The organism is Futiania mangrovi (assembly GCF_024158125.1).
GTDB lineage: Bacteria > Pseudomonadota > Alphaproteobacteria > Futianiales > Futianiaceae > Futiania > Futiania mangrovi.
The window spans coordinates 557642-1006976 of sequence record NZ_JAMZFT010000002.1 but is presented as its reverse complement, the minus strand read 5'-3'; the positions used below and the strand labels follow the sequence as shown (position 1 = coordinate 1006976).

Genomic DNA, 449335 nt, shown 5'->3' with positions numbered 1-449335 from the left:
TTGCGCCCGCGCGCCGGGTGCATCGTTTCCTGCAGACCGGGACTGCATCCCCCTCTGCTTGCCGGTGGCGGGTGGGCGTCCTAGAGTTCCCACGGGTCTAGGGAAAAGAGCGCCCCATCAGAGGCGACGGACGCCAGGGAGCATCACCATGAAGACGGACAGGTTTTCCACGATCACGCGGCGCCAGGCGCTGCAACTGGGCGCGGCGGGTGCCGCGCTTGCCGGCATGCCGGGGTTTGCCCGCCAGGCCTTCGCGGCCAGCAATCTGACCCTTGCAGACATCGGCGTCGGCGACACGGGCGACTGGTCGAAGTTCACGAACGCAACCGGCAATTCGGTCAATGTCGTGTCGATGGGCAACGCGCCGTCGGCCGTCGTGAACCAGCTGCTCGCGGGCGGCGGCATGTCGAACTTCCACATCGTCAACATCGTCGGCGGCATGCAGGAGCCGCTGGTCGAGAACAACCTCATTCGCAAGCTCGACCCCTCGCGCATGCCGAACTGGGGCAAGGACGCCTACATCTCGGATTATCTCGCCAAGGGGACGCCGGGCTTCGACTTCATCGGCTACGGAGACGAGTTCTACGGCGTGCCGACGGTCCTGCAGGGCGACTCCTTCGCCTATCTGCCGGACGAGACGGGCGAGCTCGACTCCTACGGCGCCCTCTTCGATCCGAAGTTCAAGGGCTTCGTCGCGCTGGAGGACAATTACACCACCGCCGGGCAGAAGACGGCGCTGTTCCTCAACGCGACCGGCCAGGCGAAGATCGCCGACCCCGCCGACATGACGCCGGAAGAGGTCAAGACGGTCATCGACTTCATGATCGAGAAGAAGCGCGCTGGGCAATTCCGCGTGATCTGGTCGAGCTTCGAGCAGGCGGTGAACCTGCTCACCTCCAAGGAAGTCCATGTGATGGACTGCTGGGAGCCCATGGTCTTCGTGGCGAAGTCGCAGGGCACCAACGCGAAGTACGCCGCGCCGAAGGAAGGCTACCTGCTGTGGGCCATGGCGGCCTACATCGTCAACAACCCGAACATGGGCGAGGCCGACCTCGACGCCACCTACAAGCTGCTCGACTTCATGCTGGGCGGCTGGTACGGCGCGAAGATCACGCTGATGCGCGGCTACATGACGAACCCGCTCGCGGCCGAGTATGCCAAGGCCCACCCGGACGAGTTCACGGCCGAGGAAGCCGCCCGCGTCGCCGAGATCACCGACGGCGTGAAGGCGAAGTTCGAGAAGGGCGGCACCTGGCAGAACCGCTGGCCGACCCACGTCGACGTCTACGAGGAGGAATGGCAGCGCTTCAAGGCTGCCTGACCCTCGCATGCCTCGCAGATGGACTGAAACACTGGCGCGGGCGGCGGTCCTCGGACTGCCGCTCGCGGCGCTCTTCGCGCTGATCCTGGGGCCGCTGGCGATCACGCTCGTCATCAGCTTCTGGGAGAAGACGGGCTTCAGCATGCGGCCCGCCTTCAGCGCCGCGAATTATGCCGCCTTCTTCTCGGGCGTCCGGCTCGAGGTTCTGATGCGCAGCCTCTGGGTGGCCGTCAGCGCGACCGTCATCATGCTGCTGATCGCCTATCCCATCGCCTATCTGGTGGCGACGCGGGTGCGCGAGGCGCTGGTGCGCCCGGTGCTCTTCCTCTTCGCGGTGCCGTTCCTGGTGAACTATGTCGTACGCACCTTCGCCTGGTCGGATCTCCTGTCGCGCAACGGGCTGGTCAACAGCGCGCTCGTCTCCTGGGGGATTGCCGATGCGCCGCTCGACTGGCTGCTCTATTCCGATTTCGCGGTCTATCTCGGCCTCGTGACCGCCTACATGCCCTTCATGGTGTTCCCGATCTGGCTGTCGCTGTCGGGCATCGACCACCGGCTGGTGGAGGCGAGCTGGATGCTCGGCGAAGGACCCTTCACCACCTTCCGCAAGATCGTCCTGCCCCTGTCGCTGCCGGGCGTGATCGCGGCGGCGATCTTCGGCTTCGTCGGCGCGTTCGGCGAGGTCGCGGTGTCGCTGATCCTCGGCGGCACCGGCTACCAGCTACTCGGCAACGCGATCCAGAGCGCGCTCAACGTCCTGCACTACCCGCTCGCGGCGGCAATCTCGTCGGTCTCGACGCTGCTGATGCTGGCGCTGCTGGTCGCCTGGTCGCGGATGTTCGACATCCGCCTCTTCCTCGGCAAGATCATGGGACGCTGATGCAGACCACGACGCTTTCGCGCATCGGCCTGTGGGCGGCCTGGGGCTTCGTGGCCCTGGTGCTGGTATTCCTCTATGCCCCGCTGATCCCGCCCGCGGTCAATTCGTTCGAGGGGGCGGGCGGGGACAAGGGTCTCTTCGTCAATTACGCGGCGATCCTGACCGATCAGCGCCTCGTCGCGGCGGGGCGCATCTCGCTGACGGTGGGCCTGCTCGTCGCGCTGATCTCGCCCCTGCTTGCGCTTCTGGCGGCCGAGGCGGTGCGCGTCTGGCGCATCCCCAAGCTGGTGCTCGGCGTGCTGCTGATCCCGCTGTTCGTGCCCGGCATCTCGATGGGCGTGGCGACCGCGCTGTTCTTCCAGACGCTGGGCATCCAGCCCTCGCTTCTGACCATTACGGCGGTGCAGGTGATCTGGGCGCTGCCTTTCGCCTTCCTCATCATCCTGACGGTGATGGCGAACTTCGACCCCGTGTACCGCGAGGCCGCCTACATGTCGGGGGCGAACCGGCTGCAGGCCTTCTTCGAGGTGGAACTGCCCCAGATCCACCCGGGAATCCTGGGCGCGGCGGTCTTCTCGCTGATCCTGTCGTTCAACGAGACGATCCGAACCTCGGTCGTGCAGGGCGGCCGCAACACGGTGCAGACCTATCTCTGGTCGCAGTACCAGCAGGTCGGCCTGTCGCCCAACCTCTACGCGCTGATGACGGTGCTGATCGTGGCCACGCTTCTGCTCATCGGTGCGCTCGCGGTGATGGACATGCGCGCCGGGCGCAACCGGGGCTAGTCTTCCTCCAGCGGCACGATGTTCGCGGCATCGACGCCGATGCGCACTGCCTCGCCGGGTTTCGCGGCATGGGCGCGGCCCGTCATGGCGGAGAGTTCCTGCCCGTCGGAAAGCGTCAGCCGGTAGTCGGTGTAGAGCCCGCGATAGACCGCGTCGGCAAGCCGCGCGTCGAGCACGAGATCCCGCTCCTCGGCGTCCGCGCCGAGGTGGATGTTCTCCCCGCGGATCGCGATTCCAGCCGCCCCCTCCGGCGCGGCGAACCGTTCGCCCAGCACGACGCGCGCGCCCGCCAGCGTCACCACAGAACGGCCCTCGGCAATCTCGTGGCGACCCTCCAGCACGTTGCAGCCGCGGAAGAAGCGGGCGACGAAGCGGGTGCGCGGGCGGCGGAAGATCTTCTCCGGCGCGTCGCACTGCACGCATTGGCCCCTGTTCAGCACGGCGATCCGGTCGCTCATGGTGAGCGCCTCTTCCTGGTCGTGCGTCACATAGATGAAGGTGGTGCCGGTCGCCTGCTGGATGCGGCGCAACTCGTCCTGCATCTCGCGCCGGATCTTTTCGTCGAGCGCCGAGAGCGGCTCGTCCAGCAGCAGGATCTTCGGCTTGGGCGCAAGCGCGCGGGCGATGGCGACGCGCTGCTGCTCGCCGCCGGAAAGCTGGGTCACGCGGCGCCCCTGGAAGCCCGACAGGCCGACCAGCGTCAGCAGCTCGTCGACGCGCGCGGCGACCTTCGCCTTCGACATCCCCGCACGGCGCAGGCCGTAGGCCACGTTCTCCGCCACCGTCATGTGCGGGAAGTTCGCATATTGCTGGAACACCATGCCGAGGCCGCGCGTCCACGGCTGGGTGCGCGTGATGTCGGCGCCGTCGAGCAGGATGCGTCCCGCGTCGGGCTGCTCCAGCCCCGCGATCATGCGCAGGATCGTCGACTTGCCAGAGCCCGACGGCCCCAGCAGCGTGAAGAACTCCCCCCGCCGGAAGTCGAGCGAGACGCCGTCGGCCGTGACGGTCGTGCCGAACGCCTTGCGGATGGATTCGAGCGCGAGGATCGTGTCCCCGCTCATGCCGCCCGCCCCTCCAGCGTCGTCTCGATGGCGATGCGGATCGCCGCGACCGTCGTCTCCAGCGCCATGGAGGCGAGGTCGGCGCGCTGGTGCAGTTCCAGGGTCTGCTCGTCCCGGATCTGCGCGATCATCTCCGCCACCTGCGCCGGCAGATAGGGCACGTGGATGAAGCCGCAGGGCGTTCCCGGCGCTTCCCGCTCCACGATGCCGAGCGCGGTGTAGAGCGTCGCGTTGCACAGGAAATTGCCCGCCGTGCTCGATGCCCGCGCCGGAATGTCGGCGGCGAGAAGCCGGTTCTGGATCGCCTCCACCGGCAGGGTCGCCACGCGGGTCGCGGGGCCATCCGGCTCGATCGGCCCGTGCTCCATCGCGCCTGCATTGTCCGGGATCTCGAAATCGTTGAGGTTCATGCCGAAACGTTCCAGCCGGATCGCCGGCTCGCCGGGCCAGAGGCCCAGGCAGATCACCCCTTTCGGCCGGTGCTTGCGGATCTCTCCGGCAAGCCGGTCGGCCAGCCCCGCATAGGAGACGGGCAGCACCGCGCCCGCCACCCGCACGCCCGCGACCGTCTGACCGTCGAGTGCGCGCACGACCTCGGCCGCGGGGTTCAGACCCCGCCCGCCATATCCTTCGAACCCAGTGAGAAGCATGACCGTTCGTTGTGTTGCAGCATCCCTGTTACCCAGACGCTACCCAATGCGCAGCCGCTGGACAACACTGCCACGGACAGGGCAACCCTGCCGGACGCCAGCGCCGGGGCTATCGCAGCGCGAAAAGGACCGCGGCGGCCACGCACACCGCCGTCACGCCCCAGAACACCGCATCGATCCGGCGCTTCGCAGTCATGCGCCCCCCCTTCAGTCATAGCTGAAAAGCTCCATGACGATCTGGCGCGGCGGTACGCCCATGGCCAGCAGCGCCTTCTCGCACACCTCCATCATGACCGGCGGACCGCACAGGAAAAAGAGCCAGCGGTTGGCCCCCTCGAACCCGAACACCCGGGCGATGAGGTCCGCGTCGGGCAGGCCGGTCTCGCCCTGCCAGCCGTCCGGCGGGTCGGAGAGCACGTGCACCACGCGCAACGCGCCCTCCGCTTCCAGCGCCCGCAGTTCCTCTTCATGGACGATCTGCTCCCCCACGCGGTTGCCATGGAGCAGGACCGCCGGGCGCGGGTCGCCCTCGCGCCGCATCTGGCGCAGGATACTCAAGAGCGGCGCAATCCCGACGCCGCCCGCGATCAGGGCGATGCCTTCCCCGCTCCGTCCCTCGCGCGTCAGGTGCCCATAGGGGCCGTCGATCCAGGCCCGCGTGCCCGGCGCGACCGCGCCGATGCGCCCGGTGAAGTCCCCCGCTTCCTTGATGAGAAACCGGATCTCCGGCCCCTCTGCCGGTGCGCTCGCGATCGAGAAGGGATTCTCGGCCAGCGAGAACGGGCTGTGCCCGACGTTGAGCCAGACGAACTGGCCGGCCCGGAACGGCAGGCCCGCGTGCCCGTCCGGCGCGATGTGCAGTTCCCATGTCCTGAGCGCGACCTTGCGCACCTGCCCGACCCGGTAGGGACGCCGCGTCTGCAACAGAGGCTTCACCGCATAGACCCACGCAAGCGACGCCGCCGCCAGCGCCAGCAGCAGCACCCAGAACCCGGCGAGGACCGGGTCGGAGCTGTAGCGTCCCGCGACCAGGACGTGGTGCGCGCCCGCGCCGGCCAGGGCCAGCGCGCCCAGGCCGTGCAGCAGCCGCCAGCGCTCATAGGTCATGCCGAGGCCGTCGCGGAAGATCGCGGTCAGCACCAGCGCGGGCAGAAGCAGATAGGCCGCGACCCCCGACACAAGCGCGCCATCGCCCAGAAACAGCGTCATTTGCCGCGTCGGGTCCCAGGGCAGCGGCGGATTGAGGGGCGTCGTGTAGAGAAACGGGTGCAGCAGCACCAGCGCCAGCGCCGTACGGGCCAGCAATTGGTGCAGGCGCATCGTCACGTCCATGCCGATCCTGCCCGAAACGGTCCGGAACCGGCCGGAAAGCACGAACTCCGCAAGAAGAACCGCGAACGCGGCCAGCGCGAGGCCCGAGGACACCTCGTCCAGAAAGGGGCGGCGGGGCTTGTCCTGCAAGGCCGCCAGCGCAAGGGGCGCCAGGACGATCAGGACGTATAGCGGCAACAACAGGCCGGCGTGCATGCTCCCCCCGGACGGCGCGTGCGTCTTGGATCTGCGCGTCTGTCGGACGCAAGTATCGGCGCGTTCGTCCCCCGCCGCAACACGCACCGGACTGCACCGCGGGGACGGCGCCCCGGCAAGGGTTCGCCCGCGCCGCCCCGGGGCCGCCCCCCAGACCGGCCCTGCACCCGGCCGGATCCATCAGGGCAGTTGCGCAATCACGGCGGGGCTGCGTCCCAAATTCCTGGTTGAATATTCAATTCAATGTGAAAATCTCTGTGAAGCAGATCGACGGTGCAGGCTTCCGCGCGCCTCTTCGCACGGCAAGCCCGGAATAACGAACGAGGGCCGGTCAACGCCCCGTCCGGCACCGCAGGGGAGGAAAGCAGGGGTGCGCGTGTGAAGCCGACAGACGTCAGCGATCCGGATTATTTCCACAAGGTGATCGATTGCCAGTGGGCCTGTCCCGCGCACACGCCGGTGCCGGAGTACATCCGGCTGATCGCGGCGGGGCGGTATGACGACGCCTACATGGTCAACTGGAAGTCCAACGTTTTCCCCGGCATCCTTGGCCGCACCTGCGACCGCCCGTGCGAGCCGGCCTGCCGGCGCGGCCGTGTCGAGGAGGAGCCGGTCGCCATCTGCCGCCTGAAGCGCGTGGCCGCCGACAACAAGGGCGACGTGCGCACCCGCTTCCCGGCGATCCCGCGGGAGAAGAACGGCAAGCGCATCGCGCTGATCGGTGCGGGCGTCGCCTCGCTGACGGTTGCGCGCGACCTGATGCCGCTCGGATACGAGGTGGTGATCTACGACGGCGACGCGAAGGCGGGCGGCATGGTGCGCACCCAGATCCCGCGCTTCCGCCTGCCCGAGACCGTGATCGACGAGGAGGTGGACTATATCCTCGACATGGGCGTCGAGACCCGGTTCGGAGCGTGGGTCGGCAGCCTCAAGGGCCTTCTCGACGAAGGCTATGACGCCGTATTCGTCGGCACCGGCGCGCCGCGCGGACGCGATCTCGACATACCCGGGCGGGAGGAGACGCGCGCCAATGTCCACATCGGCATAGACTGGCTGTCGAGCGTCTCGTTCGGCCACGTCGACCGGATCGGCAAGCGGGTCGTGGTGCTGGGCGGCGGCAACACGGCGATGGACTGCTGCCGCACGGCGCTGCGTCTCGGCGGCGAGGAGGTCGACGTCGTCGTCCGCTCCGGCTTCGGGGAGATGAAGGCCTCGCCCTGGGAGAAGGAAGATGCGCTGCACGAGGGCGTGCGCATCTCCAACTTCCTCGTGCCCAAGGAATTCACCCACGAGGGCGGCCGCCTTACCGGCGTGCTGTTCGAGAAGGTGGCCGCGCAGTACGACGACAAGGGCCGCCGCCGCCTCGTCCCGACGGGGGAGCCGGACCATCACGTCCCCTGCGACGACGTGCTTGTGGCCGTCGGGCAGGAGAACGCCTTTCCCTGGATCGAGCGGGACATCGGCCTCGCCTTCGGCGACTGGGACATGCCGGTGGTGGACCCCGTCACCTTCCAGTCGACCCTGCCCAACGTCTTCTTCGGCGGCGATGCGGCCTTCGGGCCCAAGAACATCATCTGGGCGGTGGCTCACGGGCACGAGGCGGCGATCTCCATCGACCGGTTCTGCAAGGGCGAGGACGTCCGCGACCGTCCCCCGCCGGACACCACGCTCGTCAGCCAGAAGATGGGCATCCACGAGTGGAGCTACGACAACGACATCACGCCCGAGCATCGGCACAAGGTGCCCTTGCGCGATAGCGGGATCGCGCTGAAGGACGTGCGCGTCGAGGTCGAACTGGGCTACGACCGCGAACTCGCCTACCGGGAAACGCAGCGCTGCCTCAACTGCGACGCGCAGACCGTGTTTCGCACCGATCTCTGCATCGAATGCGACGCCTGCGTCGACATCTGCCCGACCGACTGCCTGACCATCACGGCCAATGGCGAGGAGCCGGACCTGCGCGCCCGCCTCAAGGTGCCGGCGCACAACCTGGCGCAGGACATCTACGTGTCGGACGACCTGCGCACGGGCCGGGTGATGGTGAAGGACGAGGATCTCTGTCTGCACTGCGGGCTGTGCGCCGAGCGTTGCCCCACCGCCGCGTGGGACATGCAGAAGTTTCTTCTCGAGATGGTTCACGCGGGGGCGGCATGTCGCAGGAACTGACGCGGATCAACGACTTCGTCGTGAAGTTCGCGAACGTCAACGGGTCGGGATCGGCGAGCGCGAACCAGCTTTTCGCGCGTTCGATCCTGGGCATGGGCGTGCCGATCTCCACGCGGAACATCTTCCCCTCCAACATCCAGGGGCTGCCGACCTGGTACGAGGTGCGGGTCAGCGAGGCGGGCTATCTCGGCCGCCGCGGCGGCGTCGACCTCATGGTCGCGATGAACCCGCAGACCTGGGACAAGGACGTCGCCAGCATCGATCCGGGCGGCTACCTGCTCCATGACTCCACCAAGCCGCTGCCGCCCTCGAAATTCCGCGAGGACATCACGGTTCTGGGCGTCCCGCTGACCGAGATCGCGAACCGCGCCTTCGCCGACCCGAAGCAGCGCCAATTGTTCAAGAACATCATCTATCTCGGCGTACTCTCCGCCCTGCTCGACATCGAGCGGGGGGTGATCGAGGACCTGATCGGCAAGCAGTACAAGGGCAAGGACAAGCTGATCGCGCCCAACATCCAGGCCCTCGACCTCGGCCGCGCTTACGCGCTGGAGCATCTCGACTGCCCCATCGGCCTGCGGGTGCGCCGCGCCGACGCGGTCGGGGACCGCATCTTCGTCGAAGGCAACGACGCGACCGCGCTGGGCTGCGTCTATGGCGGCGCCACGGTCGCCGCATGGTACCCGATCACGCCCTCGACCTCGGTCGCGGAAGCGTTCGCAAAGCACTGCAACCGGCTGCGCAAGGACAAGGAGACGGGCCGCAACCGCTTCGCCATCGTGCAGGCGGAGGACGAGCTTGCCGCGATCGGCATGGTCATCGGCGCGACCTGGAACGGCGCGCGCGCCTTCACCGCGACGTCCGGGCCGGGCATTTCGCTGATGCAGGAATTCCTCGGCCTCGCCTATTTCGCGGAGATCCCGGCGGTGATCGTCGATGTGCAGCGCGGCGGGCCGTCGACCGGCATGCCGACGCGGACGCAGCAGTCGGACCTGCTCGCGTGCGCCTATGCCTCTCACGGCGACACGAAGCATGTGCTGCTGATCCCCGAAGACCCGCGCGAGTGTTTCGAGTTCGCGGCCAGGGCGCTCGATCTTGCCGACCGGCTGCAGACGCCGGTGTTCCTCATGTCCGACCTCGACATCGGCATGAACCACTGGCTCTGCGAACCGCTCTCCTGGGACGACACCCGCACCCTCGATCGCGGCAAGGTGCTCACGTTCGAGGAGCTGGAGGCGGGCACGCCCTTCGGCCGCTACCGCGACGTGGACGGCGACGCCATCCCCTACCGCGTCTATCCGGGCACGCACCCTAAGCGCGGCGCCTTCTTCACGCGCGGCACCAGCAAGAACGCGGATGCCGGCTATTCCGAGGAAGGCAGCGACTATGTCGCGAACGTCGACCGCCTGCTGCGGAAGTTCGAGACCGCGCGGACGCTCGTCCCCGCACCCGTGATCCGCCAGGCCGCCCGCCCGACCCGGATCGGCGCGATCTTCTACGGATCGACCGCGCCCGCGATGGGCGAGGCGCTCGACGTGCTCGAGGCCGCGGGCATCCACATGGACACGATGCGCGTGCGCGCCTTCCCCTTCCACGAGGACGCCTTCCGCTTCATCGCCGAACACGACACCGTCTTCGTCGTGGAGCAGAACCGGGACGCGCAGCTGCGCACGCTGCTGGTCAACCAGGGCAACATCGACCCGAAGCGGCTGATCCCCGTGCTGCACTACGATGGCACGCCGATCACCGCGCGCTTCATCGCGGGCGAGATCTCGCACCGGCTGGCCGCCTCCGGGGACGTGGCGCGAAAGGAGCTTGCGTCGTGAGCTATCTGAAACCGAAACTCCACCATCCCGGGCTTCCGACGAACGCGCTCGGCCTGACCCGCTTCGATTATGACGGCGCGGTCTCGACGCTGTGCGCGGGCTGCGGGCACGATTCCATCAGCGCGGCGATCATCCAGGCCTGCTTCGAGATCGACCTGCCGCCGCACCGTCTCGCCAAGCTGTCGGGCATCGGCTGCTCGTCCAAGACGCCGACCTATTTCGTCGGCGCCTCGCACGGCTTCAACAGCGTGCACGGGCGCATGCCCTCGGTGCTGACAGGGGCGAACCTCGCCAACCGCGACCTCGTCTACCTCGGCGTGTCGGGCGACGGCGATACCGCGTCGATCGGGCTCGGACAGTTCGTCCATGCGGTCAGGCGCGGCGTGAACATGCTCTACATCGTTGAGAACAATGGCGTCTACGGGCTGACCAAGGGCCAGTTCTCGGCAACCGCGGACCAGGGCTCGAAGAGCAAGCGCGGCGCGGTGAACACGGACGCGCCCATCGACGTCGTCTCGCTGGCGCTGCAGGCGGGGGCGAGCTTCGTCGCGCGCGGCTTCTCCGGCGACAAGTCGCAACTGGTGCCCCTCATCAAGGCGGGGCTGAAGCATCGCGGCGCGGCCTTCATCGACTGCCTGTCGCCCTGCGTCGCCTTCAACAACCACGCGGGCTCGACCAAGAGCTTCGACTATGTGCGCGACCACAACGCCGCGCTCAACCGGCTCGACGTCATGCCGCCGCGCGCCCAGATCACGGCGGATTACGCCCCCGGAGAGGCGCAGGATGTGACCCTGCACGACGGCTCGACCGTCATCCTGCGCAAGGTGGGCGCGGAACACCCCGTCGGCGACCGCGTTGCGGCGATGAATTACCTGCAGGAGCGTCAGGCCGAGGGCGAGATCGTCACCGGGCTGATCTACCTCGACCCGGAGGCCGACGACCTGCACGCCCACCTCGGCACCGTCGAGACGCCGCTGGCGCATCTCGGGACCGGCGACCTTTGCCCGGGCAGTGCCGCGCTGGAGGCGATCAACGCATCGCTGCGCTGAGCGTGTCCGCCCGGACCGAGGCCGCCTGAAATCGGCTCGAATTAAGTGAAGTAACGAAATTCCCGAGGGCTGCGGGCGTGCCAATATTGATCGTCCGCGGGATATTTCGGAGGAGCCGATGAAAATGCCCTCGACGACCGGAACGAGGCGCGCAACGGTTCTTGCGGCCGCCCTGCTGATGAGCGGATGCGCCACGAACGCGACCGTGTCAGACGTGCGATGGTCCCGCGTCTATTCGGAGGATGCGCTGCAGGCGATGTCCGCCGGCGGAATGGCGACGGAAGTGATCGGCGCGAACGCCGAGGACGCGACGCGCGACATCCGCCTGCCTGCACATGCCGGGGGCGCGAAGCTCGTTCCCGTCCAGCCGGGTACCGCCCGCGACCGGCTTGTCCTCGTCTTCGATCCACGCGGCGCGGGCGCGGCGCGCACCGCCTGCATGGGCGGCGCGGCCAGCGGCGCGCCGGCGGGCGGGCTGAAGGTCACGGCGGTCCTGTGCGACGGGACGGTCGCCCGCGCCTACGGGACACAGACCGTCGCGGCCGTGAGCGGGCCTGGCGCGCCCGGCTATGCGGAGGCGATGCGGGAGCTTCTCGGCGCCATCCTGCCGCCCTCGGCGATCCGCAGGTTCGAGCAGCCGAAGCCCTGAGCGGATGCGCCGTTCAAACGGCCACACTCATCCGCGATAGGTGCGCGCCTCGAGCGGCAGGTCCCGTATCTCTTGCCGGAGCATGTCGAGCAGCGCCCGCTCCGCCCTGTTGAGGTGGGAGGCGGGATTCGTCACCAGCAGGATGTCGACCTCCGGCGGGTCGTCATAGGGCGGCAGGCGCCACAAATGGCCGGCATCCACATCCGCCTTCGCCACGTGCAGCGGAAGCGGACCGATGCCGAAGCCGGCAACGATCATGCGGCGCACCTCCTCCAGGTGCGAGGAGATACCGACGATGCGCTCGTCGAGCTTCGCGCGTGCGCGCAGGATCGCCACCTGGTAGAGCGCGTCTGTCGTCCGGTCGGTATGGAAGGAGACCGAGGTTTCGCCCCGCAGGTCGTCGAGCGTCAGTGCGCTGCGCCCGAACAGCCGGTGCTGGGGCCCGCAGAAAAATCCGAAGAATTCCCGGTAGAGCACTGCATGATCGAGCCGCGGGTCGGGGCGATGCACCAGGCACACCGCGAAGGAGGCGCGCTTCTGCAGGACGGAGGCGATGGCCTCCTCGCTCGGCATCACGTCGAGCTGGAAGACCGCCTTCGGATGCCGGCGGTGGAACGCCGATAGCGTGCGGTCGAACACCGGGCAGACCACGTGGCTCGCCATGGAGATCTGGATCGCACCCGTCACCTCTTCCTGCACCTCGCGCATCATCACCTGCAGCCGGCTGACCGAGCCGAAGATGTCGATGCACTCGCCATGCAACCGCTGCCCCGCCGTGGTGGGCGCGAAGCGGTTGGGTCCGCGGTCGATGAGGCGGCGCCCCACGTGCGCCTCCAGGCGGCGCAAGGCATTGCTGACCGTCGGCTGCTTGAGGCCCAGCCTGTCGGCAGCGGCCGTGATGCTCTGGCAGTCCATGATGACGAGGAAGGTGCGCAGGAGGTTCCAGTCGAGGTCCCAGACGAGACGTTCGCCGCGCGCGGCAGATCGGGAAGGCGTGTAGGGCATCATTCACTGTCTCTATGACATGTATTCGTATTATTTATTTGAAGAATGTCACGTCCTCCCGGAAACTCCTAGCCTGAATACGAGGAGGGCCGGCCACAAAGGCCGGCCGCAACGACAGGAGTGGGATCATGCTCAAGGGATTTCTGACGGGGATACTCGCGCTCGGCCTCGGGGCCAGCGTGATGGCGGCGGCGCCCGCGCAGGCGGACGAGCTTGCCGCGATCAAGAAGGCCGGCGAGATGCGCATCGCCATGAGCGGCGCCTACCCGCCCTTCAACTTCGTCAACGACAAGAACGAGGTCGTGGGCTTCGACCCGGCCATCGGGCGCGAGATCGCGCGGCGCATCGGCGTCGAGCCCGTGATCGTCACCACCGCGTGGGACGGCATCATCGCGGGCCTGCTGGCGGCCAAGTACGACACGATCGTCGGCTCCATGTCGATCACGCCGAAGCGCCAGGAAGTCATCGATTTCGTCGGTCCCTACTACCGGGCGGGCCGCGCGGTGTTCGTGCCCGAGGAGTCCTCCATCCAGTCGCTCGACGAACTGAAGGGCAAGACGCTCGGCGTCACGCTGGGCGAGACGCACGAGAAGTGGGCGCGCGAGAAGGGCGGCTGGGACATCCGCACCTACAAGGGCCTGCCTGAACTGCTGCTGGAGGTGCAGTCGGGCCGCGTCGACGCCATCGTCGTGGACAACATCCCCGTGCGCGTGGCCATGCAGAAGAACGGCGCGAAGGTCCGCCAGCTCGACACGCCCGACATCGAGGGCGGCAATGTCGCGGTCGGCATCGCCATCCGCAAGGGCAATCCGGAGCTGAAGGCGGCGATGCAGAAGGCGCTGGACGACATGATGGCGGACGGCACCTACGAGAAGATCGCGCTGGAGTGGATCGGCGCGGACATCCGCTGACGCCCGCGTGACGGCGCTTCACGGCGCCCCGGCGGCTGGCCTCGTGCGCACCTGAGGGCGCGCAACCGGCCGCCGGGCGTTCCTTCGGCCGCCATTTCCTACCCGAGGGCCGCCCGCGATGGATGTCGAACTGATCGTCAAGGTACTGCCGTTCTTCGCGCAGGCCGCCTGGGTCACGGTGCAGCTCTCGGTGCTGGCGCTTCTGCTGGCGCTCGCGTGCGGGGCGGCGGGGGCAGCGCTGAAGCTCTCGCGGCTCGCCCCCTTGCGGTGGATCGGCACGGCCTATGTCAGCGTCTTTCGCGGCACGCCCGCGCTCATTCAACTGTTCGTCTGGTACTTCGGCGGCCCGCAGGTGGGTATCCGGCTGGAGCCGTTCGAGGCCGGCGTCATCGGCATCGGCGTCAACATCGGCGCCTACATGACCGAGAGCATCCGCGGCGCGATCCTCGCGGTCGACAAGGGGCAGGTGGAGGCCGCGCGCAGCCTGGGCCTCAGCCGCTTCCAGACCCTGCGCAAGGTCACGCTGCCGGAGGCCGCGCGCCTGATGATCCGCCCGCTGGGCGTCAATTCGGTCGCGCTGATCAAGGGCACCGCGCTCGTTTCCGCGATCTCGGTCGTGGAGCTGACCTACACCGCGCACCGCTTCATCGGCTCGACCTACCGGCCCTTCGAGATGCTGATGCTGTCGGGCGCCTTCTACATCCTCATCGTCTATGCGCTGATCGCCGTGATCGAGCGCCTGGACCGCCGCTACGCATTCGACTGAAGGGGGCGGACATGCAAGGTCTCGATTTCACCGTCGTCCCCGAATACGCCGACATCATCGCCATCGGCGTGGTGTGGACGGTCCTGCTGACCGTCCTGTCGGCGGCGCTGAGCTTCTTCGGCGGTATCGGGCTGGCGCTCGCGCGGCTCTACGGCCTGCTGCCGCTGCGCTGGGCGGTCCGGGTCTTCACCTGGGCGTTCATGGGGACGCCGTTGCTGCTGCAACTGTTCCTCATCTATTTCGGGCTGAACCAGGTCGGCATCGACATCCCGGCGTTCTGGTCGGGCGTGATCGGGCTTGGCCTGCATTTCGCGGTCTACAACGCCGACGTGATCCGCGCGGGCATCGTCGCGGTCGACCGCGGCCAGTACGAGGCGGCACGCAGCCTCGGCCTCGGCGGCGGGCAGGCGATGACGCGCATCGTCATTCCGCAGGCGGTCCGCAGCGTGACGCCGCCGCTCGGCAACAACCTGATCGCGCTGCTGAAGGAATCGGCGCTCGTCTCGGTGATCGGGGTGACGGAACTGGTGCACGCCTCGCAGCTTGCGATCAGCGAGACGTTCCGCCCGTTCGAGTTCTACATCACCGCGGCGGCGCTCTACTACGTCATCAACTACGCGCTGGAACTGGTTCTCGGCCGGATCGAGAAGCGCGTGGCGCTGTCGCGCTGACGGCGCAGCAAATACGGGACAGGACACCATGACGGCGATGGTCGAGGTCAGGCAGGCCCGCAAGAGCTTCGGCGCGCACGAGGTGCTGAAGGGCATCGACCTGTCGGTCGAACGCGGCCAGATCGTGGGCATCATCGGGCCCAGCGGGTCGGGCAAGTCGACCCTGCTGCGCGCGATCAACCACCTGGAGACGCTCGATTCCGGAGAGGTCTGGCTCGACGGCGTGCAGGTCAACAAGACGTTGCCGCACCGCCAGTTCGAGAAGCACATCAACCAGGTGCGCCAGCAGATGGGCATGGTGTTCCAGCACTTCAACCTGTTCCCGCACCTGACCGTGCTGGAGAACATCACCATGGCGCCCATGCTGCTGAAGAAGAGCGGCAAGGCAGAGGCGCGCGCGCTGGCGGAGGAGCTTCTGAACAAGGTCGGCCTCATCGACCACATCGACTATTACCCCTCGCGCCTGTCTGGCGGGCAGAAGCAGCGCGTCGCGATCGCCCGCGCGCTTGCCATGCAGCCGAAGGTCATGCTGTTCGACGAGGCGACGTCCGCCCTCGACCCGGAGCTTGTGGACGAGGTGAACCTCGTGATGAAGCAGCTCGCGAAGGAGCACATGACGATGCTGATCGTCACGCACGAGATGCGCTTCGCGGGCGAGGTCGCCGACGAGATCCTGTTCATGGACGAGGGCGTGGTGGTCGAGCAGGGTCCGCCGCAGAAGATCTTCTCCGCGCCGGAAAAGGAGCGCACGCGCGGCTTCCTGCGCAAGTACCTGAACGGCAACGGGGCGTGAGGCGCCGACGGAAATGACCGATGCCGGACCCTTTCCCGATTACGGCCTGACGCCTGAGCAGCGGCGCGAGGCCGTGACCGGCCATTACTACGAATATCCCGGCATGGACGGTCCGCGCGGGGAGATCTGGGCCTACAGCGACCGCATAACCTATGCGCCCGGCGAGATCGTCACGCTGTTCGTCAGCACGACGGCGCCGCGCTTCGACCTGGAGGTCGCGCGCGACGGGGCGGACCTGCGCACGGTCCTGACACGCACCGGGATCGAGGGGCGCTGGCAGGACACGCCCGCCGACTGCTCCGTCACCGGCTGCGGCTGGAGCCCGGCCTTCGCGTTCGAGGTGGAAGCCGGCTGGCCGTCGGGCGCCTATCGCGTGACCTTGCGCACCGAGGGCGGGGACGGCCAGCCCATCGTCAGCCATCACCTGTTCGTGGTGCGGCCCCCGGCGGGCGCGCCGCGCGCAGGCCGCCTGCTGCAGGTCGCGGCGACGGGGACGTGGACCGCCTACAACACCTGGGGCGGCTCGAACCACTACCAGGGCATCACCGGCGCGGACGGGCAGCAATACGCCCCCGTCGTCAGCCTGGAACGGCCGTGGGCGCGCGGCTTCACCGTGCTGCCGGAGGACGCGCCCCGCGTGCCGCTGGAGGTGAGCGTGCCGCCCGGCGCCTCGCCCCGCTATCCGCACATGGAGTGGGCGTTCGCCAACGGCTACAGCAAGAAATACGCGTCCGCCGGATGGGCGAGCTACGACAGCCACTTCTTCCGCTGGGCCGAGCGGGCGGGATATGCGGTCGACCTCGTCGCCCAGCACGACCTGCATTTCCGGCCCGGCGTGCTCGACGGCTACGCCTGTGCCGTCTTCACCGGCCATGACGAATACTGGACCTGGGAGATGCGCGACGCCATCGACGCCTTCGTCGAGGGCGGCGGGCGCGCGGCGCGCTTCGCGGGCAATTTCATGTGGCAGACGCGGCTCGCCGACGAGGGCCGCCGGCAGGTTTGCTACAAGTACCGCGCGCGCGCCGAGGACCCCGTCTACCGCAGCACCGACACGACGCGCACCACGACCTCCTGGGAGGCGCCGGAGGTCGGGCGGCCGGGTGCGGCAACCTTCGGCCTCAACGCCACGCGCGGCCTCTACATCGGCTGGGGCGGATGCGCGCCGCGCGGGGTCCGCGGCTTCCCCGTCTACCGGCCGGAGCATTGGGCCTTCAAGGGCACCGGGCTCTACTACGGCGACATCCTGGGCGCGGACTCCCATGTCTTCGGCTACGAGGTCGACGGCGCGGAATACGTCATCCGCAACGGCGTGCCCGAGGTGCTGCCGACCGAGGGCGTGCCGGAGGGGATGGAGGTGCTCGCGCTCGGCGTCTCCTCCCTCGTGGAGGAAAACGCCGACATCCCCGCCTACGACCAGTTCCTGACCGACGCCGACGCCCGCTTCGTCGCCGAAACGCTGATCGGCGACACGAGCCCCGCAAGCATCGGGAAGATCAAGCGCGGCTGCGGGATGATCGTGAATTTCGCAAAGGGCGCGGGCGAGGTGTTCCACGCCGGAAGCTGCGAATGGGTGGCGGGCCTGAAACGCCGCGATCCGATGGTCGAGCGGGTCACCGCCAATGTTCTCGACCGCTACCTGGGCGGCTGACCGGGGCCGCCCTCAGACCTGCCCACACATTCGAAAGACACAAGGACCATGCAGACCTCACCCGCCGCCACCGTGTTTCCGTCCGGCCCGTCCAACCTGTTCTACCAGTCGCGGCTGCAGCGCCCGACGCTCGACCGGGCCGAGGGCATCTACATCTGGGACCGCGAAGGCAACCGCTGGATCGACGGGTCGAGCGGGGCGATGGTCGCGAACATCGGGCACTCGAACCCGCGCGTGCTCGCCGCCATGCGCGCGCAGATGGACCGCGCGACCTTCGGCTACCGGCTGCATTTCGCCAACGAGCCGGCCGAGCGGCTCGCCAACCTCACGGCCTCGCTCATGCCCGAGGGGCTCGACCGCGTGTTCTTCGTCTCCGGCGGGTCGGAGGCGGTGGAAAGCTGCCTCAAGCTCGCCCGGCAATGGGCGGTCGCCACGGGACAGGACAGCCGCTGGAAGGTGATCGCGCGCCACCCCTCCTACCATGGCTCGACGCTTGGCGCGCTGGCCGTCACGGGCTACGCCCCGCTGTCTGAGCCGTTCGCGCCCATGTTCACGGCCATGCCGAAGATCCCGGCGCCGACCTGCTATCTCGACCGCGACAACTACACCGACGCCGAACGCGGCCTGCGCTATGCCGAGATGCTGCGCGAGGAAATCCTGGCGCAGGGGCCCGACAGCGTGCTCGCCTTCATCATGGAGCCGGTGGGCGGCGCCTCGACCGGCGCGCTGGTCGCGCCCGACAGCTATTACGCCCGCATCCGCGAGATCTGCGACGAATTCGGCATCCTGCTGATCTACGACGAGGTGATGACCGGCGCGGGCCGCACGGGCCGCTTCCTCGCCGCAGAGCATTGGGGCATCCGGCCCGACATCGTCGCCCTCTCCAAGGGCTTCGCGGCGGGCTACGCCCCCTTGGGCGCGATGGTGGCCGCCCGGCGGCTGGTCGAGCCGGTGCTGGACGCGGGCGGCTTCATGCACGGCTACACCTATGCCGGAAACCCGCTCGCCTGCGCCGCGGGCCTCGCCGTGATCCGCGAAATCCTCGACCAGGACCTGACCGGCAATGCCGGGCGCATGGGCGCGTTGCTGAAGGCGGAGATGACGGCGCTGATGGACCGCTATCCCTTCGTCGGCGACGTGCGCGGCAAGGGCTTGCTGCTGGCCTTCGAGATGGTCGCCGACCGGGAGACCATGACGCCCCTGCCCAGGGAATGGAACGCGCATGCCCGCCTCGTCGAGCATGCCTACGCCCGCGGCCTCGTCGTCTACTCGCGGCGCACGCGCGGCGGGATCGAGGGCGACCACATCCTCGTCTGCCCGCCGCTGATCGTCACCGAGCCGCAGATCGGAGAGATCATGGAGCGCCTGGTGGCGAGCCTCGACGCGCTCGCCGCCGAGCTTGGCCTGCCGCGCGGCTGAAAGGAACGCCCGATGAAGAACAAGGTCGTCATCACCTGCGCGGTCACGGGCTCGATCCACACGCCGACCATGAGCCCCCACCTGCCGGTCACGCCCGACGAGATCGCCGAACAGTCGATCGCCGCGGCGGAGGCCGGAGCGGCGATCCTGCACCTGCACGCCCGCGAGCCGAAGACGGGCAAGCCGAGCGCGGACCCGGACGTCTTCATGGCCTTCCTGCCGCGGATCAAGCAGGCGACGGACGCGGTGCTCAACATCTCGACCGGCGGATCGTCGCAGATGACGCTGGCGCAACGCCTGGCCCCGGCGATGCGCGCGGAGCCGGAGATGTGCTCGCTCAACATGGGCTCGATGAACTTCGGCATCTTCCCCATGAAAGACGCCTACGCCGAATGGACGCACGACTGGGAGCCGGGGTTCCTGGAGGCGACGCGCGACGTCGTGTTCAAGAACACCTTCGCCGACATCGAGCACATCCTGGCGGCGCTGGGCGAGGGCTGCGGCACGCGCTTCGAGTTCGAGTGCTACGACACCGGCCACATCCAGACGCTTGCCTGGTACCGCCGGCAGGGCCTGCTGAAGGGGCCGCTGTTCCTGCAGTTCGTCATGGGCGTGCTGGGCGGCATCGACGCCGCGCCGGAGCAGCTCGTGCACATGAAGGCGACCGCCGACCGGCTGCTCGGCGGCGACTACCACTTCTCGGTGCTCGCGGCGGGCGGCAGGCAGATGGGGCTCGGCACCATGGGCGTCGTGATGGGCGGAAACGTCCGCGTGGGGCTGGAGGACAGCCTGACGATCAGGCGCGGCGAACTGGCCCGCAGCAACGCCGAACAGGTCGCCAAGATCCGCCGCATCGTCGAGGAACTGGGCCACGAGATCGCCACGCCCGACGAGGCGCGCAGCCTCATCGGCCTCAAGGGCGGCGACCGGGTGGCGTTCTAGGGCCGCGTCGGTCCCCGGCGTCGGACAGTGCCCGGGCCGCCTCGCGCAGTCAGGGAGAGCGGGAGAGGGCCGCGACCTCGGCCCCGGTCGGGATCACCCCGGCGTCGGACAGTGCCCGGGCCGCCGCGCGCGCCTGCCCGATCCGCGCCAGCGCACCCTCGCGCACGCCTTCCCGCGTCACCGGCAGGGTTGCCACCCCCTCCTCCTGCGCGGCGCAGGCGGTCGCGGCCGCGATCCGTGCGATGACGTCCATGTCGTCGGCACGCGGAAGGATCGCATCCTCCCGCACCCCCTTGTCGCGGGCGGCTGCGGCCATGGCATCGGCCGCAGCGCGGATCATGCCGTCGGTGATCCGGCGGGCACCGGCATCGAGGACGCCGCGAAAGATACCCGGAAACGCGAGGGAGTTGTTGACCTGGTTCGGATAGTCGCTGCGCCCCGTCGCGACGATCCGTGCACCGGCTGCCTTCGCCGCGGCGGGATCGATCTCCGGCACCGGATTTGCGCACGCGAACACGATCGCGCCAGGCGCCATTCGGGCAACCGCCTCCGGCGCAACGGTATCCGGTCCGGGCTGCGAGAAGGCAATGCAGACATCGGCACCGTGCAATGCTTCCCCGATGCCGCCCGTGCGTCCCTCGGGATTGGTGTCGCGGCACACCTCCCACTTCTCGGCCAGGTCTGCCCCCGCCGTCTCGACGTCGCGGCGTCCACGGTGCAGGATACCGCGGCTGTCGCAGGCGACGATGCGCGCGGGGTCTGCGCCTTCTGCCTTCAGCACGCGGTAGACGGCCATGTTGGCCGCGCCGATCCCGATCAGCGCGATGCGCACCCGGTCCAGGCGCTTGCCCACGACGGCAAGGGCGTTGCGCAATCCCGCCAGCACCACCGTCGCCGTGCCCTGCTGATCGTCGTGCCAGACGGGGATCGGCAGATCGCGCCGCAGCGCATCGAGCACGCGGAAGCACTTCGGCGCAGCGATGTCCTCCAGGTTCACCGCCGCGAACGAGGGGGCGAGCGCCTTCACGAAGGCCACGATCTCCTCCGTCTCGTGCACACCGATGCAGAGGGGCACGGCATCCACCCCGCCGAAGACCTTGAAGAGGAGCGCCTTGCCCTCCATCACCGGCAGTCCCGCCGCCGGCCCGATGTCGCCGAGCCCCAGGATGCGGCTGCCGTCCGACACGATGGCGATCGTGTTGGCGCGGTTGGTCAGCGCGTCGGCCCGCGCGGGATCCCGGACGATCTCGCGGCACGCGGCGGCAACGCCGGGCGTGTACCAGAGCGCCAGGTGCTCGAACCTGTCGGTCGGGCACTTCGGCACCATCTGGACCTTGCCCCGGCACAGCCCGTGCGCCGCAATGGCATGGGCATCGGGCGTACGGGGCCCGTGATCCGCGGACGCGGCCTCCGCCGCCTTGCCGCCCGGCCGTACCTGACGCTGGCTCATGCGTTTCCCCCACGTGCCGCGTAGCGTTCACTGCCGGCCCATGGTCAGCCGAAACCTGGCCGGCTGCAAGGGAACTGCGCGCCGGGCGGCGTGCCTCAGACCGTGAGCTCGCGCGACGTCAGCGTGTAGGAGAACGCGCCCGGGTCGAGGCTGTCGAGCGGTCCCTCTACCGTTTCGCCCTGCGGATACATCAGGAAGGGAACCTTGACGCCGCGCGATCCCGGCAGAACCACGTCATGCGCGAAATTGTAGGCGAGCCAGTTCATCTCCCACGCGCCGAACAGCGTCTCGCGCGCAGCGGCCACGATATCGTCCTGCAGGGTGAGGCCCGGCGCCTCCTCCAGCACCACCTTGCGCACGTCGGCGGGGTCCACGGGCACCCAGCCGAAGCCCGTGAGCCACACCTCGGCCCGGCAATGCTGCCCCTTGGTGACGTCGCCGGCCTTGCCGAGGCTGCGGTAGCCGAAGCGCGAGTTCGCCACGCGCAGGCCGTAGACATCGCGCGCGGGCAGTCCCGCGGCGCGCGCCAGGCCGACGTAGAGCGCGTTGAGATCTGCGCATTTTCCCGTCAGGTCGCCGCTCTCCAGCATGAAGCGGATGTCGCCCAGGCCGCAGCCGCGAGTCTTCGGGTTGCGTTCGGTGTTGTCGACGATCCAGTCGTAGATCGCCCGCGCCTTCTCGAGGTCGCCCGCCGCACCGCGCGTGATCTCGAGCGCCGTGTCGCGGACGATCCCGTCGACGGGGATCATCTCCGTTCCCTTGGTGAACAGCGCCCGTTCGGCCGGGTCGAGCGGGGCGACATCGCCCGGACGGCTGAAATCGACGGCGCGGTCGCGCGTGGCGAAGCGGCTGACGACCTCCAGCACCGGGGCGGGTTCCCCCGCCTCCCAGCGCGCGGCGAGCATGCGCGCGCCATAGACCGGATCCCGCACCTCCTCCACCTGCACCGCATTGCCATGCCACAGATTGCCCATCGGGCGCGTCCAGGCGTCCTCGTGCACCGACGGCAGGGGCACCCAGACCTGCGTGCCGCCTTCGGCGGCCGGGGCGACCCGGCTCGTCAGTTCGAACACGCGCCAGCCATTGGCCGGGTCCGGCGAAAACGGCCGGCGGGCGGCGTGCGCAACCGCCGGCAGGCCGAGGCTGGCGGCAGTCAGGGCAGTAGCCTTGAGGAATGAACGGCGGTCCATGGGAGCGATCCTTCGACGTATGACATACCGGAAAGGGACCTGGCGGCGCGGCCGCTTGCCCCCTTTTCCCCTCACCTGTCTCTTGCCCAACCTGCCCCACCATTGCAAGTCCGCGCGGCCCGTCGGAGGCGCGCGCGCATACCCGTCCCGCGGCCGGCGGGCGCCGAAGCGGATTGAGAAGCGCACGCCCCTCGCCTAGCCTCACGTATCCGGAACAGGGTTGTGTTCGTCCGGCCACATCCCCCGAGCGATCTGGAGCAGCGCCCATGACCCCTTCCCCGCCGAAGAACACGCTTCTCGTCGTGGGCGCCCTCGGCGTCGTCGGCCGCAGCGTCCTCGAACACTTCGAAGGATTGGAAGGCTGGGACGTCATCGGCCTGTCCCGCCGCCAGCCGGATGCGCCGACCCGCGCGGAGTGGCGTGCGGTCGACCTGCGCGACCGGGCCGCCTGCGAGGCGGCGCTGGGCGACCTGTCGCAGGTCACGCACATCGCCTATTGCGCGGTCTACGAGAAGCCGGACGTGACCCGCGGCTGGTCGGAGCAGGACCATGTCGAGATCAACCTCGCCATGCTGCAGAACGTCGTGGAGGTGGTGGAGCGCGCCGCCCCGAACCTGCGCCACATCGCGCTGATGCAGGGGACGAAGGCCTATGGCGGGCACCTCGGTCCGTTCAAGATGCCGGCGCGGGAAACCGACCCCCGCTCGATGGGGCCGAATTTCTACTACGACCAGATGGACTGGCTGGCCGCACGGCAACAGAACAAGGACTGGACCTGGACGATCTTCCGCCCGCAGATCGTGTGCGGCGCGGCGCTGGGAAGCCCGCTGAACATCGTCGCGGCGATCGGCGCCTATGCCGCGATCTCGAAGGAACAGGGCCTGCCCCTGCGCTTCCCCGGCGGGCCGGAGCGGGTGGCGGAAGCGACCGACGCCCGCCTGATCGCGCGCGGGATGGAGTGGGCGGCCGCCTCGCCCAACGCCGCCAACCAGATCTACAACATCGCCAATGGCGACGTGTTCATCTGGCAGAACCTGTGGCCACGTGTGGCGGCGCTGTTCGGCATGGAGCATGCGGCTCCGCAGCCCATGTCGCTCGCCCGCATCATGCCGGAGAACGCGGCCTGCTGGGACCGGCTGGTCGCGCGGCACGGTCTCAAGCCGACGAAGCTCTCCGACCTCGTGCCGGACTGGCGCTTCGCGGACTTCCTGTTCGGTTACGGCCAGCGCCCGAACCCGCACCACATGAGCACGATCAAGATCCGCCAGCACGGCTTTCACGACTGCCTCGACAGCGAGGAGATGTTCCTCGAGCTGCTGCGCATCCTTCAGACGCGCAACATCCTGCCGTCCTGACGCGCAACCCGGCCCGGACGTTGCCCCGGTTCCTGCCTGCGCATCGGACATGACAGCCCCAGTCCCTTCCGTGTAGCCTGAGAGCGTCCCGGCTGCACCGGCCGCGCGACGACCCGTTCCGCGTTACCTGAGAGACCCCTGGACAGTTGGACAAGCCCGCCCCAGCGCAACGAAAGCGCGCCGTTCCCGCCGTCACCCGTGCCATCGCCATCCTGCGCCGGCTCGGCGGCTCCGACGAGCCGCTCGGCGTACAGCAGATCGCGCGCGATCTCGGGCTGGTGCCCAGCACCTGCCTGCATATCCTGCGCGTGCTGAAGGACGAGGGGCTCGTCGCGTTCGATCCCGTTTCCAAGCGCTATTTCATCGACGTCGGGATCCTGTCCATCGCGCGCAGCGCCATCGAGAAGAACCCCTTTGCGTCGCTGATCCAGCCGAAGCTCGACGATCTCGCCAAGTCCTTCGGCCTGACCGCCATCGCGGTGAAGCTGGTGGAGCCGACGTCGATGGTCGTGGTCGCGCTCTCGCAGGTGCCGCTGCCCTTCCGCCTCCAGGTCGACCTCGGCAGCCGCTTTCCCGCCCTCATCAGTGCGACGGGCCGCTGCTTTGCGGCCTTCAACACGCCGGACGAGGCTATGCTGCGGAAGGGATTCGCGGCGCTCAACTGGGACAACCCGCCGGAGTTCGCGACGTGGCGGGAGGAGGTGCGGCAAGCCCGCGAGCAGGGCTATGCCGTCGACCGTGGCAACTATATCTCCGGGGTCACGGTCGTCGCGGTGCCCTTCTTCGACGACCGCAACCGCATGAATCACGGCATGGTCGTGATCGGCATTTCCGAGCGGGTGGCGACGATCGGCGTCCCGGCGCTCGCTCGCGAGATGCTGGCGGTGCGCGACGAGGTTGCACCCATGCTGATGGGCAAGCCGGGCGGATAGGTACCCCGGCGGACATGACAGACGGGCGCGCCGGGCGCCCGCCCGTCCTTTCCGGCCTCAGCGCTTCGGCAGTTCCACGATGGCGGAACCGATCGCCGACAGTTCGCCGTCCTGCTGCACGGCCCGCTGCGAGATCTCGACGAGGTGGCGGCCGTCCTCGACGAACTTCCGCGTCACCTGGCCGTCGATCAGGATGATGTCGCCTTCCGGATTGTGCCGGCGCACCTGGCACTTGGCGCGCTTCAGGAAGCCGTCGTCGCCCATCCAGTTGGTGACGTGGTGGGTCAGCCACGAGGCCCGCTCCGGCCCGTAGTCATAGGCGCCGGGCGCGCCGACCATCAGGGCGAACTCCTCCTCCCAGTGCACCCGCTCCGGGCAGTCGGGAATGCCGAAACGGTTCTTGATGCCCGCCGAGGGGTGCTTCTGCTGAAGCTGCCAGGCGAGCTTGTTGGCGCGGATGTAGAGGCCGCCCCAGCCTTGCGCATAGGCAATGAAGCCGGTGACCGTCATCGGGCCCTTGAGCATGGTGGGCAGGTCCTCGCCCTCACGCACGTCGTCCCAGTAGCGGGTCTCCGCACCGCGGACGGTCTCGTTCGCATAATGCTCGTTGTAGGCGTCGAGTTCCTCCTGCGTGTAGACGCGCGGCTCGCGCGCCTTCACCTCGGTGTACTTCGTGCCTTTCTCCCGCGCGTTGTCGCGGTCGGTGCGGAAGCACCAGCTTTCTGCCTCGGCCAGCATGTCGCCGGTCTTCGCGTCGTAGAAATCGACATGGTAGATCTGCTGGATCGCGCGGCCTGCAAAGCGGGTGTCGTGCTCGACCAGGTCCTTGAGGTAGGCCTCCGTCGCAACTTCCGTGTTGCGCGCGACGGGCTTCTTCCAGTGCCAGTCGGACCCCGACCACATGGCATGGACGCCCGGCAGGCCGCCGACATAGCCGCTGATGATGCGCGAGGTGGCGAACAGGAAGCTCGGCAGCGCGATCACGTCTCCGAACTTCGTGCCCTTCGCGTAGGACGGGTCGCACCACAGCGGGTTGTCGTCTCCGATGCCATGGGCGTAATGCCGGATGTTGTCGCGGGTCGCCTCGTAGCACCAGGGCTCCACGGTGCTCTCGATCTTCACGCCGATCCGCTCCCGCAGCGCGTCGAGCGCCTCCGGCGTGATCTTGGGAAACCGCTTCGTCATCTCGTTCATTGCTTCCTCCTCTCGCGCGCCGGACCCGTTCAGGCCGCGCCTTGCATCTTTTCACGCGCACGGTCGCGCAGGACCTTGCGGTTGACCTTTCCTGCCGGCGTCTTCGGCAGGGACGCGACGAATTCCACCTGGCGGGGATATTCGTGGCGGCTCAGCTTGTTGCGAACGAGGTCCTGGATCTCTTCCGCCAGCCCCTCGCGCGGCTTGCCCTTCAGCACGACGAATGCCTTGACCACCTGGCCGCGGGTTTCGTCCGGAACGCCGATGGCGGCACATTCGGCCACATCCGCGTGGCGGAGGACCGCGTCCTCGATCTCCACCGCGCTCATGGTCCAGCCGGCCGAGATGATCACGTCGTCGGCCCGGCCCGCGTGGTAGAAGAAGCCGTCCTCGTCGATCCGACCCAGATCCTTGGTCGGGAACCAGCCGTCGCGCTTGCGCACCATCAGTTCGCCGATCTCGCCCGGTGCGGCGCGGCTGCCGTCGGCGCGGTGCACCTCGACCTCGACGCCTGGCACCGCCTTGCCGAGCGCGCCCTCGCGCACCTCGAGATCCGGCGCGCCCGGGTAATTCGCGATGATGACGCCGATCTCGGTCGTGCCGTACATCGAGCAGACCTTGGTGCCGAACAGCCGCTCGACATATTGCGCGGTTTCGGTGTCGATGGGCTCGCCGGTGAAGCTCAGCTTCTCGATGGCGTAGGTGAACCGTTCCGCCGCGCCGGAATTGCGCATCATGCGGTAGTGCGTCGCCGCCGCCGAGAGATTGGTGATGCGGAAGTCTTGCAGGGCCTTCAGAAGCCGCACCGCGTCGAACCGCCCGGAAAACGTCCCGGTCGAGACGCCGAGCGCCAGCGGCGCCAGCGTGCCGTGCCACAGCCCGTGCCCCCAGGCGGGCGACGAGGGACAGAAGAAGCGGTCGCCCGGCCGCACGCCCGTGGCATAGAGCGCGGCAACCATCAGCGTCACGAGCGAGCGGTGGGTATGCCTCACCGCAGCGGGCAGCAGGCGCGTCGTTCCGGAGGTGTATTGCAGCACCGCAAGGTCGTCGCCGGCGGTATCCCAGTCGAACGTCTCCGGCCGGCCCGACAGCCCGTCGAGGAACGCCTCGTCGAGCACGATCACGTTCTGCGCCCCGCCCTCGCGCGCTTCCTCCGCCTTCTCGGCGTTGGTGAGAAAGACCTTCGGCGTGCAGTCCTCGACCCGCAGGCGGATGCCGTCGGGACCGAACAGCGTGAACATGGGCACCGCCACCGCCCCGGCCTTCATCACGCCGAACAGTGCGCAATAGAACGGCAGCGAGGGTTCCAGCATGACCGCCACCCGGTCACCCTTCTCCACCCCCATCGCGACGAGATGATGGGCAAGCTGCGAGGAGCGGCGCGCGAGCTCCGCAAAGCTCAGGATCTCGTCGCGCCCGTCGGCATGCGCGATGCGCAGCGCGACCGCGTCCCCGTCCACATGCCGGTCGATGCACTCGTGCGCGATGTTGAACCGGTTGCGATCGCCGTCGAACAGCGCCCAGAGCGCCTGCTTCGAAAAATGTGCCTGCGCGTCCGCGTAGGACGTGAAATCCGTCAAGCGCGCCATGGTGCGTGCCTGCCTTTCCCGTACGTTCCCTCATGCCCCTAATGTGCCCCGGAGCTGCCTTGGCCCAACGATACGAACTTCACCAATTCATTGTCAATGCGCTTATTTTATTGTCTATATACAACAATTTGTACGCATCGAGGCGCACCGTGCCCCGTCATGTCTTGTCTGTCGAAACCGCAGATTGTCAGGACAAAATGGCATGCTAGCCTGACCACGGGCGGCGAGACGCCTCAACGAACACGCACGGCGCACGAAGCGCCGCGGACACATCAGGGAGAGAGACAGCAATGGACGTGAGAGACGCCTGGATCTGCGAACCCGTGCGCACGCCCGTCGGCCGCTTCGGCGGCGTGTTCAAGGACGTGCCCGTCCAGCACCTCGCGGCCACGGTGCTGCGCGGCCTCATGGAGAAGTCGGGCCTGCCGGGCGAGGCGGTCGAGGACGTGCTGTTCGCGCAGTGCTATTCGACGATGGATGCGCCAGCGCTCGGCCGCGTGGCGGCCCTCGACGCAGGGCTTCCCATCGAGACCGGGGGGCTTCAACTCGACCGGCGCTGCGGCTCCGGCCTGCAAGCGATCATCTATGCCTCGATGCAGGTGGCGACGGGCGCGAGCGACGTCGTGATCGCGGGCGGCGCGGAATCCATGAGCCGGGCGCCCTTCTTCACGACCGAGGGGCGCTGGGGCTTCGCGGGCGGTTCGGGCCAGCTCTACCACGACTCCCTCGTGCGCGGTCGCCTGACGGCGGGCGGCGAGAACTATCCCGTGCCCGGCGGCATGCTGGAAACGGCGGAGAACCTGCGCCGCGACTATTCCATCCCGCGCGAGGAACAGGACCGCTTCGCCGCGGAATCCCAGCGCCGCGCGGTCGCCGCGCAGGAGGGCGGCCTCTTTGACGACGAGATCATCCCCGTCGAGGTGAAGGGCCGGAAGGGCAGCGTCACCGTGACGAAGGACGAACATCCCCGCCCCGGCACGACGGTGGAACAGCTTGCGGGCCTCACGCCCGTCCGCATCAAGGCGGACCCGGAGGCGACGGTCACCGCGGGCAATGCCAGCGGGCAGAACGACGGCGCCTCGGCCTGCATCGTGGCCACGGCGGAGATGGTGGAGAAGTATGGCCTGCGTCCCTTCGGACGTCTGAAATCCTGGGCGGTGGCGGGCGTGCAACCCAATCGCATGGGGATCGGCCCGGTGCCTGCGACAGCGCGCGCGCTGGAGCGTGCGGGCCTCGCGCTCAAGGACATCGACCTGATCGAGCTGAACGAGGCGTTCGCGGCCCAGGTGCTCGCCTGCACCCGCGAATGGAAGTTCGGCGAGGGTGATTTCGACCGCATGAACGTGAACGGCTCGGGCATCTCGCTCGGCCATCCGGTCGGCGCGACGGGCGGGCGGATCCTGGCGACGATGCTGCACGAGATGCGCCGGCGCGATGCGAAGCTGGGGCTCGAGACCATGTGCATCGGCGGCGGACAGGGCCTTGCCGCCGTGTTCGAGGCCGCCCCGGCCCGATAGACGGCTTCAGCGGCGCTTTACACGCCCCCGCGGACAGGAGTGGCCCATGAGCGACCTGGTCAATCAGGAGATCGTGTGGAGGCCGTCGCCGGAGGCGGCGGCCGCCAGCAATCTCGGCCGCTTCATGGCTGCGCACGCGATCGCGGATTTCGACGCACTGGTCGCGCGCGCCGACGCCGATCCCGAATGGTGGTGGGCCGCGATCGCCGGGCGCATCTCCTTCATGCGGCCCTACGACAAGGTGCTCGATACCTCCCGCGGGATCGAATTCGCCGACTGGTTCGTGGGCGGCACCACGAACATCGTGGCGAACTCGCTGGACCGGCACCGGGGGACGCCCGTGTGGACGTCGCCCGCGATCCTGGGCGAGTCGGAGGCAGGCGAGGCGCGCGTCTGGACCTATGAGGACCTTTCGCGGGAAGCCTCCCGCCTCGCCGCGGGGCTCTCCGCCCTCGGGGTGAGGCAGGGCGAGGTGGTCGCCGTCTACATGCCCAACGTCAACGAGGCCATCGCCGGCCTCCTCGCCATCGCGAAGATCGGGGCGGTTGCGATGCCGCTCTTTTCCGGCTTCGGGGCCGAGGCGGTCGTCACCCGCCTGAAGGCCGCCGGCGCCGCCGCCGTCCTGACCGTGGACACGGCCACGCGCCGGGGCCGGACCGCGCCCATGAAGGAGGTGATCGACGCCGCCGTCCAGCAGGTACCGGGCGTGCGGCATGTCGTCTGCCTCGTCACCGGCGATGGGGCCGCTATCGGCCAGGACCGGGACGTGGACTGGCGGACCTTGTGCGCGGAGCAGCCCGAGGATTTCCCGACCGCGGAACTGCCCTCGCACGCCCCTGCGCTGCTCATGTACACCTCGGGCACGAGCGGTAGCCCCAAGGGCACGGTGCACACGCACGCCGGTTTCGCGGCCAAGCTCTCGCTCGACATGGGCCTGATGATGGACATGCGGGCCGAGGACACGGTCGTCTGGTTCTCCGACATGGGGTGGCTCGTCGGGCCACTGCTCGCGTTCGGCGTGACCCAGATCGGGGCTTCCTTCGTGCTGGCGGACGGCGCGCCCAACTATCCCGACGCCACCCGCATGTGGCGGCTGATCGCCCAGAACCGCGCCACGATCCTCGGCCTCGCGCCGACGACGATCCGCGGCTTCATGCACGGCGGGGGGACCGGCGGCCACGACATCTCCTCGCTCAGGCTCTGCGTCTCCACGGGCGAGGCATGGACACCCGACGCGTGGTGGTGGACCTTCGACAATGTGCTCGAGCGCAAGGGACCGATCATCAACTACACCGGCGGGACCGAGATCGGCGGCGGCATCCTTTCGGGCTCCGTCATCCGCGCGATGAAGCCGTGCGCCTTCTCCGGCCCCATTCCCGGCATGGGCGCCGACATCGTCGACATGGAGGGCAGGCCCGTGCCGCCCGGCACGCTCGGCGAACTTGTCCTGCGCAAGCCCTCCGTCGGCCTGACCCGCAGCCTGTGGCACGACGAGGAGCGCTATCTGGACAGCTACTGGCGCGACATTCCCGGCGTCTGGCGGCAGGGAGACTGGGCGATCCGCGACGCGGAGGGGTTCTGGTACGTGCTGGGCCGCTCGGACGACACGCTGAAGATCGCGGGCAAGCGCACCGGGCCTGCCGAGATCGAGGCCTTGCTGAACGCGACCGGCACCGTGCTGGAGGCCGCCGCCATCGGCATGCCCGACGCGATCAAGGGTGAGGCGGTCGGCTGCGTCGTCGTCCTGCGCGAGGGCGCCGCCGCCGACGACGACACCGCAGCGCGGCTGTCGCAGGCGGTGGTGGACGGCCTCGGCCATCCCTACAGGCCCGCGTTCGTGGCCTTCGTCGCGGACCTTCCGAAGACGCGGAACATGAAGGTCATGCGCCGCCTCGTGAAGGCCGTGTTCCTCGGCAAGCCGCTGGGCGACACCTCCTCCCTCGTGAATCCGGAGGCGCTCGACGGCCTTGCGGCAACGGCGAAGCGGCTGGGCCTTGGGGCCGGAGCCGACTGAACCCGATCCGCGCTCAGGCGGTTTCGGGGTTCGGTTCCGCCAGCAGGCCCTGGGCTTCCATCAGCGGGTAGATGCCGCCCGCCTCGATGATCTTCAGCAGCATCTCGGGAAACCGCCGGCCCTGCAGCGTCTGTCCGGTGCGGGCGTTGCGCACGGTGAAGGCGGCGAAATCGACCTCGGCCCCGTCGCCTTCCTCGAACGCCTCCGACACGCCGGGACATTCCATCGCGGGGAAGCCGTAGTTCACGCAGTTGCGGAAGAAGAGACCGTTGATCGATTCCGCGACGAGGCAGGAAAGCCCCAGCACTTTCAGCGACCGCGCCGCCGGCCGGCCGGAGCCCGTGCCGAAGTTGCGGCCTGCGATCAGCACGTCGCCCGCGCCCACCTCGTCCACCCAGCCCGGCCGGTTTGCCGCGAACACGTGCCGCGGCTGCTCGTCATAGGGCATCAGCATCACCGGACCGGGCAGGATCAGGTCCGTGTTGATGTGATCGCCGAACTTCCACGTCTTTCCCCGGATCGTCATGTCTGCCTCGTCACATCATGTCGCGCGGATCGGCGATGAAGCCGCGCACGGCGCTGGCCGCGACGGTGGCCGGGGAGGCGAGATAGATCGACGCCTCCGGGCTTCCCATGCGGCCCTTGAAGTTCCGCGTGCTCGCCGTGATGCAGACCTCGCCCGCGCCCAGCACGCCGTTGGAGTAGCCGCAGCACGCGCCGCACGTGGAGTTCGTCACGACCGCGCCGGCCTCCAGCAGCGTCTCGACATAGCCGCGGCGCGTCGCCTCGAGCAGGACGGCCTGCGAGCCCGGTGTCACGATGAGGCGCGTGCCGCGCGCGATCTTCCGGCCCTTGAGGACAGTGGCCGCCGCCTCAAAATCGTCGAGCGTGCCATTGGCGCAGGACCCGATGAACGCCTGGTCGATCCGGACGTTCGCGGCCTCGCTGACGGGGCGGGAGTTGCGCACGACCGTGTCGGGAAAGGCAACGAGCGGCTCCAGGGCGCCGAGGTCGACCGTGCGGACATCGGCATAGACCGCGTCCGCGTCGGCGGCCTGCGGCTCGAACGCGGCATCGGGGCTGCGGCTGCGGACATGCTCGATGCACCGCTCGTCCGCCTCGAACACCGCGAACTCGGTGCTGATCTCCGCGCACATGGTGGCGATGGTGCGCCGGGTGTTCATGCTCATGGCCGCGACGCCCGGCCCCACGAACTCCACGTTCTGCATGGCGTGGTCGCCATAGGTGTTGGCGATGTGCAGGATGACATCCTTGCCGTTGAGGACGCGCGGCAGTTCGGAGACGAACTCGTAGCGCACCGTCTCGACCACCGGAAACCACGTCCGCCCGGTCGCGAGCACATAGGCCATTTCCGGGTGCCCGATGCCACGCGCGGCGCAGTTGAAGGCACCCGCGCTGCAGGTGTGCGAGTCGACGCAGGCGAGCACGCTGCCGGGAAGCGCATAGCCGTAATCGGCCACGAGCTGGTGGCAGATGCCGAGGCCGCCGTTCACGTCGTGGAACTGGGTGATGCCCTGCTTCTCCGCGAACTTCCGGGCCGCCTTGTGGATGTTGGCGCGCATCGGCGTGTCGGCGGGCGCGATGTGATCGAGCATGATGACGACCTTGTCGGGATCCCAGACCCGCTTGGGTTCGCGCATGCGGTTGTGCATGAAGTTCTGGTCGATGACGACGGCGGTCTCGACGCCCACGGTCACGACGTCGCCGGGCGCAACGGCCGGCAACCCCGCCGCGCGCGCCAGGATCTTCTCGATCATGGTCATGCCCATGGCCCACTCCTCCCCTCGGACGCCCGGTCTGGCGTTCTCGTTCCTTGCCCGCCATTCTGAGCGGTAATTCCCCGGGCGCAAGGGGACGCAACCCGGTCATGCACCAAAGTCCCGGGCAAACAGGAGTGGCCGGCGCCGCCAATGCGCGTTATCCCTTTCGGGATCGCGCGGCGCGGCAAGGGGGCCAGCGTCCCGGAACGCGGAAAGACCGGATGACGTTCGGCATCGTCACGCTTGCCATCGGCTACATGCTCGGCATCCTCGGACTTGCGATGATCGTGCCCGCCCTCGTCGATCTCGCGTGGGGCCACCCGGATTGGCATTCCTTCGCCCTGTCGGCTCTGTTCACGCTGTTCGCAGCCGGCACGCTCGTGCTCGCGTCGCGCGGATCGTCATCCAGCATGTCGCTGCGGCAGGGCTTCATCCTGACGGTCGTCTCGTGGCTCACCGCGAGCATGTTCGGCGCGCTGCCCTTCCTGTTCGCCGAATTGCGGATCGGGTTTGCCGATTCCTTCTTCGAGGCGATTTCCGGCCTCACCACGACGGGCTCGACCGTCCTGTCGGGTCTCGACACGCTGCCGCCGGGGCTGCTCGTCTGGCGGTCGATGCTGCAGTGGATCGGGGGTGTCGGCATCATCGTCATGGGCATCGTCATGCTGCCCTTCCTGCGCGTTGGCGGCATGCAGCTGTTCCGGCTGGAAAGTTCCGACCGCTCGTCCGAGAAGGTGCTGCCGCGCCCGGGCCAGCTCGCCGCCTGGATCGGCGGGATCTATGTCGTGCTCACCCTCGCCTGCAGCCTGCTCTACTTCGTGTTCGGGATGAGCGGCTTCGACGCGATCAACCACGCCATGACGACGGTCTCGACCGGCGGATACTCGACGCACGACGCCTCCCTCGGCTATTTCGGCAGCCCCGCGATCTACTGGACGGCCACGCTGTTCATGCTGCTGGGCGCGCTTCCGTTCGGCATCTACATCGTGACCGCGCGCCGCGACAGCCTCGCGCTTCTGCGGGACACGCAGGTGCAGGGCTTCCTGGGCCTCATCGCGGCCGTCTGGCTGGCGCTGACGCTGTGGCGCATCGCGTCGGGCACGGAGGACTGGTTCTCGGCGCTGACGGCGGTTGCGGTGAACACGGCCTCCGTCATCACGACGACCGGGTTCGCGACCGAGGACTACACGCTCTGGGGCAGCGCGGCGGTCGGAAGTTTCTTCATGCTGACCTTCCTGGGCGGCTGCGCGGGATCGACCAGCGGCGGCTTCAAGACCTACCGGCTGCAGATCGCCTTCGCCATGCTCGTCCAGTCCCTGCGCAGCACGCTGACGCCGCACGGCGTGTTTCCCGCGCGCTATGGCGGGCGCAAGGTAGAATCCGACGTGCGCGAATCGGTGGCAGGCTTCGCCATGCTCTATGCGCTGACCATCGCCGGGCTGGCGCTCGTTCTGTCGTTCATCGGGCTCGACTTCGACACGGCGGTTTCCGGCGCGCTGACGGCGGTGGCCAATGTCGGACCCGGCATCGGGTCGGAGATCGGCCCGGCAGGCAATTTCGCGGACCTTCCCGACGCCGCCAAGTGGGCGCTGTCGCTGGGCATGCTGCTCGGACGGCTGGAGATCGTTACCGTTCTCGTCCTGCTGACGCCGGAAAGCTGGCGGCGCTAGCGGGCCGCACGACATCGAGAAACCAAAGCCGGATGAGACCGCGATGACCGACGACCGACCGCTCCCCGAAGGCTGGCGCGCCATGAAGGTTGCAGGCCTGTGGGAGAGCCTGGGCCCCCTCCTGGCCAAGCGCGAGGGCACGGGCTGGATCTATGGCGTGCAGTCCGACAGCCGCCACGCGAACCCCCTGGGGCTCGTTCACGGCGGCACGCTCATGGCGCTGCTCGACCACACCGCCACGCTGGTGGCCTATCACCAGCTGGACCGGCAGACGGCGGTCACCGTGCAACAGGACACGCGCTTCATGGTGCCCGCCCGCGCCGGCGACTTCCTCGTGGCCGACGCCACGCTGCGGCAGCGGTCGGGGTCGCTGCTGTTCCTGGAATCGCGGATCGCGATCGACGGGCGGCTCGTCGCCGACGCCTCCATCATCATGAAGCTCATCAGGACCGGCGGTCCCGCCGCGGGCTGACAGACTCAGGCGATCTCGATGCCGCGCTCGCGCAGAACCTCCTCCGCGATCCGGAAGCTCTCGACCGCCGCGGGCAGGCCGCAATAGACCGCGGCCTGGTAGATCGCCTCCTGGATCTCCTCCGGCGTGCAGCCATTGTTGAGCGCCGCGCCGACGTGGATGCGGAACTCCGCCGTGCGGCCGAGCGCGGTCAGCATCACGAGGCACAGGAGGCTGCGCACCGGCCGCGCAAGGCCCGGGCGGGACCATGACTCGCCGAAGCAAGATTCCTCGGAAAACCGCCGAAGCGGCGCGTTGAACGAATTGGTCGAGGCATCCCGGCGTTCGAGATAACCCTCGCCAAGAACCTCGCGCATCACCTGCCGTCCGGCTTCGCGCTTGTCCATGCTCTCCCCTCCCTCGCGTCTTGGGGCGCCCCTGCGGGCGCGTCAGCCGTTCTCCTGCGGGCGCAGCATCACCTGTGCCGCGCGCTCGAACAGGCGCACGGCCTCGTTGACATCGGCCTCGGCGCCAAGCTGGTTGATCGCGGCCTGGTAATGCTCGCGGACCTGCGCGCCGAAGAACAGAGGCACGCCGGACTGCCGCGCCATCTCGGTGGCGAGCGACACATCCTTGTGCATCAGCGCGAGCGTGAACCCCTGGAACAGCTCCCCGGTCAGGATGTGGCGCGGATAAGTGTTGTCGAGCGTGTAGTTGCGCCCCGACCCCTTGCGCATCACCTCGACCGCCGTCGCGGGGGCGACCCCGTTCCCGACGGCAAGGCACATGATCTCGTGGCTGAGCAGTCGCTGGGCCGCGGACAGGAGGTTGTTCGCAAGCTTCATCACGTGCCCGCTGCCGACGTCGCCCGTGTGATAGACGTTGCAGCTGATCGCGCGCAGCACCGGCTCGACCCGCGCATAAAGGTCCGCGGGCGCCCCCGCCATGATGGCGATGGTCCCGGCCGCGGCGCCGGGCGGGCCGCCGCTGACCGGCGCGTCCATGAAGTGCGCGCCGAGGGCGTCCACCTCGGCCTGGAGCTTCCGGGTTTCGAAGGGGTCCCCGGTGGTCTGATCGACAACGATCGTGCCGGGTTTGAGGCCCTCGGCAAGCCCGCCTGCACCGAAGACCACCTCGCGCACCTGGGCGGAGGTCTGCAGGCAGGTGAGAACGAGGTCGCAGCGCTCCGCCACCTCGCGCGCGGTGGCGCAAGGGGTTGCGCCCGCAGCCGCGAGCCGGTCCATCGCGGCCTGGCTGCGGTCGTGGACGTGCAGCGGAGTGCTCAGCTGCAGCCGCTCCGCCAGCGCGCCGCCCATGTTGCCCAGTCCGATGTATCCAACCTGCATGGGCGCATTCTCCAGCGCAGCGGGCGGCCTAGAAGCCGACCTGCTCCGGCAGCCAAAGGGTGATGTCGGGGAAGAAGACCAGGAGCGCCAGGACGACAAGCTCGGCCAGCAGGAAGGGCATGACACCCCGGAACACCGTGTTCAGCGCCACCCCGGTCCGGCTGGCCGTCACGTAGACGTTGAGCCCGAGCGGCGGCGTCAGAAGCCCGATCTCCACCGTCTTGGTGATCACGATCCCGAACCAGAGCGGATCGTAGCCCAGCGCCATCATCAGCGGGAACACCAGCGGCAGCGTCAGGCCCATGATGGCGATCTGGTCGAGGAAGAACCCGAGAAACAGGATCAGTACCAGCACGACGAACAGGATCAGCGAGGGCGGCAGGCCCGACTGCTGCACCATCTCGATCACATCGGGCGTGACCCGCGTGAACACGAGATAACCGGAGAAGACGTGCGAGCAGTAGATGATCGTCACGATCATCACCGTGGTCTGCACCGACCGGCTGAACGCCTCGAACAGCTTGCTGCGGTTCATCTCGCGCTGGGTCAGCGCCAGGATCAGCGCGCCGCTCGCGCCCAGTGCCGCGGCCTCGGTCGGAGACGCGATGCCCGAGTAGATCGCCCCCATCATGCCGAAGATCAGCAGCATCACCGGCCAGATGCTGACCGAGGACCGCAGCGCCCGACGCATCTCGAAGGCTTCTGCGGGCGGGGCCATGCCTTGCCGCCGCGCGCGGATCATGATCGTCACGACGAACCCGGCTGCGGTGAGCAGGCCCGGCAGGACGCCCGCGAGGAAGAGGTTGCCGATCGAGGTCTCGGTCAGCACGCCGTAGAAGATCAGCACGATGCTCGGCGGAATGAGGATGGCGAGCGTGCCGCCCACGCTGACGACCGCGGTGGAGAGCCGGTCGTCGTACTTGAACTTCTTCATCTCCGGATAGGCGGAGGTGGCCATCGTCGCGCTCGACGCGGTGCTGGAGCCGACGAGGGCTGCAAGCAGAACCGCGGCACCCACCGTCGCGAATGCAAGGCCGCCCTTCAGGTGGCCGATCCACGCCTGACAGGCGATGACCGTCCGCCGCGTGATGTCGCCCGCGGTCAACAGTTCCGCCATCAGGATGAACAGGGGAATGGCGACCAGAATGAAGGCGGAAGTCGATTCGAACACGAGCCGTTCGAGGATCGAGATGGCGACGGTCCATCCCATCTGCTCGGTCAGCCCGATCAGGCCGGCGATCGCCATGGCGAAGGCCACGGGCATCCGCCCGAGCAGAAGCGCAAAAAGCACGAGCGTGACAAGAACGAGTGTCAACGCTTACCCCTCCCGGCAGGAAGAAGCCGGCGCACCGCGGAGGATGCGCCGGCTGTTATGGTGGATTATTGAGCGGCGACGCCCTTCAGGAACGCCTCGTAGACCGCCTTGGCGTTGGGGTTGTTCTTGCCGATGCGCTCGACCCACTCGTCGCTGACCGGCGCCAGCGTGTCCTCATAGGCCTTCAGCTGCTCCGGCGTGAACTCGATCAGGGTGATCCCCTGGGCGGCCCACTCCTTCAGAAGGCCCGCGCTCAGGTCGTCCTGCGCCTTGGCGACGTTCAGCGCCGCCTCGGTGCCGACCTCGAGCATCACCTCCTTCACGTCCGCGGGGAGCGCGTCGAAGGTCGCCTGGTTGATCACGAGGTTACAACCGAAGTTGCCGAAGGAGCCGTTCGTGGAGATGAACTTGACCACCTCCTGCAGGTTGTAGGGTGCAACCGACGGGATCGGGAACAGGACGCCGTCCACGGTGCCGCGCTCGACGGCGGTGTAGACTTCCGGCCCCGGAAGGCTAATGCCCGTCGCCCCCATCGACCGCGCCGTCAGCGCCTGGGTCGAGCCGCCCGTGCGGATCTTCAGGCCGTCCCAGTCGGAGACGTTTGCAACCGCCTTTTCACGCAGCAGGATCTGGTAGGGCGTCAGCGCGTAGGCATAGAGCGGCACCACGCCGGCACTGATGAACTCGTCGCGCAGCAGACCGTTCCTGACCATGTCGTTCAGGGGCTTGGTTGCGGCCACCGCCGAGTTGCCGAGTCCCGGAAGGCCGATGACCGAGTTGAGCGGAAGCCGGTCCGGGGAATAAAGGCTGCCGGTGAGTGCGATGTCCACGACGCCGCTGGCCGCCGCATCGAGCAGCCCGCGGGCCTTCGCCGCCTGCTCCGCCGGGAAGTGGACGAACTTCACCTTGCCGTTGGTGCGCTTCTCCACTTCCTTCATGAACCACTGCGTGCCCGCCGTGGACTGGATGTGTTGCAGCGACTGCCAGTCGCCGACCTTCAGTTCGATCTGCTGCGCAAAGGCAGAGCCGGACACGGCCCCGAACAGCAGGGCCGCCAGCGCGGCGACCGTCTTCAAGTTCCTGAACTTCATTGCAGGTCCTCCCAATGACTTGTGATCAGTGTGCTTGTTGTTGTTCTTGTTCCCGATCTCCGGACAGGGTGTCCACGATCAGACGGATCGTCAGAACCCCCGTGCCGACAGGAATACTCAGGTACGCGGCGTACATCGGCCAGTCGATCGTTCCCATGAAGATGTCGTCGCGCACCCAGGCCGCCCAGGCATACTTCCCCGACTGCCAGGTCAGCAGCGCGAAGAACAAGGCCGGCAGCGCGTGGTTCAGCCGGGCAAGCACCGCGCCGAACGGGCCAAGCCAGGACAGCGACACGAACTCGATCGCGAGATGCCCGCGCACACGCTGCACCCGCGCGAGCGACAGCGCCGCCATCGCGGGCATCAGGTACATCTCCGTGAACTCGAACTGGAACTCGATCGTCTCGTTCGCCACGAAGCGCAGGAGTGCATCCACCGTGATGAGCAGCAGCACCGCACCCAGTGCCGTGCATCCCAGCGCGTGCAGCGCGTCCTCGACGACGGCCAGACCTCGATGAAGTGCTGAGTTGTTCACGGAACCTCCCTTGCCTCCTTCACGAAGGCGGCGTCGCGGATACCGCGCGTCCGTCGATGGCGGCGCCGGATGCGACCAGCGCATCGATCTGATTGTGCGGTACCCCAAGCTGTTCGCAAAGCTCTACGGTGTGTTCGCCGAGCCGGGGGGCCTGGCGTGCGACCTCGGGCACCGTCGCACTCCAGGAGGACGGGATGCCGAAGGTCCTCAGCCGCCCCTCCGACGGGTGCTCGACCGTCTGGATGAACCCCGTCGCGGTCAGGTGCGGGTCGGAGAGCAACGTGTCCGCGGTCAGCAGCGGCGCCGCCGGAATGTCCACGTCCGCCAGCAGCTCCAGCCATTCCGCCGAGGTCCGGGCCGCAAATGTCTCGGCCAGGAAACCGTAGAGCCAGCTGATGTTCTCCACCCGGCCCTTGATCGTCGTGTAGCGCGGATCCTGCGCAAGGTCGGTCCGGCCGATGCGCTCGAAGAACCGCTGCCAGTGCCGGTCGGTGTAGACGATGACGCTGATATAGCCGTCGGACGTCCGGTATGGGCGGCGCTCGGCGTCGAGCATCCGCGGGTAGCCCGCAGGCCCGAGCGGCGGATCGAACGTCTTGCCATAGAGATGATCGGACCAGACGAACTGCACCATGTTCTCGAACATGGGCACCTCGATGGCCTGCCCCTTGCCGGTCTTTTCCCGCGCATAGAGCGCCATGCCGATCGCCGAGGCCATGGCGAGGCCGACCGAGCGGTCGACGATCGCGGTCGCCACGTAGCGCGGCTCGCCCCCCGGCGGCGCCTGCAGCCCGGGCAGGCCGACCGCGCCCTGGATCAGGTCATCGTAGGCCGGCCGGTCCGCATAGGGGCCGGTCTGGCCGAACCCGAAGGCGCCGCAATGGATGATCCGCGGATTGATCCGGCAGACATCCTCGTAGGAGAGCCCGAGTTTCGCGAGCGCCTTGGGCCGCATGTTGTGCATCAGCACGTCGGCTTCGCCGATCAGGCGCGCGAGCACGGGCCGTGCCGCCTCTGACCGCAGATCCAGCGCGATGCTGCGCTTGTTCCGGTTCAGGTGCAGGAACAGCGGCCCCATGTGCGGCGTGCGAGAGGGGCCGACATTGCGCAGCATGTCGCCTTCCGGCGGCTCCACCTTCCAGACGTCGGCGCCCATGTCGCCGAGGATCTGCGACGCCAGCGGCCCGAGAATGATCGCCGTGAAATCGAGCACGCGCACGCCGGAGAGAGGTCCTGCCATGGCCTGCCCCTACGCCCCGCCCGCGACGTTCAGGACGCCCGTGGCCTTCAGCGCGCGGGCATCCTCCACCGAATAGCCCAACTCGGCGAGGATGGCGTCCGTATCGGCGGCGAGCGGCGGCGCATTCCGGCGCACCGCGCCGCCGCGCTTGCCGTTGACCGTCACCGGAAAGGGCACGTGCGCCTCGCCCTCGCAGGTCAGCATCATGTCGCGCGCGGCCATCTGCGGGCTCTGCACGGCCTCGGCCGGCGTCAGGACATGGCTGACCGGCACGTCGTGCCCCTCGAAAAGCCCCATCCACTCCGCGGCAGGCCGGGTCAGGAACATCGCCTTGAGCAGGCGCGACAACTCGTCGCCGTGCTCGCGCCGGCCCGGCTCCTGCGCATATTTCGGGTCGCGCAGCTTCGGCTCCACGTGGCCGACCGCATCGACCAGAGCCTCCCAGAAGTGCTGCTCGACGATGCCGAAGGCCAGCGCCTTGCCGTCGGCCGTCTCGAAGATGTCGTTGGTCGGGTACATGTGGTCGCGCCTGGGGCGGTCGAGCGTCGGCCCGTAGCGCACGCAGGCGAGCGACAGCGCCGCCTCCGCCAGGCTGAGGTCGAGAGACGCCCCCTTGCCTGTCGCGTTGCGGGCGTGCAGGGCGCTGAGGATCGCGACCACCGCAAAGCTTCCGGCCGCGAGGTCCGCCACCGGAATGCCCGAACGCTTCGGCGGCTCGAGCCAGTGGCCGGGCAGCGCCAGCGCCCCGGCGGCGGCGAGATAGTTCAGGTCGTGCCCGGGCCGCAGTCGCTCAGGCCCCGTCTGGCCGTAGCCCGAGATCGAGCAATAGACGAGCCCGGGATTGATCGCGGACAGCGCCTCGTAGCCGATCCCCAGCCGGTCCGCGACGCCGGGGCGGAACCCCTCGATGGCGACGTCGGCCCATTTGGCCAGCCGCTCCACCAGACCGGCGGAGGCAGGATCCTTGAGATCGACGGCGATGCTGCGCTTGTTCCGGTTGGCCATCCGGAACATCGCCACCGGCATCTTGCGCGCGAAGTCGCCGGCCGGCGGCTCGACCTTCACGACGTCCGCCCCGAGGTCGGCCATCAGGACGGTCGCGAACGGCCCGGGCAGCAGGAGCGAGAAATCCGCAACGCGGACACCGCGCAAGGGCTGCCACGAAGACGAGGCATCACCGTCCGCCGGTTGCGTGTTCCCGTTCGCCGACACATCCCCCCCGATCCGCCGGTTTCCCCGGCATTGCACGTGCCGCGCCCCCGCGATGCGGGGGCGACAGCCGTCATTCTTGTTGCAACGCACAAAACTGCATTGCGCTGATATATCTTGATGCTACATCTCCTATCTCATATTGACAACGACAAATCCCTGCCGGGAATATGCCCGCATCGACGCTGCCGGCCCGGCGGCGGGGCTGTCCTGCGAGGAGCGTTTTCGTGAAGCTGACCGACCTCTCCACGTGGGCCGACGCGCAAGAGCATTTCTCGCCCGAACGGCTCTGGGACCTGCTCGACGGCACGCCGGAGCGGCTGAACCTCGCGCACGAGTGCGTGGACCGGCACGCCGGAGACCCCGACCGCGTCGCGCTCCGCATCGCACTCGCCGACGGCGGGGATGAGACGATCCGCTTCCGCGAACTCGCGGACGCGTCCTCCCGGTTCGCGAACCTGCTCCTGGCGCGCGGTGTCGAGAAGGGCGACCGGGTCGCCATCATGCTGGAGCCGTCGCTTGCCTTCTACGTCTGCCTGTTCGGCGCGATGAAGGCGGGCGCGATCGCGGTGCCCCTGTTCACGCTGTTCGGACCGGACGGCCTGCGCCTGCGAGTCGACGACTGCACGCCGCGCATACTCGTCACCAACCGGGAGAAGCTGGACACCGCCGCAGGCATCGCGGGGCTCGACATCCTCGTCGCCGACGACGGCCTGATGGAGGCGCTGGGGGACCACGCGCCGGAGTTCACGCCCACGACGCGGGCGAGCGACATGGCGATGTTCCAGTACACCTCCGGCACGACGCGGGAGCTGCCGGACGCCGTGCGCCACACGCACAAGGCCATCGTCACCGTGATGATCGCCGCGCTCTACGGCACGGGGATCCGTCCGGGCGACCGCTATTTCTGTCCGTCCTCGCCGGCCTGGGGGCACGGCCTGTGGCACGGCACGCTCGCGCCGCTCGCCATGGGAATCACGACGGGTGCCTATGCGGGCCGGTTCGACGCGGAACGCCTGCTGAAGGCGCTGCAGGACTACGAGATCACCAACCTGTCCGCGGCCGCCACGCACTACCGGATGATGAAGAACTCCGGCGCCGCGGAGCGCTACACCTACCAACTGGAGAAGCTCTCCTACACGGGCGAACCGATCGACCCCGAGACGCTCGACTTCATCGACCGTGTCTTCCGCAAGCCCGTCTGCAGCATCTACGGCACCACGGAGGTCGGCGTCATCCTCGTCAGCTATCCCGGCGCAGCGGACTTCCCCGTGAAGCCCGGCTCCCTCGGCAAGGCGGTTCCCGGCACGCGCGTCGAAGTGCACGACGCCGAGGACAAGCCCTGCCCGCCGGGTACCATCGGCGAGATCAAGGTCTGGCGCCGGGATGCCTGGTTTCCGACAAAGGACCTCGGCTACACCGACGAGGACGGCTATTTCTACCACGCGGGCCGGGCCGACGACGTGATCATCTCGGCCGGTTGGACGATGAGCGCTGTGGAGATCGAGAACCAGCTGCTCAAGCACCCCGACGTGCAGGAAGCCGCCGTGATCGGCGTGCCCGACGAGACGCGCGGCCAGGTTGTCAAGGCGTTCCTCGTGTCCAAACGGCCCCGCACGGACGCTTTCGTGCGCGAGCTTCAGACCTTCGTCCGCGAACGCCTGAGCCAGCACGAATATCCGCGCCTGATCGACATCGTGGCGGAACTTCCCAAGACGCCGGCGGGCAAGGTCAACCGGAAGGTGCTGCGCGACCGGGAGCGCGAGGCCGCCGAGGCCGCCCAGCGCTGAGGGCGTGTCCTAGACCCCCTTCTCCGCGACCACGTCAGCGATCAGCCGCATGAAGGCCTGCGTCTCCGGCGTCAGCTCGCGGTCGCGCACGCGCGCGAGGTAGAGCGTGCGTTGCAGCGGCGGATCGAGGGGGAGTGCGAGCAGCTTGCCCTCCTCCAGCTCGGTCCGGCAGGCCGCGCGCGGCAGGATCGAACAGACTCCGCCCTGGCAGAGCAGGATGCGCGTCAGCGACAGGCTGTCGATGTGGAAGCGGCAATTGATCGAGAAGCCGCCCGCCTCGAAATATTTCTTGATGATCTCCTTCGAGCCGTGCAGCGACGCGGGCAGGATGTGGTCGAGCGCGTGGATCCGCTCGCGCCGGGCGACGCCCTCGCCTGCAACCGGATCGCCGGGCGCGGCCATGAGGTACATGTCCTCGGCGAACAATTGCTCGAACTCCAGCTTCGTGGAGTTCGGGATCTGGATGACGATGGCGATGTCGACCTCGCCGCTTGACAGATAGGGATAGATGCTGCCGGTGCCCGCCTCGACGAGCGAGACGCTGCAGTGCGGAAAATCGCGCCGGAACCGGTTGATGATCTCCGGCATGTAGCTGTACATGAACGTCGGCGGCCCCGCGATGCTGACGTTCTCCGCGATGTTCTGCGCCGCCGCCCGGATCTCTCCCTTGGCCTGCAGCATCTTGCCGAGAATTTCCTCGGCGTGCCTGAAGACGATCTCGCCGGGCTCGGTCAGGCGCACGCCATGCCCCGTCCGTTCGAGCAGTTGCGCACCCAGGTCGGCTTCCAGTGCCTGGATCTGGCGGCTCATGGCCGACTGGGCAACGCCGAGCAACGCCTCCGCCGTCTTGAACCGGCCGGCACGTGCAACATGATAGAAATAGAACAGCCGCCGGGAATCGATCAGTCCCTGGGCGGCTGTCAGCGCCAAATCGCTTCGCTTGTCTTTTCGGGAAGCTTCCAACGGCTGGCTCCATTCACGCGGGAGCCAGTCGAGCACAAAACCCTACTGCCGTCCAACCTCGCAGGTCACCGGATGCGGGCGGCGCCGGTCAGCCCGGACAGGGGCCGTCGATCTCCTCCACGTCGAGCGCGTCAAACGCCGACTGCAGCTTCGCCAGGTCCCAGAGGTGCGCTCCGTCGGCGATCGCGGCTGCCACGGTATCCTCACGTGTCATGCGTTCGCGGGCGGCCTCGACTGCCGCCGCGGCGCCCTCCCGCGGGACGCAGATCACGCCGTCCCCGTCCGCCATGATCATGTCGCCAGGCCTGACGATGACGCCGTCGCAGGCGACGGGAACGTTCACCGCGCCGGCACCGGCCTTGCCGGGGCGGATGGGCGAGACGGCCGTCGACCAGACCGGGAACGTCATGCGCTCCAGCTCGTCGGTGTCGCGGATCGCCCCCTGCACCACGACCCCCGCCAGACCCTTCCTGAGGGCATAGCGCGCGGCCATGTCGCCCCATTGCGCGCCCGATGTCTCCGACTGGCAGACGACCACCAGCACGTCGCCCGGCTCCGCGAGATAAAGCGCGCGGTGCATCATCAGATTGTCGCCGGGTGCGCAATGGGCGGTTACCGCCGGCCCGGCGATGCGCAGGCTCCGGTTCAGCGGGCGCATCCGCGGCGACATCAGGCCCCGGCGGGCCTCCGACAGCGGCATGGCCTCGTGCACATCCGACACGGAGACGGTTTTCGCGGCCTCGCAGACGGCCGCATCGACGCGGGTCACGCGCCGGTAGACGACGGAGCTGTGCATTGGGCGTCCTTTTCGCTGGCGGGGACCGGACCCCGTCTAGTGCGGCACGCAATAGGCGGCACCGGGCAGGCGGAAGGTCGTGCGCTTCATCAGACGCGGCTGGTCGAGCCGCATGGAATCCCGGCGATGCATGGTGCAACCGTTGTCCCACATCATCACGTCGCCGGGCATGACCTTGTGCCTGTAGACCAGCGAGGGGTCGGCCCCGGCCGCGAACAGGATCGGCAGCACGCGCGCGTTCTCCTCCTCCGAGAGGCCCTGGACCTCGACGAGCGTGGTCGGATCCGCGTAGAGCGCCTTGCGCCCCGTGACCGGATGCGTCAGCACGACCGGGTGGAAGACGTCCGGCATCTTGGCCAGTTCGTCCTTCTTGTCCTTGAGTTCGGACGCATTCATGATCCCGAGGCGCTTGGCATAGCTGTACCGCCCGGTCTTGCCGTCGATCAGCGCCTTCACGTCGTCGGGCAGGAGGTCATAGGCCCCGTACTGGTCCGACCAGTAGATGTCGCCGCCGTCGCGCGGCACCTCGACCGCCTGCAGCAGCGCCCCCGTCGACGGGTTCGGCCGGAACGTCTGGTCGGAATGCCAGTCGGCATCCTCGCCGCCCGCGAAGCCGCCGACATTGCGGCCGTCGGCATAACGCAGCGTGCTGAAGTAGATGACCTTGTCGTTGTAGGGCGACAGGATGTCCCGGCGGCTGACCGTCTCGCACTCGCCGAACAGGGCCGAGAAGGCCACGAGTTCCTCCTCCGTCAGCGCCTGCCGCCGGAAGATCATCAGCGGCGAGGTCCGCCAGAAGGCCTTCAGATCCTCGATCAGGGCAGGGTTCTGCACAGCGTCGCCGATCTGGACATCGACCTGGCTTGCGAACGTCGGATGAAGCGGCTTGGTGGTCAGTGGCATGCGTTCGGCCATCCCTTCGTCTGTCGTTACGCGGCGTGTCCGAGGCGCACCCGCGTGGCGTATCCCGTGACGCGATGCGCGGCCCGGCACATCGCCGGCCGGCACCACGAACGCGAAGACTTCTTCTTCATATCGAAATATGCCGAGCCCCCCCGCGTCGATCAAACCTTTTCGGACGAGGCGCGCGCAACCCGGCCCTTCGCTGAGGGGGCGGCCAGCGCACTTTTGTCCGGACGAACGAGATGGCAGTATCGGCGCCGGTGGTGTGCAAGGGAGGAAACAACAACATGACACACGCGAGGGACACCGCCGGGATGCAAGGCCGGGCAGAACCGGCAGGCGCCATCCGCGCCGGGAGCGGCGCACGGCAATGAGCGAGAGCGCCCCCCGCACCTGGCATCCCCGCCCGCAAGACCTGACGCACTCCTGCCCGGCGCAGATGATGCGCCATACCGGACAGGCCGACTTCGACAGCTTTTACGCCTGGTCCCTGGCCGAGCCGGAGGCCTACTGGCGCCGGATGAACGACTATCTCGGGATCCGCTGGCGCAAGGACTACGACCGCCTGTGCGACCTTAGCCGCGGGAAGGAGTTTCCCTCCTGGTTCGTCGGCGGGGAGCTGAACTGGACCGATACCGTCCTCGACCGCGCCGACGATCCGGCGTTCCGCGACAAGCCCGCCATCGTCGCCGAGACCGAGGACGGACACGTCACCCGCGTCACCTATGCCGAGCTGCGCGATCTCGTGGCGCGCGTGGCGACCGGCCTCGCCGAGCAGGGCATCGTACGCGGCGACCGCGTCGGCCTGCTGATGGAGAACGGGGTCGAAGCGTCGGCAGCCGTGATGGCGCTCGCCTATATCGGCGCCATCGTCGTGCCGTTGTTCAGCGGTTTCGGGGCCGAGCCGATCCTGTCGCGGCTGGAGGCGTGCAAGGCCAGGGGGCTGATCGCCACCACCGGCTTCCTGCGCCGGGGCGCTTATGTGGACGCGATGCCGACGGTGCGGGAGGTGTGCAGCCGCCTGCCGACGCTGGAGCGGCTGATCCTCAAGGTCTCGCCGCATCACCCCGCGGACGACCCGCTGCCCGCGGACGCCGTCGCGTGGACGGAAGTCACCGCCCCCGAAGGCCCGCGCGTCGCGCCGCTGACGATGAGCGCCAACGATCCCTTCATGGTGATCTTCACCTCGGGCACGACCGGCAAGCCGAAGGGGCCGGTGCACACGCACGGCGGCTTTCCCATCCGCATCGCGCACGACGCGGCGCTGAATTTCAATGTGAAGGCGGAGAGCGTGTTCTGCTGGCCCGCCGACATGGGCTGGATCGCGGGCACGCTGGTCATGTGCTCCGCGCTGATGCGGGGCGCGACGCTCGTGTGCTACGACGGCGCCCCGGACTTCCCCGACTGGTCGCGCATGGGCCGGCTGGTGGAGACCTACCGCGTCACGCACTTCGGCTCGGCGCCCACGCTCATCCGCGGGTTTGCCGCGCATGCGGAGACGGCGACCGCGCCTGATCTTTCCTCCATCGAGCTTCTGATCACAGCGGGCGAAGGCATCGCGCCGGAGCATTTCCTCTGGTTCCAGACCCATTTTGGGCGCGGCGAGGTGCCGCTCATCAACTACACCGGGGGCACTGAGGTATCGGGCGCGCTGCTCGGCAGCGTGGTCGTCAAGCCCATCGTGCCGGCAGGCTTCAACGCGCGCGGCGGGGCGGTGGCGGTCGACGTGGTCGACCTCGACGGCAAACCCGTCACCCTTCAGACGGGCGAACTTGTCGTCCGCGAACCCTTCGTCGGCATGACCGCCTCCTTCTGGGAGGACGACGCGCGCTATCTCGAAACCTACTGGAGCGCCATCCCCGGCCTGTGGGTCCATGGCGACCTCGCCATGCGCGACGCGACCGGGCAGTACTTCATGCTCGGCCGCTCCGACGACACGATCAAGGTCGCGGGCAAGCGGGTCGGCCCGGCGGAGGTCGAGGCCATCCTCGTCGAGCTTGCAGGTGTCGAGGAGGCGGCTGTGATCGGCGTGCCCGACCCGCTGAAGGGGCAGGCCATCGTCGCCTTCCTGACCGGCAGCAGGCTGCGGGAGACGCGGGAGTTCCTGGCAGAGGTGCGCAAGCGCGTGCAGGACCGGCTCGGCAAGCCGTTCGCCCCGCGCGAGGTCTACCTCGTGCAACAGCTGCCCAAGACGCGCAGTTCGAAGATCATGCGCCGCGTCATCCGCGGCATCTATACGGACGCGCCGCAGGGCGACCTCACGGCGCTCGTCAATCCGGACGCGATCGGGGAGATCGCCCGCATCGTCGGATCACGATAGAAGGGGGAGAGAAAGATGGATCTGCAGCTTCGCGGCAAGAAGGTCGTCATAACCGGCGCGTCGCAGGGCATCGGGGAAGGCCTTGCGGACGTGTTCGCGGAGGAGGGCTGCAACCTGCATCTCGTCGCCCGCTCCGCCGGGAACCTCGAGAAGGTCGCCGACCGCCTGCGCGCCGCGCACGGCGTCGAGGTGACGGTCCAGCAACAGGACCTGACCGTGCCCGAGGCGGCAGCAGCCGTACTGGCCGAGGCCGGGGACGCCGACATCCTCATCAACAACGCGGGCGCCATTCCGGGTGGCGACCTCTGGCAGGTCGACGGCGAGGCGTGGCGTGCGGGCTGGGACGCGAAGGTCTTCGGCTACATCGACCTGTGCCGCGCCTTCTACGCGAAGATGAAGGAGCGCGGCGGCGGCGTCATCCTCAACAACATCGGCAATGGCGGGGAAAACTTCGATTTCCGCTACATCTGCGGCACGACCGGCAATGCCGCGCTGATGGCCTTCACGCGCGCACTGGGCGGCCCGAGCCTGAAGGACGGCATCCGCGTCGTCGGCGTGAACCCCGGCCCGGTCGAGACGAGCCGCATCGTCAACCTGCAGAAGAAGCGCGCGAAGGACCAGTGGGGCGACGAGAGCCGCTACCGGGAACTGCTCGCGGCCTATCCGCTCGGCCGGCCCGCCAAGGTGCGCGAGGTGGCGGACCTGTTCGCCTTCCTCGCATCCCCCCGGTCGGCCTACACCACGGGGACGATCATCACGATCGACGGCGGCATCACGTCGACGCGGTCGGTCTGAAGGCCGGCCCGGCGGCGAGCGGCGCCGGCTACAGGTGCCCCTCGCCGAATTCGGTCACGGATATGCCGAGCTGGGAGAGCGCCTCCTCCAGGTAGTCCGACAGCTGCGGCGTGCCGATCAGGTAGCCCGGGATGTGCTTGTCCGTCGTGTCGGCGGCCTGGACGCGCGCCTCCGCGAAGCTGTCCGTGTCGCCCCGCCCGAACCACATCAGCGCCAGGAGATCGAGCTGGGCGTCCACGTTCAGGTCGTCCAGCGCCGTCTGCAACTCCTGCAGCGTCGGATCGTCGGCATAGTCCTCGAGGATCGACACGCTGTTGTCGTCGGACGGGTTGGAGCCCTCGTCCATCTCGCCGGGCGCGACCTTCTCGTCGAACTCCCGCGCCTTCATGATGATGTAGAAGAGACGCTCGCCTGAAATCGACAGGTCTGGGGCTTCTTCATCCATGGCATCCACCGCTTGCTTTGCTGCAGCAATCCGCAATCCGCACTGCGCCTATCCAGTACCGGAGCGCGGCATGAGCCGCCTTGACGCGGATCAATGGGCCGCATTGCCCTAGTTCGTCTTGCTCTCTTCCAGCAGGCGGCGCACCTGCTCGGCGGGTACGCCCAGGTTCGATCCGCCATATTCGGGCAGGATCGCCGTATTGACTGCGACGACGCGCCCGTCGAGGTCGAGGACCGGACCGCCGGAGCCGCCATAGGTCGTCTCGGCATCGTAGACGACTGCCTCTCCCGAGGCCCTGCCGACGATGCCGCGGCTTGCCAGCGGCATGATGCGGCCGGTCTCGGCGAGGCGCGCGGCAACCGACCAGAAGTCGAGCGGCCCCGCCTCCTCCAGCGCCGCGATGAAGGCCTCGCCCGCCTGCGCGAGCATCGTGCGCATGCCCGTGGGATAGCCCATGACGATGACCTCGTCGCCCGCCCGCGGCGGCGCATCGGCGAGTTGCAGGCCTGGCGGCAGCCCCTCGCCCGCGTCGAGGCGCAGCACCGCAAGGTCGGCCTCGGCGCTGGCCCGGAGCAGTGCCACGGGGCTGGCCTCGGGGCGGCCGGGGAGATAGGCGATGAAGCGCCTCAGCACCGGCTCAAGCCCCTGCGTTCCGAGGGCGGCGACGTTCACGTCCTCCTCCCACGGCTCCCCGACGTGCCCGCTGGTCACGACGAGCCCCTCATCCCCCACGGCGAAGCCGGTGCCGAGAAATTGCCTCTCAGCGACCGGACCGTCGCCATCGAGCGACAGCAGCGGAAAGCCGCCCGGCAGAAGGGCGGGCTTGCCCCCCGGGCCCAGCACGTGCCGCAGCATCCGCCCGGTCTCCCGATCCCGGAAGCCGTAGCCGCCCTGCAGGAAGACGATCGAGGGGCTTGCCCGCGCGATCACGCGGCCCACGGCGGTCGTACGGCGCTCCAGTTCGGCGACCCGTTCCGTGGTGAGTTCCATGCGGCGCGCAAGCGTCTCCCGCAGCCTGTCGAGGTCGGCGGGCGTCGGCGCCTCCTCGCTCGTTCGGGCGAGCAGGCGGGACACCGCCTCGACCTGCGCCTGGCCGCTCTCGATCTGTTGGCGCAGCAGCGTGTTGATACGGCTCTGCTGCCAGGCGACGAAGGCAAGGGCGGCAAGCGCGATCACGACGCCTATGCGAAACGCCCACGTCGTCTCCCGCGCGAGGCGGCGCTGCACCTGCCCCGCTGCGCTCAGGACGCGGCGGGAAACGGGCTTCCGGCTGGACCGGAGATAGGCAGCGGCATCACTCAGCACCGTGCCGACGCCGGGCCTGAGCACCTGCCCGTCGTGGCAGAGATAGATCCGCGACATGGGTCCGGTTTCCCCGAACTCGATCATGTCCAGGTGACGCAGCCGGCGCGTCTCCACCGCCGCGCCATTGACCCACAGGGGCTGCCCGTCGAAGGCGGAAACCTCGTAGCTGCCGTCGTACCGGCGCAATCGGGCGACGGGGGTTTGCCCTGGCTCGGCAGCGCCGGACGCAGCGACGCGCACCCGCCCGGTGCCGGTGAGGAACACGATCAGGTCCGGCTGCCCCACCCATGTCACGGTGCCGCGCGACGGACCGGTCAGATGCTCGAACGCCGCGACGGGAAGCGGCGCGTCGGCCTGCGGTTCATGGTCTGGCGTCTGCGGCTGCATGACCTCCCCGCCCATCACTGCCGGGCTGCACGCCACACTGCCCGCTGCAAGGCCCTGCCCGGGCCTCGTCGCCTTCAACAGTGCGCGAACGGGCCGGGCCGCACAACCGTCCGGGTGCACCGGGGGGGCCGGATCGCGAAGGGCAGACGTGCGGTGCCGGCATTGTACCGCGTTCAGGCTTTCTGTATTCTGCAACTAATTCTACATAAGAAATGGAGAGGTGGCGCCATGACCGCCAGCGCAGCACGCACCCTGAAGCCGGTCGATGCAACCGCTCATCCGGCCCCCCCGACCGGCGCCGAGGCGGTGCCGGACGCCTATGGGCTGAACCTCTTCCGCGCGGACCCGTGGATGGCGCCGCTGCTCGGCCTCTACATGCCCGCCGATCTCAAGGCGCACATGGAGCCGCACCTCGACCGGCTGGGCGCGCTTGCGGGCGGCCGCCTCGACACGCTCGCCGGCACGGCAGACCGGAATCCGCCCGTGCTGCGCACCCGCACGCGCCGGGGCGAGGACGTGAACCAGATCGACTACCACCCCGCCTACCGGGAGATGGAGCAGCTTGCCTTCGGCGACTTCGGCCTTGCCGCCATGTCGCATCGCGGCGGCGTGCTCGACTGGCCCGAGAAGATGCCGCCGGTGGCGAAATACGCGGTCACCTTCCTCTTCGTGCAGGCGGAGTTCGGCCTGCTCTGCCCGGTCAACATGACCGACAGCCTGACGCGCACGCTGCGCAAGTTCGGGTCGGAGGACCTCGTCGCCCGCTACCTCCCGGCGCTGACGAGCCAGGATCTCGACGCGCTGTCCCAGGGCGCGATGTTCATGACCGAACAGGGCGCGGGCTCGGACGTCGGCGCGACCGCAGTGATGGCGGAGCCTGCGGGCGACGGCACCTGGCGGCTCTCGGGCGACAAGTGGTTCTGCTCCAACGCCGATGCTGGCCTTGCGATGGTGCTGGCGCGGCTGAAGGACGGCCCGGCGGGGATCAAGGGCGTCGGCCTGTTCCTGCTGCCGAAGACGCTGCCGGACGGAAGCGCGAACGCCTACCGGATCGTGCGGCTGAAGGACAAGCTCGGCACCCGCTCGATGGCGAGCGGGGAGATAAGGCTGGAGGGCGCGACCGCCTTCCTCGTCGGGGATCCGGGCGCGGGCTTCCGGCAGATGGCCGACATGGTCAATTCCTCGCGCCTGTCGAACGGCGTGCGGGCTGCGGGCATGATGCGCCGCGCCTTCAGCGAATCCATGTACATCGCGCGCAACCGCGTGGCCTTCGGCCGGCACCTGATCGACATGCCGCTGATGCGCCGCCAGCTTGCCAAGATGCTGATGCGGGCGGAGCAGGCGCGCGCCATGATGCTGCAGACGGCCGACACGCTGCGCCGGTCGGACGCGGGCGAGGACGGGGCCTATGCGCTGCTGCGCATCCTGACGCCGCTCATCAAGTACCGGGCCTGCCGCGACGCGCGCGTCGTCACTGGCGACGCGATGGAGGTGCGCGGCGGCTGCGGCTACATCGAGGAGTTCTCCGACGCCCGCCTGGTGCGCGACGCGCACCTCGGCTCGATCTGGGAGGGGACGAGCAATGTCGTCGCCCTCGACGTGATCCGCGCGATCCGGCGGGAGGGCTCGCTGGAGGCTCTGGAGGCACACCTCGCCCGGCTGATCGCCGAGGACGGCAATCCCCTGCCGGGGCTGGAGAACGCGATCGGCCGCGCCGTGGCACTCGCCCGCCACGTGGCGGAGGCGGACGACGTGGCGCTGACCCGGCAGGCGGCGGCGGGCCTCTACCATGTCGCATCCGCTGCCATGCTGGCGTGGGAAAGCGCACGGCTCGGCGACCCGCACCGCCGGACGCTGGCGGAGATGGTGCTGCGCCACCGGGTGCGGACGCGCGATCCGCTCGCCGCGGACGATCCGGACGCGGACGCGCTGCCCGGCCTGCTGGACGCAGCCTCGGCGGCCTGAGCGCCGCCGGGCCGCCCTGCCGCAACCGCATTGGACAGGGCACGGGCTTCCTTGGCACACTCAGGCCCCTGAAGGCGCGCAAGACGCCAGACTGAGGGGCCGAGGGCCAGGGAGGACGACCATGACAGGACGCACCGCACGCGGCATCCCGGCCCTGAGCGAGGAGGAGATCGTCGGCCTCCTGCGCGACGACATGCTCATCTGCATCAACGGCGGCACGGGGCTTCCGAACCGCTTCCTCCAGATCCTGGCGAAGAACGCACACAGGTTCCGCGGGATCCGCCTCGCCCACCCGATGCGGCAGGAGCAGTTCCCGGTCGAGCCGGAGATCATGGGGCCGGAGTTCGCGGAGAACATCTACCACATCTCCGACTTCTCCTACGACCGGCCGGTGATCGACGCGATCCGCGACGGGCGCGCGAGCTACCGTCCGCTGCACCCGCATCACGCGGGCGCCGACTTCCCCTATGACATCGACCTTCTGGTCAGCGCGACGGCACCCATGGACCGGCACGGTTTCTTCGGCCTTGGCGCGTTCGGCGGCTGGATCGTGGACTTCCTGCCCAAGGCCAGGCGCGTGCTGTTCGAGACGAGCCCGCACCAGCCGCGCACCCACGGTACCTGCTATCTCCCTGCGGGCCGGGTCGACTTCGTGCTCGAAACCGACGACCCGGTGAAGACCATCTCCATGTCGGGCGAGGCGCCGACGCCGGACGAGGCCGCCATGGCCCGCCACATCGCAAGCCTGGTGGAAGACGGCGCGACGCTGCAGGTCGGCGTGGGCAAGGTGCCTGACGCCGTCGTCCGGCAACTGGCGAAGGGCGGGCAGAAGGACCTCGGCGTCCATTCCGAGGCGCTGTTCGACTGGGCCGTCGACCTGTGGGAGGCGGGCGTCATCACCAATGCACGCAAGACGCTGCATCCGGGCAAGATGATCTCCGCCGTCGCCATCGGGTCGAAGCGGCTCTACGACTTCGTGGACGACAACCCGGCAGTGGAATTCCACCCCATTTCCTACACCAACGACCCGGCGGTGATCGCGCGGAACCACCGGCAGGTGTCGATCAACGCGACGATCCAGATGGACCTGTTCGGCCAGTGCGCGTCGGAGACGGTCGGCCCGCAGCATTACAGCGGCGTGGGCGGCCAATGGGCCTTCCATTACGGCGCGTCGGTCGCGCCGGGCGGGATCGGCGTCATCATGCTGCCATCGACGGGCAAGGGCGGCACGGTCTCCCGCATCCAGCCCGTTCTGCCCACGGGCTCCGTCGTCAGCATCACGCGCAACGACATCCATTACGTCTGCACCGAGCAGGGCATCACCTGCCTGCGCGGCCTGACCATGGCGGACCGGGCGCTGCGGATCATCGGCCTCGCCCATCCCGACTTCCGCGAGGACCTGATGCGCGCCGCGCGCGACGAGTTGCGGCTGATCCCGCGCACGCTCCACCCCGCGGGGGCCGCGCCCGCCCAGGCTTGATCGCGGTCAAGGCGGTTGGCAGCCGGCGTGGTCATGCTTACGTCTCCAGGCAAGGCAGAACGCCACAGCGGGCGGGCATGGGCGCACGGACCGTGCCCCCGCCCCCGACCGAAGGGAGCGAGACCCATGGAAGCAGCCAAGATCGCCGCCTATGCGCGGGAACTGTTCGACGCCCACGGCGCCAAGGCCGAGGCCGAGGCCGCGCAGAAGGCGCAGGCCGCAGAGACCGCAGGCAACGCCGCCACCGCGAAAAGCTGGCGGATGGTGCAAAAGGCCATCAGCGAGATGCGCGGCGCGCACGAAAGCTGAGACAGGCGCCCAGGTGCGTCAGACGGCTTGCGGCTCCGCTTCCAGCGGGGCCGTGAAGCCGCGGATCGGCGGCAGGCCGTTCGAGGTGGCCCGCGTCTTTCCTGCGGTGTCCTTGGTCCGGAAGCCAGGGTAGCCCTGTGCTGCGACATCCTCGCAGATGGCGCGGTAGCGCGGCAGGCCGCCCGCGTAGGGAATGAACACGCGCGGCTTGCCCGGAATGTTCGCGCCCAGGTACCAGGAGTGCGGCACCGTCGGCAGCAGCGTCGCGTTCGCCGCGTCGTTGACGTGCCGCCCCCAGGCTTCCGCCGCGTCCTCGTCCGCCTCCATCGCCGCGATGGCGTTTTCGCGCATCCACGCGATGCAGCCGGCGATCCATTCCACGTGCTGCTCGATGGCGACGGGCATGTTGGTCAGCACCGACGGGCTGCCGGGACCGGTGATCGTGAAGAGGTTCGGGAAGCCCGGCACCTGCAGGCCGAGGAAACTGCGCGGCCCCGCCTGCCAGGCCTCGGCCAGCGTCAGGCCGCCAGCGCCCGTGATGTTCAGCTTGAGAAGCGGCCCGGTGATCGCGTCGAAGCCCGTCGCGAACACGATCACGTCGAGGTCGTAGGTCGCCTCCGTCGTGCGGATGCCGGTCGCGGTGATCTCGACGATGGGTGTTGCACGCAGATCGACAAGGTCGACGTCCGCGCGGTTGAACGTCTCGAAATAATGGGTGTCGATCGGCGGGCGCTTGGCGCCGTAGGGATGGTCGATGTTCGCGAGGATATTGGCCTTGCGCGGGTCCGTCACCGTCTCGCGGATCTTCGCCTTGATGAAGTCTGACGCGGTCGCGTTCGCCTCGCGGTCGACGCCCAGGTCCTTGAACACGGCGCGGAACTGCAGCCCGCCCTTCGCCCATGCCTCCTCGTAGATCTTCCGGCGCTCTTCCTCCGTCACGTCGGCCACCTTGCGGTCGGCCAGGCGGAAGGGATGGCCGTTGGGCGTCGAGCGCAGCAGATCGCGGTAGTGCGGGATGTTCTCGCGGAACGCCTGCGTGAAGTCCTCGTCCAGCGGCCGGTTGCGGGCCGGGACGCTGTAGTTTGCCGTGCGCTGGAAGACCGTCAGGTGCGCCGCCGTCTCCGCGATGGCCGGTGCGGTCTGGATGCCGGTGGAGCCCGTGCCGATCTGCCCGACGCGCTTGCCCGTGAAGTCGACGCCGCCTTCGGGCCAGTCGGAGGTGTGGTACCATGCACCCTCGAACCGCTCCAGCCCCGGAATGTCCGGGATATTGGCCGCGGAAAGGCAGCCCACCGCGGCGATCAGCCATGTCGTGCTGAGCGTTTCGCCCGTGTCCGTCTCCACGTGCCAGAGATTGGCTTCCGTGTCGTAGCGCGCACCGGTGACGCGCGTGTCGAAGCGGATGTCGCGGCGCAGGTCGAGCCTGTCAGCCGCGAAGTTCAGATAGCGCAGGATCTCCGGCTGGGCCGGATAGCGCTCCGACCACTCCCACTCCTCCAGCAGGGCGTCGGAGAAATAATAGCAATAGGCATGGCTTTCGGTGTCGCAGCGCGCGCCCGGATAGCGGTTCCAGTACCAGGTGCCGCCGACGCCGCTGCCGGCCTCGATCACCTGCGCGCGAAGGCCCAGCCGGTCGCGCAGCGCGTGAAGCTGATACATGCCGGCGAACCCCGCGCCGACGATCAGCGCGTCGAAATCCGCGTCCCTGCGTGCCATGCGGCGGCCTTCCTTCTTGCTCTTGTCCTGACACTGCGGGATGAAACCATGCCGCTCCCGGCGGTTTCAAGGCATGCCCGGCGCCTGCAACGCTGGGTCGCACGCCGCGCACCGATGGACGCCTGAACGCGCACGGCGTATATTCTCAATCGTCAAGATTGTTCTGAGAGAGAAATGGCCGAACGGACTGACACGCCGGAGAAGCTCGTGGGCGCCCTGGTCAACGGGCTCGCCGTGCTGCGCTACCTGCAGCGGACGAACGCAGCCGTCGGCGTGACGCAGGTCGCGCGCGACCTCTCCCTCAATCCCAGCACCTGCTACCACCTGCTGCGGACGCTGGTCCACGAGGGGCTCGTGGTCTTCGACGAGAAGACGAAGAGCTACACGGTGGGTCTCGGTCTCGTCGCGCTGGCGCAGGGGGCGCTCGACCGGAACACCCATATCCGCATGCTGCATCCTTCGCTCAAGCGGATCGCGCGCAAGCACGGGGTCACCATGACGCTCTGGGACCGCATGAGCGATGACCGTGCCGTGCTGGTCGACCGCGCGGAATCGGATGCGGCGATGCATGTCTCCATGAACATCGGGCAGCGGCTGCCGCTGTTCCTCGGTGCGCTGGGCCGCTGCTTCGCCGCCTACAGCCAGATGCCGCCGGAGGAATTGCGCAGCCGGTACGAGGCGATCCGCCTGCAGGACCCCCAGACCTTCGAAGACTGGATGGAGGACGTCGAGGAAGTGCACCGGCGCGGCTATGCCATCGACCGCGGCAATTACGTGCGCGGCGTGACCACGATCTCGGCCCCGATCCTCAACAAGCAGGGCGAGCCGGTGCTGGCGATGAGCGCGGTCGCCTTCAGTGCGCAGGTCGGTGCGCGCGAGACGCGGGAACTGGCCCAGGACATCCGCGTCGCGGCGCGCGACGCATCTCTGGCGCTGGGCGGGAGCGCGCCCGCAGATTCAGCCATGGAGAAAACTTTTTCTCCTGGCGAATGAATATTGATTCACATTTCCCGATCCGCCAGACTTTGCCAGACCTTGAAAGACCGCAGCCGATACCGGGTGCGGGCACGTCTTGCAGATCGGGGAGACCGCAGGCCATGACCGTCACGCGCCGGCCCGGCGCCAACACCATCGAGGAACCGGTCTTCCGCGACATGTGCCGCAGGTTCGCGGAGGTCGAGGCCGCCCCGCGCTGGGAAAAGGCGGACCGGGAGAAGGCATATCCGCGCGACTTCTACGAGGCGGCCGCGCGCGCCGGCCTGATCGGGATCACCGCCTCCGAGGATATCGGCGGGGCCAACCTCGGCGCGACAGAGGAGGCGATCTGCCTCGAGGAGGTCTCCAAGGTCAATCCGAACCTCGCGGTCTCCCTGCTGGTGCAGAACGTGGCGGGCTCGATCCTCTACGACTTCGGCGCGCCGCAGCACCGCGAACTTGCCCGCCGCAACATCGCTGGCGACTGCATGGTCGCCATCGCCGTGACCGAGCCTGAGGCCGGCAACGACATCCAGAACGTCAGCACGCGCGCGACGCGCGACGGCGACCATTGGATGCTCAGCGGCATGAAGGCCTTCATCACGCTTGGCGGAGATGCGGACGTACTGGTCCTGCTCGCCCAGACCGATCCCTCCAAGGGGCGCCACGGCATGCAGTTCTTCGCCGTCGACCGGGCGAGCGAGGGCGTGATCGCGAGCCAGATCGACACCTATGTGAACCGCCCCGCCCCCACCTACCGCATCACGCTGAACGACGTGCGGGTGCCCGAGGAAAGACGCCTCGACGCAGGCTTCCGCGAAATCATGGCCGGCTTCAACCGGGAGCGGATCATGGTGTCCGCCCGCTGGCTGGGGCACATGCAGCACGCGCTCGACTGGGCGGTGGAGTATGCGCAGACCCGCCAGCAGTTCGGCCGCCCGATCGGGGCGAACCAGTCGATCGCCTTCCAGCTGGCCCAGGCGAAGGTCGACGTGGAGGCCGCGCGCCATCTCACCTACCACGCCGCACGCAAGTGGGATTCGGGCGTGCCCGTCGGCGATGTGATCCTCGACGTCTCGACCGCCAAGCTCTTCGTCACGCAGGCGGTCGTGCGGGTCACGCAGACCGCGCTGCATGTCGCCGGCGGCTGGGGCCTGACGAGCGAGCTTCCGGCCATGCGCATGGCGATGGACGCGCTGGTCGCGCCCGTCACCGTCGGCAGCTACGAGATCCAGTTGCGGGCCATCGCCCGGCAGATGGGCCTGCCCTGCGACTGAGACCGGACCCCTCCCATGGGGCGACGCGAAACGGGCCGGAACGCATGTCCCGGCCCGTCCCTTTTTCTTGCGTTCGAAGCCGCGGTCAGAGACCGTGGGTGTTCTCGTCGATCTTCGAGAAGACCTCCTGCATCAGCAGTTCCGTCATCTTGTCGAGATCCTTGCCAAGCGGGGCGTAGAGCGCCTCCCACTTCTCGACGAGCGCGACGAATTTCTCCATCAGCGGCTCGGGCTCGGCGATGTTCAGCTTTGTCTTCGCGTTCTCGATGATGTTCGGGCGATCGGTCTTGAGGAACTCCGCCAGCTGCTGACGCATGCCATCCGACGGCTCGTGGACCGAGACATTGTGCTGGCCGATCTCCGCGCGGGCCGCGTCGTCGGTCGCGATGTAACCGAGCGCCGCCTGCAGGATGCCGCGCGCGGCATTGTCGAGCAGCACGCGGCGGTGCGCCGGCGACAGGCCCTCCCAATGCCGGGCGCTGACCGTGAAGATGCCCCAGGACCGGTAGGTGCCGAGCTGCAGGTTCGTCACGTGCTTGGCCGCGTCCCACAGGCTGTGGCTCTTCATCGCGCCGAAGGCGTTGAGCACGGCGTCGACCTGGCCGCGCGACATCGCCTCGTAGATTTCGCCGGCAGAGATGTTGACCGGCGTGCCGCCCGCTGCGCGCACCCAGCGGTCCCAGAGCGCGCCCGGCGTCCGGACCTTCTTGCCCTTCAGCTCGTCGAGCGTCTCGATCTTGTCGCGCGACATGAGCACATAGGGCGACGTGCTGGTGCCGCCCATGTGCACGAGGCCGAGCTTCTTGAACTCCGCAAGGCAACCTTCGCAATTGAGCAGTGCGAACTCGCTGACCGCCGCCGCGATGGCAGGCGCGTTGCTGCCATAGATTGCCATGTCGGCGATCAGCGTCGCGTAGGGAAACTCGGCCGGGAAATAGCCGAACACGATCTGCCCGATGTCGGCGACGCCCGTCTGCAGGCCCTCGACCATGTTCTTGCCGCCGAGCAGCGCGCCCCCGGCGAACAGCTTGTAGGTCAGCTCGCCATTGGTGTCCTTCGCCACGCGCTCGATGAAGGGTTCGGCGCCCTGCCCCACGACGGGGTTGGCCGGCGGAAGGAAGGCGGCGAAGCGGCCTTCCGCGGCCTGCGCACTGCCCGCGAACGAAGCGGTGACGGCGAGGCCCGCCGCCGCCGCGAGTGTGAGAAGCCGGTGTTTCATGTGTGTCCTCCCAGATAGTGTTCTTTGCGGTTCTTGGTTCGCGCAGCGCAGGCGCGCCGCCCGGTGCCCGTCCTCAGTCCATGAGCGAGGGCAGGGTCAGCGTGATGGCCGGAAAGCCGATCAGAAGGCCCAGCGTGATGAGGTCGGCCACGAGGAACCACATCACGCCGCGGTAGATCGTCGCCGTCGAGACGAGGTTGCCGACCATCCCCTTGATGACGAAGACGTTGAGACCCACGGGCGGCGTGATCAGCGCGATCTCCAGGTACTTTGCGAGCAGGATGCCGAACCAGATCAGGTCGACGCCCACGTGCTGGACCACGGGCAGGAAGATCGGCAGCGTCAGCAGCATGATCCCGATGGGGTCGAGGAACATGCCGAGGATCAGGTAGACGACGGAAATGCCGATCAGCAGCCCGATGGTCCCGACCTCGTGCTGCACGACGAGATCGGAGAGGTAGTCGGCCACCCCGGCCAGCGCCATCAGGCGGGTCAGCAGCGCCGCCCCGATGGCGATGATGAAGATCGACGACGTGCTGTAGAGCGTCTCCAGCACCGCCTGGCCCATCGTCTTGCGGGTCAGCGTGCGCTGGGCGAACGCGATCAGGAAGGCGAGGCCCGCACCGACCGCACCCGCCTCCGTCGGCGTGAACACGCCGCCGAACAGGCCGCCAAAGACCCCGATCACCAGCACGATGACCGGCCAGGTGCCGCGGAAGGCGGCGAGCTTCTCCGCAAGGGTCTCACGCACGCTGGTGGTGGGCGCAAGCTCCGGGTTGCGGCTGACGCGGATCACGATCATCAAACCGAACATGAAGGCCGACAGAAGGCCCGGCAGGATGCCCGCGACGAACAGCTTGCCGATCGGCACCTCCGCGAAGATGCCGTAGATCAGAAGGATGATGCTGGGCGGGATCATAGAGCCGATTGTGCCGGCCGCCGCGACAACGCCCGTCGCAAGCCCCTTGTCGTAGTTGGCGCGCAGCATCTCCGGCACGACGATGCGGCCCATGGCGGCGGCGCACGCGACGGAGGAGCCGGTGACCGCGGAGAAGGCCGCGCTCGCCCCCACCGAGGCGACGGCCAGGCCGCCCGGCAGCCAGCTGAGCCAGGCGCGGGCCACGCGGAACAGGCCCTCCGTCAGCTGGGCATGGAAGCAGACATAGCCCATGAGCAGGAACATCGGCACCGAACTCAGCGTCCAGTGCGCGGTGAAGTCGTAGGGGATCGCGGTGAGGATGCCCCAGGCGGCGACGGGCCCCAGCAGCAGGTAGATGCCGCCATAGGCGACGAGGCCCAGCGCAATGCCGACGGGCACGCGCAGCAGCATGAGGAGCAGGAGAACGCCAAGGCTACCGAAGCCGATCTCGAGACCGCTCATCGCCTCAATGCTCCGCCGGGCCGGAGGCGTCGCGCACCAGCGCGTCGTCGCCGATCAGCAGCCGCCAGCCCTTGTAGAGCAGCAGCGCAGTCATCAGCCCGCAGCCGAGCGGCACGAAGAAGCGCGACGGCCAGACCACGACGGAGAACTCGCCCATCACGTATTCGCCGATGCGGTACTTGGCCATGGCCGATTGCCAGCTCGACCCGGTCAGCAGGCCGAAGAACGCCGCCCCCGCCGCGCAGGCCAGCGCCTGCAGCCGCAATTGCGCGCCCACGGGCAGGAACTGCGCGATCAGGTCGACCGAGATATGCGCATCCGCCATCTCCACGCGCGCAAGCGGCAGGAATACGATGGCGACCATGAGATAGGCGGTGACGATCTCGGTCGTGCCGGGCAGCGGCTCGTTGAGCAGGTAGCGGCCCAACACGTCGAGATTGATCTGGACCATCATCAGCAGCAGAGCGACCCCCGACAGGCGGAGGCAGGTCTCGGTCGACCATCTGAAAAACCCGAGCACCAAGGCGCTGCTCCCTCCCCTTCCGGGCGTTTCCGCCCGCCCCTTGCCGGTGGTCCGGCGATCTTGCGCGCACGCCCCCAGACTTGACAGGGCCGGCGGCACCGGGGCTTGTTGTTTCCTAGTTAGAATATTTTTTTTCAGTTAGAATGCAAGCGGATGTGTCGCGACGGTCCGCCACAAGACGGAAGCAGCCAGGAGGGATGAAGAGCCATGGATTTCGCGTTCAGCGCGGAGCAGGAGCAGGTGCGCGAAACCGTTCGCAGGTTCTGCGAGAAGGAGATCGCGCCGCTGGTGCGGGCGGCGGAGGAAAGCGAGACATTCCCGCGCGAGATCTTCCGCAAATGGGGCGAGACGGGCCTGCTCGGCGTGCGCTACCCGGCGGAGGACGGCGGCTCGGGCTTCGACAAGGTCAGCGACTGCATCATCCGCGAGGAGCTGAGCTACGTCTCGCAGGCCTTCGCGTCGAGCTGGTCGGCGCACACCCATCTCGGCATCTGGCCGATCTGGAGGGCCGGCACGCCGGAACAGCGCGCACGCTTCTTCCATCCCGCGCTGGCGGGGGAGAAGATCGCGTGCTTCGGCCTCAGCGAGCCCGACGTGGGCTCGAACATCCGCGCGCTCAAGACGCGGGCGGAGAAGGTCGACGGCGGCTGGAAGATCAATGGCGCGAAGATGTACATCACCAACGCGCCCATCGCGGACTTCATGCTGCTGGTGGCGCGCACGTCGCCGGAACTGAAGCCCGACGCGATCAGCATCTTCATCGTGGAGCTTCCCTGCGCGGGCATCGACATCTCGAAGCTCGGCAAGGAAGGCATCAAGGCTTCCGAAACCGGCCTCCTCTACATCGCCGACGCCTTCGTGCCGGACGATTGCCTGCTCGGCGGACGCACGGGCACATATCCGGTCGTCCTCGACTCGCTGGCGGAGAACCGCGTCGGCGTGGCAGCCAACTCGCTCGGCATGGCGCGCGCCGCGCTCGACGCCGCCACCCGCTATGCCAGGGAGCGCGAGGTCGCGGGCAAGCGCATCGGCCAGTACCAGGCCATCGCCCACAAGCTCGCCGACATGGCGACCGACATCGAGGCGGCGCGCTGGCTCGTCTATTACGGCGCATGGCGGGTCGACCAGGGCACGCTCGACACGGTGACTGCGTCCAAGGTGAAGCTCTTTGCAAGCGAGGTCGCCGTCCGCGTCAGCGAGCAGGCGATCCGCATCCACGGCGGCTCCGGCATCATGCGCGAATACCCGGTCGGGCGGATCCATCGCGACTCGCTGGTCTATGTCATCGGCGAGGGGACGAGCGACATCCAGCGCAACCTCATCGCGCGCGGGCTGGAGCTGTGAGCGCCGCCGAATTGACAGCCCCGGCGGCGCCCCATAGCTTCTCCTGAAAGAATAAGCTTTCTCATCAAGAACAACGAGGGATGCAATGGGCGGCAGACACCAGGCGATCAGCTACCGGGTGGAGGACGGCCTCGCCATCCTCGAACTCGACCGGCCGGAAAGCCGCAATGCCCTCGACATCACCATGCGCAACGAGATCCGGGACCTGCTGCCGGAGATCCGCGCGGACCGGTCGCTGCACGCACTGCTGCTGACGGGCTCGGGCGGCGCGTTCTGCGCGGGCGGCGACCTGAAGGCGCTGTCGGAGGGGGAGCGGTCGAGCCAGCAGAACCGGGAGCGCATCCGCCTGCTGCACGTCTGGTTCAGGGAGCTGGTCGACCTCGAACTTCCCGTTATCGCGGCGGTGGACGGCCCGGCCTTCGGGGCGGGCTTCAACCTGGCACTCGCCGCCGACTTCGTGCTGTGCTCGACGCGCGCGAAGTTCTGCGCGGTGTTCGGGCGCATCGGCCTGATCCCCGACCTCGGCGGCTTCTTCCTGCTGCCGCGCACGGTCGGGATGCACCGGGCGAAGGACCTGGTGCTCACGGCCCGCACCGTCGGGGCGGAGGAGGCGCAGCGCATCGGCATCGTGTCGGAGGTGTTCGCGCCGGAAGACCTGCGCGCCGGCGCCATCGCCTTCGCCAACCGCTTCAAACACGCCTCGCGCGACGCCATCGGGATCGCCAAGGGCATCCTCAACCAGTCCTTCGACCTCGACCAGCACGCGCTGTCGGAGATGGAGGCGTTCGGACAGGCGGTGTGCATCTCCAGCGAGTATCACCGCGAGGCGGTGCGCCGCTTCCTCGGCAAGGAGCCCCTGCCCTTCGACTGGGACCGGCTCAGGAGGGACGGGCAATGAGCGGCGCGCCCCCGGATGCGGAGATTCTGACCTTCGACCGCTTCCAGCCCGGCGCGGTGATGGGCGAGGAGACGGTGGTGCTCGACACCGCGATCCTCGACCCGTGGCTGAAGCTCTTTCCGGCGGACGGACGGCACGAGACGCACATGCCGCACGGCATGGTGATGACCATGATCATGCGGGCCTACATGGCCGTGGTGGCCCCGCGCCCGCCCGGAAACGTCCACGCGGGCCAGCGCGTGAAGATGCACCGCCGCCCGCGCCTCGGCGAAGCGGTGACGACCCGCATCACCTGCGAGGGCAAGGAGATGCGCAAGGAACGCCGCTGGGTGCACCTGGCGAGTGAGAGCCGCGATGCCGACGGGAACATCCTGTTCGAAGGCCGCATGACCCTGATCTGGGCCGCGTGAGGAGATGACCCCCATGGCCGACAGCCTGACGCCCGTGTCCCTCGCCGTCGACGCGGAGAAGATCAACCTCTATGCGGAGGTGACCGACGACTTCAACCCGCTGCACGTGGACCCCGTGTTCGCCGCGACGACGCCCATGGGCGGCGTGATCGCGCACGGGACCATGTCGCTCGCCCTGATCTGGCAGTCGCTGGCGGAGACGTTCGGCGACGAGAAGACCGCCGGCGCGGAGGTCGAGGTCCGCTTCACGCGCCCGGTGCGCATCGGCGACACGGTGACCGCGGGCGGCAAACCCGATCCGGAGACGCCGGGCCGCTATCGCGTCTGGGTGAAGAACCAGGACGGTCAGCCGGTCATCGACGGCTGGGCCGCGCTGTAGCGGCACAGCTGGGCAAAGCCCCCTTCCCGTCCGCGCCCGGACGCGCGACCATGGCGTCCATGGCGCGGCGCGGGCGGAGACGTGCATGGGCGAGGTTCTGAAAACGGCGGCGCGGGGTCTGGCCGCGTGGGTCGACGTGACCTTCGTCGACCTCGCCCGCCAGATGCGCTGGTCCTACCTGCCGCCGCTGATGGTCTATGTCGCGGCGGGCGTTTCCGGTCTCACGGCGATCGTCGGTACCTTCTTCGTGAAGGACTATCTGGGCTTCTCCGCAGCCTTTCTCGCGGGGTTGAGCTTCTGGGCGGGCATCCCCTGGGCGCTGAAGATGCCGCTCGGCCACCTCGTCGACCTCGTGTGGCGGTGGAAGGCGCTGCTGGTCTGGGCGGGGGCTGCGCTGATCGCGGCGAGCGTCCTCGTGATGTACGCGCTGATCGCCTACACCGCGCCGATGACGGCAATCATGCCGGCGGAGGCATGGTATGTGATCGCCGCCCTTCTAGCGCCCACAGGCTATGTGCTGCAGGACGTGGTGGCCGATGCCATGACGGTCGAGGCGGTGCCGGTGCTCGACGCGGCGGGCAACCGCTTCTCCGAGGCCGAGATGAAGGCGATGCACACGACGATGCAGACGCTCGGCCGTTTCGCCATCATCTCCGGCACGGTCGCGGTCGCGGCCGTGAACATCACGCTCTTCCAGGGCGTCGCGGAGATGGCGGAAGCGGAAAAGGCGGCGATCTACGCCGACATCTACCTGATGGCGCTCGCCATTCCGGTGATCTCCATCGCGGGCGTCACGCTCGGCGCGCTGTCGCTGCGGCGCCGGGCGCGGGCACTGCGGGCGCAAGGGGTGGACGAGACCCGCATCGAGGCCGCGCTCTTCGCGCCGGAGGAGGCGGCGAAACCCAACTGGTGGATCCTCGGCGGCAGCGCCGTCTTCGTGGCCTTCACGCTTGCAATGGGCGTGGGCGAGGTGCCGCACGCGCAGGAGATCATCTTCGCGGGGTCCATGGCCATCGTGCTCTTCCTGATCCACCGGCTGCTGCTCGAGCTTGAGCCGGCCTTGCGCGCGCCGCTCGTCGGAACCGCCATCGTCATCTTCGTCTTCCGCGCCATGCCCCTGCCCGGCCCCGGTCAGACCTGGTTCGAGATCGACGTGCTGGGCTTCGACCAGCGGTTCCTCTCGGTCCTGTCGCTCATCACGTCGGTGCTGGCGCTGATCGGCCTCGTCGTGCTGCGCCCGCTGATGGCGGAACGGTCGATCGCCTGGATCGTCGCGCTGCTGACCGTGGCGGCGGGTGTGCTGTCGCTGCCGAACATCGGGCTCTACTACGGCGTGCAGGAGTGGACGGCGGCGTGGACCGGCGGCGTCGTGGACGCGCACTTTATCGCGCTGATCGACACGGCGCTGGAATCCCCCCTCGGTCAGGTCGCGATGATCCCGATGCTCGCCTGGATCGCGCGCAACGCGCCGGAGCACCTGAAGGCCACCTTCTTCGCGGTCATGGCGTCCTTCACCAATCTCGCGCTGTCGGCGAGCGCGCTGCTGACCCGCTATCTGAACGAGGTCTTCCTCGTCACCCGCGAGGTGCGCGACCGCGCAACCGGCGCGCTGGAGGTGCCGGCGGACTACAGCGAGCTTGGCTGGCTGCTGATCGCCGTGGCGCTGATCGGCCTCGCCGCGCCCCTGCTGACCATCGCCGTCGTGCGCGCGAGCCGGTTTGCCAGCACGCAATAGCCGCTTCAGCCGAGGCGCGCGTCGAGCACCGCCTGCGCCAGAAGTCCCGCGATCACCGGCAGCGGCAGGCTGGGCACGAGCCGCAGGGCGACGAAACGCCAGCCGAGCAGCGGCGCCTCGAAGGCCAGCACGCGGTGCCCGGCCAGCACCGCCCAGGAGGTGAGCAGCGCCACCATCTGGGCCGCGCCCGCATCGTTGCGGAACAGCACGATGACCACCGGAAAGGTCACCATCGGCCCGCCCGGCATCAGCATACCCACGAGAGAGGCGGCGAGAATACCGCGCAAGCCCGCCTCCGCGCCAACGCTGCTGACGATCATCTCGGGCGGGATGAGATGCGACAGGAAGCCCGCGAGCAACATGGCGAGCGGCATCCGCAGCGCCAGCGGCTTCAGCTGCGCAAGCGCCGTACCCGCCGCCTCCGCGTGGACCTCGGGACCGCGGCGCATGTGGGCATAAAGCGCCACCGCGCCGAGCAGGCCATAGATGAACAAAAGCGCCCCGAGCATCAGCTCTCCCCCGCCTCGGCGAAGCGGTAGCCGGCGAACTTGCGCTGCATCGCGGCCGTGATGAGCCCCGCCGCGAACGGCAGCGGCAGCGAGACGAGCAGGCGCAGCGCCGTGAAGTCCCAGCCGAGCAGCGGGATCTCCCACACGATGACGCGGGCTGCGCCGAGGACCGACCAGGAGGTCAGATAGGTGACGAGCAGCGGAAGCCCGACCCCCGCCCGGTGCAGCACCAGCACCAGTGCGAAGGATGCGAACGGCCCGCCCGGCGTCAGCGCGCCCGCGACCGTCGCGACGGTCAGGCCGCGCAGGCTGGAGGCGCCGCCGAGCCACCGGCTCGTCTTCTCGCGGTTCATCAGGTGCTGGGCATAGCCCGCCATCAGCACGCCGCCGATGACCAGGGGAACGATCGAGACAAGCAGGCCGAGACTGTCGGCCATCGCCACCATCGTCTCCGCCGGTCCCTTCAGCGCCAGGCAGGCGATCCCCGCGCCCAGCGCGAGCAGGGCATAGACAAGGATGCCGCGGTCGACCCGCCCGCGCCGCGCTGCTGCCGGTCCGCTATCCTCGCCGCTCTTTCCTGCCGCCACGCCCGTCTCCATCCGGCAAAACGTCCTTGGCATTGGCTACCCCATTCCGGAGGCGAGGCGGAGAGGAAACGGTTGCATCGCTGGCTTGCGCGCCGGACGGTACCCGGCCGGCCCAGGAGTCATTTTGCGCAAATTTTTCGGGGACATGGTCCGCGCTTTGCGCTTAAATCCCGAGTCGCGCGATACGCGGGAAGACGGAACACGCGCAAGGGTCAGAGGCGTGCCAGAGGGGCGTCACTCCAGGGGGACGGGCATCGCATGGAATATTTCGTTCAGCAGCTCATCAACGGGCTGACGCTCGGCTCGATCTACGGGCTGATCGCCATCGGCTACACGATGGTGTACGGCATCATCGGCATGATCAACTTCGCCCATGGCGACATCTTCATGATCGGGGCCTTCATCGCGCTGGCGGTGTTCCTGATCCTGACGACGGTCGCGGGCGTGACCTTCCTGCCCATCGTGCTTCTGCTCGTTCTCGTGGTGTCGATGATCTTCACCTCGGCCTGGGGCTGGACGGTGGAGCGGCTGGCCTACCGGCCGTTGCGCGGGTCGTTCCGGCTCGCCCCGCTGATCACCGCCATCGGCATGTCGATCGTTCTGCAGAACTTCGTCCAGGTGACGCAGGGCGCGCGGGTGAAGCCGCTGCCGCCCCAGATCCCGGGCGGTTTCACGCTGATGGACAGCGGCCACATGGTCGTGCAGCTCTCCTACATGCAGATCATCATCATCGTGTCCACGCTGGTGCTGATGGCGGGGTTCACGCTGCTGATCTCCAAGACCTCGCTCGGACGCGCGCAGCGTGCGTGCGAGCAGGACCGCAGGATGGCCGCGCTGCTGGGCGTGAACGTCGACCGCACGATCTCGCTGACCTTCGTGATGGGGGCGGGCCTCGCCTCGGTCGCGGGCCTGATGTTCCTGCTGCTCTATGGCGTGATCGACTTCTACATCGGCTTCCTGGCCGGGGTGAAGGCGTTCACCGCGGCCGTCCTCGGCGGCATCGGCTCGCTGCCGGGCGCCATGCTGGGCGGCCTGCTGATCGGCCTGATCGAGGTGTTCTGGTCGGCCTATTTCACGATTGAATACAAGGACGTGGCCGCCTTCTCGATCCTTGCCATCGTGCTGATCTTCCTGCCCTCGGGTCTGCTCGGCAAGCCGGAAGTGGAGAAGGTCTGATGGCCTCCATCGGGACGCAGGAATCGGCCGACGAGTTCACGCCCGTCGGCGAGCAGATCGAGCGCGAGAAGCGCGGCCGCCAGCGGCTGGTGCCGCCGGACGCCGGGCCGGGCACGCTCGCCGCATCCCTGAAGGACGCGGCCATCGCCGCCTTCCTCGTGGGCGTGCTCGGCGTCTTCTTCATCGGAATCCGCACCGATATCGAGCCGGGCGGGCTCGAGATCACGACCCGCTGGGGCGCCTGGATCGTCTCGATCCTGGTGGTGTTCGGGGGCAGGCTCGCGCTCAACCTCTTCGTGTTCAAGCGCGCGCCTGCGCCCGCGCCGAAGGCGAAGAAGGAAAGTTCGGGCGAGGCGCTGGCGGCGGCCGGACGCTGGACGAAGCGCGCGCTGCTCGTCTTCGCGCTGATCCTGCCGTTCTTCTTCATGGCGCTGTTTCCGCAGAAGGACAGGCAGTTCATCGACCTCGCCATCCTGATCCTCACCTACATCATGCTGGGCTGGGGCCTGAACGTGGTGGTGGGACTCGCGGGCCTTCTCGACCTCGGCTATGTCGCCTTCTACGCGGTGGGCGCCTATTCCTTCGCGTTGCTCGCCTACTATTTCGACTTCGGATTCTGGACGGCGCTGCCGCTGGCGGGCGTGCTGGCGGCGATCTGGGGCCTGGTTCTGGGCTTCCCGGTGCTGCGGCTGCGCGGCGACTATCTGGCCATCGTCACCCTGGCGTTCGGCGAGATCATCCGGGTCGTGCTGCTGAACTGGTACGAGTTCACGAATGGGCCCGACGGTATCTCGGGCATTCCGAAGCCGACCTTCTTCGGACTCGAGGTCGGGCGGGGCGAGAACAGCGTGGGTGCGTTCTTCGGCTTCGGCTACGACCCGATCCACCGCTTCGTCTATCTCTACTACATCATTCTCGTGCTCGCCCTGATCACCAACGTCGTCACCATGCGCCTGCGCCGCCTGCCGGTGGGACGCGCGTGGGAGGCGCTGCGCGAGGACGAGATCGCGTGCCGCTCGCTCGGCATCAACACGCGCAACGCCAAGCTGACGGCCTTCTCCATCGGCGCAATGTTCGGCGGTTTCGCGGGCTCCTTCTTCGCCACGCGGCAGGGCTTCATCTCGCCGGAGAGCTTCACCTTCCTCGAGTCCGCGATCATCCTCGCGATCGTGGTGCTGGGCGGTCTCGGCTCGCAGATGGGCGTCGTGATCGCCTCCATCGCGATGATCGGCGGGATCGAGTTGCTGCGGAACCTGGAGTTCATGACCGCGATCTTCGGCCCGGGCTTCGATCCGGTGCAGTACCGGATGCTGATCTTCGGCCTGGCCATGGTCGTCATCATGGTGTGGAAGCCGCGCGGTCTCGTGTCCACGCGGGAGCCGTCGGTCGTCTACAAGGAAAAGAAGAAGATCAGCGCCGACATGGTTGCACAGGGCGAGGGACACTGATGGCTGCGGCAGCGAACGAGACGATGCCGGCAGGCACCGGCGTGGCGCGCTGGGATGCGGACCCGATCCTCAGCGTCGAGCATCTGACCATGCGCTTCGGCGGGCTGGTCGCGGTAGGCGACTTGTCCTTCAACGTGGGCCGGGGCGACATCACCGCGCTCATCGGACCGAACGGCGCGGGCAAGACGACCGTCTTCAACTGCGTTACCGGATTCTACAAGCCGACCGAGGGGCGGATCGTGATGCGCCACGGCCCCGGCCGGCAGGAGGAGGCGGTGCGCGAGGTCACCGCAAGCGGCCTGCGCTGGCAGCGCAAAGGACCGGGCGGGGTCTACCTCCTGGAGCGGATGCCGGACCACGAGATCTCGCACAAGGCGAAGGTCGCCCGCACGTTCCAGAACATCCGGCTGTTCGGCGGCATGACGGTGCTGGAGAACCTGCTGGTCGCGCAGCACAACCACCTGATGGTCGCCTCGGGCTACACGATCGGCGGCATCCTGGGCCTGCCCGGGTTCCGCAAGGCGGAGGCCGCCTCGATCGACAAGGCGGTCCACTGGCTGGAACAGGTGCGGCTGCTCGACCGGGCCGACGTGGCGGCAGCGAGCCTGCCCTATGGTGCGCAGCGGCGGCTGGAGATCGCGCGCGCCATGTGCACCGATCCGCAGCTTCTCTGCCTCGACGAGCCGGCGGCGGGCCTCAACCCGCGCGAATCCGCGGAACTGAACGCCCTGCTGCGCCTCATCCGTGACGCGCACGACACCTCGGTCCTGCTGATCGAGCACGACATGAGCGTGGTGATGGAGATTTCCGACCATGTCGTGGTGCTCGACTATGGCGTGAAGATCTCCGACGGGACGGCGGAGCAGGTGCGCAACGATCCGAAGGTGATCGCCGCCTATCTCGGCGTGGAGGACGAGGACGAGATCGACGTGCCCGAGGTGCAGGAAGACATCCATCACATCGCCGAACACCAGGCCGGACATGACGGCGACAGCGGAAAGGGGCCGGGCGCATGAGCGAGCCTCTTCTCAGCATCCGCGGCGTGGAGACCTATTACGGCAACATCATCGCGCTGCGCGGCGTCGACCTCGACGTGCACCGGGGCGAGATCGTGACCATGATCGGCGCGAACGGCGCGGGCAAGTCGACGCTGATGATGACGGTCTGCGGCGACCCGCGGGCCCGCAACGGCCAGATCGTCTACGACGGCCGGGACATCACCCAGATGCCGACGCACGAGATCATGCGCCTCGGCATCGCGCAGTCGCCGGAAGGCCGGCGCATCTTCCCGCGCATGACGGTGATGGAGAACCTGCAGATGGGCGCGGGTCTGCTCGACGGCGACGGGTTCGACGACGACCTCGCCCGCGTGTTCGAGCTGTTCCCCCGCCTGAAGGAGCGGATCGGCCAGCGCGGCGGCACACTCTCGGGCGGTGAGCAGCAGATGCTCGCCATCGCGCGCGCGCTGATGAGCCGGCCGAAACTCCTGCTGCTGGACGAGCCCTCGCTGGGCCTCGCCCCACTGATCGTGAAGCAGATCTTCGAGGCGATCCGGGAGCTGAACGAGAACGAGGGGCTGACCGTGTTCCTCGTGGAGCAGAACGCCTTCCACGCGCTCAAGCTCGCGCACCGCGGCTATGTGATGGTCAACGGCAGCATCACCATGAGCGGCACGGGCGCGGAGCTTCTGAAGCGGGAGGAGGTTCGCGCCGCCTATCTCGAAGGCGGGCGTCACTAGGAGGCGGCACGATGATCGAGCACGACAACGCATTGCTCTGGGAAGTGAGCTTCGCGGAATTCATCTTCGTCACCGTCATCCTGGCGGGCGGGGCGGCCTATCTGACCGGGCGCGCGGTGGCGCTTTCCTGGTCGACGAACCTGCAGCTTGCCGCCTACATGGTGCTGCTCGCGGCGGCAACGCGGTTCATCCACTTCGCGCTGTTCTCCGGCACGCTCCTGTCGCTGCACTACTACGTGGTCGACCTGTGCGTCCTGCTGGCGATCGCCTTCATCGGCAAGCGCGTGACGCGGGCCGGACAGATGGCGCGGCAATACTCCTTCGCCTACCGGCGCGCGGGCCCGCTGGGCTGGGCGCGCAAGGGCTGAGGGGGCGCGCGGCTCAGCGCAGGGGCTTTATTTCCAAGGAAAAGTGGGATTTGATACCGCGCAAGCAGGGCGGGATTCCGGGCTGGCACCGGATGCAAGAAAGGCCAGACAAGAGCCTAGAACGCTGGAATCGCCATGCCGGACTTTTTGTGTTGAAAGGGAGACACGGATGAAAAAGGCACTCATGGCTGGGGCAGCCCTCAGCCTTCTGATGACGGGCGCGGCATGGGCCGAGATCGTCATTGCCACGGCCGGCCCGATGACGGGCCAGTACGCCTCGTTCGGCGAGCAGATGCGCGCCGGCGCCGAGCAGGCGGTCGCCGACATCAACAAGGCGGGCGGCGTCAATGGCGAGATGCTGAAGCTGGTGGTGGGCGACGACGCCTGCGACCCGAAGCAGGCCGTGGCGGTCGCCAACCAGTTCGCGGGCCAGGGCGTCGTGTTCGTGGCTGGGCACTTCTGCTCCGGCTCGTCGATCCCGGCGTCGCAGGTCTACAACGAGGAAGGCATCGTCCAGATCTCGCCGGCCTCGACGAACCCGGCGTTCACCGACAACCGCCCCGGACCGGGCGTGTTCCGCGTCTGCGGCCGCGACGACCAGCAGGGCGACGTCGCCGGACAGTTCCTCATGGACAAGTTCCCCGGCAAGAAGATCGCCTTCGTCAACGACAAGACGGCCTATGGCAAGGGTCTCGCCGACGCGACGCAGGCCGCGTATGAGCGGGCGGGCGGCAAGGCGGCGCTGGTGGAATCCTACTCCGCCGGCGAGAAGGACTACACCGCGCTCGTCTCCAAGCTGAAGCAGCAGGGCATCGACGTGCTCTATGTCGGCGGCTACCACACCGAAGCCGGCCTGATGAAGCGGCAGATGGCCGAGCAGGGCATGAACACCGTGCTCGTGTCGGGCGACGCGCTCGTGACCGACGAGTACTGGGCGATCACCGGTGCGGCCGGCGAAGGTACGCTGATGACCTTCTCCCCCGACCCGCGCAAGAGCGCGGACGCCAAGCCGGTCGTCGACGCGCTGCTCGCTGCCGGCAAGACCGCCGAAGGCTATGCGCTCTACACCTATGCCGCGATCCAGGCGTGGGCGCAGGCCGTGACCGCGGCGAAGTCGACCGACTTCGATCCGGTCGTGAAGGCGCTCGACGAGGGCACCTTCACCACGGTTCTCGGCTCGCTGAACTTCGACGACAAGGGCGACGTGACGCTGCCGGGCTACGTCATGTACGAGTGGAAGAGCGGCCAGTACGACTACTACAACAACTGATCGGGTGCATCCGCCCGTGAACGGCAAGGCCCGGCGCGGACCATCCGCGCCGGGCCTTTCCCGTTTCCGCCCGGCCGTCTCAGCGGACCTGTGACACCGTCCTGTCGAGAGCCGAAAGCTCCTCCCCGAACGCCATGACGCGCGCGAGATAACGGTCGTAATTCTGCTCCACCCGCGCGATCGGGCCGGCCAGCGCGAATCCCAGCGTCTCGCCCGCGATCTTGCGCACGATGCCGAGCGCCATGACGTCGGCGACGTTCTCGCCCCGCGTGATGAAGCAGCCGCGCGCGCGCCCCTCGGCGATGTCGGCCTTGAGCAGGGCGACATCGGTCAGCGTGTTGGGCGTCGGCGCCGACAGCCGCTTGCCCAGCAACCGCTCCATCTCGGCCTCCGTCAGCAGGCTCAGAACCGCCTTGCCGATGGCGCTGGAATGCAGCGGCTTGGTCTCGCCCGCATGGGCGGTGTAGCGGATCGTGTGCGTGCCCTCCGCCACCTCGAGATAGATGATGCCGTCGCCCTGGCGCTTGCCCATCAGCACGGTCTCGCCCGTCGCATCGCGCAAGCGGGTCATCAGCGGCGTGATCCTGCGCACCAGCGGGTCGCGCCGGGCGATGTCGGTTGCAACCTCCAGCAGCCGCTTGGTCGGGTAGATGTGACGCCGCTGGTCGAGCGTGTAGACATATCCCCGCGCCTGCAGCGTCTTGACGAGAGCGTGGCAACTGCTGATCGGGGACTTGATCCGCTCGGCCAGTTCCGAGAGCGACAGGGGCTCGCCCGCGGCCCTGAACGCCTCGAACACGTCTAGCGTGCGCGCCGCCGTCTTGACCGGACCTGCCGCCGTCTTCTCTGCCATTGGATACGCCCCCTGCTCTGGCCGCACCGCACGGCACACATCCGCGTAATTGGGCCGGTTCGCGCGGCCGCGTCAACACGGACGATGGGCGACTGCCGCCGAACCCGTTCCGAAGCCGCCTAGTGGGCAGGCCCGCCCTCCTCCCGTCCGTAGCGCCCCGTTGCAGCCGCCCGAAAGGCGAGCGCAAGATGGGTGAGAAGCAGCAGCCCCGCGCCCAGCGGGAGAATCCACTGGATGAACACCAGCGGAAGGCCGAGCGTCGTCTCGTCCACCCGGTTGCGTGCGATCGTCTCGTCCAGCAGCTTCCACATGTACCAGGCGAAGAGCGCAAGGAAGACCGAGGAGGCAACGTCGCCCACGATCCTGAGCAGGATGGCGAGCGGGCGCGGCAGGATCTGCAGGACATAGTCGACGCGGACGTGCACCCCGTCCTGGTGGGTGTGCGCGAGCGACGCGAACACCACGAAGCAGAGGATGTACGCCGACAGCGGATAGGTCCAGATGTCCGGCGCGTTGAACACATAGCGCATCGTCACGCTGTAGGTGGTCAGCACAGTGATCAGCAGGATGCCCCAGCCCGACAGCATGATGAAGCCGGTGTTGATGCCGGACAGGACGGCGTGGATGCGTTCCGCGAGTGCCCTCATGCGGCTTTCCTCCCCTTCTGCCCCTAGACCCCGCCGGCCACGTCGATGGTGGTGCCGTGCACATAGTCAGGCGCCTCGAGCAGCAGCCAGATCGCCACGTCGGCGATGTCCTCCGGCGTGCCTGCACGCTTCATCGGAACCGCGGCGGACATGCGCTCGATCCGGTCGGGCGCGCCGGCGCGGGCATGGATTTCGGTCGCGACGAGCCCCGGTGCCACCCCGTTCACCTGCACGCCCTCGGTCGCCACCTCGCGCGCCACGCCCAGCGTGAACGTGTCGAGCGCGCCCTTCGATGCGGCATAGTCCACCCAGTCGTTCGGGCTGCCCGTCCGCTTGGCGATGGAGGAGATGTTGACGATGCGCCCGCCCAGCCCGCCGTGCCGGGTGGAGATGCGGCGCAACATCTCGCGCGTGCAGAGGATCGGCCCGATGGCGTTGACGCGGAACGATGCTTCGAGCACGCGGGCGTCCGCCTCGTCCACGCGGCGGCCGGCCTGGCCGACGAAGCCCGCGTTGTTGACAAGGCCCCAGAGCCGTCCGTGCCGCTGCTGCGCCTCCTCGAACAGGGCGACGATGTCGGCCTCACTGCCAATGTCTGCCTTGATGACGGAGGCCTCGGCCCCCATCGCCTCCGCCTCGATCCTCAGCCGTTCGGCATCCGCCGCGCTGTCGCGGTGATTGATGCAGACGGGCACGCCGCGCGCGGCCAGCCCCCGCACGATGGCCGCGCCGATGCCGCGGCTGCCGCCGGTGACGACGACGGCGCCCTTGCTCCACCCGCTCATTTCAGCACCTCCCGGATGGCCTGCGCGATGCGGCCCTGGGACGGGATCACGCTCCGCTCCAGCTCGTCATTGTAGGGCATGGGCACATCCGGCGCGCCGACGCGGACGATGGGTGCATCCAGCCAATCGAACGCCTTCTCCACCACAATGGCGGTCACTTCCGCCCCGAAGCCGCCGTGCGTCCACGCCTCGTGCGCGATGACGAGGCGGTTGGTCTTGCGCACCGAGGAGAGGATCAGCTCCTCGTCGAGCGGCTTCAGCGTGCGCGGGTCGATCACCTCGACGCTGATCCCCTCGCGCTCCAGCTGCTGGGCCGCCGACAGCGCGCGCGGCACCATCGCCATGGTCGCGACCACGGTGACGTCGGTCCCCTCGCGCTTCACGTCGCCCTTGCCGAGCGGGATGGCGTACTGCTGCTCCGGCACCGGGCCGCCGCCGGAGACATAGAGCAGCTTGCTCTCGAGGAAGATCACCGGATTGTCGTCGCGGATCGCGGTCGTGAGCAGGCCCTTGGCGTCGTAGGGCGTCGACGGCGCCATGACGACGAGGCCCGGCACATGCGTGAACCAGGCTTCCAGCGACTGGCTGTGCTGGGCCGCCATGCGGATGCCGCCACCCTGAGGGCCCCGGATCACCAGCGGCACCTTCGGCCCGCCGCCCAGCATGAAGCGGAACTTGGCCGCCTGGTTGACCAGCATGTCCATGGTCAGCGCCACGAAGTCGAAGATCTGGATCTCGACGACCGGCCGCAGCCCGGCGATCGCCGCGCCGACGCCGCAGCCGACGAAGGTCGCTTCCGAGATCGGCGTGTCGCGCACGCGGTCGAGGCCGAAGCGCTCCGCGAGACCCTTGGTCGCCGCGAAGATGCCGCCCGTCAGGCCCACGTCCTCGCCCATGACGATGACGTCGCCGTCGCGCTCCATCTCCTGGTGCATGGCCTCGTTCAGCGCCTCGATGAAGCCGATCTCGCGGGTGCCCTTCGAGGCGGGCTCGACCGCGACCGGGTGCGGGGCGTAGACCGAGGCCATCATCTGTTCCGCGCTCGGCTCCGGACTCGCCTTGCCGTATTCGACTGCGGCCTCGATCTCGGCCTTCGCCTCCTTTCGGGCCTCCTCGACCGAGGCGGCGGTGTAGATCTTGCGGGCGAGCAGCGCCTCCTCCAGCGCCTTCACGGGATCGCGGTCGCGCCAGTGCTTCTGCTCCTCGTCGGGGCGCGGGTCGCGCAGGTTCGCGCGCATGGAGTGCTGGCCCCACCGGTAGGTCAGCGCCTCGATCAGCGTCGGCCCCTCGCCGGCGCGCGCGCGCTCGACCGCTTCCTTCATGGCGAAGGCCACGTCGGTCGCGTCGTTCCCGTCGACCTGCACGCCCGGCATCGTGTAGGACGCAGCCCGGTCCGCCACCCGGTCGATCGCCGTCGTCGCGCGGTAGGACGTGGTCAGTGCGTACTGGTTGTTCTCGCAGATGAAGATCAGCGGCAGCTTCCAGACCGACGCGAGATTGAGCGATTCGTGGAAGATGCCCTGGTTCGAGGCGCCGTCGCCGAAGAAGGCGACCGCGACCTGCCCGGTGTTCTTCAGCTTGGCGGCCAGCGCCGCCCCGGTGCACAGCGGCATGGCCGCGCCGACGATCCCGTTCGCGCCGAGGATACCGAGGCTGAGGTCGGCAATGTGCATCGAACCGCCAAGGCCCGCGCAATAGCCCGTGGCCTTGCCCATCAGCTCCGCCATCATGCGGTCGACCTGCGCGCCCTTGGCGATGCAGTGGCCGTGGCCGCGGTGATAGCTGCCGATGTAGTCGTCCTTGCGCAGGTTCCGGCAGACGGCCGAGGCGATGGCCTCCTCGCCCACATAGCTGTGCGCGGTGCCCTTCACCAGCCCCTCGGCAAAGAGTTCGGCGGTGCGCTCCTCGAAGGTGCGGATCTTCAGGGCTGTCCGGTAGATCGCTTCCAGATCCTCCGCCGGAAGCTCCCGGTTGCGCAATGCACGTTCGGCCGTGGTCGTCATGCCGCGTTCATCCCTCCCCCCTTTTTGCCTGTCGTTGCATCGCCCTGGCCCGGTGGCCCGCGGCCCTGCGATTGACAGCAATTTTTCGATATAGAATAGTTATCTTCAAAATAACGAAATCTGCAAGCTGTCACAACGACATCGGGCACATGCAAGAGGGAGGCAATCACATGGTGCATGGCGCAGGAAATTGGGTATCGGGTCTCCGCCGGACGGCGGGCGCTGCCGCGCTGGCGGCGGCGGTCGCACTGGGATGGCAGGCGGCCGATGCCGAGGCGCAGATGACGCTTCAGGCGACGACCGTCTTTCCGGAATCCGATTTCTCTTCCCAGGTGCTGCTGCGCTGGGCGGACCTCGTCAAGCAGCGGACCGAGGGCCGCATCGACTTCCGCTATCACTGGGCGGGTAGCCTGGTCGGCAACAAGACGCTCGACGGCCTGCGCGACGGCGTCGTCGACGTGGCGGTCCAGTTCACGCCCTATGTCTCCGGCGACATCATCGACCTCGGCGTGCTGGACATTCCGTTCAGCTTCCCGCTGGACGCAGAGGGGCTCGCCGCCTTCCACCGCGAGGTGAAGCCGCACGTCGCCAACATCTACGCAAAGCATGGCAGCCAGGTGGTGTCGGCCACCCCGATCATCCTGCCGAACCCGCTGACCTGCAGCGACCGGTTCCTGACCGGGCCGGAGCAGTGGAACGGCGCGCTCGTGCGGGCGGCGGGCCGCTGGCAGGCGGAAAGCATCAAGGCCTGGGGCGGCAGCCCGGTCGTGATCCCGCCGGCGGAGCTTTACACCGCTCTGGAGCGCGGCACGGCGAACTGCACGCTGATGGTCTACAACGGCGTGAACTCGCTCAAGCTCTTCGAAGTCGCGCCGCAGATCACGCGCATCGACCACTCGATCGCGTTCGGCACGATCAACGTCAGCGATGCCGCATGGTCCCGCATCTCCGAAGCCGACCGCAAGATCATGCAGGATGCGGGTGACGAGATCGTCACCTGGGCCGCGCAGCAGACCAACGACCGCCTGGCCGCGGTGATCGAGGACCTGTCCGCCAAGGGCGCGAAGTTCTGCACGCCGAGCGATGCCGAGTTCGCCCGTCTCGTCGGCGCGATGGACAAGGTCATCGACAGCATCCGCGGCGAGGTTTCCGCGGACGGCGCCGCGATCATCAAGATCGTGGACTCCTACCGCAAGCGGGTCACGGCCAAGCCGTCGATCGGCCCGAACAACCCGTGCTGACACCGCGCCAGGGGGAGACACGGACATGATGGACCCGCCCAAGGGCCTGGTGAACGGGATCGAACAGGTCTGCGTCGTCGTCAACGACCTCGACCAGACGATCGAGAACTTCGTGGAGAAGGCCGGCATCGGCCCCTGGGCGGTCTACACCTACGCCCCGCCGGACCTCACCAACATGAAGGTGCGCGGCAAGGAGGTCGCCTATGGCATGCGCCTGGCGCTCGCCTGGACCGGCTCCTTCATGTGGGAGGTCATCCAGCCGCTGGAGGGACCGTCCATCTACCGGGAGTTCCTGGACCGCTACGGCGAGGGGATGCACCACGTCCTCGTCCGCCACACCTGCGACTCCATGGCAGACGCCATCGCGGAGTTCGAGCGGCGCGGCTGCCCGCCCTGCATGGAGGGCAGCTACAAGGGTACCAATTTCGCCTACGTCGAGACCGACGGCCCGCTCAAGATGATCCTCGAGCTGGTCGAACGCCCGACCTATCCGGGCTACCGCCGCCCGGATCCGGAGCGCTGGTACCCCTACGCGCCCGAGGTGCCCTTCACCTGAACGGGCTTCTGCCCGAAGCGCCCGGCCGCGCGGTGCGGCCGGGCTTCGTTTCCCGATGGCTCGACGAGGCGCATCCGCATGGAATGGTACTGGATGGGGGCGACCCTGTTCGCGATCCTGATCGGCTTCATCCTGATCGGCGTGCCCGTGGCGTTCAGCCTGGGCCTTGCCGGGACGGTCGCGGTCTACCTGTTCCTCACCCCGCACATGCTGATGCAGCTTGCGCGCATCTCGTTCGATGTCGCGAGCACGCATCTCTTCATCGTCGCGCCGCTGTTCGTACTGATGGCGGGGCTCGTCTCACAGTCCGACGTGGCGGAGAAAGCCTTCCTCGCGGCGACCAAGTGGATGAACCGCCTGCCGGGGCCGCTGGCGATCAGCACCGTCGCCTCGGCCACGCTGTTCTCGGCGATCTCGGGGTCGAGCCCGGCGACGGCGGCGGCGATAGGCTACACCGCCGTGCCGGAAATGCTGAAGCACGGCTATAGCAAGCGCCTCGCGGTGGGCACCGTGGCTGCGGGCGGCACGCTCGGCATCCTCATTCCGCCCAGCGTCGTGATGATCATCTACGGCATCATCACCGAGACATCGATCGGAGACCTGTTCGCCGCCGGCATCATCCCGGGCATCCTCCTCAGCCTGCTTCTGATGCTCTATGTCATGGTGTCGTGCATCCGCACGCCGCCCGTGTCGATCGAGAACACGGTCATCACATGGTCCGACCGCTTCGCCGCGCTGAAGGGGATCTGGGCCATCGTGTTGCTGTTCATCGCGGTGATGGGCGCGATCTACGGCGGTATCGCCACGCCGACCGAGGCCGCCGCCATCGGCGCCATGGTGGCGCTGATCCTGACGCTGCCGCGGCAGGGGATGGGCCTTTCCGGCCTGTCGCTCGTCCTGGTGCGGACGGCCCAGACAACCTCGATGATCCTGCTGCTGATCATCTGCGGCTCGTTCTTCGGCTTCGTGATCTCCGCACTCGGCATCGCGCACGAGATGGTCGCAGTCCTCGTGGAGGCCCAGGTCTCGCCATGGACCGTGCTGATCGGCTACCTGATCCTGCTGGTGATCCTGGGCACGCTCATGGACCCCGCGTCCATGATGGTCATCACCCTGCCGCTCGCCTTCCCGGTCCTGAAGCAGCTGGGCTTCGATCCCGTCTGGATCGGCGTGCTGGTGACCATCGCGGTCGAGATCGGCATGATTACGCCGCCGGTCGGGCTCAACCTCTTCGTGCTGCAGGGCGTCGTGCCGCGCGAGATCACGACCAAGGACATCGCGCTGGGCGCCCTGCCCTTCGTCGGCGTGCTGCTGTTCGGGCTTCTGCTCGTGCTCGTCTTCCCCGGCCTCGCGACCTGGTTGCCAGCCGTCCTGCCCTGACCCTTGCCCTCACGGCTCTGGCCGCGCACGCGCGAGTTGACGTGTGTCAAGGCGCCTTCTCCAACCCGGGTCTTGCATGTGTGCCAGGGACACCATGAAGCAGACGGGAGGACGGCATGACCGGGGGCAAGGGAGATGCGGCGGGGGCAGCCGTCCTGGAGGAACCTGTATCCGCGCCCGGGAACTTGGCGGACGCAGCCGGACCGGAAACGGTGCAGCCGGAGGAGGCGCCGGGCCCGGAGGAAGCCGCGGCCGCGGCGGAGCAGCCGGCCGAAGGGAAGCCCGCGGCGGAACACCGGCGCTCGCTCGGCAAGCTGCGGCATGACCCGGAGGCGATCCGCCGCAGTTTCGAGAACGGCGAGTATCCCTACACGACCAAGCTCAGCCGCCGCCCCTACGAGACGAAGAAGGAAGCCCTGCAGGCCGAGCTTCTGAAGCTCCAGCTGTGGGCGAAGGACACCGGCCAGAAGATCGTCATCCTGTTCGAGGGCCGCGACGCCGCGGGCAAGGGCGGCACCATCAAGCGCTTCACGGAGCACCTGAACCCCCGCGGCGCGCGCGTCGTCGCGCTGGAGAAGCCGAGCGAGACGGAACGCGGGGAGTGGTTCTTCCAACGCTACATCCGGCACCTGCCGACGGCCGGCGAGATCGTGCTGTTCGACCGCTCCTGGTACAACCGGGCTGGCGTGGAGCGGGTGATGGGCTTCTGCAGCCCGTCGGAATATCTGGAATTCATGCGGCAGACGCCGGAACTGGAGCGGATGCTCGTGCGTTCCGGCATCCACCTGTTCAAGTACTGGTTCTCCGTCACGCGGGAGGAACAGCGCCGCCGCTTCGAGGCGCGCCGCACCGACCCGCTGAAGCAATGGAAGCTCTCGCCCATCGACCTCGCCAGCCTCGACCGCTGGGACGACTACACCGAGGCGAAGGAGGCGATGTTCTTCTACACGGATACTGCGGATGCGCCCTGGACCATCGTGAAATCGGACGACAAGAAGCGCGCGCGGCTGAATTGCATGCTGCATTTCCTCGACGCCTTCGACTATCCGGGCAAGAATACACGGGTGGCACAGGCACCCGATCCGCTCATCGTCGGGGAATGCGCCCACGTGGTTCATCGGGATGAGCATATTCTCGGCAAGGCGCTGCACCCCGACCTGCGGCGCAGCACGGCCGACGCCTGACAAGGGCGGCGTCCGCCTGCCGGGAGGGAGGAGGAGACGTGCAGCCAATGAAGCGTGCGAGCGGGCAGGGCGCGGGTGCGCCGCGTCTGGCGGCGTGGGGGCTTTCAGCAGGTCTGGCTGCTGTTCTGGCGCTGGCCGCAGGCGCCGGCCCGGCGCTGGCGGCAGATTGCAGGCGCGCGCCGCGTCCCGGCATCGACTGGAGCGAGTGCAGCCGGACCAATTTGATCCTGAGCGGCGCCGACCTCGCACGGGCGAAGCTCGACGGCGCGGACTTCACGCTGACGGACCTGAGCGGCAGCACGCTGACGTCCGCCAGCCTCGAAAAGACCACGCTGGTGCGTGCCTCGCTCGCCGGCTCCGTGGCAGACGAGGCGAACTTCCGGAAGGTGGAGGCCTACCGCGCGAACTTCTCGCGTCTCTCCGCCAGGGGCGCCAACTTCCGCAGCGCCGAGCTGCAGCGCACCGACTTCAGCGGGGCAGACCTCACCGGCGCGGACTTCGAGAAGGCCGAGATGGGGCGGACCGTATTCGACGGCGCGATCCTGAAGGACGTGCGCTTCGACTTCGCCAACCTGGCGCGCGCCGACCTGCGCAAGGCTCAGCTCTCCGGCAGGATCGATCTCAGCCACGCCTTCCTGTTCCTGACACGGATCGAAGGGGTGGACCTGACGGGCGTGAACGGCCTCGAGCAGGGGCAGCTCGACATCGCCTGCGGGGACGCGCAAACCCGCCTGCCGCCCGGCCTGTCCGTGCCCGAAAGCTGGCCCTGCGCCGCCGAGGAGTGAGGCCAGGCGCGTCCGTCAGGATGTCGCCGTCTGCGCCGAGCGCAGGCGGGGTGCCAGGTCGTCGGGAATCTCGACGGTCATCGTGAGCACGCCGCTCGCCAGCGCCTTGCCGTAATTGTCGAGGCAGAGGTTGCGCGAGACGCCGCCGCCCAGCGTCCCCTCGCACACGAAATTGAGCACGCCCAGCCGGTCCACGGCGTAGCGCGTGACCCTGCCCTTGACCACGCCGGCATAGTGGCGCGCGACCGCCTCCTCCGTGATCTGCGCCTCGATGTGCGGATAGAACTCCGCCTCGTAGGCAATGACGGCGATGTTGAGCGTGTTGCCCTTGTCGCCGCTGCGGCTATGGGCAAGCTCGCGCAAGGATACGTGCATGGGCGTCGCCTCCCGTCAGAAATAGCGGATGGAGGGGGTGACCGCCGCGCGGTCGACCAGCGTGGACCAGACGCCGACCACCTCGCGCACGCGGTCGCCGAAGGGCACGCTCTTGCCTGTCGAACCGAGGCCGGAGACCGCCATGCCGTCGACCTCGCGCCCCACCTTCTCGGCCTCCGCGCGGGTACGGGTGCGGGCGGCGACGCGGACGCAGACCTCGTAGGGTTCGTGCGCGGGGTCGGGCTCCGGCGACATCGGTCCATGGATCGCGTTGACGCCCAGGAAGTCGATGCGCACGTCCTCCGCCTGAAGGTTCACGATGCGGAAGCGTTCCTCCAGAACCCGCTTGGCGAGCCGTGCCTTGGCGAGCGCGCCGGGCCCCGCATAAAAGAACATGTCCTGGCCGATGAAGCCTTCCCGCGCGCCGATGGAGGCCTTGAGCGTCGGCGTGCGCGGCTTGCCGGAGATGCCGCTGATGCGCACCCGGTCGGGGTCCACCTCCTCGATCGTTGCGCTGGTGAAGTCGACGACGCAGTCGGGCGTGATGTAGTTCGCGGGGTCGTGCACCTCGTAGAACATCTGCTCCAGCACCGTGCGCCGGTCGATCCGCCCGCCGGTGCCGTCGAGCTTGGAGAGCACGGCGGATCCGTCCTCCTCCACCTCCGCGATGGGGAAGGCGAAGTTCCACGGCTCCGGAACGTCCTTGTAGCCGGGGTCGGCGAAATAGCCGCCGGTGACCTGCGCGCCGCACTCCATCAGGTGCCCGATGGCGGAGCCCATGGCGTATTTCTGCACCTCGTCCGGGCCCCAGCCGAAGGCGTGGATCATCGGCGCGAGGAAGATCGACGGATCGGCCACGCGGCCCGTCAGCACGATCTGCGCGCCATTGTCGAGCGCCTCCACGATGGGCCCGGCGCCCATGTAGGCCTCCGCCGAGACGATCTCGCCCGCGATCTCGGAAAGGCTGCCGCCCGTTTCCAGGATCGGCCCGGCAAGCGCCGCGATCCGGTCCGTGATGAGCGCGCCCTCGACGGCTGCGACCTTCACGTCCCCATGACCGAGCCCGGCGAGGATCTCCTTCGTCTTCTCGGCCGCACCCGACGGGTTGATCCAGCCCTGGTTGGAGACGATGCGCGTGCCATTGGCGAGGCAATGAGGCAGGACCGCGCGGAAGCGGTCCTCCAGATAGGTGTCGTAGCCCGGAAAGGACGGATCGCGGGACTTGCGCACCTGCGCGGCGGAGACGGTCGCCTCCGCCATCGTCTCGAAGCACAGAAAGTCGAGACGCCCGTGCGCGGCGTTGGCCTCGGCCGGCGAGATGCGGTCGCCCCACCAGGCCGAGCCCGAACCGATCCTGATCGTCATGGCCGCCGCTCCCCGCCCGCGCCGGGCCTTGCGGTCATTCCGCCGCTTCGCCCACCGTCCGGCCCGTGGGGCCGTCGTATTCGACCTCGTCGTGGTTGGCGATCTTGCGCCAGCCGCGCTCGCGCTTCACCTCCTCGACCGCGTGGGCGGAAATGCCCGCCGCGCGCGGCACGAAGATGAACACGCGCGCGACCCGCCAGTCGAAGCCGAGGTCGCACAGCACCGCCGCCATGATGCCGTCGATGTTGAGCGGGATGTGGCGGCCCGTCGCCTCCTCGATGGCGTCCTGGATGGCGAGCGCGAGGTTGAGATTGTCGCCGCGCAGGCCAAGCTCCCCCGCCATCTTCACGAGGCAGTCGACGCGGTCGTCGCGGTGCGGGTGCAGCGGGTGGCCGTAGCCTTCGATCCGCTCCTTCGCCTTGCGCGAGTCCGCGACGATGGCGCGCGCCTTGTCGGCCAGAGACTGGCCCGCGGCCTTCGCCTCTTCCACCCAGATCTGCAGCTTGCGCGCGATCTCCTGGCCCGCGCCGCCGTGCACGTCGCCGATGGTCAGGATGCCCGCGGCCACGCACGCCTGCAGCGGCACACCCGAGGCGGCGACGATCCGGCTCACCGCCGAGGGTGCCACGATGCCGTGGTCGATCACGGAGACCATCAGCGCGTTGAGGAGCTTCGCCTCTTCCTTGGACGGCACACGCTGCTGGTAGAGCACGAACATGGCGGCCCCGAAGTCGAGGTTCTCCATCAGGTCCTGGATCTGGTAGCCGCCGATCGAGGCGCCGTCGTCGTCGAAGGTCGAGATGGCCGTGCGCCATTTCTTGTCGGTCATTGTCTTCTGCTCCCTGAGAATTCAGCCGGCCGGAAGGCCGAGGACGTTGCGCGCGATGATGTTGCGCTGGATCTCGTTGCTGCCGCCGTAGATCGTCGCGGGCCTGGCCTTGTAATAGGCCGCGAGCACGTTGATTTCCGCGGCGCCCACGTCGACTTCGCCGGCGAGGCCGCCCGCCGCGCCTGCCGTCTCGATGATGAGGTCGGCGATGCGCTGGAAGGTCTCCGTCGACCAGATCTTGAGCAGCGACACGTCGGGACCGAGCGGCTCTCCCCGCGTCAGGATCCCGGCGAAATGGTGATAGGCGTTGGCGAGGTGCGCGACGTCGAGTTGCAGGCCCGCGAGCTTGTCGCGAAACACCGGATCGTCCAGAACGCCGCACGCCTCCGCCGTCTCGACCAGCACGTGCAGGCCGTATTCGGCGAACTTGGGGCTGCCGAGGGAGACCCGCTCGAACCCCAGCAGCGACTTCGCCACCGTCCAGCCGCGGTTGAGCCCGCCCACGAGGTTCTCGGCGGGCACGCGGACATTGTCGAAGAAGACCTCGCAGAACTCCTCGTGCCCCGCGATGTCGCGGATCGGGCGCACGTCGATGCCCGGCGTCGTGATGTCCACCAGCAGGAAGCTGATTCCCTCCTGCTTCTTCACGTCCGGGTCTGTGCGGGCGAGCACGAAGATGTGCGTCGCGTCCTGCGCCAGCGTCGTCCAGATCTTCTGGCCGTTGATCACGAAATGATCGCCGTCCGCCACCGCGCGGGTGCGCAGGGAGGCGAGGTCGGAGCCCGCGCCCGGTTCCGAATAGCCCTGGCACCAGATCTCGTCGCACGAGAGGATGCCCGGCAGGAAGCGGCGGCGCTGGTCCTCGGTGCCGAAGCGCATCAGCACCGGGCCGATCATCAATATGCCGTGGTCCTGGAAGCGCGCGATGCCGTGGCGTTCCTGCTCCTCCAGGAAGATCAGCAGCTTGGAGGCGGACAGCCCCATGCCGCCGTACTCCGCGGGCCAGGCGGGCGCAATCCAGCCCTTGCGCGCCATGCGGCGGTACCAGTCCTCCAGGTCGCGCCAGCGAAGCCGCCGCGGCGGATAGCGCAGATGCGCCGGGTAGTTCGCCACGAACTCCGCGCGGATGTGCTCGCGGAATTCCTCGTCGGTGAGCGCGTCCCAGTCGCGCTCCTGCGGCACGCCGTAAGCCGTCACGACCGCCCCTCCCCCTTGACCTGTCCCGGCAGCGCGCCGCCGATGGGCGCGCGCTCACCGAACCGGCGTTGATGCTCCGCCGCGTTGCCGAGCCATGCGGCCAGCACCAGCGCGCGGTTGACGTAGACGCCAAGCTCGTACTCGTCGGTGAAGCCGATGGCGCCGTGAAGCTGCACGGACTGGCCCGCGACCATCCGGCCCGCGATGGCGGCGCGCGCCTTCAGGCTGCTCGCCGCGGTCTCCCACCCGTCGAGATTGCCCGCGCCCCCGGCCAGCGCGCGCACGGTCGCATCGAGCGTGGTGCGCGCAAGCTCCTTCTGGATCCAGAGGTCGACGGCGCGGTGCTGCAACGCCTGGAAGCTGCCGATGGGCCGGTTGAACTGCTCGCGCGTGCGCAGATAGTCGAGCGTGATGTCGAGCGCGCGCTCGATCAGGCCGGTCATCTCCGCGCTCGCGGCGACCGTCGCCTCGGCGAGCGCAGCGCGCAGGATGGCCGCGCCCTCGCCCGGTGCCGCAAGGCAGTTCTCCGCCGGAACCAGCGCGTCGGAAAAGGTCACCCGCAGGCTGCGCGTGCCGTCCGCCGCACGCTCGGCCGCGACGTCGACGCCCTCCTGCCCCGCTTCGGCCCAGTAAAGGCCGAGGCCACCGTCCGCGGACGCCGACACGATGAAGCCGTCGGCGCCGGGCACCGGAATGAAGCGGCTCTCGCCGCCGAGGTGGACGCCGTCGCCCGCGGGCACCGCGCGCACATGGGTTCCGGCCACGTCGATGCCCCCGCGCACGCCCTGCCACGCGACGCCGGGCAGCAGGTCGCCCGCAACGAGGCGTGCGAGCAGATCGTCGCGCAGCGCAGTTTCGGGCGCGCGGGCCAGCACCCGCGCGGCGAGCACCGCGACCGGCACATAGGGCTCGGGGAAGGCCGCATAGCCCAGACGCCGCGCGATGGCGGCGGCGGCCTCGAGGCCGAGGGCAAGCCCGCCCTGCCCCTCCGGCACCAGCACGCCGAGCCAGCCCTGCTCGGCCATGTCGCGCCAGACCTTCGCGTCGAAGCCGTCGGCGCTGTCGCGCACCCGGCGCGTACGGGCCGCGTCGGGCACGGCATAGGATGCGACCGCGTCGGCGATCATGCCGAGGGTCTCGGCATCCGCCTCCTCGGGCCCCGGCAAGGGAGGGATGGGAACGGGCGTGCTCATGAGGCCTTTCTCTCTTCATCTGCCGCATCGCCGGGCGCATCGGGCGACGGGACGATCACCGCGTCGAGCGCAAGCGCGCCCTCGCCCGCGGGCAGGACCAGGAAGGGATTGATGTCGATGCTGTCGAGCCAGTGCGCGTTGGCCGCTGCGAAGCGGGAGACGGCGGCGAGCGCATGGGCAAGCGCCTCCACGTCCGCCGCGGGTGCGCCGCGCGCGCCTGCGAGAAGACTTGCGGCCTTCGTCTCCGGGATCATGGCGCGCGCCTCCTCAACGCCGAAGGGAGCAGCACGGAAGCACACGTCGCGGAACACCTCCACGAACACGCCGCCGAGCCCGAACATGACCACCGGCCCGAAGGTCGGATCGACGGTCACGCCGACGATCGTCTCCACGCCCTTGCGCGCCATCGGCGTCACGAGGATGCCGGAGAGGCGGGCGCCGGGCGCGGCGTCGCGCGCGCGGGACGTGAGCGTGTCGAAGCCCGCGCGCACGGCGGCCCGGTCCGCGACGTTCAGCAGAACCCCGCCGATCTCCGTCTTGTGGGCGATGTCGGGGGAGACGATCTTCATGGCGACCGGGTAGCCCATGGCGTCGGCCGCCGCGGCCGCCTCGTCCGCAGAGGCCGCCAGCGTTTCCGGCAAGACCGGCAGCCCCGCCTCCGCCAGCAGGCGGCGCGCCGCGACCTCGTCGAGCGGACCGCCGGGACGGGCGCAGGCGGGCGGCAAGGGCGCCGCCGCCTCCTCGGCCCGCGCGAAGCTTTCCGCGAAGAAGCGCAGCGCCGCGACCGCCGCCATGGCCCGGTAGGGATCCTCGTAGACAAGGAAGCCCGCCTCCTCATAGGCGCGCACCGTCTCCGGATCGGCGAGCATGCACAGCACGATCAGCCGGTCGTGCCCCTCCGTCCCCTTGAGGATCGCGTCGCGCAAGCGCCCGGTCGCCCCACGGTCCAGCGCGACCGTGGTGAAATAGCCCGCGAGCACGTCATAGTCGGTGTCGGTGCAGAGCACGCGCAGCGCCCGCTCCATCAGGCTCGCATCGTTGACGATCTGGCCGGTGACGTCGAACGGGTTTTCCGGCGCGGCATGGGGCATGATCTCGCGGAGTTTCGCGCGCGCCCCCTCCGGCATCGGCGCGGCGTCGAGGCCGAAGCGCTCGGCGAAGTCCGCCATCTGCACGCCGCCGCCGCCCGACACCGAGACGAGCCCCACCCGCCCCGACGCCGGGTAGATCCCCCACGCGCAGGCATAGGCGATGTCGACCTGGTCCTGGGTGGAGACGGCGCGCCACGCCCCGTACTGGCGCAGCACCGCGTCGTGAATCGCATCTGCCCCGGCGAGCGCGGAGGTGTGCGAGCTGACCGCGCGCGCGCCCGCCGCGGACGAGCCGACCTTCATGAACACCACGGGCTTCTTCAGCGCGCGGGCGGTCTTGAGGGCGGAGACGAGGCGCGCCCCGTCGCGCACCCCTTCCGCATAGACCATCACGACCTTCACGTCCGGCTGGCGCACGACCCAGTCGAGGACCTCGGCCGCGTCCACGTCCATCTCGTTGCCGGTGGTGATGCAATAGGTGACGCCGAGGCCGCGCTGGCGCGCCATGTAGGCGATGTGCTGGCCGTGCGCGCCGCTCTGGCTGACCACGGCGACGGGGCCCGGCGAGGGCAGCCCGCGGTCGAGCGAGGTCGCGAACATGCCGAAGAAGCCGATCTCGGAATTGAACGCGCCGAGGCAGTTGGGCCCCAGCACGCGCATGCCCGCCTCGCGCGCGACGCGCAGGATCTCGGCCTGCGCCTTCGCACCCTCCACCCCCGCTTCCGAAAAGCCGGAGGAGAAGACATAGACCCCCGCCATGCCCTTGGCCGCGCAGTCGCGCACGGCGTCGAGCGCCATGGCGGCGGGCACCGCGATCAGGCCGACGTCCGGCACCTCGGGGATGTCGGCGACGCTGGGATAGGCGCGCAGGCCCTGCACCGTCTCGCGGCGCGGATTGACCGGGTAGAGCCCACCTGCGAAGCCCGCCTCGCGCAGGAAGCGCAGCGCCCGGCCCGAAATGCGCGCCGGGTCGTCGGAGGCGCCGACGATCGCCACCGACCGCGGCTGGAACATGCGGGTGAGAGCTTCGGCCCCTCGTGCGGGAACGGTCATGCGGGCACCTTCAGGACGGATGAGCGGGCACGGGCGTCACACGCCGGACAGCGCCCGCGGGCGCGTGCATCGCCTGATCGGGACCAAGCCCCGCCCCGGCGGCCGCGTCGATGGCGTGCGTCATGGCGACGAGCTTCGGCCCGATCGTCTCGACGAATGCCTCCCGGCTCATGCCCGCAGCGGGAACGCCGCAATTGAGGATAACGAGTTCGCCGTCCACGCGGACGCGCAGGGGCGCGGCGCAGGCGTACATCTCGCGCCGCACGTCGCCGAAGGAGCAGGCGAAGCCCCGCTCCGCGAACGTCTCCACCGCCTCCTCGACCGCGCCTGCATAGCGCGCGAACCCGTCCGGCTCGGCGGCGCGCAATTCCTCCAGCAGGGCGTCGCGGTCGTCGGGCGCGAGGGCCGCGAGATAGGCCCGGCCCATGGAGCTTGCGAGGATCGACAGGGTCGCCCCGATCTCCGGCAGCGTCAGGCGGTGGGCGCGGCTGCGCGCGCTTTCCACGAAGACCATGGTGTGCCGGTCGCGCATGCCCATGGACACCTGGCCCGCGACGTCGTTTGCCAGTTCGTGCATGAAGGGCCGCGCGATGTGCCGGATGCCGAGCCCCGCCAGCATCGGGTAGGCGAGCGTCAGCACCGCCGTCCCCAGCGCATAGCGCCCGAGCGTGGGCGAATGGCGCAGGTAGCCAAGCTCCAGCAGCGTGCGCGCCAGACGCGACACCGTCGGCTTGCTGAAGCCCGTCCGCTCCGCCAGGTCGCGGTTGGAAAGATAGGTTTCGCCCGCGCGGAAAGCCCGCAGGACCGCCAGCCCCTTCGCCAGCGTCAGGGCGAACGAGCCGTCCGTCCCTGCTGGCTCCGATGCAGCGGATGAGGTGGCATCCTGCGGCGGCACGCGGCGTTTCCCTGTCCCAAGAAGATTGACACGGAGCCTAGGGAGCGGTTTGAATTGTGTCAACTATCGGTCTTGTGTTTCAAATATTGGAACATGTGGCCAAACAAGACAACGGGCTGCATCGCCCGGGGAGGAAGGATGCGCGCAGGGAGCACGGGCGTTCGCGGCCCGCGGCGAAGGGGTCATCCCGCGCCGCGCCGGGATGGCCTTGTCCGGCGCCTGGTACGCAGCGGCGGCCGCGATGCACGCTGACACCTCGACAGCACCGGCGGCGGGGGATCGCCTTGTGCAGCCCGCTCATGTCGTGTGCCTGAACCGCATGCTCGACCCAGCAGGCGAGGAGATGCTGCGCGCGTCGGGCGCGGAGGTGGAGGTCGTCGCCTGGACCGATACGGCCGCCGTGCGCGCCGCTCTCCCGCGTGCCGACGCCATCGTCGTGCGCCTGCCCGCCGCGTTTCCGGCGGACCTGGTGGCGCTGGCGGGCCGCGCGAAGATCGTCGCGTCGAGCGGATCGGGCACCGACCATATCGACATCCCTGCCGCCACCGCCGCCCGGATCCCGGTCGTCAACAACCGCTACGTGGGCGCGCGGGCCGTGGCCGAGCACACGCTGGGCCTGATGCTGGGCCTCGCCAAGCACATCCACCGGGGCGACCGGCTGTTGCGGACGCAAGGCTGGAGCGTGCGCGAGACCTTCCATCACGAGAACCTGGCCGACGACCTCTACGAGAAGACGCTATGCACGGTCGGCTTCGGCCCCATCGCGCGGGACATCGCGCGCATCTGCCACACGGCCTTCGACATGAACGTCGCCGTGCATTGCCGCACGCGGCCCGCCGACCTGCCCGCGGGCTACGACTGGGAGCCGGACCTCAACGCCCTGTGCGCGCGCGCCGATTTCCTGTCGGTGAATGTGCCGCTCGGCCCCGCAACGCATCACCTCTTGGGGCGCGAGGCGATCTCGCACCTGAAGCCCACGGCCTATGTGATCAACACCGCGCGCGGGCCGGTCGTCGACGGCGACGCGCTCTGCGAAGCTCTCGCGGAGGGCCGGATCGCAGGCGCGGGCCTCGACGTGTTCGAGGAGGAGCCCTTGCCGAAGGACCACCCGCTGCTCGCCCTGCCCAACGTGATCGTGACGCCGCACGTCGCTGGCCTGAGCCGCAGCGCCTGCCGCAGGCTCGCGCTCTCGGCCGCGGGCCAGGTCGTTCAGGTCCTGAAGGGCGAGCGCCCGCCGAACCTGATGAACCCGGAGATCTGGGAGACACGGCGCACCTGACGCCGGGCGGGGGCGCACGCCGCACCCCTCCGGCACCACCAAGCGCGCGGCCCAACAGCGCGCAGAACCGAAAGCCAACCGGCATCAAGAGGAAGGGAGAACTGGCATGAAACTCAAGTCACTCGTTACGGGAACGCTGGCGTTCGCGTGCGCATCGGCGCTGAGCGTGGGCGCGGCGCAAGCCCAGACGGAGGTGCGCGCGACCAACTGGCACCCGCCCAAGCACCCGGTCGTGACCGGCGGCTACGAGCCGTTCGTGAAGCACGTGGAAGAGATCTCCAACGGCTCGCTCAAGATCAAGCTGTGGAGCGGCGGCTCGCTGGTGAAGGCGAAGGAGACGCTGCCCGGCCTGCAGAACGGCATCGCCGACATCGGGATGCTGGCACTGTCGTACTTCCCGGCGGAGTTCCCCTATTCGCAGATGATCGCCGACTTCGGGATGATGAGTTCGGACCCACTGGCCGCGTCGGCGGCGGTGACCGAGTTCGTCATGCTGCAGTGCCAGCCCTGCCGCGACGAGTTCACCAAGCGCGACATCGTGTTCACGGGCGTCTATTCGACGTCGCCCTACACGCTGATCTCCAAGGGTGACTACAATTCGCCGGAAGCGCTCGCGGGCAAGAAGTTCCGCTCCGGCGGCGCGCTGTGGAACCGCTGGATCGCGTCGGTGAACGGCACCGCGATCAACGTGCCGTCCTCGGAGATGTTCGAGACGATGGACCGCGGCGGCGTCGACATCGCGATCATGTCGTCGGCCTCGCTGTCGTCCTTCAGCCTGTGGGACGTGGCGAGCTACAACATCCTGACAAAGCTCGGCACCTACCAGGTCGCCGCCACCTTCGCGCTCAGCAAGGAGTTCTGGGAAGGCCTGAACGCCGACCAGCGCAAGGCGATCCTCGACGGCGCGGCGCTGGGCAACCTCGGCACCACGCTCGACTACATGGCGCTCGACGAGAAGGCGCTGGCGCAGGCCAAGGAGAAGGGCGTGACCGTGCTCGAGCCGAGCGCGGAGCTTGCCAGGCAGATCCAGGACTTCGTGGCCGCCGACCTGAAGACCGTGGCGGAAACTGCCAAGACCAAGCATGGCGTGGCGGACCCCGACAAGTGGATCGCGGCCTATCGCGAGCTGCTGACCAAGTGGGAAGGCCTGATGGCACAAGCCGGCGGCGACCGCGAGAAGATGCTGCAGGCGCTGCGCGACGAGATCTTCTCCAAGGTCGACGTCAACACCTACGGCCTCTGATCCGCGCCGGCGGACACGGGAAACCAGCGAGGGGGGAACGGCATGCGCCGGGCGTATTTCGGGTTCGTGGACATCTGCACCCTTGTGGGCGGGGTGTCGCTGATCGCGATGATGCTGCACATCACGCTCGACGTGGTGATGAAGTATCTCTTCAACTCGCCCGTTCCCGCCACGCTGGAAACCGTGTCCTACTACTACATGGCAGGCGTGGCGTTCCTGCCGCTTGCGGGACTGGAGCGCAACGGCACGCTGATCCATGTGGAGCTGTTCTACGACATGATGCCGGAGGGCGTGCGCTGGCTGGTGCTGGCGCTCGCCCTCCTGCTCGCGCTCGGCTATTGCGGGGCGGCGGGCTATGCCGCGGTGAAGCCCGCGGTGCACGCCTATGACGTCGGCGCCTATGCGGTCGGCGTCTCGACGCTGATCACCTGGCCTACCCGCTTCCTGCCCATCATCGGCTTCGGCCTGCTGGCGACGGTTCTGGCGTGGAAACTCGCGCTCCACCTCAGCCATCCCTGGAAGGTGGTGCCCGCCGAGGGCACCGAGGGCAACGGCCACGACGCCTACACCGGCACGGACGAGGGCGCGTGATGTCCAGTCTCGCACTCGGCGCCTACGGGCTCATCGCCGTTCTCGTCCTGCTCGTGCTGCGCGTGCCCATCGGGGTCGCGCTGGGCGGCACCGGCTTCATCGGCATCTGGCTGTTCGCGGGCCCCCGCGCGGCCTGGGGCATGCTGTCTGAAGTGCCCTACGAGTTCATCGCGCACTGGACGCTCAGCTCGGTGCCGATGTTCCTGCTGATGGGCTATGTCGCCTTTCATTCCGGCCTGACGGTCGGCATCTTCAACGCAGCCCAGGTCTGGCTCGGCCGCCTGCCGGGCGGGCTCGCGGTGGCGACCGTGTCGGGCGCGGCGGGCTTTGCCGCGGTGACGGGGTCGAGCATCGCCGCCGCGGCCGCCATGGGGCGGATCGCCGTGCCGGAGATGACCCGCAACGGCTACGACCCTGGCCTCGCCACGGGAACGGTGGCCGCCGCGGGCACCATCGGCGCGATGATCCCGCCGTCGATCCTGATGATCATCTTCGGCATCTTCGCCGAGGTCTCCATCGCCAAGCTGTTCGTCGGCGGGGTCATACCGGGCCTGCTGACGGCGCTGTTCTTCTGCATCGTCATCATCGCGCGGGTCTGGCTGCGGCCCGCGCTTGCACCCGGCCTCACCTACCGGCCGACCTGGGGCGAGAAGTTCGCCTCTCTGCGCGGCGTCTGGCCCTTCGCCGTCCTCGTGGTGGGCGTGATCGGCGGCCTGTTCGGCGGCGTCTTCACCCCGACGGAGGCGGGCGCGGTCGGCGCCTCCCTCTCCATCGTGATCGCGATGGCGCAGCGCGCGCTCACCTGGAAGCTGTTCCTGACCGCGGTGAAGGAGACGCTGTTCAGCACGGCGGCGGTGTTCTTCATCGCCATGGGCGCGGCGCTTCTGACGCGCTTCCTGTCGTTCACGGGGCTGCCCGCGACGCTGTCGGACTTCGTGACCGCGCTTGACCTCGGCGTCGTGTCGCTGATTTTCGCGATCGCGCTGCTCTACGTGTTCCTCGGCATGTTCCTCGATCCGCTGGGCTGCATGCTGCTGACCCTGCCGATCCTGCTGCCGATCCTCGAGGCGCAGAACGTCGACTTGATCTGGTTCGGCATCCTGCTCGTGAAGTTCCTGGAGATCGGGCTCGTCACGCCGCCTGTGGGCCTGAACGTCTTCGTCATCAAGGGCGTGGTGGGCGACATCGCGTCCGTCGCGACGATCTTCAAGGGCGTCGCCTGGTTCCTCGTCGCCGACATCGTGCTGCTGGCGCTGCTGATCCTGTGGCCGGACATCGTGATGTTCCTGCCGAACCTCGTCGACTGAGGCGCGCGCCGGGTGCGCCCGGCGCCTGCCTTCAGCGCTCCAGCACCTCGCGGGCGAGGACGGTCGGCAGGTGGCCGTCGGGCAGGAAATTGGGCTCGTCGGCGCGGGTGTCAGTATAGGCCTGCGTCCGCGCGCCCTCGCGCATCGCGTCGGTCGTGGCGAACCAGGTGATGGCGAGCCCGTCGAGGCGCGGCGCGCCACCGCCCATGTAGTCTTCCAGCGCGCAATGGTTCTGCTCGTAGCGCAAGACGCTCGGGATCGTCGCTGCGAGCGGCCCGTGCACGACGCGCCAGTGATGGCGGAAGTCGGCAAGCGACAGGCTGTCGCGCCGGGTGACGAGCTCGATGCTCTTCACCGCGCCGGCGGGCACCGGGCGGCTCTTGATCCGGTGGACGTCGACGATGAGCGTGATGGTGGCGCCGGGGTCGAGGATGCCCTCGCGCCGCGCCAGCAGGTCGCCCGCGCCGGGCGAGGCGCACCATAGCCCCGCGAGGTCGGGGTGGGCGAAGGCGAACTCCTCCATCGCGTCGAAGGCCAGTTCGCCCCTGGCATAGCCCTTGAGCAGGCTGTGCGACTGCACATAGCGGACAAGGCCCGGAATGTCCGGGTCGCCCTCTGCGGCCCCCGCCAGCCGGGCGTGAAAGTCCGCAACCTCCATCCCGGGACGGCGCTTGTAGAGATGGACGAGCTTGCGCATCGGAAGGCCCTCAGGACGCGCGGTGATGCAGCCGGCGGTCGAGATAGAGCAGCCCGCCGCTGATCGCGATGGCGACCGTCGCAAGGATCAGGATCACCGCCATCATGGTCGGCACGTCCAGCGTCCCGATGGCGTTCATGATGAGGTAGCCCAGCCCGCGCTGGGAGGCGAACATCTCCCCGATCATCACGCCGAGCAGGGTCAGCGAGAAGCCGACGCGAAGGCCCGAGACAAGCTCGGGGATCGCCGCCGGAACCACCACGGTGGAGACGAGCTGGCCGCGGCTCAGCCTCAGCACCCGGGCAGTCTTGAAATAGACGGGCGCGATGGTCCTGACCGCGCCGAGCGTGAAGATCGCGACCGGAATGATGCCATGGATCGCACCGAACGCCACCTTGGCCGACATGCCGAGGCCGAACACCAGCAGGATCAGCGGGTAGAGCGTGATCTTGGGCAGCGAATAGAGCGAGATCAGGATCGGCTCCGCCACCTCGCCCGATACCTTGTGCAGGCCGAGCGCAAGGCCGACGGTCAGCCCGCCCAGGATCGCGATGAGGAGCGCATAGACGAGCGCGGAGGCGGTTTCCCAGACGTGCGGCCAGAATGTCGCGCTCGTCAGCAGCTCACCCGCGCGCGCGAACGTCGCGGCCGGCGAGGCGATGGCGATGTCGCCCGCCGACCAGTTGAGAAGCTGCCACACGGCGAGGATGCCGAGCACCAGGAGAATCGTGTCGAGGGATTGGCGCATGGTCTCAGCGCCCCCTCCGCGCCATGATCCGCCGCTCCCAAACGTGGAAGACGGCGTTGATGACCGTCACCAGCGCGATGATGAAGAGCATCAGCGCATACATGGTCCGGTTGTCGAAATTGTTGAACGCATAGGCGATGGAGTAGCCGATGCCCGAGGTCGACATGATGAACTCCGCCGCGATCACGCCGATGAAGGAATAGGCGATGGCGAGCTTGGCCCCGGTGAAGAGATGCGGCGCCGCGCTCGGCAGCTTGATCATCAGCGCCGTGCGCACCGGGTCCATCCCGCACACGCGCGCCGTCTTCAAGAGCACGCGCGGCACGCGGTCGAGACCGTTGATCGTGTTGATGATCATGGCGACGACGCCGAACAGGAAGCCGATCAGGATGATCGGGGCCGGCCCCAGCCCGAAGATCGCGACCAAGAGCGGGTAGAAGGCGAAGAACGGGATCGCGTAATAGGTCGCGAGGAACGGGTCGACCGCCCGGCGCAGCCGCGTGACGGAATGGAGCCCCGCACCGAGCACGAAGCCGCCCACGACCGACAGGGCGAAGGCGACCGCGACATTGCGCAGCGTCTGCACGATGTCCGCGTCGGCCTTGCCGGACTTCAGCAGCGCCCACAACTCGACGGCCATGGCGCTCGGCGGGATCATGGTCAGCTTGCCGATCACACCGGTGCGGCACAGCACCTCGATGAGCAGGACGAAGGCCGCGACCACCGCGAGCCGGATCCAGCCGAGCCGCGTCATGCCCGGCCCTTCTCCGCCATGCCAGCGGCCTTCATGCTTTCCTCGCGGAGGAGACCCCACAGCTTGCTCGTAATGTGGCCGAAGGCGTCGTCGGATGCGATGCGGCTGTCGCGCTCCCGCGGCCACCCGGTCTCGATGTCGGCGATCAGGCAGCCCGGACGCGCCGACATGACCCCGATGCGGTCCGACAGCATCGCCGCTTCGTCCAGCGCGTGGGTGATGAGCATGACGGTCGCGCCCGTCTCCCGCCAGAGCCTGAGCAGCTCGTCGCCCATCAGCAGGCGGGTCTGCGCGTCGAGCGCGCCGAACGGCTCGTCGAGCAGGATCAGGCGCGGCTGCATCACCAGCGTGCGCGCGATGCACACCCGCTGGCGCATCCCGCCCGACAATTGCGAGGGATAGGCCTTGGAGAAATCGGTGAGGCCCATGAAGGCCAGCGCGTAGGACACGCGCCGCTCGATCTCGGCGGCGTCCATCCCCGCCCGGCGCAGGCCGAAGGCGATGTTGTCCCACACGGTCAGCCAGGAGAAGGTCGCATCCTCCTGGAAGACGACGCCGATGCCGGCCGGCACCGAGCCGCGCACCTCCTGCCCTTCAAACAGGATCGTGCCCTCGGTCGGGGCCGAGAGCCCGGCCAGCACGTCGAGCAGCGTGGACTTTCCGCAACCCGACGGGCCGACGACGGAATAGAACTCTCCCTGCGCCAGCGTCAGGTCGACCGGACCCAGGGCATGCACCCCGGGCCCGCCGCCCGTCGCGGGATAGACCCGCGTCACACCGGTCAGTTCGGCGTGCGCCGCCCGCGGCGCGTCGCGCGTCGCGGACGGGGCACTCGCCTCGGCGAGCTTGGAAATGGCCAGGTCCTCCCCGGTAGGCTTACTTCACGAAGCTGTCGTCGACGTACTTCGCCCAGTCGACCTTGCCCTCGACCTCGCCGATGATCCGCAGGCCGCCGATCAGACGGTCCATGGCTTCGAGATTGAACTCGCCCCGGCTCCAGTAGTTGAGCTTGATGAGGTTGTTGATCGCTTTCAGCGCCAGCGCCGGGTCCATCTCGTAGTACTTGGCGACGATCTGCGCGGCCTCCTCCGGGTTCGCGTAGACGAAGTCGACGCCCTTGCGCCGCCCCTCGACCAGAGCGCGGATCGTGTCCGGGTTCTCCTTCAGGAACTCCGACGTGGTGACGCCCACCGACTGGATCATCTGCGGCAGCTCGTCGGCCACCTGGAACACCGGGCGGTAGTTGTCGGAGAGCTTGGCCCAGATCGGGTCCATGATCGGGGCGGCGACGACCGCGCCTTCCTTCAGGAGCGTCAGGCCCGCGCCGATGCCGCCCGCCGCGACCATGTCGGGCTTGATGCCGTTGGCGTCGCTGACCATGGTCAGCAGCATCTCGGTCACCGACTTCGGGCTGGTGAAGGAGACCTTCTTGCCGTCGAGGTCCTTCGTCGTCTTGATCGGCGAATCCGGCAGCGTGACCCACAGGATCTCGCCCACCGTCTGCACACCCGTGTTGACGATCTTCAGGTCGGCGCCCTGGTTGATCGCGGCCACGACCGCCGACAGCGCCACCTCGCCATAGGGCAGGTCCGCCGCCATGACGTTGCGCATGGTGGTACCGCCGCCCTTGGAGGTGAGCACGCCGGTGACGTCGACGCCGGCCTCCTTGAAGAAGCCCTTCTCCATCGCCACCGCATAGGGCGCGCCATACATCAGCACGCCCCAATGCGTGACCGTAACCTCGGCGGCATCCGCGCGCGGCGCGCTCGCCGTCATGGCCCCCGCGCCGCCGAGTGCAAGCGCAGCCGCCACGCAGGCAGCCTTTCCGAACGTTGCAAAGATCGACATGTGTTTCATGACCTCCCCTGTGTTTCGCTGCAGTCGCCCGGACGCCAGGCCCGGCCTCGGCAGGCTTCGCGTGATTGGCCGGACGCCTGCTTCAGACGGCCGGCACCTCGTAGATCCAGGGGCGCAACTTGCTGTCACGCGCCTGGAAAGCGGCAATTGCCTCGGCATGGCGCAGCGTCATGCCGATCTCGTCCAGTCCCTGGAGCAGCGCCTCGCGGCGGTCCGCCTCCATCTCGAAGGGATATAGGCTACCATCGGGACCGGTCACCGTGCAGCCCTCGATATCGATCAGCGTGTCGCGGCCGGCATGGGCCTCGGCCGCGTCGGTGAGCGCGCGCACCGCCTCGTCAGGCAGCACGACCGCTGCGAGGCCGTTCTTCTTGCAGTTCTCGTAGAAGATGCTGGCGAAGCTCGGCGCGATCACGGCACGGATGCCATAGTCGACGAGGCTCCACACCGCATGCTCGCGCGAGGAGCCGCAGCCGAAGTTTTCCCCAGCGATCAGGATCTTCGCATTCCGGAATGCCGGACGGTTGAGCACGAAGTCCGGAACCTCCCTGTCCTGGGCGTCGAGCCGCCACCCGCTGAACAGGCCCTTGCCCAGCCCCTCGCGGCTGACGGTGATCAAGTGCCGGATCGGGATGATGGCGTCGGTGTCGATGTTGGCGCGCGGCAGCGGCGCGGCCACGCCCTTCACCTTGCGGGTCTTCTCGAGCGCTCCCATCTCAGGCGGCCTCCCTGGCCATCAGCGTGCGCGGATCGGTGATGCGGCCGGTGACGGCGGCCGCCGCGGCGGTCGCGGGACTTGCGAGGTGCGTGCGCGCGCCCGGACCCTGGCGGCCCTCGAAATTGCGGTTGGAGGTGGCGACGCAGCGCTCCCCCGGCCCGACCTTGTCGGCGTTGATCCCTGCGCACATGGAGCATCCGGGCTCCCGCCAGGCGAAGCCGGCCTCCATGAACACGCGGTCGAGGCCTTCCGCCTTCGCGGCGGCCGCGACCGTGCCCGAGCCTGGCACCACCATCGCCTGCACGCCCGGCGCGACCTTGCGGCCCCGCGCGATGGCGGCAGCCGCGCGCAGATCCTCGATCCGGCTGTTGGTGCAGGAGCCGATGAACACCCGCTGGACTTCCACGCCTGCGATCGGCGCACCGGGCTCGAGCCCCATGTAGGCCAGCGCGCGCTCCAGCCCCGCCCGCCGCTTCGGATCGCTCTCGGCGGCCGGGTCGGGCACGCGGGCGTCGATGCCGGCGGTGTCCTGCGGGCTCGTGCCCCAGGAGACCTGCGGGACGAGGCCGCTCACGTCGATCTCCACCTCGCGGTCGAAGGTCGCGCCCTCGTCGGTGCGCAGCTCCCGCCAGGCGGCGACGGCGGCGTCCCACATGGCGCCCGTCGGGGCATAGGGCTTGCCCTTCAGATAGGCGAAGGTCGTCTCGTCGGGCGCGACCATGCCGAAGCGGCCGCCAAGCTCCACCGTCATGTTGCAGAGGGTGAGCCGCTCCTCGATGCTCATCGCCTCGACGACCGGGCCGGCATATTCGACCGCATGGCCCGTCGCGCCCGCCGTGCCGATGGTGGCGATCAGGTGCAGCACGATGTCCTTGGCCGAGACGCCCTCCGGCCGGGTGCCGGTAAAGCGGATGCGCATGGTGCGCGGGCGGCGCAGGATCGCGGTCTGGGTGGCGAGGATGTGCTCCACCTCGCTCGTGCCGATGCCCCACGCCATCGCGCCCAGCGCGCCCACCGTGGAGGTGTGGCTGTCCCCGCAGGTGAGCGTCGCGCCCGGCAGAGCGATGCCAAGCTCCGGCGCGATCACGTGCACGATGCCCTGCTGCGGATCGTCGATGTCGAAGTTGCGGATGCCGCTCGCCGCCGTGTTGCGCCGCAGTGCGACGATCATCTCCTCCCCGCCCGGCACGGTCGCGTCGGTGCGGCCCGGGTCGGTCGAGACGATGTGGTCCGCGGTGGCGAAGGTCAGTTCCGGGTTACGCACCTTGCGGCCCGCGGCCTTCAGGCCGGAGAAGGCCTGCGGGCTCGATACGTCGTGCAGCACGTGGCGGTCGACGTGGATCAGCGTGCGCCCGTTGCCCAGGTCGGCGACGGCGTGGGCGTTCCACACCTTGTCGATGATGGTCTGCGGTTCGGAAGCGGTCATGGCGGGCCTGTCCTGTCCGTTTGTCGCCGGGGTGCAGCGCCTCAGTCGGCGCGGTATCTCTCCTCGCCGGCGTAGTAGTCGTCGAAGCCGACGAGCGTCTTGAGCGTCTCGAAGTCGACCTGCGGCACGGTCGCGTCATCGCCGTCGGCAATGGCCTTCAGCGCCGCGCGCTGGGCCGCGATGCTGGCGGTCAGCAGCGTCAGCGGATAGGCCGCGATCCGGAAGCCCATCGCCTGAAGCTCCGCCGGCGCCGGCACGGGCGTCTTGCCGCCGCGCACCATGTTGGCCATGCAGGGCCTGTCGATGGCGGCGGTGAAGGCGCGCATCTCCTCGGCGTTTTCCGGCGCCTCGAGGAAGATGATGTCGGCGCCTTCCTCCACGAAGTCATGGCAGCGGGCGAGCGCCTCCTCGAAGCCCAGCGGCGCACGCGCGTCGGTCCGCGCCATGACGAGGATGTCGTGTGGGCCGGTGCGCGCGGCGTCGACCGCGGCGCGGACCTTCATGCGCGCCTCCTTGCGCGAGACGACCTGCTTGCCCTTGGTGTGGCCGCACTTCTTCGGCGAGACCTGGTCCTCGATCATCACGGCGGCGGCCCCGGCCTTTGCATAGGCGCGGACCGTGCGCTGCGCGTTCATCGCGTTGCCGAAGCCCGTGTCGCCGTCGCCGATGACCAGCAGGTCCGGCTCCGCGTCGCAGATCGCGCCAAGCTGGTCGACCATCTCGGCGAAGGAGATGAGTCCGGTGTCCGGCATGGCAAGCCGGCTGCCGGACACGGCAAAGCCGCTCATCAGCGACAGCGGGAAGCCCGCCTCGCGGATCAGCCGCGCGGACAGCGGATCGAAGCAGCACGGCATGAGGCGGAGGACGGGCTCCTCCAGCAAGGTGCGCAGGCGCGCGGCGGGTGTCTCCACGGCGGATCGGCCTCCCTTGTCGCGGGGGCGTTCGCGCCCCTCGTGTTGTCTGGCTCAGCCCGCGCGGGGCCGAGATCGATGTATACAACCACGCCAACGAGGCGTGCAACACCGAGATTCAATGCAGCCACAAGGAAGAATTTTCCGGGAGATTCGCGGCCGGTTGTGCACAACTATGCAGTGCCGCCCGCAAGGATCTTCAGCGCGCCAGCCTCATCGAGAGAGCCTGAGAGACGGGCGCGGGCATCTTCCGGCAAGGCGGCGAACCGTGCCCGCAACCGGTCGAGGCACTTCACCTGGTACTTGAAGGGCGAGAGCGTGTAGTCGAGGCCCCAGACGCGGATGCGCAGACGCTCGGCACCCTTCGCATAGGCCTCGGCATTGGCCGCGAGGAAGGGCAGATAGAGTTCGCCCGCGAGGCTCAGCAGCGCGCCTGCCGCACCCTCCAGCGCGCGGTCGAGCGTGTGCCACGCCCCCTCCACGCCCGAGGCGTCGTCGAGGCGGCGCGTCCAGATGTCGGTGCGCGGCGCAATAGCCCGCATGATCCGCATGGGCGTCGGGTCGATGGCAAGCTGGCTGAACTGCCCGTACCACGCGAAATCGGCGAGCGAGGGCCGCGTGCCGAAGAGATAGCGGTTCATGCCCACGTGCGGTTCGAACGCGGCGAGCATCCGGCGGTAGCTTTCCTCCAGCAGCGCGCGGTTCTCCTGCGTCGCGCCGAGGATCGGCATGCGCCCGACCTGCCGGATGCGCATCGCTTCGGCCTCCTCCGCGCTTCCCGGTTCCGCATCGAAGACCGACCATTCCTCGCCGGCCCAGCGCGCGACGTATTCCTGGTCCTCCGGATCCCACCAGCGGTAGAAGAAGAGCGCCTTGACCGCCCATTCGTCCGCCATGTCCTCCAGCAGGTCGTTCAGGAACGCCGCCGCGGGGTCTTCGGGAATGACGGACCGGCCCTCGTGGCGCACCTCGAGGTCGTGGGCGAGCGCAGTCGTCTCCGCCCCATGGCTTCCGTCCGGGTATTGCAGCACAGGGATCAGCATGGGCTTGAGGTGCCGGGTCGCGGCCCGCAACTCCCGCGTCATGATCACCCAGTCGAAGGGGATGCGCCGGTAGCGCAGGATGCCGCGCAGCTTGAGCGCATAGGGCGAGGCCGTCGATCCAATCAGCCGGTAGCGCGCATCGCTCATGCCTGTTCCCCCATCAATCTCCGCGCGGGCCCGCGCCCGGACCGCGCGCGAGTGCTGCGACCTCCGCCCGCAGCGCGGTCAGTTCCGCCATGATCTGCTGATGCTCGCTGCCGAGCGCGCCGCGGGTCGCGGCCTCCTCCGCCGCGTGCTCCTGGCTCATGGAGTCGACGATGATCGCGATGAACAGGTTCAGCACCGCGAATGTCGTGAGCAGGATGAAGACGACGAAGAAGATCCACGCGAAGGGATAGACCTCCATGACGGGCCGCACGATCCCCATGGACCAGCTTTCCAGCGTCATGATCTGGAAGAGCGAGTAGAACGAAGCGCCCATGCTGCCGAACCAGTCCGGGAACGCTGCGCCGAACAGCTTGGTCGCCATCACGGCGGCGACATAGAAGACGAGCGCGAGCAGCGTCACGACCGACCCCATGCCCGGGATCGCGCGCAAGAGCGCCTGCACCACGCGCCGCATGGACGGGACGACCGAGATGAGCCTGAGCGCCCGCAGGATGCGTAACGCGCGCAGCACCGACACTCCCTCGCCCGCGGGCACGAAGGTGATCGACACGATGGCGAGGTCGAACACGTTCCACGCCGAGCGGAAGAAGGACAACCGGTAGACCGCGAGCTTCATCGCAATCTCCACCACGAAGATCGCGATGGCGATGCGGTCGAGCACGACCAGCACGCCGCCCGCCTGCGTCATGGCCGCGGGCCAGGTCTCGAGCCCCAGCACGATCGCGTTCAGCACGATGACCGCGATGATCGCGGTCTGGAACCGCTCCGATTCCACGATGCGGCGCATAATGTCCATGGAAGCTCCCTGAAGGGCGGATGACCCAAGCCGATAACGGCCAAATAAGGGAATGCCGCGGCCCGCGGTCAAGGTCCGCGAGAGGCGCCGCCGGGCCGCCGTTTTCATATTCCTGATTTCGAAGGCGTGACGTAGCCTGCAAAGAAGAACAACAGAATCACCGGGGGGTGCCCAGATGCTGACGATGCGCGCTATGCGCGGCCTGCCGGCCGTGCTGGTGATGCTGGCGGGCCTAGTTCTTGCCGGCTGCACGACGACCACCGTAACGCCAGAGTACGTGTCCAAGCCGCAGGAGCCGGCGACGGGCGTTGCGATCGGCGAACTGACCGCCGACAACGAGCTGTGGGCGCTGTACCTGCCCTATCTGCGCGCGGGCCTGGTGGCCGAATTGCGGGAGTCGAACGCCTTTGCCCAGGTCTACGACCCCGCGCCCGAGACGCTGCCCGCGCAAACCGTCCTCCTGACGGGGCGCCTGACCGAGGTCGACCGCGGCAACCGGGCGGCGCGCTGGATCATCGGCTTCGGGGCTGGCCGGGCCAAGGCGCGCGGCGCGTTCGAGATCGGAGGCACGGACGGTACCTCGCTCGCGAAGTTCGAGAGCTGGAAAGCCTATTCCGGCGGCGCGGGGATCGGCGGGGCCGACTTCCTCGACATGGAAGACCTCGTGCAGGAACTGGGCAAGGAAACCGCGGGCTCCGTCGTGCGCTGGTCGAAGGGCCAGCCGCTGGAGCCGCCGCGCGAGGACTGACGCGCCACAAGGTACCCTTTCAGCCGCGCGAGGCCTTGAGCTGCGCGCCATAGCCGCGCGGGTCGATCCACGCATCGACCAGTGCGGGGCCGTCATGCGCCATCGCAGCCGCAAGCGCAGTCTCCAGCGTCTCGGCGCTGTCGGCCCGCCATGCCTCGAAGCCCAGGCCACGCGCGGTTCCGGCGAAGTCCGGCCGCTCCCACCGCACGCCGTCGGGCGCGAGCTTGCGGCTCTGCTGCTTCACGTCGATCAGCGAGAGCGAGGCGTCGTTGAACACGACGACTGTCACGTTCGCGCCGTACTGCGCGGCGGTCGCAAGCTCGCCGAGGCACATCAGCAGGCCACCGTCGCCCGTGAACACGACCGCGCCGCGCGCCGGATCGTGCAGCGCCGCGGCGATGCCTGCGGGCAGCGCGTAGGCCATGGTCGCGAGCCCGTTCGAGATGAGGATGTCCCCCGGCTCCCGGCACGGCCAGAACATGGTGGCGGAGAACATGTGCGCGCCGGCATCGACCGCGATGCGCGGCAGAGGGCCGGGCCGCCTGGCGGCGTGGGCGGCGGCGCGTTCGACCACCTCCTGCGGGCTCAGCAGGTTGCCGGTCGAGGGATAGGCGAGCGCCGCGCGTTGCGTGTCGCGGAAAGCGTGTGCTTCCCCCTCGCGCCAGCCGGGCGCGGGCTGAAGCGGCCCCAGCGCCCCCACGACGGCGTCGAGCGGCCCGTAGACCGAGGCCTCGCGCGCGCAATAATGGACCGGGTGCGGCGCGGTCGACATCTCCACTACCGGAATGTCGTAGGGCCAGGGCTGCAGGATCAGCTCCACCGGGTCCATGCCGTAGAGCACGATCAGGTCGGCGGAGGAAACGCACGGGCCTTCCGCCGCACCGCCGGTGAAGATGCCCGCATAGGCCGGGTCGTCGTCGGCTATGGTCCCCTTGGCCTTGTAGGTGACGAGCCCGGCGCAGCCGAGGCCCGCGCACAGCCGGCGCAGGGCGTCCGCCGCCTCGGGCCGGCAGGCTTCGAGCCCCGCGACGACCACCGGCCGCTTCGCCGCCGCGATGCGGGCGCGAAGCGCATCCACGTCGCCCGCGATGCCCGCTTCCGCCCGCGCGCCGCCTGCGAAGGGCGCCACCTCGCGCCGCGCGGCAGGGCCGGTCAGCTCGACATGCACGGGGCCGCGGCGGGGCGCGAGCGCGGTCTGTATCAGCGTCTCGATCTCCTGGGCCGCGTCGTCGCCTTCGAGCCGCCCATGCCCCTTCATCACGGGGGCGAGCATCGCCTTCTGGTCGAACACCTGGTGCGTGATGTAGGCGAGTTGCTTCGGCGTGAACCCGTCCGTCACCATCAGCACGGGCGCACGGTCGAGCATGGCGTAGGCCGCGCCGTTCGCGCCGTTGGCGAGGCCCGGTCCCTTGGTGGTCAGCGCGACGCCCGGCGTGCCGGAAAGCTCCGCTGTCGCGCCCGCCATCATCACCGCGCCGTTCTCCGTCCGCGCCAGAACGAAGGGGATGCCGCGCGCGGCGGCCGCCGCGATCACGTCGAGGCTCGATCCCCCGCCCGGCACGCCGAACATGCGGGTGACGCAATGCCGGACGAGGGCGTCGGCAAAGGCTTCGGCGACGGTGTGCTGTGCGCTCATGCGGCTGCTGGTCCCTTGCGTGCGCCCCGGCTCAGGCGTCCGGATAGGCGAAGTCGACGATGAGGTTGCGGTAGCGGTCGATGCGGATCGTGCTGTGCGCGGGCACGACGAGGGTCGATTCCCGCTCCTCCACGATGGCGGGACCGGCCGCTGTCATGCCCTCCGTCAGCTTGTAGCGGTCGTAGACCGGCGCCTCCACGAAGTCGCGCGCCTCCCCGTCGTAGATCCGGCGCGTGCCCTTGAGCGCGTCCGCGATGTCACCGCCCTGCACGTCCGCGGCCTGCGGCTTCAGGTCGGGATAGGGCGAGGCGACGATCAGCCGCCAGGAGACGACCTCGACCGGCATGCCCGCCTCGATCCGGCCGTAGAGGTCGCCATAGGCCTTCTCGAACGCCGCCTTGAGCTTCGGCTGGAGACCGCCGTCGAGCGCGTCCTCCGGCATCGGCACGTCGACCTCGTACCCCTGCCCCTGGTAGCGCATGGAGGCGAGGATGCGCACGCCGAAGGACGCCGGGTCGACGCCCGCGCTGGAGAGAAGCTCGCGGCCCCGCGCCTCCAGCCCGCCGAACATGTCGGCGAGGGTCGCGGCGTCCAGATCGTCGAGCGCGGCGACGGAGGCCTGCACGAACTCGAACGACATGGGCGAGGCGAGGAAGCCGAAGGCGGAGGCGACGCCCGCGCCGAGCGGGCAGATCACGCTGCGCATCCGCAGCTTGCGCGCGACCTGGCAGGCATGGACCGGCCCTGCGCCGCCGATGGGCACCATGACGAAGCGGTCGGCGCGCTTGCCCTTCTCCAGCGCATGGATGCCGGTGGCCTGCGCCATGTTCTCGTTCACCGTCTCGTGGATGCCCCACGCCGCCTCGGTGACGGAAAGCCCGAGCGGATCGGCGATCTTCGCCTTGATGGCGGAGGCGGAGGCGTCCACGTCGAGCGCCATGTCCCCGCCGAGAAAGTTCCCGGCGTCGAGGTAGCCCAGCAGCAGGTCGGCATCGGTGACGGTCGCGTCCTCCCCGCCCTGGCCGTAGCAGGCGGGACCCGGCACCGCGCTGGAACTGTCCGGGCCGACCTGGATCAGCCCCATGCGGTTGACGCGCGCGATGGAGCCGCCGCCCGCGCCGATCTCGATCATGTCGACGACCGGCACCTTGAGCGGGATGCCCGAGCCCTTCTTGAAGCGGAACATGCGCGCCACCTCGAAATCGGTGGTGCGCGTCGGCTCGCCGTCCTCGATGAGGCACGCCTTGGCCGTGGTGCCGCCCATGTCGAAGCACAGAACGTCGGACTCGCCCGCCAGCTTGCCGATCAGCGTCGTCGCCTGCACGCCGCCCGCCGGTCCGGACTGGACGAGACGGATCGGGAACTCCATCGCGGTCGCCTGGTGAACCGTGCCGCCGTCGGACTGCATCAGGAACAGGTCGCGCCCGATCCCCATGGCCTTCAGCCCTTCCGACAGGCGCTGGATGTAGCGGCGGAAGATCGGCTGCACATAGGCGTTGGCGATGGTGGTGGAGGTGCGTTCGTACTCCCCGATCTCGGGCATCACCTCCGAGGAGATGCAGATGGTGCGGTCGGGAAAGGCCGCCGCCAGGCGGTCGCGCACGCGCCGCTCGTGCTCCCCGTTCTTGAAGGAATGCAGCAGCGAGACGGCGACGGCCTCCACGGGCACGTCGCGCAGGTCCGCCACCAGCGCCTCGAGCGCGGCATCGGTCAGCGGCGAGAGAACCGCGCCGTCGGGGCCCACGCGCTCGGCCACCTCGAAGCGGCGGGACCGCCTGACCAGCGGGTCCACGACGCCGATGAACAGGTCGTAGGTGTCGTAGCGCCACTCCCGCCCGATCTCGATGATGTCGCGGAAGCCCTGCGTGGTAACGAGCGCGGTCGCCACGCCCTTGCGCTCGATCAGCGCGTTGGCGACGAGCGTCGTGCCGTGGATCACCCGCATCACCTGCGCGGGTGCGACGCCGTTCTTGTCGAGGATCTGGGAAATGCCCTGCAGGACGCCGCGCGAGGGATCGTCGGGCGTGGTCAGCACCTTCTCGTTGAAAAGGCGACCCGTCGCCTCGTCCAGCATAACGAGGTCGGTGAAGGTGCCGCCGATATCGACACCGATGGTCATGTGTGCGCTGGTCATGCCTTTATGCCTTCCGCCTCTTCATTCGCCTGCGGGCGCCGCGGCGCCATAGATGGAACGCGCCGCCTCGGCGCTGACGAGTCCGTCCTCGATGTCGCGGGCAAGGGCCGCGGGATCGCGCGTCTCCGGCGGGTAGAGGCCACCGCCGCCCGGCGTCTCGAACGTCACCGTGTCGCCGGTTTTCAGCGTCTGCGTGGTCTTGGCGGGGATCTTCTCCCCGTTCACGAGGTCGACGCCCGCAGCCCCCGCGAGCCCGCCCAGCAGGCCGCCCGGCGGGTTCTTCACCCGCTCGTGCCGGATCACGAAGCTGAGGGGTTCGGGAGAGACCGAGCGGAACGTCAGCCGCTGGCCGAGGCCGCCGCGGAACCGGCCCGCGCCGCCGCTGTCGGGGATCAGCGCCTTCTCCGTCATGACGAGGGGGACGGCGTTCTCGAACTGCTCGACCGGCGTGTTGGCCACATTGCTCGGGAAGCTGAGCGTGGAGGGACCGTCCGAGCTCGGCCGCGCCCCGTAGCCGCCGCTCATGAAGAACATCTTCACGAACTTGCGCCCGTTGCGGTTCACGCCCTTGAAATAGACGTTCCAGAGGGGCGAGCCGCTTTCGGCGGCCACTTTCTCCGGCACGATCTGCGAGAGCGCGCGGTAGATCACGAAGGGCATGTAGTGGCCCGACAGGTGCCGCGCCCAGACCGGCGCCGGGCGGCGCGGATTGACCAGGCAGCCCTCGGGCGCGGTGATGTCGATGGGCCGGAAGCAGCCGTCGTTGTTCGGCGCGGTCGGGTCGAGCGCGCACTTCAGCGCATAGGCGCTGTAGGCGAAGGTGAAGTTCATCACCGAATTGACCGGCCATTGCACCTGCGGCGAGGTACCGGTGTAGTCGACGCCGATCTCGGTGCCCTGCTTGCGCACCGTGCAGCGGATCGTCAGTTCCTCGTCGAAGCCGTCGGAGGTGACGGTGTCGGTGAACTCCCCGTCCGGGATCGCGGCGATCGCCTCGCGCATGGAGTGTTCTGAGCGGGCGAGGATCTCGTCGGTGACGTCCTTCAGGTCCTCGATCCCCTCCTCCTGCATCAGCGTCAGCAGCCGGTTGGCCGCCAGCGTGTAGGAGGCGAACTGCGCGCGGATGTCGCCCAGCGTCTCGTCGGGCTCGCGCAGGTTCTCGCGCAGGAAGGCGATGACGTCCTCGTTCTCCTCGCCGCGCCGCTTGATCTTCGCGACCGGTATGCAGAGCCCTTCCTCGAAGGCGTCCTTGGCGGTCGGCGACGGCGCGCCGCCGATGTCGACCGTGTGGAAGGTCGAGCCGACGAAGGCCACCAGGGTGCGGTCCCGGAAGATTGGCTGCACCATGGTGATGTCGTTGAGGTGCCCGGTGCCCAGCCACGGGTCGTTGCTGATCAGCACGTCGCCAGGCTCCAGCGCCTCGCGCGGGTAGCGCTCCAGCATCCCCTTCAGCGTGCGCGGCATGGTGCCGATGAAGGAGGGGATGGAGCGCGAGGACTGCGCGAACTGCCGCCCGTCGGCGTCCATCAGCGAGCAGGCGAGGTCCCAGTTCTCCCGTACCACGACCGAGAAGGAGGTGCGCACGAAGGTCTGCGCCACCTCGTCCATCAGGCCGGTGAGGCGCTGCCAGATGATCCCGAGCTGGATCGGGCTCAGTGTCTTGCTCATGTCGGTCTCCGGGTCAGTAGGGCGTGCGCGGCGGGCCTGCTTTGGCCGCGCTCAGACATAGACGGGCGTGCGCCAGTCGGGATGCGCCGTGTCGGTGCCGCGCGCGACGCCGAAATAGCGGCGCTGAAGCTCCGCCGTGATCGGGCCGACCGTGCCGGTGCCCACGGGGAAGCGGTCGACCTCCACGACGGGCAGGACCTCCTGGCCGGTGCCGCAGAAGAAGACCTCGTCGGCGGCGTAAAGCTCGGTCCGCGCGATGGGGCGCTGTTCGACGTCGAGGCCCAGCCATTCCTTCGCGCCCTCGATCAGGGTCGCGCGCGTGATGCTCTCGAGAATGTCGTTGGAGACGTCGGGCGTGACGATGCGGCCGTCGCGGACGATGAACAGGCACGCGCCCGGCCCCTCCGTCACACGGCCCGTTTCCGACAGCAGGATCGCGGTGTCGTAGCCGTCGCTCTTGGCCTGCAGCGAGGCCAGCCGCCCGTTGAAGTAGTTGGCCGCGCTCTTCACCCGCGGCGGGCTCGCATTGTCCGAGATCCGCGTCCAGGAACTGACCTGCGCGCGGCAGCCCTGCATTGCGATCTTCGAGGTCGGCCGGAACACGCAGGAGATGAACATGCCGCCGGGCGAGGTCGCGGTCATGAAGCCGTCCTCGTCGACATAGAGGTGGATGCGCATGTGGACGCTCTCCTTCACCTCGTTGACGCGCAGAAGCTCCAGCAGGCCGTTGCGGAAATCCTCCCGCGTCCAGGGATGCTCGATCCGCATGACCTTCGCGGAATAGAACAGGCGGTCGAGATGCTCCTCCACGCGGAACACGTAAAGCTGCCCGTCGTCCGCGTTCCAGTAGGCGCGCAGGCCCTCGAACACGTTCGCGCCATAGGTCACGGCGGGGGCCAGGCAGTGGATGCGCGCCTCGGCGAAGGGCACCACCTTGCCGTTGAGGATCATGTAGGGAGCGTTGCTCGTATCCATCGTCTCGTCACACCTCGAAAGCGGGGCCGCCCGTCGCGCGCCCCGGAAACATGCAGGCCCGCCTGCCTATTCGTCCGACGCCAGGTCGCCCGCCCCCGTGCTCTGCCGCACGAACTGCATCCGCTTGCGCAGCATCATCACGCTCACCGCCGCGAACAGCACGAGCAGCACCATCAGGACCGGCCGGCTCAGCACATAGTCGAGCCAGCCGTCGGCCGCCGACACGACCAGCACCGTCTGGCGCAGCGACTTCTCCAGGATCGGCGTCAGGATGAAGCCGATCAGCATCGGCACGGGCGGGAAGCCGAGCCGCAGCATGGCATAGCCCACCGCGCCGGAGACGAGCGTCAGCTGCACGTCGAACAGCGAGCCGCGGATCGCGTAGGCCCCCGCCGACGCGATGATCAGCACGCCCGGGAAGAGCAGCCGCTTGGGCACCGCGACCATCCGCTTGGCGAGCGGGATGAACGCCTTGCCGATCCCGAAATTGACCGCGTTCGCCAGCAGCATCGCCGTGAAGATCGCGTACAGCGGAACCGGGTTCGCCTGGAATGCCACCGGGCCCGGCGTGATGCCCTGGATCAGGAAGGCCCCGAGGATGAGCGCGGCGGCCACGTCGCCCGGAATACCGAACGCCAGAAGCGGGATCATGTTCGAGCCTGAAACCGCATTGTTCGCGGCCTCGGGCGCGGCGACGCCTTCGAGCGCGCCCTTGCCGAACTTCTCCGGCGTCCTGGAGATGTTGCGCGCGTCGTTGTAGGCGAGGAAGGCCGCGATGGTCGCGCCGAGGCCGGGCAGCGCGCCCACGATCGTGCCGATCACGGAGGAGCGCGTCAGGCACGGCAGAAGCCCGCGGAACTCCAGCCAGCTCAGGCGGTTGTCCTCCCGCTTCGCCGAGAACTCCACCGTCTTGGATGCGAGGTGTGTCAGCGGCTTGCCCATCTGCATGAACACTTCCGAGACCGCGAGCACACCGATCAGGACCGGGATGAGCCCCAGCCCGTCGAACAGGTCGAGCTGTCCGAAGGTCAGCCGCTCCGTCCCCAGCATCGGGTCGAGGCCGATGGCGCCGAACACGAGGCCCAGCAGCGTCGCCACCGTCGCCTTCCACGCCGACTTGCCCGACAGCGAGGCAAGCGTCAGCAGCGAGAAGGCGATGAGCAGCACGTACTCGCCCGGACCGAAGCGGATAGCGATGGCCGCCAGCACACCGGAGGCGAGGATCAGGCAGATGTCGGAGAAGGTGTCCCCGAACACCGACGCCGCGAGCGCGGTCTGCATCGCCTTTCCGCCCTTGCCCTGGTCGGCGAGCGGCCCGCCGTCGAGCACGGTGGCCGCGGCTGCCGGCGCGCCCGGCGTGCGGATCAGGATCGCCGCCATGCTGGAGCCGAACAGCGAGCCCTTGAACATGCCGAGCATCATCGGGATGCCGACCCAGGGGTCGAAATAGAAGGTGAAGGGAATGAGCAGCGCCACCGCCATGCTGGCGGTCAGGCCGGGGATCGCGCCCAGCACCTGCCCCACCGCGACGCCGATCACGATGCCGAGCAGCGCGTCGACATGCAGCGCGAGCGACATCCCCTCGAGAATCTGGCTCAGCATGTCCGACGCCCCCCGCTCATGACACGCCCAGCGACTGCAGGATCCAGCCCTTGGGCAGGCGGCTCTGCAGCACCATCTCGAACAGCACGTAGATGGACGCGGTCAGCACGAGCGCATAGAGCGCGACGAGCGCCACCCGCCGCTCCCCCAGGAGCCAGGTCACCGCGCCGAGCGTCACCACGCTCGCCACGTAGAAACCGATCAGGTCGATCAACACGAAGGAATAGATGCCGAGCGCGGCCAGAACCACCAGCACGCGGCGCCTGCCGCGGCGTTCGTCCGCATGGGCTTCTGCGCGCGGCTCCGGAACGGGCGCCTCCGCCTGCGACGGCGCGGCCTCGCCCGAAGCGGCCTTGCCGAGCCCGATCCGCACCAGCGCCGCGCCCGCGGCCAGCGCCATGCCGGCACTCGCGATGTCGAGGATGAACCGGGGGCCGAGGTCGCGCGGGTCGACATAGGAGGTGTCGACGCCCGCGGGCACGATCACGAAGCTGAACAGCGCGCAGGCCGCCAGAACGGCCATTGCGAGCATCGCCTCGCCATTGAGCGCCTTCATCGGTCTCCCCTCGCCCCTGCCGGGCGCACCAGGTGTTACACGGTCCGGACGGAAAAGGGCGGCAGTGCGGACACCGCCGCCCTCGTCTCCGTCTGTGCCGGCGGGGCGCGCAAGGGCGCGCGCCCCCCGCGTCAGCCTATTTCTTGTCGAGCATGCCCAGGTCGACCAGCGCCTTTCGCGTCGACGCGATGTCGTCCAGCACCGTCGGCTGGAACTCGGCATGCGGCAGGAAGGAAATCTGGCCGCCGAGGCGCTTGGCCGTCTCCTTGAAGCGCTCGGTCTCCACGATCTTCGCCATCGCGTCGTTCCACTTGGCGATCACCGCGTCCGGCAGACCTGCCGGCCCGGCGAGGCCGAAGAAGATCGTCGGCGTCATCGGATAGCCCTTGTCCTTGTACGTCGGCACGTCGAGACCCGGGATCGGGCGCGGGCCGATCTCGGCGAGGACGCGGATCTGTCCGGCCTGCATCGGCACGGCGTAGTCGGAGATCACGCCCGCGTCGAGCGTGTCGCCGAGCAGGCCCGCCAGCACCTCCGACGACCCCTTCATCGGCACGAAGACCGCCTCGACGCCTTCCTTGCGGAACGCCGCCTCGGTCGCGATATGCGGCGCGCCGCGCGGACCCGCCGTCGACCAGCGCAGCTTGCCGGGGTTCGCCTTGGCCCAGGCCAGCACCTCGTCGAAGGTCTGCCACTGGGAATCCGCGCGCACCATGAACGGGTGCGGGCTGACGATAAACTGCGCGAGGTAGGTGAGATCCTTCGACGGATCGTAGGGCACGTTCGAGAAATTCGGCGCAAGCACCACGGGGCTCGTCGAGACGAAGCCGATCGTGTAGCCGTCCGGCGCCGAGCGTGCGACCGAGCCCACGCCGATGGTCGCGCCCGCGCCCGTGCGGTTCTCCACGAGGATGTTGACCCCGAAGATCTCCTTCGCCTCCTCGGCGATGGCGCGGGTGAAGGTGTCGCCGCCGCCGCCCGGGGCATATGGCACCACCATGGTGATCGTCTTGTCCGGATACTCGGCCAGCGCACCGGCTGCCGTCAGCATCATCGCGGCGCCGGCAAGCAGCGCCCCGATCGGTTTCCGCACTCCCATCTTCTCCTCCTCCGGGAATCTTCTTCGCCCTGTTGTTTCAGGCCGTCTCCGGTCTTCCGCCGGTTTCGACCGCACCGACCTCGGCCAGCCGGTCGTCCAGCCAGCCGGGATAAAGTTCGCCGCGCGCGATGGCCGCCTTGCGCCGCTCCTCCGCCGCAATGCGTTCGCGCACCGCCGCCGTCACGTCCGCGACGCGAGCGCGCGGGATGACGCAGATGCCGTCCTCGTCCCCGATCACCAGGTCGCCGGGTTCGACCCGCGCCCCGCCGCAGGAGACGGGCACGTTCACGTGACCCGGACCGTTCTTGCCCGCCTGCCGCGGCGTCAGCCCGACGCAGAACACGGGGAACCCCATCTCGCGGATCTCGGTCGCGTCGCGAACCGACCCGTCGATGACGAGACCGCCGAGCCCTTTTGCCTGCGCCGCCGTCGCCATGATCCCGCCGAAGGGCGCGTGGCTGGTGCTCGCCTCCTGGTCGACCACGAGGATGTCGCCCGCCTCCGCCACCTGCATCGCCTTGTGCATCATGAGATTGTCGCCGACGCCGAGCTTCAGCGTCACCGCCGGGCCACAGAGCCGCATTGCGCGGTCGATGGGGCGCAGCCGGGGAGCCATCAGGCAGTCCCAGCCGAGAATGTCGGAGACGGTGGCGACCGGAAGGTCCGCCGCCGCCGCGACAGCCGCCGGATCGGGGCGGACGATGTCCCTTGTGAAGGTGCAGTTCGCCGCCAACGCCTCATCCCCTCCGCATCGTTCCGCGTGCTTGAAAAGGATGTTCGCGCGGAGCGATTGTTGTGTCAATAATACTTTTTGAAGCGTCCGGGCGGACGCCTGCCGCAGCGCTGACCGCTTGCGCGGACCGCGGAAACATGGCACCGGGCGCGCCGGATGCCGGCGGAACGCGGCGGCGGGCGGACGTGCGAAGGGGGACAGGGTGAGGGGAGACGGGCCGTGAAGGGGTCGCAGCCAGCCACGCAGGCCGGGCAGGACGCGGGCAGTTCGCCGCTGCCGCTCTATCACCGCATCTACATGGTGCTGCGCGAGCAGATCCTCGAGGGCTTCTTCCCCGAGGACACACCGATGCCGAGCGAGGTGGAGCTTGGCCAGAGTTTCGGCGTCTCGCGCGTGACCATCCGCAAGACGCTGGAGCGGCTGGAGGCCGAGGGTCTCGTCGTGCGCCAGCGCGGGCGCGGCACGTTCGCCCGCCCGCAACGCGCCTCGCGCGCGGTCGACGCGGGCCTGCGCGGGCTGATGGAGAACCTGCTCGCCATGGGCCTGCGCACAAAGGTCAAGGTGCTGGAGTTCCAGTACATGGCCGCCCCCGACCACATCGCCGCGGCGCTGGATCTGCCGCGCGGCGCGACCGTGCAGAAGGCGGTGCGCCTGCGCTCGCACAAGGGCGAGCCGTTCTCCCATGCCGTGACCTGGGTACCGGAGGACGTGGGCCGCACCTACACGCGCGCGGACATGCAGAAGATGCCCTTCCTGCAATTGCTCGACCGTGCGGGCGTGAAGGTCGCCCGCGCCTACCAGCGGGTGACCGCGCGGGCCGCGGACGCGACCGTCGCGCCGCTGATCGGGGTGGAGGTCGGCGCGCCGCTGCTCTGCATCATCCGGACCGTGCGCGACCAGAACGGCCGGCCCGTGGAGTATATCCGCGCCCTCTATCGCCCGGACCGCTACGAGTTCGAGATCAACCTCGACATGGGTCCGTCCGAGACGGAGGAGCCCGCGCTATGGACGCCGTCGGGCGGCAGCCTCTGAGCCCCGCCCCCGCAGGCGCCGAAAGAGGTATTGTCTTGCATACGTCCTGAAAGGTATTGTCGAGAAAACAAGTGAGGCCCGCCACGGGCCGTCAGGACACCCGGCAGGACACCCGATGGATTTCGAACTCAGCGAAGAACAGCAGATCTTCCGCGACGCCGTGCGCGGGCTTGCCCGGCGCCACCTGCCGGAGGGGGCGCTGGCGCGTGCACATTCCGACCGCTTCGACTTCGACGTGGCGCGCCTGCTGGCGGACGCCGGCCTCATGGGCATCACGATCCCGGAGGCGGACGGAGGTCAGGGCGGCACGCTGATGGACGCGGTCATCGCCATCGAGGAGGTGGCCGCCGCCTGCCCGCGCAGCGCCGACGTGATCCAGGCCGGCAATTTCGGCGCGATCCGCACGCTCGCCGAATATGCGACGCCCGACCAGAAAGAGCGTTACCTGAAGCCGCTTCTGAAGGGCGAGACGCTGATCGGCCTCGGCATGTCGGAGCCGGGCGCGGGCTCTGCCGTCACCGACCTCGCGACGACCGCGACGCCCGACGGCAAGGGCTACCGCCTCAATGGCGGAAAGGTGTTCACCAGCCACTCGGCGGAGGCCGACATCTTCCTGATCTACTGCCGCTTCGGGCCGGGCGTGGGCGGCATCGGCTCGGTCATGGTCGAGCGCGGCGCGGAGGGGTTCACGCAAGGAAAGCCCGTCCACTACATGAACGACGAGGCGTGGTGCGCGCTCTATTTCGACAATGTGTACGTGCCGCCGGAGGACGTGCTGCTGGGCCCAGGCGGCTTCAAGAAGCAGATCCAGGGCTTCAACGCCGAGCGGATCGGCAACACGGCGCGCTCGCTGGCGCTCGGCCGCTATGCCTACGAGGCGGCGCGCGAGCACGTCCTGCACCGGGAGCAGTTCGGCCGCCCGCTCGCCGACTTCCAGGGCATCCAGTGGAAGTTCGCGGAAATGAAGATCCGGCTCGACGCCGGGCAGTTGCTGCTCTACCGCGCCGCGACCAGGGCCGACCGGGGCCTGCCGTCGGCGGAGGACACCTCCATCGCCAAGGCGTTCTGCAACCGCGCGGGCTTCGACATCGCCAACGAGGCGCTGCAGTGCATGGGCGGCGGCGGCTATTGCCGGGATTCGCTCGTCGAATACTGCTTCCGCAAGACGCGCGGCTGGATGATCGCGGGCGGATCGAACGAGATGATGCTGAACCGCATCGCCGAGCACGTGTTCGACCGCCGCTTTTCGCAGCGCCCGCCGAAGCCCGCGGGCAAGGCATGAGCGTGGCCGCGGCCGGAGGCACGCCCGCCCCGGACAGCGGCGGGGACGGCGGCGCGGCGCTCGCCCGCGCGCTGTTCGCGCCGCGCACGGTCGCGCTGATCGGCGCGTCGGGCGACCCGCGCAAGACGACCTCGCGCCCGCAGAGATTTCTCGCGCGCCACGGGTTCGCGGGCCGCGTGGTGCCCGTGAACCCGACGCGGGCGGAGATTTTCGGTGTGCCCTGCGCGCCGGACGTGGGCGCCATCGACGGGCCGGTCGACCACGCCTTCGTCATGGTCGGGACGGATGCCGTGGAGGACGCGCTGGCGGCCTGCGCGGCGAAGGGCGTGGCCTGCGCCACGATCCTCGCCAGCGGCTTCTCGGAAGCGGGGGCGGAGGGCAAGGCGCGCCAGGCCCGCGTGGTGGAGATCGCACGCGACGCCGGCATGCGCCTCGTCGGACCCAATTCGCTGGGCGTGATCGACACGCGCGCAGGGCTTACGCTCTCAGCCAATGCCGTGCTCGAACTTCCGCGCCTGACGAAGGGCCGGATCGGTGTCATCTCGCAGTCGGGCAGCATGATCGGCGCGCTCGCCTCGCGCGGGGAGGCGCGCGGCCTCGGCTTCTCCACGCTCGTCTCGACGGGCAACGAGGCGGACCTGACCGTCGGCGACTTCATCCGCCTGATGGTGGCGGACGAGGGAACCGACGCGATCCTGCTGTTCCTCGAGACGGTGCGGGAACCCCAGCGCCTCATGGCCGCCTGCCGGTTGGCGCACGAGGCGGGCAAGCCCGTCGTCGCCTACCGGCTCGGCCGGTCGGGCGCGGGCGAGGCGCTGGCCGTCTCCCATACCGGCGCCATCGCGGGATCGGGGGCCGCGGTCGACGCATTCCTGCGCCATGCGGGCATCTATCTCGTCGACAGTTTCGAGGCGCTGGTCGAGGCGCCGCAGCTTCTCGCGGGCGCGCGCGGCGCAGGGGAGGGCCGCATCGCCGTCGTCACCACGACGGGCGGCGGCGGGGCCATGATGGTCGACGCGCTTGGCACGCGCGGGGCGACGGCCGTGCCGCCCCCACCCGGCACGGTAGAGACGCTGGCGGAGCACGGGCTTGCGCTCGACGACCATGCGCCGCTGATCGACCTGACGCTGGCGGGCGCGCGTCCCGACACGGTGGGCGCGGCGGTCGGCGCACTGATGGCGGAGGAGACGGTCGACGCCGTGGTGATGGTGGTCGGCTCCTCGGCGCAGTTCCGGCCCGACCTTGCGGTCGATCCGCTGCTCGCGTTCGCGGATGCGCCCAAGCCGTTCGCCGTGTTCGTCGTGCCGGACGCGCCAGATGCGTTGAGACGGCTCGCGGATGCGGGCATCGCCGCCTTTCGGACGCCGGAGGCGTGCGCCGACGCGCTGGCCGCACTCGTCCGCCGCACCCCGCCGCCGCCAGAGACCGACGCGCAGCACGGCACGGCGCTCACCCCCCACCTGCCGCAGGGCCGCACCCGCCTCGACGAGGCGGAGGGGGCGGCGTTGCTGGCGCGCCTCGGCCTGCCGTTCGCGGAGATGGCCACGGCGGCGACGGCGGAGGACGCGGCAGCCGCGGCGGACCGCATCGGCTACCCGGTCGCGCTGAAGATCCTGTCGCCCGACATCGCGCACAAGACGGACACGGGCGGCGTGGTCCTCGGCCTCGGCGACGGCGCGGCGGTCGCGTCGGCGGCGACGGAGATGCTGGAGCGCGTGGCGAAGGCGCACCCGGAAGCCGCAATATCGGGCGTTCTCGTGCAGCGCATGGAGAGGGGCCTGGGCGAGGTGCTCGCCGGCTACCGGCGCGACCCCGTCGTCGGCCCCATCGTGACCGTCGCCATGGGCGGCGTGCTGGCGGAGCTTTACCGCGACGCCGCGATCCGGCCCGCGCCGGTGACGGTCGAGACCGCGCGCGCCATGATCGCGGAGGTCCGGGGGCTTAAGGCGCTGTCGGGCTGGCGGGGGCTGCCGCGCGGCGACCTCGACGCGCTGGCGGACGCCGTCGCGGCGCTGTCGCAGCTCGGTGCGTCAGGCCTCGAGCGCGTCGCGGAGGCGGAGGTGAACCCGCTGCTTGTGAAGGCGGAAGGCGCAGGCGTCGCCGCGCTCGACGCCCTCGTCGTGCTCACGCCATGATGGCGTCTACCAGCCCAAAAAGCGGGCGAAGCCGGACACGGGCTCCCGCTCTGTCGTGAGTTCGTTGATGCGCGCGGACTTGTCCTCGTAGCCCAGGGCCATGCCGCAGATGACGATCTCGTCCTCCGGGATGGAGAGATGGCGGCGCACGATGGCCGGGAAGTTCGCGAGCGCGGCCTGCGGACAGGTGTGCAGCCCGTGGCCTCGCGCCGCGATCATCACGTTCTCGATGAACATGCCGCAGTCGAGCCAGCTTCCCGTCTCCAGCCGCCGGTCGACGGTGAAGAACAGGCCCGCCGGCGCACCGAAGAAGGTGTAGTTCTCCCCGTGCTGGCGGTGCATTGCCGCCTTGTCGCCCTTGGCAATGCCGAGCAGGCCGTACATGTCCCAGCCGACCTTGCGGCGCCGGCCGAGATAGGGCTCGAACCATTGCGTCGGATAGTATTCGTACTCGCGCTTCGCCTGCTGCGCCGGGTCGTCGTGGGCGGCGAGCAGATCGGCGATCAGCGCCTTCTGCGGCGCGCCCGCGACCGCATAGACCTTCCAGGGCTGCGTGTTGGTGCCGCTGGGCGCGCGCGCCGAGACCTCCAGGATATGCTCGACCAGGTCACGCGGCACGGGCGTCGGCAGGAAGGCGCGGACCGACCGGCGGCTGGCGATGGCGTCGTCGACGCTTTCCGCCACGTCGGCCTCGGGCGGCACGGGAAAGCCCTTCGCGCGCACGCTCATGCCCCTGCCCCGCGCGTCCAGCCCGCGAACTCCCGGTCGCGCAGTTCGCGGCGGCGGATCTTGCCGGAGGCGGTCTTGGGCAGGTCGTCGACGAATGCGACGCGGCGCGGGTACTTGTAGGGGCCGGTCAGGCGCTTGCAATGATCCTGCAGGTCCTTCACCAGCGCGTCGGAGCCCTCGAAGCCGCGCTTCAGCACCACAAAGGCCTTCACAACCTCGCCGCGCTCCTCGTGCGGGCTGGCGACGGCGGCGCACTCGGCGACCGCCTCATGCTCCATCAGCACGTTCTCCACCTCCATCGGCCCGATGCGGTAGCCGGCCGAGTTGATCACGTCGTCCGACCGTCCTTCGTAGAAGAGATAGCCGTCGCCATCCATGCGAGCGAGGTCGCCGGTCAGGAACCACTCCCGCCCGTCCACGGCGACGCGGTTCGCCGCCGTCCGCTCCGGCTCCTTCCAGTAGCCGAGCATGATCTGCGGGTTCGGCAGGCCGATGACGAGGCGCCCGACCGTCTCCGGCGGCGCGATGCGGCCGTCGGCGTCGAGGACGGCGGCATCGGTGCCCGGCAGCGGCTTGCCCATGGAGCCGGGCTTCACGGGCAGCGGCGGATAGTTGAGCACGGTCATCAGCGTCTCGGTCTGGCCGTACCCGTCGAGCAGGTCGACGCCGGTCAGCCGCCTCCAGGCGCGCACGATCTCGGGGTTCACGCTCTCCCCCGCCGAGACCGTCAGGCGCAGCGCGGAGAGATCGTGGCCGGAGACATCTTCCTGCACCAGGCGGCGCAACTCCGTCGCCGCCGCGCAATAGACGCTCACGCGGTGGCGCGCCAGTGTCTCCAGCCGCAGCTTAGGATCGTAGCGGCCATGGTAGAAGACCACCGTCGACCCGCAACTCCACGGCCCGAACAGGATCGAGGTGCCGGCCTTGCTCCAGCCGGTGTCGGCGGTGCACCACATCACGTCGTCGGGGCCGAGCGTCAGCCAGTACCAGGCCGAGACGCGCCACGCGAAAAGCCCGCGGCTGGCGTGCAGCACGCCCTTCGGATGGCCCGTGGACCCGGACGTGTAATACATGATCGCGGGCTCTTCCGCGCCGAGCCTGGCAGGCGCGAAGTCGGGCGCGGCGTCGGCCGAGGCCGCGGCGAAGTCGTCCCAGCCGTCCCCCGCCCCGCCGACCGCGCCGCCCACAGAAAGCCGTGCCTTCAGCGCGTCCCCGCCTGCGAACTTGTGGGTGTTGTCCGCGGTCGTGATCGCGCCCGTGGCCCCGGAGTTTTCCAGCCGGTAGGCGATGTCGCGCTCGGTCAGCATCTCGACGCACGGAATCGGGATCGCGCCCAGCTTGAGGCACCCGACCATCGCCATCTGCCATTCGGGCAGGCGCGGCAGCATGACGATCACGCGGTCGCCGCGTTTCACGCCGCGCGCCTTCAGCGCGTTCGCCACACGGTTCGTCGCCTCTGCCATGTCGGCATAGGTGAAGCGGCGCTCGTTCCCGGCGTCGTCGCACCAGATTAGCGCGAGGTGATCGGGGCGCGCGCTCGCCCAATAGTCGACCACATCGGCGCCGAAGTTGAACGTCTCCGGCACCTCCCAGCGGAAGGCGTCGCGCGCGGCCTCGTAGGTGGTCATCTCCGGCGTCCGCATGGCGCTCACCCCGCCGTCCAGCCGCCGTCCACGAGAAGGGTCGAGCCGGTGACGTAGCTCGCCGCGTCGGAGGCGAGGAACACCGCCGCGCCGCCTGTCTCCTCGACCCGCCCGAAGCGGTTCATCGGCGTGCGCGCCTGCAGCTTCGGCCCGATGTGCTCGTGCCCCAGCACGCCGCTCGTCAGGTCCGTGGCGATGAACGCATAGGCGATGGCATTGACGCGCACCCCCTTCTCCGCCCAGTCGAGCGCCAGCGCCTTGGTGAGTTGCTCGACGCCCCCCTTGGTCGCGCAATAGGGCACCTGGCGCTTGAGGCCCGTGTGCCCGGCGATGGAGGAGATGTTGATGATCGAGCCGCCGCCGCCTTCGAGGATCGCCGTGCCCACGATGCGGCAGCCGAGGAAGACGCCCGTCAGGTTGACGTCGACGATCTTCTGCCATTCGGCGGGATCGGTTTTCTCCATGCTCGCGTAATGCGGGTCGATGCCCGCATTGTTGACGAGGATGTCGATGCGCCCGAACGCCTCCAGCGTCGCGTCGCGCAGCGCCTCCAGGTCCTCCGCCTTCGTCACGTCGCAGGCGTGGTGGCGGACGGTGCCGCCCTGCGCGGCGATCGCGGCCGCAGCCTCCTTCAGCGTGGCCTCCGACCGGCTCGCGATCATCACCTTCGCGCCGTGCGCGGCCAGCGCCTCCGCGATGGCGCGCCCGATGCCGCGGCCGCCGCCGGTGACGACCGCCACCTTGCCCGTCAGGTCGAACATGCCGCTCATGTCCGGTTCGCCCTCATCACCCGTTTCGCGATGGCCCAGCGGTGCACCTCCGAGGGGCCGTCATAGATGCGGAACCCGCGGATCTCGCGGAACAATTGCTCCACCACCGTCTCCCGGCTCATGCCGAGGCCGCCCAGCGTCTGCACGCAGCGGTCGACGATGCGGAAGAGCGCCTCCGACACCGCGACCTTGGCCATGGAGGATTCGTGGCGCGCATGCTCGCCCTGGTCGAGCAGCCACGCCGTGTGCCAGATCGTCAGGCGCGACTGGGCGATGTCGATCTCGTTGTCGGCCAGCATGAAGCCCACGCCCTCGTGCTCGCCGATGGGCTTGCCGAAGGCGTGGCGCTGGCGGGCGTACTCCGTCGCGATCTCGTGCGCCCGGGTCGCGCCCCCCAGCCAGCGCATGCAGTGCGTGAGGCGCGCGGGCGCAAGCCGCACCTGGGCGTAGCGGAAGCCCTCGCCCACCTCGCCCAGCACGGCGTCCGGCCCGACGCGCAGGTTCTCGTAGACGATCTCGCCGTGCCCGCCGGTAAAGCTCGAATCCATCGTGTCCATCAGGCGGTCGAGCTTGACCCCCTCGGCCGGCAGCGGGGTCAGAAACATGGTCGGCCCGCTCTTGCCCTTGGGGTCGTCGACGGTCGCCATGATGATGGAGAAGCCCGCCCCGTCCGCCCCGGTGATCAGCCATTTGCTGCCGTTGATGATATAGCCGCCCGCGCCGTCGGGCGTCGCCACCGTCTTCATGTCGCTGGGGTCGGCGCCCGCGCCGCCGCGCTCCGTCATGGCGAAGCAGGACCGCACCGCACCGCTCGCGAGCGGCAGCAGGTACTTCTCCTTCTGCGCGTGCGTCGCAACCTTCTCCAGCAGGTGCATGTTGCCCTCGTCGGGAGCGGCGCAATGCAGCGCGACAGGACCGAGAGGGGAGCGGCCCGCGGCCTCGAACACGATCGCCCGGTCGACATGGCCGAGGCCCAAGCCGCCATATTCCTCAGACACGTGCGGGGCGAAGAGGCCCGCCTCCTTGGCGAGCGCGTTCAGCTCCACCCGAAGCTCGTCGGTCGGACCGTGGCTGGTCGCGCGGGCGTCCTTCTCGTAGGGAATGACCGTCTCGTCGATGAAGGCGGTCACCCGCTCCTTCAGCTCGCGCTGACGGTCGGTCATGGAGAAATCGATCATCTGCTCTCCCTCGGATCGCGCATCGTTGGCGCGCATTGTTTCTTGACCTGCCCCGCGGGAACACCCTGCGCGCACTCATGCCCGCCATGCCGTCGCCCGGGAGCGGCGTTCGGGTCGAGTGATAGAGCATCCGCGCCCGCCCTGTCGATCCACCGGGGCGCGCGAGGGCCTTGCGCGCCGTGACGGGCTGCCACGCGCGGCTTTGCCTTTGTGGCCGGGCGGGCCATTGGCTAGGCTTGCCCGCAAACAAGACCCACGAAAACGGGAGGGAGAGGGACAGCCGATGACCGGAACGATGCGCAGCTACCAGCTGACCGGGTTCGAGACCCCGCTGGCCGAGGCGACGGAGCCGCTGCCCGAACCGAAGGGCGCGGAGGTGCTGCTGAAGGTGCTGGGCGCGGGCGTCTGCCATTCCGACGTGCACATCTGGGAGGGTGCATACGACCTCGGCCATGGACGCAAGCTGTCGTTCGAGGGACGGGTGCACTTCCCCCTGACCATGGGCCACGAGACGGCGGGCGAGGTCGTTGCCACGGGCCCGGACGCGACCGGTGTGAAGCCGGGCGACAAGGTGCTCGCCTTCTCCTGGATCGGCTGCGGCGACTGCCCGGTGTGCGCGGGCGGGCAGGAGAATTATTGCGGCAGGCCGCGCTTCCTCGGCGTGAACCGCGCGGGCGGCTATGCCGATCACCTGCTGGTGCCGGACGCGCGCTATCTCGTGCCGCTCGACGGGCTCGACCCGGTGAAGGCCGCGCCGCTCAACTGCTCGGGGCTGACGACCTACAGCGCGCTCGGCAAGTTGGGCGCGGACCTGTCCCGCCATATGCTGGTGGTGATGGGCGCGGGCGGGCTGGGGCTCATGGCGCTCGGCCTCATGGGCATGATGGGCGCGAAGGGCGCGGTCGTGGTGGAGCCCGACCCCGCCAAGCGCGAAGCGGCGCTGAAGGCGGGCGCGGTGGCCGCCGTCGACCCGGGCGCCGAGGACGCGGCGGCACAGATCCGCAAGGCCGCAGGCGGAACGGTGCACATCGTCCTCGACCTCGTCGGCAGCGGATCCTCCCTCGACCTCGGGATCGAGCTTCTGGCGCGCGGCGGCAAGGTCGTGGTGGTCGGGCTGCTGGGCGGCGACGTGACCATCCCCGTCCCCTACATCCCGATGCGCGCGATCACCATCCAGGGCAGCTATGTCGGCACGCTTGAGGAATTGCGGGCGCTCGTCGATCTCGTGAAGGCGCACGGCCTGCCCGAGGTGCCCATCGAGTGCCGCCCCTTCGCCGAGGCCGGCCGCTCGCTCGCCGACCTGCGCGCGGGCAAGGTGGTGGGCCGCGTGGTCCTGACCCCCTGAAGACCAGCACAAGCACGAAGGACCACCTGCACATGACAGGCACCTACACCGTCGGCGACCTGGTTGCCGACTTCCTCCACGCGCTGGGCGTCGAGACCGTGTTCGGCATCGTCTCGGTCCACAACATCCCGATGCTCGACGCCATCGGGCGCGGCAACGCGATCCGCTTCGTGATGGCGCGGGGCGAGATGGGCGGTGCGCACATGGCCGACGCCTATGCCCGCGTCTCGGGCAACCTCGGCGTGCTGTTCACCTCGACCGGGCCGGGGGCTGCGAACGCCGTGCCGGGCCTCGTCGAGGCGCGCTTCGGCGGCGCGCCGCTGCTCCACATCACGGGCCAGACGCAGACCGCCGACATCGACACGGGCCACGGCGCGGTGCACGACGTGCCGGACCAGCTCGGCATGCTCGCCTCGGTCTCCAAGAAGGCGTTTCGCGTCCGCTCGGCGGATGAGGCGCTCGGCACGCTGATCGAGGCGGCGACGGCGGCCCTGGCCCCGCCGATGGGGCCCGTTTCCGTCGAGATCCCCATCGACATCCAGCGCACGCGAATCGACCGGCCCGCGGACCTCGAAGGCCTCGTCCTGCCGATCCCGCCGGCGTGGGCGGGCGATGCGGGCTCGCTCGACCGGTTGGCCGACGCGGTGGCCGGGGCGAAGCGCCCGCTGCTCTGGTGCGGCAATGGCGCGAGGCACGCGCGCGCCGCGGTCGAACGGCTTGCGGACATGGGTATCGCGGTGGTGACGAGCGGAGCGGGCCGCGCGGTCATTCCGGAGACTCACCCGATGATGCTCGGCGCGTTCCACGCAGGCCCCGTGGTGGAGGCCTTCTACGAAACCGTCGACATGATGGTCGTCGCGGGCGGACGGCTGCGCGGGCACGAGACGCGCGACCTCTCCATGAAGCTGCCCGAAACCCGCGTGCAGATCGACATCGACCCCGCCGCGCGCGGGCGCACCTACACGACGGACCTGTTCCACACGGGCGAGGCAGGGGCGGCGCTCTCCGCAATCGCCGACCGGCTGGAGGGGCGGCTTGCGGTCGAGGACAGCTACCGGGCGGAGATCGCGGACCTCAAGACCCGCATCGTGGAGACGTTCCGCGACACGCTCGGCCCCTACCGCGACGTGCCGGACGCCTTCGCCCGCGCCATGGGGCCGGACGCGCTGTGGGTGCGCGACGTCACGCTGAACAACACGACCTGGGGGAACCGGCTGCTGCCGCTCAAGGAACCCGGCCAGAACGTCTATCCCATCGGCGCGGCGATCGGGCCGGGCCTCGCGATGGGCATCGGCGCGGCCTTCGCGGCGGAGGGCCGCAAGACCGTGGTGATGACCGGCGACGGCGGCTTCTTCCTGAATGTGGGCGAGCTGTGGACCGCCGTGCAGGAAAACGTCCAGGTCGCCATCGTGGTCATGAACGACAAGGGCTATGGCGTCATCAAGCACATCCAGGATGCGCTCTACGGCGGGCGGCACTTCTTCGGCGACCTGAAGGCGCCGAGCCTCGAAGGCCTTGCCGAGCTTGCGGGCATCCCCTTCGGCCGCGTGAGTGCGGTCGGCGAACTGGAAGGCGCACTGAGACAGGCGCTCGACCACCACGGCCCGGCGCTCGTCGAGGTGGACATGACCGCCATCGGCCCCTACCCGCCCTATTACAAGCCGCCGCCCTATGCGCAGAAGGGCTGACGGGCGGGTACCCAGTCCGGCCGCCCGGGCGTGGCCGGGCTGCAGGTCGGCCCCCACGAATCTGAAAGGCAATGCGGATGCTTACGCAGCGAGAAGCGCGAGACGGCGCTTGACGGCGCGCGCGCGGAACTATCTCCTCTGCAGGCAGGAAGACGGCGACAAGACCGCTTCGCGAACAGGGCCTGGACGGCAGCGCGCCGCCGCAGGGGAGGACAGGGGTCGATGGAAGTGCTGCAGCTCCTCGTGGGCGGCATTTCGAATGGGTGTATCTATGGGCTCGTGGCCCTCGGCTTCGTCCTGATCTACAAGGCGAGCGAGGCGGTCAATTTTGCCCAGGGCGACTTCATGATGCTGGGCGCTTTCCTCGCCATAAGCTTCGTGAACGCCGAGGGCGCGGATTTGCCCTTCCTCCTAGGCATCGTGTGCGCCGGCGCGGTGATGGGCGTGTTCGGCTATCTGCTCGACCGCTTCGTGCTGCGCGGCATCTTCGGCCAGCCGCAGTTCGCCATGGTCATCCTCACCATCGCGCTGGGCTTCGTGCTGCGCTTCGTGGCGGGCGTGATCTGGGGGCACGATCCCGTCTCGCTGCAAACCTCCTTCGCGGGCCAGCAGGTCGAGGTGGCGGGCGTCATCATCGCCTGGGCCGACGTGTGGACAATCGCCGCGACCATGCTGCTGACCGGCGTGCTCTGGCTCTTCTTCGCGCGCACCAAGCTGGGCGTCGCCATGCAGGCGTCCTCGCAGAACCAGATGGCGGCCTATTACATGGGCATCCCGGTCAAGACCGTGAACTCGGTCGTGTGGGGCCTGTCGGGCGTCGTCTCGGCGGTGGCGGGCGCGATGTTCGCGGCCAAGGGCGCCATCGACCCCTCGGTCGGCCTGCTCGGCATCAAGGCGTTCGCGGCGGCCGTGATCGGCGGCTTCGGCAGCCTGCCGGGCGCGCTGCTGGGCGGGCTGCTGATTGGCATCGTGGAGCCGTTCGCCGCCCGCTTCGCGCCCGCGGGCACGGCGCAGGTCGCGCCTTACGCGATCATGCTGGTGGTACTGATCACGCGCCCGCACGGCCTCTTCGCGCAAGTCCGGCAGAAGAAGGTGTGACGCGCGATGAAGGTGCTCTTCAAGGACAGCTACCTGACCGACATCCGGCTTTTCGAGGACCGGGCCGCCATGCTGCGCTACGCCGCGCTTCTGGCGCTCATGGTCGCGCTGCCCTGGCTCCTCGGCACCTATTACCTGGGCGAGGTCACGGCCATCCTGATCTGGTCGGTCGCGGGCATGGGCCTGATGATCCTCGCGGGGCACACGGGGCAGGTGAGCCTCGGCCACGCGGCCTTCCTCGCCATCGGCGCCTTCTCCAACATCGCCTACATGGAGGCGGGCATCCCCTTCCTCGCGGCGCTGCCCCTGTCGGCGCTGACAACGGGCGTCATCGGCGCGCTGGTCGCCATGCCGATCCTGCGCATGAGCGGCATCTACCTTGCCATCGCCACGCTGGCCTTGAGCGTGATCGTCGAGGACATCGCGATCATGCTGGAGCCCATCACCGGCGGTGTGATCGGCGTCTCCGCCCCCGCCATCGACCTTTTCGGCATGAAGATCGACCGCTACGGCACGGCGGAGGCCTTCTACTACCTCTGCCTTGCGGTCACGGTCGTGGTGACGCTCGGCTATGTGAACGTGATGCGCTCTCCCACCGGCCGGTCCTTCCTCGCCGTCCGGGATTCGGAGATTTCGGCGCGCGCGCTGGGCGTGAACGTGGCGCGGACGAAGACGCTCGCCTTCGGGCTGTCCTGCGCCATGACCGGGATCGCGGGTGCGCTCTACGCCCATTTCGTGCAGTTCGTGAACTATGAAAGCTTCCTGATCCTGATCTCGATCACGCTGGTGCTGCAGGTGGTGATCGGCGGGCTGGGCTTCATCCAGGGCGCGTTCCTGGGCGCCATCGTGGTCGGGCTGCTGCCGCAGGCGATCTCGATCCTCAACGACGTGCTGAGCACGCGCGGCATCCTCGACCTTTCCGCCTATCCCGGCCTCGACACCGCGCTCTTCGCGGCGCTGATCGTGCTGTTCATGATCTACGAGCCGCGCGGCATCTACGGGCGCTGGCTGAAGATCAGGACCTGGTTCCAGATCTTCCCGCTCTACCGCAAGGACATGTTCCGCCGCCAGAAGTCCTACCTGAAGACGGAGCGGATGCGATGAGCCTGCTCCAAGTGCGCGATCTCGCCGTGCACTTCGGCGGGGTGAAGGCGGTCGACGGTGTCTCCTTCGACGTCGAGGCGGGCGAGGTCTTCACCATCGTCGGCCCGAACGGGGCGGGAAAGTCCACCATCTTCAACCTGATCTCGCGCTTCTACGAGCCGAGCGCGGGCCGCATCGTGTTCGACGGGCGCGACATCACGCGGCTTCAGGCGCACGAGATCGCGCCCCTGGGCATCGCGCGGACCTTCCAGAACATCGAGCTTTTCGACCATTCGACCGTGCTCGCGAACCTGCTGGTGGGGCGGCACACGGCGCGGCGCACGGCCTGGTGGCAGGACGTGCTGTTCCTGCCCGCGGTCCGGCGCGCGGAGGTCGAGGACCGCCGCATCGTGGAGGAGGTGATCGACTTCCTCGAGCTGCAGCCCTATCGCAACAAGCTGATCGCCGGCCTGCCCTATGGCGTGCGCAAGGTCGTGGAGATCGCGCGCGCGCTGGCGCTGCGCCCCAAGCTGATCCTGCTGGACGAGCCCGCCTCCGGCCTCTCGGTCGAGGAGACGCAGGACATGGCCTTCTGGATCGAGGACATGCAGAAGGACATGGGCCTCACGGTCCTGATGGTCGAGCATGACATGAACCTCGTCTCGCGCGTCTCGACCCGCGTGCTCGCCATGGCGAACGGCCAGCCGCTGGCGCTGGGGACGCCGGCGGAGGTGCAGAAGGACCCCGCGGTGATCGAGGCCTATCTCGGTACCGGCCATGCGGGCAAGGGACAGACGGGCAAGGGACAGACGGGCGGGGAGGCGCACGCATGAGCGAGGCCGTCCTCGACGTCCGCAATGTCGAGACGTTCTACGGCGCGATCATGGCGCTGCGGGGCGTCAGCCTCTCGGTCCACCGGGGCCGGATCGTCACGATCCTCGGCGCGAACGGGGCGGGCAAGACGACGCTGATGAAGACCGTCTCCGGCGCGCTGGACCCGGAGAAGGGCACCGTCGCCTTCCTCGGCGAGGAGGTACAGGGGATGGAGCCCGATCAGCTCGTCCGCCGCGGCATGGCGCACGTGCCGGAGGGGCGCGAGGTGTTCCCCTTCCTCACGGTGGAGGAGAACCTGACGCTCGGCGCCTTCACCCGCTCCGACCGCGCGGCCATCGCCGCCGACCGGGAGATGGTCTACGGCTATTTCCCGATCCTGAAGGAACGGCGTGCGCAGATCGCGGGCACGCTGTCGGGCGGGCAGCAGCAGATGCTGGCGATCGGGCGCGGCCTGATGGCCAGGCCGAAGCTGATGCTGCTCGACGAGCCCTCGCTCGGCCTCTCGCCGCTGCTTGTGCAGGAGATCTTCGCCATCATCCGCCGCCTCAACGAGGAGCAGGGCGTGACCATGCTGATCGTGGAGCAGAACGCGCAGGTGGCGCTGACCACCGCGCACTTCGGCTATGTGCTGGAGACGGGCCGCATCGTCATGGCGGGCGACGCCGCCCGGCTTCTCGCATCGGAGGACATCCAGGAATTCTACCTCGGGCAGCACGGCGGCGGGGACGACCGCGGCGGACGGCGCTGGAAGCGCCGCAAGACCTGGCGCTAGGGCGGGAGGCGACGCGATGACCGTGACGGCCGGCAACACCTCCGCCCCCATCGTGCTCGACGGCTGCGACACGCCCGTCGCGCTGTGGGCGAAGCGCTGCAAAGCCTTCGGGGCGCGCGTCTGCCACCGGGAGAAGGACCTCGGCATCTGGCAGAGCTTCACCTGGACCGATTATTTCGAGCAAGCCCGCCGCATCGGCATGGGGCTGATCGCGCTCGGCCTGCAGCGCGGCGAGGCGGTCTCGATCCTGTCGGAAGACCGCAAGGAATGGCTCTATTGCGACTACGGGATCGCTGCGGTCGGCGGCATCCCGAGCGGGGTCTACACCACCGACAGCGCGCAGCAGCTTGCCTACCTCGTCAACGACAGCGGCTCGACCTTCCTGTTCCTCGAGAACGACGAGCAACTCGACAAGTACCTGGAAATCCGCGCCTCCGTCCCCACCCTGCGCAAGGTGATCGTGTTCGACGCCAAGGGCCTGCGCGATTTCCACGACGACAAGGTGATCTTCCTCGACCGCCTCTACGAACTGGGCGACGAGGCCGTGACCGCCCACCCCGACCGTTTCGAGGAGGAGATCGCAAAGGCGAAGCCCGAAGACGTGCGCATGCTGATCTACACCTCCGGCACCACGGGGCCGCCGAAGGGCGCGATGATCAGCCACCTGAACGTCATGTACCAGATCACGGCGGGGCTGGAGATCCTCGAGACGCGGCCCGGAGACGAGCAGCTCTGCTTCCTGCCGCTGTGTCACATTCTCGAACGGCTGGTCTCGACCGAGTTCCAGGTGGCCGTCGGCACGACGATCAATTTCGCCGAGAGCCCGGAGACCGTGTTCGAGAACCTGCAGGAGGTGAGCCCGCACGTCTTCACTGGCGTGCCGCGGGTGTGGGAGAAGATGTATTCCCGCATCTCCATCATGCGCTCCGAAGCCACCGCCTTCGGACGCTGGGCGTTCGACCGGGCGCTGGCGGCGGGCGCGGCCCGCCTCGCCGCGGTCGAGCGGGGGGCGCGCGTGCCCCCGCACGTCGCGCTCAACCATCTCGCCTGGGACCTGCTGGTGCTGCGCAATCTGCGCCGGATGCTGGGCCTCGACCGCTGCCGGCGCGGCACGACCGGGGCCGCGCCCATCTCGCCCGAGCTGTTGCGCTGGTTCGGCGCGCTGGGCGTGCCGCTGGTCGAAGGGTACGGCATGACCGAAAGCTCAGGCGTCGTCAGCGTCAACACGCCCGCGCGCAATGCCATCGGCACGGTCGGCCCGGCGCTGCCGCGCAGCGAGGTGCGCATCGCGGAGACGGGCGAGGTGCTGGTGCGCGGCGCCAACGTCTTCCCCGGCTACTGGAACAAGCCCGACAAGACGGCTGAGACGATCGACGCCGAGGGGTGGCTGCACACCGGCGACGTGGGCCGTCTCGACGCCTCCGGCAACCTGACGATCACCGGGCGGCTCAAGGACATCATCATCACCGCGGGCGGCAAGAACATCACCCCGGCGGAGATCGAGAGCCGCCTGAAGTTCTCGCCCTACGTCTCCGACGCCGTGGTCATCGGCGACCGGCGCAAGTACCTGACCGCGCTCGTCATGATCGACCAGGAGAACGTGGAGAAGTTCGCGCAGGACAACCGCATCCCCTTCACCGACTTCGCCTCGCTGTGCGCCGCGCCGCAGGTCGTCGACCTGATCGACTGCGTCGTGCGCGCGGTGAACCGCGACTTCGCGCAGGTCGAGCAGATCAAGAAGTTCCGGCTCATTGACGTCCTGCTGACCGCCGAGGACGATGAGCTGACGCCCACCATGAAGCTGAAGCGCGGCTTCGTGGAGAACAAGCACAAGGCGCTGATCGACAGCATGTACGCGGAGACCTGAGCCGGCATCGGACCCGGCCTGACATCGGGAGGAGACCCATGAGGAAACTTGCCATCGCAGCCGCGGCCGCCGCCGCGCTCGCAGCCGGGGGCGTCCATGCGCAGACCCGCGGCGTCACCGACACAGAGGTGCGCGTCGGCGGCGCGCACGACATGTCGGGCATCTTCGCGGGCTTCTCCGTGCCCGCGGTGAAGGCCGCCCAGCTCTATTTCGACGAGTTGAACGCCAAGGGCGGCGTGCACGGCCGCCAGATCCGCTACATCGTGGAGGATCACGGCTACCAGGTGCCCAAGGCGGTGCAGGCGGTCAACAAGCTCGTCAATCGCGACGAGGTGTTCGCCATGCTGCTGAGCCTCGGGACGCCGCACAACATCGCCGCCTTCAACGTGCTCGACCCGCTCGGCATCCCGAACATCAGCCCTCTGACCGCGGCGCGCCAGATGCTGCAGGACCCGATCGAGAACAAGTTCACCGGCCTGTCGAGCTACTATGACGGCATCCGCGCCGCCGCCGGCTACCTGATGGAGAAGAACGGCCGCAAGACCGTCTGCTCCATGTACATCCCCTCCGACTTCGGCGAGGAGATCCATTCGGCGACCGTGGACGAGGCACAAGCGCGCGGCCTCACCTTCAAGGCCGAGACGCAGCACCGCCCGGACGAGACCGACTTCACCGGCGCCATCGGCAAGCTGAAGGCGGAGGGCTGCGACCTCGTCTCCATCGCGCTCGGCCTGCGCGCCACGATCACGGCGGTCGGCACGGCGAAGAAGATGGGCTGGACCGACGCGGACTTCCTCGTCTCCTCGGCCGGTTTCCACACCGCCGTCGCCAAGGTGCCGGGCGGCGTGACCGAAGGGCTCTACGCCGGCGCCGGCTGGCAGGACCTCGAGGCGCGCCTCTCCAACCCCGCTGTCGCCGACTGGGTCGCCAAGTGGAAGGCCGCGACGGGCGAGGACCTGCCGGGCACGGGCGCGCTGCTCGGCCGCACCGCGGCGGAAGTGTTCGTCCGCGCGCTGGAGGCCGCGGGCCCCGACCTCACCCTCGACGGCTTCAAGAAGGCCATGAGCACGCTGAAGTACGAGGAGGAGATCGGCGGCTACACGGTCGACTACACCGACGGCAGCCACATCGGCAGCAGCGACATCTACATCAGCCAGGTGCAGAACGGCTCCTGGGCGCTGATCGGCGAGGTTCAGGCCAAGTGATCCGCGCCTTACTGCGCTGAAACGCGCAAAGGGGGCGGTCCCATCGGGGCCGCCCTTTCTGCTCCTGCCGCTGTCCGGACGTCCGGCGCGCTAGCCCAGCATCGGCACCAGAGTGAGGGCCAGCGCCACCCCCATCGCGATGTTGAACCATTTGAGCCGGACGGGATCGGCGAGCCAGCCGCGCAGCGCGACCCCGAACCCCGCCCAGACCGACACACTCGGCAGGTTCGTCAGCGTGAAGGCGCCCGCCACCATCAGCACCGACGCGAACGGCGCCTCCGGGCTCGTGTAGAGCGCCATCGCGGTCACCGCCATCACCCAGGCCTTCGGATTCACCCACTGGAAGGCCGCGGCCTCAAGCAGCGTCATGGGCCGCGCGTTCGCCGCCCCGCCCCGGCCCATCTGGCGGCTCATGGCGATCCGCCAGGCAAGGTAGAGCAAATAGCTCCCGCCCGCGATCTTCAGCGCGAGATGCAGCTCCGGATTGGTCTTGAGCAGCGCACCAAGCCCGAACCCCACGCCCAGCAGCAGCGAGCAGAAGCCCGTCGCGATCCCCAGCATGTGCGGGACCGTGCGCCGGAAGCCGAAGTTCACGCCCGAGGCGAGCAGCATGAAATTGTTCGGCCCCGGCGTGATCGAGGAGACGAATGCGAACACCAGCAGCGCGAACAGGGTCGACAGCGCCATGACACCACCCTTTCGCCCGCCCTACTCGGGCCGCGCGTCGCGCGCGAACAGATAGATCGCGAGCGCCGAAGCGACCACGATCGCGTAGAACCCGAACAGCGCGCCATAGGCCTCCACCGAGCCCGCCGCCTCGCGCGAGGAGACGACCGCGCCCGTCAGGAACTGCATCAGCCCCACCCCGCCGATCGAGAAGAAATTCATCAGCGTTACCCCCCGGCCGGTCAGCTGCGCCGGGAAGAACGCGCGTGCGTGCGCCATGGCGACGCCGTAGCCCGCGCCCGACACCCCGATCACGATCAGCAGCACCGTGGCGGGCGTCAGCGCGATCTCGGGCGAGAGCGCCAGCACCGCCATCGCCGCAAGCCCCAGCCCCGTTCCGCCGAATATCACCCATTTGCGGGTCTTCAGCAGCGTGTCGAGCGGGCCGTAGAGGAAGCTGCCCGCCACCATCGACAGCGCCATCCACAGCGTCACGTCGCCGATCAGCAGCGTGCCCGCCCCGTGGACGTCGGCGAGATAGGGTCCCGTCCACAGGCCGCGGATACCCGCCGATGGCGCGTAGTGCACCGCGACCAGCGGGATGATCGGCCACAGCACCGGCATCCGGATCAGCTCGAGATATCCCTTGAAGCCCGTGTTGTCCGCACGGTCCGCCTCGGTCTGCGGCGGGTCGCGCAGCAGGGCGTGCACTGCCAGCGCCGACAGCACCGTCAGCGCGCCGAGCCCGCCCATCACCGCGCGCCAGCCCAGCGCCTCGGCCGCGATGGCGAGCGGGGAGGACCCGATAACGTTCCCCGCCATGCCGATCGCCATGAACCAGGAGGCGAGCACCGCGAAGCGTGCCGGCCTGAACGTCCGCGCAAAGACGAAGAACGACGCCATCAGCACCGGCGAACAGCCGATCCCGATCAGCACCATGCCGAGCGTGATCATCCACGGCTGGGTCGCTGCGGCGAAGATGAACGCGCCGCCCCCGCCCGCCACGCCCAGCAAGACCGCCGCCGTCCTGCGCGGCCCGAACCGGTCGAGCGAGACGCCGACGATGAACTGCATCAGGGCGAAGGCCGCGAACCAGGCGCCCGACGCCATCGACAGGTCGGCGCTCGTCGCGCCAAGCTCGGTCGTCAGCGCAGGCGTCAGCACCGCCAGGAAAGAGCGGTAGAACTGCGAGAAGACATAGGCGACGGCGAGCGCGGCGATCCCGGCCATGGGCGAGGTATCCTGCTTTGGGAGAGCGCACCCGGCGGCGCGCACGGCTTCCGGCCCGGTCCCTCCGGGACGCGGAACTTATCCCCATACAGGTTTTTGCGTTTAGACTGAACAGCGGTTGCCGCAAGGCAGGCCCGAGGCCGGCCCGGCGTCGGGATCGACCGGAGCCCGGTCCCTTCGCTCCCTTGCGCCGCATCAAGGCGCCCGCCTGCCCACGCCCACTAGGGTCGCGGCCACGCACCCTGAGCCCGGTCGAGAGAGGTTTCCCCTTGCGTCTGCTCAAGCCCGTCCTGCTGATCCTCGCCCTGCTCGCAGCCGCGGGCGCGGCGTGGCTCTACACCCAGCGCCCGATGGCGGTCGCGACGCAGCCCGTGACGCGGGGCGACGCCGCCGAGATCGTCTATGCGACCGGCGTGGTGGAACCCGTAACATGGTCCAAGGTGACGCCGCTCGTGCGCGAGCGGATCGTGTCCGTTTGCGACTGCGAGGGCCGCGAGGTCGAGGCCGGCGACGAGCTTGCCCGCCTTGACGACAGCGAGGCGCAGGCCACGCTGGAGGAACTGACCGCCCGCAGCCTGCTCGCCCGCCAGGAGGTCGAGCGCTACCGCAACCTCGCCGCCCGCAACGTTACCTCCCGCCAGGACCTCGAGCGGGCGGAGAGCGAACTGACCCAGGTCGAGGCCGCCATCGCCGGTCAGCGCGCGCGGCTCGACAACTATGTCCTGCGCGCGCCCCTCGACGGCGTCGTCCTGCGCCAGGACGGCGAGGTCGGCGAGATCGCGGAGCCCGGCGACGTGCTCTTCTGGGTGGGGCAACTCCGTCCTCTTCAGGTCGTCGCCGACGTCAACGAGGAGGACATTCCCCGCATCCGTCCCGGCCAGCGCACGCTGCTCAGCTCCGACGCCTTCCCCGGCCGCGCGCTCGACGCCACGGTCGAGAGCATCACGCCCAAGGGCGACCCGGTGACAAAGACCTACCGCGTCCGCTTCGCCCTGCCCGCGGAAACGCCCCTTATGATCGGCATGACGGTCGACGTGAACGTGGTCGTCGGCACCTCGGAGGATACGCCGCTGGTGCCCGCCGCCGCCGTGGACGGTGGCGCCGTGTTCGTGGTGGAAGACGGCCGCGCCCTCCGACGCAGCTTCACGCCGGGCATCCGGGGTACGCAGCAGGTCGAGGCGCTGGAGGGGCTTGCGCCCGGCGCGCGCGTGATCGTGCCCTACCCGGACGGGCTCGCCGACGGCGCCCGCGTACGCGAGCGGGAGTAAGCATCGATGCGCCTCCTCCTCGACCTCGCCTTCACCCATCTCGCGGGGCGCGCGCGGCAATCCTTCGTGGCGATCCTCGGCGTCGGTCTCGGCGTCGGCTTCTCGGTCGCGATGGCTGCGTTGATGCAGGGGTCGCAGGACGACCTCATCGCCAATCTCGTCGACAGCATGCCGCACGTCCGCATCACCGACGAGACGCGAGAGCCGCCGCGCCAGCCCGCGGAGGCCGCGTTCGACACCACGGACTTCTCAGGGTTGCGCCCGCGTGAGGACAACCGCGGCATCCGCAACCCGACCGCCGTGCGCGCTGCGCTCGACGCCTGGGTGCCGGGCGACATGGCGGTCAGCCTGCGCACGCAGGGCGTGGTGCGCTATTCGGGCCGCGACGTGGGCGCCGCCATCCTGGGGATCGAGCCGGAAGCGGAGGCGCGCGTCTCCTCCGTCGCGCAGGACTTCGTGCAGGGCAGCTTTTCCGCGCTCTCCGCAGGCGGCAACAGCATCGTCATCGGCGACCGCATGGCGGAGCGGCTGGGCGCGGCCATGGGCACCACCGTCAGCCTCGTGTCCTCCACAGGCCTCGTCCGGCGTCTGAAGATCGTCGGCCTCTTCCACACCGGATCGACCGCGCGCGACGAGGGAGAGGCCTACGTGCTGCTGAAGAACGCGCAGATCCTCTCGGAGCGGCCGAACGCGGTCAACGAGATCCGCATCAAGCTCGACGACCCGGAGGCCGCGCGCGCCGTCGCCGCCCGGGCCGAGGCGCAGACCGGCTACAAGTCCGTCTCGTGGGAGGAGGCCAACGAATCCCTGCTCGAGGCCATCGTGATCCGCAACGCCATCATGTACACGGTCGTCGCGGCCATCCTGCTGGTCGCGGGTTTCGGCATCTTCAACATCGTCTCGACCATCACGCACGAGAAGGCGCGCGACATCGCCATCCTGAAGTCCCTGGGCTTCCGGGAAGCCGACATGCGCCGCCTCTTCCTGGTGGAGGGGATCGCTATCGGCGCCGTGGGCTCCGTCGCAGGCTGGGCGCTCGGCTTCGGCCTCTGTCTCGTGCTTGCGCAGATCACGTTCGAATTGCGCGGCATGGGATCGGAGATGTCGCGCCTGCCGCTCGCCTGGAGTCCCTGGCATTACGCAATCGCGTCGGGCTTCGCGCTGCTGTCCGCGGGCATCGCGGGCTATCTTCCCGCCCGCAAGGCCGCCCGCCTCAACCCGGTCGACATCATCCGGGGGGCGTCATGAGCGCGCTGATCGAGGCGGAGCACCTCACCCGCATCCTGCCCGCCGTCGTGCCCGTGACGCTGGTCAAGGACATCTCCGTCACCGTCGCCGCACGGGAGTTCGTGGCGATCACCGGGCCGTCGGGGTCCGGCAAGTCCTCGCTGCTCTATCTGCTCGGGCTGCTGGACCGGCCCTCGTCCGGTTCCTTGCGGATCGCGGGCGAGGACGTCTCCACCCTGTCCGAGGACGCCCGCGCGGCGCTGCGCCTCTCGACCCTGGGCTTCGTCTTCCAGTTCCACTTCCTGCTGCCGGAGTTCACGGTGCGCGAGAACGTGGAGATCCCCATGCGCCGCCTCGGGCGTCTCTCCCGGCGCCAGATGCGCGCGCGTGCAGGCGAGCTTCTGGAGAGCCTCGGCCTCGTCGGCCACGTCGACAAGCGGCCCGACCAGCTGTCCGGCGGCCAGCGCCAGCGCGTCGCGGTCGCCCGCGCGCTCGCCAACGATCCGCCCATCGTGCTCGCCGACGAACCGACCGGCAGCCTCGATTCCAAAAGCTCCGAGCAGGTGTTCCAGATCCTCGACGAGCTTGTCCATGTGCGGGGCAAGACCGTGCTCGCCGTGACCCACGACATCGGCCTCGCCGACCGCATGGACCGGCGCCTCCACCTCGTCGACGGGCGCCTCGAAAGCGACGAACGCCGCTCTACTGGCGCCGCTTCGCGCCCGGAAAACGGATGATGTTGGCGGCCAGTGCCGCGCTCACCTCGGGAAGGGAGGCAACGAGCCCCTTCGGCGCTTGTGCGGGCGGCTCCTCGGCAGGCGTCACCGGAACGATCGAGCGCAACCGCGGACCGCGCCGGGCGTCGGAGGACTGCACGCTCTGGGCGCGCCGGGGGCTGACCTTGCGCATGGGCGAGACGAACTTCACCCCCATCTGGCGCCGGTCGTACCAGGCCATCGCGCAATCGACCTCGACGCCGTCCAGCGCGATCGTGAGCGTGAAGGCATGGGGCAGCGCCAGGTCGTTTGCGAACGTGAGGCGCGCACCCGCGTCAGAAATGTCGATCACGCGGCACGGACAGGACATCAGCCCCTTGTCGTAATGGATCTCGGCCCCCTTGTACGCCCGCTGGCGCCGGTAGAGCCTTTCCTGCGCCTCGCGCGGCGAAGCCGCTGACGGCTGCGCCATCTCTTTCCGGGGGGGTGTCGTGCGCTTTCCGAACACTGTGCGGATCCGGTCCATCTTCTTTCGCCCTCGTTGCATCCCCCACCCGCGCATCGCAAGCGGAAAGGGGTGAGCTGCCCTGCGAAACCATCGAGAGACGCAACGAACTGACGAACCCATGTCCGCAAGATGCGGGCCAATCTGCCGCAATCCGCGCCTTGCCGCCGCAAGCCTTTGATTTTCCGACGGCCCCCCGGCCCGCCCGGTCGTGCCGCCGGATCGGCCCATGTCACAGAAGGGCTGTCGTGCGTCCCGATCCGGGCCATACTTCAATCACACCGGCCTGTTGTATTTCGCCGCCAGGCCTAATATATCAGCGCTAGCTAATATGACGGACCGAACCGGGAAAGGGCCACGATGAACCCCGCCATGAAACCCGAAGTGACCGCGTTCTTCGACGAAGAGACCTTCACCGTGTCCTATGTCGTTAAGGACCCGGGCAGCACCGCCTGCGCGATCGTCGATTCCGTGCTCGACTATCACCCCAACTCGGGCCGGACCGAGACGGCGTCCGCCGACCGGGTGATCGAGCATGTGCGCAGCCACGGCCTGTCGGTCGCGTGGCTGCTGGAGACGCACGTGCACGCAGATCACCTCTCCGCGGCCCCCTATCTGCAGGAGAAGCTGGGCGGCAAGATCGGCATCGGCGCCAACATCACAGTCGTGCAGGACGTGTTCGGCAAGCTGTTCAACGCCGGGACCGCGTTCGAGCGCGACGGCAGCCAGTTCGACCGGCTGTTCCGGGACGGCGACTCCTTCCGGATCGGCGGGCTCGAAGGGCGTGTGATGCACACGCCCGGGCATACGCCGGCCTGCCTCACCTATGTGATCGGCGACGCGGGCTTCGTCGGCGACACCATGTTCATGCCGGATTTCGGCACCGCGCGCTGCGACTTCCCCGGCGGCTCGGCGGAGACGCTGTGGGACTCCATCCAGGAGGTGCTGAACCTGCCGGACGACACCCGCCTCTTCATGTGCCACGATTACAAGGCGCCGGGCCGCGACGAATACGCCTGGGAAACCACGGTTGCCGAGCAGAAGGCCAACAACATCCACATCGGCGGCAAGACGCGCGAGGAGTTCGTGAAGATGCGGACCGAGCGGGACCAGACCCTCGACATGCCCCGCCTGATCCTGCCCTCGATCCAGGTGAACATGCGCGCGGGCCGCATGCCACCGGCGGAGGATAACGGCATCGTCTATCTGAAGATCCCGCTCAACGCCGTCTGATGGGCACGCGGGGGGCAGCGGAAGCGATGCTGAAGCGTTATTTTCCGATCCTCGACTGGGGCGCGGGCTACGGGCGCGAGACCCTGGCCAACGACCTGATCGCCGCGGTCATCGTGACGATCATGCTGATCCCGCAGTCGCTGGCCTATGCGCTGCTGGCGGGCCTTCCGCCCGAGGTCGGGCTCTACGCCTCCATCGCGCCACTCGTCCTCTACGGCATCTTCGGAACCTCTCGTGCGCTGGCGGTCGGGCCGGTCGCCGTCGTCTCGCTGATGACCGCCGCCGCCGTGGGCCAGTTCGCCGCCGTGGGCACGCCGGAATATTACACCGCCGCACTCGTCCTTGCGCTCCTTTCGGGCCTGATGCTGCTGGCGATGGGCCTGTTGCGGCTGGGCTTCCTTGCGAACTTCCTCAGCCACCCGGTCATTTCGGGCTTCATCACGGCCTCCGGCATCCTCATCGCGACCAGCCAGCTGAAGCATGTCCTCGGCGTCGACGCCTCGGGCCATAATCTCTACGAGCTTGGCCTGTCTCTCGTGCAGGCGCTTCCGGACGTGAGCCTGCCGACGCTGGCGATCGGTGCGGCCTCGACCGCCTTCCTGTTCTGGGTGCGCAAGTCGCTGAAGCCCCTGCTGGCCGGATGGGGCATGCGCCCGCGCCTGGCCGACGTGTGCGCCAAGGCCGGTCCCGTCGCCGCCGTAGCCGTCACGACGCTCGCGACCTTCGGCCTCGGCCTGCACGAGAAGGGCGTTGCCATCGTCGGCGACATTCCGCAGGGCCTGCCGCCGCTGACCCTGCCCACCTTCGAGCTCGACCTGTGGGGCTCGCTCGCGCTTTCCGCCCTGCTCATCTCCATCGTCGGCTTCGTCGAATCCGTGTCGGTGGCGCAGACGCTCGCCGCCAAGAAGCGCCAGCGCATCGTCCCGGATCAGGAGCTTATCGGCCTCGGCGCGGCGAACATCGGCGCGGGCCTGACGGGCGGCTACCCGGTCACCGGCGGCTTCGCGCGCTCGGTCGTGAACTTCGACGCAGGTGCCGAGACGCCCGCCGCCGGCATCCTGACCGCCATCGGCATCGGGCTTGCGACGCTTCTGCTGACGCCGCTCCTGTTCTTCCTGCCCAAGGCGACGCTGGCCGCCACCATCATCGTCGCAGTGCTGAGCCTCGTCGACCTCGGTGCGCTGAAGCGCACCTGGGCCTATTCGCCCAGCGATTTCGCGGCCCAGGCCGCGACCATTCTGATCACACTCGGCTTCGGGGTGGAGTTGGGCATCATCGCGGGCGTGGGCCTCTCCATCGCCTTTCACCTGTTCCGCACCTCGCGTCCCCATTGCGCGGTCGTGGGCCAGGTTCCGGGGACCGAGCATTTCCGCAATATCGACCGCCACGAGGTGGTCACCGATCCGGAGGTCTTCTCGATCCGCGTGGACGAGAGCCTCTATTTCCCGAACGCGCGCTTTCTGGAGGACAGGATCTACGATGCGGTGGCCGCCGACGCGCGCATCCGGCACGTGGTGCTGATGTGCCCGGCGGTGAACTTCATCGACGCCTCCGCGCTGGAAAGCCTGGAGGCGATCAATCACCGGCTGAAGGATTCCGGTGTCACCCTGCACCTGACGGAGGTGAAGGGGCCGGTGATGGACCGGCTGAAGCGCGCGCATTTCCTCGACGAATTGTCGGGCCGCGTGTTCCTGACGCAGTACGACGCGCTGGCCGCGCTCAACCCGGAACTGGCGCACACCACCCTTGCCGCCCCGCGCCGCGAGACCGCGAAGCCGCCCGCTGCATGAAATTTCCCGCGACGGGATCGGCCCTTCCCGAGCGTTAACGGATCATGGGACAGCGCACGGGAGCCTAGACCGCCCGCCTGCTGCCCCGCCGGCAACGGGAGGACCAGATCCATGCGGAACACGACGAGAGCCACCCTCATGGCGACGATCTTCGCCCTTGGCGCGCTGGGTGCGCCGGCGATGGCGGGCGCCTTCCAGCGCACCGATGCAATTCCACACGCCAGCGCCGCCGTGCAGCTTGCCGACGGACGCGACTGGCGCGAGGGCCGCCGCGAGGCCCGCAAGGACTGGCGGGAGGGCCGCCGCGAGGCCCGCAAGGACTGGCGGGAGGAACGCCGCGAGCGCATCAAGGAGCGCCGCGAGGACCGCCGGGAAGCGCGCAAGGAGTGGCGCGAGGAACGCCGCGAGCGCCTGCAGGACCGCCGCGAGGCGTGGCGCGACTGGCGCGGCGATTGGCGCGACGATTGGCGTGATCGGCGCTCCGACTGGAGAGACGACCGTTGGCGGCCCGACTGGAGAGACGGGCGCTGGCGCGACGACCGCCGCGCATGGTGGGGAACGGACACGCAGAACCAGCACCGCTGGCAGCGTCACCCGCGATACGGCCAATGGGTCGGCCATCGCCTGCCGCGCATCGCCGGGCTCGTGACGCTGTCGGACTGGCGCCGCTACCGGCTGCCCGCCCCGCCGCCCGGCCACTTCTACGCACGGGCAACCGACGACATCTTCCTGGTGCACCGGGCGACGCACCGGGTGGTCGAGATGCTTCTGCTGCGCTGACCGCCCCCACCCCCCGCTCAGCGCAGTCACGCGCCGCCGCGCCGGGGTTCGCCCCCGCGGCGGCGTTCGTGCATTGACCCACCCCGCCCGGCCCGCACAATGAGGGCCTGAAGGCAGCGCCAGGAAAGGCGGGGAGCATCCACCATGACGGCCGCGGAGCAGGCTGAGACCGTCCGTTTCCTCGAAACCGCCGCCTTTCCGGGCGCGGCGGTCACGCGGATCGACACCCACCTCTCCCACGTCTTCCTCACCCCCACCCGCGCCTGGAAGATGAAGCGCGCGGTGCATTTCCCCTTCGCCGACTTCACCACGGTCGAGCAGCGCCGCGCCGCCATCGCGCGCGAGTTCGAGATCAATCGCCGCACCGCGCCCGCCCTCTATCTCGGCGTGCACCCGGTCACGCGGATGGGAGACCGGCTTGCGCTGGACGGCCCCGGCACGCCCGTCGACTGGCTGCTGGAGATGGTGCGCTTCACCGACGCCGACCGCCTCGACCGCGTGCTGGAGGATGGCCGCCTCACGCCCGCGCTGCTCGCCGCCCTCGCCGACCGCGTGGCGCAGGCGCACCTCGCCGCACCGCGGGCCGGGAAGGTGCAGCCCGTCTCGCAGACCGTCGCGGGCGTGGCCGGGGGGCTGCTGGAGAACCCGGCCACGCGCGGCGACACCCATGCGCGCGCCTGGTGCGAGGGTGCAGAGGCCACGGCGAAGGCGCTCGGCCCCTGGCTCGCAGCCCGCGCCCGGCAAGGCTTTGCGCGGGCCTGCCACGGCGACCTGCATCTCGGCAATCTCTGCCTGTTCGAGGGGGAACCGACGCCCTTCGACGCGATCGAGTTCAACCGCGCACTGACCGACATCGACGTGCTCTACGACCTGGCCTTCCTGCTGATGGACCTGTGGTTCCGGGGCCATCGCGGCGACGCGGCGCGCATTCTCTCGCGCTATCTGTCGGCGACACGGGATTACCGGGGCCTGCGCGCCCTGCCGCTCTTCATCTCGCTGCGCGCCGCCGTCCGGGCGATGGTTCTCGGCCTCGGCGACAGCCCGAAGGAAGAGGAGGCGCACGCATACGCCCGCTTCGCGGCAGACGTGCTGGCCGCACCCGCCACCCCCCGTCTTTTCGCCGTCGGCGGTCTTTCGGGGACGGGCAAGTCGACGCTCGCCGCCACGCTGGCCCCGCACGCGGGCGGTGTGCCAGGCGCTGTCGTGATCTCCAGCGACGTGACGCGCAAGCGCCTGTGGGGCGTTGCGCCCGAAACCCGACTTCCGCCGGAAGCCTACGCCGAGACGGTCTCGGACGCGGTGCGCGCCCGCATGATGCAAGACGCGGCCCGCGCGCTGGCCGCCGGTCATCCCGCGATCCTGGATGCCACCTTCCTTCGACCCTCCTGGCGGGACGCCGCCGCGGCAGTTGCCACGCGCGCGGGCGTGCCTTTCGCGCCCCTCTGGCTCGAAGCCGCAGGCGACACGCTGCGCACGCGCATCGCGGCCCGCACGGGCGATGCGTCCGACGCGACCGTCACGGTGCTGGAGCGGCAGATGGAGACAGGTGAGCCGCCCGCCAATTGGCCGCACCTCGACGCCGGCGCGCAGCCGGACACCCGCCTCGCCGCCGCCTGTGCCGCGGCCGGATTGCGCGTTCCCGCCGCTTGAGGCAGGTCAACGACGCCATCCGCCGCATGGGCCAAAAGAAAGCTGCAATAAAAAGCTCAAGGAGGGGCGCGACATGTTCAACCGGATCCTGGTTCCCGTCGATCTCGACGAGCAGGCCACCATCGGAAACGCGGTTCAGGCGGGCGGCGATCTTGCCAGGCAGCACGGGGCGGAACTTCGTCTGCTCACGGTGTTGCCAGTGATCCCGGCCAGCGTGTCGCTCTACATGCCGGAAGACGTGTTGACCAAGCGGATGGACGAAGCGAAGGCATCGCTCTCGACCCTCGCCAAGGAGGCAGGCGGCGACCTGAAGGTCACCACCGTCGTGCGCAAGGGCACCGTCTATGACGAGGTGATCCGCGAGGCGGAGACCGCCGATTGCGACCTGATCGTCATGACCTCGCACCGGCCGGAGATGAGTACCTATCTGCTCGGCTCGAACGCCGCCCGCATCGTGCGGCATTCGAACTGCTCGGTCCTCGTTCTCCGGCCGAAGGGCTGATCCTCAGGCGAAATCCTCCGCGAGCGCGGCACGCGACGCCTCCGACAGCACGGCCATGTGCGAGTAGGAGGGGTGCGAGAAGCCCAGCACCACCTGCGTGCCCGCCTCGCGGAACTTCGCGATCTGCCCGGCCGTGAACGGGAAGTGGATGAACTGCACCGAGGACGCCTTGCCGTCCGCCGTGGTGCGGTCGACGTCGGCTTCCGGCACGCCCTTCACCGTCTCGCCCGCGAACTGCAGGAACATCGTCTCCTCGACGCCGCCGAGGCGGGAGAGGAAGTTCTTGCGGCGGATCGGGTCGTCGATCTCGAACATCACGGTCGCGACCAGTTCCTGGCCCTTCGGCACGAGCGGGTTGTAGGCCGACAGTTCGTCGGCGATCTGCTCCTCCCCGCCCTTCTCGATGTAGAGCATCTCCTGGATCTGGTGGAGCATTGTCTCGTAGCATTCGAAATAGCAGGTGGCGACCGGACCGATCTCGATACGGCGCGGCTTCTTGATGGCCAGCAGGTTCTGGCGCATCTCCTTGCGGACCTTCACATACTCCTCGACGGGCATGATGTCGTCGCGCGTGATCTGTTGCTTCGCGGCCATGGCGATGCTCTCCCACTCTCAGCTATGACTTCGTTCCGGGCGGGCGGCGGGCCCGGCGTCTGCCGCCGGATCCCGCGCGCGCCGGTCCCCTCGGCTCAGGCCAGCCCGTAGGCCTTGGCCAGCAGCACCACCGGATGCGGCGCAAGCTCCGGCGCAACCTCGCCCTCGCCCGACCGCTCGATCCCCTGCCGGATGTGCAGGCCCGCCAGCGGGCACTCCGACGCGATGTATTTCGCGTCGCCGTTCTGCTTCATCTGGCGGAAGACCGGCTTGCCAACCTTCATGCCGACCTCGAAATTGTCCTTCATGATGCCCCAGGAGCCGCCGTGGCCCGAGCAACGCTCGACCACGCCGATCTTCGTCTCGGGGATCAGCTTGGCAAGCTCGGCGCCCTTCTGGCCCATGTTCTGCGCCCGCGCGTGGCAGGCGATGTGCACGGAGACCGCGCCGTCCAGGGGTTTCAGCCCCTCGGCCAGGCCTTCCTTCTTGGCGATGTCGACGATGTATTCCGAGATGTCGAACGTCGCTTCGGCCAGCGCCTTCACGCCCGGGTCGTCGGTGGCGATCAGCGGCCACTCGAACTTCAGCATCAGCGCGCACGAGGGAACGAGCGCGATGACGTCATAGCCCTTCTCGATCCAGGGCTTCAGGTTCGCGGCCACCGACTTCGCCTTGTGCGCCACCTTGGGCAGGTCGCCCTGCTCCATCTGCGGCATGCCGCAACATTCCGGGTAGACGACCTCGCACGCGACGCCGTTCTTCGCCAGCACCTTGAGCGCCGCCTCGCCAATCTCCGGCGTATTGTAATTGCCGTAGCAGGTGGCGTAGATCACCGCCTTGCGGCCGTGCGCCGGGGCCGCGGCGTCAACCTGCGGCGGGTTTGCCTTCGCGCGCGCAACCAGCGTCTTGCCGGTGAACTTCGGAAGGGCGGCTTCCTTGTGCACGCCCAGCGTCTTTTCCATCACGGGGCGGGTGAGGGTGTTCTTCTCGCTCGACGCCCAGTTGGCGAGGCCGGAGACCATCGTGCCCAGCTTGCCGTTGCGGTCGGTCTTGGTCAGTTCCCGCTCGCCCATCGCGCGCTGGCCCTTGCGGTGCTCGACCGCGCGGTAGCGCAGCATCAGGTGCGGGAAGTCCAGGTTGAACTCGTGCGGCGGCACATAGGGGCACTTCACCATGAAGCACATGTCGCAGAGCGTGCAGGCATCCACGACCGGCTTGAAATCCTTGGACTCGACCGTGTCCAGCTCGCCGGACGCGCTTTCGTCGATCAGGTCGAACAGGCGCGGGAAGGAATCGCACAGGTTGAAGCAGCGCCGGCAGCCGTGGCAGATGTCGAAAACGCGCCTCAGTTCCTCGTCGAGCTTGGCCTCGTCGTAGAAATCCGGGTCGTTCCAATCGATCGGATGGCGCACCGGGGCGTCCAGGCTACCTTCGCGCATCGGCTGTTCCTCGCTGTCAGATGTCGGTCCCATGAGGGGGCGCGGGCCATGCCCGTGTATCGGGCGGCGCGCCGGGGGCAGGAGCAGGGGGCAGGCGTCATGCCGGGCCGGAACGCGCCGGGGCAGCGGACACGCCGCCGCCCCGGCCGATCCGTCACGCGGGCAGTCAGCCCATCGTGTCGAGCGCCTTCTGGAAGCGGCCGGCGTGGCTCTTCTCAGCCTTCGCCAGCGTCTCGAACCAGTCGGCGATCTCGTCGAAGCCTTCCTCGCGCGCGGTGCGCGCCATGCCCGGGTACATGTCGGTGTACTCGTGCGTCTCGCCCGCAATCGCGGCCTTCAGGTTCGCCGCCGTGTCGCCGATCGGCTCACCCGTCGCCGGATCGCCCACTTCTTCGAGGAACTCGAGGTGGCCGTGCGCATGGCCCGTCTCGCCTTCCGCCGTGGAGCGGAACACCGTGGCCACGTCGTTGTAGCCCTCGATGTCGGCCTTCTGCGCGAAGTAGAGGTAACGGCGATTCGCCTGGCTCTCGCCCGAGAATGCTTCCTTCAGGTTTTCCTCGGTCTTCGTACCCTTCAGACCAGCCATGGTCACTCTCCCTTTCAGTCTTCCCACGAAACACGGCAGCGCGCGCACGCGCGAACCGCCGCTGACCCTGATAGATGCCGGCAGATCGCCGCCGGCGCGCAGCATGGGGACCCCGGCGTTTCCACCGCGATCCGGGCGTCGACGCCCCGAAACCGCCGTCCCCAGTGCTCGAGGGGAATTTACAACAGGGGGTGGGTGGGAAGTCAACAGTTTAGAACTGTTCAAAATATGAAAGTCACTCGCAGCAAGCCTCCTGCCCCGCCGTCACCATGCTCCCGGCGGCAGCATCAGCCAGTATTCGCGGGCATCGAGGTTCAGCCCGTCGCTGAACGAGAGCGGCAGCCAGAGGGCCGCCGGCGCGGGGCCGAGCCGCAGCGGCACGCGGTAATAAAGCTCCAGCCCGAAGCGCATGTGTTCCGCGCCCGTGGCATTGGGCGCGGGAACGGCAGGCAAGGGCGGCGGCGCCGGCGCGGGCGGCGCAGCGGGGGCGGAGGGAGCCGCAATCCCCGATGCGGCCGATGCGGCCTCGCCGCCCGATATCTCCCATCGCCCGTCGATCAGGACGAAAAGCCGCGGCCCACCGCCATGCCAGGGCCCGTTTGGCAGCCCTTCGCGCGCCGCGGCGCATCCGATGCCCGCCACGACGGCCGCCGCAGCCACGCCGAGCGCCATTCGGTTCATGGGGCCGTCCTCCCTGTGCGCACGGGGACCGGTGCCGCGCCTCAGTCCGGCACGCGCCCCTCCCGCGCCAGTTCGTCGCGCGTCAGGCCCCACAGGAGCCGGTAGATCCCGCGCGCCCTGACACCCGCACCCGCCTGCGCCAGGTCGGCGTCGGCGAGATGGGCTGCGAAGGCGTCGGCGCCCGCCTGCGCGGTGGTCGATTCGACATAGAGAAGCCAGTCATGGTTGCTGCCGTCGTCGCCGCCCGCGGCCACCTGCTCCGGCAGCGGCTTCGACAGTTCCGGGTCGCTTTCCAGCAGGAAGGCGGAAACGATGCCCGGCTGCGCCGTCAGCGTCTCCATCGCCGCCGCCAGGGCCTCGCGCAGGCTCTCTTCCGCGCCCGCCTTCGGACGCAGGCGCAGTTGCGTCACGACGCCGCCCTGGCCGATGCCTGCCGTCTGCGTGATCCGCCCCAGCGTGCGCTTCACGTTCCGGAAGTGCGCCATGACGGACTTCGACCACTCGGTCTGTCCGGCGAGTGCGGCCTTGTAGGGCGCGCTCGACAGCACGTCGAATGTCTCGGTCTCGTAAAGCGCGAGGTATTTCGGCCCGTCGCCGCTTTCCAGGACCCAGCGGCGCGCGCCCGCGAAGCCGGGGATCGCCACCCGTTCCTCGGTGTGCTCCCGGTCGTACCAGAGGTTGAACTCCGCCTCCTGCTCTCCCGGAATGTCGGTGCAGATCACCAGCATCCCCTTGCCACCGATCGCCATCGCATCCCCCGTTTCGCTTGCCGGTTTCGTGTTGCGGGAGACTAACCCGCGCGGCTCCCGGCGACGACCCCGAAGACGCATATCCCCCATGCCGCGCCGCGCGCCTTGTGCCCCGGCGGGCGCCCCGCTAGCCTCCACCCGCGAAACAGGTTTCCGCAAAGCGGACCAGACAGCGACTGGAGGCAAGGGATGTCAGGAACGCCGTCTTCGGCGGATGGCCGGGGCGCTGCGCGCCTTGCGGTCGATATCGGCGGCACGTTCACCGACGTGGCGCTGGAGATCGGCAGCCGGCAGGTGACCACCAAGACCCTCACGACGCCCCGCGCGCCCGAGGAAGGCGTGCTGACCGGCCTCGCGAAGGTGATGGAGGAGGCGGGGCTCTCCCCGTCCGAGGTCGGCATCATCATCCATGGCACGACGCTCGCGACCAATGCGCTGATCGAGCGCAAGGGCGCGAAGACCGCGCTGATCGTGACCGAGGGCTTCCGCGACAGCGTCGAGATGGCCTACGAGAACCGGTTCGAGCAGTACGACGTGAACGTCGACCGGCCGCGCCCGCTCGTGCCGCGCCATCTCCGCCTGCCAGTGAGAGAGCGGGTAACCGCGCACGGCGACGTGCTCGTACCGCTCGACGAGCAGAGCGTGCGCGACGTCGCCGCAACGCTGAAGACGCAAGGGATCGAGAGCGCCGCGGTCGGCCTCATTCACTCCTACGCCAACCCGGCGCACGAGGCGCGCGTGGCGGAGATCCTGCGCGAGGAGCTTCCAGGCGTTCCCGTGAGCCTCTCGTCCGAAGTCTGCCCGGAAATCCGCGAGTACGAGCGCCAGTCGACCACCTGCGCCAACGCCTATGTCCAGCCGCTGATGGCGAAATACCTGACGCGCCTCGGCGAGCAACTGAAGGAGCGGGGCTTCGGCTGCCCCTTCTTCCTCATCACCTCGGGCGGCGGGCTGACCGCGCTGGAAACGGCGGTGCGCTTCCCCATCCGCCTCGTCGAATCCGGGCCCGCGGGCGGTGCCATCCTGGCCGCACGCATCGCCGCGGAAATGGGCCTCGATGAGGTGCTGAGCTATGACATGGGTGGCACCACCGCGAAGATCTGCCTGATCGACGGCATGGAACCGCTGAAGAGCCGTACCTTCGAGGTCGACCGCGTCTACCGCTTCAAGCGCGGCTCCGGCCTGCCCGTGCGCATCCCCGTCATCGAGATGGTCGAGATCGGCGCGGGCGGCGGCTCCATCGCGCACGTCGACAATCTGAAGCGCATCCACGTCGGCCCGGAAAGCGCGGGCTCCGAGCCCGGTCCCGCCTGCTACGGTCGCGGCGGACAGGACCCGACGGTCACCGACGCCGACGTCGTCATGGGCCGCATCGACCCGTCGCGCTTCGCGGGCGGGGACGTGGCGCTCGATGTCGACGCCTCCGTGAAGGCCATCGAGACGCGCGTCGGCGCGCACCTCGGCCTCGACGGGCCGCACGCGGCCTTCGGCGTCGCCGAGATCGTGGACGAGAACATGGCGAACGCCGCCCGCGTCCACGCCATCGAATGGGGCAAGGACGTCACCCGCCGCACCATGATCGCGTTCGGCGGCGCGGCCCCCCTTCACGCCGCACGGCTGGCGGAGAAACTGGGCCTCGACACGGTCGTCGTGCCGACCGGCGCGGGCGTCGGCTCGGCCATCGGCTTCCTCAAGGCCCCGATTGCCTACGAGGTGGTGCGCAGCCGCTACATGAAGCTCGGCGCCTTCGACGCGGACCTCGCCAACCAGGTGCTCGACGAGATGAGCGCGGAGGCGCACGCCGTGGTCCGCCACGGCGCCCCCGACGAGCCGCTGGTGGAGACCCGCCAGGCCTTCATGCGCTACGCGGGCCAGGGCCACGAGATCAGCGTCGACCTGCCGGTCCGGACGATCTCGGAAGACGATGCCGAGGTGCTGCGTGCCGCCTTCGAGAAGGCCTATGTCGCGCTCTACGGCCGCACCATCCCCAATCTAGACGTGGAGGTCCTGAGCTGGACCCTGACCGTCCAGACGAAGGTGCCGGAGCCCGCGCGCACCGGTGCGCCCCGGACGGACGGCCCGGTCGCGGCGCCTGCCGCCACGCGCACCGTCTTCGACCCCGGCGCGGGCAAGGCGGTGGAGGCCGGCATCCACTGGCGCGACGACCTCGCGCCCGGCATGCGCGTGGCAGGCCCCGCCCTCATCGCCGAGGCCCAGACCACCACCGTCGTCTCGGCGGCCTTCGATGCCGTCGTGAACGATCTGGGCTACATTGTCCTTCAGCGCCGCTGACCAGAGACCGGGAGACAGACGCGCCATGAGCACCTCGGCCCTCGACCAGATCCATCTGCAGATCATGTGGAACCGCCTGCTCTCCGTCGTGGAGGAACAGGCGCAGACGCTGATCCGCACCGCCTTCTCCACCTCCGTTCGCGAGGCGGGCGACCTCTCCGCCGGCGTCTTCGACATGCAGGGGCGGATGCTCGCGCAGGCCGTGACCGGCACGCCCGGCCACGTCAACGCCATGGCCGCGAGCGTCGGCTTCTTCCTGGAGAAGTTCCCACCGGAGAAGATGGAAGACGGCGACATCTACATCACCAACGACCCGTGGCTCGGCACCGGGCACCTGCACGACTTCACCGTGGTCACGCCGACCTTCAAGGACGGCAAGCCGGTCGCCATGTTCGCGTCCACCAGCCATGTCGTCGACGTGGGCGGCATCGGCTTCGGTCCCGACGGCCGGCAGGTCTACGAGGAAGGCATCTACATCCCGATCATGCACCTGGCGAAGCGCGGCGTGATGAACGAGGCGCTGTTCGACATCGTGCGCGCCAATGTCCGCGAGCCCCTGCAGGTCGAGGGCGACCTCTACTCGCTCGCGGCGTGCAACGAGACAGGCTCGAAGCGCCTGCTCGAAATGATGCGGGAGTTCGGGCTAGAGACGCTCGACGAGGTCGGGGGCCACATCGTCGAGAACTCCCGCAAGGCCATGCTGGAGGAGATCTCAAAGCTGCCGCGCGGCACCTTCCGCAATTCCATGCGGATCGACGGCTACGAGAAGGAGGTGGACCTCGTCTGCGCGCTGACCGTGTCGGACGACGGCATCTTCGTCGACTTCGACGGCACCTCGCCCGTGTCCCTCTACGGCATCAACGTGCCGATCACCTATACCGAGGCCTATGCGAGCTTCGGCGTGCGCTGCGTGATCGGCGGGCAGATCCCAAACAACTGGGGGTCGCTGATCCCGGTGAAGGTAACCGCGCCCGAGGGCTCGATCCTCAACGCCCCGCACCCGTGCGCGGTCGCCGCGCGCCACGTCATCGGCCAGATGCTGCCGGACGTGGTGCTGGGCTGCCTCGAGCAGGCGATGAACGAGGGCGTGCCGGCGGAGGGGACCTCCAGCCTCTGGAACCCGATGCTGCTCGGCGGCCACGGCGTCGTCGACGCCGACTATGGCAATGCCCGGCCCTTCGCCATGAACATCTTTCACACCGGGGGCACGGGCGCGCGCGTCGCCAAGGACGGGCTCTCGGCAACGGCCTTCCCCTCGGGCGTGCGCAACACGCCCGTCGAGATCAACGAGACCATCGCCCCCCTCGTCGTCTGGCGGAAGGAATACCGCGCGGATTCCGGCGGGGCCGGCCGCTATCGCGGCGGCACCGGCCAGGTCATGGAGATCGAGCATCTGGAGGGTGCGCCCTTCGCCATCTCGGCCATGTTCGACCGCTGCAAGCACGCCCCGCGCGGCCGCCAGGGCGGCGCCAAGGGCGCGCTCGGCCGGGTGCGGACCGTGAACGGGCTGGAGCTTCGGCCCAAGGGACGCCAGACCATCCCCGCGGGCGACCGGCTGATCCTCGAGATGCCGGGCGGCGGCGGCGTGGGCGATCCCTTCACCCGGCCGGTCGAGGCCGTGGCCGAGGACGTTCTCAACGGCATCGTCACGGTCGAGGGCGCGCGGGCGCACTATGGCGTCGTGGTGGATGCGGGCGGCACGGTCGACGCCGCCGCCACCAAGGCCCTGCGCGAAGGGCCCCGCGCCGCCTGAGCGCTCCGTCGTCCCCGGCCTCCGTGCCGGGGACCCATGCCCGGGGCGGTGGCTTCCTGGAAGGCCTCCGCAAGCCCCCTCACCCTCGCTCGCACACGCCCGCACCGGGTAAGGGGGACCCGCAACCGCTTGTGTTCATGGATCCCCGGGACAGGCCCGGGGATGACACTGGTTTTATAACATCGTCCTCGGGCTAACCCCCGCGCCTGCCCGCACGCAGCGCCTTCGTCGCCGCAGCGTCCACGCCACGCCCGTCCGCCATCAGCACGACGCCATAGGTGTCGCGCGCGGCCTCCAGGCTGACGATGCCGTTCCGCACATCGTCGAGCACGCGCGCCGGGTCGCGGTCGAGCGGATCGCCCCAGCCGCCCCCACCCGGAGAGGACGCCTCGTAGCGCAGCGGCGGCAGCGACATCAGCCCGAACTGCGGCGGGTGCACCGGTTCCGACCCGTCGTGCGGGTAGAGCGTCATGGCCCCGCCCGCACCCCAGCCGCCGCCGCGGATGCCGTAGCCGCTCGGCGTGCGCAGCCCCTCGCCCCGGAAGGAGTAGCGCCCGGGCGCAAACACTTCGACCGCGTAGTCGACGCCGGTGCCGCCGCGGTATTCGCCCGCCCCGCCCGCATCGCAGCGGAACTCCTGGCGCAGGTAGCGCACGGGGTAGATCTGCTCGTAGACCTCGAGGTTCGGGATGGTCAGCCCGCCCAGCGTGCACAGGTGCCCGATCTGGTTGAAGCCGTCGCGCCCCTCGATCGCGCCGCCGCCAGCCGCGAGATTGTTGTGGTACATGACGAAGGGCTCAGCGCCGCCCTCCGTGCTTCCCGCGGTCACACCGAAGATGTTGCGCGCCCAGCCGGCGGAGGCACGGTGCGGATCGGCCTGCGCCAGCGCCTTCCAGCAGGCGTGGATGATGTCGTGTGCGGGGAAGACCGTGCACATGGTCATGGGCGCGGGCGGACGCGCGTTCACCAGCGTGCCCTCGGGCGCGACGATCCCGACCGCGCGGAAGCTGCCCTCGTTGCGCGGCATGTCGGCGTCGAAGAAGCTGCACAGCGCCGTGTAGACCGCCGAGTGCGTGTTGGCGAGCGAGCTGTTCTTGAAGCCCTTCATCTGCGGGTCGGTGCCGGTGAAGTCGACCGTCATGCGGTCGCCCGCGATGGTCAGCGTGACCCGCGTCGCGATGTCGGCGGCCTCGAAGCAGTCGTTGTCGGTATGGTCCTCGCCCGTGTAGACGCCGTCCGGCAGTTCCGCGATCGCGGCCCGGAACCGCGCGTCCGCGTAATCCAGTATCCCCCGGAAGCAGGCGAGCGCCTGTCCGGTGCCAAGCTCCGCCGCCAGCGCCTCCACCCGCTCCGCCCCGATCTTCGTCGAGCCGAGCATCGCGCGCAGATCGCCGTCGAGCAGGTCGGGCGTGCGGCAGTTGAGCTTCAGCAGCGCCCAGAGGTCCGTCCGCAGCTTTCCCTTCTCCACGAGCTTCAGGACCGGCAGGCGCAGGCCTTCGTGGAAGATTTCCGTGGCCTCCGGGTTGTAGGTGCCTGCCGCCCCGCCGCCGATGTCCGACTGGTGCGCCCGGTTGCAGGTAAAGCCCAGAAGTTTGCCGTCCGCATGGACGGGCCGTGCGATCACCCAGTCCGGCAGATGATTGCCGCCTGCCGCATAAGGATCGTTCAGCAGGAACACGTCGCCCGGCGCGATGTCGCCGGTAAACGCCTTCAGCAGCGCGCGGACCGCGAAGCCGCCGCCGCCCGTGTGGATGGGGATGCCGTCCGCCTGGCTCACCACCGTGCCGTCGGCCGCCGTGATGAAGCAGGAGAAATCGTGCGCCTGGCTGAAGATCGGGCTGCGCGCGGTGCGCACCATGACCCAGCCCATCTGGTGGGCGACATGGTCGAGCCGGTTCTGGACGAGCGCGAGGACGACCGGGTCGATCCGGTCTTCGCCCGTGCTGGCGGCGCTGGAAGCTGTCGCGGTCATGTCCGGCCTCCCCCCTCGCGAAGATGGATCAGGAAATTGCCCGCCGCATCGACCTCGATCCGGTCGCCGGGACGCGCGATGGCGGTCATGGTCTGCTCGCCCACAATGGCCGGGCCGTCGACGGCATGGCCGGGCTGCAGGTCCGCCCCCTCGTAGACCGCCGTGTCGTGCCAGCCGTCCTCGAACCAGACGGGCCGCGTCTCGCGCGGACGGGGCGCAGCGGTCGCCGCCTCGGCGCGGGCGGGCTCCAGCGGCGGCAACACGCCGATGCCGGCGATCCTGAGCGCGGTCATGCGGATGGTCCCGCCCGGCTGGATGTGGCCGAACTGGCGCTCGTACTCCCGCTCGAAAAGCGCGCGCGCGTCTGCCGGGTCGAACGCATCCCCCTCAGGCAGGTCGACGCGCACGTCCCATTGCTGGCCCTGGTAGCGCAGGTCGAGCGACCTGCGGAACCGCGCCGTCTCCCCCTCGAACCCTTCGGCCTTCAGCGTTTCGGCGGCCCGCGCCTCCAGCGCCCGGAAGCCTGCCTCGGCGTCCCCGGCCACGTCCGCGTCGAGCGTCCGCATGAACACCTGCACATAGTCCTGCCGCACATCCGACTGCAGCAGGCCCATGGCGCAGAACGCGCCCGCCTGGCGCGGGACGTACACGCGCCGCGCGCCCAGCCTTGCCGCCACGGTCGGCCCGTGCAGCGGGCCCGCCCCGCCCGCCGGCACCAGCGTGAAGCGGCGCGGGTCGAAGCCGCGCTGGACCGAGATGCGCTCGACCGCGTGCAGCAGGTGCTGCTCGACGAGGCGGATGACGCCCGCCGCCGCGTCCTCGACGCTCAAGCCCAGCGGCTCCGCGATGCGGGTGCGGATCGCCTCGCGCGCCAGGTCGCCGTCGAGCGTGACCGACCCGCCGGCGTAGGCGCCGGGCTTCAGCCGCCCGAGGACGAGTTGCGCGTCCGTGACCGTCGGCTCCTCGCCCCCGAAGCCGTAGCAGGCGGGACCGGGCCGCGCGCCAGCCCCCTTCGGCCCCGCGAACAGCATGCCCGCCCCGTCGACGCCCGCGATGGTGCCGCCGCCGGCGCCGACCGTGTGGATCTCTACCGACGGGATGGCGAGGTGGTAGCCCGCGATCTCCAGCGCGTCGGTCGTCGCGACCTGTCCGCCGCTCATCAGCGCCACGTCGCAGGAAGTGCCGCCGATCTCCATGGAGATGAGGTTGTCATCGCCCAGCGCATTGGCCACGAGGTTCATGGCGCCCACGCCTGCCGCGGGGCCAGAGAGCACCAGGTTCACCGGCCGCTCCGAGATCTGGTCGACCGAGACGACACCGCCGTTCGACTGGCTCATCAGCAGCGTCACCGGCAGGCCCATGCCGCGCAGGCGCCGGTTCAGCTCGCGCAGGTAGCCCACGACGCGCGGCGCGACATAGGCGTTCATCACGACGGTGGAGGTGCGCTCGTACTCCCCGATGGTCGGCGCGATGTCGGCCGACGCCGACACCCAGCCGCCGTCCCAGTGTGCGGCGACGGCCTCTGCCGCCTCATGCTCGTGCCGGGGATCGATGTAGCTGTTGAAGAAGCCGATCGCGACCGACTCCACGCCATCTTCCGCAAAGAGGCGGCAGGCGTCCGCCACGTCCGCGGTCTCCAGAGCGGCGACCTGTGTCCCTTGCGGATCGAGGCGCCCGCGCACCGGGCGGCGCAGGCGGCGCGGGACGAGAACCGGCGGATAGGGCGTGCGGTGGTCCCACGGGTTCTCGCGGATGCCGCGGCGGATCTCCAGACTGTCGCGGAACCCCTCGGTCGTCAGCAGGCCGACCCTCGCGCCCTTGCCTTCGAGCACCGTGTTCGTCGCCACCGTGGAGCCGTGCACGAACAGCCGGCACCCCTCCAGCAGGTCCGCGACCGCCATGCCGAAATGCTCCGCCGCGCGCGCAACAGCGTTCAGCACCCCCTCGCCCGGATTTGCCGGCACCGACGGAACCTTGAAGATCGCAAGCCGCCCGCCGGCATCCACCATCACCATGTCGGTGAAGGTGCCGCCCACGTCCACGCCGATGCGCCAGGGCCGCGCGGGCACGGCCTCGTGTTCGCTGATCACCCCTCGTACTCCTGCATGTGCGCTTGTTGCCGTCTCCTCAGGGCCGGGCCGTCGCCTGTGCCGGAAGCCAGGTCGCGATTTCCGGGAAGAGGATCAGGATCACCACCGCCGCCACCATTAGGAAGAAGAACGGCAGCGCCGCATAGGCGATATAGAGGATGTTCCGCCCCGTAAGTCCCTGCAGCACGAACAGGTTGAACCCGACCGGCGGCGTGATCTGGCTCATCTCGACCACCAGCACGACATAGATGCCGAACCACAGGAGATCGATCTCCGCGGCCTCGACCATCGGCAGGATCACCGCCGTCGTCAGCACCACCACCGAAATGCCGTCCAGGAAGCACCCCAGCACCACGAACAGCACGGTCAGCGCGATCAGCAGGGTGTAGGGCGACAGCTCCATGTCGCGGATGAACTCTGCCAGCGCGCGCGGAATGCCCGTGAAGCCCATGGCCGTCGACAGGAACGCCGCGCCCGCGATGATGAACACGATCATGCAGGAGGTGCGCGTCGCGCCCATCAGGCTTTCGGAAAAGCTCTTCCACGTCAGCGAGCCCGTGACCGCCGACAGCACCAGCGCGCCCGCCACGCCGAAGGCCGCCGCCTCGGTCGCCGTCGCCCAGCCCTGATAGATCGAGCCGATCACGAACGCGATCAGCAGCATGACCGGGATCAGGCGGCGCGATGCCGACAGCTTCTCCAGGAAGCTCATCTTGAAGTCGTAGGCCGGCACCTTCTCCGGGCGCAGGATCGACCAGACACCCGTGTAGCCCATGAACAGCAGCGCGACCATGACGCCCGGAAGGATGCCCGCGATGAACAACTGGACGATGGAGACCTCTGCCGAGACGCCGTAGACGATCAGGATGATCGACGGCGGGATCAGCAGGCCGAGCGTGCCCGAACCGGCGAGCGAGCCGATGATCAGCTTCTCGTCATAGCCGCGGCGCGCAAGTTCCGGGATCGACATCTTGCCGACCGTCATGGCGGTTGCCGCCGAACTGCCGCTGACCGCGGCGAACACCGCACAGCCGAGGATGTTCACATGGATCAGGCGGCCCGGCAGCCGCCCCATCCACGGGGCCAGGCCCTGGAACATGTCTTCCGACAGTTTCGTGCGGAACAGGATCTCCCCCATCCAGACGAACAGCGGCAGGGAGGCGAGCGTCCAGGTCGCGGTGGCGCCCCACACGCTCGTGGACATGATGAGGCCCGGCGGCGCGCTCGAAAACAGCCCGATGCTGAGCAGCCCGACGGTCGCCAGCGACATGGCGACCCAGAACCCGCCGCCCAGCAGCAGGAACAGGACGCCGATGAGGATGATGGATTGCGTTGCGATGTCCACGGGGCGCCCGGTCCTATATCTGGTCGGCTGCGTCGTCTTCGTCGCGCAGCACCACGTCTTGCGAATCGTCGAAGCTCGGCACGCCGCCCGTGAGGATGTGGAAGAACTCCTCCACAAGCGCGATCGTCAGCATGAGGAGGCCCAACAGCATGGCGCCTTGCGGGATCCACAGCGGGATGGCGAGCAGACCGTCCGACACTTCCTTGAAACGGATCGAGTCGGCCACGAGGCGCCACGTGTACCAGGTGAAATAGGCCATCAGCGCCACGCCCAGCGCCACCCCGGCGAGGTCGGCGAACCGGCGCACGCCGTCCGGCAGATAGTGCAGGAACAGCGAGACGCGGATGTGGCTGCCCGCCCGGAAGGAATAGGCAAGCGCGAGGAAGCTCGTCGCGGCGAGAAGGAAGGCCGCGGCCTCGTTGACGCCCGGCACCAGCACATTGAAGAAGCGTCCGATGATCTGGGCCAGCATCAGCGCCGCGATCATGGCCAGCGCGATCGCCGCGAGGACGCCGCAAGCCTTGTACGCGAGGTCGAGGCCCAAGCGAAGTGTGCGCATCCCTGCGGTCCACCCCCTAGCCAAGCCAATGGGAAGGGCGCGCCACCCGGCTCATGGATGGCGCGCCCCCGGCGGTCCGATGGATTACATCGCGTTGTAGGCGTCGATCAGCTTCTGGCCGCGCGCGCCGGCCTTCTCGACCCACTCCTTGGTCATCTGGGCGCCGATCTCCTGCAGTTCGGACTGCAGCTTGTCGCCCGGCGCCTTCACGGTCATGCCGTTGTCGGCGAGCGTCTTGGCGGCCTTGGCGCCTTCCTCGCGCGCCTGCGCCCAGACCCGTGCCTCGGCCTTGGCCGCGGCCTCGAGGAGGGCGTTCTGCACGTCCTTGTCGAGGCCGTCGAAGGCCGCCTTGTTCACGAAGACGAGGTTCTTCGGGTGCATGGCGTCGGTCGTGTAGAAGACCTTGAGGAAGTCCCAGGACTTGACGTCCACGCCGGTCGTGGCCGAGGTCAGCATCGCGCTGACGACGCCCGTGGAGAACGCCTGCGGCACTTCCGCGTACTGCACCGTGGTCGGCACCGCGCCCATGAGCTCGGCAAGCCGCGAGGTCGCCGCGTTGTAGGCGCGGAACTTCACGCCCTGCATGGCGTCGAGGCTCTCGATCTCGGCCTGGTTGTACAGGCCCTGGCCCGGCCAGACGCCTGTGAACAGCGGCATCAGGCCTTCCTCGGCCAGCACCTCTGCCAGGATCGGCTTCTGCGCCTTCCACAGCTTCTCGGCATTGTCGAAGCCCGCGGCGAGGAACGGCACGCCGTCAACCTCGAAGATCGCGTTCTCGTTGCCGTAGGCCGACAGCAGGATCTCGCCGATCTGCGCCTGGCCGGTGCGCACGGCGCGCTTGATCTCCGGCATCTTGAACAGCGACGCGCCGGAATGAACCGTGATCTCGAGCTTGCCGCCGGACATTTCCTTCACGTCCTGGGCGAACTGGATCACGTTCTTCGTCAGGTAGTTGCCTTCCGGATAGGGGGTCGGCATGTCCCAGGTTTCGGCGTGTGCCGCCATGGCAAAGCCGACGGCCGTGCTGGCAACGACCATGCTCGCGAAAAGCTTGCGCATCGATGTCTCCCTGCTTGAAGCTCCCTGGCAGCCATTGCGGCCACCCCAAGACGGGGCTTCGTGTCCCCGCCGCTTTGTGGCCCTAGGGTGTCTGGCCCCTCGACCGCGGTCAAGCCTTCACTGCGCTGCACCCTCGCGCATGGCGCGGGTTGCCGCTCAACCGGTCAGGCCTGCCTCGTTTCCGAGCAGCGCCTGCCGAAAGCGTGTGCGCAGATGGTGGCCGTCGCGCGGCGGCATCACGCGCGGCTGTTCCGCGGGATCAATCTTGAACGACGCAAGCACCGGTCCCTCGGCCTCGCGCACGAACCGGCGCGCCTCCTCGATGTCGTAGGACTTGCCGAAGCTGCGCACCTCGCGGAAGCCGCAAGCGGTCGCCACGGCGGGAATGTCGACGCCCGATCCGGTATGGCTCGCCTGGCCGCCCGTCTCGCCATAGCGCTCGTTGTCGAGCACGCAGACCGCGAGATTGCGCGGCCCCTGTACGCCCACGGTCGCCAGCGCGCCGAGCGCCATCAGCAACTCGCCGTCGCCGGTAATGACCAGGACGCGCCCTTCGGGCTGCGCGAGCGCGAGGCCGAGCCCCACTGTCACGGCACTGCCCATCGCGCCCCAGAGGTAGAAGTTGCGCGGATCGTCGCCCGCCGCCGCCACGTCGTAGGTGGGCGAGCCGAGGCCCGTCACCACCAGAAGCCCCTCGGGGCGGTCCTTCAGAAGCCCCGCCACCAGCGGCCGCCGCGCGATCCCGTGTGCCGTCGTCATCTCGCTCATGTCCGCCTCAGAATTTCTTTGCGCCGATCAGCCGCTGCGACAGCAGCAGCGCGACCGGCGTGCCGCCGTCGAACGCCATGGAGAGCGCGGCCGCAACTGCAGGCCCCACCTCGTCGGCCCGGTCGAGCCGGTGCACCACGAACCCGCCCTCCTTCATCGCCGCTTCCGTGCCCTGACCCATGGGCACCTGCCACGGATTGAACTCGCCCCACTCGCCGCGCATGGTGACGATGGCGACCATGGGGAAGCCGCAATTGCGGATGAGCGAGAACGTGTTGACGCAATTGCCGACCCCACTCGACTGCATCAGCAGCACGCCGCGCTGGCCGCCGAGATGTGCACCGGCCAACACGCCGATGCCCTCTTCCTCGGTCGTCAGCACGACCGCCTTCATGGCGTTGTCGGCATGGCAGGCGCGGATAAGGCTCGCATGGCCTGCATCGGGCACATAGGCGACCTGGCGCACGTCCGCGGCCCGGAACGCCTCGAAGATATCGCGCCGCCAGTCTCCCGGCGCCCAGTCGAACTCGTTCGCCACGCTGCCCTCCCGAGGCTTCGCATCGTCTCCCGGCATGGGGGGAGATTCCACAATGGCCGAAAGGATAAACACGGGCCCCCGCGCTGCCGCCAGACCGCATCGCGCATTGCGGTCATGCGGCCGCTGCCCGGTTGCGCCCGACCGGTGGCGCGGGCCATGCTGCCGCACCTTTCCGCGCGCATGGAGTGGCGATACATGAAGGCTGTCGGCTATCGCGGCCCTGCATCCCCGGGCGATCCCGCATATCTCGAAGACCTCCACCTGTCCGATCCCGTACCCGGACCGCACGATCTGCGGGTGCGCGTGCGCGCGGTCTCGGTCAACCCCATCGACCTCAAGGTGCGCGCCCGGCGGCCGGCGACGCCGGATGCGCCCGCCGTTCTGGGCTTCGACGCGGCGGGCGTGGTCGAGAGCGTCGGCGCCGAGGTCACGCTCTTCCGCCCCGGCGACGAGGTCATGTATGCGGGCTCGGTCCTGCGCCCCGGCAGCAATGCCGCGCTCCAGTGCGTGGACGCGCGCATCGCGGGCGCAAAGCCCGCGGGCCTCTCCTTTGCCGAGGCGGCGTCCCTGCCGCTGACGGCCCTGACCGCGCACGAGTTGTTCTTCGACTGCCTGCGCCTGCCGCGCGATGCCGGCCCCGAAACCGTGGCCCTTGTCCACGGTGGCGGCGGCGGCGTGGCGCGCTTGGCCGTCCAGCTTCTGCGCACGCTCACCGGCGCGACCGTGGTCGCCACGTCGGGCAGCGCGGCAAGCGGGGAGCGTCTGCGGGCGCTCGGCGCGCACTGCGTGATCGACTATCGCGGCGACTGGCGCGCCCAGCTGAAGGACGCGGGGCTGCCCGCCCCTGCGGTCGTCGGCTCCGCCTTCACCGATACCCACGCCTGGGAGCAGATCGGCCGCTGCATCGCACCGTTCGGCCGCATCGGCTACATCGACGACGTCACGACGCTCGATGTCGGCGTGCTGAAGCAGAAGGGCCTGACGCTGGTGGGCGAAGGCATGTTCAACCGCTCGACCTTCGCCGCCCCGGACCTCGTCCGCCAGCACGAGATCCTGACCGAGGTGGCCGGTCTCGCTGACGCCGGACGGGTGCAGCCCATCGCCGACACCGTGCTCGAAGGGCTTTCGGCCGCAACACTGGCGCAGGCCCATCGGCTGCAGGCCAAGGGCGCGGGAAAGATCGTCGTGGACTTCGGCGAGGAGGCCTAGGAGGCGGGCTGTGCGCCGCGCAGCCTCAGCGAAAGGACGTGCCCCGCCACCGCAAGAACCACGATGAGGCCGCCGAGCAACACCCTGTCGGACGGCACCTCGGTCAGCAGGATCCACGCCCAGATCGGGCCCAGCACGGTCTCCAGCAGCATCAGGAAGGCGGCGTCGGTCGCCGGCAGGTAGCGCGGCCCCTGCGCGATCAGCGTGAAGGCGACCGGCATCACGCCGAGCCCCAGCAACAGTGCGTACGGCACGCTCTCGGCCGGCAGCGCCGGAACCCATGCCACCGGCAGCACCAGCAGGCCCGCCGCCAGCGCACCGAGCGCCAGGATCGGCCCGCTTCCGCGCGCCCGGCCCCGCCGCAGCAGCGTGAAGAACAGGCCGGAACAGAGGGTGCTCGCCAGCGCCAGCCCGTGACCCGCCAGGCTGTCGCCCAGGGTCAGCTCCCCCGCGACCAGAACCCCGATCCCGCAAAGCGCAACCCCGATCGCAAGCCCCGTTCCAAGCCGGAGCCGTTCGCCCAGCAGCACCCACGAGAACGCCGCCGCGGCCAGCGGCACGGTGGCGATGATGAGCAGCAGGTTGGCGACCGGGATCAGCTTGGCGGAGGCGACGAAAAAGACGTTGCTCGCCCCGAAGGCCGCCGCAGCGAGCACATCCCAGCGCCCCATCGTGCGCAGGTCGCGCAGGAAACCGCCGGGCGCCGCGGCCAGCGCAAGCACCGCGAAGCCCGCGGCCATCAGCAGGCTGCGCCACGCCACGACGGTCCAGGCATCTGCCTCGATCAGGCGGACAAGCGGCGCGTCGAGGCTGAGCACCGCCACGCCGGCCATGGTGATGGCCAGCCCCTTCAGCGCCAGGTTTGCAGGCGTGCTCATGGGCGCGGACGTCTCCTCCCGCGGGTGGATGCTGGCGCGGACGCGCCTACTGGCCCAGCGATTCGAGATAGAGCAGGAAGCTCTCGACCTGGTCGACGTCGAGTTCGACCACGGGCATGTCCGGATGCCCGGTTATCATGCCTTCCGCAAGGGCTTCTTCCAGCAGGCGCACGTCATACCGGTCCTGCAGGATGCGGAAGGGCGGCGCCTCCGGGTGCGGGCTCGGCCCGCTCTGCCCGACCGCATGGCACATGCTGCAACGGGCTTCCGCGATCTCGCGCCCCTCGTCGACCGAGGCCGCCGACGCCGTGCCGAGCGTGACGGCCGCCGCGAGAAGCGCCGCCACGGCCTTCGTGCAGGCCTTCCCGCCCCATCCCGTCCACATCTTCTGCCGGTACATGTCCGCGCACGCTCCCTCGATCGAGATACCGCCGGACCATAGCGGCAAAGCCGCGCCGCGGCAAAGACCGGAGCCTTTGGCGCGGGCTCCTCCCGCAATTGTCAGGCGCCGGCGCCGGCGCTAGTGTCTCTCCCGGAATCGCCCGGCCGGAAGGGGGCAGCGGCGATCTCTCTTCCTGTCGCGCCCCGGTGGCATCGAAAAGCGGAGTCCACGCCATGTCACCCGTCCCGAGCCGCATCCACTCCGCGTTTGCGGACGAAGCCGCCTTCATCGGCGATCTGACCGCCTTCCTGCGCAGCTACAAACCGCAGCGGATCGCCGTGGGCGACGATATCCGCCTGCAGATCCCGGGGCACCACCACATTCCCTACAACTTCTGGGCGCACCGGAAGTCGCGCGCCATGAAGAAGTATGGCCAGGACTTCTACGAGCCGGTGACCACCGCGCTCATCAGCTATGTCCACCACCGCTTCCCCGTCCGCACCATGTACGACCTGGGGGCGAGCAACGGCTATTTCGGCCTCGTCGCGGCGAGCTACGAGGCATTGCCGGCGCAGGTCCACCTCTTCGACATGACGCCCGCGAACCTCGACATCATGCAGGCGCACGCGGCCGCGGAAACCTGGTGCGCGGGCCGCTTCCACCCGCATCTCGCGGGCATCTCCGACCGGGACGAGGGCCGCAAGACCGTGTGGTTCAGCCGCACCCGCATGTTCGAGACGAAGCCCGACCCGTCGGAATACCGCGAGTCGTGGACGCGCCGGCTGAAGTTCGCGCTGAAGGGCATCAAGAACCGCGACGCCCTGCGCGAGGCGGAGGTCGAGGTGATTTCCGTCGACGCCTTCGCGGCCCGCGACGGCGCCGCGCCCGACCTGCTGAAGGTCGACGTCGACGGCTACGAGGCGAAGGTCGTGCCCGGCGCGCTGGAGACGATGCGCACGCACCGGCCCTTCTTCGTCTTCGAACTGCACAAGGACGAATTGCTGCGCCGGCTGGGCGTGACGCGGCTCGACGTTATGCGCCCGATCTTCGAGGCGGGGTACCGCGCCCTGCTGTTCACCAACCACCACGACACCGCGCGGACCGACATCGTGCCTGTCGCGCTTGACACGCCCCGGCTGGCGGAGCAGTCAACGGACATGCTGCTGCTCTACTGATCCGGCCGAAGGACGGCGAGGGGTTCTCCTGTGTACATTCTCCGCAAGCTCGCCAAGGTCCGCTGGCTCCCGGCCCGCTACTGGTTCTACGCCCGCCAGGCGATGCGCTTCCGCGTGCGCCAGCGCGACCCGGTGGACGGGACCACTTACCGGTTCGTGGCCGATTCGCTGTTCTCCTACCAGCGCGCGAAGGAGTTCCTGGGCAAGGAGCCGGAGACGATCAACTGGATCCGCAAGCATCTGCGCGAGGGCGACGTCTTCCTCGACATCGGCGCCAATGTCGGCACCTTCACGGTGTTCGTGGGCAAGCACCTCGGTCCGGATGGTCACGTCTTCGCGTGCGAGCCGCACCTGCCGACCACCTCGCAGCTCCTGCAGAACATCGCCGCCAACGGCCTTCAGGACCGCGTGACGGTGCTGTCGATCGCGGCATCGGGCGAAGACCGCTTCGTCAACTTCAAGTACAAGCGCTGGCGCGAGGGCGCCTCGGGCAGCCAGCTCGACGTGGCCGGCAGCCCCGAGATGCAGCGCCATGTCGGCAACGAGCTGAAGTGCGGCATGCGCGTCGACACGATGATCGCGCAGGGGATCATCCGCGCGCCCAATCTCGTGAAGATCGACACCGACGGGATCGAGATCCCGATCACCGCCGGCATGAAGGACCTGCTGACCGGCCCGCACCGGCCGCGTTCGATCCTGTGCGAGATCCAGGTCGGCGACTTCCAGACGCAATGCGCCTACATGGAGTCGGTGGGCTACGCGCTGGTCGACACCCATGTCGTCGGCAAGTGGAAGGACAAGCAGGACAAGGGCGCCAGCCTCGACGAGCTCGCGTTCAACGCGATCTACGAACCCGCGGCCTGACGCCCTTCTGTCTGGCCGGATCCCTCAACCGGCCTGTTGTGCGCAGTCGCTACACAGCGGGGCATGCGGCACCGCCTCCAGGCGGGCCGGGGCGATCTCGTCCCCGCAGGAGGCGCATACCCCGAACGTGCCCTTGGCCACCCGATCGAGCGCCGCCTCGATCATTCGGATCTCCTTGAGGCCCGCATTGCCGAGATCCTCGAGCACCTCGTCGCCTTCCCGCTCGGTTGCCTGCTCCTCGAAATCGGCCGAGCCCGGTTCGTCGAGGTCGTGCTCGATCCCCGTCAGCCGGGCAGACAACTCCTCCAGACGGGCGCGCAGGCGCTTCTCGTAAGTCGTAACATCGGTCATGGACGGTCCCTTTCTGCCCTGTCCGGAATCCGGGATCGCGCCCGCCTTCAGGCGAGGCGCACGCTGATCTCGTCCAGAAGCGCAAGCCGGCGCTTCTTCAGGTCTTCGAGATGGAAATCGTCCATCGGCTCGACGTTCGTATCGCCGCGGTGAATTTCGCGGTTGAGCGCATGATAGGCATCGGCCAGCTTGGCGAAATGCGAGTCGCTCATGCGCAGATCGTGGATCTTCTGCGCCTTCTCGGGAAATTCCTCGTGCAACTCGTGCGGCGTGTGACCCATCTTTCCGGTCCTCCTCGGCTCCGCGTTTCCTGACTTCAGGTGCCAGTATTCGAAGAGTGCGCAACCCCTTGCCTTGCGCTGTGTCAAAGCCGCGCCGGAATGCGCAGGCGGCCTTGATCCCGCTCAACGCGGCGAGGCGGGCGAGGGCGTCATGATGTGCAAAACCCGCGCGAGACGACAGAACGCGAGAGGATGATGTCATGCCCCCCACCGACCAGGCCAACGCCTCGCCTGACGTCCCGCCCGCCCTGACGCCGGACGCGCTGCGGCGGCGTTGCGACCCTGAAGCGCTGGGCTTTTCCAGCACCGAGGATCTGGAACCGCTGGGCGGCTTCCTCGGGCAGTCGCGCGCGCTGGACGCGCTCGCCTTCGGGACGGGCATCGTGCGCACCGGCTTCAACATGTTCGTGCTCGGTACGCCGGGCAGCGGCCGGCACACGGCGGTCCGCGCCTATCTCGGCCGACTCGCCGCAGACCAGGAGACGCCTGACGACTGGGTCTATGTCAATGATTTCGGAAGCGGCGGGCAGAAACCCAACGCGCTGCGGCTGCCGACCGGCCGCGGCAGGGATTTCCGCGACCGGATAAAGGCCGCGGTGGAGGAGCTGACCGCGGCACTGCCGGCCGTCTTCGACAGCGACGAGTACCGGCGCCGCCGCCGCGTCATCGACGAGGAGTTCGAGGAGGCGCAGGAGCAGGCCTTCGAAGCGCTGCGCAAGAAGGCGGAGGCCCGGGAGATCGCGGTGCTGCGCACGCCCGTGGGCTTCGCGCTCGCGCCCATGAAGAACGGCAAGGTGGTCGAGCCCGATGTCTTCAAGGCCTGGGACGCGAAGGCACGCGAGGCCGCCCAGGCCTCCATCGCGGAGCTGCAGGAGGATCTGCGCCGCGTGCTGGAGCAGGTGCCCCGCTTCGACAAGGCGCGGCGCGAGCGTATCCGCGATCTCGACCGGGAGTTTGCCGCCATCGCCGTCGACCAGTCGCTGGACGAGGTACGGGAGGCCTTCGCCGACCTGCCCGAGGTGTCAGAGCACCTCGACGCCGTGCGTGCCGACATGGTCGAGCAGGCCGGCGCCATCGCCCAGGCTGCCGGCGAGAGCGACGTGCCGCAGGCCCGCCGGGCCGAGGCACCCGGCTTCCGCCGCTACATGGTCAACCTGATCGTGGCCGGCGGCGACGGCGACGAGGGAGCCCCCGTCGTCCACGAGGACAACCCCACGCTGCCCAACCTCGTCGGGCGGATCGAGCATCTGCAGCAGATGGGCACGCTCGTCACCGACTTCATGATGATCAAGGCCGGTGCGCTGCACCGGGCAAACGGCGGCTACCTTCTGCTCGACGCACGCAAGGTGCTGACCCAGCCCATGGCGTGGGAGGCGCTGAAGCGCGCGCTCCGCTCCGGCTGCATCGTCATCGAATCCCTGGCCGAGCATTTCAGCCTCGTCTCGACCGTCTCGCTGGAGCCGGAGCCAATCCCCTTTTCGGCCAAGGTGGTGCTGTTCGGCGAGCGCTACATCTATTATCTGCTCTGCGCGCTCGACCCGGAGTTCGAGGAGATCTTCAAGGTCGCAGTGGACTTCGACGACGACGCGGCTCTCGAAGGCGACACCGCGCAGGATTTTGCCCGGCTCGTCGCGGCCATCGTGAAGAACGAGGGCCTGCTGCCCTTCGACGCCGCGAGCGTGGCGCGCCTCGTGGAGTACGCGGGCCGCCTCGTCGACGATACGCAGCGCATCTCCGTGCGGCTCGGTCCCATCGCGGACCTGGCGCGGGAGGCTGACCACTGGGCGCGTGCCGGCGCGGCACCCGCCGTCACCGCGGCCCATGTGATCCGGGCGGAGCGGGAGCGCATCCGCCGCCTCGACCGGCTGCGCGAACGGGCGCGGGAGTCCGTCTCCCGCGAGATCAGGCTGATCGCCACCGACGGGGAGGCCGTCGGACAGGTGAACGGGCTGAGCGTCCTGCAACTCGGCACCTATGCGTTCGGCAGCCCGACCCGTATCACGGCGCGCGTCCGCCTCGGCACCGGCAAGCTGATCGACATCGAGCGCGAGACGGAACTCGGCGGCCCGATCCATTCCAAGGGCGTGCTGATCCTGTCCGGGCTGCTCGCGGCGCGCTATGCGCTCGACTGGCCCGTGTCGCTGTCGGCAAGCCTCGTGTTCGAGCAGTCCTATGGAGGTGTCGAGGGCGACAGCGCCTCCACGGCGGAACTGTGTGCGCTGTTGTCGGCCATCGCCGAGGTGCCGCTGCGCCAGGACCTCGCGCTTACCGGATCGGTCAACCAGTTCGGCGAGGTGCAGGCCATCGGCGGCGTCAACGAGAAGATCGAGGGCTTCTTCGAGGTGTGCTCGGACCGTGGCCTCACGGGCCGGCAGGGCGTGCTGATCCCGCAGGCCAACGTGCAGCACCTGATGCTGCGCGACGACGTGGTCGCGGCGTGCGCGCGCGGCGACTTCGCGGTCCACGCCATCGGTCATGTCGACGAGGCAATGACGCTTCTGACGGGGCTGCCCGCAGGCGCGCGCGATGCGGCGGGGTCCTTCCCGCAGGGCAGCGTCAACGCCCGCGTCGAGGCCCGCCTGATCGCGATGGCCCGCCGGCGCCAGGAACTGGGCCTGCGCGACCGGCCGGAAACCCCAAAGGACCGGGACGGCACGACATGACCCCCGTCTGGTCGCCGCGCCGGCTGTTCCTGACCGTCCTCCCGGACGCCGACCGGGAGGCGGTGGTGGCGCAGTCGGAGGAGCTTGCCCGACTGCTCGGGATCGAGATCGCGGGCGTGCTGCTGGAGGAGCGCGACCTCTTCCTTGCCGCCGGCCTGCCGGGCACGGCCGAGTTCGGTCTCGTCAGCCGGAGGGTGCGGCCGATCGCGGCGGCACCGCTCGAAGCCGAGATCGCCCGCAGCCTTGCCGCCACCGCGCGGGCGCTCGAGACCGTGGCGCAGGCCACCGGATGCTCGGTCACCCTGACGCGCGAACGATCCAGCACGTCAGAGGCGCTCTCCCGTGCCCTGCCGGAAGACCTGCTGGTTTTCGCGGGCCCCCTCGCCCGCCTCGACGAGCCGGAGGTGACGCGCGGCCTGCTCGCGGCGGCGGCGCGGTCGGCGGGTCTGCTGCTTCCGGGACCGCGCCGGGCACCCCACGGACCTGTGTTCGCCGTCACGGGAACCGCCCGCCTGGCCGGACAGATGCTGCCCGTGCTCGCCCGCCTGGCGCCCGAAGGCACGCGGATCGGGATGCTGATCGGCGATGCAGGCGCGCCGGAGGCCGGGGCGCTCGCCACGCAGGCGGCGGAATTCGGTCCCCGGTTCGACATCCGCCCCGCCGGCGGACCCGATACGCTTCAGGCCGCGGCGCTCAGCGCAGGCGCGGCGCAGGCGCGGTTGCTCATCGTTGCCGCAGAGCCAGCGGGGCTGGCTCACGGGCGCACTCTGCGCGCACTGTTGCGCGCGGCGGGTTGCCCGGTGCTCCTGCTCCGCCAGGAGAGTTGAGGTACGGCGGGCGACGCCGACTCAGAGCACGCGCAGCAGGACGAGGATCTCGCGGGCGGCAAGCCCCGCGCAGAGCAGCACGCCCAGGCCGCCGATCCAGCGCCTCCTGTGCATCGGACCGCTCCCCTCCCGCGTGCCCAGCACGACGAGCGAGAGATTGACGCCCGCGAACACGATCAGCGTGACCGTCGTGGTCGCCCGCGCAAGGGATGCAAGCGGGAACGCAAGGGCGAGCACCGCGATGACCGCGACCACCACCCAGATCGCGACGATGGGCGTGCGCCGCGCGCCGAGACGGCCCAGGACAGGCGGCATCATCTCCTCGCGCGCCATGCCGTAGAGCAGGCGGCTCGCCATGATCACCTGCACGATGACGCCATTGATGACGGCGATAAGGGCCAGCGTGGAGAGCCACGCGCTCGACAGGCCCGTCAGCTGGGTCCAGAGCGTGGACAGCGGCGCGCCGCTCTGTGCCACGGCCTTCGGATCGGGCGCACCCGCCGCGATCAGCGCCAGCGCGAGATAGAGCGCGCTCGTCAGCACCAGCGTGCCGAGGATCGCCCGGCCCATCACACGGTCCGGATCGACCGTCTCCTCGGCCATGTTGACGATGTCCTCGAAGCCGATAAAGGCGAAGAACGCCAGCACCGCCGCCGTCAGGATGCCCGCAACCGGCAGCGGACCGGCAAAACCGAAAGCCCCGGCCCATGGATCGGGGGAGGCGAGAACCGGGAATCCCGCCACGATCAGGACGACGAGGATGCCGATCTCGACCAGGGTCAGCAGGGCTGCCGCGCCCACGCTTTCCTTCACGCCGCGCTGGACGAGCAGCCCGATCAGCACCAGCGTCCCCACGACGGCGAGCGCCTGCGGCACCGCCACGATCTCGGCGAGATAGCCGGTGAAGCCGAGCGTGATGGTCGCGCTGGAAACGACGCCGGTCAGCGCGACGCCGAGGCCGGCCGGCAGGCCCGCGCGCGGCCCGAACGCCGCCTTGACGTAGAGAGAGGCGCCCGCCGCACGCGGAAAGCCCCGCGCCAGCGTCGCATAGGAGACCGCGGTGACGCCCGCGATCCCGGCCGCGATCAGGAAGGCGACCGGCGCGCGCGGCCCCGCGAGGTCCACGACGGTGCCGATCAGCACGAAGATGCCTGCGCCGACGGTGACGCCAACGCCGTAAAGGATCAGGACCGGCAGGCCCAGCACCCGCAGCAGTGTCCGCTCGCCCTGGCCGGTCTGCCCGCTCATCCCGCCTCTCGTGCGTTTTCGATCAAGGAGCGCCAGCTTGATGCCGCCGGACTGCCCTTGCCTTGATACGCCTCAACCCTGCCACGCCGCGGCTCAGGCATTCGAGACGGCGAGCCGGATCGGGCGGCCAACCGTGATCCGGTGGGCGGCGTCGACGATGGCATCTGCGTCGATCCCGTAGTGCCGGTAGAGGTCCGCGATGGTGCCCGTCTGGCCGAAGTGCTCCACGCCGAGCGGCACCGTGCGGTGTCCATGCACGCTGCCGAGCCAGGAGAGCGTCGCCGGATGCCCGTCGATCACCGTAATGAGCGTGCAGTGCGGCGGCAGGCCGGCGAGCAGCCGCTCGATCTGGCTCATGGCGCCCGTCTGCCCGCGCTTGCGGGTACGCATCGCCGCGTGCCAGCCCGCGTTGAGCCGGTCGGCGGAGGTCACGGCAAGCACGCCGATGTCGCGGCGGTCCTGGCCGATGCGGCCTGCCGCCTCGATGGCCTCGGGCGCGACCACGCCCTGGTAGGCGATGACGATCTCCGCGTTCGGCCCCGGCTCGCGCAGCCAGTAGGCGCCGTCGATGACACCCTGCGCGAAGGCCGCGTCCTTTCGCGGACTGCCATGCGGCTGCTCGATGGCGCGGGTGGAGAGACGCAGATAGACCGAGCCGCCGGTCTCGTCGCGCAGCCATGTGCGCTCGTCCGGATCGCCCGCCCCATCTCGCTGCATGTAGTCGAAGGCCCAGTCCATGACGACGGAAAGCTCGTCGAGGAAGGCCGGTTCGAACGAGGCGAGCCCGTCCTGCGACATGCCGATCAGCGGCGTGCCGACCGACTGGTGCGCGCCGCCCTCTGGCGCGAGGCTGACCCCCGAGGGCGTCCCGATCAGCAGGAAGCGCGCGTCCTGGTAACAGGCGTAGTTGAGCGCATCGAGCCCGCGCATCACGAAGGGATCGTAGAGCGTGCCGACGGGCAGCAGCCGCTCCCCGAACAGCGAATGGGAAAGCCCCGCCGCGCCCAGCAGCAGGAACAGGTTCATCTCCGCGATGCCCAGCTCGATATGCTGGCCCTCCTTCGAGAACCACCATTTCTGCGCCGACGGCACCCGCTCCTCGCGGAAGGTGTCGGCGATCTTCTCGCGCGAGAAGAGGCCGCGCCGGTTGACCCACGGCCCGAGGTTCGTGGAGACAGTCACGTCCGGCGAGGTCGTCACGATCCGGTCGGCCAGCGGGTGGTCGGACTTCGCCAGCGCGTCGAGGATCTTGCCGAACCCGCCTTGTGTCGCCAGCGCCTTGTCGGCGAGCCAGACGGGTCCCGGCGTCGCGACGCGCGGCGCCGTCGTCCGCCGCGTCCCACCGGCGAAGAAGGGGCGAGAGCGGATGAAGTCGCGTACCTCGTGCGCGCCGATCGACAGCCCCTCGGCCATGTCCCACTCATGGCCCTCGCGGATCGACATGGCGGCACGGAAGGCGTCCATCTGCGCGTTCGTCATGATGCCGCCGTGGTTGTCCTTGTGGCCTGCGAGCGGCGTGTTCCAGCCCTTGGTCGTGTAGGCGACGAAGGCCACGGGACGGTCGTGATCGATGGCCTCGAACGCCTCGATCAGCGTGTCCTGGCAATGACCGCCGAGATTGGTCATCAGCGCCTGAAGCTCGGCGTCCGACCGGCTCTCGATCAGGCGCGTGGCGTCGCCCTGGTCGCCGATCTCGTCGAGCAGGCGCTTGCGCCACGCGGCACCCCCCTGAAAGGTCAGCGCCGAGTAGAGCGCGTTCGGGCAATTGTCGATCCAGTCCTTGAGGCGCGTGCCCCCCGGCTCGTCGAAGGCCGCCCGCTGCAGGGCGCCGTACTTGAGCGTGACCACGTCCCAGCCGAAGGCCCCGAAGATCGCCGCGATCCGCTGCGAAAGACCCTCGCGCACGACGCCGTCGAGGCTCTGCCGGTTGTAGTCGATCACCCACCAGGTGTTGCGCAGGCCGTGCTTCCAGCCCTCCTGCAGCGCCTCGTAGACATTGCCCTCGTCGAGCTCGGCATCGCCGACGAGCGCGATCATGCGGCCCTCGGGACGCTTCTCCGCCCAGGCCTTTTCACCGAGATAGTCCTGCACCATGGAAGCGAACGCCGTGATCGCCACGCCGAGGCCGACCGACCCCGTGGAGAAGTCAACGTCGTCCACGTCCTTGGTGCGGCTCGGATAGGATTGTGCGCCGCCATAGCCGCGGAATGCCTCAAGCTTCTCGCGGGTCTGGTTGCCAGCGAGATACTGCAAAGCGTGGAACACGGGCGAGGCGTGCGGCTTTACCGCCACCCGGTCTTCCGGCTTCAGGACCGAGCAATAGAGCGCCGTCATCATCGACACCATGGACGCGCACGACGCCTGGTGGCCGCCGATCTTCAGCCCGTCGGTCTTTTCCCGGACATTGTTCGCATTGTGCACCGTCCAGCACGCGAGCCAGAGAAGCTTGCGCTCGATCTCGCGGAGGATGTCGTGCCGGTCGGTCATGCTCGAAGGCCCTCGCTGATTGGTCCGGACAAGGACGCTGCCACAAATCGCGGCGTGCGCAAAGCGGCCGCTTCGCGGCTGCATGGCTGACGCACGGCCCGACCGCTCGACCGCCACCGTCCGCCCCGTTAATATGCGCACCGCTGAATGCGCGGGTAGCCGCCCGGCCCATTTTTTTCCGTCGCTTGCAGACGGCCCGCGCTCCCTGGAACCGAAGCCGACGGCGACGCCGGATTCAGCCGACGCCCCCGCCGCGCACCCGAAAGGGGCTGCTGCGCACCATGACGACCGTTACGCGAGGCGCTGCCTCACGACCCGCTCACCCCGCGGACGCTCCCGGATTCCGTGATCTCTTCACACCCAAGCTCGTGACGGTGCTGAGGGAGGGCTACGGTCTCGCGCAGCTCCGCGCCGACGCCATTGCCGGCCTGACGGTCGCCATCGTGGCACTGCCGCTCTCGATGGCGATCGCCATCGCGTCGGGTCTCTCGCCCGACCGCGGCATCTACACGGCCATCGTCGGCGGCTTTCTCGTCTCGGTTCTGGGCGGCAGCCGGTTCCAGATCGGCGGCCCCGCGGGCGCCTTCATCGTTCTCGTCCTCGGCACCGTGCAGATGCACGGGCTCGACGGGCTGATCCTTGCGACGCTCATGTCCGGCCTGTTCCTGGTCGCGGTCGGCTTCGCGCGGCTCGGCACCTACATCAAGTTCATCCCCTATCCCGTGACGGTCGGCTTCACCGCGGGCATCGCCGTCATCATCTTCGCAAGCCAGATCCGGGCGCTGTTCGGCCTGACGCTGCCGGGTTCCGAACCGGGACCGCTGCTCGAGAAGCTGCCCGCGCTCTGGTCTGCGGCACCGACGGCAGACATCCCGACCGTCGCCGTTGCGGCCCTCACCACCGCGCTGATCGCTGGCCTGAAGCGGGCGCGCCCGCACTGGCCCGGCATGCTGATCGCCGTCGCGACAGGCGCGCTTGCGACATGGGGCCTCGATCTTCCGGTGGCGACGATCGGCAGCGCGTTCGGAGGCATACCGGCGGGCCTGCCCTTGCCCACACTGCCCGAGATCACGCTCGCCAAGGTTCAAGCCGTGCTGCCGAGCGCCATCGCCTTCACCCTGCTGGGCGCCATCGAATCCCTGCTCTCCGCCGTCGTCGCGGACGGCATGACGGGCCGCCGCCACCGCTCGAACTGCGAGCTTGTCGCGCAGGGCGCGGCCAACATCGGCGCGGCGCTGTTCGGCGGCTTCTGCGTCACCGGCACCATCGCGCGCACGGCAACCAATGTGCGGGCAGGCGCCCACGGGCCGGTCGCGGGCATCCTGCACGCGCTGTTCCTGCTCGCCTTCGTGCTGGTCGCCGCGCCGCTTGCGAGCTTCATCCCGCTGGCCGCGCTGGCGGGCGTGCTGGCCATCGTCGCCTGGAACATGGTGGAGCGCGAGGCCATCGCCACCATCCTGCGCGCCTCGCGCGGCGAGGCGCTCGTGCTCGCCGTCACCTTCCTGCTGACGGTCTTCCGCGACCTGACCGAGGCGATCGTGGTCGGCTTTGCGCTGGGCTCGGTCCTGTTCATCCACCGCATGTCGCAGGCAACGGCGGTCGAGGCCGCGCCCCCCTTCGTCGCCGAGGACGTGGCCGACGGCACGCCCGATCAGCGCACCGCCTACGAGGCGGGCGCGGCGAGCGACCCCGACGTGGTCGTCTACCGCATCACGGGCGCGTTCTTCTTCGGCGCGGCGGCGTCGGTCGGCTCGGTGCTCGACCGGATCGCGGACACGCACAAGGCGCTCGTCATCGACATGTCGGCGGTGCCTTTCCTCGATTCGACCGCCGCGCACACGATGGAAGGGCTGGCGCACAAGACGCGCCGCGCGGACGTGCGCCTCTTCATCGCGGGCGCGTCGCCCACGGTGGTGCGCGCGCTTGCCGCGCACGGGGTCGCACCGCCGCTCGCGAACTTCGCGGCCACGGCTGAGGAGGCCGTTGCCCGCGCCCGAAGCCTAGCGGCCTGAGAGCGGCGAGGGCCGCAGCGGGGTCTTGCTCAACTCAAAGATCATGGGGTCGCCCGCAGCCACCGGATAAAGCTCGGCCACCAGCGGGTCATGGCCCGGAATCAGCCGGTCGGGATCGCCAGCGAGCCTGAGCAGCCGCTCGTAGCCGTCGAACATGTGGCCGACGTCGGCGACGATCGGGAACGGGTTGGTCTCCGTCATGTTCTCGAAGAAGTGCACCGCGTCGGAGGCGAGCACCAGCCGCCCGCGCGCCGTCTCCACGCTCACCGCCTGCAGGCCGCGCGTATGCCCGCCGACGTGATGCACGCAGACGCCGGGCGCGATCTCCTCCATGCCGTTCACGAAGCGCACCCGCCCCTCGAAATTGCGCCGGACGAGATCGACCACGTCCTCCACCTCGAAAGCCATGCGCATGGGCTTGTGGCGCATGTCCCGTCCCGTGGCGAACTGCATCTCCGCGTCCTGCAGCACGAAGGTCGCCCTGGGAAACAGCGGAACATTGCCGGCGTGGTCGTAATGCATGTGGGTGACGACGACGGTCTCGACCTCGGCCGGATCGACGCCCAGGACGCGCAATCCCTCGCCCGGACAGCGCAGGAACTCGCGGCTCCGCTTCTTCCCCATCTCGGCGCTGAAGCCCATGTCGACGACGATGGCGCGGTCCGCGTTCCGGATCAGCCAGACGTAGTAGAAGATCGGCAGGGGGCCGTCGTGGGGGTCCTTGTACATGAAGAAATCGCGCGACGGGCGCTGCGAGCGCGCATACTGGACCGCGTAGACATCGTAGGTTTCGCTCATTCCCGCATCCCTCCCGGCCGTCTTGTTCGTTCGCCGTCAGCCATCCTCGCGCGGGGCGAGGTATCGGGCAATCTCCGTATGGTCGGCCCCCTTGCCCAGTGCGCCTTGCGCCTGCCGCCACAGGGCGGCGGCCGCCGCGAGGTTGGGCATCTCCAGCCCCAGCCCCTCGGCGAGGTCGGCGGCGGCCTTGATGTCCTTCGCCATGAGGTCGAGTGCGAATCCGGAGTTGAAGGCCCGGTTCAGCACGAACTGGTGCATCTTCACTTCCGTGGAGTTGTTCCGCCCCGTGGAGGCGTTGAGTACGTCCACGATCACGCCCGGGTCGAGGCCGAATTTCTCCCCCACGATCACCGCCTCCGCCGCCGCGGCGAGACCCGCCGCCGAGACGAAATTGTTGAGCGCCTTGATCGCGTGGCCCGACCCCAGCGGCCCCGTGCGGAAGATCTTGCCCATGGAGGCGAGCACCGGCTCGGCGCGAACCAGTGCCGCCGCATCGTCGCCGCCCAGCATGATGGCGAGCGTGCCCGCGACCGCCTTGCGCACACCGCCGGAAACGGGCGCATCCAGCAGCACGATGCCGCGCGCCTTCAGCGCCGCCCCCAACTCCTTCGTCGCGGGCGGGAAGGAGGAACTCATGTCCACGACAATGGCCCCGGGCGCAAGCGCATCGGCCAGCGCCTCGCCCCCCTCGCCCAGCACCACTGCCCGCACGACGTCGGCGTTCGGCAGCATGGTGATGACGATGTCCGCGCCCCGGCCAAGCTCCGCCAGCGAGGCCGTCGCGCGCCCGCCCGTCTCCTCCGCGACCCGTGCGGTCACTTCGGCACGCGCGTCGAAGAGGCGCAGCTCGCCCACCACGCCCTTCAGGTGCGCCGCCATGGGCGCACCCATGTTGCCGAGGCCGATCAGCCCGACGACCGGACCGGCGTCCCGGTCATGCCTTGGCATCTTCTTCCTCGAACACGGCGCGGGCGACGCGGAAGCTGTCGATGGAGGCGGGCACGCCGCAATAGATGCCGACCTGCAGCAGCACCTCCTTGATCTCGTCGCGGGTGATGCCGTTGTTGAGCGCGCCGCGGATGTGCAGCTTCAGTTCGTGCGGGCGGTTCAGCGCGCTGATCATCGCGAGGTTCAGGAAGGAGCGCGTGCGCTTGTCGAGGCCCGGACGCCCCCACACCGCCCCCCAGCAATAGGTCGTGACCAGGTCCTGCAGGTCGCGGGTGAAGTCGTCGGCGTTGTTGATCGACGCGTCCACATATTCCGCGCCGAGCACCGAGCGGCGGATTTCCAGGCCCTTGTCGTAGGTTTCCCGATCCATGTCCGATGAGTTCCTTTTCTTGCCGTTGGCGTGCAGGACGCAGCGCCCGAAGCCCCCGCCCTGCCGGTGAACGGGACGGCGGCGCGCCAACCTGGCACCACGCAGAACGAAAGGGCCGCCGGACCCGCAGCGACCCTTCCAGATTGCCGGACGAGGCGTCAATCCTGTCGGTACCCGCACGCAGCCGCGCATGGCAGGCCGGAACCAGCCGCATGCATCTGCGTGCGCGGGCGCGAAGACCTCAGACGTCGTCGAGCGTGAAGCCGATCTGCAGGCGCACCTGGTAGTGCGCGACGCGGCCGCCCTCGATGTGGCCGCGCGTCTCCACCACCTCGAACCAGCGAAGGTTCTTCAGCGTCTTCGACGCCCGGGCGATGCCCTTGTTCACGGCATCCTCGATGCTGTCGCTGGACGAGCCGACGACTTCGACGACCTTGTAGACATTGTCGCTCATGGGGCGGTCCCTTCTGTCGTATGGAATGACGAAGGGGTAACGCGGGCCGCCGGATGGGTGTTCCTGCGGCCTAGCGATACTGGAACGCGATGGTGAAGTTCAGCCCCTGCGCGGCGACCTCCGCCGGCGGCCTGGCGAAGGGCGCAGCGCCTTCAACGGCCCGCCGCGTCGCACCGTCGAGTTGCGGCCGCCCGCTGGACCGGGCGATCTCCAGCGCACCGAGCGCGCCCGACGGGGTCAGCGTGAAGCGCACCACGACCGTGCCGCGCGCACCCGCCGTGGGCGGCCTTTGCCGTTCGATCGCGGCCCGCAGGGCCCGGGCATAGGCCGCGTGCAGATCCTCGCCACCGGCCCCGCCCATGCCTGCGGACCGGCCTGCGCCCGCCTGCGCACCCGTTGCGGCGGGCTGCGTGGCTACCTGCGTCCCTTCGCTGGCCGCTTGGGACCGCGCTTCCGGCGAGGACGGGAGGGGGGCGGGTTCCTCTGGCACCTTCGGCGCCGTCCCGGCACGCGCCTGCTGCGCAGGGGGCGGCGCAGGGGGCGGCGCAGGGGGGGGCGAGGGGGGCGGCATCAGCCGCGCCGTCTGCGCCGCCTGCCGGTGAAGCCGCTCCGTACGCTGCGGCTCCTCGACGACCAGCGCGGCCATGACGAGGGGCACGGGCGTGCTGGCGGCGAGACCGTGCGGCGCATCCGGTACAGGGGTTTCCGCAGCGTCCGCCACGGCCACGGCCTCGCGCGCCTCACGGGCGCTCTCTACCGGTCGGGCCAGGGGCGTTTCTGACGGCGCGGCGACGGCCCCGACGGCCGACGCGGGCGGACGGGCCTCGGCGGCGGGCGGCGCGACGACGACGTCCGCGAGGGGCGCGGCTGCGGAAACCGGCGCGGCACGCAGCGGCGCGCGCATCGCGGGACCGAGCACCAGCTCCACGCCGATGGCCGGAGACGCTCCGCCCGCCCCCGTTCCGGCGGGCCGCACCTCGCCCGGCGTGCCGGTCACAAGCCAGGCGATGACGGCCACATGGGCCGCACCCGACAATCCCGTGAAGAGGCCTGCGCGCAGCATCGCCGTCACACCAGGCGGACGGGCACGGGCACGCGCCGTCCGTCCTCCTCGATCTGCGCGGCAGCGACACCGTAGACACGGCGCAGCAGCCCGTCGTCGAGCACCTCGCCCGGCGCGCCGTCCGCCACCAGCGCGCCGCGGTCCAGCACGAGCACGCGGTCGCACCAGCGCGCCGCGAGCGCCAGATCGTGCAGCGTCACCAGCACCAGCCGCCCCTGCCGCGCGATCCCCTGCAAGGCACTCATCACGCCGATCTGGTGCGCGGGGTCGAGCGCGGCGGTCGGCTCGTCGGCAAGCAGGAGCAAAGCCTCCTGTGCCAGCGTGCGTGCGATCTGCACCCGGCACGCCTCCCCGCCCGAGAGCGTATTCATGGTCCGATTGGCGAAGGTGGCGACGCCCATCTCATCCATGGCACGCGCCACGGCCGCCCGGTCTGCTGCCGACGGGGCCGCGAACGCGCTGCGGTGCGGATGACGGCCGAGCATCACCACCTCGCCCGCCGTGAGCGGCCAGTGCGCCAGCCGCGCTTGCGGAAGATAGGCAATGGCGCGCGCCCGCTCCGCTGCCGACAGGCGCGCAAGCGGCGTGCCGCCCAGTGCAATGCCGCCCGTGTCCGGCACCTGGAGCCCGGCGAGCGCCCGCAGCAGCGTCGACTTGCCCGCCCCGTTCGGCCCGACGAGACCGACGAGTTGGGGCGCCTCCGCCGCGAAGGACACGCCCCGCAGGACGAGCGTCCCACCCAGCCGGACCTGGAGATCGGCGACGGCCAGCGCGCTCATGCCAGCCCCTCCCGCCGCGTGCGCAGGACCAGCGCGAAGAAGAAGGGCACGCCCACCAGCGCCGTCAGAACGCCGAGCTTGAGGTCGCGCGCGGGCAGGATCACCCGGACCGCGACGTCGGCGGCCAGCAGCAGTGCCGCCCCGCCCAGCGCACTTGGCACCAGCAACCGGCTCGGCCGCGCGCCGACCAGCGGGCGCAGCAGGTGCGGCACGACCAAGCCGACGAAGCCGATGGCCCCCGCGACCGCCGTCGCCGCGCCCACACCCAGCGCCGTGCCCGCAATCGCCATGGCCCGCGCACGGCCCATGTCGACGCCGAGGGTTCGGGCCACGTCCTCTCCCAGGCTGAGCGCGTCGAGCGCGCGGCCCGAGAGCAGCAGGATCGCCCCGCCCGCGAGGATGAAGGGGGCGGCAAGGTGCACATGCTCCACGCTGCGGTCGGCAAGCGAACCCAGCATCCAGAACACGATCTCCAGCGCCGCGAAGGGATTGGGCGCGAGATTCAGCGCAAGCGAGGTAAGCGCGCCCGCAAGCGTCGTGACCGCCACGCCCGCAAGGATGACCGTGAGCGTGTCGCGCGACCGCGCCGCCAGCACACCGATCAGCACCACCGCCGCCAGCGCGCCGCCCATCGCCATCAGCGGCAGCGCCAGCGCGAAACTCGCCGACAGGCCGGTGTAGATGGCGACGACCGCACCCAGCGAGGCGGTCGAGGTTACGCCGACGATCCCCGGCTCGGCCAGCGGATTGCGCAAAAGACCCTGCAGCACCGCGCCCGACAGCCCCAGGATCGCGCCGATCAGCAGGCCCAGCAGCGCGCGTGGCAGGCGGATTTCCTGCATGACGATGGCCGCGGGCGTGTCACCTTCGGCGAACAGGGCGCGAAGCCCCTCCGCCGCGCCGAACCCCGCAGGCCCCGTCAGCAGCGAGGCCGCGAACAGCACCGCGACCAGGATGCAGAGCCCCGCGATCACGGCAGAGAGGGGGGCCGGGCGGCTCATCGCCGTCCCTCCCCGCCGATCCGGGTTGCGGCGGCGGCAAGCCGGCCAAGCGCCTGCGTCACGTGCGGCGTCCCGCAGGCCCAGAGCCGCCCGGGCGCGGGCACCCTGTGCGCATCCGTCAATCCGCGCCGGATGGCGGGATGATCGAGCACCTGCAGCGCGAGCGCCGGCGTCTCGCGCCAGCGGTCGCTAACGATCAGCGCGTCGGGCGCCTCCATGACGAGGGTTTCGAGCGGCAGGCGCACGGGCCCTGCGTACCCAAGCTCCGCCGCGATGTTGCGGAACCCGGCGCGCGCGACGATCTCACCCTCCAGCGTGCCGCGCCCGCGGGCAAATCCGTTCGCCTCCCACGTCGCCGCGCGCGGACCCCCACCCGCAACGCCTGCGGCGATGCGCGCCACCTCCGCGTCGAAGGCTGCGACGACCTCGGCCGCGCGCGCGTTCCGGCCCAGCAGATCGCCGATGCGCGCGATATTGGCGCGGATGTCGGCGAGGCTGTCGGCGGGCGCGAACTCCGCCACTTCCACGCCCAGCCGCCGCAGCAGCACGGTCGCGCTGCGGGTGCTGAAGCTGCCGGTCAGCACGAGGTCGGGCCGCAGCAAATAGACGTCCTCCGCCTGGCCCGAATTCGCCGGGATCGCTGCGGCTTCCGCCGTCATCATGCTCGCCGCCGGATCGTGCGAGAGGGCGGAGACGGAGACCACCTGGCCGGGTGCCGCGACCAGCAAGGCAAGCTGGTCGGTACACACGTTCATGGAGACGACACGCCCGGGCGCGTCGCCTGCGCGCGCAGCCTCCATGCCCGCCGCGAGCGCCAGCGCGGCGAGAAGCCCCGCGATGGCGCCCGCCCGCCTCATTGCGCCGGACCTCCGAAGGCCAGGCGGACGCCCACGAAGCCGATCACGCCAGCCGTGTTGAAGCCGAAGATCTCCTCATAGTCCTCGTCGAGGAGATTGTTCACGCGTCCGTAAAGCGTCACGCTCTCCGAAAGCGCGTAGTCCCCGCCGACGTTCACCAGCACATAGTCGTCGAGCCTCGCCCGCCCGAAGGTGACGAACTCGCTGTCCGGCATCTCGCCATTGTAGATCACGTCGCCGAAGAGGCGCGCGCGGCCATCGGGAAACGCATAGCCCACATTGAGGGCCGCGGCGTGCTTCGGGCGCCGCAGTTCCGAGAGGCCCGCGCCGTCCTCCGACAGGATGTAGGTGTAGGAGCCGGTCACGCTCAACCCCGGCAACGGGCTCGCGGTCAGCGACAGTTCGAGCCCCTGCCGCTCGCTCGTGCCGGGCAAATTGATCGCCGTGAACGGAAAGACCGAGAAGTCGGTCGCGATCTCGTTCTCCAGGTCGGCCCGGAAATAGGTGGCGTCGATCACGAGGCGGCCGTCGAGGAAGCTCTGCTCGATGCCCGCGTCCCAGCCGAAGGACTCTTCCGGCTGCAGGTTCGGGTTGCCGATGAAGCTCGCCGGGTCGAAGCCGAACTGCTCGTAGAAGGTCGGGTTGGTCACGCCGGTACCGACGGAGGCATGCAGGCGCGTGCCCGTGTTTGGCAGCAGGTAGGCCGCCGACGCCGAATAGGTCGTCGCATCGTCGAACGCGTCATTGTCGTCGAAGCGAACCGCGCCGGTAAGGAACAGACGGCCCAGGAACTCCCCCCGGTACTCCGCGACCAGGCTGCGCGTCCTGCGGGATTGCTCCGCCAGGGAAGCGGGTGGCGCGGGCGGGTCGTTCCGGAAGCTTTCGCGCTTCCACTCCGCCCCGGCGGTCAGGCTGTGGCGCGCATCGGCGAACCCCGGCGTCTGGAAGGCGAACGTCGCCTGGTAGCTGCCGACGACGCGGAAGCCCTTGTTGGAGAGCGACAGCGCGCCTGCCGTATAGCCCTGCCGCTCGTTGTCGTTGGCGGTCAGCCGCGCTTCCTGAACCAGCGCGCCGTCCATGAGCGACCAGGTGAGGCCGAGGCCGCCCAGCGCCTCTTGAGTGTCGGTCCAGTCGTAGGCGTCGAGCACCAGCCCCTGGTTCGGGCCGAAGGAGAAGTCCTGCTCGTCGGACTCCACGCTGCGGTCGGTGAAGCGCAGGTTGCCGTCCAGCACGAGCGTGCGCGCCAGGTCGGCCGTGAACCGGGCGTTGAGCGTGGCGTTGCGGTGGCCGTCCTCCTCCGACCCGAAGTCGGAGATGTTGAAACCGTCGTTGCGCCGGAACACGCCGGAGAGCGCGAAGTCGAACGCCTCTGCCCCGCCGCGCACGGACGGGTTGATGAGGACCGTGCGGTCGGTGCCGGTCTCGAGGCGCAGGCCGCCGGCGATCCCGTTGCGGATGCCGCCGCGCGTGACGATGCTGATGACGCCAGCGGTTGCGTTGGTGCCCCAGCGCGCGCTCTGCGGCCCGCGGATCACCTCGATCCGCTCGATATCGGCGGCAAGCAGCCCGCCGAAGTCGAACTCGCCCTGGGAGACCTCGCTCGCCTCCACGCCGTCGATGAGAACGAGAACATGATTGGCCTCCGCACCGCGCACGCGCACCTGCGTGACGCCGCCGGTCGCCCCGGTCTGGGAAACGGCCAAGCCCGGGACCGCCCGCAGCGCGTCGGCGACGAAGCGGACCTGCCGGCGCTCCAGCTCTTCGCCGGTGATGACCGTGTGGGTCGCGCCGACGGTCACCTCGGGTGCGGGCGTGCGGCCCGCGGACACAAGGATCTCGCCGAGGTCAGTCGCCTCGCCGGCCATCACTGGCACCCCGGCGGCCGCTGACGCCAGGGCGAGGGGGAGGGAAAGGTAGCGGGAAATCGAAATGCGCACTGTCGTCCTCTTCCGTAGGCCGCACCCGGCGAAGCGGCGAGCGGCAAAGCCGTGACCCGATCCCGCGGGTCTGCCGGCGTGCGGAAGCGAAAGAGGCCGAACCATGCCATCCAACGCACCGACCGCCGCGCAGAGCGCGGGATCAACCGTTCGATGTCACCGCTACGGAAGTCCGTGCCCGGGCGCGCCCCGCGCCGCAGGTCGGGTGACTCTGGCATCGGCAGGTCTCCTGGCTCGCGGGTCGTCATCCTGCACCTGCCTTCCCAAATGCGCCCCGAGGGGGCATCCAGTGGCGTCGTCGGTGCAGGACTCGCCGCTTACAGTTGCGGGGGCAGCCCCGGCATCGGGCACGGCAATCGCGCCCTCACCGGGTTCCCATTTCATCCACTGTGTCGCGGAACCGATGCTGCCGCAGAGTTTCGCCGCGACTCGCAAGCCTTGTCAATCGGCGGATGTGCGCTAGGGACGGCACGGCGCTCAGCTTGCGGGGGTGTCGGGAACGCGCGGGCGCGGGGGCACACCGCGGCGGCGTTCGCGGTAGGCGATGTAGAAGGAACTGGCGAAGATCACGCTGCCGCCGATCCAGGTCCAGATGTCCGGAACCTCCTGAAAGAGGAACAGGCCCGCGATGGACGCCCAGACCAGCTTCAGGAAGTCGAACGGAAGCACCAGCGTCGTGTCGGCGAGCGAGAAGGCCCGCGTCAGGAAATACTGGACAGCGCTGCCGAACACGCCGATCAACGCAAGCCAGCCCCATTGCCAGCCCGTCGGCCACTGCCACACGGCAATGGCCGGGATCAGCGCGAACAGGCCCACGAAGATCGAGGCATAGAGCGTGATGACGAGGGGGCTTTCCTCGTGCGTCAGGCGCTTGATGACGATCATCGCCCCCGCCCAGACGAGGCTGGAGACCAGCGCCAGGATGGCGCCGGGGCTGACCGCCTCGAAACCGGGGCGCACGATCACCAGCGTGCCCGCAAACCCGATCACGAGCCCGGCCCAGCGACGGATCCCGACCCGTTCGCCGAGAATGAGGATTGCAAGCAGGGTCGCAAACAGCGGCGCGGTGAAGTTGATCGCCGAGATCATCGCCAGCGGCGTGATGCTCACCGCCCAGAAGAAGCAAAGCATGGCGCCGGCGTTCAGCAGGCCGCGCAGGGCGTGCAGGCCGATGTGGCGCGTCCGCATGGCCCGGACCCCACCGATCTGCCAGAGCATCGGCGCCAGCACGATGAAGCCGACGACGCACCGGAAGAAGGCGATCTGCAGCGGATGCAGGTCCTCCGCGAGATGCTTGATCGCCGACAGCATCAGCGTGCCGGAGACCCCGCTGAGCATCATGAAGAGGATTCCGGCAATCGCGGCGTTCATCGCGGCGGCCGGACGGGTCTTGCAGCACGAAAGGGCGCGCGGGACGTCATTGCTCCAGCATCGCCGCGCGGGCAGCGGATGGCCAGACGCCTGGCCCGCATGGAAGGCATGTCCGGCCACGGGAGATTCAGGCCGGCCCCCCGCCTTTCGGGGCATCGAGCGCCGGGTTCCGGTAGCGCTGCCCCCGCCCCAGCATCACCCCGTTCACGCTGGCGACGCCCATCTCGAGGCTCTCGGCGATGCGGTGCGCGCGCTCGACGAAATACTCCGCGGCGGCGGGCGGGCACAGGTCGCGGGCCGTCGCCTCGAACAGCGCGAGCCAGCGGTCGAAATGCCGGGCGTCCACCGGAAGGCGAACATGCGCGGGCATCGGGCGGCCATGGTAGCGGCCGCTCAGCAGCGCGACCGACGACCAGAAGGCGCACATGCGCGCGAGGTGCGGCTCCCAGTCGGAGATCTTCGAGTCGAACACCGGACCCAGCATGGGATCGCCCCGGACGCGGTCGTAGAAGCCGTGCACGAGGCGTTCGATCATCGCCTCGTCGATACCGGTGCGGGCAACGATCTCCGCGGTGACCTCGGCGCGCCGGGCAGCATGGGCGGCGGCATCTTCGTGGGCGTGATGGTTCATGCGGACTGTCCTAGTCCCCTCTCCCGCCGGTGCGCAAGGGGTGGCCCCACGGCGCGGCAGCACGCCGCGGGCTCTCTGGTCGCAACATGTGCAATGCAGACCAGACACCCTCCCCTCTTGCAGGATGGTGGGCGAAACCGCCCTATGTGCGACCGCAAGGACGAAAGGCCAGGACAACGGCCAGGGGATCGGGCGCTTTGGATCTGACACTCGAAACGGCAGCCTACATCGCGCTGACGTTCTTCATCGGCGGCTTCGTGAAGGGGGCGAGCGGGCTCGGACTGCCTGTCGTCGTGCTCGCCATGCTCGCGCCGATCGTGGGACTGAAGACCGCGCTGGCGCTGTTCCTCATTCCGGGCGTCGTCACCAACATCTACCAGGCGCTGGCCGGACCGGCCTTCCTGCGCCTCGTCGCGCGGCTATGGTCCTTCCTGCTCGCCGCCATGGTCGGAATCTGGATCGGCACGGGCGTTCTGGCGGGTGCGGACACCCGGCTTCTCGAGGCGCTCCTAGGCGCGCTGCTGGTGCTCTACTCGACCTTCTCGCTGCTGACGCCGCAACTTCCGCCCCCGGGGCGGCACGAGGCGTGGATGTCGCCTGCAGCCGGCGGCGCGGGCGGCCTGCTGTTCGGCATGGCGGGCGTGTTCATCGTGCCGGGCCTCCTCTATGTGCAGACGCTGGGCTTCAAGCGCGACATCCTCGTGCAGGCGATGGGCATCACCTTCGTCACGATCAGCACCTCGCTGCTCTTCTCGATGGCGGGGCGCAGCCTCGTCACGACGGACCAGGCGACGATCTCGGTCGCGGCCCTGGTGCCGACCTTCATCGGCCTCTATCTCGGCCAGAAGGTGCGCCACCGCATCTCCGAAGAAGGCTTCCGCAAGCTGTTCTTCGCGGCGCTGATCCTCGTCGGCTCCTACATGCTGGCGCACGGACTGCTGATGTAGGCCTCGCACCCTTGCGCGGAACGCCCGGCAGGTGCCCTACTCGAGGCGTCCTCTTCGGAGCCCGATTCGCAATGCTCACGCAGATCGCCGCCGGAACGATCGTGATCGTGGTCTCGCTGTTCATTCACGGGATGGGCATCGCGCTGGCGGTAGACGGGCTCAACCGCTTCTTCAGCCAGCTCTCGCACCGCCAGCCACCCCTCAGACGGCTGCAGATCGTCTTCGGCGGGATCATGCTGATCCTGCTGCTGAACACGATCTGCGTCTACATCTGGGCCGCAGCGTTCGAGGCGCTGGGCGTCGTCGGCGATTGGGAGACGGCGGTCTATTTCTCCCTCGTCTGCTACACGACGCTCGGCTTCGGCGACATCCTTGGCGCGCCCGAATGGCGGCTTCTGTCGGGCTTCGCCGCCACGAACGGCATGATCGCCTTCGGCATCTCGACAGCCTTCCTGATCGAACTGATGCGCCGCGTCCACTTCGTGGAGCGCTGAGCTTCAGGCCGGACGATCGCCCTTCAGCGTGATCCGGTGCATGAGCCGCCTGTAGCCGTGATAGTCGTTGACCGGATTGTGCAGCGCGCAGCGGTTGTCCCAGAAGGCGAGCGAGCCCGGCTGCCAGCGGAAGCGGCAGGTGAACTCCGGCCGGACCTGGTGGGCGTGCAGGTAGGCGAGAAGCGGCGCGCTCTCCTCCTCCGTCATGCCCTCGAACCGGACCGTGTGCGCCGTGTTGACGAACAGGGCCTTGCGCCCGGTCTCGGGATGGGTGCGGACCGCGGGGTGGGCCGCCTCGTAGACCTTGCCCGGCTCCTCGCGCCCGCTGTCCTTGATGCGGTCCTCGCGGGTCTTGGTGACGTCCGCCTTGGCGGAGCTGTTGATCGCGACGAGACCGTCGAGCAGCCGCTTCATGCCGTCGGAAAGCGCATCATAGGCCGCGTAACCGCTGGCATAGAGCGTGTCGCCGCCATAGGGCGGAATCTCGCGCGCGACCAGCATGGTTCCCATCGGCGGATGCTCGAGATAAGCCGTGTCCGTGTGCCAGACGCCGCCGAAATTGACCTTCTCATGCTCCATCTTGGCGACCTGGATGATTTCCGGATAGCCGTCGAGACCGTGGACGAAGGGGTACTCCACCGGCTCCCCCATCGCGCGGGCGAAGGCCATGAAGGCGTCGGAGTCGAGCGTCTGGTCGCGGAAGAAGACAACGAGATATTGGAGCCATGCCTGCCGGATCGCATCGACCGTACCCGCGTCGAGATCCCGGGAGAGATCGACCCCGTGGATTTCCGCCCCAAGTGCCCCGGCAATCGGGCGAATGTCCAGATTCCGCGTTGCCACCGCACCCCATCCTTTCTTCATTTCGAAACTCTTTGCGTCATTGCGAAAGAGATTACGCGCGGACGCATGGCAATGCAAGCGCGCGGGGCCGCCCCTTCCCATGTGCGCAGCCATGCATGATAGGCTCGCCGCGACCGTCCCGTCGCACGCGACGCAAACGCAAGGGAGGACGCAAGCGCACCATGCGGATCGGCCTCGACAATCGGGACCTGCAGATCCTGTCGGTGCTCCAGCGCGACGGGCGCATCAAGAAATCCGCGCTGGCCGCGGAGATCAACCTGTCGCCTGCCGCCTGCTGGGAACGCCTGACCCGGCTGGAGCAGGCGGGCGTGATCGCCGGCTACCGGGCGGAGGTGGCGCTCGACCGTGTCGCGCGGGTGTCGCTGTTCGTCGTGCAGATCGAACTGGAACAGCACCGCGCCGCCGACTTCCGGAGGTTCGAGGCCGCCGTCGCGCGCCTGCCCGAGATCACCCGCTGCCTCGCGGTGGGCGGCGGTGTCGATTATTTCCTAGAAGTGATGGCGCCTGACGTGGAGCGCTACCAGGCGCTGATCCAGCACCTGCTCGACAGCGAGATCGGGGTGAAGCGCTATTTCACCTATGTGGTCACCAAGAATGTAAAGAACGCCCCGCCGCCCGTGGGCGACCTCGTACGCGCCGCCGAAGAAACCCCGGACTGACCCCGCCTGCCGCCGAAAGGATTTCGGCAGACAACAGGCAATCCCGATCCGACGCCGGGGCGAATTCCCTAGACTCGGCAAGGTATCAACCTGCCGAGAGGAAGGGAGGCCGCCGCATGTCCGCGACCCGCCGCACGCAGACCGCATCCCGCGACGCCGACGCTGGCCTCGGACTGGCAGAGCCCGGCTTGCTGCGCGTCTCCTCCTGGATCGGGGGCGCCTGGGACAAGTCCTCGCCCGCCGGCGTCTTCGCCGTCACCAACCCGGCGGACGGGGAAGAAATCACCGGCGTACTGGCCGCCGACGCGGACCGCGCGGCTGCCGCGGTCGACGCCGCGCACCGCGCGTTCGGCCCCTGGTCGCGCCTCCTGCCGCAGGAGCGCGCCGACGTGCTGAAGCGCTGGCACGCGCTGATCCTCGAGCACAAGGAAGACCTCGCGCGCCTGATGACGCTGGAACAGGGCAAGCCGGTCTCGGAAGCGCGCGGCGAGATCGACTATGGCGCGTCCTTCGTCGAGTTCTTCGCCGAGGAGGCCAAACGCCCCGACATCATGAGCGTTACCTCGCACCTCAACGACGCCGAGGTCGAGGTGTGGCGCGAGCCCGTGGGCGTCGCCGCCCTCGTCACGCCCTGGAACTTCCCGAACGCGATGCTGACACGCAAGGCCGCCGCCGCTCTCGCCATCGGCTGCACGGTCGTGGCGCACCCGTCGCGGGAGACGCCGCTGTCCGCACTGGCGCTCGCGGAGCTTGCCGCCCGCGCGGGCCTGCCAGCCGGTGTCTTCAACGTGGTAGTGGGCGACGCGGCCGAGATCGTAGGCACCTGGACGCAGGACACCCGCGTGCGGGCCCTCTCCTTCACCGGCTCGACCGGTGTCGGGCGGCTGCTCTACGAACAGTGCGCACCGACGATCAAGCGGCTGAGCCTGGAGCTTGGCGGGCACGCCCCCTTCATCGTCTTTGCCGACGCCGACCTCGACAAGGCGGTCCGCGAGGCGATCAAGGCGAAGTTCGCAACCTCCGGGCAGGATTGCCTCGGTGCCAACCGCTTCTTCGTGGAGCGGCCGGTCTACGCCGCCTTCTGCGAGAAGTTCGCCGAGGCGGCGCGGGCGCTGAGCGTCGGCAACGGCCTCGAGGATCCCGACATCGGCCCGCTGATGAACGACCGCGCGATCGCCAAGCAGCGCGAGCACGTGGACGATGCGGTCGCCCGCGGCGCCAAGGTGCTGTGCGGTGGCGGGGTGATGGACCTCGGCCCGCTGTTCTTTGCGCCGACCGTGCTCGCCGACGTGCCGGACGCGGCGAAGATCCTGCACGAGGAGACGTTCGGCCCGGTCGCCGCGGTCGCCCCCTTCGACACCGAGGACGAGGCCGTCGCCCGTGCCAACGCGACCGAATACGGCCTGATGGCCTATGTCCACACGCGCGACCCCTCCCGCATCTACCGGGTGAGCCGCGCGCTGGAGTTCGGGATGCTCGGCATCAACCGGACCAAGGTGACGGGCGCGCCGATCCCGTTCGGCGGCATGAAGCAGTCGGGCCTCGGGCGCGAGGGCTCCCGCCACGGAATCGAGGCCTTTTCCGACGTGAAGTACGTCTGCCGCGACTGGTCCTGACGGCCGCGCGCGACCCCGCCGTTCAAGGAGAGAAGACCATGCTGACCAACGACCGCCTCGATGCCTGGGACCGCGCGCATTTCCTGCACCCGTCCACGCATTTCGCGCAGTTCGCCCGCGGCGAGGCGCCGAACCGCATCGTGACCGGCGGCGAGGGCGTCTACATCACCGACCGGGAGGGGAACCGCCTGCTGGACGCCTTCGCCGGGCTTTATTGCGTGAACGTGGGCTACGGACGCACCGAGATCGCGGACGCCATCGCCCGCCAGGCGCACGAGCTTGCCTATTACCACGCCTATGTGGGTCACGGGACGGAAGCCTCGATCACGCTGGCGAAGATGATCGTCGACCGCGCGCCCGCGGGCATGTGCCGGGTCTATTTCGGCCTCTCCGGCTCGGACGCGAACGAGACCAACATCAAGCTCGTCTGGTACTACAACAACGTCCGGAACAAGCCGGAAAAGAAGAAGATCGTCTCGCGCTGGCGTGGCTATCACGGCTCCGGCCTGATGACGGGGTCGCTGACCGGGCTCGACCTCTTCCACCGCAAGTTCGACCTGCCGCTCGCCCAGGTGATCCATACCGAGGCGCCCTACTACTTCCGCCGCGCGGACCCTGCGATGAGCGAGGAGGAGTTCTCCGCCCATTGCGCGCAAAAGCTGGAGGAACTGATCCTCGCGGAAGGGCCGGATACGGTTGCAGCCTTCATCGGCGAACCCGCGCTCGGCACCGGCGGGCTCGTGCCCCCGCCCGCAGGCTACTGGGCGGCGATCCAGGAGGTGCTTGCGAAATACGACGTGCTGCTGATCGCCGACGAGGTGGTGACGGGCTTCGGGCGGCTCGGCTCCATGTTCGGTTCGGACCATTACGGCATCCGGCCCGACATCATCACCTCGGCCAAGGGCCTGACCTCGGCCTATGCACCGCTGTCGGCCTCCATCGTCTCGGAGAAGGTGTGGAAGGTGCTGGAGGAAGGAACCGACAGCTTCGGCGCGTTCGGGCACGGCTGGACCTATTCCGCCCATCCCATCGGCGCGGCGGCGGGCGTCGCGAATCTCAAGCTGCTGGACGAACTGGGCCTGGTGGAGAACGCGGCCTCGACCGGCGCCTACCTCAAGCAGAAGATGGCGGAGGCCATCGGCGACCACCCTCACGTGGGCGACGTGCGCGGCGAGGGCCTGCTGATGGCGGTGGAGCTTGTCGCGGACCGGGAGACGCGGACGCTCTTCGAACCGGCGCAGGGCGTGGGCGCAAAGGTCAATGCGGCGCTGCTGAAGCGCGGGGTCATCTCGCGCGCCATGCCGCAGGGTGACATCCTGGGCTTCGCGCCGCCGCTCTGCCTGACGCGGGCCGAGGCGGACGAGATCGCCGGCGCCATGGCGGGCGCCGTGGCGGAGGTGCTGGACTGACTGCCAGCGCCTTGCCTCGCCGGGGCGGGAGTGCGAAAACCGGTCCCTGACGCTACGCCCCTGCAGGAGACCCCGCGCCATGAGCACCGAGGACCGGCCCGTCATCTATCACAACCCGAAGTGCGGCACCTCGCGCAACACGCTGAAGATCCTGGAGGCCGCGGGCTACGATCCGGAGGTGGTGCCCTACCTGGAGACCGGCTGGACCGAGCCGCACCTGCGCCAGCTTCTGGCCGATGCGGGCCTCACCGCGCACGACGTTCTGCGCGCCCGCGGCACGCCGGCAGAGGAACTGGGCCTGCTGAAGGACGGCGTGTCGGAGGACACGATCCTCGCCGCGATGACCGAGCACCCGATCCTCGTCGAGCGGCCCATCGTGCGGACGGCGAAGGGCGTCAAGCTCTGCCGCCCGTCCGAGACCGTGCTCGACCTGATCGACCGGCGCCCGCCCGCGGACTTCGTGAAGGAAAACGGCAAGCCGCTCGACCGCTGAGCGGCGCAGGCCCGGCCGCCGGTCAGTCGAGTGCGCGCCGCGCCCCCAGCGCCGCGGCCAGCGTCCCGTCGTCGAGATAGTCGAGTTCGCCGCCGACAGGCACGCCCTGGGCAAGGCCGCTCGCCCTGATCCCCGCCTCGCGCAGGCGGTCGGCGATGTAGTGCGCCGTCGTCTGCCCCTCCACCGTGGCGTTCAGGGCGAGGATGACCTCGCCCACGCCTTGCGTCTTCGCCCGGTCCACGAGCGCGCCGATGCGCAACTCGTCCGGCCCGATCCCGTCCAGCGCCGAGAGCACGCCGCCCAGCACGTGATAGCGGCCGCGAAAGACGCCCGCACGCTCCAGCGCCCAGAGATCGGCCACCTGCTCCACCACGCAGAGGAGCGCAGGGTCGCGGCGCGGATCGCGGCAGACCGCGCAGGTCTCGTCCGTGTCGAGGTTGCCGCAGATGCGGCAAGGCCGAACCTTCGTGCGCACCGCCTCCAGCGCGGTGGAGAGCGGGTCCATCAGCCCCTCGCGGTTGCGCACGAGCGTCAGAACGGCGCGGCGCGCCGACCGGGGACCTAGCCCCGGCAGCTTCGCGAGCAGTTCCACCAGCCGCTCGATCTCCGCACCCGCGGCGAATCCCATGGGGTCAGAACGGCAGCTTGAAGCCGGGCGGCAGCGGCAGGCCGGCGGTGACCTGCTGCATCTCCTCCTGCGCGCGCACCTCGGCCTTCGCGCGGGCGTCGTTGACCGCCGCGACGACGAGGTCTTCGAGAACCTCCCGGTCGTCCGCCGTCATCAGCGAGGGGTCGATGGAGACGCGCCGCACCTCGCCTTTCGCGGTCGCGACCACGGTCACGAGGCCCGCGCCCGCGCTGCCCTCCACCTCGATGCCGGCCAGCCGCTCCTGCGCAGCCTGCATCTTCTCCTGCATCTCCTGCGCCTGCTTCATCAGGCCCGTGAGATCGCCCAAGCCCTTGATCATTCCATGTCCTCCCCGGGATCGACGGGCATGTCTGCGCCGCCCTCGGTCTCTTCGTCAAGCAAGGCCGCCCCGGCGGGTGCCGCGTCGCGGTCGCGCACGTCGGCTAGCGTCGCACCGGGGAACGCGGCCATCACCGCCTGGACGAGCGGATGCGCCTCGGCCTCCGCCCGGCGGCGGTTCGCGGTCGCGCGGCGGGCTTCCTCTCGCGTTGGCTCCGCCTGCCCGCGCCCCACCGTGACCGCCCAGCGCATGCCGGTCCACGCGCTCAGCTTCTGCTGGATCTCCCCGCACAGGCTCTGCGGTGCATTTTCTGTCGGCTGGATTTCGAGCCGTCCCGGCGCGAAGGAGACGAGCCGCACCATCGTCTCGAGCCGGGTCTTGAGCAGCACGTCGCGCTTCTCGCTCGCCAGCGCGATCACGTCGTCGAAGCTCGCGAGCGCCACGGCGGAGTGTGCGGGTACGGCGTGCGCTTCCATCTGCGGGGCAGCCATCGAGACAGGCTCGCTGCGCGCAGCGATAGCGAGGCGCGCACCGCCGCCGCTTGCACCGCCGGACCCGCGCGGGGCAGCACCTCCTTGCGCAACTGCACCGCCTTCGGTCAGGCGCCTCACGAGATCGCCCGGCGGGGGAAGGTCCGCGGCGTGGGCGAGCCGGATGACCGCCATTTCCGCGGCACTTTGCGGGCGGGGCGCGCGCGCCACCTCGCCCGCCGACTTCAGCAGCATCTGCCAGGCGCGCGTCAGGACCGGCAGGGCCATCTTTTCCGCCATGGCCTGCAGTCCCTGCCGCTCCGCCTCGGGCAGGGCCGCACCCTCGGCCAGCGCCGGGGCAACCTTGAGCCGCGTCGCGCCGTGCACGATGTCGAGCAGGTCGGCGATCACCGTCTGCGGGTCGGCGCCCGCCGCGTGCAGCCGGTCGAGCGCGGCGAGCGCGTCGGCGGGCTTGCCCCCGAACGCCGCTTCCAGCATCTCGAACAGGATCGCACGGTCGGCAAGGCCCAGCATGTCGCCGACGAGCGCGGCGTCCGCCGTGCCGCCGCCGTGCGCGATCGCCTGGTCGAGCAGCGACAGCGCGTCGCGCATCGAACCTTCGGCGGCGCGCGCGATCAGGCTCAGCGCCGGGCGCTCCACCTCCACGCCCTCGGCCGCGCAGATGCCTGCCAGGTGCTCGACGATCTTCTCCCCCTCGATCCGCTTCAGGTCGAAGCGCTGGCAGCGCGACAGCACCGTCACCGGCACCTTGCGGATCTCGGTCGTGGCGAAGATGAACTTTGCGTGCGGCGGCGGTTCCTCCAGCGTCTTCAGAAGGCCGTTGAACGCGGCCTTCGAGAGCATGTGGACCTCGTCGATGATGTAGACCTTGTAGCGCGCGCTGACGGGCAGGTAGCGCACGCCGTCGATGATCTCGCGGATGTCGTCGATGCCGGTGCGCGAGGCGGCGTCCATCTCCAGCACGTCGACGTGGCGGCTCTCGGCGATGCGGCGGCAGTTCTCGCATTCCCCGCACGGGCTGGTGGTCGGTGCGTCGGAGGCCGTGCAGTTCAGACCCTTGGCGATGATCCGCGCGGTCGTCGTCTTGCCCACCCCGCGCACGCCCGTGAGGATGAAAGCATGCGCGATCCGGTTGGTACGGAAAGCATTCTCAAGCGTGCGGACAAGGGCTTCCTGGCCGATCAGCGCGGAGAAGGTCTGCGGGCGGTATTTGCGCGCGAGAACACGGTAGTCGCCGTCCTCGCCTTTTGCGGCGGCGGGCGCCTCGGCCACCGGCAGGTCGAGACCGAGGCCCGGCCCTTCCGGCGTTTCGGCCGCGCTTTCCGTCGAGGTCTCGGTCACATCGGCCATCGGCGTTTCGGGCCACCCGCGCGCGGTTGCCATGAAAGGGGTCGAGCAGGAGGCCGGACGCGACCCGAGTAGAACTCGTTACGGCTGCTTCCTTCCGGACCTGACCGGGTTGGCGAGGAACCCGCCCGCGCCGACCTCCCACCCGCCTTATAGCAGCAGACCGGGGGCCGGATGCAAGCCGCGCGTCATGTCCGACCGGCGCGCGCGGCGGGTTGACGCGCCCGCCTGCCGTGCCAGTCTTTGCGCCCGCCTTCAGCGCCTTCCCGGGGAACCAACAGGTCATGCGCAATCCGAACACCTTTGCGGGCAATCCGCTCGATCGTGCAAGCGAGCGGCGCACCGACCCGGCCTGGCTGAAGGCCCAGCTCGACGCGCCCACGTCCGGTATCGTGCCCTTCGTCGGCGACAGGCCGCTGATCCGCCTGGGCGAGGACGGCGCAACCGCGGCCTTCCTGCCGCCGCCCCTGCTGGACGAACCGCTGGGCGCGCCCGTGGACGCCGCGCGCTGCCTGTTCCTCGGCCTGATGCCGGACGGGGCACCCCGCTTCGCGCTGCGCATGCCCGATCATGTGCGGCTGGAGGACGACCCGCTGATCGCGGCGCAGGGCAAGGCGATCGACCTGCGCTCGATCGCACCCGATCTCGCCCCCGCCGACGCCGCGATGCTGGCCCAGGCCAAGGCGCTGCTCGCCTGGCACGAGACGCACCGGCACTGCGCGAGGTGCGGGGCGCGCTCGCACCGCGCCGAGGGCGGCTACAAGCGGGTGTGCGAGGTCTGCGCGGGCGAGCATTTCCCGCGCACCGACCCGGTGGTCATCATGCTGGTGACGGACGGCGACCAGTGCATGCTGGGCCGCGGAGCGGCGTGGGAGCCGGGGCGGTTCTCCACGCTTGCGGGCTTCGTGGAGCCCGGCGAGACCTTCGAGGAGGCGTGCGCGCGCGAGGTGTTCGAGGAGGCGCGCATCCGCGTCGGCGACGTGCGCTACGTCTTCTCGCAACCCTGGCCCTGGCCCATGTCGATCATGGTCGGCCTGCACGCGACCGCCGAGACCCGGGAGATCACGGTCGACCCCGCCGAACTGGCGGAGGCGCGCTGGTTCTCCCGCGCGGAGATCGAGGCGGGCCTCAAGGGCGAGGCACCGTTTCGCCTGCCGCCGCCGCTCGCCATCGCGCACCAGCTGATGCGCGCCTGGCTCGACGGCTGAGAGGTCAGGCGCCGGCCCGCGCAGACCAGTTGCGCCTGTAGGGATGCGCCTTGTAGACGCCGAGGATCTTCAGGTATTTGGTGAAGAATTCCAGCTCCTCCAGCGCGCGCCGCACGGGCACGTCCTCGGGGTGGCCCTCGATATCGGCATAGAATTGGCTCGCCGCGAAGGAGCCTTCGAGCTGGTAGCTTTCGAGCTTCGTGATGTTCACGCCGTTCGTCGCGAACCCGCCCATGGTCTTGTAGAGCGCCGCGGGCACGTTCCGCACCCGGAACACGAAGGACGTGATGCAGGGCCCCTCCTCGGGCTCGGCGTCGTCCGGCTCTTCCGAGAGCACGAGGAAGCGCGTCGTGTTGTGGCCCGCGTCCTCCATGTCGGAGCGCAGGATCTCGAGGCCATAGATCTCGGCCGCGAGGGAGGACGCCAGCGCGCCCAGCGTCCGGTCGTCCGATTCGGCAACGATGCGCGCCGAACCCGCCGTATCCGCCGCGGTGACGGCCTTCAGGCCGAGACTGCGCAGGTGCATCCGGCACTGGCCGAGCGCCTGGGCGTGGCTCATCACGCGGGTCAGCGTCTCCAGCGAGGCACCCTTCAGCGCCAGAAGCTGGTGGCGGACGCGCAGGAAGTGTTCCGCCACGATGAACAGGCCCGACTCCGGCAGGAGGTGGTGAATGTCGGCGACCCGGCCGTAGACCGAGTTCTCGATCGGCGTCATGACGCGGGACGCGCGGCCATCCTTCACCGCTGCGAAGGAATCCTCGAACGTCGGGCAGGCAAGCGGCACCATGTCGGGCAGCGCCTCGAGACAGGCGAGATGCGAATAGGCGCCCGGCTCCCCCTGGAAGGCGACGGTGCGCGAAGGCTCGGCGCCCTGGGCGCGCAGCTGGTCCTCGCTCGCTTGTGCTATCGGTTCGGCGGTCATCGTGCGTTCCTTCGTGCGCAAGGTGTCAGGCGCCGGCGAGGCGGGCGCGGGCGCGCTCCAGGTCCTCGGGCGTGTCGACGCTGACGGGAATCATGTCGGAGACGGCCGCATCGATGCGCATGCCCGCTTCCATGGCGCGAAGCTGCTCCAGCCGCTCCCGCAGCTCCAGTCCCGAGGGCGGAAGCGAGACGAACCGCTTCAGCGCCTCGCGGCGGAAGGCGTAGATGCCGACATGGTGCCAATGCGGCCCGTCGCCCGACGGCACGCGCGCCCGGCTGAAATAGAGCGCGCGCCCGATGCCGTCCGGTCCCGGCGCCACCGCAGCCTTGACGACGTTGGGATTGTCGCGCTCGGAATCGTCAGTGATCTCGGCGACGACGGTCGCGATGTCGACATCCGGATCGCGCAGCGGATCGAGCACGCGGGCGACCGACGCGGGAGAGATATCGGGCAGGTCGCCTTGCAGATTGACGATCACGTCATGGCGTCCCGAAGGGTCCAGCCGCTCCACGCCCTGCCAGACCCGGTCGGAGCCGGAGGGGAGCGCGGGGTCGGTCAGCACCGCCGTTCCGCCTGCTGCCTCCACGGCATCGACGATTTCCCGGTCGCCCGCGGCGACCGCAACCGGGCCGACGCCCGCCGCCGTGGCACGCCGCCAGGCATGGACGATCATCGGTGTACCATGGATATCGGCAAGCGGCTTGCCGGGGAGCCGGGTGGCGGCCATGCGGGCAGGAATGACAATGAGCGGCGTCATCTTGTGAGTCCGGACTGAAAGGGGATTGGCAGGCTCCAATCGGGAACCTGCGGCGTTATAGGCCTTGCGACGGCTTGCGGGAAGCGGCTAATGTCCGGCGCAATCCGGCGGGGGGGACCTCGGGCCGGAGTTGCGGATCAGTGTCAGGGCAGACCCGCACGCGACGCGGGATGCCAGGGCAGCGTGAGCGGCTGGGCGGCAGGAACCGGAAAGGCGGGGCGACCCGATGTCCTTCCCGGACTGCCTTTCACCCTTTCGCACCTGATGCGCGGGGCGCAGGAACGGGACAAGTCAGGCCAGGTCGACCCGATGAACAGCTTCGAATTCAACAAGATCGCCGGCGGCGTGCTGCTTGCCGCCCTCGTTACGCTCGGTCTCGGGACGCTCGCGGAGATCGTCTTCCACCCCGACGAGCTCGAAGAGCAGGCTTACAAGGTCGCCGGGCTGGAGAGCGGTGGCGGGGAAGCCGCAGGCGCCGCCGAGGCCGCGCCGGAGGTTTCCGTCATCGCGCTGCTCGCCACGGGCGACATCGGGGCGATGGCCTCGGCCGGCGAAGGCGCTGCCCGCGCTTGCGCGGCCTGCCACACGTTCGACAATGGCGGTGCGAATCGGGTCGGCCCGAACCTCTGGGGCATCGTGGGCGCGAACATCGGCCATCTCGACAACTTCTCCTACTCTAGCGCGCTGCAGGAGAAGGAAGGCACCTGGACCTACGAGGCGCTGGACGGGTTCCTCGCGAACCCGCGCGGCTGGGCGCCGGGCACCAAGATGTCCTACGCCGGCATGAAGAAGCCGGAGGACAGGGCCGAGATGATCGCCTATCTGCGCAGCCTCTCGGACAGTCCGCAGCCGCTGCCGGAAGCACCGGCCGAAGCCGCGCAGGCCACTCCCGCGGAAAGCGCACCGCAGCAGGCGGCGGAAGCCCCGGCGCAGGCGGCGGCTCCGGCCGCCGACATCGCGGCGCTCGTCGCGTCTGCAGACGCCGCTGCGGGCGAGAAGTCCGTGCGCATCTGCTCCGCCTGCCACACCTTCAACGAAGGCGGTCAGAACCGCGTCGGCCCGAACCTCTGGGGCGTCGTCGGAGCGCAAGTCGCGCACCACGAGGGCTACAAGTACTCCGACGCGATGCAGTCCTTCGGGGGCGAATGGACGCTCGAGCGCCTCGCCGACTACCTGCGCCATCCGCGCGACACGGTGCCGGGCACCAAGATGGCGTTCGCCGGCATCAAGAAGGATGAGGAACTCTACAATATCCTCGCCTATCTGAAGACGCTCGGCGGCAAGTGACCGCCGCCGGCCGGGGATCGCCCGGCCGACCGGATTGCAAAGGGCCGCATCGGTTCCCCGGTGCGGCCCAAGTTTTGTCTTGAACCCATGCGGATCTGTCCAATATCGCTCAAGGATCGGGGAATCGCGCGATGGCACCGGGGAGGATCGGAATGGTCAGGCACCACGGGGGCGGAGGCTGCAGCGCCTGGGGTAATGCGTGCGGACTTGCGCTGGCCGTGGTGCTGGCGCTGGCGCCCCTGCCGGCACTTTCCGCCGACACGATCACGGCACACGGGCTGTCGCTGACCGGCGAGACGAAGTACCAGGAAGGTTTCGCGCATTTCGACTATGTGAATCCGCAGGCACCCAAGGGCGGCGCCACGACGCTCTTTGCAATCGGCGGTTTCGATTCGCTCAATCCCTTCATTGCGAAGGGCAACGCGGCCTCCGGGCTCGGCCTGATCTACGACACGCTGATGGCCAATGCGCTCGATGAGCCGAACGCCGAATACGGGCTCGTGGCAAAAACCGTGACACACCCGGCCGACTTCTCCTGGGTGGAGTTCGAGTTGCGCCCCGAGGCGCGCTTCCACGACGGGAAACCCGTGACGGCAGAGGACGTCGTCTTTTCGTTCGAGACCCTGCGCGATGAGGGCCAGCCCTTCTACCGTCTCTACTACGCCAATGTGACGACGGCTGAGGCGCTGGGACCGCATCGTGTCCGTTTCACCTTCGACACCGCCGGCAACCGCGAACTTCCCGTCATCATGGGCCAGCTTCCGGTCCTGCCGAAGCACTGGTGGGAGACACGCGCGTTCGGAGAAACGACGCTGGAGCCGCCGCTCGGCTCCGGCCCCTATCGTGTGGCCAGCGTCGACACCAACCGCAGCATCACCTACGAGCGGGTGCCGGACTATTGGGCCAAGGACCTGAACGTCAACGTCGGCGCGAACAATTTCGGCCGCATCCGCTACGAGTATTTCCGCGACATGGACGTGGCGTTCGAGGCGTTCAAGGGCGGTTCCTACGACTTCCGCTCGGAGAACAGTGCGCGCCGCTGGGCCACGGGCTATGAATTCGACGCCGTGCGCAAGGGCGAGGTCACGGTCGAGACAGTGCCCGACCGAAATCCGCAAGGGATGCAGGGCTTCGTGATGAACCTGCGCCGCGCGCCCTTCGACGATCCGCGCGTGCGGCAGGCGTTCAACCTGGCGTTCGACTTCGACTTCGCCAACGAGACGCTGTTCTACGGGCAATACGCCCGCACCCGCAGCTATTTCGAGGGCTCGGAGCTTGCCGCGACGGGCTTGCCGGAGGGGCGCGAGCTGGCGCTGCTGGAACCTTTCCGCGGCGAGGTGCCGGAAGAGGTCTTCACGACGGAATACAATCCGCCCGAAACCGGTGGGCGGCGCGGGCTGCGGGAAAACCTGCGCAAGGCGACGGAACTTCTCAACGCCGCCGGCTGGGCCTTCCGCGACGGCGCGCTGCGCAATGGCGAGGGCAAGCTGCTGAACGTCGAGGTCCTGCTCGTCTCGCCCGACTTCGAGCGGATCGTCGCGCCTTACGTCCAGAACCTCGAAAGGCTCGGCATCGAGGCGACCATCCGCATCGTCGACACGGCCCAGTACATCCAGCGCCTCAACGTCTTCGACTACGACATGATCGTGATGAGCTGGGGCCAGTCGCTGTCGCCCGGCAACGAGCAGCGCAACTACTGGGGCTGCGCGGCCCGCGACCGGGACGGCAGCCGCAACTATGCCGGCATCTGCAACCCCGCCATCGATGCGCTCATCGACAAGGTGATCTTCGCCGAAACCCGGCAGGACCTGGTCGCCGCGACACGCGCGCTCGACCGCGTGCTGCAATGGGGCCGCTACGTCGTCCCGCACTGGCACTTCCGGACCGTGATCGACGGCGTCTCTCAACCAGCCTTCCGCCTTGCCTTCTGGAACCGGCTTGCGCATCCCGAGGCCTTGCCGCCCTACACGCCGGGCTTCCCGACCGTCTGGTGGTCGCGCGATGCCGACGGGAGGCAGTGAGCCGGTGCGCACCGCGGGCCTGCCCCTCCTGTCCCTCGCCGCCGCGGTACTGCTGGGCGCCACGGGCGCTTCGGCGGAGCCGCGGCATGGTCTTTCGGCGTTCGACGCGCTGAAGTATCCGGCCGACTTCCCGCACTTTTCCTATGTCGACCCCGCCGCGCCCAAGGGCGGCGAGATCTCGACCATCGGGACGGCAGCGGTCACCACCTTCGACAGCCTCAACTACTGGATTCTCAAGGGCGACCCGGCGCAGGGCCTGCCGCTGCTGTTCGACACGCTGATGGTGCGCGCCGAGGACGAGCCGGACGCCGTCTACGGCCTGCTGGCCGAGAGCGCCGAGGTCAGCGCGGACGGACGCGCGGTCACCTTCCGCCTGCGCCCCGAGGCACGCTTTCACGACGGTACGCCGGTACGCGCGGACGACGTGGTGTTCAGCTTCGAAGCGCTGAAGGAAAAGGGACACCCGGACTTCCGCCTCTCGCTGCGCGATGTCGCAGCCGCCGAGACCGTCGACGCTCTCACGGTCACCTACCGGTTCGAGGGCGACAATCTGCGCGACCTCCCGATCACGGTGGCGACGCTCCCAGTGCTCTCCCGGGCCTATTACGAAACGCAGCCCTTCGAGGAGACGACGCTGGAGCCGCCCGTGGGCTCCGGCCCCTACCGCGTCGGGGATTTCAAGGCGGGCAGCTTCATCGTCTACGAGCGCGACCCGAATTATTGGGGCCGCAACCTGCCTGTGAACCTGGGCCGGCACAATTTCGACCGCATCCGCTATCTCTACTTCCGCGACCGGGTGGCGGGCATGGAGGCGTTCAAGGCGGGAGCCTACACGCTGCGGGAAGAATTCACCTCCAAGACCTGGGCGACGGAGTACGACTTCCCGGCGGCCGAAGCGGGCCTCGTGAAGCGCGAGGTGCTGCCCGACGCCCGCCCCTCCGGCACGCAAGGCTGGTTCCTGAACACGCGGCGGCCGCATCTCGCCGACTGGCGGGTGCGCAAGGCGCTGGACTATGCCTTCGACTTCGAATGGACCAACGCGACGCTGTTCTACGGGGCCTACAGCCGCACCGACAGCTTCTTCGAGAACTCGGACATGCAGGCGGAGGGACCGGCGAGCGCGGAGGAGCGCGCGCTGCTGGAGCCCTTCCTGGCCCACCTGCCGCCGGGCATCCTGGATGCGCCCTACGTCCCGCCCCTGAGCGACGGCAGCGGGCGCGACCGAGGCAATCTGCGCGAGGCCGACCGGCTGCTGCGGGAGGCGGGCTACACCGTGCAGGATGGCCGCCGCACCATGCCGGACGGCAGGCCTTTCCGGCTGGAATTCCTCATGTTCGAGCCGTCGTTCGAGCGGGTGAACGCACCCTTCCTGCAGAACCTCGAACGCCTCGGCATCGAGGCGGCGATGCGCATCGTCGATCCGGCGCAATACCAGCGGCGGCTGAAGTCCTTCGACTTCGACATCGTCACCTCGCGCTTCGTGCTGCGCCCGACGCCGGGCGCGGAGATGCGCAACTTCTGGACCTCCGCCGCCGCCGCGACCGAGGGGAGCCGGAACTACGCGGGCATCGCCTCGCCCGTGGTCGACGCCCTGACGGAACGCATGATCGCGGCAGGGAGCCGGGCGGAGCTGGCGACGGCGGCGCGCGCACTGGACCGCGTGCTGCGCGCGGGCCACTACTGGATCGCGCACTGGTATTCCGCCTCGCACCGCATCGCCTATTGGGACATGTTCGGACGGCCGGAAGCGAAGCCTGCCTACGGGCGCGGCATCCTCGACCTCTGGTGGGTCGATCCGGAGAAGAAGGCGGCGTTGGACGCCGCGCGCGGGCGCTGAGGGGAACGGAAACGCCATGGGCGCCTACATCATTCGCCGTCTCCTGCTGATGATCCCGACCCTGCTGGGGATCATGCTGATCAATTTCGTGGTCATCCAGTTCGCGCCGGGCGGCCCGGTCGAGCAGGTGATCGCGCAGGTGACGGGCAGCGACGTGGGCGCGACGGCGCGCTTCTCCGGCACCGGCGGAGGCGACTTCTCGGCAGGGGGCGGCAATGGCGGCGCGGATGCCACCTCCAGCACCTACCGCGGGGCGCAAGGCCTCGACCCGGAATTCATCAAGGAGCTCGAGCGCCAGTTCGGCTTCGACAAGCCGGCGCACGAACGCTTCCTGCTGATGCTGAAGAGCTATGTGACGTTCGACTTCGGCGAGAGCTATTTCCGCTCGGTCTCGGTGATCGACCTGATCCTGGAGAAGCTGCCGGTGTCGGTCTCGCTCGGCATCTGGTCGACGCTGCTCGCCTATCTGATCTCGATCCCGCTCGGCATCCGCAAGGCGGTGAAGGACGGCAGCGTGTTCGACGTGTGGACGAGCGTGGTGGTGATCGTCGGCTACGCGGTACCGAGCTTCCTGTTCGCCGTCCTGCTGATCATCCTGTTCGCCGGGGGCGAGTTCTTCCAGATCTTCCCGCTGCGCGGCCTCGTCTCCGACAATTGGGATGCGATGTCCTGGCCGATGCGGATCGCGGACTATTTCTGGCACATCGCGCTGCCGGTGATCGCCATGACCATCGGCGCGTTCGCCACGCTGACGCTGCTGACCAAGAACTCCTTCCTCGACGAGATCAACAAGCAATACGTGATGACGGCGCGGGCCAAGGGCCTGACCGAGCGCCGCGTGCTCTACGGCCACGTGTTCCGCAACGCCATGCTGATCGTGATCGCGGGCTTCCCGTCGGCCTTCATCTCGATCTTCTTCACGGGCTCGCTGCTGATCGAGACGATCTTCTCGCTGGACGGGCTGGGGCTCCTGTCGTTCGAGGCCGCGATCAACCGCGACTATCCGGTGGTGTTCGCCACGCTCTACATCTTCTCGCTGATGGGCCTCGTCATGGGGCTCATCACCGACCTGACATACACGCTGGTCGATCCGCGCATCGACTTCGAGAAGCGGGACGTGTGAGACCCATGGCGCTTCTCTCCCTCTCTCCGATCAACCGGCGCCGCCTCAACAATTTCAAGGCGAACCGGCGTGGCTACTGGTCGTTCTGGATCTTCGTCGTTCTGTTCGTGCTGTCGCTGTTTGCGGAGTTCATCGCGAACGACAAGCCGCTCTATGTGAGCTACGAGGGCCGGTCCTACTTCCCCGTGTTCGAGTTCGTGCCGGAGACGGCCTTCGGCGGCTTCCTGCCGACCGAGGCCGACTACCGCGACCCCTTCGTGCAGGAGGCGATCGCGGACGCGGGCGGCACGATGGTCTGGCCGCTCATCGCCTTCGACTACCGCACGATCAACTACGAGCTTGAGGTGCCAGCGCCCGCGCCGCCCTCGGCGGTCAACTGGCTGGGCACCGACGACCAGGGCCGCGACGTCATGGCGCGCATGATCTACGGCTTCCGGCTGTCGGTGCTGTTCGGGCTTCTGCTGACGCTCGTCTCGTCGGTCATCGGCGTCGCGGCGGGCGCCGTGCAGGGTTATTTTGGCGGCTGGACCGACCTGATCTTCCAGCGGTTCATCGAGATCTGGACCTCGATCCCCTACCTCTACCTGCTGATCATCCTGGCCGCCGTCATCGTGCCGAGCTTCTGGACGCTGCTGATCATCATGTCGCTGACGAGCTGGGTCGCGCTGGTCGGCGTGGTGCGGGCGGAGTTCCTGCGCGCGCGCAATTTCGAATACGTCCGCGCGGCGCGCGCGCTTGGCGTCTCGAACGGCGTCATCATGTTCAAGCACCTGCTGCCGAACGCGATGGTGGCGACGCTGACCTTCATGCCCTTCATCCTCAATTCGGGGATCACGACGCTGACCTCGCTCGATTTCCTCGGCTTCGGGCTGCCGCCGGGGTCGCCGTCGCTGGGCGAGCTGCTGAACCAGGGCAAGAACAATTTGCAGGCGCCGTGGCTCGGCATCACGGCCTTCATGGTGATCGCGGTGATGCTCTCGCTGCTGATCTTCATCGGCGAGGCCGTGCGCGACGCGTTCGACCCGCGCAAGACGTTCCGCGGCGGAGGCGACGCATGAGCGCGCCCCTCTTGAGCGTCGGGAACCTGGGCGTCGCCTTCCGCGGCGAGCACGGGGAGGTGACGGCGGTCGAGGGCGCCAGCTTCGACGTGCAAGCGGGAGAAACGGTCGCCCTGGTCGGCGAGAGCGGGTCGGGCAAGTCGGTGACCGCGCTCTCGGTGCTGGGCCTGCTGCCGAAATCGGCGCGCCATCCGGCGGGCTCCATCGTCTTCAAGGGCGAGCAATTGCTGGGCGCGGGCGAGACGGTGCTCAGGCGCGTGCGCGGCAACGAGATCTCCATCGTCTTCCAGGAGCCGATGACGAGCCTCAACCCGCTGCACACGATCGAGAAGCAGATCGGCGAGATCCTTGCCGTCCACAAGGGCCTGGAAGGTCCTGCCGCGCGCGCGCGCATTCTCGAGCTGCTGGGCCAGGTCGGCATCAGGGACCCCGAGACGCGGCTCGCCTCCTATCCGCACCAGCTCTCGGGCGGCCAGCGCCAGCGGGTGATGATCGCCATGGCGCTCGCCAACGAGCCGGACCTGCTGATCGCGGACGAGCCGACGACCGCGCTGGACGTCACCGTGCAGGCCCAGATCCTGGAGCTGCTCAAGCGGCTGCAGGCGGAACAGGGGCTTGCCATCCTGCTCATCACCCACGACCTCGGCATCGTGCGGAAGATGGCGCAGCGCGTGAACGTGATGCAGGGCGGGCGCATCGTCGAGCAGGGCGAGACGGCGAAGGTCTTCGACGCCCCGCAGCACCCCTATACGCGCCACCTCCTCGCCGCCGAGCCGAAGGGCATGCCGCATGCCGGGGAAGACGACGCGCCCGTGGTGATCGCGGGCGAGGACGTGAAGGTCTGGTTCCCGATCAAGCGCGGCGTCATGCGCCGGACCGTCGGGCACATCAAGGCGGTCGACGGCATCGACATCTCGGTGCGTGCGGGCCGCACGGTGGGCGTCGTGGGCGAGAGCGGATCGGGCAAGACGACGCTCGGCCTTGCGCTGTTGCGGCTGCTGCCCTCGCAAGGGCCGATCAGCTACCTCGGCAAGCGCATCGACGGGCTGGGGCTCGCCGACATGAGGCCGCTGCGCGCCGAGATGCAGATCGTGTTCCAGGACCCTTACGGGGCGCTCTCGCCCCGCATGACGGTGGGCGACATCGTGGCCGAAGGGCTCGACGTGCACTTCGCCAAGCTGAAGGGCGAGGAACGGCGCCAGCGCATCGCCGACGCGCTGACCGAGGTGGGGCTCGAGGCGCACATGGCCGACCGCTATCCGCACGAGTTCTCGGGCGGTCAGCGCCAGCGCATCGCCATCGCCCGGGCGATGATCCTCAAGCCGAAGCTCGTCGTGCTGGACGAGCCGACGAGCGCGCTCGACATGAGCGTGCAGGCGCAGATCGTCGACCTGCTGCGCGACCTCCAGCGGCGGCACGGCCTCGCCTATGTCTTCATCAGCCACGACCTGAAGGTGGTGCGCGCGCTCGCCGACCACGTCATCGTGATGAAGGACGGCAAGGTCGTCGAGACGGGGCCGGCCGACGACGTGTTCGACCGGCCGCAGACGGACTACACCCGGGCACTCATGGCGGCGGCGTTCGAGCTTGAGGCGCGCAACGTCGAGAGCGTCTCGACCTGACCGTGGCGCTCAGCCGGGCAGCCGCCCGTAGAGCGTGGGCTCCCCCCCTCCCGCAGCCACGATGCGGGCGACCGCTTCGGCGAGCGGCTCCGCCGCGACCGCCATGTGATGCGCATTGGCGTGGAGAAGGCGCGTTTCGTCGAGCATGATACCGACGTGGCCCGTCCAGAAGACGAGGTCGCCGCGGCGGAGCCCCGCTCCCCCGTCGAACGGAACGGCCCAGGCCGACTGCGGGCCGGTGTCGCGCGGGCAATCGCGCCCACCCGCCTGAACGGCGAGTTGCACGAGACCCGAACAGTCGAGCCCGTCTGACGACCGCCCGCCCCAGAGATAGGGTGCGCCCATGCAGCGTTCGGCCACCCCGACCCAGTCCTTCTCCGCCTCGTCGAGAGGCGTGAAATGGTCTGCGATGGCGTAGCCTCCGGTCTCCAGGCGCAGCCCCTCCCGGCCGGTTCCGTGCATCCGGACATCCGCCTCGACCGCGCGCACCCGCGCGCCCAGCGGAAGCCGCGCGAGCGGCGGCGCCTTGATGTCGGGCCGGGGAAAGAGCAGCGTCGCCCGCGCCGCAACCCGGTGGGTCGGGATCACGCGCCGGGTGTGCAGGTCGGCGGCCGGGATCCATCCCTCGTACCCGTCGAGACACGAGCGCCCGCGGATCCAGGCGCCGAGTTGGCCGACGATGACGACCTCCTCGCCGAACAGCGCCTGCGTGTCGAGGCCCGCAGCCGCGGCGGGTTCGGCGCGCATGTCCGCCACCGGGCAGGACACGCGCAGGATCTCGCCCTCATCCGCCATGGCGGGCCTTCACAAGATGGTAGAGCGCGCGGATGGCCATCGCCTCGCCTCCCTTCGGGCGCCCGGGACGGGCCTTCTGGTTCCAGGCATAGATGTCGAGGTGTACCCAGGCGGGCGTCGCGGTCACGAAGCGCTTGAGAAAGAGGGCCGCCGTGATCGCACCGGCGAAGCCGCTCTCGCTCGCGTTGGCGATGTCCGCGATGTCGCTCGACAGAAGCTCCTCGTAGGGCTGCCACAACGGCAGGCGCCAGACCGGGTCCGACACGGCCTCCGCAGCTTGCACGATCTCGGCGGCCAGCGCCTCGTCTCCGGTGAAGAACGGCGGCAGATCGGCCCCGAGCGCTACCCGCGCCGCGCCGGTCAGGGTCGCGAGGTCGATCAGCAGGTCGGGCTGCTCGCTGTCGGCCTCGGCCAGCGCGTCGCCGAGGATGAGGCGGCCCTCCGCATCGGTGTTGCCGATCTCGACCGTCAGCCCCTTGCGCGTCTGCAGAACGTCGCCCGGGCGGAACGCATTGCCCGCGACCGCGTTCTCCACCGCCGGGATCAGCACGCGCAGCCGCACGTCGAGACCCGCCCCCATGATCATCGCGGCAAGCCCCAGCGCATTGGCCGCACCGCCCATGTCCTTCTTCATCAGCCGCATGGCCGAAGACGGCTTGAGGTCGAGGCCGCCGGTGTCGAAGCTCACGCCCTTGCCGACGAGCGTCACCTTCGGCGCGTCCTCGCGCCCCCAGGCGAGATCGATGAGGCGCGGCGCCCGCGCCCCGGCCCGTCCGACAGCATGGATCATGGGGTAGTTCTGCGCGAGCAGCTCCTCGCCGCAGATGACCCTGACACGCGCGCCATGATCCCCGGCGAGCGTGCGTGCCGCCGCCTCCAGCGCGTCCGGGCCCATGTCCTCCGCCGGCGTGTTGACGAGGTCGCGGACGAGCGCGATGGCCGCGGCCATGCGGCTGACCTCCTCGATATCGACGCCATCCGGCGCGACAACCCGCGCAAATGCCCGGTCGGCCGCCTTGTAGCGCGTGAAACGGTAGGCACCGAGCGCGATGGCCAGCGCGTCCAGTGCACCCACGGGAGATCCCGACGCGGCGGGAACCAGACGGACCGTGGCCCGCTCAGGGAGTTTCGCGGGAAGCACGCCGGCGACGAACGGGTCGGCCCCGTCGCCGAGCCCAAGGACATAGCCCGCGGGCGCGCCCTCGGCATCCGGAACGGGCACGAGCGCACCGGCCGCCGGCTCGAACCCGGTCGCAGCCAGCCAGCCACGGACGGCAGACGGCTGTCCGGCCCGCCAGGTGTCGTAGTCCGCCTTCGCAACCATCCAGACAGGCAGCAGCCCATCGGGCCATTGTCCGTCGGGGCCGCGGGTGATGAACACGTCCGACATGGATGCCACGCACTCCTCTGCTCGCTCCGGAGGAGAAGGTATGGCCTCAGCCCCCGCCCGCAAAGGCCCGGCGCGCGAAAAACAGGTATCCGGAGCGCACGGCGGCGATCGGCGTTAACCTTGCGTTGACCCTGACGGAGCACTCTCGGGAAGCGCGCGCACGCTGCGCGGCCCTTGCGCCGCGCACATCGCGCGTGATCCGGCCGCGGCCTTCCATGCCCGGCCCGCCAGGAGGATGGAACAGCATGGCACGCCCCACCACGCTTCGCACACGGACGGGCACGGCTCTCGCGGTGCTGATCGCCGCAGGCCTGCTCAGCGGCTGCAACACGACAGGCACGTCGGGACCCGGCAGCGACATGGCCGCCGCATCGACGGGAGGAGCGGCAGCGGCTGCGGCCCAGGCGCCGGGCGCGCGCACGCCGATCAGCCAGCTTCCCGGCTGGGCGAAGAACGGCGGCGCCAAGGCGGCCGCCGACCCGCAGGCGCCGCTACCGCCGATGCCGGACGACCTCGACGTCGACTCCTTCCTCAAGAACACGGCCCGCTTCGCCGAGGACGAGAAGAATTACGAGACCGCCGCTGCCTATTGGTCCTCCTACTACGAGCGCAATCCGGGCGATGTCGAGGCGGCGGTCGCGCTGGCACGCAACGCCCGCCTCGCCGGCCAGCCGCAACAGGGCGTCCGGGTGCTCTCCCCGCTCGTTTCGCGGTCTTCCGACGACATCGCGCTGCACGAGGAACTGGCCCGCTGCCAGCTTGCTGCCGGCGCTCACGAGGGTGCACTCGCCACGCTGAACGCGGCGCTGCGCATCACGCCGGGCGATTGGTCGCTCTACTCCAAGAAGGGCGTCGCGCTCGACAAGCTCGGCCGCCACGACGAGGCGGCGCCCGTCTATGAGGAGGGGCTGAAGCGCGCCCCGGACAATGTCGTCCTGCTGAACAACTATGCCCTGTCCCGCGCGCTGGCCGGGGACGCGCAGAAGGCCGAGGCGCTGCTCACCCGCGCGCTGGAGCAGCCGCGCGGCCAGGTGCGGACGCGCCAGAACCTCGCGCTGGTCTACGGGCTGACCGGACGGTTCGAGGAAGCCAGCCAGATCGCGCGGCAGGATCTGCCCGAAGCCGTCGTCGCCCACAATCTGAAGGTCTACCGCGAGATGCTGTCCGAGCCGGACCGCTGGCAGGCGCTGCGCCGCTGAGGCCCCGCGCTGCGGCCGGACGAGGCCGCCATCGCAGGAAGGACCAGCCCGGCGGCCGGACCGGGACACGGAAAAGGGGAGAGGCTGTTAGCCTCTCCCCTTTCGCGCTTGTCCGAATGTGGCTGCCGGGCAGATGCCGGGGCGGTCGTCCCGGCAGCATTTCCCGGTCTGGCGCCCGCTAGAGCGCCATCACCTTGAGGATCGCCGGACCGAGGATCACGACGAACAGGACCGGCAGGAAGAACACGATCATCGGAACCGTCAGCTTCGCCGGCAGGGCGGCGGCCTTCTTCTCCGCCATCGCCATCCGTTCGTCGCGGTTCTCCTGGGCCAGGACGCGCAGCGCCTGGCCGAGCGGCGTGCCATAGCGTTCCGCCTGCGTCAGCGCGGTCGTCACGGCCTTCACGCCGTCGAGGCCGGTGCGGATCGCGAGGTTCTCGAGCGCCTGGCGGCGGTCCCCGAGATAAGCAAGCTCGGCGTTGGTCAGACCCATTTCCTCGGCAAGCTCGATGGAGCTCTCGGTGATCTCCTCGGCCACCTTGTTGAAGGCCGCCTCGATCGACATGCCCGATTCCACGCAGATCAGCAGAAGGTCGAGCGCATCCGGGAAGGCGCGGCGGATCTTCTCCTGCCGCTTCTGGATCATGTTCTGCAGCCAGAGGGTCGGCATGTAGTAGCCTACGACCGCACAGAGCATGGAAAAGCCCACCCGCATCATCGGGTCGTAGCCGCTCGTGTCGATCGTGAAGAAGTAGATCAGGCCGCCGATGAACAGGATGATCGGCATCACAAGCTGGAAGAACAGGAAGGTGAAGAGCGGGCCCTGCCCGCGCATGCCAGCCTGCGTCAGCTTGATGCGGGTGTTCTTGCCTTCCAGAAGCTCGCGAAGGTTCAGGTCCTCGACGATGCGCTTCACGAGGCCGCGCGGATCCTTGGCCCGGAGGCCGACATTCTTCCGGTTCAGTTCCTCGCGCTGGCGGGCGCGCAGTTCGTCGCGCCGTGCAGCGACGGACTTGATCCGCTGCTGCGCGGCATCGCGCTCGAAATAGGGCAGCGCGACGGAAACGATCGTGGCGAAGGCGGCGATGGCCGTCAGCACCGTCACGACGAATTCCGGATTGAGCAGCGTGTCGATCCAGCCCATGCGCCAGGCCTCCTCAGAAGTCGAAGTTGATCATCTTGCGCATGACGATGACGCCCATGGACATCCACATCGCGCCGCCAAGGAGCAGCATGTTGCCCATACGCTCCGTGAAGAGCGGCATCAGGTAGTCCGGCGTCGCAAAATGCACGAGCATCATGACCAGGAAGGGCAACGCGCCGATGATCATGGCCGAGGACTTGGCCTCCGACGACATGGCGCCGATCTTGCCCTTCATCTTCTTGCGCTCGCGCAGCACGGTCGAAAGGTTGGAGAGCGCCTCCGCCAGGTTGCCGCCCGTCTTCTGCTGGATCGCGAGCACGATGGCGAAGAAGTTCAGTTCCGATGTCGGGATGCGCTCCAGCATCTTTTCCAGGGACTGATCCACGGTCACGCCGACCTTCTGCCCCGCCACGATGGTCTGGAATTCGTCCGAGACGGGCGCCCGGCACTCACGCGCAATGATGCCGAGGCACTCGTTCACCGGAAGGCCCGAGCGGATGCCGCGCACGATGATGTCGATGGCGTTCACGAATTCTGCCGTGAACCTCTTGATGCGCCGCTTCGCGAGGAAGGAGAGCAGCCAGCGCGGAAAGCCAAACCCCAGCGCGATGCCGCCGCACAGCGCGACGATGGGCGGATAGCCCCCCACGAGGAGCGCAACCGCAACCGCGAGTCCAAGCGCACCGCCCCCAAGATGCAGCGTCAGGGGCGAGATGCTGAGGCCCGCACGCTCGATCTTCATGCGCACCGAGACGCTCTTGCGCTTTGCGCGCTGCTGCTTCTCGAGCTCCTTCAGCTGCTGCTGCACGGCCTTGCGGCGCTTGGCTTCCGGGTCGCCGCGCCGGCTTTCGTCGACGGTCTCGCGCCGGCCGTTGCGCGCCACGGCCTGCATCCGCTGCTGCGCACCTTCCTTCTGCTTGATCGACCGGCCGAACAGCGCGTAGGCGATCGCGAAGATCGCAGCGCCGACCAGGATGGCGACGAGAATGATCTGAACGTCGGTACTCATGCCCGTCTCCCGTCCCCCGTCAGTCTTCGCTCAGCACTTCGAGCGCGGCGGCAAGCTCCGCCTCGCGGCCGTAATACTTCGCACGGTCCCAGAAGGCCGGACGCGCGATGCCGGTCGCGACGTGGCGGCCGATGATGCGGCCGTTCTCGTCCTCGCCCTCGATGCGGTAGTTGAGCAGGTCCTGGGTGATGACCGTGTCGCCTTCCATGCCCAGCACCTCGGTGACATGGGTGATCCGGCGCGAGCCGTCGCGCAGACGCTGCGCCTGGACGATGATGTTGAGCGCCGAGACGATCATCTCGCGGATGGTCTTGGCCGGCAGCGAGAAGCCGCCCATGGTGATCATGGATTCCAGACGGCTGATCGCCTCGCGCGGGGTGTTGGCGTGCAGCGTGCCCATGGATCCGTCGTGGCCCGTGTTCATCGCCTGCAGAAGGTCGAAGGATTCCGGGCCGCGCACCTCGCCGACGATGATCCGCTCGGGACGCATACGCAGGCAGTTCTTGACGAGGTCGCGCATGGTGATCTCGCCCTTGCCCTCCAGGTTCGGGGGGCGGGTCTCCAGACGCACCACGTGCGGCTGCTGCAGCTGAAGTTCGGCGGAGTCCTCGCAGGTGATGACGCGCTCGCCGGTATCGATGAAGGCGGTGAGACAGTTCAGCAGCGTCGTCTTGCCCGAACCCGTACCGCCGGAGATCAGAATGTTGCAGCGGACGTTCGAGGCGATCTCGAGGACCTTGGCGCCTTCCGGCGTGATCGAGTTGAAGCTGACCAGGTCGGCCATGGTCAGCTTGTCTTTCTTGAACTTACGAATGGTCAGCGTGGGGCCGTCGATCGCCAGCGGCGGCGCGATGACGTTGACGCGCGAGCCGTCCAGAAGGCGCGCGTCGCAGATCGGCGAGCTTTCGTCCACACGGCGGCCGACCTGGCTCACGATCCGCTGACAGATGTTCATCAGCTGGCCGTTGTCGCGGAATCGGATCGGCGTCAGCTCGATCTTGCCGCCGACCTCGATGTAGCACTTGTCCGCGCCGTTCACCATGATGTCGGCGATGTCGTCGCGGGCGAGCAACGGCTCGAGCGGGCCGTATCCGAGAACGTCGTTGCAGATGTCGTCGAGCAGGCGTTCCTGCTCGGCCACCGACAGGACGATGTTCTTGATCGAGATGATCTCGTTGACGATGTCGCCGATTTCGTCACGCGCGCTCGAGGCGTCGAGCTGGGCAAGCTGGGACAGGTCGATCGTGTCGATCAGCGCGTTGAAAATCGACGTCTTGACCTGGTAGTACTCGGCGGACCGTTCCTCGCGCTTGTTCGCCTGCGCGGGAGCCTGAGCGGGCGCCGCGGCGGTCTTCGCCGCCGGTGTGCCGGTGCCCGCGGTGGCAGGCCGTGCGACATCGGTCGCCGGCTTGGGCTTGGCCTTCTCGGCAGGTTTCGCCGGGCTGGGTGGCGGCGGAACCGCCGCCTTCTTCGCCCCGAATCCCGCTCCGCCTTGCGCGCCCTGAGGTCGCTTACCAAACACGCGTTAGCCCTCCTTGCCAGGCTTTGCCTTCGCAGCTTTCCGGGTCTTCGCGGCGGCAGGCTTCACTGCCTTGCCGCCCTTGCCGAACGAGAACGCCTTCAGGAAGTCGAACGGCGACTTCTTGGCGGCCTGCCGGCCGGCCCTCTCGCGCCCGATGAGCGCCCGGGCGATCTGCTCGATGGCCTCGACGGACTTTGCCTGGGCATTGATCTGCGGCAGCATGAGGCCGTTGTTGGAGGCCTCGCCGAACAGCTGGCCATCGAACGGGATGACGAACTCCGGCTCGACGGAAAGCGCCTCGGCAAACTCCTTCACCGGGATCTCCGGACGCTTCAGGACACCCGTCTGATTGACGACGACGCGCGGCGCCGGATCGTTCGGGCGCGCCTGCACCATCACGTCGAAGAGGCTCTTGGCGTTGCGCAGCGAGGCGAGATCCGGCGTCGCCGTGATGATGATCTCGTCGGCCTGGAGCATGAACCGCTTCGACCAACCGGTCCAGACGTGCGGCATGTCGATCACGACGGACGGTGCGTTCTGGCGCACCACCTCGAGCACATGCTCATAGGCGCCTTCCGGAATGTCGTAGTCCTGGTCGAGCGTGGCGGGTGCGGTGAACAGGCGCAGGTTCTCGCCGGTCTTGACCAGCAGCCGCTCGAGGAGCATGTCGTCGACGCGGTCCGGGGCCGTCAGCGCATCGAGCACCGTCTGCGTCGGATCGCGGTTGAAATCGAGTCCGAGGGTGCCGAACTCGATGTCCATGTCCATCACCACGGTGTCCTCGTGCATGGTCTCAGCCATGTACCAGGCCACGTTGTGCGCGAGCGTCGACGACCCGACACCACCCTTCGCGCCCACGAACGCAAAGGTGCGGCCCAGAGGCACCGCGGAGGGATCGTAGTAGAGAGTTGCGAACGCCTCGATCAGCTGGATCGGCGAGGTCGGCGTGACGACGTACTCGCTGACGCCCTGCCGGATCAGTTCGCGGTAGAGCATGACGTCGTTGACCGGCCCGGCGATGACGACCTTCGTCCCCGGATCGCAGACCTGCGCAAGCTCTTCCAGCTGGCGGAACAGGGCGGGGCCCACGTCGTCTGCCTCGAGCACGACGAGGTTCGGTGTCGGCATCTCGGAGAAGTGCGTGATGGCCGCCTGTACCCCGCCCATGTGAACGGAGACATGCGTCTTCACGAGGCGCCGGTCGCCGGCGGCGTCCTTCACGGCGCTCGCAAGGCCGGGCGTGATGCAGAACGCCTGGATCGTGATGCGGGGCAGCGGCTGGTCGAGGAAGGACGTCTCATGCTCGAGCACATCCTCGTGCTGCGCCTCGTAGTTCGTGGTCGGGATGACTGCCGTGCTCATGAGCTTCGCGTCCTCAATTGGTCGTGGTGGCGGTTTCGGCCGCGCTGCGCTCGGCGCCGGGCGCCTGGCCCTGGCGATAGAGGTCGAACATGAAGTCGCGGCGCTGCGCATCGGCGTCCGTGGTCACCCTCGGGCGCACGAGGTCGGCCGGATCGGCGATCATGGCCGCCAGATTGCCCTGCGACGCACAGCCAAAGCCGGGCGTCATCTCGTTGCGCGGGTTCGACGCCGTGTTGGTCGACCACTGGCCGGAGCACGGACTGCCCTCCGCCACATAGCGGTCGAAGCTGAGCCGGACCGGCGCCTCGGATGCCCCCTTCTCCGCCTCGTAGGAGACGATGTCGATCGCATCCTGCGACACGCCGACCTCGTCCATCAGCCGGACGATGCGGCTGGCGGCAGCGCGGGCAGCACCCGCGTTGGCCGACCCGCGCGGGGTCGCGATCTTCATCGGCCCGTGCCCGCGAACGAGGTACGTCTGGCCGAAGACCTTGAGGCGGTTCTCTTCCGCCGGGGTCAGGCTGAAGGGCCCCGGCGCCACGGCCACGTCGAGCGCATCGTCGACCCGCGTGACGGTGATCGGATGGCGCGCCTGCGGCGTCACCGCCTGCTCGGCTCCGTTCGGACCGGCGCAGCCGGCGGCACCGAGCGCCGCAAGGCCGGCAAGGCCGAGAAGCACGCAACGGAATGGGGTGGTGCGCTGCATGGTCTTACTCCGTGATGAAGCCGACAGGACCCTTGACCTTCGCGGCCGGGAGGGGCGCGCCCTCGGAGCCGTAGACCGCGTGCAGGCGTCCCATCAGGAAGGCGTCGTAGTTGCTGGCCGGCGCAAAGCCGTCGGTCGGCAACCGGATCTCGCTCTCGTGCGTCGGCTCGACCAGGTAGGGCGTGGCCAGGATCACGAGTTCGCTCTCGCTCGACGCGAAGTCGTTGGAGCGCATCAGGGCACCGAGGATCGGCACATCCTGCACGCCTGGCAGCGACTGCATGCCGTGTCGGGTATCCTGGCTCAGCAGGCCGGCGATGGCGAAGCTGCCACCGGAAGGCAGTTCGATCGTGGTATCCGTGCGGCGCACGCTGAGGCCCGGAATGGCGATCGCGTTCGTGATGATCGCCCCCTCCGGCGTGATGTCGGAAACCTCGGCCGAGATCTTCAGGCTGATGCGGCCCTCGCTCAGCACGACCGGCGTGAAGGCGAGCGCGACACCGAATTCCCGGAACTCGATGGTGATGCCCTCGTCGTCCCGCGACACGGGGATCGGGAACTCGCCACCCGCGAGGAAGCGCGCGGATTCGCCCGAGACCGCAACGAGCGTCGGCTCGGCGAGCGTGCGCACAAGGCCTTGCGTCTCCAGCGCGCGGACCACGGAGTCGATCGACAGGTCGCCCCGGTTGTAACCGCCGGAGATCTGGCCGTTGGACGTCGTCGAGGTGAAGCCGTTCAGCAGGTCGATCGCGCCCGAGAAGGAGCCGATCTGGAAGGCCGACTCCCAGTCGATGCCGAGCGCCTTGCCGATCGAGCGGCTCATCTCCGCGACCTTGATCTTGAGCATCACCTGCTCCTGACCGAGGATCGTCATGGCGTTCAGGATCCGGTTCTCGTCACCCATGAAGCGGGCGGCGATGTCGCGGATGTTGCGCGAGATCATCGCGCTCGGCGCCGTGCCGGTGATGATGAGGTTGTCGTTCAGCGCCTCGACCTTGATGCGGGCAGTGGGGAACTGACGCTTCAGCATCTCCTCCAGCGCGGTCAGATCGCGCTCGACCTCGATCTCGAGGTTGAGGATCTGGTTGCCCGCCGCATCGAAGAAGAAGGCGTTGGTCGAGCCGACTTCCACACCCATCAGGTAGACCTGGCGCGAGGTGCGCACCACCGCATCCACCTTGGTCGGGTTGGCGACGAGCACGTCGCGCGCATCGACCGGCAGGTTGACGATAGCCGCCTTGTTGAGCGGGAGGGTGATGCGCCGCGTGGTCGCGGTGTCGCCCTGCTGGATGCTCACGTTGAACGGCGCCTTGCCGGCCGCCTGGGCGGGTGCGACCGCCGCCGCCAGCCCCGCGCCGAGGATACCGGCGGCCAGGGCACACGCCGCGAAGGGGGTGCGCATGAGAGACATCTTCACCGTCTTCATTGCTGGGCCTGCTCTGTTTTGGTGAGGGCAACGCTGCCGCTGCGGACGATCTTCAGGACGCCGGTCTGCTGACGGGCCTCACCTGGCTGGCCGAGGCGGCCAACCGCCACGGGCATCGCGTCCTCGATGGGGGCTCCGTTCTCGCCGACATTGTCGACGAAGGGGCGAAGCGAGAGCGAGATCTCCCCGACCTTCTCTCCCAGTGCCACGAGTTCGGCCTGCTTCGGCGTCAGCTCGAGCGTCGCGGTACGGCCGACGACGGTCGGCTGGCCATCCTGCTCCGCGACCGTCTGGTCGATCGCCAGCACGCGGACATTCGCAAGGATGGTCTCCGCCGAGAAGCCCTGGCCGATCGGGACGATCTGGTCGCCCTCGCCGCGCGGCGCGGCGGCACCGGTTTCCTCGGTCTCGCGGCGTGTGACCATGACATCGACGCGGTCGCCCGGGAGGATGAAGCCGCCCGCACCGGTTTCCGGCGAGATGCGGATGGAAACCGCGCGCATCCCCTTGCGCACCAGCAGGGACATGACGCTCGCATCGCCCAGCTGGGCGACCTTCTTGAGCATGACCGGCTCGCCCGCGATGAATTCGGACCGCACGACCGCGCCGTTCAGCGTCTCGAGGATGTCCGGGTTCTCCTGGCGCGTAATGTAGTCGCCCGTGACGAACTCGCGCGGCCATTCCTGCCAGGCGAAGGCGCCGGGCTGGACCTTCTCGCCGATGCGCAAGGCATCGCGGGTGACCAGGACCTCGGAGGTTTCAATGACCGGCGGCGGAGCGGCAACGACCTGAACGGCCTCGCTCTCGCGGCTGGAGACGATGTTGCGGACCATGAACGCCGCCGCACCTGCGGCGACAACGGCCAGGACCATAATCAGAATTCGCGCTGCACTCACGGCGATGGCCCCCTCATCCAATGCATTCTGGGCGACATGTCCGGTGAGGCTAACGCTCCAGAGTTAACAAATCAGAAAAGGGCGCCTGCATTTGCCGTGGCATGGAGAAAATGTCCCGAAACGACAAGACCGGCGCGCCGCAGTGAGCACGCCGGAGTAACGTAAATACAGATCAAGAATTGATGCGTGGTGTCTCAGACGGCGGCGTGATGCATGATGTCGAGCTGCGGCAGCACCCAGAGAAGCCCCGCGGCCATCGCCACGGCATAGGGCACATCGCGCGCGCCGTCGTCCGGACGCAGCAGGCGGCGAACCCAGTCCGCCTTCAGCCAGCCGGCCGGGAACGGCGCCTTGCGCGCGAGAAGCAGCACGAGGCAGAGCGCGCCCCCCGCCAGCGCGACCGCCAGCAGGTAGAGGAGGAAATCGGAAGCCCCGACCCAGATGGCGCTGGCTGCCAGAAGCTTCGCATCCCCGCCGCCGGCGATACCCGCGGCGAACAGTGCGAAGCCGAGCACCAGGATACCCACCCCCAGGGCATAGCTCATGCCGATCTCCGCCCAGCCGACACCCGCGGCGAGCGCAAAAGGCAGAAACGCCGCCGCAAGCACGATCGACATCAGGTTGGGGATGCGGAAACTCGCAAGGTCGCTGATGCCGGCTGCAATCATGACCAGCGGAAAGATGCTGAAAAGAAGAAATGCGAGATCCACGGATACGGCCCCCGGCGGCAGACGACAGTGGCGGAAGTGTGCGGCGCACAGGGTTAACGGGAGATGAACCCGGCCCCGCGACAGCCCGCCGCCCAAAGGAAAGCCCCGGCAGCGGAAAACCGCGACCGGGGCTTTGTCTCGACGCAGCCCGAAGGCCGCGGCGGTCCTGTTCAGCTTAGCCCTTAACGGCCGTGCTGACCGAACCGAACATGTTCGACAGGTCGGTGCCGAGCGTCTGCACCGCGACGATGATCGCCACGCCGATGCCAGCCGCAATCAGGCCATACTCGATGGCCGTCGCACCAGATTCGTCCTTCAGGAACTTCTTGAGGCTCAGCATTTCTCTCTCCTTCGCTGCTAACCTTCAACCGCTGCCTGACCATCCTCCGCTGTGCCGGCCAGGAACGCATACGATGCTAGTCTTGCGGAGTTACCACCTCGTTAAGCCGGTCAGAAATTTTTCGAACCGGATTTTTTTATTTCTTTTCAATAGCCTACCAGACATTCAAGGCGATCGCGGTCGAGAACGCGAAGAACGTCGCCGCCATCCCGTATGAGTCCCTGCCCCGCCAGATGGGCAATCGCCTCGAGTTCGACCGCATCGCTGACGCCGCAACTGCGGGCCAGCTCGCCCGCCGGGGGCACCGGGGCGACCTGCCATGCGCCCTCGTGACGCGGGTCAGGGGTGCACCGGCGCAGCAGTTCCGAGAAGACCCGCCGCGGCATGCTGCGGTTGCCCTCCGCCTCGGCGGGCGCCGCGAGGAGCCGGGCCATCGCCGCCAGATGCCGCAGCATGTATTGCGCGGCATAACGATGCTCGAACAGGCAATCGCGGAAACGCGCATGGGGAAGCGCCGCAAGCGTGCAGTCGCCGAGCGCGACGACCGTGATCGGACGGGCGTCGTCGTCGAGCGCAGCCAGTTCCCCGAACATGTCGCCGGGGCCGAGGTCGAAGAAGACGATCTCGCCCGCTGCACCGGACTGCACCGCCATGCGCACCTGACCGGCGATCACGAAGAACACGTCGGCTCTGTCGTTATGGCCCATCGACAGGACGACGTCGTCTTCGCCGTGCTTGCGCCAGGTGCAGTATTGCTCCAGCGTTGCGATCTGATCGTCCGGCAGACTGTTGAAGAGCGGTACGTCGCGAAGCGTGGGCAAGGTTTGGGACAGCATGGGGCGGCTCGCACGGCAGGACAATACTAACGCGGCTCGAGGGAAGCGTCTCACGCCCATCGTTAAGGCGCTGTAAAGCAACCGCGCGCCATAGTGCGGCTTCGGTCCGGATACCCGGCACCCGAAGCGTCACGAGATTGAGGAGATCGAGGACCCGGCCATGACGGAAACCGCGAAGAAGATCGCCGGCGCCCGCCGCACCGCTTCGGTGTGTGCGCTGCTGGCCGCCGGCACGCTTGCCCTGGCCGCGACCGGGCCTGCGCTCGCCGGCTCCCCCGGCGCCGAAGCCGGACACGGCGGCGGCACGGCAGGTGCGCGCGCGGACGGCCCGAACGTCCTGCGGCTGCAAACCGACTATGCCCGCCAGTTCCCGACCGAACGCCCGGTTGGCAGCATCGTCATCGGCAATCCGACGATTGCCGACGTGTCGGTGCGTGACGACAGCTACCTGTTCCTGCACGGCCGTTCGCCGGGCCGGACGAACCTGCTGGTCTACGATCAGCAGGGCGGGCTGATCGGCGATTACCTGGTGCTCGTGACGTCGTCCCAGGAATATGTCCGCCTGCAGCGCGGCCCTGCGGCGCGCACGCACTACGCCTGCGAGCCGCGGTGCGAGCAGGTGCTGGCGGGCGACACCTCGGACGAGGCGCTGGCGAACCGCGCAGGCGCGCTGGGTACGCTGTTCAGCACGATCGACGGCCGCGCCGACCGCTCGGCCGCATCGGGCAACGCCACGGTCGACGAGTAACGAAAAGCGAAACTCCCCGGAAGCGGCTGCGGCCACGCGGCGCCCCGGACAAGCAGACGAACGCGGCGGAAGGGATACCCCCTCCGCCGCGTTTTCCTTTGGCCGCCCGCCTGGCACGGGCTTGCCGCGGGCCGAGGGACAACGCATGGGAGCGCGGCTGCGGCGCACCGACCGGGGCGCGGGACCGGTCGCGCCCCCGACGGGCAAGCGGGCCGGAGCGGGAACGTGACCGCCCCCCCCGAACAGAAAGGACCCGGCGCCATCCCTCCCTGGCGCCGGGCCCTTCCCCCCGAGTGGCGATCCCGAGAGACCGCCTGCTGCACTGTCCTAGCGATTGAGCCGGAGGTTGATCAGATCCGCGCCGATCTGGCGGAAAACCTCGAGCAGCTGGTCGTTGTTCGCGGCATCGAAGAAGTATTCCGGCGTCGTCGCGCAGGTCTTGAACATCTCCTTGGTCACACCCTGCGTCATGTCGAAGGCAACGGCGTAGACGCGGATTCCGGCATCCTCGGGCTTTTCGCGGCCGGCCTTGCGGATCTCGTCGCACACGGACTTGATGCGCTCGTCCATCGCCTGCTTTACGCCACCGGAATTGAGGGCGCTCTTCAGGCGCTCCTCGTCCTCGTGCAGACCGTACGAGTTGTAGAAGCGCTCCTTGGTGAAGTTGTCGCCGGCGGTCAGGATGATCATCGCCTTCTTCCAGACAAAGCCGCGATCGCCCTCATGATTGTACTCGAGCGCGTCGCCGAAGGGCGAGTTCGGCGACAGCATCCGCCAACCCCAGGAGATGCCTTCAGGGATGTTGGTCTCGAAGTACGCGCCCATGCGGTCGAGGCCGGCCAGCACGTCCGTGTGCCTGTCGGTCAGCAGCGTGACCGGCGGCGCGCAATTGATCGAGGGACCGTCATAGCCGTCGGCATCCCAGGTGGCGTCGTGGTCGCGCCAATAGTACTTGTTGACCCAGTAGACCTGATCCTGCTGCGACGTGGGCACGGTCTTGTACTGCGTCTTGTTGATCGTGACCTTGAAGTCGCCGAACTCGTCATTCTCGGACATCCAGCTGACATAGCCGGCCCCGTTGCCGTCGGCCGTGAAGGCGGGCACGAACAGTGTCTTCGGGTCGTCCTGACTCGGCGGCGTATCGAGGATGTCGAGATTGACCATCTGGCCGTCGATCTTGGTCGGACGGGCCTCGACACAGCCCTTCCAGGGGATGCCGAGCCGGCCGTAAAGCGCCATGTGCGTGTTGTCGACGGGCACCCGGAGGCACTTCTTGGCCTTGGGGTCGTCACAGCGCACCCACTCGCCACCACTGACGATCGGTGCGCCGGTGTTGTCCGCGCCGAAGTAGAAATTGTCGAGGTTCCGGCCGCGGTTGGCGTCGAGCGTCTGGTCGTCGCTTGCCTTGCCGACCGGGTAGTTGTCGTCCCAGCCATCGTTGTTGAGGTCGACGAACGCGGGGTCGAACCGCTTGTCCGCGATGTAGCGCCCGTTGTAGGGCGCCTGCCCCAGCGTGTCGATCATCGCCCAGGACGCGCCCGTATAGTATCGCGGATCGTTGGGTGAATAGGCCGTGTTGACGGCGAAGTCCAGCCGCTCGCCCTGCCAGTTCGGCAGTTCCGCGCGGATGTTCACGAAATCCGAAAACGGGACCAGGCCCACGCGCAGGCTGTCCGTCGCACCTTCGAGCGAGAAGATCGTGTCGACGAGGTCGCGGGCCGCGACCTTCAAACCGTCGAGCCGGGACTTCTTCGCCATGATGTTCGAATTGTCGAGCACCATCACGAGTTCCAGGCCGCCCACCTCGCGCGTGACCTCGCAGTCGGCCTGGAGGTTGACGGTGTGTACGCCCATCAGGCCCATCAGGACGGTGTCCATCTGCGCCGTGGTGCGGAACTTGAGCGTCCGCTCCTCCTTGGCGAGCAGGGTGATCTGCGGCATCGCGTTGAACGCCCAGTCACCGCCCGCGTTCACGCGGATGTAATCCTGCGCATAGGCCTGCAGCACTTCGTTCGGTTCTTCGAACCGCGTGCCTGCGGCCAGGGCCGCGGCATCGCACGAAGTCGTCAGCACCGTGTTCGCCCGCGCGATGCGCGAATAGTCGAAAGCGGCCCCCGCCGCGGCGATGATCGGCATGAAGGTGAGCCCGAAGATGAGCGCCACAGTGCCATCGCGGGACCGAAGAAACCGGGTGACGGCCTGCCGTGCAGCCGTGAAACGGAAGCTCTTGAGGAACCTGTCGCGCATCCTCGGGTCCTTTCGCGTTGATCCGACTGGTCGGACACTCGGCCTGGACGGCCGCGGAAAGAAATCGCCAATACGCAACTCGGGACTGCAGTCCAGATGCGATGGATACGCGATGACCGTGAATCATTTGAAAAGAAAAACAGTTAATGGCACTACTTGCGCAACGCCCAGGCTAAATTGCCTATAAGATTATTGTATTTATGCTTAATTTGGCTGCATTCACGTTTCGTTAAGGGAGAAGGCGTATCAGGTATCGGCTCACCGAAGTGTTGCTCGCCGGAGCGCCGAGAGATCTGAAAGCGAGGGTGGAATGCGTACCGATGTCCCCGCACCCGAACCCGAGGCACCGCCCCGCCGCGCGCGGCGGCTGCGGGTGTGCCTTCTGCCTCGCAGGTTCCGCCGCAACGAGGACGGCGCGGTGGCGATCGAGTTCGCCTTCCTCGCGCTGCCGTTCTTCTACCTGCTGATGGCGATCCTGGAGACGTCGCTCGTCTTCTTCGCCGAGATCAATCTCAACGCCGGGATGGAGCAGGCGGTCCGCCAGATCCGCACCGGAAACTTCACCGGCAGCCAGGCCGAACTGGTCGCGGAGGTCTGCGGCGGATCGACGGTGATCCCGAAGTGCACCGAAAAGGTGAAGGTGGACGTCCGCCGCATAGACGCCTTTTCCGACGCCACCGGGACGGATGCGTTCGAGCCGTGCCGCAGCGGCGTCGACCCGGATGCGTTCGGGGTCGACGTGGGTGCGGCCTCCACGGTGATGCTGGCGCGGGTCTGCTACGACTGGGAATTGTTCACGCCGTTCATGTCGAAGCTCCTGGAATTCCCGACCGGGTCCGGCTCGCGCCTGATGGCCGCGACGGGCGCGTTCCGCAACGAACCCTTCAACTGATCGAAAGGCGCGTGATCCCATGTTCAGCCGGATCAGAAAATATCTGAAGGACCGAAAGGGCGTTGCGGCGATCGAGTTCGCCCTGATCGCCCCCGTGATGCTGACCCTTTATGTCGGGTCGGCCGAGACCGTGAACCTGCTGTCCGCCGAACGGAAGATGACGAACACCTCGTCCTCTGTCGCCGACCTGATCGCGCGGGCGCGCTTCATCGACGACACGGAGCTTTCGCGCGTCTTCGAGGCTGTCGACATCATGATGCAGCCCTACGACACGTCCAAGATCAAGGCGGTCGTCTCCAGCGTCATGGCGGTGGAGGTCGACAATGGCAATGGCGCCAAGCAGCTGAAGTTCTTCGTCGGCTGGTCGGACAGCGCCAACGCGAACGACACGGCCTATGCGCAATGCACGGAGGTCACCGTGCCGAAGGCGGAGGGCGCGCTGGTGCGGAACGGTGAGAGCCTCATCGTTGCGCGCATCACGCACAGCTACACTCCCATCCTTCCGATCCCGAAGCTGGGCGGCGGCATCCTGCAGGAAGGCTTCGAGATGTCGGAAACCTTCTATCTGAAGCCGCGCCGCCTCGCCATGATCCCGCGCTGCACGAAGGCGACACAGGACGCCTGTCCGTGGACGCCGCCCAAATGCATCTGACCGCGGCGTACCGCGACCGTCACTGACGTCCGACCGGCCCGGAGCGCCCACCGCGCCCCGGGCCGTCGCTTTCGGGGGCCCGCCTGTCGGAAACCGGCGCGTTGGGCACGCGCGGTCCGTGGCTTTCTGGCACTCTCATGCGGCACGGACACGCGCAACAGGGGGAGCCCGCCGATGACCTTCGCATCCGACATCGAGATCGCCCGCGCCGCGGACATGAAGCCGATCGGCGAGATCGCGGCGAAACTGGGGATCCCAGAGGATGCGCTGGAGCAGTTCGGGAAGTCCAAGGCGAAGATCGGCGCCGACTTCGTCGCCGGGCTGAAGAACCGTCCCAACGGCAAGCTGGTGCTGGTCACCGCGATCAGTCCGACACCAGCGGGCGAGGGCAAGACGACGACCACGGTCGGCCTCGGCGACGGCCTGAACCGCATCGGCAAGCGGGCGGCGATCTGCCTCCGCGAGCCCTCGCTCGGCCCCTGCTTCGGCGTGAAGGGCGGCGCGGCGGGCGGCGGATATGCGCAAGTGGTGCCGATGGAGGACATCAACCTTCACTTCACCGGCGATTTCCACGCGATCACCGCCGCGCACAACCTGCTGTCGGCAATGATCGACAACCATATCCACTGGGGCAACGGGCTGGCACTCGACCCGCGCCGCGTCACCTGGCGGCGCGTGATGGACATGAACGACCGGGCCCTGCGCGAGATCGTGTGCGCGCTGGGCGGGGTGGCCAACGGCTTCCCGCGCGAGGGCGGTTTCGACATCACGGTCGCGTCCGAGGTCATGGCGATCCTGTGCCTCGCCACCGATCTTGCCGACCTGCGCCGCCGCCTGGGCAACATCGTCGTGGGCTACACCCGCGAGAAGCAGCCCGTGACCGCGCGCGACCTGAAGGCGGACGGGGCGATGACCGTCCTGCTGAAGGATGCGATCAAGCCGAACCTCGTCCAGACGCTGGAGAACAACCCCGCCTTCATCCACGGCGGTCCGTTCGCCAACATCGCGCACGGCTGCAACTCGGTGATGGCGACGCAGACCGCGCTGAAGCTTGCCGACTATGTGGTCACGGAAGCGGGCTTCGGCGCCGACCTGGGGGCGGAGAAATTCTTCGACATCAAGTGCCGGAAGGCAGGGCTGAAGCCCGACGCCGCCGTGATCGTGGCCACGGTCCGGGCACTGAAGATGCACGGGGGCGTGGGCCGGGACGCGCTGACGCAGGAAAACGTGGCCGCCGTGACGAAGGGGCTGGAGAACCTCGGCCGGCACCTGCGCAACGTCGGCCAGTTCGGCGTGCCGGCTGTCGTCGCGATCAACCGCTTCGTGACCGACACGGACGCCGAGGTCGAGGCCATCGGCCGCTATTGCGCGGACTATGGGGTCGTCGCCGTGCCCTGCACGCACTGGGCCGACGGGTCGAAGGGAACGGAGACGCTGGCCCGCAAGGTCGTCGAGATCGCCGAGGCGGGAACGGCACAGTTCCGTCTGCTCTACGACGACTCCATGCCGCTGTGGGAGAAGGTGCGCACCATCGCGCGCACGATCTATGGCGCGGACGACGTGATCGGCGACAAGGTCGTGCGCAACCATTTCCGCCAATACGAGGACATGGGCTACGGACGGCTGCCGGTCTGCATGGCCAAGACGCAGTACTCCTTCTCGACCGACCCGAACCTGAAGGGCGCACCCACCGGCCACGTCGTCCCGGTGCGCGAGGTGCGGCTGGCCGCGGGCGCGGAGTTCCTGGTCGTCGTCTGCGGGGAGATCATGACCATGCCCGGCCTGCCCCGCCATCCATCGGCCGAGATCATCGAGATGGACGCGGACGGCCGCATCCAGGGGCTGTTCTGAGGCAGGACGATCAGCGCGCGGGTGCCTTGACGGCGGCCGCCTGCGGGGCGCGCGGCACGTCCTTTCCGAGCACGAGCTTTTCGTAGACCGGCGCATAGCGGGCAACGCTCGCGTCCCAGTTCCGCTCGGTCTCCACGAAGCGCCGGCCCGCATTGCGAATCGCGTCCCAGCGGTCGCGGTTCGAGACGGCCTCGACGATCCGATCGGCCAGTGCGTCGACGCTGCCCGCCTTGAACAGGAAACCGGTCGCGCCGTCGCGGACAAGTTCCTTGTGCCCGCCCACGTCAGAGGCGACGAGAACGCGGCCGAGCGCCATCGCCTCCAGCGGCTTCAGGGGCGTAACCAACTCCGTCAGGCGCATCGGGTGCCGCGGGAAGGTTAGGAGATCAATGAGGCCGTAATAGCGGTTCACCTGGTCGTGCCTGACCCGGCCCGTAAAAACGACGCTCCCGTCGAGCCCCAGGCTCTGCGCCTTCGCCTTCAGCACTTCCTCCTGCGGACCGCCGCCGACCAGCAGCGCCTTGATGTCCGGACGCTGCGCGCGGATTTTCGCCAGCGCCTCGAGCAGAAGATCCAGCCCCTCGTAGGCGTAGAAGGAGCCGACGAATCCCAGCACCGTGCTCCCCTCGAGGCCGAGAGCGCGCGCGAGCTCCGCATCGCGGATCGGGGCCGCCGAGAAGTCCTTCAGGTCCACCGCGTTCGGAATGACCGTCACCTTGTCCGAAGGCAGGCCGCGGCCGACCAGATCGGCACGCAACCCCTCGCAGATCGTGAAGAGGTGGCTGACACGGCGGGCGGCCCAGGTCTCCAGCGCGCGCGTCGCGCGGTAGCGCAGCGACCCTTCGCGCGTCGTACCGTGGTCGACCGCGGCATCCTCCCAGAAGGCCCTGATCTCGTAGACGACAGGTATGCCCCGCTCCCGGCCCACGGTCAGCGCCGGCAGGGCGTTCAGAACCGGCGAATGGGCGTGAATGATGTCCGGGCGGGCTGCATCCACGACCTCGCGCAGGCGCTGCGTGGTTGCACGGACTTGCGCCCGCTCGTTGAGGATCGGAAACCTGTGGCCCGCGTCCGGGGTGCGGTGAAACGTCCAGCCGTCCACCTGCTCCGCCAGCGCCTTGCGCGCGGCCGTGTGCTTCGGCGAGGTGAGATGCACCGTCTGCCAGCCGCGTGCGCGCTGCGCCCGGAGGATGCCGAGGCTGCGAAACACGTAGCCGCTCTGCAGCGGCAGGGAGTGGTCGAAGACATGAAGGATGCGCATGACGCTACACTCGCTCCGCTCTGGTTTGTGCCGCGTTAACGACATCTCTCATTCTGGACACTTCTGGCCCGCAGCTTGCAACATCGCAGACAGGTATCCGGTGAGGATGACGTACAAGCGTCGCACGGCGGCAACGGTTCGAGAATGATACGAAATTTTCAGACGGTTGCCGCTAGTGTCCCGGCGTGAGACCTCATCCATTTCCCATTTCGCCCTGTGCAGACGGAGCATGACCGCCCCATGAGAGTTTTGAGCGTCTTCGGGACCCGGCCCGAAGCCATCAAGATGGCGCCCGTGGTGAAGGCCCTGGCCACCGCCGAGGGCGTGGAGGCGAAGGTCTGCGTCACCGGCCAGCACCGCGAGATGCTGGACCAGGTGCTCGACCTGTTCGGCATCCGGCCCGACTACGACCTCAACATCATGAAGGCCGCGCAGGGGCTCACCGACGTGACCGTCGGCGTGCTGACCGGCGTGGGCGAGGTGCTGCGCGCCTGGCGCCCGGACCGGGTGCTCGTGCACGGCGACACCACCACGACCTTCGCAGGCGCGCTCGCCGCCTTCTACGAGAAGGTGCCCGTCGGCCATGTCGAGGCCGGGCTCAGGACCGGGGACATCTATGCGCCCTGGCCGGAAGAGATGAACCGCAGGCTCGCCGGTGCGATCACCGACCTGCACTTCCCGCCGACGGAGGGTGCGGCGGCCAACCTGCGTGCCGAGAACGTCGACCCCGCCCGCATCCACGTGACCGGCAACACGGTGATCGACGCGCTGCTCGACGTCGTGGCGAAGATCGAGGCAGACGCGAACCTCGAAGCGAGCCTGGCCGCGCGCTTCCCCTTCCTGGATGCTTCCAAGCGGCTGGTGCTGGTGACCGGCCACCGGCGGGAGAATTTCGGCGGCGGACTGGAGCGCGTGTGCGGTGCGCTGCGCGACCTGGGCGCGCGCGGCGACGTGCAGGTGGTCTATCCGGTCCACCTGAACCCCAACGTGCAGAAGGCCGCGCAGGAGGTGCTGGGCGAAGCCGCCGACGTGCACCTGATCGCGCCGCAGGACTATTTGCCGTTTGTATATCTCATGCGCGCCGCGCACCTGATCGTGACCGATTCGGGCGGTATCCAGGAGGAGGCGCCCTCGCTGGGAAAGCCTGTGCTTGTGACGCGCGAGAAGACCGAGCGCCCGGAAGCCGTCGAGGCGGGCACCGTGCGCCTGGTCGGCACCGACCCCGCCCTGCTGGTCGCGGAGGCCACGCGCCTGCTCGACGACCAGGGCGCCTACGACACGATCAGCTACGCCCACAACCCCTATGGCGACGGGAAGGCCGCCGCCCGCATCCTCGAGGTGATCCAGAATGCATAGTTTCAGCCGCATCTCCGTCATCGGCCTTGGCTACATCGGACTGCCGACCGCGGCCGTGTTCGCCGACACGGGCGTCGAGGTCGTCGGCGTCGACGTGAACCAGAAGGCGATCGCGCTCATCAACTCGGGCAAGCCGCACTTCGGCGAACCGAACCTCGACGCGCTGGTCCGCCGGGTGGTGGAGACGGGCAAGCTGAAGGCGACCGATGTTCCGGAAGCGGCCGACGCCTTCATCATCGCAGTGCCGACACCCTTCAAGGACGGGCACGTGCCCGACCTTTCCTATATCGAGGCGGCGGCGCGGGCGATCGCGCCGGTGCTGAAGAAGGGCGACCTGGTCGTGCTGGAATCGACCTCGCCCGTCGGCGCGACGGAGCAGCTGTCGGCCTGGCTCGGCGCGGCGCGCACCGACCTCAGCTTCCCGCACGAGAAGGGAGAGCTTGCCGACGTGCAGGTCGCGCACTGCCCGGAGCGGGTGCTGCCGGGCAAGATCCTGCACGAGGTCGTGAACAACGCCCGCGTGATCGGCGGCATGTCGCGGCGCTGTGCGCAGCGCGCGCTCGCGCTCTACCGCATCGTGGTCAAGGGCGAGTGCCACGTGACGACCGCGCGCACGGCGGAGATGGCCAAGCTGACGGAAAACGCCTTCCGAGACGTCAATATCGCCTTCGCCAACGAGCTGTCGGTGATCTGCGACAAGCTGAAGATCAATGTCTGGGAACTCATCAAGATGGCGAACCTGCATCCGCGGGTGAACATCCTGAACCCCGGGCCGGGCGTTGGCGGGCACTGCATCGCAGTCGATCCGTGGTTCATCGTCTCGACCGCACCGCAGGAGGCGCGCATCATCCGCATGGCCCGCGAGATCAACGACGCCAAGCCGGACTTCGTCGTCTCCAAGGTGTGCGAGCGCGCTCAGGACCTGAAGAACCCGCGCATCGCGTGCCTCGGCCTCTCCTACAAGGCGGACGTGGACGACCTGCGCGAAAGCCCGGCGGTCGAGATCGTCGAGAAGCTGGCGGCCGAGAACGTGGGCGAACTGCTGATCGTCGAGCCGCACATCGGCGAGCTGCCGAAGCGGCTGGCCGACAAGGGGCTGACGCTGACCGACTTCGACGTCGCAATGGAGAAGGCGAACCTCGTGGTCCTGCTGGTCGACCACATGGTGTTCCAGACCGTCGACCGCGACGTCCTGAAGGACAAGTTCGTCATCGACACCCGCGGCGCCTGGTAGGCGCGGGCGCGCTTGCAGCCTTGCGCGCTTGCAAGCGCCCCCCTCGCCTTGCGATAGTCGCAGGAGGGGAAGGCTGCGGGTACGAGGGGGCATGACGGACGCGGACCAAGTCACGATCCTGATCGCGGACGACCATCCGCTGTTCCGCGGCGCGCTGGCCCAGGCGATCGCCTCGCGGATCGCCGGCGCGCAGGTGCTGGAGGCGGAGGACTTCGGCGCCGCCCAACGGATCCTCGACACGCGGCCCGGCCTCGACCTCTGCCTGCTCGACATCAACATGCCGGGGATGCGGGGGTTCACGGGCCTCCTCTATGTGCGCGCGCAGTATCCCGACATCCCGGTGATGATCGTCTCCGCCATCGAGGACGAGGAGGTGATCCGCGCCGCCTTCGACTATGGCGCGGCGGGCTATATCCCGAAGTCCCTGTCCGTGAACGAGATCGGGACCGGCATCCGCGCCGTGCTCGACGGCGAAAGCTGGCTGCCGCCGGGCGTCGATCTCGCGGGCGGCGAGGCGGGCGAGAGCGCCGACCTGGCGGAACGTCTCGCCTCCCTGACACCGCAGCAGGTGCGCGTGCTGATGCTGCTGTCGGAAGGGAAGCTCAACAAGCAGATCGCCTACGAGCTGTCGATCTCGGAGGCGACGGTGAAGGCGCATGTCTCCGCCATCCTGCAGAAGCTGGGCGTGAACAGCCGCACGCAGGCGGTGATCATCGCTGGCCGCATGGCGGTCGAGGACAAGGCGCTGTCAGCCGCGCGCGACAGCGCTATTCACCGGCAGACCTGAGCGGCGTTCCACCGCCGGAGGCGCGTCGTTCGGCGGCGTCCTCATCGGGCCCCGCGCGCTCGGTACCGCGCGCGGATGCCCGCGCTTCCGCGATCGCACGCATCATCACGGCCCGCAGCGCGGCGGGACGGACGGGCTTGTTCAGCACCAGGCAATCGAAGCCGAGCGCGGCCTCGCGCACCTCGTCGGTCCGGTCGGCCGTCACCAGAACGGCCGGAAGCGACACGCCGAGTGCGGCGCGCACCGCCTGGATCGCGTCGATACCGGTCACGCCGCCGTCGAGGTGATAGTCGGCCAGAACGACGTCCGGGATGGGCCAGCCCTTGACGCAGTCCACCGCCTCCGACAGGCCGCGCGCGGTGCGCACCTCGCACTTCCACCGGCCGAGCAACGCCGCCATGCCGTCGAGGATCGCCGGCTCGTTATCGATGCAGAGCACGCGCCGCCCGCCCAGTTCCCGGTGCGGCTGGACGACGCGCGACGGCGGGGTTCTGCGCGGGGCGGCGGCGTCCGCGCGCGGCACGTCGATGTGGAAGACCGTGCCGCGCCCCCTGGCCGGCCGCACACCCACGGGATGTTCCAGCGCCCGCGCGATGCGGTCGACGATGGCGAGGCCGAGGCCGAGTCCCTGCTCGCGCCCGAGAACGCCGTCGAGCCGGTGGAACTCCTTGAAGATCTCGCCCAGCTTGTTCTCCGGGATGCCGGGGCCGGTGTCCCACACCTCGATGCGCACGCTATCGCCGCGCCGCCGCGCGCCCATGAGGATACGGCCCGACGGCGTGTAGCGCACGGCATTCGACAGGAAGTTCTGCAGCACGCGGCGCAGCATCTTGGGGTCGGAGCGCAGCACCAGGGAGGAGGGCACCACGCGCAGGTCGAGGCCGACCCGGCCCGCGAGCGCGGCGAATTCCAGCCGCAGAGGCCCGAACAGGTCGGCCACCGCGAAGTTCTGGATGTTGGGCGGCACCGCGCGCGCGTCGAGCTTGGCGATGTCGAGCAGCGCGGAGAGAAGGTCGTCGACCGCGGTCAGGGAGGCTTCCGTCCGGTTGACGAGGGCCCCGCTCTCCCCGTCCAGCGGCTGCTGTCCCAGCGCGGACAGGAACAGGCGCGCGGCGTTCAGCGGCTGCATCAGGTCGTGGCTGGCGGCGGCGAGGAACTGGGTCTTGGAGCGGTTGGCGGCCTCCGCTTCCGCCTTCGCCTCGCGCAGCGCATCGTTGGCGAGCTTCAGCTCGCGCGTGCGCTCGTCCACGCGCCGCTCCAGGCTCTCGTTCGCCTCGCGCAGCGCCTGCTCGGCGGCGACGCGGTCGGTGATGTCGGTGTAGGTCGCGACGACGCCGGTGCCCGGCAGAGGGCGGGTGCGCACCTCGATCACCGTGCCGTCAGGGCGGATGCGCTGGTACATGTAGTCGCGGCCCGAGAGGTAACCCGCCACCCGCTCCGCATAGATCGTGTCGATGTCGCCCTCGTTGTCGCCGACGCCATACTCGCCCTGGCTCGCCACGTGCCGGATGATGTCGCGCAGGTTCGTGCCCGCCCGGCCGAGGTCGGGGGGGAGCGACTGCATGTCCATGAAGCGCTGGTTGTGCGCGATCAGGCCGAGGTCGTTGTCGAATACGGCGATGCCCTGGGAAATGTTCTCCAGCGTCGATTGCAGCAGGGACCGGTTGTACTTGATGGCGGCGGAGGCATCGTCGAGGAGGGACAGCGCCTCCTTCACGTTCATGCGGCTGCGCTCCAGCGACAGGGCCATCAGCAGGCGGGCCGAGGCCGCGCCCAAGACGCCGGCCAGCAGACGCTCGGTCTGGCGGATCAGGCCGACGTCGGCGGGACGGCTGTCGGCGATCTCGTACCCCTCGTCCCGGGACAGGCGCGCGAAGACCTGCGAGACGCGACGGTTACCCACGAAGGGCGCGGCAAGCGTCTTGAGTTCCTCCACCGTGATCGTGCCGGCGGCGCGGCGCGCGGTGCTGCGGGTATCGAGCGCGTGAACGAAGAGATGCGCCTGGGCGGTGTCGACCGCGCGCGGCCGCGCCAAGAGGCTGCCCGCGACAAATGCGGCGAGGTTGGCGCCGAGGCTCCAGACCACGCCATGAACGAAGGCCGAGGCGCCTGTGTCGAAGAAGAGGGCCTGGGGCCTGAGCCAGCCGATGCCGAACGGGCCGTCGGCCAGAAGCGCGGCCGGCAGGAGCCCCGCATCGACCAGCGTCGGCATCATCAGCGTGTAGGTCCAGAGCATGAAGCCCACGAGGATGCCGGCAGTGGCGCCGGTGCGGTTGCCCCCCTCCCAATAGAGGCCGATGAGCAGGGCGGGCGCGAACTGCGCCACCGCCGCAAAGGACAGCAGGCCGATCGCGGCTAGCGCATAGCCCTGCCCCAGCCAGCGGTAATAGAGGAAGGCACAGACCAGGAGACCGATGATCGCGAGACGGCGGATGGCGAGCAGCGTCTCCGACGGCCCGTCGGGATCGTTCGCAAGGAAATTGCCGCGCCGGATCAGCATGGGCACGACGAGGTCGTTGCAGATCATGGTCGAGAGCGCGACCGTCGCCACGATGACCATGCCGGTGGCCGCCGACAGGCCGCCGAGGAAGGCGACGAGCGCCAGCGTCTCGGCCTGCGCCGCCATCGGCAACGCCAGCACGAAGGTATCGCCCAGCACCTCGCCCGGCGGAAAGTAGATCAGGCCGGCCATCGCCACCGGCACGACGAAGAGGTTGATCGCGACCAGATAGAGCGGAAAGAGCCAGCGCGCCCGGCGCAAATGGTCGACGTCCGTGTTCTCGACCACCATCACGTGGAACTGGCGCGGCAGGCAGATGGTCGCAGCGAAGGCAACGAGCGTGATTGCGAACCAGGCACCGGTGTCGATGCCGCCGGTCAGGACCTCCGCCGCGCGCGGATCGGCGAGCGCGCGCTCAAGAAGATCGCCCGGCCCCTCGAACATCAGGAAGGTCACGAAGATCCCGACCGCGACGAAGGCGGCGAGCTTCACAGCGCTCTCGAACGCGATGGCGAGAACCATGCCCTCGTGATGCTCCGTCGCGTCGATCCGGCGGGTGCCGAACAGCATGGCAAAAAGCGCCATCATGCAGGTCACGATCAGCGCGGTATCCGCCCACCAGGGGTACTGGTTGGACGAGACGGGGACCAGGACCTCCGGATACTCGATCAGCAGGTTGAAATTGGTCGCCACCGCCTTCAGCTGCAGCGCGATGTAGGGAATGCCGCCCACGACCGCGATCAGCGTGACGAGCGCGGCGATCCCCTCGCTCTTGCCGTAGCGCGCGGCGACGAAGTCGGCGATCGAGGTGATGTTCTGCACCTTGGAGATGCGCAGGATCTTGTCCAGAACCGGCCAGAACAGCGTGAACATCAGGATCGGGCCGATGTAGACCGGCAGGAAGTCGTAGCCCGTCGCCGCCGCGAGTCCAACCGAGCCGAAGAACGTCCAGGACGTGCAATAGACCGCGAGCGAGAAGACGTAGATCGAGGCCCGGCCCGTCATCGTGCGGCCATGCGCCGCCAGCCTGTCGCCGCGCGAGGCGATCAGGAACAGCCCGCCCAGGTAGGCGAGCGACACGACGAAGACGAACCACCCCTGCAACATGGATGCGCCTGCACCTCTCCCGGCCTGCAGCGTTCAACGCGGAGAAGTGTCGCACGGCCGGAAGCCGCGGGGAAAGATTTCTGCGGAAACGCGCGGGGGCGGCGAAGATCTCAGGCCGCCGGGCCGATGAATCCCGGTCCCGCGGGCGGCGCGAGGAAGAGGCTGATCCCGGCGGCGGCGACGAACAGGCCCGCGGCAAGCCCGATGCCGCCCGCGGCGAGGCCGAGCAGGACGCCCCGGCCCGAGAAGAGGCGCAGAGCGGCGGACCGCGCGCCGACGCTGAGCGCGGCGATCAGCGCCACCGTCGCGGCGGTGCCGGCGGCCATGGCGAAGGTCGCGGCGATCCCGATGGACAGGATGCCGTTGGCCCAGGCGAAGACGAGGACGAGGATCGCGCCCGTGCAGGGCCGCAAGCCCACCGACACCGCGACCGCGGCCATGTCGCGCAGCCGGCGCGCGGCCAGCGCCATCTCCGGCGTGACCGCATGGGCGTGCCCGCACGCGGCACCGTGGCTGCAATCCTCGCCGTGGACGTGCTCGTGGTGGTGGTGGTCATGGTGATGCGCGTGGCTGTGGGCAGCGCCGCGCGACACCCCGAGGGTCGCAAGAAGCGCGCGCGCGGCACGGACCGCGAGCCATAGGCCGATCAGCGCGATCAACAGGTAGCTCGCCCGCTCCAGCCAGCCCGACAGCGCGCCGATGCGCGACTGAGTGATGCCGACGGCGAGCGCGACGGCGACGACGAGGAGGATGGCGCTCAACGCCTGCACGACCGCGGCGGCGGCCGACAGCGCGATGCCGCGGCGCAGGCCCTCCCCCGTCGCCAGCAGGTAGGCGGAGATCACGGCCTTCCCGTGTCCTGGCCCCGCTGCATGGACGACGCCGTAAAGGAAGCTGAGACCCATCAGCGTCAGGGCAGGCGCAGACCAGGGATCGGCGCGGAGCGCGGCGACGGCCTCGGCCAGGTCGCGGTGCAGGCGGCCTTGCGCGGCGGCGATCCATGCGGTGAACGCCTCGAAGACGCCGGGCTCGGACGCGGGCGCGGACGAACCGCCCCCACCCGGCATGGCGAAGGGCGAACCCGTCTGCGCCAGCGCGAGACCTGTCCCCGCGAGCAACAGAACCGCCGCGACGGCAAGCGTCAGGGGGCGCATGTGAGGCGGACCACGCTCGCATACTGCGCGGCGACGCTGCGCACCGCGACGCCGTCGCCCAGCGCGCTGTCGGCGAGCGTCTGCCACTCCCCGCCGTCCTTCGGCGGCTCGACCGCGACGCGACAGGCCTCGGCAGCGTTCGCGCCGAGCTCCGCGGCCTCGCTCTCCGCCATGTCGAGCGCAACGTAATAGGTCGGGTCGTAGCTGCGCACCTCGAGATCGCCCAGCGCGCCGTCCACGGGTGCGGCGAGCGGCGCGGTGAAGGCGAGCATGAGACGTCCGTCGCGGCTCTCCGCCACGCCATCGCTGGCGTCCGCGATGTCGATGATCGCGCCGCCGCTGGTGATCTCCATGAAGTAGTCGTACTCCCGCAGGCTATCGAGGTAGCCCGCCGCGAGCGGCACGAGTTCCTCGGCCGACGCCGTGCCGTCCTTGTCGGTGTCGACCTCCGACAGCGCGAAGGCGGAGAAGAGCGCGTCGAACAGCCATTCCGCACGCACGCCCGTGACGCGGCCCTCGGAATCGAACAACAGCGTGTTGCGTACGTCGACCCAGACATGCGGATGCGCCGCCGCGGGCAACGGCACCCCGGCAAGGCCAAAGGCGCACACCACAGCCGCCACAGAGGGCGCCAGAGCGCGGGCCAGAGGGCGGGCATTTGTGCTCATCGGCAAGCGTCCCCGGTGCGGTCGAATCCCCGATAGGTTCTGGGTGCAGAATGTGCCCCTTTCGCGGCGCGGAGCAAGACGGGGCGCGGCAAAAGACCGTCAGGCCGGCTCCGGCACCGGATCGGCCCCCTGATCGGGAGGAGGCGGCGCAGCGACGAGGCGCGGCATGAGGTGGAGCAGATGCCGCGTGTACTCGTGCTGCGGGGTTTCGAACAGCGCCTCGGTCGCGGCCACCTCGACGATCTTGCCGTGCCGCATCACGGCGACCCGGTCGCACATCTGCCGGATCACGGGGAGATCGTGGCTGATGAACAGCATGGTGAGGCCGAGGTCGGCCTGAAGATCCTTGAGAAGGTTCAGCACCTGCGCCTGGATCGAGACGTCGAGCGCGCTGGTCGGTTCGTCGCAGATCAGGAAGCGCGGGCGCGTCGCCAGCGCCCGGGCGATGGAGATGCGCTGGCGCTGCCCGCCGGAGAACTCGTGCGGGTATTTCTGGGCGGCCTTCGCGCCGAGGCCGACATGCTCCAGCAGGTCCTCGACGATGCCGCGCACCTCCGCCTCCGACTGGGCGAGCTTGTGGAAGCGGATCGGTTCGGCCACGATGTCCATGACCTTGAAGCGGGCGTTGAGGCTCGAGAACGGGTCCTGGAAGATCATCTGCATCTGGCGGCGGTAGCGGTTCACCTCGCGCCGCGAGGTGAGTGCCGTCAGGTCTGCGCCGGCGAACAGGATGTTGCCGCCCTGCGGCCGGTAGAGGCCGGTGATGAGGCGCGCGATGGTCGATTTGCCCGACCCGCTCTCGCCCACGAGGCCGAATACCTCGCCCGGGCGGACCTGGAAGGTCACGCGGTCGACGGCCTGCACATAGCGGCGGTTCTTCTCGAGGAACGACCGGCGCGTGACGAAGCGCAGCGAGAGGTCGCGCACCTCCACCAGCGCGCGGTCGCTGACGGTGCCGAAATCGCGCGTGCGGCCCAGCCAGTGCGTCCGGAGGTCGATCTTGCGCGTCGCGGTCGAGGCGGCCTCGATGTATTCGACGAGCGGGAAGCGGTCGAGCCGCACGTCCGGGCGCGGCACGGCGGAGATGAGCGAACGGGTGTAGGTGTGGTCGGGATTGCCGAGGATCTTCTCCGTCGGCCCCTCCTCCACCACCTTGCCGCGGTACATCACCGCGACGCGGTCCGTCACCTCGGCGATTACGCCCATGTCGTGCGTGATGATGATCATGCCGACGCCATGGTCGCGCACGAGACGGCGCAGAAGCTCGAGGATCTGGGCCTGGATCGAGACGTCGAGCGCCGTCGTCGGCTCGTCGGCGATGATGACCTCGGGCTCGGCGCACAGCGACAGCGCGATCACGACGCGCTGGCGCATGCCGCCGGAGAACTGGTGCGGATACTGCTCCACCCGCACGTCGGGGTCGGGGATCCCGACCTGTTCGAGCAGGCCGATGGCGCGCTTCTTCGCCTCCGCCTCCGAGATCGGCAGATGCGTGAGCATGGTCTCGACAAGCTGTGCGCCCACGGTCTGCAGCGGATCGAGGCTCGTCAGCGGGTCCTGGAAGATCATGGCGACGCGCTTGCCGCGGATGCGTCGCATCTCCGCCTGCGGGCGGCCGTCGATCCGCTCCCCCTTCAGCAGCACCTCGCCGCGCGCCATGCGTCCCGGCGGCTCCAGCAGGCCCATGACCGCATTGCCGATCGTGGACTTGCCTGCCCCGGATTCCCCCACGACGCCGAGGATCTCGCCCGGGCGGACGGCGAGGTTCACGTCCTCCGCCGCCACGACGAGGCCGCGCCGGGAGGGAAACTCCACCGTGAGGCCGCGCACCTCGAGCACGGGCGTGGCGGTCGCGTCGGAGGCGGATGTCTCGGTCTGCGCCATCGCCGTCACCTCAGCTTCGGATTGAGCGCGTCGCGCAGCCAGTCGCCCAGAAGGTTGACCGACAGCACGAGGATGACCAGCGCCGCGCCCGGGAAGATGGTGATCCACCACTCGCCCGAGAACAGGTAGTCGTTGCCGATGCGGATCAGCGTGCCGAGCGACGGCGAGGTCGGCGGCACGCCCACGCCGAGGAAGGACAGCGTCGCCTCGGTGATGACCGCGAGCGCAAGCTGGATCGTCGCGATCACCAGCACCGGCCCCATGACGTTCGGCAGGATGTGGCGGAACAGGATCAACGCCGGCGGAAGGCCGATGACCTGGGCCGCCTGCACGTACTCCTTGCCCTTCTCGACCAGCACCGAGCCGCGCACGGTGCGCGCATACTGAACCCAGAACGACAGGCCGATGGCGAGGATCAGCACGCCGAAGGCGATCCGCTCGTGCCCGAGGTTCCCCATGATGCCGCGCGCCACGCCGTCGATCAGCAGGGCGATCAGGATGGCCGGGAAGGACAGCTGGATGTCCGCGATGCGCATCAGGAGGCTGTCGATCCAGCCCCCGGCATAGCCCGCCACGAGGCCCAGCACGATGCCGAGGATCATGGCGAAGGCGACGCTGGCAAACCCCACGAGGATCGAGATGCGCGCCCCGTAAAGGATGGTGGAGAAGATATCGCGGCCCTGGTCGTCGGTGCCGAGCGGGTACTTCCACATGCCGCCCTCGACCCAGACGGGCGGCAGCAGCGAATCGAGCAGGTCGAGCTGGGCCATGTCGAAGGGATCCTGCGGCGCCACCAGGGGCGCGAAGATCGCGGCGAGGATCATCAGCACGGAAATCGCCGCCGCGACGACCACGATGGGCGACCGGCGGAAGCTATAGAGCAGGTCGCTCTCGTCGAGCCGGGCGAGCAGGCCTGCGGGGCGCGCCTGCGCGCGGCCCGTTTCCGGCGTTTCGGGGGTGGGGAGCGCGCTCATCCCTTCGCTCCCGCCTGGACGCGCAGCCGCGGATCGACCGCGTAGTAGAGCAGGTCGACCACGAGATTGATGACCACGAACACGAAGGCGATCAGCATGAGATAAGCGGCCATCACGGGGATATCGACCTCCGTCACCGCCTGGATGAAGAGAAGCCCCATGCCCGGCCACTGGAACACGCTCTCGGTGATGATCGCGAAGGCGATGACCGAGCCCAGTTGCAGGCCGACGATGGTGATGACCGGCACCAGCGTGTTCTTCAGCGCGTGCCTGAAGTGGATCGCGCGGGTCTTCAGGCCGCGGGCCTTGCAGAACTTGATGTAGTCGGTGCGCAGCACCTCGAGCATCTCGGCCCGGATCAGGCGCACGATCAGCGTCATCTGGAAGATCGCCAGCGTGATCGCGGGCAGGATCAGCGCGCGCAACCCGTCGGCCGTGAGGAAGCCCGTCGACCAGCCGCCGATATCGACCGTGGCGCCGCGCCCGAAGGTCGGCAGCCATTGCAGCATCACGCCGAAGAACAGGATCAGCAGGATGCCGATCAGGAAGACCGGCAGCGACACGCCGATCAGCGACAGCGTCATGAAGATGCGTGCGAGAAAGCCGTCTCGTCGCAAGGCCGTGTAGACGCCCATGGGTATGCCGATCAGCAGGGCCATCAGCGCCGAGACGGCCGACAGCTCCAGCGTCGCGGGCAGACGTTCGGCGATGAGCGAGCTGACCGCCTTGCGGTGCTGGTAGGAGATGCCGAACTCGAACTGCGCGGCGCGCTGGAGGAACAGCCAGAACTGCACCGCCACCGGTTCGTTCAGGCCGAGCCGCTCGCGCAGCGCCTCGCGCTGCTCGATGGAGGTCTCGACACCCACCATCTGGTTCACCGGGTCGCCCAGGTAGCGGAACATGGAGAAAGCGATCAGCGCGACCACCGCCATGACGACGACGGACTGCAACAGCCGCTTGATGACGAACCAGATCATGTCGCGATGCCCTGTCAGAACCGTGGCGCCGGTTGATCCGGCGTTCTTCCGGAAGCGGAATCGGGCCCCGGCATGCCGGGGCCCGTCCGATGCCCCCGTTGCGGGGGCGACTGGATCAGTTCTTCTTCACCCAGCGGAAGAGGAACTGGTTGTCGGCGCGCTGCACGACCTCGACATTGTCGCGCACACCCCACGCCAGGCCCTGCTGGTGAAGCGGCACGTGGGCCACCTCCTCGTGGATGATGGTGAACGCCTGCGCGATCAGCTCGTCCCGCTTCGTCGGGTCGTTCTCGGTGCCGATCTCGGCCGTCAGCGCATCGAGCTTCTCGCTGCAGAAGCCGCCGAGGTTGAACGGGCCGCCCGCGCCCTTGTCGTCGCGGCAGCCGTGCAGGTTCACGAGCACGTTGTGCGCGTCGAACGAGCCCGGCGTCCAGCCCAGCAGGTAGAAGCTGGTGTCATAGCCGCCCGACGCCAGCACCTTGGCGAAGTACTGCGCCTTGGGCTGGGCGTTGAGGTCGACCTTGATGCCGACGCGCGCCAGCATGGACACGATCGCCTGGCAGATCCGCTCGTCGTTCACGTACCGGTCGTTCGGGCAGTCCATCCCGACCGTGAAGCCGTCCGCGTAGCCCGCTTCCGCCAGAAGCTTCTTCGCCGCGTCCGGGTCATAGGGGTGCCGCTTGAACTCGTCGGAGCGCGAGTACATGAACGGCGACAGCATCAGGGCCGACGGCTCCGACAGGCCGCGCATGATGCGGTCCTTGATCGCCTCGATGTCGATGGCCTGGTAGACCGCCTTGCGCACCCGCACGTCCTTGAACGGGTTCTTGCCCTTCACGTCGGAATAGAGAAGCTCGTCGCGCTTCTGGTCCATGCCGAGGAAGATCGTGCGCAGTTCCGGCCCGGTCAGCGCCTTGGTGCCTTCGTTCTGCTCGATCCGCTGGATGTCCTGGACCGGCACCGGGTACATCATGTCGATCTCGCCCGAGAGCAGGGCGGCGACGCGCGTGGCGTCGGAGTTGATCGGCGTGAAGATCACCTCGGTCAGGTTGTGCTCGGCCGTGTCCCACCAGCTGTCGTTCGGCACGAAGACCGAGCGCACGCCCGGCTCGTGGCTGGTGATCCGGAACCCGCCGGTGCCGTTCGCGTTGAACGTCGCGAAGCTCTCGTTCTGGCCGGACGCGGAGGTCGGCTTCACGGCGTTGTTCGCCTCCGCCCACTCCTTGTCCATGATGTACCAGGTATCCCACTCGTAATGCAGGATCGGGTTCGGCTTCGTCAGCACGAAGTCGACCGTGTGGTCGTCGACCTTCTCGACAACCACGTCCTTCGGAATGCGCGTCGTGAGGTCCGACCCCTCGGCCCGCACGCGCTCCGCCGAGAAGACGACGTCGTCGGCAGTGAAGTCGTTGCCGTTGTGGAACTTCACACCCTTGCGCAGGTGGAAGCGCCAGCGCGTCGGCTCGATCACCTCCCAGCGCTCGGCCAGCGCGGGCAGGATCTCGAGGTCGGGACCGCGCCGGGTGAGCCCTTCGTACACATTGCCGAGGAAGCCCAGCGTGAAGGTTTCGTTCAGCGAATACGGGTCCAGCGACTTCGCGTCGCCCTGGAACGCCCAGCGCAGCGTTTCTGCCGACGCTGCCGTGGTGAATGCCGGCACCGCGAGCGAAAGGGCCACCGCGGCCGCCCCCACCCGCAACCAAGACATGTTTCTCATCCTCGTCTCCCAGTTTGCATGGTCCATACGCGGGACCGCTCTGCCCGGCATCCTCCCCTGAGCCGGGCCACTCTTCAAGCCGCCAGACGGTCGATGAGACGCCGCATGAACGCGACGCCCGCATCGACCTGGTCGAGCGCGATGAACTCGTTGGGCTGGTGGGCCTGGTCGATCGACCCCGGCCCGCACATCACGACCGAGAAGCCGGCGTCCTGGAACTGTCCGGCCTCCGCGGCATAGACCACCGCGCCGGCGCGGTTCTCGCCGGTCAGCGCCTTGGCCAGCGCCTCCGCCTCCCCGTCCGGCTCGGGCCTGAGGCCGGGGACGAGCGAGGAGTGCACGATCCTGACGAAAGTGTCGGGCGCGATGGCCTGCATCGCCGGTTCCACATGCTCCGCCACGTGGGCGCGGTACCGCTCCACGAACGACATCGGGTCGTCCTCCGGGATGGAGCGGATGTCGGTCACAAAGGTGCAGTCGCGCGCCATGATGTTGAGCGCGGTGCCGCCCTTGATGACCCCGCAATGGATCGTGGTGTAGGGCGGCTCGAACGGGCAGTCGGGCTCCGCGCGGGCGGCGTTCTCCCGCATCATGTCCTCGAGGAAGACGACGAGGCGGGCCCCCACCATCACGGCGGAGACGCCGCGGTGCACCTGGCTCGAATGAACCTCGTGGCCGCGGACATGGGTATCGACGTGCAGGATGCCCTTGTGCGCGTTCACGACCTTCATCGAGGTCGGCTCCCCCACGATCACGGCGCGGGGGCGCGGCACGTTCTCCGCCATCTCGGCGATCATGGCGGGCGCGCCGACGCAGCCCACCTCCTCGTCGTAGGAGAGCGCGAAATGGACCGGGTGGCGCAGGCCGCGGGCCAGCATCTCCGGCACCAGCGCAAGGCCGATGGCAGAAAAGCTCTTCATGTCCGCGGTGCCGCGGCCGTAGAGCCGGCCGTCCTTCTCCACCACCGTGAAGGGGTCGGTGTCCCAGGGCTGGCCGTCCACGGGCACCACGTCCGTGTGGCCGGAGAGCACGACGCCCCCCTCCACGCGCGGGCCGACGGTGGCATAAAGATTCGCCTTGGTGCCGTCGGCGTTCGACACGAGTCGCGACTCCACCCCGTGCGCGGCGAGGTAGTCGCGCACGAAATGGATCAGGGGCAAGTTGGAATCCCGCGACACAGTCGGGAAACTTACAAGCCTTTCAATCATTTCGCGCGGCGAAACCCGCATGCCACCCCCGGTGCAGACGCTTGTAATAATCTTTCTTGTCTGCGCATCTGACAGGGCGGGCGCGGCGACGTCAAGCCTCCGAACCGAGGCCGTCGATCGCTTTCCGGCCGATCTCGATCGCCCGGTCGACAACCATCTGCCGCCAGTCGTCGAAATCGCAGTAGAAGGTGTCGCGCATCCGCCGCTTGATGGTGCGCGCGAGGCCCGTGCGCGGATCACCGCGGAACCGCAGCCAGTTGTCGGCCCGAAGCGCGCCCAGCACGTCCGGCACCGGGACCGTGCCGTATTCGACCGAAACGGACGCCATCTTCGCCTGCGGCGCTGACCCTGCGAAGGCCGAGGACATGGTGCCCTGGATCGGCGCGGAGGTGGAGGAGCCGGCATCCGGGTCCGTCGCCTCGTTCCCGTACCAGCGCCGCGCGCGGTCCTTCTCCTCCTGCGTGCCGGTGACGATGGGCTCGCCATAGCCATAAGGACCAAGGCCAGTGTGGAAGTCGAACAGCGCGACGTGGCTCGCCGTGCCCGCGTGCTCGGCGATGATCTCGCGGAAGGTCGTGTTCGACCAGGTCGGCTGGTCGCCGCCGAAGAACAGGCCGTCGGCGTGCGCGTACTGTCCGCCCGATACCGCGCACTGGAAGGCCCACATGCCCTTCTCGGCGATGTAGCGGGCAATCGCCTCCTCCGCCGCCCAGCGCGCCTTGCCGTCCCAGTCGGACGGCAGCATGAACGGATGCACGTCCTCGTAGGCCGCATTGACCGGCAGGGGCCTGGAGAAGTCGATGAAGTTACGGTTCAGGTCGACATTGTCCTCGGTCGTGCGGCTGATGTGGGCAAAGCCGTAGGGATTGATCGCGTGGACCATGACAACGGCCGTATCCTTCGGCAGCGCGTCGAGCAGTCCCGACCGGATCATCGCCACCTGCCCGCCCGAGCCGCAGAACCCCTCGCCCCCGTGCGTGGCCGACGTCACGAAAAGAACGCGCCGTGCGCTCGCCGGTCCGACGCGGGCGACATCCGTGCTGAGCCGGACCCCGCCCGGCCCCTCGGCGTTCGGGTTGACGCGCACGTCCACCTTGACGCCGAGGCCGGCGACGGCCGCCCGGAACCGGTCCCGGGCGTCCGCATAGGTCTCCCCGAAGCAGGCGTTGACCGCCGCCCGATCCATCGCGTGCAGGCTCACCGCAGGCGCTCGAGGATCGAGACGTAGTTGGCGACCGCGGCCCCGCCCATGTTGAAGATGCCCGCGAGCTTCGGATCGCGGACCTGCATGCCGCCGGCCTCGCCCATCAGCTGCAGGCTCGCCATGACGTGCATGGAGACGCCGGTGGCGCCGATCGGGTGGCCCTTGGATTTCAGGCCGCCCGACGGGTTGACCGGCAGCTTGCCGTCTTTCTGCGTCCAGCCTTCCTCGATTGCGCGGCGGCCCTCGCCGGGCTTCGTCAGGCCCATCGCCTCGTACTCGATGAGTTCGGCGATGGTGAAGCAGTCGTGCGTCTCCACGAAGGAGAGGTCATCGATGCTCGTGCCCGCTGCGGCGTGCGCCTTCGACCACGCCTGCTGGCAGCCCTCGAACTGCACGATGTCGCGCTTCGACAGCGGCAGGTAGTCGTTGACCTGCACCGCGGCGCGCATGTGCACGGCTTTGGGCATGCGCATCGCGGTCTCGGTATCAGTCAGCACCAGCGCCGCCGCACCGTCGGAGACGAGCGAGCAGTCCGTGCGGCGCAAGGGGCCGGCCACCAGCGGGTTCTTGTCGCTCACCTCGCGGCAGAAGTCGTAGCCGAAGTCCTTGCGCAGGTGGGCGTAGGGGTTCTCCACGCCGTTCGCATGGTTCTTCGCCGCGATCCGGGCGATGGCGTCGGAGACGTCTCCGTAGCGCTGGAAATAGAGGTTTGCGATCTGGCCGAACACACCCGCGAAGCCGCCGGGCGTGTCGCCCTCCTCCTTGCGGTAGGAGGCGTTGAGCAGGATGTCGCCGATGTCGGAGCCCGGCGCGACCGTCATCTTCTCCGCGCCCACCACGAGCACGAAGCGCGACTTGCCGGCGCGGATCTCGTTGAGGCCCTGGTGGATGGCAGCGGAGCCCGTGGCACAAGCGTTCTCGACCCGCGTCGAGGGCTTGAAACGCAGGCTCGGATCGGCGTCGAGCGCGAAGGAGGACGGGAAGGCCTGCTTCTCGAACCCGCCGAAATTGCCGACATAGATGGAATCGACATCCTCCGGCGAAATCCCCGCGTCGGCGATCGCGTCCGCGGCGGCGCGCGCGATCAGGCCCTCGAGGTCCTCGTCGTCCAGCTTCCCGAAACGGGTGTGCGCCCAGCCAACGATGCAGCTCATCTCGATCCCTCCGTCTTGTTGTCGCTCCGGCGCGTCCCGGCCGGATGATCTTTCGGCCTGCACCCTAGCGCCGGGCGGCCCTTGCGCCTAGTGCCCCCGAACGCAGGGCCGGGCAGACCTAGAGTGCAGCGCACACGCGGGCCATCGCCGCCTCGGCATGGGCGCGGGCCGCCTTCTCCGCCTTGCGCGCCTTGCCCGAGGCGATGGCGGCGAGGATATCCTCGTGTCCCTCCTGCGCGCCCGCGGGCGCGGTCCCGGCGGCCGCCAGCGCCCGGCGAACGTGCGGCCACAGACGCTCCGCCGCGGCGGTCGCCTGGGCGTTTCCGGCGAGCCGGATCAGGGCGAGGTGGAAGCCCGCACCCGGCCCCGGCGGCGTCATGCGGGCGGCGTCGAGGTCCGCCTCCGTACGCGCGCCGGCCTCGATCCGCTCGGCCAGCGTCCGGGCCGCCAGCGCGTCGAGCGCGCCGCGCAGGTCGAAGATGTCGCGCACCCCCTGGACATCGAGGGGCGCGACCTGCAGCCCCCGGCGGCCGAGATCGACCGCGAGGCCAAGCTCGCGGAGTACGGTCAGCGCCTGTGCCACGGGCTGCCGCGACACGCCCAGGTCGGCGGCCAGCACCTCCTGCCGCAAGGGCGTTCCCGGCGGCAGGCGCCCGTCGGCCATCGCTTCGACCAGGCGGTCGCGGACCTCGTCCACCAGGGCGGGACGGTTGGAAACCGGGGTAAACATCGCGGGCGAAGTCCTTTCTGCGGCAGCTTGCCGGGGCGAGACGCGGCGCCGGTCCGCATCCGGCATGCAGTCTGCGGGGTGCGCGGCACGGCTGCAAGGTCTCTCGCGGCTTGCCGCACGCCTGTACGGTCCTCTGCATTAACGGCTGCGCAAGACATGCACGCATAGGATCGGGTCCGTCGAAACACACTTTCCGCGAGAACGCGCGCATCCCCATGAGCGGGGCCCAGAACGGGGCCGGATCTCTCCGACCGACCGTGAACAGGGAATGCCGCCCGTGGCCTCGCAAACGCAAGACCGCCCGATCATCATCAAGAAAGTCGCCGCCCCGGCCGCGGAAGGCCATCACGGCGGCGCCTGGAAGGTTGCCTACGCCGACTTCGTGACGGCCATGATGGCGTTCTTCCTGCTGATGTGGCTGCTGAACGCCACGACCGAGGACCAGCGAAAGGGCATTGCCGACTATTTCGACCCGCGCGTGCCGGTCAGCCGGATCTCCGGCGGCGGCACGTCCCTGCTGCATGGCGACAGCGCGTTCACGCAGGAGCAGCTTGCAGCCTCGGCGACCGGCGGCACGCGCACGACGCGCACCGAGGTTCCGCCCGGCGCCGACCCGATCTCGACGGGGGCCGAGCTGCAGGCGCGCGAGACCGCCGCCGATCCTGCCGAGCAGGCAGCGCTCGACGCGGCGAAGGCGAAGATCGAGGCCGCGCGCGCCAATGGCGGCGAGCTTGCCCAGCATCTGCGCGTCACGGAGACACCCGAGGGCCTGCGCATCGACATCGTCGACGTGGATGGCCGCCCGATGTTCGCCACGGGCTCGTCCGAACCGACCCCGCTGCTGCGCCAGCTTCTCGCCATCGTCGCGGACGTGGTCGGCATGACGGTCAATCCGGTCAAGGTCACCGGCCACACCGACGCCCTGCCGTTCCGCGGGGATGCGGGCTATGGCAACTGGGAATTGTCCACCGAGCGGGCCCAGGCGGCGCGCCGGACGCTGGAGGCGAACGGCCTCGGCACGGCCCGGATCGAGCGGGTGGAGGGGCGCGCAGACCGCGATCCGATCCTGCCCGAGGCCCCGGAGGCCGCGGAGAACCGCCGCATCGGGATCGTCCTGTTGCGGGTGGGCGCGCCGGGCTGACCGCTCACAATCCGTTAACCGCCTGCGTGATACCCGTTCTGCAACCAGAAGGGGCATTTTGATTTTTCACGCGGGAGACGCGCAGAATGGGTATTTCATCCTCGCTGAATGCAGGTGTGCAGGGGCTGGCGGTCAACGCCACGCGCCTCGCCACCATTTCCGACAACATCGCCAACGCGGGAACCATCGGCTACAAGCGGGCCGAGACCGACTTTTCCTCGATGGTCCTGTCGGAGAGCCCGTCTCGCTACACGGCGGGCGGCGTGCGCGCGGTTGCGCGGCGCGACGTTTCCGCCAACGGCCTGCTGCTCGCCACCAACAATGCGACCGACATCGCGCTGGACGGGCGCGGCTTCCTTCCTGTTCTCAAGACCGCCGACCCGGCGGCGGGCGTCGGGGCGGGCAACTTCCGCATCTCCACGACCGGCTCGTTCCGCCCCGATGCGGCCGGCTATCTGCGCAACTCGACCGGCGACTACCTGCTCGGCTGGTCGCTGAACCCCGACGGCACGTTCCCGGCATCGCCTGCGCGCGACAGCGTCTCGGGGCTCGAGGCGGTGCGCATATCGGGCCGCGAGTTCACGGTCGAGCCGACGACCCGCATCGACGTCGCGGCCAATGTGCCCGCCGACGCGACCGAGGCGGGCGGCACGGGCGACCCCTACGAGGTGCCGGTCACCTACATCGACAACCTGGGCGCGCAGGAGACGCTGACGCTGCGGATGACGCCGCAGGTTCCGGCCACCGGCCGCTCGAACACCTGGACCGTCGACGTGGTCGACGGCGCCAGCGGCACGCCGACCACCGTCGCCTCCTATGAGGTGGAATTCGACACCTCGCAGGCCAACGGCGGCTCGATCCTCAACGTGACCACGCTGTCGGGCGGCGCCTACGACCCGGCGACGGGCGTGGCGCAGATCGCGGTCGCGGGCGGCACCATCGACCTCGACATCGGCACGCCCGGCAGCGGCGTCGGCCTGACCCAGTTCGCCGGCCCCTTCGCGCCGGTGTCGGTGACCGGCAACGGCGCTGCGGCTGGCTCTCTCTCCGGCGTCGAGATCGGCGAGGACGGCGTCGTCATGGCACTCTTCGACAATGGTGCGCGCCAGCCGCTCTACCGTGTGCCGGTTGTCGACGTGCCGAACCCGGACGGCCTGAGGGCCGTGAGCGGCCAGGGCTTCGAGATCACCGGCGCGTCCGGCGGCTTCTACCTGTGGGACGCGGGCACCGGCCCGGTCGGCACCACGGTGGGCTTCGCGCTGGAGCAGTCGACCACCGACATCGCGGAGGAACTGACCCACCTCATCGAGACGCAGCGGGCCTATTCGTCGAACGCCAAGATCATCCAGACGGTCGACGAGATGCTGCAGGAGACCACCAACCTGAAACGCTGACGGGAGCGGGGCCGGCTGAGGCCCCGGACACGCCATGTCGATCACCAGCGCGCTCGCCAACGCCGCCTCGGGCCTCAGGGCCGCGAGCCGGTCCGCGGATGTTGCCTCCTCCAACATCGCCAACGCGATGACGGAGGGGTATTCGCGGCGCGAGGTGATGCTGGCCGAACGGTCGGTCGCCGGCCGCGGGGCCGGCGTCGCCGTTGCGGGCGTCCGCCGGGCCGAGGCGCAGATGCTTTCGGCGGACGTGCGCGCGGCATCCGCCCGCGCGGGCGAGGGCGACGCGCGCGCCGAAGCGCTCGCCACGCTCAGCGCCGGGATCGGCACCGCCGACGACGGGGGCGGGCTGTCGCGGGCGATGGAGAACTTTCGCTCCGCGCTCTCCGCGCTGGCGGAGACGCCGGAGAGCGTGGGGCTGCAGGAGTCGGCCGCCGCCGCCGCGCGCACCGTCACCGAGAAGTTCCAGAGCGCCTCGGCCATCGTCGCCCGCGTCCGCCAGGACGCCGACGGCCAGATCGCGCGCGAGGTGGCCGCGGTCAACGACGGGCTGACGCGGCTCGAACGCATCGACCGCGAGATCCGCATCCTCTCGGCGCGCGGCGAGGACCCGAGCGCGCTGATGGACGAGCGCGACCGGGTGATCGACGACATCGCCCAGCGCGTGCCGATCCGCACCATCCGAACCGACCAGAACGGCGTCCAGTTGATGACGCAGGAGGGGCTCGCGCTCTACGACGGTGCGCAGGCCCGCACGCTGTCCTTCACGCCCGCGGGCGCGATCACGCCCGGCCAGGCGTTTCCGGGCGGGGTGCTCTCGGGTCTCACCCTCGATGGCAAGGAGGTGGCGCCGGGCGGCGGCTCGCCGCAGGCCATCTCCGGCGGGAGCATCGCGGGCCTTTTCGCCGTGCGCGACCAGATTACGGTGGAGGCGGGCGCCACCCTCGACGCGCTGGCCGAAGACCTCGTCGCGCGCTTCCAGGACCCCGCCGCCGATCCGAGCCTCGCGCCCGGGCAGGCGGGCCTCTTCACCGACGCGGGCAGCCCGCTGGGCGCGCCCGTGACGCCGGGCCTCGCGGGCCGGATCAGCGTCAATGCCGCGGTCGACCCGGCGCAGGGCGGGGAAAGCTGGCGTTTGCGCGACGGCGTGGCCGCAGCCGTGCCGGGCGTTGCGGGCGACGCCACCCAGGTGCGCCGGTTCGCCGACGCGCTCGATGCGCCGCGCACGCTTCCCGCGGCCGCCGGGATCGCCGCGCCGCGCGGGGCCGCTGCCGCTGCCGCAGACATCGTCGCGCGCCTCGCCGTCAGCGCCGACCGTGCCGGACAGCAGGCCGCGACCGAGCGCGTCCATGCCGCCCAGCTCAGCGACGCGCGCAGCAACAAGACCGGCGTAGACCGGGACGCGGAACTGCAATCTCTGATCGCAATCGAGCAGGCCTATGCCGCCAACGCCAAGGTGGTCGAGGTGATGGCCCGCCTCGTCGACCGCCTGCTGGCCATGTAAGGATTTCGCCGATGCTTCCCACCGGCTCCGGCCTCTCGACCCTCGTCGCCGCCCGCATGATGGGCTCCGCCGCCTCCGACACGCGCCAGCGGCTTGCCGTCACCTCGCAGGAACTGACCACCGGACGGAGCGCCAACCCGGTCCGTGCGCTCGGCCCCGGCACGCGCACGCTGATGTCGCTGGAGACCGAGCGGCGCGCGGCAGACGCCTATCTCGACACGACCAAGCTGGTGATGACCCGCATCGGCGCGATGGAAACCGCGCTCGAAACGGTGGCGAGCGACCTGCCGCGGCTGGCGGCGGACGCGCTGGGTGCAGGCACGCGCGGCGACCTGCCCGCGATGGAGGCGCAAGGCACGGACGCACAGGCTGCGCTGGTGCGCATCGTCTCCGCCCTCAATACGCAAACGGGCGGGCGCCATCTCTTTTCCGGCGCCGCGACCGACACCGCACCGCTCGCCGGGGCGGACGCCGTCAACCAGGTGCTTCAGGACCGGCTCGCCGCGACCACGGGCACGCTGCAGACGCAGGCAGACGCCGACGCGCTCGCCGCAGACCTCGACCTCGCGTTCGAGGATGCAGGCCCCGGCGGCCCCAACACCTTCACCGGCACGGTCTATCTCGGCGACACCGGCGCGCGCCTCGCCGCCGACGTCGGGCCGGGCCAGCGCATCGCCTATGGCGTGCGCGCGGACAACCCGGCGGTGCGCGACCTGCTGAAGGGCCTCGCCATGATCGTGCGGGCGGGCGACAGCAAGACGCCCGACCACGCCCAGGCCCGTGCCCGCCTGATCGAGCTTGGCGCGAACCGCATCCAGGCCGGTCTCGACGCGCTCACGGGCGTACGGGCCGGGCTCGGCACCGCCGCGCGCGAGATCGAGGACGCCGGCAAGCGCCACGACGCCGCCCGCGGCGCGCTCGACACACGCATCGCGGGCCTCGTTGGCGTCGATCCCTACGAGGCGGCGAGCGAGTTGCGCGCGCTCGAGTCGCAGCTCGAAACCACCTACCTCATCACCGGTCGGCTCCAGAACCTGACGCTGACCCGTTTCCTCTAGAATCCCCCCAAGCGCCGGAGAGAACAGAATGTTCGCCCTGCAGCCCAAGACCCGCGCCCTCGGCGCCGCCCTTCTCGCGCTCGCGCTGTCGATGCAGCCGCAGGCCCCCGCCGCCGCGGCGCCGGAGGTCCGCCTCAAGGACATCGTCGACATCGAGGGGGTGCGCGGTAACGACATCGTCGGCTACGGCCTCGTCGTCGGCCTGAACGGCACGGGCGACAGCGTGCGCAACGCGCCCTACACCGAGGAGGCGCTGGGCAATTTGCTGGAGCGCCTCGGCGTCAATGTGAAGGGGGAGAACTTCCGGCCGAAGTCGGTCGCCGCCGTGCTCGTGACGGCGACGCTTCCGCCCTTCGCCCGGCCCGGCCGGCGCATCGACGTGACCGTCTCCTCCATCGGCGACGCCAAGAGCCTGTTCGGCGGCACGCTGGTGATGACCCCCCTGATGGCCCCGGACGGAGAGATCTACGCCGTCGCCCAGGGCCCGGTCATCGCGGGCGGCGTGAGCGCAGAAGGCGAGGCGGCGTCGGTGACTTTCGGCGTGCCGACGGGCGCGACCATCCCGAACGGCGCGCGCGTGGAGCGGGAGGTGGAGTTCGCGCTCGCCGACCTCGACACGCTGACGCTATCGCTGCGCGACCCGGATTTCACGACGGCGGCGCGGATCGAGGCGGCGCTCAACGCCGCGCTCGGCCCCGGCCAGGCGACGATGCTCGATTCCGGAACGGTGGAGCTTGCCGTGCCCCCCGTGCTCGCAGGAAAGCCCGCCCACCTGCTCGCGCGCATCGAATCCATCGCGGTCCGGCCCGACACCCGCGCGCGTGTGGTGGTCGACCAGCGTTCGGGCACCATCGTGATGGGTGCCGACGTCCGCATCTCCAAGGTCGCGGTGGCGCAGGGCAACCTGACGGTGGAGGTGCGCGAGACCCCGCTCGTGTCCCAGCCCAACCCGTTCGCGCGCGGCGAGACCGTGCTGGTGCCGCGCACCGACATTCAGATCAACGACGGCGGCGACGCCCGCATGGCTGTGATCGAGGAAGGCGTGTCGCTGAACGGCCTCGTGAAGGGCCTCAACGCGCTGGGCGTCGGCCCGCGCGACATGATCGACATCCTGTCGGCGATCGACGCCTCGGGCGCGCTGCACGCCGACCTCGTGATGCGCTAGAGGCAACCCGGCTTCTCGTCCGCGGGCGGCGAACCGTCCGCGGACCACATGCGAAAACCGGCGGCGAGGGAAGGCTCGCCGCCGGTTTCGTCGTTTCCGGGGAATATGCGGGCGGGACGTGGCCCGCGCGCGCCTCAGATCATCGGTTCTTCCTCGGCGCCTTCCTCCACCTCGGGCTTCAGCGCGATCTCGCCCGACCGGATCAGGCGCTGGGCGGTGCGGGCCATCTCGGCCTGCGCGTCCTCGGCCTCGCGGGCGCGGATCGGCCCCATGGCGTCGAGATCCTCGCGCACCTGCTCGCCCACGCGCTTCGACATGTTGGCGAACAGCGCCTCCACCACCTCGGGCTGACGGTCCCGGGCGAGCTTCAGCGCCTTGAGCAGCACGTCGGTGTCGGTCGCGCGGATCACCGCCTGGATGCCCAGCGGCTCCAGCCGGACGGGAATGTCCTCGAAGGTGAAGAGCATCTTCTGCACCTGGGCTGCCAGCGCCTCGTCGGTCGCCTTCAGATGCTCCAGCAGCGACGCGGACAGATCCATCGAAAGGTTGTTGAGCATCGCCCCGATCATCGCGGCAGGACCGCTTGCCCCTTGGCCCTGCGCCTCCATCGCGGCGAGGAAGTCGCGCTCCAGCGCCTCGCCCACCGCGTCGAGCACCGCGTCGTCGAGCCTGGGCGCGCGCGCCATGCGGGTAACGATGTCGCGGGCCTTCTCCGGCCCCATCCTGGCAACCACGGCAGCCGCCTTCTCCGCATCCAGGCGCGACAGGATCACCGCCGCCGTCTGCGGCCGCTCGCGCGCGAGATAAGCGGCGAGCGCGTCGTCTGGCGCGGCCGAGAGCTTCTCCCAGACCGAGCGGGTCGATCCGCCCTCGACCTCGGCCATGATGCGGCCCACCGCGGCCTCGTCCATGAAGCGGGCGAGGAAGGCACGGGCCGGGCCCGTTCCGCCCTGCATCTGTCCGGGCTTGCCAAGCTCACCCGCGAACTCCGCGGCGACCCGGCCCAGCGTCTCCACCGGCACCTTGCGCAAGGCGCTCATGGCGCGGGCGAAGGTGCGCACCTCATGCTCCTCCAGCCGCTCCATCACCTGCCTGACCTGCTCCTCGCCGAGCGCGGAGAGGACGATCGCGGCCTTCTGCTCCCGCGTCAGGCCGCCAGGCGGCGGCATCTGGGCCGGCTGTTTCCCCGCGAGCGCGGTCGCGCCCCGCATTGCCAGTTCACCGCTCATGTCGCGTAGCTCCTCACCAGCGTGCCCGCCAGCAGGTCCCAGCCGTCCGCCATCACGAAGAAGGCGAGCTTCAGCGGAAGGGACACAACGACCGGGGGCACCATCATCATCCCCATGGACATCAGGATCGAGGCGACGACGATGTCGATCGCCAGGAACGGAAGAAAGATCATGAACCCGACCTCGAAGCCGCGCTCGATCTCGGCGACCATGAAGGCCGGGATCAGGACGGAGAAGGGAAGCACCCCGTCGGCGCCCACGCGGCCGGGGGAAACCGCCGCGACCAGTGCGGAATTGCCCGCGTCGACGCGCGCTTCCATGAAGGCGCGCACCGGCCCCGCGGCGCGCTCGAACCCTTGCGCCTGCGTGAGGTTGCCGTCGAGCATCGGCCCGATGCCCACGGTCCACGCCTCGGTAAAGACCGGCTCCATCACGAAATAGGTGAGAAAGAGCGCGAGGCTGACGATCATCATGTTCGGCGGCGCCTGCTGCACGCCGATCGCCTGGCGCAGAATCGACAGCACCGTCACCATGAAGGGAAAGCAGGTCACCATCATGGCGATGCCGGGCGCGAGGCTGAGCACCGTCAGCAGCACGAAGAGCTGTACCGCGCGCGCGGTGAGCGCCAGCCCCTCCCCCTCCTCGCCCGTCGTGGCGAGATTGCCGAGGTCGAAGGTCACGCTCTGCGCCATGGCCGGCCCCGCCCACACGGCGAGGAGGCCCGCCGCCAGCAGGCCGAGTGCCAGCGTCCGCCGGTGCATCAGAGGCGGTCCGCGATATCGACGATCTCGGTCAGGCGCACGCCGAGGCGGCCCGACCCGTCGTCCATCTCCTGCAGTTCGCCGCGCGCGATCACGCGCTCGCCGATCCGGATCTCGACCGGATCCTCGATGCGGCTGTCGAGCGGGATCAGCGCGTCGCGGCGCATGTTGATCAGGTCGCCGATCATCGGACGGGCGCGGCCCACGGTGACCATCACCTCGACCGGCACGCCGAACACGGCGCGGCGCGAGCGGTTGCCGTCGGACTGCGAGCGCCGCTCCAGTTCCGGGATCTCGCCATTGCCCATGCCGGGCGTGTCGATGTCGTGCTCTTCGAGGGTCACGTCGGGGCCCATGTGGCCCATGTCGGAAGTCGTGGTCATGCGTCAGTGTCCTTCTGGATCCTTGGCCACGCGGGTGAGATGGGCGGTCAGCGCTTCGGCTGCCGCCACGGGATCGAAGACGGCGGCGCCGTCCTGCCAGAGCACGCGCACGGGCGCGTCCCCCGAAACCTCGGTGAAGACCATGTCGGCGGCCTCCGGAGCGCCGGCCAGCGCGGCGCGCAGCGCCTCGACCATGGGCGCGGGCGCCTGCACCTCGAGCCGGGCCGGGCCAAGGCTCGCCATCAGCCCCTTCAGCCCCTCGAGACAGACGTCCTCCGCCGTGGCGCGCGCCGCCGCGGGCACCAATGCGCCGACGAGCGCGCGGACGGCTTCTTCCGCCGTACGCTCGCATGTCAGGCGGGCAGCGCGTGCCGCGGCCAGTTCATGGGAGAGCGCGTCGGCCATCTCGATCGCACGCTGGCGCAGGACCGCCGCCGCCTCTGCAGCGGTGTCCCGGACCCTGGCTTCCGCCGGCGCCGACGCCGACGCCGACACGGACGACTGCGCGGAGAGGGCTGGCGTCCCGCGTGCCGCATGGGCGGGAGCCGGTCGGGCCTCAGGCCGCGGATCGCGGAGCGGCCCGCCATCGGACGGCGCGCGGGCGTCGGCACCGCCCCGTCGCGTCAAGCCCGTGCGGGCCTCGCGCAGCAGGCTCGGCAAGGGAAAGGCTGCGGTCATCAGGCGTGCTCCCGCTCAGGCGTGCCGTTCAGCCATTGCTTCAGCAGGTCGGCGGCGGCGTCGGGATCGCGTGAGACCACATGGGTCAGAAGGCCCGCGGGGGAGGTGTCGGCAGGCGCTTCCAGCCGCGCGGGCTGCCCCGCAGGCCCCGTGAGCGCCGCAGCCGCCATCCCGCCTTGGGGCGCGGCGAGCGCAGCCTGGGGAATGGTCCCGGCGGCCGCCGGCGCGGCGGCCGGTTCGGATGCCGCCCGGCCCGAGGCCATCAGCGGGCGCACGACGAAGAAAAGGAGCGCCAGCGCAACGAGCGCGATCAGGCCCGACTCGACCAGGCGCGGCAGGTTGCGCATCAGCGGGCCAGGCACGTCGAGCGCGGTCACCTCCGTCCCGGTGCCGGGCAGATCGGCAAAGCGCATGGCCTGCACGCTGACCATGTCGCCGCGGTCCGCATCGAAGCCGACAGCGGCCTTCACGAGTTCCGTCAGGCTTGCAAGATCGACCGGCTGCGGCTCGCCCGCCGGCTGCCCTTCGGCGGCGGCCGGGGCCGGTTGCGCCGCATCGACGAGCACCGCGACCGAGATGCGCTCCACCGCGCCCGCGGCCCGGGTCCGCTCGCGGCGCACCTCGGAGACCTCGTAGTTCACGCGCTCGCGCGTTTCGGTGCGGGAGGAGGATTCGCTGCCCGGCGCGGCCTGGACGTCCTCGCCCGGCTGGTTGGTCTTCGCGCCGGCAGGATCGGCGCCGGTCTTGCCCTGCTCGGCGGTTTCCTGGGTGTCGGTGTGGATGGCGACGCGCGATGTGGGATCGATCGTCCGTTCGACCACGGTCTCGGCACCGGGATTGGTCTCCACGGTCACGGTGACGCGCGCCCGATCCTTGCCGACATGGGCTTCGAGAAGGCGGGTGAGTTCGGTCGTGAGGCGTGTCTCACGCGCGCTGGCGGCGGCGGCGCTGACGCCTGCGTCTGCGCCCGCACCCGCGTCGTCGGCACCGGGTGCGAGCAACAGCGTGCCCGCCCCGTCCAGAACGCTGACACGCTTTGGCTCCAGCCCCGGAACGGCCAGCGCCACAAGGTAGCGCACGGCCCGTGCGCGACCGCGGTCGATGACCGCTCCCCCCTCCATCGTCACCGCGACGGAGGCGGACGGCCCCTCTGCGCTGCCTCTAAAAGGGCGGCGGTCACCATGGGCGATGTGGACCCGCGCGGCCTTCACGTCCGGGAAGTCCACGATGGTCCGGGCCAGTTCGCCCTCCTTGGCGCGCCAATAGGCGGCATCGAACATTTCCGAGGTCGTGCCGAAGCCGGACAGGCCGTCGAGGATCTCGTACCCGGCCTGGCCCTGGCGCGGCAGCCCGCGGGCAGCCAGCGTCATGCGCGCCCGGTCGCGGCGGTTGCCGGCGACATAGATGGCGTCGCCGCGCACCTCGTAGGGGATCTGCAGGGCGTCGAGCTCTCCCACCACCTCGCCGGCGCTGGCGCCGTCGAGACCGGCGTAGAGAAGCTCCATGGCAGGCGCGGTCGCACGCGCCGCCATCAGCGCAAGTGCACCGAGCGTTGCAATCACCGCGAAAGCGAGAACGACCTGACCCCTCGCAGGCAAGCCCTTCACCGTCGCAACCAGTCCCGTCATGTAACCCCGCTGTTCTCAGCCTTTGGTGTGTCTTCGACGGGTGCAACTTTTCCGCGATCTCCTTAAGACTTGGTTTACGGTAACCACGTTAGTTCTGCCTTCAACACGTTAAACGTGCAGTGAGGGCAGAATGCCAGCGGAAGCAGACAACACTCCCAGCGACGTCGGCACGGGCGGCGACGGCGCGCCCGCCGAAAATGGCAGGAAAAAGAAGCCGCTCCTTCTCGTGGCCGGCCTCGGCCTTGCCCTTCTGCTTGGCGGGGGGGCGGGGGCGGCGACCTTCCTGGGGCTGGTCGATTTGCCGTTCCTCGGCGGCGGCAAGACCGAAACGCACGCCGCATCCGGAATGCCGCAGGCGGTCGAGACGCGCTTCCTGCCTCTTCCCCAGATGGTTGTGCCGGTCGGCACCGGTGCTGCGCGCCAGCGCCACCTGCTCGCCACCCTGACGATCGAGACGACGGCAGACGCCGAGCCGCGGGTCAAGCACCTGGAGCCGCGCGTAATCGACGTCCTCAACACCTACCTGCGCGCGGTCGACCCCTCGGAGATCGAGGACCCCGCCGCGATGCTGCGCCTGCGGGCGCAGATGCTGCGCCGGGTGCACCTGGTCGCGGGCGCCGAGGGCGTCCAGGACCTTCTCATCTCCGAATTCATCGTCAATTGAGGGGCAGCTCGATGCTGGATCTCGACCTCGGGTTCATTGCCAATCTCTCGCTCGCCGGCGCGGGCATCGCGCTCGCGGCCTATTGCGCCGTGCTGAGCCGCCGCCTGAAGCGCCTGACGGAAGCGGGAGACGGGCTTGTCGCCACGCTCGCCGAAATGGACGGACGCATCGCCGCGCTGCGCGCCGGAATCGCGGAAACCCGCGCCGCCAGCGCCCGCACCATCGAGGAACTGGACGAGATGATCGGCGAGGGAGCGGCGCTTGCCGAGCATCTGAGCGAACTGATCGAGGCCGCCGACGCCCCGCCCGCCGGGCACGGGCCGCACGGCTCCACACCTTACCGGCCCTCGGCACGGCGGGCCGCGGCATGAGCGCGGCACCCCCTTCCCCCCGCCGCGGACGGACCGGCCCCGGACCGCTGACCGTGATCGCCGCCTGCCTGGCCGTCGGGGTGGCAGCCAAGACCGCTGGCCTCGTGAGCATGGGCATCGCCTTCGTCCCGGCCGCGCAGGCCGAATCCGGCACCGCGCCGGTAAAGGCGGCGGAAGCGCCCGCGGCTGCCCCGCAAGCCGCCTCGGCGTCCCCGTCCGGAACCGGGCACGCCTCGGCCGGCGCGACCGCCCCCGCGGCGCTGCTCGCGGCGCTGCAGACCCGCGCTTCCGACCTCGACGCCCGGGAGGCCGCGCTGGACCGCCGCGAGGCCGCCGTCGCCGCGGCCGAAGGGCGCATCGAGGCCCGGCTGGAGGACTTGCGCGCCGCTGCCGCCGAACTTGAGGCCCGTCTCGGCGCCGCCGACGACATGGCGCGCCAGGACATGGCGCACCTGGTCGGTATCTACGAGACGATGAAACCCAAGGAAGCCGCCAAGATCTTCGACGAGATGCCGGAGGACATCGCCGCGGGCTTCCTGCGCCGGCTGCGGGTCGATGCGGCGTCCTTCATCCTCGCGAACATGGGCCCCAAGAAGGCCTATGCCGTGACCGTCCTGCTCGCGGGGAACACCGCGGACCTGCAGGCCGGCGGCGGCACCCCCGCTGCAAACGGCAGCGCGACGCAATGACCCGCGCGCACGACGGCAACTTCCTGACGGAGGCGTAGGCACCCATGGGCGGCCTGATCGGTATCGGTCTGATCCTCGGAATGGTGTTCGGCGGCTACACGCTCGCCGGCGGCAAGATGGCGATCATCCTGCATTCGCTCCCCTTCGAGATGATGATGATCGGCGGCGCGGCCACCGGCGCGTTCGTCGTGTCCAACGACTTCGGCACGATCAAGCACACGCTCCACGACATCGTGAAGGCGTTCAAGGGCGCGCACTGGAAGCACTCCGACTATGTGGACGTGCTGTGCCTGCTTCTGTCGCTCCTGAAGGTGGCCCGGACGGACCCGATGGCGCTGGAGGCGCATATCGAGCAGCCGCAGGACTCCGACCTCTTCAAGAGATATCCGCGCATCCTGGCCGACGAGATGGCGGTCGACCTGATCACCGACACGCTGCGCGCCGCGACCATGAACTACGACGACCCGCACCAGGTCGACGACAGCCTGTCGGGCGAGCTGGACAAGCGCCTCGTCGAGGCGCAGCACAGCGCGCATGCCCTGCAGAACATGGCCGACGCGCTGCCGGCGCTGGGCATCGTCGCCGCCGTGCTGGGCGTCATCAAGACCATGTCCTCGATCGACCAGCCGCCGGAGGTGCTGGGCCAGATGATCGGCGGCGCGCTGGTCGGCACCTTCCTCGGTGTCTTCCTCGCCTATGGCTTCGTGGGTCCGCTGGCCGCGCGCATCAAGGGCATCAACGAGGAGGACCACCGCTTCTACACGCTGATCAGCGACGTGCTGGTCGCGCATCTGCACAAGCATGCGCCGCAGTCCTGCGTCGAGGTCGGCCGCCGCAACATTCCGCGCAAGCTGCGCCCGACCTTCAACGAGCTGGAAGCCGCGCTCAAGGGCAAACCGATGAACGCCGGGGCCGCCGCATGACGTACCGGGCGCCCAGAGCCCTCGCCGCGGCGGCAGCACTGGCGGCGGCACTGGCTGCCGGGCCGGCGTATGCGGCGGACGGTGCGGGCGGTGCACCTGCCACCGTGCCGAAGCCTGCGCCCAAGCCGGCGGAGTCCTCAGCCGCCGATATCGCCCGCCAGGCGCTGATCGAGCGGCTGAAGGGTGCCGCCGCCGCGGGGATCGTCGCCTTCCCCGCCCTGCCCGCCGCAGACACCGGCGAGAGCGCGAACGATACCGCGCCCGCGCGCACCCCCTTCACGGATCCTTCGGGCCCCCATCCTTCGGCAATCGACGAGAGCGCGGCAGCCGCGGCCATGCCCGGCGCGGACCCCGACCCCGCACCCGAGGCTCGGCCCGACCGGCCCGCCTGCCGCGAGGACGCGGCGATCGCCGCCGCGCTGACCGCGCCGGGTGGCACCCTGCCCCCGCTCGCGGGGGAGTTCGACCGGATCGACCCTGCCGCCGTGGACGCCCATGTCCGCGCCGCGCTGGCCTGGGGTCTGGGGGCGGAGGCGCTGTTCCTGCTGCGCGCCTTCCCGGAGGCGCAACCGGCCGAGGCCGCGCTCTACCGCGACCTGGGCGCGATCCTCGACCACAGGCCCGCCGCCGCAAGCGCTCTCGTCCGAGCCAGCGGATGCACCGGACTCCACGCGCTGATGCAGGCGGCGGCCCATGCCGGGGCGGGCGAAGCCGCCTCCAGCGCCGCCGCGGCGATGCGCGCAGGCGACGCAGCTGCGCGCCTGTCTCCCGTGCTGCGTGCCGAACTCGGTCCACAGGTCGTCGTCGCCGCTCTCGACGCGGGCGACACGGCGCTGGGCCAGACCCTTGCCGCCGTGCTTCTGGACGGCCTGCCCGCGGGCAGCGGGTGGATGCGGCTTGCCCGCGCCCGCCTGGACGCCGCCGCAGGACAGACCGGCACGGCCCGCGACGACCTTCTCGGCCTGGCGGAGTCGCAACATCCTGCCGCCGTTCCCGCTGCGCTTGCCGCTGCACGCCTGACCCCGGCCGGCGACCCCGCGGAGGTGCGTCTGCAGGACGCGCTCGACCGCGTGGTCCACCTGATGCGGCACCGCCCGGAAGGGCGCGAGGCCGCCGAATTGCGTGCACGCCGCCTGATCGACGCGGGCACACCGGTCGCGGCGCTCGATCTCCTGTCGCGCGCGCCCGCCGGCGCCGGGACAGACGCGCTGCGGCTTGCGGCGCTGGACGCCATCGCGGCAGGCGAGAGCCTGCCGGCCGCGGAGCGCGCGGTGCTGCTCTACACCCATCTCGCGGCCTTGCCGGACGCAACGCCCGGCATTGCCGACACGCTGACCCACGCAGCCTGGCTTTTCGCCGGGCTCGCCCAACCCGCCATTGCCGCCGGCCTCGACGCGCGGCGCGCCCGCATCGCGGGCGATGCGCCCGTGCTGACGGCGGAGGAAGCATCCTCCACCGCCGGCGCCGATGCCGCGCAGATCGGCAGCCTGATCGACATGCGAACGCAGACCGCCGCCGAAGCGGTGACGGGCGATGGCCTTCCCGGCCTCGTCCGCACGGCGCTGGCACGAGCGCGGGCGACCGAATCCGCCATACGGGAGGTGCAACGGCCATGACCGATGCGATCAATGTCGGCCTCAGCATCCAGCGGGCCCTGTCGCGCGCGCTCGACGTGACGGCGAACAACATTGCCAACATGTCGACCGCGGGCTTCCGGCGCGAGCGGCTGGCCTTCGGCGAGACGTTCGAACGGCTGGCGACCCCGGGCCAGGGGCTTTCCTACGCGGATGCGCCGTCGAGCTACACCGACATGAACCAGGGCGCGCTGAAGGGCACGGGCGCCCCCCTGGACGTCGCCATCGAGGGCGAGGGCTTCCTGCGCGTGATGACGCCCGAAGGCGAGCGGTTGACCCGCGACGGCCGGCTCGCGCTCAGCCCGGAGGGCATCCTTAAGACCGTGACCGGGCACGACGTCCTCGACGCGGGCGGCGCGCCCATTGCGCTGCCGCCGGGCGGCGTGCCCTCCATCGCGGGCGACGGCACCATCTCCATCGGCGGCCGTGCCGTCGGTCAGCTCGGCCTCGCCATGGCCGCGGGCGGCCTCGCGCGCGAGGCGGACGGCCTCTTTCGTCCGCTCGGTGCGGTCGAGGCCGCAGCCGAGGCGCGCGTCGCGCAAGGCATGATCGAAGGGTCGAACGTCGATGCCATCTCCGAGATCACCCGGCTGATCGAGATCCAGCGCGGATACGAGCGCATCTCGAAGCTGATGCAGTCCGAACACGACCGGGAGAAGGGCGCCATCGACCGCCTGACCCGGACCTGAGCCAAGACACCATCACGGCGTAAAAGGAGGAGAACCCCATGCGCGCCCTGCAGATCGCAGCCACCGGAATGGCCGCCCAGCAAAAGCGGGTCGAGGTCATCTCCAACAACATGGCGAACATGAACACCACCGCCTATTCGACGCGGCGGGCGGAGTTCGCCGACCTGCACTACCAGCAGGTCCGCCAGACCGGCGCGCCCACCGGCGCGACCGGAACGGTCGCCCCCGCGGGCGTACAGATCGGTCTCGGCGTGCGGGCCGCGGCCGTCTCCATGGACATCGCGCAAGGGGCGCTGCGCCAGACCGGCGGCGACCTCGACATGGCGATCGAGGGGCGCGGCTGGTTCGAGATCGAGCTGCCTTCCGGCGACAGCGCCTTCACCCGCGACGGCTCCTTCAAGCAGACCGCCGAGGGGCTGATCGTGACCTCGGAAGGCTACCCGCTGGTGCCGCAGGTGACGATCCCGCAGGACGCACGCTCCGTCTCGATCAATGCCGACGGCGAGGTGCACGCCTATTTCACGGGCATCGCCGACGCACAGCTGATCGGCCGCATCACCCTCGCCCAGTTCACCAACGAGAAGGGGCTGGAAGCCATCGGCGCCAATCTCTTCACCCCGACCGAAGCCTCGGGCGATGCGATCGTGGGCGATCCGGGCATCGACGGGCGCGGCCGCCTGCGCCAGGGCTACCTGGAGCAGTCCTCGGTCGACGCGGTCGCCCAGATCACCGACCTGATCGAGGCGCAGCGCGGCTACGAGCTCAACTCCAAGGTCATTTCCGCCGCCGACCAGATGATGGCATCGGCGAGCCAGATCCGGTGAGACCCATGACGATCCGTACCCTTCTTCCGTCCATGACCCTGCTTGCAGGCCTCGCCATGCTGCCGCTGACGGCGCTGCCGGCGCACGCCGCCGCCACACAGGCGGCACCCGCCGGCCCCGTCGCCACCCGCGTGCTTGCCGCAGGCGAGGTGCTGACCCCCGCCGACGTCGCCGGCCCGGACGCGCTGGTCGACCGGCTCGTCGGGCTGGAGGTGAAACGCACCATCTACGCCGGCCAGCCGGTGCATCCCGCAGACCTCGGCCCGCCGACGCTGGTCGAGCGCAACGCCATCGTCGAGGTGCGCTACATCGCCGGCGCCCTGCAGATCCGGACCGAGGGCCGCGCCCTCGATTCCGGCGGCGCGGGCGATCTCGTCCGCGTCATGAACCTGTCCTCGCGCGCGACCGTCACGGCGCGCGTCGTCGGCCCTTCCAGCCTCGAGGTGACCCCATGAAGCGCGCCCTTCTCCTGACCCTCGGCATGCTGACGCTGTCGGCCTGCGCGGACCGGTTCGACCACCTCGGCAAGCCGCCCTCCATGACGCCGCCGGGTGCGCCGCGCATCGCGGTCCCTGCGCCGCAGCCTGCCGTCCTGCCGCAGCAGCAGGCCCAGGCGGTCTATCCCGAACGCGCCATCGCACGGTCCCAGCCGACCGCGGGCTCGCTGTGGCGGACGGCCACCTCGGACTCGCTCTTCTCCGATCATCGCGCGCGGCGCGTCGGCGACATGCTGACCGTCGTGATCGAGATCGACGACGAGGCGAAGATCCGCAACCGGACGACGCGCGCGCGCTCGGGGTCGGAATCGGTCAGCGTCCCGAACCTGCTCGGCATCGAGACGCTGGCGCCCAAGGTGCTGCCGGGCGGCGCAGGCCTCACGCCCGCCGTCGACCTCGGCGCCGACAGCGCGTCCTCCGGCGACGGCGCCGTCACCCGCAACGAGGAGATCACCCTGCGCATCGCCGCAACCGTCACCGACGTGCTGCCGAACGGAAACCTCATCATCCAGGGCAGCCAGGAGGTGCGCGTGAACTACGAGTTGCGCGACCTGCAGATCGCCGGGATCGTGCGGCCTTCCGACATCTCCCGGAAGAACACGATCACCTACGACCGCATCGCGGAGGCGCGGATCGCCTATGGCGGGCGCGGCCAGATCGACGACCTGCAGCAGCCGCGCTACGGCCAGCAGGTGCTCGACATGATCCTGCCGTTCTGAGGGCTGACGCACGCATGAAGAGCATCCTGTTGATTGCCGGTCTGAGTGTTGCGGGCGCGCTTGGCGGCGCGGTGGCGGGGCAGATGCTGCGTCCGCCGCCGGCTTCCCCGGCGGGCGACCACGCAGCCGCCCCGGACAGCCACGCCCTGCCCGCCGCCGCGGCGCCCGCTCTGCCCGCCGCCGCCCCGGCGGAACCCGCAGGCGAGTTCGTCAAGCTCAGCCGTCAGTTCATCGTGCCGCTTGCCCGCGGCGGCTATGTCCGCGGACACGTGATCGCGGAGATCCACCTGGAGGTCACGCCCGGCAGCAGCGAGCGGGTGTTCGCCATGGAGCCGAAGCTGCGCGACGCCTTTCTCAGCCGACTGCACGGGCTCGCCGCCGAAGGCGCATTCGACGGGGATCTGGCCCGCAACGGCGCGCTGGGCCAGATGCGCGAAGGCTTGACACAGGACGCGCAGACGCTTCTGGGGGGCGATGTTCGCCGGGTTCTGGTTGCAGACCTGATGCGCCAGGACTTCTGAACGCCGCACCCGAATTCAGGAAACCGGAAAGGGGCCTCTCCGGGCCCCTTTTTTCTCGTCCCGCGGCAAGCCGCCAGGGATCAGGAGAGCGAGAGGATATCGCCCAGCGCGACTTCCGCACCCGTGTCGAGGCGCAGGCGCGGCTCCCCGCCCTCCAGCGACACCGACGAAACGCGCGAGACGGTGCGGGTCGCGACCGTCTCCACCTCGCCCTCGGGCCGGGCCGCGCGCACCACGATCTCGTAGATGCCGGGCTCGGCAGGCTGCCCGCCGATGAGACCGTCCCACTCGGCTGTCTGGGTGCCGGCGGTCGCGGGCACCGCGAAGGTCGCGACTGTCGCGCCCTTGGCGTCGCGCACCTCCGCCGCCGCCGCGACCGCGGTCGCGCCCGGGTCGTAGGTCACCGCGACCGGCGTCTCGCCGTCGAACGCGACCTTGCCGCCCGCAACCTCGACGGAACGGTCGAGATAGCTGGCTGCGCGGTCGAGCGCGTTGCCCGACAGCGACTGGACGAGCTGGTCGAGGCGCGTGTTCGTGCCGATCTGCTGCTCGACGGCGGCGAAGCTCGCAAGCTGTGCCACGAATTCCGTCGATTCGAGCGGCTGCAGCGGGTCCTGGTTGCGCAATTGCGTTGTCAGCAGCTTGAGAAAGCTCTCGAAGTCGGCGGCGGCCCTGGCCGCGCGCGAGGTCGCGTCGGCGGCCTTCGCCTCCTCCTCCGCCTTCGCCATCTCGGGCGTGGCGGACGCCTTGGCGGCCACGCCGGTCTTGCTCGTGGCCGCGGGCCTGGCGGTGGCGGCCGGGTCGATGCTGGTGCCGAAGGCCATCGATGGGGTCTCCTTCTGGAGCGTTCGGGCCGGAATGCCGGTGAAGATCAGAGCCTCAGGTCGACGCGGCCGTCCGCGCCGGTGCCGGACCACAGGCCGCTGGCCATGCCGGCGAGAAGCGGGACGATGCCGCGCGTGTCGGGCGCGGTCACATCCGCCTCGCCCCCTCGCGCGGCGAGCAGCGCATCCGCCCCCTCGTCACGGCCGCGCTGGCCGAAGCTGAGGTCGGCATTGCCGAGGTCGATCCCCGCTTCGGACATGAGCTTTTCGAGATCCGCAGAATGGCGGCGCAGCAGGTCGAGCGTCTCGGGCCGCTCGGCCAGCACGACGATGCGCGGCCGTTCGGTGCCAAGCTCCATGCGCACCTCGACATGACCAAGCTCGGGCGGGTCCATCTCGACCGTCACGCGGCCCTGCGCGCCAAGCGATACCGCCGCGGCGGCGATCGGCTGCAGCATGGGCGCGCTTGCCGGCATCGCGGCAGGCACGGGTGCAGCGGGCGGCGGGGCCGCATGGCTGGAAGACGGACCGGTCGCGGCTATCGTGGCGCTTGCATCGCCACCGGCGGGCGCGACGGGGCCTGCATCGCCCATCGCCTGGGCGGGCCCCGCGGCGGCGGCGGGCGTCTTCACACCGGCCTCGACGGCGCGCACCTCTCCCGGCGCCGCGGCATCCGGGGCGGTCGCCGGCGCCGTGGCGGCCGTGCCGGTCCGGACCGCGCTTTCGGCGAGGTTTGCCATCTCCGCGTCGGCAGGCAGGCCGGCTGCATCGGTGGCGGGCACCAGCGCCGCAGAAGCAGCGGCCAGGGGGTGCAGCGCCGACGCTGGTGGCATGTCTGCGGATGCCGCACCGGCGGCGTTTTCCGCGCCCTCCGCCGCACCGGCATCGGGGTCGCGCAAGGGCTCGTCAGCGAGATCCGTGTCTGCCGCCTGCGCCGTGACTGCGGATGCCGCCTGCTCCGTCGCGGGATCGGCGTCAGCGGCCGGCTCCGTATCGAGGGTCACGGTCTCCACGGCGGCATCCGTCGCCGCGTCGGGCATGGGCACCGGCACGGCTGCGGCCGCCGGGGCCGCGCCCTCGGCGGGCAATGCATTTGCGGGCGCCGGGTCCGTAGCCTGAAGGCCATGGTCCTGCACCTCGCCGGAACCGGCAGCGCAGACGCACGCCTCCCCGGCGGCACCGCGGCCCTCCCGCGAAGCGCCGGATGCCTGCTCAACCGCCTGCGCCTTCGCCGCCTCCCGGGGTTCGTTCTGCGTGTCGTGTTCGCGCGCGCGGGTGAATTCCCGTCCGAAGTCGCTGCCGCGTCCGGGGACGGCGGCAGGCTCGGCACGGGGCCGCTCCTTGTGGTTCTGGGACGGCGGCAAGGCGCCAAGCGAGGGCAGGCTCGTCACGGGCTTCTCCCGGAAAGGTCTCGTTCTCGGCCCCCATCGATACACGCATTAGGTAAATGGATCGGTAATGCGCCTTTAACGTGTATCGCAGACACTTGGCCCCGAACTTGCCTGACCATGGGCAGATCGTCTGGCAGACCGGGAGAACCCGATGACCGTGACCGCACCGCTTCAAGGCACACCCGTGCCGCAGCCCAATCCGCGCCGCGTCCAGATCCGCGAGGTGGCGGAACGGATGGAAGTGCAGTTCCTCGCCGAGATGCTGCGGCATGCCAAGCTCACGCCGGGCCAGGGCGGCGCAGACGCAGGCCGCCCGACCGAGATGGACAGCTTCCTGACCGAAGCCTATGCCGAACGGCTGGTGCAACGCGGCGGCATCGGGCTGTCCGAACAGATCGCGCGCGCACTCATGGCGCGGGAGGGCGGCGAATGAGTGCGTCCTCCACCCTGATCGCGCGGATCGAGGCGCTGATTCACGCACTCGACGCCGAAACCGCCGCGGTGACCGACGGGCGTCTCGACGGGCTCGCCGAAAGCAGCCGCCGGAAGCAGGAACTGGCCACGGCGCTCGACGCAGCCGCCCATGCGGTGTCGCAGACGGAGACGCCCGATCCCGACCTCATGGCCCGCCTGCAGGCACAGCTCGAACGCGCCATCGCGCGCAATTCAGCCGCGCTCGACGCTGCCCGCACCGGCCTGGCCCGCGCCCGCGCGCAGGTGGACGCCGCGCTGAACAGCGTCGCCAGCCTCGGCGCATACGGGCCGGACGGCAGCAGCGTCTCTCAGGTGTCCTCGAACCGCGCCACCCGGCGCGCCTGAGCGGCCGGCACAAGGCGCCACAATCTCCGGTTGGTGTTCACTGAAAATTAGCGCTCGGTCTGCACTCTATGCGTGCAGTTGCGGGGGACGGGTCCAGCGGCCCGCCTGAAACGGCCTCCACGAACGGAGGTCTCCTCCGCAAGCGTCCAGAAGGTACGCCGCACCAGCCCGCCCCGTTCCGCGTTCGGCTGAACGCCCGGGGCGACCGCTCAAACGACAGCGGCATCGAACGTGCCGTCACCGACTGAAAAGGACGCGAAATCCATGTCGAGCATTCTCACGAACAACGGCGCGATGGTGGCTCTTCAGACGATGAAGAACATCAACGCCAACCTCAGCAAGGTCTCCGACCAGATCTCCACCGGCAAGAAGGTGGGCAGCGCGCGGGACAATTCCGCGATCTGGGCCATCTCCACGACGATGGACAGCGACGTGACGGGCTTCCGTGCGATTTCCGAGCAGCTTTCGCTCGGCAACTCGACCGTGGCCGTCGCCCGCAACGGTGCGGAGACGATCACCTCGCTGCTCAACGAGATGAAGGAAAAGATCGTCTCGGCCCAGAGCAGCTCCGTCGACCGCTCCAAGCTGCAGACGGACATCGAGGTGCTGCGCGACCAGATCACCTCGGTCGTCAACGCCGCGCAGTTCAACGGCACCAACCTGCTGAAGGACGGCGGCTCGATCGACGTTCTGGCCTCGCTCGACCGCGCGGCCGACGGCACGGTGTCGGCCTCGAACATCAATGTCGCCCGCCAGAACCTGGAGACGACGGAGATGGTCTACGGCTCGTCGGGTGCGCTGAGCGTCACGACGGCGTCGGCCGCCAGCATCGCTGACGGCGCGAGCGAGACTGTGACCTTCACCGGTGGCGAGATCGTCGAAGGCGACAGCTTCCAGGTGTCGGTCGGCGGCGTCGACTACCAGTACGTCGCCCGCGACGGCGACACGCTGAACGAGGTGGGTGCGGCGCTCACGGCGAAGATCAACGACGCCGGCATCGACGGCGTCACGGTCACCCTGGCGCGGGCTGCCGATCCGACCACGGACGACGTGGTGCTGACGGTGGCCAACGACAGCGGCGCGGCCGTCGCGCTCGCCGGTTCGGACGAGTCCGGCGGCACGGCCGGGGGTGGGCTGGAAGCGCTCTCCTCCATCGACGTGACGTCGGATGCCGGTGCGACCCAGGCCCTCACCGACATCGAGAGCCTGATCCAGACGGCCATCGACGCCTCCGCGGCGTTCGGTGCCAGCCAGAAGCGCCTGGACATCCAGAGCGACTTCGTCGGCAAGCTGATGGACTCGCTGAAGTCCGGCATCGGCTCCCTGGTGGACGCGGACATGGAGGAGGCCTCGGCCCGCCTCCAGGCCCTGCAGGTCCAGCAGCAGCTGGGCATCCAGGCGCTGTCGATCGCCAACCAGGCACCGCAGAACATCCTCGCGCTGTTCCGCTGAGGCCAGGAGGCGGCGGTCCGGTTTTCCGGGCCGCCGCCTTCCACTTCCCCGCTTTCCCGCGCCCGAAGGCGCCGGCCGCGCTCGCTGAAGAGGCGGCTGCCCGAGAACCGAACGCGAGGTCAGAATGAACGCCGCATTGCAGGCACAGGCCGCGTACGCAGCCGCCAGCCGCAGCACCGAAACGCCAAAAGGTATCGAGTACCAGGTCTTCTCGCGCGTCACCGCCCGGATCGAGGCCGCCCGCCGCAAGGGCATGCCGGGCTTCGCCGACATGGTCCACGCGCTGCATGACAACCGCATGCTGTGGGACGCCATCGCCGCCGACGTGGTGCAAGCGTCCAACCCCTACCCTGCGCCGCTCAAGGCGCAGCTCATCTATCTCAGCGAATTCACCCGCCACCAGTCGAACCGCGTCCTTGCCGGCGAGGCCGACGCGGACGTGCTGATCGAGGTCAACACCGCGATCATGAAGGGACTGAAGGGCGCCCAACCCGTGGAGATGCCGGCATGAGCGGCCTCAAACTGAAGCTCCGCGCCGGCGAGCAGGTGCTGATCAACGGCGTTGTCCTGCAGAACGGCGACCGCGCGGCGGAGATGACCGTCAAGACGCAAGGCGCGCACATCCTGCGCCTGCGCGACGCGATCCACCCGTCGGACGTGAACACGCCCGTCAAGCGCGTGTGCTACGTGGCCCAGCTCGCGGTCGCGGGCGAGGCGACGGCGGATGCCGCGCTGGGCGATCTCACCCGCGGCATCGCCCAGCTTCTGCAGGTATTCCGCGAGGACACCATCCGCGAGACGCTGGAGACCGCGCTGGCCGAGGCGCGCGCGCACAATTTCTACCGCTGCATGCAGCTTCTGCGGAAGCTCCTGCCCTACGAGGCGCTGGTCCTCGCCCGCGGCAAGGCCCGGCCGGAGAAGGTCGACGCCTGATGGCGGGCTTCTCCCCGATCCTGCCGATGGGCGGCTATACCGGCCTGAAGTTCCTCGACAGGACGGCGGAGAAGCAGCGCATCGCCTTCGAGAAGAGCCCGATGATGGCCCGGGAGGTGCAGCACTTCCTGGAAAACATCGCCAGCGCCGACACGCCGGAGAAGCTTCTGTCCGACCCGCTTCTCGCCAAGGTGGCGCTGGGGGCCTTCGGGCTCGAGGGCGAACGGGGCAAGAAGGCGTTCCTGCAGCGCATCCTCGAACAGGGCACCGACAACCGGGAGGCCTTCGCCAACCGCATCGCCGACGGCCGGTTCCGCAAGCTCGCCAAGGCCTTCGGCTATGGCAACGCGGGCGGGGCGCCAGTGACGGACCCGAGGTTCGCCGCCGAAATCGTCGCCCGCTACCGGGAGATGCAGTTCGAGGTGGCGATCGGCGAGCAGGACAACGCCATGCGTCTCGCCCTCAACTTCCGGCGTGAGGTGCCGGAGATCGTGGCCGCGCTGACCGAGGATGCGGACGGCTGGCTGCAGATCCTCGGCCAGCAGCCGCTGCGCCGTGTGGTCGAGGCCGCCTTCGGCCTGCCCGCGGCGTTCGCGCAGATCGACATCGACCGGCAGGTCGAGATCCTGCAGGACAAGGCCACGCAACTCTTCGGCGAGTCCTCGGCCCGGGCCTTCGGCGGCGACGACGGGGAGGCGAACATCGAGACGGTCCTGCGCCGTTTCCTCGCACGGGAGGCGGCGAGCGGCCCCGCGGGTCTCTCCACGCCCGCGGCCCGCGCGCTCAGCCTGCTCGGCGGCGGCGGTGCCGGTGGCGCGTCAGCGGCCTCGCTGCTTCTCGCCCGCGCCTGATAGGCCCGCGCCCGGCGGATCCAGGATCTCCTTCAGCGCGCCGAAGCTCTCCGCGATTCCTGCCGATCCCTGCCCCACGAACACATCGAGCGCGGGCGCCAGACGCACCGCGCGGTCCGACGCGGGGTCGTTGCCCGCCCGGTAAGCGCCGAGGCGGACCAGAGGCGCCACATCCTCGTGCGCCGCGATGGCGCGGCGGGCATCGAGGATCAGCGCGTTTTCCTCCGCGCTCGCACATCCCGGCAGCGACCGCGACACCGACCGGCGCACGTCGATGGCAGGGAAGCGCCCGCGCTCCGCGATCTCGCGCGACAGCACGACATGACCGTCGAGAAGGCCGCGCGCTGTATCGGCCACCGGCTCGTCCATGTCGCCGCCCTGGGCGAGCACCGTAAAGACCGCCGTGATGTCGCCCGTGCTGCCTGCCGGCCCCGGTCCCGCCCGCTCCGTCAGGCGGGCGAGTTCCGCCGCCATGGAGGGCGGATGCGCCCGCAGGCTCGGCGGTTCGCCCGCGGCGAGCGCGATCTCGCGGTGCGCCTCTGCGAAGCGGGTCAGCGAATCGAACAGCAGGAGCACATGCGCGCCCCGGTCACGGAACGCCTCGGCCACGCTGAGCGCGATGGAGGCAGACCTGCGGCGCGCCAGCGCCGACCGGTCGGACGTCGCCGACACGATGATGCTGCGGGCGCGGGTTTCGGGATCGAGCGCGTCCTCGGCGAACTCGCGCACCTCCTTGCCGCGCTCGCCGATCAGGGCGGCGACAACCACGTCGGCCGCGACCCCGCGGGCGAGCCCCGCCATCAGGCTCGACTTGCCGACGCCGGGACCGGCGAAGACGCCGATCCGCTGGCCACGGCAGAGCGGCAGCAGCGTGTCGAGCACGGCATATCCCGTCGGCAGGCGCGGGCCGATGCGCCGCCGGGTCGCCGCGTCAGGGGGCGGTGCATCGAGCGCGCGCAGGTCCGGTCCCATGGGCAGGGGGACACCGCGTTCGTCCTTCAGGTCCGGGTCGACGATGCGTCCGAGCCATTCGCGCGTCGGCGCGAGGCCCGACCGGCGCAGCAGCTCCGCCCGCGCGCCCGCGGCAATCCCGCCGACGCGGGCCTCGGCCAGCACGCGCACCTCCGCACCGTCGAGCGCCACAACCTCGCCCTGGACGGTGCCGCCCGGAACCGCGATGCGCACCCGGTCGCCCATGCGCGCGAGCGCGCCCAGCCCGCGCACGCAGACGAGGCCGCCGCCGATGGAAGCGACCGTCCCATAGACGCGCCAGGGGGCGCGCTCCCCATCGCCGAACGCTGCAGGCACGCCAACCTCGCCCATGCTCGTAAACCCCTCGTTTACCATCCCCTTCTATAACACCCTAAAGTTGTAATCAGAAGGTTACACCAGCATGTATGGCAGCCTCTCCCTGCTGAAGATAGCCACCGGCGCGGCGCGCCACGCAGCCAGCCGCCAGACGCTGATCGCCCAGAACGTGGCGAACGCCGACACGCCCGGCTACCGCGCCCGCGACCTGGAGGCCTTCAAGGTTCACGGCACGTCCGAGGACGGCTTCGCAGCCAAGGCGACGCGCGCCGCTCACGCAGGGGCCAGCGCCGACAGCCTGCTCGCTGCCCGCACCGTCGATACGCCCGGCCCGGAGAGCCTGAACGGCAACACGGTCGACCTGGAGGACCAGCTCGTCCGCGGGGCCGAGGCGCAGCAGCGCCACGCCATGGCGCTCGGCGTCTATGGCACCGCCATCGGCCTTGTCCGCACCGCGATCGGCAAGCGCTGACCCCTGAAATCCCGGGAGAACCCGAGATGAGCGAGATCCCCATGTTCGGCAAAGGACCCTTCGGCGACGCGATGCGCGCGGCCGCCTCGGGCATGCGGGCCCAGGCCACGCGCCTGCGGATTGCGACCGAGAACGTGGCGAACGCCGCGACACCCGGCTACCAGCGCAAGCAGGTCAGCTTCGCCGAGGAGATGGACCGCGCAGGCGGCGCAAGCACGGTCAAGGTCGACCGGATCAGCCGCGACGACGCTGACCTGAAGCGGGTCTTCGACCCCTCGCACCCGGCAGCCGGGCCGGACGGCTATGTCACGCTGTCGAACGTCGAGACGCTGGTCGAGATGACCGACATCCGGGAAGCCTCGCGCACCTACGAGGCGTCCCTGGGTGCCTTCGACCAGACCCGCAAGATGTACCAGTCCGTCATCGAATTGCTGCGCCGCTGAAGGGAGAACCCTGGGCCATGGACTTCAAGACGCTTCAGGCGCTCGGCGCCTACGCCACCGGACAAGCGAAAGGCATCCGTCCGCAGGACACCGGCGCAGCGCCCGGCGCCGCGGCGGAGACGGGCCAGAAGGCTCCGGACTTCGCCGCGACGCTGGCCGATACCGCCAATGCCGCCGTCTCCACCCTCTCCCAGGCCGAGCGCGCCGCCATCGACGGCCTCGCGGGGCGCGCCGACCCGCATTCGGTCGTCGCCGCGCTGACGCAGGCGGAACTCACGCTCGAGACCGCTGCCGCCGTCCGCGACAAGGTGGTGGAGGCCTACCAGGACATCCTCCGCATGCCGATCTGAGGCGCCCGCTCCATGACGGAAATGGAGATCATCGACGCGCTGCGCGCGGCCATCGGCCTGATGCTGCAGCTCGGCTGGCCGGCGATGCTGACGGCGCTGGTCGTGGGCGTCGGCATCGGCCTCATCCAGGCGCTCACCTCCATCCAGGAGATGACGCTGACCTTCGTGCCCAAGCTGCTCGCCGTCTTTGCCGTCATCTGGGCGACGGTCGACGGCGGCGCGCGGGTTCTCGTGGCTTTCTTTCGCGGTCCGGTCATCAATGCGATCCTTGGCATCTAGCCTCCTGTTCCTTGTCTCTGCCGTCCTCGCCGGTAGCGCCGCCCACGCCGCGCCCGCCCCGGCGCAAGCGTGCATCGGGGCGGCCCGTGCCGCCGCGCAGGCAACGGGCCTGCCCGCGCAGACGCTCGTCACGCTGGCGCTGGCCGAGACCGGGCGCCGGGGCCCCAACGGCCCGGTGCCGTGGCCCTGGACGGTCAATGCCGCGGGCGAGGGCCGCTGGTTCGACACGCGCGAGGAGGCGCTGGCCTTCGTGCGCGCGAAGCAGGCAGCAGGCGTGCGCTCGATCGACGTGGGCTGCTTCCAGATCAACCTCGTCTGGCACGCAGACGCCTTCGCCTCCCTGGAGGAGGCGTTCGACCCCGCCGCCAACGCCGCCTATGCCGCGCGCTTCCTGAAGAGCCTCGCGGACGAAACGGGGCTGGCGCGCGCCTCGGGCCACTATCACTCGCGCACGCCCGAACTGGCCGACCGCTACCGCGCGCGCCTCGCCACGCTGCAAACCGCGGCCGCGGCGCTGCTGGAGACCTTGCCGGCGGCGGACGCCCGCAGCTTCGCCCGCGCACCCAACGGCAACGGCATCCCGCTGGGCGGGGTGTCGCTGGCGGCGCTGTTCGGCGGCACAGGGGGCAAGAGCCTGCTGACCGCGGCGCGCGGCCCCCTGTTCGGACCCGCCCGTCCCGCCCACGGAGACAGCCGATGACGACGCCCGCCGCCCCCGCCGCCGGAAAGGCCGGCTTCCGCATTGACCCGGCGCGCGCGCTCGCCAATCCGACCGTGATGGTCGCGCTGGCGCTGATGACGGTCATCACCATGATGATCCTGCCCATGCCGGCGTTCGTGCTGGACATGGGCCTCGCCATCTCCTTCGCGCTCGCCATCCTGATCTTCACGATCACGCTGTTCATCGAACGGCCGCTCGACTTCTCGTCCTTCCCGACGATCCTGCTCGGCTCGCTGATGCTGCGGCTGTCGCTCAACGTCTCCTCCACGAAGCTGATCATCGGCGAGGGGCACAAGGGCACCCATGCCGCGGGCCAGGTGATCGAGGGCTTCGCCATGTTCGTCATGGGCGGCAGCCTGTTCCTGGGGCTCGTCGTCTTCGGCGTGCTGCTGATCGTGAACTTCATCGTCATCACCAAGGGCGCGGGCCGCATGGCGGAGGTGGGCGCGCGCTTCGCGCTGGACGGCATGCCGGGCCGGCAGCTTGCCATCGACGCCGACGTCGCCTCGGGCGCGATCACGCACGAAGAAGCGCGCGAGCGCCGCAAGCTGGAGCAGGAGGAGACGACCTTCTTCGGCTCGCTCGACGGCGCGTCGAAGTTCGTCAAGGGCGATGCCATCGCGGGCCTGCTCATCACGCTGCTGAACCTCGTCATGGGCATGGCGATGGGCATCGCGATGCATGGGCTGAGCTTTTCGAAGGCGCTGGAGACCTATGCGATCCTCACCGTCGGCGACGGTCTCGTCTCGCAGATCCCGGCGGTCATCGTCTCGGTCGGCGCAGGCCTGCTGCTGGCCAAGGGCGGCGTGACGGGCGCGACCGACAAGGCCATCGTCGCGCAGATGCGCGCGCACCCGGCCGCGCTGGGCACGGTGGCCGGGCTTCTGGCCATGTTCGCACTCGTTCCCGGCATGCCCTTCGTGCCGTTCATGGCGGGCGCGGCGCTGCTTGGCGGTCTCGCCTGGGTTTCCGCGAAGCGCCAGCACAACCTGGCCCAGCCGCAGTCAACCGAACCGGCACCCAAGGCACCCGAGGCCACGCTGGGCGACCGGATGGAGGTCGACGACCTGCACATGGAGTTCGCACCCGACCTCGTACCCGTCGCGATGGACGAGGCGACGGGTCTCTTCCAGCGGATCGGCAACATCCGCCGCCACCTGGCGCTCGAGTTCGGCTTCGTCATGCCGGAGGTGCGGCTGACGGATTCTCCCGCGCTCGCGCCGGGCCACTACCGCATCCTGGTGCAGGGCGTGCCGGTGGCGCAGGGGGTCGTGCGCACCGACCGGGTGCTGCTGATCAAGCGCGGCGACGAGCCGCTCGCGATCCACGGCGAGGATGCGGCCGAGCCGGTCTATGGCGCGCCCGCCCGCTGGATCGCGGAGGAAGACAGGGCCGAGGCCATGGCGCTCGGCCTGCCGGTGGCCGCGCCGAACGAGGTGCTGGCGACGCACCTGCTGGAGACCGTCAAGGGCTGCATGGGCGACCTCGTCACCCGCGCCGGGCTGAACCGGATCGTGGAAGCCTTCTTCGACCTGACCGACGCGGCCCGCGCCGACGCGCACAAGAAGCTGTTCGACGAGTTCGTGCCGGAACCCGTCAGCCGCGACGTGCTGCAGGCCGTCCTCCGCCTGCTGCTGGAGGAGCGGGTCTCGGTGCGCAACCTCGGCCTCATCATCGAGGCGGTGGCCGAGGCCCTGCCCCACACCCGCGAGATCGACGCGCTGGCCGAGCATGTGCGCCGCCGCCTCTCGACCCAGATCACCGCGAAGCTGGCCACGCCCGAAGGCCGGATCGAGCTTCTGCAGCTCGACCCCGCGTGGGAGGACATCTTCGCCGCGCACGAGACGCTGCAGAAGGACGGGCGGCCCGGCGACGTGGCCCTGCCGCCCGACGCGATCAACCGGCTCGCTGCCTCGGTCGGGCGCAAGCTGGGCGAGCTGTCGCACCCCGGTGCGCAACCCGCCATCGTCACGCACGCGCACCGCCGCAGACTGGTGCGCACCCTGCTCGACGCCAAGGGCCTGTCGACGCCCGTGCTCGCGTTCGACGAGATCGGCCGGCGCATCAAGCCCGTGCTGGTCGGGACGGTGCCCGCCGCATGAGCCTCGACCTCGACCTGCTCTGGCCCGCTCTGGCCGCCTTCGTCCGGATCGGCGCCATGATGGCGCTGATGCCAGGTTTCGGCGGGGGTCGCGTGCCGATGCGGATCGCGCTGGGCCTGGCGCTGCTGCTGACGCTCGCCGTGATGCCCTCGGCCGGCCCCGTCGAACCGCCGGCCAGCGGCACGGATCTCGTTTCCCTGGTCGTGCCCGAGGCCATCGCGGGACTGATGCTCGGCACGCTGGTGCGCGCCATGCTGTTCGCCCTGCAGATCGCGGGCGCGGCCATCGCGCAGAGCATCGGCATCGCGCACATCTTCGGCGGCGTGGCCGAAGGCGGCGAGGCGCCGGTCGGCAGCCTGGTCACGCTGGCGGGCCTGACCGCCTTCTATGTCAGCGGCCTGCACATCGCGGCGATCGCGGCGCTTGCGGACAGCTACCGCTACTTGCCGGCAGGCACGCTCGCCCCCGCGGGCGACAGCGCCTGGGCGGTGGTCGAGGCAGGTGCGCAGGCGCTCACACTCGGCTTGCGGATCGCCGCACCGCTGCTGGTCGCGGGCTTCCTCTACAATCTCGCGCTCGGCGCCATGAACCGCGCCATGCCGCAATTGATGGTCGTGTTCGTGGGCGCACCGGCGCTTGCGCTCGGCGGGCTCGCGCTGCTGCTGGTGGCGCTGCCCGTCGGGCTGCGCGCCTGGCTCGACGCCGCGCCCGGCTTCCTGCCCGGTTGAGGAGCGCGACGTGTCCGAAAAGAACGACGAACAGGAAAAGATCCACGAGGCAACGCCGCAGAAGATCGACAAGGCGCGGCGCGAGGGCGACATCGCCCAGTCGAAGGAGGTGAACGGCTTCGCGGTCTATCTCGGGCTGCTTCTCGCGCTCTTGCTGTTCGGCCCCCTGATGGTCACCCGCGCGGGCGAGATCCTGATGACGCCGCTCGCCCGCGGGGATGCCTTCGCGGGCGCCGCGCCGCAGGCGCTGGGCATGATGGCGGCGCAGGCGATGGGCGCGCTGGCGCTGGCGCTGTCCCCGCTGGTGATTTTGCCCGCCGGCGGGGTGATCGCCTCGCTGGTCGCGCAGCGCGCGGTCACCGTGGCGCCCAAGAAACTCATGCCGAAGATGTCGCGCATCTCGCCCATCGCGCAGGCCAAGCAGAAGTACGGGCCGAACGGGATCGCGGACTTCCTGCGCACGGCCGTGAAGATGGCGTGCGTGGGCGCGATCCTCTGGCTGGTGATCGGGGCGGAGGTGCCGCGCATCGCAACTCTGCCGCTGCTCGGCGCGGGCGCGATCGGCCTGACCATCGGGGAGCTGACCGTGCGCTTCCTGCTTGCGCTCGCGGGCGTGTCCGTGGCCATCGCCGCTGCCGACTATCTCTGGCAGCGCCATTCGCACGCGAAGAAGCTGCGCATGTCGCACGAGGAACTGAAGCGCGAGATGAAGGAGGCGGAAGGCGATCCGCACATGAAGCAGCAGCGCCGCGAGCGCGCGACCGCCATCGCCATGAACCGGATGATGGCCGAGGTGCCGAAGGCGACCGTCGTCGTCGTCAACCCGGTCCACTTCGCCGTGGCGCTCAAATGGGACCGCACGCCCGGCACCGCGCCGGTGTGCGTCGCCAAGGGCCAGGACGCCATCGCGCTGCGCATCCGCGCGCTGGCGGAGGAGGCCGGCGTGCCCGTGCTGCCCGATCCGCCGCTTGCGCGCGCGCTGCACGCCGCACTCGACATCGGCGACGAAATCCCGCCCGACCAGTATCGGGCCGTCGCCGCCGCCGTCCATTTCGCCGACGAGATGCGTGCGAAGGCGCGCAAGCGTGGAGGTACCCGATGACCCCGCCCGCCCATGTCCTGCTGTCGCAGATCGAGGACACGCGCGCCCGCGACCTCGCCCAGCGGCTGGCCTCGCTGAGGGCCGCGCTCGCCGACCTCGACCGGGCAGAGGCGGAGGTGCGGGACAGGATGCGGCGGCTGGCGGAAACGCCGCAGTTCGGACCGCTGGCATCCCAGGCCACCCGGCACCGGCACGACCTGCGCACCCGCCTTGCCGAGATGGGCCGCGCGCGCGCCACGCTTCACGCGGAGGCCGAGGCGCTGAACGCCTCACTGGTCGACGCGATCGGGCGGCAGACGGCGTGCGACGAGATCGCACGTGCGCAAACCGCCCTGCGCCGGCGCCAGGCGCTGGCGCGCGAGGACGATGCCCGCGACCTCCTGTCGGGCGTCACGGGAAAGGGGGCCTGAGCGCCGCCGCGGGTCTCAGACCGCCATCACGGTGCCGACCTGCTTCTGGATCTCGACCAGGCCCGCCTTCGTCAGGTCCTTGGGAAGGTCGGCATGCAGCCGCTCGCTCAGTTCGCGCGGCAACTCCTTGCGCATGTGGCCGAGCGCACGCGGCGGCGCGGCGATGATCAGCCGGTCGAAACGCCCCTTGCGCGCGTGGCCCGCCACCATCGCCAGGGTTTCATCGAGGAAGCGCTCCTCTTCCAGTTCCCGCGGATCCGTAGGCCGCTCCATCGCGTGACGGCCCGGACCGGCGGAATCGAATGTCCGCCCCTGCCGGTCCGCCATGATGTCGCGCGACGGCGCAAGATCCGCCTCGCGGGCGAGATCGGTCAGTTCCGTCAGCCCGCGGTCGGGGCCATCGTTCTCGAAGACGCGGGCACGCCCGCCATCCGATACCAGCACCCAGGTCACGATCTTCCGCACGGGGTCGTCCTCCCTTGAACCTAAAGCGGACCCGTTGCCGGGCCGCCTTTTCGCCATGAAGGTGCGGCGCACTCTGGCCCGGTGTCCTTGAGGCGGATCAAATCCGAAGGCTCGCCTTCGGGATGGCGCGCTTCTTGCGGCAGGTGTCGCGGGATGTGCTGCAAGAGGTTGTTGCGTGATGTTGCCCCCCTGTCGAGACCGCCCGTCCGGCGCTCCCGGGTCGGCCTGCACCCTGTCAGACGGCTTGCCGGAGTCGGCACGGCTGATGTCATGTGTCTTTATGAGACACACCTCCAGCACCGTTGACGCGGGAGCAGGGCGGTGACGGCACGGCTGCGCCACCTTGCCCTGGCACTCGCCGCGCTCCTCGCGGCGACGGGGCCGTTGACCGCCGCCCCCTTGCCCGACGCGGACGCGCCCTACAGCTATGTCGCGGTGGAACGTTCGGTGCGCGACGCGCTGTCGGATTTCAGCGTCAACACGGGGCTCCTGCTGCGCCTGTCGGAGAAGGTGCAGGGCCGCCTCGCGCCGCGGCCCTACCGCACCACCGTGCGCGGCTTTCTCGATGAACTCACGCGGGAATTCGAGCTTGTCTGGTACTACGACGGGGCCACGCTGCACGTCTATCACGCCGACGAGGTGCTGACCCGCATGATGCAGCTGCGCGGCGTCGCACCCGACCGGCTGGCGCGCGAGCTGTCGGTGCTCGGCATCTGGGACGTGCGTTTTCCCATCCGCATCTCGCGCGACGACACGCTGATCCTGGCGTCCGGTCCGCCACGCTATCTCGCACTCGTCGAACTGGTCCTCGCCGACCTGATCCGGCGGCGGGAGGAGGGCGTTCAGGTCAACCGCCGCGGGGCGTGGTCAGCCCAGTAGCACCCCTGTCCGAAAATGAAGGATTTTCCTGAAAAACGCTGATTAACCAAGACGCGACAATGGCTTTGTGCTAATTTGGCACTGTACAAGGAAGTCCGGGATACCCATATCGGACGGACACGTCTTGAGGAGGCTTCGTGATGGTGGATGCGGTTGCGGGGATCGGCACGGGCGCAGGCGGCATGACGCGCGTGGACTATCTGGAGCACATGCTGACACAGGGACCGCAGGCGTCCACCGGTGGCAACTCTGCGATCGACCGCGCGGCGCGCGGCGGGATCGACTTCATGGTCGGCAACCAGCGGGTCATGAGGGATGCGCGCGATTTCGACCCCGCCTCACTCCACCTCAGTCAAGGACCGGGGAGCAGCGACCGCATGACGGCGGAGCTTGGACAACTCGACCCGAACAGGGAAATAAGAGCAGCGACCGACGCCCGGTCGGCTCCGAACGCCGAGGTGACAGGCCAAGCGCTTCTGGACAGGGCGCAGTCGAACTTCAGCCGCTATGTCACCTTCATGGATCGCATCAACACCTACAACAATGCGGTCACCGGGCTGGAACTGGCGAACAGCGCTGTCTCGAACGCTCGCACAAGCCTCGAAACTCTCCTGCGCGGTTAGCGGACACACAGGTTCCCCGGAGCGTCTCACCCCATGTCGTTGCGTCGTCTCGCCCTGGTCTGCCTCGTCCTGCTGCTCGCGGGCTGCAAGGAGGATCTCTATACGGGCCTCAGCGAGCGGGACGCCAACGAGATGGTGGCGCTGCTCGACCGCCACGGCATCGCGGCGGAACGGGCGCGCCAGGCGGACAAGACCTACACGCTGGCGGTGGAGCAGGAGCAGTTCCCCGACGCGGTGAGCGTGCTCTCGGCCTACGGCTATCCGCGGCGGGAATACCAGTCGCTGGGCGACGTCTTCACCGGCGACAATCTCATCTCCTCGCCGCTGGAGGAAAAGGCGCGGCTCATGTTCGCGCTGAGCCAGGAGCTGTCGCGCTCCATCTCCGACATCGACGGGGTGCTGTCTGCGCGCGTGCACCTGGTGCTGCCGGAGTCGAGCCCCTACCGCCTGCCCAACGCGCCGAAGACGCAGGCGTCCGCCTCGGTCCTCATCCGGCACGACCGCGACTTCCCGATGGGGCCGCTCGTGCCGAAGATCAAGACGATGGTCGCCAACAGCGTCGAGGGGCTGACCTACGAGACGGTCTCGGTCGTGCTGTTCCCCGTGGAGACGCTCAAACCCTTCCAGGTGCCCGCCGCGCGGGCCCCCCAAGCCCTGCCGGCCGCGCCGCAAGCGGCACAGCCCGCGCTCCTCGCGCCAGGGGCCGAGCCGATGCCGCGGACGGCCGAGACCGGCGGCGACGGCATCAGCAGCGTCGCCTTCGTGCTCGCGGGTGTGATCGGCGGGCTGCTGGTTGCCGTTGCGGTCTTCTTCCTGCTGGGCGACCGAAAGACACGGAGGCCCGCATGACCACCCCACAGCCCTTCCCCCTACACGCCGGCGTCGACAGATCCTCCGGGACGGAGTTCGACATGCGGCTTGCCGAGACGCTGGACCTCGCGCGGGTGACGGCTGCGCTCGGCTCCCACCTGCCGGGGGAGGTCGTCGCGGCGCTCCTGCGCAGTCCGCGCTTGCGGACGCGCACGCTGGCGCTGATCTTCCAAGACCGAATGGGACCTGCCTCCGACGACTGGCTGAAGAATCCGATCGTCGCCTGTCTGCTGGATGGCCCGGCAACGCGGCGCCGGCTCGCGGGCTTGTGCGGCGCGATGATGCATGCGCGGACGATCCGCATGGTGGTGGATGCGCGCGCGCTGCGCGACATGATCGCGCGCCTCGACCTCAGCCATGCGATGCTGCGCTTCGCCCTGAAGGAAGGAAACGCCACACCTGCGGGGATCGCGCTCTCCCAGGGTTGCGATCCGGTCGAGGATATCCTGGCGAGCGGCTGGCAGGTGCTTGCCACCTGGCGCGAGCGCGTGCCGCGCGGGCTTGCAGGGCGGCTCTCCCTCGTCTTTCCCGAGGGGCACGCCTTCAACAACCCGGGCGACCCGGCCGTGGGGGCGCGGGCGCCCGACGTCGCCGGACGTGCGGCGGGCTTTCTGCAGACCGCCGCCGAAAGCCCCCCGCCACCCCCGGCGAGCGCCATCCCGGCCGCGGCCGCCAGCGGCGTCGCGGCGGACGGCGAGGGCGCCGGCGCCGGCGCCGGACCCGCGCCATGAGCACGGACCCGCTGGCCGGCCCGATCCTGCCGCGTAGCCGCATCATCCGGGCGGAGCAGACCGACGCGCTGTTGTCGGGCGAGGATCTCGCCGCCCGCGCCGCGCGCGCGGAGGAGGAAAGCCGGCGCCTGCTGCAACGCAAGGCCGAGGAGGCGACCCGCGACGCACGCCAGCAAGGCTACGAGGCAGGGCGACGCGATGCCTTGCGTGCGGCCTCCGCCCTCATCATCAAGGTGCGCACCTCCGTCGACCGGGAACTGGAGCGGGCGGAAGCGGAGATCGAGGCCGCCGCCCTGAAGGTCGTGCGGCGCGTTCTGGGCGACATGCCGGTTGCAGACAAGGTCGCCGCCGCAGCCGCTGCCGTCGTCGCCGACCTGCGCAGCGCCCGCAGGCTCGACATTCGCGTGCATCCTGCTGCCGCGGAGCGGGTGGAGGCAGCCATCGCGGGGTTGCGTGCCGACAGCCGCCCGCTGCCGGCGCTGAACGTGACGCCCGACGACGGCCTGCCGGAGGATGCATGCCGTGTCGACTCCGACCTCGGCGTGATCGACGCAGACGTGTCCCTGCAACTCGAGGCGATCGAACTGGCCCTGCGCGACGACCGGCCGGAGGGGAAGGCATGACGCCGCCCGAGACCCGGACGAGCCTGCGCACCCGTATCGAGACCCGCTGGCAGCATTTCCACGCGACCGTCGACAGTCTCGACTGCCGTCCGCTCAAGGGCCGCGTGGTCCGCGCGCTGGGCACCATGATCGAGGCGGAGGCGCATGGCGTCTCCATCGGCGACCTCTGCCGCATCGTGGACCGGCGGGCCCGCAGCACGACCTTCGCGGAGGTGGTGGGGTTCTCGGGAGAACGCTGCCTGCTGACCCCCTATGGCGACGTGCGCGGGATTTCCCCGGAATCGGAGGTGATTCCGACCGGCCACCCGCTGCAGGTCCATGTCGGCCCCGGCATCATGGGACGCCTGCTGGACGGGCTGGGGCGCCCGCTGGGCGCGGACCGCTCGGCGCTCGGCACGCTGGTCCCCCGGCCGGTGGAGGTCGACCCGCTGCCGCCGGAAGAACGCGACTTCGCCGACCGTTCGATCGGCGTCGGCATCCGCGCCGTCGACGGCTTCATGACGGTGGCAGAGGGCCAGCGCCTCGGCATCTTCGGCTCGCCCGGCCTCGGCAAGTCGGTTCTGATGTCGATGATCGCCCGGAACACCGAGGCCGACGTCACCGTGATCGCCCTCATCGGGGAGCGCGGGCGCGAGGTGAGGGAGTTCGTGGAACACAACCTCGGCGAGGAGGGCATGAAGCGCGCGGTGGTGATCGCATCGACCTCCGACCGGCCGTCGGTCGAACGGATGAAGGCCGGCTACGTTGCGACCGCCGTCGCGGAATATTTCCGCGACCAGGGGATGCGCGTGCTGCTGCTGATGGACAGCGTGACGCGCTTTGCACGCGCGCTGCGCGAGGTGGGTCTCGCGGCCGGCGAGCCGCCGACCCGGCGCGGCTTCCCGCCGTCCGTCTTCGCGACGCTGCCGCGCCTGCTGGAGCGTCCGGGCAAGTCGAAGGCGGGCTCCATCACCGCCTTCTACACGATCCTCGTCGAAGGCGAGGAAAGCTCCGACCCCGTGGCGGAAGAGGTGCGCTCGATCCTAGACGGGCACATCATCCTCAGCCGGAAGCTTGCCGACCAGGCACATTTCCCGGCAATCGACGTGCTCGCCAGCCGCTCGCGCATGATGGAGCAGGTGGCCGACAAGGAACACCTGCGCGCCGCCGCCCACGCACGCGAACTGCTCGCCAAGTACAACGAGGTCGAACTTCTGCTGCAGGTGGGGGAGTACCGGCAAGGCTCCGACGCGCTGGCCGACAAGGCGATCGCCCGGCGCAACGACATCCTCGCCTTCCTGCGCCAGCAGACCGACGACCCGACCGGCGTGCGCGAGACGATCGACTGGCTGAAGCGGCTCGCGGCATGAGCCCGAAGGACGTCGCCCGCCTCGTCCAGATCCGGCGCGAACGGGCGGAAGCCGCACGCGATGCGCTGGCCCGGGTGCGCAAGGCGCGGGAGGGTGCCCAGGCCGCGATGGCGGCGGCGCGGCGCGCGCTGGCCGCGCACGAGCAGCGCAAGCCCGAGATTCTGAACGCGCTCTACACCGCCATGGTCGGACGCCCCGTGACACCCGCCGACTGGACGGCCATCGAGGTCAAGTCCGCCGCGCTCGAGGCCGAAGGGACGCGGCTTGCGGGCATGATCAAGCGCCAAGAGGAAGAGGTTCACCGCCTGATGGGCGAGGAGCAGGAGGCGAAAGCCGCCGAGGCCGCGGTGCGCAAGGCGCTGAGTGCGGTGGAGGAAGTGGCCGGGAAGGTCCGCAACGAACATGCGCGCGCCGCGCTCCAGCGCGAGGAGCAGGAGATCGAGGAGATCGCCCAGGACCGCTTCGCCGTCGCCCGCCTCGCGCAGAAGTGAAGCGGCCGCCACGCGCCGGCGTGCCGTGGCACGAATCTCGCTAAAGTAGAGTCGAAGTTTCCGGTTGAGGCGCGTTCCGCGGCCGGGAGCGCAAGGGCGGCACCGGCTCCGCCGCCCTCATGTGTCGCGTTGGAGCAGTGTTGGGAGTATCGCGCGTGATTGCCACGCCGCAACAACCGGCGGCCGAACCGTTTCTCTGGTCCGCCGTCGATCCGGATCTTCTGTCCCTCGACCGGACGTTCGCGCATCCGCATGCGCCGATTTCGCTCGATATCGGGGGGCTGCGGCTCGGGATCGGCTGGAGTCTCCTTGCCGACCGCACGGCACGCGAGGCCGATCCGGTGCTGCTCTGCCTCGAAGCCGGCGACGACGTCGCCACGCTCTCCCTGCCGCGGCGGCTGGCCGATACGTTGCTGGGCAGTGTGGCGCCCGGGCTGACCTCCACCCCGCTGCCGCCGGATCTTCTGACACTGGCGCTCGAACTGGTGCTGGAGGCGCCGCTCGGTTCGCTCGAACGCACACTCGCCGCACCCGTCCGGCTGTCGCTCACCGCGCCCGCTGCCCGTGTCGTGCCGATGCGGCGCACCGTGCATCTGCAGGTGTCCGCAGAGGGACAGGCTCCGGCAACCGTTCCCGTGCGCCTGTCGCCGGGCCTTGCGGACGCCCTGGCCCGCCGGGTGCGCCGGAACCATGTCCGCGCGGAGTGGGTGCAGGCCCTGACCGTCCCATTGTCGGTCCGCACCGGCAGCCTTCTGTCCACGCGCGGCGAGGTCGCCACCATCCGGCCCGGCGACATCCTGCTGCTCGACGAGGAGCGGCTGTCGCGCAGCCAGGTCGTGGTGGCCGTGGCGGAGCGGCGGCTCTTCATCGCCGATGTGCATGGCACGCAGCTGACCTTTTCCGGACCCGATCAAACCCTCAACTCACCGGAAGGATGGACGATGACGACACCCCAAGGCGCCTCCGCCGCAGCCGTACCGGCTGACAACATGGCAGGCACGCTCGACGACCTGCCGATCACCCTGATCTTCGAATTGAGCCGCAAGGAGATTGCCGTGTCGGAGCTTTCCGCACTCGGCCCCGGCTATGTCCTCGACCTCGGCGTGCCGATCACGGAGCCGGTGACGATCCTCGGCGGCGGCCGGCGGATCGGCAAGGGCGAGCTGGTCCGGGTCGGCCAGAACGTCGGCATCCGCATTCTCAGGCTGCTCGGCCATGGAGCCGGCTAGCTTCAACTTCGTCGGGCTGATCGCGCTCACCACCGCGATCAGCCTGCTGCCATTCCTCGCGGTCCTGGTGACGGGCTTCACCAAGATCGTCGTGGTGCTTCTGATCGTGCGCAACGCGCTGGGCATCCAGGGCGTGCCCTCGAACCTGGTGGTGAACGCGCTGGCGATCATCCTGGCGATCTACGTCACCTCGCCGATGCTGAACGAGATCACGGCGGCGCTGACGGCGCCCGGCCAGGAGTTCGAGACGATCGAGGACTGGACTGCGGCAGGCGAGGCCATTTCCGCGCCGATCAAGGAGTTCCTGACCCGCTATACGAGCGCGACGCAGCGTGCCTTCTTCGTCGACGCCATCGTGACCGTCTCGACCCCGCCGGGGACCGAGCGACCCGAGGTCCCGCCCTATGCGGACGACAGCTTCTTCGTGCTGGTCCCGGCCTTCGTCGTCGCGGAACTGACCCGCGCGTTCGAGATCGGCTTCCTCCTCTACCTGCCGCTGATCGCGGTCGACCTCATCATCACGGCGATCCTCATGGCGCTCGGCATGATGATGGTGTCGCCGATCATCCTGTCGGTGCCGTTCAAGCTCTTCCTGTTCGTGGTCGCCGACGGCTGGACGCGGCTCGCCTACGGGCTGGTGCTCAGCTATACGCCGGGAGGGGGCTGACATGGACCCGACGATGTTCAGCCAGTACCTCTACAAGATGGCGCTGGTCACCGCACTCTACGCCGCGCCGCCGCTGCTGATCGCGACCGGCGTCGGCTTCATCATCGCGCTGTTCCAGGCGCTGACGCAGATCCAGGACCAGATGCTGCCGCAGGCGGTGAAGCTGCTCGCGGTCGGTCTTTCGCTGCTCTACCTCGGCGCGCAGCTTTCGCGCCCCCTCGTCGACCTGACGGTGGAGGTCTTCCGCGACTTCCCCTACCTGGTCCAGTAGGCGCCGGGAGGGCCACCCGCGCCATGCTCGACCCCGCCTATCTGCAGTCGCTGGACACGCTGGTAGACTGGCTGGCGGCGCTGGGCCTCGCGGCGGCGCGCGTCTTCGGGCTGATGACCGTGTTTCCCGCGTTCACGATTCCGCAGTTCGGCCCGGCGGTGCGGGGCGGAATCGCGATCGCCATCGCACTGCCCGTGGTGCCGCTTGCCGTCGACATGGTCGAGCCGCTGCGCGCCGGCGGCGGCGTCATGTACGCCCTGGTCGCAGGCAAGGAGATCCTCGTCGGCGTCATCATCGGAGCGATCCTCGCGATCCCGATCTGGGGCGTCGCGGCCGCCGCCGAGTTCGTGGACTTCTACCGCGGCGCCACGGCCGCGCAGATCGCCGACCCCGCGACGGGCGCGCAGACCGGCGTCTTCGCCAATCTCAGCGACATGGCGCACGTGACCTTCTTCCTGCTGATGGGGGGCGGGCTGATCCTTGCGGGCGCACTTTACGATAGCTACGGCATCTGGCCGCTGGGCGTGCTTCTGCCCGACTTCAGTTCCGGCGCGCCGGGCTTCCTCATGGGTTTTCTCGATGCGCTCTTCCGGATCGCGCTGATCTATGCCGCGCCCTTCCTGATCGCGATGTTCCTTGCGGAACTCACGCTGACGCTCGTCAACCAGTTCGCCCGGCAGATCCAGGTGTTCGAACTGTCGCTGACCGTCAAGAACCTGATCTTCATCCTCGGCCTGATGATCATGGCCTATTTCTTCGTGCCGTTTCACTCACACGACCTGCCGACGCGGGAAACGGTGGGGGCGCGCCTCGAGGCGCTGTTCCCATGAGCGACACGGAAGAGAAAAATCTCCCGCCGTCGCAGAAGAAGCTTCGCGACGCGCGCCGGCGGGGGCAGGTCGAACAGAGCCAGGAGACGGTCAACGGCCTGAAGATCGTGATCGGGCTGGTCTACTGCATCGTCGCCACTCCGGCGACCGTGATCCTGTTCGTCCAGGTCTATGCGATTGCCGCGGGCGCGATCCCCCTGCCCTTCGCCGAGGCGCAGGAAACCGTCATGCAGCGCACGCTGAAGATGGTCACCGACATCAGCATGCCGCTCTACGCCATCGTGATCGTGTCGGTGATCGTCACGAGCATCCTCGTGCTCAAGGGCTTCGTCTTCGCCATCGACCCGATCGTTCCGCGGCCCGACAAGATTAATCCCATGAGCGGGTTCGGGCGCATCTTCGCGGTGCGGAACTTCGTGACCTTCGGCGTGTCGGTCGTGAAGGTCTTCCTGATGATCGCCACGCTGGGCGCGGTTCTGTGGGGTGGCTTCCGGTGGCTGACGCGGCTCGGCTATTGCGGGTTCGACTGCGTGGTGCCGGTGTTCGTGCGCCTCACGCTCGCGGTGATCGCAGCGGCGATCGTCCTGTTCATCCTCGGCGCCATCTTCGACATCCTGCTGCAGCGCTGGCTGTTCCGCCGCGACATGAAGATGTCCCGGACCGAGATGAAGAACGAGATGAAGGAAATGTTCGGAAGCCCCGAGATCCGCGGCGAGCGCCGGCGCCTGCAACGCGAGGCCGCGCAGGGGGGCGGTGCGCGCATGGGCACGGCCAATGCCGCGGTGGTCATCGTCGGCGGCAAGGGGGCGATCGCACTCGCCTACGACGCCAACCGGGTGCCCGTCCCGGTCACCGTCGCCAAGGGCTATGACGACAGCGCGGAGAAGATCGTCAACACGGCGCAGGGCCTCTCCATACCCGTCGTGTCGGACCCGCAACTCGTCGAGAGTCTCATACGGGCTGCACCGCTCGGCCAGCCGATCCCGCGCCAGGCCTACACGCCCGTTGCGCGCATCCTGTCGCAGGTGACGCGCCGCTAGGCAGGCGGGCCGCCTTCACCCGGGGTTGCAGCCAACCTCCGGAAATCAGCTGCCCTGGGGCGGACGCGGCGGAAGTCCCTGGCCCGCGAGCGGTGCGCCGCCAGCCGCACCGCCAGCCCCCGCGGCCGCAGCCGGGCGGGGAGCGAGAGGCGCCTGGCCCGGCACGAACCCGGCCGCGGGCCCTCCCCCTGGCGGTGCGAAGCCCGGCGCGCCGGGCTGTGCCGCACCCGCGGGGACGGCAGGGCCGCCTCCCGGCCGGGCGGTTGCCATCGGCGTCACGTTTCCGCCCGCCGCCATGGCTGCCGCACCGATCGACAGCACGCCGACGGGCTGAACCGTGAACTCCGGCGCCATTTCCTGCTGCGAGATGACCGGGCAGGCCAAGCCGTTGCCCTTGAGAAAACTGCGGAAGAAGCGGCGCACGTCGGCAGCCGTCAGGAAGATCGGCCGGCGGTTCTGGCGCGCGGCCTGGTCCATCTGCGCGCGGACCTGCGTCGTGAGCGTGCGCGAGGTCTGCTCGTCGAGCGCGAGGTAGCTTCCGACCGCGCTCTGCCGCAGGTTCCGGCGGATCATGTCCTCGAGCCCGCGGTCGAGCAGGAAGACCGAGATGATCCGGTTCTGGTCGGCGAGCCCGAAGCAGATCTGCCGCTTGAGCGCGCCGCGCACATGCTCCGTCAGCACGGCGGGGTCTGCCTCCTTCTGTCCCCATTCGAGCAGCGCCTCGAGGATGAGGCGCATGGAGCGGATCGAGACCTTCTCGTCGACGAGGCGCTTCAGCACGTCCGTCATGCGGGTGATGGGGACGACGCGCGACACCTCCGCCACGAGGTCCTGGTAGGTCTTGCCGACGATGGCCAGCAGCCGCTTCACCTCGTCCACCGTGACGAAATAGGAGGCATACTCCTCCTGCACGGCGACGACGCGGTCGACAAGCATCCAGTGCGCGTCGCGGTAACGGATGTCGAGTTCCTCGAGCCGGGCCCGTTCCTCCAGCGCGACATAGGTCCGCTCGATCCCGTCCTCGTCGCGCCGGACCTGGTAGGGGACGCCCGCCGCTTCCAGCAGGTCGGGGCCGTCGGGGATCAGCAGCTTGTCGAAGTCGATGGTGCCGCTGCCGACGGGGACGTGCTCGAGGTAGATCTTGTACTCCGAAGAGCCGAGCGACCCATCCCGGTCGTAGACGGGCGGCGTGAAGACGAAGCCGTATTTCTCGAGAATGCGGGTGCGGTGCGTGTTCGTCACTTCCCGCAGCACGAGCCGATCGATGAAATTGAACAGCTCCAACCCGGTCCGCACCTGGACAATCAATTCTTCCTGCGGCCGGTCGACGAATTCGGGGAGCGCCTCTCCGCCAGCACCGAGGTTCGCCGCGTCTGCCTCCGCCTGCACCGCCTGTTCGGCCTTCGCGGCCTTCCGGTCGCGGAAGAAATAAAGCAGGCTCAGGCCACCGAACAGGCTCGCCAGGAAGAGGAAGATCGCCGTCGGAAAGCCGGGGATCGCAGCGAGCGCCAGCATGATCACGGCCGCGACCTGGAGCGAGCGCGGCTCGGCAACGAGCTGGCGGGAGATGTCGCTGCCCAGGTTGGACTTGTCGTCGGTGGTGACGCGCGTGACGATGGTGCCGCAGGCGATGGAGGTGAAGAGCGCCGGGATCTGCGCCACCAGCCCGTCGCCGATGGTGAGGATCGAGTAGACGGCCACGGCCTCGCCCATGCTCAGGCCCTTCTGGAAGGCGCCGACGGCGATCCCCCCGATCAGGTTCACCGCCGTGATGATCAGGCCTGCTATGGCGTCGCCCTTGACGAACTTCATGGCGCCGTCCATCGCACCGTAGAACTGGCTCTCCTTGCTCAATTGGGTGCGCCGCGTGCGCGCCTCGGCCTGGGTGATCTCGCCCGAGCGCAGGTCCGCGTCGATCGCCATCTGCTTGCCCGGCAGCGCATCGAGGGTGAAACGCGCGCTCACCTCCGCCACACGTTCGGAGCCCTTGGTCACGACGACGAACTGCACGATGGTGATGATGAGGAAGATCACGAGGCCGACCACGAGGTTTCCCGCGATGACGAACTGGCCGAACGTCTCGATGATCTGGCCGGCCTCGGCATTGGACAGGATCAGGCGCGTCGTGGTGATCGACAACGCCAGCCGGAATATGGTCGCGAACAGGATGACCGCCGGCAGCGTGGAGAAGTCGAGCGGCTGACGCAGATAGATCGCCACCATCAGCAGCAGCACAGTCGCCGACATGTTGAACGCGAGCAGGAAGTCCACGATCAGCGTCGGCAACGGCAGGATCATCATGCCGATCGCCAGGACCAGCAGCGCGACCAGCATCAGGTCCTGCCGGGCCGCCACCTGCCCGAGCAGGCGAGAGAGCCGCGGGTTCATGGACTAGCCCGCCTTCGCAAGGCGCGTGGCGAGCAGGAAGGCGCCGTCAGCCTCCTCATTGCGTCCGAGGCGACGCAGGATGCGGGCGCGCAGCGTGTAGAAGGCCGCCGTGTCCGCCCGCGTCGAAAGTCCCTGCTCCACCATCTGGTCGAGCACGGTGAGCGCCACGTCGGCGCGCCCCTCGTCCATGAGCGCGATGGCCAGCCTGCGGGTGACGACGGGATTGTCCGGATCGAGGCGGACGGCGCAGCGCAACAGCGTCAGCGCGTCCCCGCCGCGCCCGGCGGACGTGAGCGCGCCCGCAAGGGCCACCATGGCCATGATCGGTGCCTGGGGCGGGCGGGACTGCGCCTCGTTGGCGCCGGGGGCGGGGGTGTGCGTCATGGCGCTACTCCCACCCGTCGTCGCGCGCAGCGGCCTGCCCGCTCAGCGCCTCGTCGAGCAGCGCGATGCCCGCAGCCCCCAGGTCGTCCGGGACCGCCGGGTTTCCGGCCAGCAGGTCGCGCGCGTCGTAGAGGCCCTGGGCATAGGCGCCGGGCGACTGCGGCGGAAGGCGGGCGAAATCGTCCACGCCCGTGACGCGACGGTCGACCTGCGAATTCTGGCGGTAGACGTCGAGGAGACCGGGGTCGAAAGGCGCAACCAGCGCCTGAGGGACGAACGGCTCGCCCTCATACCCGCCGGGGGAAAGGTCGGCGGGGAGAACCCGGTTGAGATCGATGGGGCCGCCGCTCACGGGACGCACACCTCACAAGGACAAGCAACATGGCGCGGTCGTTGCCGCACACCCTACGAGCCCCACCTCTCGCACGGTTTCATTGAAATTCTATCACAGGGCGAGTTCGATCTCGACTCCCTCGCGTTCGATGACCACTTCGCGGCCGGCGATCCGCACGATCCGCCAGCCGCCCGGCGCGACCGCGCCCACGGGCAGGCGCAGGCCGTCCTGCGTCACCACGTGCGACGGACCGCCCTCGATCGCCGAGATCGATACGAAGCGCGGCAGGTCCGGCGATTGCACGACGGCAGCCCTGGCCGTGGTCTGCGTCACGCGGACCAGCACCTCTCCCGCGACCCCGTCGATAGCAGAGTAGAGCCCGGCCCAGGCATCGTCCGTGCCGGGCCGCCGGGTGACGGCGAGCGTCACGATGCCGCTGCCCACGTCCACCTGGTGCGCCGCGACGGCGGGTGAGCGGGCGGCAAGTGCGTCGACGGCCGCCGCAACCTCCCGCAGGCGGTCGCGCGACGCGCGCGCCTCCGCCGCCGATACAGCGGACGTCAGCGCAGCACCGCCACCGCCGAACAGGCTCCCCACGACGGGAACGGCAACTGCGAGGAGCGCCAGCCCCGCCGCGATCGCGATCACGCCGGTGGTCGGGTTGACGGCGAAAGCGGCGCCCGTACCGGCACCCGCCTCGACATCAACATCCAATATCACGCTGCCGTCGACGGTCAGCGTCGCCGGAAAGGACACCTGGAGAGGCGTCTCGGTCCCTGCGGGCCCTATGCCTTCGATCTCGACCCGGCCGTCGAGGGCGAGAACCTCGAGAACGGGCGCGCCGAACCGCCGCCCGACCGTCAGCCTGCAGGCGCGTTCCGTCACGCCCTCGTCAAGCAGGACGATATCGCTGCCCAGCGCGGCGCCGATGGACACCCCGTCCGTGCCGACATCGCACGTCAGGAGCGCCCCGGCCTGCAAGCCCGTCCGGAATCCGAGGGACAACACCGGCAGACCGGCTTCCGGGCCCAGCGGACCCGCGGCCCCGCCCCCCGGACGCAGCCGGGAGATCGTGCCGACAATAGTCCCGCGAAGATCCATGACCTACCCGACCCTGTGCGCCGAAGGAAAATGGCGAGCCGATGTGCACCGGCTCGCCATCCAGCAATGCCCGGCAGTTTGGCGTCCTGGAACCGCTTCGCCTCGAAACGAGGAGGCGCGCTGAGCCTGCGACGCCAAACCCTTACTTCCGGCCAGCGGCCCCGATGCCCGCCCGGCCCGAGCGCTCCGTCTCGAGGTAGGTTTCGAGCATCTGGTTGTTGTTGTTGATGTCGTTGAGCGCCATCTGCGTTTCCATGCGGTCCTGGAAGTTCGCTTCCGCATTCGCAACCAGCTCGTCGCCCATTGCGCTCTGGCCGCCGCCGCTACCGCCCAGCGCACCGCCAATCAGACTACCAAGTGCCATAACACCACTCCTTCTCTACCCCAGAACCACGGACCGGTGGCACCACGCCGATGGTCCGAAACCAGTATCTCTCAATCTAATCGAATTTTCCCATTTTGCAACACATTTCGACTCAATTTTATATGCGTCAGCAATCTTGACATATTTGCCGGGCATGGCGCGCCGGTATATCCGGGTCAGGAAACCTTCACGGTCTTGAGCATGGCGAGCAGGCCGTCCGCCTCCGGCGCGTTGACGATCTGCCGCACGGTCTCGGCGTCGGCGGGGGTCTCCGCCTGCTCCACGCCCTGGTCGAGGATGCGGACCGTGCCGTCGCGGTGGACGAGGATGGCCAGCACCTCCGGCGCGTCGGGCTTCGACTCCTGCCGCATGGCGCGGATCGAACCTTCGATATAGACGCGCGCGCCCGTCTTGGCGCGGCGTTCGAGATAGCCCAGAAGATCCTTGCGGAAGCTGATGACCCGGTGCCAGTCCGCGCGCGACTTGCGCTGGCCGGTGTCGCGGTCGAGCCAGGTCACCCAGGTCGCAACCGCCATGGCGGCGTATTTCTGCCCGTCCGGCGCTTCCTGGATGACGGCATCGCGCCCGAGACGGCCGAGAAGCGTGACCTTGTTGATCATGACGAGCCCCGCAACGCTACAGATGACACCGGCGGCCCCGGAAGACGCGGAGGCCGCAAACACTGGACTTCCTCAGACTTCGCATGACTGTATCACAACGGGTCATGGCTTTCCAAGGCCGCGCGTCGCCGTCATCACCGCCGATCACAAATCCGTCAGGCTCTTTTCAGCGCGCGGCCGGTCGTGTCTCATGGGCGCCGAGGCAGTGCGCGAAGCAGGGAGCGGCAGGAAAACCCCATGGAATCCATCTATTACTCGATCAGCTGGGTCTGCCACCGGCGCTGCGTGCACTGCTACGAGGACCGCTTCCGTCCCTATGTGCGCGACGAGCTGAAGGCGGTGATCGGAGAATCGCTCGCCGCCTGGCCGAAGATCGTGGCGAACATGCCCGCGCGCATGACCTATCTCGACCTCGCAGACCCGCTGCCGGAAGGCGGCTACCGCGAGAAGACCGGACGCATCATCCTGTCGGGCGGCGAGGTGCTGCACAAGGCGGTGCGCAAGCCCGTGCTCTACCCGATCCTCGAGGCGCTGCAGGAGAAGTACGGCTCAGGCGGCGTGAAGGTCGTGGTGCAGACCACGGGCGACCTGCTGACGCAGGAGATCGTCGCCGACCTGCTCGCCCGCGGCGTCTGGATGATCTCCGTCGCGGGCATGGACGACTTCCACGTCGGGCTGGAGGGCGACAAGCGCGTGCCGCTTCAGGAGAAGCTCACCCGCTGGTTCGAGGCGGCGGGCATGGTCCGCTCCGGCCTGAAGGCCGCGACGCGCCAGTGGCACGAGGAGGACGGCCCGCTCTACAGCTTCTTCGGCGCAACCGAGGACGCATGGATCGGCAAGATCTGGCCGCGCGGGCGGGCCTGGACGAACGACCTGTCGCGCGCCGAGATCACGGACAATTTCTGCAACGCCTGGTCGGGCGGGCTCAATTTCCTCAACCACGGCTATTCGGGTTCGGAGGTCGCGGTCGACGCGGACGGCAACGTCTACCCCTGCTGCATGAAGACGAAGCTGCCGATCGGCAACCTGACCGAGGAGACGGTGGAGGAAATCCTCGACGACCTCGCCGGACACCCGGTCTACGAGGCGATCAGCATGGGCCACCCGGAACGCATGGGCCTCGCCCACGGCTGGGACATGGGCCGGTTCCTGGAAGAGAGCGAGACGGTGACGCCCGGCGGGCGGCCCTACCGCAACCTGTGCATCGGCTGCGACCGCTTCCACGAGAAGGTGCTGGGCCCGGTCATCCGCGACCTGCGGGAAAAGCGCCGCGCCCGCCGCATGGCGGCAGCCGCCGAATGATCCCGCTCGTGCCACCGTTCCCTGCCATGAAGGAAGCCACATCGATGATCCGACGCGCCCTCGGCCTTGCCGCCGCCGCGCTGCTTGCCGCAACCGCGCTGACCGGCGCGGCGCGCGCCGCCGACGCCCCCGACCCGGGCGACTGGGAGGCCGTGCTGAAGGCCGCGCAGGGCCAGACCGTCTACTGGAACGCCTGGGGCGGGGAGCCGCGCATCAACGCCTACATCGCCTGGGCGGGGGAGCAGGTGAAGGCGCGCTACGGCGTGAACGTGGAGCATGTGAAGCTCTCCGACACCGCCGACGCGGTCGCCCGCGTCGTGGCGGAGAAGACGGCGGGCCGCGACACCGGGGGCTCCATCGACCTCATCTGGATCAATGGCGAGAACTTCGCCGCGATGAAGCGCAACGGGCTGCTCTACGGCCCCTGGTCGGAGGCGATGCCGAACTACCGCTTCGTGGCGGACGGGGACCTCGTGAAGCTCGACTTCACCGTGCCGGTCGAAGGGCTGGAGGCGCCCTGGGGCAAGGCGCAGGTCGTGTTCATGTACGACACCGCCGAGATGCCGGTGCCGCCGCGCACCGCCGCCGATCTGCTGGCCTGGGCGCAGGCGAACCCGGGTCGCTTCACCTATCCGCAGGTGCCGAACTTCCTCGGCTCGACCTTCCTGAAGCAGGTGCTCTACGAGGTGACGCCAGACCCGTCGGTCCTGGTGCGCCCGGCGGACGAGGCCGGCTATGAGGCCGCGACCGCACCGCTCTGGTCCTATCTCGACGCGCTGAACCCGGTCCTGTGGCGGCAGGGCCGCGCCTTTCCGCAGAACTCCGCCGCGCAGCGCACGCTGATGTCGGACGGGGAGATCGCCATGGCCATCTCCTTCAACCCGGCGGAGGCGACCTCGGCCATCCTCAAGGACGAGCTGCCGGACACGGTGCGCACCGCCGTGTTCGAGGGCGGCACCATCGGCAATGCGAGCTTTGTGGCGATCCCCTACAACGCGACTGCGAAGGCCGGGGCCATGGTGCTCGCGAACTTCCTGATGTCGCCAGAGGCGCAGGCGCACAAGCAGGACCCGGACGTGTGGGGCAGCTTCACCATCCTCGACGTGGCCACCCTGGCCGAGGAGGACCGTGCGCGCTTTGCCGGGCTCGACCTCGGCATCGCGACGCTCGCCCCGGAGGCCCTTGGAACGCCGCTGCCGGAGCCGCATCCGAGCTGGATGACCCGGATCGAGGAGGACTGGGCGCGGCGTTACGGCGCCTCGCAATAGCGCCCGGGGAGCAAGGCCATGCCGCCCGTGAGGGCAGGAGGATCGCGTGCACTCGCCCTTGCTCCCGCGCTGACGCTGGCGCTGATGCTGGGTCCGCTGGCAGCGGGTCTCGGCGGGACGCTGCTTCCTGCGTTCGGCTATCTGCCCGCGCTCGGCGGCGAGGGCTTCAGCCTCGCCCCCTGGCGGGCGCTGTTCGCCGAGCCGGGCCTTGCGCGCGCCGCGCAGGTGTCGGCCTTCGTCGGCATCGTCTCGACGCTGATCTCGCTCGCCGCCGTCATGGCATTCTGCGCGGCCTGGCAGGGCACGCGCGCCTTCTCCCTGTTGCAGCGCGTGGTCTCCCCGCTGCTCTCGGTCCCGCACGCGGCGACCGCGCTGGCGCTTGCCTTCCTGATCGCGCCGAGCGGCTGGCTCGCGCGCATGGTCTCGCCCTGGGCGACGGGCTGGACGCGCCCGCCCGATTTGCTGATCGTGCATGACGAGGCGGGCCTCGCACTGGTCGGCGGGCTGGTGCTCAAGGAGATCCCGTTCCTGTTCCTGATGACGCTCGCCGCGCTCAACCAGGTCGACGCCGACGCCCGTGTCAGGCTTGCGCGCACGCTGGGCTACGGGCGCATGGCGGCGTGGCTGAAGGCGGTCTTTCCGGCGGTCTATGCGCAGATCCGGCTGCCGGTCTATGCCGTGCTCGCCTATGCCATGTCGGTCGTGGACATGGCGATCATCCTCGGTCCCACCAATCCGCCGACGCTGTCGGTGCTGGTGCTGCGCTGGGCGAACGATCCCGACCTCGCGCTCCGGTTCCAGGCGGCGGCGGGCGCAATCGCGCAATTGCTGATCGTGCTGGGGGGCCTCGCGCTATGGCGGCTGCTCGAGATGGGCATCGCGCGCGCGGGCCTGCGGGCGGCGACGGGCGGCGCGCGGATGACGCACGACGGCTGGGGCCGCGGGATCGCGCTGCTGCCCGTGGCGGCCATCGTCGCGGCGGTCATCGCGGGGCTAGCGAGCCTCGCGCTCTGGTCGGCGGCGCGCGTCTGGCGCTTTCCCGATGCCCTGCCAACGCGCTGGACCGCTGCGAACTGGACGGACAATGCGGCACGCGCGGGTGAACTGATCGCAACGTCTGCCGGGATCGCGGCGCTCGCGGCGCTGATCGCCCTGGTGCTCACCGTCGCGTGCCTGGAGCGGGAGACGGGCCGCACCCACACCGGGAGCCTCGGGGCGGAGCGGCTGTCGCGCGCGCTGCCGCTGCTCTATGCGCCGCTGATCGTGCCGCAGATCGCCTTCCTGTTCGGGCTGCAGGTCTTCTTCGTGCGCATCGGGATAGACGGGACGGCGGGCGCGGTCGTGTGGGCGCACCTCGTCTTCGTGCTGCCCTATGCCTTCCTCGCCATGGCCGACCCCTACCGCGCCTACGACCCGCGCTATGTGCGCACGGCGCTGTGCCTGGGGGTCAGCGGACGCGCCGCGTTCTGGCGGGTCAAGCTGCCGATGCTGCTGCGCCCGCTGCTCGTCGCCTTCGCGGTCGGCTTCGCGATCTCGGTCGGGCAATACCTGCCGACGGTGTTCGCGGGCGCGGGCCGCGTGCCGACCGTGACGACGGAGGCGGTCGCGCTCGCCGCCAGCGCCGACCGGCGGCTCATCGGCATCTTCGCGCTGCTGCAGGCGGTGCTGCCGTTCGCGGGCTTCGCGCTTGCCACCGCCATTCCGGCGCTGGCGTTCCGCTCGCGGCGCGGGCTACAGGTGCGCTGATGACGGATAGAACGCTCACGCCCGCTCCGCTTGCCCTCGACGGCGTGACAATCGCGCGGGGGGAACAGCGTCTTGTCGACCGGCTCAGCCTGACGGTCGCGCCGGGAGAGATCGTCACGCTGATGGGGCCAAGCGGCTGCGGCAAGTCCACGCTGCTCGCCTGGGTGTGCGGGACGCTCGCGCCCGCGTTCGCGGCTACGGGCCGGGTGCGGCTGGGCGACGCGGACCTGACCGCCTTGCCGCCGGAGGCGCGCCATCTCGGGATCCTGTTCCAGGACGACCTGCTGTTCCCGCACCTGTCGGTCGGCGGCAACATCGCCTTCGGCATCCCGCGCGCGGTAAGGGGCCGGGCGGCGCGCCGCGCCATCGTCGAGGAGGCGCTGGAGAGCGCGGGGCTCGCCGGTTTCGCGGACCGCGACCCGGCGACGCTGTCGGGCGGCCAGCGGGCGCGGGTGTCGCTCCTGCGGGTGCTGGTGTCGGGTCCGCGCGCGCTGCTGCTGGACGAGCCCTTCTCCAAGCTCGACGCGACGCTGAAGGACCAGTTTCGAGAAACCGTGTTCGCGCGGGCGCGCGCCGACGGCCTGCCGACGCTGCTGGTGACCCACGACCCGGACGATGCCGCCGCCGCCGGGGGCCGGGTACTGACGCTCTGGAGTTGACGGCCTAGCCAGGCGCCCGGCCAGTCACTAGGCTGGCGCGCACCTGCCCCCATGCCGGGAGACCCGCCGCCCTTGACCGAGCGACAGAGCCAGAGCGACGCAAGCGGGCCCCGGGCACGCGCGGGGAACGGTGGCGACATCCCGCTCTTCCCTGCCGCCGACCCGCTCGCGTCGGGCTACCGCGCGCTGCCGGGCGTGTGGGACGAACTGCTCGGCCCGGACGGCACGGTCCGGCCGCACTGGGCGGCCCTGCGCGAGACCCTGCGCGACATGGCGGAGGCGGAGGTACGCCGCAGGTTCGATGCCGCCGAGCGCCATCTGCGCGAGTCGGGGGTCGTGCATCGGGTCTATGACGACACGGGCAGCGGCGAGAGGCCATGGCCTCTGTCGCCCGTGCCGCTGATCCTGGAAGAGGCGGAATGGGACGCATTGCGCGCGGGCGTCGTGCAGCGCGCCGGCCTGATCGAGCGGGTGCTGGCGGACCTCTACGGTCCCGGGGATCTCGTGCGCGCAGGCCTCGTACCCGCGGCCGTTGCCGCCGGCAGTCCGGATTTCCTGCGGCCGCTGACCGGGAGCGTACCGGCGGGCGGACGGCATCTCGGCATCTACGCTGTCGACCTTGGGCGCGGGCCGGACGGGCGCTGGTGGGTGCTGGGCGACAGGACGCAGGCGCCCTCGGGCCTGGGTTACGCGCTGGAGAACCGCGCCTCCATCGCGGCGGCCTTCCCCGATCTCCTGCGCGGCATGGACGTCGCGCGCGTCGGCCCCTTTGCCGAGACGCTGCGCGAAGGGCTTGCGGCCCTGCGGAGGGGAGAGGACGGGCGGCTCTGCCTGCTGACGCCGGGGCCCCTGAACGAGACCTATTTCGAGCACGCCTACCTCGCCCGCCGCCTGGGTCTGCTCCTCGTGGAGGGCGACGACCTGACCGTGCGCGATGACGAGGTGCACATCCGCAGCGTCGGCGGCCTGCGCCGCGCCGACGTCATCTGGCGGCGGATCGACGGCGACTTCGCCGACCCGCTGGAACTGAACGCGGCCTCGCGCCTCGGCGTGCCGGGGCTCGCACGGGCGGCGCGCGCGGGCCGCGTCGCGCTCGTGAACGCGCTGGGGTCGGGCGCGGTGGAGGCGCGCGCCTGGATGGCCTTCCTGCCCGCGATCGCGCGGCATCTCATGGGCGCGGACCTCGCATTGCCGAATGTCGCGACCTGGTGGTGCGGCCAGCCCGCCGAACGGGCGGAGGTGGAGGCGCGCTTCGACGCGATGGTGCTCGCCCCCGCCTTCGGTCCGGTTCTGCCGGGGGTCCTGGACGGCGGCGCGAAGCCGGCGACGGCGCTCGGCCGGGCCGAACGGGATGCGGTCCATGCGGCACTCGCCCGCCGCGCCGTCGACCTCGTCGGGCAGGAGCCGGTCACGCTCTCCACCATGCCCATGTGGGACGGCGCGGCGATGGTGCCGCGGCCCGTCGTTCTGCGCCTCTTCGCGGTCGCCACGCCGGACGGCTGGCAGGTGCTGCCGGGCGGCTTCGCCCGCCTGTCGGCCGGTCTCGACGTGCGCGCGGTTTCCCTGCAGCGCGGGGGCGCCTCGGCGGATGTCTGGGTCGTGGGCGGCGGGGCGCTGCAGGCCGTGCCGCCACCCCCGCCACCGGCGGTCGAGGTCAGGCGGGGCCGTGGCGCGCTGCCGAGCCGGGCGGGAGACAATCTCTACTGGCTCGGACGCGCGCTGGAGCGCATCGACATGGGCCTCAGGATCGCGCGGGCCGCGGCGAGCCGGGGCGCCGACCCCACGGCGGAGGAAACGCGCGCGCTGGAGACGCTTCTCGACCTGGTGACGGGCTGGGGCATGCTGGCGCCCGTCACGCCGCGCCCACCCGGGGACGCCGCGGCCCATGCCCTGCTGTTCGGCGCTGCGCCCGCAGCCCTGCCGCAGCAGGTCGCGCAGGCGCAGGCGACCGCCGCGGCGATCCGCGACCGGCTGTCGCCCGACGCCTGGCGGGCGCTGGGCGACCTCGGGACGCTGCTCGCGCCGGGCATGCCGCCCGAGATGACCGGAACCCGGCTGACGGAGGCGTTGCGGATCGTGGCGGCGCTCTCCGGCCTCGTTCAGGAGAACATGAACCGCCTGACAGGCTGGCGCTTTCTCGAGATCGGGCGCCGGCTCGAACGGGGTCTCGCGATGTGCCGGCTGGCGCGCGTTCTGGCCGCGCCCGACGCGCCGCGCGCGAGCCTCGACATGCTGCTGGAGCTTGCCGACAGCCAGCTGACCTACCGGGTACGCTACGTGGCGCTGGCGGAGCGTGTGCCCGTTCTAGACCTCGTGCTGCTCGACCCCGAGAACCCGCGCTCGGTCGCCTTCCAGGCGGAGCGGATCGCCGAGCACCTGGCGGCCCTGCCCGGGCAGGGGGCGGACACGGACGCGCCCGAGGACGCCCGTCTCGCGGCCGGTCTGACGCACACGCTGGGGCGCGTCGCCGCGGCCGAGATCGGAACGGAAACGTTCTCCGCAGTGCTGCAGGGGCTTCTCGACCTCTCCGACGCGATCACCCTGCACTATTTCCACCCCGCCGAGCGGGTGCCGCCGGGGGAGGCGGGCCCATGATCCACGACGTGCGGCAGACGACGCGCTATGCCTATGCGCTGCCCGTGCCGACCAGCCGGCAGGTGCTGCGCCTCCTGCCAGCCGACCGTCCGGGCCAGCGGGTGCTGGCGGCGCATCTCGACGTCGCCCCCGCGCCCACAGCGCCGCTGCGTGAGGAGCGCGATTTCTTCGGCAACCGCATGGTGCATCTCGCGCTCGACCGGCCGCACCGCGAGCTTGCGCTGACCACCACGGCGACCGTCGAGGTGACGGCCCGCCCCCTGCCCGCCATCGGCGACACGCCGCCCTGGGAGGAGGTGCGCGACTTGGCAGCGGTGTCCCGGGCCTGGGGGCCGGATGCGCCCGCGCACTTCCTGATGCCCAGCCGCGCGGTCCCGCTGACGCGCGTCATCGCGGACTATGTGCGCGACACCTTCATGGACGGCGGCTGGATCCTTGCCGCGAGCCTCGACCTGATGAGCCGGATCCACGCGGACATGGCCTATGTGCCGGGTGCGACCGAGGTGACGAGCCCGCCCGGTGACGCCTTCGCGCAGCGCGCGGGCGTCTGCCAGGATTTCGCGCACATCATGATCGACGGCCTGCGCGGGCTGGGACTGCCCGCCCGCTATGTCAGCGGCTACCTGCGCACCGAGCCGCCGGAGGGCCAGCCACGGCTGGTCGGCGCGGACGCGACCCACGCCTGGGTCGAGGTCTGGTGCGGGCCGGAGGCGGGCTGGATCGGCCTCGACCCCACCAACAACATGGCGGCGGGCGGCGAGGATCATATCGTGCTCGCCATCGGGCGCGACTATGCGGACGTGGCACCGGTCGAGGGGGTTGTCGTCGCCTCGGGCGGGCACACGCTGGAGGTCGGCGTCGACGTGGTCCCACGCGGCTGAAGCACCCGCAAACGCAGAACGGGGCCCCGAAGGGCCCCGTCCGCGATCTCTGGATCTGCGTGCCTTTGCCGGTCAGGCGACGCGGCGCGCGGGCCGCCGCCCCTGACCGCCACCCTGGCCGCCGCGGTTACGGTTGGCCGCCTCGCCGCCCTGACCGCCCTGGGCACCCTGGCCCTTGGCGTGCTGGGGCTTGCCGCCGCCGAAGCCCTTGCCGCCGCCGGACTTCCGGCCGCCGCCCTGCTTGGGTCCGCCGTGGGCCTTGCCGGCCTCCGGCGCGCCGCCCTGGCGTTGCCCCTGGCTTCGCCCTTGGCCTTGTCCACGCCCCTGGCCCTGGCCGCGCCCGCGGCCGCCGCCGGAGCGTGCAGACTTGCCTGACTGGCGCACGGTGCGCGCCTCGGCCAGCGCGGCGTCATGGTAGTCGTGGCCGTCGTCCATCGGGACAGTCATGCGGATCGTCCGCTCGATCTGCTGCAGCGCGCCGATCTCGTCGGCATCGCAGAAGGAGATTGCCACACCCTCCGCCCCGGCGCGCGCAGTGCGGCCGATGCGGTGGACATAGGCTTCGGGCTCCACCGGCAGGTCGAAGTTGATGACGTGGCTGACGCCGTCGACGTCGATGCCGCGCGCGGCGATGTCGGTGGCAACCAGCGCCTTGACCTTGCCGTCGCGGAACGCCTGCAGCGCCCGCTGGCGTGCGCCCTGGCTCTTGTTGCCGTGGATCGCGTCGGCCCGGATGCCGGCCTTTTCGAGATACTCGGCCACCCGGTTCGCGAGGTGCTTGGTGCGCGTGAAGACGATGGCGCGCGTCACCTCGCGCGGGGCCAGCACGTCGCGCAGCAGTTCCCGCTTGGCGCCGCGGCCGACGAACAGCACGCGCTGGTCGATCCGCTCGACCGTGGTGGCGGCGGGCGTCACCTCGACCTGCACCGGATCGTCGAGCAGGCCTTGAGCAAGGCCGGTCACCGCCTGCGGCATGGTCGCGGAGAACAGCAGCGTCTGCCGGTCCTTCGGCAGCTTCGCGGCGATCTTCTTGACGTCATTGATGAAACCCATGTCGAGCATCCGGTCGGCCTCGTCGAGGACGAACACGCCCACGTCGCCCAGCGCCACATGCCCCTGGTTCATCAGGTCGAGCAGGCGGCCCGGCGTCGCGATCACCACGTCGATGCCGCGGGACAGCGCGCGGACCTGCGGGTTCTGGCCGACGCCGCCGAAGATCACGGTCGCGCGCAGCTTCAGGTGCTTGCCATAGGTCTGGAAGCTCTCGTGGATCTGGATCGCCAGTTCCCGCGTCGGCGCCAGGATCAGGGCGCGCATGGACTTCGGGGAGGCGCGGCGATTGTCTTCGGTCAGGTGCTGCAGGATCGGCAGCGTGAAGGCCGCCGTCTTGCCGGTGCCCGTCTGGGCGATGCCGAGGAGGTCGTTGCCCTCCAGCAGCGCGGGGATGGCCTGGGCCTGGATCGGGGTCGGCGCGGTGTAGCCTTCGGCGGCCACGGCGCGGCAGATCGGCTCGATCAGGCCGAGGGAAGCGAATTCAGTCATGTAAAACCTTGTCTTTCGGTCATGTGCGGCAGCCGCGCCGACCGGAATGGCGGCGCGGTTCTACCGGCGTTCGGTAAACCCGGGGCGCGCGCCACCTGCGGGGAGGGAGATTAAGTCTCGAACCTCTCGGGATGGGAGTGCCGGAAAGCCGGCAATCCACGCGCAATCGCAGAGAAACTCGACAGGCGAATTGCTCGCCCGGTGATCGTCATATAGGGGTGCGCTTCTGCTGCGTCAATCTTTTCCGGGGGTTATGCGCGTTCGAGCACGATGTTGAGCCTTGTGCGCAACACCTCGCGGTAGCCGTTCGCCTCCGCCAGCGCGACGCAATCGGTCTGCCAGCGCCCCTGCGCGTTCTCCAGCACGAGCACCCGGGGAAAGAGCGCGGGGTCGGCGTCGCGGAAGAACGGCACGAGGATCATGTCTTCGGCGCCCTCCACGTCGATCTTCATGCCGTCCACATGGGAAATCCTATGGCGTTGCATGAGAACCTGCATGGGCAGCGCATGGACGGTGACGGTGCGCCCGCCGGCCTCCCGCTGCACCTCGGCCTTGAGGCTCGCCTCGCCCTCGTTCCCGGCGGATAGGTGGAGCGTCATCTCCCCCTCCCGGTCGGCGATGGCGGCCTGCACCGCCTCGACCGGCAGATCGGGGTTCGCGCGGATGTTGAAGGCGAGGCGCGCATGCACGCTCGGCTGCGGCTCGATGGCGAGGACGCGGGCGTCCGGCCCCGTCACGCTCGCCACGAACAGCGCATAGCCGCCGACGTTCGCCCCGACGTCGAGGAACACCGCGTCCTTCGGGAGCCGCTCGGCCAGCAGCCTGCGCTCGGCGGGATCGAAATATTGCGGCGTGAAGAGCAGCCGCTTTTCCGCGACATTGTGGAAGGGATAGAGCCGCATCCGCACCGACCCGAACACCGTCGTGTCGACGGGGCGGTTGGCGCGGCGGATCCGCCCCATGCCGATCTTGCGGGCGAGGAAGGCCAGCCGCCGGGAAAGCCACCCCGTTCCGCGTCCCCGGGCGAACGCGATCAGCGCCGAGAGCGTCCGGTCCGGGGCGAAGGCCCCGAACGGCCGCTGCGCGGTTGTCTGTCTGGCCATGCGCGTTCCCGCCCGTCCCGGTTGCCGTCTTCTGCCGCTTTCCTAGCCCGGTCATGCGCCGAACGCCAGATGCGCGGCGGGTGCGCGTCGGCTATCCTCGTGCCCGACAGGCAACAAGACCGATCGGGCCCGCCAGCGAAAGGGCCTGCGAACGAAACGAGGGATACCGCCGCCGATGACGCCTTCGCCCTTCTTCTCCGAGGAGTTGCAGCAGTTCCGCGCCTCCGTCCGCCGCTTCGTCGAGACCGAGGTGCGCCCCCACGCCGCCGCCTGGGAGGCCGACGGCCTCGTCCCCCGCGCGGTCCTGCGCCGGATGGGCGAGCTTGGCTTCCTCGGCGTCCGCTATCCGGAGGAGTACGGCGGCTCCCACCTCGACACGCTCGCCACCGTGGTGCTGGCGGAGGAACTGGGCCGGTCGGGCTTCGGCGGCTTCGCGGTCACGGTGCTCGTGCATACCGACATGGCCTCGCCCCACCTCGCCCGCTTCGGCACGGCGGAGCAGCGCGCCCGCTACATGCCGGGCGTGGTCTCCGGGGAGACGATCACCGCGGTCGCCGTGACGGAGCCGGGCGCGGGCTCCGACGTCGCCGGCCTGAAGACGCGGGCGGAACGGCGCGGCAACGGCTGGGTGCTGACCGGCTCCAAGATGTTCATCACGAACGGCGTGCACGGCGACCTCTATTTCGTCGCCGCGCGCACCGACCCGGCCGCCAAGGGCTCGCGCGGGATTTCCATGTTCATCGTCGAGGCGGGCACGCCCGGCTTCGCCGTGGGCCGCGCGCTCGACAAGATGGGCTGGCGGTCGTCCGACACGGCAGAACTTGTCTTCGACGGGTGCCACTTGCCCGCCGACGCCCTGCTGGGGCAGGAGAACCGTGGCTTCTACCAGGTGATGGAGAACTTCCAGAACGAGCGGATCGTGCTCGGCGCCATGGCGATGGGCGAGGCGGCGCGCGCCATCGAACTGACGCTCGCCTATGTGAAGGATCGTCCTGCGTTCGGCGGCGTGCTCTGGGACAAGCAGGCGATCCGCCAGCGCCTCGCCGCCCGCGCTGCCGAGGTGGAGGCCGCCCGCCAGCTCGTCTACCACGCCGCATGGCTCGACGCGCACGGCCACGACTGCGTGAAGGAGGTGTCGATGGTCAAGGCGCACTGCGGCGAGCTGGTCAACCGCGTCATGTACGACTGCCAGCAGTTTCACGGCGGCTTCGGCTACATCCGCGACAGCGAGATCGAGCGCATGGCCCGCGACGCGCGCATCCAGGCGATCGGCGGCGGCGCGACCGAGGTCATGCTGGAAGAGGTCGCCAAGCGCATGTGAGGGAGGGTTTGGTGAAGTTACCGATTTGACAGTACCGGCAGGTCATACTTAGCTATGCCAAGCAATGTCCAGTGGCGTGAGGTAGCATGTCCGATCCCGAAGACCCTGCCGCAGTGTCCAAAAAGCAACTTGACTTGAAGGCATTGAAGGCGGCTTTCGATGCCAGTCTGGAAGCAACCTACGCGTCACGTTTCGAAATTCTGCCGGCCCCCTTTGAAGGGCATATCGTCCTGGCAATCGGCGCGGCTGCCAAGATTGGGTTCAGCGACACGGACGGAGGAACGAAGCAGTTCGACGAGGTGCGGATAAAGTCTGCCTTTATTATCAACAAGGCGTTCGCAGAGAGGCTCGTCGAAAAGCTGAGCGCCGAGTTTGAACTGAGTGGGCCCAAGCCCCCCCACACAGACACGTGATCGGGCCATGGCCGCTGCTGTGATCGTGGACTTTCCCTCACAAAACAATACCGCTGAAGGATTTCAATTCGGGAGCAATGCGCACCAAATATCGGAAAATCCATCGTCAGATGAGGTGAAAACTGGCGCAACTGGAAGGCAAGAACGCCAGAGGAAAGAGGCAGACACCACTGCCTCCGCAGAAACTCCTGCGAACGTCGATTGGGGATACGATATATTGGTATCAAGGCCCCCGGAAGACACGCCGACAGACAGGGATGACATGTCGAGTTCCGAGCATCCGACCCGTGACGAGATGGAAGCCCACCTGCGCGCCGTAAGTGCGGAGAACAATGCGCATTTCTCGGGCCTGTCCGCGCGCATCGATGTCCTCGCGTCCCGCGTCGAGGGCGCGGTGAATGGGGTCGGCACGAGGATGGATGCCCTGGCGTCCAGGATGGACGCGCAGTTCGAAGTCGTGAAGTCGAAGGTGGACAGCGAGATCGCGACCGTTCGCAGCGAGATCTCGGACGTCAGGACGAGGTTGGATGCGCAGGCGGTTGCGACATCTCATCTGCCGACGACTCGTACGCTCATTACGACCACGATTTCCGGAGTCAGTTCCGGAGTCTTGGCCGTGGGCGCACTCCTCATAGGTATTCTTACATGGGGCGGCGACCGCTTCTCCGGCGGCGTTCAGGTTGCTTCGGTATCCGTCCAACAGGCCACTGAGGCACGGGAACTCGCGACGCAGAATGCCCGGAACATCGCGCAGAACACCCGGAACATCGAGGAATTGAGCGCAATGGTGCGTCAGCTCCTCGCCAACCAGCCGCCCAGCGCCAGTGGCGCGCCTCAACCCGGCGCGAACGACTAGACGCAGGAATCCACCCGCGCCGTACTTCCCCCGCCTATCCTTACATTGACGTTTCGTTAAGCATATCCCCGGCTTAGGAAATATCTCCGGGGAACAACGTTACTTTGCGCTTGCAGGAGTTGGGGGATATGCGGATTTTCATCGCAGAGGTCGTGGGCACCTTCTGGCTGGTGTTCGCGTCGCTGGGCGCGGCGCTGTTCGCGGCGGGCTTTGCGCCGCTGGCCATCGGCCTCTGCCTGACGCTCATCCACCTGGTGGCGATCCCGGTCTCCAACACGTCGGTCAAGCCGGCGCGGTCCTTCGGCATCGCGGTGCTGGACGGCCAGACCTGGTCGCTGGCGCAACTCTGGCTGTTCGTGGTGGCGCCGGTCGCGGCCGGCATCGTCGGCGCGCCCGTCTATCGCTTCATCAACGACGAGCGCTGAGGCGGGCCAGAAGAAAGGCCGGCCCCGGTTGGGCGGGACCGGCCTTGTCTCGGGGTGCGCCCGGGCGGACCGCCGTCCGGGCGCATCTCTTTCGGGAGGGGGCGTCAGGAGGCGCCCATCTCCTCCTCGGCTTCCTTGATGTCGGCCTGCAGGCCCTCGAGGACCATCTTGCCGCTTTCGCCGGTCATCTCGACATATTTGTCGCGGACGCGCTGAGCCGCCTCGCGGAACACGGCGCGCTCCTCCTCGGTCAGTTCGATGATCGTGATGTCGGGCTTGGCTTCCTTGATCATCTCCAGGCGCTCGGTCGCGAACTCCCGCTTCACGTCGAAGATGTAGTCGGCAAGCTCGCCGATGGTTTCATTGACCATCTTGCGCTCATCGGCCGACAGCTCGTTCTGGAACCAGTCGTTGTTGGTCACGACGGTGGTCGTGAACTCCTGCTGGCCGGCGAAGATCATGTAGTCCTGAACCTCGTAGAACTTCATCTCCTGGATCGCGAACACCGGGTTCACCTGGCCGTCGATCTGCTTCAGCTGAAGCCCGCCATAGACCTCGCCATAGGGCATCGGCGTCGGGCTTGCGCCGAACGCGGAATAGGCCTCGACCAGCATCGGCGACACCATGGTGCGCATCTTGAAGTTGTCGAAGTCCTGCGGCGAGCGGATCTCCTTGTTCGCCGTCCAGACCATGTCGCCTTCCGGATACATGGTGAGCAGATGCAGGTTCTTCTCATGGAAGCTCGACTGCAGCGTCTCGTAGATCACGTCGCTCTCGCTCAGGACCTTCTTGTTCACCTCGTCGTTCTGCGACAGCAGATAGGGGATCGAGAAGACCTGCACCTCCGACACGAGCGTGCCGAGGTGGCCGGGCGAGGAATTGGCGAACTGGATGGCGCCTTGCGTCACCAGTTCGGTCAGCGCCGCGGACGTGCCGAGCGACCCATAGGGATAGATCGTGACGGTGATGTCGCCGCCCGACTTCTCCTCGATCAGCCGCTTGAATTCCTGGGCATAGCGGTCCTGTACGCTGCCCTCGATCTCTTCGATGGCGAACTTCCACTCCGCCGCGTGCGCCGCCGTCATCAGCCCGGCGGCGAGGATCGCAGCGGCCACGCCGCCGCCCAGTCCTGTCTTGAGGATCATCCGATCGTCCTCCTGTCTCTTCGGAAACGTCACGAAGCAGGCGCATTCCGCGTGGCGGGATGCCGCCGCGGTGCTAAAACGCCACAATGGGCCTTCGTGATCATAGATAGTCATGGTATGTGGTGAATTGTCATGGTTCAAGGGTTAAATTGTAATGGTCCGGAAGAGCCCGCTGCGGCGGGCGCGAGCTGGTGCCCCGACCTGACCGGGATTCCGGGACCGCGCTACCTGGCGATCGTCGGCGCGCTGGAGCAGGCGGTCGAGGCGGGGACGCTGGCCCCCGGCGCCCGCCTGCCCACGCACCGGGGGCTGGCCCATGCGCTGGGGGTCAGCGTTCACACCGTCTCCGCCGCCTATGCCGAGGCCGAACGGCGCGGTCTGGTCAGCGGCGAAACCGGGCGCGGCACCTTCGTGCTGGGGGGCGGCGCGTCGGCGGGGTCCTTCTTTGCCCGCCGCCGGGATGCGGGGCTGATCGACATCGCCATCAACCGTCCCGTGACGACGCGGGAGCATCTCGACGCCTTCCGGGCAACGCTCACCGCGCTCGGCGCCGACCTGCCGGAACACACCGTCTCCTCCTGCCGCCCGGTAGCCGGAATGGACGCGCACCGTGCAGCCGGCGCCGACTGGATCGGCCGGCGCGGCCTTCGCCTGCCGCCGGAGCAGATCCTCGTCACCAATGGCGCCGCGCATGGGCTGCTCGTGGTGCTGGCGGCCCTCACGCGGCCCGGCGACCTCGTCGTGACGGAGCGGCTGACCGACAATGGCCTGATCGCGCTGTCCGGCATCCTGCATTTTCGCCTGCAGGGGCTGGAAACCGATGCCGAGGGTCTGCTCCCCGACGCCTTCGAGGCGGCGTGCGCCGCCGGCGATGTGCGGGCGCTGTCCGTGACGCCCTGCTTCACGAATCCGACGGCGGCCATGATGGGAACGGAACGTCGGCAGGCGATCGCCGCCGTTGCGCGCCGGCACGGCGTGGCAATTGTCGAGGATGACGTCTACGGCCATCTTGCCGCCCACGCGCCGGCTCCAATGGCGGCGCTGGCGCCGGAGGTGTCCTACTTCGTCACCAGCTTCACCAAGACGCTCGCCCCGGGCCTGCGCATCGGTTACGTGGCTGCCCCTGCCGAGGCCATGGCGCGGCTCGCCACGCACGCCAGGGCCACCTCCTGGATGGCGGCACCCTTGCTGGGCGAGATCGCGGCGCGCTGGGTCTCCGACGGGACGGCCGACCGCCTGCTGCGCCGGCAGCGCGCACTGCTCGAAGACCGGCACAAGGTCCTGGCGCGCGTTCTGGACGGCTTCGGCCTCGCCACCGCCCCGCATGCTCCCCATGCCTGGTTGACCCTGCCGGAGCCCTGGCGCGCCGACAGCTTCGTGGCCGAAGCCCGCCTCAACGGCATCGCCCTTCCGCCGACCGAGGTGTTCGTAGTCGGCCGGGAGCATGCGCCGCACGCGGTGCGCCTGAGCAAGGGTGCCCCCGAAGGCCTCGCCCTGTTCGAGCGGGCGCTCGGCATCCTTGCCGGGATGCTGCACCGCGAACCGGAACCGCGGGCCCACGACATCTGACGGCCTGGGGCTGGATCCGGCCGCCGGCTTTGTACCATGACAATCGCTCTCTTGACATGAATTGTCTTGGCCCAAAGCATAGGGGCACCTGACGGACCGCCCCATGACGGCGCGGTCCGCGAGACGCGAACGCCGCAAGCGAGAGGGAGTGAGGCCTTTGAGCGACGAGCGGCCGGCCGCCGCGACGGACGGCGGTGACGGGACAGAACACGAACCCGGGCAAGGCCACGGCGGACGTCCGCGCGGCTGGCTGGCGCCCCTGTCGGCCGCAGACCGCGTTATCGCCCGTGTGGAGGCGATCATCCTCGCCTATGGCGTGCTGCTGATGGCGGCCAATTCCGTCGGCAACGTCGTCGGCCGCTTCGTCTTCGGGCGCAGCCTCTATTTCACCGAGGAGATCAACCAGTTCCTGATCGTCCTGGTGACGTTCGTCGGGCTCGGCTACGCGGCGCGCAAGGGCCGCCACATCCGCATGTCGGCGGTCTACGACCAGTTCGGCGACACCGGACGCAAGGCCCTGATGCTGCTGATCGCGGGCGGCACGGCGGCGGTGATGTTCGTGCTCGCCTGGTATTCCTGGTCCTATGTCGACGGGCTGGCGCGCCGGGGCACGGTCACGCCGTCGCTGCAGATCCCGCTCTACCTCACCTATCTGTGGGTTCCCGTGGGCTTCGTCATCACGGGCATCCAGTACGTGCTGACCGTGGTGCGCAACCTCCAGTCGCCGGACGTCTTCATCTCCTACGAGCAGATCGACGCCTACGACGAGGTCGAGGAAACCGCGCTTTGAGATGACCGGGACCGGAGGGCCCAGCCCATGACCACCGCCATGGTCTCCCTGATGATCGTGCTGCTGCTGCTGGGATTTCCCATGCTGATCCCGCTGATCGGCGCGACCATGCTCGGCTTCTTCGTGTTCTTCGCGGGCATCAAGCCGGACATCATGGTCCAGCAGATGATCGAGGGGGTGAAGCCCGCCGCGCTGATCGCCGTGCCCATGTTCATCTTCGCCGCCGACATCATCACCAAGGGACATTCCGCCGACCGCCTGCTCGACCTGGTGATGCGCTTCGTGGGCCATGTGAAGGGCGGCCTCGCGGTGACGACGGCGGCGACCTGCACGCTGTTCGGCGCGGTGTCGGGCTCGACCCAGGCGACCGTGGTCGCGATCGGCGGCCCCTTGCGGCCGAAGATGCTGAAAGCGGGCTACAAGGACGATTTCGTTATTGCGCTGACGATCAACGCCAGCGACATCGCCTTCCTGATCCCGCCCAGCATCGGCATGATCATCTACGGCGTCATTTCCGGCACCTCGATCGCCGAGCTTTTCATCGCGGGCATCGGGCCTGGCCTGCTGATCCTTGCCATGTTCTCCGCCTATTCGGTCGCTTATGCGGTCGTCAACAAGATCCCGACGACCGAGAAGGCGACCTGGGGCGAACGCTTCGACGCGATCAAGGGCGCGATCTGGCCGCTCGGCTTTCCCGTCATCATCGTCGGCGGCATCTATGGCGGCATCTTCAGCCCGACAGAGGCAGCCTCGGTCTCGGTGCTCTATGCGCTGATCCTCGAGGTCGTCGTGTTCCGCTCCCTCAAGCTGCGCGAGATCCCGGAGATCGCGCTCTCCACCGGCCTCATCACGGCCGTCGTTTTCATCCTTGTGGCTGCGGGCGCGGCCTTCTCCTGGACCATCTCCTTCGCGCAGATCCCGCAGGCGATCATCGGCGGGCTGGGCCTGGAGGAGAGCGGCCCCACCATGGTCCTCATCGCCATCTCCATCGCCTTCTTCATCGGCTGCATGTTCGTCGACCCGATCGTGGTCATCCTCGTGCTCGTGCCGATCTTCGCGCCGCTTGTGAAGGCCGCGGGCCTCGACCCCGTGCTGGTGGGCACGATCATCGTGCTGCAGGTCGCCGTGGGCTCGGCCACACCGCCCTTCGGCTGCGACATCTTCACCGCCATCGCGATCTTCAAGCGGCCCTATTTCGACGTGATCCGGGGCACGCCTCCCTTCATCTTCATGCTGCTGCTCGCCTCCGCGCTGCTCATCATGTTCCCGCAGATCGCGCTGTTCCTGCGCGACCTCGCGTTCCGCTGAGCCGCGCCCGCGGCCAAGGAGACGACGATGTTCGAAAGGATCCTCGTGCCCGTCGACGGGTCGACCCATTCCTTCAAGGCACTCGACCTCGCCGTCGACCTCGCCGAGAAATACGGTGCCGAGCTCTTCGTCCTGAACGTCTACCGGCATCATTCGCAGTACGAAAGCTCGCACTCGCTGGTGCGGGCGCGCGTGCCCGTCGAGCCGCCGGACAACGCGCTGCGCGACGTGGCGAAGGAGATCGTGGGCCAGGCCGTCTCCCACGCCAAGGCGAAGGGTATCGGAAAGGTCACGGGCCTCGTCCGGCGCGGCCAGCCCGCGCGGACCATCGTCCAGACCGCCAAGGAGAAGGCCGCCGACGTCATCGTCATGGGGAACCGGGGCCTGGGCGACGTCTCGGGCTTCCTGCTGGGCTCGGTCTCGCACAAGGTTTCGAGCCTCGTGGAGTGCACGGTCATCACCGTGAAGTAGAGGCTCTTCGCCGGGGGCCGGCCATGCGCCCGCGCCCCCTTGCCGGACGCCCGTGCCTCGTGCTTCCTCCTTGGAACGACACGAGGGAGCGACCGACCGCCATGACCGACACCGCCACCGTCTCGCTGCGTACCGAGGACCGCGCCCATGGCAAGGTCGCCTTCCTGACCGTGGAGAACGAGCGCAAGCTCAACACCTTCTCCACGCCCGTGATGGAGGCGTTCGTCGCCGCGGTCGAGGGGCTCAAGGACGACGCCGACCTGCGCGCGCTCGTGGTCACGGGGCGCGGGCCCAAGGCCTTCGTCGGCGGCGCGGACATCCGCGAGATGGCGGGCATCCGGGACGAAGCGGGCGCGCGCGCCTTCATCACCCGCGTGCACAGGACCTGCGCCAGCCTGCGCGACCTGCCCGTGCCCGTCATCGGGCGGGTGAACGGCTACGCGCTGGGCGCGGGGCTGGAGCTTGTGGCCGCCTGCGACATGCGCATCGCCTCCGACAATGCCGTCTTCGGCATGCCGGAGGTGCGCGTCGGCATCCCGTCCGTTGTGGAGGCCGCGCTGCTGCCGGGCCTCATCGGCTGGGGCCGCACGCGGCGCCTGCTGATCCTCGCGGAGAACCTCGACGCGGCGGAAGCCCTCGACTGGGGCCTCGTCGAGAAAGTGGTGCCCGCCGCCGATCTGGACGCCGCTGTCGATCAGTGGCTCGACATGATCGGCGCCGCCGGTCCGCAGGCGATCCGCGCGCAGAAGGCGCTGATCCGCCAGTGGGAGGACCTGCCCCTGCGCGAGGCGGTGGCCGCCGGCATCGACAGCTTCGCCGGCTCCTGGAAAACGAGCGAGCCCGCGGACATGCTGGGCGCGTTCTTCGCGGAGAAGGACAAGGCGAAGAAGGGCTGACCCCCGCCCCTGGCCCTACGCCGGCCCTACCCCCCGAAAGCCGCGTGCGCGGCGCGCGCCAGGTCCTCGCGGAATTCCGGCGCGGCGATCTCGATCATGCGGCGCGCCCGCTCGCGAAGCGTGCAGCCGTCAAGCTCGGCAATGCCGTACTCCGTGACGATGGCGTCGGCGTCGCAGCGCGGGGTGGAGACGTTCGCCACCTGCGACACGATGCGCGAAATGGTGCCGCCCTTCGCCGTCGCGGGCAGCGCGATGACCGACCGTCCGCCTGCCGAGGCGAGGCCGCCACGCACGAAATCGGGCTGGCCGCCGATCGCGCCCACATATTTGCCGCCCGCGATCTCGGAATTGACCTGGCCTGTCAGGTCCACCTCGATGGCGGAATTGATCGCCACCAGCCGGTTGAGCGACGCAAGCACGCCCGCATCGTGCGTCACCGGCGGCGGCGCGACCCACAAGGCCCGGTTGTCATGAGCGAAATCGCGCAGCCGCTTCGTCCCGAACAGCACGTTCGCGACCGTGACGCCCGCGTCACGGCCCTTCTGCGCGTTCGTCACGACGCCCGCCTCGATCAGGTCGAGGATCTTGTCGTTCATCACACCCGAATGGATGCCGAGGTCGCGATGCCCCTTGAGACTGGCCAGCACCGCGTCCGGAATGGCGCCGATGCCGATCTGCACCGTCGCGCCTTCCGGCACCAGGTCCGCCACGAAGGCGCCGATCTTCGCCGAGGTCTCGTCGACCGTGCTGCCGCCGAAGTCGAGGGGCGGCATCTCCGCCCGCACCCTGAGGTCGACGCGCAGGTCCTCCGGCAGTTCCGCGCCGTGCGTCCAGGGCGCGTCCTCGTTGACCTCCAGGATCACCGTGCGCGCGTTGCGCGCCGCCGCGACCGTGTAGTCGTGGGCGAGCGACAGGCTTTCGCGCCGCCCGTCGCGCCCCGGCGCCACCTGCAGCAGCACAACGTCGGGCCGGAGACGCCCATCGGCGAAGGCGTCGTACAGCCGGCTGTAGGGCATGGGCAAGGGGTCGAGCCGTCCGGCGCGCGACAACGCGACCGACTTTGCGAACGCGCCATAGCCGGTGAAGTCGATCCCGTCCGTGCCGTCCGGCGGAAAACTGTCTGAAAAGACGACGCCGAGGAACACCTCGAACCGCCCGACATGATGGCGCTGGGCAACCAGTGCGCGGGTGAGCGTGCGCGCCTCTGCCGCCCCCTGTCCCACGATCACCCGGTCGCCGGGCTTCACGAGGCCGCGCAGGTCGACCGCGGAGATGTCCGTAAGCGTGGCCAAGGACGCGCCCTCCTCAATAGGACTTCGGCAGGCCGAGCACCCGCTCGGCGATGTAGCAATGGACAAGTTCCCGGCTGACCGGCGCGATGCGCGGGATCATCACCTCGCGGAACCACCGCTCGATCTGGTATTCCTTGGAGTAGCCCATGCCGCCGTGCGTCAGGATCGCCGTCTCGCACGCCTTGAAGCCCGCTTCCGCGCCGAGGAACTTGGCCGCGTTCGCCTGCGCCCCGCAGTCGAGGTCGGCGTCGAAGCGGCGCGCCGCCTCCATGACCAGAAGCCGCGCGGCCTCCAGCTCCATCCAGCAGCGGGCGAGCGGGTGCTGGATGCCCTGGTTCATGCCGATGGGGCGGCCGAACACCTCGCGCTCGCGGGCGTACTGGCTCGCCCGCTTCACCGCCGCGAAGCCGACGCCCACCGATTCCGCGCCGAGCAGGATCCGCTCCGGGTTCATGCCGTGCAGGATGTAGTAGAAGCCCTTGCCCTCCTCGCCGATCAGGTCCTCCTTCGGCACGCGCAGCCCGTCGATGAACAGCGCGTTGGAGTCGACCGCGGCGCGGCCCATCTTGTGGATCTCGCGCACCTCGATCTTGCTGCGGTCGAGGTCGGTGTAGAACAGCGAGATGCCCTCGGTCGGCTTGCTCACCTGCTCGCGCGGCGTGGTGCGGGCGAGGATCAGCATCTTGTCGGCGACCTGGGCGGTGGAGATCCACATCTTCTGTCCGGTCAGCACGTAGTGGTCGCCGTCGCGCACGGCGCGCGTGGTCAGGCTCGTCGTGTTGAGGCCGGCGTTCGGCTCCGTCACCGCGAAGCAGGCCTTCTCCTTGCCCGCGATCAGCGGCGGCAGGAAGCGCTGGCGCTGCTCCTCCGTCCCGTAGCGCACGACCGGCGTCAGGCCGAAGATGTTCATGTGGATGGCGGACGCCCCGCTCATCGCCGCGCCTGATTCCGCGATGGCCTGCATCATGATCGCGGCCTCGGTGATGCCGAGGTTGGAGCCGCCGTATTCCTCCGGCATGGCGATGCCCAGCCAGCCGCCCGCCGCGATGGCCTGGTGGAACTCCTCCGGAAAGTCTCCGCTCTCGTCGTGGCTCATCCAGTACTTGTCGCCGAAGTCGGCGCAGATCTTCAGGATGGCGTCGCGCAGTTCGGCGTGGTCGATGGTCTGGCTGCTCATGGTCTCGTCTGTCCTTGGCTGGAACGTCTGCCGCCGGTCAGGCGGCTGTCGGATCGGTCTTCGCGGTCGCCGGGCGGCCGTCCACGGCCACGCCGTCGGCCTGCATGGCGGCGATGTCCTGCGCGCTCACGCCTGCCGCGGTCAGCACCTCGACCGTGTGCTGGCCGAGCAGCGGCGTCAGGCCGAGCGGCGTCGGCTGCCCGCCCCACAGCACGGGATTGCGGTGTGTGCGGATGCGCCCTTCCGTCGGGTGGTCGACCTCGCGGATCAGGCCCACGGCGCTCGCCTGCGGATCGTCGATCAGGCTGTCGACCGTGTTGAGCGGCGTCGCCGGAATGTCGAGCCGGTCGAACACCTCCAGCCAGTGCGCCGTCGGCTGCGCCCGCAGGCGGTCCGCGAGGAACCCGTAAACCTCGGAAATCGCGTTGAGGCGCGCCCCCACATTGACGAAGCGCGGGTCGCTCAGCAGGTCGTCGCGGCCGATCTCGGTCAGGAAGCGCTTCCAGTGCGCGTCGGTGTAGCAGACGACGCAGATGTGCCCGTCGGCGGTGGCGAAGGGCCTGCGCTCCGACGTCAACAGGCGCGGATAGCCTGCGGGGCCGAGCGGCGGCTCGAACGAGCGGCCGTACATGTGCTCCGACAGCACCTGGGAGGCGAGCGTCTCGAACATCGGCACGTCGATCTCCTGCGCCTGGCCCGTCCGGTCGCGCGCGAGGATGCCGATGGTGATGGCATAGGCCGCCGAGATCCCCACCAGCCGGTCGGCGATGTTCAGCGCGACATAACGCGGCTCGCCCGTGCCCGCCGCCTGCATCAGCGACGGCAGGCCAGAGGCCCCCTGGATCAGGTCGTCATAGGCCGGCCGGTCAGCGTATGGCCCGTCCTGCCCGAAGCCGTAGAGACTGCAATAGACGACGCGCGGGTTGACGGCCTTCACCGCGTCGAACCCGAAGCCGAGGCGGCGCATCACCTTGGGGCGCAAATTGTGCACGACCACGTCGGCGTCCGCCGCAAGCCGCATCACCGCCTCGCGCGCGCGGGCATCCTTGAGGTCGAGCGCGACCCCCTCCTTGCCGCGGTTGAGATGCAGGAACAGCGGGCCCATGCCCTTCGACCGCGACGGACCCAGCCAGCGCACGATGTCGCCGGAGGGCGGCTCCACCTTGATCACGCGCGCCCCGTGGTCGGCGAGGATCTGCGTTGCGAGCGGCCCCATGAGCACCGTCGACAGGTCGAGAACCGTGATCCCCTCTAGCGGTGCGCGTGCCGTCATCCATCCCTCCTGCAGGCCAAGGAGCGCTTGTCCGGCCCAGGAAGGAGCCGGTTGCGCCGTTTTCCCTTCGCTAGCCCAAGTCCCGCACGCCATCAAGCAGCAATTTCGCATAACCGAACTGAATTCGGTTTGACGAACCTGATGTCATGGATTATCCGGAAACAAGGGGATTCCCGCGGCCATGGCGGAGGGAGAGACGGGTTCGATGCCGACGCACAGCGACACGACCGGCCGGCGCGACGGCCCCGCAGCGCTGGCCCGCACCTTCGACATCCTGCGCGCGCTGGCGGACGAGCCGCAGGGCCTGACGCTGACGGAGATCGCGGCACGCACCGGCACGGCGAAGAGCACGCTGTCCAGCGTGCTGCGCGGACTTGCCGATCTCGGCCTGCTGGAACGGCGCGCGGGCCTCTACGGCCTCGGGGTGGAGGCCTATGCGCTCGCCTCCACCATCGTCGCGGGCCGTGCGCTGCGCCGGATCGCGCGGCCCTACCTCGAACGCCTCGTCGACCGCTGCGGGGAGACGACGCTCCTCGCGGTTCTCACCACCGGCCGCCAGCACTTCACCTACATCGACAGCATCGAGTCGCCGAAGTCGATCCGCTACTCCGTGCCCGTGGGCGCGACGCGGCCCCTCTATCCGACTGCGTGCGGGCGGCTGTTCCTGGCCTATGCGCCGGAGCGCGACCTCGACCGCTATCTGGAGGACGAACGCCTCTCGGCCCGCACCGACCGCACCATCGTGGAGCGGGAGCAACTGCGCGACCGCCTGCGGGAGATCCGCGCGACCGGCGTCTCCGTGACCATGGGCGACTACGACATGGACGTGGGCGGGTTCGCAGCACCCGTGTTCGGGGCCGACGGCGCGGTCGAGGCGGCCATCGTCGTGGCCGCCCCGCTTGCCCGCGCCGAACGGGAGCCCGCCTTCTTCGTCCGCGCCGTGACGCAGGAGGCGGCCGAGCTGTCCCGCGTGATGGGCTACCGGGAGGCGCTTGCCGCTGCCCACACCAACGCCCACGCGGCGGGCTGAGCCCCTAGCCGGAGAGCGGCCAGACCAGCAGGATCATCGGCACGCCGACCGCCACGACGATCACCTCCAGCGGCAGGCCCATGCGCCAGTAGTCGCCGAAGCGAAAGCCGCCGGGACCGAGGATCAGCGTGTTGTTCTGGTGCCCGATGGGCGTCAGGAAGGCGCACGACGCGCCCACCGCCACCGCCATCAGGAACGGGTCCGCGCTGTGGCCCAATTGCGCCGCCGTGCCGATGGCAATGGGGCACATGACCGCCGCGGTCGCTGCATTGTTCATGAAGTCCGACAGCGTCATCGTCACCACGAGGATGATCGCGAGGCCGAGGATCGCGCTCCCCTGAGCCACCTCCGTCATCAGGACCCGCGCGATCAGGTCCGCCGCGCCCGTGTCCGCCATGGCGTTCGCCACCGGGATCAGCGCGCCCAGAAGCACGATCACCGGCCAGTCGATGGTCTTGTAGATCCCGCGCGAGGGCACGACCCTCAGCGCCATGGACGCCAGCACCCCGCCGACGAAGGCGACCGCCGCGGGCACGAGACCGCTCACCGCCGCCGCGATGGAGGCGAGCAGGATGCCACCCGCCTTCAGCGCCAGCGTCCGGTTCGGCAGGCGCAGCGCCCGCTCGGCCAGCGGCACGCAGCCCGACTGGTTGGCGAACTCGATCAGCGTCTCCGGCCCGCCCTGCATCAGCAGCACGTCGCCCGCCCGCAGCGCCATGGTCCGCAGCCGCGCCATCGACCGCCGCCCCTGCCTTGAAACGGCCAGCAGGTTGATCCCGAAGCGCGTGCGCAGCCGCAGGTCGCTCGCCGACCGGCCGATCAGCGCGGATTCGGGCAGCACCGTCAGCTCCATCAGCACCACGTCCTCACTGGCGATCGCGCGCGACGGCCTGGCCTCGCCCGGATCGGCGTCGGCGCGCACCTCGACCGGCGCAGCTGCCGACGTCGCCACCTCCGACCCGTTCTCCGTGCCTGTCTCGCCGTCGCCTTCGGGCTTCACGGCCTCCTCGAGCTTGAGGTCGAGGCTCGAAAGCGCCGCGGCGAGCGCTTTCGGCTCCGCCTCGATGACCAGGATATCGCCGGCACGCACGCGCTGCAGCGGGCTCGGGACAGGTATGCGCACCTCCGCCCGGACAAGGCCGATGACCTGGGCCTCGGCCTCCACCAGGCTGCGCTCGACCTCCCGCAGCGTCATGCCGTCGGCCTTGGCGCCTTGCGGGACGCGCGCCTCCGTCAGATAGGCGCTGGTGTCGAAGCCCTCGGCCCCGGCCCGCACCCGCGCCGGGACGAGCCGCCAGCCGATCAGCAGGATGAAGACGAGGCCAGTCGCGGCGACCGCCAGGCCCACCGGCGTGAAGTCGAACATGCCGAAGGGTTGACCGCCTGCCTCCGCCCGGAACCCGGCGACGATCAGGTTCGGCGGCGTGCCGATAAGCGTCGTCATGCCGCCGAGGATGGAGCCGAAGGAAAGCGGCATCAGGATGTGCCCGGGCGGCATCCCATGCTTCGCCGCCACCTGCAGCGCTACCGGCATCAGAAGGGCGAGCGCCCCCACATTGTTCATGAAACCCGAGAGCACCGCGGCGAAGAGCGTGATCGCAGCCATGCTCGCGACAGGCCCGGAGCCGGACGGCAGGAGCCGCTGCGTCAGCATGTCGACCGCGCCCGAGGTCTGCAGCCCCCGGCTGAGCACCAGGATCGCGGCCACCGTGACAACCGCCGGGTGCCCGAAGCCCGAGAACGCCTCCTCGCCGGGCACGAGCCCCGCGGCCACGCAGGCAATGAGGCCGCCCAGCGCCACCATGTCGTGCCGCCACCGGCCCCAGAGGAACATCGCGGCGATGACGCCCAGGATCGCGAGGATCAGGATCTGCTCGTCGGTCACGCGCCGTCACTCCCGTCGTTCGTGCCCGTCCCGGCCCCGCGCCCCGGCGCGCGCCGTTACATCCTGAAGGGGATGTACAGCACGATGTCCGGGAACATCCAGACCAGCACGACCGACAGCATCATCAGCCCGATGAAGGGCGCAACCCCCTTCACCACCGTCCCGAGCGGCGTTCTCGCCACCGCCTGGATCACGAACAGGTTCATGCCGACCGGCGGCGTGATCAGCGCCACCTCGATCAGGATGACGAAGAAGATGCCGAACCAGATCGGGTCGATGCCGAGGCCGAGCACCGTCGGCAGCAGCACCGGCACCATGATCAGCAGCATCGACAGGCTTTCCAGGAACAGGCCGATGAACAGCAGGATCCCCGCCACGATGACGAGGAACAGGTCCGCGCTCGCGACGTGGGTGTCCACCAGCTGCGACACCTGCGCCGGCACCTGGTAGAGCGTGACCGCCTTGCCGAAGATCTTCGCGCCGATGACGATCAGGAACAGCACGATGGTGGTGGCGACCGAATCGCGCACGGCCAGCATGAACCCGCGCCAGTTCAACGTCCGCAGCAGCACGGCCGTCAGCAGGATGGCGCAGCTTGCCCCGATCGCGGACGCCTCGGTGGGCGTGAAGACGCCGGAATAGATCCCGCCCAGCATGATGAAGGCCAGAAGCCCGGTGGGCAGCGCGCGCAGCGTCGTGTCGCGGCGTTGCCGCCAGGTCGCCTTCTCGCTCGGGATGTGGTTCTTCGTGAAGCTCGCGTAGAGGACGCAATAGACCGAGAACAGCGCGATCAGCAGCAGACCCGGACCGACCCCGGCGAGGAACAGCTTGCCGATGCTCTCTTCCGTGATGACGCCGTAGACGATGAGCGGGATCGACGGTGGAATGAGAATGCCGAGCGTGCCGCCCGCCGCAAGAAGCCCCAGCGTGAACGAGGTCGAATAGCCGCGCCGCGTCATTTCCGGAATGGCGACGGTGCCGACCGTCGCGGCGGTCGCGACCGAGCTTCCCGAGATCGCCGAGAAGATGCCGCAGGACAGGAGCGCCGCAATGCCGAGACCGCCCGGCCAGTGCCCGACCCAGGACTGCACCGCATCGAACAGGTCGCGCCCGACGCCGCCGCGCAGCAGGACGTTGGACATGAACAGGAACAGCGGCACCGACAGCAGCACGAAATTGTCGATCGCGCCGTGCAGGTTCTGCGCGACCATGACCAGCGGCAGACCCTTGAGCGCAAGCATGACCGTGCCGAGGCCCGCCAGCGCGAACGCCACGGGCAGGCCGACGAACAGAAGAAGCAGAAGCGCCGCGACGACGATCAGCAGGGTCATTTGCGCGGCCCCTCGGCGGATGCGGCTTCGGCGTCGTCTTCGGCGGGCCCGTGCTCGCCCGCGGGCGAAAACTCCGGCGCCGGACGGAACGGCAGGCGGATCAGGTCGGCCACGGCCTGCACGAACAGCAGGGCGAAGCCCACGATGACCGGCAGTTCGCCGATCCAGTTGGGCATTTCCAGCATGGTCGGCTGGCGCCGGCCGAGCCGGATCGAATCCATCATGATGTCCCAGCCATAGATGACCGCGACCAGGCAGAAGGCGGCGATCACGGTCAGCGAGAACGCCTCCGCCGCGCGGCGCACCGCCGGACCCGCCACGGTCAGCAGCGCCGTGATGCGGATCATCTGGCGCTGGCGCAGCACGAACGCCATGCCGAGATAGGCGAACCAGATCTGCAGCACGATCGAGACGTCCTGCGTCCACTTGGTCGGCGCGAAGAAGACGTAGCGCGCCACGACCTCATAGGTCAGGAAAATGGTGATGAGCACCAGCAGCACGTCGCCGAGGCGCGCGCACGCCCACGCCACGCCGTCGACGAGCGCCAGAACGCGGCTGCCGGCCACGGGATGCGTGGCCGGCAGCGGGGGTTTCGAAGTGGCCAAGTCAGCCTCTGCGCGCCGGGATCAATAAAGCGCGCGGACGGCGTCGACCAGCTCCTGGCCGACCGGCCCGGCCGCCTTGATGTAGGCGTCGACCGCCGGTTCGGCCGCCTTCTGCCATGCCTGCACCTGCTCCGGCGTCAGGGTGACGACCGTCGTCTTGGTCTCCTCGCGCAGGAACTTCTCGGCCGCCATGTGGTCGTCCTTGGTCTTGTTGCGCATGTCCATCTCGGCCACGCGCGCGGCCGCCGTCAGCCACTCCCGCTCCTGGTCGCTGAGCGAGTCCCAGAGCTTGTCGTTGATCACGACAAGGAACTCCGCCAGGGCATGGTTGGTGATGGTGACGTGGTCCATGACCTCGTAGATCTTGCGCGACTTCATGGCGGTGACGCCGGTCATGCCGATGTCGACGGTGCCGCGCTGGTAGGCGAGGAACTGCTCCGAGCCGCTGATCTTCACCGGCACGCCGCCCACGGCCTCGATGAAGTCGCCGGACGGCTTGCCGAGCGCGCGGACCTTCTTGCCCTTCATGTCCGCGGGGCTGACGATCGCGGTGCCGTTCGAGAGGAGCTGCACCGGACCGTAGTCCTGCCACCACAGCACGCGCGTGCCGGTCTGGCGGATCATCTCGTCGATCTTCTGGCGCACCGCGCTCGATGGGTCGGCGGCCTTGGCCAGCACCTCGTAGGTCGGGAACATGAAGGCGACGGAGAACAGGCCCGCCGCCGGGATCGTGCCCGCGTACTCGTCGACCAGCACGACGCCCAGGTCGATCGCGCCGGAGCCGACGGCCTGCGGGATCTCGCTGCCCTTGTAGAGCTGGGCGGCGTCGTAGATCTCCACCTTCATGGCGCCGTTGGAGATCTTCTCGAGCTCGTCCTTGAACGTCACGGTGTTGGCGCCGACCGGGTGGTTGACGGCCACCTGCACCGAAAGGCGCAGGGTCCGCTCGGCGAGCGCCGGGACGGTTACGGCGACGAGCGCACCGAGCGCGAGTGCCGTGGAGGCGAGGAGTTTCTTCATAGGATGTTCTCCCTAGGGCGCCAGCCTGCCGGCCGGCAATGTTGATTCGTCCGCGGCTCGTCAGACTGCACGTCTGTTGCCGCGTTTTCACCTGTGTAGCGCAGAAGCGATTGTATGCAACGGAAATTCCGGAATCAATCGGCTACGGGGGCCTCCGCCGCGGCATCCGCAGCCGCGGCCACGGCGCGTTTCATCACCGCGTGCCCCGCATGGATGTGCGCCCGCATCACGGCCTCTGCCCATCCCGGCTCGCGCGCCCGGAACGCCTCGAGAAGCTCGCGGTGCTGCGCCATGCTGCGAGTGATCTCGGCCGGCTCGTAGCGGGCGAAGGTGCGCAGCACGAGGGGGATCGACACCACCTGCCGCACCAGGCCCGCGAGGCGGCTGTTCTGCGCTGCCTCCAGGATGATCGCGTGGAAGCGTTCGTTGAGCGGGGCGATCCGGTCCCGCGTCGCGGGGTCGTTCACGTCGGTGCGGAGGATATCCTCCATGCGCTTGCACAGATCCTCGAGTTCCCCGAGCGCATGCGGATCGAGCCGCGTCGCCGCGCGCCGGGCGGCATAGCCTTCGAGTTCCGTCCGCAGCCCGAAGATCTCGTCGATGTCGGCCGGCTTCCACCCGCGCACGCGGCAGCCGACATGGGTCTCGATCTCGACGAGCCCCTCCGACGCCAGCCGGCGCAGCGCGTCGCGCACGGGCGTCCGGCTGACGCCCAGTGTCTCCGCCAGTTCCTGCTCGCGCAGGTGCGCCCCGTCCGGCCAGCGGTTGCGCAGGATGCCCGCCTTGATCTCCGCATAGGCCCGCGCCGCCGCGTGCCCGTGCTTCGGTTCCGCCCCCATCGCCCATGCCTCCTTCGCGGGTCCGCCCCGCAGCAGCTGTGCCTTGCTCCAAGGCCCCATTATTGTATACAACTCTGGCCAGACACTAAAGAACCCTGCACCAGTGGAGGAGACAGCATCATGGCCGCGACCGCATCCGACAAGCGCCGCTCGCTCAGGCAGCGTCTGCAGGAGCCCGGACTGATCGCCGCGCCGGGCGTGTTCGAGATGATCTCGGCGCGCGTCGCGGACAGGATGGGCTTCGACGCTCTCTACATGACCGGCTACGGCGCGGTAGCCTCCTATCTCGGCCTGCCGGATGCGGGCCTTGCCACCTACACCGACATGGTGGGCCGCGCAGGCTCCATCGCGCGCGGCACCTCGACGCCGCTGATCGCCGATGCCGACACGGGCTACGGCGGGCTGCTGAACGTCGATCACACGGTCAAGGGCTACGAGGCTGCGGGCATCGCCGCGATCCAGCTCGAGGACCAGGAGTTTCCGAAGAAGTGCGGCCATACCCCCGGCCGCCGCGTCATCCCGGCCGAGGATATGGCGAAGAAGGTCCGCGTCGCGGTCGAGGCGCGCGACAGCGACGATTTCCTGGTCATCGCGCGCACCGACGCGCTGACCACGCTGGGCCTCGACGAGGCGCTGCGCCGGGCCGAAATGTATGCCGAGGCCGGCGCCGACATCATCTTCGTGGAGGCGCCCGAGACCGTCGAGCAGATGGAAAAGATCTGCCGCACGATCGACAAGCCCCTGCTCGCCAACATGGTCGAGGGCGGCAAGACCCCGCTCCTGCCGAAGGCGGAGCTTGAGAAGCTCGGCTACAAGATCGCGATCTACCCGGGCACGGCGTTCCTCGCCATGGGCCGCGCTGTCGAGGATGTATACACGACGCTCCGTGAGACCGGCACCACCGAGGGGGCCCTCGACCGGCTGTACAAGTTCGAGGACTTCAGCCGCCTGATGGGCTTCGAACGGGTCTGGGATTTCGACAAGAAGCATGCCGACTGACCCTCGCCCCGCCGGCAGCCGCCCGGCGCGCGGTTGAGCCGCGTGGTGCGGCGGAGTGCGATCTATCCGGCCGGCACGACCGCGACCGTCGCACTGGCGGTCGCGGGCGCGGGGCTCTTCACCGCCCTCGGCCTGCCCGCGCCGTTGCTCCTGGGGGCGATGGCGGCGACGCTGACAGCCTCGCTGGCGGGGTTCAGGCTCGCCTATCCGCACTGGTTCCAGTTCGGCGTCCTCTCGCTCATCGGGATCATGGTGGGCGGCAGCCTCAGCCCGCAGGTGGTCGGCGAGGCCGGCCGCTGGGTGCCGAGCCTCGCGGCCCAGGTCGCGGTTCTCGTCCTCGCGCTGGGTGCCGGCATGGCGGTCATCATGCGCTTCGGGCGTCTCGACCGCACGACCGCCTTCCTGTCGGTCTATCCCGGCCACCTGATGATGGTGATCGCTAGCGCCGTCGACCGGGGCGCGGACGTGCGCATCGTAGCGGTCGCACAAAGCCTGCGGCTTGCCCTGCTCATCGCGCTCCTGCCGATCCTGCTGGAGGTTCCCGAAGGCGCCGAGGCCGTGCGCGCCGCGACGCCGCCCCCGGGTGCAGCCGCACTCGTTCCCGTCGCAGCCGGGCTTGCCGGGATCGCGGTCGCCCGCGCCCTGCGCCTGCCCGCACCGCCCCTTCTCGGCGGGATGGCAGGGGCCGGGGCCGCCGCCCTGGCGGGCTTTCCGCTCGGCCGGCTCCCCGACGCCGTCTCGTCCGTGCTGCTCGTCACCGTGGGGGGCCTGATCGGCGCACGCTTTGCCGGCACGTCGGCAACGGAACTTCTGCGCAAGTTCCCGGTGTGCGTTCTCGGGGTGCTCGTCACGCTCGCCGTCATGCTCCTGCTGACGTGGGGGGCGAGCGGCCTGCTCGGCCTGCCGTTCGGACAGGTCCTGCTCGGCTACTCGCCCGGCGGCGCGGACGTGATGCCGCTGCTCGCCGCCGTGCTGGGCCTCGATGCCGGATATGTCGGCATCCACCATGCGATGCGGCTCATCGCCATGGGGGTGCTGCTGCCGCTGGGCGTGCGGCTGATGGCGGGCCCGGCCCGGCCCGCCTCCCGTCCCGCCACACGTCCAGATTGAGCGGTCAGGCGACGGCCCGCGCAGCACGTCCCTCGTAGAGATCGCGCCCCTTCACCAGGGCGGCGATCTTCTGGTCCGCGATGGAGCGCTTGAGCATCCAGAACCCGCAATCGGGATGGATGTAGCGGATGCGGTCCGCGCCGACGATGCCCGCCGCGCGCTCGATGCTGTGGGCGATGGTGTCGGCAGTTTCCACCTCGGTACGCTTGATGTCCACGACGCCGAGGCCGAGCCCGATCTTCGGGTCGAGGCCCTTGAACGCCGCCACCTCCTCGATGGGCCGGTGCGCCATTTCCATGACGATGTGGTCGACCTTTAGTGTGTTGAGATAGCCGATCAGCGTGTCCCAGGTGCCCTTCTGCACGCTCTGCCCGCCATAATTTCCGAAGCACAGGTGGATCGCGGGCGTCGTCTTGACGGCGGACAGCACGATGTTGGCTGCCTCCGCCGCCCACTCCCATTCCTCCGGATGACCCGGCAGGTTCGCCTCGTCGATCTGCACCACGTCGGCGTCGAGCAGGGCGACCTGCTCGGCCAGCGCCTCGGCGATGGCCATGGCCAGTTTCGGCAGACTGCCGTAATGCGTGTCCTGCAGCGTCTTGGCCAGCATGTGCGGCCCCGTCAGCGTGAACTTGAGCGGCTTCGTCGCCAGCGCCTTGGCCCGCGCGCACGCCGCCGGCAGGTCGAGGGTGCCCGACGTCACCGGCCCGGTGACGAGGCCCGCGGGCCTGGTGCGGAACTTCATGCCCTCTTGCGCCCGGAACGCCTGCACCTCGCGGAAGGTCAGGTCGGCGCGGATGCCGCCCATGGGGCGCACGAAATACTCGATCATCCCGTTCGTCTCGGGGTGGTTCACGTCGAAGCGGTAAAGCTCCCCGTCGGCAACGAGGTCGATGCCCGCCTTCTCCTGCGTGTTGAGGACCACGCGCGTGGCGTCGATCACCGCCTGTTCCGAGGGAAGCGCCGCCAGCCAGTCCGGCACCGGGTAGGAGCCCACGACGGTTGTCTTGATCCTCGGTTCGGCCATGATGTCCCTCGTTCGGTTCGGCTCCGGCGGCGCTTGACGGGCCAGCACGGAGGACGGAGTATCCAGATAGTTACTTACACCGATACTAGTACGGGAGAGACCGCGAACATGTCCAGCGATGTTGTCGCGCCGCGCGCGCGGGAGGACGGGGCCAGCCTGGGCGGGCGGGCCGTGGCGCTCGTCCGGCGCAACTGGATCGCCGTCGCGGCGCATGTCGCGCTGGTGCTGGCGTGGCAGGCCTGGGTGACGCTGGGCGAGATCCCCGGCTACATCATGCCGAGCCCGCTGGAGACGGTCGGCTCGCTGTGGGATGCCTACGACTGGGTGCACAACACCGCCGTCACCGCGGCGGAGATTTTCGTGGGCTACGGCATCGCCGTGCTGTTCGGCGTCGGTGTCGCGCTGCTGTCGTCCTGGTCGCGCATCGTCGACCAGGCGGTGATGCCGCTGATGGTCAGCCTCAACATGATCCCCAAGGTGGCGCTCGGCCCGCTGTTCATCGTGTGGTTCTCCTATGGCTTCACGCCGAACGTGCTGATCGTGTTCGCGATCTGCGTGCTGCCCATCCTGCTGACGACCGCGCGCGGCCTGAAGGAGGTGGAGCCCGACCTGCTCGACCTCGCCCGCTCGCTCAAGGCGTCGCGCTGGCAGATCTTCTGCAAGATCCAGTTGCCAAGCTCCCTTCCCTACGTCTTCTCGGGCATGAAGGTCGCGACGGTTCTGGCCGTCGCGGGCGCCGTCGTGGGCGAGTTCATTGCATCCGAGGAAGGTCTCGGCTACCTCATGTTGCAGGTTCAGGTGACGCTCGACACCGCGGCCATGTTCATGGCGGTGCTGCTGATCACGCTGATCGGGGTTGTGTTGTACGGGGTAGTGATGGTGCTCGAGATGCTGACGATTTCCGCCGACACCCGCGTCCGGTCCGACTGAGACCGGGCGTGAGCCAGTCCGCCGCCACCGCGCCCCGCGCGACGCGCGATCCCGACCGGACGCGCGCCAGCATTCTGGCCGCCGCCCGCCGCGCCTTCGCCGACCACGGCCTCGACGGCGCGCGGGTGGATGCGATCGCCGAGGCGTCCGGCGCGAACAAGCGCATGCTCTACTATTATTTCGGCGACAAGGAGGGGCTCTTTCGCGCCGTCATCGAGGCGATCTACGAGGAATTGTGCACCGCTGCCGGCGCATTGGACCTCGACGCGCCGCCGGAAGACGCGCTGATGCGCTACGTCGACTTCATCTGGGGCTACTACACCGCCAACCCGGAGGCGATCACGCTGCTGAACAGCGAGAACCTGCACGGGGCACGGCACCTGTCCCAGTCCCAGCGCGTGCGCGAGATCGAGGCGCCGTTCGCCGCCAAGCTCGACGCGCTGCTGGACCGGGGCCGTGCGGCGGGACTCTTCCGCGACGGTCTGACCGCCACCCGGCTGCACATCACGGTCGTCGCGCTCGCCTATTTCTTCCTGTCGAACAACGCCACGCTCTCCATCTTCTTCGGGGAGCCGTTGGGGACACCCGCGGCCCGCGACAGCTGGCACGCGCACATGCGCACATCCGTCCGCGCGATGGTGATGAAGGGCTGACCGCCCGCTGCCGCCTTTCACATTCCCTTCTCCGCCGCCCCTGGCGGCCCGTACCCGGACGTCTTGACGCTGCGTGCCTCGCATGTAACCATTCAGTTAGTTACTGCTCGGGGAGGAGCCGATGCGCACGACGACCGCAGCCCGCGCCGCGCCGGACATGGGCGCCATCCACGCCACCTATGCGGAGGACGGCCACGTCACCGTGCCGGGCGTGTTCGATACGGCCCGCATGGACACCGCCGTCGCGGAGACGGAGGCCTGGGGGCGGGAGTTTCTCGAAGGCCTCACGCCGGAGAAACGGGCCTGGTATGTCGATGGCGGGGCGGCCATGGCGAACGTCCTGCGCAAGCTCGACAATCCGCATCATCACCGGGCCTTCTTCGCGGCGCTGGCGCGCGACCCGCGCCTCGTCGCGCTGGTCGAGGACCTGATCGGTCCGGGCGTGTCGGTCTATTTCAGCCAGATCTTCTTCAAGCCGCCGCAAGGGGGCGGGCCGAAGCCCGCGCACCAGGACAGCTTCTATTTCGGGCCGTCGGATCCGGAGGGTCTCGTGACCGCGTGGATCGCGCTCGACGACGCGGATGAGGAAAACGGCTGCCTGCGCTACGGGCGCGGCACGCACAAGGGTGCGATCCTGCCGCACGCCGCGCCGCAGGACCGGCCCTTCGACCTGCAGATCGCGGACGGGATCGTCGACACGCTCGACATGCGGCCCGCGCCCGTGCCGAAGGGCGGGGTGTCCTTCCATCATGGCGGGACGGTGCACCGGTCGGCGGACAACCGCTCGCTGCGCTGGCGGCGCGCCTGTGCCATGCACTATGTGCGCAATGACGTGGTGTTCGCAAAGCCTGCGCTGCCCTACGATCACTCCCTCGTGTTGCGCATCACTTGACAATGGAAACGGGGTGTTGCGAGGGATGACGGACCAGACCGGCGGCCTGCCCGGCCGTATCGCCGACGAGGCGATGCTCGAAGACCTGATGACCACGCCGGACGAAGGGCTGAAGCGCGACTTCGGCGGTCTCGACGGCGACCTGATCGTGCTCGGCGCGGGCGGAAAGATGGGGCCGACGCTGGCGCGGCTGGCAAAGCGCGCCGCACCGGACAAGCGCGTGATCGCGGTGGCCCGCTTCTCCGAGAAGGGCCTCGCCGAGAAGCTCGAGGCGCAGGGTGTGGAGACCGTGGCCTGCGATCTCCTCGACCGCGACGCACTGGCCAAGCTGCCGGACGTGAAGAACGTCGTCTACATGGCGGGCCGCAAGTTCGGCTCGACAGGCTCGGAAAGCCTGACCTGGGCGATGAACGCGCTGGCCCCCGCCCACGTGGCGGAGCGGTTCGCGGCGTCGCGCATCGTCGCGCTGTCGACGGGCTGCGTCTATCCGTTCGCACCCATCGCGCACGGCGGCCCGGCAGAGGCGGTCGCCCCAAATCCGCCGCCGGGCGAATATGCCTGGTCGTGCCTGGCGCGCGAACGGGTGTTCGAGCACTACTCCGCCCTGAACGGCACGGCAGGGCGCCTGATCCGGCTCAATTACGCGATCGACATGCGTTACGGCGTCCTGCACGACGTCGGCACATTGGTGTTCGCCGGCCAGCCCTTGGACGTGACCATGGGACATGCGAACGTGATCTGGCAGGGCGACGCCAACAGCCAGATCCTGCGTGCGCTAGCCCATGCGACCGCGCCCATCTCGCCGCTCAACGTCACCGGGCCGGAAATCGTGTCGATCCGCGCGCTTGCCCACGCCTTCGGCCACCGCTTCGGGCTGGAAGTGAAGATCGCGGGGACCGAGGCCGAGACGGGCTGGCTCAACAATGCCGCCGAGGCTGCGCGTCTCTTCGGCTATCCGAAAGTGCCGCTCGCCCAGCTGATCGACTGGCAGGCCGACTGGATCGCCCGCGGCATGCCCTCGCTCGGCAAGCCGACGGGCTTCCAGGTCCGCGATGGCAAGTTCTGAGGTCCCGCCCATCGAGGCCTTGAGCGCGGGCGACATGGCCGATCTCCTCGCGCTGTCGGCAGACGCGAGCTGGAACCAGGTCGCCGCCGACTGGCAGGTGTTCCTCGACCGGGGTGCGGTCTGGGGCGTGCGCGAGGAGGGTACGGTCGTCGCAAGTGCGGCGCTCCTGCCCTATCGGCCCGCAACCGCCTGGGTCTCCATGGTGCTGACGCTGAAGCGCGCGCGGGGCTCGGGTCACGCGAGCCGCCTGCTCGCCCATGCCGTCGCCGCCTCGCTGGCGCGCGGCCTGCCCCCGCAGCTCGACGCGACGCCGGAGGGCCTGCCGATCTATCGGCGGCAGGGCTTCAAGGCGCGCTTCGAGATCACGCGCTGGAAGCGGCCGGGCGAGGTCAGGCCCTGCCCGCCCCCCGCCCTGCCCGATCCGGCGGTGCTGGAGCGCGCCGCTGCGCTCGACGCCCGGGCGCTTGGCGTCGCGCGGCCGGAGGTGCTCGCCCACCTCGCCGCACGCGGTCCTCACGCGCTCGCCGCCGACGGTTTCGCCCTGTCGCGCGACGGGCGCGCCGCCCATCACATCGGCCCCGTCGTCGCGGCGGATCCGGCGCGCGCGCAGTCGCTCTTCCGCAAGGTCCTGGCGCAGATCGGCGAGGGCGCGGCGGTCAGCGTCGACGCCCGCGACGCCGCTCCCGGCTTTGCGGTGATGCTTGAAGGACTTGGCTTCCAGCGCCTGCGTCCCTTCACGCGAATGGCGCTCGGCGCCGCGCCCGCGGGCACGCCAGACCTCATCGCCGCCATCGCCGGGCCCGAACTCGCCTGACGCGCAGACGCAAAGGGCCGCCGGATCGCCCCGGCGGCCCCCTGTCGCGTGCTCTGTCGTTGCTGCCTTACTTCGGCATCTTGATCGACTTGTCGAGGAAGGCGTTGGTGTAGATCGTCTTCACGTCGAACGGCTGCTCGAGGTCGAAATAGGTCTCAACCAGCGCGTAGTCGTCCTTCATCCGCGCATCGTCGAAGGCGCCCAACGCAACGTTCTGCGAGGTCTTGTCGGTCATCAGCTCGACCACGAGCGCCCAGTTCTGCAGCTCGTTGTCGACCTTCAGGCCGGTGTTCGCCGCCACCAGAGCCTCCACGCAGGGCTGCGGATTATCGACGCAGAAGCGGAAGGCGCGCTGCGTGACATCGACGAACGCCTGCACCGCCTTCTGGTTCTCGCCCAGGAAGTTCGCGTTCACGAACAGCGAGTTGCCATAGGGGTTGATGCCCAGCTCCGACCACTTGAAGAAGCCCATGTCATCGCCCAGCTCGCGCTGGAAGATGTGGTGGATGTTGTAGAACGACGTGGTGATGTCGATCGACTTGGCCTTCAGCGCCGCGAGCTTGGCGTTCGGCTGCACATTGACCCAGGTGACCGAATTGGGGTCGAGGCCGTTCTTCTTGGCAAGCGCCGGCCACATGGCGCGGGCAGCATCCGACGGCGGGTTGCCGATCTTGTGGCCGGGGAAGTCCTGGATGCCCTTGATGCCCGAGGATTTCAGCCAGTACATGCCGTAGGGCGAGTTGGCGTAGACGTTCATCACCGCCACGACGTTGGCGCCCTTGCCGCGCGCGACCAGCGCGGTGCCCATGTCGGCGAGACCGATGTCGGTCTGACCGATGCCGGTGCGCTGGACGGCGGCGGCCGACCCCTTGCCCTGCTCGATGTTCAGGTCGATGCCCGCCTTCTCGTACCAGCCCTCCTGCTGGGCGTAGTAGTAGGGGGCATGGTCGCCACCGGCGATCCAGTTGAGGACGAAATCAATTTCCGTCTTTTCCGCCGCCTGTGCCGACGACACGGCGAACAGCGCTGCCAGCGCGATCCATCCCTTCCGCATGACTTCTCCCCATTGGGTCTGGTAACCGGTTCCGATTGACGCCGCGGTCCAGCCGCATGATTGTAACTCACTGATTACTTAAGGGTGCTTGCGATGGAAACCGCTGTCAAGCCGGAACGCCGGGCGGAAAAGCCCGCAACCCCGCAGAAACGCGACCCCGAGCGGACCCGCCGCCGGATCATGGAAGCCGCGACGCACGAGTTCTCGCACCGCGGGCTGGCAGGCGCCCGGATCGCCGACATCGCGGCGCGCGCAGGCACCAACAAGCGCATGCTCTACCACTATTTCGGCGACAAGGAGGCGCTGTTCCTTGCCGTGCTGGAAAACGCCTATGCGGCGATCCGCACGCGCGAACGGGCCCTCGACCTTGAGCACCTGCCGCCGGCGGAGGCGATGCGCAAGCTGGTCGAGACAACCTGGGATCACTACATCGAACACCCTGAATTCATTAGCCTTCTCAATTCCGAGAACCTGCACGGCGCGCGCCATCTGAAACGCTCGTCGCAGGCGCGCGCCATGCACTCCCCCTTCGCCGAGATGATCGCGCAGATCCTGCGCAAGGGCGAGGCGGAGGGTGTCTTCCGCTCCGGCGTCGATCCGGTCGACCTCTACATCTCCATCGCGTCTCTGGGATATTTCTACCTGTCGAACCGGCACACCCTCTCCTTCATCTTCGACCGCGACCTGGAGGCGCCGGAGCAACTGGCACGCCGCCGTGCGCACATGGTGGAAGTGGTGCTCGGCTATCTGCGTCCGCTGCGGCGGGACGCTTGACTTCTCCGGCGGGCCGCTCCTAGAAATAACCACACGGTTACTTAAGAGGGTGAAGGCGGTGCACTGGCAGGACATTCCCGGGGCGGTTCTGGAGAATTTGCGGCGCGGCGTGGTCATTCCTGCCCACCCCCTGGCGCTGACCCCGGACCGCACGCTCGACACCCGCCGCCAGCGCGCGCTCACCCGCTATTACATCGACGCGGGCGCGGGCGGGCTCGCGGTCGGCGTGCACACGACGCAGTTCGCGATCCGCGAAGCGGGCCTCTACGCGCCTGTCCTGCGCACGGCGATGGAGACCGCCGCCGACTGGACCGGCCGGCCGCTGGTGATGATCGCGGGCCTCGCCGGACCCACGGCGCAGGCGGTAAGGGAGGCGGAGACGGCGCGCGCCCTCGGCTATCACGCAGGCCTCCTGTCGCTCGCAGCCCTCGGCGGCACGTCCGAAGACGAGATGGTCGCCCATTGCGCGGCGGTCGCGCGCGTCATGCCCATCGTCGGCTTCTATTTGCAGCGCGCCGTGGGCGGGCCGGACCTGTCCGCGCGATTCTGGCAGCGGTTTGCGGAGATCGACAACGCCGTCGCCATCAAGATCGCGCCCTTCAACCGCTACCGTACGCTGGACGTCGTGCGTGGCGTGGCAGAGGCGGGCGCGGAGGAGCGCATCACCCTCTACACGGGCAATGACGACCACATATTGCTCGACCTGCTGACGCCCTACCGGGTGCGGCGCGGGGCGGACGAGGTGACGCTGTGCATCCGGGGTGGCCTGCTTGGTCAGTGGTCGGTCTGGACGAAGACCGCGGTCGAGATGCTGGAGCGCGCGCACGCCGCCGCCGACAGCGGACAGATCCCGGCGGAGTTGCTTACGCTCGACGCGCAACTGACCGACGCAAACGGCGCGCTGTTCGACGTCGCCAACGACTTCGCCGGATGCATCGCCGGGTGCCACGAGGTGTTGCGCCGGCAGGGCCTGCTTGAAAACATGGTCCTGCTCGATCCCGAAGAGGGATTGGGCCCGGGCCAGGCGGACGAGATCGACCGCGTGTGCGCGGCCTATCCGCACCTGGCCGACAATTCCTTCGTCGCCGGGAACCGTGAAAGGTGGCTGGCATGACGGCGACACCCGCGCCCGCAGAAACCGGGCGGCCCTTCATCCGCATGGAGGGCGTGAAGAAGATCTATCGCACCGGCGGGCAGGAGTTCCTGGCCGTGTCCGACGTGACCATGTCGGTGACCGAGGGGGAGCTTGTGGCCCTTGTTGGCCCGTCGGGCTGCGGCAAGACGACCGTGCTGAAGATCCTCGCCGGCCTGCACGGCCACGACGGCGGCACGGTTGAGATCGGCGACCCCGCCCATCCCTTCCAGCCCGGCCGCGACGTCGGCATGGTGTTCCAGCAGCCCCTGCTTCTGAAGTGGCGCACAATCCTGCAGAACGTGCTGCTGCCGGCGGAAATCCTGGGCCTGCCCATGCAGGAGGCGAAGGAGCGCGCCCGCGACCTGCTGAAACTTGTCGGCCTCGAAGGCTTCGAGGAGAAGCGGCCCTACGAGCTGTCGGGCGGCATGCAGCAGCGCGCCGCGATCGCGCGCGCGCTCGTCCACGATCCGAAGCTCGTGCTGATGGACGAGCCGTTCGGCGCGCTCGACGCGCTCACGCGGGAGCGGATGAACCTCGAACTTCTGCGAATCTGGGCGGAAAGCGGCAAGACGATCCTGTTCGTCACGCATTCGATCCAGGAGGCGGTGCTCATGGGTTCGCACTGCGCGGTGCTGACCGCCGGGCCCGCGCGCATGGCCGATTTCTTCGCCATCGACCTTCCCTATCCCCGCCGCCTCGACATGCGGCAATCGCCGGAGTTCGGCGTCTACGCGCGGCGCATCTACGACCTTCTCGGAATGGAGTGAGCCCCAATGGCTGAACGGTCCATCGGCATCATCATGCACGGCGTCACGGGCCGCATGGGGATGAACCAGCACCTGATCCGCTCGATACTGGCGATCCGGGCGCAAGGCGGCGTCGCGCTGTCGAACGGCGACCGGCTGATGCCGGAGCCGCTGATCGTCGGGCGCAACGCCGACAAGATCGCAGGCCTCGCCAGGGCGCACGGCCTCACCCGCTGGACCACGGACCTCGACGCCGCGCTGAAGGACGAGACCTGCCCGATCTTCTTCGACGCAGGGACCACGCAGATGCGCTGCGAGCTTCTGCGCAAGGCGATCGACGCAGGCAAGCACGTCTATTGCGAGAAGCCGATCGCCGACAAGCTCTCCGACGCGCTCGACGTCGCGCGCCATGCGCAGGCGAAGGGCATCAAGCATGGCGTGGTGCAGGACAAGCTGTTCCTGCCGGGCCTCCTCAAGATGAAGCGGCTCAAGGACGCGGGCTTCTTCGGCCGGCTGCTGTCGGTCCGGGGGGAGTTCGGCTACTGGGTGTTCGAGGGCGACCTGGAGCCCGCGCAACGGCCGAGCTGGAACTACCGCACGAAGGACGGCGGCGGCATCATCCTCGACATGCTGTGCCACTGGCGCTACGTGCTCGACAACCTGTTCGGGGAGGTGAAGGCCGTCTCCTGCCGCGGCGCGACGCACATCCCGCAGCGCTGGGACGAGCAGGGCCAGCCCTATGACGCCGACGCCGACGACGCGGCCTATGCGACGTTCGAGCTTGAGGGCGGCGTTGTCGCGCAGCTCAACTCCTCCTGGTGCGTGCGGGTGCGGCGCGACGACCTGGTGACCTTCCAGGCCGACGGCGTGAACGGCTCGGCGGTGGCGGGCCTCACGCGCTGCTGGACGCAGGACCGTGTGAACACGCCCAAGCCCGTCTGGAACCCGGACCAGCCGCAGACCCACAATTTCTTCGACGACTGGGCCGAGGTGCCCGACCGAGGCGCGAACGAGAACGGCTTCAAGATCCAGTGGGAGATGTTCCTGCGCCACATCGTCGAGGACACGCCCTGGAAATACACGCTGATGGAGGGTGCCAAGGGCGTGCAGCTTGCGGAACTCGGGCTTGAAAGCTGGCGCGAACGCAAGTGGCTCGATGTGCCCGCGCTGACGCTCTGAGACGGAAGGCGCCCACCCCATGCCCCACGTGATCCTTCCCAAGCCGGGCGGCGGCACCGAGCGCTTCGTGACCGCCCCGCCCCGCGACTACCCGGCCCGTCAGGCGGGCGGCTTCAACCGCGTCGCCTTCGCAGCCGCCCATGTCGTCTGCGACCCGCTGGCGGAGGCCGACCCCTGGCTCGACGCGGCCGTGGACTGGGAGCGGACGATTGCCTTCCGCACCTCGCTCTGGGACCTCGGCCTCGGCGTGGCGGAAGCGATGGACACCGCCCAGCGCGGCATGGGCCTCGACTGGACGACCGCGCTGGAGCTCATCCGCCGCTCGGTCGAGGCCGCGAAGGACCATCCGCAGGGCCTCGTCTTTTCCGGCGCGGGCACCGACCACCTCGCGCCCGCTCCCGGCCAGACCGTCAACGACGTGATCGCCGCCTATGAGCAGCAGATCGCCGCCATCGAGAAGGTCGGCGGCCGCATCATCCTGATGGCGAGCCGGGCGCTCGCCGCCTGTGCGAAGGGACCAGACGACTACGCCCGCGTCTATGGCCGCGTCCTCTCCCAGGTGAAGGAGCCGGTCATCATCCACTGGCTGGGCGAGATGTTCGATCCCGCGCTCGAAGGCTATTGGGGATCGAAGGACCACATGGCGGCGATGGACACCTGCCTGGCCGTCCTCGCCGACAACGCCGCCAAGGTGGACGGCATCAAGATCTCGCTCCTGTCGAAGGAGAAGGAGATCGCCATGCGCCGCAAGCTGCCCGCGGGCGTGCGCATGTACACGGGCGACGACTTCAACTATGCGGAACTGATCGCGGGCGACGAGGCGGGCCATTCCGACGCGCTGCTCGGCATCTTCGACGCCATCGCACCGGCGGCGGCCGCCGCGCTCGCGGCGCTGTCGCAGGGCGACGAGGCGCGCTTCCACGAGATCCTCGCGCCGACCGTGCCGCTGTCGCGCCACATCTTCAAGGCACCCACCCGCTTCTACAAGACGGGCATCGTGTTCCTGGCGTGGGCAAATGGGCTTCAGGACCATTTCACCATGATCGGCGGGCAGGAGAGCGCGCGCTCCACCCTGCACCTGGCCGAGCTGTTCCGGCTGGCCGACGCGGCGGGTCTGCTGCGCGATCCGGAGCTTGCGTGCCGGCGCATGGGCCAGCTCATGGCCGTGCGCGGCGTGGGCTGAACTGCGATGACCGTGGACACGCCGACGCTCGACCGGCTTTCGATCAATCTCGCGACCGTGCGCCAGCAATGGGGCCTGCGCGAGGCGGTCGAGGGCTGCGCGCGCGCCGGCATCGGCGCCATCGCCCCCTGGCGCGACCAGGTTGCGGCGGTAGGGCTGGCCGAAAGCGCACGGATCGTCCGCGACCACGGCATGCGCGTGACCGGCCTGTGCCGCGGCGGCATGTTCCCGGCGGCAACGCCCGAGGGGCTCAAGGCCGCGCACGAGGACAATCTGAAGGCGCTGGAGGAGGCCGTGACGCTGGGCGCGGACTGCCTCGTCCTCGTGGTCGGCGGGCTGCCCGACGGCTCGAAGGACATCCGCGACGCCCGCCGCATGGTCGAGGACGGCATCGCAAGGCTGCTGGAGGCGGCGGGCCCTGCAGGCATGCCGCTCGCCATCGAGCCCCTGCACCCGATGTACGCCGCCGACCGGGCCTGCGTGAACACGCTCGCCCAGGCGCTCGACATCTGCGACCGACTGGGCGACGGCGTCGGCGTCGCCATCGACGCCTATCACGTCTGGTGGGACCCGGACCTGGAGGCGCAGATCGCGCGCGCGGGCCGGGCGGGGCGCATCCTCGCCTACCACATCTGCGACTGGCTGGTGCCGACCACGGACCTGCTGCTCGACCGCGGCATGATGGGCGACGGGGTGATCGACCTGAAGCGCCTGCGCGGCCTCGTGGAAGCGGCGGGCTACACCGGCCTGCACGAGGTCGAGATCTTCTCGAAGGACAATTGGTGGCGGCGCGACCCGGACGAGGTGCTGGCCACCTGCATCGAGCGCCACCGCGACGCAAGCTGACCCGCCTGCACAGGAAAGGGGCAGGGCCCTACCGGCCCTACCCCTTGTGTTTCCGCGGGTTCTTTCGGATTCAGCGTTCGGAGGAGAAGTGCGTCTTCAGATAGTCGAGGACGATCTTCTTCGTCTCCTCGTCCGTCTCCGGCATGCCCTGCGTGTTGATCATCCATTGCCACAGATCGTCCCAGCGCGCGTCTGTGACGTGCTGCTGCTTGATGATCGCCGTCGAGTGGCAGGCCGTGCAGGTGTAGAAGGTTTCCTCCATGCCGGGCGCGTCCGGCAGGTTCCCGAATTCCTCGTTGAGCGGCACGCCGGACTTGCTCGTCGTCGGCTGCGCGCCCGCCGCTCCCCCGCCCGGCATCAGCGGATTGAAGCCGGCGCGCGGCGCGCCCATCGGGTTCGCGGCACGGGCCCGGGCTGCGGCGGCCGACGCCTCCGCTGCGGCGCGGGCCTCTTCTTCCGCCTTGCGCTTGGCTTCCGCTTCCGCGGCGGCGCGGGCTTCCGCCTCGGCACGGACCTCGGCGGCAATGCGCGCCCGCGTCTCGGCAAGCTGTGCGGGGTCGGGGATCGGCTGCTCGTAAGGCGCCGAGAGCAGGTGATAGCCGACGATGCCCGCCGCCGCAGAGAGAACGACACCGAGCGCGAAAGCCTTCAGATCTTGCATGGAATTATCCGTCTACGGTGAAGCCTCGCCGTCCGGACTCCGGATCGGGGGCGGGACCGCCGCATGCTGGCGATCCGGCACCCCCGATCCGGGCCGAGGCCCCCGGGAGAGGCTGAGGGACTGCGTCAGACCGCGAACATCGCGATCCGGTGCTGCATGTTGTTGCCATAGCCGCGCGGGTTCCAGCCCGGCACGACCGGCGGCTGGGTAACGCCGTCCTTGTCGGTCGCCCGCGCCCAGACCTCGTAATAGCCGGCCTGCGGCGGGGTGACCTTGGCGCGCCAGTGCTGCCAGGCGAAGGAATTGCGCGGCGCATCCAGCTCCGCCTCGGCCCAGGTCTGGCCGAAGTCGAGCGAGACGTGCATCGCCGCGACGTCGCCCTTGCCGCACCATGCGTGGCCGCGCACTTCCGTGGCCTCGCCCGCCTTCACCTCGACCCCGGTCTGCGGGAAGGTGATCAGCGACTTCACCGGCATTTCCATCATCACGACCATGTCGGACTTCGGAACTTCCGTTCCCGGCGCGACCGGATAGGCCGGCATCCGGTAGGAGTAGCCCGTCATCTTGGAGCCGTCGTGCTCCTTGTCGCGGACCCAGATGCGGTTCAGGAACTTGTGCGAGGCCGAACCCGGATAGCCCGGAATCACGAGGCGCAGCGGGAAGCCGTGCAGGGCGGGAACGGGCTGGCCGTTCATCTCCCACGCGATCATGCACTCCGGCCCCATGGCCTTCTCGATCGGCACGCCGCGCGAGATCACCTCCTTCTCCGGGTCGCCGGAGAGGTGCACGTCATTGCCATAGTGCCCGGTATAGACTGCAGACGGCTTCAGGCCCGCGGCCTTCAGCACGTCGGCGAGCCGCACACCGGTCCATTCCGGACAGCCGACCGCGCCGACGGTCCACTGGTTGCCCGAGGCGCCCGGATTGAAGAACGCGCGCCCGTTTCCGCCACACTCGATCCAGAGCTGCTGCGTCACCGTCTCGAAGCGCGACTTCAGGTCGGCGATGGTCAGGGTGAGCGGGTTTTCCACCTCGCCGTCGATGGTCAGCGTCCAGTCGTCCGCCTTCATGTCGAGCGCGGTCTGCGGGTAAAGGCCGTTCGAGCGGACGAAGAACCGCTCGTAGGGCGTGACCTTGTCGTCCAGCAGGTGCGCGGGCGTCTCGGCGTTGAGCGGCCGGTCGCCCAGGACCGTGAGGCCCTGCTTCTCGGCCATCAGGTCGATGCCCGTATCCTGTGCGAACGCCGCGGGCATCAGGCCTTCCGGCATGTTCCGGTGGAACGGGATCGCGGTTCCCAGCATCGCGCCCATGGTGGCGAGACCGGCGCCCTTCAGGAACCCGCGGCGGTCGGAATTCGGCTTGCGGCCGAACACCAGCCAGTCGGCCTTCTCAGGGTTTTCGGCGTAGATCGTGCGGATTTCCTCGGGCGTGCGGCTGGCGCGCGCGGTTTCGGTCTTCTCTCGCTTGGACATGCGTCTCCTCCCCTCGCGGACTGCCATCGAATCCACGTGCCGGTCAGCGGCACGCACGGACAGCCTCGAAGAGAGGAAACGCAGGACGTATTCGAATTATTCCAGTTCTTTTTGGCGGCCGCTCAACCCACGCAGGGCGCGCGGTAGACACGGCCCGCGACACGGGTGTCCGATGCCCCGCCGCGCCGGCTCTCGGCCTGCAGAACCGCCGTCACCGCGTCGAAGCGCCGATCGTCCATGCCACGGGCCAGCACCGCGTAACCGGTATCCCCCACCCGCCAGCGCGCGAGCCGCATGCCTTCGCGGCCGCCGCCAAGGACCAGGCTCTCCTCCAGGCCCTCCGGCGCGGGCGTCACCCAGAAGCCGAGCCGGCAACCGTTCCGGCCCAGGTAGCCGACGAACATGGCGGGGCCGTCCGCGGCCTGCATCACTTCCAGATGCGCCACGCTCAGCCGCGCGATCGAAAGGTCGGGGATCGCATGCGGCAGACCGGCGACGAGAACGGTCGATCCGGCCGCGCCGCTGAGCCCGGTCTCGCCCTGCTGCGCGTCGGCCCAGATTTCGAACTCCGCCACGGCGTGGCCGGCCCAGGCGCGCACGGGGTCTGGCGAAACGGCAAACGGCCAGACCGCGGGGCCGAGCACGGCGGCAAGCGCGAGCGACGCCGCGATCAGCCCGCCCGCCCACCAGGCCAGGCGCCGGTCCGCGGTGCGGCCCCCGGCCGGGCGCAGCGCCGCGATGTCCGGCGCCGGACCTGCCCATTGGGCGAATGCGCCGGCGGCCGCGGACTTCGCCTGCGCCAGCGCAGCCACCTCGGCGGCAAGACGCGGATCGCCGGCCACTGCCTCGGCGATTTCGGCAGAGGTCCAGGCGTCCGTTTCGCCATCAACGTAGGCGTTCAGCATTTCGCGGGAAAATTTCGCCCCGGCACGCATCCGTTCGTCACGCTCCCAATCGCCCGCGGCGCCGTGCCAGCGGGTGCACGTTTCCCGCGGCGACCGCCGCAAGGATCTGTCCGCGCGCCCGCGACAGCCGGCTCATCACCGTGCCCACGGGCACATCCAGGATGTCCGCCGCGTCCTGGTAGCTGAACCCGGCGAAATCCACCAGCGCGATGACCTCGCGCCCGGCCGGCGTCAGCGTTCCCAGCGCCTGGCGTACGGTCACCACATCGATCATGCGCCGGTCGCAAACCGCGTCCGGCGCCTCCTGCGCGGCCGCCTCGTCCAGTGCGACGAGCGCGACCTGCCCCAACCTGCGCCCCCGGTCGATCCACGCATTGCGCAGGATCCGGAAGAGCCACGCGCGCAACGCCGGTGCATCCGCCGGGACCCGCGCGGCGGCCAGGGCCTTGACCGCACAGTCCTGCAACAGATCCTCAGCCGCTTCGCGGTCGCCCGCCAGGCTCATCGCATAACCGAAGAGCCGCGTACGATGCGCCAGCAGCGCCTGTCTGACCCGTTCCGACACCCCTGCCCTTGCGTCCTTTCGCCGCCTGCCGTTTCCCGGCCTTTCTTCGCCGGGGACAAGGCTAGCCCGGACGCGGGTGCCTTGCCAGTGGGTTCGCGGGGCTTCGGGTCGAGACCTGACGGCAAGAAGAAACGCGCGTCGCCCCGCTGCTATTCCCTCGGCTGCGCCCGGAGCATCTGACCTGCCATGCGCGGCGCGGAATGGCGCGCTCCGCCGCGTCCGCTTAAGTTGCCTTGCATGCAGCCGACAGACCTGCCTCGACCGGCGCGGCCAGCGGGCGCCCCATCGCCTTCCCCGCGCCATGCGCCGCTGGGGTTTGCGGCCTTCGTCGGCCTGATCGCGGGCCTGATGGGTCTCAACGCGCTCGCAACCGACGTCATGCTGCCGGCCTTCCCGCTGATTTCCGGGAGCTTTGCGCTGCAGGACCCGAACGAGGTTCAGATGGTCGTCTCCGCCTATCTGCTCGGCTTCGGGGGCGGTCAGTTCGTGATGGGCGTGCTCTCCGACCGGTATGGCCGCCGGCCGGTGCTTCTAACCGGGCTCGCGGTCTATTTCGCCGCCGCCCTGTGGTGCGTCGTGGCGCCCAACATGACGACCATGCTGATCGCCCGGGTGATCCAGGGCGCGGGGTCGGCTGCGCCGCGCGTGATCGCGACGGCGGCGATCCGCGATTGCTACGAGGGCAGGCGCATGGCGCGTGTCGTCTCGCTCGTCATGATGGTGTTCATGGCGGTGCCGGTTCTCGCCCCGACCCTGGGGCAGGCCGTGCTGTTCGTCGCCGACTGGCGCGCTGTGTTCGGCCTGCTCGCGGTCTATTCCTTCGTGATGTTCGCCCTGTGCGCGGCGTTCCTGCCCGAGACCCTGCGGCCCGAGCACCGGCGCGCGATCCGGCCCTATGTCATCCTCGCCGCGCTGCGTTCCCTGTTCGGATCGCGGCAGACGGTGGGCTACATGCTGGCGGCGGGAGTGTTCTTCGGGGCGATGTTCGGCTTCATCAACTCGGCCCAGCAGGTGCTGGTCGACGTCATGGGCCTCGGCGTCTGGTTTCCCGCGGTCTTCGCCCTCGGCGCCGCCGGCATCGCGGTGTCGGCCTTCGTCAATGCCCGCCTCGTCGAGCGGCTGGGCATGCGGCTGCTCAGCCATACCGCGGTTTTCCTCTATCTCGGCATCTCTCTGCTGATGGCGGGTTTCGCGGAGGTTGGCCTGCTCGACGCCTGGGTATTCGTGCCGCTGCTGTCGGCTTCGATGCTGCTGGTAGGGCTGGTCTTCTCGAACTTCAACGCGCTCGCGATGGAGCCGCAGGGCCATATCGCGGGCATCGCGTCCTCGGTGATCGGCGCGACGACCGTCCTCGTCGGCGGGCTGATCGGCTATGCGATCGGGCAGTCCTTCGACGGAACGGCCACGCCCATGGCGTTGGGCTTCGCGGGATCGGGCGCGGCGACCGTCGTCATCCTGCTCGTGACCGAGCGAGGCCGCCTGTTCCGGTCCGGGCGGACGGAGCCGGGAGCCGCGCACCGCTGACGCGGGCCGACATCGCGATGACGCCCTAATTTTCAAGGGAAATTCTCCGGCCCAAAGGGCCACTTCACCCTTCGTTTACTGAAAATCCAATACATTCGCTTGCAGTTTTTTGGCGGCAAACGCGCGGATGACAACCGACCTGGGACGCGACTTCGAGCGGCGGTACAACCGCTTCACCCTGCGTTTTCACGACGCAGACGTCGAAGCGCGTTATGTCGTCGCCTATCTCTCTCAGTCGCTTCCGATCATCCGCATCGCCCTGCTGCTCGGCGCCCTGCTGTTCGCGGTGTTCGGCGTCCTCGACCAGATGATCGCCTCTGCCTATGTGCACGAACTTTATGCGATCCGTTTCATGTTCGTGTGCCCGGTGCTGCTGCTTGCCTTCATGATGACGTACACGCGTTGGATCTGGTCACACTCGCAGTTGATCCTTTCGATCGCGATGGCCACCTCCGGCTTCAGCATCATCATGATGACCGCGATCATCGACGCGCCGGCACGCCATCTCTATTACGGCGGCCTGGTGATCTCGCTGATCTATTGCGGCGTCGTGCTGCGTATCCATTTCATGCGCGGCGCCATAATCTGCGGTGCCCTATTCGTCTGCTACATCGTGACGGCGACGCTCATCAACCCGATTCCCTCGTGGGCGCTCGCCAACAATGTCTTCTTCCTCAGCGTGGCCGCCGGCGTCACGGTCTTCTCGTCCTATGCGCTCGACCATTTCATGCGCAGCATCTTCGTTCAGAACGAGGTGCTTGCCGAGGCACGGCGGCAGGCGGAGGCGCTGCAGGCCAAGGCGGAGGCCGCCAACCATGCCAAGAGCCAGTTCCTCGCGACCATGAGCCACGAGTTGCGCACGCCGCTCAACGCCATCATCGGGTTCAGCGAAATGATGATGGGCGAGTATTTCGGGCCGCTCGGAAACGAACGCTACAAGGCCTACACGAGCGACATTCACAAGAGCGGCCGCTTCCTCTGCACGATCATCGACGACATCCTCGACCTGTCGAAGGCCGAGGCCGGCACCTTGCGGGTGGAAGCGGAAGACATCGACCTTGCCCGGCTGGCCGAGGACACCATGACCCTGTTCCGCGACCAGGCGGCAGAGAAGCAGATCGCCCTGTCGATGGACCCGGGGGATGGCCCGCACATGGTGCACGCCGACCCGCGGCTGATGAGGCAGTTGCTCGTGAACCTGCTTACCAACGCAATGAAGTTTACCGAGGCGGGCGGCCGCATCGACCTCGTCGTCGCTGCGGCCGACGGCGGCGGCGGCACGCTGCTCGTCGTGCGCGACACGGGCTGCGGCATCCCTACCGACGAGCAGGAGCGGGTGTTCGAACCCTTCGTACAGCTCGAGGATGCTTTCGCGCGGTCCAAGGGTGGGGCCGGTCTCGGCCTGCCGCTCGTCAAGAAGATCGTCGATCTCCATGATGCGGAGCTCGACATGCGCAGCACACCCGATGTCGGCACCGAATTCCGCATCTCGTTCGCAGCCGCTCCGGGGACGCCGGCAGACGGAAGCGGGGACGGGAGACGCGCGGGCGACGACAGCGGGGCCGGCGCACTGCGCGATGCCGCGGCATCGCTGCGCGCGGCCCTTGGCGAGGATGGCAGGCAGGCACCTGCCGCAGCGGGTGACGCCGCGGAAGATTCCGGCACGGCACCTGCGTCGGCGATCGCACGAAAAACGTCTGCCGCTTAACCGGCCATTAAGGGTTTTCGGCGAGTCTCATACCTGTCCGAACGACGCGTCGACATCGGACCGAAGCCCCCCGGACTGGCGAGAGCGGTAACGGGGGGTTTCATATTTCAGGGCCGTGAGCGAATACATGCCCTTCGGGGGAGCCCGCCGCTCAGCCCGCTTTCACCAGGTCGAGAAACACGAGCTGACCCGAGATGTCGCGGTAGACCCTGCGCGACGCCGTGGCCCCCTCGTCGATGTCGCTCGCTGCATCCAGCATGTCCGCCTCGTCGCGGTATATCAGGTACCAGTCCATGTACGTTTCCATGTACCCGATATCGATCGCGTCCTTGGCGAAGTTGGCAACGACAAGCCGTCCCCCCGGGCGCAGCCGCTTCGCCAGGCTGCGGGTCAGCCGCCTGGCCGTGCGCCGGTTCAGGTAATCGTAGATGCCGAGCGCGTAGATCAGGTCGAAGTCCGTCTCGTCGATGGTATCGAGGATCAGGTCGCGGATCGGCGCCTTCACGCACGCGACGTTCGGATGAAGCCGGCGCGCCTCGATGTCGGCGAGCGACACCTCGTCCATATCCAGCGCGGTGAAGCGGTCGAGATTGCCGACGAAAGCCCATGGCACCCGCTCCGCCTCACGCAGATTGCCACACGCGACCGAGAGAATGCGTGCGCTGTCCCGGGTGCGCAGCGTTTCCCCGATAGCGTCGGCTGCCATGTCGCAGCGGTTGCGCACTGCCATGCACGACGGCGCCATGCGCGTATACGCATAAACCGAGCGGCCAAGCGCATCAGCTTCCGCCAGCGCGGCGGCATAGTTGCCACGGCCGTAGATCAGGTCGAGAAGCCGCGCATCGCCGGGGTAGCCGTCGGGCTTGGTGTAGGCCCGCGAAGTCAAGGGATCGGCATGGAGCGCATCGAGCAGCGGATGTTGCCGGCACAGGCGCACGATCGCTGCCCAGTCTTGCGGTGCCATGGAGCGGCGCACGTCGCCAAGCATGAGGATAAGGTCGGTGAGCTGGCGCGACAGCACGCCCTGCCGTCCGGAGGTCACGGCACGATGCGTCAGGTCCAGAGCCTGCCCGATGCGATCCTTCATGTCCCCGCCACCTTCAAGTCCCGACATGTGCGGCCCTACCACGCTACAGTTTGCGCCTGCCGCCCCCTGCAGGCCGGAAGGACCATCCGCTCTCTGCGCCTCTTCCGGGCGCGTCGGCCTGCAAGGTCAGACCGCGCAAGACCGCATCAATCGAGCCAGATATACAAAAAGGTTAACAGCACAAACGCACTTTACCGCACAAGTGATTGGATTTTCTGCAAAGATGTCAAGACACGAAGTGGCACTTTTAACCATGATGTGGCAGGAAGCCCACAAATCCGCGCCTTTCGAACAGCCGGACGCCGGTCCCGATGCCGCGCAGGCAACAAGCGACGATTGCCAGAGCCCCGTCCGAACCCGGCCCTACCGTGTTCTGACCGGGCCCTACCAGTTCCCCCGCTGCAGGGTCATCTCGTACCGGAAGCGTCCGCCCGGATGGGTATTCAGGGACATTTCCACCAGGCGTCCCTCTTCGCTGTAGTAGCGCCGCGCGATGATGAGCAGCGGATCGTCCGCCGCCACCGACAGGCGCGAGGCCATGTTGAGATCGGCTGCGGCCGCCTCGATGTCCTGCTGCACCTCGCGGATGCGGACGCCGTAATCCTGCTCGATCATGGCGTAGACCGCCTTGCGTTCCGCCCCGACGCGGGCGAGCACGCCTTCGAACTCCGGATCGACGTAGATTTCCGAGTATCCGAGCGGTTCGTTCGCCACCTCGCTGCGGCGCAGGGCGCTGATCCTGTACCATTGCGTCCCGGCCTCGCAGTGCAGGCGGCGCGCCTGGTCGCCTTGCAGCACGATGCGGTCGATGGACAGGATTTCGAGCCGGGTGGAGCTTGCATACTGCAGAAGCTCGTCGAGCCGGCTGATCGAGTTGACGAACTGGCCGCTGCCCTGGTCCGAGATGAGCACGGTACCCATGCCCTGGCGGCGCTCGACGAAGCCCATCTCCTGCAGGCGGCGCAAGGCCTCGCGCACCGTGTAGCGGCTGACCGCGAAACGGTCGCAAAGCTCATGCTCGGTCGGCAGTCGCGCGCCCGTGGCATAGCGCCCGGCGCGGATCTCCTCCAGAAGCGTGTTCACGAGTTCGAGATAGAGCGGGATGTCGCGTCCATCCCCCTCGTCAGCCGTCTCGACCGCCCTTGTCATGCGCCACCTCCCCGGTCCCCTGGAGCCACGCCCGCCGGAACGCGCCCGATATACCGCACCGCCCCGCAGGTCAACGCATCCGGGATCAAGGTCCGGCTTCAGGACGCCGGCCGCCCCGGCACGGGCGGCACCGCCGCCAGCCAGTCCGTCGTGCTCTCATGCGCATGGCCGAGCGCCAGGAGCGTTGCCTCCTGTCGCGGCCGTCCGATCAGTTGCATGGCGACCGGCAGCCCGGCACTGTCCCGCCCAACGGGCGTCACAAGCCCGGGAAGGCCGAGGTACGACAGTGGCCGCGTCATGTCCGACACCGCCGCGATGGTCGCCGCCATGGCCGTGCCCGCGGCCACGTCCGTCTCTGCCGCCGTGGGCACGCGCCTGCGCAGCGCCGGCGTCAGCAAGGCGTCGCAGGCGGCTAGCGGACCCTCGATCATGGCGCGGGCATGGAGCACGCGAAGCTGCTTGGCCTGGAGATGCTGGACTGCCGGGATCGTCAGCCCCTGCATCAGTCGGGCGCGGACCTGGGGCCCGTAATCCTCCGGACGTTCGAGCAGCCAGGGCAGGTGAAGCGCCGCCGCCTCCGGTGTGAAGACCAGGTTGGCAAGCTCGGCGAAGGCCGAATGGTCGGGCACGTCGACGTCCACCACCCGCACCCCGGCGCCTTCGAGCACGCGGCGTGCGGCATCGAGCGCTGCCTGCACTTCCGGCTCGACGCCGTCGAAATAATAGCTCGTTGGCAGGCCCACGGTCAGGCCGGACACCGGCCGCGACAGCACATCGGCATGGTGCGTCCCCTGCCCGGTCAGCACGTCCATCAGCACCGCGACATCGGCCGAGGACCGCGCCAGCGGCCCCGCGCAATCCATGCTCTCCGACAGCCCCATCATGCCGTGCTGGCTGAGCAGGCCTTGCGTCGGTTTCAGGCCGACGACGCCACAGAACGCCGCCGGCAGCCGCACCGATCCGCCGGTGTCGGAGCCAAGCGCCCCGAAAGCCAGCCGCGCCGCGACCGCGGCACCCGACCCGCTGGACGATCCGCCGGTGACATGCTCCGGGCTCCACGGGTTGCGGCAGCGGCCGATCTGCGCATTGTGGCCCGTCGGCCCCATCGCGAACTCCGACATGTGCAGGGTGCCGAGCGTGACCGCGCCCGCAGCGTCGAGCCGTTCGAGCACCTCCGCCGTCTCGTCGGGGACGAAACCGGCCCGGATCTTCGAGCCGCAGGTGCAGCGCTGGCCCTTGCGGTAGAACATGTCCTTGTGGGCAAGCGGCACGCCATGGAGCGGCCCGCGGAAGCGGCCCTCCCGCGCCTCGCGGTCGCAGGCGCGCGCGGCCGCGAGCGCACCCTCCGCATCGACGGCGATGAAGGCGTTGAGCGTGTCCTGCGCCGCAGCGATGCGGGCGAGGCAGGCCTCGGCCAGCGCCTGGGAGGTCACATCCCCGGCGCGCACGGCGGCCGCCGCTTCGGTCAGCGTCATCAGCGCCGGGTCGCTCATCGCACAGGCTCCTTGCCCAGCATGAGCGCGGCATGCCGGTTGGGCGCGACGTCGAACAGCGTGCGTTCCGCAGCCGCCGCCCGCGCCTCCGCAAGGGGCGCCTCCAGCACGCGCGGGGTCTTCTCGATCAGACCCGCCACCAGCGCCAGCGTGGCGTCGTCGACGGTCATCCCGAAGGAGCGGGCGAGATAGGCGCGCGCGAACTCCTCATCGGCCATGGCGGACGTCCCCCCTCGATCAGATCACGCGGTCGGCGCGCAGGCGGGCGATGTCGTCCGGGCCGAGGCCGATGGTCGACAGCACGTCCGCCGTATCGCCGCCAAGTGCGGGTGCCGCACGCGCCGGCACCTCTGCGCCGCCGACCCGGACGGGCCCGGTCAGCATCCGGACCGGCGGTCCCGCCTCGCCGGCACGCCGGGCGAAGTCCGCGACGCCGCCGCGTTCGGCCACGAACGGGTTCTCCAGCGCCTGCGCGACGTTGTGCACGGGGGCCGCGGGCACCGCGCCGCCCAGGATTGCCGTCCATTCGTCGGTCGTTTTCTGCATCAGCGCGGCGTCGAGGATCTCGGTGACGAGGTCGCGGTTTTCGAGCCGGTCCTTGAAGGTGCGGAAGCGCGGGTCGTCCGCCCACTCGGGATGGCCCAGCTTTTCCGCCAGGATCGGCCAGAACTTTTCCTTGTTGCACATCAGGAAAATCCAGCCGTCCTTCGTGCGGTAGAGCGCCGACGGCACAAGCGACGGGTGCGCCGAGCGCGCCTCGCGCCCCTGCACGTGGCCCCCGTTCAGGTACCAGGTCGCGAGGTAGGAGAGGTTGTGCAGCGCCGTGTCGAACAGGCTGACGTCCATGTCGCGCCCCTTGCCCGTCTCCCGCGCGCCGAACACGCCGCAGGTCAGCGCATAGGCCGCGAGCAGGCCGGTCATCATGTCGACGATGGAGAGTCCCATGCGCGCGGGCGGGCCGTCGGGCTCGCCCGTGAGGCTTAGATATCCCGTCTCCGCCTGCATCAGATAGTCGTAGCCCGGCCAGGTCTTCCGGCTTCCCGTGCGTCCGTAGGCCGACAGGTGCGCGCAGACGATCTTCGGGTTCGCGTCCTTCAGCGCGTCGAAGGTGACGCCCAGCTTCTCGGGCAGGTCGCCGCGCAGATTGTCGAGCGTCGCGTCCGCCTTCGCCACGAGCGCGCGGAAGATGCGCTGGCCTTCCGGGTGCTTCAGGTTCAGCGTGATCGACCGCTTGTTGCGGTTGAACGCCTGGTAGAAATGGCTGTCGCCCTTGTCGAAGTAGAATGGCCCGACGTGCCGGCCGACCTCGCCGCCCTCTGCCGGGTTCTCGATCTTGATGACATCCGCACCCATGTCGGCGAGCAGCATGGAGCCGAAGGGCCCCGCGCCATATTGCTCGACCGCGATCACCGTCATGCCGTGAAGGGGAAGCACCGCGTCTCTCTCCCGTGATGCTGGTCCGGCGTCAGGCCGGGTTGTTCTCGATGAGGCGCCGCGCGATGAGCAGGCGCTGGATCTCGTTCGTGCCCTCGCCGATGCACAGGAGCGGCGCGTCCCGGTAGAGACGCTCGACCACGAACTCCTTGGAATAGCCGTAGCCGCCGTGGATCCGCATGGCGTCCAGCGAATTCTCCACCGCCGATTCCGTCGCGAACAGCTTGGCCATGCCCGCCTCGTAGTCGCAGCGGTCCCCCCGGTCCAGCGCGTTCGCCGCCTGCTCGGTCAGCAGGCGCGAGGCCATGACGCGCGTCGCCATGTCGCCGAGTTTCAGCGCGATGGCCTGGTGCTGGTGGATCGGCTTGCCGAAGGTCTGGCGCTGCTGGCTGTATTTCACCGCCTCGTCGAGGGCGGCCTGCGCGACGCCGACGCCGCGCGCCGCAACATTGACGCGGCCCAGTTCCAGCCCGGAGATGGCGCACGCCATGCCGACGCCCTCGACGCCGCCGATCAGGCGGCTTTCCGGGACCTTGTAGTTCTCGAAGATCAGCTCCGCGGAATCGATGCCCTTGTAGCCGAGCTTCTCCAGCTTGCGGCTGACGCGGAAACCGTCGCCCTTCTCGGCGATGAACATGGACATGCCCTTGTGGCGCGGATCGGCCGCCGGGTCCGTCTTGACCAGAAGCGCGAAGGCCGAGCCCTTGATGCCGTTCGAGATCCAGGTCTTCGTGCCGTTCACGACATAATGATCGCCGACCTTGCGCGCGGTCGTGCGGATAGCCTGCAGGTCGGTGCCGCAATCGGGCTCGGTGAGCGCCAGGCCGCCGCGCAGTTCGCCGGTGGCGAAGCGGGGCAGAAGCTCCCGCTTCTGGGCCTCCGTGCCCTTGCGCTGCACGATGAACGCCATGATGAGGTGGCTGTTGATGATGCCGGAGAGCGACATCCACACGGTCGAGATGCGCTCGATGATCTTGGCATAGACCGAGGGGCGCAGGCCGAGGCCGCCGTACTCCTCGTCGATGATCGCGCCGAACAGGCCGAGCGCCTTCATCTGCTCCACGATGTCGTCGGGATAGATGTCGTTGTGCTCGAGATGCATCACCTGCGGGCGGACGTCGCGCTCCAGCCAGCGGTCGATGCTGTCCAGGATCATGCGTTCCTGTTCAAGACGCTCTGCCTCGAGCGTGCGGGCGGCATCGGCAGTCATCGGGGGAAATCCTCGGTCAGAAAGCGGTGGAGCAACAAGGGTAGGGCTGGCGGTAGGGCCGCGCGCCGCACGGCCCCTCGACCAGTGAAATCAGGCGCTTGGCCGGCCGAGCGTGGCCAGGAGACCGGCTGCCGGCTCGTCGGCATCGAGCCCGAGGAGGGCCGCCTTGAACCGCTCCGCCTCGCCGCGGGCCAGCGTCATGGCCGCGTTGCCCTCGTACTTCTCGACGATCTCGGCATTTGTCAGGGGGCGATCTGCGGCGCCGCGGTTCACATGCTCGCGGTGCCGGTGCTCCGTCCCGTCCTTGAGCGTGACGATCACCTCGCCCGAGTATGCCCGCGGGAAGGGCGAGTCCGGGTCGGCCCGGTAGGACACGCGGTCGGCCAGCGCGAGGATCGCCGGGTCGGTCAACGCCTCGTCCTCCAGCTCCGCCAGCGTGAAGCGCCCGCGCACGAAGGGCGTGGCCACGAGATAGGGGATCGAGAACTGCGCGTCGTAGCTGTTGGCCGGGCGCTTCTTGTTCGCCTCCGGCTCGCACACGGTCTTCACCACTTCCGCCGGGACGAGCGCGACGATGGACGCGATCCGGTCTGCGCCGATGCCCTGCTGCGCCAGCGCCTGCGCCGCGTCGATGCAGCCATGGGTGAAATGGCACGCCGGGTAGGGCTTGATCGCCGTGTTCATCAGCTCCCACGTCTCGCCGAGACCGGCAGTGGCGAGCGACAGGTCGCAGGCCTTGGACAACTCTCCCAGATAGGAATTGTAGAGCCCGAAACGGCCGTCGTAGGGCCGGGTAATACCGAAGAACTCCTCACGCGCCAGCGCCGCCGCCGTGATCCCGGCATTGGCGGCCCAGCCCGGGTGGAAGCGCTTGTTCCAGGCGCCGTCCTCGAGGAATTCCAGACTTCCCGAGGCGAGCGAGAGCGCGATGCCTTGCGCGTGTGCCAGTTGCTTCTCGGTTAGGCCGAAGATCCGCCCGGCAGCGAGCGCACAGCCGAAGACGCCCACCATGCCGGTCGGATGGAAGCCGACCTGGTGGAAGCCGCCGCGCGCGACCATGCCGATGCGCGCCGCAGCCTCGACCCCGATCACATAGGCGGTCACCATGTCGCGGCCGCTCGCACCCGCATGATGGACCGCCGACAGGACCGCGGAGAAGACGCTCGCGGTCGGATGCACGACGCCCGCGATGTGGGTGTCGTCGAAGTCGAGCCCGTGGCACAAGAGCCCGTTGACCATCGCCGCGTCGCGCGGCGGCAGATGGGCGGGCATGCCGATTACGGGCACAGGCCCCTCGCCGCCGAGCCCGCGCAACGCGGTCAGCGTGCGCAGAGCGAAGTCATACCGCGTCGAGGCGAGTGCGATGCCCGCCGCGTCGAGCATGTGATGCACGGCGCGCGTACGAACCTGCGCCGGAATGTCGGCGTGATCGGTCTGCGCCGCGAAGGCGGCCAGCGCCTCGCGGATCGGGGCAGTGGCCGTGTCGGTCCCCGCGTCGAGGGGGGCATGGACGTTCATTGGCGTTCTCCCGTTGGTCTGGCCCCTTCGGGCTCTCGTTACCCTTGCCGGCAGGGCTGACGGCTCCTTGGCGGGCCGGCCCCATGCGCGCGCTGTCCGCGCTCAGTCGCCGACGCCGTGTCCGCGTTTGGGCACCAGCGCTTTCCGGACGAAGCTCATGAAGACCGTTCCGTCGGACTTGTAGCCTTCGGTCCGCGTGGTCACGATGCCCTGCGTCGGGCGCGATTTGGATGCCCGCTTCTCCAGCACCTCGGAGCGTGCATAGACCGTGTCGCCGGGGAAGACGGGCGCCATCAGCCTGATCTCCTCCCACCCGAGATTGGCGATCGCCTTGTAGCTCACGTCGTCGACCGTCATGCCGACGACGATCGAGAGCGACAGCGCGCTGTTGACGAGCGGCCTGCCGAATTCCGACTTCGCCGCATAGGCCTGGTCGCAATGAAGCGGGTGCCGGTTCATCGTCATCAGGCTGAAGTTGATGTTGTCCGCGTCGGTGATCGTACGGCCCGGGCGATGCTCGTAGACGTCGCCCACCTCGAAGTCCTCGAGATAGCGGCCCGGGCTGGAAACGATGGTCCGGGTTGCACTGGACGCTGGCATGTCGCGGATTGTCCCTGTCGATTTTCCGATACTATGGCCGGGTTGCCCCTGCAAATTTGTCCGTATAAATTCGCATAAGCCAAGACGCATGGAAAGCTCTTTCTCATGACATCTCCCTCCGGTCGCTCTCCCGCCGACGCGTCGCCCGGCGGCCTGCCCGTCCTGCGGTCGCTCCTGTTCGTGCCCGGATCGCGGCCCGACCGGTTCGGAAAGGCGCTCGCCGCCGGGGCCGACGCGATCATCGTCGACCTGGAGGACGCGGTTGCGCCGGCCGCCAAGGACGAGGCCCGGGACGCGGTGCTCGCGTTCCTGCGGACGCCGCGGGCGCCCGACGGCCCGAAGGTTCTTGTGCGGGTGAACGGCGTGCGCTCCCGCACCGGGATCGCGGACCTGCTGGCCCTGACGGCCCCGGATGTCGCAGCCTTGTGGGACGGGCTAATGCTGCCCAAGATCGATGCCGCGGGGGACGTGCGCCTGGCGGGCGACCTGTTGGCGGAGGCCGGGGCGCCGGGCTTCCTCGTGGCGCTGATCGAGACCGCCGAGGGGCTCGAGAACGTCATGGAGATCGGCGGCGCATCCGCCCGGCTGGCCGCGCTGATGTTCGGCGGCGCCGACCTTGCGGCGGATCTTCGCGTCCCCTTCGGCTGGGCAGCGCTCGTGCACGCCCGCGCCCGCGTCGTCCATGCCGCGGCCCGTCACGGCCTCGCGGCGATCGAGATGCCGTGGATCGCGCTGGACGACGACGCCGGGTATCTCGCGGACGTTGCGCGCAGCTTCGAGCTTGGCTTCAGCGCGCGCGCGGCGATCCATCCGAAGCAGATCGCCCCGATCCACGCCGCCCTCGCCCCGGCGCCCGAGGAAGTCGCCCAGGCCCGCCGGATCGTCGAGGCCTACGAGGCCGCGGGCGGCGCGGTCTGCACGCTGGACGGCAAGCTGGTTGAGCGGCCGGTCATCCTCGGCTGCCAGCGCATTCTCGCCTTGGCCGCGCTCGCGGAAAGCCGGGGTGCAGAGGCCGCGCCGCGATGACGGCAGACGTCCCCGCAGCCGGGGTGGGGCGCCCGCCGGGCGGCCTGCCGCTGACGCTTGCCGCCGTGACCGGGGTGCAGGCGCTTGCCACGCTGGCGGTGCTTGCGCTTGCGACCGTAGCGCCGACGGCTGCGGACAGCTTTACGGTCGGTGCGGAGATGGTCGGCTACCAGGTCAGCCTGATCTATGTCTCGGCCGCGCTGATGTCCGCGATCGCGGGCCCCCTCGTGCGCCGATGGGGACCGGGCGCGGCGAGCATCTTCGCGCTTGCGATGAGCTGTGTCGGGATTCTCGGCATTGCGAGCGGCAATCTCGCCGTCGTGGTGGTAGCCTCGCTTCTGCTGGGCGTCGGGTACGGGCTCACCAACCCCTCGTCCTCCTCCATCCTTCAGCGGGTCACCCCGCCCGCGCGGCGCAATCTCGTCTTTTCCCTGAAGCAGACGGGGGTGCCGCTGGGCGGGATCCTCGCCGGCCTCATGCTGCCGCCGCTGACCGAGGCGATCGGCTGGCAGGCGGCGTTCGTCGTATCGGGCGGGCTGATCGTGCTGTTGCTCGTGCTTCTTCTGCCGCTGCGGGCGCGCTGGGACGAGGAGCGGGAGCCGCAGCGACCCTTGCGCGGAACGATGCTCAGCGGCCTCGCGCTCGTCTGGCGGCAACCCGAGCTGCGGGCGCTATCGTTCATGGGCTTCTGCTTCGCCACGACGCAGCTCTGCCTGATGGCCTTCACCGTGACCATGCTGGTGCAGGAGTTGCACTGGTCTCTGGTTGCGGCGGGAGGGCTCATATCCCTCGTGCAGGCCTGCGGCGCGGGCGGGCGCGTCATCTGGGGCATGCTGGCGGACCGGCTCCGCTTCGGCATCCCTGTGCTGATCCTGATCGGACTGCTCTCCGCGGCGGCCTGTCTCGTCACGGCCTTTCTCGGCCCGGACTGGCCGCCGGCCGCGGTGGTCGCGGTCCTCTGCGTGTTCGGCGCCAGCTCCATCGGCTGGAACGGCGTGTTCCTGGCGGACGTTGCGCGCCTGACGCGGCGTGAGGACGTGGGCCTGGCGACGGGGGGCGCGCTGTTCTTCACTTTCGGGGGTGTCGTAGTCGGGCCGGCCCTCTACTCGGCGCTCTACAAGCTGATCGGCAGCTACACGCTGACCTTCGGCGCCGTGGCGGTCTTCCCGCTCGCAGGGGCTCTCGTCCTTCTCGCCCTGCTGCGGCGCACCAGGCGGACGTAGGCCGAGACCTCCGGCAACGTGGCGCACCTCGGCCACGCGGCATGGCTGACCCGCGCATTTGTACGGACTTTTTATCTGGCCGGACCAGCTGACCTGCTGTACAACTTTCGTCGCATAAGCAGCCGGAAGCGGCAGCGGTCACATGCTGCAGCTTCCGGCACTCAACCTCATCCGATCCCTGTCGGATTTGCGCGGAGCTCTCCCCTTTGGCTCCGCGCTTTTTTTTGCCCGCACGTCCCCTGCCGCAGGCATGGACGCCCCGGGCGCCCGGGCCTAGGGTTGTGGCCGCCGTCAGGCCGCCTTCGTGACACACACGGTCGGGAGACCGGTCGGCGGCATCCCACCATGGAGCACCCGATGACACGACAGCTTTACGAACTTTGCGGCGCGGATCCGGAGCGGCGCTTCAGCCCCTATTGCTGGCGCTCGCGCCTTGCGCTTGCACACAAGGGGCTCGAGGCGGAGGTCGTGCCCTGGCGTTTCACCGAAGCCGACCGGCTGGCGTTCGCCAATTCGGACAAGGTGCCCGTCCTCGTCGACGACGACCGGGTGGTGGCGGATTCCTGGGCGATCGCCGAGTATCTGGAGGCGGCCTATCCCGACCGCCCCTCACTCTTCAACGGCAACAAGGCCCATGTGCGCTTCGTCATCGCCTGGACGGACGTCACGATCAGCGCCCAGGTTCTGCGCCTCGTCATCTGCGACATCCCGGACCTGCTGAACCCGGAGCAGGCGGCCTACTTCCGCACCTCGCGCGAGAAACGGATGGGCATGCCGTTCTACGAGATCGCGAAGGACCGGGAGGCGCGGCTGCCTGCCTTCCGCAAGAGCCTCGCCCCCTTGCGGCTGGTTCTAGGCCAGCAGTCCTTCGTCGGCGGCGATGCGCCGGACTATGCCGACTATGCCGTCTTCGCAAGCTTCATGTGGGCGCGCGTCGTGAGCCCGCTGCAGCTGCTCGAGGAAGACGACCCCGTCCATGCCTGGCGCGAGCGCATGCTGGATCTGTACGACGGGATGGCACGAAAGGTTCCGCACGGCTGAGGGACCGCGCGCGCCGCGCAACCTCATCCGGCCTCGCACGCGGCCGGAGACCTTCGCGCCAAGTTGCGTGAACAGCTGCCTTTTCGGTTTTCAGCTGCCCGCCCGACAACCCTTGTCATAACTGCTGCATTTTTCCATAACGCCGTTATTATAAGGATGGCGGCGGCCTGGCGGGCGCCGTCCGGGGCGGCGAAGCGGAGGACACGCGCATGAGCAAGGTGCTTTACGAGAAGGATGGACGGATCGCGCGGATCACGCTCAACCGCCCCGAGGTGCTGAACGCCATCGACGACGAGCTGCCCCAGGCGCTGGCCGATGCGGTCGCGCGGGCGAACGCGGACCAAGGCGTGCACGTGATCGTGCTCTCGGGCGCGGGGGAGGCCTTCTGCGCGGGCTACGACCTCACGGCCTACGCGGAGGCTGCGGGGGGCAACAATGTCACCCAGGACATGCCGTGGGATCCGATGAAGGACTACGCCTTCATGATGCGGAATACGGAATGCTTCATGAGCCTCTGGCGCAGCTACCGGCCGGTGATCTGCAAGGTGCATGGCTATGCGGTGGCGGGCGGCTCGGACATCGCGCTGTGCTCCGACATCGTGCTCATGGGCGAGAGCGCGCTGATCGGCTACATGCCCGCCCGCGTCTGGGGCTGCCCCACCACCGCGATGTGGGTCTATCGGGGGGGCGCGGAGGTCGCACGGCGGATGCTGTTCACCGGCGACAAGATCACGGGGGTGGAAGCTGCGGCCATGGGCCTCGTGCACAAGGCGGTGCCGGATGCCGGCCTCGATGCCGAGGTCGAGGCGCTGGCGGAGCGGATCGCGGGCGTCCCCCTCAACCAGCTGATGATGCACAAGCTGATGATCAACCAGGCGGTCGAGGCGATGGGCCTGCGCCAGACCCAGATGTTTGCGACCGTGTTCGACGGTATTACCCGGCACTCGCCCGAGGGGCTCGCCTTCAAGCGGCGGGCGGAGGAGATGGGCTGGAAGCAGGCGGTGCGCGAGCGCGACCTCGGCACCTATGACTGGACCGCCGACCGCCCGATGAACGCACCGAAATGACCGGCACGACCGGTAGGGCTGCCAAGGACCGGCGCGCGGACACGCTGAGGGAGACCCGGCGCAGCCTGATCGTCGAGGCGGCGAAGCGGGTGTTCGTCGCGGATGGTCTCGAGGCCGCGTCCATGCGCGCCATCGCGGCGGAGGCCGGCTGCACCACGGGGGCGATCTACCCGCTCTTCCGCGGCAAGGAGGAGATTTACGCCGCCGTCCTGTCAGAACAGCTCGGCGCGCTGATGCAGGCGGTGTCGGACGCGGTCGCGGCGGAAGGCGACCCGGCCGCCGCGGCACGGGCCGGGCTCGACGCCTTTTTCCGGTACTACCGGGCAAGACCGGACGAGCTTGCGCTCGGCCTCTACCTGTTTCGCGGGTTGAAGCCTGCCGGGCTCTCGTCGGACCTCGACCGTGCGCTCAACGAGCGGCTGATCCGCGTCTTCGGCCTGATCGAGGGGCGGTATGCCCGCGCGGGCGACGCCAATCCCCGCGCCCGCACAGCCGCCGGGATCGCGCAAGCGGTCGGCCTTCTGGTGCTGGAGCAGACAGGACGCCTCCGGCTCTTCGGCACACCCGCGCCAGGCCTGATGGCCGGATGGCTCAAGGGGCCGGGCGGCTAGGCCCTACCCGGCCCTCCCTTCCAGCGCGTGCCGCAGCAGGGCAGCGAACCGGTAGAGGCCGTGCACGAACTTGCCATAGGGCATTGTTACGAAGAACGCGAAGACGACGCCCAGATGGATGGCGAGCAGCGTGCCCATCGCCGGCGTCTCCCGCAGGGCAAGCAGCAGCAGTCCGGTCAGACCCGTCAGCGCCAGCATCAGCAGGAAGGCCGCGTCCATGCCGCGTGCGCTGTCGGTGTCGGTCAGCGCCGGGTCGCGCTTCAGCTTCGCGGCCAGAAGCCCTACCGGCCCGACCACGATGCCGATGCCCCCGAGCGTACCCAGGATCACGGGGAGGGAGAACCAGCCATAGGGCGCGATCCAGCCAAAGACGTAGTGGTAGACCGTGGCCACGCTGGTCGCCGCGAAACAGAGAAGGAAGCCGTAGAAGGTCATGTGGTGGTAGTGCCGCCTGCGGTCGGTCGGATACTCGCTGTCGTTCATGCAGCCGATGCCGCCGCCATCGAGGTAGCGCAGCCGTGCGGCATCGCGCATCGCCTGCCACAGGCCGCCCCGCCCTACCTGCACCGGCAGGCTGGCCCCGGTATCCTTCCAGAAGGCCCGCCAGCCCATGACCATGGCGAGGATCGCATAGAGGAAAGCCGCGCCGAACAGCGCGACCATCGCATTGTGCGGCATGATGGCGTAGAAGGCGCCGGGCCCGGTGACGCGCCCGAACATGGTCGCTGGATCGCTCGCCGCCATGAAGCCGCCGAGAAAGGCCGCGACCGAAACCGCCAGTATGACCGCCACGGCCATACCGTTGCGGGCGAACAGGCCCGCCAGCGCACGCGGCCAGGCATAGACTGCGTAGGACTCCGCCCGAACCCGCGCGAGCGTCCTTGGCACGTTCACCGCGAACTCGTGCGGCGGGGCATACTGGCAGTCGAAATAGCACGCGCCGCAGGAATGGCAGAGATTGGCAAGGTAGTTCAGGTCACCCTCTGCGAAGGTGCGCCGCCGCTCCATCGCCGGGAAGACGGCGCACAGCCCCTCGCAATAGCGGCACGCATTGCAGATCCGCATCAGGCGGTCCGCTTCTGTCAGCGCCTCAGTTCCGGACATGGCGTCCTGCCTCCGTTCCGGCGACGCGGCCGAACACCGACCCGATGGTCATACCGATGCCGGCGAGGTAGCCCTTGCCCAGCACGTTTCCAGCCATGATCTCGCCCGCCGCGAACATGTTGGCCGAGGGCATGCCCCCCTCCATGAGGATCTGCGCGCGCGCGTTCACCCGCACGCCGAGATAGGTGAAGGTAATGCCGGGCCTCAGCGGGTAGGCATGGTAAGGCGGCGTCTCGATCCGGCGCGCCCAGTTCGTCTTGGGCGGGGTCAGCCCCTCCGTGCGGCAACCGTCGAGCGCAGCGAGATCGAAGTCGCCCGGCTGTACCGCCGCGTTGAACTCCGCCACCGTGCGCTCCAGCGCGGCCGCGTCGAGGTCCAGCTTCTCCGCGATCTCGGAAATGGTCTGACCCTCGATCGGCGGGAAGATCGACGGCATGAAGAGGTCGACGGACCGGCTGTCGATGATCGCATAGCCGATCTGGTCCGGCTGGTCGGCCACGAGGCGGCCCCAGATCGCGTAGCGCTTCGGCCAGAAATCCTCGCCCTCGTCGTAGAAGCGCTGGGCCTCCCGGTTCACGACGATGCCGAAGACGATGCAGTCGAGGCGCGTGGCAATACCGCCGTCAAACTGCGGCGCGCGCGCGTCGATGGCGACCGCGTGGCACTGCTTCGGATCGCCCACGGGCTCCACACCGGCATCGAGCAACATGCGCAGCAGCGTGCCGCGATTGTAGGGCGTGCCGCGGATGCGGAAGTTCTCCGCTGCTTCGCCCCAATACTCCTTCAGCCACTCGATGTTGGATTCGAAACCGCCGGCAGCCGCCACCAGCGCCCGCGCGGCCACCCGGTAGGGCCGCCCGTCATGCACGACCGTGGCGGCGGTGAAGAAGCCGTCCTCGATATCGAGCGCCGTCACTTCCGCCTCGTAGACGATGTCGATCCCCATGCGCTCGGCAGTCGCATAGAGCGTGTTCATGAGCGACCGCCCACCGCCGAGGAAGAAGGCATTGGTCCGCCCGAGGCTCAGCGACCCGGTGAGCGAGGGCTGGAACCGCACGCCCATGCCGGTCATGAAGTCCCACAGCTCCTTCGACTGCGCGATGGTGAAGCGGGCGAGCGCCTCGTCCGTCTGGCCGCCGGTCACGCGCAGCAGGTCGTCCCAGAACTCTTCCTCCGGGTAGGGCCCGGTCAGGACCTCGTTCCCTTCGTCGTGCGCGCAGCGGAGATTGCGGGTATGGCGGCTGTTGCCGCCGCGGTAGAACTTGGGCGCGGCTTCGACGACGAGGACGGACGCCCCGCCGCGGCGCGCCTGGATCGCCGCGCACAAGGCCGCGTTTCCGCCGCCCACGACGAGCACGTCGTGCGCCCGCAACAGGGCCTCCGCGTCGCCGGTCCGACCGGCCCTACCGCTCACGCTCCGTCCTTCCGGCCAATGACGCGGGCAAGCACGGGGAAATAGGCCTTGCCGTGTCCCGCGGCCTGCGCGGCCTTCATGCGTGCCTCGGCAAGCGCCGCGCCCGGAACCTCGAAGCCCGTCTCGCGGGCGAGGTCGAGCGCGTAGGAGACGTCCTTGAGCGCATAGTCGGTTGGGAAGGCCCCCGTGGGGAAGAGGTCCGGGATCATCGCCTTCAGCCCGTGATTGCGCAGCGCGAAACTGTCGGCGGAGCCCTTGGAGAGCGTCTCGAAGAGGTGACGGCGCTCGACGCCCGCGGCCTCGCCCAGCGCCAGCGCCTCCGACAGGGCGACGACCGTCTCGAACAGGACCATGTTGTTGAGGATCTTCACCACCTGGCCGCAACCCACAGCGCCGCACAGGGTCACGTCGCTCGCGGCATGGCGCAGCATCGGCGCGATTTCAGCGAAAAGCGCCTCGTCGGCACCGACCATGATGGAGAGCGTGCCGTCCTCCGCCGCCTGCCGGGTGCGGGCGACCGGCGCGTCGGCGAAGCGGATGCCCTTCTCCGCCAGTTTCGCGGCCAGGTCGCGGGTCAGGCCCACGGGCGCGGTCGAGGTATCGACCACGGTCTGACCGGCCCTACCGCGCTCGAGCAGCCCCCCGGGACCGGCGATCACCGCCTCGACCTGCGGGCCGCCGGGCAGCGAGAGGAAGATCGTGTCGGCCGCCGCCGCGACCTCGGCGATGCTGACGGCGGCACGCGCACCCTTTGCCGCGAGGCGGGCGACGGGGTCGGGGTTCAGGTCGTGGACCGTGAACGGCGCACCCGATTTCGTCAGCATGTTGCGGCAGATGGGCTCCCCCATCACGCCCAGTCCGATGAAGCCGTAGCGCGCGCCCTCGCTCACCCCTTTCCCTCCCTGCTTGCCGATGCGGGTTTCGCGTCCCTTGCTAGCAAAGACCGGCGGGGGAGTGGAATGTTATTCCGTCATGCGAACTGCGCGCCCAGCCGCACTCAGGGGAGAGCCGCCTCGATGGCGGCTTTCAGGCCGGGATCGTCCGGCTCCGTCCGCGTCGGGAACCACGCCACGAGACGGCCGTCGGGCGCGACCAGGTACTTGTGGAAGTTCCAGCGCGGGGCGGCCTCGGCACCCAATGTATCCGCCGCCCAGGCATAGAAGGGATGCGCTGCGCCGCCCCGGACATGGACCTTGGCGGTCATCGGGAAATCGACGTCGAAATTGACCTCGCAGAATTCCTTGATCTGGGCCTCCGTGCCCGGTTCCTGCCCGCCGAAATCGTTCGACGGCACGCCAAGGACGACCAGGCCGCGCGCACGGTAGCCCTCCCACAGGTCCTGGAGCCCGGCATATTGCCGCGTGAAGCCGCACTGCGAGGCGGTGTTCACCACCAGCACGGCCTTGCCCGCGAAGTCCGACAGCGGCAGCGGGCCGCCCTCGATCGCCTCGAACCGGAAGACGTGTGCGCCGGATCCCTCGGTCATGCGGGCGTCTCCCTGGCCGGAAGCGGTAAAGACGGCGAGCGCCACCGTCAAGGCAGTCAGAATTCCGTATGTACGCATCCGAAGTCTCCATCGATCTCGGCGCCATATGCCATTACGCCGTCCGCGGGGTCGCGGATCAATCCCGCCGGGCCTTCCGACCGAACGCGGAGGCCGCCACCGCGAGCCAGCCGAGAATCGTCAGCGCGCCACCGATGGGCGCGGCATTGGGGAAGAGGCCCGCCTCCCACACGTCCCGGGCGACGAGGTCGCCAGAGAAGAGCGCCACGCCGAGCGCCAGCACGAAGCCCGCCCGCGCCATCCAGGGCGCGGCGGACGCGAGGGCCGCAAGCCCGAGCAGCGCGGGCGCATGCACCATCAGCATGAGCGCGGCGGTGTCCATCCGCGTGGCCCCGACGTGCGCCGCGACCGCCGCCGCGGCGACGCCCGCCGCCCCGGCGAGGCCGGCAAGGACGATCAGCGCCCGCCTCACGTCCGTTCCTCCGGCTCAGGCTCAGTGCCCGCAACCGCCGGCGCATCGGCGTCCCGCAGCACAACATAGATCGCGGGGATGACCAGCACCGTCAGCAGCGTGGAGGACAGAAGCCCGAACAGGAGCGAGATCGCGAGCCCCTGAAAGATCGGGTCGAGCAGGATCACCGCCGCACCGATCATCGCCGCGATGGCTGTCAGCAGGATCGGCTTGAAGCGCACCGCGCCCGCCTCGACGATCACCTCACGCAGGGTGAGGCCTGGCCGCGCCCCGTGGCGGATGAAGTCCACGAGCAGGATGGAGTTGCGCACGATGATGCCCGCAAGCGCGATGAAGCCGATCATGGAGGTCGCGCTGAACGGCGCGCCGAACAGCCAGTGGCCAATCAGGATGCCGATGAGCGTCAGCGGCACCGGCGTCAGGATCACCAGCGGCAGCTTGAAGGATCCGAACTGCGCCACGACCAGCACGTAGATGCCGAGGATCGCCACCGCGAAGGCCGCCCCCATGTCCCGGAAGGTGACCCAGGTGATCTCCCATTCGCCGTCCCACAGAAGAACCGGCTTGCTGTCATCCTCCGGCTGGCCGTTCAGGCGGATCGTGGGCGGGTTGAGCTTGCCCCAGTCGCGCGCCTCGATCCGGTCGGCGACCTCCAGCATGCCGTAGATCGGCGCCTCGTATTCGCCTGCAAGCTCGGCCATGACCATGTCGGCGAAGAAGCCGTTGCGCCGGAAGATGACGGGCGAGCCTTCCTCCTCCGCGATGCGCACCACGTCGCCCAGCTCCACGACCGCGCGATTGCCGGGCTGCGCGTTCGCGGGCACCGGCGTCGCGGCGAGCCGTTCGGTCCACGCGAGGTCGGACTTCGGCAGCCTCACGGAGATCTCGATGGGATTGCGCCCCTCACCCCGGTGCGAATAGCCGACGGGCACGCCGCCCAGCAGCAGGCGGATCGTGTCGTAGACGTCCGATTGCTCCACACCGAAATATTCGAGCCGGTCCTGGTCGATGGCGACGCGCAGGCGCGGACGCCGATCGCCGATGGAGGTGTCGACGTCGACGATGTAGGGCACCTCCTGGAAGATCGCCTCCACTTCGCGCGCGACCGCGCGGCGGGTTTCGGCGTCGGGCCCGTAGATCTCGGCAAGCAGGGTGGCAAGCACGGGCGGTCCCGGCGGCACCTCAACCACCTTGAGCACCGCGCCTTCCGGCAGGGCCAGCGCCTTCAGCCTCTCGCGCAGGTCCAGCGCCACCGCATGGCTCACCCGGTCGCGCTCGCCCTTGGGCGCGAGGTTGAGTTGAAGCTCGCCCAGTTCAGGCGACTGGCGCAGATAGTAGTGGCGCACGAGGCCGTTGAAGTTGAAGGGCGCAGGCGTGCCCGCATAGGCCTGGATCGAGCGGACCTCGGGCAGGTCTTGCGCGATCTCGGCCGCTTTCAGCAGCGTGCGCTCGGTCTCCTCCACGCTCGCCCCCTCCGGCAGGTCGAGGACGACCGCCAGCTCGGACTTGTTGTCGAAGGGCAGGAGCTTCACCGTCACGTGCTGCGTGGCGAAAAGCCCCATCGACGCGACGGTCCCGAAGCCGACGAGCAGCAGGAAGGTCCACGCCGTCGCCCGGTTCTTCACGACCGGCGCGGCGATCTTCCTGTAGATGCGGCCGAGCGCGCCTTCGTCATGCGGGTCGTGCCCGCTGGCGGCTGCCGCCGCATCGCCCTTCGGCGCGAGCTTCACCATCAGCCAGGGCGCGAGGACCACGGCCACGAAGAAGGAAAAGAGCATCGCGGCGGACGCGTTCGCCGGGATCGGCGCCATGTAGGGACCCATCAGCCCGGAGACGAACAGCATGGGCAGCAGCGCTGCGATCACCGTCATGGTCGCGACGATGGTCGGGTTGCCCACCTCCGCCACCGCCTCGATGGCGGCCTGCATCCGGGACCGGCCGTCCTTCATGGCCCAGTGGCGGGCGATGTTCTCCACCACCACGATGGCGTCGTCCACCAGGATGCCGATGGAGAAGATCAGCGCGAACAGGCTGACCCGGTTGATCGTGTAGCCCATCAGGTTCGCGGCGAACATGGTGAGCAGGATCGTCGTCGGGATGACGACGAGGGTCACCAGCGCCTCCCGCCAGCCGATGGCGAGCGCGATCAGCACCACGATGGACACGGTCGCGAGCGCAAGATGGAACAGAAGCTCGTTCGCCTTCTCGTCCGCCGTCTCGCCATAGTCGCGCGTGACCTCGACGCGGATGCCGTCCGGGATCAGGCGGCCCTCGAGTGTCTCCAGCCGGTGCAGGATGTTCTCCGCAACGACGACGGCGTTCGCTCCCGCGCGCTTGGCGATGGCGAGCGTAACGGCCGGCGCGGCGTGCCAGTCGCCGCCCGCGTCGGGGGCCAGCGTCCAGACGCGTGCTTCCTGCGGGTGCTCGTCCACCACCACGTCTGCCACGTCGCGGACATAGACCGGGCGTCCGTCGCGCGTTGTGAGCAGAAGAAGACCGATGTCCGGTACGCCGGTCAGCGTCTGGCCGGCGACCACCGTGCGCATGCTCCCTGCGTGCCGCACGGCGCCCGCGAGGAAGGAGCGGTTCGCGCCCTGCACCTTGCCGATCAGCTGCTGGAGGGTGACACCGAACAACGAGAGCTTCTCCGGATCGGGCTCGACCCGGATCTGCGCCGGCGTGCCGCCGGAGATGAAGCTGAGGCCCACGTCCTCGACCTTCACAAGCTCCATGCGCAACTCCTCCGCCACCTGGTAGAGGTCGCGGCCCGTCCAGCGGGTGCTCGCGGCCGGTTCGGGCGAGAGGGTCAGAGTCACGATGGCAACATCGTTGATGCCGCGCCCGACCACCAGCGGCTCGGGGATGCCGACCGGGATCTGGTCCATGTTCGCGCGCAGTTTCTCGTGCACGCGCAGGATCGCGTCGTCGGCGTCGGTGCCGACGAGAAAGCGCGCCGTGACCATGGCGCGGTCGTCCTCGGTCTGGCTGTAGACATGCTCGACCCCGTCGATGCCCTTCACGATGGCTTCGAGCGGCTTGGTCACAAGCTCGACCGCGTCGGGCGCCTTCAGCCCGTCGGCCTGCAGCAGGATGTCGACCATGGGGACGGAGATCTGCGGCTCCTCCTCGCGCGGGATGGTGACCAGCGCGATCAGCCCGACGACAATGGCGGCGACGAGCGCGAGCGGCGTCAGCGGCGATGTGATGGTCGCCCGCGTCAGATTTCCGGAGAGGCCGAGCTTCATGGCCGCACCAGCCGGTCGCCGGCCGCGAGGCCGGAGAGGATCTCGACACCGTCAGGCGTTTGCCGTCCGCGCTGGACGGGCACCTCCATGGGCGGTGCGTCCGCGCGCGCAAGGTGCACATAGTCGACGCCATAGCGCGTCAACAGATAGTCCGCCGGGATCACGAAGGCCTCGCGCGTGCCAGCCGAGACCCAGACGCGCACCCGCTCACCCACGAAATAATCGCCGAGGCCCTTCACCTCCGCATCGGCGACGACGCGGCCGTTCTCGATCTGCGGATAGACGAGGCCGATGGTGCCCCGCCCACGCCCGTCCCGCAGCATCGCCGCACCGTCGAGCCGGACAGGATCGCCCACGCTGAGGAAGCGCGCGTGGCGCTCCGGAAGGCGCAGGCGCAGGACGAGGTTTTCCTCCGCCAGCGTGGCGATGGTCTCGCCCGGCATGACGACGGAGCCGAGTGTCACGGGAACGTCGAGGACGCGGCCCGACGCGGGCGCCTCGATTTCCCCCTCGCTCGTCCGCTGCACCAGCACCGAACGCTCGGCCCGGCGCGCCTGCAGCGCGTTCTCTGCAACGCGCAGGGCCGTGCGGATCTCGTCCAGCCGCGCGGTCGGCAGCGTCCCGCGGTTGACCAGCGCTTCGACACGGCCGAGGTCTGTCGCCGCCTGCGCCCGCTGGGCCTCCAGCCCCGCGATCTGCGCGTCGAGCGCGCGGATCTGCAAGGCCAGCTTGTCGTCGACGATCATGCCGATGACCTGGCCGGCTTCGACCCGGTCGCCCTCGCCGGCGCGAAGCGTGACCAAGGTTCCGCCGATGCGGGCCCGCGCCGGAACCACGCTGCGGCTCTCCACGGTCGCGAACACGGCCTTCTCGTCGGCGATCTGCACGGGCGCGACGGTCAACGCCTCCTGCGCCCGAGCACCCGGGAGCGCCATGAAGGCGGCGAGCGCCGCCGCGGCGAAGAGGGAAGCCTTTGTCATGGGGAGGTATCCTTCAGCAAGGCTGCGCCGGGTCAGGCGCGCAATAGAGCATGTGCAGGGTCTCGACGATCTGACGTGCCTCAAGGCTCGCGATGCCGTAGCGCACCGTCTGCCTCTCGCGCCGCGCGCGGACCACGCCGTTCCGGCGCAGCAGCGCGAGATGTTGCGAGACGTTGGAATCCCGCAGGCCGAGCATACCCGCAAGCTCTCCCACCGACCGTTCCCCCGCGAGAAGCTGGCAGACGATCGCGAGCCGGTGACGCTGGGCCAGCGCCTTCAGGATGTTTGCCGCCGCCCCGGCAGGAAACGCGATTTCGGAGGATGTCACTTTCATGGTTGCGAATATACGCAGCCTCTAATATAGTGTCAACCAATGGGGCCGGCGGCCCATCCGTCGGCCGATTGACTTCAAGACCGCCGCTGCGCGGTCCGGAGACGAAAGGAAGACACCCATGTCCATCGACAATGCCGTTCTCTCGTTCGCAGGCTTCATGGTCCTGCTCAGCGCGGCGCTGGCCTATTTTGTCGATCCGCTGTGGCTGCTGCTGACGGCGTTCGTCGGCCTCAACATGCTGCAGGCGGGCTTCACGGGCTTCTGCCCGGCGGCGCGCATCTTCAAGGCGATGGGCCTGCAGGCGGGCTGCGCGTTCAAGTGACGCCTCAGCCGGCGTCCAGTTCCCGGGCGCCGGCGTCCAGCAGCGTGCGCAGAAGCGGGTTCGGGAACCGCCGGGCCATCGTCACGGCGTAGAACGTCTCGGCGATGCCGGGCAGGCGGTCGGCCTCCGCAAGCAGGCCAGAGTTCAGCTCGTCCTTCACGACGATGGGCGGCAGAACCGCAAGCCCGACGCCCGCCCGCGCCAGCAGGCGCATCATCGCCATGTCGTCCACTTCCGCCGCGATCTGCGGGCGCAGTCCCAGGCGATCGGCGAGCGCATCGAAGCCCGTGCGCACGCTGCTTTCCGGCGTGGGCAGGATCACCGGCTGCGAGGCCAGCAGATCCGCCAGACCACCCCCGCCCCTGAGCCGGCCGGGTGTGCCGACGAGGCTAACCCGCTGCTCCGCCAGCCGGTGCGAGACGAAGGCGGTCGCGGCGTCCCGCGCAGGCGGCTGGTTGGTCAGCACGACGTCGAGGCTCAGGGTTTCCAGCGCGCGCAGAAGTTCCGCGGGGCTGCCGGAGCGGAGGATCAGTTCGACGTCCGCCCGGCCCAGGACCGGGCGCAGGAAGCCGATCTGGAAGTTGCGCGACAGGGTCGCCAGCGCGCCCACGCGCAGGGCCTGCCGGGCGCGCCCGGTCTGCCGCAGCGTGCCGACCAATTCCTCGCCGCTTGCGAAGATCGCATCGGCATAGTCGAGCGCGATCCGCCCCGCCTCTGTCAGGTGCAACTGCCGGCCCCGCCGCTCGAACAGAGCATGGCCCAGCCGCTCCTCCAGCCTGCGGATCTGCACAGAAAGCGCCGACTGCGAGAGATTGAGCCGTTCTGCGGCCCGCGTGAGGTTCCCCTCGTGCGCGACGGCGCGGAAATAGCGCAGGTGATTGTAGTTCAGATCGGCCATGATCGTTCTACTAAACCGAACGTTTTGTCCAAAACAATGAATTTTTTTCTCCCTCGCGGACCTGCTACCCACATCGCGCCCTGACCGCAATGCGCTTCGTGAGGAAAGACCGGTGCCAACCTATCTGCTGACCCTGCTCGCACCCGCCCTGCTGCTCGCCGCCGCCGCGTTCGCCTTCCGCCGTCCCGGCCTGCGTCCCGCGCCGGTGCCCGCGATCGCCGAAGGCGCCGCCCTCGCCGCCTTTGCGGTGGCGCTCGGGGGCCTCGGCCTGCTTTTCCTGCATGGCCCCGCGACGAGCCCGCTGCTCGGCGTCCTCGGCATCGGCCTGTCGGTGCGCCTCGACGGGGTGAGCATCTCCATGCTGCTCCTCGTCTCCTTCGTGGGCTGGATCGTCCTGCGCTTCGCCCGCACCTACATGGACGGCGAGGCACGCCAGGGCGCCTTCACCGGCTGGCTGTGCCTTGCACTCGCTGCCGTCCTCCTCCTCGTGCAGGCCGGCAACCTCGCCCAGCTCGTCTCGGCCTGGGTCGCCATGAGCCTGTTCCTGCACCGGCTGCTGCTGTTCTATCCGGACCGGGTGCAGGCGCAGAGGGCGGCGCGCAAGAAGTTCGTCACGGCGCGGGCGGGTGATATGGCGCTGCTCGGTGCGGCCGTCCTGCTGGCGGTCGCCTTCGGAACGGGCGACATCGCCGCGATCCTCGATGCCGCCCGGACGGGCGAGGCACCGGCCGCCGCCGTCGCCGCCGCGGTCCTGATCGCGCTCGCCGCCCTGCTCAAGTCCGCGCAGTTCCCCGCGCACGGCTGGCTGACCGAGGTGATGGAGACGCCGACGCCCGTCTCGGCCCTGCTGCACGCGGGCATCATCAATGCCGGCGGCTTCGTGCTGATCCGCTTCGCCGACGTGATGCTGCTGTCGCCGGGCGTGCTCGCGGTGCTGGTCATGATCGGCGGGTTCACCGCGCTGTTCGGCGGCCTCGTGATGCTCACCCAGCCCGCGGTGAAGACCTCGCTCGCCTGGTCGACCGTGGCGCAGATGGGCTTCATGGTGCTGCAGTGCGGCCTTGCTCTGTTCCCGCTGGCGCTCCTGCACATCGTGGCGCACTCGCTCTACAAGGCGCACGCCTTCCTCGCCGCGGGCAGCGCGGTCGAGGGCGTCGCCGCGATCCGCCGGCCGGGTCCCATCGCCATTCCCGACGGCAAGGCCGTGGGCCGCGCCTTCCTCGCCGCGCTCGCGATCTACGGCCTCGTGGGGCTGGTCTTCGGCTTCGGGGGGAAATCCCCGCAAGCGATCGCGCTCGGCGCCATCCTGGTGTTCGGCGTGGCCTACCTGCTCGCGCAGGGCCTGGCGGACGCCGCGCCCAAGGTCCTGACCGCGCGGACGGCGCTTTATTCGGTCGCAGCCGCGGCGGGCTACTTCGCGCTGCAGACGCTGTCGGAGTGGCTGATGGCAGGCACCCTGCCGCCGACGCCCGCGCCGGGTGCGCTGCAGTGGGCGCTGATCGTCCTGGCCGTCATCAGTTTCGGTGCGGTGGCGGTCGCGCAGGCCCTCTTCCCGCTCTGGGCCTATCACCCGGCAGCGGCGGGGCTGCGCGTTCATCTCGCCAACGGCCTCTACGCCAACGCCGTTCTCGACCGGCTGCTGGGCGGCTGGTCCGTCCGCAAGTCCTCCTGATCCGCCCCGTTCCGTCCGCCTGACGAGGAGATCCCGCACATGACCTCGCCCGCCGCCATCGCACATGCCGCCGACGCTGCCGCCCGGGCCATCCCGCCGGTCTGGCCGCTCGCCTCGAGCGTGGCCGTGAACCCCTTCCTCGGCCAGTCCGGGGAGACATTGGCCGAGACCGCAGCCCGCCTCGGCCGCGCGGGCGGCATCTCCGTCACCATGCCGCGCACCTGGTACCGGGAGCGGATCGCCGACGGCCGGATCTCCGACGCCGACCTCGAGGCCGCGCTCAAGGCAACCCCGCACGCGACGCGCCCGGCCTCGCTCGCAGCGCTCAAGGCAGCGGCGAACCTGCCCTCGCCCGCCCCGCAGGCGCTGCCGACCGTCGCCGACCTTGCGGCCGCCGCAAGCGGCACCGACTGGCCGGACCTGATCGAGGAGCGGATCGGCGCCTGGGCCGCAGGCTATTTCGACGCGGGCCAGGCGCTCTGGGCCGCGCCCCGGGCAAAGGGCGCCTACACGGTCTGGCGCGCCACGGCGACGCACGACCTGACGCCGGAGATCCTCGGCCTCACCGGCTTCGCCGCCCATGTCGCCGACGCGCCGGAAACGGCGGCGGAGGTGCTGGCCACGGCGGCGGAGCGCCTGGGCCTCGAGGAAACCTCGCTGCCCCTCTACTTCCACCGGCTGCTGATGACGCTCGGCGGCTGGGCGCAGGTCGCCCGGCACCGGCTCTGGCAGGCGGAGCTTGCCGGCGGCACCGATCCCATCGTGACCGACCTGCTGGCGATCCGGGTGCTTTGGGAGGATGCGCTCTTCGCGCTGCACGGCAACGCCATCGCCGATGAGTGGCGGCAGGCAGCGAGCGCCTATGCCGCGCCGCTGCTGCCGACGCCGGATCACGCGGTCGACGCGATCCTGCAGGACGCCGCCGACCGGGCTGCCCAGCGCGACCTCGCAAGCCGTCTCGCCGAGAGCGTGGAGCGTGGGCACGCTGACCGCCCGGCGCTGCAGGCCGCCTTCTGCATCGACGTCCGCTCGGAGGTGTTCCGCCGCGCGCTCGAATCCGTCGATCCGCGCATCGAGACGCTGGGCTTCGCGGGCTTCTTCGGCCTCGGCGCCGCGCACCGGCGGTTCGCCTCCGACGTGGTCGAGCATCGGCTGCCGGTTCTGCTGAACCCCGCCCTGCACACGACCGCGGGCGGGCCGGAGGATGCGGCCGCCGACACCGCCGCGCGCTTCTCCGCCCGGGCCAAGCGCGCCTGGGGCCGGTTCAAGCTCGCCGCCGTCTCCTCCTTCGCCTTCGTGGAGGCGACGGGCCCGGTCTACGCGGGCAAGCTGGTGCGCGACGCCCTCGGTCTCGTGAAAAGCCACGTCCCGAACGACCCCGCACCCCGGCTCGACCCCGCGCTCGGCCTCGACGCGCGCATCGGCGCGGCGGAGACGGTGCTGCGCGCCATGTCGCTGACGGACGGGTTCGCGCGTGTGGTGCTGCTCGCGGGCCACGGCGCGAACGTCGTCAACAACCCGCATGCGAGCGCGCTCCACTGCGGCGCGTGCGGCGGCTACTCGGGCGAGGTAAACGCCCGCCTGCTCGCGGCGCTGCTGAACGACCCGGAGGTCCGGGACGGCGTGGCTGCCCGGGGCATCGCGATCCCGCACGACACGCTGTTCGTCGCCGCGCTGCACGACACGACGACCGACGCGGTGACGCTCTACGAGGGCGACTGCGACACGGCTGGCCATACCGCCGACCTTGCCCGCGTTCGGGACTGGCTCGCCTCGGCGGGCCGGATCGCGCGGGGGGAGCGGGCGCTGCGCCTGCCCCGCGCCGAGGCCGAGGGCGATATCGCCCGGCGCGCCCGCGACTGGGCGGAGGTGCGGCCGGAGTGGGCGCTCGCGGGCTGCAAGGCCTTCATCGCCGCGCCACGGGCGCGCACACAGGGCCGCGACCTCGCGGGCCGGGCCTTCCTGCACTCCTACGACTGGCACCAGGACAAGGACTTCAGCGTGCTGGAGCTGATCCTGACGGCCCCCGTCGTGGTGGCGAGCTGGATCAGCCTGCAATACTACGGCTCGACCGTTGCGCCGGAGGCGTTCGGCGGCGGCAACAAGCTGCTGCACAACGTGACCGGAGGCATCGGCGTGGTGGAGGGCAACGGCGGGCTCCTGCGTGCTGGGCTGCCCTGGCAGTCGGTCCACGACGGGGAGAAGCTGGTGCACGAGCCCGTGCGCCTCTCCGTCGCGATCGAGGCCCCGCGCGAGGCGATCCTCGGCATCCTCCGCAAGCACGAGAACGTGCGGGCGCTGTTCGACAATGGCTGGCTGCACCTATTCGCGCTGGACGAGGCGGGGCGGATGGCCTGGCGCTACCTGCCCGGCCTGCAATGGGAGGAGGTGGCCGGCGACGCCACCCCCGCCCAGCCGCTGCGCGCCGCGTCCTGAACAGACCCGCGCCCTAGAGCTGCGCCGCCACCGCGATCGCCACGACCGCCAGCATCGCCGCCGCCATGCCCATGTTGATGGCGCGTTGCGTTCCGGCGGCGAGGTTGAGGCGGCGCAGGCTCACCCCCGCCCACAGCCAGGCGAGATGGATCGGCAGCCAGATGACGTTGACGATGACGAGCTTGATCGCCGTCTCCGCCATCAGCGCGTCGGGCATGAACGCGAAGCCGGAGAACAGCGCCGTGTTGACCGCATAGGCCTTCGGGTTGATCGGCTGCAGCGCCAGCCCGTTCCAGAACCCCGGCGCGCGTTCGGAATGGATGAAGGCGATCTTCGCGCCCGCGAACGCGATCTTCGCCGCGAGCCACAGCAGGTAGGCCGCCGACCCCCACAGCAGGATCGCCCGGAGCCACGGCAGCGCCAGCGCCGCCGCCGCCACGCCGGAGATCACGATGGCCGTGACCAGGTTGTTCCCCATCCAAAGGCCCGCGAGATAGGCGAACCCCGCCCGGTAGCCGAAGCCCGCGCCGACCCCCGCCGCCGAGAGCACCCCCGGCCCGGGCGTGATGATCAGGAAGACGACCGCCAGCGCGAATTCGAGCATGGCGTCTCCTAGCACCTGCCCTCCCCGCCCGGCAACGCCGCCCCTTGCATGGGTGCCCGTCTGTGTGCCCGCATGGGAGCATGGCCCGCGCGCACCGCCCGCCCCGCCGCGCGCGCCTGCCAAAAACTTATCCCCGCGCCTGATCTTCGCTATACATTCGCCTGCGTCGAGTGTTGCGACGGTTGCGCAAGATGAATCCGTTGGAGTTCGTGTCCAAGTGGCGTGCGGTCGACCTGACGGAGCGTGCGGCCTCCCAGGCGCACTTCATGGACCTTTGCCATCTTCTCGACGTGCCGGACCCGGTCGCCGCCGACCCGAAGGGCGAATGGTTCGCGTTCGAGAAGGGGGCGACCAAGACCACCGGGGGCGAGGGCTGGGCCGACGTCTGGCGGCGCAACTGCTTCGCGTGGGAGTACAAGGGGAAAAAGAAGGACCTCGACAAGGCCTTCGCCCAGCTGCAGCAATACGCCATCGCGCTGGAGAACCCGCCCCTCCTGATCGTTTCGGACATGGCGCGGTTCCGCATCCACACCAACTGGACCAACACGGTCCAGAAGGTCTACGAGATCGCGCTCGACGACCTGCTCGACGGGGCGCGCCGCGACCTTCTGCGCTGGGCGTTCGTCGAGCCGGAGCGTCTGCGCCCCGCCAAGACCCGCCAGGTCCTGACCGAGGAGGCGGCGGAGCGGTTCGCCCGCCTCGCCCACCGCCTGCGCGCCCGCGGGCACGAGGGGCACGCGGTCGCCCATTTCGTGAACCGCCTCGTCTTCTGCATGTTCGCCGAGGATGTGGGGCTTCTGCCCAACAAGATGTTCGAGCGGATGCTGATCCATTCCGCCAGTGCGCCCGGCGACTTCGCGGAGAACGCGCGGCTTCTCTTCGCCGCCATGCGCACGGGCGGCAATGTGGGGTTCGAGCGGATCGACTGGTTCAACGGCGGCCTGTTCGACGATGACGCCACCCTGCCGCTGGAGAAGGCGGACGTGGACGACCTCCTCGCCGCCGCCCGCCTCGACTGGTCGGAGATCGACCCCTCCATCCTCGGCACCTTGTTCGAGCGGGGGCTGGACCCCGACAAGCGGTCCCAGCTTGGCGCGCACTACACCGACCGCGACAAGATCATGCAGATCGTCACCCCCGTGGTGGTCGCGCCCCTTCTGGCGGAGTGGGCGGAGGAGAAAGCCACCATCGAAGGCCACCTCGCCCGCGCGGCGGCTGCGAAGAATGCCAGCGCCCGCACCAGGGCGCAGAACGAGGCGCGCGCCCGCCAGCTTGCCTTTCTCGACCGGCTCAAGGCGTTCCGCATCCTCGATCCGGCCTGCGGGTCGGGCAATTTCCTCAACCTCGCCCTGACCGCGCTGAAGGATGTCGAGCATCGGGTGAACCTTGAGTGCGAGGCGCTGGGCCTGCACCGGGAGTTTCCGCAGGCCGGGCCCGAGTGCGTGCTGGGGATCGAGCTGAACCCCTATGCGGCCGAACTTGCGCGCGTCTCCGTCTGGATCGGGGAGATTCAGTGGATGCGCCGCAACGGCTTCGACGCCGCGCGCAACCCGATCCTGCGCCCGCTCGACACCATCGCCTGCCGTGACGCCGTGCTGAACGCGGACGGCACGCGCGCCGATTGGCCCGACGCCGACGTGGTGGTCGGCAACCCGCCCTTCCTCGGCAACAAGAAGATGATCGGGGAGTTGGGGGAGGACTATACCGCCGCCCTGCGCGCCGCATGGGCGGGCGCGGTGCCGGGCGGGGCCGATCTCGTCACCTACTGGTTCGCCAAGGCGTGGGAGATGATGCGCGAAGGCCGCCTCGCCCGCGCCGGTCTCGTCTCCACCAATTCGATCCGCGGCGGGGCCAGCCGGGAGGTGCTGAAACCCATCGTCGAGCATGGCCGCATCTTCGAGGCCTGGTCGGACGAGGGCTGGACGGTCGAGGGCGCCGCCGTCCGCGTCTCGCTCGTCTGCTTCGACGCCCGCAAGGGCGGCCCCGCCCGCCTCGACGGCGCGGAGGTCGCCGAAATCTACTCGGACCTGAGCGCGAGCGGGGGCGGCGTGGACCTGACGAAAGCTCGAAAGCTTGCGCAGAACCTGCGGACTGCATTTCAAGGCCCGGTCAAGGTAGGCCCGTTCGATGTAGATGTAGACCTCGCGCGTGATTGGCTGGCCAGACCACTGAACCCAAACGGGCTATCAAATCACATCGTGGTGCGCCCCCTTCTCAATGGGATGGATGTCACCCGGAGACCTTCTCAGCGTTGGATTATTGATTTCGGCACGATGCCTCTTGAAGACGCGAGCTTGTTCGAAGCGCCATTCGAATATGTGCTCACACACGTAAAGCCGTTTCGCGACCAGAATAGACGCGAGCGACGCAGAATATACTGGTGGCAGCATGGCGAGACCGTGCCCGGACTCAAGGCGGCCCTCGATGGCCTGAGCAGGGCCATCTTCACGCCCCGCGTCGCAAAGCACCGCCTTTTCGTCTGGGCACCTTCTTTAGTGGTGCCTGACAGCAGAGTTGTGGTCGTTGCCCGAGAGGACGACACAACATTCGGGATACTCCATTCGCGTTTTCACGAGGTTTGGTCACTTGCGACGGGCGGGTGGCATGGCGTCGGAAACGACCCCCAATACACGCCGACCGTCAGTTTCGAGACCTTCCCCTTCCCCGACGGCCTGACCCCGGACACGCCCGCCGACGCCTACGCCGCCGATCCGCGCGCCATCGCCATTGCCGACGCCGCCCGCACCCTGAACGACCGGCGCGAGGCGTGGCTCAACCCGCCCGACCTCGTCGTCGCCGTGCCGGAGGTTGTGGCGGGCTATCCCGACCGCCTGCTGCCGCGGGACGAAGCCGCCGCCAAGACCCTCAAGACCCGCACGCTGACCGCTCTCTACAACGCGCGGCCCGCGTGGCTCGACCACGCCCACGCCGCCCTCGACGCCGCCGTGGCCGATGCCTATGGCTGGGGCGAGGACTGGCGGGCGGGAAAACTCGACGACGAGGAAATCCTCGCCCGCCTCTTCCGCCTCAACCAGGCCCGCGCGAACGCCTGACGCCCGCCGCGGGCCCGGCCGCCCGCGTCTGGCGGCCTTGTCCTGGCGATCCTGCCCCGTGTCCGGGGGAACTATCTCTGGAAACGAATGGCGGAGAGGGTGGGATTCGAACCCACGGTACGCTCGCGCGCACAACGGTTTTCGAGACCGCCCCGTTCGACCACTCCGGCACCTCTCCGCAGCCGTGACCGGGGACGGGGACCCCGGAAAGCGGCGCGCACCCTAGCCCAAGCCTTTGCCCGCGCCAAGAGGCGATTTCCACCTCTCTGCCGCTTTTGGTTGAACGCCCGGCAAGGGGTACTCCGCACCGCCCTCCGGCCCGCCTCCGAAGCCCCCGCAGTCGCGGATTCGCGCCCGCCGGGGCATTTTGCCTGCCCGGCTTGCTTGACAGGGTGGGGCCGCGCGTGTATCTCGCCACCTTCGCCGGGAGGCATGAGGTCGCCCCGGCCCAGGGTTTTATTCATAAAGCGCGAGTGATCCCATGTTCGCGGTCATCCGAACGGGCGGCAAGCAGTACAAGGTCGCCAAGAACGACGTCATCCGGGTGGAGCGGCTTCCGGGCGAAGCCGGGTCCACGCTGACGCTCGACGAAGTGCTCATGCTCGGCGACGGCGAGACCGTTACCGTCGGCGCGCCGACCGTGGACGGCGCGTCCGTCGCCGCGGAAGTCGTGGCCGAGGCGCGCGGGCCGAAGCTGGTGGTGTTCAAGAAGCGCCGCCGCAAGAACTCCCGCCGCAAGAACGGCCACCGCCAGGACATCTCGATCCTGCGCATCACCGACATCCTGACCGGCGGCGCGAAGCCCGCGGCGAAGGCAAAGGCGGAGAAGCCGAAGGCCGAACCCAAGGCCGAGGCTGCGGAGACGGCGCCGCTCTTCACCGCCCCCGAGGGCGCTGCCGACGATCTGAAGAAGATCTCCGGCGTCGGCCCGGTGCTGGAGAAGAAGCTGAACGCCCTCGGCATCACGCAATATGCGCAGGTCGCGGCCTTCACGGCCGACGACATCGCCCGCGTGGACGAGGTTCTGAACTTCAAGGGCCGGATCGAGCGCGAGGACTGGGTTTCCCAGGCCAAGGCGCTGGCCGCCGGCGAAACGAAGTAAGGGGTAACCGGATATGGCACACAAGAAAGCAGGCGGTTCGTCCCGCAACGGCCGCGACTCCGCTGGCCGCCGCCTCGGCGTCAAGAAGTTCGGCGGCGAGCATGTGATCCCCGGCAACATCATCGTGCGCCAGCGCGGCACGAAGTTCCACCCGGGCGAGAATGTCGGCATCGGCAAGGATCACACGATCTTCGCGGTGAGCGAAGGCCGGGTGAAGTTCCACGTCGGCCGCTCCGACCGGACCTTCGTGTCGGTGGAGCCGCTCGCCTGAGGCGGGCGTCCACGACATAGAACGATGCGAGGGGGATGGGTCACCATCCCCCTTTTTCGTCGCGCACCACTGAAAGCCGCTGCCGATGAAGTTCCTCGATCAGGCCAAGGTCTATGTCCGCTCCGGCGACGGCGGGGCGGGTTGCGTGTCGTTCCGGCGCGAGAAGTTCATCGAGTTCGGCGGCCCGGACGGCGGTGACGGCGGGCGCGGCGGCGACGTGTGGATCGTCTGCGTGCAGGGGCTCAACACGCTCATCGACTACCGCTTCCAGCAGCATTTCAAGGCGAAGACCGGCGGGCACGGCATGGGCCGCAACCGGCACGGCAAGAACGGCGACGACGTCGAACTGAAGGTGCCGGTGGGCACCCAGGTGCTCGACGCCGAAACCGACGAGCTTCTGGCCGACCTGACGGAGGTGGGGCAGCGCGTGCGCCTTCTGAAGGGCGGCAACGGCGGCTTCGGCAACGCGCACTTCAAGTCCTCGACCAACCAGGCCCCGCGCCGCGCCAACCCCGGCCAGGAGGGGGAGGAGCGCTGGATCGTCCTGCGCCTGAAGCTGATCGCGGACGCGGGCCTCGTCGGCCTGCCGAACGCGGGCAAGTCGACCTTCCTCGCGGCCGTCAGCCGGGCCAAGCCCAAGATCGCCGACTACCCCTTCACGACGCTGCACCCCAACCTCGGCGTCGTGGCGGCGGGCGAGCGGGAGTTCGTGCTGGCCGACATCCCCGGCCTGATCGAGGGCGCGCACGAGGGCGTGGGCCTCGGTGACCGCTTCCTCGGGCATGTGGAGCGCTGCGCGGTGCTGCTGCATCTCGTCGACGGCACGCAGGAGGACGTGGGCCACGCCTACACCACGGTGCGCACGGAACTCGATGCCTATGGCGGGGGGCTGGAGGACAAGCCGGAGATCGTGGCGCTCAACAAGATCGACGCGCTCGACGCCGACACGCTCGCCGAACGCCGCGCCGACCTCTCCGCCGCGTGCGGCAAGCCTGTGCACCTCGTCTCCGGCGTCAGCGGCATGGGCGTGAAGGACCTCGTTCACGTCCTCATGGCCGAGATCGACGTCGGGCGCGCCCACGAGGCGCCGCCCTCCGGAACCGCGCCGGACGAGGACCCGCACGACGGGGAGGACGGGGAGGACGCGCCGTGGCGTCCCTGAGCCCCCGCCTCGACGCGGCACAGCGCGTCGTCATCAAGATCGGCTCGGCCCTGCTCGTCGACAAGGCGACGGGCGAGGTGAACCGCCCCTGGCTCGACGCACTGGCGGGCGACGTCGCGCGCCTGCACGCCGCTGGCAAGGAGGTGATCCTCGTCTCCTCGGGCTCCATCGCGCTCGGCCGACGGGTGCTGAAGCTGCCCAGGACGCGCGGCCCCCGGCTGGAGGAGGCGCAGGCAGCCGCGGCGGCCGGCCAGATCCGGCTCGCGGGCGCCTATGTCGACGCGCTGAAGCCCCACGGCATCTCGGTCGCGCAGATCCTGCTGACGCCGGAAGATACGGAGCGTCGGCGGCGCTATCTCAATGCGCGGGCGACCCTGCAAACTCTGCTCAAGCTGCGCGCGGTCCCCGTCATCAACGAGAACGACACGGTGGCGACGCAGGAGATCCGCTTCGGCGACAACGACCGGCTGGCGGCCCGTGTCTCGGTGATGGCGGGCGCGGACGTGCTCGTGCTGCTTTCCGACATCGACGGGCTCTACACCGCCGACCCGACGACAGACCCGTTGGCCCGCTTCATCCCCGAAGTGCCGGAGATCACGGCGGAGATCGAGGCGATGTGCGGCACGACCCGCACCGACGTCGGCACCGGTGGCATGGTCACCAAGATCATGGCCGCGCGCATCGCCGTCGCGGGCGGATGCAGCATGGTCATCACCAGCGGCAAGGTACTGGCCCCCGTCGCCGCATTGCAGAGGGGCGCGCGCGCGACCTGGTTCCCGGCGGCCAAGTCACCTGCCGCGGCGCGCAAGCAATGGATCGCGGGCACGCTGAAGCCCACGGGCCGTCTCGTCGTGGACGCGGGCGCGGCGCGCGCCCTGAAGGACGGGCGCAGCCTGCTGCCCGCGGGCGTCACCGCCATCGAGGGCAGTTTCGAGAAGGGCGACACGGTCGTGATCGCGGACGCCGCGGGCCACGAACTGGCGCGGGGGCTTGCCTCCTACGGCGCAGACGAGGCGCGCCGCATCCAGGGCCGCAACAGCCGCGACATCGAGGTGGTGCTGGGCTACCGTGGACGGGACGTTCTCGTCCATCGCGACGACCTGGTGCTGACGGGCTGAGACGAGAGGGAGAGACGCCATGGGCGTGAGACTGGTGGACACCGCCGACGACGACAGCCTCGACATCGCGGGCGTGATGGCCCCGCTGGGCGCGGATGCGCGCGCCGCGGCCCGCGTGCTGGCGACCGCCTCGACCGACGACAAGAACGCCGCGCTGCAGGCGATGGCGGACGCGATCCGCAATGCCTCCGCCATGCTGGTCGAGGCGAACCGCGACGACCTCGACGCCGCGCACGAACGGGGCCTCTCCCCCGCCCTGATCGACCGGCTGACGCTCACCCCCGACCGGGTCGAGGCGATGGCGCGCGGGATCGAGGAGATTGCCGCCCTGCCCGATCCCGTAGGCCGCACGCTCGCCGAATGGACGCGGCCCAACGGGCTCGACATCGCGCGCGTGGCGACACCGCTCGGCGTGATCGGCGTCATTTACGAGAGCCGGCCGAACGTGACGGCGGATGCCGGCGCGCTATGCCTCAAGGCGGGCAACGCGGTGATTCTGCGCGGCGGCTCGGATTCCTGGCATTCCTCGCGCGCGATCCATGCCTGCCTCGTGACGGGGCTGAAGGCCGCGGGCCTGCCCGAGGCCGCGATCCAGGTCGTCCCCACCACCGACCGCGCTGCCGTGGGCTACATGCTGGCGGAGATGGCGGACACCATCGACGTGATCGTCCCGCGCGGCGGCAAGAGCCTGGTCGCCCGCGTGCAGGCGGAGGCGCGCGTGCCGGTCTTCGCCCACCTCGAAGGCATCTGCCACGTCTATGTCGACGGCGACGCGGATCTCGACATGGCCCGCCAGATTGTCCTCAACGCCAAGATGCGCCGCACCGGCATCTGCGGCGCGGCGGAAACGCTGCTGATCGACAAGGCGTGCGCGCGCACCCACCTCGGGCCCATCGTCGAGGACCTGCTGGAGGCGGGCTGCGAGGTGCGCGGCGACGCCGCCGTGCAGACCGCCGACCCCCGCGTCGTGCCTGCGAGCGAGGAGGACTGGTCGACCGAATACCTCGACAAGATCATCTCCGCGAAGATCGTGGACGGGGTCGAGGGCGCCATCGCCCATATCGAGACCTACGGCAGCCACCACACCGAGGCGATCGTCACGAACGATCCGCAAACCGCGGAGGCCTTCCTGAACGAGATCGATTCCGCGATCCTCCTGTGGAATGCCTCCACCCAGTTCGCCGACGGGGGCGAGTTCGGCATGGGCGCGGAGATCGGCATCGCGACCGGCAAGCTGCATGCGCGCGGACCCGTCGGCGTCGAGCAGCTGACGAGCTTCAAGTACGTCGTCCGGGGCACCGGGCAGACCCGGCCCTGAGCGTCTTGCCCGTACGGCCCGCCCCCGCCGCCGTCGCGCCCCGCCTGCCCGTACGGGCGGGAATGCGCGTGGGCGTGATGGGTGGCTCCTTCAACCCGGCGCACGAGGGCCACCTGCACGCAAGCCTCGTCGCCCTGCGGCGTCTGGGCCTCGACCGCGTCGTCTGGATGGTCTCGCCGCAGAACCCGCTGAAAAGCGCGCGCGGCATGGCGCCCTTCACCGACCGCTTCGCCTCGGCGTCTGCGATGGCCCGGCACCCGCGTATCCTCGTCAGCGACTACGAGACGCACATCGGCACGCGCTACACCGCCGACACGCTGGCGTCCCTGACGGCGCGGCACCCGGGCGTTCGCTTCGTCTGGATCATGGGCGGCGACAACCTCATCGGCTTCCACCGCTGGGACCGCTGGATGCGCATCGCGCGCACCATGCCGGTCGCGGTGGTGGCGCGCCCCGGCTATCTGCATCGGGCGCTGGGGGCGAAATTCGCGATCCGGCTGGCGCACGCCCGCGTGCCGGAAGGCGCCGCCCGCACGCTCCCCGACCGGTCGGCGCCGGCCTGGTGCCTGCTGCACGGACGGCTTCACCCGGCCTCCTCGACAGAGATTCGTGCGGCGCGCGCACGCGGGCTCGCTTGAAGGCGGCCATCCGAATCCCTACACTTTGGCTGTCACGCTGCCGACACGGGCAGCTGACAAGGTGCGTAACGAGGCACGATCGGGAGTGACGGTCCACTGTCTGAACAGTATTCGCGGCCATATCCGCAGCTCCGCCAGGGTCCATCCCGGTCTCGCCCCGCACAGTGTGGCAAGAAAGGAACCCGACCCTGACCATTGAGACCGGCCGCATGGCCACGCAGACGGGCACCGCGCCCGTGAACCTGGCAGCCCCGCGCGACGGCGACGCGGCGTCCCGCGACCTGCTCGACCTGATCCTGACATCGCTCGACGACGACAAGGCGGAAGACGTGGTCTCCATCGACCTCCGCGGCAAGACGACGCTTGCCGACCACATGGTGGTGGCGTCCGGCCGCTCGAACCGTCAGGTCTCGTCCATGGCCGACAAGCTGGTGCGCCGCCTGAAGGAGGCGGGCCGCGGCGGCAGCCTCCGGACCGAGGGGCTGAGCCAGGGCGACTGGGCGCTGATCGACGCCGGCGACGTCATCGTCCACATCTTCCGGCCCGAGGTGCGCGCCTTCTACGACCTCGAGCGGATGTGGTCCGTGCCCGGGGAACCGGCGCGCGACTGACGGGCGCCGTGCATCCATGCGCCTGACCGTCACGGCCGTCGGCCGACTGCGCCGCGGCCCCGAGCGGGAGCTTGTGGACGACTACCGCGCCCGCGCGGACGCCGCAGGGCGTGCCGTGGGCCTCTTCCCTGTGAGCGTGCAGGAGATCGACGCGAAGGGCGGGGCCGAGGGCGAGGCACAGGCGCTCCTTGCCTCCCTGCCCCCTGACACGGCCCTGATCGCCCTCGACGAACGCGGGACCGAGATGTCGAGCGAGGCGTTCTCCGCCTTGCTTGCCGACTGGCGCGACGCGGGGCGGCGCGATTGCGTGCTGATGATCGGCGGGGCGGACGGCTTCGATCGCACCGTTCGCGACAGGGCCGACCGCACGCTTGCCTTCGGCAAGATGACATGGCCGCACATGATGGTGCGGGTCATGGCGCTGGAGCAGATCTACCGCGCGATCACGATTCTTTCAGGACATCCGTATCATCGTGGCGGCTAGCGCCGCGTGAGCCTACCATCGTGGCCTTCTGCGCGCCCGGTGGACTTGGTCCGGGCGCGCGCCTATGTTGCCGTCAAGTTTTGACCCTGAAGCGAACGATCCGACCATGAGCGAGACCCGACGCCCCCGCCCCGCCGTCCTGTGCATCCTCGACGGGTGGGGTCTGCGCACGGAGACGGAGAACAACGCCATCGCCGCCGCGGACACGCCCGTCTTCGACCGGCTGATGGCAAGCTGTCCCAACGCGCATGTCGACACCGACGGACGCCACGTCGGCCTGCCGCAGGGCCAAATGGGCAATTCCGAGGTCGGGCACATGAACCTCGGCGCGGGCCGCATCGTCTGGCAGGACCTGCCGAAGATCGACGCCGCGATCGACGATGGAAGCCTGGCGAAGGCCCCGGCGCTGACCGCCCTGATCGGCGCCGCGAAGGCGAAGGGCGGCGCGTTGCACATTGCGGGCCTGATGTCGCCGGGCGGTGTCCACTCGCACCAGCGCCACATCGCCGCGCTCGCGTCCATCGCGGCGAAGGCTGACGTGCCCGTGCGCATCCACGCCTTCCTCGACGGGCGCGACACGCCGCCGAAGAGCGCGCTGGAATACCTCGACACGTTCGAGGCCGACCTCGCCGCGGCACGCGCGGCGGGCGGCGACATCGCGGTCGCGACCGTCAGCGGGCGCTTCTTCGCCATGGATCGCGACAAGCGCTGGGACCGGGTGGAGCGCGCCTATGCCGCCATGGTGACCGGGGAGGGCGAGCGCGCGGACACCGCCCGCGCCGCCGTCGAGGCCGCCTATGCGCGCGGGGAGACGGACGAGTTCGTCGCCCCCACCGCGATCGGCGGCTATGCCGGCATGGCGGACAGCGACGGACTGCTGATGGCCAATTTCCGCGCCGACCGGGCGCGCGAGATCCTGACCGCCCTGCTCGACCCCGCATTCGATGGCTTCGCGCGGTCCCGCACCGTGGCCTTCGCGGGGGCGGCGGGCCTCGTTTCCTATTCGAGCGCGCTCGACCCCTTCCATGCCGTGATCTTCCCGGCGGAGGATCTGCCCAACACGCTGGGCGAGTACGTCTCTGCCAGGGGCCTGCGCCAGCTGCGCATCGCCGAGACGGAGAAGTACGCCCACGTCACCTTCTTCTTCAACGGCGGGCGCGAGGGCGAGTTTACGGGCGAGGACCGCATCCTTGTGCCGAGCCCGAAGGTCAAGACCTACGACCTGCAGCCGGAGATGTCGGCGGCTGAAGTGACCGACCGGCTGGTCGAGGCCATCGACGCCGGCACCTACGACCTGATCGTGGTGAACTACGCCAACCCGGACATGGTCGGCCATACAGGCATCATGGCCGCGGCGATCGTGGCAGTGGAGACGGTGGACGCCTGCGTCGGCCGGGTGGCGGACGCGGTGGAACGCGCAGGCGGCGTCATGCTGGTTACCGCCGACCACGGGAACGTCGAGATGATGACCGACCCTGCGACAGGGCAGGCCCACACCGCGCACACCACCTTCCAGGTGCCGCTGATCCTGGTCAACGCGGGCATCCTGGGCGAGGAGGTGCACCTGCGCGACGGGCGCCTCGCCGATATCGCGCCCAGCCTGCTCGACCTGATCGGCCTACCGAAACCTGCCGAAATGACGGGAGAAAGCCTTGTCGTTCACGGCCCCGCAGCCCAGGCCGCGCGCTCCGCTGCGGAATAGGGCAGCCACGCTCGCACTGACCGGAGCGCTCGCCTTGGCGGCGCTGGGCCCGCTCGCATGGCCGGCGGACGCGCGCGCGCAATCGGGAAGCGCCGCGCCGACCGCGGAGGATATCGTGGAGGCAAAGGAGAGCGTGGCCGATCTGCGCTCCCGCCTGATCGACCTTGCCGCGCGCGTCCGTGAGACCGAGGAGCGACAGCTTGCCCTCGACACCGCCGCGGCAAACGCGGCCCGCGCGGAGGAGACCGCCCGCGACCGGCTGGTGCGGCAACGTGCCGAACTTGGGGAAATCCTGTCGGCCATGCAGCGTCTGGGCCGCACGCCGCCCGCGGCTGCCCTGCTCGCCCCCGGCGGGCCGGAGGAAGCCGCCCGCGCCGCCATGCTGCTGAAGACCCTGACGGTGGAACTCGATGTGCGTGCCCAGCGCCTTGCCGCCGATGTGCGGGCGCTGACCGACACCCGGGCCGAGGCGATCGCCGCGGCGCAAGCGGCCCGCCGTGCGCGCGCGGCGCTGGAGGAGGAACGGACCGCGCTCTCCGGGCTCGTCGAGCAGCGGCAGGCGCGCGTGACGGCCATGACCCGCGCGTTCGAAGCGGCCGAGGCCCGCGCCCGGATCGCCACGCGCGCGAGCCGCGACCTGACCGACCTCGTCCGCAAGCTGGACGAGCCGCTGCCCGGGCAAACCTCGGAGCCCGCACCCGATGCCGCAGACCGGGCGCCGGAGGCGCAAGGCCAGATAGCGCTCGCAGCCATCCCCCGGCTGCCACCGCAAACCGGGCTCGAGCCGCCCCCCGCCCGGCCGACCGCCGCGGCCTTCGCCGCGCGCAGGGGCAGCCTGCCGCTGCCGGCGCCGGGGCGCATCGTGCAGCGGTTCGACGATGCGGGCCGCTTCGGCCAGCGCACCCGGGGCATGACCGTGGCGGCCCCCTCGGGCGCGCAGATCATCGCGCCGGTGGATGCGGAGGTGGCGTTCGCCGGCCCGTTCCGCGGCTATGGCCGGCTCGTCATCCTCGCCCCTGCGGCGGGCTACCACCTGCTGCTTGCCGGCCTTGACCGGCTCGACGTTCGCGAAGGACAGTGGCTGCTTGCGGGAGAGCCGCTCGGCGCGCTTCCGGGGACTACCGCGGACGGCCACAAAAATGGCACCATTTCCGGCACAGTGAGCGAACTCTATATCGAGCTCAGGCACGATGGCGTTCCGGTCGACCCGATGCCGTGGATTGCGCCGGACCAGAGAAAGGTAACGGGATCATGAAGCGTGTTGTTCTCGCCGGTGCGACCGGCATCGCGGTGGGCCTTGCGGCGTCCGTCGCCTTCGTCGGGCTGCCCGTGGCCGGGGCCGCGGATTCCGACACCTACCGCCAGCTCAACCTGTTCGGAGAGATCTTCGAGACGGTGCGGGCCCAATATGTCGAGCAGGTGGACGATGCCCGCCTGATCGAGGCCGCGGTGAACGGGATGCTCACCTCGCTCGATCCTCATTCGAGTTATCTGTCGCCGAAGAACTTCCGGGACATGCAGGTTCAGACCCGGGGGGAGTTCGGCGGCCTCGGCATAGAGGTCACGATGGAGAACGGCCTCGTCAAGGTCGTGGCGCCGATCGACGACACGCCTGCCTCGCGCGCGGACATCCGGCCGGGCGACCTGGTCACGCAGATCGACGGGGAGCCGGTCCTGGGCCTCACCCTGCGCGAGGCGGTCGAGAAGATGCGCGGCCCCGTCGACACCGACATCACGCTGACCATCCAGCGCGAGGGCGTGGACGAGCCGTTCAACGTCACCCTGACCCGCGCCGTCATCGAGATCCGGGCCGTGCGCGCGCGCGTCGAGAACGATGTGGCCGTCATCCGCGTCACCACCTTCAACGAGCACACGACGGAGAACCTGCACGCAGCCGTGAACGACCTGAAAGGCCAGATCGGCGAGAAGCTTGCGGGCTTCATCCTCGACCTGCGCAACAATCCGGGCGGCCTGCTGAACGAGGCGGTTTCCGTGAGCGACACCTTCCTGGAGCGCGGCGAGATCGTCTCGACCCGGGGACGCGACCCGAAGGACACCGAGCGCTACAGCGCCACCGCCGGCGACATGGCGGACGGCAAGCCGATCATCGTGCTGATCAACGGCGGTTCGGCCAGCGCGTCGGAAATCGTGGCGGGTGCGCTGCAGGATCACCGCCGCGCGATCGTGCTCGGCACCCAGTCTTTCGGCAAGGGGTCGGTGCAGACCATCATGCCGCTCGGCGGGCGGGGTGCGCTGCGGCTGACGACCTCGCGCTACTACACGCCCTCTGGCCGGTCGATCCAGGCCAAGGGGATCACGCCCGACATCGAGGTGGCGCAGGCCCGGCTCGAGCCGCTGGAGCAGCGCGGCGGCATCTCCGAGGGCGACCTGCGCGGCCACCTCAGCAACCCGAGCGACGGGAAGGGCCAGGACGAGGCCGGCACGCCCCAGGCCTCCGGCGAGCGGTCGAGCGACTACCAGCTCAACTATGCCCTCGACCTGATCCGCGGCCTGACCATCATGGAGCAGGCGCGCGCCACGCAATAGCCGGCGCATCCCGGCGGTACAGGGCCGCCGAAACAGTCGAAAATCGCCCCGGGCGTGCTAAACATGGCGCGCCCGGGGTTTTGCTTTCAGGGCGATTCGGCCGGGCCGGCAAGGCCCAGCCATTCAGGACGGAGAGACCGCAGCACCGATGCGCCGCATGACCGTTGCACGCTGGAGCCTGTCCCTCGCCCTCGTCACGGTCCTGGGCGGCATCGGCGTCATCGCCGGCTGGCTGCCGCGGGAGGCGCCGGACGTGCAGCGGGGCAAGCAGGTGGTCATTCTCGCGATGACCCCGGAAGGCGCGCCGCCCGAGGTGCTGCTGTCCGAGCCCGACCGCGGCACGCTGGCCGTGGCGCCGCGCGTCCCCGATCTCCCGCGCCCCGTCACCGGTGAGGCACCCTCGACCGCATCCGCCAGCGCCGACGGCGCCCCTTCTGCGGGCGCGGACGGCGGCACCGCACCTGCAGGCGACACGCTCATCATCACGCTTCCGCCTGCAGGCTCGGCACAGAGCGGCGGCGGCGAGGCGGACACCCGCCCCGTGCCAGACATCACCGCCTCACCGCCGCGCGGCTTCGGACCGCCGACGCCGCTGGCCGCCGCCCCTGTCGCGGCGGTGACCGAAGACACTCCCGCAGGCCCCCTTCCCCGCATGGCGGAGGACGGGCGCACGCCGCGCGATGTCTATGCACGGCCGTTCGGTGCCGCGCAGGGCGGGCCCCTCGTCGCGCTCGTGATCGGCGGCATCGGCCTCGACCACAATACCTCGCTCGCCGCGATCCGCGACCTGCCCGGCGAGGTCACGCTGGCGCTCGCTCCCTATCCGCCGCAGATCGCCGACTGGGCGCGCGAGGCACGCGAGGCCGGGCACGAACTTCTGCTGGAAGTCCCGATGGAGCCGTTCAGCACTGCGCAGGAGCCGGGCCCCTCGGCACTGCTGACCAGCATCGGCACCGGCGAGAACATCGCGCGGCTTCACTGGCTGATGTCGCGCTTTCCTGGCTTTGTCGGCGTGACCAATTATCTCGGCGGCAGGTTCACCAGCGACGCCATGCGGATGCAGGCCGTCGCCAACGATCTTGCCGCGCGCGGCCTCCTGTTCCTCGAGAGCGGCGGCTCGCGGCTCAGCCAGGCGCAGGAGGCTGCTGCAGCGGCTGGCCTGCCCTATCTGAAGGCGTCGCGCATCGTGGACCTGACCCCGGCGGCTGGCGATGTCCGGGCCCGGCTTGCCGAGCTTGTGCAGATCGCCCGTGAGAAGGGTTCGGCCGTGGGCGTCGGCGCGGCACTGCCGGGCACGATCGAGGCGATCGTCTCCTGGGCTCCAACACTGGAGGCCTCCGGTGTCCGCCTCGCGCCCCTGAGCGCACTCGCGGCACGCAAGGACACGCAATGACCGACACGCGCCCCTACCGCCCCGGCGTGGGCGTCATGCTACTGAACCGCACCGGACACGTGTTCGTGGGCCAGCGGATCGATTCCACGGCCGAGGCCTGGCAGATGCCGCAGGGCGGCATCGATCCGGACGAGGCGCCGGAAGCCGCCGCCTTTCGGGAGCTTGCCGAGGAGACCGGCGTCACCTCCGCGCACATCGTCGCGGAAAGCCGCGACTGGCTGAGCTACGACCTGCCGGAGGAATTGCGCGACGTCCTGTGGAAGGGCCGCTATCGCGGCCAGCGGCAGAAATGGTTCGCAATGTCCTTCGAGGGCGAGGACAGCGACATCGACATCGCCACCGAGGTGCCGGAGTTCCGTGCCTGGCGCTGGGCGCGGTCGGAAGACCTGCCGCAACTCATCATCCCCTTCAAGCGTCCGCTCTATGCCCAGGTGCTGGAGGAGTTCGACCCCATCCTGCGCCGTCTCCGCGCCTGAGCGTCCGGCACACGTGCCTTGCCCGGCTGCGCCTGTCGCCGCCCGGCAGATGCGGTGCGGACACATGCCGCCCGCAACATGCTGCGGCGCAACAATTGCCTAATTGACAATCAGAAGTTTCGGCGCAGAAATTTTGCGCAACCCTGGGGCGGGAAGGGAGAGCCGGTGGCGGCACAGCCCGCTTCGACAGGGCGAGTTCAGGAGAAACAAGAAGATGAAACTGTTGCATCCAGGGGCCGGCGCAGTTCTGGTGGCCTCCCTCGCCTTCGGGGCTGCTCAGCCCGCTTTCGCAGAAACCTCCTACCCCCATGTCACGGGCGAAGTGACGGTCGAGGTCGAATCCGACGTCGTCTACAAGTCCGACGCGGCGGGCGGCGAGGTTTCGGACACCTACCTGATCATCGACGCCTACTTCCAGACCTACTTCACCGAGAGCTGGTCGCTCGTGACCTATTTCTATCTTGAGCCGACGACTGGCCTCAACGCGGGCGAAGACCGCTTCTTCACCGACGAGGGGGGCTATGTCGAAGAGCTGTACATCAGCTACGAGGACGACTGGGGCCGCGCCTGGGCCGGCAAGTTCGACGTGAACTTCGGCAGCGCGCACACCAACGCGCCCGGCATCTACGGCACCAATTTCGCCGAGGACTACCAGATCCTCGAGCAGCTTGGCGGCGGGGTGCAATTCTCCCTCTCGCCGCAGCCCTCGATCATGGGCGAGGTGTCGCTCTCCGTCGCGGCCTTCTTCGCCGACCGCACCATCCTGTCGGAAAGCTGGCCGGAGAACCGCGGCCGCCTGCGCAAGTCGGCCGGCGGGGCGGGCAACACGTCTGGTCCGCAGTCGTTCGCCATCGCGCTCGACGGGGCGGAACTGCCGACGGTGCCCGGCTTCACCTACCATCTGGGCATGATGTACCGCGCCGGCGGCCAGGGCGATCCGAAGGACGAGATGAGCCTCGTGCTCGGCGGCTCGCAGGAATATACGCTGGGCGAGAGCACGAGCCTCTATGTGATCGGCGAACTGGCCCGGGTCGCCAACCAGTTCGGCACCGACGACGATGCGTCCTACGCGACGCTGGGCGCGCAGCTCGATTTCCTCGACGGCTTCAACGTCAATGCGACGGGCGCCTACCGGCACGTGAAGTTCGGCGGCGGCGGCGACACCGACGACCTGCTGTTCACGGCGGGTGCGGGTTATACAATGCCGGTCGGGCCGGGCGACCTCAGCTTCGATCTCGGCTGGCGGTATGGCGACGAGTTCGGGGTCCAGACCGAGACGGTCGGCGCACTTCTGAGCTACACCATCGCGTTCGGCGACTGAGCCCGGACGAAAGACGACAAGAGCGCGCGGTCTGAGGCTCTCAGGCCGCGCGCTTCTGTTTCCAGCCCTGCTTCAGGCGCAGGCCGTTCCAGGTGACCGCGCCGATCACGCTGGCCGTCCGGCCGTGCGGGTCGAGGCCGACCGCCTTCATCGACATGGAAATCAGCCGGTCGGTATGGCGCCGCTCGTAGAGGCTGAGCGCGACCTCCTCGTAGGCGCCCGCGCAGCGCGCCCGGTCGTAGGGCCGGTCCGCGCCGATGTTCGCGCAGTGATAGGCATAGGCCAGTTCGTCGTCCTCCGCCTCCCGGATGCGGCCGAGGGCCACACCCAGGCGCCGCAGCAGCATGGGCCGCTCCGCCGCGCGATAGCGCTGCAGATGCTCGTAGAAGAGCTTGTAGTGCCGGAACTCGTCCGCCGCGATGTGGGCCGCGATCTGGCGCAGCACCGGCTCCTGCGTCCGCTCCTTCATCGCCGTGTAATAGGAGGACGTGCCGGATTCGACGACGCAGCGCGCGATCAGTTCGCCCGACCGCGACCCGCGCACGGATTCGGTCGCGTCGACGGGGATCCGGTACCCCTCGCGGAAGGCCGCGAACGCCGCCTCGAAGTCGAACGCCGGGTCCGCCATCTCCGCCCAGCGGCCCAGCGCGCGGCCATGCTGCGCCTCTTCCTCGCCCCAGGTCTCGGCGGCGGCGACGAAAGCGGGGTCGTCGTGAAACACCTTGCGCAGATACGTCACATAGTCGGCGCTGTTGTATTCGACGAGCGCGGCAGCCTTCACGGCGCGGATGACCGCGTCGCTCACCTTGGTGCCGTCGAAGCGGTCCCAACAGATATCGTCCAGTGTCCAGGTCGCCATCCCGTTCCCCGATCGCCCGTTCACTCTCTAACGCTACAGGTGCGCATTGGTTCGTCAAAATGCCAGAGGGCCGGCACGCATGCAGCGCCCGGCCCTCGGCTCGTTGGTCTTGGGAGCGCTCCCGGCGCCGGCCGTGTTCAGAGCGCGTCGAGTACCTGCTGCAGGTCGTCCACCCGCTGCTGGGCCACCTGGCGCGCCTCGTCCGTCTTGGCGTCGGCGACGTCTTCCCGCGCGTCCTTCAGGCTCTGCTCGATGGCGGCACGGTCGATGTCCTCTTCCGCCACCGCATGCTCGGCCAGCACCGTCAGCCCGTCGGGCGTGACCTCCGCGAAGCCGCCGCGCACGAAGATACGCTTCGGAGCGCCCGCCCCGTCGTGCACCCGCAGGAAGCCCGGCCGGATCGTCGACATCACCGGCGCGTGATGCGCCAGGACACCGAACTCCCCGTCCGCGCCCGGCACGACGACCATGTCGACGGCCTGCGACATGAGCTGCCGCTCCGGGCTGACGAGATCGAATTGCAGCTTGTCCGCCATGGTCCGGCGCTCCCGCTCCGTCAGATCAGGCCGCTTCCGCAGCCATGGCTTCGGCCTTCTTCACGGCCTCCTCGATGGTGCCGACCATGTAGAACGCCGCTTCCGGCAGATGGTCGTACTCACCCTCGCAGAGCGCCTTGAAGCTCTTGATCGTGTCTTCGATGCCGACGAGCTTGCCCGGGAAGCCGGTGAACACCTCGGCCACGTGGAACGGCTGGCTGAGGAAGCGCTGGATCTTGCGCGCGCGCGCAACGATCAGCTTGTCCTCTTCCGACAGCTCGTCCATGCCGAGAATGGCGATGATGTCCTGAAGCGCCTTGTAGCGCTGCAGGATCTCCTGCACGCGGCGGGCGACGTTGTAGTGCTCCTCGCCGACGATCCGCGGGTCGAGCATGCGCGACGTGGAGTCGAGCGGGTCGACGGCCGGATAGATGCCAAGCTCGGCGATCTGGCGCGACAGAACGGTCGTGGCGTCGAGGTGGGCGAACGAGGTCGCCGGCGCCGGGTCGGTCAGGTCGTCCGCCGGCACGTAGATCGCCTGCACCGAGGTGATCGAGCCCTTGGTCGTCGTGGTGATCCGCTCCTGCAGCGCGCCCATGTCGGTCGCCAGCGTCGGCTGGTAGCCCACGGCCGACGGGATGCGGCCGAGCAGCGCCGACACTTCCGAGCCCGCCTGCGTAAAGCGGAAGATGTTGTCGACGAAGAACAGCACGTCCTGGCCTTCCTCGTCGCGGAAGTATTCCGCAACCGTCAGGCCGGAGAGCGCCACGCGGGCACGCGCGCCCGGAGGCTCGTTCATCTGGCCGTAGACCAGCGCCACCTTGGAGCTGTCGCCCTCCAGGTCGATGACCTTGGAGTCGATCATCTCGTGATAGAGGTCGTTGCCCTCGCGCGTCCGCTCGCCGACGCCCGCGAACACGGAGTAGCCACCGTGCGCCTTCGCGACGTTGTTGATCAGCTCCATGATGAGCACGGTCTTGCCGACGCCCGCGCCGCCGAACAGGCCGATCTTGCCGCCCTTCGCGTAAGGCGCCAGCAGGTCGATGACCTTGATGCCGGTGACGAGGATCTCGGCTTCCGTGGACTGCTCCACGAACTCCGGCGCCGGGCGGTGGATCGCCCACTTGTCCGACGTCTTCATCGGTCCGCGCTCGTCGATCGGCTCACCGATGACGTTCATGATGCGGCCGAGCGTGCCGGGGCCCACCGGCATGGCGATCGGCGCGCCGGTGTCCTTCACTTCCTGACCGCGGGCGAGACCCTCGGTCGCGTCCATGGCGATCGTGCGCACCGTGGACTCGCCAAGGTGCTGCGCCACTTCGAGAACGAGGCGCTGGCCGTTGTTCTCCGTCTCGAGCGCGTTCAGGATCTCGGGCAGATGCCCGTCGAACTTCACGTCGACCACGGGTCCGGTCACCTGGGTAATCCGTCCGACAACGTTCGTGCTCATCGATGTCACCTCTTCTCCCGTCGCCCCAGCATCCGCCGAGCGTCAGAGCGCTTCCGCGCCCGAAATAATTTCGATCAGTTCCTTGGTGATGATCGCCTGACGCGTCCGGTTGTAGTTCAGCGTCAGCTTGTCGATCATGTCGCCGGCGTTGCGCGTCGCATTGTCCATGGCGGTCATGCGCGCGCCCTGCTCGGAGGCCGCGTTCTCAAGAAGTGCGTTCAGCACCTGCACGGTCAGGTTCCGCGGCAGCAGGTCCGCGAGGATCTGCTCCGCATCCGGCTCGTACTCGTAGACGGCGCCCTGCAGGTCCGCGCCCGTCTGCCCGTCCTCGATCGTCGCCGGGATGATCCGCTTGGCGGTCGGCACCTGGCTCACGACCGAGCGGAACTCGGCGAAGAACAGCGTGCAGACGTCGAACGCCCCTTCGTCGAACAGGGCGAGCACACGGTCCGTCACCCGCTGCGCCTCGTCCAGCCCGACGCGCTTCACGCCCGCAAGTTCGATCGTCTCGATGATCCGGGAGCCGTGGGTGCGACGGAGCGCGTCGCGCCCCTTGCGGCCCACGCAGAGGATCTTGACCGTCTTGCCCTCGGCCACGAGCCGGTCGGCATGTTCGCGCGCCAGCTTGGAGATCGAGGCGTTGAACGCGCCGCACAGGCCACGCTCCGCGGTTGCGACCACCAGAAGGTGGACGCGGTCCTCGCCCGTCCCCACGAGCAGGCGCGGTCCGCCTGCTTCAGGCGACATGGAGGCGGACAGGTTCGCGAGCACTGCCGACATGCGCTTTGCATAGGGCCGCGCGGCCTCCGCCGCGTCCTGCGCCCGGCGCAGTTTCGCGGCGGCGACCATCTGCATCGCCTTGGTGATCTTCCGCGTCGACTTGACGCTGTTGATCCGGTTTCGCAGGTCCTTGAGGCTTGGCATCTCGCCCTTTCCCCGTCCGCTTCAGCTACCGCCGATCAGGCGAAGTTCTTGACGAAACCGTCCAGAATCCCGCGCAGCGCCTTGTCGGTCGCCTCGCTCACCTGGCCCTCGGTGCGGATCGTGTCGAGCAGATCCTGATGCTTCGAGCGCACCTCGTTGAGGAACGCCTCCTCGAAGCGCTTCACCGCGCGCACCGGGATCTGGTCGAGGTAGCCGTTCACGCCGGCGAAGATGACCACGACTTGCTCTTCCGTCTTCAGCGGCTGGTACTGCGGCTGGGTCAGAAGCTCCGTCAGGCGGGCGCCGCGGTTGAGCAGGCGCTGCGTGGCGGCGTCGAGGTCCGAGCCGAACTGGGCGAAGGCCGCCATCTCGCGGTACTGCGCCAGCTCCAGCTTGATCTTGCCTGCGACCTGCTTCATCGCCTTGATCTGCGCGGCCGAGCCGACGCGGCTGACCGACAGGCCGACGTTCACCGCCGGGCGGATGCCCTGGTAGAACAACTCGGTCTCGAGGAAGATCTGGCCGTCGGTGATCGAGATCACGTTCGTCGGGATGTAGGCCGACACGTCGCCCGCCTGCGTCTCGATGACCGGGAGGGCAGTGAGCGAACCCGCGCCCTGCTCGTCGTTCATCTTCGCCGCGCGCTCCAGCAGGCGGGAGTGCAGGTAGAACACGTCGCCCGGGTAGGCTTCGCGGCCCGGCGGGCGGCGGAGCAGCAGGGACATCTGGCGATAGGCGACGGCCTGCTTGGACAGGTCGTCATAGGCGATCACGGCATGCATGCCGTTGTCGCGGAAGAACTCGCCCATGGCGCAGCCGGCGTAGGGCGCCAGGAACTGCATCGGCGCCGGATCGGAGGCCGTCGCGGCGATCACGATCGAGTACTCGAGCGCGCCGTTGTCCTCGAGTTCCTTCACGAACTGGGCGACGGTGGAGCGCTTCTGGCCGACCGCGACATAGATGCAATAGAGCTTCTTGCTCTCGTCATCGCCGGCGTTGATCGGCTTCTGGTTGATGAAGGTGTCGAGGATGATCGACGTCTTGCCTGTCTGGCGGTCGCCGATGATCAGCTCGCGCTGGCCGCGGCCGACCGGGATCAGCGCGTCGATCGCCTTGAGGCCCGTGGACATCGGCTCATGCACCGACTTGCGGGGAATGATGCCCGGCGCCTTGACCTCGACCCGGCGGCGCTCCGCGCCATCGATCGGACCCTTGCCGTCGATCGGGTTGCCGAGACCGTCGACCACGCGCCCGAGCAGGCCCTTGCCAACCGGCACGTCGACGATCTGGCCGGTGCGCTTGACCGTGTCGCCCTCGCCGATCTCGCGGTCGCTGCCGAACAGCACGACGCCGACGTTGTCGTCCTCGAGGTTCAGGGCCATGCCGCGGACGCCCGAGCTGAACTCGACCATCTCGCCCGCCTGGACGTTGTCGAGCCCGTAGACGCGGGCGATACCGTCACCGACGGAAAGGACCTGACCGATCTCGGAGACCTCGGCCTCCTGACCGAAGTTCTTGATCTGCTTCTTCAGGATTGCGGAAATTTCCGCGGCTTGGATATCCATCAGCGGGCCTCTTTCATCGCGAGCTGAAGGTTGCGGAGCTTGGTTCGGATCGAACTGTCGATCATCCGGCTGCCCACCTTGACGATGAGCCCGCCGAGAAGACTTTCATCGACGCTGACGTCCACCTGCACGTCGCGCCCCATGGCGGCCTTCAGTTCCGCCTTGAGGTCGTCGAGCTGTTTTGCGGTAAGCGGGGTCGCAGAGACGACGTCGGCCGAAATCTCGCCGCGATGCGCGCGCAGCAGCGCGCGGTAGCCGGCGATCATCCGGTCCAGCGCGAACAGTCGGCGGTTGGCGGCCACGAGGCCGAGGAACCGGCGCGTCAGGTCGTCGAAGCCGGCCTTCTCGGCGATGGCCTGGATGCCGGCGGCCTGATCCTCGCGGCTGAACACGGGGCTCTGCACGAGGCGGCGCAGATCGGCGCTCTCGTCAAGCATCTGCGCCAGCGCGTCCAGATCGCCGGACACGGCGTCCAACCTGTCGTCGTCCTTGGCGAGATCGAACAGCGCCGTCGCGTAGCGCCCCCCGACCCCAGTGATTTCCTTCGTGCCGTCCGACACCTGATCCCTCCTCGGGCGGACCCAGCCTAGCCCAGCGTCAAGCGATTGACTTTACGATAAATTTCGCAATACGCGGCTGGAGCGGTTCAGGCACCCCCGCCCGAAACCGCGCGTGGTCTAACACAGCAGGTTCAGGGCTGCAACACGCTTGCGTGCGCGTGACGGTCATGCGCCCGTCACAAAAAGCTCTGGGGGTCGATATCGACGGCCAGCCGGATCGCCGAGGGAACCCGCACCGGCGCGAGCCAGCGCACCAGGGCGTCATGCAGCACGCCGGCGTTGCGGGCCTTCACGAGGAAGCGGATGCGGTGGCGCCCGCGCAGCAAGGCAATGGGTGCAGGCGCGGGCCCCAGCGCGTGGACGCCCTCCCCCCGGGGCGCGGTGCGTGCGAGGTCGCGGGCGAAGGTGCCCAGCCCGGCCTCGTCGGGGCCGGAGAGCACGAGGCTCGCCAGCCGGCCATAGGGCGGGTAGCCGGCGTCGGCGCGCGCCTCCATCTCGGCTGCGACGAAACGGTCCCGGTCGCCCGCCGCCAGCGCCCGCATCACCGTGTGCTCCGGCATGTAGGTCTGCAGGATCACGCGCCCCGGCCGGTCGGCGCGGCCAGCCCGCCCTGCGACCTGGTCGAGCAGCTGGAAGGTCCGCTCGCCCGCCCGCAGGTCCCCGCCCGTGAGCCCCAGGTCCGCGTCGACCACGCCCACCAGCGTCAGGCCGGGGAAGTGGTGGCCCTTGGCGACCAGCTGCGTGCCGATCAGGATGTCGACCTCGTGCGCGGCGATCTGTCCCAGCAGGCGGTTCAGTTCCGCCGCGCTCTCGATGTGATCGCTGGAGAGGAGCGCGAGTCGGGCGTCGGGGAAGCGCGCCGCGGCCTCCTCAGCGATCCGCTCGACACCCGGGCCGCAAGGCGCGAGCTTGTGCGCGGCCCCGCACTCCGGGCAGGTCTCCGGCTCCGGCGCGGAATAACCGCAATGATGGCAGACGAGGCGGCGGCCGAGACGATGGCTGACGAGCCAGGCGGCGCAATTCGGGCAGCCCATGCGGTGGCCGCACGCGCGGCAGAGCGTCAGCGGCGCATAGCCGCGCCGGTTGAGGAAGAGCAGCGCCTGCTCCCCGGCCTCCAGCGTCTGCGCGACCGCCTCGGCGAGGCGCGGGCTCAACCATTGGCCGCGGCCCGGCGGCGCGGCGCGCATGTCGACGACCTCGACAGCGGGCATGCCTGCGCTGCCGAAGCGGCTTTCGAGGCGCAGGCGGGTGTAGCGCCCGCGCTCCGCATTGGCGTGGCTTTCGAGCGACGGCGTGGCCGAAGCGAGCACGACCGGCACACCGGCTGCGCGGGCGCGCACCACGCTCATGTCGCGGGCGTGGTATCGGATGCCGTCGTCCTGCTTGTAGGCGCCGTCGTGCTCCTCGTCGACCACCACCAGGCCGAGGCGGGCGAAGGGCAGGAACAACGCCGAACGCGCGCCGATGACGATAGGCGCGGGCGTCTCGCCCTCCTCGCCGCGCACGGCGCGCCAGACGCGGCGGCGCTCCTTCGCGGGCAGGTCGGAATGCCATTGCAGGGGGGCTGCGCCGAAGCGGGCCTCGATCCGCGCGGCGAGCGCCAGCGTCAGCGCGATCTCCGGCAGCAGGACCAGCGCCTGCCGGCCCGTGGCCATCGCCTCGGCAACGGCTTCCAGATAGACCTCCGTCTTGCCCGACCCGGTGACGCCGTCGAGCAGGAAGGCCTCGAACCGGGGGGCGCGGGCGGCGTCGCGAATCGCGTCCGCCGCCGCCTCCTGCGCCGGGTTGAGATGCGCCGGGCCGCTGCCTGCATCGTGCGCCGGGACTGGCGGCGCGGCGTCGAGATCGACGGGCGCGAGCACGCCCTGATCCGCGAGACCGCGCACGACGCCGGCGCCGACGCCCGCGATCTCGGCGAGTTCTGCCGCCGTGCGGGGCGGGCCGTCGCGCAGGATCTCCAGCACGCGGGCGCGGGCGGGCGTCATCCGCTCTGGCACGGTACCCGTGGGCGCCCAGCCGATGCGCGGGCGCGGCTGCGTCCCGTCGCCCCGCCCGCGCAGCACCATCGCCAGCACCTGGCCCGGCGCGCTGAGCGTGTAGTCCGCCATCCAGTCGACGAAGGCCAGCAACTCCGCCGGGAACGGCGGCCCGCCCAGCCGGGCAGTCACGGGCTTCAGCTTGCCCGCCGGCACAGCGGCGTCGGGCGTACCCGTCCAGACCACGCCGTCCACATGGCGCGGCCCCAGCGGCACGCGCACCGGTTCGCCGGGGGCGAGCGCCAGACCGGCCGGCACGAGATAGTCGTAAGCGCCCGCCAGCGGCAGCGGCAGCAGGACGCGCACGCGGGATGGGGCGGCTGAGGAGTCGTCGTCCGCGAACAGGCCGGGTACGCTCATCTCTGGACACCCCGGGCCTGTGCCTGTATCCCGAACACCGCCTGAAACCGGCCTTTCGGGGCCTTTCGCTGCCACGGGGACACGCCCACCATGAAGTTCTTTGTCGACACAGCAGACCTGGACGAGATCCGCGACCTGGCCGAGACCGGCCTGCTCGACGGCGTGACCACCAACCCCTCGCTGGTTGCCAAGACCGGCCGCCCGTTCACCGAGGTGATCGCGGAGATCTGCGACGTCGTCGACGGCCCGGTCAGCGCCGAGGTCGCCGCCACCGACGCCGAGGGCATGATCGCGGAAGGCCGTGCGCTCGCGAAGATCGCGCCGAACGTCACGGTCAAGGTGCCGCTGACCTGGGACGGGCTGAAGGCCTGCCGGGCGCTGTCGGAAGACGGCACGATGGTCAATGTCACGCTCTGCTTCACGGCGAACCAGGCCCTTCTCGCGGCCAAGGCGGGGGCGACCTTCATCTCTCCCTTCGTCGGCCGGCTGGACGACATCGGGCTCGACGGTATGGAGCTGATTCGCGACATCGTCACCATTTATGACACCTACGGCTTCGACACCGAAGTGCTGGTCGCCTCGATTCGCCAGCCGAACCATGTGAAGGCGGCGGCGCTGCTGGGTGCGGATGTGGCGACGGTGCCGCCCGGCGTCCTGCGCAAGCTGGCCGAGCACCCGCTGACCGAGCGCGGGCTGGAGCAGTTCCTGGCCGACTGGAAGAAGACGGGCCAGACGGTCCCGCGCGCCTGATCGATGGGAAACGCGAAGGATCCCGCGCAGGCACGCGCAGGCGCGGCAGCCCCTGAGGGCGCAGCCGCGCTGCAAGCGGCAGCGGTGCGCAGCTTCCTCGAAGCCAACCCCGGCTTTCTGGCCCGCAACCTCGATCTCGTGGTCGGCGCGGCCAAGCAGGCGGCGGAGGACGCGGCCGGCCCCGCCGCCGTCAGCTTCCAGAGCGCGTTGATCGACCGCCTGCGCAGCCAACTCGACTGGATGAAGGCAGAGCGGGCGGAACTGGTCCGCACCGCGGCCGAGAACGCCCGGGGCCGCGAGATGGTCGACCGGGCAGTTCTCGCGATGATCGAGGCGCAGGGGTTCCACGACCTGCTGCAAACGCTGACGGAGACGGTGCCGGGACTGCTCGGCATCGACAGCATCGGGCTGGTCGTGGAAGGGGGCGAGCCGGAGCGGGCGCACGACACGCGCCTTTCGGTCGCCGCACCGGGCACCATCGCCGAGTTGATGGGCAGCGAAGCCCCCGACGGCGTGCGGCTGGTCGCCGGGACCGGCGAACCGGGCGGGTCGCAGGCGATCGTGCGGCTTGCGCTCGGCGGGGGCGCGCCGGCCGCCGCCATGCTATTGTGGTCGCGCGATCCGGAGCGGTTCGCGCCCGGACAGGGCACGGCGCTCCTGAAGTTTCTCGGCGGCGTCATGGAGCGCATCACGCGGCAATGGCTGGACCTGCCCCCCGACCGCTAGTTCCCGACGCCCCGGCGGCCTTCGCCCCCGACGCGCGGGCCGCGGCCCGGGGATTTCTGGAACACCTCGCCCACGGGCGCGGGTCGAGCGCGCACACGGTCGCGGCCTATGGGCGCGACCTCGCGGGCCTCGCCACCTTCCTCGCGGGACACCTCGGCGGGCCGGCGACGCTCGGCGATCTCGAGAGGCTCTCTGCGGCCGACTTCCGCGGCTGGCTCGCAGCGCGGCGAGCGGACGGCGCAGGCAGCGCGACGGTCGCGCGCGCGCTGTCCTGCGTGCGCAGCTTCTACCGCCACCTCGCGCGGCGTCACGGGATCGAGAACGCGGCCCTGCATGCCGTGCGCGCGCCCCGGCGGCAGACGCCCCTGCCCCGCGCCCTGCCGGAAGCAGAAGCCGCAGCCATGGTCGCCGACGGCGCGCTGCACCATGAGGAGCCGTGGATCGCCGCACGCGACGTGGCGGTGCTGACGTTGCTCTACGGCGGCGGATTGCGGATCTCCGAGGCTCTGGGCCTCGACGGGCGCGACTGGCCGCGCGGGCCTGCCGCGGACGGAGCGACGCTGCGCCTCACGGGCAAGGGCGGCAAGGTGCGGATCGTGCCGCTGCTGCCGGTGATCCTCGACGCGGTCGCGGACTACCGCGCGCTCTGCCCATGGGACACCGGCGGCGAGGCGCCGCTGTTCCGCGGTGCCCGCGGCGGGCGCCTGTCGCCGCGCGTCGTGCAATTGCTGGTGGCGCGGCTGAGGGGCGCGCTCGGCCTCTCCGTCAAGGCGACGCCGCACGCGCTGCGCCATTCCTTCGCCACGCACCTGCTGGCAAACGGCGCGGACCTGCGGGCGATCCAGGATCTGCTGGGGCATGCCTCGCTCAGCACGACGCAGCGCTACACGGCGGTGGAGACCCGCCAGCTGATGGACATTTATCGCCGCGCCCACCCGCGGAGCGGCGGATAGGACCGGCCCCGCGGGGGGACCGGCCCCGCCGGCTTCACATGTGCAGCGCGCGGCCGTCGACGGCGAGGGCGGCTTCCTTCACCGTCTCCGACAGGGTCGGATGCGCATGGCAGGTGCGGGCGATGTCTTCCGCGCTCGCGCCGAATTCCATGGCGATCGCCGCCTCGGCGATGAGCGTTCCGGCGTCCGGGCCGATGATGTGCACGCCGAGCACCCGGTCGGTCGCGGCGTCGGCGAGCACCTTCACGAAGCCGTCGGTCATGCCCGCGATGCGCGCGCGCCCGTTGGCGGTGAAGGGGAACTTGCCGGAGCGGTACTTGACGCCCGCGTCTTTCAGTTCCTCCTCCGTCTTGCCGACGGAGGCCACTTCCGGCCAGGTGTAGATGACGTTCGGGATCACGTCGTAGTTCACGTGCGGTTGCTGGCCTGCCAGCATTTCCGCGACCGCGACGCCCTCGTCCTCCGCCTTGTGGGCGAGCATAGGCCCGACGACCACGTCGCCGATGGCATAGATGCCCTCCACATTGGTGCGGAAGTGAGCGTCGATCTTCACGCGCTTGCGCTCGTCGAGGGCGACGCCCGCCTCCTCGAGCCCCAACCCCTCGGTGTAGGGCACGCGACCGATGCAGACGAGCACCACGTCGGCGTCCAGCGTCTCGGCATCGCCGCCCTTCGCGGGCTCCACGGTGACCTTGAGCGCCTTGCCGGACTTCGCCACCCCGGTCACCTTCGTGCCGAGCTTGAAGGCGAGGCCCTGCTTCTGCAGCACGCGCTGGAACTGCTTTGAGACCTCCGCGTCCATGGTCGGCGTGATGCGGTCGAGGAATTCGACCACCGTCACCTCCGAGCCGAGCCGCGCCCAGACCGAGCCAAGCTCCAGCCCGATGACGCCGCCGCCGATCACGAGGAGCTTCTTCGGCACGGAGGCCAGCTCCAGCGCGCCCGTCGACGAAACGACCTGCTTCTCGTCGATCTCCACGCCCGGCAGGCGCGTCACGTCGGAGCCGGTGGCGATCACGATGTTCTTCGTCTCGAGCGTGCGGGTCTTGCCGCCGTCGAGCGCGACCTCGACCTTGCCCTTGCCCACGACCTTGCCGGTGCCGTGCACGGCCTCGATCTTGTTCTTCTTGAACAGGAACTCCACGCCCTTGGTGTTCTGCTCGATCGCCTGCTGCTTGCCGGCATGGAAGGCCTTCATGTCGAGCTTGAGGCCCGTGGTCTTCACGCCGATCTCGGCGGCGTGGCCCGAGGCGATCTCGTGGTAGCGCTCCGACGCATGCAGCAGCGCCTTCGACGGGATGCAGCCCACATTGAGGCAGGTGCCGCCAAGCGTCGCGCGCTTCTCGACGACCGCGACCTTCATGCCGAGCTGGGCCGCGCGGATCGCGCAGACATAGCCGCCAGGGCCGGAACCGATGATGACAACGTCGAATGAGTCAGCCATGAGCCTCACGCCTCGCGAATTCGGTACTGGGATTGGGGACGGCCCGCGTCTGCCCATGATGGGAACGCGGGCCGTTCGCCCCCTTGTCGGTCAGAGGTCGAGCAGCATGCGCCGCGGATCTTCCAGGCAGTCCTTGACGCGGACGAGGAAGGTCACGGCCTCCTTGCCGTCGATGATCCGGTGATCGTAGCTGAGCGCCAGGTACATCATCGGGCGGATCTTGATCTCGCCGTTCACGACCATCGGCCGCTCCTGGATCTTGTGCATGCCGAGGATGCCCGACTGCGGGGGATTCAGGATGGGCGTCGACATCAGCGAGCCATAGACGCCGCCGTTCGAGATGGTGAAGGTGCCGCCCTGCATGTCGTCGAGCTTCAGCTTGCCGTCGCGCGCGGCGCGGCCCAGCCGGTTGATCTCCTGCTCGATGCCGGCAAAGGACATGGCGTCGGCGTCGCGCACCACCGGCACGACGAGGCCCTGGTCCGTCCCGACCGCCACGCCGATGTGGTAGTAGTTCTTGTAGACGAGGTCGGTGCCGTCGATCTCGGCATTGACGCTCGGCACTTCCTTCAGCGCGTGGATGCAGGCCTTCACGAAGAAGGACATGAAGCCCAGCTTCACGCCATGCTTCTTCTCGAAGAGATCCTTCCACTCGTTGCGAAGCGCCATCACCTCGGTCAGGTCGACCTCGTTGAAGGTGGTGAGCATGGCCGCGGTGTCCTGCGCGTCCTTCAGGCGGCGCGCGATGGTCTGGCGCAGGCGCGTCATGCGCACCCGCTCCTCGCGCGCTTCCTGGCTGCGCGGGCCGGTGGGAGCCGCGGGTTTCGCCGCCTTCTGCTCCTTGCCGCCACTCTCGCGCAGCTTCTCCACGGCGGACAGCACGTCGCCCTTCATCACGCGACCGTCGCGGCCCGTGCCCTCGACCTGGGTGCGGTCGAGACCCGCCTCCGCCATCAGCTTCTTGGCCGAGGGCGCGTCCTCGACGTCGCTGCGGGCAGGCGCCTGTGGCTTGCTTTCGGCCTTGGGCGCGGGCTGTTCGGCCTTGGGCGCCTCGGTCTTCGCGGCGGGCTTGCCCGCCGCTGCGGCGCCGCCTTCCTCGATCGTGCCGAGGAGTGCGCCGATCTCGACGACGTCGCCCTCGTTGGCGACGATCTCGCCCAGCACGCCGGCGGAGGGTGCGTTCACCTCCATAGTGACCTTGTCGGTCTCGATCTCGACCAGAAGCTCGTCCTGCTCGACACGGTCGCCGGGCTTCTTGGCCCAGGTCGCAACCGTGCCCTCGGTGACCGACTCGCCCATCTGGGGCACGCGGATTTCAACAGCCATTCTCGTCCTCTTCGTTCCCAAGGGCCGGGGAGCCGGCGCCGGCGTCAGACCGCCAGCGCATCCTCGACCAGAGCTTCCTGCTGCTTCTTGTGCATGCTCGCAAGGCCCGTCGCGGTCGCGGCGGAAGCCGGGCGGCCCACGTAGCGGGCCCGCTTCGCCTTGCCGTCGAGCTGCCCCAGGACCCATTCGAGCTCAGGCTCGATGAAGCGCCAGGCGCCCATGTTGAAGGGCTCCTCCTGGCACCAGACCACCTCGGCGTTCTTGAAGCGGCCCAGCTCGTGGCGCAGCGACTGGCGCGGCACGGGATAGAGCTGCTCGCAGCGCATCAGGTAGACGTCGTCGACGCCCTTCTCCTCGCGAGCCTCGTAGAGGTCGTAATAGACCTTGCCGGTGCAGATCACCACGCGGCGGATCTTGTCGTCCTTCTTCAGCTTCACGGAGTTCTTGAGATACTCCGCATCGTCCCACAGGACGCGATGGAAGGACGAGCCAGGCCCGAGTTCCGCCAGCGTCGAGACGCAGCGCTTGTGGCGCAGCAGCGACTTCGGCGTCATCAGGATCAGCGGCTTGCGGAAGTTGCGATGGATCTGCCGGCGCAGGATGTGGAAATAGTTCGCCGGCGTCGTGCAGTTGGCAACCTGCATGTTGTCCTCGGCGCACATCTGGAGATAACGCTCCAGGCGCGCCGACGAATGTTCCGGCCCCTGCCCCTCGTAGCCGTGCGGCAGAAGCATCACCAGGCCAGACATGCGCAGCCACTTCTTCTCGGCCGACGACATGAACTGGTCGACGATGACCTGCGCGCCGTTGGCGAAGTCGCCGAACTGCGCCTCCCACAGTGTCAGCGCTTCCGGATCCTCCCAGGAATAGCCGTACTCGAAGCCGAGCACGGCGTATTCGGAGAGCATCGAGTCGATGACCTCGTAGTGCGCCTGTCCGTCGCGGAGATGGTTGAGCGGCACGTAGTGCGCTTCCGTCTCCTGGTCGATCAGGCGGGAATGGCGCTGGCTGAAGGTGCCGCGGGCGCTGTCCTGGCCCGAGAGACGGACCGGATGGCCCTCGTCCAGCAGCGTGGCGAAGGCCAACGCCTCGGCGGTCGCCCAGTCGATGCCCTCGCCGGTCTCGAACATCTGGCGCTTGCTCTCGAGCAGACGCTTGACCGTGCGGTGCAGGTTGAAGTCGCCCGGCACCTCGGTCAGCTTGAGGCCGAGCGCCTTGAGACGGTCCGCGTCGACCGCCGTCTCGCCGCGCCGCTCGTCACCTTCCGCGACCCGCAGCCCCTTCCAGCGGCCTTCGAGCCAGTCGGCCTTGTTCGGCTTGTAGGCCGGTGCGGCCTCGAATTCCTCGTTCAGGCGATCCTGGAAGTCGGAGACTGCCTTGTCGCTCTCCTCCTTCGGCACGAGACCTTCCTCGGCCAGACGCTCGGCGTACTTCTCCAGCGTGGTCGTCTGCTTGCGGATGGTCTTGTACATCAGCGGCTGGGTGAACGAGGGCTCGTCCCCCTCGTTGTGGCCGAACCGCCGGTAGCAGAACATGTCGAGCACGACGTCCTTGCCGAACAGCTGGCGGAACTCCGTCGCGACCTTGGCCGCGTGCACCACCGCTTCCGGATCGTCGCCGTTCACGTGGAAGATCGGCGCCTCGACCATCTTCGCCACGTCCGACGGATAGGGCGAGGAGCGCGAGAAGTGCGGCGCCGTCGTGAAGCCGATCTGGTTGTTCACGATGATGTGGATCGTGCCGCCCGTGCGATGGCCCACGAGGCCGGACAGTCCGAGACATTCCGCCACGACCCCCTGGCCAGCGAAGGCCGCGTCGCCGTGCAGCAGGATCGGCAGGACGGCCTTGCGGTCGCGGCCGTACTTGTCCTGCTTGGCGCGCGCCTTGCCGAGCACGACGGGGTTCACCGCCTCGAGATGCGAGGGGTTTGCCGCCATCGACAGGTGGACGACATTGCCGTCGAACTCCCGGTCGGCGGATGCGCCCAGGTGGTACTTCACGTCACCCGAGCCGCCGATGTCCTCCGGATGGGCGGAGCCGCCGCGAAACTCCGAGAAGATCGCGCGGTAGGGCTTCTGCATCACGTTGGCGAGGATGTTCAGGCGGCCGCGATGCGGCATGCCGATCACGATGTCCTTCACGCCGAGGTGGCCGCCCCGCTTGATGATCTGTTCCATCGCGGGGATGAGCGCCTCGCCGCCGTCGAGGCCAAAGCGCTTGGTGCCGGAGTGCTTGACGTGCAGGAACTTCTCGAAGCCCTCGGCCTCGATCAGCTTGTTGAGGATCGCCTTCTTGCCCTCGGTGGTGAAGGTGATCTCCTTGTCGCGCCCCTCGATCCGGGCCTGGATCCAGGCCTTCTCGTCGGGGCTGGAGATGTGCATGAACTCCACGCCGATGGTGGAGCAATAGGTCCGCTCGAGGATCGCCAGGATCTCGCGCAGCGTGGCCTCCTCGAGGCCGAGCACGAAATCGATGAAGATCTTGCGGTCGAGGTCCGCCTCGGTGAAGCCGTAGGTCCGGTAGTCGAGTTCCGGATGCGCCTCCTTCTTCACGATGCCGAGCGGGTCCAGGTCGGCCTTCAGGTGGCCGCGGATCCGGTAGGCGCGGATCATCATGATCGCGCGGATCGAATCGAGTGCGACCTGGCGCACGTCCTCGCGCGAGAGGGCGGGCTGGCGCGCCTCCACCTTTTTCTCGATCGCCTTCTGCACGACCGGCCAGTTGCCGTCGAGCACGGCGACCATCTCGCCGTTTGCCTTCGGCGGCCAGTCGACGCGCTCCCACGGGGCGCCCTTCGCCTCGCGCAGGACCGCGTCGGCGTCGTCGCCGAGACCGTCGAAGAAGTCCCGCCAGCTCGGGTCCACGGAACCGGGATCCGTCTTGTAGCGCGCGTAGAGCTGCTCGACGTAGAGGGCGTTCGCGCCCGAAAGGAAAGACGTGAGTTCGAAGGCTTCGTTGCGGGGGTCTTGACCCATGGCCCAATCCGGCGGCGCGAACCGCCCCTTCCGCGTTGTCCGGACCGGCGGGACGTCACCCGCCGGCCGGGATCCGGTGACCGGTCGTCCCCGGGGGCATGGGGGCCGGCCGCCTGGTCAAAAGTTGCCCCCGACCTTACACCTACTTAGCCGCCGAGCAGCTTTTTCAAGGTCGAGCCGAGCGCGGCAGGCGAATCCGCCACCGCAATGCCGGCCGACTTCATGGCCTCGATCTTGTCGCCAGCGCCGCCCTTGCCGCCGGAAATGATCGCGCCCGCGTGACCCATGCGGCGGCCCGGAGGCGCCGTCACGCCGGCAATGAAGCCGACCACGGGCTTCTTAACCTTGGAAGCCTTAAGGAATTCCGCAGCTTCCTCCTCGGCCGAACCGCCGATCTCGCCGATCATGACGATCGACTTGGTCTCGTCGTCGGCGAGGAACATCTCCAGGACGTCGATGAACTCCGTCCCCTTGATCGGGTCGCCGCCGATGCCGACGCAGGTCGACTGGCCGAGACCGGCCGCCGTCGTCTGGGCCACCGCCTCATACGTCAGCGTGCCGGAGCGCGACACGATGCCGACCGAACCGCGGGTGTGAATGTGGCCCGGCATGATGCCGATCTTGCACTCGCCCGGCGTGATGACGCCCGGGCAGTTCGGGCCGATCAGCCGCGTACCGCTGCCCGCGATCGAGCGCTTCACCTTCATCATGTCGAGGACGGGGATGCCCTCGGTGATGCAGACCACCAGCTCGATGCCGGCGTCCGCCGCCTCGAGGATCGCGTCCGCCGCGAACGGCGGCGGCACGTAGATCACGCTGGCGTTGGCGCCGGTCTTCTCGCGCGCTTCGGCCACCGTGTCGAACACCGGCAGGCCCACGTGGCTCGTCCCGCCCTTGCCCGGCGTCACGCCGCCGACCATCTGCGTGCCATAGGCGATCGCCTGCTCGGTGTGGAAGGTCCCCTGGGCGCCGGTAAGCCCCTGGCAGATGACCTTGGTGTCCTTGCCGACCAGAACCGACATTATTGCGCCTCCTTCACGGCCTTGACGACCTTCTCGGCCGCGTCCGCCAGATCGTCCGCGGGGATGATCTTCAGACCGGACTTGCTCAAGATTTCCTTGCCCTTGTCGACGTTCGTACCGGCCAGCCGGACGACCAGCGGCACCGAGAGCGACACTTCCTTCGCCGCGGCGATCACGCCCTCGGCGATGATGTCGCAGCGCATGATGCCGCCGAAGATGTTGACCAGGATGCCCTTCACGTTCGGGTCGGAGGTGATGATCTTGAATGCCTCCGTCACCTTCTCCTTCGAGGCGCCGCCGCCGACGTCGAGGAAGTTGGCGGGCTCCGACCCGTAGAGCTTGATGATGTCCATGGTCGCCATGGCGAGGCCGGCGCCGTTGACCATACACCCGATCTCGCCGTCGAGCGCGATGTAGTTCAGGTCGAACTTCGAGGCCTCCAGCTCCTTCGGATCCTCCTCCGTCTCGTCGCGCATCTCGGCGATCTTCGGCCGGCGGTAGAGGCTGTTGCTGTCGAAGTTCATTTTCGCGTCGAGGCAGACGAGCTTGCCGTCGCCGGTGACGACCAGCGGGTTGATCTCCACGAGGCTCGCATCGGTGTCGACGAAGGCGGTGTAGAGCGCCTGCGCCAGCTTGCCCGCCTGCTTGGCGAGGTCGCCGGTGAGGCCCAGCGCCTTGGCGAGCTTGCGCCCGTGGTAGGGCATCACGCCCTGCACCGGGTCGACGTCCATCGTGAAGATCTTCTCCGGCGTGTGCGCGGCGACCTCCTCGATGTCCATGCCGCCCTCGGTCGAGGCGATGAAGGCGATGTGCGAGGTCGCGCGGTCGACCAGCAGCGAGAGGTAAAGCTCCCGCTGGATGTTCGAGCCCTCCTCGACATAGACGCGGCGCACCAGGCGGCCTTCGGGGCCGGTCTGGTGGGTGACCAGCGTCATGCCCATGATGTTGTCGAATTCCGCAAGCACCGCGTCCTTCGACTTGACGACCTTCACGCCGCCGCCCTTGCCGCGGCCGCCGGCGTGGATCTGCGCCTTGACGACCCAGACCGGCCCGCCGAGGTCGTCGGCCGCGCGGCCCGCCTCGTCCCGGCTGAACACGACGTGACCGCGGGGAACGGGGACGCCATAGGTCTTGAGCAGGGACTTCGCTTGGTATTCGTGAATGTTCATGTCGCTTCCGCTCGTGGCTGCGGGGTAAGGAGCACGCGGGCGCACGGGCACGCCCCCGGAAAACCGGGGGCGTTATAGCACCGCGTTCGCCGCGTGCAACCCGCGTGGTTGTCGTTGGCGCGATCCGCTCAACCGGCAAGCTCCGGCTTGATCTTCAGGCAGGCCTCGACGAGGCCCTTCACGGAGTCGACGGACTTGTTGAACATCGCGCGCTCCGCGTCGTCGAGGGAGATCTCGACGATCCGCTCGATCCCGCCGGCGCCGATCACAGTCGGCACACCGACATAGTAGTTTTCGATGCCGTACTGGCCCGTCAGGTGCGCCGCGCAGGGCAGCACGCGCTTCTTGTCCTTCAGGTAGCTTTCCGCCATCGCGACCGCCGAGGCCGCCGGCGCGTAGAAGGCCGAGCCGGTCTTCAGCAGGTTCACGATCTCGGCGCCGCCGTCGCGCGTGCGTTGCACGATCTCCGCCAGCCGGTCTTCCGTCGTCCAGCCCATCTTCACCAGGTCGGGAAGCGGGATACCGGCAACGGTTGAGTAGCGCACCAGCGGCACCATCGTGTCGCCGTGGCCGCCGAGCACGAAGGCGGTCACATCCTCGACCGACACGCCGAACTCCATCGCGAGGAAGGTGCGGAAGCGCGCGCTGTCGAGCACGCCAGCCATCCCCACGACCTTTTCGTGGGGCAGGCCGGAGAACTGGCGCAGCGCCCAGACCATGGCGTCGAGCGGGTTGGTGATGCAGATCACGAAGGCATCCGGCGCATGCTCGGCAATGCCGCGACCCACCGATTCCATGACCTTGAGATTGATCTCGAGCAGGTCGTCCCGGCTCATGCCCGGCTTGCGCGGCACGCCCGCCGTCACGATGCAGACGTCGGCACCGGCGATGTCCTTGTAGTCGTTGGTGCCGGTCAGCGCGCTGTCGAAGCCGTCGACGGGCGACGATTCATAGAGGTCCAGCGCCTTGCCCTGGGGGACGCCCTCGGCGATATCGAACAGGACGACGTCGCCCAGTTCCTTGAGCCCGATGAGATGAGCGAGGGTACCGCCGATCTGCCCCGCCCCGATCAACGCGATTTTCGCGCGCGCCATGTTCGTCCTCCGGATGTCGTTTTCTGGCCTTGTTTGGCCCGATAAGGATCGCCGGCGGGTGTAGCCCGATTGACGTCCCTCTGCAAGTTGGACCAACCGGCCACATGTGTGATGTTCGCAAGACGCGCAACGCGGGAGATGCGGGAATGCAGCTGACGCAAAGGTCTACCGGGTTCCGGGATGGCAGGCTGCGGCGACAGGCGGTCAGGCCGGTGCGGCTGTTCGCGGCGCTGGCGGCGCTGGCCGTGGTCCTGCTGCAGCTTGCCGCCGCGGCTCCGGCGGGCGCGCAACAGGCCGCCAACGACGCGCCGCAGGTGATGAGCGCGGAAGCGTTCGACAGCCTCAAGCGCCGCACGGATTTCGCACTCCAGGGCCGCGACACGTCCGAAGAACGCCTCGCGGAGCTGCGCAAGCAGTTGCAGCAGGCGGCGACGAACGCGGCTGCGCGCGGCGAGGCCCTGCGCGGCGACCTGCAGGCGGTGCAGAAGCAGCTCGACGCGCTGGGGCCGCCCCCCGGCGAAAAGGATCCCCCGGAATCGGCGGAGATCGCGAAGGAGCGGGAGAACCTGAAGGCGGAGATCAGCCGGATCGACGGGCGCATCAAGGCGCTGGAATTGCGGCGGACGGAAGCCTCGACCCTCAGCGACCGGATCGGGAGCTTTCAGCGCGCGCGGCTGATCGACTGGCTATCGACCCGCGGGCCGCTGCCCCTGGCGCCTGCAACGCTGACCGCCGCCGGGGCCGAGTCCGCGGCATTCTCCGAGGCGCTGATCGCATGGACCGGCCGCAGCACGCTCTTCTCGGGCGAGGGACTGGGGGCGCGCTGGATGTGGCTGATCGCGGTCTTCCTGCTGGCCTGGGCGATCGGCTGGCCGCTGCGGCGGACGCTGATCGCGCGGGTGCTCCCGGAGAGCGATGCGTCCCGGCCCGCCCCGGACTTCACCGAGCGGGTCGTCCGCGCCGCGCTGGTCGGGATGGTTCGGGCGGTGCCCATGGCGCTGGCGATCACCGCGGTCTACGCGGCGCTTTTCCGGATCGGCGTGCTGGGAGAGCTGGAGACGGCGGTCGTCGAGACCTCCTACCGCGGCTTGATGGCGCTGGTTGCCGCGGCGTCGCTGACCCGGGCCACCTTCTCGCCCGCGCGGCCGTCATGGCGCCTGGTGCCCGTCACCGACGCAGCCGCGACGCGTGCGACGCTGTTGCTGATCGGCCTTGCAGCCGTCTTCGTCGTCAAGGAGATCCTGCTCGCCTCGATCCGCCATGCCGAGGGCGGCAGGGCGCTGCTGACCCTCGTGAGCGCCAGCGGGATCGTGCTGACCACCGTCCTGGTCTGGATGCTGGCAGCGCGCCGCACGTGGGCGCAGAGCCACGGTGCAGAGGTCGGCCACGACCCGGAAAGCGAGGCCGCGGCACACACGATGACGCGCTGGGCCAAACCGCTGCGCCTGCTGGCACGCGGCGTGGCGGTGCTGACCTCGGCCGCGGTGCTGGTGGGCTATCACCATTTTGCCGATTTCGTGACGGATCGGGCGCTCCTGACGGCGGCCATCATCACCGTGCTGATGCTGAGCCGGGTTCTGCTGGTGGAGCTTCTGCGCGACCAGCTGACACGCCGCAAGGCTGCGCGCGCGCAGGAGGACAGCCAGAAGGGGCGGGTCGCGCTGGCATGGGCGTCTCTGGCCATCGACGTGGCCCTGATCGCGGCGGGCGTGTTTCTCCTCCTGCCACTGTGGGGGGCGGACCAGGGCAGCCTGACGGGCCTGCTGGCAACCGCCGTAACCGGCTTCCAGATCGGCGAGGTCCGTATCTCGGTCACCGAGATCCTGATCGGCATCGGCGGCTTCGTTCTGGTCCTGGCGCTGACGAAGCAACTCAAGACGCTGCTCTCGAACCGCATCCTGCCGATGACGCAACTCGATTCCGGCGTGCAGGATTCCATCGCCACGGGCATCGGCTACGTCGGCTTCGTGATAGCGGGCCTGACGGCGGTGTCTCTGGTCGGGCTCGACCTTTCCAACCTGGCGATCGTCGTGGGCGCGCTGTCGGTCGGCATCGGCTTCGGACTGCAGAACATCGTCAACAATTTCGTCTCTGGCATCATCCTGCTGGTCGAGCGGCCGATGAAGGTGGGCGACTGGGTACAGGCGTCGAGCGCAGAGGGCTTCGTCAAGCGCATCAGCGTGCGTGCGACCGAGATCGAGACCTTCGACCGCTCCTCGGTGATCGTGCCGAACTCCGAACTGATCGCCGCGCCCGTGACCAACTGGTACTTCAAGAACCGGATGGGCCGGATCAAGATCAATGTCGGCGTTTCCTACGCAAGCGACGTGGAGAAGGTCCGCGACATCCTGATGGCAGCGGCGGTCGCGCACCCGCAGACGCTCTCCTACCCCTCGCCGGTCGTCTATTTCATGGAGTTCGGGGCAAGCTCGCTCGACTTCACCCTGATCCTCTACGTCGCCGACATCGGCCACAAGTTCCAGGTGGCGAGCGACATCCGCTTCGACATCACCCGGCGCTTCCGCGATGCGGACATCGAGATCCCCTTCCCGCAGCAGGACATCCACATCCGCGATCTGGACCGGCTGGAACGCCTGTTCCATCCCGGCGAGGCGCGATCGGCCGGCACGCAGGAACGAGAGAGCGAGCAGCCCGCGGAGGTGCGCAAGCGGCGCGAGGTCCGCGTGGAACGGGCGGTGGACGCCGACGGGGATGGGGACGCCGACACCGACTGAGCGCCCCGGCCCGCGCATCAGTCGCGGTGGGCTTCCTCGAGATAATCGGCCGAGCGCATCTCGTGCAGGCGCGATGCCGTGCGCGCGAACTCGAACGCCCCGTCGCCCTGGACGTAGAGGTCGTCAGGCTCGGCATCCGCCGAGCAGACGAGCTTCACCCGCGCCTCGTAGAGCGCGTCGATCAAATAAACGAAGCGGGTCGCCTCGTTGCGCTTCTCCGGCCCCATGACCGGAATCCGGTCGACGAGCAGCGTGTGGACGGTGCGGGCCAGCGCCAGATAGTCCGCCGCGCCCAGCGGCCGGGCGCACAGGTCCGGAAACGACATGCGCGCGATGCCCCCGGCGACATGCGGGATGGTGAGCGTGCGGCCCTGCACCTCCAGGTGCCGCGGCAGGCCTGCTGCACCGTCGGTCAGCGTCGCCCACGCCCGGTCCATGGCGGCGTCGGCCTGCGGCCCCAGCGGGCTGTGGTAGACCTCCACCGCCTTCAGCCGCTCCAGCCGGTAGTCGGTGCCGCCATCCAGTTCCAGCACGTCCATCTTCTCCTTCAGCAGCGCGATGAAGGGCAGGATGTGCTGGCGGTTGAGGCCGTTCTTGTAGAGGTCGTCCGGCGGGCGGTTGGAGGTCGCGACCACCACGACGCCATGTTCGAACAGCGCGGTGAAGAGCCGGCCGAGGATCATGGCGTCGGCGATGTCGGTCACCTGGAACTCGTCGAAGCAGAGGAGCAGCGCCTCCGCCGCCAGCGCCTTCGCCACGCGCGGCACGGGATCGCCGTCGCGGCCCGCGCGCTCCGCCTTCACGCGGGCGTGGACGTCCTGCATGAAGGCGTGGAAGTGGACGCGGCGCTTCGGTTCGAAGTCAACCGTCTCGAAGAACAGGTCCATGACCATGGACTTGCCGCGCCCGACGCCGCCGTAGAGATAGAGACCCTGCAGCATCGGCTCGGCACGCGCGGCCTTGCGACCTAAGCCGAACCAGCCGCGCGGCGAGAGGCGTGGCGTTGCAGGATCGTAGTCCTTGAGCCTGAGCGCGAGGATGCCGAGCTTCTCGACCGCGGCCTCCTGCGCAGGGTCGAAGTGCACCGCACCCTCGTCCACGAGCGCACGGTAGCGGGCGACGACCGCCGGTCTCGCCGTTCCCGCGCTCACCGCGCGCCGCCCGCCTTCAATGCGCGGGGCCGGGGGTGCGCCCCGGCCCTGCTGCCTGCCTGACGTCCCAAGGTGCGTCCCTACTTCATCGTGGGGATGACGAATTCCGCCCCCTCCTTCAGGCCGGACGGCCAGCGGGAGGTCACGGTCTTGGTCTTGGTGTAGAAGCGGATGGCGTCCGGCCCGTGCTGGTTCAGGTCGCCGAAGCCCGACCGCTTCCAGCCGCCGAAGGTGTAGTAGGCGAGCGGCACCGGGATCGGCACATTGATGCCGACCATGCCGACATTGATGCGGGCAGCGAAGTCGCGCGCCGCGTCGCCGTCGCGGGTGTAGATGGCGACGCCGTTGCCGTATTCGTGCTCGTTCGGCAGCGACAGCGCCTCCTCATAGTCCTTCGCGCGCACGACGGAGAGGACGGGACCGAAGATCTCCTCCTTGTAGATGCGCATGTCGCGGGTCACGCGGTCGAACAGGCAGCCGCCCATGTAGTAGCCGTTCTCGTAGCCCTGCAGCGTGAACTCGCGCCCGTCGACGACCAGTTCGGCGCCTTCCTTCACGCCGATGTCGACATAGTCCTTCACCTTCTGCAGGTGCTGGGCGGTCACCAGCGGGCCGAAGTCGGCGGACGGATCGGTGGAGGGGCCGATCTTCAGCGACTCGACGCGCCGGGCGAGCTTGGAGACCAGCGTGTCGGCGGTCTTCTCCCCCACCGGCACGGCGACGGAGATGGCCATGCAGCGCTCGCCGGCCGAGCCGTAGCCCGCGCCGATCAGCGCGTCGACCGCCTGGTCCATGTCGGCATCCGGCATGACGATCATGTGGTTCTTTGCGCCGCCGAAGCACTGGGCGCGCTTTCCGGCCGCGGTTGCGCGCGAATAGACATAGTGCGCGATGGGTGTGGAGCCGACGAAGCCCACGGCCTGGATGTCCGGATCGTCGAGGATGGCGTCCACCGCCTCCTTGTCGCCGTTGACGACATTGAGGATGCCGGCGGGCAGCCCGGCCTCGAGCAGAAGTTCGGCAAGGCGCAGCGGTACCGAGGGGTCGCGCTCGGACGGCTTGAGGATGAAGGCGTTGCCCGCCGCGATCGCGGGCGCGAACTTCCACATCGGGATCATGGCCGGGAAGTTGAACGGCGTGATGCCGGCGACCACGCCCAGCGGCTGGCGCATCGAGTACATGTCGATGCCGGGGCCGGCGCTCTCGGTATATTCGCCCTTCTGCAGGTGCGGCACACCGCAGGCGAACTCCACGACCTCGAGCCCGCGCTGGATGTCGCCCTTGGCGTCGGGGATGGTCTTGCCGTGCTCGCGCGCCAGCGTCTCGGCGAGGCTGTCGTATTCGGCATCGACAAGCTGCAGGAACTTCATCAGCACGCGCGCGCGCCGCTGCGGATTGGTGGCGGCCCATTCGGGCTGCGCGGCCTTGGCGTTGGCGACGGCGGCGCGCACCTCGTCCGTGCTGGCGAGCGGCACCTTCGCCGCCACTTCGCCCGTCATCGGCCAGTAGACGTCGCCGAAGCGTCCGCTCTTGCCCTCGACCCGCTTGCCACCGATGAAATGATAGAGCGTCTCCGCCATGGCCGTCCCTCCTTGCGTCCCGCGTGTTCTCTCGCCCTCTGACTTAACGGGCGGCGGATGCGCCCGCAAGTGGGTCGGACGCAGGGGAGAAGCGCGGCTCAGGCCGGGAAGCGGTTGCGCGTGGCGTTGGCGAAGGCGACGAGCGACAGCATCACCGGCACCTCGACCAGCACGCCGACGACAGTCGCAAGCGCAGCGCCGGACTGCAGGCCGAAGAGGCTGATCGCAACGGCAACCGCCAGCTCGAAGAAATTCGATGTGCCGATCAGCGCGCAGGGCGCAGCAACGGGAAAAGGCACACGCCACGCCCAGGCGGCGAGATAGGACACGGCAAAGATGCCATAGGTCTGGATCAGCAACGGCACCGCGATCAGCGCGATCACCAGCGGGCGGTCGAGGATCGTCCCGCCCTGGAAGGCGAAGAGCAGCAGCACGGTCACGATCAGTCCCGCGACGGAGGCAGGCTTCACGCGCGCGGTGAAGGCCGCAACGCGCGCGTCCGCGGCAGGGCCCCGCACACCCGCCACGAGCGCCCGGCGCGTGAGGATCCCTGCGGCCAGCGGGATCACGACATAGAGCGCGACGGAGAGCAGCAGCGTCTCCCACGGCACGGAAATGTCGGTGACGCCCAGCAGGAAGGCCACGATGGGCGCGAAGGCGAAGACCATGACGACATCGTTCACGGACACCTGGACCAGCGTGTAGGTGGCGTCGCCGCGCACCAGCTGCGACCACACGAAGACCATGGCCGTGCAGGGCGCGGCTCCCAGGAGGATGACGCCCGCGAGATAGGCTTGCGCGTCTTCCGGCGCGATCAGGTCCGCGAACACGACCTCGAAGAACAGCACGCCGAGGCCGGCCATGGTGAAGGGCTTCACGAGCCAGTTCACGCCGAGCGTCAGGATGAGCCCCTTGGGACGGTCGCCAATGTGGCGCAGGCTGTCGAAATCGACAGCGACCATCATCGGGTAGACCATCGCCCAGATCAGGACGGCGACGGGCAGGTTGACACTGGCGTATTCGAGCGCGGCCAGCCCGGCGACGAGCCCGGGCGCCAGGTGGCCGAGCGCCACGCCCCCCGCCATGGCCAGCGCCACCCAGAGGGAGAGATACCGTTCGAAGAGCGACATGGGCGAAAGGCTGCCTCTCAGGCGGGTTCGGAGCGAGCGGCGGACGCGGGCAGATTGCCGATCTCCGCAAGCCGGCGCGACAAGGACATGCGGTCGAGCGAGGCCAAGGGCAGGTTGACGAAGATGTCGATGCGCTGGTGCAGCATGCGGTAGGCCTCGGCGAACGCGAGGCGGCGCTCAACCTCCGTTCCCTCGGCGGCAGCCGGATCGGGAATTCCCCAGTGCGCCGTCATGGGCTGGCCCGGCCAGACCGGGCAGACCTCGCCCGCGGCGTTGTCGCAGACCGTGAACACGAAATCGAGTTCGGGCGCGCCGGGTGCGGCAAACTCGTCCCACGCCTTGGAGCGAAGCCCCGCGACCGGATAGTCGAGCGACGCCAAGAGATCACGCGCCAGCGGATGCACCGCGCCCTTGGGCTGGCTGCCGGCACTGTGCGCAACGAACCGCCCGGCGCCGAGGCGGCCGAGGATCGCCTCGGCAAGGATCGACCGGGCGGAATTGCCTGTACACAGGAACAGGACGTGCTTCATCGGGTCAGCCCCCCTGGGGTTCGCGGGTTCGGGCGGGCGCGCAGGCCGGGACCGCGCGGCAGTCGGCGGCGGGATCGGCATCCTCGGCGCAGCATTCCTCGAGCAGGAAACGCGCGAGCGCGGACACCCGCTCAAGCTCGGCCGCATAGCGGATCGACCGTCCCTCCCGCCGGGAGGAGACGAGGCCAGCGTGCGTCAACTCCTTCAGGTGAAAGGAGAGCGTTGCAGGCGCGACGCCCAGCCCCTCGGCGAGGTCGCCCGCCGCGCAGCCGCCGCGCCCCGCACGAACAAGACGCCGCACCACGGCGAGGCGCGTTTCCTGCGACAGGGCGGAAAAGAGGCGGGCGGCATCTTCCTGTTCCATATTTCGATGTTTATGGAAGCATGGAACTCTTGGCAAGAAGAGAGATCGCGCTGAGAAGGATCAGGCGGCGAAAATGCCCCGCGGGTCATGACCGTGGCAGGCATCGACCGGGGGGTTCGGCACGCCGCGGACCCGCGACCGGCGGTCCCAGAAGCGTTCGTGCAGCATGTAGGCGACCGTCTGCACCGCAGGCTCAAGCAGCCCGATGCCGAGTGCCACGGCCCAGCTTCCGCTCACCGCATAGGCGACCGTCACCGCCACCGCGAGGTGCATCGTGCCATAGGTTGCCGTCTTTGCGATCCGCATGGGCTTTCTCCTTCGGGGGAGAAGTTATTGCAATCGGTTCGCAATTTCAAGCGCTAGTTTGTAATGATTCCAGTCTTTGCGCGACGGGTCCCCGAAACGCGAACACCCCGGCCCTTGGAGGGACCGGGGTGCCGGAACGCAGACCGCGCGGCGTGTCCGTCAGACGCGCCGTTCGACCATCATCTTCTTGATCTCGGCGATGGCCTTGGCCGGGTTGAGGCCCTTCGGACAGGTCTTCGCGCAATTCATGATCGTGTGGCAGCGGTAGAGGCGGAACGGATCCTCGAGATTGTCGAGGCGCTCGCCCGTCGCCTCGTCGCGGCTGTCGATCAGCCAGCGGTAGGCCTGGAGCAGCACGGCGGGGCCGAGGTACTTGTCGCCGTTCCACCAATAGCTCGGGCACGAGGTCGAGCAGCAGGCGCACAGGATGCACTCGTAAAGGCCGTCGAGCTTGGCGCGGTCGTCCTCGCTCTGCCGCCATTCGGTGCCCGGCGTCGGCGATTTCGTCTGCAGCCAGGGCTGGATGGAGGCGTGCTGGGCGTAGAAGTTCGACAGGTCCGGCACGAGATCCTTCACCACCGGCATGTGCGGCAGCGGATAGATGCGGATGTCGCCCTTGATCTCGTCCATGCCCTTCAGGCAGGCGAGCGTGTTCGTCCCGTCGATGTTCATCGCGCAGGAGCCGCAGATGCCCTCGCGGCAGGACCGGCGGAAGGTCAGCGTCGGGTCGATCTTGTTCTTGATGTAGATGAGACCGTCGAGGACCATCGGCCCGCAATCGTCGAGGTCGACATGATAGGTGTCGACACGCGGGTTCTCGCCCCCTTCCGGGTCCCAGCGATAGACCCGGTAGGTGCGGGTGTTGGTCGCACCCTCGGGCTTCGGCCAGACCTTGCCGTCGGCGTTGACCCGGGAGTTCCTGGGAAGCGTCAGCTGGACCATTGTCCGTTCGTCCCCCTCAATAGACCCGCGCCTTGGGCGCGATGTAGGCGATCTCGTTCGACAGCGTGTGCGCGTGAACCGGACGGTAGTCCAGTTCCGCCTTGCCGTCGGTGAACCAGGCAAGCGTGTGCTTCATCCAGGTCTCGTCGTCGCGGTCGGGATAGTCTTCCCGCGCGTGGGCGCCGCGGCTCTCCGTCCGGTTGGACGCGGAGTTCATGGTGACGACCGCCTGCTGGATCAGGTTGTCGAACTCCAGCGTCTCCACGAGGTCGGAGTTCCAAATCATCGAGCGGTCGGTGACCGCGATGTCGGGCGTGCCGTCCCACACCTCCTGAATGAGCTTCACGCCCTCCTCCAGGACGTCGCCGGTGCGGAACACCGCGCAATTGTCCTGCATGACGCGCTGCATCTTCTCGCGAAGCTGTGCGGTCGGCGTACCGCCCTTGGCGTGGCGGAAGCGGTCGAGGCGGGCGAGCGCCTTCTCCGTCTCGCTCTCCGGCGCCTTCGGGATCGCGCCACCGGGCGCGATGATTTCGGCCGCGCGCAAGGCAGCCGCCCGGCCGAACACCACGAGGTCGATCAGCGAGTTCGAGCCGAGACGGTTCGCGCCGTGGACGGACGCGCACGCCGCCTCGCCCGCCGCCATCAGGCCCGGAACGATCGTGTCGGGGTTGCCGTCCTTGAGCGTCACGACCTCGCCCAGATGGTTCGTCGGAATGCCGCCCATGTTGTAGTGGACGGTCGGCAGCACGGGGATCGGCTCCTTCGTCACGTCGACGCCGGCGAAGATGCGCGCCGATTCCGCGATGCCCGGCAAGCGCTGGTGAATGACCGCCGGGTCGAGGTGGTCGAGGTGCAGGTAGATGTGGTCCTTGCCCTTGCCGACGCCGCGCCCCTCGCGGATCTCGATGGTCATGGACCGCGAGACGACGTCGCGCGAGGCGAGGTCCTTGGCGGAGGGGGCGTACCGCTCCATGAAGCGCTCGCCCTCGGAATTCACGAGATAGCCGCCCTCGCCGCGCACCCCCTCGGTGATGAGGCAGCCCGCGCCATAGATGCCGGTCGGGTGGAACTGCACGAACTCCATGTCCTGCAGCGGCAGACCGGCGCGCAGCACCATCGCGTTGCCGTCGCCCGTGCAGGTGTGCGCCGAGGTGCAGGAGAAATAGGCCCGCCCGTAGCCACCGGTCGCCAGGATGGTCATCTTGGCGTTGAAGCGATGGATCGTGCCGTCGTCGAGATTCCAGGCGAGGATGCCCCGGCAGGCCCCGTCCTCCATGAGGAGGTCGAGAGCGAAATACTCCACGAAGAATTCCGCATTGTGCTTCAGCGCCGCGCCGTAGAGCGTGTGCAGGATGGCATGGCCGGTGCGGTCGGCCGCGGCGCAGGTGCGCTGGACCGGCGGGCCGTCGCCGAAGTTCTGCATGTGGCCGCCGAACGGGCGCTGGTAGATCTTGCCCTCCTCGGTCCGGCTGAAGGGCACGCCGTAATGGTCGAGTTCGTAGACGGCCTTGGGCGCCTCGCGGCACAGATACTCGATCGCGTCCTGGTCGCCGAGCCAGTCGGAGCCCTTCACCGTGTCGTACATGTGCCAGCGCCAGTCGTCCGGCCCCATGTTGCCGAGAGACGCCGCGATGCCGCCCTGCGCCGCAACCGTGTGCGAGCGCGTCGGGAACACCTTGGTCACGCAGGCCGTCTTGAGCCCGGCCTCGACGCAGCCGACGGTCGCACGCAGGCCCGCGCCGCCCGCGCCCACCACGACGACGTCGAAGGAATGATCGATCACCTTGTAGGCGGACTTTCCGTTCCCGCTCGCCATGCTCACTACCCCTTACGCCCCGAGGGCGACTTTCAGAATCGAGAAAACGCACGCGACGCCCAGCCCGAAGGTGGCGAACGTCACGAGCATCAGCAGCGACATCTTCGCCGCCTCGCCATGAACATAGTCCTCGATGACCACCTGGAGGCCGAGGCGGGCGTGATAAAACGCCGCAATCACCAGGAGCAGCATCGGGATCGCGTTGACAGGGCGGGCGAGCCAGGCCGTCGCCTCGGCATGGCCGGCGCCGGCGAGCCCGATCATCGAGACGACGAACCAGATGGCGAGCACGGCCATCGCCACGGCGGAAACGCGCTGGCGGATGAAGTGGCCGGTGCCGTCCTTGGCGGAGCCCAGACCGTAGACGCGGCCGAGCGGCGTGCGGAAGTCTGCCATGATCCTGCCCTCTCCCCTCAGACGATCGCCACGACGATCCAGACCAGCAGGGTCAGGACCACCGAGCCGCCGATCACCATCTTCGCCGACCGCTCCATCGTCTCGACCTCGAACCCGAAGCCCGCGTCCCAGACGAGGTGGCGGATGCCGTTCAGGAAGTGGTAGCAGAGCGCCCAGGTCCAGCCGAACAGCATGATGCGGCCGAGGATGCTGTCGAGGAACCATTGCACCGCGTCGAAGGCGCCCGCGCCCGTCGCCATCGCCACCAGCCACCAGGTCAGCAGGATCAGCCCCGCCGCGTTCGCCATGCCCGTGATCCGGTGCGTGATCGACGGCATCGACGACAATTGCGGCCGGTAGATCTGCAGATGCGGAGAAAGCGGCCGGTCCGTCCCGGTCTTCGCGTTGGCCATGCCTTGCCTCACCCTTTGCCCCGGACCCCTGGGGCGCGGCCATGCGCCGCAAGGGGGTCCGCTCAACCCGAAGGAACCATAGCGCCGGCGGGCGGCGCGTCAATGCGGACGCTCTAGCATCCCGCAGCGCCACATTCCAGACGCTATCGCCCGCAAGGCCGCCCTACCGTTTCGGCATGAACACCCAATAGTCTAGGTCGAGAACGACCGCGGGGTCGTACTTGCCGTCCTCGCCCTTCAGGGGGAAATCGGCGCACGCCCGGTCCTTCGTCGCCACGGTCCGGACGCGCAGGGCGCCGACGCCGGGAGCGGACGTCTCGGCCTTGTCCAGGATCTCCGACCAGGCATAAAGGGTGACGCCTGCGAACACCGGGTTGGCGTGCGCGCCCGCATTGATGGCGCCGATGGCGAAGGCGTTGGCGAGGCCGTTGAAGCTGAGCGCGCGGGCCGTCGATATCGCGTGCCCGCCATAGACGAGGCGGCGGCCGAACCGGCCCTGACCCTCGACATGCTGGTTGAAGTGCACCTTGGCGGTGTTCTGGTAGAGGCGGGTGGCGATCTGGTGTTCGGCCTCCTCCACCGTCATGCCGTCGATGTGGTCGATCTTCTCTCCCACCGCATAATCGCCCCACAGGTGCGGGCTGCCCGCCGCATCGAGGTCGTAGGCCGCGAGGTCGAGACCCGCGGGCGGCACGAGGTCGGCGGCGGCGACCGCCTCCGGCAGGTCGGGGGTCACGGGATCGGGCGCGGGCGCGCCCTCGTCCCGCTTCCGCACCATCACCCAGCGAACGTAGGACATGACCGTCTCGCCACGCTGGTTGGTGCCGGTCGAGCGAACGTAGACGATGCCGGTCTTGCCGCTCGAGGTCTCCTTCAGGCCGATCACCTCCGACGCGGTCGAGAGCGTGTCGCCCGGATAGACCGGGGCAACAAAGCGCCCGTCCGCATAGCCGAGGTTCGCGACCGCGTTGAGCGAGATGTCGGGCACGGTCTTGCCGAACACGATGTGGAAGGCGAGCAGGTCGTCGATGGGCGCGGCCCCATAGCCCAGCGCGCGGGCGAAGGCATCCGACGACGGCACCACGAAGCGCGAGCCGTAGAGCGCGGTGTAGAGGGCCTGGTCGCCCGCTGTCACCGTGCGCGGGGTCGCGTGCCGGATCGTCTGGCCGAGGCGGAAATCCTCGAAGAAATTGCCGGTGTTCGTCTTGGTCATGTCGTGCCTGTTGTCCAGTGCGTTCGTTTGTGCGTCCCGTGCGTGCGGGTTGCTTGCGCCCATGCCCGTCAGCCCGCGCCGGGGTCATGGATCCCCGGGACAGGCCCGGGGATGACGGAAATGGGGGAGCGGCTTCGTTCCGAACTGTCGTCGCGACCGCCGATGCGCCGCAGATCTGCCATTCCCCAGCCCCCCGTCATGCCCGGCCTCCGTGCCAGGCATCCGTTCTCACGACGGTCCGAGGGTGTCGAAGAGGTCGCTCCATTCCGGGTTTTCCCGCTCGATCAGATTGCATTTCCAGTTCCTTCGCCAGCGCTTCAGCGCCTTCTCCCGCTGGATCGCCTGCAAGGCCGTCTCGAACACCTCGACGTGGACGAGACGTTTCACGCCGTGGGCCTTGGTAAATCCGTCTGCGACACCCTCTCGATGCTCCCAGACGCGTCTACGGATATCGTTCGTCATGCCGACATAGAGCGTGCCTGCCCGCCCGCTGGCGAGAATGTAGACGAAATACATGCAACATTGTCCGACGCTACCACTCTACACCGCCCGGAGCGCGCGGGGACAAGTTCACATCGCGGCGATGGCGTCGGAGAGGGCGACGAGGCGGCGGGCCTCGGCAACGTGGAGGTTCTCCACGATCTTGCCGTCGACCACGGCGACGGCCTTGCCTTCGGCCTGCGCCGCCTCGAACGCCGCGATCTGGCGGCGCGCGAGGTCGAGCGCGTCCGGGTCGGGCGAGAAGACGCGGTTCGTCACCTCGATCTGCTTCGGGTGGATGAGGGTCTTGCCGTCGAAGCCCATGTCGAGGCCCTGGCGGCATTCGGCCTCCAGCGCCTCCGTGTCGTCGATGGCGTTGCACACCCCGTCGACGATGGCGAGGCCGTAGGACCGCGCCGCCAGCAGGCAGAGCCCGAGCGAAGGCAGAAGCGGCGCGCGGCCCGGCACGAAGCGGGCGCGCAGGTCCTTGGCAAGGTCGTTCGTGCCCATGACGAAGCAGTCGAGCCGCGTGGATGAGGCCGCGATCGCCTCCGCATGCAGCATGCCGCGCGGCGTCTCCATCATCGCCCAGATGCGGGTCCTGTCGTCGGCACGCAGGTCCTGCATCAGCTTCTCGACCTCCACGACCATCGCGGGCGCGGAAACCTTGGGCACGAGGATCGCGTCGGGCGCGGCCTTCACCGCGGCCTTGAGGTCGGCCATGCCCCACGGCGTGTCGAGACCGTTGATGCGCACCGCGATCTCCCGCCCGCCATAGCCGCCCTTGCGCACGGCAGCCGTGACGAGATCGCGCGCCTCGTCCTTCTTCTCCGGGGCGGTCGCGTCCTCGAGATCGAGGATCAGCGCGTCGGCGGGCAGCGTCTTCGCCTTCTCCAGCGCGCGCGGGTTCGACCCCGGCATGTACAGGACGGAGCGGCGGGGACGGATCGGGGTTGCGTCGGTCTCGGTCATCGGCACAAGCTTCCCTGTCAGAACAATCGCGGGCGAGAGCCTACCCGAACGGGCCCGCGCCGCAACCGCTTGATGGAGGACAGGGGACGCATGGCAGAGCCGCCGGTGGTTCTCGCGATTTCGAGCCATGTCGTGCGCGGCGCGGTCGGCCTGCGCATCATGGTGCCGTGCCTGGAAGTGCTGGGCCACGAGGTCTGGGCGCTGCCGACCTGCGTGCTGTCCACCCACCCGGGGATCGCGCGGCCCGTCGGTCATCGCACGCCCGCCGAGGAGATCGAGGCGATCGGCGAAACGCTGGACGACGACGGCGCGCTGATGCGCGTGCGCGGTGTGATCACGGGCTATTTCCGCGACGCCGACCAGGTGCGTGCGGCCGTGCGGGTGGTCGAGCAGGTGAAGGAGGCCAATCCGCAGGCAATCTACATGTGCGACCCGGTGCTGGGCGATGCGGACCGCGGGCTCTATGTCTCCGATGCCACGGGGGCCGCCATCCGCGACCGGCTGATGCCGCTGGCCGACATCGCCACGCCCAATGCGTTCGAGCTTTCCTGGCTCACGGGCCGCAGCGTGACCGGCCCCAACGAGGCGGAGGCGGCAGCGCGCGAGGCAGGCGGCGCGGTGGTCGCCGTCACCTCCGTCCCGCTGGCCGGACGGCGGATCGGCACCGCACTGGTCGCACCCGACACGGCGCACTGGGTGTCGAGCGACCGCCGCCCGCGTGTGCCGCGGGGGACGGGCGACGCGCTCTCTGCCCTGCTGCTGGGCTTCATGCTGAAGGACATGGCCGGCGACAAGGCGATGCACCGCACGGTCGTCGGCATCGAGACGCTGATCAAGGCGGCGGGCCGGCGCGAGAGCCTACCGACGGCGGGCCTTGCCAAGCTGCTGGGCGACATCGTCGCCTGAGACGGCAAAGGGGCGGCCCGGAGAGCCGCCCCCTGCCTCTTTCCCTGGGTCGTGCGCCCTGTCAGGCCGCCTTGTTGAGCAGCCCGCGGTTGATGATCGTCTCGGCGATCTGGATCGTGTTGAGCGCCGCGCCCTTGCGCAGGTTGTCCGACACGCACCACAGGTTCAGGCCGTGCTCGACCGTGGTGTCGGTGCGGATGCGGCTGACGAAGGTCGCATAGTCGCCCACGCACTCAACCGGCGTCACGTAGCCGCCGTCCTCATGCTTGTCGACGACCATCAGGCCCGGCGCCTCGCGCAGGATGTCGCGCGCCTCCTCCGGCGTGATCGGACGCTCGAACTCGATGTTGATCGATTCTGAGTGGCCGACGAAGACCGGCACGCGCACGCAGGTCGCCGTCAGCTCGATCTTCGGGTCGAGGATCTTGTGGGTCTCCGCGACCATCTTCCACTCTTCCTTGGTGGAGCCGTCCTTCATGAAGACGTCGATGTGCGGGATCACGTTGAAGGCGATCTGCTTGGTGAACTTCTTCGGCTCCTTCGGGTCGTTCACGAAGATGGCGCGCGTCTGCTCGAACAGCTCGTCCATGGCGTCCTTGCCGGCGCCCGAGACCGACTGGTAGGTCGAGACGACGACACGCTTGATGCCCGCGGCCTCATGCAGCGGCTTCAGCGCGACGACCATCTGCGCGGTCGAGCAGTTCGGGTTCGCGATGATGTTCTTCTTCGTGTAGCCCGCGACCGCGTCCGCGTTCACTTCCGGTACGATCAGAGGTACATCCGGGTCGTAACGCCAGCAGGACGAGTTGTCGATCACGATGGCGCCCGCCTTGCCGATCCGGGGCGACCAGTCCTTGGAGACGGCCGAGCCCGCCGACATCAGGCAGAAGTCGACCTTGGAGAAGTCGAACTGCTCCAGGTCCTGGCATTTCAACGTTCGGTCGCCGAAGGACACCTCGACGCCCAGCGACCGGCGCGAGGCGATCGCATGCACTTCGGAGGCCGGGAACTCCCGCTCCGCGAGGATGTTGAGCATCTCCCGGCCCACATTGCCGGTCGCGCCCACGACGGCGACAGAATAGGACATGAACGTTCTTCTCCTTGTTGCTCCCGCCGCCGGTTACCGCCGGCGGGCCTTTCGCGTGCGCACATAATGCAGTGCGGGCCGGAACGCAATCGTCCGGCCCTCCAATCCCAACGCAGAAGAACGGCGGCGGGTTCCCCCGCCGCCGTCAAATCTGCAGACCGCTGGATAGATCGATCAGGCGCGGCGACGCGCGAGACCGAGGCCCAGCAGGCCAACGCCGACCAGGGCGAGGATGCCCGGCTCCGGCGCGCGGAAGGCGCCCGAACCCGACCACGTGCCGGCGGAACCGCCGGTGCGCTGACCGGTGTATTCCCAGATGCCGAACGACGTGTCGTAGGAGCCGCCCGTGTCGTCGAGGTAGCCGAGCGCCTTGAACGAGAGCGTCTCGCTCACGAAGCCGGCGATGGACGACACATTGTAGTCGATGTCGAAGATCTGCGTGGCTTCGAATTCGAACCCGCTGACCGTCCACAGCGGCGAGATCGGCAGAACGCCGTCCAGGTCGATCGGGTTGGTCATCGTGCCCGCATCGCCGATCAGCGCAACGAAGTCGCCCGTTGCGTTGTCGACGGTGAACGTGCCCACGCTGAACGTGATGGTCTTGGTGGCGTCGTCGTAGGTGAACGCGCCTTCGGACCCGGAAACGCCGAAGTCGATCGTGCCGACTGCCGGCGCAGCTTGTGCGGACGTGGCGGCGAGCGCGCCGAACACGAGACCCGCAATGAGAGCCTTAACGTTGAACATGTCTTCCTCCAGTCGGCCCGCTCACAACAACCCGCGAACCATCTTCCAACAGTGCCAGACAGGGAAGCAATCTGCGGGCCAACTTCCAGCGGATTGTGCCTGAATTTTTTTTTCTTCTGGATTCAATACATTACCGGCACGGGACCAGCGCAGGGAGAGAGGGGGAAGATCGGTTGCCCGCCATTCTGGCAAGCCGCCAAGACACCGAACGTAAAGCCGCGCTTACAATTCTGCGGCGGGCAGGGTTCGCCCCGTCCGCCGCAGAAAAACATTAACCATGTCAAGGCGCAAGCCCCGCGTTGCCACCTATGCGGCCAGCGCGCCGAGCGCGGCGACGACCGCGTCGCCCATCTCCTTCGTTCCCACCGGGGCCACGCCGGGCTCGGCGATGTCGCCGGTGCGCACGCCGTCGTCGAGCACCTTGGAGACGGCTGCCTCCAGCAGGTCGGCGTCCGCGCCCATGTCGAAGGAATAGCGCAGGCACATGGCGAAGGAGAGGATGCAGGCGAGCGGGTTGGCGATCCCCTGCCCCGCGATGTCGGGCGCCGACCCGTGCACCGGCTCGTAGAGCGCCTTGCGCTTGCCGGTCGCGGGATCGGCGGCGCCGAGCGAGGCGGACGGCAGCATGCCGAGAGAGCCCGAGAGCATCGATGCCTCGTCCGACAGGATGTCGCCGAAGAGGTTGTCGGTCACGATCACGTCGAACTGCTTCGGCCGGCGGACGAGCTGCATGGCCACGGCGTCGGCGTACATGTGCGACAGCTCCACGTCCGGGAACTCGTTGTCGTGGACCCACTGCACCTCCTCGCGCCAGAGGATGCCGGATTCCATCACGTTCGCCTTCTCGGAGGACAGGACGCGGTTCGACCGCTTGCGGGCTAGGTCGAAGGCGACGCGCGCGACGCGGCGGATCTCCTCGGTCGTGTAGACCTGCGTGTTCACGCCGCGGCGCGTGCCGTCGTTCATCTGGGTGATGCCGCGCGGCTCGCCGAAATAGACGCCGCCCGTCAGCTCGCGGATGATCATGAGGTCCAGGCCCTCGACCAGCTCCTTCTTCAGCGAGGAGGCATCGGCCAGCGCCGGGAAGCAGATCGCCGGGCGCAGGTTGGCGAACAGGTCCATTTCCTTGCGCAGGCGCAGGAGCCCGCGCTCCGGCTTCACGGAGAAGTCGAGATTGTCCCACTTGGGCCCGCCGACCGCGCCGAGCAGGACCGCGTCCACCTGCTGCGCCCGGTCCATGGTGGCGTCCGCGAGCGGCTTGCCGTGCACGTCGTAGGCGCAGCCGCCGACGAGGTCTTCCTCGATCTCGAAGCCCGTGGCGCGGTTGGCGTTGAACCAGTCGATGACCTTCACGGTCTCGGCCATGGCTTCCGGCCCGATGCCGTCGCCGGGAAGGATCAGAAGAGTGCGGGACATGTCGGGTCCTCTTGTGTCAGGTGATGGGCATGTCGCCCCGATAGGCGGCCGGCCGCCGGGTCAGGGCGGCCGGACGGATCGGCGGAAGAAGGATCAGGCCGCGCTGCCCTGCTCGAGCCAGGGGAAGCTCTGCTTGCGCTTCGCCTCGAACCCGTCGATGGCGTCGCCCTTCTGCAGGGTGAGGCCGATGTCGTCGAGGCCGTTCAGCAGGCAATGCTTGCGGAAGGGGTCGACCTCGAACGCGATCGTGCCGCCGTCGGGGCCCTGGATCGTCTGGTTCTCGAGGTCCACCGTGAGCGTGGCGTTGGAGCCACGCTCGGCGTCCTCCATCAGCTTGTCCACCTGCTCCTGCGGCAGCTTGATCGGAAGGATGCCGTTCTTGAAGCAGTTGTTGTAGAAGATGTCGGCGAAGGACGGGGCGACGATGCAGCGGATGCCGAAGTCGAGAAGTGCCCAGGGCGCGTGCTCCCGGCTCGACCCGCAGCCGAAGTTCGCACCGGCCACGAGGATCTGCGCGTTGCGGTAGGCGGGCTTGTTCAGCACGAAGTCCGGCTTCTCCGCACCGGCGTCGTCGTAGCGCATCTCGTCGAACAGGTTCTTGCCGAGGCCGGTGCGCTTGATCGTCTTCAGGAACTGCTTGGGGATGATCATGTCGGTGTCGACATTGATCATCGGCAGCGGCGCGGCGACACCGGTCAGCTTGGTGAACTTGTCCATCGGACGGCCCCTCTCCTCATGGCGGTTTTGCCGGGTGTCTTAACCCATGCCCGCGCGGGGGCCAAGAGAGCGCGTGCACGCGGCAGGTCTTCGCATCTTGCCGGTCTGCTCCCGGCGGCCCACAGGGGCTCAGCGGCCCTGGGCGTCGATATCGAGCACGGTGAAACGGCTCCCCTCCGGATCGGCGCCGAACATCATGCGGTAGTGGCCTGGCCCGACCTGCTCCAGAACGGCGACCTCGTTGCTCGACGAATTCTCCCCATAAGCGGTGAGGCGCGCGGCGCCTGGATCGGACTTCGCGCCGAGATAGACCCGCGAGAACGGGGTCTCGGCATAAAGCCAGCCCGCCGTGCGCCAGCTTCCCGTCAGCTTCTCGAAGGTGAGGCCGTCAGGCGTCTCGGCGATGCGGCAGGTGAACCAGTTGTGGATCTTCAGGTCCTCGCGGTGGCCGGGCGTCGCGGCCAGCGTGAAGGTCCGGCAGGGCCAGGTGCCCGGAAGGGCCGCCGCGTCCAGCGGTTGCGCGGGGCTGTCGAGCAGGGCGCGCAGGGTCTCCAGCTGGTCCATCTGGCCATAGGATTCCGCGAGCTCCCGGGCGCGGTCGCGGACCTGCGGAATGGCGATGAAACGTGCCTCGTCGCGCTCGGTTATGACAGCCTGCCATTGCTGGAAGGGCGCCTGCTGCGCGGCGGCGGGCAGCGCGGCCAGCACGAGGGCGGCGATGAGGGGCAGGGGGGCGAACGCACGCATGGCCGGTTCTCCGGGTCTCGGTCGGCGCCGCCCGGACAGCACCTCAGCCGGGCGTTCCGATCAGATAGGTGGAGATCAGATGATAGAGGAGCCAGGCGAGCACGACGAGTCCCGCAGCCCGGCCGATGCGCTTGCCCCAGATGGCTGCGGGATCGGTCGCTTCGTCGGGCCGGCCTCCGGCTGCACTTTCGGTATGGCCGGTCAGGCCGCCGCCCTCGCCCGCCACGCGCTTCAGGGCGCGGGCGGCTTCCTCCTCGCGGTCGTCGCGTCCGGTGACCATGCGTCTCCCTCCGGAGGCAAGATCGGGGCACGACGGATCGCGCGCCCCGATATCGGTCTCAGCACCAAGCCTTGGCCCTGGCTCAGCCGAGGTCGCGGACGTCCGCGAGCGTGCCCTTGATGGCCGCCGCAGCCGCCATGGCCGGGCTCATCAGATGGGTGCGGCCGCCGCGGCCCTGGCGTCCCTCGAAATTGCGGTTGGAAGTGGAGGCGCAGCGCTCCCCCGGCTCCAGCCGGTCGGCGTTCATGGCGAGGCACATGGAGCAGCCGGGCTCGCGCCACTCGAAGCCCGCGTCGAGGAAGATGCGGTCGAGCCCCTCCTCCTCCGCCTGCGCCTTCACGAGGCCGGAACCCGGCACCACCATCGCGCCGACGTGGGAGGCGACCTTGCGGCCCTTCGCGACCTCGGCGGCCGCGCGCAGATCCTCGATCCGGCCGTTGGTGCAGGACCCGATGAACACGCGGTCGATCTTCACCTCGGTCAGCGGCGTGCCGGCCGTGAGGCCCATGTAGGCGAGCGCGCGCTCCGCGGCCCCGCGCTTGCCCGCGTCGGCGATGTCGGCCGGGTTCGGCACGGACGCCGTGATCGGCAGCACCTGCTCCGGGCTCGTGCCCCAGGTGACGGTCGGCGCGATGTCGGCGGCGTCGATCTCGACCACCGTGTCGAAATGCGCGTCCGGGTCGGACTTCAGCGTCGACCACCAGGCCATGGCCGCTTCCCACGCAGCGCCCTTCGGCGCGCGCGGGCGGCCCTTCAGATAGTCGAAGGTGGTCGCGTCGGGCGCGATCAGGCCGGCGCGGGCGCCTGCCTCGATCGACATGTTGCAGACCGTCATGCGGCCTTCCATGGTGAGGCCGGTGATGGCCGAGCCCATGTACTCGATGACGTGGCCGGTGCCCCCCGCCGTGCCGATGCGGCCGATGATGGCAAGCGCGATGTCCTTCGCGGTGACACCGGGGGCGAGCGTGCCCTCGACCTTCACGGCCATGTTCTTCGCGCGCGACTGCACGAGCGTCTGGGTGGCGAGCACGTGCTCGACCTCCGACGTGCCGATGCCGTGGGCCAGCGCGCCGAACGCGCCGTGCGTGGAGGTGTGGCTGTCGCCGCAGACGATGGTCATGCCCGGCAGGGTCAGCCCCTGCTCCGGCCCGATGATGTGGACGATGCCCTGGCGGATATCGTCCATGCCGAAATATTCGACGCCGAAGTCGGCGGCGTTCTTCTCCAGCGTCTCGACCTGGATGCGGGATTCCGGGTCGGCGATGCCCTTGGAGCGGTCAGTCGTCGGCACGTTGTGATCGGCGACGGCGACCGTCGCTTCGGGCCGGCGGACCTTGCGCCCGGCCATGCGGAGGCCTTCGAAGGCTTGCGGGCTCGTCACCTCGTGGACGAGATGGCGGTCGATGTAGAGGAGCGAGGTCCCGTCGTCCTGCACGTCGACGAGATGCGCGTCCCAGATCTTGTCGTAGAGTGTCCGCCCGGCCATTGGTCCTGTCCTGCTCTTCCTGTGCCGCCCTGCCCGCGCCGTGAACATGCGCGAGGCCCCGGACGCATCCGCCCGGGGCCCCTTGTCAAACCGCAATCCGCGCGCCCGGTCAAGCGGGCCCGCGGCATGGGTCTCATTCCTCGGCGGAAGCTTCCGGCGCGGAGGTGATGTCCTCGTAGGTGGTCGCCTCGCCCTTGCGGCCCGTGGTCCGCTCGGCGATGCGGGCCGACTTGCCCGTGCGGCCGCGCAGGTAATAGAGCTTCGCGCGGCGCACCTTGCCGCGGCGCACCAGCTCGATGGAGTCGAGCGCGGGCGAGAACAGCGGGAAAACGCGCTCCACGCCTTCGCCGTAGGACACCTTGCGCACCGTGAACGACTCGTTGTAGCCGCCGCCCTGACGCGCGATGCAGACGCCCTCGAACGCCTGGACGCGGGTCCGCTCGCCCTCGGTCACGCGCACGTTGATGCGCACCGTGTCGCCGGGGCCGAAGTCCGGGAACGTCTTGCCACTCGCCAGACGGGCCACTTCTTCCTTTTCGATCTGCTCGATGATGTTCATCGGTCCGTTCCTTCCGTCGTCCGGCGGGCCGCGCCGCCCGTACGCTCAAGATAATCCGTCCACAGGTCGGGCCGGCGGGCCCGGGTAATCTCTTCCGCCTTCGCGCGGCGCCACGCCGCGATATTGGCGTGGTGCCCGCTCGTCAAGACCTCGGGGATGGGGCGGCCGTCCCATACCTGAGGCCTCGTGTAGTGAGGATGCTCCAGCAGGCCATCCTCGAAACTCTCGTGCGCGAGGCTCTCCGCCTCGCCCAGGACACCCGGCAGAAGCCGGGCGCATGCCTCGATCACGGCCATGGCCGCGACCTCTCCGCCCGCGAGCACCGCATCGAAGAGGCTCACCTCCTCGATCCCGCGCGCCTCGAGCACGCGCTCGTCCACGCCCTCGAACCGGCCGCAGACGAGGATCACCCCCGGCTCCGCCACCCAGGCGCGCGCGAGGTCCTGATCGAACCGCCGCCCGCGCGGGCTGAGCAGGACACGCCGCCGTCCCTGCCGGGGCACCGCATCGACCGCGGCCCCCAGAACGTCGGGCCGCATGACCATTCCGGGACCCCCGCCGGCCGGAGTGTCGTCCACGGAGCGGTGCTTATCGCGCGAAAAGGCGCGAATGTCCACCGTTTCCAGCAGCCATTTTCCGGCCGCCCGCCCCTTGCCCACGACGCCGACGCCGAGCGGGCCGGGGAATGCCTCGGGGTAGAGGGTCAGCACGCTGGCGCGCCAGGGCGCGGTCACCGCGGCGTCCCCCCAGGCTCCTCTGCTGCCCCCTCGTCCGGCCCCTCGTCGCCGTCACCCGCACCGGGCGCAAGCTCCCCGATCGCGGCGAGCACCACGCGCCCTTCGGCGATGCGCACGTCCGGCACCGCCTCGTGCGTGAACGGCACCATCAGCGTCGTGCGCCGTCCGGGGACGAACACCTCCAGCATGTCGCCCGCGCCGAAATCGTGCACGGCGCGGATGCTGCCGACCTCTTCCCCCGTTTCCAGGACCGCCGCGAGCCCGATCAGGTCCGCGTGGTAGAAGGTGTCGGCGTCCTCCGTCTCCGGCAGGACCGCGCGGGAGACGTAGAGGTCGCCCTTGCCGAGCGCCTCCGCCGCCGTGCGGTCGCCGACCCCTTCGAGCCGGGCCACGAAGCCGTCGCCCGCGGGCCGCAAGCCCGCAAGCGTCAGCGTGCGTCCCGTCCGGCCCAGCCGGAGTGGGCCGTAGGACGCGATGTCCTCCGGCACCTCCGTGAAGGACTTGAGCCGCACCTCACCCCTGAGCCCGTGCGGACCCGCAAGGCGTCCGACGCAGACGAGATCCTCGTCGCGGGCGTCCGGTCCCTTGGGGGCGCGGGGTTTAGGAGGCATGGCTCAGGCACCGGCAGCGGCGGAGATCACGCCTCCGCCGCGGGCTCCTCGGCGGGCGCCTCTTCGGCCGGGGCTGCGGCTGCGGCCGCGGCCTCTTCCTCGCGCTGGCGGCGCATCTCGGCGCGCTCCTCGGCCTTCTTGCCGGGCTTCGCCTTGTTCGGGTTGCTGCGGGTCTTGGCCTTCACCACGCCCGCATCCTCGAGGAAGCGCGCCACGCGGTCGGTCGGCGTCGCGCCCTTCGCCATCCACTCCTTCGCCTTCTCGACGTCGAGGACGAGGCGGGTTTCGGACTCGCGCGGGAGGATCGGGTTGTAGGTGCCGATCTTCTCGATGAAGCGTCCGTCCCGCGGGTTGCGGCTGTCGGTCACGACGATGCGGTAGAACGGGCGCTTCTTCGCGCCGCCGCGGGAGAGACGGATCTTCAGTGCCATGTGTCAGGTCCTTTCGCTTGGAAATTCGGATCGCGTGTTTCGGGTATCACTTCTTCTTCGGGGCGCCGGGGAAGCCCGGCGGAAGCTTCGGGCCGCCGGGGCCGCCGAGGCCCGGGAAGCCGGGGGGCAGCTTGCCGGGCGTGCCCGGAAGCCCGCCCGGAAGGCCGCCGCCCGGCAGCTTCTTCATCAGGTCGGGCGGGATCTGCGAGGGGTCGGGCATGCCGCCGCCGCCGCGGCCGAACATGCCGCCCAGCATGCCGCCGAGGCCGCCGCCGCGTTTGCCCTGCTTGCCCATCATCTTCATCATGTCCGCCATCTGGCGGTGCATCTTCAGGACGCGGTTGACGTCCTGCACGTCGACACCCGCACCGCGCGCGATGCGCTTTTTGCGCGAGGCGTTGAGCAGCTTCGGGTTGCGCCGCTCGTCCCGCGTCATGGAGGAGATGACCGCCTCCTGCCGCTTGATGACGCGGTCGTCGAGGTTCGCACCCTCCAGTTGGCCCTTCAGCTTCTGCACGCCGGGCAGCATGCCGAGGATGCCCTTCATGCCGCCCAGGTTGCGCATCTGGCGCATCTGCTCGGCCATGTCGTCCAGGTCGAAGGCGCCCGACTTGAACTTCTTGAGCATGCGCTCGGCGTCTTCGGCCTTGACCGTCTCGGACGCGCGCTCGACCAGGCTGACGATGTCGCCCATGCCGAGGATGCGTCCGGCGATCCGCTTGGGCTGGAAGTCCTCCAGCGCGTCCAGCTTCTCGCCCGTGCCGATCAGCTTGATCGGGCAGCCGGTGACCGCGCGCATGGACAGCGCCGCGCCGCCGCGCCCGTCACCGTCCATCCGGGTCAGCACGATGCCGGTGAGGGACACCCGCTCGTTGAAGAGGCGCGCGGTGTTGACCGCGTCCTGGCCGGTCAGGCTGTCGGCGACCAGCAGCGTCTCGCGCGGGGAGACCGCGTCGCGCACCGCCGCGACCTCGGCCATCAGCGCCTCGTCCACCGCCATGCGGCCGGCGGTGTCGAGCATCACCACGTCATAGCCCTGCAAGCGGCCCGCCTGCATCGCGCGCTTGGCGATGTCGACGGCGGTCTGGCCCGCGACGATGGGCAGCGTGGCGACGCCCGCCTGCTCGCCGAGGATCTTCAGCTGCTCCATCGCGGCCGGGCGGCGGGTGTCGAGCGAGGCCATGAGGACCCGCTTCTTGCCCTTCTCCTGCAGGCGGCGCGCGATCTTGGCGGTCGAGGTCGTCTTGCCCGAGCCCTGGAGGCCGACCATCAGCACCGGCACGGGCGGGGTCGCGTCCACGTCGAGGCCGCCCTGCGCGTCCTCGCCGCCCAGCGTCTCGACGAGTTCGTCATGGACGATCTTGACGACCATCTGGCCGGGGGTGACGGAGCGCAGCACCTCCTGCCCGACGGCCTTGGCCTTCACCCGCTCGATGAAGTCCTTGGCGACGGGCAGCGCCACGTCGGCGTCGAGCAGGGCAAGGCGCACCTCGCGCATGGCGGCGGAGACGTCGGACTCGCTCAGCGCGCCGCGGCCCTTCAGCCGGTCGAGCACGGAGGAGAGGCGTTCGCTCAGGCTTTCGAACATGAGGTTCCCTTCACCCTTGTTCCAAACCGTCCGACGGCCCAATCCGTCAACCACCACATGGGATGCGTCACGCACCCCGCCAAACGCCAAACACCGATTGCGCCGGCGGGCGAAACCTCGCTGACCGGCGGCGATCCCCCCACAAGGGGCGGGACCGATGGAAGACAAGAAGCTTCCGGAATGACCGGGGACGTTTAGCCGACGCCCCCGGCCGGGTCAAGAAAATGCGGCAACCCGCGCCTCAGCGGCCCTGCATCAGGCGCAGGGGGCTGTACTCGATGACCGTCTCGCCGCGCTGGTTGACGATGCGGTTCTTCGTGCGCACGAGGCCGCGGTTGCCCTTGGACGCCGCGCGCGCCTCGGTCACCTCGATCTCGACGTGGACCGTGTCGCCGACGACCGTCGGAGCCTTCACGTCCATGTCCGTATGCAGGAAGGCGAGGCCCGTCGCCTGCCCCATGCCGGTCAGCACCAGCCCTTCGGCGATGGCGTAGATGAAGGCGCCCGGCACCACGCGGCCCTTGATCGCGGAGTGCGACTTGCGGAACTCCTCGTTGGTGAACAGCACCTCGACCATGCCGGTGCAGTTGATGAAGGAGACGAGGTCCGCCTCGGTGATGGTCCGCCCGAAGGTGCGGAAGCGCATCCCCGGCTTCAACTCGTTCCAGTAATAGCCTTCGCCCAGCAGCTTCGGTTCGTCGGTCATGGGTGTCTCTCCATTCTTGGGGCGTCAGCCGTCGCGTTCGCTGATCAGCTTGCCCGGGTTCATCAGGTTCAGCGGGTCGAGCGCCTGCTTGACCGCGCGCATGAGGTCCTGCTCGACCTCCGACTTGTAGTGCTCGTTCTCCGCAAGCCGCAGGCGGCCGATGCCGTGCTCGGCGCTGATCGAGCCGTCGAGATCGGCGACGATGTCGTGGACGATGCGGTTGACCGTCTCGGTTTCCCCGGCGAAGGCCGTGCCCATCTCCGCCGGCCCGATCGGGTTGTAGTGGATGTTGCCGTCGCCCACGTGGCCGAAGGCGCACAGGCGGATGCCCGGATAGGCCTTCGTCAGGACGGCGTCGGCGCGTTCGATGAACTCCGCGATGCGCGAGAGCGGCACCGAGACGTCGTGCTTGATGCCGGTGCCGGTGCGCTTCTGCACGTCGGCCTGCTCTTCGCGCACACGCCAGAGCCGGTTCGCCTGCTGCTCCGACGCCGCGATCACGGCATCCTGGACGAGGCCCGCCTCGAACGCGCGCGCGAGCGCGGCCTCGAGCGGCGCGCGCAGCGAACCCGGCGCACCCTGGCCGTTGAGTTCCGTCAGCACATACCAGGGATAGACCGCGTCGAGCGGATCCTCGGCCCCGTCGAGCGTCGCCAGCGCATTGTCATAGCAGGACCGCTGGAGAAGCTCGAACGTCGTGACCTGCTCGCCCGCCTCCTCCCGCAACAGGCCCAGCAGGCGCACGGATGCCGCCGGATCGGTCACGGCGGCCACCGCCACCTGCCGCTCCGTCGGCTTGGGGTAGAGGCGCAGCACCGCCGCCGTGATGATGCCGAGCGTGCCCTCCGCCCCAATGAAGAGCTGCTTCAGGTCATAGCCCGTGTTGTCCTTGCGCAGGCCCCGCAGCCCGTTCCACACACGCCCGTCGGGCAGCACGACCTCGAGACCCAGCACCAGAGCGCGCGCATTGCCATAGCGCAGCACCTGTACGCCGCCCGCATTGGTCGAGAGGTTGCCGCCGATCCGGCAGGAGCCCTCGGCCCCGAGGCTCAGCGGAAAGAGACGGTTGGCCTCGGACGCGGCCTTCTGGATGTCGGCGAGGACCACCCCCGCCTCCACCGTGATCGTGTCGTTCAGAAGGTCGAGGTCGCGGACCTTCCGCATCCGCTCGGTCGTCAGCAGGATCTCCGCGCCGGTATCGCGCGGCAGGCCGCCGCCGGTCAGCCCGGTGTTGCCCGACTGCGGCACGACGGGCACGTTCTCCGCCGCGCAGGCCGCGACGATGGCCGCGACCTCCTGCGTCGAGCCCGGACGCACCACGAGCGGGGTGCGCGCCTCCCAGTGATCCCGCCAGGCGGTCGTATAGGCGCCCATCTGCGCCGGGTCGTCGATCCAGTTGCCGGGGCCGACGATCTCCTTCAGACGCACGATCAGCGCATCGGGGACCTGCGCGGGGCGGGGCTTGGAGGACGCAGCGACAGAGGTCATTCTCGGACACCCTTCCCTTGGACTTCAGGATCAGAACAGCCGCCATGACCAGTTTCGACCCGATCGCCGCCGAGCCGAGAACGGGCTTCCAGACGCTGACCGACTATCGCCTGACAGAGTGGAGCGAAAACCGCGCGGTCGTGGAGATGGACGCAGGCCCCCAGCATGGAAACCGCAACAATGTCGTGCACGGCGGCATGGTGATGACGCTGCTCGACGCGGCCGCGGGATACGCGATCACGTGGAGCGACAAGCCCGACGTCCTGCGCCGGACCATGACGGTCTCGCTGACGGTCAATTTCATGGCCCCGGCGCGCGAGGGCCCGCTGCGCGCGGTGGCCGTGGCGCGCGGCGGCGGGCGCAAGGTCGTGACCTGCACAGCGGAGGTGACGGACGTCGACGGCACCGTCGTCGCCATCGCGCAAGGGACGTTCCGCAACCTGCCGCCGGTTCATCGCGACGGCACGCCCGTGACGGACTGACCGGGGTCGCACGCGGTCATCGGCATGTCTCTCCATGATCGCCGGGCCTGCTTCGGGGCTCAGGCCGCGGCCTTGCCCCAGGTGCGCTCGACGAACGCGGGGTAGGTCTCGGACACGGCCTCGGCCACGGGCCCACGCAGGATCGCCAGCGTTTCCGCGTTGGGCGCCGGCGTCTCCGGCACATGGTCCGGCACGTCGAACTCGAAGCCCGTCTCGGCGATCACTTCCTCGACCGTGTGGCCGGGGTTCACGCTGCGCAAGACGAACCGCGCCCGCTCCCGGTCGAAGTCGAAGACGCACAGGCCCGTGACCAGCGCATGCGGACCGCCGGGCCGGTAGACGCCGGGCGCGCTCGTCCCCGGCGCGCTGACGAAGTCGACCTTCGGCACGAACACGCGCGGCGAATGCTCCTCGCGGAACAGGATCACGCGCGGCACGAGGAAATAGAGGTAGGCCGACCCGAAGGAGCCCGGAAACCGCACCTTGGAGCGCGGATAGCCGCCGACGCCCACCAGGTTGATGTTCGCCTGCCCGTCGATCTGCCCGCCCGACAGGAAGAAGGCGTCGATGCGCCCTTGCGCGGCGCAGTCGAACAGTTCCTTGCCGCCGTCGGTGAAGACGTTCTGCGTGCGGCTCGACAGCAGCGAGACCTGCATCCGCCCGCCGGAGCGGTGGCGCGCCAGCAGCGCCGCGCTCGCCGGAATGGGCGAGTTCGCGCCGACCGCCACATGGCGCAGGCCGTGGAGCATGCCGGCGATGGCCTCGATCAGGATTTCCGCGCTCATGCCGCTTCCGCCTCCGTCTCCAGCGCCTTCAGCCACGCGTCGAAGCCTTCCTGCGTCTGCGCCGCCTCCACATAAGCCGCGATGGCCGCGCGGTCGGCGGGATATTCTCCGGCGAGGCCTACGGGCCAGGCGCCATTGCGCGCTTCTGCGATGGCGTCGATGTAGAGCGCGGGGATCGTGCCCGCCGCGAGCACCGGGTCGGCGAGGAAGTCCGTATCCTCAACCGTCTCCACCGTGACCAGAGCGGAGCGCGAGGCGTGCGCCATCAGCATCAGTTCGCGCCGCACGCCGACCCAGACATTGCCGCAGCGGTCCGCGCGAGGCGCATGGAACAGCGTCACGTCGGGCCGGATCGCCGGGAACAGCAGGATCGGGTCGCCGCGCTCCGCGCCCTCGGCCGAGAACGGGTTGTCGATGATTTTCCAGTCGGGCCGGTTGGCCGCGAGGTCGCTGCCGATCACCCCCCTGAGCGGCATGAAGGGGATGCCCTTCTCGGCTGCCTGCAGGCCCGCGTGAATGACCGGGCAGGTCGCGTCCTTCGTGGCGATGGTCCCGGCCTTCAGCGCGGCGGCAAAGCGCGGCGGCAGGCCGAACTCGCCCAGCGTCAGGGCCGCAGCCTCCATCGTCCCCACGCAGCCCGCGCCGATCAGCCAGTCGGCCTGCAGCCCGCCCGAGGGCACGCCGACGAGGTGCAGACCGCGCGCAGCCCTTGCGATCACGCGGCGGACCGCGGCCATGGCGCAGCCGGAATAGTCCGGCGGGATCGCGACCAGCGCGCCGTCCGGCACGCGGGCGGCCAGCTCGTCGAGCGAGGTGAGCATGTCGGTCATCCTGCGTCTCCTTCGAGGGCCACGTCCGCGCGCGGCGGTAGCGGCGGGCTGTAGAGCACGATGATCTCCAGCGCCGTATCGCCCTTGGCGTGAACGGTGTGCATCAACTTCGGCGGGATGCGGATCACGGTGCCGGGCCCGCACTCGCGCGCGGGCTCCTCGCCAAGCGTCACGTCGCAGAGGCCGGAAATGACGTAGATCACCTGGTGCTCGCGGTCGTGCGCATGGGTGTCGGCGATGCCCCCCGGCTCGATTCGGCCGAGGATCATCTCGAAACTGCCGCAGAAATCCTTCTCGACCAGGCGGACGTTGCGCGTGCCGCTGTGGCCGGGCGGCGCATAGGCCGGCAGGGCCGACAGATGCTCGATGAGCGCCATGGGCGTTTGTGCTCCCTCGGAAAGGCGTTTTCGTTGTTGGCCCAAACCATAGCGCCGGCCGCGCGCGCGCCCAAGTGCCGATGCGGGAAACCTGATCCGCGTGGCCGGACCTCGTCCACTCCCGCTCAGGTGCGCGACAGGGCCCGGATCATCCAGAACTGCGCGAGGCCCGCGGCGGCCGCCATGAACGACATGCCGAAGGACGCAAAATAGGCCCCGGTCATCTGCTGCAGTACGCCGGAGATCAGCGAGCCCGTGGCCGCACCCACGCCCATGCCCATGGTGATCGAGCCATAGATCCCCCCCATGCCGCCGCCGGGGAACAGGCGCGCGGCCAGCGTCGAGACGATCGGCCCCCGGCAGCCCTGGCTGATTCCGAAGAACAGCACGAAGCCGTAGACCAGCCAGATCGTCGGCCAGATCGCCACCAGCAGCAGGCTGACGATGCCGATCAGCGTGAAGATGTAGGAGACGGATGCCGTGTTCCTGCGCCCGAAGCGGTCCGAAAGCCCGCCGATGCTGACCATGCCGATGACCGAGAGCATGCCGGTGAAGCCCATGGCGCTCGCGGCGGTCAGCGGCTCGAACCCGCTCTCGATGAGGTAGGCGACGGCCTGCGGCGTGATGCTGTAGACCGCGAAGGAGGTGAAGAAATAGACGAAGAACAGGCCCCAGAACGCGCTCGTGCGCGCCGCCCGGGCGATCGTCCAGGTGAGCACGCCCCCGACCGCGGTGTCGCGCGCCGCGCGCCATTCCTCCGACCCCCGCGTGTAGCGGCCGAGCGGCGCGGCCATCACCGGCACCAGCAGGCAGAGCACGCCCGTGCCGAGGATCTGGTACACGTCGCGCCAGTGGTATTGCTCGAGCAGATACTGCGCCAGCGGGATGATCAGCAGCATCCCCGCCCCCACCGCGGCGTAGGCGAAGCCGATCACCGTGCCGAGACGGCGCGTGAACCAGCGGCTGAGCAGCGCCGAGGCGGGTACCATGCCGATCATCGCAGCCGCAACGCCGACCATGCCGCCGATGAAGACATAATACTGCCAGAGCGCGGTGACCCCGCTCGCCGCCCAGAACGCGCCGCCCATGACAAGCAGCCCGGCGCCATAGGTCGCGCGCGCCCCAAGCCGGTCGAACACGATACCCGCGAGCGGCGCCGACAGCCCGTGCACGAGCATGTAGACGGCATAGACGCCGGTCATGCCCGCGCGCGTCGCACCGAGGCCGTCCTGCACCGGCAGCAGGAAAACGCTGAACGTGTCGCTCATGCCCCGGCTCATCATGTTCATGACGAAGCACATGGCGACGACCACGCCCAGGAAGGCGGGGGAGACCCGGGGAACGGGCTTCACCTCCATGCGCACCCCCTGTACGGTCTCGGGCAAACCGAAGAACGACGCGAGGGATGGACATGGTGCGCATCGGCAGCGGCGCCGGTTTCGCCGCCGACCGGATCGACCCGGCGGTCCGGCTGATCGAGCAGGGCCGGCTCGACTGGATCGGCTTCGAATGCCTGGCGGAGCGGACGCTCGCCCAGGCCCAGACCGTGCGCGCCGCAGACCCGGCGAAGGGCTACAACCGTTTCCTCGAGGCGCGGATGCGCGCCTGCCTGCCCCCCGCGATGGCCAATGGCACGCGCATCATCTCGAACATGGGCGCGGCCAACCCGCGCGCCGCGGCCGAGGCCGCAGCACGGATCGGCGCCGGCGCGGGCGCCGCCGTGGCCTATGTGACGGGCGATGACGTGATGCATCTGATCGGGCCGGATACGCTGCTCCAGGATATCGGGATGACCGTGCGCGAGTTCGGCCGGCCGCTCGTCTCTGCGAATGCATATCTTGGCGTGGAACAGATCCTTCCTGCCATAGAGTCGGACGCAACCGTGATCCTCACTGGACGCACGGCAGACCCCTCGCTGTTCCTCGGCCCGCTGGTGCACGCCTATGGCTGGGCGCTCGACGACTGGGCACACCTCGGCGCGGGCACGCTGGTCGGGCACCTCCTGGAATGTGCGGGCCAGGTGACCGGCGGCTATTTCGCCGATCCGGGCCACAAGGACGTGCCCGGCCTCGCCGACCTGGGCTTCCCGCTGTGCGAGGTTGCCGCCGACGGCAGCGCCACGGTGACCAAGCTGCCGACCGACGGCGGGTGCGTGACGGCGCAGACGGTGAAGGAGCAGACGCTCTACGAGGTGCACGACCCCGCCCGCTACCTGACGCCGGACGTGACCGCCAACTTCTCCCGCGTGCGCGTGCGCGAGGAGGGGCGCGACCGCGTCGCCATCGCGGGCGCCACGGGCGGCCCGCGCCCGGATACGCTCAAGGTCACGGTCGCCTTCGACGGCGGCATGGAGGCGGAGGCCGGCATCTCCTACGCCGGGCCGGGCGCTGCGGACCGGGCGCGGCTTGCCGCCGACGTGCTGCGCCAGCGGCTGAAGGACATCGCGGCCCTGCGTATCGATCTGATTGGCGTCAGTTCGCTGCACGGGACGCTCGCCGCGCCCAGCAACCTCGAACGCTCGGAGGATGTGCGCGTGCGCGTCGCGGCCCGCACCGACGACCCCGACACCGCCGACCGCGTGCTGTGGGAGGTTGAGGCGCTCTACACTTGCGGGCCGGCGGGCGGAGGCGGCGTGCGCGGCCAGGTGCGCCGCACCTTCGTCACCCACGACGCCTATGTGCCGCGCGACGCCATCCGCGCCGAGACGGGAGTGATCCGGCCATGAGGAAGACCCTGCGCGACATCGCCCATGCACGCGCCGGCGACAAGGGCGACACCTCCAGCATCGCCGTCTTCGCCAAGCGGCCCGAGGACTGGCCCGTGCTGCGCGAGCAGGTGACGGCGGAGGCGGTCGCCCGCGCGCTTGCAGGTCTCGTCCGGGGCGAGGTGACCCGCTATGAGGTCGAGAGCCTGCACGCCCTCAACTTCGTGATGACCAGCGCGCTGGAGGGCGGCGTCAATTCCTCCCTCAACCTCGACAGCCACGGCAAGAGCTGGAGCTACCTCGTCCTCGCCATGCCGGTCGAGGTGCCGACCGCCTGAACCGGCCCGGCCCGGTTCCCGGAAAGGGAAAGGGGAGGCGCGGCTGCCCGCGCCTCCCCGTTCCGTGTCCGCTTGGTGGAGCCCCTCGGGATCAGCCCAGCACTTGCTGCGGCAGCCAGGTGATGATCCAGGGGAAGGCCAGGAAGAGGCCGACCGTGATGAAGTCGGCCACCACGAACGGCCCCACGCCGCGGAATACCTGCGTCAGCGGGATGTCGGGGCGCACCGCGTTCACCACGAAGCAGTTGAGCCCGATCGGCGGCGTGACGAGGCACACCTCCGCCATCTTCACCACCACGATGCCGAACCAGATCGGATCGTAGCCGAGCGCGATCACCGCCGGGTACACCACGGGCAGCGTCAGCAGCATCATGCCGATCGCGTCCATGAACATGCCGAGGATAGCATAGCCCAGCAGGATGAAGATCATGATCACGACCGGCGGGTAGTCGAGGCTGGTGATCCACTCCGTGAACTCCGCCGGAACGCCCGTGAAGCCCAGGAAGCGGACGAAGATCAGCACGCCCCAGATGAGCGTGAAGATCATGACCGTCAGCTTCGCGGTCTCCAGCAGCGCGTCCTTGAGGTTGTCCCACCTCATGCCCTTGGCGAGCGCCAGCACGAACACGACGAAGGCGCCCAGCGCGCCCGCCTCGGTCGGCGTGGCCCAGCCGTAGTAGACGGCGGAGAAGATGATCACGATGACGGCGAGCACCGGGAAGGTGCCGGGTACGGACTTCACCCGCTCGCCCCAGGTATAGCCGCGGATCGGGCGCCCGATGGTCGGGTCGATGATCGACCAGACCACGATGATGCCGGCATAGACCAGCGCCGACACGATGCCCGGGATGAAGCCCGCGAGCAGAAGCTGGCCCACGGACTCCTCCACGATGATCGCGTAGATCACGAGGATGGCGCTCGGCGGGATCAGCGTGGCGAGCGTGCCGCCGGCGGCGACGACGCCGGCGGCGAGCTTCGGATGATAGCCGGACTTCAGCATCTCCGGGATGGCGACGCGGGAGAACACCGCCGCCGTGGCGGTCGACGCCCCCGACACCGCCGCGAAGCCCGCGGTCGCGAAGACCGAGGCGACCGCCAGGCCGCCCGGCATCCAGCCGAACCATTTGCGCGCGGCATCGAACACCGCGTCCGTGATGCCGGCGTGGAAGGCCAGGTAGCCGATGAGGATGAACATCGGCAGCACCGAGAGCGTGTAGCTCGCGGACTTGGAATGCGGGATCGTGCCGACGATGCCCGCGCCCGCGTCCCAGCCGATCATCCCGATCAGGCCGATCAGGCCCACGATCGCGGCGGCGATGTAGATCCGCACGCCGATCACCACCAGCACCAGAAGGCCTACGAAGCCCAGGATGCCGAGCGTTTCGTTGCTGAGCTCCATCGTCAGCGTCCCCCCTCACGCGCGTCGGCGCCCAGCGCCTCGGCGGCCTCAGCCTTTGCCTGTTCCGCGACATTGCCGACAACGGGCACCCCGATCGGCGTACGCTCCGGGTCCGCGAACAGGCGGGCGTAGCCGTAGGCCATGACCAGAAGGCGGATCCACAGGAGCGAGAATGCGATCGGCACGACCAGCTTCGACGGCCACATCGGGTATTCCGCGTCGATGGTGGAATCGCCGAACTCGTAGGCGCGCACGGTGTGCGTCCAGCCGTAATAGATCAGGATCGCCACGACGAAGAGGGCGACGATCACGCTGGCGAACTCCGCCGCCCACTGCACCCGGCCCTTCAGCTTGCCGACGAGCAGTTCCATGCGCACGTGCCCGCCCAGCCGCTCGGTGTAGGAGATGGCGAGGAAGGCGAAGGTGGTCATGGCCAGTTCGACCATGTCGATATAGCCGAAGATCGGCGCGTCGAAGAGCTTGCGCCCGAAGACCTGGACGACGCCGATCATCATCAGGCCGAAGATGAAGAGTGACGAGAGCAGCGTGAAGGCGCGCTCGATCTGCCAGACGACATAGTCCAGCCACCCGATGAACCCTTCGCGGGCGCTCTGCCGGGTGGGCCTGTTCCCTAGTGCATGTGCCATTATTTGGCCCCTCGTTGGAAAGAAGGGCCGCGCCGAAACTGGCCCGGCGCGGCCCTGGAGCTTTCGCCTGTCAGGCCCGGATCAGCTGCCCTTCTGGGCCTTTTCGATCTCGGCCAGAAGGTCGTTCAGCAGCCCGCGGGCGTCGAACTTTTCCTGGTTTTCCGCGACCCACTGGTCCCACACCGGCGTACCGGCGACCTTCTGGAACTCGGCCAGCTGTTCCGGCGTGTACAGGATCTCCTGCAGCTTCGCCTTGAAGTCCGGCAGGTTCTTCTTGTCGATGTCGATATAGGCCTGGACCTGGACGTCATAGGCCTCGTCCAGCACGTCCTCGAGGAGCGCCTTGTACTGCTCCGGAAGCTTGCCGTAGGAGGTCTTGCTGAAGACAGTGCCGCACTCCGACGTGCCCGGCGACATGTTGTTCGTGAACCAGTCGGCCACTTCCGGGATCTTGTAGGCGGCAT

The 449335-nt window shown here is 69.1% G+C and carries 422 protein-coding genes, 1 tRNA gene, 1 other RNA gene and 1 riboswitch (1 of these 425 only partly in view); of the genes, 201 read left to right on the top strand and 223 right to left on the bottom strand.

Going from position 1 to position 449335, the window contains the following annotated elements; genetic code table 11:
• The first annotated feature begins 148 nt into the window (after positions 1-148).
• The 3 genes from NJQ99_RS11655 to NJQ99_RS11645 are packed head-to-tail and all read left to right on the top strand — an operon-like array spanning position 149 to position 2986.
• A complete protein-coding gene (locus tag NJQ99_RS11655; RefSeq protein ID WP_269333003.1) occupies positions 149-1321 on the top strand; it encodes an ABC transporter substrate-binding protein in 1173 nt (390 codons plus the stop codon).
• Positions 1322-1328: 7 nt separating this feature from the next.
• On the top strand, positions 1329-2201 hold the full coding sequence (locus tag NJQ99_RS11650; RefSeq protein ID WP_269333002.1) for an ABC transporter permease: 873 nt from the start codon (positions 1329-1331) through the stop codon (positions 2199-2201).
• On the top strand, positions 2201-2986 hold the full coding sequence (locus NJQ99_RS11645) for an ABC transporter permease (protein ID WP_269333001.1): 786 nt from the start codon (positions 2201-2203) through the stop codon (positions 2984-2986). The genes NJQ99_RS11650 and NJQ99_RS11645 overlap by 1 nt, the downstream gene beginning before the upstream one ends.
• Here the strand turns inward: NJQ99_RS11645 and NJQ99_RS11640 are convergent.
• The 3 genes from NJQ99_RS11640 to NJQ99_RS11630 form a co-directional block, all read right to left on the bottom strand.
• On the bottom strand, positions 2983-4050 hold the full coding sequence (locus NJQ99_RS11640; protein ID WP_269333000.1) for an ABC transporter ATP-binding protein: 1068 nt from the start codon (positions 4048-4050) through the stop codon (positions 2983-2985). The genes NJQ99_RS11645 and NJQ99_RS11640 overlap by 4 nt on opposite strands.
• A complete protein-coding gene (locus NJQ99_RS11635) occupies positions 4047-4700 on the bottom strand; it encodes a pyroglutamyl-peptidase I family protein (protein ID WP_269332999.1) in 654 nt (217 codons plus the stop codon). The genes NJQ99_RS11640 and NJQ99_RS11635 overlap by 4 nt, the downstream gene beginning before the upstream one ends.
• A gap of 207 nt (positions 4701-4907) precedes the next feature.
• Positions 4908-6227, bottom strand: a complete 1320-nt coding sequence (locus tag NJQ99_RS11630; protein ID WP_269332998.1) for a ferredoxin reductase family protein — start codon at positions 6225-6227, stop codon at positions 4908-4910.
• Positions 6228-6605: 378 nt separating this feature from the next.
• On the opposite strand from NJQ99_RS11630, the gene NJQ99_RS11625 reads away from it, so the two are divergent.
• From NJQ99_RS11625 to NJQ99_RS11610, 4 genes are all read left to right on the top strand, one after another.
• Positions 6606-8393, top strand: coding sequence for an FAD-dependent oxidoreductase (locus NJQ99_RS11625; protein ID WP_269332997.1), 1788 nt, complete (start codon positions 6606-6608; stop codon positions 8391-8393).
• Complete coding sequence (locus NJQ99_RS11620; RefSeq protein WP_269332996.1) at positions 8378-10219, top strand: 2-oxoacid:acceptor oxidoreductase subunit alpha; 1842 nt, start codon at positions 8378-8380, stop codon at positions 10217-10219. The genes NJQ99_RS11625 and NJQ99_RS11620 overlap by 16 nt, the downstream gene beginning before the upstream one ends.
• Complete coding sequence (locus tag NJQ99_RS11615; RefSeq protein WP_269332995.1) at positions 10216-11268, top strand: 2-oxoacid:ferredoxin oxidoreductase subunit beta; 1053 nt, start codon at positions 10216-10218, stop codon at positions 11266-11268. The genes NJQ99_RS11620 and NJQ99_RS11615 overlap by 4 nt, the downstream gene beginning before the upstream one ends.
• 124 nt (positions 11269-11392) lie before the next feature.
• Positions 11393-11917, top strand: a complete 525-nt coding sequence (locus NJQ99_RS11610) for a hypothetical protein (protein ID WP_269332994.1) — start codon at positions 11393-11395, stop codon at positions 11915-11917.
• 27 nt (positions 11918-11944) lie between these two features.
• Here the strand turns inward: NJQ99_RS11610 and NJQ99_RS11605 are convergent, their stop codons facing one another.
• Positions 11945-12925 (bottom strand): LysR family transcriptional regulator, encoded by a 981-nt coding sequence (locus NJQ99_RS11605; RefSeq protein ID WP_269332993.1) that lies wholly within the window; start codon positions 12923-12925, stop codon positions 11945-11947.
• 125 nt (positions 12926-13050) lie between these two features.
• On the opposite strand from NJQ99_RS11605, the gene NJQ99_RS11600 reads away from it, so the two are divergent.
• The 7 genes from NJQ99_RS11600 to NJQ99_RS11570 all read left to right on the top strand — a co-directional run bounded on the left by NJQ99_RS11600 (position 13051) and on the right by NJQ99_RS11570 (position 20075).
• Entirely contained in the window at positions 13051-13833 is a 783-nt protein-coding gene (locus NJQ99_RS11600; RefSeq protein WP_269332992.1) for an ABC transporter substrate-binding protein, read from the top strand.
• A gap of 118 nt (positions 13834-13951) precedes the next feature.
• Complete coding sequence (locus NJQ99_RS11595) at positions 13952-14599, top strand: amino acid ABC transporter permease (RefSeq protein WP_269332991.1); 648 nt, start codon at positions 13952-13954, stop codon at positions 14597-14599.
• 11 nt (positions 14600-14610) lie between these two features.
• Positions 14611-15270, top strand: a complete 660-nt coding sequence (locus NJQ99_RS11590) for an amino acid ABC transporter permease (RefSeq protein ID WP_269332990.1) — start codon at positions 14611-14613, stop codon at positions 15268-15270.
• Positions 15271-15307: 37 nt separating this feature from the next.
• Entirely contained in the window at positions 15308-16063 is a 756-nt protein-coding gene (locus NJQ99_RS11585; protein ID WP_269333226.1) for an amino acid ABC transporter ATP-binding protein, read from the top strand.
• Positions 16064-16076: 13 nt separating this feature from the next.
• Positions 16077-17714 carry a N,N-dimethylformamidase beta subunit family domain-containing protein gene (locus NJQ99_RS11580; RefSeq protein WP_269332989.1) on the top strand — a complete coding sequence of 546 codons (1638 nt, stop codon included), beginning with the start codon at positions 16077-16079 and terminating at the stop codon, positions 17712-17714.
• Between the two features lie 48 nt (positions 17715-17762).
• Positions 17763-19133 (top strand): aminotransferase family protein, encoded by a 1371-nt coding sequence (locus NJQ99_RS11575; RefSeq protein ID WP_269332988.1) that lies wholly within the window; start codon positions 17763-17765, stop codon positions 19131-19133.
• Between the two features lie 12 nt (positions 19134-19145).
• Positions 19146-20075, top strand: coding sequence for a BKACE family enzyme (locus NJQ99_RS11570; RefSeq protein ID WP_269332987.1), 930 nt, complete (start codon positions 19146-19148; stop codon positions 20073-20075).
• 49 nt (positions 20076-20124) lie between these two features.
• Here the strand turns inward: NJQ99_RS11570 and NJQ99_RS11565 are convergent, their stop codons facing one another.
• Positions 20125-21525 (bottom strand): NAD(P)-dependent malic enzyme, encoded by a 1401-nt coding sequence (locus tag NJQ99_RS11565; protein ID WP_269332986.1) that lies wholly within the window; start codon positions 21523-21525, stop codon positions 20125-20127.
• A 95-nt stretch (positions 21526-21620) separates the two neighbouring features.
• The gene (locus NJQ99_RS11560) at positions 21621-22715 is read right to left on the bottom strand and encodes a transglutaminase-like domain-containing protein (protein WP_269332985.1); all 1095 of its coding nucleotides are present in this window, start codon (positions 22713-22715) and stop codon (positions 21621-21623) included.
• Positions 22716-22981: 266 nt separating this feature from the next.
• On the opposite strand from NJQ99_RS11560, the gene NJQ99_RS11555 reads away from it, so the two are divergent.
• Together NJQ99_RS11555 and NJQ99_RS11550 are read left to right on the top strand one after the other, a co-directional pair.
• On the top strand, positions 22982-24070 hold the full coding sequence (locus NJQ99_RS11555) for an SDR family oxidoreductase (RefSeq protein ID WP_269332984.1): 1089 nt from the start codon (positions 22982-22984) through the stop codon (positions 24068-24070).
• A 146-nt stretch (positions 24071-24216) separates the two neighbouring features.
• Entirely contained in the window at positions 24217-25002 is a 786-nt protein-coding gene (locus tag NJQ99_RS11550; protein WP_269332983.1) for an IclR family transcriptional regulator, read from the top strand.
• A gap of 57 nt (positions 25003-25059) precedes the next feature.
• Here the strand turns inward: NJQ99_RS11550 and NJQ99_RS11545 are convergent, their stop codons facing one another.
• Complete coding sequence (locus NJQ99_RS11545) at positions 25060-26196, bottom strand: FAS1-like dehydratase domain-containing protein (RefSeq protein WP_269332982.1); 1137 nt, start codon at positions 26194-26196, stop codon at positions 25060-25062.
• A gap of 29 nt (positions 26197-26225) precedes the next feature.
• Positions 26226-27785 carry an acyl-CoA synthetase gene (locus NJQ99_RS11540; RefSeq protein WP_269332981.1) on the bottom strand — a complete coding sequence of 520 codons (1560 nt, stop codon included), beginning with the start codon at positions 27783-27785 and terminating at the stop codon, positions 26226-26228.
• Positions 27786-28081: 296 nt separating this feature from the next.
• Here NJQ99_RS11540 and NJQ99_RS11535 point away from each other — a divergent pair, with 296 nt between their 5' ends.
• Positions 28082-29302, top strand: coding sequence for an acetyl-CoA C-acetyltransferase (locus NJQ99_RS11535; protein ID WP_269333225.1), 1221 nt, complete (start codon positions 28082-28084; stop codon positions 29300-29302).
• 46 nt (positions 29303-29348) lie between these two features.
• Positions 29349-31316: an AMP-binding protein gene (locus NJQ99_RS11530; protein ID WP_269332980.1), complete on the top strand. Its 1968-nt coding sequence runs from the start codon at positions 29349-29351 to the stop codon at positions 31314-31316.
• Between the two features lie 13 nt (positions 31317-31329).
• On the opposite strand, the gene NJQ99_RS11525 is transcribed toward NJQ99_RS11530, so the two are convergent.
• Positions 31330-31842 carry a LeuD/DmdB family oxidoreductase small subunit gene (locus tag NJQ99_RS11525; RefSeq protein ID WP_269332979.1) on the bottom strand — a complete coding sequence of 171 codons (513 nt, stop codon included), beginning with the start codon at positions 31840-31842 and terminating at the stop codon, positions 31330-31332.
• Positions 31843-31852: 10 nt separating this feature from the next.
• The gene (locus NJQ99_RS11520; protein ID WP_269332978.1) at positions 31853-33106 is read right to left on the bottom strand and encodes an aconitase/3-isopropylmalate dehydratase large subunit family protein; all 1254 of its coding nucleotides are present in this window, start codon (positions 33104-33106) and stop codon (positions 31853-31855) included.
• 212 nt (positions 33107-33318) lie between these two features.
• Here NJQ99_RS11520 and NJQ99_RS11515 point away from each other — a divergent pair, with 212 nt between their 5' ends.
• Positions 33319-34767, top strand: coding sequence for a TrkH family potassium uptake protein (locus NJQ99_RS11515; RefSeq protein WP_269332977.1), 1449 nt, complete (start codon positions 33319-33321; stop codon positions 34765-34767).
• A 43-nt stretch (positions 34768-34810) separates the two neighbouring features.
• Positions 34811-35239, top strand: a complete 429-nt coding sequence (locus NJQ99_RS11510; protein WP_269332976.1) for a PaaI family thioesterase — start codon at positions 34811-34813, stop codon at positions 35237-35239.
• Positions 35240-35244: 5 nt separating this feature from the next.
• Here the strand turns inward: NJQ99_RS11510 and NJQ99_RS11505 are convergent, their stop codons facing one another.
• From NJQ99_RS11505 to NJQ99_RS11475, 7 genes are all read right to left on the bottom strand, one after another.
• Entirely contained in the window at positions 35245-35625 is a 381-nt protein-coding gene (locus NJQ99_RS11505) for a carboxymuconolactone decarboxylase family protein (protein ID WP_269332975.1), read from the bottom strand.
• Between the two features lie 42 nt (positions 35626-35667).
• A complete protein-coding gene (locus NJQ99_RS11500; RefSeq protein ID WP_269332974.1) occupies positions 35668-36564 on the bottom strand; it encodes an NAD(P)-dependent oxidoreductase in 897 nt (298 codons plus the stop codon).
• 28 nt (positions 36565-36592) lie between these two features.
• Complete coding sequence (locus NJQ99_RS11495) at positions 36593-37879, bottom strand: TRAP transporter large permease (protein WP_269332973.1); 1287 nt, start codon at positions 37877-37879, stop codon at positions 36593-36595.
• Between the two features lie 65 nt (positions 37880-37944).
• On the bottom strand, positions 37945-38970 hold the full coding sequence (locus NJQ99_RS11490; RefSeq protein ID WP_269332972.1) for a TRAP transporter substrate-binding protein: 1026 nt from the start codon (positions 38968-38970) through the stop codon (positions 37945-37947).
• Positions 38971-38995: 25 nt separating this feature from the next.
• Entirely contained in the window at positions 38996-39505 is a 510-nt protein-coding gene (locus NJQ99_RS11485; protein ID WP_269332971.1) for a TRAP transporter small permease, read from the bottom strand.
• A 19-nt stretch (positions 39506-39524) separates the two neighbouring features.
• Positions 39525-40745: a CaiB/BaiF CoA transferase family protein gene (locus NJQ99_RS11480; protein WP_269332970.1), complete on the bottom strand. Its 1221-nt coding sequence runs from the start codon at positions 40743-40745 to the stop codon at positions 39525-39527.
• A 9-nt stretch (positions 40746-40754) separates the two neighbouring features.
• On the bottom strand, positions 40755-41897 hold the full coding sequence (locus tag NJQ99_RS11475) for a CaiB/BaiF CoA transferase family protein (protein ID WP_269332969.1): 1143 nt from the start codon (positions 41895-41897) through the stop codon (positions 40755-40757).
• A gap of 284 nt (positions 41898-42181) precedes the next feature.
• On the opposite strand from NJQ99_RS11475, the gene NJQ99_RS11470 reads away from it, so the two are divergent.
• The gene (locus tag NJQ99_RS11470; protein ID WP_269332968.1) at positions 42182-43744 is read left to right on the top strand and encodes an acyl-CoA synthetase; all 1563 of its coding nucleotides are present in this window, start codon (positions 42182-42184) and stop codon (positions 43742-43744) included.
• A 9-nt stretch (positions 43745-43753) separates the two neighbouring features.
• On the opposite strand, the gene NJQ99_RS11465 is transcribed toward NJQ99_RS11470, so the two are convergent.
• The 3 genes from NJQ99_RS11465 to NJQ99_RS11455 form a co-directional block, all read right to left on the bottom strand.
• Positions 43754-44674 (bottom strand): LysR family transcriptional regulator, encoded by a 921-nt coding sequence (locus tag NJQ99_RS11465; protein ID WP_269332967.1) that lies wholly within the window; start codon positions 44672-44674, stop codon positions 43754-43756.
• 121 nt (positions 44675-44795) lie between these two features.
• Positions 44796-45503, bottom strand: a complete 708-nt coding sequence (locus NJQ99_RS11460; protein ID WP_269332966.1) for a 4-carboxy-4-hydroxy-2-oxoadipate aldolase/oxaloacetate decarboxylase — start codon at positions 45501-45503, stop codon at positions 44796-44798.
• Between the two features lie 36 nt (positions 45504-45539).
• Entirely contained in the window at positions 45540-46406 is an 867-nt protein-coding gene (locus NJQ99_RS11455; RefSeq protein WP_269332965.1) for a TauD/TfdA dioxygenase family protein, read from the bottom strand.
• 370 nt (positions 46407-46776) lie between these two features.
• Here NJQ99_RS11455 and NJQ99_RS11450 point away from each other — a divergent pair, with 370 nt between their 5' ends.
• Complete coding sequence (locus NJQ99_RS11450; protein WP_269332964.1) at positions 46777-48726, top strand: AMP-binding protein; 1950 nt, start codon at positions 46777-46779, stop codon at positions 48724-48726.
• A gap of 15 nt (positions 48727-48741) precedes the next feature.
• Positions 48742-49521, top strand: coding sequence for an SDR family oxidoreductase (locus NJQ99_RS11445; RefSeq protein ID WP_269332963.1), 780 nt, complete (start codon positions 48742-48744; stop codon positions 49519-49521).
• Positions 49522-49549: 28 nt separating this feature from the next.
• Here the strand turns inward: NJQ99_RS11445 and NJQ99_RS11440 are convergent, their stop codons facing one another.
• The gene (locus tag NJQ99_RS11440) at positions 49550-49966 is read right to left on the bottom strand and encodes a DUF3775 domain-containing protein (protein WP_269332962.1); all 417 of its coding nucleotides are present in this window, start codon (positions 49964-49966) and stop codon (positions 49550-49552) included.
• 108 nt (positions 49967-50074) lie between these two features.
• Positions 50075-51658, bottom strand: coding sequence for a S1 family peptidase (locus NJQ99_RS11435; protein ID WP_269332961.1), 1584 nt, complete (start codon positions 51656-51658; stop codon positions 50075-50077).
• A 228-nt stretch (positions 51659-51886) separates the two neighbouring features.
• Between NJQ99_RS11435 and NJQ99_RS11430 the strand changes: the two genes are divergently transcribed.
• The 3 genes from NJQ99_RS11430 to NJQ99_RS11420 all read left to right on the top strand — a co-directional run bounded on the left by NJQ99_RS11430 (position 51887) and on the right by NJQ99_RS11420 (position 55412).
• Positions 51887-53623 (top strand): acyl-CoA dehydrogenase family protein, encoded by a 1737-nt coding sequence (locus NJQ99_RS11430; protein ID WP_269332960.1) that lies wholly within the window; start codon positions 51887-51889, stop codon positions 53621-53623.
• 121 nt (positions 53624-53744) lie between these two features.
• Positions 53745-55103, top strand: coding sequence for an acetyl-CoA hydrolase/transferase family protein (locus NJQ99_RS11425; RefSeq protein ID WP_269332959.1), 1359 nt, complete (start codon positions 53745-53747; stop codon positions 55101-55103).
• Between the two features lie 126 nt (positions 55104-55229).
• Entirely contained in the window at positions 55230-55412 is a 183-nt protein-coding gene (locus tag NJQ99_RS11420) for a hypothetical protein (protein ID WP_269332958.1), read from the top strand.
• 18 nt (positions 55413-55430) lie between these two features.
• Here NJQ99_RS11420 and NJQ99_RS11415 read toward each other — a convergent pair whose 3' ends face one another.
• A complete protein-coding gene (locus NJQ99_RS11415) occupies positions 55431-57128 on the bottom strand; it encodes a flavin-containing monooxygenase (RefSeq protein WP_269332957.1) in 1698 nt (565 codons plus the stop codon).
• Between the two features lie 174 nt (positions 57129-57302).
• On the opposite strand from NJQ99_RS11415, the gene NJQ99_RS11410 reads away from it, so the two are divergent.
• Positions 57303-58121: an IclR family transcriptional regulator gene (locus tag NJQ99_RS11410; protein ID WP_269332956.1), complete on the top strand. Its 819-nt coding sequence runs from the start codon at positions 57303-57305 to the stop codon at positions 58119-58121.
• Between the two features lie 104 nt (positions 58122-58225).
• Complete coding sequence (locus NJQ99_RS11405) at positions 58226-59380, top strand: acyl-CoA dehydrogenase family protein (RefSeq protein ID WP_269332955.1); 1155 nt, start codon at positions 58226-58228, stop codon at positions 59378-59380.
• Positions 59381-59465: 85 nt separating this feature from the next.
• On the opposite strand, the gene NJQ99_RS11400 is transcribed toward NJQ99_RS11405, so the two are convergent.
• The 3 genes from NJQ99_RS11400 to NJQ99_RS11390 form a co-directional block, all read right to left on the bottom strand.
• On the bottom strand, positions 59466-60599 hold the full coding sequence (locus tag NJQ99_RS11400; protein WP_269332954.1) for a C4-dicarboxylate TRAP transporter substrate-binding protein: 1134 nt from the start codon (positions 60597-60599) through the stop codon (positions 59466-59468).
• Between the two features lie 73 nt (positions 60600-60672).
• Positions 60673-61980: a TRAP transporter large permease gene (locus NJQ99_RS11395; RefSeq protein WP_269332953.1), complete on the bottom strand. Its 1308-nt coding sequence runs from the start codon at positions 61978-61980 to the stop codon at positions 60673-60675.
• A 4-nt stretch (positions 61981-61984) separates the two neighbouring features.
• Positions 61985-62500 carry a TRAP transporter small permease gene (locus NJQ99_RS11390; RefSeq protein ID WP_269333224.1) on the bottom strand — a complete coding sequence of 172 codons (516 nt, stop codon included), beginning with the start codon at positions 62498-62500 and terminating at the stop codon, positions 61985-61987.
• Between the two features lie 210 nt (positions 62501-62710).
• Between NJQ99_RS11390 and NJQ99_RS11385 the strand changes: the two genes are divergently transcribed.
• From NJQ99_RS11385 to NJQ99_RS11365, 5 genes are all read left to right on the top strand, one after another.
• Positions 62711-63847, top strand: a complete 1137-nt coding sequence (locus NJQ99_RS11385) for an acyl-CoA dehydrogenase family protein (RefSeq protein ID WP_269332952.1) — start codon at positions 62711-62713, stop codon at positions 63845-63847.
• 85 nt (positions 63848-63932) lie between these two features.
• On the top strand, positions 63933-64745 hold the full coding sequence (locus NJQ99_RS11380; RefSeq protein WP_269332951.1) for an enoyl-CoA hydratase/isomerase family protein: 813 nt from the start codon (positions 63933-63935) through the stop codon (positions 64743-64745).
• A complete protein-coding gene (locus NJQ99_RS11375) occupies positions 64742-65155 on the top strand; it encodes a hotdog family protein (RefSeq protein WP_269332950.1) in 414 nt (137 codons plus the stop codon). Before NJQ99_RS11380 ends, NJQ99_RS11375 begins: the two co-directional genes overlap by 4 nt.
• Before the next feature lie 13 nt (positions 65156-65168).
• Positions 65169-65534, top strand: a complete 366-nt coding sequence (locus NJQ99_RS11370) for a MaoC family dehydratase (protein ID WP_269332949.1) — start codon at positions 65169-65171, stop codon at positions 65532-65534.
• Between the two features lie 85 nt (positions 65535-65619).
• Positions 65620-67269: an MFS transporter gene (locus NJQ99_RS11365; RefSeq protein ID WP_269332948.1), complete on the top strand. Its 1650-nt coding sequence runs from the start codon at positions 65620-65622 to the stop codon at positions 67267-67269.
• A gap of 5 nt (positions 67270-67274) precedes the next feature.
• Here the strand turns inward: NJQ99_RS11365 and NJQ99_RS11360 are convergent, their stop codons facing one another.
• Positions 67275-67778, bottom strand: coding sequence for a hypothetical protein (locus NJQ99_RS11360; protein WP_269332947.1), 504 nt, complete (start codon positions 67776-67778; stop codon positions 67275-67277).
• Positions 67778-68377, bottom strand: coding sequence for a permease (locus NJQ99_RS11355; RefSeq protein WP_269332946.1), 600 nt, complete (start codon positions 68375-68377; stop codon positions 67778-67780). The genes NJQ99_RS11360 and NJQ99_RS11355 overlap by 1 nt, the downstream gene beginning before the upstream one ends.
• A gap of 246 nt (positions 68378-68623) precedes the next feature.
• On the opposite strand from NJQ99_RS11355, the gene NJQ99_RS11350 reads away from it, so the two are divergent.
• The 6 genes from NJQ99_RS11350 to NJQ99_RS11325 all read left to right on the top strand — a co-directional run bounded on the left by NJQ99_RS11350 (position 68624) and on the right by NJQ99_RS11325 (position 74365).
• Positions 68624-69541 (top strand): ABC transporter permease subunit, encoded by a 918-nt coding sequence (locus NJQ99_RS11350; protein WP_269332945.1) that lies wholly within the window; start codon positions 68624-68626, stop codon positions 69539-69541.
• Positions 69541-70989, top strand: coding sequence for a high-affinity branched-chain amino acid ABC transporter permease LivM (gene livM, locus NJQ99_RS11345; protein ID WP_269332944.1), 1449 nt, complete (start codon positions 69541-69543; stop codon positions 70987-70989). Before NJQ99_RS11350 ends, livM begins: the two co-directional genes overlap by 1 nt.
• The gene (locus tag NJQ99_RS11340; protein WP_269332943.1) at positions 70989-72005 is read left to right on the top strand and encodes an ABC transporter ATP-binding protein; all 1017 of its coding nucleotides are present in this window, start codon (positions 70989-70991) and stop codon (positions 72003-72005) included. The genes livM and NJQ99_RS11340 overlap by 1 nt, the downstream gene beginning before the upstream one ends.
• A complete protein-coding gene (locus NJQ99_RS11335; protein WP_269332942.1) occupies positions 72002-72727 on the top strand; it encodes an ABC transporter ATP-binding protein in 726 nt (241 codons plus the stop codon). Before NJQ99_RS11340 ends, NJQ99_RS11335 begins: the two co-directional genes overlap by 4 nt.
• An 11-nt stretch (positions 72728-72738) precedes the next feature.
• On the top strand, positions 72739-73095 hold the full coding sequence (locus NJQ99_RS11330; protein ID WP_269332941.1) for a DUF6867 family protein: 357 nt from the start codon (positions 72739-72741) through the stop codon (positions 73093-73095).
• Positions 73096-73264: 169 nt separating this feature from the next.
• Positions 73265-74365, top strand: a complete 1101-nt coding sequence (locus tag NJQ99_RS11325; RefSeq protein WP_269332940.1) for a branched-chain amino acid ABC transporter substrate-binding protein — start codon at positions 73265-73267, stop codon at positions 74363-74365.
• A 79-nt stretch (positions 74366-74444) separates the two neighbouring features.
• Here NJQ99_RS11325 and NJQ99_RS11320 read toward each other — a convergent pair whose 3' ends face one another.
• The 4 genes from NJQ99_RS11320 to NJQ99_RS11305 all read right to left on the bottom strand — a co-directional run bounded on the left by NJQ99_RS11320 (position 74445) and on the right by NJQ99_RS11305 (position 78653).
• Positions 74445-75218: an IclR family transcriptional regulator gene (locus NJQ99_RS11320; RefSeq protein ID WP_269332939.1), complete on the bottom strand. Its 774-nt coding sequence runs from the start codon at positions 75216-75218 to the stop codon at positions 74445-74447.
• A 119-nt stretch (positions 75219-75337) separates the two neighbouring features.
• Complete coding sequence (locus NJQ99_RS11315; protein WP_269332938.1) at positions 75338-75865, bottom strand: TRAP transporter small permease; 528 nt, start codon at positions 75863-75865, stop codon at positions 75338-75340.
• A 23-nt stretch (positions 75866-75888) separates the two neighbouring features.
• Positions 75889-76650 (bottom strand): SDR family oxidoreductase, encoded by a 762-nt coding sequence (locus NJQ99_RS11310; protein WP_269332937.1) that lies wholly within the window; start codon positions 76648-76650, stop codon positions 75889-75891.
• Positions 76647-78653, bottom strand: a complete 2007-nt coding sequence (locus NJQ99_RS11305) for an alpha-ketoacid dehydrogenase subunit alpha/beta (protein WP_269332936.1) — start codon at positions 78651-78653, stop codon at positions 76647-76649. Before NJQ99_RS11305 ends, NJQ99_RS11310 begins: the two co-directional genes overlap by 4 nt.
• 170 nt (positions 78654-78823) lie before the next feature.
• Here NJQ99_RS11305 and NJQ99_RS11300 point away from each other — a divergent pair, with 170 nt between their 5' ends.
• The 5 genes from NJQ99_RS11300 to NJQ99_RS11280 all read left to right on the top strand — a co-directional run bounded on the left by NJQ99_RS11300 (position 78824) and on the right by NJQ99_RS11280 (position 83799).
• Positions 78824-79894, top strand: a complete 1071-nt coding sequence (locus NJQ99_RS11300; protein WP_269332935.1) for a TRAP transporter substrate-binding protein — start codon at positions 78824-78826, stop codon at positions 79892-79894.
• A gap of 25 nt (positions 79895-79919) precedes the next feature.
• Positions 79920-80450, top strand: a complete 531-nt coding sequence (locus NJQ99_RS11295) for a VOC family protein (RefSeq protein WP_269332934.1) — start codon at positions 79920-79922, stop codon at positions 80448-80450.
• A 78-nt stretch (positions 80451-80528) separates the two neighbouring features.
• Positions 80529-81830 carry a TRAP transporter large permease gene (locus tag NJQ99_RS11290; protein WP_269332933.1) on the top strand — a complete coding sequence of 434 codons (1302 nt, stop codon included), beginning with the start codon at positions 80529-80531 and terminating at the stop codon, positions 81828-81830.
• 116 nt (positions 81831-81946) lie between these two features.
• The gene (gene ppk2 / locus NJQ99_RS11285; RefSeq protein WP_269332932.1) at positions 81947-83014 is read left to right on the top strand and encodes a polyphosphate kinase 2; all 1068 of its coding nucleotides are present in this window, start codon (positions 81947-81949) and stop codon (positions 83012-83014) included.
• A gap of 47 nt (positions 83015-83061) precedes the next feature.
• Positions 83062-83799, top strand: a complete 738-nt coding sequence (locus NJQ99_RS11280; RefSeq protein ID WP_269332931.1) for a pentapeptide repeat-containing protein — start codon at positions 83062-83064, stop codon at positions 83797-83799.
• 15 nt (positions 83800-83814) lie between these two features.
• Here NJQ99_RS11280 and NJQ99_RS11275 read toward each other — a convergent pair whose 3' ends face one another.
• From NJQ99_RS11275 to NJQ99_RS11245, 7 genes are read right to left on the bottom strand one after another with little or no spacing between them, the layout of a single operon-like run.
• A complete protein-coding gene (locus NJQ99_RS11275) occupies positions 83815-84174 on the bottom strand; it encodes an AtuA-related protein (protein WP_269332930.1) in 360 nt (119 codons plus the stop codon).
• A 15-nt stretch (positions 84175-84189) separates the two neighbouring features.
• Complete coding sequence (locus NJQ99_RS11270; RefSeq protein ID WP_269332929.1) at positions 84190-85539, bottom strand: acyclic terpene utilization AtuA family protein; 1350 nt, start codon at positions 85537-85539, stop codon at positions 84190-84192.
• Positions 85540-85573: 34 nt separating this feature from the next.
• Entirely contained in the window at positions 85574-86389 is an 816-nt protein-coding gene (locus NJQ99_RS11265; RefSeq protein ID WP_331283336.1) for a citryl-CoA lyase, read from the bottom strand.
• Positions 86390-87565: an acyl-CoA dehydrogenase family protein gene (locus NJQ99_RS11260; protein WP_269332927.1), complete on the bottom strand. Its 1176-nt coding sequence runs from the start codon at positions 87563-87565 to the stop codon at positions 86390-86392.
• Positions 87562-88758 (bottom strand): acyl-CoA dehydrogenase family protein, encoded by a 1197-nt coding sequence (locus NJQ99_RS11255; protein ID WP_269332926.1) that lies wholly within the window; start codon positions 88756-88758, stop codon positions 87562-87564. The genes NJQ99_RS11260 and NJQ99_RS11255 overlap by 4 nt, the downstream gene beginning before the upstream one ends.
• Entirely contained in the window at positions 88755-90902 is a 2148-nt protein-coding gene (locus NJQ99_RS11250; RefSeq protein ID WP_269332925.1) for an acetate--CoA ligase family protein, read from the bottom strand. Before NJQ99_RS11250 ends, NJQ99_RS11255 begins: the two co-directional genes overlap by 4 nt.
• Before the next feature lie 10 nt (positions 90903-90912).
• Positions 90913-91797 carry an IclR family transcriptional regulator gene (locus NJQ99_RS11245; RefSeq protein ID WP_269332924.1) on the bottom strand — a complete coding sequence of 295 codons (885 nt, stop codon included), beginning with the start codon at positions 91795-91797 and terminating at the stop codon, positions 90913-90915.
• 319 nt (positions 91798-92116) lie between these two features.
• On the opposite strand from NJQ99_RS11245, the gene NJQ99_RS11240 reads away from it, so the two are divergent.
• The 4 genes from NJQ99_RS11240 to NJQ99_RS11225 all read left to right on the top strand — a co-directional run bounded on the left by NJQ99_RS11240 (position 92117) and on the right by NJQ99_RS11225 (position 96217).
• Complete coding sequence (locus NJQ99_RS11240) at positions 92117-93076, top strand: 2-hydroxyacid dehydrogenase (RefSeq protein WP_269332923.1); 960 nt, start codon at positions 92117-92119, stop codon at positions 93074-93076.
• Positions 93077-93182: 106 nt separating this feature from the next.
• A complete protein-coding gene (locus NJQ99_RS11235) occupies positions 93183-94319 on the top strand; it encodes a C4-dicarboxylate TRAP transporter substrate-binding protein (protein WP_269332922.1) in 1137 nt (378 codons plus the stop codon).
• 42 nt (positions 94320-94361) lie between these two features.
• Positions 94362-94910, top strand: a complete 549-nt coding sequence (locus NJQ99_RS11230; protein WP_269332921.1) for a TRAP transporter small permease subunit — start codon at positions 94362-94364, stop codon at positions 94908-94910.
• Entirely contained in the window at positions 94910-96217 is a 1308-nt protein-coding gene (locus NJQ99_RS11225; RefSeq protein WP_269332920.1) for a TRAP transporter large permease, read from the top strand. The genes NJQ99_RS11230 and NJQ99_RS11225 overlap by 1 nt, the downstream gene beginning before the upstream one ends.
• Before the next feature lie 31 nt (positions 96218-96248).
• Here the strand turns inward: NJQ99_RS11225 and NJQ99_RS11220 are convergent, their stop codons facing one another.
• The 10 genes from NJQ99_RS11220 to NJQ99_RS11175 all read right to left on the bottom strand — a co-directional run bounded on the left by NJQ99_RS11220 (position 96249) and on the right by NJQ99_RS11175 (position 105335).
• Complete coding sequence (locus NJQ99_RS11220) at positions 96249-96914, bottom strand: EthD family reductase (protein WP_269332919.1); 666 nt, start codon at positions 96912-96914, stop codon at positions 96249-96251.
• 10 nt (positions 96915-96924) lie between these two features.
• Positions 96925-97662 (bottom strand): ABC transporter permease, encoded by a 738-nt coding sequence (locus NJQ99_RS11215; RefSeq protein WP_269332918.1) that lies wholly within the window; start codon positions 97660-97662, stop codon positions 96925-96927.
• 4 nt (positions 97663-97666) lie between these two features.
• Complete coding sequence (locus NJQ99_RS11210; protein ID WP_269332917.1) at positions 97667-98416, bottom strand: ABC transporter permease; 750 nt, start codon at positions 98414-98416, stop codon at positions 97667-97669.
• Positions 98413-99201: an ABC transporter ATP-binding protein gene (locus NJQ99_RS11205; RefSeq protein ID WP_269333223.1), complete on the bottom strand. Its 789-nt coding sequence runs from the start codon at positions 99199-99201 to the stop codon at positions 98413-98415. The genes NJQ99_RS11210 and NJQ99_RS11205 overlap by 4 nt, the downstream gene beginning before the upstream one ends.
• 91 nt (positions 99202-99292) lie before the next feature.
• Positions 99293-100264: an ABC transporter substrate-binding protein gene (locus NJQ99_RS11200; RefSeq protein WP_269332916.1), complete on the bottom strand. Its 972-nt coding sequence runs from the start codon at positions 100262-100264 to the stop codon at positions 99293-99295.
• 91 nt (positions 100265-100355) lie between these two features.
• Positions 100356-100988 carry a 3-isopropylmalate dehydratase small subunit gene (leuD, locus tag NJQ99_RS11195; protein WP_269332915.1) on the bottom strand — a complete coding sequence of 211 codons (633 nt, stop codon included), beginning with the start codon at positions 100986-100988 and terminating at the stop codon, positions 100356-100358.
• Between the two features lies 1 nt (position 100989).
• Positions 100990-102417: a 3-isopropylmalate dehydratase large subunit gene (leuC, locus tag NJQ99_RS11190; RefSeq protein WP_269332914.1), complete on the bottom strand. Its 1428-nt coding sequence runs from the start codon at positions 102415-102417 to the stop codon at positions 100990-100992.
• A gap of 41 nt (positions 102418-102458) precedes the next feature.
• On the bottom strand, positions 102459-103328 hold the full coding sequence (locus tag NJQ99_RS11185; protein WP_269332913.1) for an isocitrate lyase/PEP mutase family protein: 870 nt from the start codon (positions 103326-103328) through the stop codon (positions 102459-102461).
• 173 nt (positions 103329-103501) lie between these two features.
• Positions 103502-104518, bottom strand: coding sequence for a glutathione S-transferase N-terminal domain-containing protein (locus NJQ99_RS11180; protein WP_269332912.1), 1017 nt, complete (start codon positions 104516-104518; stop codon positions 103502-103504).
• Between the two features lie 13 nt (positions 104519-104531).
• Entirely contained in the window at positions 104532-105335 is an 804-nt protein-coding gene (locus tag NJQ99_RS11175) for an ion transporter (RefSeq protein ID WP_269332911.1), read from the bottom strand.
• A gap of 175 nt (positions 105336-105510) precedes the next feature.
• On the opposite strand from NJQ99_RS11175, the gene NJQ99_RS11170 reads away from it, so the two are divergent.
• Complete coding sequence (locus NJQ99_RS11170; RefSeq protein WP_269332910.1) at positions 105511-106083, top strand: DUF4410 domain-containing protein; 573 nt, start codon at positions 105511-105513, stop codon at positions 106081-106083.
• Positions 106084-106102: 19 nt separating this feature from the next.
• Here NJQ99_RS11170 and NJQ99_RS11165 read toward each other — a convergent pair whose 3' ends face one another.
• From NJQ99_RS11165 to NJQ99_RS11130, 8 genes are all read right to left on the bottom strand, one after another.
• Positions 106103-107719 (bottom strand): thiamine pyrophosphate-binding protein, encoded by a 1617-nt coding sequence (locus NJQ99_RS11165; protein ID WP_269332909.1) that lies wholly within the window; start codon positions 107717-107719, stop codon positions 106103-106105.
• Between the two features lie 31 nt (positions 107720-107750).
• On the bottom strand, positions 107751-109853 hold the full coding sequence (locus NJQ99_RS11160) for a hydantoinase/oxoprolinase family protein (protein WP_269332908.1): 2103 nt from the start codon (positions 109851-109853) through the stop codon (positions 107751-107753).
• Positions 109854-109874: 21 nt separating this feature from the next.
• On the bottom strand, positions 109875-111521 hold the full coding sequence (locus NJQ99_RS11155; RefSeq protein ID WP_269332907.1) for a hydantoinase B/oxoprolinase family protein: 1647 nt from the start codon (positions 111519-111521) through the stop codon (positions 109875-109877).
• A gap of 51 nt (positions 111522-111572) precedes the next feature.
• The gene (locus tag NJQ99_RS11150) at positions 111573-112496 is read right to left on the bottom strand and encodes a branched-chain amino acid transaminase (protein WP_269332906.1); all 924 of its coding nucleotides are present in this window, start codon (positions 112494-112496) and stop codon (positions 111573-111575) included.
• 66 nt (positions 112497-112562) lie between these two features.
• Complete coding sequence (locus NJQ99_RS11145) at positions 112563-114098, bottom strand: tripartite tricarboxylate transporter permease (RefSeq protein ID WP_269332905.1); 1536 nt, start codon at positions 114096-114098, stop codon at positions 112563-112565.
• A gap of 16 nt (positions 114099-114114) precedes the next feature.
• Positions 114115-114654, bottom strand: coding sequence for a tripartite tricarboxylate transporter TctB family protein (locus NJQ99_RS11140; RefSeq protein ID WP_269332904.1), 540 nt, complete (start codon positions 114652-114654; stop codon positions 114115-114117).
• A 136-nt stretch (positions 114655-114790) separates the two neighbouring features.
• Complete coding sequence (locus tag NJQ99_RS11135; RefSeq protein ID WP_269332903.1) at positions 114791-115753, bottom strand: Bug family tripartite tricarboxylate transporter substrate binding protein; 963 nt, start codon at positions 115751-115753, stop codon at positions 114791-114793.
• Between the two features lie 37 nt (positions 115754-115790).
• Positions 115791-116486, bottom strand: a complete 696-nt coding sequence (locus NJQ99_RS11130; RefSeq protein WP_269332902.1) for a 4-carboxy-4-hydroxy-2-oxoadipate aldolase/oxaloacetate decarboxylase — start codon at positions 116484-116486, stop codon at positions 115791-115793.
• A gap of 219 nt (positions 116487-116705) precedes the next feature.
• Here NJQ99_RS11130 and NJQ99_RS11125 point away from each other — a divergent pair, with 219 nt between their 5' ends.
• The 3 genes from NJQ99_RS11125 to NJQ99_RS11115 all read left to right on the top strand — a co-directional run bounded on the left by NJQ99_RS11125 (position 116706) and on the right by NJQ99_RS11115 (position 120935).
• Positions 116706-117518 (top strand): GntR family transcriptional regulator, encoded by an 813-nt coding sequence (locus tag NJQ99_RS11125; RefSeq protein ID WP_269332901.1) that lies wholly within the window; start codon positions 116706-116708, stop codon positions 117516-117518.
• Positions 117519-117633: 115 nt separating this feature from the next.
• The gene (locus NJQ99_RS11120; protein ID WP_269332900.1) at positions 117634-118800 is read left to right on the top strand and encodes an acyl-CoA dehydrogenase family protein; all 1167 of its coding nucleotides are present in this window, start codon (positions 117634-117636) and stop codon (positions 118798-118800) included.
• Positions 118797-120935 carry an acetate--CoA ligase family protein gene (locus NJQ99_RS11115; RefSeq protein ID WP_269332899.1) on the top strand — a complete coding sequence of 713 codons (2139 nt, stop codon included), beginning with the start codon at positions 118797-118799 and terminating at the stop codon, positions 120933-120935. The genes NJQ99_RS11120 and NJQ99_RS11115 overlap by 4 nt, the downstream gene beginning before the upstream one ends.
• Positions 120936-120941: 6 nt before the next feature.
• Here NJQ99_RS11115 and NJQ99_RS11110 read toward each other — a convergent pair whose 3' ends face one another.
• From NJQ99_RS11110 to NJQ99_RS11095, 4 genes are read right to left on the bottom strand one after another with little or no spacing between them, the layout of a single operon-like run.
• Positions 120942-121664 (bottom strand): nitroreductase, encoded by a 723-nt coding sequence (locus tag NJQ99_RS11110; protein ID WP_269332898.1) that lies wholly within the window; start codon positions 121662-121664, stop codon positions 120942-120944.
• Positions 121661-123292 (bottom strand): acyl-CoA synthetase, encoded by a 1632-nt coding sequence (locus NJQ99_RS11105; protein WP_269332897.1) that lies wholly within the window; start codon positions 123290-123292, stop codon positions 121661-121663. The genes NJQ99_RS11110 and NJQ99_RS11105 overlap by 4 nt, the downstream gene beginning before the upstream one ends.
• 20 nt (positions 123293-123312) lie before the next feature.
• A complete protein-coding gene (locus NJQ99_RS11100; RefSeq protein ID WP_269332896.1) occupies positions 123313-124077 on the bottom strand; it encodes an SDR family NAD(P)-dependent oxidoreductase in 765 nt (254 codons plus the stop codon).
• Positions 124074-125252 carry an acyl-CoA dehydrogenase family protein gene (locus NJQ99_RS11095; RefSeq protein WP_407933369.1) on the bottom strand — a complete coding sequence of 393 codons (1179 nt, stop codon included), beginning with the start codon at positions 125250-125252 and terminating at the stop codon, positions 124074-124076. Before NJQ99_RS11095 ends, NJQ99_RS11100 begins: the two co-directional genes overlap by 4 nt.
• Positions 125253-125550: 298 nt before the next feature.
• On the opposite strand from NJQ99_RS11095, the gene NJQ99_RS11090 reads away from it, so the two are divergent.
• From NJQ99_RS11090 to NJQ99_RS11055, 8 genes are all read left to right on the top strand, one after another.
• Positions 125551-126600: an alcohol dehydrogenase gene (locus NJQ99_RS11090; RefSeq protein WP_269333222.1), complete on the top strand. Its 1050-nt coding sequence runs from the start codon at positions 125551-125553 to the stop codon at positions 126598-126600.
• A 32-nt stretch (positions 126601-126632) separates the two neighbouring features.
• The gene (locus NJQ99_RS11085) at positions 126633-128288 is read left to right on the top strand and encodes a thiamine pyrophosphate-binding protein (protein WP_269332894.1); all 1656 of its coding nucleotides are present in this window, start codon (positions 126633-126635) and stop codon (positions 128286-128288) included.
• Positions 128289-128510: 222 nt separating this feature from the next.
• A complete protein-coding gene (locus tag NJQ99_RS11080) occupies positions 128511-129386 on the top strand; it encodes a branched-chain amino acid ABC transporter permease (protein WP_269332893.1) in 876 nt (291 codons plus the stop codon).
• Between the two features lie 6 nt (positions 129387-129392).
• Positions 129393-130490 (top strand): branched-chain amino acid ABC transporter permease, encoded by a 1098-nt coding sequence (locus NJQ99_RS11075; RefSeq protein ID WP_269332892.1) that lies wholly within the window; start codon positions 129393-129395, stop codon positions 130488-130490.
• A complete protein-coding gene (locus tag NJQ99_RS11070; protein ID WP_269332891.1) occupies positions 130487-131302 on the top strand; it encodes an ABC transporter ATP-binding protein in 816 nt (271 codons plus the stop codon). The genes NJQ99_RS11075 and NJQ99_RS11070 overlap by 4 nt, the downstream gene beginning before the upstream one ends.
• Positions 131299-132075, top strand: coding sequence for an ABC transporter ATP-binding protein (locus tag NJQ99_RS11065; protein WP_269332890.1), 777 nt, complete (start codon positions 131299-131301; stop codon positions 132073-132075). Before NJQ99_RS11070 ends, NJQ99_RS11065 begins: the two co-directional genes overlap by 4 nt.
• Before the next feature lie 16 nt (positions 132076-132091).
• Positions 132092-133942, top strand: coding sequence for an AMP-dependent synthetase/ligase (locus NJQ99_RS11060; RefSeq protein WP_269332889.1), 1851 nt, complete (start codon positions 132092-132094; stop codon positions 133940-133942).
• A gap of 38 nt (positions 133943-133980) precedes the next feature.
• Positions 133981-135147 carry an ABC transporter substrate-binding protein gene (locus NJQ99_RS11055; RefSeq protein WP_269332888.1) on the top strand — a complete coding sequence of 389 codons (1167 nt, stop codon included), beginning with the start codon at positions 133981-133983 and terminating at the stop codon, positions 135145-135147.
• A gap of 90 nt (positions 135148-135237) precedes the next feature.
• On the opposite strand, the gene NJQ99_RS11050 is transcribed toward NJQ99_RS11055, so the two are convergent.
• Both NJQ99_RS11050 and NJQ99_RS11045 read right to left on the bottom strand, forming a co-directional pair.
• The gene (locus NJQ99_RS11050) at positions 135238-135834 is read right to left on the bottom strand and encodes a LysE family translocator (RefSeq protein WP_269332887.1); all 597 of its coding nucleotides are present in this window, start codon (positions 135832-135834) and stop codon (positions 135238-135240) included.
• A 21-nt stretch (positions 135835-135855) separates the two neighbouring features.
• Positions 135856-137043, bottom strand: a complete 1188-nt coding sequence (locus NJQ99_RS11045) for an MFS transporter (RefSeq protein WP_269332886.1) — start codon at positions 137041-137043, stop codon at positions 135856-135858.
• A 269-nt stretch (positions 137044-137312) separates the two neighbouring features.
• Here NJQ99_RS11045 and NJQ99_RS11040 point away from each other — a divergent pair, with 269 nt between their 5' ends.
• Genes NJQ99_RS11040 through NJQ99_RS11030 form a run of 3 tightly spaced genes read left to right on the top strand, consistent with a single transcriptional unit; the run spans position 137313 to position 140275 of the window.
• Positions 137313-138311, top strand: a complete 999-nt coding sequence (locus tag NJQ99_RS11040) for an efflux RND transporter periplasmic adaptor subunit (protein ID WP_269332885.1) — start codon at positions 137313-137315, stop codon at positions 138309-138311.
• Between the two features lie 6 nt (positions 138312-138317).
• On the top strand, positions 138318-139559 hold the full coding sequence (locus tag NJQ99_RS11035; protein WP_269332884.1) for an ABC transporter permease: 1242 nt from the start codon (positions 138318-138320) through the stop codon (positions 139557-139559).
• On the top strand, positions 139556-140275 hold the full coding sequence (locus tag NJQ99_RS11030; RefSeq protein ID WP_269332883.1) for an ABC transporter ATP-binding protein: 720 nt from the start codon (positions 139556-139558) through the stop codon (positions 140273-140275). Before NJQ99_RS11035 ends, NJQ99_RS11030 begins: the two co-directional genes overlap by 4 nt.
• Here NJQ99_RS11030 and NJQ99_RS11025 read toward each other — a convergent pair.
• Entirely contained in the window at positions 140241-140780 is a 540-nt protein-coding gene (locus tag NJQ99_RS11025; protein ID WP_269332882.1) for a PilZ domain-containing protein, read from the bottom strand. The genes NJQ99_RS11030 and NJQ99_RS11025 overlap by 35 nt on opposite strands.
• Positions 140781-141131: 351 nt before the next feature.
• Here NJQ99_RS11025 and NJQ99_RS11020 point away from each other — a divergent pair, with 351 nt between their 5' ends.
• From NJQ99_RS11020 to NJQ99_RS11000, 5 genes are all read left to right on the top strand, one after another.
• Complete coding sequence (locus tag NJQ99_RS11020; protein ID WP_269333221.1) at positions 141132-141992, top strand: MBL fold metallo-hydrolase; 861 nt, start codon at positions 141132-141134, stop codon at positions 141990-141992.
• A gap of 26 nt (positions 141993-142018) precedes the next feature.
• Positions 142019-143782 (top strand): SulP family inorganic anion transporter, encoded by a 1764-nt coding sequence (locus NJQ99_RS11015; protein WP_269332881.1) that lies wholly within the window; start codon positions 142019-142021, stop codon positions 143780-143782.
• Positions 143783-143893: 111 nt separating this feature from the next.
• A complete protein-coding gene (locus NJQ99_RS11010) occupies positions 143894-144562 on the top strand; it encodes an RcnB family protein (RefSeq protein ID WP_269332880.1) in 669 nt (222 codons plus the stop codon).
• A 144-nt stretch (positions 144563-144706) separates the two neighbouring features.
• A complete protein-coding gene (locus NJQ99_RS11005) occupies positions 144707-146212 on the top strand; it encodes a bifunctional aminoglycoside phosphotransferase/ATP-binding protein (RefSeq protein ID WP_269332879.1) in 1506 nt (501 codons plus the stop codon).
• A 73-nt stretch (positions 146213-146285) separates the two neighbouring features.
• A complete protein-coding gene (locus NJQ99_RS11000; RefSeq protein ID WP_269332878.1) occupies positions 146286-146714 on the top strand; it encodes a universal stress protein in 429 nt (142 codons plus the stop codon).
• Between the two features lie 3 nt (positions 146715-146717).
• Here NJQ99_RS11000 and NJQ99_RS10995 read toward each other — a convergent pair whose 3' ends face one another.
• The 5 genes from NJQ99_RS10995 to NJQ99_RS10975 form a co-directional block, all read right to left on the bottom strand.
• Positions 146718-147308: a DUF3501 family protein gene (locus NJQ99_RS10995; protein WP_269332877.1), complete on the bottom strand. Its 591-nt coding sequence runs from the start codon at positions 147306-147308 to the stop codon at positions 146718-146720.
• A gap of 95 nt (positions 147309-147403) precedes the next feature.
• Complete coding sequence (locus NJQ99_RS10990; protein ID WP_269332876.1) at positions 147404-148747, bottom strand: heterodisulfide reductase-related iron-sulfur binding cluster; 1344 nt, start codon at positions 148745-148747, stop codon at positions 147404-147406.
• Positions 148748-148913: 166 nt separating this feature from the next.
• The gene (locus NJQ99_RS10985; protein ID WP_269332875.1) at positions 148914-149333 is read right to left on the bottom strand and encodes a rubrerythrin family protein; all 420 of its coding nucleotides are present in this window, start codon (positions 149331-149333) and stop codon (positions 148914-148916) included.
• A gap of 264 nt (positions 149334-149597) precedes the next feature.
• Positions 149598-150014 carry a hypothetical protein gene (locus tag NJQ99_RS10980; protein WP_269332874.1) on the bottom strand — a complete coding sequence of 139 codons (417 nt, stop codon included), beginning with the start codon at positions 150012-150014 and terminating at the stop codon, positions 149598-149600.
• 41 nt (positions 150015-150055) lie between these two features.
• The gene (locus NJQ99_RS10975) at positions 150056-150763 is read right to left on the bottom strand and encodes a DUF4286 family protein (protein WP_269332873.1); all 708 of its coding nucleotides are present in this window, start codon (positions 150761-150763) and stop codon (positions 150056-150058) included.
• A 189-nt stretch (positions 150764-150952) separates the two neighbouring features.
• On the opposite strand from NJQ99_RS10975, the gene NJQ99_RS10970 reads away from it, so the two are divergent.
• Positions 150953-153055, top strand: coding sequence for a hydantoinase/oxoprolinase family protein (locus tag NJQ99_RS10970; protein ID WP_269332872.1), 2103 nt, complete (start codon positions 150953-150955; stop codon positions 153053-153055).
• Between the two features lie 25 nt (positions 153056-153080).
• Positions 153081-154808: a hydantoinase B/oxoprolinase family protein gene (locus tag NJQ99_RS10965; RefSeq protein ID WP_269332871.1), complete on the top strand. Its 1728-nt coding sequence runs from the start codon at positions 153081-153083 to the stop codon at positions 154806-154808.
• Between the two features lie 193 nt (positions 154809-155001).
• On the opposite strand, the gene NJQ99_RS10960 is transcribed toward NJQ99_RS10965, so the two are convergent.
• From NJQ99_RS10960 to NJQ99_RS10930, 7 genes are all read right to left on the bottom strand, one after another.
• Positions 155002-156780, bottom strand: a complete 1779-nt coding sequence (locus NJQ99_RS10960) for a hydantoinase B/oxoprolinase family protein (protein ID WP_269332870.1) — start codon at positions 156778-156780, stop codon at positions 155002-155004.
• On the bottom strand, positions 156777-158870 hold the full coding sequence (locus NJQ99_RS10955; protein ID WP_269332869.1) for a hydantoinase/oxoprolinase family protein: 2094 nt from the start codon (positions 158868-158870) through the stop codon (positions 156777-156779). Before NJQ99_RS10955 ends, NJQ99_RS10960 begins: the two co-directional genes overlap by 4 nt.
• Before the next feature lie 37 nt (positions 158871-158907).
• Complete coding sequence (locus tag NJQ99_RS10950; RefSeq protein ID WP_269332868.1) at positions 158908-160215, bottom strand: TRAP transporter large permease; 1308 nt, start codon at positions 160213-160215, stop codon at positions 158908-158910.
• Positions 160216-160228: 13 nt separating this feature from the next.
• A complete protein-coding gene (locus NJQ99_RS10945) occupies positions 160229-160774 on the bottom strand; it encodes a TRAP transporter small permease (protein ID WP_269332867.1) in 546 nt (181 codons plus the stop codon).
• 84 nt (positions 160775-160858) lie between these two features.
• Positions 160859-161833 (bottom strand): TRAP transporter substrate-binding protein, encoded by a 975-nt coding sequence (locus NJQ99_RS10940; protein ID WP_269332866.1) that lies wholly within the window; start codon positions 161831-161833, stop codon positions 160859-160861.
• 156 nt (positions 161834-161989) lie between these two features.
• Positions 161990-162601, bottom strand: a complete 612-nt coding sequence (locus NJQ99_RS10935) for a thiamine pyrophosphate-dependent enzyme (protein WP_269332865.1) — start codon at positions 162599-162601, stop codon at positions 161990-161992.
• Positions 162602-162608: 7 nt separating this feature from the next.
• On the bottom strand, positions 162609-163175 hold the full coding sequence (locus NJQ99_RS10930) for a thiamine pyrophosphate-binding protein (protein WP_269332864.1): 567 nt from the start codon (positions 163173-163175) through the stop codon (positions 162609-162611).
• 159 nt (positions 163176-163334) lie between these two features.
• Here NJQ99_RS10930 and NJQ99_RS10925 point away from each other — a divergent pair, with 159 nt between their 5' ends.
• Positions 163335-164348, top strand: a complete 1014-nt coding sequence (locus NJQ99_RS10925; RefSeq protein WP_269332863.1) for a zinc-binding alcohol dehydrogenase family protein — start codon at positions 163335-163337, stop codon at positions 164346-164348.
• Here the strand turns inward: NJQ99_RS10925 and NJQ99_RS10920 are convergent.
• On the bottom strand, positions 164345-165226 hold the full coding sequence (locus NJQ99_RS10920) for a DMT family transporter (RefSeq protein ID WP_269332862.1): 882 nt from the start codon (positions 165224-165226) through the stop codon (positions 164345-164347). The genes NJQ99_RS10925 and NJQ99_RS10920 overlap by 4 nt on opposite strands.
• Positions 165227-165272: 46 nt before the next feature.
• Positions 165273-165626, bottom strand: a complete 354-nt coding sequence (locus tag NJQ99_RS10915; RefSeq protein ID WP_269332861.1) for a c-type cytochrome — start codon at positions 165624-165626, stop codon at positions 165273-165275.
• Positions 165627-165841: 215 nt separating this feature from the next.
• Here NJQ99_RS10915 and NJQ99_RS10910 point away from each other — a divergent pair, with 215 nt between their 5' ends.
• Both NJQ99_RS10910 and NJQ99_RS10905 read left to right on the top strand, forming a co-directional pair.
• A complete protein-coding gene (locus NJQ99_RS10910) occupies positions 165842-166783 on the top strand; it encodes an FkbM family methyltransferase (RefSeq protein ID WP_269332860.1) in 942 nt (313 codons plus the stop codon).
• 30 nt (positions 166784-166813) lie between these two features.
• Entirely contained in the window at positions 166814-167647 is an 834-nt protein-coding gene (locus NJQ99_RS10905) for an FkbM family methyltransferase (RefSeq protein ID WP_269332859.1), read from the top strand.
• Between the two features lie 24 nt (positions 167648-167671).
• Here NJQ99_RS10905 and NJQ99_RS10900 read toward each other — a convergent pair whose 3' ends face one another.
• Positions 167672-167998, bottom strand: coding sequence for a TraR/DksA family transcriptional regulator (locus NJQ99_RS10900; protein WP_269332858.1), 327 nt, complete (start codon positions 167996-167998; stop codon positions 167672-167674).
• 47 nt (positions 167999-168045) lie between these two features.
• Positions 168046-168279: a YdcH family protein gene (locus tag NJQ99_RS10895; RefSeq protein ID WP_269332857.1), complete on the bottom strand. Its 234-nt coding sequence runs from the start codon at positions 168277-168279 to the stop codon at positions 168046-168048.
• A gap of 200 nt (positions 168280-168479) precedes the next feature.
• On the opposite strand from NJQ99_RS10895, the gene NJQ99_RS10890 reads away from it, so the two are divergent.
• Together NJQ99_RS10890 and NJQ99_RS10885 are read left to right on the top strand one after the other, a co-directional pair.
• Positions 168480-170942, top strand: a complete 2463-nt coding sequence (locus NJQ99_RS10890) for a Lon protease family protein (RefSeq protein ID WP_269332856.1) — start codon at positions 168480-168482, stop codon at positions 170940-170942.
• Positions 170939-171769, top strand: a complete 831-nt coding sequence (locus NJQ99_RS10885; protein WP_269332855.1) for a hypothetical protein — start codon at positions 170939-170941, stop codon at positions 171767-171769. The genes NJQ99_RS10890 and NJQ99_RS10885 overlap by 4 nt, the downstream gene beginning before the upstream one ends.
• A gap of 21 nt (positions 171770-171790) precedes the next feature.
• On the opposite strand, the gene NJQ99_RS10880 is transcribed toward NJQ99_RS10885, so the two are convergent.
• Together NJQ99_RS10880 and NJQ99_RS10875 are read right to left on the bottom strand one after the other, a co-directional pair.
• Entirely contained in the window at positions 171791-173017 is a 1227-nt protein-coding gene (locus NJQ99_RS10880; RefSeq protein WP_269332854.1) for an APC family permease, read from the bottom strand.
• Between the two features lie 93 nt (positions 173018-173110).
• Positions 173111-175504 carry a 1-deoxy-D-xylulose-5-phosphate synthase N-terminal domain-containing protein gene (locus tag NJQ99_RS10875; protein ID WP_269332853.1) on the bottom strand — a complete coding sequence of 798 codons (2394 nt, stop codon included), beginning with the start codon at positions 175502-175504 and terminating at the stop codon, positions 173111-173113.
• Between the two features lie 281 nt (positions 175505-175785).
• Between NJQ99_RS10875 and NJQ99_RS10870 the strand changes: the two genes are divergently transcribed.
• A complete protein-coding gene (locus NJQ99_RS10870) occupies positions 175786-177516 on the top strand; it encodes a SulP family inorganic anion transporter (RefSeq protein ID WP_269332852.1) in 1731 nt (576 codons plus the stop codon).
• Here NJQ99_RS10870 and NJQ99_RS10865 read toward each other — a convergent pair.
• The 11 genes from NJQ99_RS10865 to NJQ99_RS10815 form a co-directional block, all read right to left on the bottom strand.
• Complete coding sequence (locus NJQ99_RS10865; protein WP_269332851.1) at positions 177505-178314, bottom strand: N-acyl homoserine lactonase family protein; 810 nt, start codon at positions 178312-178314, stop codon at positions 177505-177507. The two genes, NJQ99_RS10870 and NJQ99_RS10865, sit on opposite strands and share 12 nt — an antisense overlap.
• Positions 178315-178350: 36 nt before the next feature.
• On the bottom strand, positions 178351-179262 hold the full coding sequence (locus NJQ99_RS10860) for an NAD(P)-dependent oxidoreductase (protein ID WP_269332850.1): 912 nt from the start codon (positions 179260-179262) through the stop codon (positions 178351-178353).
• Positions 179249-179632 carry a carboxymuconolactone decarboxylase family protein gene (locus tag NJQ99_RS10855; RefSeq protein WP_269332849.1) on the bottom strand — a complete coding sequence of 128 codons (384 nt, stop codon included), beginning with the start codon at positions 179630-179632 and terminating at the stop codon, positions 179249-179251. Before NJQ99_RS10855 ends, NJQ99_RS10860 begins: the two co-directional genes overlap by 14 nt.
• 241 nt (positions 179633-179873) lie before the next feature.
• On the bottom strand, positions 179874-180086 hold the full coding sequence (locus tag NJQ99_RS10850) for a dodecin (protein WP_269332848.1): 213 nt from the start codon (positions 180084-180086) through the stop codon (positions 179874-179876).
• Between the two features lie 70 nt (positions 180087-180156).
• A complete protein-coding gene (locus tag NJQ99_RS10845) occupies positions 180157-181149 on the bottom strand; it encodes an energy transducer TonB family protein (protein ID WP_269332847.1) in 993 nt (330 codons plus the stop codon).
• Between the two features lie 5 nt (positions 181150-181154).
• On the bottom strand, positions 181155-181928 hold the full coding sequence (locus tag NJQ99_RS10840; protein WP_269332846.1) for an ABC transporter ATP-binding protein: 774 nt from the start codon (positions 181926-181928) through the stop codon (positions 181155-181157).
• A complete protein-coding gene (locus NJQ99_RS10835; RefSeq protein ID WP_269332845.1) occupies positions 181925-182929 on the bottom strand; it encodes a FecCD family ABC transporter permease in 1005 nt (334 codons plus the stop codon). Before NJQ99_RS10835 ends, NJQ99_RS10840 begins: the two co-directional genes overlap by 4 nt.
• Positions 182926-183786: an ABC transporter substrate-binding protein gene (locus NJQ99_RS10830; RefSeq protein ID WP_269332844.1), complete on the bottom strand. Its 861-nt coding sequence runs from the start codon at positions 183784-183786 to the stop codon at positions 182926-182928. Before NJQ99_RS10830 ends, NJQ99_RS10835 begins: the two co-directional genes overlap by 4 nt.
• On the bottom strand, positions 183783-185651 hold the full coding sequence (locus NJQ99_RS10825) for a TonB-dependent receptor plug domain-containing protein (protein WP_269332843.1): 1869 nt from the start codon (positions 185649-185651) through the stop codon (positions 183783-183785). The genes NJQ99_RS10830 and NJQ99_RS10825 overlap by 4 nt, the downstream gene beginning before the upstream one ends.
• Positions 185652-185925: 274 nt before the next feature.
• Positions 185926-186143: riboswitch (cobalamin riboswitch) on the bottom strand.
• Positions 186144-186200: 57 nt separating this feature from the next.
• A complete protein-coding gene (locus NJQ99_RS10820; RefSeq protein ID WP_331283317.1) occupies positions 186201-187094 on the bottom strand; it encodes a DMT family transporter in 894 nt (297 codons plus the stop codon).
• Between the two features lie 127 nt (positions 187095-187221).
• Positions 187222-187725, bottom strand: a complete 504-nt coding sequence (locus NJQ99_RS10815) for a group III truncated hemoglobin (RefSeq protein ID WP_269332841.1) — start codon at positions 187723-187725, stop codon at positions 187222-187224.
• 197 nt (positions 187726-187922) lie between these two features.
• Here NJQ99_RS10815 and NJQ99_RS10810 point away from each other — a divergent pair, with 197 nt between their 5' ends.
• Together NJQ99_RS10810 and NJQ99_RS10805 are read left to right on the top strand one after the other, a co-directional pair.
• A complete protein-coding gene (locus NJQ99_RS10810; RefSeq protein WP_269332840.1) occupies positions 187923-188672 on the top strand; it encodes a sulfite exporter TauE/SafE family protein in 750 nt (249 codons plus the stop codon).
• Between the two features lie 71 nt (positions 188673-188743).
• Entirely contained in the window at positions 188744-189166 is a 423-nt protein-coding gene (locus NJQ99_RS10805; protein WP_269332839.1) for an ion channel, read from the top strand.
• 3 nt (positions 189167-189169) lie between these two features.
• Here the strand turns inward: NJQ99_RS10805 and NJQ99_RS10800 are convergent, their stop codons facing one another.
• Positions 189170-190009 carry a TauD/TfdA dioxygenase family protein gene (locus NJQ99_RS10800; RefSeq protein WP_331283316.1) on the bottom strand — a complete coding sequence of 280 codons (840 nt, stop codon included), beginning with the start codon at positions 190007-190009 and terminating at the stop codon, positions 189170-189172.
• Positions 190010-190191: 182 nt separating this feature from the next.
• On the opposite strand from NJQ99_RS10800, the gene NJQ99_RS10795 reads away from it, so the two are divergent.
• From NJQ99_RS10795 to arsC, 4 genes are all read left to right on the top strand, one after another.
• Positions 190192-190689: an Lrp/AsnC family transcriptional regulator gene (locus tag NJQ99_RS10795; RefSeq protein WP_269332837.1), complete on the top strand. Its 498-nt coding sequence runs from the start codon at positions 190192-190194 to the stop codon at positions 190687-190689.
• A gap of 116 nt (positions 190690-190805) precedes the next feature.
• The gene (locus NJQ99_RS10790; RefSeq protein ID WP_269332836.1) at positions 190806-192305 is read left to right on the top strand and encodes an NAD-dependent succinate-semialdehyde dehydrogenase; all 1500 of its coding nucleotides are present in this window, start codon (positions 190806-190808) and stop codon (positions 192303-192305) included.
• Positions 192306-192343: 38 nt separating this feature from the next.
• Positions 192344-193714 (top strand): aspartate aminotransferase family protein, encoded by a 1371-nt coding sequence (locus tag NJQ99_RS10785; RefSeq protein WP_269332835.1) that lies wholly within the window; start codon positions 192344-192346, stop codon positions 193712-193714.
• 79 nt (positions 193715-193793) lie between these two features.
• Positions 193794-194207, top strand: coding sequence for an arsenate reductase (glutaredoxin) (gene arsC / locus NJQ99_RS10780; protein ID WP_269332834.1), 414 nt, complete (start codon positions 193794-193796; stop codon positions 194205-194207).
• Between the two features lie 22 nt (positions 194208-194229).
• Here arsC and recR read toward each other — a convergent pair whose 3' ends face one another.
• The 4 genes from recR to ffs form a co-directional block, all read right to left on the bottom strand.
• Positions 194230-194835, bottom strand: a complete 606-nt coding sequence (gene recR / locus NJQ99_RS10775; protein WP_269332833.1) for a recombination mediator RecR — start codon at positions 194833-194835, stop codon at positions 194230-194232.
• Positions 194836-194839: 4 nt separating this feature from the next.
• A complete protein-coding gene (locus NJQ99_RS10770; RefSeq protein ID WP_269332832.1) occupies positions 194840-195175 on the bottom strand; it encodes a YbaB/EbfC family nucleoid-associated protein in 336 nt (111 codons plus the stop codon).
• Positions 195172-197016 carry a DNA polymerase III subunit gamma/tau gene (locus NJQ99_RS10765; protein WP_269332831.1) on the bottom strand — a complete coding sequence of 615 codons (1845 nt, stop codon included), beginning with the start codon at positions 197014-197016 and terminating at the stop codon, positions 195172-195174. Before NJQ99_RS10765 ends, NJQ99_RS10770 begins: the two co-directional genes overlap by 4 nt.
• Before the next feature lie 44 nt (positions 197017-197060).
• An RNA gene (gene ffs / locus NJQ99_RS10760) (signal recognition particle sRNA small type) lies at positions 197061-197156 on the bottom strand.
• 141 nt (positions 197157-197297) lie between these two features.
• Here ffs and nudC point away from each other — a divergent pair.
• Complete coding sequence (gene nudC, locus NJQ99_RS10755; protein ID WP_269332830.1) at positions 197298-198221, top strand: NAD(+) diphosphatase; 924 nt, start codon at positions 197298-197300, stop codon at positions 198219-198221.
• A gap of 4 nt (positions 198222-198225) precedes the next feature.
• Here nudC and NJQ99_RS10750 read toward each other — a convergent pair whose 3' ends face one another.
• Positions 198226-199143 (bottom strand): prephenate dehydratase, encoded by a 918-nt coding sequence (locus tag NJQ99_RS10750; protein ID WP_269332829.1) that lies wholly within the window; start codon positions 199141-199143, stop codon positions 198226-198228.
• Between the two features lie 25 nt (positions 199144-199168).
• Entirely contained in the window at positions 199169-199900 is a 732-nt protein-coding gene (locus tag NJQ99_RS10745) for a 3-deoxy-manno-octulosonate cytidylyltransferase (RefSeq protein ID WP_269332828.1), read from the bottom strand.
• A gap of 309 nt (positions 199901-200209) precedes the next feature.
• Here NJQ99_RS10745 and NJQ99_RS10740 point away from each other — a divergent pair, with 309 nt between their 5' ends.
• From NJQ99_RS10740 to NJQ99_RS10715, 6 genes are all read left to right on the top strand, one after another.
• A complete protein-coding gene (locus NJQ99_RS10740) occupies positions 200210-201187 on the top strand; it encodes a c-type cytochrome (protein WP_269332827.1) in 978 nt (325 codons plus the stop codon).
• Between the two features lie 152 nt (positions 201188-201339).
• The gene (locus NJQ99_RS10735; RefSeq protein ID WP_269332826.1) at positions 201340-203208 is read left to right on the top strand and encodes an extracellular solute-binding protein; all 1869 of its coding nucleotides are present in this window, start codon (positions 201340-201342) and stop codon (positions 203206-203208) included.
• Positions 203189-205045: an extracellular solute-binding protein gene (locus NJQ99_RS10730; RefSeq protein WP_269332825.1), complete on the top strand. Its 1857-nt coding sequence runs from the start codon at positions 203189-203191 to the stop codon at positions 205043-205045. The genes NJQ99_RS10735 and NJQ99_RS10730 overlap by 20 nt, the downstream gene beginning before the upstream one ends.
• A 16-nt stretch (positions 205046-205061) precedes the next feature.
• On the top strand, positions 205062-206168 hold the full coding sequence (locus NJQ99_RS10725; RefSeq protein ID WP_269332824.1) for a microcin C ABC transporter permease YejB: 1107 nt from the start codon (positions 205062-205064) through the stop codon (positions 206166-206168).
• Positions 206169-206173: 5 nt separating this feature from the next.
• Positions 206174-207226, top strand: coding sequence for an ABC transporter permease (locus tag NJQ99_RS10720; RefSeq protein WP_269332823.1), 1053 nt, complete (start codon positions 206174-206176; stop codon positions 207224-207226).
• The gene (locus NJQ99_RS10715) at positions 207223-208848 is read left to right on the top strand and encodes an ABC transporter ATP-binding protein (protein WP_269332822.1); all 1626 of its coding nucleotides are present in this window, start codon (positions 207223-207225) and stop codon (positions 208846-208848) included. The genes NJQ99_RS10720 and NJQ99_RS10715 overlap by 4 nt, the downstream gene beginning before the upstream one ends.
• A gap of 9 nt (positions 208849-208857) precedes the next feature.
• Here the strand turns inward: NJQ99_RS10715 and NJQ99_RS10710 are convergent, their stop codons facing one another.
• Positions 208858-209643, bottom strand: a complete 786-nt coding sequence (locus NJQ99_RS10710) for a C40 family peptidase (RefSeq protein ID WP_269332821.1) — start codon at positions 209641-209643, stop codon at positions 208858-208860.
• Positions 209633-211033 (bottom strand): leucyl aminopeptidase family protein, encoded by a 1401-nt coding sequence (locus NJQ99_RS10705; protein WP_269332820.1) that lies wholly within the window; start codon positions 211031-211033, stop codon positions 209633-209635. The genes NJQ99_RS10710 and NJQ99_RS10705 overlap by 11 nt, the downstream gene beginning before the upstream one ends.
• A 245-nt stretch (positions 211034-211278) precedes the next feature.
• On the opposite strand from NJQ99_RS10705, the gene NJQ99_RS10700 reads away from it, so the two are divergent.
• Complete coding sequence (locus tag NJQ99_RS10700) at positions 211279-212232, top strand: tetratricopeptide repeat protein (protein ID WP_269332819.1); 954 nt, start codon at positions 211279-211281, stop codon at positions 212230-212232.
• Between the two features lie 178 nt (positions 212233-212410).
• Here the strand turns inward: NJQ99_RS10700 and NJQ99_RS10695 are convergent, their stop codons facing one another.
• The 10 genes from NJQ99_RS10695 to NJQ99_RS10650 all read right to left on the bottom strand — a co-directional run bounded on the left by NJQ99_RS10695 (position 212411) and on the right by NJQ99_RS10650 (position 222183).
• Positions 212411-213376, bottom strand: a complete 966-nt coding sequence (locus NJQ99_RS10695; protein ID WP_269332818.1) for a type II secretion system F family protein — start codon at positions 213374-213376, stop codon at positions 212411-212413.
• Between the two features lie 13 nt (positions 213377-213389).
• Positions 213390-214385, bottom strand: coding sequence for a type II secretion system F family protein (locus NJQ99_RS10690; RefSeq protein ID WP_269332817.1), 996 nt, complete (start codon positions 214383-214385; stop codon positions 213390-213392).
• A gap of 19 nt (positions 214386-214404) precedes the next feature.
• Entirely contained in the window at positions 214405-215907 is a 1503-nt protein-coding gene (locus NJQ99_RS10685) for a CpaF family protein (protein ID WP_269332816.1), read from the bottom strand.
• A 3-nt stretch (positions 215908-215910) separates the two neighbouring features.
• Positions 215911-217269, bottom strand: coding sequence for an AAA family ATPase (locus NJQ99_RS10680; RefSeq protein WP_269332815.1), 1359 nt, complete (start codon positions 217267-217269; stop codon positions 215911-215913).
• Positions 217270-217282: 13 nt separating this feature from the next.
• Positions 217283-217975, bottom strand: a complete 693-nt coding sequence (locus tag NJQ99_RS10675; RefSeq protein ID WP_269332814.1) for a CpaD family pilus assembly protein — start codon at positions 217973-217975, stop codon at positions 217283-217285.
• A 4-nt stretch (positions 217976-217979) separates the two neighbouring features.
• Positions 217980-219401, bottom strand: a complete 1422-nt coding sequence (locus NJQ99_RS10670) for a type II and III secretion system protein family protein (protein ID WP_269332813.1) — start codon at positions 219399-219401, stop codon at positions 217980-217982.
• On the bottom strand, positions 219398-220273 hold the full coding sequence (cpaB, locus tag NJQ99_RS10665; RefSeq protein ID WP_269332812.1) for a Flp pilus assembly protein CpaB: 876 nt from the start codon (positions 220271-220273) through the stop codon (positions 219398-219400). Before cpaB ends, NJQ99_RS10670 begins: the two co-directional genes overlap by 4 nt.
• Positions 220274-220491: 218 nt before the next feature.
• Entirely contained in the window at positions 220492-221007 is a 516-nt protein-coding gene (locus tag NJQ99_RS10660; protein ID WP_269332811.1) for an A24 family peptidase, read from the bottom strand.
• A 175-nt stretch (positions 221008-221182) separates the two neighbouring features.
• The gene (locus NJQ99_RS10655) at positions 221183-221347 is read right to left on the bottom strand and encodes a Flp family type IVb pilin (RefSeq protein ID WP_269332810.1); all 165 of its coding nucleotides are present in this window, start codon (positions 221345-221347) and stop codon (positions 221183-221185) included.
• Positions 221348-221493: 146 nt separating this feature from the next.
• A complete protein-coding gene (locus NJQ99_RS10650) occupies positions 221494-222183 on the bottom strand; it encodes a Crp/Fnr family transcriptional regulator (RefSeq protein WP_269332809.1) in 690 nt (229 codons plus the stop codon).
• A 160-nt stretch (positions 222184-222343) separates the two neighbouring features.
• Between NJQ99_RS10650 and NJQ99_RS10645 the strand changes: the two genes are divergently transcribed.
• Positions 222344-222931, top strand: coding sequence for a pilus assembly protein N-terminal domain-containing protein (locus tag NJQ99_RS10645; protein ID WP_269332808.1), 588 nt, complete (start codon positions 222344-222346; stop codon positions 222929-222931).
• A gap of 327 nt (positions 222932-223258) precedes the next feature.
• Here NJQ99_RS10645 and NJQ99_RS10640 read toward each other — a convergent pair whose 3' ends face one another.
• Complete coding sequence (locus NJQ99_RS10640; RefSeq protein ID WP_269332807.1) at positions 223259-225178, bottom strand: TadE/TadG family type IV pilus assembly protein; 1920 nt, start codon at positions 225176-225178, stop codon at positions 223259-223261.
• Between the two features lie 310 nt (positions 225179-225488).
• On the opposite strand from NJQ99_RS10640, the gene NJQ99_RS10635 reads away from it, so the two are divergent.
• The 3 genes from NJQ99_RS10635 (at position 225489) to NJQ99_RS10625 (ending at position 228573) form a co-directional block, all read left to right on the top strand.
• Entirely contained in the window at positions 225489-226070 is a 582-nt protein-coding gene (locus NJQ99_RS10635) for a TadE/TadG family type IV pilus assembly protein (RefSeq protein ID WP_269332806.1), read from the top strand.
• A 19-nt stretch (positions 226071-226089) separates the two neighbouring features.
• On the top strand, positions 226090-226722 hold the full coding sequence (locus NJQ99_RS10630; protein ID WP_269332805.1) for a TadE/TadG family type IV pilus assembly protein: 633 nt from the start codon (positions 226090-226092) through the stop codon (positions 226720-226722).
• A gap of 174 nt (positions 226723-226896) precedes the next feature.
• A complete protein-coding gene (locus tag NJQ99_RS10625; RefSeq protein ID WP_269332804.1) occupies positions 226897-228573 on the top strand; it encodes a formate--tetrahydrofolate ligase in 1677 nt (558 codons plus the stop codon).
• 10 nt (positions 228574-228583) lie between these two features.
• Here the strand turns inward: NJQ99_RS10625 and NJQ99_RS10620 are convergent, their stop codons facing one another.
• Positions 228584-229834, bottom strand: coding sequence for a TIGR04063 family PEP-CTERM/XrtA system glycosyltransferase (locus NJQ99_RS10620; protein ID WP_269332803.1), 1251 nt, complete (start codon positions 229832-229834; stop codon positions 228584-228586).
• Between the two features lie 240 nt (positions 229835-230074).
• Between NJQ99_RS10620 and wecB the strand changes: the two genes are divergently transcribed.
• The 3 genes from wecB to NJQ99_RS10605 all read left to right on the top strand — a co-directional run bounded on the left by wecB (position 230075) and on the right by NJQ99_RS10605 (position 233211).
• Complete coding sequence (gene wecB / locus NJQ99_RS10615) at positions 230075-231190, top strand: non-hydrolyzing UDP-N-acetylglucosamine 2-epimerase (RefSeq protein ID WP_269332802.1); 1116 nt, start codon at positions 230075-230077, stop codon at positions 231188-231190.
• Complete coding sequence (gene wecC / locus NJQ99_RS10610) at positions 231183-232424, top strand: UDP-N-acetyl-D-mannosamine dehydrogenase (protein WP_269332801.1); 1242 nt, start codon at positions 231183-231185, stop codon at positions 232422-232424. Before wecB ends, wecC begins: the two co-directional genes overlap by 8 nt.
• Positions 232425-232515: 91 nt before the next feature.
• Entirely contained in the window at positions 232516-233211 is a 696-nt protein-coding gene (locus tag NJQ99_RS10605; RefSeq protein ID WP_269332800.1) for a response regulator, read from the top strand.
• Here NJQ99_RS10605 and NJQ99_RS10600 read toward each other — a convergent pair.
• The 11 genes from NJQ99_RS10600 to NJQ99_RS10550 form a co-directional block, all read right to left on the bottom strand.
• Positions 233192-236818 carry a hybrid sensor histidine kinase/response regulator gene (locus tag NJQ99_RS10600; RefSeq protein WP_269332799.1) on the bottom strand — a complete coding sequence of 1209 codons (3627 nt, stop codon included), beginning with the start codon at positions 236816-236818 and terminating at the stop codon, positions 233192-233194. The genes NJQ99_RS10605 and NJQ99_RS10600 overlap by 20 nt on opposite strands.
• 110 nt (positions 236819-236928) lie before the next feature.
• Positions 236929-237972, bottom strand: a complete 1044-nt coding sequence (locus tag NJQ99_RS10595) for a nickel/cobalt transporter (RefSeq protein WP_269332798.1) — start codon at positions 237970-237972, stop codon at positions 236929-236931.
• Entirely contained in the window at positions 237960-238640 is a 681-nt protein-coding gene (locus NJQ99_RS10590) for a DUF1007 family protein (protein ID WP_269332797.1), read from the bottom strand. Before NJQ99_RS10590 ends, NJQ99_RS10595 begins: the two co-directional genes overlap by 13 nt.
• A gap of 99 nt (positions 238641-238739) precedes the next feature.
• Positions 238740-240524, bottom strand: coding sequence for an ABC transporter ATP-binding protein (locus NJQ99_RS10585; protein WP_269332796.1), 1785 nt, complete (start codon positions 240522-240524; stop codon positions 238740-238742).
• A gap of 5 nt (positions 240525-240529) precedes the next feature.
• Positions 240530-241498: an ABC transporter permease gene (locus tag NJQ99_RS10580; RefSeq protein ID WP_269332795.1), complete on the bottom strand. Its 969-nt coding sequence runs from the start codon at positions 241496-241498 to the stop codon at positions 240530-240532.
• Positions 241495-242475, bottom strand: a complete 981-nt coding sequence (locus NJQ99_RS10575; protein ID WP_269332794.1) for an ABC transporter permease — start codon at positions 242473-242475, stop codon at positions 241495-241497. The genes NJQ99_RS10580 and NJQ99_RS10575 overlap by 4 nt, the downstream gene beginning before the upstream one ends.
• A gap of 115 nt (positions 242476-242590) precedes the next feature.
• Entirely contained in the window at positions 242591-244192 is a 1602-nt protein-coding gene (locus NJQ99_RS10570) for an ABC transporter substrate-binding protein (RefSeq protein WP_407933362.1), read from the bottom strand.
• 74 nt (positions 244193-244266) lie between these two features.
• On the bottom strand, positions 244267-245421 hold the full coding sequence (argE, locus tag NJQ99_RS10565) for an acetylornithine deacetylase (RefSeq protein ID WP_269332792.1): 1155 nt from the start codon (positions 245419-245421) through the stop codon (positions 244267-244269).
• A gap of 70 nt (positions 245422-245491) precedes the next feature.
• A complete protein-coding gene (locus NJQ99_RS10560) occupies positions 245492-246586 on the bottom strand; it encodes a M14 family metallopeptidase (protein WP_269332791.1) in 1095 nt (364 codons plus the stop codon).
• Positions 246587-246597: 11 nt separating this feature from the next.
• Complete coding sequence (locus NJQ99_RS10555) at positions 246598-247758, bottom strand: acetyl-CoA acetyltransferase (RefSeq protein WP_269332790.1); 1161 nt, start codon at positions 247756-247758, stop codon at positions 246598-246600.
• A gap of 118 nt (positions 247759-247876) precedes the next feature.
• Positions 247877-248488 (bottom strand): GntR family transcriptional regulator, encoded by a 612-nt coding sequence (locus NJQ99_RS10550; RefSeq protein WP_269332789.1) that lies wholly within the window; start codon positions 248486-248488, stop codon positions 247877-247879.
• Positions 248489-248765: 277 nt separating this feature from the next.
• Between NJQ99_RS10550 and NJQ99_RS10545 the strand changes: the two genes are divergently transcribed.
• The 5 genes from NJQ99_RS10545 to NJQ99_RS10525 all read left to right on the top strand — a co-directional run bounded on the left by NJQ99_RS10545 (position 248766) and on the right by NJQ99_RS10525 (position 254747).
• Entirely contained in the window at positions 248766-249629 is an 864-nt protein-coding gene (locus NJQ99_RS10545; RefSeq protein ID WP_269332788.1) for a flagellar motor protein MotB, read from the top strand.
• Between the two features lie 86 nt (positions 249630-249715).
• Positions 249716-251023, top strand: coding sequence for a flagellar hook protein FlgE (locus NJQ99_RS10540; protein WP_269332787.1), 1308 nt, complete (start codon positions 249716-249718; stop codon positions 251021-251023).
• Between the two features lie 34 nt (positions 251024-251057).
• Positions 251058-252524: a flagellar hook-associated protein FlgK gene (gene flgK / locus NJQ99_RS10535; protein WP_269332786.1), complete on the top strand. Its 1467-nt coding sequence runs from the start codon at positions 251058-251060 to the stop codon at positions 252522-252524.
• 11 nt (positions 252525-252535) lie between these two features.
• Positions 252536-253582 (top strand): flagellin N-terminal helical domain-containing protein, encoded by a 1047-nt coding sequence (locus NJQ99_RS10530; protein WP_269332785.1) that lies wholly within the window; start codon positions 252536-252538, stop codon positions 253580-253582.
• Positions 253583-253610: 28 nt separating this feature from the next.
• Entirely contained in the window at positions 253611-254747 is a 1137-nt protein-coding gene (locus NJQ99_RS10525; protein WP_331283315.1) for a flagellar basal body P-ring protein FlgI, read from the top strand.
• Positions 254748-254881: 134 nt separating this feature from the next.
• On the opposite strand, the gene NJQ99_RS10520 is transcribed toward NJQ99_RS10525, so the two are convergent.
• From NJQ99_RS10520 to fliF, 5 genes are read right to left on the bottom strand one after another with little or no spacing between them, the layout of a single operon-like run.
• Positions 254882-255976: a flagellar motor switch protein FliG gene (locus tag NJQ99_RS10520; protein WP_269332784.1), complete on the bottom strand. Its 1095-nt coding sequence runs from the start codon at positions 255974-255976 to the stop codon at positions 254882-254884.
• Positions 255973-256737 carry a flagellar type III secretion system pore protein FliP gene (fliP, locus tag NJQ99_RS10515; RefSeq protein WP_269332783.1) on the bottom strand — a complete coding sequence of 255 codons (765 nt, stop codon included), beginning with the start codon at positions 256735-256737 and terminating at the stop codon, positions 255973-255975. The genes NJQ99_RS10520 and fliP overlap by 4 nt, the downstream gene beginning before the upstream one ends.
• Positions 256737-257120, bottom strand: a complete 384-nt coding sequence (locus tag NJQ99_RS16320) for a FliM/FliN family flagellar motor switch protein (protein ID WP_331283314.1) — start codon at positions 257118-257120, stop codon at positions 256737-256739. The genes fliP and NJQ99_RS16320 overlap by 1 nt, the downstream gene beginning before the upstream one ends.
• A 3-nt stretch (positions 257121-257123) precedes the next feature.
• Positions 257124-257798 carry a hypothetical protein gene (locus NJQ99_RS10505; protein ID WP_269332782.1) on the bottom strand — a complete coding sequence of 225 codons (675 nt, stop codon included), beginning with the start codon at positions 257796-257798 and terminating at the stop codon, positions 257124-257126.
• On the bottom strand, positions 257798-259426 hold the full coding sequence (gene fliF / locus NJQ99_RS10500) for a flagellar basal-body MS-ring/collar protein FliF (RefSeq protein WP_269332781.1): 1629 nt from the start codon (positions 259424-259426) through the stop codon (positions 257798-257800). The genes NJQ99_RS10505 and fliF overlap by 1 nt, the downstream gene beginning before the upstream one ends.
• A gap of 130 nt (positions 259427-259556) precedes the next feature.
• Here fliF and NJQ99_RS10495 point away from each other — a divergent pair, with 130 nt between their 5' ends.
• From NJQ99_RS10495 to NJQ99_RS10450, 10 genes are read left to right on the top strand one after another with little or no spacing between them, the layout of a single operon-like run.
• The gene (locus tag NJQ99_RS10495) at positions 259557-260090 is read left to right on the top strand and encodes a flagellar basal body-associated FliL family protein (RefSeq protein WP_269332780.1); all 534 of its coding nucleotides are present in this window, start codon (positions 259557-259559) and stop codon (positions 260088-260090) included.
• A gap of 11 nt (positions 260091-260101) precedes the next feature.
• Positions 260102-260461 (top strand): hypothetical protein, encoded by a 360-nt coding sequence (locus tag NJQ99_RS10490; RefSeq protein WP_269332779.1) that lies wholly within the window; start codon positions 260102-260104, stop codon positions 260459-260461.
• Positions 260458-261150 (top strand): MotE family protein, encoded by a 693-nt coding sequence (locus NJQ99_RS10485; RefSeq protein WP_269332778.1) that lies wholly within the window; start codon positions 260458-260460, stop codon positions 261148-261150. Before NJQ99_RS10490 ends, NJQ99_RS10485 begins: the two co-directional genes overlap by 4 nt.
• A 44-nt stretch (positions 261151-261194) precedes the next feature.
• Positions 261195-262073: a flagellar motor stator protein MotA gene (motA, locus tag NJQ99_RS10480; RefSeq protein ID WP_269332777.1), complete on the top strand. Its 879-nt coding sequence runs from the start codon at positions 261195-261197 to the stop codon at positions 262071-262073.
• Positions 262070-263689 (top strand): hypothetical protein, encoded by a 1620-nt coding sequence (locus tag NJQ99_RS10475; RefSeq protein WP_269332776.1) that lies wholly within the window; start codon positions 262070-262072, stop codon positions 263687-263689. Before motA ends, NJQ99_RS10475 begins: the two co-directional genes overlap by 4 nt.
• Complete coding sequence (gene flgF / locus NJQ99_RS10470) at positions 263686-264396, top strand: flagellar basal-body rod protein FlgF (protein ID WP_269332775.1); 711 nt, start codon at positions 263686-263688, stop codon at positions 264394-264396. The genes NJQ99_RS10475 and flgF overlap by 4 nt, the downstream gene beginning before the upstream one ends.
• 38 nt (positions 264397-264434) lie before the next feature.
• The gene (flgG, locus tag NJQ99_RS10465; RefSeq protein WP_269332774.1) at positions 264435-265220 is read left to right on the top strand and encodes a flagellar basal-body rod protein FlgG; all 786 of its coding nucleotides are present in this window, start codon (positions 264435-264437) and stop codon (positions 265218-265220) included.
• 5 nt (positions 265221-265225) lie between these two features.
• A complete protein-coding gene (flgA, locus tag NJQ99_RS10460; RefSeq protein ID WP_269332773.1) occupies positions 265226-265675 on the top strand; it encodes a flagellar basal body P-ring formation chaperone FlgA in 450 nt (149 codons plus the stop codon).
• Positions 265672-266436 carry a flagellar basal body L-ring protein FlgH gene (flgH, locus tag NJQ99_RS10455; RefSeq protein WP_269332772.1) on the top strand — a complete coding sequence of 255 codons (765 nt, stop codon included), beginning with the start codon at positions 265672-265674 and terminating at the stop codon, positions 266434-266436. The genes flgA and flgH overlap by 4 nt, the downstream gene beginning before the upstream one ends.
• A gap of 14 nt (positions 266437-266450) precedes the next feature.
• Positions 266451-266957, top strand: a complete 507-nt coding sequence (locus NJQ99_RS10450) for a flagellar basal body-associated FliL family protein (RefSeq protein ID WP_269332771.1) — start codon at positions 266451-266453, stop codon at positions 266955-266957.
• An 80-nt stretch (positions 266958-267037) separates the two neighbouring features.
• Here the strand turns inward: NJQ99_RS10450 and NJQ99_RS10445 are convergent, their stop codons facing one another.
• Both NJQ99_RS10445 and fliK read right to left on the bottom strand, forming a co-directional pair.
• Positions 267038-267781 (bottom strand): flagellar hook assembly protein FlgD, encoded by a 744-nt coding sequence (locus NJQ99_RS10445; RefSeq protein WP_269332770.1) that lies wholly within the window; start codon positions 267779-267781, stop codon positions 267038-267040.
• A 47-nt stretch (positions 267782-267828) separates the two neighbouring features.
• Positions 267829-269172 (bottom strand): flagellar hook-length control protein FliK, encoded by a 1344-nt coding sequence (gene fliK / locus NJQ99_RS10440; protein WP_269332769.1) that lies wholly within the window; start codon positions 269170-269172, stop codon positions 267829-267831.
• A 151-nt stretch (positions 269173-269323) separates the two neighbouring features.
• Between fliK and NJQ99_RS10435 the strand changes: the two genes are divergently transcribed.
• From NJQ99_RS10435 to NJQ99_RS10410, 6 genes are all read left to right on the top strand, one after another.
• Positions 269324-269605: a flagellar biosynthesis protein FlgJ gene (locus tag NJQ99_RS10435; protein WP_269332768.1), complete on the top strand. Its 282-nt coding sequence runs from the start codon at positions 269324-269326 to the stop codon at positions 269603-269605.
• On the top strand, positions 269602-269991 hold the full coding sequence (locus tag NJQ99_RS10430) for a hypothetical protein (RefSeq protein WP_269332767.1): 390 nt from the start codon (positions 269602-269604) through the stop codon (positions 269989-269991). The genes NJQ99_RS10435 and NJQ99_RS10430 overlap by 4 nt, the downstream gene beginning before the upstream one ends.
• 264 nt (positions 269992-270255) lie before the next feature.
• The gene (locus tag NJQ99_RS10425) at positions 270256-271443 is read left to right on the top strand and encodes a flagellin (protein ID WP_269332766.1); all 1188 of its coding nucleotides are present in this window, start codon (positions 270256-270258) and stop codon (positions 271441-271443) included.
• Positions 271444-271567: 124 nt separating this feature from the next.
• The gene (gene flaF / locus NJQ99_RS10420) at positions 271568-271954 is read left to right on the top strand and encodes a flagellar biosynthesis regulator FlaF (RefSeq protein WP_269332765.1); all 387 of its coding nucleotides are present in this window, start codon (positions 271568-271570) and stop codon (positions 271952-271954) included.
• Positions 271951-272376 carry a flagellar biosynthesis repressor FlbT gene (locus NJQ99_RS10415; protein WP_269332764.1) on the top strand — a complete coding sequence of 142 codons (426 nt, stop codon included), beginning with the start codon at positions 271951-271953 and terminating at the stop codon, positions 272374-272376. The genes flaF and NJQ99_RS10415 overlap by 4 nt, the downstream gene beginning before the upstream one ends.
• Positions 272376-273227: a DUF1217 domain-containing protein gene (locus tag NJQ99_RS10410; protein ID WP_269332763.1), complete on the top strand. Its 852-nt coding sequence runs from the start codon at positions 272376-272378 to the stop codon at positions 273225-273227. The genes NJQ99_RS10415 and NJQ99_RS10410 overlap by 1 nt, the downstream gene beginning before the upstream one ends.
• Here NJQ99_RS10410 and NJQ99_RS10405 read toward each other — a convergent pair.
• Positions 273195-274550: a FliI/YscN family ATPase gene (locus NJQ99_RS10405; RefSeq protein WP_269332762.1), complete on the bottom strand. Its 1356-nt coding sequence runs from the start codon at positions 274548-274550 to the stop codon at positions 273195-273197. The two genes, NJQ99_RS10410 and NJQ99_RS10405, sit on opposite strands and share 33 nt — an antisense overlap.
• A 70-nt stretch (positions 274551-274620) precedes the next feature.
• Between NJQ99_RS10405 and NJQ99_RS10400 the strand changes: the two genes are divergently transcribed.
• Genes NJQ99_RS10400 through NJQ99_RS10360 form a run of 9 tightly spaced genes read left to right on the top strand, consistent with a single transcriptional unit; the run spans position 274621 to position 281142 of the window.
• Positions 274621-275007, top strand: coding sequence for a FlgB family protein (locus NJQ99_RS10400; protein WP_269332761.1), 387 nt, complete (start codon positions 274621-274623; stop codon positions 275005-275007).
• Between the two features lie 26 nt (positions 275008-275033).
• On the top strand, positions 275034-275450 hold the full coding sequence (gene flgC, locus NJQ99_RS10395) for a flagellar basal body rod protein FlgC (protein ID WP_269332760.1): 417 nt from the start codon (positions 275034-275036) through the stop codon (positions 275448-275450).
• Positions 275451-275467: 17 nt separating this feature from the next.
• Complete coding sequence (locus NJQ99_RS10390) at positions 275468-275800, top strand: flagellar hook-basal body complex protein FliE (protein WP_269332759.1); 333 nt, start codon at positions 275468-275470, stop codon at positions 275798-275800.
• Between the two features lie 12 nt (positions 275801-275812).
• Positions 275813-276079: a flagellar biosynthetic protein FliQ gene (locus tag NJQ99_RS10385; RefSeq protein WP_331283313.1), complete on the top strand. Its 267-nt coding sequence runs from the start codon at positions 275813-275815 to the stop codon at positions 276077-276079.
• Positions 276069-276779, top strand: coding sequence for a lysozyme family protein (locus NJQ99_RS10380; protein ID WP_269332758.1), 711 nt, complete (start codon positions 276069-276071; stop codon positions 276777-276779). Before NJQ99_RS10385 ends, NJQ99_RS10380 begins: the two co-directional genes overlap by 11 nt.
• On the top strand, positions 276776-278902 hold the full coding sequence (locus NJQ99_RS10375) for a flagellar biosynthesis protein FlhA (RefSeq protein WP_331283312.1): 2127 nt from the start codon (positions 276776-276778) through the stop codon (positions 278900-278902). Before NJQ99_RS10380 ends, NJQ99_RS10375 begins: the two co-directional genes overlap by 4 nt.
• The gene (locus NJQ99_RS10370; protein ID WP_269332757.1) at positions 278899-279630 is read left to right on the top strand and encodes a flagellar biosynthetic protein FliR; all 732 of its coding nucleotides are present in this window, start codon (positions 278899-278901) and stop codon (positions 279628-279630) included. The genes NJQ99_RS10375 and NJQ99_RS10370 overlap by 4 nt, the downstream gene beginning before the upstream one ends.
• A gap of 10 nt (positions 279631-279640) precedes the next feature.
• Complete coding sequence (locus NJQ99_RS10365; RefSeq protein WP_269332756.1) at positions 279641-280732, top strand: EscU/YscU/HrcU family type III secretion system export apparatus switch protein; 1092 nt, start codon at positions 279641-279643, stop codon at positions 280730-280732.
• Positions 280729-281142, top strand: coding sequence for a hypothetical protein (locus NJQ99_RS10360; protein WP_269332755.1), 414 nt, complete (start codon positions 280729-280731; stop codon positions 281140-281142). The genes NJQ99_RS10365 and NJQ99_RS10360 overlap by 4 nt, the downstream gene beginning before the upstream one ends.
• 15 nt (positions 281143-281157) lie before the next feature.
• Here the strand turns inward: NJQ99_RS10360 and NJQ99_RS10355 are convergent, their stop codons facing one another.
• Entirely contained in the window at positions 281158-281607 is a 450-nt protein-coding gene (locus NJQ99_RS10355) for a host attachment family protein (protein ID WP_269332754.1), read from the bottom strand.
• Between the two features lie 321 nt (positions 281608-281928).
• Between NJQ99_RS10355 and NJQ99_RS10350 the strand changes: the two genes are divergently transcribed.
• The 12 genes from NJQ99_RS10350 to NJQ99_RS10295 all read left to right on the top strand — a co-directional run bounded on the left by NJQ99_RS10350 (position 281929) and on the right by NJQ99_RS10295 (position 291210).
• Complete coding sequence (locus NJQ99_RS10350) at positions 281929-282486, top strand: hypothetical protein (RefSeq protein ID WP_269332753.1); 558 nt, start codon at positions 281929-281931, stop codon at positions 282484-282486.
• Positions 282487-282626: 140 nt separating this feature from the next.
• Positions 282627-283109, top strand: coding sequence for a hypothetical protein (locus NJQ99_RS10345; RefSeq protein ID WP_269332752.1), 483 nt, complete (start codon positions 282627-282629; stop codon positions 283107-283109).
• A 33-nt stretch (positions 283110-283142) separates the two neighbouring features.
• Positions 283143-283958, top strand: a complete 816-nt coding sequence (sctJ, locus tag NJQ99_RS10340) for a type III secretion system inner membrane ring lipoprotein SctJ (protein WP_269332751.1) — start codon at positions 283143-283145, stop codon at positions 283956-283958.
• Positions 283955-284710: a hypothetical protein gene (locus NJQ99_RS10335; RefSeq protein ID WP_269332750.1), complete on the top strand. Its 756-nt coding sequence runs from the start codon at positions 283955-283957 to the stop codon at positions 284708-284710. The genes sctJ and NJQ99_RS10335 overlap by 4 nt, the downstream gene beginning before the upstream one ends.
• On the top strand, positions 284707-285333 hold the full coding sequence (locus tag NJQ99_RS10330; protein WP_269332749.1) for a FliH/SctL family protein: 627 nt from the start codon (positions 284707-284709) through the stop codon (positions 285331-285333). Before NJQ99_RS10335 ends, NJQ99_RS10330 begins: the two co-directional genes overlap by 4 nt.
• Positions 285330-286682 (top strand): FliI/YscN family ATPase, encoded by a 1353-nt coding sequence (locus NJQ99_RS10325; RefSeq protein WP_269332748.1) that lies wholly within the window; start codon positions 285330-285332, stop codon positions 286680-286682. The genes NJQ99_RS10330 and NJQ99_RS10325 overlap by 4 nt, the downstream gene beginning before the upstream one ends.
• Positions 286679-287173, top strand: coding sequence for a hypothetical protein (locus tag NJQ99_RS10320; RefSeq protein ID WP_269332747.1), 495 nt, complete (start codon positions 286679-286681; stop codon positions 287171-287173). The genes NJQ99_RS10325 and NJQ99_RS10320 overlap by 4 nt, the downstream gene beginning before the upstream one ends.
• 155 nt (positions 287174-287328) lie before the next feature.
• Complete coding sequence (sctQ, locus tag NJQ99_RS10315; RefSeq protein WP_269332746.1) at positions 287329-288402, top strand: type III secretion system cytoplasmic ring protein SctQ; 1074 nt, start codon at positions 287329-287331, stop codon at positions 288400-288402.
• On the top strand, positions 288389-289069 hold the full coding sequence (gene sctR / locus NJQ99_RS10310) for a type III secretion system export apparatus subunit SctR (protein ID WP_269332745.1): 681 nt from the start codon (positions 288389-288391) through the stop codon (positions 289067-289069). Before sctQ ends, sctR begins: the two co-directional genes overlap by 14 nt.
• Before the next feature lies 1 nt (position 289070).
• Complete coding sequence (locus NJQ99_RS10305) at positions 289071-289340, top strand: EscS/YscS/HrcS family type III secretion system export apparatus protein (RefSeq protein WP_269332744.1); 270 nt, start codon at positions 289071-289073, stop codon at positions 289338-289340.
• A gap of 23 nt (positions 289341-289363) precedes the next feature.
• Positions 289364-290170: a type III secretion system export apparatus subunit SctT gene (gene sctT / locus NJQ99_RS10300; protein ID WP_269332743.1), complete on the top strand. Its 807-nt coding sequence runs from the start codon at positions 289364-289366 to the stop codon at positions 290168-290170.
• On the top strand, positions 290167-291210 hold the full coding sequence (locus tag NJQ99_RS10295) for an EscU/YscU/HrcU family type III secretion system export apparatus switch protein (protein WP_269332742.1): 1044 nt from the start codon (positions 290167-290169) through the stop codon (positions 291208-291210). Before sctT ends, NJQ99_RS10295 begins: the two co-directional genes overlap by 4 nt.
• A 45-nt stretch (positions 291211-291255) precedes the next feature.
• Here the strand turns inward: NJQ99_RS10295 and sctV are convergent, their stop codons facing one another.
• From sctV to ssb, 6 genes are all read right to left on the bottom strand, one after another.
• On the bottom strand, positions 291256-293598 hold the full coding sequence (gene sctV, locus NJQ99_RS10290) for a type III secretion system export apparatus subunit SctV (protein ID WP_269332741.1): 2343 nt from the start codon (positions 293596-293598) through the stop codon (positions 291256-291258).
• A 3-nt stretch (positions 293599-293601) separates the two neighbouring features.
• Positions 293602-293982 carry a tetratricopeptide repeat protein gene (locus NJQ99_RS10285; protein WP_269332740.1) on the bottom strand — a complete coding sequence of 127 codons (381 nt, stop codon included), beginning with the start codon at positions 293980-293982 and terminating at the stop codon, positions 293602-293604.
• Between the two features lie 4 nt (positions 293983-293986).
• Entirely contained in the window at positions 293987-294334 is a 348-nt protein-coding gene (locus NJQ99_RS10280) for a hypothetical protein (protein ID WP_269332739.1), read from the bottom strand.
• Between the two features lie 93 nt (positions 294335-294427).
• Positions 294428-295417, bottom strand: a complete 990-nt coding sequence (locus NJQ99_RS10275) for a SctD/MshK family protein (RefSeq protein WP_269332738.1) — start codon at positions 295415-295417, stop codon at positions 294428-294430.
• Positions 295418-295559: 142 nt separating this feature from the next.
• Positions 295560-295781 carry a hypothetical protein gene (locus NJQ99_RS10270; protein WP_269332737.1) on the bottom strand — a complete coding sequence of 74 codons (222 nt, stop codon included), beginning with the start codon at positions 295779-295781 and terminating at the stop codon, positions 295560-295562.
• 176 nt (positions 295782-295957) lie between these two features.
• The gene (ssb, locus tag NJQ99_RS10265; RefSeq protein WP_269332736.1) at positions 295958-296401 is read right to left on the bottom strand and encodes a single-stranded DNA-binding protein; all 444 of its coding nucleotides are present in this window, start codon (positions 296399-296401) and stop codon (positions 295958-295960) included.
• Positions 296402-296638: 237 nt separating this feature from the next.
• Here ssb and NJQ99_RS10260 point away from each other — a divergent pair, with 237 nt between their 5' ends.
• The 6 genes from NJQ99_RS10260 (at position 296639) to NJQ99_RS10235 (ending at position 304852) form a co-directional block, all read left to right on the top strand.
• Positions 296639-297703, top strand: a complete 1065-nt coding sequence (locus tag NJQ99_RS10260; protein WP_269332735.1) for a radical SAM/SPASM domain-containing protein — start codon at positions 296639-296641, stop codon at positions 297701-297703.
• A 44-nt stretch (positions 297704-297747) separates the two neighbouring features.
• Positions 297748-298971: an ABC transporter substrate-binding protein gene (locus tag NJQ99_RS10255; RefSeq protein ID WP_269332734.1), complete on the top strand. Its 1224-nt coding sequence runs from the start codon at positions 297748-297750 to the stop codon at positions 298969-298971.
• Between the two features lie 18 nt (positions 298972-298989).
• Positions 298990-300717, top strand: a complete 1728-nt coding sequence (locus NJQ99_RS10250) for an ABC transporter permease (protein WP_269332733.1) — start codon at positions 298990-298992, stop codon at positions 300715-300717.
• Positions 300717-301376, top strand: coding sequence for an ATP-binding cassette domain-containing protein (locus NJQ99_RS10245; protein WP_269332732.1), 660 nt, complete (start codon positions 300717-300719; stop codon positions 301374-301376). The genes NJQ99_RS10250 and NJQ99_RS10245 overlap by 1 nt, the downstream gene beginning before the upstream one ends.
• A gap of 72 nt (positions 301377-301448) precedes the next feature.
• Entirely contained in the window at positions 301449-303971 is a 2523-nt protein-coding gene (locus tag NJQ99_RS10240; protein ID WP_269332731.1) for a circularly permuted type 2 ATP-grasp protein, read from the top strand.
• Positions 303968-304852: a transglutaminase family protein gene (locus tag NJQ99_RS10235; protein ID WP_269332730.1), complete on the top strand. Its 885-nt coding sequence runs from the start codon at positions 303968-303970 to the stop codon at positions 304850-304852. Before NJQ99_RS10240 ends, NJQ99_RS10235 begins: the two co-directional genes overlap by 4 nt.
• A gap of 72 nt (positions 304853-304924) precedes the next feature.
• Here NJQ99_RS10235 and NJQ99_RS10230 read toward each other — a convergent pair whose 3' ends face one another.
• Both NJQ99_RS10230 and NJQ99_RS10225 read right to left on the bottom strand, forming a co-directional pair.
• On the bottom strand, positions 304925-306394 hold the full coding sequence (locus NJQ99_RS10230; RefSeq protein WP_269332729.1) for a DEAD/DEAH box helicase: 1470 nt from the start codon (positions 306392-306394) through the stop codon (positions 304925-304927).
• A gap of 251 nt (positions 306395-306645) precedes the next feature.
• Positions 306646-307497, bottom strand: coding sequence for an FkbM family methyltransferase (locus tag NJQ99_RS10225; RefSeq protein ID WP_269332728.1), 852 nt, complete (start codon positions 307495-307497; stop codon positions 306646-306648).
• Between the two features lie 175 nt (positions 307498-307672).
• Here NJQ99_RS10225 and NJQ99_RS10220 point away from each other — a divergent pair, with 175 nt between their 5' ends.
• From NJQ99_RS10220 to NJQ99_RS10205, 4 genes are all read left to right on the top strand, one after another.
• On the top strand, positions 307673-308818 hold the full coding sequence (locus NJQ99_RS10220; RefSeq protein WP_269332727.1) for an acyl-CoA dehydrogenase family protein: 1146 nt from the start codon (positions 307673-307675) through the stop codon (positions 308816-308818).
• 86 nt (positions 308819-308904) lie between these two features.
• Positions 308905-309231 (top strand): hypothetical protein, encoded by a 327-nt coding sequence (locus NJQ99_RS10215; RefSeq protein ID WP_269332726.1) that lies wholly within the window; start codon positions 308905-308907, stop codon positions 309229-309231.
• 262 nt (positions 309232-309493) lie between these two features.
• Entirely contained in the window at positions 309494-310087 is a 594-nt protein-coding gene (locus NJQ99_RS10210; protein ID WP_269332725.1) for a hypothetical protein, read from the top strand.
• Between the two features lie 128 nt (positions 310088-310215).
• Entirely contained in the window at positions 310216-310512 is a 297-nt protein-coding gene (locus NJQ99_RS10205) for an aquaporin (protein WP_269332724.1), read from the top strand.
• 104 nt (positions 310513-310616) lie between these two features.
• On the opposite strand, the gene NJQ99_RS10200 is transcribed toward NJQ99_RS10205, so the two are convergent.
• Complete coding sequence (locus NJQ99_RS10200; protein WP_269332723.1) at positions 310617-311657, bottom strand: TRAP transporter substrate-binding protein; 1041 nt, start codon at positions 311655-311657, stop codon at positions 310617-310619.
• A 132-nt stretch (positions 311658-311789) separates the two neighbouring features.
• Here NJQ99_RS10200 and ehuR point away from each other — a divergent pair, with 132 nt between their 5' ends.
• The 5 genes from ehuR to NJQ99_RS10175 all read left to right on the top strand — a co-directional run bounded on the left by ehuR (position 311790) and on the right by NJQ99_RS10175 (position 316691).
• Positions 311790-313226, top strand: coding sequence for a MocR-like ectoine utilization transcription factor EhuR (gene ehuR / locus NJQ99_RS10195; RefSeq protein ID WP_269332722.1), 1437 nt, complete (start codon positions 311790-311792; stop codon positions 313224-313226).
• A 148-nt stretch (positions 313227-313374) separates the two neighbouring features.
• Positions 313375-314016, top strand: a complete 642-nt coding sequence (locus NJQ99_RS10190; RefSeq protein WP_407933361.1) for a TRAP transporter small permease — start codon at positions 313375-313377, stop codon at positions 314014-314016.
• A gap of 27 nt (positions 314017-314043) precedes the next feature.
• A complete protein-coding gene (locus tag NJQ99_RS10185; protein ID WP_269332720.1) occupies positions 314044-315324 on the top strand; it encodes a TRAP transporter large permease in 1281 nt (426 codons plus the stop codon).
• Between the two features lie 27 nt (positions 315325-315351).
• Entirely contained in the window at positions 315352-315795 is a 444-nt protein-coding gene (locus NJQ99_RS10180; RefSeq protein WP_269332719.1) for a universal stress protein, read from the top strand.
• 101 nt (positions 315796-315896) lie between these two features.
• Positions 315897-316691 (top strand): enoyl-CoA hydratase, encoded by a 795-nt coding sequence (locus NJQ99_RS10175; protein ID WP_269332718.1) that lies wholly within the window; start codon positions 315897-315899, stop codon positions 316689-316691.
• 26 nt (positions 316692-316717) lie between these two features.
• Here NJQ99_RS10175 and NJQ99_RS10170 read toward each other — a convergent pair whose 3' ends face one another.
• The 3 genes from NJQ99_RS10170 to NJQ99_RS10160 are packed head-to-tail and all read right to left on the bottom strand — an operon-like array spanning position 316718 to position 320433.
• Positions 316718-317983 carry an acetyl-CoA hydrolase/transferase family protein gene (locus NJQ99_RS10170; protein ID WP_269332717.1) on the bottom strand — a complete coding sequence of 422 codons (1266 nt, stop codon included), beginning with the start codon at positions 317981-317983 and terminating at the stop codon, positions 316718-316720.
• Positions 317984-317996: 13 nt separating this feature from the next.
• A complete protein-coding gene (locus NJQ99_RS10165) occupies positions 317997-319160 on the bottom strand; it encodes an acyl-CoA dehydrogenase family protein (RefSeq protein WP_269332716.1) in 1164 nt (387 codons plus the stop codon).
• 37 nt (positions 319161-319197) lie between these two features.
• Positions 319198-320433 carry a CaiB/BaiF CoA transferase family protein gene (locus tag NJQ99_RS10160; RefSeq protein WP_269332715.1) on the bottom strand — a complete coding sequence of 412 codons (1236 nt, stop codon included), beginning with the start codon at positions 320431-320433 and terminating at the stop codon, positions 319198-319200.
• 205 nt (positions 320434-320638) lie between these two features.
• On the opposite strand from NJQ99_RS10160, the gene NJQ99_RS10155 reads away from it, so the two are divergent.
• A complete protein-coding gene (locus NJQ99_RS10155) occupies positions 320639-321463 on the top strand; it encodes an IclR family transcriptional regulator (protein ID WP_269332714.1) in 825 nt (274 codons plus the stop codon).
• 4 nt (positions 321464-321467) lie between these two features.
• Here the strand turns inward: NJQ99_RS10155 and NJQ99_RS10150 are convergent, their stop codons facing one another.
• The 5 genes from NJQ99_RS10150 to NJQ99_RS10130 form a co-directional block, all read right to left on the bottom strand.
• Positions 321468-323348 carry an SLC13 family permease gene (locus NJQ99_RS10150; RefSeq protein WP_269332713.1) on the bottom strand — a complete coding sequence of 627 codons (1881 nt, stop codon included), beginning with the start codon at positions 323346-323348 and terminating at the stop codon, positions 321468-321470.
• Between the two features lie 56 nt (positions 323349-323404).
• On the bottom strand, positions 323405-324679 hold the full coding sequence (locus NJQ99_RS10145; RefSeq protein WP_269332712.1) for a TRAP transporter large permease: 1275 nt from the start codon (positions 324677-324679) through the stop codon (positions 323405-323407).
• Positions 324676-325284: a TRAP transporter small permease gene (locus NJQ99_RS10140; protein ID WP_269332711.1), complete on the bottom strand. Its 609-nt coding sequence runs from the start codon at positions 325282-325284 to the stop codon at positions 324676-324678. The genes NJQ99_RS10145 and NJQ99_RS10140 overlap by 4 nt, the downstream gene beginning before the upstream one ends.
• Positions 325285-325305: 21 nt before the next feature.
• Positions 325306-326304 (bottom strand): TRAP transporter substrate-binding protein, encoded by a 999-nt coding sequence (locus tag NJQ99_RS10135; protein WP_269332710.1) that lies wholly within the window; start codon positions 326302-326304, stop codon positions 325306-325308.
• Between the two features lie 134 nt (positions 326305-326438).
• A complete protein-coding gene (locus tag NJQ99_RS10130; protein ID WP_269332709.1) occupies positions 326439-327143 on the bottom strand; it encodes a GntR family transcriptional regulator in 705 nt (234 codons plus the stop codon).
• 120 nt (positions 327144-327263) lie between these two features.
• Here NJQ99_RS10130 and NJQ99_RS10125 point away from each other — a divergent pair, with 120 nt between their 5' ends.
• Both NJQ99_RS10125 and NJQ99_RS10120 read left to right on the top strand, forming a co-directional pair.
• Positions 327264-328142: an isocitrate lyase/PEP mutase family protein gene (locus NJQ99_RS10125; RefSeq protein WP_269332708.1), complete on the top strand. Its 879-nt coding sequence runs from the start codon at positions 327264-327266 to the stop codon at positions 328140-328142.
• 42 nt (positions 328143-328184) lie between these two features.
• The gene (locus NJQ99_RS10120; protein ID WP_269332707.1) at positions 328185-329252 is read left to right on the top strand and encodes an AbrB family transcriptional regulator; all 1068 of its coding nucleotides are present in this window, start codon (positions 328185-328187) and stop codon (positions 329250-329252) included.
• A gap of 4 nt (positions 329253-329256) precedes the next feature.
• Here NJQ99_RS10120 and NJQ99_RS10115 read toward each other — a convergent pair whose 3' ends face one another.
• Entirely contained in the window at positions 329257-330279 is a 1023-nt protein-coding gene (locus NJQ99_RS10115; RefSeq protein WP_269332706.1) for a cobalamin-independent methionine synthase II family protein, read from the bottom strand.
• 108 nt (positions 330280-330387) lie between these two features.
• Between NJQ99_RS10115 and NJQ99_RS10110 the strand changes: the two genes are divergently transcribed.
• The 5 genes from NJQ99_RS10110 to NJQ99_RS10090 all read left to right on the top strand — a co-directional run bounded on the left by NJQ99_RS10110 (position 330388) and on the right by NJQ99_RS10090 (position 334634).
• Positions 330388-331209 carry an ABC transporter permease gene (locus NJQ99_RS10110; RefSeq protein WP_269332705.1) on the top strand — a complete coding sequence of 274 codons (822 nt, stop codon included), beginning with the start codon at positions 330388-330390 and terminating at the stop codon, positions 331207-331209.
• 8 nt (positions 331210-331217) lie between these two features.
• Positions 331218-331862, top strand: coding sequence for a TetR/AcrR family transcriptional regulator (locus NJQ99_RS10105; RefSeq protein ID WP_269332704.1), 645 nt, complete (start codon positions 331218-331220; stop codon positions 331860-331862).
• Positions 331863-331983: 121 nt separating this feature from the next.
• Entirely contained in the window at positions 331984-332754 is a 771-nt protein-coding gene (locus NJQ99_RS10100) for a phytanoyl-CoA dioxygenase family protein (protein ID WP_269332703.1), read from the top strand.
• Between the two features lie 25 nt (positions 332755-332779).
• Positions 332780-333820: an NAD-dependent epimerase/dehydratase family protein gene (locus NJQ99_RS10095; protein ID WP_269332702.1), complete on the top strand. Its 1041-nt coding sequence runs from the start codon at positions 332780-332782 to the stop codon at positions 333818-333820.
• Entirely contained in the window at positions 333807-334634 is an 828-nt protein-coding gene (locus NJQ99_RS10090) for a GNAT family N-acetyltransferase (protein WP_269332701.1), read from the top strand. Before NJQ99_RS10095 ends, NJQ99_RS10090 begins: the two co-directional genes overlap by 14 nt.
• A 67-nt stretch (positions 334635-334701) precedes the next feature.
• Here the strand turns inward: NJQ99_RS10090 and NJQ99_RS10085 are convergent, their stop codons facing one another.
• Positions 334702-335688, bottom strand: coding sequence for an ABC transporter substrate-binding protein (locus NJQ99_RS10085; protein WP_269332700.1), 987 nt, complete (start codon positions 335686-335688; stop codon positions 334702-334704).
• A gap of 93 nt (positions 335689-335781) precedes the next feature.
• Here NJQ99_RS10085 and NJQ99_RS10080 point away from each other — a divergent pair, with 93 nt between their 5' ends.
• From NJQ99_RS10080 to NJQ99_RS10055, 6 genes are read left to right on the top strand one after another with little or no spacing between them, the layout of a single operon-like run.
• The gene (locus NJQ99_RS10080; RefSeq protein WP_269332699.1) at positions 335782-336462 is read left to right on the top strand and encodes a TetR family transcriptional regulator; all 681 of its coding nucleotides are present in this window, start codon (positions 335782-335784) and stop codon (positions 336460-336462) included.
• Between the two features lie 58 nt (positions 336463-336520).
• On the top strand, positions 336521-337576 hold the full coding sequence (locus tag NJQ99_RS10075; protein ID WP_269332698.1) for a dihydrodipicolinate synthase family protein: 1056 nt from the start codon (positions 336521-336523) through the stop codon (positions 337574-337576).
• Complete coding sequence (locus NJQ99_RS10070; RefSeq protein ID WP_269332697.1) at positions 337573-338364, top strand: ABC transporter ATP-binding protein; 792 nt, start codon at positions 337573-337575, stop codon at positions 338362-338364. The genes NJQ99_RS10075 and NJQ99_RS10070 overlap by 4 nt, the downstream gene beginning before the upstream one ends.
• A 6-nt stretch (positions 338365-338370) precedes the next feature.
• Positions 338371-339522, top strand: coding sequence for a Gfo/Idh/MocA family protein (locus NJQ99_RS10065; RefSeq protein ID WP_269332696.1), 1152 nt, complete (start codon positions 338371-338373; stop codon positions 339520-339522).
• Positions 339523-339541: 19 nt separating this feature from the next.
• On the top strand, positions 339542-340705 hold the full coding sequence (locus tag NJQ99_RS10060) for a dihydrodipicolinate synthase family protein (RefSeq protein WP_269332695.1): 1164 nt from the start codon (positions 339542-339544) through the stop codon (positions 340703-340705).
• A 6-nt stretch (positions 340706-340711) separates the two neighbouring features.
• The gene (locus NJQ99_RS10055; RefSeq protein ID WP_269332694.1) at positions 340712-341551 is read left to right on the top strand and encodes a sugar phosphate isomerase/epimerase family protein; all 840 of its coding nucleotides are present in this window, start codon (positions 340712-340714) and stop codon (positions 341549-341551) included.
• A gap of 70 nt (positions 341552-341621) precedes the next feature.
• Here the strand turns inward: NJQ99_RS10055 and NJQ99_RS10050 are convergent, their stop codons facing one another.
• The 4 genes from NJQ99_RS10050 to NJQ99_RS10035 form a co-directional block, all read right to left on the bottom strand.
• Positions 341622-342212 carry a hypothetical protein gene (locus tag NJQ99_RS10050; protein WP_269332693.1) on the bottom strand — a complete coding sequence of 197 codons (591 nt, stop codon included), beginning with the start codon at positions 342210-342212 and terminating at the stop codon, positions 341622-341624.
• 125 nt (positions 342213-342337) lie between these two features.
• Positions 342338-343684, bottom strand: a complete 1347-nt coding sequence (locus tag NJQ99_RS10045) for a sulfite oxidase (protein WP_269332692.1) — start codon at positions 343682-343684, stop codon at positions 342338-342340.
• Positions 343685-343806: 122 nt separating this feature from the next.
• Complete coding sequence (locus tag NJQ99_RS10040) at positions 343807-344619, bottom strand: hypothetical protein (protein ID WP_269332691.1); 813 nt, start codon at positions 344617-344619, stop codon at positions 343807-343809.
• 7 nt (positions 344620-344626) lie between these two features.
• Positions 344627-345154 carry an RNA polymerase sigma factor gene (locus tag NJQ99_RS10035; protein WP_269332690.1) on the bottom strand — a complete coding sequence of 176 codons (528 nt, stop codon included), beginning with the start codon at positions 345152-345154 and terminating at the stop codon, positions 344627-344629.
• Positions 345155-345391: 237 nt separating this feature from the next.
• On the opposite strand from NJQ99_RS10035, the gene NJQ99_RS10030 reads away from it, so the two are divergent.
• Together NJQ99_RS10030 and NJQ99_RS10025 are read left to right on the top strand one after the other, a co-directional pair.
• Positions 345392-346678: a multidrug effflux MFS transporter gene (locus NJQ99_RS10030; protein WP_269332689.1), complete on the top strand. Its 1287-nt coding sequence runs from the start codon at positions 345392-345394 to the stop codon at positions 346676-346678.
• Between the two features lie 127 nt (positions 346679-346805).
• Positions 346806-348386, top strand: a complete 1581-nt coding sequence (locus tag NJQ99_RS10025; RefSeq protein WP_269332688.1) for a sensor histidine kinase — start codon at positions 346806-346808, stop codon at positions 348384-348386.
• A gap of 151 nt (positions 348387-348537) precedes the next feature.
• Here NJQ99_RS10025 and NJQ99_RS10020 read toward each other — a convergent pair whose 3' ends face one another.
• The 8 genes from NJQ99_RS10020 to NJQ99_RS09985 all read right to left on the bottom strand — a co-directional run bounded on the left by NJQ99_RS10020 (position 348538) and on the right by NJQ99_RS09985 (position 356877).
• Positions 348538-349473, bottom strand: a complete 936-nt coding sequence (locus NJQ99_RS10020) for a class I SAM-dependent methyltransferase (protein WP_269332687.1) — start codon at positions 349471-349473, stop codon at positions 348538-348540.
• Positions 349474-349857: 384 nt separating this feature from the next.
• Positions 349858-350622: a GntR family transcriptional regulator gene (locus NJQ99_RS10015; protein ID WP_269332686.1), complete on the bottom strand. Its 765-nt coding sequence runs from the start codon at positions 350620-350622 to the stop codon at positions 349858-349860.
• A gap of 98 nt (positions 350623-350720) precedes the next feature.
• Positions 350721-352115 carry an amidase gene (locus NJQ99_RS10010; protein ID WP_269332685.1) on the bottom strand — a complete coding sequence of 465 codons (1395 nt, stop codon included), beginning with the start codon at positions 352113-352115 and terminating at the stop codon, positions 350721-350723.
• Positions 352112-352333, bottom strand: coding sequence for a hypothetical protein (locus NJQ99_RS10005; RefSeq protein ID WP_269332684.1), 222 nt, complete (start codon positions 352331-352333; stop codon positions 352112-352114). The genes NJQ99_RS10010 and NJQ99_RS10005 overlap by 4 nt, the downstream gene beginning before the upstream one ends.
• A gap of 19 nt (positions 352334-352352) precedes the next feature.
• The gene (locus NJQ99_RS10000) at positions 352353-353531 is read right to left on the bottom strand and encodes a CaiB/BaiF CoA transferase family protein (RefSeq protein ID WP_269333216.1); all 1179 of its coding nucleotides are present in this window, start codon (positions 353529-353531) and stop codon (positions 352353-352355) included.
• 49 nt (positions 353532-353580) lie between these two features.
• Entirely contained in the window at positions 353581-354759 is a 1179-nt protein-coding gene (locus NJQ99_RS09995) for an acyl-CoA dehydrogenase family protein (RefSeq protein WP_269332683.1), read from the bottom strand.
• A 90-nt stretch (positions 354760-354849) separates the two neighbouring features.
• A complete protein-coding gene (locus NJQ99_RS09990) occupies positions 354850-356277 on the bottom strand; it encodes an MmgE/PrpD family protein (protein ID WP_269332682.1) in 1428 nt (475 codons plus the stop codon).
• A 102-nt stretch (positions 356278-356379) separates the two neighbouring features.
• Complete coding sequence (locus NJQ99_RS09985) at positions 356380-356877, bottom strand: MaoC family dehydratase (protein ID WP_269332681.1); 498 nt, start codon at positions 356875-356877, stop codon at positions 356380-356382.
• Between the two features lie 105 nt (positions 356878-356982).
• Between NJQ99_RS09985 and NJQ99_RS09980 the strand changes: the two genes are divergently transcribed.
• The 5 genes from NJQ99_RS09980 (at position 356983) to NJQ99_RS09960 (ending at position 361845) form a co-directional block, all read left to right on the top strand.
• Complete coding sequence (locus NJQ99_RS09980; protein ID WP_269332680.1) at positions 356983-357903, top strand: HpcH/HpaI aldolase/citrate lyase family protein; 921 nt, start codon at positions 356983-356985, stop codon at positions 357901-357903.
• Positions 357900-359126: an MFS transporter gene (locus NJQ99_RS09975; protein WP_269332679.1), complete on the top strand. Its 1227-nt coding sequence runs from the start codon at positions 357900-357902 to the stop codon at positions 359124-359126. Before NJQ99_RS09980 ends, NJQ99_RS09975 begins: the two co-directional genes overlap by 4 nt.
• 357 nt (positions 359127-359483) lie before the next feature.
• On the top strand, positions 359484-360167 hold the full coding sequence (locus NJQ99_RS09970; RefSeq protein WP_269332678.1) for a glutathione S-transferase family protein: 684 nt from the start codon (positions 359484-359486) through the stop codon (positions 360165-360167).
• A gap of 209 nt (positions 360168-360376) precedes the next feature.
• A complete protein-coding gene (locus tag NJQ99_RS09965) occupies positions 360377-361234 on the top strand; it encodes a crotonase/enoyl-CoA hydratase family protein (RefSeq protein WP_269332677.1) in 858 nt (285 codons plus the stop codon).
• Positions 361231-361845 (top strand): TetR/AcrR family transcriptional regulator, encoded by a 615-nt coding sequence (locus tag NJQ99_RS09960; protein ID WP_269332676.1) that lies wholly within the window; start codon positions 361231-361233, stop codon positions 361843-361845. The genes NJQ99_RS09965 and NJQ99_RS09960 overlap by 4 nt, the downstream gene beginning before the upstream one ends.
• Positions 361846-361848: 3 nt before the next feature.
• Here the strand turns inward: NJQ99_RS09960 and tcuB are convergent, their stop codons facing one another.
• The 8 genes from tcuB to NJQ99_RS09920 form a co-directional block, all read right to left on the bottom strand.
• Positions 361849-362949 (bottom strand): tricarballylate utilization 4Fe-4S protein TcuB, encoded by a 1101-nt coding sequence (tcuB, locus tag NJQ99_RS09955; protein ID WP_269332675.1) that lies wholly within the window; start codon positions 362947-362949, stop codon positions 361849-361851.
• Positions 362936-364363: an FAD-dependent tricarballylate dehydrogenase TcuA gene (gene tcuA, locus NJQ99_RS09950; protein ID WP_331283310.1), complete on the bottom strand. Its 1428-nt coding sequence runs from the start codon at positions 364361-364363 to the stop codon at positions 362936-362938. Before tcuA ends, tcuB begins: the two co-directional genes overlap by 14 nt.
• Positions 364360-365253 (bottom strand): NAD(P)-dependent oxidoreductase, encoded by an 894-nt coding sequence (locus NJQ99_RS09945; RefSeq protein WP_269332674.1) that lies wholly within the window; start codon positions 365251-365253, stop codon positions 364360-364362. Before NJQ99_RS09945 ends, tcuA begins: the two co-directional genes overlap by 4 nt.
• A 107-nt stretch (positions 365254-365360) precedes the next feature.
• Positions 365361-365849, bottom strand: a complete 489-nt coding sequence (locus NJQ99_RS09940) for a glutathione peroxidase (RefSeq protein ID WP_269332673.1) — start codon at positions 365847-365849, stop codon at positions 365361-365363.
• A gap of 136 nt (positions 365850-365985) precedes the next feature.
• Entirely contained in the window at positions 365986-366339 is a 354-nt protein-coding gene (locus NJQ99_RS09935) for a DUF423 domain-containing protein (protein ID WP_269332672.1), read from the bottom strand.
• A complete protein-coding gene (locus NJQ99_RS09930; RefSeq protein WP_269332671.1) occupies positions 366336-369584 on the bottom strand; it encodes an efflux RND transporter permease subunit in 3249 nt (1082 codons plus the stop codon). Before NJQ99_RS09930 ends, NJQ99_RS09935 begins: the two co-directional genes overlap by 4 nt.
• Entirely contained in the window at positions 369581-370564 is a 984-nt protein-coding gene (locus NJQ99_RS09925; RefSeq protein ID WP_269332670.1) for an efflux RND transporter periplasmic adaptor subunit, read from the bottom strand. The genes NJQ99_RS09930 and NJQ99_RS09925 overlap by 4 nt, the downstream gene beginning before the upstream one ends.
• 13 nt (positions 370565-370577) lie before the next feature.
• Positions 370578-370898 (bottom strand): ArsR/SmtB family transcription factor, encoded by a 321-nt coding sequence (locus NJQ99_RS09920; protein ID WP_269332669.1) that lies wholly within the window; start codon positions 370896-370898, stop codon positions 370578-370580.
• Positions 370899-371016: 118 nt separating this feature from the next.
• Here NJQ99_RS09920 and NJQ99_RS09915 point away from each other — a divergent pair, with 118 nt between their 5' ends.
• A complete protein-coding gene (locus tag NJQ99_RS09915) occupies positions 371017-371220 on the top strand; it encodes a YgaP family membrane protein (protein ID WP_269332668.1) in 204 nt (67 codons plus the stop codon).
• A gap of 4 nt (positions 371221-371224) precedes the next feature.
• On the opposite strand, the gene NJQ99_RS09910 is transcribed toward NJQ99_RS09915, so the two are convergent.
• Positions 371225-372118 carry a LysR family transcriptional regulator gene (locus NJQ99_RS09910; protein ID WP_269332667.1) on the bottom strand — a complete coding sequence of 298 codons (894 nt, stop codon included), beginning with the start codon at positions 372116-372118 and terminating at the stop codon, positions 371225-371227.
• A gap of 112 nt (positions 372119-372230) precedes the next feature.
• Between NJQ99_RS09910 and NJQ99_RS09905 the strand changes: the two genes are divergently transcribed.
• Together NJQ99_RS09905 and NJQ99_RS09900 are read left to right on the top strand one after the other, a co-directional pair.
• Positions 372231-373790 carry a proton-conducting transporter transmembrane domain-containing protein gene (locus NJQ99_RS09905; protein WP_269332666.1) on the top strand — a complete coding sequence of 520 codons (1560 nt, stop codon included), beginning with the start codon at positions 372231-372233 and terminating at the stop codon, positions 373788-373790.
• Positions 373791-373829: 39 nt separating this feature from the next.
• The gene (locus NJQ99_RS09900) at positions 373830-376226 is read left to right on the top strand and encodes a YbcC family protein (RefSeq protein ID WP_269332665.1); all 2397 of its coding nucleotides are present in this window, start codon (positions 373830-373832) and stop codon (positions 376224-376226) included.
• Between the two features lie 13 nt (positions 376227-376239).
• Here NJQ99_RS09900 and NJQ99_RS09895 read toward each other — a convergent pair whose 3' ends face one another.
• A complete protein-coding gene (locus NJQ99_RS09895) occupies positions 376240-376830 on the bottom strand; it encodes a LysE family translocator (RefSeq protein ID WP_269332664.1) in 591 nt (196 codons plus the stop codon).
• 191 nt (positions 376831-377021) lie between these two features.
• Here NJQ99_RS09895 and NJQ99_RS09890 point away from each other — a divergent pair, with 191 nt between their 5' ends.
• The gene (locus NJQ99_RS09890) at positions 377022-379883 is read left to right on the top strand and encodes a class I SAM-dependent DNA methyltransferase (protein ID WP_269332663.1); all 2862 of its coding nucleotides are present in this window, start codon (positions 377022-377024) and stop codon (positions 379881-379883) included.
• 88 nt (positions 379884-379971) lie between these two features.
• Here the strand turns inward: NJQ99_RS09890 and NJQ99_RS09885 are convergent.
• Positions 379972-380061: transfer RNA gene (locus NJQ99_RS09885), tRNA-Ser, on the bottom strand.
• 303 nt (positions 380062-380364) lie between these two features.
• On the opposite strand from NJQ99_RS09885, the gene NJQ99_RS09880 reads away from it, so the two are divergent.
• The 14 genes from NJQ99_RS09880 (at position 380365) to NJQ99_RS09815 (ending at position 394026) form a co-directional block, all read left to right on the top strand.
• Positions 380365-380985 (top strand): 50S ribosomal protein L21, encoded by a 621-nt coding sequence (locus NJQ99_RS09880; RefSeq protein ID WP_269332662.1) that lies wholly within the window; start codon positions 380365-380367, stop codon positions 380983-380985.
• Between the two features lie 13 nt (positions 380986-380998).
• Positions 380999-381256 (top strand): 50S ribosomal protein L27, encoded by a 258-nt coding sequence (rpmA, locus tag NJQ99_RS09875; protein ID WP_269332661.1) that lies wholly within the window; start codon positions 380999-381001, stop codon positions 381254-381256.
• 85 nt (positions 381257-381341) lie between these two features.
• Positions 381342-382418 (top strand): GTPase ObgE, encoded by a 1077-nt coding sequence (obgE, locus tag NJQ99_RS09870; protein ID WP_269332660.1) that lies wholly within the window; start codon positions 381342-381344, stop codon positions 382416-382418.
• On the top strand, positions 382415-383536 hold the full coding sequence (gene proB, locus NJQ99_RS09865) for a glutamate 5-kinase (RefSeq protein WP_269333214.1): 1122 nt from the start codon (positions 382415-382417) through the stop codon (positions 383534-383536). The genes obgE and proB overlap by 4 nt, the downstream gene beginning before the upstream one ends.
• Positions 383537-383555: 19 nt before the next feature.
• Positions 383556-384854, top strand: coding sequence for a glutamate-5-semialdehyde dehydrogenase (locus NJQ99_RS09860; protein WP_269332659.1), 1299 nt, complete (start codon positions 383556-383558; stop codon positions 384852-384854).
• A 62-nt stretch (positions 384855-384916) separates the two neighbouring features.
• A complete protein-coding gene (locus NJQ99_RS09855; RefSeq protein WP_269333213.1) occupies positions 384917-385492 on the top strand; it encodes a nicotinate-nucleotide adenylyltransferase in 576 nt (191 codons plus the stop codon).
• A 209-nt stretch (positions 385493-385701) separates the two neighbouring features.
• Positions 385702-386103 carry a ribosome silencing factor gene (rsfS, locus tag NJQ99_RS09850; protein WP_269332658.1) on the top strand — a complete coding sequence of 134 codons (402 nt, stop codon included), beginning with the start codon at positions 385702-385704 and terminating at the stop codon, positions 386101-386103.
• A 16-nt stretch (positions 386104-386119) separates the two neighbouring features.
• Positions 386120-386587, top strand: coding sequence for a 23S rRNA (pseudouridine(1915)-N(3))-methyltransferase RlmH (gene rlmH, locus NJQ99_RS09845; RefSeq protein WP_269332657.1), 468 nt, complete (start codon positions 386120-386122; stop codon positions 386585-386587).
• A gap of 106 nt (positions 386588-386693) precedes the next feature.
• A complete protein-coding gene (gene gpmI / locus NJQ99_RS09840) occupies positions 386694-388289 on the top strand; it encodes a 2,3-bisphosphoglycerate-independent phosphoglycerate mutase (protein WP_269332656.1) in 1596 nt (531 codons plus the stop codon).
• A gap of 34 nt (positions 388290-388323) precedes the next feature.
• Positions 388324-389544 carry a murein hydrolase activator EnvC family protein gene (locus NJQ99_RS09835; protein WP_269332655.1) on the top strand — a complete coding sequence of 407 codons (1221 nt, stop codon included), beginning with the start codon at positions 388324-388326 and terminating at the stop codon, positions 389542-389544.
• On the top strand, positions 389541-390836 hold the full coding sequence (locus tag NJQ99_RS09830) for a S41 family peptidase (RefSeq protein WP_331283308.1): 1296 nt from the start codon (positions 389541-389543) through the stop codon (positions 390834-390836). Before NJQ99_RS09835 ends, NJQ99_RS09830 begins: the two co-directional genes overlap by 4 nt.
• A gap of 157 nt (positions 390837-390993) precedes the next feature.
• Positions 390994-392229 (top strand): divergent polysaccharide deacetylase family protein, encoded by a 1236-nt coding sequence (locus NJQ99_RS09825; RefSeq protein WP_269332654.1) that lies wholly within the window; start codon positions 390994-390996, stop codon positions 392227-392229.
• Positions 392226-392705 carry an RNA pyrophosphohydrolase gene (locus tag NJQ99_RS09820; RefSeq protein WP_269332653.1) on the top strand — a complete coding sequence of 160 codons (480 nt, stop codon included), beginning with the start codon at positions 392226-392228 and terminating at the stop codon, positions 392703-392705. Before NJQ99_RS09825 ends, NJQ99_RS09820 begins: the two co-directional genes overlap by 4 nt.
• Positions 392706-392919: 214 nt before the next feature.
• A complete protein-coding gene (locus tag NJQ99_RS09815) occupies positions 392920-394026 on the top strand; it encodes a hypothetical protein (protein ID WP_269332652.1) in 1107 nt (368 codons plus the stop codon).
• A 40-nt stretch (positions 394027-394066) separates the two neighbouring features.
• Here the strand turns inward: NJQ99_RS09815 and NJQ99_RS09810 are convergent, their stop codons facing one another.
• The 7 genes from NJQ99_RS09810 to NJQ99_RS09780 all read right to left on the bottom strand — a co-directional run bounded on the left by NJQ99_RS09810 (position 394067) and on the right by NJQ99_RS09780 (position 402316).
• Positions 394067-394885 (bottom strand): ferritin-like domain-containing protein, encoded by an 819-nt coding sequence (locus NJQ99_RS09810; RefSeq protein WP_269332651.1) that lies wholly within the window; start codon positions 394883-394885, stop codon positions 394067-394069.
• 137 nt (positions 394886-395022) lie between these two features.
• On the bottom strand, positions 395023-395421 hold the full coding sequence (locus NJQ99_RS09805) for a F0F1 ATP synthase subunit epsilon (protein ID WP_269332650.1): 399 nt from the start codon (positions 395419-395421) through the stop codon (positions 395023-395025).
• A 25-nt stretch (positions 395422-395446) separates the two neighbouring features.
• Positions 395447-396871 (bottom strand): F0F1 ATP synthase subunit beta, encoded by a 1425-nt coding sequence (gene atpD, locus NJQ99_RS09800; RefSeq protein ID WP_269332649.1) that lies wholly within the window; start codon positions 396869-396871, stop codon positions 395447-395449.
• 42 nt (positions 396872-396913) lie between these two features.
• Positions 396914-397795 carry a F0F1 ATP synthase subunit gamma gene (locus tag NJQ99_RS09795; RefSeq protein ID WP_269332648.1) on the bottom strand — a complete coding sequence of 294 codons (882 nt, stop codon included), beginning with the start codon at positions 397793-397795 and terminating at the stop codon, positions 396914-396916.
• Positions 397796-397830: 35 nt separating this feature from the next.
• Positions 397831-399360, bottom strand: coding sequence for a F0F1 ATP synthase subunit alpha (gene atpA / locus NJQ99_RS09790; protein WP_269332647.1), 1530 nt, complete (start codon positions 399358-399360; stop codon positions 397831-397833).
• A complete protein-coding gene (locus NJQ99_RS09785) occupies positions 399360-399920 on the bottom strand; it encodes a F0F1 ATP synthase subunit delta (RefSeq protein WP_269332646.1) in 561 nt (186 codons plus the stop codon). The genes atpA and NJQ99_RS09785 overlap by 1 nt, the downstream gene beginning before the upstream one ends.
• 176 nt (positions 399921-400096) lie before the next feature.
• Positions 400097-402316, bottom strand: coding sequence for a primosomal protein N' (locus NJQ99_RS09780; RefSeq protein WP_269332645.1), 2220 nt, complete (start codon positions 402314-402316; stop codon positions 400097-400099).
• A gap of 90 nt (positions 402317-402406) precedes the next feature.
• On the opposite strand from NJQ99_RS09780, the gene fsa reads away from it, so the two are divergent.
• From fsa to NJQ99_RS09765, 3 genes are read left to right on the top strand one after another with little or no spacing between them, the layout of a single operon-like run.
• The gene (gene fsa / locus NJQ99_RS09775; RefSeq protein WP_269332644.1) at positions 402407-403066 is read left to right on the top strand and encodes a fructose-6-phosphate aldolase; all 660 of its coding nucleotides are present in this window, start codon (positions 402407-402409) and stop codon (positions 403064-403066) included.
• Positions 403067-403069: 3 nt separating this feature from the next.
• Positions 403070-403792: a DUF484 family protein gene (locus NJQ99_RS09770; protein WP_269332643.1), complete on the top strand. Its 723-nt coding sequence runs from the start codon at positions 403070-403072 to the stop codon at positions 403790-403792.
• The gene (locus tag NJQ99_RS09765; protein ID WP_269332642.1) at positions 403765-404745 is read left to right on the top strand and encodes a tyrosine recombinase XerC; all 981 of its coding nucleotides are present in this window, start codon (positions 403765-403767) and stop codon (positions 404743-404745) included. Before NJQ99_RS09770 ends, NJQ99_RS09765 begins: the two co-directional genes overlap by 28 nt.
• A gap of 34 nt (positions 404746-404779) precedes the next feature.
• On the opposite strand, the gene lpdA is transcribed toward NJQ99_RS09765, so the two are convergent.
• The 6 genes from lpdA to mdh all read right to left on the bottom strand — a co-directional run bounded on the left by lpdA (position 404780) and on the right by mdh (position 413775).
• A complete protein-coding gene (gene lpdA / locus NJQ99_RS09760; protein WP_269332641.1) occupies positions 404780-406189 on the bottom strand; it encodes a dihydrolipoyl dehydrogenase in 1410 nt (469 codons plus the stop codon).
• 90 nt (positions 406190-406279) lie between these two features.
• A complete protein-coding gene (gene odhB, locus NJQ99_RS09755; RefSeq protein ID WP_269332640.1) occupies positions 406280-407515 on the bottom strand; it encodes a 2-oxoglutarate dehydrogenase complex dihydrolipoyllysine-residue succinyltransferase in 1236 nt (411 codons plus the stop codon).
• Between the two features lie 44 nt (positions 407516-407559).
• A complete protein-coding gene (locus NJQ99_RS09750) occupies positions 407560-410490 on the bottom strand; it encodes a 2-oxoglutarate dehydrogenase E1 component (RefSeq protein WP_269332639.1) in 2931 nt (976 codons plus the stop codon).
• A gap of 146 nt (positions 410491-410636) precedes the next feature.
• Entirely contained in the window at positions 410637-411512 is an 876-nt protein-coding gene (sucD, locus tag NJQ99_RS09745) for a succinate--CoA ligase subunit alpha (protein ID WP_269332638.1), read from the bottom strand.
• On the bottom strand, positions 411512-412681 hold the full coding sequence (gene sucC / locus NJQ99_RS09740; protein ID WP_269332637.1) for an ADP-forming succinate--CoA ligase subunit beta: 1170 nt from the start codon (positions 412679-412681) through the stop codon (positions 411512-411514). Before sucC ends, sucD begins: the two co-directional genes overlap by 1 nt.
• Before the next feature lie 128 nt (positions 412682-412809).
• Positions 412810-413775 (bottom strand): malate dehydrogenase, encoded by a 966-nt coding sequence (gene mdh, locus NJQ99_RS09735; RefSeq protein ID WP_269332636.1) that lies wholly within the window; start codon positions 413773-413775, stop codon positions 412810-412812.
• A 146-nt stretch (positions 413776-413921) separates the two neighbouring features.
• On the opposite strand from mdh, the gene NJQ99_RS09730 reads away from it, so the two are divergent.
• Positions 413922-416510, top strand: a complete 2589-nt coding sequence (locus NJQ99_RS09730; protein WP_269332635.1) for a mechanosensitive ion channel domain-containing protein — start codon at positions 413922-413924, stop codon at positions 416508-416510.
• 17 nt (positions 416511-416527) lie between these two features.
• On the opposite strand, the gene zapE is transcribed toward NJQ99_RS09730, so the two are convergent.
• From zapE to NJQ99_RS09665, 13 genes are all read right to left on the bottom strand, one after another.
• Positions 416528-417661: a cell division protein ZapE gene (zapE, locus tag NJQ99_RS09725; protein WP_269332634.1), complete on the bottom strand. Its 1134-nt coding sequence runs from the start codon at positions 417659-417661 to the stop codon at positions 416528-416530.
• 80 nt (positions 417662-417741) lie between these two features.
• Positions 417742-419241, bottom strand: coding sequence for a CoA-acylating methylmalonate-semialdehyde dehydrogenase (locus NJQ99_RS09720; protein ID WP_269332633.1), 1500 nt, complete (start codon positions 419239-419241; stop codon positions 417742-417744).
• Positions 419242-419339: 98 nt separating this feature from the next.
• On the bottom strand, positions 419340-420371 hold the full coding sequence (gene arsB / locus NJQ99_RS09715) for an ACR3 family arsenite efflux transporter (protein WP_269332632.1): 1032 nt from the start codon (positions 420369-420371) through the stop codon (positions 419340-419342).
• Between the two features lie 17 nt (positions 420372-420388).
• Positions 420389-420901: an arsenate reductase ArsC gene (locus NJQ99_RS09710; RefSeq protein WP_269332631.1), complete on the bottom strand. Its 513-nt coding sequence runs from the start codon at positions 420899-420901 to the stop codon at positions 420389-420391.
• A gap of 4 nt (positions 420902-420905) precedes the next feature.
• On the bottom strand, positions 420906-421265 hold the full coding sequence (locus NJQ99_RS09705) for an ArsR/SmtB family transcription factor (RefSeq protein ID WP_269332630.1): 360 nt from the start codon (positions 421263-421265) through the stop codon (positions 420906-420908).
• Positions 421266-421325: 60 nt separating this feature from the next.
• Positions 421326-421571 carry a DUF2061 domain-containing protein gene (locus NJQ99_RS09700; RefSeq protein ID WP_269332629.1) on the bottom strand — a complete coding sequence of 82 codons (246 nt, stop codon included), beginning with the start codon at positions 421569-421571 and terminating at the stop codon, positions 421326-421328.
• Between the two features lie 159 nt (positions 421572-421730).
• A complete protein-coding gene (locus tag NJQ99_RS09695; RefSeq protein WP_269332628.1) occupies positions 421731-422513 on the bottom strand; it encodes a succinate dehydrogenase iron-sulfur subunit in 783 nt (260 codons plus the stop codon).
• A gap of 16 nt (positions 422514-422529) precedes the next feature.
• Positions 422530-424332, bottom strand: coding sequence for a succinate dehydrogenase flavoprotein subunit (gene sdhA / locus NJQ99_RS09690; protein WP_269332627.1), 1803 nt, complete (start codon positions 424330-424332; stop codon positions 422530-422532).
• Between the two features lie 12 nt (positions 424333-424344).
• Positions 424345-424728 (bottom strand): succinate dehydrogenase, hydrophobic membrane anchor protein, encoded by a 384-nt coding sequence (gene sdhD / locus NJQ99_RS09685; RefSeq protein WP_269332626.1) that lies wholly within the window; start codon positions 424726-424728, stop codon positions 424345-424347.
• Positions 424729-424745: 17 nt separating this feature from the next.
• Positions 424746-425141 (bottom strand): succinate dehydrogenase, cytochrome b556 subunit, encoded by a 396-nt coding sequence (gene sdhC / locus NJQ99_RS09680; RefSeq protein WP_269332625.1) that lies wholly within the window; start codon positions 425139-425141, stop codon positions 424746-424748.
• A gap of 163 nt (positions 425142-425304) precedes the next feature.
• Complete coding sequence (locus NJQ99_RS09675; RefSeq protein WP_269332624.1) at positions 425305-426354, bottom strand: MaoC family dehydratase; 1050 nt, start codon at positions 426352-426354, stop codon at positions 425305-425307.
• 228 nt (positions 426355-426582) lie between these two features.
• Positions 426583-426870, bottom strand: a complete 288-nt coding sequence (locus NJQ99_RS09670; RefSeq protein WP_269332623.1) for a GIY-YIG nuclease family protein — start codon at positions 426868-426870, stop codon at positions 426583-426585.
• Between the two features lie 54 nt (positions 426871-426924).
• Complete coding sequence (locus NJQ99_RS09665) at positions 426925-427806, bottom strand: HpcH/HpaI aldolase/citrate lyase family protein (protein WP_269332622.1); 882 nt, start codon at positions 427804-427806, stop codon at positions 426925-426927.
• Between the two features lie 90 nt (positions 427807-427896).
• On the opposite strand from NJQ99_RS09665, the gene pdxY reads away from it, so the two are divergent.
• Positions 427897-428712 (top strand): pyridoxal kinase, encoded by an 816-nt coding sequence (pdxY, locus tag NJQ99_RS09660; RefSeq protein ID WP_269332621.1) that lies wholly within the window; start codon positions 427897-427899, stop codon positions 428710-428712.
• Positions 428713-428773: 61 nt separating this feature from the next.
• Here the strand turns inward: pdxY and NJQ99_RS09655 are convergent, their stop codons facing one another.
• The 14 genes from NJQ99_RS09655 to NJQ99_RS09590 form a co-directional block, all read right to left on the bottom strand.
• Positions 428774-429799 carry an aspartate-semialdehyde dehydrogenase gene (locus NJQ99_RS09655; protein ID WP_269332620.1) on the bottom strand — a complete coding sequence of 342 codons (1026 nt, stop codon included), beginning with the start codon at positions 429797-429799 and terminating at the stop codon, positions 428774-428776.
• Between the two features lie 174 nt (positions 429800-429973).
• Positions 429974-430543 carry a PEP-CTERM sorting domain-containing protein gene (locus NJQ99_RS09650; RefSeq protein ID WP_269332619.1) on the bottom strand — a complete coding sequence of 190 codons (570 nt, stop codon included), beginning with the start codon at positions 430541-430543 and terminating at the stop codon, positions 429974-429976.
• A 306-nt stretch (positions 430544-430849) separates the two neighbouring features.
• Complete coding sequence (leuB, locus tag NJQ99_RS09645) at positions 430850-431959, bottom strand: 3-isopropylmalate dehydrogenase (RefSeq protein ID WP_269332618.1); 1110 nt, start codon at positions 431957-431959, stop codon at positions 430850-430852.
• A 93-nt stretch (positions 431960-432052) separates the two neighbouring features.
• A complete protein-coding gene (gene leuD / locus NJQ99_RS09640) occupies positions 432053-432676 on the bottom strand; it encodes a 3-isopropylmalate dehydratase small subunit (RefSeq protein WP_269332617.1) in 624 nt (207 codons plus the stop codon).
• Positions 432677-432805: 129 nt separating this feature from the next.
• Positions 432806-433423 carry a DUF4893 domain-containing protein gene (locus NJQ99_RS09635; protein WP_269332616.1) on the bottom strand — a complete coding sequence of 206 codons (618 nt, stop codon included), beginning with the start codon at positions 433421-433423 and terminating at the stop codon, positions 432806-432808.
• 43 nt (positions 433424-433466) lie between these two features.
• Positions 433467-433703 carry a hypothetical protein gene (locus NJQ99_RS09630; RefSeq protein ID WP_269332615.1) on the bottom strand — a complete coding sequence of 79 codons (237 nt, stop codon included), beginning with the start codon at positions 433701-433703 and terminating at the stop codon, positions 433467-433469.
• 82 nt (positions 433704-433785) lie between these two features.
• Positions 433786-435189: a 3-isopropylmalate dehydratase large subunit gene (gene leuC / locus NJQ99_RS09625; protein WP_269332614.1), complete on the bottom strand. Its 1404-nt coding sequence runs from the start codon at positions 435187-435189 to the stop codon at positions 433786-433788.
• A gap of 133 nt (positions 435190-435322) precedes the next feature.
• Positions 435323-435748, bottom strand: a complete 426-nt coding sequence (gene rplS, locus NJQ99_RS09620; protein WP_269332613.1) for a 50S ribosomal protein L19 — start codon at positions 435746-435748, stop codon at positions 435323-435325.
• Entirely contained in the window at positions 435745-436482 is a 738-nt protein-coding gene (gene trmD / locus NJQ99_RS09615; RefSeq protein ID WP_269332612.1) for a tRNA (guanosine(37)-N1)-methyltransferase TrmD, read from the bottom strand. Before trmD ends, rplS begins: the two co-directional genes overlap by 4 nt.
• On the bottom strand, positions 436479-437096 hold the full coding sequence (rimM, locus tag NJQ99_RS09610) for a ribosome maturation factor RimM (RefSeq protein ID WP_269332611.1): 618 nt from the start codon (positions 437094-437096) through the stop codon (positions 436479-436481). The genes trmD and rimM overlap by 4 nt, the downstream gene beginning before the upstream one ends.
• Before the next feature lie 26 nt (positions 437097-437122).
• Entirely contained in the window at positions 437123-437527 is a 405-nt protein-coding gene (gene rpsP, locus NJQ99_RS16390; RefSeq protein WP_269332610.1) for a 30S ribosomal protein S16, read from the bottom strand.
• Positions 437528-437573: 46 nt separating this feature from the next.
• Positions 437574-439115 (bottom strand): signal recognition particle protein, encoded by a 1542-nt coding sequence (gene ffh / locus NJQ99_RS09600; protein ID WP_269332609.1) that lies wholly within the window; start codon positions 439113-439115, stop codon positions 437574-437576.
• 241 nt (positions 439116-439356) lie between these two features.
• Complete coding sequence (locus NJQ99_RS09595; protein ID WP_269332608.1) at positions 439357-439821, bottom strand: MaoC family dehydratase; 465 nt, start codon at positions 439819-439821, stop codon at positions 439357-439359.
• A 24-nt stretch (positions 439822-439845) separates the two neighbouring features.
• Complete coding sequence (locus NJQ99_RS09590) at positions 439846-441309, bottom strand: FAD-binding oxidoreductase (RefSeq protein WP_269332607.1); 1464 nt, start codon at positions 441307-441309, stop codon at positions 439846-439848.
• 44 nt (positions 441310-441353) lie between these two features.
• Here NJQ99_RS09590 and NJQ99_RS09585 point away from each other — a divergent pair, with 44 nt between their 5' ends.
• Positions 441354-441791, top strand: a complete 438-nt coding sequence (locus NJQ99_RS09585) for a PaaI family thioesterase (protein WP_269332606.1) — start codon at positions 441354-441356, stop codon at positions 441789-441791.
• 59 nt (positions 441792-441850) lie between these two features.
• On the opposite strand, the gene NJQ99_RS09580 is transcribed toward NJQ99_RS09585, so the two are convergent.
• From NJQ99_RS09580 to NJQ99_RS09565, 4 genes are all read right to left on the bottom strand, one after another.
• Complete coding sequence (locus NJQ99_RS09580) at positions 441851-442576, bottom strand: CoA-transferase (protein ID WP_269332605.1); 726 nt, start codon at positions 442574-442576, stop codon at positions 441851-441853.
• Positions 442573-443406: a CoA transferase subunit A gene (locus tag NJQ99_RS09575; RefSeq protein ID WP_269332604.1), complete on the bottom strand. Its 834-nt coding sequence runs from the start codon at positions 443404-443406 to the stop codon at positions 442573-442575. The genes NJQ99_RS09580 and NJQ99_RS09575 overlap by 4 nt, the downstream gene beginning before the upstream one ends.
• On the bottom strand, positions 443403-443783 hold the full coding sequence (locus tag NJQ99_RS09570; RefSeq protein ID WP_269332603.1) for a cupin domain-containing protein: 381 nt from the start codon (positions 443781-443783) through the stop codon (positions 443403-443405). The genes NJQ99_RS09575 and NJQ99_RS09570 overlap by 4 nt, the downstream gene beginning before the upstream one ends.
• A 125-nt stretch (positions 443784-443908) precedes the next feature.
• A complete protein-coding gene (locus NJQ99_RS09565; RefSeq protein ID WP_269332602.1) occupies positions 443909-445141 on the bottom strand; it encodes an MFS transporter in 1233 nt (410 codons plus the stop codon).
• 53 nt (positions 445142-445194) lie between these two features.
• On the opposite strand from NJQ99_RS09565, the gene NJQ99_RS09560 reads away from it, so the two are divergent.
• Complete coding sequence (locus NJQ99_RS09560) at positions 445195-446508, top strand: acyclic terpene utilization AtuA family protein (protein ID WP_269332601.1); 1314 nt, start codon at positions 445195-445197, stop codon at positions 446506-446508.
• A complete protein-coding gene (locus tag NJQ99_RS09555; RefSeq protein ID WP_269332600.1) occupies positions 446505-446825 on the top strand; it encodes an AtuA-related protein in 321 nt (106 codons plus the stop codon). Before NJQ99_RS09560 ends, NJQ99_RS09555 begins: the two co-directional genes overlap by 4 nt.
• Positions 446826-446916: 91 nt before the next feature.
• Here the strand turns inward: NJQ99_RS09555 and NJQ99_RS09550 are convergent, their stop codons facing one another.
• The 3 genes from NJQ99_RS09550 to NJQ99_RS09540 form a co-directional block, all read right to left on the bottom strand.
• Entirely contained in the window at positions 446917-448224 is a 1308-nt protein-coding gene (locus tag NJQ99_RS09550) for a TRAP transporter large permease (protein ID WP_269332599.1), read from the bottom strand.
• 2 nt (positions 448225-448226) lie between these two features.
• A complete protein-coding gene (locus NJQ99_RS09545) occupies positions 448227-448871 on the bottom strand; it encodes a TRAP transporter small permease subunit (protein ID WP_269332598.1) in 645 nt (214 codons plus the stop codon).
• A gap of 81 nt (positions 448872-448952) precedes the next feature.
• Positions 448953-449335, bottom strand: partial view of a C4-dicarboxylate TRAP transporter substrate-binding protein gene (locus tag NJQ99_RS09540; protein WP_269332597.1) — the 3' portion only. It continues 658 nt past the right edge of the window; the window shows 383 of its 1041 coding nt (coding positions 659-1041); the start codon falls outside the window, past its right edge — the gene reads right to left on this strand; its stop codon occupies positions 448953-448955.

Excerpts from the sequence above, each read along its gene's own strand:
- NJQ99_RS11655 (WP_269333003.1), top strand. The coding sequence starts at position 149 with ATGAAGACGGACAGGTTTTCCACGATCACGCGGCGCCAGGCGCTGCAA.
- NJQ99_RS11650 (WP_269333002.1), top strand. The coding sequence starts at position 1,329 with ATGCCTCGCAGATGGACTGAAACACTGGCGCGGGCGGCGGTCCTCGGA.
- NJQ99_RS11645 (WP_269333001.1), top strand. The coding sequence starts at position 2,201 with ATGCAGACCACGACGCTTTCGCGCATCGGCCTGTGGGCGGCCTGGGGC.
- NJQ99_RS11640 (WP_269333000.1), bottom strand. The coding sequence starts at position 4,050 with ATGAGCGGGGACACGATCCTCGCGCTCGAATCCATCCGCAAGGCGTTC.
- NJQ99_RS11635 (WP_269332999.1), bottom strand. The coding sequence starts at position 4,700 with ATGCTTCTCACTGGGTTCGAAGGATATGGCGGGCGGGGTCTGAACCCC.
- NJQ99_RS11630 (WP_269332998.1), bottom strand. The coding sequence starts at position 6,227 with ATGCACGCCGGCCTGTTGTTGCCGCTATACGTCCTGATCGTCCTGGCG.
- NJQ99_RS11620 (WP_269332996.1), top strand. The coding sequence starts at position 8,378 with ATGTCGCAGGAACTGACGCGGATCAACGACTTCGTCGTGAAGTTCGCG.
- NJQ99_RS11610 (WP_269332994.1), top strand. The coding sequence starts at position 11,393 with ATGCCCTCGACGACCGGAACGAGGCGCGCAACGGTTCTTGCGGCCGCC.
- NJQ99_RS11605 (WP_269332993.1), bottom strand. The coding sequence starts at position 12,925 with ATGATGCCCTACACGCCTTCCCGATCTGCCGCGCGCGGCGAACGTCTC.
- NJQ99_RS11600 (WP_269332992.1), top strand. The coding sequence starts at position 13,051 with ATGCTCAAGGGATTTCTGACGGGGATACTCGCGCTCGGCCTCGGGGCC.
- NJQ99_RS11595 (WP_269332991.1), top strand. The coding sequence starts at position 13,952 with ATGGATGTCGAACTGATCGTCAAGGTACTGCCGTTCTTCGCGCAGGCC.
- NJQ99_RS11590 (WP_269332990.1), top strand. The coding sequence starts at position 14,611 with ATGCAAGGTCTCGATTTCACCGTCGTCCCCGAATACGCCGACATCATC.
- NJQ99_RS11585 (WP_269333226.1), top strand. The coding sequence starts at position 15,308 with ATGGTCGAGGTCAGGCAGGCCCGCAAGAGCTTCGGCGCGCACGAGGTG.
- NJQ99_RS11580 (WP_269332989.1), top strand. The coding sequence starts at position 16,077 with ATGACCGATGCCGGACCCTTTCCCGATTACGGCCTGACGCCTGAGCAG.
- NJQ99_RS11575 (WP_269332988.1), top strand. The coding sequence starts at position 17,763 with ATGCAGACCTCACCCGCCGCCACCGTGTTTCCGTCCGGCCCGTCCAAC.
- NJQ99_RS11570 (WP_269332987.1), top strand. The coding sequence starts at position 19,146 with ATGAAGAACAAGGTCGTCATCACCTGCGCGGTCACGGGCTCGATCCAC.
- NJQ99_RS11565 (WP_269332986.1), bottom strand. The coding sequence starts at position 21,525 with ATGAGCCAGCGTCAGGTACGGCCGGGCGGCAAGGCGGCGGAGGCCGCG.
- NJQ99_RS11560 (WP_269332985.1), bottom strand. The coding sequence starts at position 22,715 with ATGGACCGCCGTTCATTCCTCAAGGCTACTGCCCTGACTGCCGCCAGC.
- NJQ99_RS11555 (WP_269332984.1), top strand. The coding sequence starts at position 22,982 with ATGACCCCTTCCCCGCCGAAGAACACGCTTCTCGTCGTGGGCGCCCTC.
- NJQ99_RS11545 (WP_269332982.1), bottom strand. The coding sequence starts at position 26,196 with ATGAACGAGATGACGAAGCGGTTTCCCAAGATCACGCCGGAGGCGCTC.
- NJQ99_RS11540 (WP_269332981.1), bottom strand. The coding sequence starts at position 27,785 with ATGGCGCGCTTGACGGATTTCACGTCCTACGCGGACGCGCAGGCACAT.
- NJQ99_RS11530 (WP_269332980.1), top strand. The coding sequence starts at position 29,349 with ATGAGCGACCTGGTCAATCAGGAGATCGTGTGGAGGCCGTCGCCGGAG.
- NJQ99_RS11525 (WP_269332979.1), bottom strand. The coding sequence starts at position 31,842 with ATGACGATCCGGGGAAAGACGTGGAAGTTCGGCGATCACATCAACACG.
- NJQ99_RS11520 (WP_269332978.1), bottom strand. The coding sequence starts at position 33,106 with ATGGGCATGACCATGATCGAGAAGATCCTGGCGCGCGCGGCGGGGTTG.
- NJQ99_RS11515 (WP_269332977.1), top strand. The coding sequence starts at position 33,319 with ATGACGTTCGGCATCGTCACGCTTGCCATCGGCTACATGCTCGGCATC.
- NJQ99_RS11510 (WP_269332976.1), top strand. The coding sequence starts at position 34,811 with ATGACCGACGACCGACCGCTCCCCGAAGGCTGGCGCGCCATGAAGGTT.
- NJQ99_RS11505 (WP_269332975.1), bottom strand. The coding sequence starts at position 35,625 with ATGGACAAGCGCGAAGCCGGACGGCAGGTGATGCGCGAGGTTCTTGGC.
- NJQ99_RS11500 (WP_269332974.1), bottom strand. The coding sequence starts at position 36,564 with ATGCAGGTTGGATACATCGGACTGGGCAACATGGGCGGCGCGCTGGCG.
- NJQ99_RS11490 (WP_269332972.1), bottom strand. The coding sequence starts at position 38,970 with ATGAAGTTCAGGAACTTGAAGACGGTCGCCGCGCTGGCGGCCCTGCTG.
- NJQ99_RS11480 (WP_269332970.1), bottom strand. The coding sequence starts at position 40,745 with ATGGCAGGACCTCTCTCCGGCGTGCGCGTGCTCGATTTCACGGCGATC.
- NJQ99_RS11460 (WP_269332966.1), bottom strand. The coding sequence starts at position 45,503 with ATGCACAGCTCCGTCGTCTACCGGCGCGTGACCCGCGTCGATGCGGCC.
- NJQ99_RS11455 (WP_269332965.1), bottom strand. The coding sequence starts at position 46,406 with ATGCCACTGACCACCAAGCCGCTTCATCCGACGTTCGCAAGCCAGGTC.
- NJQ99_RS11450 (WP_269332964.1), top strand. The coding sequence starts at position 46,777 with ATGAGCGAGAGCGCCCCCCGCACCTGGCATCCCCGCCCGCAAGACCTG.
- NJQ99_RS11445 (WP_269332963.1), top strand. The coding sequence starts at position 48,742 with ATGGATCTGCAGCTTCGCGGCAAGAAGGTCGTCATAACCGGCGCGTCG.
- NJQ99_RS11440 (WP_269332962.1), bottom strand. The coding sequence starts at position 49,966 with ATGGATGAAGAAGCCCCAGACCTGTCGATTTCAGGCGAGCGTCTCTTC.
- NJQ99_RS11435 (WP_269332961.1), bottom strand. The coding sequence starts at position 51,658 with ATGCAGCCGCAGACGCCAGACCATGAACCGCAGGCCGACGCGCCGCTT.
- NJQ99_RS11430 (WP_269332960.1), top strand. The coding sequence starts at position 51,887 with ATGACCGCCAGCGCAGCACGCACCCTGAAGCCGGTCGATGCAACCGCT.
- NJQ99_RS11425 (WP_269332959.1), top strand. The coding sequence starts at position 53,745 with ATGACAGGACGCACCGCACGCGGCATCCCGGCCCTGAGCGAGGAGGAG.
- NJQ99_RS11420 (WP_269332958.1), top strand. The coding sequence starts at position 55,230 with ATGGAAGCAGCCAAGATCGCCGCCTATGCGCGGGAACTGTTCGACGCC.
- NJQ99_RS11415 (WP_269332957.1), bottom strand. The coding sequence starts at position 57,128 with ATGGCACGCAGGGACGCGGATTTCGACGCGCTGATCGTCGGCGCGGGG.
- NJQ99_RS11410 (WP_269332956.1), top strand. The coding sequence starts at position 57,303 with ATGGCCGAACGGACTGACACGCCGGAGAAGCTCGTGGGCGCCCTGGTC.
- NJQ99_RS11405 (WP_269332955.1), top strand. The coding sequence starts at position 58,226 with ATGACCGTCACGCGCCGGCCCGGCGCCAACACCATCGAGGAACCGGTC.
- NJQ99_RS11400 (WP_269332954.1), bottom strand. The coding sequence starts at position 60,599 with ATGAAACACCGGCTTCTCACACTCGCGGCGGCGGCGGGCCTCGCCGTC.
- NJQ99_RS11395 (WP_269332953.1), bottom strand. The coding sequence starts at position 61,980 with ATGAGCGGTCTCGAGATCGGCTTCGGTAGCCTTGGCGTTCTCCTGCTC.
- NJQ99_RS11385 (WP_269332952.1), top strand. The coding sequence starts at position 62,711 with ATGGATTTCGCGTTCAGCGCGGAGCAGGAGCAGGTGCGCGAAACCGTT.
- NJQ99_RS11380 (WP_269332951.1), top strand. The coding sequence starts at position 63,933 with ATGGGCGGCAGACACCAGGCGATCAGCTACCGGGTGGAGGACGGCCTC.
- NJQ99_RS11375 (WP_269332950.1), top strand. The coding sequence starts at position 64,742 with ATGAGCGGCGCGCCCCCGGATGCGGAGATTCTGACCTTCGACCGCTTC.
- NJQ99_RS11370 (WP_269332949.1), top strand. The coding sequence starts at position 65,169 with ATGGCCGACAGCCTGACGCCCGTGTCCCTCGCCGTCGACGCGGAGAAG.
- NJQ99_RS11365 (WP_269332948.1), top strand. The coding sequence starts at position 65,620 with ATGGGCGAGGTTCTGAAAACGGCGGCGCGGGGTCTGGCCGCGTGGGTC.
- NJQ99_RS11360 (WP_269332947.1), bottom strand. The coding sequence starts at position 67,778 with ATGCTCGGGGCGCTTTTGTTCATCTATGGCCTGCTCGGCGCGGTGGCG.
- NJQ99_RS11355 (WP_269332946.1), bottom strand. The coding sequence starts at position 68,377 with ATGGAGACGGGCGTGGCGGCAGGAAAGAGCGGCGAGGATAGCGGACCG.
- NJQ99_RS11350 (WP_269332945.1), top strand. The coding sequence starts at position 68,624 with ATGGAATATTTCGTTCAGCAGCTCATCAACGGGCTGACGCTCGGCTCG.
- livM (WP_269332944.1), top strand. The coding sequence starts at position 69,541 with ATGGCCTCCATCGGGACGCAGGAATCGGCCGACGAGTTCACGCCCGTC.
- NJQ99_RS11340 (WP_269332943.1), top strand. The coding sequence starts at position 70,989 with ATGGCTGCGGCAGCGAACGAGACGATGCCGGCAGGCACCGGCGTGGCG.
- NJQ99_RS11335 (WP_269332942.1), top strand. The coding sequence starts at position 72,002 with ATGAGCGAGCCTCTTCTCAGCATCCGCGGCGTGGAGACCTATTACGGC.
- NJQ99_RS11330 (WP_269332941.1), top strand. The coding sequence starts at position 72,739 with ATGATCGAGCACGACAACGCATTGCTCTGGGAAGTGAGCTTCGCGGAA.
- NJQ99_RS11325 (WP_269332940.1), top strand. The coding sequence starts at position 73,265 with ATGAAAAAGGCACTCATGGCTGGGGCAGCCCTCAGCCTTCTGATGACG.
- NJQ99_RS11320 (WP_269332939.1), bottom strand. The coding sequence starts at position 75,218 with ATGGCAGAGAAGACGGCGGCAGGTCCGGTCAAGACGGCGGCGCGCACG.
- NJQ99_RS11315 (WP_269332938.1), bottom strand. The coding sequence starts at position 75,865 with ATGAGGGCACTCGCGGAACGCATCCACGCCGTCCTGTCCGGCATCAAC.
- NJQ99_RS11310 (WP_269332937.1), bottom strand. The coding sequence starts at position 76,650 with ATGAGCGGGTGGAGCAAGGGCGCCGTCGTCGTCACCGGCGGCAGCCGC.
- NJQ99_RS11305 (WP_269332936.1), bottom strand. The coding sequence starts at position 78,653 with ATGACGACCACGGCCGAACGTGCATTGCGCAACCGGGAGCTTCCGGCG.
- NJQ99_RS11300 (WP_269332935.1), top strand. The coding sequence starts at position 78,824 with ATGGTGCATGGCGCAGGAAATTGGGTATCGGGTCTCCGCCGGACGGCG.
- NJQ99_RS11295 (WP_269332934.1), top strand. The coding sequence starts at position 79,920 with ATGATGGACCCGCCCAAGGGCCTGGTGAACGGGATCGAACAGGTCTGC.
- NJQ99_RS11290 (WP_269332933.1), top strand. The coding sequence starts at position 80,529 with ATGGAATGGTACTGGATGGGGGCGACCCTGTTCGCGATCCTGATCGGC.
- ppk2 (WP_269332932.1), top strand. The coding sequence starts at position 81,947 with ATGACCGGGGGCAAGGGAGATGCGGCGGGGGCAGCCGTCCTGGAGGAA.
- NJQ99_RS11280 (WP_269332931.1), top strand. The coding sequence starts at position 83,062 with ATGAAGCGTGCGAGCGGGCAGGGCGCGGGTGCGCCGCGTCTGGCGGCG.
- NJQ99_RS11275 (WP_269332930.1), bottom strand. The coding sequence starts at position 84,174 with ATGCACGTATCCTTGCGCGAGCTTGCCCATAGCCGCAGCGGCGACAAG.
- NJQ99_RS11270 (WP_269332929.1), bottom strand. The coding sequence starts at position 85,539 with ATGACGATCAGGATCGGTTCGGGCTCGGCCTGGTGGGGCGACCGCATC.
- NJQ99_RS11255 (WP_269332926.1), bottom strand. The coding sequence starts at position 88,758 with ATGAGCACGCCCGTTCCCATCCCTCCCTTGCCGGGGCCCGAGGAGGCG.
- NJQ99_RS11250 (WP_269332925.1), bottom strand. The coding sequence starts at position 90,902 with ATGACCGTTCCCGCACGAGGGGCCGAAGCTCTCACCCGCATGTTCCAG.
- NJQ99_RS11240 (WP_269332923.1), top strand. The coding sequence starts at position 92,117 with ATGCTCGACCCAGCAGGCGAGGAGATGCTGCGCGCGTCGGGCGCGGAG.
- NJQ99_RS11235 (WP_269332922.1), top strand. The coding sequence starts at position 93,183 with ATGAAACTCAAGTCACTCGTTACGGGAACGCTGGCGTTCGCGTGCGCA.
- NJQ99_RS11230 (WP_269332921.1), top strand. The coding sequence starts at position 94,362 with ATGCGCCGGGCGTATTTCGGGTTCGTGGACATCTGCACCCTTGTGGGC.
- NJQ99_RS11225 (WP_269332920.1), top strand. The coding sequence starts at position 94,910 with ATGTCCAGTCTCGCACTCGGCGCCTACGGGCTCATCGCCGTTCTCGTC.
- NJQ99_RS11220 (WP_269332919.1), bottom strand. The coding sequence starts at position 96,914 with ATGCGCAAGCTCGTCCATCTCTACAAGCGCCGTCCCGGGATGGAGGTT.
- NJQ99_RS11215 (WP_269332918.1), bottom strand. The coding sequence starts at position 97,662 with ATGCGCCAATCCCTCGACACGATTCTCCTGGTGCTCGGCATCCTCGCC.
- NJQ99_RS11210 (WP_269332917.1), bottom strand. The coding sequence starts at position 98,416 with ATGACGCGGCTCGGCTGGATCCGGCTCGCGGTGGTCGCGGCCTTCGTC.
- NJQ99_RS11200 (WP_269332916.1), bottom strand. The coding sequence starts at position 100,264 with ATGTCGATCTTTGCAACGTTCGGAAAGGCTGCCTGCGTGGCGGCTGCG.
- leuD (WP_269332915.1), bottom strand. The coding sequence starts at position 100,988 with ATGGGAGCGCTCGAGAAGACCCGCAAGGTGAAGGGCGTGGCCGCGCCG.
- leuC (WP_269332914.1), bottom strand. The coding sequence starts at position 102,417 with ATGACCGCTTCCGAACCGCAGACCATCATCGACAAGGTGTGGAACGCC.
- NJQ99_RS11180 (WP_269332912.1), bottom strand. The coding sequence starts at position 104,518 with ATGAGCGATGCGCGCTACCGGCTGATTGGATCGACGGCCTCGCCCTAT.
- NJQ99_RS11175 (WP_269332911.1), bottom strand. The coding sequence starts at position 105,335 with ATGGACATTATGCGCCGCATCGTGGAATCGGAGCGGTTCCAGACCGCG.
- NJQ99_RS11170 (WP_269332910.1), top strand. The coding sequence starts at position 105,511 with ATGCTGACGATGCGCGCTATGCGCGGCCTGCCGGCCGTGCTGGTGATG.
- NJQ99_RS11165 (WP_269332909.1), bottom strand. The coding sequence starts at position 107,719 with ATGAGCGCACAGCACACCGTCGCCGAAGCCTTTGCCGACGCCCTCGTC.
- NJQ99_RS11160 (WP_269332908.1), bottom strand. The coding sequence starts at position 109,853 with ATGACCAGCGCACACATGACCATCGGTGTCGATATCGGCGGCACCTTC.
- NJQ99_RS11155 (WP_269332907.1), bottom strand. The coding sequence starts at position 111,521 with ATGAGCAAGACACTGAGCCCGATCCAGCTCGGGATCATCTGGCAGCGC.
- NJQ99_RS11150 (WP_269332906.1), bottom strand. The coding sequence starts at position 112,496 with ATGGATACGAGCAACGCTCCCTACATGATCCTCAACGGCAAGGTGGTG.
- NJQ99_RS11145 (WP_269332905.1), bottom strand. The coding sequence starts at position 114,098 with ATGCTGAGCCAGATTCTCGAGGGGATGTCGCTCGCGCTGCATGTCGAC.
- NJQ99_RS11140 (WP_269332904.1), bottom strand. The coding sequence starts at position 114,654 with ATGAAGGCGCTCAATGGCGAGGCGATGCTCGCAATGGCCGTTCTGGCG.
- NJQ99_RS11135 (WP_269332903.1), bottom strand. The coding sequence starts at position 115,753 with ATGGGAGTGCGGAAACCGATCGGGGCGCTGCTTGCCGGCGCCGCGATG.
- NJQ99_RS11120 (WP_269332900.1), top strand. The coding sequence starts at position 117,634 with ATGGATTTCGAACTCAGCGAAGAACAGCAGATCTTCCGCGACGCCGTG.
- NJQ99_RS11115 (WP_269332899.1), top strand. The coding sequence starts at position 118,797 with ATGAGCGTGGCCGCGGCCGGAGGCACGCCCGCCCCGGACAGCGGCGGG.
- NJQ99_RS11110 (WP_269332898.1), bottom strand. The coding sequence starts at position 121,664 with ATGAGCGTGCGCGCGAAGGGCTTTCCCGTGCCGCCCGAGGCCGACGTG.
- NJQ99_RS11105 (WP_269332897.1), bottom strand. The coding sequence starts at position 123,292 with ATGACCACCTACGAGGCCGCGCGCGACGCCTTCCGCTGGGAGGTGCCG.
- NJQ99_RS11100 (WP_269332896.1), bottom strand. The coding sequence starts at position 124,077 with ATGAGCGGCATGTTCGACCTGACGGGCAAGGTGGCGGTCGTCACCGGC.
- NJQ99_RS11090 (WP_269333222.1), top strand. The coding sequence starts at position 125,551 with ATGCGCAGCTACCAGCTGACCGGGTTCGAGACCCCGCTGGCCGAGGCG.
- NJQ99_RS11085 (WP_269332894.1), top strand. The coding sequence starts at position 126,633 with ATGACAGGCACCTACACCGTCGGCGACCTGGTTGCCGACTTCCTCCAC.
- NJQ99_RS11080 (WP_269332893.1), top strand. The coding sequence starts at position 128,511 with ATGGAAGTGCTGCAGCTCCTCGTGGGCGGCATTTCGAATGGGTGTATC.
- NJQ99_RS11075 (WP_269332892.1), top strand. The coding sequence starts at position 129,393 with ATGAAGGTGCTCTTCAAGGACAGCTACCTGACCGACATCCGGCTTTTC.
- NJQ99_RS11070 (WP_269332891.1), top strand. The coding sequence starts at position 130,487 with ATGAGCCTGCTCCAAGTGCGCGATCTCGCCGTGCACTTCGGCGGGGTG.
- NJQ99_RS11065 (WP_269332890.1), top strand. The coding sequence starts at position 131,299 with ATGAGCGAGGCCGTCCTCGACGTCCGCAATGTCGAGACGTTCTACGGC.
- NJQ99_RS11060 (WP_269332889.1), top strand. The coding sequence starts at position 132,092 with ATGACCGTGACGGCCGGCAACACCTCCGCCCCCATCGTGCTCGACGGC.
- NJQ99_RS11055 (WP_269332888.1), top strand. The coding sequence starts at position 133,981 with ATGAGGAAACTTGCCATCGCAGCCGCGGCCGCCGCCGCGCTCGCAGCC.
- NJQ99_RS11050 (WP_269332887.1), bottom strand. The coding sequence starts at position 135,834 with ATGGCGCTGTCGACCCTGTTCGCGCTGCTGGTGTTCGCATTCGTCTCC.
- NJQ99_RS11045 (WP_269332886.1), bottom strand. The coding sequence starts at position 137,043 with ATGGCCGGGATCGCCGCGCTCGCCGTCGCCTATGTCTTCTCGCAGTTC.
- NJQ99_RS11035 (WP_269332884.1), top strand. The coding sequence starts at position 138,318 with ATGCGCCTCCTCCTCGACCTCGCCTTCACCCATCTCGCGGGGCGCGCG.
- NJQ99_RS11030 (WP_269332883.1), top strand. The coding sequence starts at position 139,556 with ATGAGCGCGCTGATCGAGGCGGAGCACCTCACCCGCATCCTGCCCGCC.
- NJQ99_RS11025 (WP_269332882.1), bottom strand. The coding sequence starts at position 140,780 with ATGGACCGGATCCGCACAGTGTTCGGAAAGCGCACGACACCCCCCCGG.
- NJQ99_RS11020 (WP_269333221.1), top strand. The coding sequence starts at position 141,132 with ATGAAACCCGAAGTGACCGCGTTCTTCGACGAAGAGACCTTCACCGTG.
- NJQ99_RS11015 (WP_269332881.1), top strand. The coding sequence starts at position 142,019 with ATGCTGAAGCGTTATTTTCCGATCCTCGACTGGGGCGCGGGCTACGGG.
- NJQ99_RS11010 (WP_269332880.1), top strand. The coding sequence starts at position 143,894 with ATGCGGAACACGACGAGAGCCACCCTCATGGCGACGATCTTCGCCCTT.
- NJQ99_RS11005 (WP_269332879.1), top strand. The coding sequence starts at position 144,707 with ATGACGGCCGCGGAGCAGGCTGAGACCGTCCGTTTCCTCGAAACCGCC.
- NJQ99_RS11000 (WP_269332878.1), top strand. The coding sequence starts at position 146,286 with ATGTTCAACCGGATCCTGGTTCCCGTCGATCTCGACGAGCAGGCCACC.
- NJQ99_RS10995 (WP_269332877.1), bottom strand. The coding sequence starts at position 147,308 with ATGGCCGCGAAGCAACAGATCACGCGCGACGACATCATGCCCGTCGAG.
- NJQ99_RS10990 (WP_269332876.1), bottom strand. The coding sequence starts at position 148,747 with ATGCGCGAAGGTAGCCTGGACGCCCCGGTGCGCCATCCGATCGATTGG.
- NJQ99_RS10985 (WP_269332875.1), bottom strand. The coding sequence starts at position 149,333 with ATGGCTGGTCTGAAGGGTACGAAGACCGAGGAAAACCTGAAGGAAGCA.
- NJQ99_RS10980 (WP_269332874.1), bottom strand. The coding sequence starts at position 150,014 with ATGAACCGAATGGCGCTCGGCGTGGCTGCGGCGGCCGTCGTGGCGGGC.
- NJQ99_RS10975 (WP_269332873.1), bottom strand. The coding sequence starts at position 150,763 with ATGGCGATCGGTGGCAAGGGGATGCTGGTGATCTGCACCGACATTCCG.
- NJQ99_RS10970 (WP_269332872.1), top strand. The coding sequence starts at position 150,953 with ATGTCAGGAACGCCGTCTTCGGCGGATGGCCGGGGCGCTGCGCGCCTT.
- NJQ99_RS10965 (WP_269332871.1), top strand. The coding sequence starts at position 153,081 with ATGAGCACCTCGGCCCTCGACCAGATCCATCTGCAGATCATGTGGAAC.
- NJQ99_RS10960 (WP_269332870.1), bottom strand. The coding sequence starts at position 156,780 with ATGACCGCGACAGCTTCCAGCGCCGCCAGCACGGGCGAAGACCGGATC.
- NJQ99_RS10945 (WP_269332867.1), bottom strand. The coding sequence starts at position 160,774 with ATGCGCACACTTCGCTTGGGCCTCGACCTCGCGTACAAGGCTTGCGGC.
- NJQ99_RS10940 (WP_269332866.1), bottom strand. The coding sequence starts at position 161,833 with ATGCGCAAGCTTTTCGCGAGCATGGTCGTTGCCAGCACGGCCGTCGGC.
- NJQ99_RS10935 (WP_269332865.1), bottom strand. The coding sequence starts at position 162,601 with ATGAGCGAGATGACGACGGCACACGGGATCGCGCGGCGGCCGCTGGTG.
- NJQ99_RS10930 (WP_269332864.1), bottom strand. The coding sequence starts at position 163,175 with ATGCCGGGAGACGATGCGAAGCCTCGGGAGGGCAGCGTGGCGAACGAG.
- NJQ99_RS10925 (WP_269332863.1), top strand. The coding sequence starts at position 163,335 with ATGAAGGCTGTCGGCTATCGCGGCCCTGCATCCCCGGGCGATCCCGCA.
- NJQ99_RS10920 (WP_269332862.1), bottom strand. The coding sequence starts at position 165,226 with ATGAGCACGCCTGCAAACCTGGCGCTGAAGGGGCTGGCCATCACCATG.
- NJQ99_RS10915 (WP_269332861.1), bottom strand. The coding sequence starts at position 165,626 with ATGTACCGGCAGAAGATGTGGACGGGATGGGGCGGGAAGGCCTGCACG.
- NJQ99_RS10910 (WP_269332860.1), top strand. The coding sequence starts at position 165,842 with ATGTCACCCGTCCCGAGCCGCATCCACTCCGCGTTTGCGGACGAAGCC.
- NJQ99_RS10900 (WP_269332858.1), bottom strand. The coding sequence starts at position 167,998 with ATGACCGATGTTACGACTTACGAGAAGCGCCTGCGCGCCCGTCTGGAG.
- NJQ99_RS10895 (WP_269332857.1), bottom strand. The coding sequence starts at position 168,279 with ATGGGTCACACGCCGCACGAGTTGCACGAGGAATTTCCCGAGAAGGCG.
- NJQ99_RS10890 (WP_269332856.1), top strand. The coding sequence starts at position 168,480 with ATGCCCCCCACCGACCAGGCCAACGCCTCGCCTGACGTCCCGCCCGCC.
- NJQ99_RS10885 (WP_269332855.1), top strand. The coding sequence starts at position 170,939 with ATGACCCCCGTCTGGTCGCCGCGCCGGCTGTTCCTGACCGTCCTCCCG.
- NJQ99_RS10880 (WP_269332854.1), bottom strand. The coding sequence starts at position 173,017 with ATGAGCGGGCAGACCGGCCAGGGCGAGCGGACACTGCTGCGGGTGCTG.
- NJQ99_RS10875 (WP_269332853.1), bottom strand. The coding sequence starts at position 175,504 with ATGACCGACCGGCACGACATCCTCCGCGAGATCGAGCGCAAGCTTCTC.
- NJQ99_RS10870 (WP_269332852.1), top strand. The coding sequence starts at position 175,786 with ATGACGACCGTTACGCGAGGCGCTGCCTCACGACCCGCTCACCCCGCG.
- NJQ99_RS10865 (WP_269332851.1), bottom strand. The coding sequence starts at position 178,314 with ATGAGCGAAACCTACGATGTCTACGCGGTCCAGTATGCGCGCTCGCAG.
- NJQ99_RS10860 (WP_269332850.1), bottom strand. The coding sequence starts at position 179,262 with ATGCCAAGGCATGACCGGGACGCCGGTCCGGTCGTCGGGCTGATCGGC.
- NJQ99_RS10855 (WP_269332849.1), bottom strand. The coding sequence starts at position 179,632 with ATGGATCGGGAAACCTACGACAAGGGCCTGGAAATCCGCCGCTCGGTG.
- NJQ99_RS10850 (WP_269332848.1), bottom strand. The coding sequence starts at position 180,086 with ATGAGCGACAATGTCTACAAGGTCGTCGAAGTCGTCGGCTCGTCCAGC.
- NJQ99_RS10845 (WP_269332847.1), bottom strand. The coding sequence starts at position 181,149 with ATGCTGCGCGCAGGCCTCTTCACGGGATTGTCGGGTGCGGCCCATGTG.
- NJQ99_RS10840 (WP_269332846.1), bottom strand. The coding sequence starts at position 181,928 with ATGAGCGCGCTGGCCGTCGCCGATCTCCAGGTCCGGCTGGGTGGGACG.
- NJQ99_RS10835 (WP_269332845.1), bottom strand. The coding sequence starts at position 182,929 with ATGAGCCGCCCGGCCCCCCTCTCTGCCGTGATCGCGGGGCTCTGCATC.
- NJQ99_RS10830 (WP_269332844.1), bottom strand. The coding sequence starts at position 183,786 with ATGAGGCGGGCGGGCGCCATCGCGGGGCTTCTCGCCGCGCTGGCGCTC.
- NJQ99_RS10825 (WP_269332843.1), bottom strand. The coding sequence starts at position 185,651 with ATGGCCGGCGAGGCGACTGACCTCGGCGAGATCCTTGTGTCCGCGGGC.
- NJQ99_RS10820 (WP_331283317.1), bottom strand. The coding sequence starts at position 187,094 with ATGAACGCCGCGATTGCCGGAATCCTCTTCATGATGCTCAGCGGGGTC.
- NJQ99_RS10815 (WP_269332841.1), bottom strand. The coding sequence starts at position 187,725 with ATGAACCATCACGCCCACGAAGATGCCGCCGCCCATGCTGCCCGGCGC.
- NJQ99_RS10805 (WP_269332839.1), top strand. The coding sequence starts at position 188,744 with ATGCTCACGCAGATCGCCGCCGGAACGATCGTGATCGTGGTCTCGCTG.
- NJQ99_RS10795 (WP_269332837.1), top strand. The coding sequence starts at position 190,192 with ATGCGGATCGGCCTCGACAATCGGGACCTGCAGATCCTGTCGGTGCTC.
- NJQ99_RS10790 (WP_269332836.1), top strand. The coding sequence starts at position 190,806 with ATGTCCGCGACCCGCCGCACGCAGACCGCATCCCGCGACGCCGACGCT.
- NJQ99_RS10785 (WP_269332835.1), top strand. The coding sequence starts at position 192,344 with ATGCTGACCAACGACCGCCTCGATGCCTGGGACCGCGCGCATTTCCTG.
- arsC (WP_269332834.1), top strand. The coding sequence starts at position 193,794 with ATGAGCACCGAGGACCGGCCCGTCATCTATCACAACCCGAAGTGCGGC.
- recR (WP_269332833.1), bottom strand. The coding sequence starts at position 194,835 with ATGGGATTCGCCGCGGGTGCGGAGATCGAGCGGCTGGTGGAACTGCTC.
- NJQ99_RS10770 (WP_269332832.1), bottom strand. The coding sequence starts at position 195,175 with ATGATCAAGGGCTTGGGCGATCTCACGGGCCTGATGAAGCAGGCGCAG.
- NJQ99_RS10765 (WP_269332831.1), bottom strand. The coding sequence starts at position 197,016 with ATGGCCGATGTGACCGAGACCTCGACGGAAAGCGCGGCCGAAACGCCG.
- nudC (WP_269332830.1), top strand. The coding sequence starts at position 197,298 with ATGCGCAATCCGAACACCTTTGCGGGCAATCCGCTCGATCGTGCAAGC.
- NJQ99_RS10750 (WP_269332829.1), bottom strand. The coding sequence starts at position 199,143 with ATGACCGCCGAACCGATAGCACAAGCGAGCGAGGACCAGCTGCGCGCC.
- NJQ99_RS10745 (WP_269332828.1), bottom strand. The coding sequence starts at position 199,900 with ATGACGCCGCTCATTGTCATTCCTGCCCGCATGGCCGCCACCCGGCTC.
- NJQ99_RS10740 (WP_269332827.1), top strand. The coding sequence starts at position 200,210 with ATGAACAGCTTCGAATTCAACAAGATCGCCGGCGGCGTGCTGCTTGCC.
- NJQ99_RS10735 (WP_269332826.1), top strand. The coding sequence starts at position 201,340 with ATGGTCAGGCACCACGGGGGCGGAGGCTGCAGCGCCTGGGGTAATGCG.
- NJQ99_RS10730 (WP_269332825.1), top strand. The coding sequence starts at position 203,189 with ATGCCGACGGGAGGCAGTGAGCCGGTGCGCACCGCGGGCCTGCCCCTC.
- NJQ99_RS10725 (WP_269332824.1), top strand. The coding sequence starts at position 205,062 with ATGGGCGCCTACATCATTCGCCGTCTCCTGCTGATGATCCCGACCCTG.
- NJQ99_RS10720 (WP_269332823.1), top strand. The coding sequence starts at position 206,174 with ATGGCGCTTCTCTCCCTCTCTCCGATCAACCGGCGCCGCCTCAACAAT.
- NJQ99_RS10715 (WP_269332822.1), top strand. The coding sequence starts at position 207,223 with ATGAGCGCGCCCCTCTTGAGCGTCGGGAACCTGGGCGTCGCCTTCCGC.
- NJQ99_RS10710 (WP_269332821.1), bottom strand. The coding sequence starts at position 209,643 with ATGGCGGATGAGGGCGAGATCCTGCGCGTGTCCTGCCCGGTGGCGGAC.
- NJQ99_RS10705 (WP_269332820.1), bottom strand. The coding sequence starts at position 211,033 with ATGTCGGACGTGTTCATCACCCGCGGCCCCGACGGACAATGGCCCGAT.
- NJQ99_RS10700 (WP_269332819.1), top strand. The coding sequence starts at position 211,279 with ATGGCACGCCCCACCACGCTTCGCACACGGACGGGCACGGCTCTCGCG.
- NJQ99_RS10695 (WP_269332818.1), bottom strand. The coding sequence starts at position 213,376 with ATGGGCTGGATCGACACGCTGCTCAATCCGGAATTCGTCGTGACGGTG.
- NJQ99_RS10690 (WP_269332817.1), bottom strand. The coding sequence starts at position 214,385 with ATGAGTACCGACGTTCAGATCATTCTCGTCGCCATCCTGGTCGGCGCT.
- NJQ99_RS10680 (WP_269332815.1), bottom strand. The coding sequence starts at position 217,269 with ATGAGCACGGCAGTCATCCCGACCACGAACTACGAGGCGCAGCACGAG.
- NJQ99_RS10675 (WP_269332814.1), bottom strand. The coding sequence starts at position 217,975 with ATGCAGCGCACCACCCCATTCCGTTGCGTGCTTCTCGGCCTTGCCGGC.
- NJQ99_RS10670 (WP_269332813.1), bottom strand. The coding sequence starts at position 219,401 with ATGAAGACGGTGAAGATGTCTCTCATGCGCACCCCCTTCGCGGCGTGT.
- cpaB (WP_269332812.1), bottom strand. The coding sequence starts at position 220,273 with ATGGTCCTGGCCGTTGTCGCCGCAGGTGCGGCGGCGTTCATGGTCCGC.
- NJQ99_RS10655 (WP_269332810.1), bottom strand. The coding sequence starts at position 221,347 with ATGCTGAGCCTCAAGAAGTTCCTGAAGGACGAATCTGGTGCGACGGCC.
- NJQ99_RS10650 (WP_269332809.1), bottom strand. The coding sequence starts at position 222,183 with ATGCTGTCCCAAACCTTGCCCACGCTTCGCGACGTACCGCTCTTCAAC.
- NJQ99_RS10645 (WP_269332808.1), top strand. The coding sequence starts at position 222,344 with ATGACGGAAACCGCGAAGAAGATCGCCGGCGCCCGCCGCACCGCTTCG.
- NJQ99_RS10640 (WP_269332807.1), bottom strand. The coding sequence starts at position 225,178 with ATGCGCGACAGGTTCCTCAAGAGCTTCCGTTTCACGGCTGCACGGCAG.
- NJQ99_RS10635 (WP_269332806.1), top strand. The coding sequence starts at position 225,489 with ATGCGTACCGATGTCCCCGCACCCGAACCCGAGGCACCGCCCCGCCGC.
- NJQ99_RS10630 (WP_269332805.1), top strand. The coding sequence starts at position 226,090 with ATGTTCAGCCGGATCAGAAAATATCTGAAGGACCGAAAGGGCGTTGCG.
- NJQ99_RS10625 (WP_269332804.1), top strand. The coding sequence starts at position 226,897 with ATGACCTTCGCATCCGACATCGAGATCGCCCGCGCCGCGGACATGAAG.
- NJQ99_RS10620 (WP_269332803.1), bottom strand. The coding sequence starts at position 229,834 with ATGCGCATCCTTCATGTCTTCGACCACTCCCTGCCGCTGCAGAGCGGC.
- wecB (WP_269332802.1), top strand. The coding sequence starts at position 230,075 with ATGAGAGTTTTGAGCGTCTTCGGGACCCGGCCCGAAGCCATCAAGATG.
- wecC (WP_269332801.1), top strand. The coding sequence starts at position 231,183 with ATGCATAGTTTCAGCCGCATCTCCGTCATCGGCCTTGGCTACATCGGA.
- NJQ99_RS10605 (WP_269332800.1), top strand. The coding sequence starts at position 232,516 with ATGACGGACGCGGACCAAGTCACGATCCTGATCGCGGACGACCATCCG.
- NJQ99_RS10600 (WP_269332799.1), bottom strand. The coding sequence starts at position 236,818 with ATGTTGCAGGGGTGGTTCGTCTTCGTCGTGTCGCTCGCCTACCTGGGC.
- NJQ99_RS10595 (WP_269332798.1), bottom strand. The coding sequence starts at position 237,972 with ATGCGCCCCCTGACGCTTGCCGTCGCGGCGGTTCTGTTGCTCGCGGGG.
- NJQ99_RS10590 (WP_269332797.1), bottom strand. The coding sequence starts at position 238,640 with ATGAGCACAAATGCCCGCCCTCTGGCCCGCGCTCTGGCGCCCTCTGTG.
- NJQ99_RS10585 (WP_269332796.1), bottom strand. The coding sequence starts at position 240,524 with ATGGCGCAGACCGAGACATCCGCCTCCGACGCGACCGCCACGCCCGTG.
- NJQ99_RS10580 (WP_269332795.1), bottom strand. The coding sequence starts at position 241,498 with ATGAGCGCGCTCCCCACCCCCGAAACGCCGGAAACGGGCCGCGCGCAG.
- NJQ99_RS10575 (WP_269332794.1), bottom strand. The coding sequence starts at position 242,475 with ATGATCTGGTTCGTCATCAAGCGGCTGTTGCAGTCCGTCGTCGTCATG.
- NJQ99_RS10570 (WP_407933362.1), bottom strand. The coding sequence starts at position 244,192 with ATGAGAAACATGTCTTGGTTGCGGGTGGGGGCGGCCGCGGTGGCCCTT.
- argE (WP_269332792.1), bottom strand. The coding sequence starts at position 245,421 with ATGCGGGTTTCGCCGCGCGAAATGATTGAAAGGCTTGTAAGTTTCCCG.
- NJQ99_RS10560 (WP_269332791.1), bottom strand. The coding sequence starts at position 246,586 with ATGGATCGGGCGGCGGTCAACGCCTGCTTCGGGGAGACCTATGCGGAC.
- NJQ99_RS10555 (WP_269332790.1), bottom strand. The coding sequence starts at position 247,758 with ATGAGCTGCATCGTTGGCTGGGCGCACACCCGTTTCGGGAAGCTGGAC.
- NJQ99_RS10550 (WP_269332789.1), bottom strand. The coding sequence starts at position 248,488 with ATGTTTACCCCGGTTTCCAACCGTCCCGCCCTGGTGGACGAGGTCCGC.
- NJQ99_RS10540 (WP_269332787.1), top strand. The coding sequence starts at position 249,716 with ATGGGTATTTCATCCTCGCTGAATGCAGGTGTGCAGGGGCTGGCGGTC.
- flgK (WP_269332786.1), top strand. The coding sequence starts at position 251,058 with ATGTCGATCACCAGCGCGCTCGCCAACGCCGCCTCGGGCCTCAGGGCC.
- NJQ99_RS10530 (WP_269332785.1), top strand. The coding sequence starts at position 252,536 with ATGCTTCCCACCGGCTCCGGCCTCTCGACCCTCGTCGCCGCCCGCATG.
- NJQ99_RS10525 (WP_331283315.1), top strand. The coding sequence starts at position 253,611 with ATGTTCGCCCTGCAGCCCAAGACCCGCGCCCTCGGCGCCGCCCTTCTC.
- NJQ99_RS10520 (WP_269332784.1), bottom strand. The coding sequence starts at position 255,976 with ATGAGCGGTGAACTGGCAATGCGGGGCGCGACCGCGCTCGCGGGGAAA.
- fliP (WP_269332783.1), bottom strand. The coding sequence starts at position 256,737 with ATGCACCGGCGGACGCTGGCACTCGGCCTGCTGGCGGCGGGCCTCCTC.
- NJQ99_RS16320 (WP_331283314.1), bottom strand. The coding sequence starts at position 257,120 with ATGACCACGACTTCCGACATGGGCCACATGGGCCCCGACGTGACCCTC.
- NJQ99_RS10505 (WP_269332782.1), bottom strand. The coding sequence starts at position 257,798 with ATGACCGCAGCCTTTCCCTTGCCGAGCCTGCTGCGCGAGGCCCGCACG.
- fliF (WP_269332781.1), bottom strand. The coding sequence starts at position 259,426 with ATGACGGGACTGGTTGCGACGGTGAAGGGCTTGCCTGCGAGGGGTCAG.
- NJQ99_RS10495 (WP_269332780.1), top strand. The coding sequence starts at position 259,557 with ATGCCAGCGGAAGCAGACAACACTCCCAGCGACGTCGGCACGGGCGGC.
- NJQ99_RS10490 (WP_269332779.1), top strand. The coding sequence starts at position 260,102 with ATGCTGGATCTCGACCTCGGGTTCATTGCCAATCTCTCGCTCGCCGGC.
- NJQ99_RS10485 (WP_269332778.1), top strand. The coding sequence starts at position 260,458 with ATGAGCGCGGCACCCCCTTCCCCCCGCCGCGGACGGACCGGCCCCGGA.
- motA (WP_269332777.1), top strand. The coding sequence starts at position 261,195 with ATGGGCGGCCTGATCGGTATCGGTCTGATCCTCGGAATGGTGTTCGGC.
- NJQ99_RS10475 (WP_269332776.1), top strand. The coding sequence starts at position 262,070 with ATGACGTACCGGGCGCCCAGAGCCCTCGCCGCGGCGGCAGCACTGGCG.
- flgF (WP_269332775.1), top strand. The coding sequence starts at position 263,686 with ATGACCGATGCGATCAATGTCGGCCTCAGCATCCAGCGGGCCCTGTCG.
- flgG (WP_269332774.1), top strand. The coding sequence starts at position 264,435 with ATGCGCGCCCTGCAGATCGCAGCCACCGGAATGGCCGCCCAGCAAAAG.
- flgA (WP_269332773.1), top strand. The coding sequence starts at position 265,226 with ATGACGATCCGTACCCTTCTTCCGTCCATGACCCTGCTTGCAGGCCTC.
- flgH (WP_269332772.1), top strand. The coding sequence starts at position 265,672 with ATGAAGCGCGCCCTTCTCCTGACCCTCGGCATGCTGACGCTGTCGGCC.
- NJQ99_RS10450 (WP_269332771.1), top strand. The coding sequence starts at position 266,451 with ATGAAGAGCATCCTGTTGATTGCCGGTCTGAGTGTTGCGGGCGCGCTT.
- NJQ99_RS10445 (WP_269332770.1), bottom strand. The coding sequence starts at position 267,781 with ATGGCCTTCGGCACCAGCATCGACCCGGCCGCCACCGCCAGGCCCGCG.
- NJQ99_RS10435 (WP_269332768.1), top strand. The coding sequence starts at position 269,324 with ATGACCGTGACCGCACCGCTTCAAGGCACACCCGTGCCGCAGCCCAAT.
- NJQ99_RS10430 (WP_269332767.1), top strand. The coding sequence starts at position 269,602 with ATGAGTGCGTCCTCCACCCTGATCGCGCGGATCGAGGCGCTGATTCAC.
- NJQ99_RS10425 (WP_269332766.1), top strand. The coding sequence starts at position 270,256 with ATGTCGAGCATTCTCACGAACAACGGCGCGATGGTGGCTCTTCAGACG.
- flaF (WP_269332765.1), top strand. The coding sequence starts at position 271,568 with ATGAACGCCGCATTGCAGGCACAGGCCGCGTACGCAGCCGCCAGCCGC.
- NJQ99_RS10415 (WP_269332764.1), top strand. The coding sequence starts at position 271,951 with ATGAGCGGCCTCAAACTGAAGCTCCGCGCCGGCGAGCAGGTGCTGATC.
- NJQ99_RS10410 (WP_269332763.1), top strand. The coding sequence starts at position 272,376 with ATGGCGGGCTTCTCCCCGATCCTGCCGATGGGCGGCTATACCGGCCTG.
- NJQ99_RS10405 (WP_269332762.1), bottom strand. The coding sequence starts at position 274,550 with ATGGGCGAGGTTGGCGTGCCTGCAGCGTTCGGCGATGGGGAGCGCGCC.
- NJQ99_RS10400 (WP_269332761.1), top strand. The coding sequence starts at position 274,621 with ATGTATGGCAGCCTCTCCCTGCTGAAGATAGCCACCGGCGCGGCGCGC.
- flgC (WP_269332760.1), top strand. The coding sequence starts at position 275,034 with ATGAGCGAGATCCCCATGTTCGGCAAAGGACCCTTCGGCGACGCGATG.
- NJQ99_RS10390 (WP_269332759.1), top strand. The coding sequence starts at position 275,468 with ATGGACTTCAAGACGCTTCAGGCGCTCGGCGCCTACGCCACCGGACAA.
- NJQ99_RS10385 (WP_331283313.1), top strand. The coding sequence starts at position 275,813 with ATGACGGAAATGGAGATCATCGACGCGCTGCGCGCGGCCATCGGCCTG.
- NJQ99_RS10375 (WP_331283312.1), top strand. The coding sequence starts at position 276,776 with ATGACGACGCCCGCCGCCCCCGCCGCCGGAAAGGCCGGCTTCCGCATT.
- NJQ99_RS10370 (WP_269332757.1), top strand. The coding sequence starts at position 278,899 with ATGAGCCTCGACCTCGACCTGCTCTGGCCCGCTCTGGCCGCCTTCGTC.
- NJQ99_RS10360 (WP_269332755.1), top strand. The coding sequence starts at position 280,729 with ATGACCCCGCCCGCCCATGTCCTGCTGTCGCAGATCGAGGACACGCGC.
- NJQ99_RS10345 (WP_269332752.1), top strand. The coding sequence starts at position 282,627 with ATGGTGGATGCGGTTGCGGGGATCGGCACGGGCGCAGGCGGCATGACG.
- sctJ (WP_269332751.1), top strand. The coding sequence starts at position 283,143 with ATGTCGTTGCGTCGTCTCGCCCTGGTCTGCCTCGTCCTGCTGCTCGCG.
- NJQ99_RS10335 (WP_269332750.1), top strand. The coding sequence starts at position 283,955 with ATGACCACCCCACAGCCCTTCCCCCTACACGCCGGCGTCGACAGATCC.
- NJQ99_RS10330 (WP_269332749.1), top strand. The coding sequence starts at position 284,707 with ATGAGCACGGACCCGCTGGCCGGCCCGATCCTGCCGCGTAGCCGCATC.
- NJQ99_RS10325 (WP_269332748.1), top strand. The coding sequence starts at position 285,330 with ATGACGCCGCCCGAGACCCGGACGAGCCTGCGCACCCGTATCGAGACC.
- NJQ99_RS10320 (WP_269332747.1), top strand. The coding sequence starts at position 286,679 with ATGAGCCCGAAGGACGTCGCCCGCCTCGTCCAGATCCGGCGCGAACGG.
- sctR (WP_269332745.1), top strand. The coding sequence starts at position 288,389 with ATGGAGCCGGCTAGCTTCAACTTCGTCGGGCTGATCGCGCTCACCACC.
- NJQ99_RS10305 (WP_269332744.1), top strand. The coding sequence starts at position 289,071 with ATGGACCCGACGATGTTCAGCCAGTACCTCTACAAGATGGCGCTGGTC.
- sctT (WP_269332743.1), top strand. The coding sequence starts at position 289,364 with ATGCTCGACCCCGCCTATCTGCAGTCGCTGGACACGCTGGTAGACTGG.
- NJQ99_RS10295 (WP_269332742.1), top strand. The coding sequence starts at position 290,167 with ATGAGCGACACGGAAGAGAAAAATCTCCCGCCGTCGCAGAAGAAGCTT.
- sctV (WP_269332741.1), bottom strand. The coding sequence starts at position 293,598 with ATGAACCCGCGGCTCTCTCGCCTGCTCGGGCAGGTGGCGGCCCGGCAG.
- NJQ99_RS10285 (WP_269332740.1), bottom strand. The coding sequence starts at position 293,982 with ATGACGCACACCCCCGCCCCCGGCGCCAACGAGGCGCAGTCCCGCCCG.
- NJQ99_RS10275 (WP_269332738.1), bottom strand. The coding sequence starts at position 295,417 with ATGGATCTTCGCGGGACTATTGTCGGCACGATCTCCCGGCTGCGTCCG.
- NJQ99_RS10270 (WP_269332737.1), bottom strand. The coding sequence starts at position 295,781 with ATGGCACTTGGTAGTCTGATTGGCGGTGCGCTGGGCGGTAGCGGCGGC.
- ssb (WP_269332736.1), bottom strand. The coding sequence starts at position 296,401 with ATGATCAACAAGGTCACGCTTCTCGGCCGTCTCGGGCGCGATGCCGTC.
- NJQ99_RS10260 (WP_269332735.1), top strand. The coding sequence starts at position 296,639 with ATGGAATCCATCTATTACTCGATCAGCTGGGTCTGCCACCGGCGCTGC.
- NJQ99_RS10255 (WP_269332734.1), top strand. The coding sequence starts at position 297,748 with ATGATCCGACGCGCCCTCGGCCTTGCCGCCGCCGCGCTGCTTGCCGCA.
- NJQ99_RS10250 (WP_269332733.1), top strand. The coding sequence starts at position 298,990 with ATGCCGCCCGTGAGGGCAGGAGGATCGCGTGCACTCGCCCTTGCTCCC.
- NJQ99_RS10245 (WP_269332732.1), top strand. The coding sequence starts at position 300,717 with ATGACGGATAGAACGCTCACGCCCGCTCCGCTTGCCCTCGACGGCGTG.
- NJQ99_RS10235 (WP_269332730.1), top strand. The coding sequence starts at position 303,968 with ATGATCCACGACGTGCGGCAGACGACGCGCTATGCCTATGCGCTGCCC.
- NJQ99_RS10230 (WP_269332729.1), bottom strand. The coding sequence starts at position 306,394 with ATGACTGAATTCGCTTCCCTCGGCCTGATCGAGCCGATCTGCCGCGCC.
- NJQ99_RS10225 (WP_269332728.1), bottom strand. The coding sequence starts at position 307,497 with ATGGCCAGACAGACAACCGCGCAGCGGCCGTTCGGGGCCTTCGCCCCG.
- NJQ99_RS10220 (WP_269332727.1), top strand. The coding sequence starts at position 307,673 with ATGACGCCTTCGCCCTTCTTCTCCGAGGAGTTGCAGCAGTTCCGCGCC.
- NJQ99_RS10215 (WP_269332726.1), top strand. The coding sequence starts at position 308,905 with ATGTCCGATCCCGAAGACCCTGCCGCAGTGTCCAAAAAGCAACTTGAC.
- NJQ99_RS10210 (WP_269332725.1), top strand. The coding sequence starts at position 309,494 with ATGTCGAGTTCCGAGCATCCGACCCGTGACGAGATGGAAGCCCACCTG.
- NJQ99_RS10205 (WP_269332724.1), top strand. The coding sequence starts at position 310,216 with ATGCGGATTTTCATCGCAGAGGTCGTGGGCACCTTCTGGCTGGTGTTC.
- NJQ99_RS10200 (WP_269332723.1), bottom strand. The coding sequence starts at position 311,657 with ATGATCCTCAAGACAGGACTGGGCGGCGGCGTGGCCGCTGCGATCCTC.
- ehuR (WP_269332722.1), top strand. The coding sequence starts at position 311,790 with ATGGTTCAAGGGTTAAATTGTAATGGTCCGGAAGAGCCCGCTGCGGCG.
- NJQ99_RS10185 (WP_269332720.1), top strand. The coding sequence starts at position 314,044 with ATGACCACCGCCATGGTCTCCCTGATGATCGTGCTGCTGCTGCTGGGA.
- NJQ99_RS10180 (WP_269332719.1), top strand. The coding sequence starts at position 315,352 with ATGTTCGAAAGGATCCTCGTGCCCGTCGACGGGTCGACCCATTCCTTC.
- NJQ99_RS10175 (WP_269332718.1), top strand. The coding sequence starts at position 315,897 with ATGACCGACACCGCCACCGTCTCGCTGCGTACCGAGGACCGCGCCCAT.
- NJQ99_RS10165 (WP_269332716.1), bottom strand. The coding sequence starts at position 319,160 with ATGAGCAGCCAGACCATCGACCACGCCGAACTGCGCGACGCCATCCTG.
- NJQ99_RS10160 (WP_269332715.1), bottom strand. The coding sequence starts at position 320,433 with ATGACGGCACGCGCACCGCTAGAGGGGATCACGGTTCTCGACCTGTCG.
- NJQ99_RS10155 (WP_269332714.1), top strand. The coding sequence starts at position 320,639 with ATGCCGACGCACAGCGACACGACCGGCCGGCGCGACGGCCCCGCAGCG.
- NJQ99_RS10145 (WP_269332712.1), bottom strand. The coding sequence starts at position 324,679 with ATGACCCTGCTGATCGTCGTCGCGGCGCTTCTGCTTCTTCTGTTCGTC.
- NJQ99_RS10135 (WP_269332710.1), bottom strand. The coding sequence starts at position 326,304 with ATGAAGAAACTCCTCGCCTCCACGGCACTCGCGCTCGGTGCGCTCGTC.
- NJQ99_RS10130 (WP_269332709.1), bottom strand. The coding sequence starts at position 327,143 with ATGGGGGCGGAACCGAAGCACGGGCACGCGGCGGCGCGGGCCTATGCG.
- NJQ99_RS10125 (WP_269332708.1), top strand. The coding sequence starts at position 327,264 with ATGGCCGCGACCGCATCCGACAAGCGCCGCTCGCTCAGGCAGCGTCTG.
- NJQ99_RS10115 (WP_269332706.1), bottom strand. The coding sequence starts at position 330,279 with ATGGCCGAACCGAGGATCAAGACAACCGTCGTGGGCTCCTACCCGGTG.
- NJQ99_RS10110 (WP_269332705.1), top strand. The coding sequence starts at position 330,388 with ATGTCCAGCGATGTTGTCGCGCCGCGCGCGCGGGAGGACGGGGCCAGC.
- NJQ99_RS10100 (WP_269332703.1), top strand. The coding sequence starts at position 331,984 with ATGCGCACGACGACCGCAGCCCGCGCCGCGCCGGACATGGGCGCCATC.
- NJQ99_RS10095 (WP_269332702.1), top strand. The coding sequence starts at position 332,780 with ATGACGGACCAGACCGGCGGCCTGCCCGGCCGTATCGCCGACGAGGCG.
- NJQ99_RS10090 (WP_269332701.1), top strand. The coding sequence starts at position 333,807 with ATGGCAAGTTCTGAGGTCCCGCCCATCGAGGCCTTGAGCGCGGGCGAC.
- NJQ99_RS10085 (WP_269332700.1), bottom strand. The coding sequence starts at position 335,688 with ATGCGGAAGGGATGGATCGCGCTGGCAGCGCTGTTCGCCGTGTCGTCG.
- NJQ99_RS10080 (WP_269332699.1), top strand. The coding sequence starts at position 335,782 with ATGGAAACCGCTGTCAAGCCGGAACGCCGGGCGGAAAAGCCCGCAACC.
- NJQ99_RS10070 (WP_269332697.1), top strand. The coding sequence starts at position 337,573 with ATGACGGCGACACCCGCGCCCGCAGAAACCGGGCGGCCCTTCATCCGC.
- NJQ99_RS10065 (WP_269332696.1), top strand. The coding sequence starts at position 338,371 with ATGGCTGAACGGTCCATCGGCATCATCATGCACGGCGTCACGGGCCGC.
- NJQ99_RS10060 (WP_269332695.1), top strand. The coding sequence starts at position 339,542 with ATGCCCCACGTGATCCTTCCCAAGCCGGGCGGCGGCACCGAGCGCTTC.
- NJQ99_RS10055 (WP_269332694.1), top strand. The coding sequence starts at position 340,712 with ATGACCGTGGACACGCCGACGCTCGACCGGCTTTCGATCAATCTCGCG.
- NJQ99_RS10050 (WP_269332693.1), bottom strand. The coding sequence starts at position 342,212 with ATGCAAGATCTGAAGGCTTTCGCGCTCGGTGTCGTTCTCTCTGCGGCG.
- NJQ99_RS10045 (WP_269332692.1), bottom strand. The coding sequence starts at position 343,684 with ATGTCCAAGCGAGAGAAGACCGAAACCGCGCGCGCCAGCCGCACGCCC.
- NJQ99_RS10040 (WP_269332691.1), bottom strand. The coding sequence starts at position 344,619 with ATGCGTGCCGGGGCGAAATTTTCCCGCGAAATGCTGAACGCCTACGTT.
- NJQ99_RS10030 (WP_269332689.1), top strand. The coding sequence starts at position 345,392 with ATGCAGCCGACAGACCTGCCTCGACCGGCGCGGCCAGCGGGCGCCCCA.
- NJQ99_RS10025 (WP_269332688.1), top strand. The coding sequence starts at position 346,806 with ATGACAACCGACCTGGGACGCGACTTCGAGCGGCGGTACAACCGCTTC.
- NJQ99_RS10020 (WP_269332687.1), bottom strand. The coding sequence starts at position 349,473 with ATGAAGGATCGCATCGGGCAGGCTCTGGACCTGACGCATCGTGCCGTG.
- NJQ99_RS10015 (WP_269332686.1), bottom strand. The coding sequence starts at position 350,622 with ATGACAAGGGCGGTCGAGACGGCTGACGAGGGGGATGGACGCGACATC.
- NJQ99_RS10010 (WP_269332685.1), bottom strand. The coding sequence starts at position 352,115 with ATGAGCGACCCGGCGCTGATGACGCTGACCGAAGCGGCGGCCGCCGTG.
- NJQ99_RS10005 (WP_269332684.1), bottom strand. The coding sequence starts at position 352,333 with ATGGCCGATGAGGAGTTCGCGCGCGCCTATCTCGCCCGCTCCTTCGGG.
- NJQ99_RS10000 (WP_269333216.1), bottom strand. The coding sequence starts at position 353,531 with ATGACGGTGATCGCGGTCGAGCAATATGGCGCGGGGCCCTTCGGCTCC.
- NJQ99_RS09995 (WP_269332683.1), bottom strand. The coding sequence starts at position 354,759 with ATGACTGCCGATGCCGCCCGCACGCTCGAGGCAGAGCGTCTTGAACAG.
- NJQ99_RS09990 (WP_269332682.1), bottom strand. The coding sequence starts at position 356,277 with ATGAACGTCCATGCCCCCCTCGACGCGGGGACCGACACGGCCACTGCC.
- NJQ99_RS09985 (WP_269332681.1), bottom strand. The coding sequence starts at position 356,877 with ATGCCAGCGTCCAGTGCAACCCGGACCATCGTTTCCAGCCCGGGCCGC.
- NJQ99_RS09980 (WP_269332680.1), top strand. The coding sequence starts at position 356,983 with ATGACATCTCCCTCCGGTCGCTCTCCCGCCGACGCGTCGCCCGGCGGC.
- NJQ99_RS09975 (WP_269332679.1), top strand. The coding sequence starts at position 357,900 with ATGACGGCAGACGTCCCCGCAGCCGGGGTGGGGCGCCCGCCGGGCGGC.
- NJQ99_RS09970 (WP_269332678.1), top strand. The coding sequence starts at position 359,484 with ATGACACGACAGCTTTACGAACTTTGCGGCGCGGATCCGGAGCGGCGC.
- NJQ99_RS09965 (WP_269332677.1), top strand. The coding sequence starts at position 360,377 with ATGAGCAAGGTGCTTTACGAGAAGGATGGACGGATCGCGCGGATCACG.
- NJQ99_RS09960 (WP_269332676.1), top strand. The coding sequence starts at position 361,231 with ATGACCGGCACGACCGGTAGGGCTGCCAAGGACCGGCGCGCGGACACG.
- tcuB (WP_269332675.1), bottom strand. The coding sequence starts at position 362,949 with ATGTCCGGAACTGAGGCGCTGACAGAAGCGGACCGCCTGATGCGGATC.
- NJQ99_RS09940 (WP_269332673.1), bottom strand. The coding sequence starts at position 365,849 with ATGACCGAGGGATCCGGCGCACACGTCTTCCGGTTCGAGGCGATCGAG.
- NJQ99_RS09930 (WP_269332671.1), bottom strand. The coding sequence starts at position 369,584 with ATGAAGCTCGGCCTCTCCGGAAATCTGACGCGGGCGACCATCACATCG.
- NJQ99_RS09925 (WP_269332670.1), bottom strand. The coding sequence starts at position 370,564 with ATGACAAAGGCTTCCCTCTTCGCCGCGGCGGCGCTCGCCGCCTTCATG.
- NJQ99_RS09920 (WP_269332669.1), bottom strand. The coding sequence starts at position 370,898 with ATGAAAGTGACATCCTCCGAAATCGCGTTTCCTGCCGGGGCGGCGGCA.
- NJQ99_RS09915 (WP_269332668.1), top strand. The coding sequence starts at position 371,017 with ATGTCCATCGACAATGCCGTTCTCTCGTTCGCAGGCTTCATGGTCCTG.
- NJQ99_RS09910 (WP_269332667.1), bottom strand. The coding sequence starts at position 372,118 with ATGGCCGATCTGAACTACAATCACCTGCGCTATTTCCGCGCCGTCGCG.
- NJQ99_RS09900 (WP_269332665.1), top strand. The coding sequence starts at position 373,830 with ATGACCTCGCCCGCCGCCATCGCACATGCCGCCGACGCTGCCGCCCGG.
- NJQ99_RS09895 (WP_269332664.1), bottom strand. The coding sequence starts at position 376,830 with ATGCTCGAATTCGCGCTGGCGGTCGTCTTCCTGATCATCACGCCCGGG.
- NJQ99_RS09890 (WP_269332663.1), top strand. The coding sequence starts at position 377,022 with ATGAATCCGTTGGAGTTCGTGTCCAAGTGGCGTGCGGTCGACCTGACG.
- NJQ99_RS09880 (WP_269332662.1), top strand. The coding sequence starts at position 380,365 with ATGTTCGCGGTCATCCGAACGGGCGGCAAGCAGTACAAGGTCGCCAAG.
- rpmA (WP_269332661.1), top strand. The coding sequence starts at position 380,999 with ATGGCACACAAGAAAGCAGGCGGTTCGTCCCGCAACGGCCGCGACTCC.
- obgE (WP_269332660.1), top strand. The coding sequence starts at position 381,342 with ATGAAGTTCCTCGATCAGGCCAAGGTCTATGTCCGCTCCGGCGACGGC.
- NJQ99_RS09860 (WP_269332659.1), top strand. The coding sequence starts at position 383,556 with ATGGGCGTGAGACTGGTGGACACCGCCGACGACGACAGCCTCGACATC.
- NJQ99_RS09855 (WP_269333213.1), top strand. The coding sequence starts at position 384,917 with ATGCGCGTGGGCGTGATGGGTGGCTCCTTCAACCCGGCGCACGAGGGC.
- rsfS (WP_269332658.1), top strand. The coding sequence starts at position 385,702 with ATGGCCACGCAGACGGGCACCGCGCCCGTGAACCTGGCAGCCCCGCGC.
- rlmH (WP_269332657.1), top strand. The coding sequence starts at position 386,120 with ATGCGCCTGACCGTCACGGCCGTCGGCCGACTGCGCCGCGGCCCCGAG.
- gpmI (WP_269332656.1), top strand. The coding sequence starts at position 386,694 with ATGAGCGAGACCCGACGCCCCCGCCCCGCCGTCCTGTGCATCCTCGAC.
- NJQ99_RS09830 (WP_331283308.1), top strand. The coding sequence starts at position 389,541 with ATGAAGCGTGTTGTTCTCGCCGGTGCGACCGGCATCGCGGTGGGCCTT.
- NJQ99_RS09825 (WP_269332654.1), top strand. The coding sequence starts at position 390,994 with ATGACCGTTGCACGCTGGAGCCTGTCCCTCGCCCTCGTCACGGTCCTG.
- NJQ99_RS09820 (WP_269332653.1), top strand. The coding sequence starts at position 392,226 with ATGACCGACACGCGCCCCTACCGCCCCGGCGTGGGCGTCATGCTACTG.
- NJQ99_RS09815 (WP_269332652.1), top strand. The coding sequence starts at position 392,920 with ATGAAACTGTTGCATCCAGGGGCCGGCGCAGTTCTGGTGGCCTCCCTC.
- NJQ99_RS09810 (WP_269332651.1), bottom strand. The coding sequence starts at position 394,885 with ATGGCGACCTGGACACTGGACGATATCTGTTGGGACCGCTTCGACGGC.
- NJQ99_RS09805 (WP_269332650.1), bottom strand. The coding sequence starts at position 395,421 with ATGGCGGACAAGCTGCAATTCGATCTCGTCAGCCCGGAGCGGCAGCTC.
- atpD (WP_269332649.1), bottom strand. The coding sequence starts at position 396,871 with ATGAGCACGAACGTTGTCGGACGGATTACCCAGGTGACCGGACCCGTG.
- NJQ99_RS09795 (WP_269332648.1), bottom strand. The coding sequence starts at position 397,795 with ATGCCAAGCCTCAAGGACCTGCGAAACCGGATCAACAGCGTCAAGTCG.
- atpA (WP_269332647.1), bottom strand. The coding sequence starts at position 399,360 with ATGGATATCCAAGCCGCGGAAATTTCCGCAATCCTGAAGAAGCAGATC.
- NJQ99_RS09780 (WP_269332645.1), bottom strand. The coding sequence starts at position 402,316 with ATGAGCGTACCCGGCCTGTTCGCGGACGACGACTCCTCAGCCGCCCCA.
- fsa (WP_269332644.1), top strand. The coding sequence starts at position 402,407 with ATGAAGTTCTTTGTCGACACAGCAGACCTGGACGAGATCCGCGACCTG.
- NJQ99_RS09770 (WP_269332643.1), top strand. The coding sequence starts at position 403,070 with ATGGGAAACGCGAAGGATCCCGCGCAGGCACGCGCAGGCGCGGCAGCC.
- NJQ99_RS09765 (WP_269332642.1), top strand. The coding sequence starts at position 403,765 with ATGGCTGGACCTGCCCCCCGACCGCTAGTTCCCGACGCCCCGGCGGCC.
- lpdA (WP_269332641.1), bottom strand. The coding sequence starts at position 406,189 with ATGGCTGACTCATTCGACGTTGTCATCATCGGTTCCGGCCCTGGCGGC.
- odhB (WP_269332640.1), bottom strand. The coding sequence starts at position 407,515 with ATGGCTGTTGAAATCCGCGTGCCCCAGATGGGCGAGTCGGTCACCGAG.
- NJQ99_RS09750 (WP_269332639.1), bottom strand. The coding sequence starts at position 410,490 with ATGGGTCAAGACCCCCGCAACGAAGCCTTCGAACTCACGTCTTTCCTT.
- sucD (WP_269332638.1), bottom strand. The coding sequence starts at position 411,512 with ATGTCGGTTCTGGTCGGCAAGGACACCAAGGTCATCTGCCAGGGGCTT.
- sucC (WP_269332637.1), bottom strand. The coding sequence starts at position 412,681 with ATGAACATTCACGAATACCAAGCGAAGTCCCTGCTCAAGACCTATGGC.
- mdh (WP_269332636.1), bottom strand. The coding sequence starts at position 413,775 with ATGGCGCGCGCGAAAATCGCGTTGATCGGGGCGGGGCAGATCGGCGGT.
- NJQ99_RS09730 (WP_269332635.1), top strand. The coding sequence starts at position 413,922 with ATGCAGCTGACGCAAAGGTCTACCGGGTTCCGGGATGGCAGGCTGCGG.
- NJQ99_RS09720 (WP_269332633.1), bottom strand. The coding sequence starts at position 419,241 with ATGGCGGAGACGCTCTATCATTTCATCGGTGGCAAGCGGGTCGAGGGC.
- arsB (WP_269332632.1), bottom strand. The coding sequence starts at position 420,371 with ATGTCGCTCTTCGAACGGTATCTCTCCCTCTGGGTGGCGCTGGCCATG.
- NJQ99_RS09710 (WP_269332631.1), bottom strand. The coding sequence starts at position 420,901 with ATGAAGCACGTCCTGTTCCTGTGTACAGGCAATTCCGCCCGGTCGATC.
- NJQ99_RS09705 (WP_269332630.1), bottom strand. The coding sequence starts at position 421,265 with ATGGAACAGGAAGATGCCGCCCGCCTCTTTTCCGCCCTGTCGCAGGAA.
- NJQ99_RS09700 (WP_269332629.1), bottom strand. The coding sequence starts at position 421,571 with ATGCGGATCGCAAAGACGGCAACCTATGGCACGATGCACCTCGCGGTG.
- NJQ99_RS09695 (WP_269332628.1), bottom strand. The coding sequence starts at position 422,513 with ATGGTCCAGCTGACGCTTCCCAGGAACTCCCGGGTCAACGCCGACGGC.
- sdhA (WP_269332627.1), bottom strand. The coding sequence starts at position 424,332 with ATGGCGAGCGGGAACGGAAAGTCCGCCTACAAGGTGATCGATCATTCC.
- sdhD (WP_269332626.1), bottom strand. The coding sequence starts at position 424,728 with ATGGCAGACTTCCGCACGCCGCTCGGCCGCGTCTACGGTCTGGGCTCC.
- sdhC (WP_269332625.1), bottom strand. The coding sequence starts at position 425,141 with ATGGCCAACGCGAAGACCGGGACGGACCGGCCGCTTTCTCCGCATCTG.
- NJQ99_RS09675 (WP_269332624.1), bottom strand. The coding sequence starts at position 426,354 with ATGACCAAGACGAACACCGGCAATTTCTTCGAGGATTTCCGCCTCGGC.
- NJQ99_RS09670 (WP_269332623.1), bottom strand. The coding sequence starts at position 426,870 with ATGTATTTCGTCTACATTCTCGCCAGCGGGCGGGCAGGCACGCTCTAT.
- NJQ99_RS09665 (WP_269332622.1), bottom strand. The coding sequence starts at position 427,806 with ATGACCGAGACCGACGCAACCCCGATCCGTCCCCGCCGCTCCGTCCTG.
- pdxY (WP_269332621.1), top strand. The coding sequence starts at position 427,897 with ATGGCAGAGCCGCCGGTGGTTCTCGCGATTTCGAGCCATGTCGTGCGC.
- NJQ99_RS09655 (WP_269332620.1), bottom strand. The coding sequence starts at position 429,799 with ATGTCCTATTCTGTCGCCGTCGTGGGCGCGACCGGCAATGTGGGCCGG.
- NJQ99_RS09650 (WP_269332619.1), bottom strand. The coding sequence starts at position 430,543 with ATGTTCAACGTTAAGGCTCTCATTGCGGGTCTCGTGTTCGGCGCGCTC.
- leuB (WP_269332618.1), bottom strand. The coding sequence starts at position 431,959 with ATGTCCCGCACTCTTCTGATCCTTCCCGGCGACGGCATCGGGCCGGAA.
- leuD (WP_269332617.1), bottom strand. The coding sequence starts at position 432,676 with ATGGACAAGTTCACCAAGCTGACCGGTGTCGCCGCGCCGCTGCCGATG.
- NJQ99_RS09635 (WP_269332616.1), bottom strand. The coding sequence starts at position 433,423 with ATGCGTGCGTTCGCCCCCCTGCCCCTCATCGCCGCCCTCGTGCTGGCC.
- NJQ99_RS09630 (WP_269332615.1), bottom strand. The coding sequence starts at position 433,703 with ATGGTCACCGGACGCGACGACCGCGAGGAGGAAGCCGCCCGCGCCCTG.
- leuC (WP_269332614.1), bottom strand. The coding sequence starts at position 435,189 with ATGGCCGGGCGGACACTCTACGACAAGATCTGGGACGCGCATCTCGTC.
- rplS (WP_269332613.1), bottom strand. The coding sequence starts at position 435,748 with ATGAACATCATCGAGCAGATCGAAAAGGAAGAAGTGGCCCGTCTGGCG.
- rimM (WP_269332611.1), bottom strand. The coding sequence starts at position 437,096 with ATGCCTCCTAAACCCCGCGCCCCCAAGGGACCGGACGCCCGCGACGAG.
- rpsP (WP_269332610.1), bottom strand. The coding sequence starts at position 437,527 with ATGGCACTGAAGATCCGTCTCTCCCGCGGCGGCGCGAAGAAGCGCCCG.
- ffh (WP_269332609.1), bottom strand. The coding sequence starts at position 439,115 with ATGTTCGAAAGCCTGAGCGAACGCCTCTCCTCCGTGCTCGACCGGCTG.
- NJQ99_RS09595 (WP_269332608.1), bottom strand. The coding sequence starts at position 439,821 with ATGACCGACGAACCGAAGCTGCTGGGCGAAGGCTATTACTGGAACGAG.
- NJQ99_RS09590 (WP_269332607.1), bottom strand. The coding sequence starts at position 441,309 with ATGACCTCTGTCGCTGCGTCCTCCAAGCCCCGCCCCGCGCAGGTCCCC.
- NJQ99_RS09585 (WP_269332606.1), top strand. The coding sequence starts at position 441,354 with ATGACCAGTTTCGACCCGATCGCCGCCGAGCCGAGAACGGGCTTCCAG.
- NJQ99_RS09580 (WP_269332605.1), bottom strand. The coding sequence starts at position 442,576 with ATGAGCGCGGAAATCCTGATCGAGGCCATCGCCGGCATGCTCCACGGC.
- NJQ99_RS09575 (WP_269332604.1), bottom strand. The coding sequence starts at position 443,406 with ATGACCGACATGCTCACCTCGCTCGACGAGCTGGCCGCCCGCGTGCCG.
- NJQ99_RS09570 (WP_269332603.1), bottom strand. The coding sequence starts at position 443,783 with ATGGCGCTCATCGAGCATCTGTCGGCCCTGCCGGCCTATGCGCCGCCC.
- NJQ99_RS09565 (WP_269332602.1), bottom strand. The coding sequence starts at position 445,141 with ATGGAGGTGAAGCCCGTTCCCCGGGTCTCCCCCGCCTTCCTGGGCGTG.
- NJQ99_RS09560 (WP_269332601.1), top strand. The coding sequence starts at position 445,195 with ATGGTGCGCATCGGCAGCGGCGCCGGTTTCGCCGCCGACCGGATCGAC.
- NJQ99_RS09555 (WP_269332600.1), top strand. The coding sequence starts at position 446,505 with ATGAGGAAGACCCTGCGCGACATCGCCCATGCACGCGCCGGCGACAAG.
- NJQ99_RS09550 (WP_269332599.1), bottom strand. The coding sequence starts at position 448,224 with ATGGAGCTCAGCAACGAAACGCTCGGCATCCTGGGCTTCGTAGGCCTT.
- NJQ99_RS09545 (WP_269332598.1), bottom strand. The coding sequence starts at position 448,871 with ATGGCACATGCACTAGGGAACAGGCCCACCCGGCAGAGCGCCCGCGAA.